Annotated in this window: 433 protein-coding genes, 3 tRNA genes and 3 pseudogenes (2 of these 439 running past the window's edge); 180 read left to right on the top strand and 259 right to left on the bottom strand. The window is 60.4% G+C overall.

The window, feature by feature from the left end; translation table 11 throughout:
• From AC0J41_RS04965 to AC0J41_RS04945, 5 genes are all read right to left on the bottom strand, one after another.
• Positions 1–1851: the beginning of a calcium-binding protein gene (locus AC0J41_RS04965; RefSeq protein ID WP_473014737.1), read on the bottom strand. 3720 nt of this gene lie to the left of the window's left edge; 1851 of the gene's 5571 nt are visible here — the first part of the coding sequence; its start codon is at positions 1849–1851; its stop codon lies off the left edge, out of view.
• A gap of 2 nt (positions 1852–1853) precedes the next feature.
• Positions 1854–2714, bottom strand: coding sequence for a hypothetical protein (locus AC0J41_RS04960; RefSeq protein WP_473014736.1), 861 nt, complete (start codon positions 2712–2714; stop codon positions 1854–1856).
• Between the two features lie 36 nt (positions 2715–2750).
• The gene (locus tag AC0J41_RS04955) at positions 2751–4013 is read right to left on the bottom strand and encodes a glycosyltransferase family 4 protein (RefSeq protein ID WP_473014734.1); all 1263 of its coding nucleotides are present in this window, start codon (positions 4011–4013) and stop codon (positions 2751–2753) included.
• A gap of 149 nt (positions 4014–4162) precedes the next feature.
• Positions 4163–4561 carry a hypothetical protein gene (locus tag AC0J41_RS04950; RefSeq protein WP_025110683.1) on the bottom strand — a complete coding sequence of 133 codons (399 nt, stop codon included), beginning with the start codon at positions 4559–4561 and terminating at the stop codon, positions 4163–4165.
• A gap of 179 nt (positions 4562–4740) precedes the next feature.
• A complete protein-coding gene (locus AC0J41_RS04945; RefSeq protein WP_025110684.1) occupies positions 4741–5004 on the bottom strand; it encodes a hypothetical protein in 264 nt (87 codons plus the stop codon).
• Positions 5005–5243: 239 nt separating this feature from the next.
• On the opposite strand from AC0J41_RS04945, the gene AC0J41_RS04940 reads away from it, so the two are divergent.
• The 7 genes and pseudogenes from AC0J41_RS04940 to AC0J41_RS04910 all read left to right on the top strand — a co-directional run bounded on the left by AC0J41_RS04940 (position 5244) and on the right by AC0J41_RS04910 (position 10360).
• Positions 5244–6731, top strand: coding sequence for a sensor domain-containing diguanylate cyclase (locus tag AC0J41_RS04940; protein ID WP_473014733.1), 1488 nt, complete (start codon positions 5244–5246; stop codon positions 6729–6731).
• Positions 6724–6954 carry a cysteine-rich CWC family protein gene (locus tag AC0J41_RS04935; RefSeq protein WP_473014732.1) on the top strand — a complete coding sequence of 77 codons (231 nt, stop codon included), beginning with the start codon at positions 6724–6726 and terminating at the stop codon, positions 6952–6954. The genes AC0J41_RS04940 and AC0J41_RS04935 overlap by 8 nt, the downstream gene beginning before the upstream one ends.
• A gap of 33 nt (positions 6955–6987) precedes the next feature.
• Positions 6988–7680 carry a pseudouridine synthase gene (locus tag AC0J41_RS04930; protein ID WP_473014731.1) on the top strand — a complete coding sequence of 231 codons (693 nt, stop codon included), beginning with the start codon at positions 6988–6990 and terminating at the stop codon, positions 7678–7680.
• A gap of 316 nt (positions 7681–7996) precedes the next feature.
• Positions 7997–8881 (top strand): alpha/beta fold hydrolase, encoded by an 885-nt coding sequence (locus tag AC0J41_RS04925; protein WP_025110688.1) that lies wholly within the window; start codon positions 7997–7999, stop codon positions 8879–8881.
• A gap of 158 nt (positions 8882–9039) precedes the next feature.
• Positions 9040–9113, top strand: a tRNA-Gly gene (locus AC0J41_RS04920).
• A 178-nt stretch (positions 9114–9291) separates the two neighbouring features.
• Positions 9292–9479: pseudogene (locus AC0J41_RS04915) on the top strand (type II toxin-antitoxin system HicB family antitoxin); the annotation flags it as partial.
• Positions 9480–9631: 152 nt separating this feature from the next.
• Positions 9632–10360, top strand: coding sequence for a class I SAM-dependent methyltransferase (locus AC0J41_RS04910; RefSeq protein ID WP_473014730.1), 729 nt, complete (start codon positions 9632–9634; stop codon positions 10358–10360).
• Positions 10361–10496: 136 nt separating this feature from the next.
• Here AC0J41_RS04910 and tam read toward each other — a convergent pair whose 3' ends face one another.
• Positions 10497–11267: a trans-aconitate 2-methyltransferase gene (gene tam / locus AC0J41_RS04905; protein WP_473014728.1), complete on the bottom strand. Its 771-nt coding sequence runs from the start codon at positions 11265–11267 to the stop codon at positions 10497–10499.
• A 374-nt stretch (positions 11268–11641) separates the two neighbouring features.
• On the opposite strand from tam, the gene AC0J41_RS04900 reads away from it, so the two are divergent.
• The 3 genes from AC0J41_RS04900 to AC0J41_RS04890 all read left to right on the top strand — a co-directional run bounded on the left by AC0J41_RS04900 (position 11642) and on the right by AC0J41_RS04890 (position 13344).
• Positions 11642–12145 carry an inclusion body family protein gene (locus AC0J41_RS04900; RefSeq protein ID WP_473014726.1) on the top strand — a complete coding sequence of 168 codons (504 nt, stop codon included), beginning with the start codon at positions 11642–11644 and terminating at the stop codon, positions 12143–12145.
• A gap of 128 nt (positions 12146–12273) precedes the next feature.
• Positions 12274–12813 (top strand): AidA/PixA family protein, encoded by a 540-nt coding sequence (locus AC0J41_RS04895; RefSeq protein WP_473015972.1) that lies wholly within the window; start codon positions 12274–12276, stop codon positions 12811–12813.
• Between the two features lie 120 nt (positions 12814–12933).
• The gene (locus tag AC0J41_RS04890) at positions 12934–13344 is read left to right on the top strand and encodes a low affinity iron permease family protein (protein WP_025110695.1); all 411 of its coding nucleotides are present in this window, start codon (positions 12934–12936) and stop codon (positions 13342–13344) included.
• Between the two features lie 129 nt (positions 13345–13473).
• Here AC0J41_RS04890 and AC0J41_RS04885 read toward each other — a convergent pair whose 3' ends face one another.
• The 8 genes from AC0J41_RS04885 to AC0J41_RS04850 all read right to left on the bottom strand — a co-directional run bounded on the left by AC0J41_RS04885 (position 13474) and on the right by AC0J41_RS04850 (position 19317).
• A complete protein-coding gene (locus tag AC0J41_RS04885; protein ID WP_025110696.1) occupies positions 13474–13992 on the bottom strand; it encodes a DUF4142 domain-containing protein in 519 nt (172 codons plus the stop codon).
• A 74-nt stretch (positions 13993–14066) separates the two neighbouring features.
• Positions 14067–14225, bottom strand: a complete 159-nt coding sequence (locus AC0J41_RS04880; RefSeq protein ID WP_003222499.1) for a KGG domain-containing protein — start codon at positions 14223–14225, stop codon at positions 14067–14069.
• A 118-nt stretch (positions 14226–14343) separates the two neighbouring features.
• Entirely contained in the window at positions 14344–15693 is a 1350-nt protein-coding gene (locus AC0J41_RS04875) for a sensor domain-containing protein (protein WP_473014725.1), read from the bottom strand.
• A gap of 80 nt (positions 15694–15773) precedes the next feature.
• Positions 15774–16412: a LysE family translocator gene (locus AC0J41_RS04870; RefSeq protein ID WP_025110698.1), complete on the bottom strand. Its 639-nt coding sequence runs from the start codon at positions 16410–16412 to the stop codon at positions 15774–15776.
• Between the two features lie 61 nt (positions 16413–16473).
• A complete protein-coding gene (fos, locus tag AC0J41_RS04865; RefSeq protein WP_473014724.1) occupies positions 16474–16890 on the bottom strand; it encodes a fosfomycin resistance glutathione transferase in 417 nt (138 codons plus the stop codon).
• A gap of 3 nt (positions 16891–16893) precedes the next feature.
• Complete coding sequence (locus AC0J41_RS04860; RefSeq protein WP_473014723.1) at positions 16894–17610, bottom strand: PA3715 family protein; 717 nt, start codon at positions 17608–17610, stop codon at positions 16894–16896.
• Positions 17611–17647: 37 nt separating this feature from the next.
• Positions 17648–18382 carry a PA3715 family protein gene (locus AC0J41_RS04855; RefSeq protein ID WP_473014722.1) on the bottom strand — a complete coding sequence of 245 codons (735 nt, stop codon included), beginning with the start codon at positions 18380–18382 and terminating at the stop codon, positions 17648–17650.
• Positions 18383–18405: 23 nt separating this feature from the next.
• Positions 18406–19317, bottom strand: a complete 912-nt coding sequence (locus AC0J41_RS04850; RefSeq protein ID WP_473014721.1) for a LysR substrate-binding domain-containing protein — start codon at positions 19315–19317, stop codon at positions 18406–18408.
• Positions 19318–19394: 77 nt separating this feature from the next.
• Between AC0J41_RS04850 and AC0J41_RS04845 the strand changes: the two genes are divergently transcribed.
• A complete protein-coding gene (locus tag AC0J41_RS04845; protein ID WP_473014720.1) occupies positions 19395–19883 on the top strand; it encodes a DMT family transporter in 489 nt (162 codons plus the stop codon).
• 156 nt (positions 19884–20039) lie between these two features.
• Here the strand turns inward: AC0J41_RS04845 and yiaY are convergent, their stop codons facing one another.
• Entirely contained in the window at positions 20040–21188 is a 1149-nt protein-coding gene (yiaY, locus tag AC0J41_RS04840; RefSeq protein WP_473014719.1) for an L-threonine dehydrogenase, read from the bottom strand.
• 153 nt (positions 21189–21341) lie between these two features.
• Between yiaY and AC0J41_RS04835 the strand changes: the two genes are divergently transcribed.
• Positions 21342–22361 (top strand): DUF4917 family protein, encoded by a 1020-nt coding sequence (locus AC0J41_RS04835; RefSeq protein WP_473014718.1) that lies wholly within the window; start codon positions 21342–21344, stop codon positions 22359–22361.
• 72 nt (positions 22362–22433) lie between these two features.
• Here AC0J41_RS04835 and AC0J41_RS04830 read toward each other — a convergent pair whose 3' ends face one another.
• Entirely contained in the window at positions 22434–22976 is a 543-nt protein-coding gene (locus AC0J41_RS04830) for a helix-turn-helix domain-containing protein (RefSeq protein ID WP_003222480.1), read from the bottom strand.
• A 106-nt stretch (positions 22977–23082) separates the two neighbouring features.
• Between AC0J41_RS04830 and AC0J41_RS04825 the strand changes: the two genes are divergently transcribed.
• Both AC0J41_RS04825 and AC0J41_RS04820 read left to right on the top strand, forming a co-directional pair.
• A complete protein-coding gene (locus AC0J41_RS04825; protein WP_025110710.1) occupies positions 23083–23865 on the top strand; it encodes an aldolase in 783 nt (260 codons plus the stop codon).
• Positions 23866–23889: 24 nt separating this feature from the next.
• Positions 23890–24771 (top strand): dihydrodipicolinate synthase family protein, encoded by an 882-nt coding sequence (locus tag AC0J41_RS04820; protein WP_473014717.1) that lies wholly within the window; start codon positions 23890–23892, stop codon positions 24769–24771.
• Positions 24772–24906: 135 nt separating this feature from the next.
• Here AC0J41_RS04820 and AC0J41_RS04815 read toward each other — a convergent pair whose 3' ends face one another.
• The 3 genes from AC0J41_RS04815 to AC0J41_RS04805 form a co-directional block, all read right to left on the bottom strand.
• Positions 24907–25251 carry a YegP family protein gene (locus AC0J41_RS04815; protein ID WP_025110712.1) on the bottom strand — a complete coding sequence of 115 codons (345 nt, stop codon included), beginning with the start codon at positions 25249–25251 and terminating at the stop codon, positions 24907–24909.
• Positions 25252–25434: 183 nt separating this feature from the next.
• Positions 25435–25740 (bottom strand): ribbon-helix-helix domain-containing protein, encoded by a 306-nt coding sequence (locus AC0J41_RS04810; RefSeq protein WP_103305539.1) that lies wholly within the window; start codon positions 25738–25740, stop codon positions 25435–25437.
• 13 nt (positions 25741–25753) lie between these two features.
• Positions 25754–26335 carry a DJ-1/PfpI family protein gene (locus AC0J41_RS04805; RefSeq protein WP_473014716.1) on the bottom strand — a complete coding sequence of 194 codons (582 nt, stop codon included), beginning with the start codon at positions 26333–26335 and terminating at the stop codon, positions 25754–25756.
• A 279-nt stretch (positions 26336–26614) separates the two neighbouring features.
• Between AC0J41_RS04805 and AC0J41_RS04800 the strand changes: the two genes are divergently transcribed.
• On the top strand, positions 26615–27520 hold the full coding sequence (locus AC0J41_RS04800) for a DMT family transporter (protein ID WP_473014715.1): 906 nt from the start codon (positions 26615–26617) through the stop codon (positions 27518–27520).
• Between the two features lie 59 nt (positions 27521–27579).
• Here AC0J41_RS04800 and AC0J41_RS04795 read toward each other — a convergent pair whose 3' ends face one another.
• The 4 genes from AC0J41_RS04795 to AC0J41_RS04780 all read right to left on the bottom strand — a co-directional run bounded on the left by AC0J41_RS04795 (position 27580) and on the right by AC0J41_RS04780 (position 31000).
• On the bottom strand, positions 27580–28797 hold the full coding sequence (locus AC0J41_RS04795; protein WP_025110716.1) for a class I SAM-dependent methyltransferase: 1218 nt from the start codon (positions 28795–28797) through the stop codon (positions 27580–27582).
• Between the two features lie 165 nt (positions 28798–28962).
• Positions 28963–29580 (bottom strand): TPM domain-containing protein, encoded by a 618-nt coding sequence (locus AC0J41_RS04790; protein WP_025110717.1) that lies wholly within the window; start codon positions 29578–29580, stop codon positions 28963–28965.
• A 33-nt stretch (positions 29581–29613) separates the two neighbouring features.
• Positions 29614–30366 carry a TPM domain-containing protein gene (locus AC0J41_RS04785; protein WP_473014714.1) on the bottom strand — a complete coding sequence of 251 codons (753 nt, stop codon included), beginning with the start codon at positions 30364–30366 and terminating at the stop codon, positions 29614–29616.
• 25 nt (positions 30367–30391) lie between these two features.
• On the bottom strand, positions 30392–31000 hold the full coding sequence (locus tag AC0J41_RS04780; protein ID WP_025110719.1) for a LemA family protein: 609 nt from the start codon (positions 30998–31000) through the stop codon (positions 30392–30394).
• Between the two features lie 260 nt (positions 31001–31260).
• Between AC0J41_RS04780 and bglX the strand changes: the two genes are divergently transcribed.
• A complete protein-coding gene (bglX, locus tag AC0J41_RS04775) occupies positions 31261–33552 on the top strand; it encodes a beta-glucosidase BglX (protein WP_473014712.1) in 2292 nt (763 codons plus the stop codon).
• 137 nt (positions 33553–33689) lie between these two features.
• Here bglX and AC0J41_RS04770 read toward each other — a convergent pair whose 3' ends face one another.
• The 5 genes from AC0J41_RS04770 to AC0J41_RS04750 form a co-directional block, all read right to left on the bottom strand.
• Entirely contained in the window at positions 33690–34847 is a 1158-nt protein-coding gene (locus AC0J41_RS04770; protein WP_473014711.1) for a phospholipase D-like domain-containing protein, read from the bottom strand.
• Between the two features lies 1 nt (position 34848).
• On the bottom strand, positions 34849–35439 hold the full coding sequence (locus tag AC0J41_RS04765; RefSeq protein ID WP_473014710.1) for a YceI family protein: 591 nt from the start codon (positions 35437–35439) through the stop codon (positions 34849–34851).
• A gap of 168 nt (positions 35440–35607) precedes the next feature.
• Positions 35608–35913, bottom strand: coding sequence for an amidase (locus AC0J41_RS04760; protein WP_473014709.1), 306 nt, complete (start codon positions 35911–35913; stop codon positions 35608–35610).
• Entirely contained in the window at positions 35910–36989 is a 1080-nt protein-coding gene (locus AC0J41_RS04755; protein WP_473014708.1) for a serine hydrolase domain-containing protein, read from the bottom strand. The genes AC0J41_RS04760 and AC0J41_RS04755 overlap by 4 nt, the downstream gene beginning before the upstream one ends.
• A gap of 167 nt (positions 36990–37156) precedes the next feature.
• Positions 37157–38035, bottom strand: coding sequence for an acyl-CoA dehydrogenase (locus tag AC0J41_RS04750; RefSeq protein WP_473014707.1), 879 nt, complete (start codon positions 38033–38035; stop codon positions 37157–37159).
• Positions 38036–38187: 152 nt separating this feature from the next.
• Here AC0J41_RS04750 and olsB point away from each other — a divergent pair, with 152 nt between their 5' ends.
• Both olsB and AC0J41_RS04740 read left to right on the top strand, forming a co-directional pair.
• On the top strand, positions 38188–38943 hold the full coding sequence (olsB, locus tag AC0J41_RS04745) for an L-ornithine N(alpha)-acyltransferase (RefSeq protein ID WP_025110726.1): 756 nt from the start codon (positions 38188–38190) through the stop codon (positions 38941–38943).
• Positions 38943–39734: a lysophospholipid acyltransferase family protein gene (locus AC0J41_RS04740; RefSeq protein ID WP_473014706.1), complete on the top strand. Its 792-nt coding sequence runs from the start codon at positions 38943–38945 to the stop codon at positions 39732–39734. The genes olsB and AC0J41_RS04740 overlap by 1 nt, the downstream gene beginning before the upstream one ends.
• 107 nt (positions 39735–39841) lie before the next feature.
• Here AC0J41_RS04740 and AC0J41_RS04735 read toward each other — a convergent pair whose 3' ends face one another.
• On the bottom strand, positions 39842–40420 hold the full coding sequence (locus AC0J41_RS04735) for an acyl carrier protein phosphodiesterase (RefSeq protein ID WP_473014705.1): 579 nt from the start codon (positions 40418–40420) through the stop codon (positions 39842–39844).
• Between the two features lie 169 nt (positions 40421–40589).
• Between AC0J41_RS04735 and AC0J41_RS04730 the strand changes: the two genes are divergently transcribed.
• From AC0J41_RS04730 to AC0J41_RS04720, 3 genes are read left to right on the top strand one after another with little or no spacing between them, the layout of a single operon-like run.
• Positions 40590–40910: an ArsR/SmtB family transcription factor gene (locus AC0J41_RS04730; protein ID WP_025110729.1), complete on the top strand. Its 321-nt coding sequence runs from the start codon at positions 40590–40592 to the stop codon at positions 40908–40910.
• Between the two features lie 5 nt (positions 40911–40915).
• Entirely contained in the window at positions 40916–42082 is a 1167-nt protein-coding gene (locus tag AC0J41_RS04725; protein ID WP_473014704.1) for an MFS transporter, read from the top strand.
• A 30-nt stretch (positions 42083–42112) separates the two neighbouring features.
• Entirely contained in the window at positions 42113–43162 is a 1050-nt protein-coding gene (locus tag AC0J41_RS04720) for an alkene reductase (RefSeq protein WP_473014703.1), read from the top strand.
• 355 nt (positions 43163–43517) lie between these two features.
• On the opposite strand, the gene emhR is transcribed toward AC0J41_RS04720, so the two are convergent.
• Complete coding sequence (gene emhR / locus AC0J41_RS04715; protein WP_473014702.1) at positions 43518–44150, bottom strand: efflux system transcriptional repressor EmhR; 633 nt, start codon at positions 44148–44150, stop codon at positions 43518–43520.
• Between the two features lie 267 nt (positions 44151–44417).
• Here emhR and AC0J41_RS04710 point away from each other — a divergent pair, with 267 nt between their 5' ends.
• From AC0J41_RS04710 to AC0J41_RS04690, 5 genes are all read left to right on the top strand, one after another.
• Positions 44418–45572 carry an efflux RND transporter periplasmic adaptor subunit gene (locus AC0J41_RS04710; RefSeq protein ID WP_473014701.1) on the top strand — a complete coding sequence of 385 codons (1155 nt, stop codon included), beginning with the start codon at positions 44418–44420 and terminating at the stop codon, positions 45570–45572.
• 3 nt (positions 45573–45575) lie between these two features.
• Positions 45576–48725: an efflux RND transporter permease subunit EmhB gene (emhB, locus tag AC0J41_RS04705; protein ID WP_473014700.1), complete on the top strand. Its 3150-nt coding sequence runs from the start codon at positions 45576–45578 to the stop codon at positions 48723–48725.
• Positions 48722–50182 (top strand): efflux RND transporter outer membrane subunit EmhC, encoded by a 1461-nt coding sequence (gene emhC, locus AC0J41_RS04700; protein WP_473014698.1) that lies wholly within the window; start codon positions 48722–48724, stop codon positions 50180–50182. Before emhB ends, emhC begins: the two co-directional genes overlap by 4 nt.
• 350 nt (positions 50183–50532) lie before the next feature.
• Positions 50533–51792 carry an OprD family porin gene (locus AC0J41_RS04695; RefSeq protein ID WP_025110736.1) on the top strand — a complete coding sequence of 420 codons (1260 nt, stop codon included), beginning with the start codon at positions 50533–50535 and terminating at the stop codon, positions 51790–51792.
• 221 nt (positions 51793–52013) lie between these two features.
• On the top strand, positions 52014–52820 hold the full coding sequence (locus tag AC0J41_RS04690; RefSeq protein ID WP_473014697.1) for a methyltransferase domain-containing protein: 807 nt from the start codon (positions 52014–52016) through the stop codon (positions 52818–52820).
• A gap of 122 nt (positions 52821–52942) precedes the next feature.
• Here the strand turns inward: AC0J41_RS04690 and pcaC are convergent, their stop codons facing one another.
• The 11 genes from pcaC to pcaR all read right to left on the bottom strand — a co-directional run bounded on the left by pcaC (position 52943) and on the right by pcaR (position 63973).
• The gene (gene pcaC / locus AC0J41_RS04685; protein WP_007917093.1) at positions 52943–53335 is read right to left on the bottom strand and encodes a 4-carboxymuconolactone decarboxylase; all 393 of its coding nucleotides are present in this window, start codon (positions 53333–53335) and stop codon (positions 52943–52945) included.
• 10 nt (positions 53336–53345) lie between these two features.
• The gene (pcaD, locus tag AC0J41_RS04680) at positions 53346–54152 is read right to left on the bottom strand and encodes a 3-oxoadipate enol-lactonase (RefSeq protein WP_473014696.1); all 807 of its coding nucleotides are present in this window, start codon (positions 54150–54152) and stop codon (positions 53346–53348) included.
• Between the two features lie 11 nt (positions 54153–54163).
• Entirely contained in the window at positions 54164–55528 is a 1365-nt protein-coding gene (locus AC0J41_RS04675; RefSeq protein WP_473014695.1) for a 3-carboxy-cis,cis-muconate cycloisomerase, read from the bottom strand.
• Between the two features lie 46 nt (positions 55529–55574).
• Positions 55575–56870: an MFS family transporter gene (locus tag AC0J41_RS04670; RefSeq protein WP_473014693.1), complete on the bottom strand. Its 1296-nt coding sequence runs from the start codon at positions 56868–56870 to the stop codon at positions 55575–55577.
• Between the two features lie 197 nt (positions 56871–57067).
• Complete coding sequence (pcaG, locus tag AC0J41_RS04665; protein ID WP_473014692.1) at positions 57068–57634, bottom strand: protocatechuate 3,4-dioxygenase subunit alpha; 567 nt, start codon at positions 57632–57634, stop codon at positions 57068–57070.
• Position 57635: 1 nt separating this feature from the next.
• Positions 57636–58340, bottom strand: coding sequence for a protocatechuate 3,4-dioxygenase subunit beta (gene pcaH, locus AC0J41_RS04660; protein ID WP_025110743.1), 705 nt, complete (start codon positions 58338–58340; stop codon positions 57636–57638).
• 37 nt (positions 58341–58377) lie between these two features.
• Positions 58378–59583, bottom strand: coding sequence for a 3-oxoadipyl-CoA thiolase (pcaF, locus tag AC0J41_RS04655; protein WP_473014691.1), 1206 nt, complete (start codon positions 59581–59583; stop codon positions 58378–58380).
• Positions 59580–60359, bottom strand: coding sequence for a CoA-transferase subunit beta (locus tag AC0J41_RS04650; RefSeq protein ID WP_473014690.1), 780 nt, complete (start codon positions 60357–60359; stop codon positions 59580–59582). The genes pcaF and AC0J41_RS04650 overlap by 4 nt, the downstream gene beginning before the upstream one ends.
• The gene (locus tag AC0J41_RS04645; RefSeq protein ID WP_473014689.1) at positions 60359–61216 is read right to left on the bottom strand and encodes a CoA transferase subunit A; all 858 of its coding nucleotides are present in this window, start codon (positions 61214–61216) and stop codon (positions 60359–60361) included. The genes AC0J41_RS04650 and AC0J41_RS04645 overlap by 1 nt, the downstream gene beginning before the upstream one ends.
• Positions 61217–61489: 273 nt before the next feature.
• On the bottom strand, positions 61490–62836 hold the full coding sequence (pcaK, locus tag AC0J41_RS04640; RefSeq protein WP_025110747.1) for a 4-hydroxybenzoate transporter PcaK: 1347 nt from the start codon (positions 62834–62836) through the stop codon (positions 61490–61492).
• A 294-nt stretch (positions 62837–63130) separates the two neighbouring features.
• Positions 63131–63973, bottom strand: coding sequence for a pca regulon transcriptional regulator PcaR (gene pcaR / locus AC0J41_RS04635; protein WP_003222399.1), 843 nt, complete (start codon positions 63971–63973; stop codon positions 63131–63133).
• A 650-nt stretch (positions 63974–64623) separates the two neighbouring features.
• On the opposite strand from pcaR, the gene AC0J41_RS04630 reads away from it, so the two are divergent.
• A complete protein-coding gene (locus tag AC0J41_RS04630; protein WP_003222398.1) occupies positions 64624–64824 on the top strand; it encodes a hypothetical protein in 201 nt (66 codons plus the stop codon).
• Between the two features lie 374 nt (positions 64825–65198).
• A complete protein-coding gene (locus tag AC0J41_RS04625) occupies positions 65199–66674 on the top strand; it encodes an inorganic phosphate transporter (RefSeq protein ID WP_025110748.1) in 1476 nt (491 codons plus the stop codon).
• Between the two features lie 1615 nt (positions 66675–68289).
• On the opposite strand, the gene ccoM is transcribed toward AC0J41_RS04625, so the two are convergent.
• The 3 genes from ccoM to AC0J41_RS04610 form a co-directional block, all read right to left on the bottom strand.
• On the bottom strand, positions 68290–68403 hold the full coding sequence (ccoM, locus tag AC0J41_RS04620) for a cytochrome c oxidase subunit CcoM (RefSeq protein ID WP_003222396.1): 114 nt from the start codon (positions 68401–68403) through the stop codon (positions 68290–68292).
• A 148-nt stretch (positions 68404–68551) separates the two neighbouring features.
• Positions 68552–68713 carry a hypothetical protein gene (locus AC0J41_RS04615; protein ID WP_177327334.1) on the bottom strand — a complete coding sequence of 54 codons (162 nt, stop codon included), beginning with the start codon at positions 68711–68713 and terminating at the stop codon, positions 68552–68554.
• A 133-nt stretch (positions 68714–68846) separates the two neighbouring features.
• Positions 68847–69188 (bottom strand): hypothetical protein, encoded by a 342-nt coding sequence (locus tag AC0J41_RS04610; protein ID WP_003222394.1) that lies wholly within the window; start codon positions 69186–69188, stop codon positions 68847–68849.
• A gap of 230 nt (positions 69189–69418) precedes the next feature.
• Here AC0J41_RS04610 and rapA point away from each other — a divergent pair, with 230 nt between their 5' ends.
• The gene (gene rapA / locus AC0J41_RS04605) at positions 69419–72265 is read left to right on the top strand and encodes an RNA polymerase-associated protein RapA (protein WP_473014687.1); all 2847 of its coding nucleotides are present in this window, start codon (positions 69419–69421) and stop codon (positions 72263–72265) included.
• A gap of 180 nt (positions 72266–72445) precedes the next feature.
• Here rapA and AC0J41_RS04600 read toward each other — a convergent pair whose 3' ends face one another.
• Entirely contained in the window at positions 72446–73795 is a 1350-nt protein-coding gene (locus tag AC0J41_RS04600; RefSeq protein ID WP_473014686.1) for a spinster family MFS transporter, read from the bottom strand.
• Between the two features lie 301 nt (positions 73796–74096).
• Here AC0J41_RS04600 and AC0J41_RS04595 point away from each other — a divergent pair, with 301 nt between their 5' ends.
• Both AC0J41_RS04595 and AC0J41_RS04590 read left to right on the top strand, forming a co-directional pair.
• Positions 74097–74465: a YkgJ family cysteine cluster protein gene (locus tag AC0J41_RS04595; protein ID WP_025110752.1), complete on the top strand. Its 369-nt coding sequence runs from the start codon at positions 74097–74099 to the stop codon at positions 74463–74465.
• Between the two features lie 148 nt (positions 74466–74613).
• Entirely contained in the window at positions 74614–76896 is a 2283-nt protein-coding gene (locus AC0J41_RS04590) for a putative bifunctional diguanylate cyclase/phosphodiesterase (protein ID WP_473014685.1), read from the top strand.
• On the opposite strand, the gene AC0J41_RS04585 is transcribed toward AC0J41_RS04590, so the two are convergent.
• On the bottom strand, positions 76787–77683 hold the full coding sequence (locus AC0J41_RS04585; protein ID WP_473014684.1) for an NAD(P)-dependent oxidoreductase: 897 nt from the start codon (positions 77681–77683) through the stop codon (positions 76787–76789). The genes AC0J41_RS04590 and AC0J41_RS04585 overlap by 110 nt on opposite strands.
• Before the next feature lie 195 nt (positions 77684–77878).
• Here AC0J41_RS04585 and AC0J41_RS04580 point away from each other — a divergent pair, with 195 nt between their 5' ends.
• On the top strand, positions 77879–80077 hold the full coding sequence (locus AC0J41_RS04580; protein WP_025110755.1) for a hypothetical protein: 2199 nt from the start codon (positions 77879–77881) through the stop codon (positions 80075–80077).
• A gap of 297 nt (positions 80078–80374) precedes the next feature.
• On the opposite strand, the gene AC0J41_RS04575 is transcribed toward AC0J41_RS04580, so the two are convergent.
• The gene (locus tag AC0J41_RS04575; RefSeq protein ID WP_025110756.1) at positions 80375–80695 is read right to left on the bottom strand and encodes a DUF2288 domain-containing protein; all 321 of its coding nucleotides are present in this window, start codon (positions 80693–80695) and stop codon (positions 80375–80377) included.
• 353 nt (positions 80696–81048) lie between these two features.
• Between AC0J41_RS04575 and AC0J41_RS04570 the strand changes: the two genes are divergently transcribed.
• From AC0J41_RS04570 to AC0J41_RS04550, 5 genes are all read left to right on the top strand, one after another.
• Positions 81049–82176 carry a branched-chain amino acid ABC transporter substrate-binding protein gene (locus AC0J41_RS04570; RefSeq protein ID WP_025110757.1) on the top strand — a complete coding sequence of 376 codons (1128 nt, stop codon included), beginning with the start codon at positions 81049–81051 and terminating at the stop codon, positions 82174–82176.
• Between the two features lie 230 nt (positions 82177–82406).
• On the top strand, positions 82407–83330 hold the full coding sequence (gene livH, locus AC0J41_RS04565) for a high-affinity branched-chain amino acid ABC transporter permease LivH (protein ID WP_003222384.1): 924 nt from the start codon (positions 82407–82409) through the stop codon (positions 83328–83330).
• Positions 83327–84583 carry a high-affinity branched-chain amino acid ABC transporter permease LivM gene (locus AC0J41_RS04560; protein WP_025110758.1) on the top strand — a complete coding sequence of 419 codons (1257 nt, stop codon included), beginning with the start codon at positions 83327–83329 and terminating at the stop codon, positions 84581–84583. The genes livH and AC0J41_RS04560 overlap by 4 nt, the downstream gene beginning before the upstream one ends.
• On the top strand, positions 84580–85347 hold the full coding sequence (livG, locus tag AC0J41_RS04555; RefSeq protein WP_025110759.1) for a high-affinity branched-chain amino acid ABC transporter ATP-binding protein LivG: 768 nt from the start codon (positions 84580–84582) through the stop codon (positions 85345–85347). The genes AC0J41_RS04560 and livG overlap by 4 nt, the downstream gene beginning before the upstream one ends.
• Complete coding sequence (locus AC0J41_RS04550) at positions 85348–86049, top strand: ABC transporter ATP-binding protein (protein WP_003222380.1); 702 nt, start codon at positions 85348–85350, stop codon at positions 86047–86049. It begins immediately after the preceding gene.
• A gap of 171 nt (positions 86050–86220) precedes the next feature.
• On the opposite strand, the gene AC0J41_RS04545 is transcribed toward AC0J41_RS04550, so the two are convergent.
• A complete protein-coding gene (locus tag AC0J41_RS04545; protein WP_025110760.1) occupies positions 86221–87459 on the bottom strand; it encodes a DUF2599 domain-containing protein in 1239 nt (412 codons plus the stop codon).
• Between the two features lie 32 nt (positions 87460–87491).
• Positions 87492–89195 carry a DUF2599 domain-containing protein gene (locus AC0J41_RS04540; protein ID WP_473014683.1) on the bottom strand — a complete coding sequence of 568 codons (1704 nt, stop codon included), beginning with the start codon at positions 89193–89195 and terminating at the stop codon, positions 87492–87494.
• Between the two features lie 213 nt (positions 89196–89408).
• On the opposite strand from AC0J41_RS04540, the gene AC0J41_RS04535 reads away from it, so the two are divergent.
• The 4 genes from AC0J41_RS04535 to AC0J41_RS04520 are packed head-to-tail and all read left to right on the top strand — an operon-like array spanning position 89409 to position 91855.
• Complete coding sequence (locus AC0J41_RS04535; protein WP_025110762.1) at positions 89409–89714, top strand: BufA1 family periplasmic bufferin-type metallophore; 306 nt, start codon at positions 89409–89411, stop codon at positions 89712–89714.
• A 25-nt stretch (positions 89715–89739) separates the two neighbouring features.
• The gene (bufB, locus tag AC0J41_RS04530) at positions 89740–90627 is read left to right on the top strand and encodes an MNIO family bufferin maturase (RefSeq protein ID WP_473014682.1); all 888 of its coding nucleotides are present in this window, start codon (positions 89740–89742) and stop codon (positions 90625–90627) included.
• The gene (locus AC0J41_RS04525; protein WP_473014681.1) at positions 90624–91382 is read left to right on the top strand and encodes an HvfC/BufC N-terminal domain-containing protein; all 759 of its coding nucleotides are present in this window, start codon (positions 90624–90626) and stop codon (positions 91380–91382) included. The genes bufB and AC0J41_RS04525 overlap by 4 nt, the downstream gene beginning before the upstream one ends.
• Positions 91379–91855 carry a DoxX family protein gene (locus tag AC0J41_RS04520; protein ID WP_473014680.1) on the top strand — a complete coding sequence of 159 codons (477 nt, stop codon included), beginning with the start codon at positions 91379–91381 and terminating at the stop codon, positions 91853–91855. Before AC0J41_RS04525 ends, AC0J41_RS04520 begins: the two co-directional genes overlap by 4 nt.
• A gap of 109 nt (positions 91856–91964) precedes the next feature.
• On the opposite strand, the gene AC0J41_RS04515 is transcribed toward AC0J41_RS04520, so the two are convergent.
• Positions 91965–92879, bottom strand: a complete 915-nt coding sequence (locus AC0J41_RS04515; protein WP_473014678.1) for a LysR family transcriptional regulator — start codon at positions 92877–92879, stop codon at positions 91965–91967.
• A gap of 103 nt (positions 92880–92982) precedes the next feature.
• Between AC0J41_RS04515 and AC0J41_RS04510 the strand changes: the two genes are divergently transcribed.
• The 3 genes from AC0J41_RS04510 (at position 92983) to AC0J41_RS04500 (ending at position 96006) form a co-directional block, all read left to right on the top strand.
• Complete coding sequence (locus AC0J41_RS04510) at positions 92983–93582, top strand: short chain dehydrogenase (protein ID WP_025110767.1); 600 nt, start codon at positions 92983–92985, stop codon at positions 93580–93582.
• A gap of 59 nt (positions 93583–93641) precedes the next feature.
• Positions 93642–94295 carry a COG3650 family protein gene (locus AC0J41_RS04505; RefSeq protein ID WP_025110768.1) on the top strand — a complete coding sequence of 218 codons (654 nt, stop codon included), beginning with the start codon at positions 93642–93644 and terminating at the stop codon, positions 94293–94295.
• A gap of 97 nt (positions 94296–94392) precedes the next feature.
• Positions 94393–96006: an NAD(P)/FAD-dependent oxidoreductase gene (locus tag AC0J41_RS04500; protein WP_473014677.1), complete on the top strand. Its 1614-nt coding sequence runs from the start codon at positions 94393–94395 to the stop codon at positions 96004–96006.
• Positions 96007–96145: 139 nt separating this feature from the next.
• Here the strand turns inward: AC0J41_RS04500 and AC0J41_RS04495 are convergent, their stop codons facing one another.
• Positions 96146–97240: a PLP-dependent cysteine synthase family protein gene (locus AC0J41_RS04495; protein WP_473014676.1), complete on the bottom strand. Its 1095-nt coding sequence runs from the start codon at positions 97238–97240 to the stop codon at positions 96146–96148.
• A 194-nt stretch (positions 97241–97434) separates the two neighbouring features.
• Here AC0J41_RS04495 and nhaA point away from each other — a divergent pair, with 194 nt between their 5' ends.
• The 3 genes from nhaA to AC0J41_RS04480 all read left to right on the top strand — a co-directional run bounded on the left by nhaA (position 97435) and on the right by AC0J41_RS04480 (position 100229).
• Positions 97435–98607 carry a Na+/H+ antiporter NhaA gene (gene nhaA, locus AC0J41_RS04490; protein WP_473014674.1) on the top strand — a complete coding sequence of 391 codons (1173 nt, stop codon included), beginning with the start codon at positions 97435–97437 and terminating at the stop codon, positions 98605–98607.
• Positions 98608–98791: 184 nt separating this feature from the next.
• Positions 98792–99976: a colicin E3/pyocin S6 family cytotoxin gene (locus tag AC0J41_RS04485; RefSeq protein WP_473014673.1), complete on the top strand. Its 1185-nt coding sequence runs from the start codon at positions 98792–98794 to the stop codon at positions 99974–99976.
• Positions 99977–99989: 13 nt separating this feature from the next.
• The gene (locus AC0J41_RS04480) at positions 99990–100229 is read left to right on the top strand and encodes a pyocin S6 family toxin immunity protein (protein ID WP_473014671.1); all 240 of its coding nucleotides are present in this window, start codon (positions 99990–99992) and stop codon (positions 100227–100229) included.
• Positions 100230–100308: 79 nt separating this feature from the next.
• Here the strand turns inward: AC0J41_RS04480 and AC0J41_RS04475 are convergent, their stop codons facing one another.
• On the bottom strand, positions 100309–100773 hold the full coding sequence (locus AC0J41_RS04475) for an outer membrane lipoprotein (protein WP_007969461.1): 465 nt from the start codon (positions 100771–100773) through the stop codon (positions 100309–100311).
• 168 nt (positions 100774–100941) lie between these two features.
• On the opposite strand from AC0J41_RS04475, the gene AC0J41_RS04470 reads away from it, so the two are divergent.
• Positions 100942–101178 (top strand): hypothetical protein, encoded by a 237-nt coding sequence (locus AC0J41_RS04470; RefSeq protein WP_025110773.1) that lies wholly within the window; start codon positions 100942–100944, stop codon positions 101176–101178.
• A 5-nt stretch (positions 101179–101183) separates the two neighbouring features.
• Here the strand turns inward: AC0J41_RS04470 and pdxH are convergent, their stop codons facing one another.
• The 5 genes from pdxH to dinG all read right to left on the bottom strand — a co-directional run bounded on the left by pdxH (position 101184) and on the right by dinG (position 109037).
• Complete coding sequence (gene pdxH / locus AC0J41_RS04465; RefSeq protein ID WP_025110774.1) at positions 101184–101831, bottom strand: pyridoxamine 5'-phosphate oxidase; 648 nt, start codon at positions 101829–101831, stop codon at positions 101184–101186.
• A gap of 24 nt (positions 101832–101855) precedes the next feature.
• Complete coding sequence (locus tag AC0J41_RS04460) at positions 101856–102974, bottom strand: OmpA family protein (protein WP_473014669.1); 1119 nt, start codon at positions 102972–102974, stop codon at positions 101856–101858.
• A gap of 113 nt (positions 102975–103087) precedes the next feature.
• Positions 103088–104233, bottom strand: a complete 1146-nt coding sequence (locus AC0J41_RS04455) for a serine hydrolase domain-containing protein (protein WP_473014668.1) — start codon at positions 104231–104233, stop codon at positions 103088–103090.
• A gap of 218 nt (positions 104234–104451) precedes the next feature.
• Complete coding sequence (locus AC0J41_RS04450; protein ID WP_473014667.1) at positions 104452–106800, bottom strand: beta-galactosidase; 2349 nt, start codon at positions 106798–106800, stop codon at positions 104452–104454.
• 92 nt (positions 106801–106892) lie between these two features.
• Positions 106893–109037 carry an ATP-dependent DNA helicase DinG gene (dinG, locus tag AC0J41_RS04445; protein WP_473014666.1) on the bottom strand — a complete coding sequence of 715 codons (2145 nt, stop codon included), beginning with the start codon at positions 109035–109037 and terminating at the stop codon, positions 106893–106895.
• A gap of 98 nt (positions 109038–109135) precedes the next feature.
• Between dinG and AC0J41_RS04440 the strand changes: the two genes are divergently transcribed.
• Positions 109136–109600: a DUF2269 family protein gene (locus AC0J41_RS04440; RefSeq protein ID WP_473014665.1), complete on the top strand. Its 465-nt coding sequence runs from the start codon at positions 109136–109138 to the stop codon at positions 109598–109600.
• Positions 109601–109678: 78 nt separating this feature from the next.
• Here the strand turns inward: AC0J41_RS04440 and AC0J41_RS04435 are convergent, their stop codons facing one another.
• The 4 genes from AC0J41_RS04435 to AC0J41_RS04420 all read right to left on the bottom strand — a co-directional run bounded on the left by AC0J41_RS04435 (position 109679) and on the right by AC0J41_RS04420 (position 112376).
• Entirely contained in the window at positions 109679–110437 is a 759-nt protein-coding gene (locus AC0J41_RS04435; protein ID WP_025110780.1) for a collagen-like triple helix repeat-containing protein, read from the bottom strand.
• Positions 110430–110705 (bottom strand): DUF1145 domain-containing protein, encoded by a 276-nt coding sequence (locus tag AC0J41_RS04430; protein WP_025110781.1) that lies wholly within the window; start codon positions 110703–110705, stop codon positions 110430–110432. The genes AC0J41_RS04435 and AC0J41_RS04430 overlap by 8 nt, the downstream gene beginning before the upstream one ends.
• Before the next feature lie 162 nt (positions 110706–110867).
• Complete coding sequence (locus tag AC0J41_RS04425; protein ID WP_473014663.1) at positions 110868–111590, bottom strand: PA1041 family peptidoglycan-binding anchor lipoprotein; 723 nt, start codon at positions 111588–111590, stop codon at positions 110868–110870.
• 90 nt (positions 111591–111680) lie between these two features.
• Positions 111681–112376, bottom strand: a complete 696-nt coding sequence (locus AC0J41_RS04420) for a PA1041 family peptidoglycan-binding anchor lipoprotein (protein ID WP_025110783.1) — start codon at positions 112374–112376, stop codon at positions 111681–111683.
• A 197-nt stretch (positions 112377–112573) separates the two neighbouring features.
• On the opposite strand from AC0J41_RS04420, the gene AC0J41_RS04415 reads away from it, so the two are divergent.
• Genes AC0J41_RS04415 through AC0J41_RS04400 form a run of 4 tightly spaced genes read left to right on the top strand, consistent with a single transcriptional unit; the run spans position 112574 to position 114290 of the window.
• Positions 112574–113071, top strand: a complete 498-nt coding sequence (locus AC0J41_RS04415) for a DUF6231 family protein (protein WP_473014662.1) — start codon at positions 112574–112576, stop codon at positions 113069–113071.
• Positions 113072–113075: 4 nt separating this feature from the next.
• Positions 113076–113552 (top strand): YchJ family protein, encoded by a 477-nt coding sequence (locus AC0J41_RS04410; protein ID WP_473014661.1) that lies wholly within the window; start codon positions 113076–113078, stop codon positions 113550–113552.
• Between the two features lie 43 nt (positions 113553–113595).
• A complete protein-coding gene (locus AC0J41_RS04405) occupies positions 113596–114090 on the top strand; it encodes an LEA/WHy family protein (protein ID WP_025110786.1) in 495 nt (164 codons plus the stop codon).
• Positions 114087–114290: an SEC-C metal-binding domain-containing protein gene (locus tag AC0J41_RS04400; RefSeq protein ID WP_003198420.1), complete on the top strand. Its 204-nt coding sequence runs from the start codon at positions 114087–114089 to the stop codon at positions 114288–114290. Before AC0J41_RS04405 ends, AC0J41_RS04400 begins: the two co-directional genes overlap by 4 nt.
• A 146-nt stretch (positions 114291–114436) precedes the next feature.
• On the opposite strand, the gene AC0J41_RS04395 is transcribed toward AC0J41_RS04400, so the two are convergent.
• Positions 114437–114994 carry a cysteine hydrolase family protein gene (locus AC0J41_RS04395; protein WP_025110787.1) on the bottom strand — a complete coding sequence of 186 codons (558 nt, stop codon included), beginning with the start codon at positions 114992–114994 and terminating at the stop codon, positions 114437–114439.
• A 245-nt stretch (positions 114995–115239) separates the two neighbouring features.
• On the opposite strand from AC0J41_RS04395, the gene AC0J41_RS04390 reads away from it, so the two are divergent.
• From AC0J41_RS04390 to pdeM, 10 genes are all read left to right on the top strand, one after another.
• On the top strand, positions 115240–117690 hold the full coding sequence (locus AC0J41_RS04390; protein WP_473014660.1) for a penicillin acylase family protein: 2451 nt from the start codon (positions 115240–115242) through the stop codon (positions 117688–117690).
• Positions 117691–117884: 194 nt separating this feature from the next.
• A complete protein-coding gene (locus tag AC0J41_RS04385) occupies positions 117885–118919 on the top strand; it encodes a ligase-associated DNA damage response exonuclease (RefSeq protein WP_473014659.1) in 1035 nt (344 codons plus the stop codon).
• Complete coding sequence (locus tag AC0J41_RS04380; RefSeq protein WP_473014658.1) at positions 118916–120604, top strand: ATP-dependent DNA ligase; 1689 nt, start codon at positions 118916–118918, stop codon at positions 120602–120604. Before AC0J41_RS04385 ends, AC0J41_RS04380 begins: the two co-directional genes overlap by 4 nt.
• Positions 120605–120906: 302 nt before the next feature.
• Positions 120907–121689: a transporter substrate-binding domain-containing protein gene (locus tag AC0J41_RS04375; RefSeq protein WP_025110791.1), complete on the top strand. Its 783-nt coding sequence runs from the start codon at positions 120907–120909 to the stop codon at positions 121687–121689.
• A 57-nt stretch (positions 121690–121746) separates the two neighbouring features.
• Positions 121747–122475: an ABC transporter permease gene (locus AC0J41_RS04370; RefSeq protein WP_025110792.1), complete on the top strand. Its 729-nt coding sequence runs from the start codon at positions 121747–121749 to the stop codon at positions 122473–122475.
• Positions 122472–123182: an ABC transporter permease gene (locus tag AC0J41_RS04365; RefSeq protein WP_025110793.1), complete on the top strand. Its 711-nt coding sequence runs from the start codon at positions 122472–122474 to the stop codon at positions 123180–123182. The genes AC0J41_RS04370 and AC0J41_RS04365 overlap by 4 nt, the downstream gene beginning before the upstream one ends.
• A gap of 11 nt (positions 123183–123193) precedes the next feature.
• Positions 123194–124312, top strand: coding sequence for a succinylglutamate desuccinylase/aspartoacylase family protein (locus tag AC0J41_RS04360; RefSeq protein WP_473014657.1), 1119 nt, complete (start codon positions 123194–123196; stop codon positions 124310–124312).
• A gap of 13 nt (positions 124313–124325) precedes the next feature.
• Positions 124326–125090 (top strand): ABC transporter ATP-binding protein, encoded by a 765-nt coding sequence (locus AC0J41_RS04355; RefSeq protein WP_025110795.1) that lies wholly within the window; start codon positions 124326–124328, stop codon positions 125088–125090.
• 191 nt (positions 125091–125281) lie between these two features.
• Positions 125282–127768 carry a ligase-associated DNA damage response DEXH box helicase gene (locus tag AC0J41_RS04350; protein ID WP_473014656.1) on the top strand — a complete coding sequence of 829 codons (2487 nt, stop codon included), beginning with the start codon at positions 125282–125284 and terminating at the stop codon, positions 127766–127768.
• Positions 127768–128424, top strand: a complete 657-nt coding sequence (gene pdeM, locus AC0J41_RS04345) for a ligase-associated DNA damage response endonuclease PdeM (protein ID WP_025110797.1) — start codon at positions 127768–127770, stop codon at positions 128422–128424. Before AC0J41_RS04350 ends, pdeM begins: the two co-directional genes overlap by 1 nt.
• A gap of 47 nt (positions 128425–128471) precedes the next feature.
• On the opposite strand, the gene AC0J41_RS04340 is transcribed toward pdeM, so the two are convergent.
• Both AC0J41_RS04340 and dcd read right to left on the bottom strand, forming a co-directional pair.
• Positions 128472–128681, bottom strand: coding sequence for a hypothetical protein (locus tag AC0J41_RS04340; RefSeq protein WP_473014655.1), 210 nt, complete (start codon positions 128679–128681; stop codon positions 128472–128474).
• Between the two features lie 107 nt (positions 128682–128788).
• A complete protein-coding gene (gene dcd / locus AC0J41_RS04335) occupies positions 128789–129355 on the bottom strand; it encodes a dCTP deaminase (protein WP_025110799.1) in 567 nt (188 codons plus the stop codon).
• A gap of 353 nt (positions 129356–129708) precedes the next feature.
• Here dcd and AC0J41_RS04330 point away from each other — a divergent pair, with 353 nt between their 5' ends.
• Complete coding sequence (locus AC0J41_RS04330; protein WP_002554837.1) at positions 129709–129918, top strand: cold-shock protein; 210 nt, start codon at positions 129709–129711, stop codon at positions 129916–129918.
• Positions 129919–130212: 294 nt separating this feature from the next.
• On the opposite strand, the gene AC0J41_RS04325 is transcribed toward AC0J41_RS04330, so the two are convergent.
• Positions 130213–131220 (bottom strand): DUF481 domain-containing protein, encoded by a 1008-nt coding sequence (locus AC0J41_RS04325; RefSeq protein ID WP_025110800.1) that lies wholly within the window; start codon positions 131218–131220, stop codon positions 130213–130215.
• A 163-nt stretch (positions 131221–131383) separates the two neighbouring features.
• Here AC0J41_RS04325 and AC0J41_RS04320 point away from each other — a divergent pair, with 163 nt between their 5' ends.
• From AC0J41_RS04320 to AC0J41_RS04305, 4 genes are all read left to right on the top strand, one after another.
• Positions 131384–131737, top strand: a complete 354-nt coding sequence (locus tag AC0J41_RS04320) for an MGMT family protein (protein ID WP_025110801.1) — start codon at positions 131384–131386, stop codon at positions 131735–131737.
• Between the two features lie 43 nt (positions 131738–131780).
• The gene (locus AC0J41_RS04315; protein ID WP_025110802.1) at positions 131781–133340 is read left to right on the top strand and encodes an AmpG family muropeptide MFS transporter; all 1560 of its coding nucleotides are present in this window, start codon (positions 131781–131783) and stop codon (positions 133338–133340) included.
• A 129-nt stretch (positions 133341–133469) separates the two neighbouring features.
• Positions 133470–135185: a proline--tRNA ligase gene (locus AC0J41_RS04310; RefSeq protein WP_473014654.1), complete on the top strand. Its 1716-nt coding sequence runs from the start codon at positions 133470–133472 to the stop codon at positions 135183–135185.
• A gap of 17 nt (positions 135186–135202) precedes the next feature.
• Positions 135203–136156, top strand: a complete 954-nt coding sequence (locus AC0J41_RS04305; RefSeq protein ID WP_025110804.1) for a hypothetical protein — start codon at positions 135203–135205, stop codon at positions 136154–136156.
• Positions 136157–136254: 98 nt separating this feature from the next.
• On the opposite strand, the gene dinB is transcribed toward AC0J41_RS04305, so the two are convergent.
• Positions 136255–137316, bottom strand: a complete 1062-nt coding sequence (gene dinB, locus AC0J41_RS04300) for a DNA polymerase IV (RefSeq protein WP_473014652.1) — start codon at positions 137314–137316, stop codon at positions 136255–136257.
• A gap of 279 nt (positions 137317–137595) precedes the next feature.
• Between dinB and AC0J41_RS04295 the strand changes: the two genes are divergently transcribed.
• From AC0J41_RS04295 to AC0J41_RS04280, 4 genes are all read left to right on the top strand, one after another.
• A tRNA-Met gene (locus tag AC0J41_RS04295) sits at positions 137596–137672 on the top strand.
• A 219-nt stretch (positions 137673–137891) separates the two neighbouring features.
• Positions 137892–137968 (top strand) — tRNA-Met (locus tag AC0J41_RS04290).
• Positions 137969–138247: 279 nt separating this feature from the next.
• Positions 138248–140887 carry a bifunctional lysylphosphatidylglycerol flippase/synthetase MprF gene (gene mprF, locus AC0J41_RS04285; protein ID WP_473014650.1) on the top strand — a complete coding sequence of 880 codons (2640 nt, stop codon included), beginning with the start codon at positions 138248–138250 and terminating at the stop codon, positions 140885–140887.
• Entirely contained in the window at positions 140887–142179 is a 1293-nt protein-coding gene (locus AC0J41_RS04280) for a virulence factor family protein (RefSeq protein WP_025110807.1), read from the top strand. Before mprF ends, AC0J41_RS04280 begins: the two co-directional genes overlap by 1 nt.
• Before the next feature lie 281 nt (positions 142180–142460).
• Here the strand turns inward: AC0J41_RS04280 and AC0J41_RS04275 are convergent, their stop codons facing one another.
• Positions 142461–144302 (bottom strand): potassium transporter Kup, encoded by a 1842-nt coding sequence (locus AC0J41_RS04275; RefSeq protein ID WP_371262575.1) that lies wholly within the window; start codon positions 144300–144302, stop codon positions 142461–142463.
• Between the two features lie 350 nt (positions 144303–144652).
• On the opposite strand from AC0J41_RS04275, the gene rimO reads away from it, so the two are divergent.
• From rimO to tsaA, 5 genes are all read left to right on the top strand, one after another.
• Positions 144653–145990, top strand: coding sequence for a 30S ribosomal protein S12 methylthiotransferase RimO (gene rimO / locus AC0J41_RS04270; RefSeq protein WP_025110809.1), 1338 nt, complete (start codon positions 144653–144655; stop codon positions 145988–145990).
• 219 nt (positions 145991–146209) lie between these two features.
• Positions 146210–146683 (top strand): GNAT family N-acetyltransferase, encoded by a 474-nt coding sequence (locus AC0J41_RS04265; RefSeq protein WP_025110810.1) that lies wholly within the window; start codon positions 146210–146212, stop codon positions 146681–146683.
• 103 nt (positions 146684–146786) lie between these two features.
• Entirely contained in the window at positions 146787–147497 is a 711-nt protein-coding gene (locus AC0J41_RS04260) for an rRNA pseudouridine synthase (protein ID WP_025110811.1), read from the top strand.
• Positions 147498–147571: 74 nt separating this feature from the next.
• Positions 147572–148039 carry a YehS family protein gene (locus AC0J41_RS04255; protein WP_025110812.1) on the top strand — a complete coding sequence of 156 codons (468 nt, stop codon included), beginning with the start codon at positions 147572–147574 and terminating at the stop codon, positions 148037–148039.
• 184 nt (positions 148040–148223) lie between these two features.
• Complete coding sequence (gene tsaA, locus AC0J41_RS04250) at positions 148224–148922, top strand: tRNA (N6-threonylcarbamoyladenosine(37)-N6)-methyltransferase TrmO (protein WP_473014648.1); 699 nt, start codon at positions 148224–148226, stop codon at positions 148920–148922.
• Positions 148923–149089: 167 nt separating this feature from the next.
• Here the strand turns inward: tsaA and fpr are convergent, their stop codons facing one another.
• Positions 149090–149869 (bottom strand): ferredoxin-NADP reductase, encoded by a 780-nt coding sequence (gene fpr, locus AC0J41_RS04245; RefSeq protein WP_007908723.1) that lies wholly within the window; start codon positions 149867–149869, stop codon positions 149090–149092.
• Positions 149870–150002: 133 nt separating this feature from the next.
• Between fpr and AC0J41_RS04240 the strand changes: the two genes are divergently transcribed.
• Entirely contained in the window at positions 150003–150929 is a 927-nt protein-coding gene (locus tag AC0J41_RS04240) for a LysR family transcriptional regulator (protein WP_025110814.1), read from the top strand.
• Here the strand turns inward: AC0J41_RS04240 and AC0J41_RS04235 are convergent.
• The 3 genes from AC0J41_RS04235 to AC0J41_RS04225 form a co-directional block, all read right to left on the bottom strand.
• The gene (locus AC0J41_RS04235) at positions 150926–151288 is read right to left on the bottom strand and encodes a diacylglycerol kinase (protein WP_025110815.1); all 363 of its coding nucleotides are present in this window, start codon (positions 151286–151288) and stop codon (positions 150926–150928) included. The two genes, AC0J41_RS04240 and AC0J41_RS04235, sit on opposite strands and share 4 nt — an antisense overlap.
• 74 nt (positions 151289–151362) lie before the next feature.
• The gene (gene erdR, locus AC0J41_RS04230) at positions 151363–152013 is read right to left on the bottom strand and encodes a response regulator transcription factor ErdR (protein WP_025110816.1); all 651 of its coding nucleotides are present in this window, start codon (positions 152011–152013) and stop codon (positions 151363–151365) included.
• A 223-nt stretch (positions 152014–152236) separates the two neighbouring features.
• Entirely contained in the window at positions 152237–152983 is a 747-nt protein-coding gene (locus AC0J41_RS04225) for a tRNA-uridine aminocarboxypropyltransferase (RefSeq protein ID WP_473015971.1), read from the bottom strand.
• A gap of 189 nt (positions 152984–153172) precedes the next feature.
• Between AC0J41_RS04225 and AC0J41_RS04220 the strand changes: the two genes are divergently transcribed.
• Entirely contained in the window at positions 153173–153598 is a 426-nt protein-coding gene (locus AC0J41_RS04220) for a PA3611 family quorum-sensing-regulated virulence factor (RefSeq protein WP_025110818.1), read from the top strand.
• Here the strand turns inward: AC0J41_RS04220 and AC0J41_RS04215 are convergent, their stop codons facing one another.
• On the bottom strand, positions 153599–153793 hold the full coding sequence (locus AC0J41_RS04215) for a hypothetical protein (protein WP_007964369.1): 195 nt from the start codon (positions 153791–153793) through the stop codon (positions 153599–153601).
• Positions 153794–154144: 351 nt separating this feature from the next.
• Here AC0J41_RS04215 and AC0J41_RS04210 point away from each other — a divergent pair, with 351 nt between their 5' ends.
• Positions 154145–155263 carry an LOG family protein gene (locus AC0J41_RS04210; protein ID WP_473014646.1) on the top strand — a complete coding sequence of 373 codons (1119 nt, stop codon included), beginning with the start codon at positions 154145–154147 and terminating at the stop codon, positions 155261–155263.
• Between the two features lie 55 nt (positions 155264–155318).
• On the opposite strand, the gene recX is transcribed toward AC0J41_RS04210, so the two are convergent.
• The 47 genes from recX to AC0J41_RS03975 all read right to left on the bottom strand — a co-directional run bounded on the left by recX (position 155319) and on the right by AC0J41_RS03975 (position 193105).
• Positions 155319–155789, bottom strand: a complete 471-nt coding sequence (gene recX / locus AC0J41_RS04205) for a recombination regulator RecX (protein WP_473014645.1) — start codon at positions 155787–155789, stop codon at positions 155319–155321.
• Positions 155790–155797: 8 nt separating this feature from the next.
• Positions 155798–156856, bottom strand: coding sequence for a recombinase RecA (gene recA / locus AC0J41_RS04200; RefSeq protein WP_003222269.1), 1059 nt, complete (start codon positions 156854–156856; stop codon positions 155798–155800).
• Positions 156857–156939: 83 nt separating this feature from the next.
• A complete protein-coding gene (locus AC0J41_RS04195) occupies positions 156940–157440 on the bottom strand; it encodes a CinA family protein (RefSeq protein ID WP_025110822.1) in 501 nt (166 codons plus the stop codon).
• A gap of 67 nt (positions 157441–157507) precedes the next feature.
• Positions 157508–158026 carry a lysis system i-spanin subunit Rz gene (locus tag AC0J41_RS04190; RefSeq protein WP_473014644.1) on the bottom strand — a complete coding sequence of 173 codons (519 nt, stop codon included), beginning with the start codon at positions 158024–158026 and terminating at the stop codon, positions 157508–157510.
• Positions 158005–158571, bottom strand: a complete 567-nt coding sequence (locus AC0J41_RS04185) for a glycoside hydrolase family 19 protein (protein WP_473014643.1) — start codon at positions 158569–158571, stop codon at positions 158005–158007. Before AC0J41_RS04185 ends, AC0J41_RS04190 begins: the two co-directional genes overlap by 22 nt.
• A 33-nt stretch (positions 158572–158604) precedes the next feature.
• Entirely contained in the window at positions 158605–158859 is a 255-nt protein-coding gene (locus AC0J41_RS04180; RefSeq protein WP_025110825.1) for a hypothetical protein, read from the bottom strand.
• On the bottom strand, positions 158859–160016 hold the full coding sequence (locus AC0J41_RS04175; protein WP_473014642.1) for a glycine-rich domain-containing protein: 1158 nt from the start codon (positions 160014–160016) through the stop codon (positions 158859–158861). Before AC0J41_RS04175 ends, AC0J41_RS04180 begins: the two co-directional genes overlap by 1 nt.
• 18 nt (positions 160017–160034) lie before the next feature.
• Positions 160035–160481, bottom strand: a complete 447-nt coding sequence (locus tag AC0J41_RS04170) for a tail fiber assembly protein (protein ID WP_025110827.1) — start codon at positions 160479–160481, stop codon at positions 160035–160037.
• Positions 160482–161369: a gp53-like domain-containing protein gene (locus AC0J41_RS04165; protein ID WP_473014641.1), complete on the bottom strand. Its 888-nt coding sequence runs from the start codon at positions 161367–161369 to the stop codon at positions 160482–160484. It abuts the gene before it with no gap.
• Positions 161369–161842, bottom strand: coding sequence for a phage tail assembly chaperone (locus AC0J41_RS04160; protein WP_473014640.1), 474 nt, complete (start codon positions 161840–161842; stop codon positions 161369–161371). The genes AC0J41_RS04165 and AC0J41_RS04160 overlap by 1 nt, the downstream gene beginning before the upstream one ends.
• A complete protein-coding gene (locus tag AC0J41_RS04155) occupies positions 161842–162765 on the bottom strand; it encodes a glycine-rich domain-containing protein (RefSeq protein WP_473014638.1) in 924 nt (307 codons plus the stop codon). Before AC0J41_RS04155 ends, AC0J41_RS04160 begins: the two co-directional genes overlap by 1 nt.
• Before the next feature lie 81 nt (positions 162766–162846).
• Positions 162847–163422, bottom strand: coding sequence for a tail fiber assembly protein (locus tag AC0J41_RS04150; RefSeq protein WP_473014637.1), 576 nt, complete (start codon positions 163420–163422; stop codon positions 162847–162849).
• A 43-nt stretch (positions 163423–163465) separates the two neighbouring features.
• Entirely contained in the window at positions 163466–164506 is a 1041-nt protein-coding gene (locus AC0J41_RS04145) for a phage tail protein (RefSeq protein ID WP_473014635.1), read from the bottom strand.
• A gap of 138 nt (positions 164507–164644) precedes the next feature.
• Positions 164645–165160, bottom strand: coding sequence for a hypothetical protein (locus tag AC0J41_RS04140; RefSeq protein WP_025110833.1), 516 nt, complete (start codon positions 165158–165160; stop codon positions 164645–164647).
• Positions 165157–166308, bottom strand: a complete 1152-nt coding sequence (locus AC0J41_RS04135; protein ID WP_025110834.1) for a hypothetical protein — start codon at positions 166306–166308, stop codon at positions 165157–165159. The genes AC0J41_RS04140 and AC0J41_RS04135 overlap by 4 nt, the downstream gene beginning before the upstream one ends.
• A 14-nt stretch (positions 166309–166322) precedes the next feature.
• Entirely contained in the window at positions 166323–166922 is a 600-nt protein-coding gene (locus AC0J41_RS04130) for a YmfQ family protein (RefSeq protein WP_025110835.1), read from the bottom strand.
• A complete protein-coding gene (locus tag AC0J41_RS04125) occupies positions 166910–167956 on the bottom strand; it encodes a baseplate J/gp47 family protein (protein WP_025110836.1) in 1047 nt (348 codons plus the stop codon). The genes AC0J41_RS04130 and AC0J41_RS04125 overlap by 13 nt, the downstream gene beginning before the upstream one ends.
• A complete protein-coding gene (locus AC0J41_RS04120) occupies positions 167946–168344 on the bottom strand; it encodes a phage GP46 family protein (RefSeq protein ID WP_473014634.1) in 399 nt (132 codons plus the stop codon). Before AC0J41_RS04120 ends, AC0J41_RS04125 begins: the two co-directional genes overlap by 11 nt.
• Complete coding sequence (locus AC0J41_RS04115) at positions 168344–168853, bottom strand: phage baseplate assembly protein V (RefSeq protein WP_025110838.1); 510 nt, start codon at positions 168851–168853, stop codon at positions 168344–168346. Before AC0J41_RS04115 ends, AC0J41_RS04120 begins: the two co-directional genes overlap by 1 nt.
• A 143-nt stretch (positions 168854–168996) precedes the next feature.
• Positions 168997–170040 (bottom strand): phage baseplate assembly protein, encoded by a 1044-nt coding sequence (locus AC0J41_RS04110; protein ID WP_025110839.1) that lies wholly within the window; start codon positions 170038–170040, stop codon positions 168997–168999.
• A gap of 3 nt (positions 170041–170043) precedes the next feature.
• The gene (locus tag AC0J41_RS04105; protein WP_025110840.1) at positions 170044–171279 is read right to left on the bottom strand and encodes a DNA circularization protein; all 1236 of its coding nucleotides are present in this window, start codon (positions 171277–171279) and stop codon (positions 170044–170046) included.
• A complete protein-coding gene (locus tag AC0J41_RS04100; RefSeq protein WP_473014633.1) occupies positions 171266–173140 on the bottom strand; it encodes a phage tail tape measure protein in 1875 nt (624 codons plus the stop codon). Before AC0J41_RS04100 ends, AC0J41_RS04105 begins: the two co-directional genes overlap by 14 nt.
• 130 nt (positions 173141–173270) lie before the next feature.
• Positions 173271–173567, bottom strand: a complete 297-nt coding sequence (locus tag AC0J41_RS04095; protein WP_003222226.1) for a phage tail assembly protein — start codon at positions 173565–173567, stop codon at positions 173271–173273.
• Positions 173564–173911: a phage tail tube protein gene (locus AC0J41_RS04090; protein ID WP_007964335.1), complete on the bottom strand. Its 348-nt coding sequence runs from the start codon at positions 173909–173911 to the stop codon at positions 173564–173566. The genes AC0J41_RS04095 and AC0J41_RS04090 overlap by 4 nt, the downstream gene beginning before the upstream one ends.
• Before the next feature lie 67 nt (positions 173912–173978).
• A complete protein-coding gene (locus tag AC0J41_RS04085; protein ID WP_473014632.1) occupies positions 173979–175475 on the bottom strand; it encodes a phage tail sheath subtilisin-like domain-containing protein in 1497 nt (498 codons plus the stop codon).
• Positions 175475–175657, bottom strand: a complete 183-nt coding sequence (locus AC0J41_RS04080; protein WP_003222219.1) for a DUF2635 domain-containing protein — start codon at positions 175655–175657, stop codon at positions 175475–175477. Before AC0J41_RS04080 ends, AC0J41_RS04085 begins: the two co-directional genes overlap by 1 nt.
• Positions 175654–176238: a phage tail terminator protein gene (locus tag AC0J41_RS04075; protein ID WP_025110844.1), complete on the bottom strand. Its 585-nt coding sequence runs from the start codon at positions 176236–176238 to the stop codon at positions 175654–175656. The genes AC0J41_RS04080 and AC0J41_RS04075 overlap by 4 nt, the downstream gene beginning before the upstream one ends.
• A gap of 169 nt (positions 176239–176407) precedes the next feature.
• The gene (locus AC0J41_RS04070) at positions 176408–177436 is read right to left on the bottom strand and encodes a phage late control D family protein (protein ID WP_473014631.1); all 1029 of its coding nucleotides are present in this window, start codon (positions 177434–177436) and stop codon (positions 176408–176410) included.
• 9 nt (positions 177437–177445) lie between these two features.
• Positions 177446–177658, bottom strand: coding sequence for a tail protein X (locus tag AC0J41_RS04065; RefSeq protein WP_025110846.1), 213 nt, complete (start codon positions 177656–177658; stop codon positions 177446–177448).
• Complete coding sequence (locus AC0J41_RS04060; protein WP_025110847.1) at positions 177651–178034, bottom strand: phage tail protein; 384 nt, start codon at positions 178032–178034, stop codon at positions 177651–177653. Before AC0J41_RS04060 ends, AC0J41_RS04065 begins: the two co-directional genes overlap by 8 nt.
• A complete protein-coding gene (locus tag AC0J41_RS04055; protein WP_473014629.1) occupies positions 178031–180457 on the bottom strand; it encodes a phage tail tape measure protein in 2427 nt (808 codons plus the stop codon). Before AC0J41_RS04055 ends, AC0J41_RS04060 begins: the two co-directional genes overlap by 4 nt.
• A 128-nt stretch (positions 180458–180585) precedes the next feature.
• Positions 180586–181167, bottom strand: a complete 582-nt coding sequence (locus AC0J41_RS04050) for a phage tail assembly protein (RefSeq protein WP_473014628.1) — start codon at positions 181165–181167, stop codon at positions 180586–180588.
• Between the two features lie 153 nt (positions 181168–181320).
• Positions 181321–181827 carry a phage major tail tube protein gene (locus AC0J41_RS04045; RefSeq protein ID WP_025110850.1) on the bottom strand — a complete coding sequence of 169 codons (507 nt, stop codon included), beginning with the start codon at positions 181825–181827 and terminating at the stop codon, positions 181321–181323.
• Entirely contained in the window at positions 181827–182993 is a 1167-nt protein-coding gene (locus tag AC0J41_RS04040; protein ID WP_025110851.1) for a phage tail sheath protein, read from the bottom strand. The genes AC0J41_RS04045 and AC0J41_RS04040 overlap by 1 nt, the downstream gene beginning before the upstream one ends.
• A 2-nt stretch (positions 182994–182995) precedes the next feature.
• Positions 182996–183181 carry a hypothetical protein gene (locus AC0J41_RS04035; RefSeq protein WP_025110852.1) on the bottom strand — a complete coding sequence of 62 codons (186 nt, stop codon included), beginning with the start codon at positions 183179–183181 and terminating at the stop codon, positions 182996–182998.
• A 99-nt stretch (positions 183182–183280) separates the two neighbouring features.
• Entirely contained in the window at positions 183281–183829 is a 549-nt protein-coding gene (locus AC0J41_RS04030) for a DUF4376 domain-containing protein (protein ID WP_473014627.1), read from the bottom strand.
• Positions 183830–183856: 27 nt separating this feature from the next.
• Positions 183857–186376 carry a phage tail-collar fiber domain-containing protein gene (locus tag AC0J41_RS04025; RefSeq protein ID WP_473014626.1) on the bottom strand — a complete coding sequence of 840 codons (2520 nt, stop codon included), beginning with the start codon at positions 186374–186376 and terminating at the stop codon, positions 183857–183859.
• A complete protein-coding gene (locus AC0J41_RS04020; protein ID WP_473014625.1) occupies positions 186377–187012 on the bottom strand; it encodes a phage tail protein I in 636 nt (211 codons plus the stop codon).
• Positions 187009–188004 (bottom strand): baseplate J/gp47 family protein, encoded by a 996-nt coding sequence (locus tag AC0J41_RS04015; RefSeq protein WP_473014624.1) that lies wholly within the window; start codon positions 188002–188004, stop codon positions 187009–187011. The genes AC0J41_RS04020 and AC0J41_RS04015 overlap by 4 nt, the downstream gene beginning before the upstream one ends.
• Positions 188001–188333, bottom strand: a complete 333-nt coding sequence (locus tag AC0J41_RS04010) for a phage baseplate protein (protein ID WP_047291927.1) — start codon at positions 188331–188333, stop codon at positions 188001–188003. Before AC0J41_RS04010 ends, AC0J41_RS04015 begins: the two co-directional genes overlap by 4 nt.
• Before the next feature lie 14 nt (positions 188334–188347).
• Positions 188348–188956, bottom strand: a complete 609-nt coding sequence (locus tag AC0J41_RS04005; protein WP_473014622.1) for a phage baseplate assembly protein V — start codon at positions 188954–188956, stop codon at positions 188348–188350.
• 3 nt (positions 188957–188959) lie between these two features.
• Positions 188960–189481, bottom strand: coding sequence for a hypothetical protein (locus AC0J41_RS04000; RefSeq protein WP_473014621.1), 522 nt, complete (start codon positions 189479–189481; stop codon positions 188960–188962).
• 219 nt (positions 189482–189700) lie between these two features.
• Positions 189701–190546: a putidacin L1 family lectin-like bacteriocin gene (locus AC0J41_RS03995; protein ID WP_025110860.1), complete on the bottom strand. Its 846-nt coding sequence runs from the start codon at positions 190544–190546 to the stop codon at positions 189701–189703.
• 36 nt (positions 190547–190582) lie between these two features.
• Positions 190583–190741 (bottom strand): Com family DNA-binding transcriptional regulator, encoded by a 159-nt coding sequence (locus tag AC0J41_RS03990; RefSeq protein ID WP_081794879.1) that lies wholly within the window; start codon positions 190739–190741, stop codon positions 190583–190585.
• Positions 190742–190779: 38 nt separating this feature from the next.
• Positions 190780–191124, bottom strand: coding sequence for a phage holin family protein (locus tag AC0J41_RS03985; protein ID WP_025110861.1), 345 nt, complete (start codon positions 191122–191124; stop codon positions 190780–190782).
• Between the two features lie 258 nt (positions 191125–191382).
• Positions 191383–191808, bottom strand: a complete 426-nt coding sequence (locus AC0J41_RS03980; RefSeq protein ID WP_473014620.1) for a tail fiber assembly protein — start codon at positions 191806–191808, stop codon at positions 191383–191385.
• A 553-nt stretch (positions 191809–192361) separates the two neighbouring features.
• Positions 192362–193105, bottom strand: coding sequence for a LexA family transcriptional regulator (locus AC0J41_RS03975; protein ID WP_081794880.1), 744 nt, complete (start codon positions 193103–193105; stop codon positions 192362–192364).
• A gap of 200 nt (positions 193106–193305) precedes the next feature.
• Between AC0J41_RS03975 and mutS the strand changes: the two genes are divergently transcribed.
• Both mutS and fdxA read left to right on the top strand, forming a co-directional pair.
• Positions 193306–195888, top strand: coding sequence for a DNA mismatch repair protein MutS (gene mutS / locus AC0J41_RS03970; protein WP_007964305.1), 2583 nt, complete (start codon positions 193306–193308; stop codon positions 195886–195888).
• Between the two features lie 163 nt (positions 195889–196051).
• Positions 196052–196375, top strand: coding sequence for a ferredoxin FdxA (gene fdxA / locus AC0J41_RS03965; RefSeq protein ID WP_473014618.1), 324 nt, complete (start codon positions 196052–196054; stop codon positions 196373–196375).
• A 532-nt stretch (positions 196376–196907) separates the two neighbouring features.
• On the opposite strand, the gene rpoS is transcribed toward fdxA, so the two are convergent.
• The 8 genes from rpoS to AC0J41_RS03925 form a co-directional block, all read right to left on the bottom strand.
• Complete coding sequence (gene rpoS, locus AC0J41_RS03960; protein WP_473014617.1) at positions 196908–197915, bottom strand: RNA polymerase sigma factor RpoS; 1008 nt, start codon at positions 197913–197915, stop codon at positions 196908–196910.
• 105 nt (positions 197916–198020) lie between these two features.
• The gene (locus tag AC0J41_RS03955; protein WP_473014616.1) at positions 198021–198902 is read right to left on the bottom strand and encodes a peptidoglycan DD-metalloendopeptidase family protein; all 882 of its coding nucleotides are present in this window, start codon (positions 198900–198902) and stop codon (positions 198021–198023) included.
• Positions 198903–199114: 212 nt separating this feature from the next.
• Positions 199115–199750: a protein-L-isoaspartate(D-aspartate) O-methyltransferase gene (locus tag AC0J41_RS03950; protein WP_177327338.1), complete on the bottom strand. Its 636-nt coding sequence runs from the start codon at positions 199748–199750 to the stop codon at positions 199115–199117.
• A gap of 41 nt (positions 199751–199791) precedes the next feature.
• Complete coding sequence (gene surE / locus AC0J41_RS03945) at positions 199792–200541, bottom strand: 5'/3'-nucleotidase SurE (protein WP_003222170.1); 750 nt, start codon at positions 200539–200541, stop codon at positions 199792–199794.
• A complete protein-coding gene (truD, locus tag AC0J41_RS03940; RefSeq protein WP_025110867.1) occupies positions 200529–201587 on the bottom strand; it encodes a tRNA pseudouridine(13) synthase TruD in 1059 nt (352 codons plus the stop codon). Before truD ends, surE begins: the two co-directional genes overlap by 13 nt.
• Positions 201584–202057 carry a 2-C-methyl-D-erythritol 2,4-cyclodiphosphate synthase gene (gene ispF / locus AC0J41_RS03935; protein ID WP_025110868.1) on the bottom strand — a complete coding sequence of 158 codons (474 nt, stop codon included), beginning with the start codon at positions 202055–202057 and terminating at the stop codon, positions 201584–201586. The genes truD and ispF overlap by 4 nt, the downstream gene beginning before the upstream one ends.
• Before the next feature lie 44 nt (positions 202058–202101).
• Complete coding sequence (gene fghA / locus AC0J41_RS03930; RefSeq protein ID WP_473014615.1) at positions 202102–202947, bottom strand: S-formylglutathione hydrolase; 846 nt, start codon at positions 202945–202947, stop codon at positions 202102–202104.
• A gap of 65 nt (positions 202948–203012) precedes the next feature.
• The gene (locus AC0J41_RS03925) at positions 203013–204125 is read right to left on the bottom strand and encodes an S-(hydroxymethyl)glutathione dehydrogenase/class III alcohol dehydrogenase (protein ID WP_473014614.1); all 1113 of its coding nucleotides are present in this window, start codon (positions 204123–204125) and stop codon (positions 203013–203015) included.
• Between the two features lie 117 nt (positions 204126–204242).
• Between AC0J41_RS03925 and AC0J41_RS03920 the strand changes: the two genes are divergently transcribed.
• Positions 204243–205139 (top strand): LysR family transcriptional regulator, encoded by an 897-nt coding sequence (locus AC0J41_RS03920; RefSeq protein ID WP_025110871.1) that lies wholly within the window; start codon positions 204243–204245, stop codon positions 205137–205139.
• Between the two features lie 164 nt (positions 205140–205303).
• Here AC0J41_RS03920 and ispD read toward each other — a convergent pair whose 3' ends face one another.
• The 23 genes from ispD to rpsB all read right to left on the bottom strand — a co-directional run bounded on the left by ispD (position 205304) and on the right by rpsB (position 231611).
• Positions 205304–206011, bottom strand: coding sequence for a 2-C-methyl-D-erythritol 4-phosphate cytidylyltransferase (gene ispD / locus AC0J41_RS03915; protein ID WP_025110872.1), 708 nt, complete (start codon positions 206009–206011; stop codon positions 205304–205306).
• Positions 206008–206286: a cell division protein FtsB gene (ftsB, locus tag AC0J41_RS03910; protein WP_003222158.1), complete on the bottom strand. Its 279-nt coding sequence runs from the start codon at positions 206284–206286 to the stop codon at positions 206008–206010. Before ftsB ends, ispD begins: the two co-directional genes overlap by 4 nt.
• A gap of 329 nt (positions 206287–206615) precedes the next feature.
• Positions 206616–207905, bottom strand: coding sequence for a phosphopyruvate hydratase (eno, locus tag AC0J41_RS03905; protein WP_025110873.1), 1290 nt, complete (start codon positions 207903–207905; stop codon positions 206616–206618).
• A gap of 156 nt (positions 207906–208061) precedes the next feature.
• Entirely contained in the window at positions 208062–208907 is an 846-nt protein-coding gene (gene kdsA / locus AC0J41_RS03900) for a 3-deoxy-8-phosphooctulonate synthase (protein ID WP_025110874.1), read from the bottom strand.
• A 6-nt stretch (positions 208908–208913) separates the two neighbouring features.
• Positions 208914–210545, bottom strand: coding sequence for a CTP synthase (locus AC0J41_RS03895; RefSeq protein WP_016985083.1), 1632 nt, complete (start codon positions 210543–210545; stop codon positions 208914–208916).
• A gap of 274 nt (positions 210546–210819) precedes the next feature.
• Complete coding sequence (gene tilS, locus AC0J41_RS03890; RefSeq protein ID WP_473014612.1) at positions 210820–212136, bottom strand: tRNA lysidine(34) synthetase TilS; 1317 nt, start codon at positions 212134–212136, stop codon at positions 210820–210822.
• A 146-nt stretch (positions 212137–212282) separates the two neighbouring features.
• Positions 212283–213230 carry an acetyl-CoA carboxylase carboxyltransferase subunit alpha gene (locus tag AC0J41_RS03885; protein ID WP_025110876.1) on the bottom strand — a complete coding sequence of 316 codons (948 nt, stop codon included), beginning with the start codon at positions 213228–213230 and terminating at the stop codon, positions 212283–212285.
• Positions 213231–213369: 139 nt separating this feature from the next.
• Complete coding sequence (dnaE, locus tag AC0J41_RS03880) at positions 213370–216891, bottom strand: DNA polymerase III subunit alpha (protein ID WP_473014611.1); 3522 nt, start codon at positions 216889–216891, stop codon at positions 213370–213372.
• Between the two features lie 76 nt (positions 216892–216967).
• Positions 216968–217594 (bottom strand): ribonuclease HII, encoded by a 627-nt coding sequence (rnhB, locus tag AC0J41_RS03875; RefSeq protein WP_025110878.1) that lies wholly within the window; start codon positions 217592–217594, stop codon positions 216968–216970.
• 11 nt (positions 217595–217605) lie between these two features.
• Positions 217606–218736: a lipid-A-disaccharide synthase gene (lpxB, locus tag AC0J41_RS03870; RefSeq protein ID WP_473014610.1), complete on the bottom strand. Its 1131-nt coding sequence runs from the start codon at positions 218734–218736 to the stop codon at positions 217606–217608.
• Positions 218737–218738: 2 nt separating this feature from the next.
• Complete coding sequence (gene lpxA, locus AC0J41_RS03865) at positions 218739–219515, bottom strand: acyl-ACP--UDP-N-acetylglucosamine O-acyltransferase (RefSeq protein ID WP_025110880.1); 777 nt, start codon at positions 219513–219515, stop codon at positions 218739–218741.
• Positions 219512–219952, bottom strand: a complete 441-nt coding sequence (gene fabZ / locus AC0J41_RS03860) for a 3-hydroxyacyl-ACP dehydratase FabZ (protein WP_025110881.1) — start codon at positions 219950–219952, stop codon at positions 219512–219514. The genes lpxA and fabZ overlap by 4 nt, the downstream gene beginning before the upstream one ends.
• A gap of 106 nt (positions 219953–220058) precedes the next feature.
• Entirely contained in the window at positions 220059–221114 is a 1056-nt protein-coding gene (lpxD, locus tag AC0J41_RS03855) for a UDP-3-O-(3-hydroxymyristoyl)glucosamine N-acyltransferase (RefSeq protein ID WP_473014609.1), read from the bottom strand.
• 3 nt (positions 221115–221117) lie between these two features.
• On the bottom strand, positions 221118–221621 hold the full coding sequence (locus tag AC0J41_RS03850; protein WP_003222140.1) for an OmpH/Skp family outer membrane protein: 504 nt from the start codon (positions 221619–221621) through the stop codon (positions 221118–221120).
• Between the two features lie 45 nt (positions 221622–221666).
• Positions 221667–224054: an outer membrane protein assembly factor BamA gene (gene bamA, locus AC0J41_RS03845; RefSeq protein WP_473014608.1), complete on the bottom strand. Its 2388-nt coding sequence runs from the start codon at positions 224052–224054 to the stop codon at positions 221667–221669.
• 74 nt (positions 224055–224128) lie between these two features.
• Positions 224129–225481, bottom strand: a complete 1353-nt coding sequence (gene rseP / locus AC0J41_RS03840; protein WP_473014607.1) for a sigma E protease regulator RseP — start codon at positions 225479–225481, stop codon at positions 224129–224131.
• A 54-nt stretch (positions 225482–225535) separates the two neighbouring features.
• Positions 225536–226726: a 1-deoxy-D-xylulose-5-phosphate reductoisomerase gene (gene ispC, locus AC0J41_RS03835; protein ID WP_473014606.1), complete on the bottom strand. Its 1191-nt coding sequence runs from the start codon at positions 226724–226726 to the stop codon at positions 225536–225538.
• Complete coding sequence (locus tag AC0J41_RS03830; RefSeq protein WP_025110886.1) at positions 226723–227529, bottom strand: phosphatidate cytidylyltransferase; 807 nt, start codon at positions 227527–227529, stop codon at positions 226723–226725. The genes ispC and AC0J41_RS03830 overlap by 4 nt, the downstream gene beginning before the upstream one ends.
• A complete protein-coding gene (gene uppS, locus AC0J41_RS03825) occupies positions 227529–228284 on the bottom strand; it encodes a polyprenyl diphosphate synthase (protein WP_003222128.1) in 756 nt (251 codons plus the stop codon). The genes AC0J41_RS03830 and uppS overlap by 1 nt, the downstream gene beginning before the upstream one ends.
• A gap of 14 nt (positions 228285–228298) precedes the next feature.
• Positions 228299–228856: a ribosome recycling factor gene (gene frr / locus AC0J41_RS03820; RefSeq protein WP_473014605.1), complete on the bottom strand. Its 558-nt coding sequence runs from the start codon at positions 228854–228856 to the stop codon at positions 228299–228301.
• On the bottom strand, positions 228853–229596 hold the full coding sequence (gene pyrH / locus AC0J41_RS03815) for a UMP kinase (RefSeq protein ID WP_003222124.1): 744 nt from the start codon (positions 229594–229596) through the stop codon (positions 228853–228855). Before pyrH ends, frr begins: the two co-directional genes overlap by 4 nt.
• 210 nt (positions 229597–229806) lie before the next feature.
• The gene (gene tsf / locus AC0J41_RS03810; RefSeq protein ID WP_025110889.1) at positions 229807–230670 is read right to left on the bottom strand and encodes a translation elongation factor Ts; all 864 of its coding nucleotides are present in this window, start codon (positions 230668–230670) and stop codon (positions 229807–229809) included.
• Positions 230671–230873: 203 nt separating this feature from the next.
• On the bottom strand, positions 230874–231611 hold the full coding sequence (gene rpsB, locus AC0J41_RS03805) for a 30S ribosomal protein S2 (RefSeq protein ID WP_003222119.1): 738 nt from the start codon (positions 231609–231611) through the stop codon (positions 230874–230876).
• 373 nt (positions 231612–231984) lie between these two features.
• On the opposite strand from rpsB, the gene map reads away from it, so the two are divergent.
• The 4 genes from map (at position 231985) to AC0J41_RS03785 (ending at position 237831) form a co-directional block, all read left to right on the top strand.
• Complete coding sequence (gene map / locus AC0J41_RS03800) at positions 231985–232767, top strand: type I methionyl aminopeptidase (protein ID WP_102355654.1); 783 nt, start codon at positions 231985–231987, stop codon at positions 232765–232767.
• A 41-nt stretch (positions 232768–232808) separates the two neighbouring features.
• Positions 232809–235511 (top strand): [protein-PII] uridylyltransferase, encoded by a 2703-nt coding sequence (locus AC0J41_RS03795; RefSeq protein WP_473014604.1) that lies wholly within the window; start codon positions 232809–232811, stop codon positions 235509–235511.
• Between the two features lie 205 nt (positions 235512–235716).
• Positions 235717–236916: a succinyldiaminopimelate transaminase gene (gene dapC / locus AC0J41_RS03790; protein ID WP_473014603.1), complete on the top strand. Its 1200-nt coding sequence runs from the start codon at positions 235717–235719 to the stop codon at positions 236914–236916.
• A 192-nt stretch (positions 236917–237108) separates the two neighbouring features.
• Positions 237109–237831 (top strand): M12 family metallopeptidase, encoded by a 723-nt coding sequence (locus AC0J41_RS03785; RefSeq protein ID WP_473014602.1) that lies wholly within the window; start codon positions 237109–237111, stop codon positions 237829–237831.
• 55 nt (positions 237832–237886) lie between these two features.
• Here the strand turns inward: AC0J41_RS03785 and AC0J41_RS03780 are convergent, their stop codons facing one another.
• Positions 237887–239518 carry a Na+/H+ antiporter gene (locus AC0J41_RS03780; protein ID WP_473014601.1) on the bottom strand — a complete coding sequence of 544 codons (1632 nt, stop codon included), beginning with the start codon at positions 239516–239518 and terminating at the stop codon, positions 237887–237889.
• A 292-nt stretch (positions 239519–239810) separates the two neighbouring features.
• Between AC0J41_RS03780 and AC0J41_RS03775 the strand changes: the two genes are divergently transcribed.
• The 4 genes from AC0J41_RS03775 (at position 239811) to AC0J41_RS03760 (ending at position 242975) form a co-directional block, all read left to right on the top strand.
• The gene (locus AC0J41_RS03775; RefSeq protein WP_003222107.1) at positions 239811–240173 is read left to right on the top strand and encodes an ArsC family reductase; all 363 of its coding nucleotides are present in this window, start codon (positions 239811–239813) and stop codon (positions 240171–240173) included.
• Between the two features lie 32 nt (positions 240174–240205).
• Positions 240206–241240: a 2,3,4,5-tetrahydropyridine-2,6-dicarboxylate N-succinyltransferase gene (gene dapD, locus AC0J41_RS03770; protein ID WP_007954762.1), complete on the top strand. Its 1035-nt coding sequence runs from the start codon at positions 240206–240208 to the stop codon at positions 241238–241240.
• A gap of 128 nt (positions 241241–241368) precedes the next feature.
• Positions 241369–242574, top strand: a complete 1206-nt coding sequence (locus tag AC0J41_RS03765; RefSeq protein WP_473014600.1) for an aminotransferase class V-fold PLP-dependent enzyme — start codon at positions 241369–241371, stop codon at positions 242572–242574.
• Positions 242571–242975: a SufE family protein gene (locus AC0J41_RS03760; protein WP_473014599.1), complete on the top strand. Its 405-nt coding sequence runs from the start codon at positions 242571–242573 to the stop codon at positions 242973–242975. The genes AC0J41_RS03765 and AC0J41_RS03760 overlap by 4 nt, the downstream gene beginning before the upstream one ends.
• Positions 242976–243063: 88 nt before the next feature.
• On the opposite strand, the gene tcdA is transcribed toward AC0J41_RS03760, so the two are convergent.
• On the bottom strand, positions 243064–243876 hold the full coding sequence (tcdA, locus tag AC0J41_RS03755) for a tRNA cyclic N6-threonylcarbamoyladenosine(37) synthase TcdA (protein ID WP_473014598.1): 813 nt from the start codon (positions 243874–243876) through the stop codon (positions 243064–243066).
• A gap of 291 nt (positions 243877–244167) precedes the next feature.
• Between tcdA and AC0J41_RS03750 the strand changes: the two genes are divergently transcribed.
• The 4 genes from AC0J41_RS03750 to AC0J41_RS03735 all read left to right on the top strand — a co-directional run bounded on the left by AC0J41_RS03750 (position 244168) and on the right by AC0J41_RS03735 (position 249409).
• A complete protein-coding gene (locus AC0J41_RS03750) occupies positions 244168–246759 on the top strand; it encodes a glycosyltransferase (RefSeq protein WP_025110899.1) in 2592 nt (863 codons plus the stop codon).
• Between the two features lie 236 nt (positions 246760–246995).
• Complete coding sequence (gene dapE, locus AC0J41_RS03745; RefSeq protein WP_025110900.1) at positions 246996–248147, top strand: succinyl-diaminopimelate desuccinylase; 1152 nt, start codon at positions 246996–246998, stop codon at positions 248145–248147.
• Positions 248147–248956 (top strand): putative RNA methyltransferase, encoded by an 810-nt coding sequence (locus tag AC0J41_RS03740; RefSeq protein ID WP_473014597.1) that lies wholly within the window; start codon positions 248147–248149, stop codon positions 248954–248956. The genes dapE and AC0J41_RS03740 overlap by 1 nt, the downstream gene beginning before the upstream one ends.
• Positions 248957–249031: 75 nt before the next feature.
• Positions 249032–249409, top strand: a complete 378-nt coding sequence (locus AC0J41_RS03735; RefSeq protein ID WP_007964251.1) for a hypothetical protein — start codon at positions 249032–249034, stop codon at positions 249407–249409.
• 87 nt (positions 249410–249496) lie between these two features.
• Here AC0J41_RS03735 and AC0J41_RS03730 read toward each other — a convergent pair whose 3' ends face one another.
• Entirely contained in the window at positions 249497–251341 is a 1845-nt protein-coding gene (locus tag AC0J41_RS03730; RefSeq protein WP_473014596.1) for a hypothetical protein, read from the bottom strand.
• Between the two features lie 288 nt (positions 251342–251629).
• A complete protein-coding gene (locus AC0J41_RS03725) occupies positions 251630–251839 on the bottom strand; it encodes a cold-shock protein (protein WP_003222087.1) in 210 nt (69 codons plus the stop codon).
• A 236-nt stretch (positions 251840–252075) separates the two neighbouring features.
• Here AC0J41_RS03725 and plsB point away from each other — a divergent pair, with 236 nt between their 5' ends.
• The 4 genes from plsB (at position 252076) to AC0J41_RS03705 (ending at position 256518) form a co-directional block, all read left to right on the top strand.
• On the top strand, positions 252076–254574 hold the full coding sequence (gene plsB, locus AC0J41_RS03720) for a glycerol-3-phosphate 1-O-acyltransferase PlsB (protein WP_025110903.1): 2499 nt from the start codon (positions 252076–252078) through the stop codon (positions 254572–254574).
• Positions 254575–254671: 97 nt separating this feature from the next.
• Positions 254672–255358, top strand: a complete 687-nt coding sequence (locus AC0J41_RS03715) for a hypothetical protein (RefSeq protein WP_473014595.1) — start codon at positions 254672–254674, stop codon at positions 255356–255358.
• A gap of 50 nt (positions 255359–255408) precedes the next feature.
• Positions 255409–255807, top strand: a complete 399-nt coding sequence (locus tag AC0J41_RS03710; protein WP_003222082.1) for a YbaY family lipoprotein — start codon at positions 255409–255411, stop codon at positions 255805–255807.
• Between the two features lie 21 nt (positions 255808–255828).
• Entirely contained in the window at positions 255829–256518 is a 690-nt protein-coding gene (locus tag AC0J41_RS03705; RefSeq protein ID WP_025110905.1) for a DUF4197 domain-containing protein, read from the top strand.
• A 1157-nt stretch (positions 256519–257675) separates the two neighbouring features.
• Here AC0J41_RS03705 and AC0J41_RS03700 read toward each other — a convergent pair.
• The gene (locus tag AC0J41_RS03700) at positions 257676–260744 is read right to left on the bottom strand and encodes an efflux RND transporter permease subunit (RefSeq protein WP_473014594.1); all 3069 of its coding nucleotides are present in this window, start codon (positions 260742–260744) and stop codon (positions 257676–257678) included.
• Positions 260745–260750: 6 nt separating this feature from the next.
• A complete protein-coding gene (locus AC0J41_RS03695; RefSeq protein ID WP_473014593.1) occupies positions 260751–261863 on the bottom strand; it encodes an efflux RND transporter periplasmic adaptor subunit in 1113 nt (370 codons plus the stop codon).
• 94 nt (positions 261864–261957) lie between these two features.
• Here AC0J41_RS03695 and AC0J41_RS03690 point away from each other — a divergent pair, with 94 nt between their 5' ends.
• Positions 261958–262593 carry a TetR/AcrR family transcriptional regulator gene (locus tag AC0J41_RS03690; RefSeq protein WP_473014592.1) on the top strand — a complete coding sequence of 212 codons (636 nt, stop codon included), beginning with the start codon at positions 261958–261960 and terminating at the stop codon, positions 262591–262593.
• A 240-nt stretch (positions 262594–262833) separates the two neighbouring features.
• On the opposite strand, the gene AC0J41_RS03685 is transcribed toward AC0J41_RS03690, so the two are convergent.
• Complete coding sequence (locus AC0J41_RS03685) at positions 262834–263616, bottom strand: class I SAM-dependent methyltransferase (protein WP_025112239.1); 783 nt, start codon at positions 263614–263616, stop codon at positions 262834–262836.
• A gap of 93 nt (positions 263617–263709) precedes the next feature.
• Between AC0J41_RS03685 and AC0J41_RS03680 the strand changes: the two genes are divergently transcribed.
• Entirely contained in the window at positions 263710–264330 is a 621-nt protein-coding gene (locus AC0J41_RS03680) for a hypothetical protein (protein WP_025112238.1), read from the top strand.
• A 33-nt stretch (positions 264331–264363) separates the two neighbouring features.
• Here AC0J41_RS03680 and AC0J41_RS03675 read toward each other — a convergent pair whose 3' ends face one another.
• The 6 genes from AC0J41_RS03675 to ppc form a co-directional block, all read right to left on the bottom strand.
• Positions 264364–265200 (bottom strand): isocitrate lyase/PEP mutase family protein, encoded by an 837-nt coding sequence (locus AC0J41_RS03675; protein ID WP_473014591.1) that lies wholly within the window; start codon positions 265198–265200, stop codon positions 264364–264366.
• A 33-nt stretch (positions 265201–265233) separates the two neighbouring features.
• Complete coding sequence (locus AC0J41_RS03670; protein ID WP_473014590.1) at positions 265234–266094, bottom strand: DUF72 domain-containing protein; 861 nt, start codon at positions 266092–266094, stop codon at positions 265234–265236.
• A complete protein-coding gene (locus AC0J41_RS03665; RefSeq protein ID WP_025112235.1) occupies positions 266094–266402 on the bottom strand; it encodes a hypothetical protein in 309 nt (102 codons plus the stop codon). Before AC0J41_RS03665 ends, AC0J41_RS03670 begins: the two co-directional genes overlap by 1 nt.
• A gap of 166 nt (positions 266403–266568) precedes the next feature.
• Entirely contained in the window at positions 266569–267243 is a 675-nt protein-coding gene (tsaB, locus tag AC0J41_RS03660) for a tRNA (adenosine(37)-N6)-threonylcarbamoyltransferase complex dimerization subunit type 1 TsaB (protein WP_473014588.1), read from the bottom strand.
• Positions 267244–267336: 93 nt separating this feature from the next.
• Entirely contained in the window at positions 267337–267984 is a 648-nt protein-coding gene (gene adk, locus AC0J41_RS03655; RefSeq protein WP_025112233.1) for an adenylate kinase, read from the bottom strand.
• Positions 267985–268274: 290 nt separating this feature from the next.
• A complete protein-coding gene (ppc, locus tag AC0J41_RS03650) occupies positions 268275–270905 on the bottom strand; it encodes a phosphoenolpyruvate carboxylase (RefSeq protein WP_025112231.1) in 2631 nt (876 codons plus the stop codon).
• Between the two features lie 212 nt (positions 270906–271117).
• On the opposite strand from ppc, the gene AC0J41_RS03645 reads away from it, so the two are divergent.
• The 3 genes from AC0J41_RS03645 (at position 271118) to lptF (AC0J41_RS03635) (ending at position 273090) form a co-directional block, all read left to right on the top strand.
• Positions 271118–271462, top strand: a complete 345-nt coding sequence (locus tag AC0J41_RS03645) for a hypothetical protein (RefSeq protein ID WP_003222064.1) — start codon at positions 271118–271120, stop codon at positions 271460–271462.
• Positions 271463–271841: 379 nt separating this feature from the next.
• Positions 271842–272246: a DUF4398 domain-containing protein gene (locus tag AC0J41_RS03640; RefSeq protein WP_025112229.1), complete on the top strand. Its 405-nt coding sequence runs from the start codon at positions 271842–271844 to the stop codon at positions 272244–272246.
• Positions 272247–272301: 55 nt separating this feature from the next.
• Positions 272302–273090 carry a lipotoxin F family OmpA-related lipoprotein LptF gene (gene lptF, locus AC0J41_RS03635; protein WP_025112228.1) on the top strand — a complete coding sequence of 263 codons (789 nt, stop codon included), beginning with the start codon at positions 272302–272304 and terminating at the stop codon, positions 273088–273090.
• 84 nt (positions 273091–273174) lie between these two features.
• Here lptF (AC0J41_RS03635) and AC0J41_RS03630 read toward each other — a convergent pair whose 3' ends face one another.
• From AC0J41_RS03630 to AC0J41_RS03560, 15 genes are all read right to left on the bottom strand, one after another.
• A complete protein-coding gene (locus tag AC0J41_RS03630; protein ID WP_025112227.1) occupies positions 273175–273504 on the bottom strand; it encodes a hypothetical protein in 330 nt (109 codons plus the stop codon).
• A complete protein-coding gene (locus AC0J41_RS03625; RefSeq protein WP_473014587.1) occupies positions 273501–274406 on the bottom strand; it encodes an alpha/beta hydrolase in 906 nt (301 codons plus the stop codon). The genes AC0J41_RS03630 and AC0J41_RS03625 overlap by 4 nt, the downstream gene beginning before the upstream one ends.
• 150 nt (positions 274407–274556) lie before the next feature.
• Positions 274557–275834, bottom strand: coding sequence for a flavohemoglobin expression-modulating QEGLA motif protein (locus AC0J41_RS03620; protein WP_025112225.1), 1278 nt, complete (start codon positions 275832–275834; stop codon positions 274557–274559).
• Positions 275835–275858: 24 nt separating this feature from the next.
• Positions 275859–276416, bottom strand: coding sequence for a hypothetical protein (locus tag AC0J41_RS03615; protein WP_473014586.1), 558 nt, complete (start codon positions 276414–276416; stop codon positions 275859–275861).
• 141 nt (positions 276417–276557) lie between these two features.
• Positions 276558–277271: a TetR/AcrR family transcriptional regulator gene (locus AC0J41_RS03610; protein ID WP_473015970.1), complete on the bottom strand. Its 714-nt coding sequence runs from the start codon at positions 277269–277271 to the stop codon at positions 276558–276560.
• A gap of 105 nt (positions 277272–277376) precedes the next feature.
• The gene (lysS, locus tag AC0J41_RS03605; RefSeq protein WP_016983551.1) at positions 277377–278879 is read right to left on the bottom strand and encodes a lysine--tRNA ligase; all 1503 of its coding nucleotides are present in this window, start codon (positions 278877–278879) and stop codon (positions 277377–277379) included.
• 111 nt (positions 278880–278990) lie between these two features.
• Positions 278991–280086, bottom strand: a protein-coding gene (gene prfB, locus AC0J41_RS03600; RefSeq protein WP_473014585.1) for a peptide chain release factor 2 whose coding sequence is annotated in 2 segments (ribosomal slippage) — positions 278991–280013 and positions 280015–280086 — 1095 coding nt in all. Because the reading frame shifts where the segments join, the coding sequence is not laid out codon by codon here.
• Between the two features lie 225 nt (positions 280087–280311).
• Positions 280312–281313: a diguanylate cyclase domain-containing protein gene (locus AC0J41_RS03595; RefSeq protein ID WP_025112221.1), complete on the bottom strand. Its 1002-nt coding sequence runs from the start codon at positions 281311–281313 to the stop codon at positions 280312–280314.
• A gap of 48 nt (positions 281314–281361) precedes the next feature.
• Positions 281362–282372: a chemotaxis-specific protein-glutamate methyltransferase CheB gene (gene cheB, locus AC0J41_RS03590; protein ID WP_473014584.1), complete on the bottom strand. Its 1011-nt coding sequence runs from the start codon at positions 282370–282372 to the stop codon at positions 281362–281364.
• The gene (locus tag AC0J41_RS03585) at positions 282369–284669 is read right to left on the bottom strand and encodes a hybrid sensor histidine kinase/response regulator (RefSeq protein WP_025112219.1); all 2301 of its coding nucleotides are present in this window, start codon (positions 284667–284669) and stop codon (positions 282369–282371) included. Before AC0J41_RS03585 ends, cheB begins: the two co-directional genes overlap by 4 nt.
• Positions 284666–285361 (bottom strand): chemotaxis protein CheW, encoded by a 696-nt coding sequence (locus tag AC0J41_RS03580; protein WP_473014583.1) that lies wholly within the window; start codon positions 285359–285361, stop codon positions 284666–284668. Before AC0J41_RS03580 ends, AC0J41_RS03585 begins: the two co-directional genes overlap by 4 nt.
• Positions 285358–286629, bottom strand: coding sequence for a CheR family methyltransferase (locus AC0J41_RS03575; RefSeq protein ID WP_473014582.1), 1272 nt, complete (start codon positions 286627–286629; stop codon positions 285358–285360). The genes AC0J41_RS03580 and AC0J41_RS03575 overlap by 4 nt, the downstream gene beginning before the upstream one ends.
• On the bottom strand, positions 286626–287144 hold the full coding sequence (locus tag AC0J41_RS03570; protein ID WP_473014581.1) for a chemotaxis protein CheW: 519 nt from the start codon (positions 287142–287144) through the stop codon (positions 286626–286628). Before AC0J41_RS03570 ends, AC0J41_RS03575 begins: the two co-directional genes overlap by 4 nt.
• Positions 287144–288766 (bottom strand): methyl-accepting chemotaxis protein, encoded by a 1623-nt coding sequence (locus tag AC0J41_RS03565; protein WP_025112215.1) that lies wholly within the window; start codon positions 288764–288766, stop codon positions 287144–287146. The genes AC0J41_RS03570 and AC0J41_RS03565 overlap by 1 nt, the downstream gene beginning before the upstream one ends.
• 295 nt (positions 288767–289061) lie before the next feature.
• Positions 289062–289784 (bottom strand): tellurite resistance TerB family protein, encoded by a 723-nt coding sequence (locus AC0J41_RS03560; protein WP_025112214.1) that lies wholly within the window; start codon positions 289782–289784, stop codon positions 289062–289064.
• 202 nt (positions 289785–289986) lie between these two features.
• Here AC0J41_RS03560 and AC0J41_RS03555 point away from each other — a divergent pair, with 202 nt between their 5' ends.
• The 8 genes from AC0J41_RS03555 to AC0J41_RS03520 all read left to right on the top strand — a co-directional run bounded on the left by AC0J41_RS03555 (position 289987) and on the right by AC0J41_RS03520 (position 299937).
• Positions 289987–290901 carry a LysR family transcriptional regulator gene (locus tag AC0J41_RS03555; protein WP_007967749.1) on the top strand — a complete coding sequence of 305 codons (915 nt, stop codon included), beginning with the start codon at positions 289987–289989 and terminating at the stop codon, positions 290899–290901.
• Positions 290902–291031: 130 nt separating this feature from the next.
• A complete protein-coding gene (locus AC0J41_RS03550) occupies positions 291032–292489 on the top strand; it encodes a gamma-aminobutyraldehyde dehydrogenase (RefSeq protein ID WP_473015969.1) in 1458 nt (485 codons plus the stop codon).
• Between the two features lie 83 nt (positions 292490–292572).
• Entirely contained in the window at positions 292573–293724 is a 1152-nt protein-coding gene (ydcS, locus tag AC0J41_RS03545; RefSeq protein ID WP_025112212.1) for a putative ABC transporter substrate-binding protein YdcS, read from the top strand.
• A 140-nt stretch (positions 293725–293864) separates the two neighbouring features.
• Positions 293865–294902 carry an ABC transporter ATP-binding protein gene (locus tag AC0J41_RS03540; RefSeq protein ID WP_473014580.1) on the top strand — a complete coding sequence of 346 codons (1038 nt, stop codon included), beginning with the start codon at positions 293865–293867 and terminating at the stop codon, positions 294900–294902.
• A gap of 1 nt (position 294903) precedes the next feature.
• The gene (locus AC0J41_RS03535) at positions 294904–295839 is read left to right on the top strand and encodes an ABC transporter permease (RefSeq protein ID WP_025112210.1); all 936 of its coding nucleotides are present in this window, start codon (positions 294904–294906) and stop codon (positions 295837–295839) included.
• Positions 295829–296638 (top strand): ABC transporter permease, encoded by an 810-nt coding sequence (locus AC0J41_RS03530; RefSeq protein WP_025112209.1) that lies wholly within the window; start codon positions 295829–295831, stop codon positions 296636–296638. The genes AC0J41_RS03535 and AC0J41_RS03530 overlap by 11 nt, the downstream gene beginning before the upstream one ends.
• Before the next feature lie 165 nt (positions 296639–296803).
• A complete protein-coding gene (locus AC0J41_RS03525; RefSeq protein WP_473014579.1) occupies positions 296804–298228 on the top strand; it encodes a gamma-aminobutyraldehyde dehydrogenase in 1425 nt (474 codons plus the stop codon).
• A 224-nt stretch (positions 298229–298452) separates the two neighbouring features.
• Positions 298453–299937, top strand: coding sequence for an APC family permease (locus AC0J41_RS03520; RefSeq protein WP_473014578.1), 1485 nt, complete (start codon positions 298453–298455; stop codon positions 299935–299937).
• A 58-nt stretch (positions 299938–299995) separates the two neighbouring features.
• Here the strand turns inward: AC0J41_RS03520 and AC0J41_RS03515 are convergent, their stop codons facing one another.
• A complete protein-coding gene (locus AC0J41_RS03515; RefSeq protein ID WP_473014577.1) occupies positions 299996–300184 on the bottom strand; it encodes a hypothetical protein in 189 nt (62 codons plus the stop codon).
• 211 nt (positions 300185–300395) lie between these two features.
• Entirely contained in the window at positions 300396–300581 is a 186-nt protein-coding gene (locus tag AC0J41_RS03510; protein ID WP_025112205.1) for a hypothetical protein, read from the bottom strand.
• A gap of 394 nt (positions 300582–300975) precedes the next feature.
• Here AC0J41_RS03510 and AC0J41_RS03505 point away from each other — a divergent pair, with 394 nt between their 5' ends.
• On the top strand, positions 300976–302604 hold the full coding sequence (locus AC0J41_RS03505; protein WP_473014576.1) for a glucan biosynthesis protein D: 1629 nt from the start codon (positions 300976–300978) through the stop codon (positions 302602–302604).
• Between the two features lie 159 nt (positions 302605–302763).
• On the opposite strand, the gene AC0J41_RS03500 is transcribed toward AC0J41_RS03505, so the two are convergent.
• The 4 genes from AC0J41_RS03500 to AC0J41_RS03485 all read right to left on the bottom strand — a co-directional run bounded on the left by AC0J41_RS03500 (position 302764) and on the right by AC0J41_RS03485 (position 307063).
• On the bottom strand, positions 302764–303297 hold the full coding sequence (locus AC0J41_RS03500; protein ID WP_473014575.1) for a GNAT family N-acetyltransferase: 534 nt from the start codon (positions 303295–303297) through the stop codon (positions 302764–302766).
• A gap of 84 nt (positions 303298–303381) precedes the next feature.
• The gene (locus AC0J41_RS03495) at positions 303382–304488 is read right to left on the bottom strand and encodes an NADH:flavin oxidoreductase/NADH oxidase (RefSeq protein ID WP_473014574.1); all 1107 of its coding nucleotides are present in this window, start codon (positions 304486–304488) and stop codon (positions 303382–303384) included.
• A gap of 268 nt (positions 304489–304756) precedes the next feature.
• On the bottom strand, positions 304757–306466 hold the full coding sequence (recJ, locus tag AC0J41_RS03490; RefSeq protein WP_473014573.1) for a single-stranded-DNA-specific exonuclease RecJ: 1710 nt from the start codon (positions 306464–306466) through the stop codon (positions 304757–304759).
• Positions 306467–306520: 54 nt separating this feature from the next.
• Positions 306521–307063 (bottom strand): YaeQ family protein, encoded by a 543-nt coding sequence (locus AC0J41_RS03485; protein ID WP_025112200.1) that lies wholly within the window; start codon positions 307061–307063, stop codon positions 306521–306523.
• Positions 307064–307209: 146 nt separating this feature from the next.
• Between AC0J41_RS03485 and AC0J41_RS03480 the strand changes: the two genes are divergently transcribed.
• Together AC0J41_RS03480 and AC0J41_RS03475 are read left to right on the top strand one after the other, a co-directional pair.
• Positions 307210–308409, top strand: coding sequence for a CaiB/BaiF CoA transferase family protein (locus AC0J41_RS03480; protein ID WP_473014572.1), 1200 nt, complete (start codon positions 307210–307212; stop codon positions 308407–308409).
• On the top strand, positions 308363–309316 hold the full coding sequence (locus AC0J41_RS03475; protein WP_473014571.1) for a TIGR02285 family protein: 954 nt from the start codon (positions 308363–308365) through the stop codon (positions 309314–309316). The genes AC0J41_RS03480 and AC0J41_RS03475 overlap by 47 nt, the downstream gene beginning before the upstream one ends.
• Positions 309317–309492: 176 nt before the next feature.
• Here AC0J41_RS03475 and AC0J41_RS03470 read toward each other — a convergent pair whose 3' ends face one another.
• From AC0J41_RS03470 to xerD, 7 genes are all read right to left on the bottom strand, one after another.
• Entirely contained in the window at positions 309493–309774 is a 282-nt protein-coding gene (locus tag AC0J41_RS03470; RefSeq protein ID WP_473014570.1) for a DUF3509 domain-containing protein, read from the bottom strand.
• A 163-nt stretch (positions 309775–309937) separates the two neighbouring features.
• Positions 309938–310345 (bottom strand): response regulator, encoded by a 408-nt coding sequence (locus tag AC0J41_RS03465; RefSeq protein ID WP_025112196.1) that lies wholly within the window; start codon positions 310343–310345, stop codon positions 309938–309940.
• Positions 310346–310462: 117 nt separating this feature from the next.
• Complete coding sequence (locus AC0J41_RS03460) at positions 310463–311836, bottom strand: transporter substrate-binding domain-containing protein (protein ID WP_473014569.1); 1374 nt, start codon at positions 311834–311836, stop codon at positions 310463–310465.
• Positions 311837–311955: 119 nt separating this feature from the next.
• Positions 311956–313365 (bottom strand): threonine synthase, encoded by a 1410-nt coding sequence (gene thrC, locus AC0J41_RS03455; protein ID WP_473014568.1) that lies wholly within the window; start codon positions 313363–313365, stop codon positions 311956–311958.
• A 103-nt stretch (positions 313366–313468) separates the two neighbouring features.
• A complete protein-coding gene (locus AC0J41_RS03450) occupies positions 313469–314773 on the bottom strand; it encodes a homoserine dehydrogenase (RefSeq protein WP_102357600.1) in 1305 nt (434 codons plus the stop codon).
• A 130-nt stretch (positions 314774–314903) separates the two neighbouring features.
• Complete coding sequence (gene dsbC, locus AC0J41_RS03445) at positions 314904–315635, bottom strand: bifunctional protein-disulfide isomerase/oxidoreductase DsbC (protein WP_007967782.1); 732 nt, start codon at positions 315633–315635, stop codon at positions 314904–314906.
• A 253-nt stretch (positions 315636–315888) separates the two neighbouring features.
• On the bottom strand, positions 315889–316785 hold the full coding sequence (gene xerD, locus AC0J41_RS03440; RefSeq protein ID WP_025112192.1) for a site-specific tyrosine recombinase XerD: 897 nt from the start codon (positions 316783–316785) through the stop codon (positions 315889–315891).
• Between the two features lie 108 nt (positions 316786–316893).
• Between xerD and AC0J41_RS03435 the strand changes: the two genes are divergently transcribed.
• Complete coding sequence (locus AC0J41_RS03435; RefSeq protein ID WP_473014566.1) at positions 316894–318702, top strand: cation:proton antiporter; 1809 nt, start codon at positions 316894–316896, stop codon at positions 318700–318702.
• 105 nt (positions 318703–318807) lie between these two features.
• Here AC0J41_RS03435 and AC0J41_RS03430 read toward each other — a convergent pair whose 3' ends face one another.
• The 6 genes from AC0J41_RS03430 to ffh all read right to left on the bottom strand — a co-directional run bounded on the left by AC0J41_RS03430 (position 318808) and on the right by ffh (position 322943).
• A complete protein-coding gene (locus tag AC0J41_RS03430; protein ID WP_025112190.1) occupies positions 318808–319221 on the bottom strand; it encodes an acyl-CoA thioesterase in 414 nt (137 codons plus the stop codon).
• Positions 319222–319369: 148 nt separating this feature from the next.
• Positions 319370–319720: a 50S ribosomal protein L19 gene (gene rplS / locus AC0J41_RS03425; RefSeq protein ID WP_003175895.1), complete on the bottom strand. Its 351-nt coding sequence runs from the start codon at positions 319718–319720 to the stop codon at positions 319370–319372.
• 45 nt (positions 319721–319765) lie between these two features.
• A complete protein-coding gene (trmD, locus tag AC0J41_RS03420; RefSeq protein ID WP_025112189.1) occupies positions 319766–320518 on the bottom strand; it encodes a tRNA (guanosine(37)-N1)-methyltransferase TrmD in 753 nt (250 codons plus the stop codon).
• 3 nt (positions 320519–320521) lie between these two features.
• Positions 320522–321058 carry a ribosome maturation factor RimM gene (rimM, locus tag AC0J41_RS03415; RefSeq protein ID WP_473014565.1) on the bottom strand — a complete coding sequence of 179 codons (537 nt, stop codon included), beginning with the start codon at positions 321056–321058 and terminating at the stop codon, positions 320522–320524.
• Between the two features lie 5 nt (positions 321059–321063).
• Positions 321064–321315, bottom strand: coding sequence for a 30S ribosomal protein S16 (gene rpsP / locus AC0J41_RS03410; RefSeq protein WP_003185073.1), 252 nt, complete (start codon positions 321313–321315; stop codon positions 321064–321066).
• Between the two features lie 251 nt (positions 321316–321566).
• Positions 321567–322943 (bottom strand): signal recognition particle protein, encoded by a 1377-nt coding sequence (gene ffh, locus AC0J41_RS03405; protein WP_025112188.1) that lies wholly within the window; start codon positions 322941–322943, stop codon positions 321567–321569.
• Between the two features lie 195 nt (positions 322944–323138).
• On the opposite strand from ffh, the gene AC0J41_RS03400 reads away from it, so the two are divergent.
• From AC0J41_RS03400 to AC0J41_RS03390, 3 genes are all read left to right on the top strand, one after another.
• On the top strand, positions 323139–323951 hold the full coding sequence (locus AC0J41_RS03400) for a cytochrome C assembly family protein (protein WP_025112187.1): 813 nt from the start codon (positions 323139–323141) through the stop codon (positions 323949–323951).
• A gap of 12 nt (positions 323952–323963) precedes the next feature.
• Positions 323964–325196 (top strand): HlyC/CorC family transporter, encoded by a 1233-nt coding sequence (locus tag AC0J41_RS03395; RefSeq protein ID WP_473014564.1) that lies wholly within the window; start codon positions 323964–323966, stop codon positions 325194–325196.
• Between the two features lie 352 nt (positions 325197–325548).
• A complete protein-coding gene (locus AC0J41_RS03390; protein WP_025112185.1) occupies positions 325549–326865 on the top strand; it encodes an MFS transporter in 1317 nt (438 codons plus the stop codon).
• Between the two features lie 105 nt (positions 326866–326970).
• Here the strand turns inward: AC0J41_RS03390 and purT are convergent, their stop codons facing one another.
• From purT to AC0J41_RS03365, 5 genes are all read right to left on the bottom strand, one after another.
• Positions 326971–328152 (bottom strand): formate-dependent phosphoribosylglycinamide formyltransferase, encoded by a 1182-nt coding sequence (gene purT / locus AC0J41_RS03385; protein WP_473014563.1) that lies wholly within the window; start codon positions 328150–328152, stop codon positions 326971–326973.
• 100 nt (positions 328153–328252) lie between these two features.
• Positions 328253–328720, bottom strand: coding sequence for a VUT family protein (locus tag AC0J41_RS03380; protein ID WP_025112183.1), 468 nt, complete (start codon positions 328718–328720; stop codon positions 328253–328255).
• Positions 328721–329095: 375 nt separating this feature from the next.
• Positions 329096–329311: a DUF1289 domain-containing protein gene (locus AC0J41_RS03375; RefSeq protein WP_123534348.1), complete on the bottom strand. Its 216-nt coding sequence runs from the start codon at positions 329309–329311 to the stop codon at positions 329096–329098.
• Positions 329308–329832 (bottom strand): gamma carbonic anhydrase family protein, encoded by a 525-nt coding sequence (locus tag AC0J41_RS03370; protein WP_025112181.1) that lies wholly within the window; start codon positions 329830–329832, stop codon positions 329308–329310. The genes AC0J41_RS03375 and AC0J41_RS03370 overlap by 4 nt, the downstream gene beginning before the upstream one ends.
• Positions 329833–329879: 47 nt before the next feature.
• Complete coding sequence (locus tag AC0J41_RS03365) at positions 329880–330479, bottom strand: CoA pyrophosphatase (RefSeq protein ID WP_473014562.1); 600 nt, start codon at positions 330477–330479, stop codon at positions 329880–329882.
• Positions 330480–330625: 146 nt separating this feature from the next.
• Between AC0J41_RS03365 and AC0J41_RS03360 the strand changes: the two genes are divergently transcribed.
• The 7 genes from AC0J41_RS03360 (at position 330626) to nagE (ending at position 339201) form a co-directional block, all read left to right on the top strand.
• Positions 330626–331177, top strand: coding sequence for an NUDIX hydrolase (locus tag AC0J41_RS03360; protein ID WP_025112180.1), 552 nt, complete (start codon positions 330626–330628; stop codon positions 331175–331177).
• 49 nt (positions 331178–331226) lie between these two features.
• On the top strand, positions 331227–331742 hold the full coding sequence (locus AC0J41_RS03355; protein WP_025112179.1) for a L,D-transpeptidase family protein: 516 nt from the start codon (positions 331227–331229) through the stop codon (positions 331740–331742).
• Positions 331743–332025: 283 nt separating this feature from the next.
• Positions 332026–332757, top strand: a complete 732-nt coding sequence (locus AC0J41_RS03350; protein WP_473014561.1) for a GntR family transcriptional regulator — start codon at positions 332026–332028, stop codon at positions 332755–332757.
• A 47-nt stretch (positions 332758–332804) separates the two neighbouring features.
• Complete coding sequence (gene nagA, locus AC0J41_RS03345) at positions 332805–333911, top strand: N-acetylglucosamine-6-phosphate deacetylase (protein WP_025112177.1); 1107 nt, start codon at positions 332805–332807, stop codon at positions 333909–333911.
• Positions 333892–334914, top strand: a complete 1023-nt coding sequence (locus AC0J41_RS03340; RefSeq protein WP_025112176.1) for an SIS domain-containing protein — start codon at positions 333892–333894, stop codon at positions 334912–334914. The genes nagA and AC0J41_RS03340 overlap by 20 nt, the downstream gene beginning before the upstream one ends.
• A gap of 34 nt (positions 334915–334948) precedes the next feature.
• The gene (gene ptsP, locus AC0J41_RS03335) at positions 334949–337462 is read left to right on the top strand and encodes a phosphoenolpyruvate--protein phosphotransferase (protein WP_473014560.1); all 2514 of its coding nucleotides are present in this window, start codon (positions 334949–334951) and stop codon (positions 337460–337462) included.
• A gap of 23 nt (positions 337463–337485) precedes the next feature.
• Entirely contained in the window at positions 337486–339201 is a 1716-nt protein-coding gene (gene nagE, locus AC0J41_RS03330) for an N-acetylglucosamine-specific PTS transporter subunit IIBC (protein ID WP_473014559.1), read from the top strand.
• 51 nt (positions 339202–339252) lie between these two features.
• Here nagE and AC0J41_RS03325 read toward each other — a convergent pair whose 3' ends face one another.
• The 5 genes from AC0J41_RS03325 to purL all read right to left on the bottom strand — a co-directional run bounded on the left by AC0J41_RS03325 (position 339253) and on the right by purL (position 346034).
• Positions 339253–339699, bottom strand: coding sequence for a hypothetical protein (locus AC0J41_RS03325; RefSeq protein WP_473014558.1), 447 nt, complete (start codon positions 339697–339699; stop codon positions 339253–339255).
• Positions 339683–340321: a DUF6036 family nucleotidyltransferase gene (locus AC0J41_RS03320; RefSeq protein WP_473014557.1), complete on the bottom strand. Its 639-nt coding sequence runs from the start codon at positions 340319–340321 to the stop codon at positions 339683–339685. The genes AC0J41_RS03325 and AC0J41_RS03320 overlap by 17 nt, the downstream gene beginning before the upstream one ends.
• Positions 340322–340596: 275 nt before the next feature.
• Positions 340597–340959, bottom strand: coding sequence for a DUF6124 family protein (locus AC0J41_RS03315; RefSeq protein ID WP_473014556.1), 363 nt, complete (start codon positions 340957–340959; stop codon positions 340597–340599).
• 861 nt (positions 340960–341820) lie between these two features.
• On the bottom strand, positions 341821–342132 hold the full coding sequence (locus AC0J41_RS03310) for an NGG1p interacting factor NIF3 (RefSeq protein WP_473014555.1): 312 nt from the start codon (positions 342130–342132) through the stop codon (positions 341821–341823).
• A 5-nt stretch (positions 342133–342137) separates the two neighbouring features.
• Positions 342138–346034: a phosphoribosylformylglycinamidine synthase gene (purL, locus tag AC0J41_RS03305; protein ID WP_473014554.1), complete on the bottom strand. Its 3897-nt coding sequence runs from the start codon at positions 346032–346034 to the stop codon at positions 342138–342140.
• A 285-nt stretch (positions 346035–346319) separates the two neighbouring features.
• Between purL and mltF the strand changes: the two genes are divergently transcribed.
• Positions 346320–347780 (top strand): membrane-bound lytic murein transglycosylase MltF, encoded by a 1461-nt coding sequence (gene mltF / locus AC0J41_RS03300; RefSeq protein WP_081794904.1) that lies wholly within the window; start codon positions 346320–346322, stop codon positions 347778–347780.
• A gap of 142 nt (positions 347781–347922) precedes the next feature.
• Here the strand turns inward: mltF and pdxJ are convergent, their stop codons facing one another.
• The 8 genes from pdxJ to lptF (AC0J41_RS03260) all read right to left on the bottom strand — a co-directional run bounded on the left by pdxJ (position 347923) and on the right by lptF (AC0J41_RS03260) (position 356349).
• Positions 347923–348666 (bottom strand): pyridoxine 5'-phosphate synthase, encoded by a 744-nt coding sequence (pdxJ, locus tag AC0J41_RS03295; protein ID WP_025112169.1) that lies wholly within the window; start codon positions 348664–348666, stop codon positions 347923–347925.
• Between the two features lie 48 nt (positions 348667–348714).
• Positions 348715–349404, bottom strand: coding sequence for a DNA repair protein RecO (gene recO, locus AC0J41_RS03290; protein WP_473014553.1), 690 nt, complete (start codon positions 349402–349404; stop codon positions 348715–348717).
• Between the two features lie 168 nt (positions 349405–349572).
• Positions 349573–350475: a GTPase Era gene (gene era, locus AC0J41_RS03285; protein WP_003221935.1), complete on the bottom strand. Its 903-nt coding sequence runs from the start codon at positions 350473–350475 to the stop codon at positions 349573–349575.
• Positions 350468–351157: a ribonuclease III gene (gene rnc / locus AC0J41_RS03280; protein WP_024011703.1), complete on the bottom strand. Its 690-nt coding sequence runs from the start codon at positions 351155–351157 to the stop codon at positions 350468–350470. The genes era and rnc overlap by 8 nt, the downstream gene beginning before the upstream one ends.
• Before the next feature lie 183 nt (positions 351158–351340).
• Entirely contained in the window at positions 351341–352195 is an 855-nt protein-coding gene (lepB, locus tag AC0J41_RS03275) for a signal peptidase I (protein ID WP_025112167.1), read from the bottom strand.
• A 9-nt stretch (positions 352196–352204) separates the two neighbouring features.
• Positions 352205–354001, bottom strand: coding sequence for a translation elongation factor 4 (gene lepA / locus AC0J41_RS03270; RefSeq protein ID WP_025112166.1), 1797 nt, complete (start codon positions 353999–354001; stop codon positions 352205–352207).
• 172 nt (positions 354002–354173) lie between these two features.
• Positions 354174–355235: an LPS export ABC transporter permease LptG gene (gene lptG, locus AC0J41_RS03265; RefSeq protein ID WP_025112165.1), complete on the bottom strand. Its 1062-nt coding sequence runs from the start codon at positions 355233–355235 to the stop codon at positions 354174–354176.
• Positions 355228–356349: an LPS export ABC transporter permease LptF gene (gene lptF / locus AC0J41_RS03260; RefSeq protein WP_025112164.1), complete on the bottom strand. Its 1122-nt coding sequence runs from the start codon at positions 356347–356349 to the stop codon at positions 355228–355230. Before lptF (AC0J41_RS03260) ends, lptG begins: the two co-directional genes overlap by 8 nt.
• A gap of 308 nt (positions 356350–356657) precedes the next feature.
• On the opposite strand from lptF (AC0J41_RS03260), the gene AC0J41_RS03255 reads away from it, so the two are divergent.
• The 5 genes from AC0J41_RS03255 (at position 356658) to rlmF (ending at position 363275) form a co-directional block, all read left to right on the top strand.
• Positions 356658–358148, top strand: a complete 1491-nt coding sequence (locus tag AC0J41_RS03255) for a leucyl aminopeptidase (RefSeq protein ID WP_473014552.1) — start codon at positions 356658–356660, stop codon at positions 358146–358148.
• A gap of 60 nt (positions 358149–358208) precedes the next feature.
• Positions 358209–358637, top strand: coding sequence for a DNA polymerase III subunit chi (locus AC0J41_RS03250; protein WP_025112162.1), 429 nt, complete (start codon positions 358209–358211; stop codon positions 358635–358637).
• An 8-nt stretch (positions 358638–358645) separates the two neighbouring features.
• A complete protein-coding gene (locus AC0J41_RS03245) occupies positions 358646–359041 on the top strand; it encodes a DNA polymerase III subunit chi (protein WP_473014551.1) in 396 nt (131 codons plus the stop codon).
• 134 nt (positions 359042–359175) lie between these two features.
• Positions 359176–362022: a valine--tRNA ligase gene (locus AC0J41_RS03240; RefSeq protein WP_025112160.1), complete on the top strand. Its 2847-nt coding sequence runs from the start codon at positions 359176–359178 to the stop codon at positions 362020–362022.
• Between the two features lie 233 nt (positions 362023–362255).
• A complete protein-coding gene (rlmF, locus tag AC0J41_RS03235; RefSeq protein ID WP_473014550.1) occupies positions 362256–363275 on the top strand; it encodes a 23S rRNA (adenine(1618)-N(6))-methyltransferase RlmF in 1020 nt (339 codons plus the stop codon).
• 195 nt (positions 363276–363470) lie between these two features.
• Here the strand turns inward: rlmF and AC0J41_RS03230 are convergent, their stop codons facing one another.
• Positions 363471–363752: an HU family DNA-binding protein gene (locus AC0J41_RS03230; protein WP_003221909.1), complete on the bottom strand. Its 282-nt coding sequence runs from the start codon at positions 363750–363752 to the stop codon at positions 363471–363473.
• A 396-nt stretch (positions 363753–364148) separates the two neighbouring features.
• Here AC0J41_RS03230 and yejK point away from each other — a divergent pair, with 396 nt between their 5' ends.
• Complete coding sequence (gene yejK, locus AC0J41_RS03225; RefSeq protein WP_473014549.1) at positions 364149–365153, top strand: nucleoid-associated protein YejK; 1005 nt, start codon at positions 364149–364151, stop codon at positions 365151–365153.
• Complete coding sequence (locus AC0J41_RS03220) at positions 365153–365503, top strand: glutaredoxin family protein (protein WP_473014548.1); 351 nt, start codon at positions 365153–365155, stop codon at positions 365501–365503. The genes yejK and AC0J41_RS03220 overlap by 1 nt, the downstream gene beginning before the upstream one ends.
• Positions 365504–365568: 65 nt before the next feature.
• On the opposite strand, the gene AC0J41_RS03215 is transcribed toward AC0J41_RS03220, so the two are convergent.
• The 9 genes from AC0J41_RS03215 to AC0J41_RS03175 form a co-directional block, all read right to left on the bottom strand.
• The gene (locus AC0J41_RS03215; RefSeq protein WP_473014547.1) at positions 365569–366504 is read right to left on the bottom strand and encodes a glutathione S-transferase family protein; all 936 of its coding nucleotides are present in this window, start codon (positions 366502–366504) and stop codon (positions 365569–365571) included.
• An 84-nt stretch (positions 366505–366588) separates the two neighbouring features.
• Complete coding sequence (locus tag AC0J41_RS03210) at positions 366589–366891, bottom strand: GIY-YIG nuclease family protein (protein ID WP_239778782.1); 303 nt, start codon at positions 366889–366891, stop codon at positions 366589–366591.
• Positions 366892–366930: 39 nt separating this feature from the next.
• Entirely contained in the window at positions 366931–367401 is a 471-nt protein-coding gene (locus AC0J41_RS03205) for a nuclear transport factor 2 family protein (protein WP_473014546.1), read from the bottom strand.
• A 224-nt stretch (positions 367402–367625) separates the two neighbouring features.
• Positions 367626–368912, bottom strand: a complete 1287-nt coding sequence (locus AC0J41_RS03200; protein WP_473014545.1) for a CynX/NimT family MFS transporter — start codon at positions 368910–368912, stop codon at positions 367626–367628.
• Positions 368902–369561 carry a FadR/GntR family transcriptional regulator gene (locus AC0J41_RS03195; RefSeq protein WP_473014544.1) on the bottom strand — a complete coding sequence of 220 codons (660 nt, stop codon included), beginning with the start codon at positions 369559–369561 and terminating at the stop codon, positions 368902–368904. The genes AC0J41_RS03200 and AC0J41_RS03195 overlap by 11 nt, the downstream gene beginning before the upstream one ends.
• Positions 369562–370013: 452 nt before the next feature.
• Complete coding sequence (locus AC0J41_RS03190; protein ID WP_003221897.1) at positions 370014–370778, bottom strand: amino acid ABC transporter ATP-binding protein; 765 nt, start codon at positions 370776–370778, stop codon at positions 370014–370016.
• 13 nt (positions 370779–370791) lie between these two features.
• Positions 370792–371889 (bottom strand): amino acid ABC transporter permease, encoded by a 1098-nt coding sequence (locus AC0J41_RS03185; protein WP_473014543.1) that lies wholly within the window; start codon positions 371887–371889, stop codon positions 370792–370794.
• Between the two features lie 10 nt (positions 371890–371899).
• A complete protein-coding gene (locus AC0J41_RS03180) occupies positions 371900–373081 on the bottom strand; it encodes an amino acid ABC transporter permease (RefSeq protein ID WP_473014542.1) in 1182 nt (393 codons plus the stop codon).
• Between the two features lie 65 nt (positions 373082–373146).
• The gene (locus AC0J41_RS03175) at positions 373147–374178 is read right to left on the bottom strand and encodes an amino acid ABC transporter substrate-binding protein (protein ID WP_025112150.1); all 1032 of its coding nucleotides are present in this window, start codon (positions 374176–374178) and stop codon (positions 373147–373149) included.
• Between the two features lie 468 nt (positions 374179–374646).
• Between AC0J41_RS03175 and AC0J41_RS03170 the strand changes: the two genes are divergently transcribed.
• The 5 genes from AC0J41_RS03170 to AC0J41_RS03150 all read left to right on the top strand — a co-directional run bounded on the left by AC0J41_RS03170 (position 374647) and on the right by AC0J41_RS03150 (position 379946).
• Positions 374647–375303 (top strand): alpha/beta hydrolase, encoded by a 657-nt coding sequence (locus AC0J41_RS03170; protein ID WP_025112149.1) that lies wholly within the window; start codon positions 374647–374649, stop codon positions 375301–375303.
• A 96-nt stretch (positions 375304–375399) separates the two neighbouring features.
• Positions 375400–376866, top strand: a complete 1467-nt coding sequence (gene rhlB / locus AC0J41_RS03165) for an ATP-dependent RNA helicase RhlB (RefSeq protein WP_025112148.1) — start codon at positions 375400–375402, stop codon at positions 376864–376866.
• 136 nt (positions 376867–377002) lie between these two features.
• Positions 377003–377947 carry an ornithine cyclodeaminase family protein gene (locus AC0J41_RS03160; RefSeq protein WP_473014541.1) on the top strand — a complete coding sequence of 315 codons (945 nt, stop codon included), beginning with the start codon at positions 377003–377005 and terminating at the stop codon, positions 377945–377947.
• A 151-nt stretch (positions 377948–378098) separates the two neighbouring features.
• Entirely contained in the window at positions 378099–379226 is a 1128-nt protein-coding gene (locus AC0J41_RS03155) for an NAD(P)/FAD-dependent oxidoreductase (RefSeq protein WP_473014540.1), read from the top strand.
• Positions 379227–379319: 93 nt separating this feature from the next.
• Positions 379320–379946 (top strand): helix-turn-helix transcriptional regulator, encoded by a 627-nt coding sequence (locus AC0J41_RS03150; RefSeq protein ID WP_025112145.1) that lies wholly within the window; start codon positions 379320–379322, stop codon positions 379944–379946.
• Positions 379947–380348: 402 nt separating this feature from the next.
• Here the strand turns inward: AC0J41_RS03150 and AC0J41_RS03145 are convergent, their stop codons facing one another.
• From AC0J41_RS03145 to AC0J41_RS03120, 6 genes are all read right to left on the bottom strand, one after another.
• Entirely contained in the window at positions 380349–381125 is a 777-nt protein-coding gene (locus tag AC0J41_RS03145) for an ABC transporter substrate-binding protein (RefSeq protein WP_473014539.1), read from the bottom strand.
• A gap of 248 nt (positions 381126–381373) precedes the next feature.
• Entirely contained in the window at positions 381374–381826 is a 453-nt protein-coding gene (gene moaE, locus AC0J41_RS03140) for a molybdopterin synthase catalytic subunit MoaE (RefSeq protein ID WP_007965204.1), read from the bottom strand.
• Positions 381827–381829: 3 nt separating this feature from the next.
• Positions 381830–382072, bottom strand: coding sequence for a molybdopterin converting factor subunit 1 (gene moaD / locus AC0J41_RS03135; protein WP_025112142.1), 243 nt, complete (start codon positions 382070–382072; stop codon positions 381830–381832).
• Entirely contained in the window at positions 382069–382542 is a 474-nt protein-coding gene (gene moaC, locus AC0J41_RS03130; protein WP_473014538.1) for a cyclic pyranopterin monophosphate synthase MoaC, read from the bottom strand. Before moaC ends, moaD begins: the two co-directional genes overlap by 4 nt.
• 240 nt (positions 382543–382782) lie before the next feature.
• Positions 382783–384177, bottom strand: a complete 1395-nt coding sequence (locus AC0J41_RS03125; protein ID WP_025112141.1) for a PhoH family protein — start codon at positions 384175–384177, stop codon at positions 382783–382785.
• A 337-nt stretch (positions 384178–384514) separates the two neighbouring features.
• Entirely contained in the window at positions 384515–385591 is a 1077-nt protein-coding gene (locus tag AC0J41_RS03120) for a polysaccharide deacetylase family protein (RefSeq protein WP_473015968.1), read from the bottom strand.
• 315 nt (positions 385592–385906) lie between these two features.
• Between AC0J41_RS03120 and yaaA the strand changes: the two genes are divergently transcribed.
• The 16 genes from yaaA to AC0J41_RS03040 all read left to right on the top strand — a co-directional run bounded on the left by yaaA (position 385907) and on the right by AC0J41_RS03040 (position 406972).
• Complete coding sequence (gene yaaA / locus AC0J41_RS03115; RefSeq protein ID WP_473014537.1) at positions 385907–386686, top strand: peroxide stress protein YaaA; 780 nt, start codon at positions 385907–385909, stop codon at positions 386684–386686.
• An 810-nt stretch (positions 386687–387496) separates the two neighbouring features.
• Positions 387497–388813 (top strand): nucleotide sugar dehydrogenase, encoded by a 1317-nt coding sequence (locus AC0J41_RS03110; RefSeq protein ID WP_473014536.1) that lies wholly within the window; start codon positions 387497–387499, stop codon positions 388811–388813.
• Positions 388814–388919: 106 nt separating this feature from the next.
• A complete protein-coding gene (gene alg8 / locus AC0J41_RS03105; protein ID WP_371262583.1) occupies positions 388920–390401 on the top strand; it encodes a mannuronan synthase in 1482 nt (493 codons plus the stop codon).
• Between the two features lie 35 nt (positions 390402–390436).
• The gene (locus tag AC0J41_RS03100) at positions 390437–391606 is read left to right on the top strand and encodes an alginate biosynthesis protein Alg44 (protein ID WP_025112136.1); all 1170 of its coding nucleotides are present in this window, start codon (positions 390437–390439) and stop codon (positions 391604–391606) included.
• A gap of 15 nt (positions 391607–391621) precedes the next feature.
• Entirely contained in the window at positions 391622–393121 is a 1500-nt protein-coding gene (algK, locus tag AC0J41_RS03095) for an alginate biosynthesis TPR repeat lipoprotein AlgK (RefSeq protein ID WP_473014535.1), read from the top strand.
• Positions 393118–394599 carry an alginate export family protein gene (locus AC0J41_RS03090; protein ID WP_025112134.1) on the top strand — a complete coding sequence of 494 codons (1482 nt, stop codon included), beginning with the start codon at positions 393118–393120 and terminating at the stop codon, positions 394597–394599. The genes algK and AC0J41_RS03090 overlap by 4 nt, the downstream gene beginning before the upstream one ends.
• A gap of 26 nt (positions 394600–394625) precedes the next feature.
• A complete protein-coding gene (algG, locus tag AC0J41_RS03085; RefSeq protein ID WP_473014534.1) occupies positions 394626–396212 on the top strand; it encodes a mannuronan 5-epimerase AlgG in 1587 nt (528 codons plus the stop codon).
• 10 nt (positions 396213–396222) lie between these two features.
• The gene (locus AC0J41_RS03080) at positions 396223–397683 is read left to right on the top strand and encodes an alginate O-acetyltransferase (protein WP_473014533.1); all 1461 of its coding nucleotides are present in this window, start codon (positions 396223–396225) and stop codon (positions 397681–397683) included.
• Between the two features lie 8 nt (positions 397684–397691).
• On the top strand, positions 397692–398816 hold the full coding sequence (locus AC0J41_RS03075; protein WP_025112131.1) for a mannuronate-specific alginate lyase: 1125 nt from the start codon (positions 397692–397694) through the stop codon (positions 398814–398816).
• A 211-nt stretch (positions 398817–399027) separates the two neighbouring features.
• On the top strand, positions 399028–400593 hold the full coding sequence (locus AC0J41_RS03070; protein ID WP_473014532.1) for an MBOAT family O-acyltransferase: 1566 nt from the start codon (positions 399028–399030) through the stop codon (positions 400591–400593).
• A 10-nt stretch (positions 400594–400603) separates the two neighbouring features.
• The gene (locus tag AC0J41_RS03065) at positions 400604–401779 is read left to right on the top strand and encodes an alginate O-acetyltransferase (RefSeq protein WP_473014531.1); all 1176 of its coding nucleotides are present in this window, start codon (positions 400604–400606) and stop codon (positions 401777–401779) included.
• A gap of 15 nt (positions 401780–401794) precedes the next feature.
• Positions 401795–402451, top strand: coding sequence for an alginate O-acetyltransferase AlgF (locus tag AC0J41_RS03060; protein ID WP_025112128.1), 657 nt, complete (start codon positions 401795–401797; stop codon positions 402449–402451).
• 215 nt (positions 402452–402666) lie between these two features.
• Positions 402667–404118, top strand: coding sequence for a mannose-1-phosphate guanylyltransferase/mannose-6-phosphate isomerase (locus AC0J41_RS03055; protein ID WP_025112127.1), 1452 nt, complete (start codon positions 402667–402669; stop codon positions 404116–404118).
• Between the two features lie 289 nt (positions 404119–404407).
• Complete coding sequence (locus tag AC0J41_RS03050; protein WP_025112126.1) at positions 404408–404872, top strand: hypothetical protein; 465 nt, start codon at positions 404408–404410, stop codon at positions 404870–404872.
• 36 nt (positions 404873–404908) lie between these two features.
• Positions 404909–405733: an SDR family oxidoreductase gene (locus AC0J41_RS03045; protein ID WP_473014530.1), complete on the top strand. Its 825-nt coding sequence runs from the start codon at positions 404909–404911 to the stop codon at positions 405731–405733.
• Positions 405734–405973: 240 nt separating this feature from the next.
• The gene (locus AC0J41_RS03040) at positions 405974–406972 is read left to right on the top strand and encodes an SEL1-like repeat protein (RefSeq protein WP_473014529.1); all 999 of its coding nucleotides are present in this window, start codon (positions 405974–405976) and stop codon (positions 406970–406972) included.
• 21 nt (positions 406973–406993) lie between these two features.
• On the opposite strand, the gene AC0J41_RS03035 is transcribed toward AC0J41_RS03040, so the two are convergent.
• Positions 406994–407881, bottom strand: coding sequence for a LysR family transcriptional regulator (locus AC0J41_RS03035; RefSeq protein WP_473015967.1), 888 nt, complete (start codon positions 407879–407881; stop codon positions 406994–406996).
• A gap of 109 nt (positions 407882–407990) precedes the next feature.
• Here AC0J41_RS03035 and AC0J41_RS03030 point away from each other — a divergent pair, with 109 nt between their 5' ends.
• Positions 407991–409361: an MFS transporter gene (locus AC0J41_RS03030; RefSeq protein ID WP_025112123.1), complete on the top strand. Its 1371-nt coding sequence runs from the start codon at positions 407991–407993 to the stop codon at positions 409359–409361.
• On the top strand, positions 409358–409756 hold the full coding sequence (locus AC0J41_RS03025) for a DUF4440 domain-containing protein (RefSeq protein WP_025112122.1): 399 nt from the start codon (positions 409358–409360) through the stop codon (positions 409754–409756). The genes AC0J41_RS03030 and AC0J41_RS03025 overlap by 4 nt, the downstream gene beginning before the upstream one ends.
• A gap of 128 nt (positions 409757–409884) precedes the next feature.
• Here AC0J41_RS03025 and AC0J41_RS03020 read toward each other — a convergent pair whose 3' ends face one another.
• The 4 genes from AC0J41_RS03020 to AC0J41_RS03005 form a co-directional block, all read right to left on the bottom strand.
• On the bottom strand, positions 409885–410751 hold the full coding sequence (locus AC0J41_RS03020) for an efflux RND transporter periplasmic adaptor subunit (RefSeq protein WP_473014528.1): 867 nt from the start codon (positions 410749–410751) through the stop codon (positions 409885–409887).
• Between the two features lie 25 nt (positions 410752–410776).
• Positions 410777–410977: a DUF1656 domain-containing protein gene (locus AC0J41_RS03015; RefSeq protein WP_003221811.1), complete on the bottom strand. Its 201-nt coding sequence runs from the start codon at positions 410975–410977 to the stop codon at positions 410777–410779.
• A complete protein-coding gene (locus tag AC0J41_RS03010) occupies positions 410967–413159 on the bottom strand; it encodes an FUSC family protein (protein ID WP_473014527.1) in 2193 nt (730 codons plus the stop codon). The genes AC0J41_RS03015 and AC0J41_RS03010 overlap by 11 nt, the downstream gene beginning before the upstream one ends.
• Positions 413160–413298: 139 nt before the next feature.
• Positions 413299–414798, bottom strand: coding sequence for an efflux transporter outer membrane subunit (locus AC0J41_RS03005; protein ID WP_473014526.1), 1500 nt, complete (start codon positions 414796–414798; stop codon positions 413299–413301).
• 274 nt (positions 414799–415072) lie between these two features.
• Between AC0J41_RS03005 and AC0J41_RS03000 the strand changes: the two genes are divergently transcribed.
• The 4 genes and pseudogenes from AC0J41_RS03000 (at position 415073) to AC0J41_RS02985 (ending at position 419233) form a co-directional block, all read left to right on the top strand.
• Positions 415073–416041: a LysR family transcriptional regulator gene (locus AC0J41_RS03000; protein WP_025112118.1), complete on the top strand. Its 969-nt coding sequence runs from the start codon at positions 415073–415075 to the stop codon at positions 416039–416041.
• Positions 416042–416431: 390 nt separating this feature from the next.
• Positions 416432–416789, top strand: a pseudogene (locus tag AC0J41_RS02995) (DUF6124 family protein).
• 802 nt (positions 416790–417591) lie between these two features.
• Positions 417592–418566, top strand: coding sequence for a 2-hydroxyacid dehydrogenase (locus AC0J41_RS02990; RefSeq protein WP_473014525.1), 975 nt, complete (start codon positions 417592–417594; stop codon positions 418564–418566).
• A gap of 157 nt (positions 418567–418723) precedes the next feature.
• Entirely contained in the window at positions 418724–419233 is a 510-nt protein-coding gene (locus tag AC0J41_RS02985; protein ID WP_473014524.1) for a DUF2165 family protein, read from the top strand.
• 24 nt (positions 419234–419257) lie between these two features.
• Here AC0J41_RS02985 and AC0J41_RS02980 read toward each other — a convergent pair whose 3' ends face one another.
• Entirely contained in the window at positions 419258–420157 is a 900-nt protein-coding gene (locus AC0J41_RS02980; RefSeq protein WP_473014523.1) for a DMT family transporter, read from the bottom strand.
• Positions 420158–420295: 138 nt separating this feature from the next.
• On the opposite strand from AC0J41_RS02980, the gene AC0J41_RS02975 reads away from it, so the two are divergent.
• A complete protein-coding gene (locus AC0J41_RS02975; protein ID WP_025109389.1) occupies positions 420296–421171 on the top strand; it encodes a helix-turn-helix domain-containing protein in 876 nt (291 codons plus the stop codon).
• Positions 421172–421328: 157 nt separating this feature from the next.
• Here the strand turns inward: AC0J41_RS02975 and AC0J41_RS02970 are convergent, their stop codons facing one another.
• The 6 genes from AC0J41_RS02970 to AC0J41_RS02945 form a co-directional block, all read right to left on the bottom strand.
• Positions 421329–423758, bottom strand: coding sequence for a TonB-dependent siderophore receptor (locus AC0J41_RS02970; protein ID WP_473014522.1), 2430 nt, complete (start codon positions 423756–423758; stop codon positions 421329–421331).
• Positions 423759–423971: 213 nt separating this feature from the next.
• Positions 423972–424961, bottom strand: a complete 990-nt coding sequence (locus AC0J41_RS02965) for a FecR family protein (RefSeq protein ID WP_473014521.1) — start codon at positions 424959–424961, stop codon at positions 423972–423974.
• Positions 424958–425524 (bottom strand): RNA polymerase sigma factor, encoded by a 567-nt coding sequence (locus AC0J41_RS02960; protein WP_029977467.1) that lies wholly within the window; start codon positions 425522–425524, stop codon positions 424958–424960. The genes AC0J41_RS02965 and AC0J41_RS02960 overlap by 4 nt, the downstream gene beginning before the upstream one ends.
• A gap of 2 nt (positions 425525–425526) precedes the next feature.
• Positions 425527–425853 (bottom strand): DUF3325 domain-containing protein, encoded by a 327-nt coding sequence (locus AC0J41_RS02955; RefSeq protein WP_473014520.1) that lies wholly within the window; start codon positions 425851–425853, stop codon positions 425527–425529.
• Complete coding sequence (locus AC0J41_RS02950) at positions 425853–427442, bottom strand: PepSY-associated TM helix domain-containing protein (protein ID WP_473014519.1); 1590 nt, start codon at positions 427440–427442, stop codon at positions 425853–425855. The genes AC0J41_RS02955 and AC0J41_RS02950 overlap by 1 nt, the downstream gene beginning before the upstream one ends.
• Positions 427439–427744, bottom strand: a complete 306-nt coding sequence (locus tag AC0J41_RS02945) for a DUF3649 domain-containing protein (protein WP_025109395.1) — start codon at positions 427742–427744, stop codon at positions 427439–427441. Before AC0J41_RS02945 ends, AC0J41_RS02950 begins: the two co-directional genes overlap by 4 nt.
• Positions 427745–427922: 178 nt before the next feature.
• Here AC0J41_RS02945 and AC0J41_RS02940 point away from each other — a divergent pair, with 178 nt between their 5' ends.
• From AC0J41_RS02940 to fecA, 3 genes are all read left to right on the top strand, one after another.
• Positions 427923–428411: a sigma-70 family RNA polymerase sigma factor gene (locus AC0J41_RS02940; RefSeq protein WP_025109396.1), complete on the top strand. Its 489-nt coding sequence runs from the start codon at positions 427923–427925 to the stop codon at positions 428409–428411.
• Entirely contained in the window at positions 428408–429340 is a 933-nt protein-coding gene (locus AC0J41_RS02935) for a DUF4880 domain-containing protein (RefSeq protein ID WP_473014518.1), read from the top strand. The genes AC0J41_RS02940 and AC0J41_RS02935 overlap by 4 nt, the downstream gene beginning before the upstream one ends.
• A 91-nt stretch (positions 429341–429431) precedes the next feature.
• A complete protein-coding gene (gene fecA / locus AC0J41_RS02930) occupies positions 429432–431762 on the top strand; it encodes a TonB-dependent Fe(3+) dicitrate receptor FecA (RefSeq protein ID WP_473014517.1) in 2331 nt (776 codons plus the stop codon).
• Between the two features lie 287 nt (positions 431763–432049).
• Here the strand turns inward: fecA and AC0J41_RS02925 are convergent, their stop codons facing one another.
• Both AC0J41_RS02925 and AC0J41_RS02920 read right to left on the bottom strand, forming a co-directional pair.
• Positions 432050–432457 carry an HPF/RaiA family ribosome-associated protein gene (locus AC0J41_RS02925; protein ID WP_025109399.1) on the bottom strand — a complete coding sequence of 136 codons (408 nt, stop codon included), beginning with the start codon at positions 432455–432457 and terminating at the stop codon, positions 432050–432052.
• Positions 432458–432656: 199 nt separating this feature from the next.
• Positions 432657–433604 carry a LysR substrate-binding domain-containing protein gene (locus tag AC0J41_RS02920; RefSeq protein WP_025109400.1) on the bottom strand — a complete coding sequence of 316 codons (948 nt, stop codon included), beginning with the start codon at positions 433602–433604 and terminating at the stop codon, positions 432657–432659.
• A gap of 135 nt (positions 433605–433739) precedes the next feature.
• On the opposite strand from AC0J41_RS02920, the gene AC0J41_RS02915 reads away from it, so the two are divergent.
• The 3 genes from AC0J41_RS02915 (at position 433740) to AC0J41_RS02905 (ending at position 437120) form a co-directional block, all read left to right on the top strand.
• Positions 433740–435116, top strand: a complete 1377-nt coding sequence (locus AC0J41_RS02915; protein WP_473014516.1) for an L-serine ammonia-lyase — start codon at positions 433740–433742, stop codon at positions 435114–435116.
• 86 nt (positions 435117–435202) lie between these two features.
• The gene (locus AC0J41_RS02910) at positions 435203–436504 is read left to right on the top strand and encodes an HAAAP family serine/threonine permease (RefSeq protein WP_025109402.1); all 1302 of its coding nucleotides are present in this window, start codon (positions 435203–435205) and stop codon (positions 436502–436504) included.
• 298 nt (positions 436505–436802) lie between these two features.
• Entirely contained in the window at positions 436803–437120 is a 318-nt protein-coding gene (locus tag AC0J41_RS02905; RefSeq protein WP_025109403.1) for a DUF3509 domain-containing protein, read from the top strand.
• Here AC0J41_RS02905 and AC0J41_RS02900 read toward each other — a convergent pair.
• Positions 437117–437617 (bottom strand): phosphate-starvation-inducible protein PsiE, encoded by a 501-nt coding sequence (locus tag AC0J41_RS02900; protein ID WP_003221775.1) that lies wholly within the window; start codon positions 437615–437617, stop codon positions 437117–437119. The two genes, AC0J41_RS02905 and AC0J41_RS02900, sit on opposite strands and share 4 nt — an antisense overlap.
• A 324-nt stretch (positions 437618–437941) precedes the next feature.
• Positions 437942–438661: an autoinducer binding domain-containing protein gene (locus AC0J41_RS02895; protein WP_025109404.1), complete on the bottom strand. Its 720-nt coding sequence runs from the start codon at positions 438659–438661 to the stop codon at positions 437942–437944.
• A 155-nt stretch (positions 438662–438816) separates the two neighbouring features.
• Between AC0J41_RS02895 and AC0J41_RS02890 the strand changes: the two genes are divergently transcribed.
• The 5 genes and pseudogenes from AC0J41_RS02890 to AC0J41_RS02870 all read left to right on the top strand — a co-directional run.
• Entirely contained in the window at positions 438817–439371 is a 555-nt protein-coding gene (locus AC0J41_RS02890) for an acyl-homoserine-lactone synthase (RefSeq protein ID WP_473014515.1), read from the top strand.
• Between the two features lie 135 nt (positions 439372–439506).
• Positions 439507–440751, top strand: coding sequence for an AfsA-related hotdog domain-containing protein (locus AC0J41_RS02885; RefSeq protein ID WP_473014514.1), 1245 nt, complete (start codon positions 439507–439509; stop codon positions 440749–440751).
• Complete coding sequence (locus AC0J41_RS02880) at positions 440748–441896, top strand: oxidoreductase (protein WP_473014513.1); 1149 nt, start codon at positions 440748–440750, stop codon at positions 441894–441896. The genes AC0J41_RS02885 and AC0J41_RS02880 overlap by 4 nt, the downstream gene beginning before the upstream one ends.
• 13 nt (positions 441897–441909) lie before the next feature.
• On the top strand, positions 441910–442680 hold the full coding sequence (locus tag AC0J41_RS02875) for an SDR family NAD(P)-dependent oxidoreductase (RefSeq protein WP_473014512.1): 771 nt from the start codon (positions 441910–441912) through the stop codon (positions 442678–442680).
• Between the two features lie 187 nt (positions 442681–442867).
• Positions 442868–443122, top strand: a pseudogene (locus AC0J41_RS02870) (YebG family protein); the annotation flags it as partial.
• A gap of 151 nt (positions 443123–443273) precedes the next feature.
• On the opposite strand, the gene AC0J41_RS02865 reads toward AC0J41_RS02870, so the two are convergent.
• Positions 443274–444293: a Glu/Leu/Phe/Val dehydrogenase family protein gene (locus tag AC0J41_RS02865; protein ID WP_025109410.1), complete on the bottom strand. Its 1020-nt coding sequence runs from the start codon at positions 444291–444293 to the stop codon at positions 443274–443276.
• 172 nt (positions 444294–444465) lie between these two features.
• Between AC0J41_RS02865 and AC0J41_RS02860 the strand changes: the two genes are divergently transcribed.
• Positions 444466–445269: a SirB1 family protein gene (locus AC0J41_RS02860; protein ID WP_473014511.1), complete on the top strand. Its 804-nt coding sequence runs from the start codon at positions 444466–444468 to the stop codon at positions 445267–445269.
• Between the two features lie 186 nt (positions 445270–445455).
• Here the strand turns inward: AC0J41_RS02860 and AC0J41_RS02855 are convergent, their stop codons facing one another.
• The 4 genes from AC0J41_RS02855 to hmgA form a co-directional block, all read right to left on the bottom strand.
• Positions 445456–446826 (bottom strand): MFS transporter, encoded by a 1371-nt coding sequence (locus AC0J41_RS02855; protein ID WP_025109412.1) that lies wholly within the window; start codon positions 446824–446826, stop codon positions 445456–445458.
• Positions 446827–446985: 159 nt separating this feature from the next.
• Positions 446986–447621, bottom strand: a complete 636-nt coding sequence (gene maiA, locus AC0J41_RS02850) for a maleylacetoacetate isomerase (protein WP_473014510.1) — start codon at positions 447619–447621, stop codon at positions 446986–446988.
• Between the two features lie 12 nt (positions 447622–447633).
• The gene (fahA, locus tag AC0J41_RS02845) at positions 447634–448938 is read right to left on the bottom strand and encodes a fumarylacetoacetase (RefSeq protein WP_473014509.1); all 1305 of its coding nucleotides are present in this window, start codon (positions 448936–448938) and stop codon (positions 447634–447636) included.
• Positions 448939–448941: 3 nt separating this feature from the next.
• On the bottom strand, positions 448942–450246 hold the full coding sequence (hmgA, locus tag AC0J41_RS02840) for a homogentisate 1,2-dioxygenase (protein WP_025109415.1): 1305 nt from the start codon (positions 450244–450246) through the stop codon (positions 448942–448944).
• Between the two features lie 165 nt (positions 450247–450411).
• Here hmgA and AC0J41_RS02835 point away from each other — a divergent pair, with 165 nt between their 5' ends.
• The 3 genes from AC0J41_RS02835 (at position 450412) to AC0J41_RS02825 (ending at position 454018) form a co-directional block, all read left to right on the top strand.
• Positions 450412–451206 (top strand): IclR family transcriptional regulator, encoded by a 795-nt coding sequence (locus AC0J41_RS02835; protein WP_025109416.1) that lies wholly within the window; start codon positions 450412–450414, stop codon positions 451204–451206.
• 533 nt (positions 451207–451739) lie between these two features.
• The gene (locus AC0J41_RS02830) at positions 451740–453764 is read left to right on the top strand and encodes an S-type pyocin domain-containing protein (protein WP_473014508.1); all 2025 of its coding nucleotides are present in this window, start codon (positions 451740–451742) and stop codon (positions 453762–453764) included.
• Entirely contained in the window at positions 453761–454018 is a 258-nt protein-coding gene (locus tag AC0J41_RS02825) for a hypothetical protein (RefSeq protein ID WP_025109418.1), read from the top strand. Before AC0J41_RS02830 ends, AC0J41_RS02825 begins: the two co-directional genes overlap by 4 nt.
• 51 nt (positions 454019–454069) lie before the next feature.
• Here the strand turns inward: AC0J41_RS02825 and AC0J41_RS02820 are convergent, their stop codons facing one another.
• From AC0J41_RS02820 to AC0J41_RS02800, 5 genes are all read right to left on the bottom strand, one after another.
• On the bottom strand, positions 454070–454981 hold the full coding sequence (locus AC0J41_RS02820; protein WP_473014507.1) for an SDR family oxidoreductase: 912 nt from the start codon (positions 454979–454981) through the stop codon (positions 454070–454072).
• A gap of 153 nt (positions 454982–455134) precedes the next feature.
• Positions 455135–456037 carry an alpha/beta fold hydrolase gene (locus AC0J41_RS02815; RefSeq protein ID WP_473014506.1) on the bottom strand — a complete coding sequence of 301 codons (903 nt, stop codon included), beginning with the start codon at positions 456035–456037 and terminating at the stop codon, positions 455135–455137.
• The gene (locus AC0J41_RS02810; protein ID WP_025109421.1) at positions 456037–456819 is read right to left on the bottom strand and encodes a class II aldolase/adducin family protein; all 783 of its coding nucleotides are present in this window, start codon (positions 456817–456819) and stop codon (positions 456037–456039) included. The genes AC0J41_RS02815 and AC0J41_RS02810 overlap by 1 nt, the downstream gene beginning before the upstream one ends.
• Before the next feature lie 131 nt (positions 456820–456950).
• Entirely contained in the window at positions 456951–457637 is a 687-nt protein-coding gene (locus AC0J41_RS02805; RefSeq protein ID WP_473014505.1) for an LrgB family protein, read from the bottom strand.
• Positions 457627–458013, bottom strand: a complete 387-nt coding sequence (locus AC0J41_RS02800) for a CidA/LrgA family protein (RefSeq protein WP_025109423.1) — start codon at positions 458011–458013, stop codon at positions 457627–457629. Before AC0J41_RS02800 ends, AC0J41_RS02805 begins: the two co-directional genes overlap by 11 nt.
• A 96-nt stretch (positions 458014–458109) precedes the next feature.
• Here AC0J41_RS02800 and AC0J41_RS02795 point away from each other — a divergent pair, with 96 nt between their 5' ends.
• Positions 458110–458997, top strand: a complete 888-nt coding sequence (locus AC0J41_RS02795; protein ID WP_473014504.1) for a LysR family transcriptional regulator — start codon at positions 458110–458112, stop codon at positions 458995–458997.
• On the opposite strand, the gene AC0J41_RS02790 is transcribed toward AC0J41_RS02795, so the two are convergent.
• The gene (locus AC0J41_RS02790; protein WP_473014503.1) at positions 458987–459442 is read right to left on the bottom strand and encodes a flavodoxin; all 456 of its coding nucleotides are present in this window, start codon (positions 459440–459442) and stop codon (positions 458987–458989) included. The two genes, AC0J41_RS02795 and AC0J41_RS02790, sit on opposite strands and share 11 nt — an antisense overlap.
• A 153-nt stretch (positions 459443–459595) precedes the next feature.
• Between AC0J41_RS02790 and AC0J41_RS02785 the strand changes: the two genes are divergently transcribed.
• Positions 459596–460072, top strand: a complete 477-nt coding sequence (locus tag AC0J41_RS02785; protein WP_473014502.1) for a PAS domain-containing protein — start codon at positions 459596–459598, stop codon at positions 460070–460072.
• A gap of 55 nt (positions 460073–460127) precedes the next feature.
• Positions 460128–460733, top strand: a complete 606-nt coding sequence (locus tag AC0J41_RS02780) for a hypothetical protein (RefSeq protein WP_025109427.1) — start codon at positions 460128–460130, stop codon at positions 460731–460733.
• A 3-nt stretch (positions 460734–460736) separates the two neighbouring features.
• Here the strand turns inward: AC0J41_RS02780 and AC0J41_RS02775 are convergent, their stop codons facing one another.
• Positions 460737–461373: the 3' portion of a MerR family transcriptional regulator gene (locus AC0J41_RS02775; RefSeq protein ID WP_473014501.1), read on the bottom strand. It continues 323 nt past the right edge of the window; the window shows 637 of its 960 coding nt (coding positions 324–960); its start codon lies beyond the right edge, outside the window — the gene reads right to left on this strand; the stop codon is at positions 460737–460739.

Here is a 461373-nt window from a genome sequence, read left to right as displayed (position 1 = left end):
CCCGGGCCTGTAGTGCTTTACGACAATCAGATCGCTCCGGCCGTATTTGATGTTCAGCGTGCTCTCAACGAGTTCTTCGATGAGCGTCAACGTTATGGCTTGATCTTCCGTAAACCACGTATTGCTTAGAGGCGCGCTGCGTTTAAGGGCGGGAATCGGAAGGTCGTTTATCAACAACTGACCATCAGCATTTGAATCGAAAATCTCATCGATTCCGTCACCGCTGGCAAACTCGTACCGGTCATTCCCATGGCCACCCGTCAGAGAATCATTGCCCCTGCCGCCGTTCAAAACATCATCACCCCCCATCCCGTATAGCGCGTCATTGCCGTCGCCACCGCTTAACGAGTCGTTGCCGCGAGCACCTTCGATAACGTCGTTACCCGCCAGTCCATTGATCGAATCATTGCCTGCGCCGCCATATAGATGATCGGCATTTGTCGTGCCACCGAAAGATCGCCCTCCGTCATCACCGAACATCACCAACGGGTTAGATACGCCAGTCGTCATGGGTGCCTGTTTCCCCGAGGCGAGATCGGTTAAGGAAAACTTCTGTAGTGTGTTTTTTCCGAATGAGCCATGGGTTCTGGAAATCAACCGGGCCAACATTTCTGCGCGATCAGAAATCCACTGTTCGGTAATAAAACCTTCGCCAGTGATGGGGTCATAAAGCTCCAGCTCGCGACCGGGGAACCCGTCATCTCGCTCTATGACTATTTCACTTAGCTGTTTAAGCGAGTTTCGTAATGCTTGGCCGATTGGCGTTGCTTGGCTGGCTTGCTTTGTCCACGCGGTGACGCTGCCGTACTCTCCAATGGTCTTGGTAACGATGCTTTGGGATTGAGTCGGTGTAAACGCTGAGAAAAATGCGTACGCGTTGGTCGCTAGCGTTTCCTCCGTGGTGGGCGCGGCATTAGAGTCGCCGTCGTATGTTCGCCTGAACATGTCAAAAAAAGCATTTACGCCATATCGCAATATCAGATCAACGATGGGCGAAACAGGTGTGCCTTTCACCACGTACTGAATTAATGGATTAGTGTTCCCACTGGCCATTGCAATTTTTATTTGCTCAGGCACTACCGAAAACACGCTCTCAAGCACATTGAGACCAAAGTTATTGATCGCTGCGCGAAGGCCGACACTGTATGAATCGATGGCAAATAGAATATTCTTGAAATCATCTAACCTATTAACTTTAGCCAGTTCATGACTGCCTTTTATTTCTGAGCTGGGGTCTCCTGCGGAAATTAATCTCCAGGTTTCATATGGGGGTTTTCCACCTAACAGGCTGAACCCGATTGTTCCTGACCAACCAGCGTTACGGCTTGTAGCGGTATCGTCTTCGCCATTTTCATCATGAAATAAGACTTTTCCAATGGCGCTCGCATCAATGGCGGCTATCTGACTGATTGAAGGTACGGTCCAAGGAGCCAGATCGTCTTTAGCTGAACCGTACAGCAGCGTGTTCATAAAGTTTACAGCAACCTGATTAGAGGACTCTTGCATCCTTGCTTCAGTAAATCTTTTATCTAGTCTAAGCTCGCCCTGCCGCAGGGTGTAGGCGCGAATCAATGCAGAGTAAGCACCTTGCCCGCCGTTGGCGTCAATCGCAACATCGAGCCAAAGTTTGGCACTCTTAAAAATATTTATTACATCGCTGTCAAAAGCAACATTACCGGAAATCTTTTCGCCAATAACATCAGATAAACACTGATAAAAGGAAGCGCAGCTTCTCCCTTCTTCCGCCAAAGCTATAAACTTCTCATCACGCTGGGTAAACCGCATTCCAGCACAAGAGTTCGCGACCTTCAAAATTAATGCTCTTTCTAAACCATCATAAATATAGCTCATAGTTACTTCCCTGTAATTATGGAACGTGACAGATATTCGCTGACAAATTTTAGTGCTTCAGGAGCGCCACGCAACGAACGAGTACTTAAGCTGACGCGTCCATCCCCACCTGAGAAATCAAAACTGTAGAGTTCGACCGTGCAGCGGGTCTGCAACTCGCCAAAATCCAAATTCTCTAATTGCTCTTTATTAAGCTTCAACAAGTCTTGCCTACCCAAACCCGCTGCTTTAACCCTGTCACCAGGATAATTCAAACCATCACAACTTATCGTCCGAGGTGTTCCGTCATGTCGCCGCCAGTTATGCATAACGAATGTTGTAATGAGAAAATCATTTTTTGAACTAGGTGGAGAAGCGTCAAGCCAAAGCTCTAACCCCGGATATTTTTTAAGTTTCACAATCAAATCATCCGGCCAATCAACATGCCGTCCACCCATCGTATGCGGCTCAGCGCGCTCCTTCCGGGTGTAGAGTCTGGCAGCAACCTGGAAATACCCCCAATTGGAAGGCTTTTCTATCCCGCTCAACTCATACTCCGTACGAAGTTCGGTTCCCGTCCACCAAAACGAACCCTCAAGAACATCGGCAATACATGACCCGTCACTCTTCAAAGTCGATCCGAAATAAAAACCGGGTATCCGAGTCCGATCAAGCAAGCTCCCGCCCCGGATAGGAACCTGCTCCATACCCGCCAGTTTTTTACTGCAGTCCCCTTGTTCCTTTTGATAAATCGCCCTGCGCTCTGCCGCCGCCTCCCATTCAATATAAAAATCCACCACCCAATAGCACACCAAAAGAACCAGACCATATTTAAGTAATGATTTACACCGCCTAAAGGCTTCCTTGCGAGAAATCTTAAGCATTTCAAATCTCCATTTTTAAATGACGAAAAACTCTAGTTAGAACCGACCAGCCATCGCATCTTCAAACACCTGAAAGTACCCCTTCAGGCCAGCACTGACATCAAAGCTGCTTGCCGTTAGCCGTGCAGCTTTTCTGACATGCTCAAAATCACTGGGACAACTTAGAACTCTGCATACGCTGGCCGCTATTGATTCAATCTGGAAAAAGTCGGCAAGAACCCCATTACGTCCGTGAACAACAACTTCCTTCACCGGAGCTGTATCAGAAGCGACTACCACACAGCCAGACGCCATAGCCTCCAACAAGGACCACGACAAAACGAACGGATACGTCAAGTAAACGTGCACTGTTGAAACGTTCAGAACAGCTCTATATTTCTGGTAAGGTAGTTTCCCTGTGAAATGCACATTGGAAACATCGCAACTCACCTCCGACAACATCCGTTCTCGCCAACTCTTATACCCAACAGGCCCACGCCCATAGCTGACTTCATCTCCGCCAACGATAACTATTTGTGAGGCTGGACACTCAGCCTGAATACAGGAAATGGATCTCATAAAAATATGGAACCCACGATAGGGTTCGAGGTTTCTCGCAACGTACGTCACTATTGGCTGGCACGCCTTAATCACACACCCACTGGGTAGTCTTACAGACTCAACCGTCTCATCATGGGATGCTTGAATAACGCCCTCATGAATGACACGAATTTTAGACTGATAAATTTTCGGAAAAAGATCACGTTGCCATCGCGTAGGCGCAATTCCAATATCACACTGATCAAGATTCAAGAGATGCATTGAGTTCAATACTCTGAGTCTTGACGAAGCGTCCGGCGCATTTGGAAATTCAGGATCAAAATCAGAGTCCGCACCCTGCGCTCGATAATAATATTCACAGAAGTGAATCAGCGGCACGTCCGGGTATACGTCTTTGGCGAATAGCGTTTCACCCCACCCGGGATGAGCAAGGATAATATCGGGTCGATAGCCTTCTTGCTTGAGTTGCTTCAACAACCAAAAAACACTTTGCCCATCCAACACAGCCGTTTCATATGAACGTAAATAGGCATGCCCATCATTAAACCCTTTTATTAAAGAATGATAATGAAGCAATTTCACCCCAACCATACCCGGAGCTGTATCACGCCCAATTGCAAGCACGTTGAAACGTCTCCGCAGCGCCTCCATTGCAACATGGCGAAACTGGCCGGGAAAATTCTGATGAACAATAAGTAAATTCATACCTGAAAAAACATCCGTGTTTGTGCAGCTCCAAAAATTGAAGTCTTCCAACATCAATAGGCGTATACAAACGCTAACAAACATTCAGAAATAAAACTGTAGGAGGCTTCCGAGAACGTCCTAGGAGATGGAGCAAGCCACACCATTTTCCGCAGGCACAAAAAAAGCGGCGCTCAATGCGCCGCTTTTTTGTTTGCGGATGATTACCAGCGACCGCCTCGGCCGCCGTGGTCACCCCGATTACCGTGATGATCACGCCCGCCCCGGTCGCGGTCCCAACCACCACCGCGGTGGCCGTCCCAGCGCCCGCGGTCATTGTCGTGCCAACGACGGCTCTCGTAGTAGCGCGGCGCTGGCTGGTAGTAACGCGGCGCCGAGTAGTAACGCGGAGCCGGTTGATAGTAACGCGGGGCCGCCTGGTAATAGCGCGGGGCCGAGTAATAGGTGCTGCCACCGCTGTAGTAAGTGCCGCCAGTGTTGTAGTAGGCCGGTGCGGGTGAGGTGTAGACCTGCGAACTGTAATAACTGTCTGCGTAGGAATATGGAGCGCAACCGGCAACGGAAAACATCATCGCAGCAAGTAGAAGAATTCGTCGATACATGGCGGCCTCCTGGACCGCGGGTAGCCGCACCAGCGACGCTGGCAGGCATCAGTCGTTTATTCGGTGACTGACGAATTATCTGACAGCGTTTTCCGAATCTGGTGCGTTTCAGCAACAAGTTGAAACAAGTGATTCATGAAATCCTGTTCATTTGGAAAACGCTGTCATTCAGCCGGTGATCAGTGGTGCCCACCGTGATATCCGCCGCCGTGATATCCGCGCCCGTAGCCGCCGCGATAGCCGTAGCCACCGTAGTAATAGCGGGCGCCGCCGTAGTAACGCGGCCCGTAATAGCCGCTGTAGTAGTAAGGCGAGTAGTAGCCGGGATAGTAATAAGTGGCGGGATAAGCGTCGTAAGGACCGGCGTAGTAATAACAACCGGACAAGCCCAGACCGAGCACGGCGCCCAGCAGCACGCGACGCAACCGTTTTGAAATACTCATGACGGCCTCCTGAAAGACCCACGGCCGCAGCAGCGCAGCCGACACAAGTTTTGACTGTCTGGGTTGGGGCAAGTGCCGGGCTCGCGCAGGCTTCAGATCAGCGGTGTCACTCAGACCAAAAATCCCCTGTGGGATGTCCAGAAATACAGGAACGACCATTCGCGCCGCGCATGGAGCAGTTATTTCCCGGCAGTGCCACTAGAATGCTGCCATCGGCTTATCTGCCTACGGAATCGCCCATGCCGCACAGATCTGCGCTGTACACGCAACGCTCGCTGGTTCTGACACTGGTCGCCCTGCTCGGCGCCGGCTTCCTGGCCACTTCGTTGCTCAGCTATTACGCCTCACGGGCGTCGATCCGCGACAGCATCATCAACACCGAACTGCCGCTGACGTCCGACACGGTCTACTCGGAAATCCAGAAAGACCTCGTCAGACCGATCCTGATTTCCTCAATGATGTCGCGCGACACCTTCATGCGTGACTGGGTGGTAAACGGTGAAAAAGACCCGCTGCAGATGACCCGTTACCTCGACGAGGTCATGACCCACTACGGCGCCTACACCGCGTTCTTCGTCTCCAACAGCAGCCACACTTACTACCACGCCAAGGGTGTGCTCAAGCAGGTGAAGATCGATGAGCCGCGCGATGCCTGGTACTTTCGCGTGCGAGACATGAAAGACCCGTACGAGATCAACGTCGACCCGGACCTCGCCAACAAGGACAACCTGACGTTCTTCATCAACTACAAGGTCTACGACTACAACAACCGCTTCATTGGCGCCGCCGGCGTGGGCCTGACGGTGGACGCGGTGATCAAGCTGATCGACAAATACCAACAACGCTATCAACGCAGCGTGTACTTCGTCGACACCTTCGGCCGGTTGGTATTGACCGGTGCCGAGGGCGGGCCGCAAGGCGCGCCGATCGGTCAGAGCCTCGGCGAACTCGAGAGCATGAAGGGTCTGGTCAGTCAGTTACCCAAACCGCACAGCGGCAGCTACGAATATTCCGCTCACGGTCAGGGGCATTTCCTCAACGTGCGGTTTATTCCGGAGTTGAACTGGTACCTGTTCGTCGACAAGCGCGAAGACGGTGCGCTCAGTGACATTCGTCAGTCGCTGTACCTGAACCTGCTGATCTGCCTGTTGGTGACGCTGGGCGTGCTGGCCCTGCTCAATCGCGTGATCCGCCGTTACCAACGCAAGATCCAGGCGCAGGCCACCCTCGACAGCCTCACCGAATTGCCCAACCGCCGTGGTTTCGACCTGCTCGCCGCACAAGCCCTGCACGAAGCGCAACGCGAGCCGAAACCGTTGACTGCGCTGTTACTCGACCTGGATCACTTCAAGACTTTGAACGATACCTACGGACACATGGCCGGTGATCAGGTGCTGATCGGTTTCGCCCGGGATCTGCAAAGCTGCCTGCGCCACTCCGACATAGTCTGCCGTTGGGGCGGTGAGGAATTTATCGTGTTGCTGAAGGACACCGATGGCAACACCGGTCAGAAGATTGCCGAGAAGATCCGTCAGCACGTCGAACAACACGAATATGCCTACGATGGCCACAGCCTGAGTCTGACCGTGAGCATCGGTGCCACCACCCTGCAAGCAGATGACACCTTGCACACCCTGCTGTCCCGGGCCGATCATGCGATGTACCGGGCCAAGCAAACCGGCCGTAACCGTACTTGCGTGGAAATGCCTCACTCGACTTATGCCTGACACCGACGCTAAACCCGACCTCTGCCCCGCCTGCGGCGCCCGCAATGACTGCAGCCTGGCCGACCCGCGAACCGCCGACCGAGCCTGCTGGTGTTATGGCGTGAGCATCGATCCGGCAGTGCTCGAAGCGCTGCCTGCGACACTGCGCGACAAATCCTGCCTGTGCCCGCGCTGTGCTCAGGTCGAAGCGCAACTGCAAGCAGCAGCGCGGCCGATCCCGTAAGATGCGCGCCCCGACTTTCATCGATACCTGACCATGCGCGTCGACCGTTTCCTCAGCAACCTGCCCCGCTACAACCGTCAGCAGGTTCGCCTGTTGCTGGTTGAAAAGCGCGTGCGGATCGACGGAAAAGTCGTCAGCGACCCGCACAGCGAAGTGCTGGAATTCAGCCGCGTCGAAGTCGACGAAGAAATCCTGCAGCTCGGCAAACCGGCGCGCTACTTCATGTTGCACAAGCCGCCGGGGTGCGTCAGCGCCACACGGGATCCGCAGCATCCGACCGTGCTCGACCTGATCGATGAACCGGACAAGGACGACCTGCATATTGCCGGTCGCCTGGACTTCAACACCACCGGGCTGATGCTGATCACCAACGATGGCACCTGGTCGCGACGCCTGACCCAACCGCAGACCAAACTGCCGAAGGTCTATTACGTCGAGACCGAACAGGAGATCGGGGCGCAATATGCGATCACGTTTGCCGAAGGCATCTACTTCGCCTTCGAAGACCTGACCACGCAACCGGCGCAACTTGAAGTGCTCGCGCCAAGGGCGGCGCGCCTGAGCATCGTCGAGGGCCGTTACCATCAGGTGAAGCGCATGTTCGGCCACTTCAACAATAAAGTGCTGCACCTGCACCGTGAGTCGATGGGGCCGCTGCAGCTCGATGACGCGCTAAAACCGGGCGAGTACCGCGCTTTGCGCACCGAAGAGATCCATTTGTTCTAAGCCGGCGACCGCTCAGCAGAAGTTGTCGAACAATTTACCAACGGCACTTGCGCGATCCCTTCCCCACTGCTTGAATCAGGACGTCGGCCAAATTGTGACCGATGAGTCACACCATACATCCAAGAAACTTTTTGCCGGTCGCAAGCCCCTTGGGCTTCGCCTCAGCCGGCAGACTGCCCGCCAATAACAACACCCGTCGACCGCAGTCATGGATCGACATGGGCCAAGCAAATTCCAGGCGTATGCCTACCTGTCACAAAGCTCGTGCAATCTCTATTTGCGCGCATACCCGCTTGCTTGCCAGGAGTCTTATGACATGAGGCCAGAAATCGCTGTGCTGGATATACAGGGTCAGTATCGGGTTTACACGGAGTTCTATCGCGCAGACGCCGCAGAGAAGACCATCATCCTGGTCAACGGCTCGATGGCCACGACTGCGTCGTTTGCACAGACTGTGAAAAACCTGCACCCGCAATTCAACGTGGTTTGCTACGACCAACCCTACGCGGGCAGGTCAAAAGTCCACAACCGCCACGAGAAACATCTGACGAAGGAAGTCGAAGGGCAGATCCTCCTGGAGCTGATCGACCACTTCGGCGCCGAACACGTGCTGTCGTTTTCCTGGGGCGGCGCGGCCACCCTGGTAGCCCTCGCCCAGCAGCCACGGCGCATCGAAAAAGCCGTGATCAGCTCGTTCTCGCCGGTGATCAACGCGCACATGCTTGATTACCTGGAGCGCGGTGTCGATTACCTCGGCCAGCGCGATGGCGACCGCGTCGGGCACCTGGTCAACAACACCATCGGCAAACACCTGCCGTCACTGTTCAAGCGCTTCAATTATCGTCACGTCAGCAGCCTGGCCGAGCACGAATACGGGCAGATGCACTTCCACATCAGTGACGTACTGCACAGCGATCGCCAGTGCTATTTGAATGCGGCGAAGAAGATCAATGTGCCGGTGCTGTTCCTCAACGGCGAATGGGATGAATACACCGCCGCCGAAGACGCACGGATATTCGGCAACCACGTAGCGCACAGTACTTTCACCACGTTGCAGGCCACCGGGCACTTCCTCGACATGGAACACAAGGCCGCGTGCCGCGATAGCCAGAACGCCCTGCTCGGTTTCCTGAAACCGTCTCGGCAGCCGAGTCGAACGCGTTACTCGTTCGTTCAGGATCACCATGCACTGGCCATTTGAAAAAGTGTCGTCGCGAGCGAGTCTCCGGGGCTGAAAACCAGCATCGATTACCCTGCAGATTCGCCCGCGAATGACCGTTTTCCTCGCTGTAACGCGCTGCGAGTAAAAGAAAAACTTCAAATCCGCGCCCGACTCTGGTACAAAGTCAGCCGCTCTGAGCGGGTATAGTTTAGTGGCAAAACGAAAGCTTCCCAAGCTTTAGTTGAGGGTTCGATTCCCTCTACCCGCTCCACTCAATTTGGTCTCACGTTGTGCTTATGACGGGAGATGCAGACACAAAAAACCGGCCTTGATGGTCGGTTTTTTTGTGTCTGGGATTTACTCACATTGGCTCGTAAAGGCCTGCCCCCCCATCATCTCAACTCCACGCCCGTGCCTGGACTGACTCTTGCCATCGAGCAACACAAAGGGTGGAAGTACCGGATATTCCCGGCTGTTTTTCCGCCGGCGATGATCTTGATGATGCCGTCTTGATGATGCCGTCGCGACGCTGCCCGGCTATCTGCTCAACCGCATTGATGAATACGTGCTTCATCACCCGGAAGAGAAGAGCCATTCGGGGTTTATGGCGCCGGCGGCGTTGAAGGTCTGCAGGAAGGTTGAATGCAAAACCGGCTGTCCGCTAGCATTTGCCCATCTCCCACCACCCTCCCCTGCGCGGCCATCGACGAATACGCGTTTTCACTTTCGAGGGACTCCATGGCGCGGCCACTGTGCTGCTGCTGACTGAACTCAAAAGAGTACTTCTCCATGACGCAAAACATTTACGACGATCCCGGATTTTTCCACGGTTACAGCCAGATGAACCGCTCCATCGGCGGTCTTGATGCCGCGCCGGAGTGGCCGGCGCTCAAGGCGCTGCTGCCCTCGATGGACGACTTGAATGTGGTCGACCTCGGCTGCGGGTATGGCTGGTTCTGCCGCTGGGCCAGTGAACATGGCGCCGCCAATGTGCTGGGGCTGGATGTCTCGGAAAAGATGCTCGAACGCGCGCGCGACACCACCACCGCTGCGAACATTCGCTACGAGCGCGCCGACCTTGAGCATCTCGACTTGCCGGCCTGCAGTTTCGATATGGCCTACAGTTCGCTGGCGCTGCACTACATCAAGGATCTGCCTGGACTGTTCACTCATCTGTACGCGGCGCTGAAGCCCGGTTCGCACTTTGTGTTTTCCATTGAGCATCCGATCTTCATGGCCCCGCGCACGCCGGGTTGGCTGATAGACAGCGACGGCCACAAGCGCTGGCCGCTGGACAGTTATCAGCTGGAGGGCGAGCGGGTGACTCACTGGCTGGCCGAGGGAGTGATCAAGCAGCACCGCACGATTGGCACGCTGTTGAATTCACTGATTGAGGCTGGGTTCACTATTCGCCACGTCAACGAATGGGGCCCGAGCGATGCTGAAGTGGCAGCACAACCGGCGCTGGCTGAAGAGCGGGAACGGCCGATGATGATGTTGGTGGCGGTGCAACGCTGAAAGCCCCTCTCCCAGAGGGAGAGGGGACTGACCGGGTTGTTTTCGGGGAGCTGCGCCGACGTGGAAGTTCGAGTCGAACTCAGGATTTGAAAAGCTTGCACATCTCCCTTTGGGTGAGGGGATTTCAAGTCAAGCCTCAGCGAGTCGCGACGATGAACAGCCGTGGAAACGGCAACAGCACCGAACCATCAGACAACGCTGGATACGCCTCGGCAACCGCCGCCAGATACTGCTGCAGATATTGCGCCCGCTCGTCTTCGGTCAGCGGGTTCAGAAACGGAATCAAGCCACTGCCCTTGAACCATTCCACCACGCCCGCCGCGCCACCCGCCAATTGATGGTGATAGGTAGTGCGCCACACATCGACCCGCGAACAGTGCGGACGCAACATCGAGAAGTAATCGCTGGCACTCGCCATCTCGGTGCGCTGCCCGGCGGCGCCAGCCAGTTTGGCGGCCCATGGGCCGTTGGCGGCGACTTCGCGCATCAGCCGATGGGAAGGCTCGTTGAGATTGTCCGGCATCTGGATCGCCAGGCTGCCGCCCGGGGACAGTTTATCGGCCAGTGCCGGCAACAGCGTCGCGTGATCCGGCAGCCACTGCAGCACGGCGTTGGCGAAGATCACATCAAACGGACCGGCATCAGCCCAACGGTCGATCTCGGCCACCTCGAACTGTAACTGCGGCAAGCGCTTGCGCGCGGCATCAATCATGTCCGGCGAGCTGTCCAGGCCGCTGACCCGAGCCTGTTCAAAACGCTGCACCAACAGCTCGGTGGAGTTACCCGGGCCACAACCGATATCGACCACCGATCCGGCCTGGACCGTGGGAATCGCCGCCAGCAGATCGCGGGCCGGGCGGGTGCGTTCATCTTCGAAAGCGACGTATTGTTTGGCGGACCAACTCATTGCGTTCTCCTGTCGGGACATTCCAGCGGTTCGTCACGATACAGGCAGCCCGGTGAGCTGTTCCAGAGCGACTCATTGCAAACGGTGTCCGCCGACGCCCTGCTTATCGCCAATTCGTCGATCCCTATGCATTTTGCGACCGTCCGTCGAGCCAAACACAAGCGTTTTTGACAGCTAAAAAATCCTACCTATAGTCAATTTGCGGCAATCGGAAGGAACCCGATTACATCCAGTTTCGTGCAAGGAGCACGGCCTGCTCATCTCTCGTGACCGGTGGGTTCCCCCAGTAGTGTGCTCGCAAAAGCCGTACGGCAAGCAAGCATCGTCGTGCCTGGATTGCAGTCCGACGTTCACTATGAAAAAGGAGCCTCACCATGTCTCGAGTTACGGATATCCTGGTTTCCATCGACACTGAAACCATTTTGAAAAAGTATCCAAACATCAGCAAGGATCCGAAGAATCCAACGTTGATCGACTGGCATCATGTGTACATGGTCACCAATCAGGATAACGTCGTCAGTGGTCAGGCCGGTGGCGAACTGGACCTCAAGGCGCAAGTCGGCGACCTGATCCGCTGGCGTGAAACCAGCCTGTCGCAGAGTTTCGAACAGGCGGTGATTTTCTACAAATTCATCGGTAACGCAGGGGCCGATCTGATCTCCCCACCCTCGCCGCGCAAGGCCAGCGCCTGCGTTGCGGTGCCGAACACCAGCAATCCGTCCGTGCCAAGCTGCCAGAAAGTCGATAACCATTACTGGTCATCCGAGACCCTGGGTTGTGGCCGTGTGACCTATCACTTCCACTTCCTGATCGTCGATCGCAACTGCCAGATCATCGGCTGCTGCTCGTGGGATCCGTTCATTTCCATTCACAACTGACGATGTACCGGGCCCCTTGGCAACGAGGGGCTCCACCGATCCGATGCCGCCGCCCCGGCCGGAACAGGATGTCTTGCCTTGACCGAAGCGGCCGCCAGTTTGTAGCGACGTCATGAAAGGAATCCATGATGACTTCCGAACCGATCCCGTCCCCTTCATCTGCCGTCACCACCGCACAGAATGTGTTGCTGATCGTCGATGCCGAATCTCTGCTTTCGCGCTATCCGACACCCAGCCAGGACCCGGCGAACCCGACGGAAATTCCCGATGGACTGATCTTTTTCAGCACAAGCAGCAAATCAAAAAAAATAGTTACAAATGACAGCACTACTAAAGTCATTGTCGAGATGGGCCGTGACATCCATTTTCGTGCAAGAAGCGTCAGCCTGATCGCCGAGCACAGCGTGGTTGCCTACCGCATGACCGCCGACAACAGCAGCGTTCTTACCGCTCCCCAACTGGAAGTACACACCGGCCTTACCGTCCCTGCGCCCAACCCTGAATCTCCGTCCGTGCCAGGCAGTCGCAAAGCGGACGACCACTTCTGGACATGCACCCCTAAAGCACCCGGCACCACCCAGTGCGAATTGGGGTTCATGCTGGTCAACCAGCAGTGTGAAGTGGCGGGATACTTTCAGTGGCAGGTTGGAGTTGAACTGACGTCCTGAGCGTATGCCTGTCGAAGCCGGTCGCAAGACCGGCTTTTCAGGGGCACGCCTGCAATAAACAGAATTTTCGCTACGCCGTCACTGTCTGAACTTCAGGCAATCCCAATAAGGAACACGGCAATGAAATTCGCGAAGATTTCCCAGACCTTGGCACTGTGGGCCGGTAGCCCGAAAACCTTCATGGGGGCGTTGGTCCTGATTTTTCTCTGGGGACTGAGTGGGCCGTTTTTCCATTTCAACGACACTTGGCAACTGATCATCAACACCTCGACCACGATCATCACGTTTCTGATGGTGTTTCTGATCCAGAACACACAGAACCGCGACACCGACATCCTGCACCTGAAGCTCGATGAGTTGTTGCGTGTGAACAAGGAAGCGCAGAACGCGATGCTCGGGCTGGAATCGCTGGACCTCAAGCAGCTGGAGGCGCTACGCAAGCATTACCGCAGCCTGGGGGAAAGCGAGGTGTTCAACCTCGACGGGTTGGGGGAAAAGAGCAAACCGAAGCAGGATCTGAATGACTGCTAGTCACGGGGCAGGCATGCCGTAAATGGGGCGAGGGAGCGTGCTCCCGCGGGGTCGCGAAGCGGCTATGAGAAGGCCAACTGCGCAGCCCGGCGCGAGCAAGCTGCCTCGCCACAGGAAATCAAACCCTGATCAGCGGCTGGCCTGCAGCGCCCGGGCCATTTCCAGATGGTTTTGCAGCTTCGGCAGGGTCTCGTCGGCAAATGCCTTGATCTCCGGCACGTCGGTGGTTTGCGCCTCCTCCTGAATCTGCTGGATGGCTTCTTCAGTGGCTTTCACCTGACTCGCGGCGTAGGCCTGATCGAAGGTTTCACCGTCCTTGACCTGAGGGATCATGGTTTTGGCCTTGTCGGCGATTTCTTCACGGGGAGCGATCGGCAGGTCGAGTTTTTTCGCGATCTTCGCCAGATGCTGGTTGGCCGTGGTGCGGTCATTGATGACCACGATGGTGTAGTCCTTGACCTCTTTGGATTCGGACTTCTGATGGGCCAGACGACTGGCTTCGATGTCGGCCATGCCTTTGGCCGAAGCATCGTTGATGAAATCGGCAGGCGACTGGGCAGCGGCGCCGCTGGCGAACGCACTGCTGGCGAACAGTCCCAACAACGTGACAAAACTGAAACGACGTACCTGGGTGGCCATCCGGCTCATGGTCGCGCCCTCCTTCTCTTCAAATTCAAGCGGGAGCTTGCGCCCCCGCCTCTCAATCAAAACGACCTTACCGACTACTTCGACTTCTGAGCAGGCTTGCGGCCCATTTCAGTTTTCGCAGGCTCTTTGTCGACCGTCGTAGTGGTGGTTTTCCCACCTTTGCGACCGGCTTCAGACGCCTTCGTTCGATCGTTGGCAAAGTTTCCCGAGTTCGAGTTTCTTGAATTAGGCATGATTCTCTTCCTCTTGGTGTTGATCGTTGGCGAGCAGGTGCCCGCCTAGATTGAGAATTGCCAGACCGATAAAGGTTTAGAAAAGTTGCCCGCGCCGCGACGAACGGCGCGGCATGTTTCAGATGTCCACCGTCCGATGATTGAGGCGTTTGGCGGCGTACATCGCTTGGTCCGCATGCCGAAACAGTTGCTGTTCCTCGCTGCCATGCTCGGGATAGCGGGCCACGCCGATACTTGGCTCGATGTGCAGGTTGTGGCCGTCCAGGCGCATCGGCTGGACCAGCACCTGTCGGATCTTTGCGGCCACGCTGTCGGCATCTTCGGCCGCTTGCACGCTGTGCAACAGCACGACGAATTCGTCACCACCAATACGCGCCACGGTATCGGTATCGCGCACGCAGCCCTTGAGCCGATTCGCCACCGTTTGCAACAACATGTCGCCGACCGCGTGCCCGAAAGTGTCGTTGACCTGCTTGAAGCGATCCAGATCGACGTACAGCAGCGCCATGTTGCCCGAGACCTCGCGGGCGCCAGCCAGCGCAGCCTTGAGCCGGTCTTTCAGCAGTTCGCGATTGGGCAACTGAGTCAACTGATCGTACTGCGCCATGCGCCGCAACCGCGCGTGCAACTGCTGGCGTTCGATGGCGGTGGCGACCTGGGCGCAGACGTATTGCAGCAGTTCCTTGTCCTGTTCGGTGTAACGCTCACCACCCGGCAGGCTTTTGACGATCAGCGCGCCGATGGTGCCGTTTTTCGAGTTCAGCGGCACGCCGAGCCAGCACGGTGAGTCCTGCCCGGCCACCAGTGCGGCGAAATCAGGCGGTGAATCGGGGCTATCAGGTGTCAGCAGAATCGGCTGGCCGCTGCGGATGACTTCCGCACACAGGCGTCCGGTGACAGTGCCCGGTTGCTCGGGCTGCAATTCGTGATCGTCGACGTGATAAGGAAAATTCAGCTGCGCGCAGTGTTCGTCGTACAGCGCCACGGAGAAGTTCAGCGCCGGCAACCACTCGCCGATGATCAGGTGAATACGCTTGAACAGCGCCAGCAGGTCTTCGGCGACGTGCGCCGCTTCGGAAATCGCATACAACGCCGCCTGTCGCGATTCGGCCTGCTTGCGCTCGGTGATGTCGCGGGCCACGGCGATGCGCAGCTGATCGACCTCGGACCAACGCGCCGACCACAGAATGTGCGCGATGCGGCCGTCCTTGCGCACGTAGCGGTTTTCAAAGTTGTGCTTGGGTTCGCCGCCCATGATGTCGTGGGCCGCTGCAAGGGTGCGCTGACGGTCGGCCGGGTGCACCAGCTCGATCATCGGCTGGCCGATCAACTCGTCTGGCGTGTAACCAAAAATGCGCTCGCAGGCGGCGCTGACAAAAACGAAACGGCCCTGCTTGTCCACTGCACAGACGGCGTCCAGCAACAGGTCCATATAACTCGCCAGCGGCGCGGAATTTCGGCTTTCCATGATTCAGCGTGGGTGTCCGGGCAATGCAGCAATGATCCACCATCCCTGACCCTTTTGATCGTGCATCCATGCTTCCGGCGTCAAGCCTTGTTCGGCAGCAATCCCGGCAGCGCATGCACCAGCGCATTGATCGCAAAACCGATGAACATCACACCACAGAGACGGGTGATCATCAGTTCATGACGTTGATACAGCGTGCGCACCCGCCGGGCACCGACAACGCCAATCAGAATAGCGTAGGCCAGCAAACCGCCGAAAAAGCTCAAGGCGATCAGCGCTGGCAGCATCGACCAGTTGAGCAGTTCGGCGCGGCTCGACAGCAGCGCGGTAAACGTCGCGACCGCCACCGGGTAAGCCTTGGGATTGGTCAGGCCGAACAGGATGCCGTGCCAGAACGGCTGACGCGCCGCGCCCTGGGGCTGATCATCGCTGCGCCGTTTGGCCCGCACTGCACGCCAGCCGAGCCAGAACAGGTACAAACCGCTGAGCACGCCGAGCACATCAAACGCGGTACTGCCGATTTCCCGGGCGCCGACAATCGCAATCAACGCGGTACTGCACCAGACCACATCACCGAGCAGGTGCCCACAGAGAAAACCTGCCCCGGCCCGCCGCCCGTGCGCCGCGCCGATGCCGAACACCGCCAGCACGCCCGGCCCCGGCGTGATGCCATAGATAAAACCCGAGGCCAGAACGGCCATAAGCAACGATGGAGTCATGGAAAACCTGCAAGGCGCCAGTACACGTGGTGGCCAGTCTATATCAGGCCAATGTGTCTGTTCACGACTCGTCGTAAAAACGCATGCCGGCGTACGGTTTCAACCGACACGCGGCCAGTCGCGATGCCAGACCGCCAACGTGGGCTTCGAGCTTGTGCCCGTCCGGGTCCAGGAAGTAGAACGACGCACCTTCGCTGCGGTTGTCGCGCCATTCCCGCACGTTGACCGTTTTCAGCTTTTGCACGAACGGCAGGAAATCCGCCTGATCAAGGCTGAATGCGTAATGGGTGTAGTCGACGGATGGCTCGCCAGCGCGCTGCGCGTCCAGCGACAGGCACAACCACAGCCCCGGCAACGACAGATAGGCACCGGTGTCCCACGAGGCCTCGACGCGCAGATTCAGCACCTCGCGGTAGAACGCCAGGCTGCGGGGCAAGTCGCTGACGGCGAGGGTCAGGTGGTTGAGGCCGGTGAGCATGGGTCAGTAACCTCTGAGGTCTTCAGGAACGATGTACTGCTGGCCATCGTAAGTCAGGGTGATCTGTTTTTTCTTCAGCTCGGTGGTGTTCGAAACGCACTGCCCTGCGGACTGGGTGTTTTTCATTTTGCTGCCGCTGGTGGTGACGATCAGATCGGCGAAGCCATTGTGGCTTGATGGAGCGATCTCGAGCGTCCGGCGGATTTTTTTGCTGTAGCCCTCGCAGTTATTCACGAACTCACCGTTGTCCTTGAAGACCACCAGGCCCTCAAGCACCGGGCGCAAGCTGTCACCTTCGCGCACATACAGCGCCAGATCGGTTTTCTCGTAGGGAATGGCATGAGAACTGTGCACGAATTTCGCTCGCAGCCCAAACGCGCGGATATCCGGCGTCAGGCGGTAGCGCGCCGTATCGATGCGCACATCGTCAAGACGCACGGCATCCGAGTTGTAGGCGCCCGGCTTATGGTAGGTGGCGATGGGTTTGGCGTTGCTGGCATTGAGGAGCGCCAGGTCCAGGTCGAACGCCCCGGCATCGTCGCCGCCGGAATCGGCCAGGTAGGTGGATTTGACCGAAATCGCCTGACTCGGGAACGCCGGCCAGACGTTGCAGCGCGACATGGATTTGCCGTCGAAACTCTTGGTGGTGCAGGCAGCCTGGGCGTGGGTGGTGATGGCCAGGAAACCGAGGGTGATCAGGAGTCTGGAGGGGTTGAGCATGGTTCTTCCTTGATAAGTGTCGTTTTAAGCAAGCCGGTTACAGACCTTGGAAACCGTTAGGCAAAACGTAGGATTTTCCGTCGTAGTGCAGAGTGGTCAGCACGGGTTTACGGTTCGTGGTTTTCATTTCGCAATTGTCCGGCGGCCCCTCGCCACTCACGCCGGTGGTGACCGATTTCACGATCAGGTCGGCAAATCCGTGGGAGCTGGTTTTACCTATTTCGATAGTGCTGATTGTGGTCGCACGTTCCCCCGCGCAGTTGCCATCCCATTCGCCGCCAAAGCGGTAAACCAGCATCCGATCCAGTACCGGACGCAGCTTGCCGCCTTCTTTCACATAGAGCGACAACTGGGTTTCATCCAAGGGATTGACGCGTGAGGAGTTTTTGAAAATGGCCCGTACGCCAAAGGCACGAATGTCAGAAGTCAGCTTGTAGCGCGCAGTGTCCAGTTCCAAGCTCTCCAGCGCGAAGGCGTCAGACTGGAACGCGGACGGTTGATGATATGTCGCGAGCTGGGTCAAGTTGTCGACTGACGACACGGATAAATCCAGATCGTAAGAGCCAACCCTATCGCCATGGGCGTACACCGGGTCTGGTTCAAACTTTGCTATCGCATTGATCGTCAGCGCCGGAACGACAGGCCATTCCTTGCAGACAGAAAAATCCCACTGCCCTGCCACCGCTGGCGGCAAGCACTCGGCGGACGCCTGCCCTGCCATCAACCACCCACACAGGACCCAACACCCAACCCATCCAGACTTCACTGTCATACCCGACTCCCTGATAACTTTTTTCAGCCGCGCACTATCCCCTCCTCAATCCTGCGATTCAACCAGTTCAACGCCTGATCCGCACCCCGGCGCCTATGCCACGCCAGCACAAACGTGAACGGCGCGATCTCGAACGGGGGCGGCAACACGATCAATTCCTGCTGATCAATATCACGCACGCTGCGCGACGACACGGTGAGAATCAAATCCGTACCGCTGATCAACTGGGGAGCGACGTTCCAGTGCGGCAGGCTGATGGCGACGCGGCGGCGCTCGCGCAGTGAGCTCAATGCCCGTTCGATTTCCGGAGTGCCGCTGCCGCGCATTTCCAGCAGAACGTGCGGGCGCGACAGGTAGGTCGGTAAATCCAGAACCCCGTCGGCCGGCAAGCTGCGGCGATCCAGCAGGCAGACGTAGCGCTCTTCGAACAGCACGCTGCTGCGTAATTCGTTGGGCATTTCCGGGAACACCCCAGCCGCCACGTCGATGTCACCGTTGAGCACACCTTCCAGCATGCCCTCGCGGCTGGCGTGGCTGATTTGCAGGTCGATGCCCGGGGCTTCGCGGCGCAGGGTGCGGATCAATCCGGGCAGGATGATCGCCGCGCCATAGTCTGACATCGCCACGCGAAAGGTTCGCCGCGCAGTGGTCGGATCGAAGGTATTGGGCGCCAGCAACGACTGCACCTGGGCCAGCGCTTCGGTCAGTGGCGCGACCAGCTCCAGCGCCCGCGCTGTGGGCACCAGGGTCGAACCGGCGCGCACCAGCAGCGGGTCGCCGAGCAAGTCGCGCAGACGCGCCAGGGCATGGCTGACTGCGGGTTGGCTCAAGTGCAGCCGCTCGGCGGCGCGGGTGACGTGTTGCTCGCTGAGCAAGGCGTCGAGGATCACCAGCAGGTTCAGATCGATACGGCGCAGATCATTCATCTTGTGCATGTTCAGGATGACAAAACGGAATTTAAATCTGCGCGACGAATACCTTAGAGTCCAGCAAAACCTGCTGGAGAGTGATCATGAGTACGTTGCAGTGGGCCGGCCTGTTGCTGCTGGCCGCGTTTGCCGGGGCGGTGGTGCCGTTCCAGAGCGCGATCAACAGTAATCTGGCGCGGGGGCTGGGGCATCCGTTATGGGCCACGCTGGCGTCGCTGCTGGTCAGCGTGTTGCTGTTGTTGCCGGTGATTCTGGCGTTGCGCCTGCCGCTGCCGTCGCTGGGCTTTATCAGCAAGGCGCCGCTGTGGATGTGGGCCGGGGGTGCATTCGGCGTGTGTTTTGTGGCGCTGGCAGTGATGTTGCTGCCGAAGCTGGGGGCATCGGGGTTTGTTGCGCTGGCGCTGGCCGGGCAGGTGATCGCGTCGATGGTGCTGGACCACTTCGGGTTGTTTGGGCTGGTGGAGAAACAGCTGACGGTGTCGCGGCTGTTGGGGGCGTTGTTGCTGATTGGCGGGGTGGTGTTGATTCAGTTCGGCGGGGTGTTTGAGAGGAATGTGGCAGCGGTTGGTTAATCCAGATAGTTATTCAAGGCCTGGAAGTCAGCCATCGCGAGCAGGCTCGCTCCCACATGTGATCGCATTCTCCTGACGAAATGCGAACAACTGTTGGAGCGAGGCTGCTCGCGAAGAGACCAGCGAGTTCGGTTGAAAATATCAGGACGACGTATCTCAAAACGCGTTGCGGAAAATCTCCTCGATCTGCCGCTGATCCGCCGCCCGTGGATTGGTCAGGCCACACGCGTCTTTCAGGGCATTGGTGGCGAGCACCGGGATGTCGCTGAGCTTGGCGCCAAGTTCACGCAGGCCACCCGGAATATCGACATCCCTGGCCAGGCAACGGATCGCGTTGATCGCCGCCTGAGCGCCCTCTTCCGGACTGAAACCAAGAATGTCCGCGCCCATCGCATGGGCCACGTCAGTCAGACGTTCGGCGCAGACCAGCGCGTTGAAGGCCTGCACATGCGGCAGCAACACCGCGTTGCACACACCATGCGGCAAGTCGTAGAAACCGCCCAACTGGTGCGCCATCGCATGTACGTAGCCGAGCGACGCGTTGTTGAACGCCATGCCGGCAAGGAACTGCGCATAGGCCATGTTCTCCCGCGCCGCGAGGTCGCTGCCGTCGCGCACGGCCAGGCGCAGGTTGTTGCTGATCAGGGTCATGGCCTTCAGTGCGCAGGCGTCGGTGATCGGGTTGGCGGCGGTCGAGACGTAGGCTTCGATGGCGTGGGTCAACGCGTCCATGCCGGTGGCGGCGGTCAGGCTTTTCGGCATCGCAACCATCAGCGCCGGGTCGTTGACCGACAGCAGCGGCGTGACGTTGCGGTCGACGATGGCCATTTTCACGTGGCGAGATTCGTCGGTGATGATGCAGAAACGGGTCATCTCGCTGGCGGTGCCGGCGGTGGTGTTGATGGCGATCAGCGGCAGTTGCGGCTTGCTCGATTGATCGACGCCTTCGTAGTCGCGGATCTGTCCGCCGTTGGTCGCGCACAAGGCGATACCCTTGGCGCAGTCATGGGGCGAACCGCCGCCCAGCGACACCACGAAATCGCAGCGACTTTCCTTGAGCAGTCCCAACCCGGACTCGACGTTGGCAATGCTCGGGTTCGGTTTGGCCCCGTCGAAAATCACCGAGTCGATGTCCTGCATCGCCAGCTTTTCGGCAAGCATGGTCGCCACACCGGCCTTGGCCAGCCCCGCGTCGGTGACGATCAGCGCCTTGCGAAAACCATAATTGCGGACCGCAACCATGGCCTCGTCCAGGCACCCGTTGCCCATGATGTTTACGGCCGGAATAAAAAAGGTGCTGCTCATGCGCGTCTCCTGACTGGGGCCGAATCGACTGCTCCGATACGGCGGATGCGCACAGGATCGACCGATCGGTCACCACCGATGTTGATCTGGCTCAATGCTCGCTCGTGATAAAGTCGCCGCCCATCCGCCCCTTGTTTTGAGACTTCCTACGCAATGACCGATTTTCTGGATGTCGACGCCACCCTCGAAGACTGGAGCGCCCTGCGCGCCACCGCTGACTTCAACGGTCTGCTGGTGGGCAATGGCGCCAGCCGTGCGGTGTGGGACGATTTCGGCTACGACTCGCTGTTCGAAAACGCGCGCACGATAGAAGAAAAACCGCTGAGCCCGTCGGAACTGAGCGTGTTCGACGCCCTGCAGACGCGCAGCTTCGAGCAGGTGCTCGGCGCGCTGAAAACCACCAGCCGGGTCAACAAGGCACTCGCCGTCAGCTCGGCCGCACCGCGCAATCGCTACTACGCGATCAAGGAAGCGCTGATCAACACCGTGCACGCCGTGCACATCCCGTGGCGGCTGGTGCAGGCCTCGACGCTGGCGACGCTGAATGAAGAACTGGCGCGCTATCGCACGGTGTTCACCAGCAATTACGACCTGCTCAACTACTGGGCGCTGCAACACGACAACGAGGCCATCGACGATCTGTTCAATGGCCCCAATGCCAGTTTCGACCTGAGCGAAAGTGCCACGGCCAAACCGCGTTTGCTGTACCTGCACGGTGGTCTGCACCTGGTGCGCAATCAGGACGGCACTGCACGCAAACTGACTTCGACCGAAGGCACCCTGCTCGGCAGTTTTGCGATCAACAACACGATCAAGACCCTGGATGACGTGCCGCTGTTCGTCACCGAAGGGCCGAGCGCGGACAAACTCAAGACCATCCGCAGCTCGGATTATCTGTCGTTCTGCTATGAGCAGTTATTGGGTCATGGCGACAGTCTGTGCATCTTCGGCCAGGCCTTGGGCGAGCAGGACGCGCATATCATTCGGGCCTTGCGGTTGGCAAAGCCAAAGACCGTGGCAATCTCGATTTATCCGCGCAGTGCGGCGTTCATCCAGCATCAGAAGCGCCATTACGCCAAGGTGTTCGAAGGGACCGGGGTTGAGTTGCGGTTCTTTGATTCGAAGACGCATGCGTTGGGCAGTCCGAAGTTGTCGGTGCCTGTCGAGGTTTGATGCAGACCTGACTGACACCTTCGCAAGCGAGCCCGCTCCGGGCGGCGTTCCGACGCAGCTTTCGGGGTCGGCTCATTCTTCCGAGCTGTGCACCACCACCAGCAACTGCGCCTGCACCTCGCCCACCGACCTGATCCGGTGCGGCTTTTGCGCATTGAAGTGCAGCGCATCGCCGCGCTCCAGCAGCACCCGCTCGTTCATGAAGTCCACTTCCACCTGCCCTTCGTGAACGAACAGAAACTCCTCGCCCAAATGCTCCTTGAACGTCTTGTCGGTGAATTCGCTCGGTGGGTAGATGATGAACGGCAGCAGGTTGCGTTCGCTGACCTGATGCGCCAGCACCGCGTACCCGGGGCTCTGGTCATTGGCCGCCAGTGACTGGCGTTCGTGGCTGCGCACCAGGCTGTAGCTGTCGAGGCTGACGTTGTCTTCGGAGAACAACTCCTCGACCTTCACGTTCAGCGCTTTCGCCAGTTTCAACGCCGCAGCGATCGACGGGGTATTCAACCCGCGTTCGACTTTCGACAGGTAACTCTTGGTCATGCCGGATTTTTCGGCCAACGCCTCAAGGGTTACGCCAAGTTTTTTTCTCAATAATTTCAAACGGATAGACATGCGCAGCGGTTATTCCATCAAGGAAGCGACGATTTATGCTTGCTTATGACACTTTGTGTCATATAGGCTCTTTAGTGTCATTTGCAATCACCCAAAGGACACAGACATGGCCAAGACATTAGCACTACCCAAAGAACAACTGGTCAAGCAAGCGCTGACCCAGATGCAAAAAAGCCTGGCGGATAATACGTGGACCGATCGGCAAAAGCTGGCATTGACCTGCCGGATTCTGTTCGAAAGCGGGCATGACTCCGGTCTGGCCGGACAAATCACCGCCCGTGGCCCGCAACCCGGCACCTATTACACTCAACAACTGGGCCTGGGCTTCGATGAAATCACCGCGAGCAATCTGCTGCTGGTCAACGAAGACCTCGAAGTGCTCGAAGGTCACGGCATGGCCAACCCGGCCAACCGTTTCCACAGCTGGGTCTACCGCGCCCGACCGGACGTGAACTGCATCATTCACACCCACCCGACGCACATTGCCGCGCTGTCGATGCTGGAAGTGCCACTGCAGATTTCCCACATGGACCTATGCCCGCTGTACGACGATTGCGCGTTTCTCGAAGGCTGGCCAGGGGTACCGGTGGGTAACGAGGAAGGCGAACTGATCGCCGGTGCGCTGGGCGACAAACGCGCGATTCTGCTCTCGCACCACGGCCAGCTGTCGACCGGTACCACGATCGAAGAGGCCTGTGTCATCGCCCAACTGATCGAGCGCGCCGCCAAGTTGCAATTGCTGGCGATGGCTGCCGGCACGATCAAGCCGATCATTCCGGCGCTGGGTCGCGAGGCTCATGACTGGGTGTCGAAACCCAAACGCCACGCCGCCGCTTTCAACTACTACGCTCGGCAGAACCTGCGCCAACACGCCGATTGCCTGAACTGATTTGACCTTTCACGGAGACTCAACATGTCCAACATTCACGGCATTATCGGCTACACCATCACCCCGTTCGGCGCCAATGGCGAAGGCCTGGATCTGCCGGCCCTCGGTAAGTCCATCGATCGCCTGATCGACAGCGGCGTCCACGCCATCGCCCCGCTGGGCAGCACCGGCGAAGGTGCCTACCTGAGTGACGCCGAGTGGGATCAGGTCGCCGAGTTCAGCCTCAAGCACGTCGCCAAACGGGTGCCGACCATCGTCAGCGTATCCGACCTGACCACCGCCAAAGCCGTACGCCGCGCGCGCTTCGCCGAAGCTCACGGTGCCGACGTGGTGATGGTGCTGCCGGCCTCGTACTGGAAGCTCACCGAGGCGGAAATCCTTGCCCACTACCGCGCGATCGGCGACAGCATTGGCGTGCCGATCATGCTCTACAACAACCCGGCCACCAGTGGCACGGACATGTCGGTGGAGCTGATTCTGCGCATCGTCAACGGCGTGGAAAACGTCACCATGGTCAAGGAGAGTACCGGCGACATTCAGCGCATGCACAAGCTGCAACTGCTCGGCGACGGCCAGGTGCCGTTCTACAACGGCTGCAATCCGCTGGCACTGGAAGCGTTTGCCGCCGGGGCCAAGGGCTGGTGCACCGCCGCGCCGAACCTGATCCCGCAGCTGAATCTGGACTTGTACGCGGCCGCGCTGGCCGGTGACCTGGAGCGGGCGCGCGAGCTGTTCTATCGCCAGCTGCCACTGCTGGACTTCATCCTCAAGGGCGGTTTGCCGGCGACGATCAAGGCTGGATTACGTGAGACAGGGCTGGAGGTTGGTGATCCACGGTTGCCAGTGTTCCCGTTGAGCGAGGCTGGGCAAGGCCAGCTTCAGGCAATCCTCAAGACCCTGCGCTGATCCTCAGGCAATACACAAAACCCAATGTGGGAGCGGGCTTGCTCGCGAAAGCGGTTTATCAGTCAACGAAAATGTTGAAGGTAACGCCGCCTTCGCGAGCAAGCCCGCTCCCACATTTTTGATTTTCGGTGTTCTTCAGAGCACCGGCAACGTCTTGTCCTTGATCACTTTGCTCGGCCCGTTGGCCTTGACGCTGGCAATGCCTTTGGCGCATGCGGCGTCTGTGGAGTACGACTCGCTGCTGCCGATGATCTGGTGGTTGGCAGCCTTCAGATTGAAGTACGGATGGCCATCCTTGGTGGTCTTTTTCTCGTAACGTTCATCCAGCGGGCTGTTGGTCTGCACTGAGGCAATGCCGTTGTCGGCTGCCGCGCGGGTGGTGTAGAGCTCGCTGGTGAGAATGGTTTCGGCGTTGGCGGCCTTCAGTACAAACCTGAACTGACCGTTGCTGCTTTTGCTCACTTCGTACCATCCGGACATGCTCGTTTCTCCTGGGCGTTTGAGAGGTTTCGCGCTTCAGAGTAAAGACCAGCTCCAGACGTCTGTCGCCTGTCCTGGCCTCTTCGCGAGCAAGCCCGCTCCCACAATTGAACGCATCCCATTGGGATAACCCGGCCGAATGTGGGAGCGGGCTTGCTCGCGAAAGGGTCGACTCGCTATCGGCTATTTCACCGCCGCCCGCACCACCGACAACTCCGGCGCACTCACCCGCCGCTGACTTAGATACCGCGTGCAACTCACCCGCAAGAAGGAGGCAAAATTCACCACCTCCCCGCGATAATCCATCACCTCTTCATACAGCTTGGCGATCAGTTGATTGGTGGTCATACCATCGACTTCGGCGATTTCGCTGAGGATGTCCCAGAACTGGTTTTCCAGGCGCAGGGTCGTCACCACACCGCAGATGCGCAGCGAGCGCGAGCGTGATTCGTAGAGAATCGGATCGGCCTTGACGTAGAGCTCGCACATGGGCGAAACCTCGTTACAGGGTGATTTGGGTGCCCAGCAAGCCGAGAAAGCCGGCCAGCCAGTTCGGATGCGCCGGCCATGCCGGTGCCGTGGCCAGATTGCCTTGAACGTGGCCGTCCGTCACCGGAATGTCGATGTACGTACCACCCGCCAGGCGCACTTCCGGGGCGCAGGCCGGATAGGCGCTGCATTCGCGCCCTTCGAGAACGCCCGCCGCCGCCAGCAGTTGCGCACCATGGCAGACCGCGGCAATCGGCTTGCCGGCCTTGTCGAACGCGCGCACCAGCGCCAGGATTTTTTCGTTCAGGCGCAAGTATTCCGGCGCGCGACCGCCCGGGATCAGCAGCGCGTCGTAGTCTGCCTCGGCGACCTTGGCGAAGTCGAAGTTGAGGGCGAACAGGTGACCGGGTTTCTCGCTGTAAGTCTGGTCACCTTCGAAGTCATGGATCGCGGTACGCACGGTCTTGCCGGCAGCCTTGTCCGGGCACACGGCATGCACGGTGTGACCGACCATCTGCAGGGCCTGGAACGGCACCATCACTTCGTAGTCTTCGACGTAATCGCCGACCAGCATCAGGATTTTTTTCGCGGCCATGGGGAGGACTCCTCTGGGAAAGGGCTTGCAGGAGTATTCAAGGTAGACCTTATCCGCTCGGGCAGGTAACAACCGGCTACTACGGGAGACCGCGTTATCGTTCTTCGCGAGCAAGCCCGCTCCCACAGAAAAATGCATTCCAAGGGTGGGAGCGGGCTTGCTCGCGAAAGGGCCATGGAACTGTATGGATAAGTCTGTGCCTAGCTGTAGCAGCCCGAACCACCCGGTTTATGGCTAGATGAAGCCACCTTCCCTGCCACCTTCGTCTGGTTACCCATCATGTCTTCGCGCGAAAACACCGGCATGGCCCTGGGCCTGCTCGGGGTTGTGATTTTCAGCCTCACCCTGCCCTTCACCCGGATCGTGGTGCAGGAACTGCATCCGTTGCTCAATGGCCTCGGTCGGGCGTTGTTCGCGGCAATTCCGGCGGCGCTGCTGCTGTTGTGGCGCCGGGAAAAGTGGCCGACCTGGCAGCAGGTCAAAGGCCTGAGCCTGGTGATCGCCGGGGTGATCCTCGGGTTTCCGGTGCTGTCGGCATGGGCCATGCAGACCTTGCCGGCGTCTCACGGCGCCTTGGTCAACGGTCTGCAGCCGCTGTGCGTGGCGCTGTATGCGGCGTGGCTGTCCCATGAACGCCCGTCGAAAGCCTTCTGGGCCTGCGCCGCGCTGGGCAGTGCGCTGGTGCTCGGTTACGCGTTGTACACCGGCGCCGGCAGCATTCAGGCCGGGGACTTGTTGATGCTCGGCGCGATTGCCGTGGGGGGGCTGGGGTATGCCGAGGGTGGCCGACTGGCGAAAGAGATGGGTGGCTGGCAGGTGATCTGCTGGGCGCTGGTGCTGTCGACGCCGCTGCTGATCGGGCCGGTGTTGTACCTGGCGCTGCAGCATCAGGGTGCGGTGTCGGCCAAGACCTGGTGGGCCTTCGGCTACGTGGCACTGTTCTCGCAGTTTCTCGGGTTTTTCGCCTGGTACGCCGGGCTGGCAATGGGCGGGATCGCGCGGGTCAGTCAGATCCAGTTGCTGCAGATCTTCTTCACCATCGCGTTTTCGGCGCTGTTCTTTGGCGAACATGTGGAACCGATCACCTGGGTGTTTGCCTCTGGTGTGATCGCCACCGTGATGCTCGGCCGCAAGACCGCCATCAAACCCCATGTGGGAGCGAGCCTGCTCGCGAAGGGGCCGTAACAGCCGGCATCATCGTTGGCTGGCAGTCTGCCTTCGCGGGCAGGCTCGCTCCCACAAGGTCAGGCCAGGTAACCGTCGGCGCGCAGCAGGGTTTCCAGGCAGTGCTCACTGATGTTGTAGAACGCCTTCAACTCCTCAATCTTCACCAACAACTGAGCCGGGTCTACCGGCTCGGCGCGCTTCACCGCAAGGATCATCTTGTTTTTGTTGGTGTGCTCCAGCGAGATGAACTCGAACACCTTGGTCTCATACCCGCAGGCCTCAAGGAACAGCGCACGCAGACTGTCGGTGACCATTTCCGCCTGCTGACCGAGGTGCAGACCGTATTGCAGCATCGGCTTGAGCAGCGCCGGGCTCTGAATCTGCAGGCGGATCTGTTTGTGGCAGCACGGCGAGCACATGATGATCGAGGCACCCGAACGAATGCCGGTGTGGATCGCGTAGTCGGTAGCGATGTCGCAGGCATGCAGGGCGATCATCACCTCCAGTTCGCTCGGCGCGACGCTGCGCACGTCTCCGCACTTGAACACCAGCCCCGGGTGTTCCAGCTTCGCCGCAGCGGCGTTGCACAGGTTGACCATCTCTTCACGCAACTCGACGCCAGTGACTTCGCCTTCGGCCTGGAGCGTGTTGCGCAAGTAGTCGTGAATCGCGAACGTCAGGTAACCCTTGCCCGAACCGAAATCCGCCACGCGCACCGGTTTGTCCAGCGCCAGCGGTGACGAGGTCAGGGCGTGGCTGAAGACTTCGATGAACTTGTTGATCTGCTTCCACTTGCGCGACATTGCCGGGATCAACTCATGCTGCGCGTTGGTCACGCCCAGGTCCTTGAGGAACGGTCGGCTCAGGTCGAGAAAGCGGTTCTTCTCGCGGTTATGCTCGGCGGAGGGCGCTTCACGCAATTGCTGAGGTTTGCTCTTGAACAGCGAACTCTTGCCCTTTTTGCTGTATTCGAGCTGGGCTTCGTCGGTCACGGTCAGCAAATGCGCATTCTTGAACGCAGCCGGCAGCAGTTCGGCAATCACCGCCACGCCTTCGCTCAGCGGCAGGTTCTTGGTGATGTCGCGGGTCTTGTAGCGATAGACAAAGGACAGGTTGGGCTGAGCCTTCACCGTCACCGCCTTGACGATGATCCGCTGCAGATCCGCTTCTTCGCCCACGTACTTGGCCAGCACCAGCTTGATGAAGCCGCTCTGCTCGAGGCTGGTTTGCAGCAGCTCGATGAACTGGGCGTGGTGATCGGGCGCAGGCTTGATGGAAGGAGCAGTAACGGACATGGAAAAGCGGCCTCGGACGGGCGAAATCGGGAATGGCGGGTATTTTAGGGGGGAAGGGAGTTGGGGACACGCTCTTATTTACCCAACGGTGCAAACCGTGGCGTTTAACCTTGTGGTGAGGGGATTTATCCTCTCACCACAAGGAAACGGCTGTGCCCGGGAAGATCAGGCCAGCACGATAAGCCGATTCGGCAATTCATTCCTCACCTGCGTCACCGGCACATGCACTTTCAGCAGCTCGCCGCAGGCCTCGATGCAGGTGACGAACCCGTCCAGCGTGCGCCCCTGCCGCACTTGCTCGGTGAATGCCGCGACAATCGCATCCCAGCTCTTGTTGTCCAGCCGTCTGGAAATGCCCTCATCCACCAGAATTTCCACATAGCGCTCAGCCTCACAGACAAAAATCAGCACCCCGGTGCTGCCCACCGTGTGGTGCAGGTTCTGTTCGAGAAACTGCCGCCGCGCCAGGTTCGACGCACGCCAGTGCCGCACCCGGCGCGGGATCAGGTGGGTGGTGACCTTCGGCAAACGAAACAGCAGGCACAGGACGATGAACAGCCCCCATTGCACCAGCAACAGGCTGTGCATGGTCAGCCAGCCGGTCAGGTAATGCACGATGCCCGGCACCAGCAGCGCCAGCAGGCTGGCCCACAGCAACGGGATATACGCGTAGTCGTCGGCGCGGGCCGCCAGCACCGTCACCAGTTCGGCGTCGGTGTCGCGCTCGACCCGGGCAATCGCCTCGGCGACTTTGCGTTGTTCGTGTTCGGTCAGTAATGCCATGTCGAAAAGTGCCTGATCATTATTGTTGTGTGTTCACCAGCCGCCGGACGAACCACCGCCGCCGAAACTGCCCCCGCCGCCGCTGAAGCCCCCGCCTCCACCGCCGCCGCCAAAACCACCACCACCGAAACCGCCCCCGCCACCGGAGCCGCCACGGCCGGCGGGAAGGATACCGAGCATCTGGCAGACAAACACCGTCAGGATGAACAACATCAGCAGAAAAACGAACAGCGCCGGATGCCGCGAGACGAAATCGTCGGACGGGTCACCACTCGGCTCATACACCGTCGAGGGCTCGTCCAGCGGGTTGCCGCCCAGCACCACCAGCATCGCCGCCACGCCATCGCTGATGCCCTTGCTGAAATTGCCGGTCTTGAACGCCGGGGTAATCACTTGATGGATGATCACCGAAGTCTGTGCATCGGTCAGCCGATCCTCCAGCCCGTAACCGACTTCGATGCGCAGCTTGCGCTCGTCCCGGGCGACGATCAGCAGCGCGCCGTTGTTTTTGTCCTTCTGGCCGATGCCCCAGTGCCGGCCCAGTTGCACGCCGTAATCTTCGATGGTGGTGCCTTGCAGATCGGGCACCGTGACCACCACCAGTTGCTCGCCGGTCGCCTGCTCATGAGCTTGCAACTGCTGGCTCAACTGCGCGCGCACCGAGGGTTCGAGCATTTGCGCCTCGTCCACCACCCGCCCGCTCAGCGCCGGGAACGTCAACTCGGCCCGGGCGCTGACGGCAAACAGCCACAGCATCAGCACCAGGCCTATCTTCAACACACGCATGGGCAACCTCATCCGCAACAACGGATCAGAACTTCACTTCCGGGGCCTTTTCCGCACCGGGGGTGGTGGCTTCGAAGGTTTCGCGAATCGGCAGATCGCTGTACATCACGCTGTGCCAGAGGCGACCGGGAAAGGTGCGGATCTCGGTGTTGTACTTCTGCACCGCCAGAATGAAATCGCGCCGCGCCACGGCAATCCGGTTTTCCGTGCCTTCGAGCTGCGATTGCAGGGCCAGGAAGTTCTGATTGGCCTTCAGGTCCGGATATCGCTCGGACACCACCATCAGACGGCTCAATGCACCGCTCAACTGATCCTGGGCCTGCTGGAACTGCTTGAGTTTTTCCGGGTTGTCGAGGGTGCTGGCATCGACCTGGATCGATGTCGCCTTGGCCCGGGCCTCGACCACTGCGGTCAGGGTCGCCTCTTCATGCTTGGCGTAGCCTCTGACGGTTTCCACCAGATTGGGGATCAGGTCGGCGCGGCGCTGGTACTGGTTCTGTACCTGGCCCCAGGCCGCCTTGGCCTGCTCGTCTAGGGTCGGAATGTTGTTGATGCCACACGCGGTCAACAACGTGGCGAGCACCAGCAGCGTGGCGATCTGCAAACGCGAGCGGTAGGTTGGACTGACATTCATCAAAGTGATGCTCCCTGGCGTATTTCGTGAAAAGACCGACCGTGAAACCTTCTGCATCGGCGGTTGGGGCATAATCGGCCGCGCCACTGGATTGCAACGGGCCAATGGGCTAAAAAGAGGCCCTGCGCATACGCTGCCGACGGTCGGCGGGCGTTTTTCGGCTCGGTCTTTTTGAGCCTGCACCCGAACAACAATAGTCGCTCCCTAACTTTTGGCTGGCCGGCATTGCATTGCCGTTTGGGCCCTTGAGAAAAATATTCATGAAGAAGCTGTGTTTGCTGGGTCTGTTCGTCAGCCTGGCCAGTCATCAAGTATTGGCCGCCACGACCCCGGTACCCCTGGAAAACAAGGACGCGTTCATCAGCAATCTGATGAAGCAAATGACCCTCGATGAAAAGATCGGCCAGTTGCGCCTGATCAGCATCGGCCCGGAAATGCCCCGCGAACTGATCCGCAAAGAGATCGCCGCCGGCAACATCGGCGGTACGTTCAACTCGATCACCCGCCCGGAAAACCGTCCGATGCAGGACGCGGCGATGCGCAGCCGCCTGAAGATCCCGATGTTTTTTGCGTACGACGTGATCCACGGTCACCGTACGATTTTCCCGATTCCGCTGGCCCTGGCGTCGAGCTGGGACATGGACGCCATCGGCCAGTCCGGGCGCATTGCCGCCAAAGAGGCCGCCGCCGACAGCCTCGACATCACCTTCGCGCCGATGGTCGATATCTCCCGCGACCCGCGCTGGGGCCGCAGCTCCGAGGGTTTCGGCGAAGACACCTACCTGACTTCGCGCATCGCCAAAGTGATGGTCAAGGCCTATCAGGGCGACACCCCGAGCGCATCCGACAGCATCATGGCCAGCGTCAAGCACTTCGCCCTGTATGGCGCAGTCGAGGGCGGTCGTGACTACAACGTCGTCGACATGAGCCCGGTCAAGATGTACCAGGACTACCTGCCACCGTACCGCGCGGCGATCGATGCCGGCGCCGGCGGGGTGATGGTGGCGTTGAATTCGATCAACGGTATTCCGGCCACGGCCAACACCTGGCTGATGAACGATCTGCTGCGCAAGGACTGGGGTTTCAAGGGCCTGGCGGTCAGCGACCACGGTGCGATCTTCGAACTGATCAAGCACGGCGTCGCCGCCGACGGTCGCGAAGCGGCGAAGCTGGCGATCAAGGCCGGCATCGACATGAGCATGAACGACACCCTGTACGGCAAAGAGCTGCCGGGGCTGCTCAAGTCCGGCGAGATTGAACAGAAAGACATCGACAACGCGGTACGCGAAGTGCTCGCCGCCAAGTACGACATGGGCCTGTTCAAGGACCCGTACCTGCGCATCGGCAAGGCCGAGGATGATCCGGCCGACACCTACGCCGACAGCCGCCTGCACCGCGCCGAGGCCCGCGAAGTGGCGCGCCGCAGCCTGGTGCTGCTGAAGAACCAGAACGACACGCTGCCGCTGAAGAAAACCGCGAAAGTCGCGCTGGTCGGCCCGCTGGCCAAGGCCCCGATCGACATGATGGGCAGCTGGGCGGCGGCGGGTAAACCGGCGCAATCGGTCACTCTGTTTGATGGCATGAACTCGGTGATCGGCGACAAGGCGAACCTGATCTACGCCCGTGGCGCGAACATCACCAGCGACAAGAAGGTGCTCGATTACCTGAACTTCCTCAATTTCGATGCGCCGGAAGTGGTCGATGACCCGCGCCCGGCCAACGTGCTGATCGACGAAGCGCTGAAAGCCGCCAAGGACGCCGATGTGATCGTTGCCGCCGTGGGCGAGTCCCGTGGCATGTCCCACGAATCGTCCAGCCGCACCGACCTGAACATCCCGGAAAACCAGCGCGAGCTGATCCGCGCGCTGAAAGCCACCGGCAAGCCACTGGTGCTGGTGCTGATGAACGGCCGACCGCTGACCCTTCTCGAAGAGAACCAGTCGGCCGACGCGATTCTCGAAACCTGGTTCAGCGGCACCGAGGGCGGCAATGCCATCGCTGACGTGCTGTTCGGCGACTACAACCCGTCGGGCAAACTGCCGGTGACCTTCCCGCGTTCCGTGGGCCAGATCCCGACCTACTACAACCACCTGAGCATTGGCCGGCCGTTCACGCCGGGCAAACCGGGTAACTACACCTCGCAGTATTTCGACGACACCACAGGTCCGCTGTTCCCGTTCGGCTATGGCCTGAGCTACACCCAATTCACCCTGAGCGACATGGCGCTGTCATCGACCACGCTGAACACCACCGGCAAGCTCGATGCCAGTGTCACCCTGAAAAACACCGGCAAGCGCGACGGCGAAACCGTGGTGCAGCTGTACATTCAGGACGTCACCGGTTCAATGATCCGCCCGGTGAAAGAACTGAAGAACTTCCAGAAAATCATGCTCAAGGCCGGTGAACAGAAAGTCGTGCATTTCACCATCACCGAGGATGATCTGAAGTTCTACAACGCCCAGCTCAAGTACGCGGCGGAGCCTGGCAAGTTCAACGTGCAGATCGGCCTGGATTCGCAGGACGTGACGCAGCAGAGCTTTGAATTGCTGTAACAAGCACCGCAATACCCTGTAGGAGTGAGCCTGCTCGCGATTGCGGTCATTCAGCTGGATCAAAGCTGACTGACACACCGCATTCGGGAGCAAGCCCCCTCCCACATTTGGATTTCAGTGTTTATTTGGCGGAGCGACTAACCGCGTCTGTCGAGAATATTCACTACCACCCGATCCACCCATCCCCAAATCCGCTGCTTCACCCGTCGCCACAACGGTCGGCGCCGCCACTCTTCCAGACTCACCTGCTGACTCAGCCCGAAGTCCTTCTCGAAACTCTTCACCACCGCTGCCGTCAGTGACGGATCCAGTGCCTCCAGGTTCGCCTCCAGATTGAAGCGCAGGTTCCAGTGATCGAAGTTGCACGAGCCGATGCTCACCCAGTCGTCCACCAACACCATTTTCAGGTGCAGGAAGCACGGCTGGTATTCGAAGATCTGCACCCCGGCCTTGAGCAGGCGCGGGTAGTAGCGATGGCCGGCGTATCGCACTGACGGATGATCGGTGCGCGGCCCGGTCAGCAGCAACCGGACGTCGACACCACGGGCAGCGGCCTTGCGCAGCGAGCGGCGGATTTTCCAGGTGGGCAGGAAATACGGGGTGGCCATCCAGATGCGTTTCTGCCCGCTGTTCAAGGCGCGGAACAGTGATTGCAGAATGTCGCGGTGCTGGCGCGCATCGGCGTAAGCCACGCGGCCCATGCCCTCGCCCATGTCCGGCACCTTGGGCAAGCGTGGCAGGCCGACATGCGCCGAAGGCTTCCACGCCCGGCGATGACGGTTGGCAATCCATTGGCGGTCGAACAGTATCTGCCAGTCGAGCACCAGCGGGCCGGTGATTTCCACCATCACTTCATGCCACTCGCTGGTGTCCTGTTCCGGGGTCCAGAATTCATCGGTCACCCCGGTGCCGCCAACCACCGCCAGACGCTGATCGACCAGCAGCAGTTTGCGGTGATCGCGATAGAAATTGCCGACCCAGCGCCGCCAGTTCAGGCGATTGTAGAAACGCAGTTCGACCCCGGCTTTTATCAGGCGCTGACGCAGGTGCAGGGTAAACGCGAGGCTGCCGTAATCATCGAACAGGCAGCGCACCCGCACTCCGCGCTCGGCGGCCTGCACCAGCGCCTGGACCACGGCTTCGGCGCAGGCGCCCGCCTCCACCAGATACAACTCCAGTTCGACCTGTTCTTCAGCGCGGGCAATCTCCACCAGCATGCGCGGGAAGAATTGCGGGCCGTCGATCATCAGTTCGAAACGGTTGCCGTCACGCCACGGGAACACCGCGCCGCGCATGTCAGCGCGCCGTGAAGATCAGCACCGCACCCACCGGCACCGACAGACTGATGGCCGACAACCCGGCCAGGTTACGCAGGGTTTCCAGCCCCGGCACCAGATCGAAATCCTCGGCGTTGATCACCAACGGTTCCAGGGTCACCACTTGAAAGCGTCGGTCATCGAGACGCGTCGCCAGCAACTCGGCCGGGTATTCGTGTTGTTTGCCGTGCAGATTCACGGTCAGCGGCAGACGCAATTCAAGCTGCGCGCCGGGGGCCAGATCGTTGATCGGGCGCAGGTCGATCTGGGTGCTGATGGTCGCTTCCGGAAATTGCTCGATCTGGAACAGCTCCTTGCGCATGCGCTCGTCACGCAGCGGGATACCGCTGTTGATCGAGTCCAGTTCGACTTCGACCTCGGCCCGACCGCTGGGGTCGACCTTGCCGTGCAGCACCAGAAAACGCTGCACTTCGGAAACATGGGCATTCTTGGTGCTGACAAACGACAGCCGCGACGACTCGCCGTCCAAATACCAGTTGGCCTGCGCCGGCAACGCGGCGGCGGCCAATAGCAGACTGGCGAAGGCTGTAGAGAGGGGGCGGTTGAACATTGAACACTCGCTGGGCGATAAACCTGCACGAACCTTAACCGCCCACCGAGTTATTGCAAGCCCTGTGGGAACGAGCCTGCTCGCGAACTCAATGCACGTCGCACCGCAGGTATTGCGGCCAGCGCCGATTTCGCGAGCAGGCTCGCTGCCACAGAGGGATGGCGTAACTCAGGGATTGAGCCGGCAGCCCTGGCGTTCGCTCAGCCACTGTGCACGGTTGCTGCGGCCCATGCCGCTGATGGTGATGGTCTTGCTCGCGCTGTCGTCGGTAAAGCTGCTGGTGGGCAACCACTGTTTCACGTAGCCCCGGCAATACTGCGCTTCGTTGTTCATCACGTAGCGACACGAACAATATTCCTTCGCCGTGTAGGCACTGATGATGTCCGGAAACGCCCACAGGTTGTCCCGCTCGTGCCAGATCCAGCCGAGCAGCACGATCAACAGCAACAGCAGAATCCGCTTGAGCAGTTTCATGGCTGCACCGCCTTGAGCACGCGCTTGAGCAGTTCGTTATGGCGGTAGCTGCCGTCGCGATCATCGGCATAACGCACGATCACCAGTTTCTCGCTGGGGATCACATACAGTGCCTGGCCCCAGTGGCCCAAAGCGGCGAAGGTGTCGGGGGGCGCGTCGGGCCACGGCGAGGCGGCGCCATCGGCCGGGCGATTGAGCCACCACTGACCACCGGGCACCACCTCATCCTGATGCGCCTTGTAGCCGGCAAACGGTTCACGGTTGAAGGCCAGCCAAGCCTTGGGCAACAACTGTCGATCATTCCAGCGCCCGTCGCGGGCCATCAGCAGTCCGACCCGCGCCAGATCACGGGCGGTGAGATAGGCATAAGACGAGGCGACAAACGTGCCGCCGGCATCGGTTTCCCACACGGCGTGGCGAATGCCCAGTGGCTCGAACAGCGCCGTCCACGGATAGTCGGGATAACGCTGCGGGCCGACCATGTTTCTCAGCGCGGCGGCCAACAGATTGCTGTCGCCACTGGAATAACGGAACGCCTGCCCCGGTGGCGCGTAGGCGTCGCGATCGGCGGTGAACCCGGGCATGTCGCGATGCCCCCGGGTATAGAGCATCGCCACCACTGAGGACTTCAGCGGGGCGTATTCGTAGTCTTCCTGCCAGTCCAGGCCGGAAGCCCAGTGCAGCAGGTCGGCGACGGTGATGGTCGGGTGTTTTTCCAGTGGCGGGTAGAACCTCACGGCCGGATCTTCGAGCCCGAACAAGCCTTCGCCATACGCCACGCCCAGCACCGTGGCCATCAGGCTTTTACTGATCGACCAGGTCAGGTGCGGGGTCTCGGCACGGGTCGGGCCGGCGTAGCGTTCGTAGATGATCTGGCCGTCGCGGATGATCAGCAGCGCGTCGGTGCGGATGCCTTTGCGGGTGGTGTCGTCGCGGGGTGGGAAGGCGTAACTCGCCAAAGCCTCTGCGGTTGGGTCACTGATCTTCGGGCCGGTCGGCCATTGTTCAGCAGGCCATGGTTCGGCGTGAACGGTGAAGCTGATCAGCAGCAGAAACAGAGGCAGGCCTTTGAACATGGTGAGGGCTCTGGGAATGAACCTGCTCAGATTAGTCGGGGTTTATGACAGAGGTGCAGTGATTTTGCGGCCGCCTTCGCGAGCAGGCTCGCTCCCACAGTTGACCGAGCTCCTTCAGTAGGAATGCGATCAAACTGTGGGAGCGGGCTTGCTCGCGAAGAGGCCCGTCAGCCCACCGCCAAAGCGTTGGCCAGGCGCTTGGCTCGTGCCCCCGCCGCCAACTGCATCACCGACTGATCACGCTGCCACATCGCCGCCCACTCGGGACTGCTATCGGCCATCGCCTGATCGACCTCGATTTTCAGCGCATCAAACTGCGCAAACAACCCACCCAGCAACACATGCCCGAACGGATTGTCCGGCGGCTGGCGGCTCGCCTCCGCACACCCGGCCAATAGCGCCAGCAAGCGCAATTGCAGGGTCTGCGACCAGCCACTGTCCTGGCCGACGCCATACAGCCACGCGGTCATGGCGCTCAACACATAGACATCTTCCAGGGTGCGAAACGGCTTCACATAAGCATCCCAGCCATCCCCGGCGAGCAACTCGCACAGCGCGCCATCCAGATGCAGCCGACCGTGACTGATGTCCGGCATCAACGGCAGTGCCGGGAGTTTTTCCACACGCACGCCGGGTTCGCCGGGGTACACCACCGCCAGACTCAGGCGTGGTGACTCGCCGGGCTCTTCATGGCGCGCGGCGACGAGCAGCCAGTCTGCCGCATCCCCTGCGGTGACGAAATCTTTCTGCCCACTGAGGCGCAAATCAGTCAGGCGCGTCTGCATGTCCGCCGGGCGCAGGCTGCGCTGTTCGGTCGCACACAGCGCGCCAAGACTTGGCGGTGCGCTCGGCCAGAGCATGCGCAATGCCGCCTGATAACCCACCAGAAATGCGAGCCCCGGTGTCGCCATTCGCCGCCCTCCCGCCACCGCAAGTTCGAACGGCGTCACGTTGCCCAATTGATGCAACAACATGGCGAAACCCTCCTCCAGATCAGCGACGGCGGGCAGGCGTTCACGGCTTTCGAGCAGGCTGGGCCAGGGCATAGAGGCTCCTTGTGGGCTGTCATACAAGCATCACCAAACGTTCATGGCGATGACACCGGGGCTACATAGCCTGACTTTGCACAACATGGCTGCATAAAGAAAGTCGATCGGCTGCAACCCACGACGGGTTCAAGGCCCGTACGGAGATTCAAATGACTCAGATCGCCCGCATCAGCGACACCGGCAATGAACGCCGCCTGCAAGCCGAACGCCTGATCGGCGCCGAGGCCTTGCAGCAAGCCCAGGCCTTGCGTTTCAACGTGTTCAGCGGCGAATTCAACGCCAAGCTGAAAGGCGCGGAACTGGGTCTGGACATGGATGACTATGATGTTCACTGCAGCCACATCGGCGTGCGTGACTTGAACACCGGGCGTCTGGTCGCCACCACCCGTTTGCTCGATCACACAGCTGCCAGCAGCCTGGGCAAGTTCTACAGCGAAGAAGAATTCAGCCTGCATGGCCTGGCGCACCTGCAAGGGCCGATCCTCGAAATCGGCCGCACCTGCGTCGACCCGGCCTATCGCAACGGCGGCACTATCGCCGTGCTCTGGGGCGAACTGGCCGAAGTCCTCAACCAGGGTGGCTACAGCTACCTGATGGGTTGCGCGAGCATTCCGATGCAAGACGGCGGCGTGCAGGCCCACGCGATCATGCAGCGCTTGCGTGAACGCTATCTGTGCACCGAGCACCTGCGCGCCGAACCGAAAAATCCGCTGCCATCGCTGGATATCCCATCCAACGTGATCGCCGAAATGCCACCGCTGCTCAAGGCCTACATGCGTCTGGGCGCGAAGATCTGCGGCGAGCCGTGCTGGGACGAAGACTTCCAGGTCGCCGACGTATTCATCCTGCTCAAGCGCGACGAACTCTGCCCGCGTTACGCCAAGCACTTCAAGGCGGCGGTGTGATGAGCCGGTTGCGGGTGTACGCGCGAATCGCGCGGGTGCTGGTGGTGGTGACGCTGGGCCTGACCATGGCCAGCGTCTTCGGCGTGTTCGAGCGTCTGGGCCTGGCCCACTCGATGCAGCGCCGGCAGCGCTGGTCGCGATTTTTCATGGCGCGCCTGAGCAATGCCCTGCCCTTTCGCGTGACCGTGCATGGCGAGTTGCCGAAGCAGCCGATGCTGTGGGTCAGCAATCATGTGTCATGGACCGACATTCCGCTGCTGGGCATGCTCACGCCGCTGTCGTTTCTGTCCAAGGCCGAGGTGCGCACCTGGCCGGTGGCCGGTTGGCTGGCGGCCAAGGCTGGCAGTCTGTTCATCCGTCGCGGTTCGGGCGACAGCCAATTGATCCGCAAACAGATGACCCGCCACCTGCAAACCCGACATCCGCTGCTGATGTTCCCGGAAGGCACCACCACCGACGGCCGCTCGCTGCGCACCTTTCATGGTCGCCTGCTGTCGGCGGCGATTGATTCCGAGGTGATGCTGCAACCGGTGGTGATCCGTTATCTGCGCGATGGCGAAATCGATACCCTGGCGCCGTTCATTGGTGACGATGATCTTCTGTCGCACCTGATGCGCCTGTTCAGCAATGATTGCGGCGATGTCGAAGTGCATCTGCTCAAGCCGATTGCCTGTCAGGGCCGGGAGCGCGCGGCGCTGGCGTTTGAAGCGCAGCAGGCGGTGCAGAAGGCGTTGTTTGGCACGATCCCGGAGAAACAGACAGCACCAATGCGCCCCGCTATTGCTGCCTGAGCACTGATCCCCGGTGGGAGCGGGCTTGCTCGCGAAGGCGCTGTGTCATTCAACATTTTTGATGGATGATCCAGCGCATTCGCGAGCAAGCCCGCTCCCACAGGGGGTTACTGTGTTGCCGAGGTTTGTACAAATTCTTGAAGTTGCGGGTAGAACAGGCGGAAGTCTTCACTCAGCGGCTCATACAAGCGCCGCAACTCCTGCATCGCCCCCGCCAGTTCCTCGGGCCGGGTCAGGCGCCGGGAGATCCCGCGCAGTACCTGCTCCAGCACTTCGAACTGCTGATACGAACCCAGCCAGTCATTGGCGACCATGTGCGGTGCAATCTGCGCCAGGCGCTCGGGCAACTGCCGTTCACTCGACAGCACCCGGTAAACGTCGGCCGTGAACTGCTCCAGCGGCTGATCGGCGTACAGCGTCCAGTCGCGCGCCAGGCAATGATCAAAAAACACATCGAGGACGATCCCGGCGTAACGCCGACGAGTCTGCGAAAAGCGCCCGAGCGCGGTGTCCACCAACGGGTGGCGATCGGTGAACACATCAATGCGCCGGTGCAACTGAATCGCCGCCTCAATCTGCGGCGCAAACTGCCCCTGCAGCCGTCCTTTGACGAAATCGCCATACAGACTGCCGAGTAATTGCTCGGGGCGCTGGCCTCCGAGGTGTAAATGTGCGAGATAGTTCATGGGCGCAGCTTAGCACTGCGCGCTTTCATCGTTACACCACACATATCGTTATAACCCGATATACCGATTTATGCGGTCGTCAGATCAAATTCATATTGGTATATCGCGAAATACCGATTTAAAGTTCGCCTCATCGCGATATAGCGCTACACATCACGAGCACAAAGCCATGAACCTCGACCTCGACGAAATAATAAAAGCCCTGGCACACCCAGTACGGCGAGACATCCTCATCTGGCTGAAAGACCCCAAAGCCGAGTTTCCGGAACAACTGCACAACCACGAGTACGGGATCTGCGCCGGGCAGATCGATCAACGCTGCGGCCTGTCGCAGTCGACCGTTTCCGCTCATCTGGCGACCCTGCAACGCGCCGGCCTGATCAGCAGCCAGAAGGCCGGCCAGTGGCACTTCTTCAAACGCAACGAGGACGTGATTCAAGCGTTCCTCGACGCCATCGTCAAAGAGCTCAGCGCTCCCACAAGGAATTGATTCAAATGCCCCTCTCGCTACTCATTCTGGCCTTGAGCGCCTTCGCCATCGGCACCACCGAGTTCGTCATCATGGGCCTGCTGCCCGATGTGGCGGCTGATCTGGGTGTGTCGATTCCGGGCGCCGGCTGGCTGGTGACCGGTTACGCCTTGGGCGTAGCCATCGGTGCGCCGTTCATGGCACTGGCCACCGCCAGACTGCCGCGCAAGGCGGCACTGGTAGCGCTGATGGGGATTTTCATCGTCGGTAACCTGCTGTGCGCCATCGCCAGTGACTACAACGTGCTGATGTTTGCCCGTGTCGTCACCGCGCTGTGCCACGGTGCGTTCTTCGGTATCGGTTCTGTAGTAGCCGCCGGGCTGGTGGCGCCGAACAAACGGGCGTCCGCCGTGGCGTTGATGTTCACCGGCCTGACCCTGGCCAACGTGCTCGGCGTGCCGCTGGGTACCGCGCTGGGTCAGGAAGCCGGCTGGCGTTCGACCTTCTGGGCCGTGACCGTGATTGGTGTGGTTGCGCTGATCGGCCTGATCCGCTTTCTGCCGGCCAAGCGTGACGAAGAAAAACTCGACATGCGCGCCGAACTCGCCGCCCTCAAAGGCGCCGGCATCTGGTTGTCGCTGAGCATGACCGCGCTGTTCGCCGCATCGATGTTCACCCTCTTCACCTACATCGCGCCGCTGCTGGGCGATGTCACCGGCGTCTCGCCAAAAGGCGTGACCTGGACCCTGCTGCTGATCGGCCTGGGTCTGACCGTGGGCAACATCATCGGCGGCAAACTGGCGGACAAGCGCTTGGGCGCCACCCTGATCGGCGTGTTCGTGGCGATGGCGGTGGTGTCCACCGTGCTCAGCTGGACCAGCGTCGCGCTGATCCCGACGGAAATCACCCTGTTCCTTTGGGCCACCGCCTCCTTTGCCGCCGTGCCGGCGCTGCAAGTCAACGTGGTGACCTTCGGCAAGGCGGCACCGAACCTGGTATCGACCCTGAACATCGGCGCTTTCAACATCGGCAACGCCCTCGGCGCCTGGGTCGGCGGCAGCGTCATCGCCCACGGTTTCGGCCTGACCAGCGTGCCCCTGGCCGCGGCAGCCCTGGCGGTCCTCGCGCTGCTCGTGACCCTGATCACTTTCCGTCAGAACGGCGCTGCCGGCCTGGCCACTGCTACCCACTGATTAACCACTTCACTGACGAGGGTTGTACACATGGCAACTATTTTCGATCCGATCAAACTGGGCGACCTCGAGCTGTCCAACCGCATCATCATGGCCCCGCTGACCCGCTGCCGCGCCGACGAAGGCCGCGTGCCAAACGCGCTGATGGCCGAATACTACGTACAACGTGCCTCCGCCGGCCTGATTCTCAGCGAGGCCACTTCGGTAACCCCGCTGGGCGTCGGCTACCCGGACACCCCGGGCATCTGGTCCAACGATCAGGTGCGCGGCTGGACCAACGTGACCAAGGCCGTACACGCCGCTGGCGGCAAGATCGTCCTGCAACTGTGGCACGTCGGCCGGATCTCACACCCCTCGTACCTCAACGGTGAAGCCCCGGTCGCACCGAGCGCCATCCAGCCCAAAGGTCACGTCAGCCTGGTGCGCCCACTGGCCGACTACCCGACCCCGCGCGCGCTGGAGACCGCTGAAATCGCCGAGATCGTCGACGCCTACCGCACCGGTGCCGAGAACGCCAAGGCCGCCGGTTTCGACGGCGTGGAAATCCACGGCGCCAACGGCTACCTGCTCGACCAGTTCCTGCAAAGCAGCACCAACCAGCGCACCGACAACTACGGCGGTTCCCTGGAGAACCGTGCGCGTCTGCTGCTCGAAGTGACTGACGCGGCGATCGAAGTCTGGGGCGCCGGCCGTGTCGGCGTGCACCTGGCACCCCGCGCCGACTCCCACGACATGGGTGACGACAACCTCGCCGAGACGTTCACCTACGTCGCTCGCGAACTGGGCAAGCGCGGCATCGCCTTCATCTGCTCCCGCGAAAAAGAAGGCGCCGACAGCCTCGGCCCACAACTGAAAGAAGCCTTCGGCGGCGCGTACATCGCCAACGAACGCTTCACCAAGGACAGCGCCAATGCGTGGCTGGCTGAAGGCAAGGCTGACGCGGTGGCCTTCGGCGTACCGTTCATTGCCAACCCGGACCTGCCGGCACGCCTGAAAGCCGATGCACCGCTCAACGATGCACGTCCGGAACTGTTCTATGGCAAAGGCCCGGTCGGCTACATCGACTACCCAACGCTGTAAGCCAAACCGCAGAAACGCAAAAGCCCCCGACTTGTGAGAGTCGGGGGCTTCTTTTTTGGGTTTGTCTCGCAACAGCTGGAGCTCCATTGTGGGAGCGGGCTTGCTCGCGAAAGCGGTATAACAGTCGACAGATGCATTGAATGTCCAGACGCCTTCGCGAGCAAGGCCGCTCCCACCCTGGCATCTTGGTGATGTCGACATTTGTTGGGATCGTCATTGACCACAGCTAACATTCGTTCACAGGGACGACACAAAATCCCTACAAAATCCGTAGCTCGCTACGTTTAAACTCGCGGTTCAGGCGTATATAAAAGCAGGCCGATTGACATAACCTGTGCCAATTACGCATTTTGTTTCATTTGCGCAGGCTGGGGCTCAGGCGCAGCATATCCAACCCTGTATCGACCCAACGCTCGGCCTCGGCATGCAATTCAAAGCTGTCGGGCGCCAATAGCCATCCATACAGAAGGCCATCGATATAGGCATGAATGCTGATGGCCGCACGGACAGTGTCGAGATCTTCCGGCAACTGGCCGCGATTTACCGCATTACGCAGGGTCAGGCCAATGCGCAGGTTGCATTCGAGACTGGCCGTCCGGCGCTGCTGGCGCAGATCGCACATTTCATCGGTGAATTCGCACTTATGAAACAGAATCTCGTTGATGCGACGGGTCTTCGGATCCAGGGCAACCTGATGGAACAGATGAATCAACAGTTTGCGCATGCAGCCCAGCGGATCGAGTTCGTCCTCGCTCTCGCTGGCCTTGGCCAGTTCATCCAGCGGCTCATGCAGGCTGTCGAGCATGGCCTGCACCAGATCGGCCTTGTTGCTGAAATGCCAATAAATGGCCCCGCGCGTGACGCCGGCCATTGTCGCGATATCCGCCAGGGTCGTGCGGGCCACGCCCCTTTCATAAAACGCTTTCTCGGCCGCTTCGAGAATCTGGCTTCGCGTTTCCTGAGCTTCCTCTTTGGTACGACGGACCATGGCAGTAAAACCTCAAACAGGATGTTTCAGGGATGGCTGACTATCCGCTGAATAAAGAAGGGGCCGATCTCTCACGAATCGGCTCCCCGGCCTACAATTTCAAACCTTGCGACGACTTTTGTAACAGGGTGGGTCCGAAGCCAAGGTGTTTACAAACAACCATGAACGTAAGTATATTCCTTAGCAAGCTACTTATCCACTCGACCCGATTTTTTTACCCTTCCACACTTCTTGTGCGCATTTTGCGCGCCTGACCCGAGGATCTTCATGCAATTCAAGCCAGCTGTTACCGCTCTGGTCACTGCCGTCGCCCTGGCATCGCTGCTCAGCGGATGTAAAAAGGAAGAAGCGGCCCCGGCCGCTCCGCCTCCTCAGGTCGGCGTCGTCACCCTGCAACCACAAGCGTTCACCCTGACGTCCGAACTGCCGGGCCGCACCAGCGCGTACCGCATCGCTGAAGTTCGACCACAGGTCAACGGCATCATTCTCAAGCGTCTGTTCAAGGAAGGCGGCGACGTCAAGGCCGGCCAGCAGCTGTATCAGATCGATCCGTCGGTCTATGAAGCGACCCTGAAAAGCGCCGAAGCCAACCTGCGTTCGACCAAGTCGATCTCCGACCGCTACAAGCAACTGGTCGATGAGCAGGCCGTCAGCCGTCAGGAATACGACACCGCCGTGTCCAACCGCATGGAATCGGAAGCCTCCTTGCAGAGCGCGCAGATCAACGTGCGTTACACCAAGGTCTACGCGCCGATCTCCGGTCGTATCGGCCGCTCTTCGGTGACCGAAGGCGCGTTGGTCAGCAATGGCCAGGCCGACGCGATGGCGACGATCCAGCAACTGGACCCGATCTACGTCAACGTCACCCAGTCCTCGGTTGAACTGCTGGAACTGCGCCGTGAGCTGGAAAGCGGTCGCCTGCAAAAGGCGGGTGACAACTCGGCAGCGGTCAAGCTGACCCTGGAAGACGGCAGCCAGTACAAGCTCGACGGTAAGCTGGAGTTCTCCGAAGTGTCGGTTGATCCGACTACCGGTTCCGTGACCCTGCGCGCCGTGTTCCCGAACCCGGATCACACCCTGCTGCCAGGCATGTTCGTGCGCGCCCAGTTGCAGGCCGGGGTCAACGCCGCCGCCATTCTGGCGCCGCAACAAGGCGTGACCCGTGACCTCAAGGGCAGCCCGACTGCACTGGTCGTCGGCGCCGACAACAAGGTCGAACTGCGTCAGCTCAAGGCCAGCCGCACTGTCGGCAGCCAGTGGCTGATCGAAGACGGCCTGAAAGCCGGCGATCGTCTGATCACCGAAGGCCTGCAATTCGTTCGCCCAGGTGTTCAGGTCAACCCGACTGAAGCGACTAACGTAGCCAAGAACCCGGCACCCGCCAAGGCAGATGACAAAGCCTACGGCGGCAAAGGGGAGTAACTCATGTCGAAATTTTTTATCGACCGTCCGATTTTCGCCTGGGTAATTGCCCTGGTGATCATGTTGGTCGGGGCTCTATCGATCCTGAAATTGCCAATCAACCAGTACCCGAGCATTGCGCCTCCGGCCATCGCGATCTCCGTGACCTACCCGGGTGCTTCGGCACAAACGGTTCAGGACACCGTGGTTCAGGTGATCGAGCAGCAGCTCAACGGTATCGACAACCTGCGTTATGTGTCCTCGGAAAGTAACTCCGACGGCAGCATGACCATCACTGCGACCTTCGAGCAAGGCACCAACTCCGACACCGCGCAGGTCCAGGTTCAGAACAAGCTGAACCTGGCCACCCCGTTGCTGCCGCAGGAAGTGCAGCAACAGGGTATCCGCGTGACCAAGGCAGTGAAGAACTTCCTGCTGGTGATCGGCGTGGTGTCGCGTGACGGCAGCATGACCAAGGACGACCTGTCCAACTACATCGTGTCGAACATGCAGGACCCGATCTCGCGGACCGCCGGTGTCGGTGACTTCCAGGTCTTCGGTGCCCAGTACGCGATGCGCATCTGGCTCGACCCGGCCAAGTTGAACAAGTACAACCTGACCCCGGCTGACGTCAGCACTGCCATTTCGGCGCAGAACGTCCAGGTGTCCTCCGGTCAGCTCGGCGGTTTGCCGGCGCTGCCTGGCCAGCAACTGAACGCCACGATCATCGGCAAGACCCGTCTGCAGACTGCCGAGCAGTTCAAGGCGATTCTGCTGAAGGTCAACCAGGACGGCTCGCAAGTGCACATCGGCGACGTCGCCGACGTCGGTCTGGGTGGCGAAAACTCGACCATCTCGGCGCAGTTCAACGGCAAGCCGTCGTCCGGTCTGGCGGTCAAGCTGGCCAACGGCGCCAACGCCCTGGACACCGCCAAGGCCCTGCGTAAAACCATCGACGAGCTCAGTCCGTTCTTCCCGCAAGGCATGGAAGTGGTATTCCCGTACGACACCACCCCGGTGGTGACCGAGTCGATCAAAGGTGTGGTTGAAACCCTGGTCGAAGCAATCGTGCTGGTGTTCCTGGTGATGTTCCTGTTCCTGCAGAATTTCCGCGCCACCGTCATCACCACGATGACCGTGCCGGTGGTATTGCTCGGTACGTTCGGGATCCTCGCGGCCTTTGGTTTCAGCATCAACACCCTGACCATGTTCGGTATGGTGCTGGCCATCGGCTTGCTGGTGGACGACGCCATCGTCGTGGTGGAAAACGTCGAGCGGGTGATGAGCGAGGAAGGCTTGTCACCGAAAGAGGCGACCAAGAAGTCCATGGGCCAGATTCAGGGCGCCCTGGTCGGTATTGCCTTGGTACTGTCGGCGGTACTGTTGCCGATGGCTTTCTTCAGCGGTTCCACCGGTGTGATCTACAAGCAGTTCTCGATCACCATCGTCTCGGCCATGGCCCTGTCGGTCATGGTTGCGCTGATTTTCACCCCGGCGCTGTGCGCCACCATGCTCAAGGCGATTCCGAAAGGCGAGCACGGCACGCCGAAAAAAGGTTTCTTCGGCTGGTTCAACCGCACCTTCGACAGCGGCGTCAGAAGCTACGAGCGCGGTGTCGGCAACATGCTGTCACGCAAGGCGCCGTACCTGCTGGCCTACCTGTTGATCGTGGTTGGCATGATCTGGCTGTTCACCCGCATTCCGACCGCGTTCCTGCCCGAAGAAGACCAGGGCGTACTGTTCGCCCAGGTGCAGACTCCGGCCGGCTCCAGTGCCGAGCGGACACAGGTGGTGATCGACGAAATGCGCTCCTACCTGCTGGAGAAAGAGTCCGGCGCGGTGGCTTCGGTGTTCACCGTGAACGGCTTCAACTTCGCCGGTCGTGGTCAGAGCTCGGGTCTGGCGTTCATCATGCTCAAGCCGTGGCACGAGCGTGATTCGAGCAACAGCGTGTTTGCCCTGGCTCAGCGTGCGCAGCAACACTTCTTCAGCTTCCGCGATGCGATGGTGTTTGCCTTCGCCCCGCCGGCAGTGCTGGAGCTGGGTAACGCCACCGGTTTCGACGTGTTCCTGCAAGACCGCGCCGGTATCGGTCACGAAAAACTGATGGAAGCGCGCAATCAGTTCCTCGGCATGGCCGCGCAGAGCAAGGTGCTCTACCAGGTGCGTCCGAACGGTCTGAACGACGAGCCGCAATACCATCTGGAAATCGACGATGCAAAAGCCCGCGCCCTCGGCGTGAGCATTTCCGACATCAACAGCACCCTGTCGATTTCCTTCGGTAGTAGCTACGTCAACGACTTCATCGACCGTGGTCGGGTGAAGAAGGTGTACGTGCAAGGTCAGGCCGGTGCTCGCATGAGCCCTGAAGACTTGAAGAAGTGGTATGTGCGCAACAGCGCCGGGACCATGGTGCCGTTCTCCGCATTCGCCAAGGGTGAGTGGATTTACGGATCGCCGAAACTGGCGCGTTACAACGGTGTAGAAGCGATGGAGATCCTCGGTTCTCCGGCGCCGGGTTATTCCACCGGTGAAGCGATGGCCGAAGTCGAAGCGATTGCCAAGAAGCTTCCGGCCGGTGTCGGTATCTCCTGGACGGGTCTGTCCTACGAGGAACGTCTGTCCGGCTCGCAAGCGCCAGCGCTGTACGCCCTGTCGCTGCTGATGGTGTTCCTGTGTCTGGCGGCGCTGTACGAGAGCTGGTCGATTCCGATCGCCGTTATGCTCGTGGTACCGCTGGGGATCATCGGTGCGCTGATGGCCACCAGCCTGCGCGGTCTGTCCAACGACGTGTACTTCCAGGTGGGTCTGTTGACGACCATCGGTCTGGCGGCTAAAAACGCCATTCTGATCGTCGAATTTGCCAAGGAGCTGCACGAGCAAGGGCGCAGTCTGCGCGATGCCGCGATCGAAGCGTGCCGCATGCGTCTGCGACCGATCATCATGACCTCGCTGGCGTTCGTCCTCGGTGTAGTACCGTTGGCAATCTCCACCGGCGCCGGTTCAGGCAGCCAGCACGCAATCGGTACCGGCGTGATTGGCGGTATGCTCACGGCCACGATCCTGGCGATCTTCTGGGTCCCACTGTTCTTCGTTACGGTTTCGTCCATGGGCCAGCGTAAAATCGCCGATCCGGATGAAACAACTGAAACTCCTAAAGAGGCTGGCCAATGAGCAAGTCGCTACTCTCCATCGCAGTCGCCGCCTTCGTGCTGAGCGGTTGCTCGCTGATACCCGATTATCAGCAGCCTGAGGCTCCGGTCGCAGGTCAGTACCCGCAAGGGCCGGCGTACTCGCCGGCCCAGGCACCGGCGCAGGCCGCTGCCGAGCAGGGCTGGAAGCAGTTTTTCCATGACCCGGCCCTGCAACAGCTGATTCAGGTCTCGCTTGAAAACAACCGCGACCTGCGGGTCGCAGCGCTGAACATCGACGCTTACGCGGCTCAATACCGCATCCAGCGGGCTGATCTGTTCCCGGCTGTTTCGGCCAACGCCAGCGGCAGCCGTCAGCGACTGCCGGCCAGGGCTTCGAGTACCGGCCAGGAGATGATCACCAGCCAGTATTCGGCGACCGTCGGCATCAGCGCCTATGAGCTCGACCTGTTCGGTCGGGTTCGCAGCCTGAGCGAACAAGCGTTGCAACAATACTTCGCCACCGAAGAAGCGCGCCGCAGCACCCAGATCAGTCTGGTGGCCAGCGTGGCCAACGCCTACCTGACCTGGCAGGCCGACAAGGAACTGCTCAAGCTGACGCAGGACACCCTCGGTGCCTTCGAGGAAAGCTACAAGCTGACCAGCCGCAGCAACGAAGTCGGTGTAGCCTCGGCACTCGACCTGGCGCAGTCGCGCACCTCGGTGGAAAACGCCCGGGCGCAACTGGCCAAGTACACCCGTCAGGTGGCTCAGGACGAAAACAGCCTGACCCTGCTGCTCGGCACCGGTATCCCGGCCAACCTGCAAGCAGCCAAACCGCTGTCGGATGACCTGCTCAGCGACGTACCGGCCGGTCTGCCTTCGGACCTGCTGCAACGTCGTCCGGACATCCTCCAGGCCGAGTACAACCTGAAGGCCGCCAACGCCAACATCGGCGCCGCCCGTGCAGCGTTCTTCCCGAGCATCAGCCTGACCGCCAACGCGGGCAGCCTGAGCCCGGACCTGTCCGGCCTGTTCAAGGGCGGTTCGGGCACGTGGCTGTTCCAGCCGCAGATCAACCTGCCGATCTTCAACGCCGGCAGCCTGCGCGCCAGCCTCGACTACGCCAAGATCCAGAAGGACATTGGCGTGGCGAACTACGAGAAGTCGATTCAAACCGCCTTCCAGGAAGTCGCCGACGGCCTGGCTGCACGTCAGACCTACACCGAACAGCTGCAAGCGCAGCGTGACTTCGTCGCGGCCAACCAGGATTACTACCGTCTGGCCGAGCGTCGTTACCGTATCGGTGTCGACAGCAACCTGACGTTCCTCGATGCCCAGCGTCAGCTGTTCAGCGCGCAACAGGCGCTGATCACCGACCGCCTCGCGCAGCTGACCAGTGCGGTCAACCTGTACAAGGCATTGGGCGGTGGCTGGAATGCGCAAACCGCGCAGAACGAACCGCTGAAAGAAGAAGCACCGAAGATGAAGCTGTTCTGATCATCCGGTGAACACAGAGAGCCCGCCATTTTGGCGGGCTTTTTGTTGCCCGCCAGAAAGTGATGTTGTCTGGGCTCGCGAAGAGGCCTTGGCAATCACTACAAAACCCGGCTCAATCTTGCGTTCGATAATCGCCCATAACCCGCTTTAGCCAATTGAATCCATCCGTCCGCGCCCCGCACCATTCGACCCACAAAACCAATAACAACAGGTTCGACACCATGCCCCCTCGCCCTGCCTTGTCCGGCTGATCGCCGCCGCTTTACCTCTGAATATCAACACCTGTCTGCGCCCCGAAAGCGGTGGCAGCGAACCCGTTTGCCTTACAAAAACAAGAGAGTCCCGAGCCCATGACCACCTCCCCTGCGCCTTATGCATTTCCCGGCCTGATCGCCCTGGCCCTGACCGGCGCCGCGCTGCCCGCCGTCGCCGAAGAAGCAGGTTTTGTCGACGGCGCCAGCGCCAACCTGAACCTGCGCAACTTCTACATCAACCGCAACTTCACCAACCCGACCAAGGCTCAGGGCAAGGCTGAAGAATGGACGCAGAACTTCATTCTCGACGCCAAATCCGGCTTCACCCAGGGCACCGTCGGTTTCGGCATGGACGTGCTGGGCCTGTACTCGGTCAAGCTCGATGGCGGTAAAGGCACCGGCGGCACGCAGTTGCTGCCGCTGGACCACGACGGCCGTCCGGCGGACAACTTCGGTCGCACCAACGTGGCGTTCAAGGCCAAGCTGTCGCAGACCGAAATCAAGGTCGGCGAATGGATGCCGGTGCTGCCGATCCTGCGTTCGGATGACGGGCGTTCGCTGCCGCAGACCTTCCGTGGCGGCCAGATCACCTCCAAAGAAATCAACGGGCTGACCCTGTACGGCGGACAGTTGCGCGCCAACAGTCCGCGCGACGACAGCAGCATGAGCGACATGTCGATGTTTGGAAAACCGGCGTTCACCTCCGATCGCTTCAACTTCCAGGGCGGTGAGTACGTTTTCAACGAAAAACGCACGCAGATCGGCCTGTGGAACGCCGAACTCAAGGACATCTACAGCCAGCAGTACGTCAATTTGATCCACAGCCAGCCACTCGGCGACTGGACCCTGGGTGCCAACCTTGGCTTCTTCTACGGCAAGGACGACGGCAGCGCCCGCGCCGGTGAGCTGGACAACAAGACCTGGTCGGGGATGTTTTCGGCCCGGTACGGCGGCAACACCTTCTATGTGGGCCTGCAGAAACTCACCGGCGACAGCGCCTGGATGCGCGTCAACGGCACCAGCGGCGGCACCCTGGCCAACGACAGCTACAACGCCAGCTACGACAATGCACAGGAACGATCATGGCAGGTGCGCCACGACTACAACTTCGCCGCCCTTGGCATCCCCGGCCTGACCCTGATGAATCGCTACATCAGCGGCGACAACGTGCACACCGGGAGCATCACCGACGGCAAGGAATGGGGGCGCGAATCGGAACTGGGCTACACCGTGCAGAGCGGCACCCTGCGCGACCTGAACGTGCGCTGGCGCAACTCGACCATACGCCGTGACTTCAACAACAACGAGTTCGACGAAAACCGCCTGATCATCAGCTACCCGATCAGCCTGTTGTAAACACCAATCCCCCTGTGAGAGCGGGCTTGTTCCCGCTCCCACAATGGAATTGCACCATCCGTCAGGATCTGTAGCACTTCGCGGGGCCTCGCGTAGAGTAGGAAAAACCTGAAGGACTCAGGTGCCACACCCTCCCCGCTTCCGTTATCCATAGTTGTTGGTCCTCAAGCTTTGACCAGATTGTCACCGGAAGACACTGCTGATCATCGGAGGACCACCTCATGATCACTCCTCTCAACGACTCGCCCGACTGGGACGCCAAGGCGTACCAGCAGTTTTCCCGTCTCAGGCAACGCCCGGTCAACGAATTGCTCGACCGTATCGACCTGGACGACCCCAAACGCATTTACGACCTCGGCTGCGGCACCGGCATTGCCACTCAATTGCTGGCCGAGCGCTGGCCGCGTGCGCAGCTGCACGGGGTCGACAGTTCGCGACAGATGCTTGATCAAGCACGCTGCCTGCCGATCAGCGCCCAGTGGACAGAGTGCGACCTGCTCGATTGGCACCCCGGACAACCGGCCGACCTGCTGCTCGCGGCGGCGGTGCTGCACTTCATTGGCGATCATCAACAAATGCTACCGCGCCTGCTCGGGCATCTGCGCCCCGGCGGTTGTCTGGCGCTGCACATGCCGGACTGGCGCGATGCGCTGTGGTATCGCCTGATGCTCGACACCCTCGAAGACGCAGGTCCGGGTCACACCCCGATGGGCACAGCGCAACTGCGCCAGCGCATGGCGGCGCGACCGTTGTTGACGCTGGAGGATTACTACCGCTTGCTCGCGCCACGGACGACATCGCTGGATATCTGGGAAACCGAGCAATTGCAGGTGGTCGACGGCAAGTCGCCAATCTATGACTGGGTGAAGGTCTCGGCGCTGAGGCCGGTGATGCAGGCGCTGACTTCAGAGGAGCAGGCGCGGTTTATCTACCACTTCCTGATGCGGGTGCACGCGCATTATCCGCAGGAGAACAACGGGCAGACGCTGTTTCCGTTCAAGCGGATTTTCATGATTGCCAGAGTTTGAGTGCATGTGCTGATTGATGCATCACGGCGCCTGCCGCTTTCGCGAGCAAGCCCGCTCCCACATTTGGACTGCATTTCCCTGTGGGAGCGAGCCTGCTCGCGAAGGCGTCGGCTCAGGCGCCCTCACTCCCGGGATTCGACTCCCAGCTCATCCCACACCGATTCCGCCAGATGGAACGTGGCATTGGCCGCCGGAATCCCGCAATAAATCGCGCTCTGCATGATCACTTCCTTGATCTCGCCGCGGCTCACACCATTGTTGGCCGCCGCGCGCAAATGCAGTTTCAGTTCACCTTCGCGATTCATCCCGATCAGCATGGCGATGGTGATCAGGCTGCGGGTATGCCGTGGCAGGCCCGGGCGGGTCCAGATGTCGCCCCAGGCGTGGCGGGTGATCATCTCCTGGAATTCCGAATTGAACTCGGTCAGCGTGGTCAGGCTGCGATCGACATGCGCATCACCCAACACCGCACGGCGTACCTGCATGCCTTCGTCGTAACGTTGTTTCTCGTCCACAAACTTTCCCTCACTGAGCGTTCAAAAACGCCAATGCACGATCACTGAAATCCGCACCGGCCTGCACGTTGGACAGGTGCGCGGCATAGAACTCGGCGTACTCGGCGCCGCGCACGTGCTGTTGAATGAAGTGCCCACCGGACGGCGGCGTCACCGCGTCTTCCGTGCCGGCGATGACCAGCAGCGGCAGGTTGATCGAGGCCAACTGCTCACGGAAATCGGCGTCACGCACCGCCGCACAGTTGGCCGCATAACCTTCAGGCGAAGTCGCCGCGAGCATGTCGGTGATCTTCTTCGCTGCAGCCGGATTGGCTGCGGAAAAGTCCGGAGTGAACCAGCGCGCAATCGACGCATCACGCAGGGCAACCATCGCTGCCGGACCATCACGCAGCACGGTTTCGATGCGCGGGTTCCATACCGACGGGTCACCGATCTTCGCGGCGGTGTTGCACACAATCAGTTTGTGCAGACGATGACCGGCATGGATCCCCAGCCATTGGCCGATCAAGCCACCCATCGACAATCCGCAAAAATGCGCACGCTCGATGTGCAACGCATCCAGCAGCCCCAGCACGTCGCGGCCCAGTTGCTCGATGCTGTAAGGCCCTGGCGTCACCAGCGATTGACCGTGACCACGGGTGTCGAAACGCAGCACGCGGAAGTGCTCGGTGAACGCCGGCATCTGCGCGTCCCACATGTGCAGGTCGGTGCCCAGCGAGTTGGACAGCACCAGCACCGGCGCATCGGCCGGGCCTTGAAGTTGAGGCCCTTGAATCTGATAGTGCAGTTCGCCATCGGCGAGTTGAACGAAAGCCACAGCCCTCTCCTTCAGACAGTCAAAGCATTGTGTTCGGCCACTGCGCGCGCGACCCAGACTTGGGCCTGGCCGAGGTAACGCGCAGGGTCAAGCAGATGATCCAGTTCAGCACTGCTCAGTTCGGCAGTCACTTGCGGCTCGTCGCCGAGTACCGCGCGCAGATGGCGCTGCTCGGCCACCGCGCGTTTGCAGCACTGCTCGAGCAAATGGTGCGCAGTGTCGCGCCCGACCCGTTGCGCGAGGACGATGCTCACCGCTTCGGCCAGCACCAGCCCTTGGGTCAATTCGAGGTTGCGCGCCATGCGCTCGGCATCGACCTCCAGACCATCGGCCAGCAGGCGCGCCTGTTGCAGCGCACCGGACACCAGGCAACAGATTTCCGGCAGGGTTTCCCATTCGGCATGCCACAGACCGAGACTGCGTTCGTGCTCCTGAGGCATGGCGCTGAACAACGTCGAGACCAGCCCCGGCACCCGCGTCGCCGCGCCGATCAATACCGCCGCGCCGACAGGATTGCGCTTGTGCGGCATGGTCGACGAACCGCCCTTGCCCGGTGCCGACGGTTCGAACACTTCCGCCGCCTCGGTCTGCATCAACAGGCTGACGTCGCGACCGAGTTTGCCGAGGCTGCCGGCGATCAAACCGAGTACCGCGCCGAACTCGACGATGCGATCACGCTGGGTGTGCCACGGTTGCTCGGGCAGTGTCAGTTGCAGTTCTTCGGCCAAGGCCTGGGCGATGGGCAACGCCTGACCGCCGAGCGCCGCGAGCGTGCCGGACGCACCGCCAAACTGCAGCACCAACAGACGAGGCTGGAGCTCGCGCAGACGCTGACGGCTGCGGGTCATCGCGCCAAGCCAACCGGCGACTTTCATGCCCAGAGTCACCGGTGTCGCGTGTTGCAGCCAGGTGCGCCCGGCCAGTGGCGTCGCCGCATGCTGCTGCGCCTGCGCAGCGAGCGCGTTGGCCAGTTGCGCCAGATCCGCGTCGATCAGTTCCAGCGCCTGACGCATTTGCAGCACCAGCCCGGAATCCATCACGTCTTGGCTGGTCGCGCCCAGATGCACATAACGCTCGGCCTCGACGTCGGTCGCAGCGATCTGCTTGCCCAAGGCCTTGACCAGGGGAATCGCCGAATTGCCCGCCGTGGCGATGGCGTCACCGAGCGCGGCGAAGTCATACAGACTGGCGTTGCATGCAGCCGCAATTGGGGCAACGGCAGAGGAAGGAATTACCCCGACCCGCGCCTCGGCCCGGGCCAGCGCCGCTTCGAAGTCGAGCATCGCCTGCACCCGGCCCTGATCGCAGAACACTTCGCGCATATCGCGGGCAGTAAAGTAGGCATCGAACAATTGATTGCCCGGTCGCTGAGTCATAAACAGTCCTTGCCGGCGCGGGCCTTCACGGCCCGCGCGCATCGGTTTAAAGATCGTGGTGCAAGTACGCCGCCTGTTTCGGCAGGCGCAGGCTGAACAGGAACGCCACTGCCATCATCACCGTAACGTACCAGTAGAAGGCGTTTTCCATGCCCCCGGCTTTCAGGCTCAGGGCCACGTATTCGGCCGAACCGCCGAAGATCGCGTTGGCCACCGCGTAGGCCAGACCCACGCCGAGCGCGCGGACTTCCGGCGGGAACATTTCGGCTTTCACCAGGCCGCTGATCGAGGTGTAGAAACTGACGATCGCCAGCGCCACGGTAATCAGCACAAAGGCCAGAATCGGGCTGCTGACGCTTTTCAGGCTCAACAGGATCGGCACGGTGAACAGCGTGCCGAGCGCACCGAACCAGAGCATCGAATTACGTTGACCGATCTTGTCGGCGAGCATGCCGAACAGCGGCTGCATGCACATATACAGGAACAGTGCGCCGGTCATGATGTAGCTGGCGGTCTTGGCATGCATGCCGGCGGTGTTCACCAGGTACTTCTGCATGTACGTGGTGAAGGTGTAGAAAATCAGCGAGCCACCGGCGGTGTAACCAAGCACGGTGATGAACGCGGCTTTATGATCACGGAACAGCGCACGGATGCTGCCGGCGTCCTTGTTCTCGCGCATTTCCTTGCTGGTGGTTTCTTTGAGCGAACGACGCAGGAACAGCGAGATCACCGCCGCCACCGCACCTACCACAAACGGAATCCGCCAGCCGTAGGCACGCAGTTCGTCTTCGCTGAGGAACTGCTGCAGGATCACCACCAGCAGCACCGCCAGCAGTTGGCCGCCGATCAGGGTCACGTACTGGAACGAGGCGAAGAACCCGCGCTGCCCCTTGAGCGCGACCTCACTCATGTAAGTCGCGGTGGTGCCGTATTCGCCCCCCACCGACAGACCTTGCAGCAGACGCGCGAACAGCAACAGCAGCGGCGCCCAGACGCCAATGCTGGAATAGGTCGGCAGGCAGGCGATGAGCAGCGAGCCGAAGCACATCATCAGCACCGAAATCATCATCGAGGTCTTGCGGCCCTTCTTGTCCGCCAGCCGACCGAAAATCCAGCCACCAATCGGGCGCATCAGGAACCCGGCAGCGAACACCCCGGCCGTGTTGACCAGTTGCACCGTGGGGTTATCGGAGGGGAAAAACGCCGGGGCGAAATAGATTGCGCAAAAGGCGTAGACATAGAAGTCGAACCATTCGACCAGGTTGCCGGACGAGGCACCGACAATCGCGAAGATGCGCTTGCTGCGCTCTTCGCCGGTGTAATGAGCGGTGGTAGTTGTCATTGTTTTTTACTCTGAGGGGACAGGTGAGAGTCTAGACACACTTCGCAACAGTCCCGTTCCACGATGAATCATCAACACTGCCATTCCCCTGTGGGAGCGGGCTTGCTCGCGAAAGCAGTGTGTCAGTCACCATCGATGTTGCCTGACATGACGCCTTCGCGAGCAAGCTCGCTCCCACAGGGGATGTGTGGTGATCTTCAGTAGTCGAAGAACACCGTCTCGGCGTCAGCGCCCTGCAAAATCACATTCCACTGATAAACCCCCGCCGCATCCGGCTTCGCCAGCAAGGTCGCACGACGCTCGGCCGGTACACATTCGAGCAGCGGATCATTCACGTTGGCCGGGTCGCCTTCAAAGTAGATGCGCGTCAGCAAGTGCTTGACCAAACCACGGGCAAACACCAGGACCACCAGGTGCGGGGCCTGGGTCGAGCCCTTCAGGCCTTCGACCGTGCCCGGTTTGATCGTGGTGAAACGGAAACGCCCTTCGGCGTCCACCGGCACCCGGCCGAAACCTTCGAAATGCGGGTCCAGCGGTTTGTCCTGCGCGTCTTCCGGATGCGCGTACTTGCCGGCGGCGTTGGCCTGCCAGACTTCGAGCATCGCGTCGTTGACCACATCGCCGTTGCCGTCAACGACTTGGCCGGTGATCGCCACGCGCTCGCCGAGGGTTTGTTCGACCGCGAGGTTTTCGCGGTTAAGCCAGGTCAGGCCGATGTGGTAGTACGGCCCGACGGTGTGGGACGTGGTGGCAGTCAGCGTCATCTTATTTCTCCATCGGCGTGGCATCGCGGCCGCGCAAGACGATGTCCCAGCGATAGCCGAGGGCGTAGGACGGAATGGTTTTTTCCAGATCGAAAGCGGCGATCAAACGTTCCTTGGCCGAGGTGTCCGGCACGCAGTTGTAGATCGGGTCGTAGGCGAGCAGCGGGTCGCCGGGGAAATACATCTGCGTCACCAGACGGGTGAGGATGCTCGGCCCGAACAGCGAAAAGTGAATGTGCGCCGGACGCCACGCGTTGTGGTGATTGCCCCACGGGTAAGCGCCTGGCTTGATGGTCTGGAACTGGTACCAGCCATCGGCGTCGGTCACGGTGCGGCCGGTGCCGGTGAAGTTCGGGTCCAGCGGTGCGTCGTGCAGATCACGCTGGTGGTTGTAGCGACCGGCGGCGTTGGCCTGCCAGATCTCCACCAGAATCCCCGGCACCGGCAGCCCGTTTTCGTCGAGCACGCGGCCGTGAATGATAATGCGCTCGCCCAACGGTTCGCCGTCGTGCTGGGCAGTCAGATCGTTGTCCTTCTCGGCGACGCGTTCGGCACCAATGGTCGGGCCGGTGATCTCCGATAACGAATGCGGCAGAAACACCAACGGCTTGGACGGCGAGCGCAGGTTGGTGGATTGATACGTCGGGTGCAGGTACTCAGGCTGGGTGCCTTCCTGCGGACGACGGTAGCCAGGCTTGTCAGTCATTTCGCTTTCCTCAGTTCTTATCAGTCGACGCGCTGCGTCAGACGCGTTCGATCGCCAGGGCCAGACCTTGGCCGACACCGACGCACATCGTCGCCAGACCTTTCTTGCCTTGAATCTTTTCAAGCTGATGCAACGCGGTCAGTACCAGCCGCGCACCGCTCATGCCCAACGGGTGCCCCAAGGCAATCGCGCCGCCGTTCGGGTTGACCTGCGCCGCGTCGTCCGCCAGCCCCAGCTCACGCAGCACCGCCAACCCCTGGCTGGCAAACGCTTCATTGAGTTCGATCACGTCGAAATCGCTGACCGCCACGCCGAGACGCTCGATCAGTTTGCGCACCGCCGGCACCGGGCCGATGCCCATGACGCGTGGCGCGACACCGGCGCTGGCCATACCGAGCACTTTGGCGCGGGCCGTCAGGCCATGTTTTTTCACCGCTTCGGCCGAAGCGAGAATCAGCGCGGCAGCACCGTCGTTGACGCCGGAGGCATTACCGGCGGTGACGGTTTTGTCCGGGCCGTTGACTGGTTTCAATTTGCTCAGCGCTTCAATCGTGGTGTCGGCGCGTGGATGTTCGTCCTGGCTGACCACGGTTTCGCCCTTCTTGTGGGCAATCCGCACTTCGACGATTTCCTCGGCGAAGTAGCCCGCAGCTTGTGCAGCGGCAGTGCGTTGCTGGCTGCGCAGGGCAAACGCATCCTGATCGGCGCGCGACACTTTATAGTCGTCGGCGACGTTGTCGGCAGTCTGTGGCATCGCGTCGACGCCGTACTGGGCCTTCATCAACGGATTGATGAAGCGCCAGCCGATGGTGGTGTCTTCGAGTTTCATGTTGCGTGAAAACGCCGCGTCAGCCTTGCCCATCACGAACGGCGCGCGGGACATCGACTCGACGCCACCGGCAATCGCCAGCTCCATCTCGCCGCTGGCAATCGCCCGGAACGCGGTGCCGATAGCGTCCATGCCCGAAGCGCAGAGACGGTTGAGGGTCACGCCCGGCACGCTGTCCGGCAGGCCGGCCAGCAGCAGCGCCATGCGCGCCACGTTGCGGTTGTCTTCGCCGGCCTGGTTGGCGCAGCCGAGGAACACTTCATCGATCGCGCTCCAGTCCACCGAAGGATTGCGCTCCATCAGCGCCTTGATCGGCACCGCGGCCAGATCGTCGGCGCGCACGGCAGACAGTCCGCCGCCGAAACGGCCGATGGGGGTACGAATCGCATCGCAGATATACACGTCACGCATCATGCTTCTCCCGGTGCCTGGCCGTGGGCGGCGGCGGTGCGTGCTTCGAGGTCGCGCAGCGCGGTCAGTTCGACCTCGGTCGGCTCGGCGGTGGTGGCTACATTGTCGGCAAAACGAATGGCCCAACCGGTGGCGGCAATCACTTGCTCGCGGGTCACGCCGGGGTGCAGCGCGGTGACCACGAATTCATGGCTGCCCGCTTCCGGCTCCATGATGCACAGGTCAGTGATGATCCCCACCGGGCCGGCGCCCGGCAGCCCCAGACGCTTGCGCGAATCGCCGCCCTCGCCGTGACCGACCGACGTGATGAAGTCGAGCTTGTCGACAAACGAGCGCGCCGACTGCTTGAGGATGATCAGCACACTTTTCGCTGAACCGGCGATCTCCGGCGCACCGCCGGCACCCGGCAAACGCACTTTCGGGGAAAAGTAATCACCGACTACGGTGGTATTGATGTTGCCGAAACGGTCGACCTGCGCGGCGCCGAGAAAACCGACGTCGATGCGTCCGCCCTGCAGCCAATAGCGAAAAATCTCACCGGTTGGTACGACGGTGTCGGCGGTTTCCGCCAGTTCGCCATCACCGATGGACAGCGGCAGCACGCTGGGCTTGGCGCCAATCGGCCCCGATTCGTAGATCAGCACCACGTCGGGCGACGAGGTCAGGCGCGCGAGGTTGGCGGCTTTCGACGGCAGGCCGATGCCGACGAAGCACACCGAGCCGTTCTTCAGGCGACGGGCCGCCGCGACGGTCATCATTTCATTGGTGGAGTACGTCATTACTTGGCCTCCGAAGCAGCGGCCAACTTGGCCTGGAACTCGCTGAAGTCAGCGCAGCCATGGATGTATTCGTTGAGCCACGCGGTAAACGTCTCACGGTCGCGGGCGATCGGGTCCCACGCCTGATAGAAACGATTGTCGCGTTCGGTGTAACCGTGGGCGTAGGACGGATGCGCGCCGCCGGGTACATGGCAGACCGCGCTCAAGGCCCAGGTCGGCAGCACGCAGGCGTTCATCGGCGCGTTGAGGTTATCGACGATTTCCTCGACGGTGACGATGCAGCGCTTGGCCGCCAGCGCCGCTTCTTTCTGCACCCCGAGAATGCCCCACAGCAGCACGTTGCCCTGGCGGTCGGCTTTCTGCGCGTGGATCACGGTCACGTCCGGACGCACCGACGGCACTGCCGCCAGCACTTCACCGGTGAACGGGCAAGTCACGGACTTGATCAGCGGATTGACCTTCGGCAGGTCGGAACCGGCATAGGCCCGCAATACTGCGAACGGCAGGCCGGAAGCGCCGGCGACGTAGGCATTGGCCAGGTCGGCGTGGCTGTGCTCTTCGATTTCCAGCGCATGCGGCCATTGCTTCTCGACCGCATCGCGCAGACGGTGCAGCGAACCCACACCCGGATTGCCGCCCCAGGAAAAGATCAGCTTGCGTGCACAACCGGCACCGATCAGTTGGTCGTAGATCAGGTCAGGCGTCATCCGCACCAGGGTCAGATTTTTCTTGCCCTGACGAATGATTTCATGACCTGCCGCCGTAGGGATCAGGTGAGTGAAGCCTTCGAGCGCGACGGTGTCACCGTCGTTGACGAATTGCTTCACTGCGTCGTGCAGCGAAAGGATCTCAGCCATGGAGCAGGCTCCCGTTTTTGTAGTGAATCGCCAGTGAAAAAAAGGCGCGAGGTTCAGCGCCGGAGTCACTGCAGATTAAGCCGCGAAAAATCGCCAAACAATCCGATAATCGACTGAGTGTTCGTTTATCGAACAGATTGTTATCACCCTAACAATCAACAGCAAAAGCATCGCGAGCAGGCTCACTCCTACATTTGGAATGCGTTCCCCCTGTAGGAGTGAGCCTGCTCGCGATGAGGCCTGCCAGTTCAATGAAGATCTACAGACCTGACCTCAAGTCGCATCCGCATGACTCACCATGCCTTTGATCACCACCGCCGTCGTCGCCAACGCCGCCGGAATCACCAGCGCCGTCAACACCTGCTCGAAATTCCAGCCCAGGCCCAGCAACGTCGCGCCCATCCACGCCCCGAGAATCGCGCCAAAGCGGCCAATCCCCAGCATCCATGAAACACCCGTCGCCCGGCCCTGGGTCGGATAAAACCGCGCCGCCAGCGAAGGCATCGCCGATTGCGCGCCGTTGACGCACATCCCCGCCACCAGCACCAAGGTCGCCAGCAACGTGATGTTGCCCAGGCTCTGCCCCACCGCGTAGGCAAACACCCCGGCCAGCAGGTAGAAAGTGCCGATGACCTTGTGCGGATTGAAGCGATCCATCGCCCATCCCACAGCCACTGCACTCAACACCCCACCGAACTGGAACAGCGCGCCAATGAACGCCGCCTGCTCCATGCTCGCGCCGCTGTCACGCATCAGGGTCGGCAACCAACTGGTCAGCAGATAAACGATGACCAGGCCCATGAAGTAGGTCAGCCACAGCAGCAAGGTGCCGGCGCTGTAGGTGCCGGAGAAAATCACCGCGAATACGTTGCGTGCCTTGACGGTTTTCTGTTCCGGTACGCTGAAACTCGACGCTTGGGCCACAGTGACCGGATCGATCGGCGACAAGGTCTTGCGCACTTTGTCGGCGCCGCGATTGCGCACCACCAGATAACGCGCCGATTCCGGCAACCAGAACAGCAGCACCACCGCGAGAATCAGCGGCAGGATTCCGCCGATCAGCAGCAGGCTGTGCCAGCCGAACGCCGGGATCAGCTTCGCCGAAATGAAGCCGCCACCGGCCATGCCGAGGTTGAAGCCACAGAACATGCTGGTCACCAGCAACGACTTCTTGCGCTCCGGGGTGTATTCCGAAAGCAGCGTAGTGGCGTTGGGCATGCCGGCGCCGAGGCCCAGGCCGGTGAGGAAACGCAGCACCAGCAGTTGCTCCACGTTGGTGCTGTACGCCGAGGCCAGGCTGAAAGCGCCGAACAACAGGACGGCGCCGACCAGCACGACTTTGCGCCCGAAGCGGTCAGCCAGAGGGCCGGAGCCCAGAGCGCCGAAGACCATGCCGATCAACGCGGCGCTCATCACCGGGCCAAGACTGGCGCGGTCGATGCCCCAGTCCTGCGATAACGCCGGAGCGATGAAACCCATCGCGGCGGTGTCGAGGCCATCGAGAAACACAATGAGGAAACACAGGATCACCACCCGCCACTGATAGCGCGAGATCGGTTGGGCGTTGATGAAGGTCTGCACGTCGAGGCAGCGACCTACAGCGGACTGAGGCTGGTTCATTATTTTTATTCCACGCAAAAAACGCAGTCGAACGACGGCCGGCCACAGACTGGCACGGACTCAAGAATAGAAGGCTGGAATCAGCTGTTGCGGTGAACCCGGCAACACGGGCGGAAGTGGCGACAGTCGGGGAGCATGCACATGGAGAGTTGCCTCTTGTCATTATTATGGGAGTCGACAATCCGGCAGGCTCATTCACATCTGCGCCGGATGACGCTGCCGCGACATTAATGATCCGAGGGTTTTAGCGTCAATTCGATAAACGCAACACTGTGCGTTTATCGAACAGCTTCATCAGGCGAACAACTGCGCGCTGAGGTCGCGGCTGGCACTGAGCAGGCCCGGCAGAAAGCGTTGTTCCAGCTCGGTGCGACTGACGCGACCGGCGTGGGTACTGACGTTGAGCGCCGCGACCACCTGACCCGACGCGTCGTAGACCGGCACGGCAATCGAACGCAGGCCCTGCTCGAGTTCCTGATCGACGATGCACCAGCCCTGCTGCCGCACTTCCTGCAGGCATTCGAGCAGACTTTCCGGGGTGTGCAGGGTGCGGCTGGTCTTGGCCACCAGTTCGGCGTGGTCGAGGTATTCACCCAGCGAGGTGTCGTCCAGCGCCGCCAGCAGGATGCGCCCCATCGACGTGCAATAGGCCGGCAGACGCCCGCCCACCGACAGGTCGACCGAAATCAGCCGCTGGGTGGTCGCCGAGCGGGCGATATAAAGAATGTCGTCACCTTCCAGCGTGGCCATGTTGCAGGCTTCGTGCAGTTGCTCGCTCATGCGGTCGAGATACGGCTGCGCGGAAACCGCCAACGGCGTCGAGGACAGATACGCGTGGCCGAGAGTCAGCACTTTGGGCAGCAGCGAGTACGTTCGGCCATCGGTGGTGGCGTAACCCAGTTTGATCAAGGTGTGCAGGCAACGGCGCACAGCCGCGCGGGGAATTTCCGTGCGGTGGCTGATCTGCGCGATAGTCAGGTGCCGCTTGCGCTCCTGAAACGCCTGCACCACCGCCAGACCGCGGGCCAGGGAGGTCATGAAATCCGGATCGCCGGTCAGCGCCTGAATACGCTTGGCCGGCGAAGCGACGATCGGCGGCGCTACGGAAGTGAAGGAGTTGCGCATTTGATCGTTCATTTCTTGTCCTTTTTCCGACACGGATCAATGGCTATACAAGCGGCTCGCCAGCAGATACACAAGGGCCGGGACGCCAAGATTGGGCGATTATCGAACCACCGACCGATTATCGCAATCGCCTGCCTCCCGGCCTTACTCGGCCTTGAGGCAATATTCTCTAAACTTTTTCGAGCCGCTGAAGCGGTCCGTTAGTTGTTCGACTTAATGACGCCAGAAACACAACACGGGGCCATAACGGTTTGGCTCGACTCTAACTACTGATAAAAAACGTCAGTCACAAAACAATCACACATCCAGAACCGTTTTTAACTTGGCAAAGATAGTCATTCCCGAATCGACCGCTATAATGCATCTCAGTGGCGCCCCGTGTTATTCGCCGAGACCGCCACCTGCCGACGCGATGCCAATCGCCGACAGCCCCGGCCAGCGCTGACGCGCATGACTCATGCAACGCCAGCACTCGCTGAAACAGGAAACTGATGCTGCGTCAGTTTTAATCTGGTGCCGTAGCCGCCTGCAACATGGAAGTCTTGATCGCCCCGCCGATAACACCAATGCCCGTCCGGGCATGACCTGTCGGTGGATCCGCTCAATCGATTCGTTGCAGTGCGTTTCACCAGACATTTATCTCAACTCAAACAGGTAGCACTGTGACGAAAGACGAACTGCGCGCGGAACTTGAGCGCCAGGAACAACGTTACAAGGAAGTTTACGGCGGGGAAGTCACCACCTACGCCGCTCAACCAGAACCGGAACGCAAGGCATGGCGTAAACGCCCCACTGTTCAGGATCAGGTTTTCCAGCAAGAACTGAAAAAGATGGAAGAAGAACTCAAAACCGAAGAGCCATGACCGGACGATCCTGAGTTTTCGAGGGTTTGCGTCGGCACCGGTTACAAGCGCGGTGAAACGACGATGCCTTGCGCGCCCGCTACCCGCGGGCAGCGGCCACCTCCCCCGTCGTGCACGGGAATGGAGCGTGTCTTACACGTTTCAGAGATATTTCACACAAGTGTTCGAGCCGCCTCCGGCCTCGGTAAAAACCTTGGCTGAGCGCTATTTTTTTAGGCTAATCAAGAGCTTGCAAAACCCTGCAATTCACTCGGCCATTGCACCTTGCAACAATTTAATTCATCGAAGTGGGCTACCGATGAGCAGGTAGGGGATCGATTTCCAGTCTTTTCTGGCATAATCGCGCCCCCTTATGACCGGGTCAGAAAACCTTCATGATCGATTTATTCAGCGGACTGGATGCTTGGGTGCTTGTGAGCCTCTTGCTCGCCCTGACGTTTGTCCTCGCCTTCGAGTTCATCAATGGATTTCATGACACCGCTAACGCGGTAGCCACTGTTATCTACACCAAAGCCATGCCGCCTCACCTGGCGGTGTTCTTCTCCGGTGTGTTCAATTTCCTCGGCGTATTGCTGGGCGGCGTTGGCGTGGCGTATGCCATTGTTCACCTGCTGCCGGTGGAACTGCTGATCAATGTGAACACCGGCCATGGCCTGGCGATGGTGTTTTCGTTGCTCGCCGCAGCCATCGCCTGGAACCTGGGCACCTGGTACTTCGGTATCCCGGCGTCGAGTTCGCACACCCTGATCGGCTCGATCCTCGGTGTCGGCCTGGCCAATGCTCTGATCAACGACATTCCGCTGGCTGACGGCGTGAACTGGCAGAAAGCGATCGACATCGGTGCCTCGCTGGTGTTCTCGCCAATGGCCGGTTTCCTCGTCGCAGCCCTGGTGCTGATCGGCCTGAAATGGTGGCGCCCGCTGTCGAAGATGCACAAGACGCCGGAACAGCGCCGCAAGATCGACGACAAGAAGCACCCGCCGTTCTGGAATCGCCTGGTACTGGTGATGTCAGCGATGGCCATGAGCTTCGTGCACGGCTCCAACGATGGTCAGAAAGGCATCGGCCTGATCATGCTGGTGCTGATCGGTATCGTGCCGGCGCAGTTCGTCCTTGACCTGAACAGCACCACCTACCAGATCGAACGCACGCGTGATGCGACCCTGCACCTGAGCCAGTTCTACCAGCGCAACGCATCCACCCTCGGCGAGTTCCTGGCCCTGGGCAAAAGCGTGGAAGGCGATCTGCCGGAGAAGTTCCGCTGCAACCCGCAGCAGACCGAACCGACCATTTCCGCCCTGCTGCATACCCTCAAAGGTGTATCGGACTACCACTCGCTGCCGGCCGAAAGCCGCATCGAAGTGCGTCGCTACCTGCTGTGCCTGGACGATACCGCGAAGAAAGTCGCCAAGCTGCCGGGCCTCGAAGCCCGCGAAAAGGCTGACCTGGACAAACTGCGCAAAGACCTGACCACCACCACCGAATACGCCCCGTTCTGGGTGATTCTGGCGGTTGCCCTGGCTCTGGGCCTGGGCACCATGATCGGCTGGAAACGCGTGGTTCTGACCATCGGCGAGAAGATCGGCAAGCAAGGCATGACCTATGCCCAAGGCATGTCGGCCCAGATCACCGCCGCGAGCATGATCGGCCTGGCCAACATCTTCAGCCTGCCAGTGTCGACCACTCACGTGCTGTCCTCGGGCGTGGCCGGTACCATGGTTGCTAACAAGAGCGGCCTGCAAGGTGGCACCGTGCGCACCATTCTGCTGGCGTGGGTACTGACCCTGCCGGCGACTGTGGCGCTGTCGGCTGGTTTGTTCTGGTTGGCTTCGAAGGCTCTGGGTAGTTGATAGACGGCTTCAAGCTTTGATGAAAAGGCGCGATTCGAGAGGATCGCGCCTTTTTTTGGTTTGGGATTTTGGATTTGGGGGCATATCCGTTTCTGCGGGTGTTGCCGCTGGCGGTTTCGCTCTTACAGCGAGTCCCTTTTTCAAACGCCAAAAAGGAACCAAAAGGCTTTGCCCCGGCGTACGGCACTTCGCTGGGGCTCAGTGTTCCCTCGCTACGGTGTCCATCAGGGGGCATCGCCTACGGTTTGCTTCGCTGCACCTCCTCTCGATGTATGCGGCTTCGCCGCACGGCGCTGCGCGCCTACCCCCTGATGAACACCTTCGCTCGGCCTGCCGAAGGGGCTGGAGATCAAGAGCAACATCAAGAGCCAGAGCCAGAGCCAGAGCCAGAGCCAGAGCCAGAGCAAAAAATTGCAGCCTTCGTCAGCTTCACATGGGTAACGGAGTGCAGTCATTTTGAGATTGATTGGCTGGTCGGCCGCCATCGCGAGCAGGCTCGCTCCTACAGTGGGAATGGGTGTGGTCAATGGGGGATTGGTTGGCTCGTAGGCCGCCTTCGCTGGCAGGCCAGCTCCCACAGTTAGAGTGGGTGTGTTCAGTTGGGGATTGGTCGGCCGTCAGGCCGCCTTCGCTGGCAGGCCAGCTCCCACAGTTGGAGTGAGTGTGTTCAGGTGGGGATTGGTCGGCTCGTAGGCCGCCTTCGCTGGAAGGCCAGCTCCCTCAGTGGGAATGGGTGTGTTCAGTGGGGGATTGGTTGGCTCGTAGGCCGCCTTCGCTGGCAGGCCAGCTCCCACAGTGGGAGTGGGTGTGTTCAGTTGGGGATTGGTCGGCTCGTAGGCAGCCTTCGCTGGCAGGCCAGCTCCCACAGTGGGAATGGGTTTGGTCAATGGGGGATTGGTCGGCTCATACGCCGCCTTCGCTGGCAGGCTCACTCCTACAGTGGGAATGGGTGTGGTCAGTGAGGGATTGGTCGGCTCATACGCCGCCTTCGCTGGCAGGCCAGCTCCCACAGTGGGTATGGGTGTGGTCAGTGAGAGATTGGTCGGCTCGTAGGCCGCCATTGATGGCAGGCCAGCTGCCACAGTTGGAATGGGTGCATTCAGTTGAAGATTGGTCGGCTCGCAGGCCGCCATCGCGAGCAGGCGAAGGCCTACAGTTTAGATTTGTGTACACCGCACGCGGCAAAGCCGCCCCACTCAACAGGATGAGCGTTAGCTCGGCTGCAGCTCTTGATCTTCAGGCCCCGTCGGCAGGCTGAGTGGAGGGATTCATCCGGGGGTGGGAGCGCAGCGACCGTTTGGCGCAGCCAAACACATCGAGAGGAGGTGCAGCGAAGCAAACCGTAGGCGATGCCCCCGGATGGATCCCGGAGCGAAGGAACCCCGAGCCTTAGCGAGTGGGCCGAACGTTGGGGCAAGACTTTTTGGTTACTTTTGAGGCGTTTGTCAAAAGTGACTCGCCGTAAGGGCGAAACCGCCAGCCGCAGCCCCCAAAGAAACGGATATCCACACCCCCCAACCAGAACATGGTCGGCCCAAAGGCCGCCAAGAAGACAAAAAAAAGGGCAACCGAAGTCGCCCAAAATGCCTTGCGTGCTCATCAAATCCAGAAAGACCTACTTCTTGCGCTTATTCGCATCCTTCCAGATAAAAAATCCAAACCCTGCAAAAAACAGAACCATGAGCCCTACGGTCAGAACCCCGGCAAACACCACGTTATCGAAAAACATGACTGTGGCCTCCTGGCCCCTGCTTTGCTGCGATGGAACTAAGTTAACCAATCACGCAGGCGCAGAAATTGACCAGGATCAAGTCCGGTCAACACAAGGGATAAAGGCGGGAAAATAACTGACCTGCATCAAAGGATGCGGAGGGAGATCAACGCTTTTTCGGTTTCTTTTTCGGCTTTTTCTTGGCATTTCCCAACGGCATCGCCTGCTCGAAGGCCTTGCGCACTTCATTCAGACGTTTCTCGTTGAGGTCATGCACCCGCTTGGCGCGTTCGGTGCTGAGGTCGATCAGTTTGTCGTCTTGGCTCATGGCGCTCGATGCATCGCTTGAAGAAATCACAACTGCCGCAACCGGCAGGACTGCGCCAATCATGCAGCCTCACGCCAGCGCTGACCAGTCGCCAGCACCCACGCGTGATCACAATTGATGTAAATGAGGCGGATCAGATCTCGATATCGACCCACAATCCCTGACGCGGCTGATCTTCCATCAGCGGCACCACCGGCACAGTATTGTCGGCATTGAGCTCGGTGCCAGGCACGGCGAGGTGTTCTTCCGGGTCTTCGTCGGCTTCGCGCCGGCGGCGATCGCGTTCCTGCTGGCGACGCTGTTCTTCACGCGCCAGTAGCCGATCCTCTTCCGGATCGCGCTTTTGCAGATCGATCGTGCTTTCGTTGGAGCTTTCCTGCACCGGCACCACCGGAGGAATGTCCGGCCGCTGGCGAATCGGATCCTGCTGGGAAGTGATTGGCACAGCGCTCAGGGGGAGCATCGGTGGCAGCATATAAAGGGTCTCCTGTCAGCAGGCTATCGGCTTGAGCGAAGGTGGCTTGAGCCGCTGGTCGCAAACTTGTGACCGGGTTGGCACTCACAGGTGCCGCAAGCCTTCGAAAAACCGACGCATGACCTAATCTTCCCTTTGCAGTTAAAAGCCGGGAGCGGCTGCTAATCCTTTGGCCTCAGGGCCTCATTCCGTTAAGATAGCCCGCTTTTTCAAGGTGGGAGTCAGGCAGCATGGCGCAGCAGTATCAACCGGGGCAACGCTGGATCAGTGACAGCGAAGCAGAGCTTGGTTTAGGCACCGTTCTGGCACAGGACGGCCGCTTGTTGACCGTGCTTTACCCGGCCACTGGCGAAACCCGCCAGTACGCGCTACGGAATGCGCCCCTCACCCGCGTGCGGTTCTCGCCGGGTGACACCATTACTCACTTCGAAGGCTGGAAGATGACCGTGCGCGAAGTCGACGACGTCGACGGGCTGATGGTCTATCACGGCCTCAACGGGCAGAACGAAGCGGTCACCCTGCCGGAAACCCAGCTGTCGAACTTCATTCAGTTCCGACTGGCCAGCGACCGTCTGTTCGCCGGGCAAATCGACCCGCTGTCGTGGTTCTCCCTGCGTTACAACACCCTGGAACACACCAGCCGCCAGTTGCAGTCCTCGCTCTGGGGCCTGGGCGGTGTGCGTGCGCAGCCGATCGCGCACCAGTTGCACATTGCCCGTGAAGTCGCCGACCGCATCGCGCCGCGGGTTCTGCTGGCCGACGAAGTGGGTCTGGGTAAAACCATTGAGGCCGGTCTGGTGATCCATCGCCAACTGCTCTCGGGCCGCGCCAACCGCGTGCTGATCCTCGTCCCGGAAAACCTGCAGCACCAGTGGCTGGTGGAAATGCGCCGCCGCTTCAACCTGCAGGTTGCGCTGTTCGACGAAGAACGCTTCATTGAAAGCGATGCCAGCAACCCGTTCGAAGACACCCAACTGGCGCTGGTGGCGCTCGAGTGGCTGGTCGAAGACGAGAAAGCCCAGGACGCACTGTTCGCCGCCGGTTGGGACCTGTTGGTGGTCGACGAAGCCCACCACCTGGTCTGGCACGAAGACAAGGCCAGTCCGGAATACACCCTGGTCGAGCAGCTCGCTGAAACAATTCCCGGCGTGCTGCTGCTCACCGCCACCCCGGAACAACTCGGTCAGGACAGCCACTTCGCCCGTCTGCGCCTGCTCGACCCGAACCGTTTCCATGATCTGGCCGCGTTCCGCGCCGAGAGCGACAACTATCGCCCGGTGGCCGAAGCCGTTCAGGAACTGCTGGACAAGGGGCGCCTGTCGCCCGAAGCGCACAAGACCATCCACGGTTTCCTCGGCAACGAAGGCGAAGCCCTGCTGACCGCGGTCAATGATGGCGACACCGAAGCCAGCGCCCGTCTGGTGCGCGAGCTGCTCGACCGCCACGGCACCGGCCGCGTGCTGTTCCGCAACACTCGCGCGGCGGTGCAGGGGTTCCCGGAACGCAAACTGCATCCGTACCCGCTGCCGTGCCCCGACGAATACCTTGAGCTGCCGCTGGGCGATCACGCCGAGCTGTACCCGGAAGTCAGCTTCCAGGCCCAGCCGGACGCCAGCGAAGAAGAGCGCTGGTGGAAATTCGACCCGCGTGTCGAGTGGCTGATCGATCAGCTGAAAATGCTCAAGCGCACCAAAGTGCTGGTGATCTGCGCCCACGCCGAAACCGCGATGGACCTCGAAGACGCGCTGCGCGCGCGCTCCGGCATCCCGGCCACGGTGTTCCATGAAGGTATGAACATCCTCGAGCGTGACCGCGCCGCCGCCTACTTCGCCGACGAAGAGTTCGGCGCGCAGGTGCTGATCTGCTCGGAAATCGGCAGCGAAGGTCGCAACTTCCAGTTCGCTCACCACTTGGTGCTGTTCGATCTGCCGTCGCACCCGGACCTGCTCGAGCAGCGGATCGGCCGTCTCGACCGGATCGGCCAGAAACACATCATCGAGCTGCACGTGCCGTACCTGGAAACCAGCCCGCAAGAGCGTCTGTTCCAGTGGTACAACGAGGCGCTGAATGCATTCCTCAACACCTGCCCGACCGGCAACGCCTTGCAGCATCAGTTCGGCCCACGCCTGCTGCCGCTGCTCGAAGAAGCTGACGACGTCGAGTGGCAAGCGCTGATCGACGAAGCGCGCACCGAGCGCGAGCGTCTGGAACAAGAGCTGCACACTGGCCGCGACCGCCTGCTGGAACTCAATTCCGGCGGCGCTGGCGAAGGTGACGCGCTGGTTGAAGCGATCCTTGAGCAGGACGATCAGTTTGCCCTGCCGATCTACATGGAAACCCTGTTCGATGCGTTCGGCATCGACAGCGAAGACCATTCGGAAAACGCCCTGATCCTCAAGCCAAGCGAGAAGATGCTCGACGCCAGCTTCCCGCTGGGCGATGACGAAGGCGTGACCATCACTTACGACCGCAATCAGGCGCTGTCGCGTGAAGACATGCAGTTCATCACCTGGGAACACCCGATGGTGCAGGGCGGCATGGACCTGGTGCTGTCCGGCTCGATGGGCAACACCGCCGTCGCGCTGATCAAGAACAAGGCGCTGAAACCGGGTACCGTGCTGCTGGAACTGCTCTACGTCAGCGAAGTGGTGGCCCCGCGTTCGCTGCAACTGGGCCGCTACCTGCCGCCGGCCGCCCTGCGCTGCCTGCTCGATGCCAACGGCAACGACCTGTCGCCACGGGTCTCGTTCGAAACCTTGAACGACCAGCTCGAAAGCGTGCCACGTGCCAGCGCCAACAAGTTCATCCAGGCCCAGCGCGATCAGCTGACGCCACGGATCAACGCCGGCGAAGACAAGATCACCCCGCGTCACGCCGAGCGCGTGGCTGAGGCCCGTCGTCGTCTGGCTGCCGATACCGAAGAAGAACTGGCGCGCCTGACCGCGTTGCAAGCGGTCAACCCGACCGTGCGCGACAGCGAACTGGATGCGTTGCGCAAGCAGCGTGAACAGGGTCTGGCGATGCTCGATAAAGCGGCGCTGCGCCTGGAAGCGATCCGGGTGTTGGTGGCGGGCTGAGTCCGCTGCTCCAACGCTATAAATGAAAAGGCCCGCAGTGATGCGGGCCTTTTTGTTTGCCTGATATTTATCGGGTGATGCTGATGGCCTCTTCGCGAGCAAGCCCGCTCCCACATTCGAGCGCATTTCCTCCTGAAAGAACCCGGTCAACTGTGGGAGCGGGCTTGCTCGCGAAGGCGATCATGCCGTCGCCGCAGAACCCACAGGCTCAACCACAGCCACCAACCCCTCTCTCATCCGCTGCGCATCGCGCACAAAACACCGCGCTGCCAGAAACAGAAATACCATGGTAAAGAACAGTGCCACCGGTATCAGGTACATCGCGTCATGCAGGCCCACTGCCTTGAACGCCTCGGTCATCTGCTCAGCCCCCGCCGAGAGCATCGCCGATTTGGCAAAGTGATCGGACAAGGCCCCCACCACCACCGGCCCCAGTCCGCCGCCGAGCAGGTACAACCCGGCAAAGAACAGCGCCATCGCCGTCGCCCGCAGGCGCGGTTCGACCACGTCCTGAATCGCCGTGTACACGCAGGTGTAGAAGTTATAGGCAAACAGCCAGCCGACGCTGAACACCGCGACGAACACGCCGATCTCGACCCGGCCCGCATGCAGCGCCCACGCCGTGCACACGGTCGAGATGATCAGGCTGAACCCGGCAAACAGCAGCCGGCCATTGGCGACCCGTTGATGGATCTTGTCGGCGATCCAGCCGCCGAGGGTCAGGCCGATCAACCCGGTGATACCCACGATCACCCCGGTCGCAACCGCCGCTTCCTGCAACGGCATCAGGAAATACCGCTGCAGCATCGGCACCAGAAACGAGTTGCAGGCATAGGTCGCGAAGTTGAAACACAAACCCGCCATCACCAGCCAGAGGAAGGTTGGCACGGCAAGAACCCGGCGGATCGGCTTGTCGACCCTCTCCTGGGACACCTGCACGGTTTCCGCCGCACCGCGTTTAGGCTCCTTGATGAAGAACATGAACACTGCGAGGATCAGCCCCGGCACCGCCGCGATAAAGAACGGCGCGCGCCAGCTGTCGAACGCCTTGACCATCGCGCCGATGGTAAAAAACGCCAGCAGCAGCCCCAACGGCAGGCCGAGCATGAAAATGCCCATCGCCCGTGCCCGACGGTGCGCCGGGAACAGGTCGCCGATCAACGAGTTGGCCGCCGGCGCATAACTGGCTTCGCCAATGCCGATGCCCATGCGCACCAGCAGAAAACTCCAGAAGCTGCCGACCAGCCCGTTGACCGCCGTCAGCGCGCTCCAGGTCGCCAGGCCCCAGCCCATCAGTTTGCTGCGCGAGCCGGTGTCGGCCATGCGCCCCAGCGGCAGGCCGGCAATCGCATACACCAGGGTGAACGCAGTGCCGACGATCCCCAGTTGAAAGTCGCTGAGGTGCCATTCCATGCGGATTGGCTCGATGATGATCGCCGGAATGGTGCGATCGAAGAAATTGAACAGGTTGGCAAGGAACAACAGGAACAGAATGCGCCAGGCATTCGCCGCTTGGGTCGAGTTCTGCATGGGTCCGTCTCTTTATTGTTATAGGGCTTCACTGCCGTCGCATCCGAGCCCGGAACCTGCAATCTAGACAGGCGGCTCAGGGCTGTCTGTGATCATTCGTCAGCCTGATGACGGGCCATGGCACTGTAACGAAACGTAAGCCCTTGATAACTCAGCAATCCCCGATAAACCGGGGCTTTCACGGCAAAACCCGGCTACAAAAAAATACTTTCGCGCCCCCCTTCCCAAGTTCATGGCGAAGCCTAGAATAGCCGCCGAATCCGTCCGGATTCGCCGATCAATCCCTTTGATGCCCTCCCCCATGTCCGAAGTCAGTCCGTGTCTGAATTGCGGTGCCTGTTGTTCCCATTTTCGTGTGTCTTTTTTCTGGGGTGAATGCGCTTCCTCCGGCGGTACGGTGCCCGATGAACTGGTCACGCAGATCAGCCCCAGCCGGGTGGCGATGAACGGCACCGACTGCAAATCACCGCGGTGTACTGCGCTGGTCGGTGAGGTCGGCAGCCAGGTGCAGTGCTCGATTTACGAACAGCGCTCCAGCCCCTGCCGTGAATTCGAATCGTCCTGGGAAAACGGCGAACAGAATGTCGACTGCGACAAGGCCCGTGCACGCTTCGGCCTGCCGCCTCTGCAACCGGACTGGGCCGAGATCCCTTTTGAACAAAGCGCCTGACGCTTAGCGCAAAACGCTATGACGCTAATGTCGAAATCATTAGCGCCAATGTGCCACTACGCCTTGCACCCCACAAACGGCCTCTATACTGCTGTCATTCGCCTGCGTTAATCGCGCAGTCAGGACGACTTCAGAGACGGGGCATGCTATGGAGTGGCTTGGTTTGCAGTTTGTTACCGAGCTGCCGGAGAGCGGGCAGGTCATTCTTGATTGCACACATAACCCCTTGCTGGTGCTGGTGGCCTATCTGGTCGCCTGCGCTGCGAGTTTTGCCACCCTCGACATGGCCGAACGGGTCGGCCACGCCGAAGACCCGGGCTCGCAACGGGTGTGGCGCTGGATCGGCGCCACCTGCCTGGCCGGCGGCATCTGGGCCATGCACTTTATCGCCATGCTGGCGTTCCAGGCGCCGATCGAAATTCACTACGACCTGGCGATCACCCTGTTTTCCCTGCTGATCGCCCTGCTCGCCTCGTGGCTTGCGATGCACACCTTGAGCACCCCGCAACCCAGCCTGGTGCACTACCTGAAAACCGCCATCGTCATCGGCCTGGGCATCGCCGGCATGCATTACGTTGGCATGGCGGCGATGCACTCGGTGGCTACCGCATATTACCAGCCCGTGCTGTTCTGCCTGTCGATCCTGATTGCCATTGGCGCCAGCTACGCCGCGCTGTGGGTCGCCGGTTATTTGCGTGAAGGTAGCGGCCGGTTTCATCAATTGCTCAAATACACCGCCGCGGTGATCCTCGGCGCCGGCATCATCAGCATGCATTTCACCGCAATGGCCGCGCTGCACCTGGTGTTGCCCGAAGGCACAGCGCCGACGCTGAGTGCCGAAACCAACCACCTGCAATTGGGCCTGACGGTCGCGCTGATCATCCTGCTGATTCTGGGCAGCGCGATCAGTGCGGCGCTGGCCGACAAGAAGCTGCAGAGCAAGGAACACGACCTGCGCCGGGTCAATGCCCTGCTCGGCCAGCTCGATCAGGCGCGGATGTCCCTACAGCAAGTGGCCAACTACGACGCCCTGACCAACCTGATCAATCGCCGAGGCTTCAATCAGATCTTCGCCGAGAAGCTCAGCCAGAAAACCAGCGAAGGCGGCATGCTCGCGGTGATGTTTCTCGACATCGACCACTTCAAGCGGATCAACGACAGCCTCGGGCATGACGCCGGTGACGCCTTGCTCAAAGTCATCGCCCATCACATCAAGAGTTCGGTGCGCAGCCATGAAGACGTGGTTGCACGTTTTGGCGGCGACGAGTTCTGCATCCTGATTGGCCTGCACGACCGCGAAGAAGCGCGCACCATGGCGCAACGGATCATGCAGAAAATGAAGGAGCCGATCGAGCTGGCCGGACGGCGTATGGTGATGACCACGAGCATCGGCATCAGCCTGTTCCCCGACGATGGCACCACCTGCGAAGAGCTGCTCAAGCATGCGGATCTGGCGCTGTATCAGTCCAAGGGCGCCGGGCGTAACGGTCTGCATTTTTTCAGTTCGAACATGAAGACCCGCGCCAGCCTTGAACTGCAACTGGAAGAAGAGCTGCGCCAGGCCCTGCGTGAAGAACACGGGCTGACGCTGTATTACCAACCGATCTTCGAACTGAAAACCGGCCGGGTGACCAAACTCGAAGCATTGATTCGCTGGCAGCACCCGGTGCATGGCCTGCTGGCTCCGGACCGTTTTATTGCGATTGCCGAAACCAACGGCCTGATCGCCGAACTGGACAACTGGGTGCTGCGCAGGGCCTGCACCGACCTTGGCGAACTGACGCGCCATGGCTGCGACGAACTGAAAATCGCCTGGAACTGCTCGCCACTCAACCTCGCCCGGGAAGAGCTGGCCGACGAAATCGAAAGTGCGCTGCGCAGCGCCGGAGTCGCACCCGAGCGGCTGGAACTGGAGGTCACGGAAAACGCGCTGATGGGCAACATCGCCAACACCCTGGTGCTGTTGCGGCAGATTCGCGCGCTTGGCGTGTCGTTGTCGATTGACGATTTCGGCACCGGCTATTCATCGCTGGCCTACCTCAAGCGCCTGCCGCTCAACACGCTGAAGATCGACCGCTCGTTCATCCTCGACATCCCCACGGCAACCGCCGACATGGAGATCGTCCAGGCAATCATCGTCATGGCCCACACCCTGCATTTACAGGTGGTGACCGAAGGCGTGGAAAGCCTGGAGCAATACGAGTTTCTTGAACGCTCGGGTTGCGACTTCATTCAGGGCTATCTGCTCAGCCGCCCGGTGCCGCTGGACGAATTACGCCCGGTGCTGGAAGAAATCAATCAACGCAAGCACTCCCACGCGGTCAATCCGCTGAGTCTGGCGCGCGGTACATTTGAACCAGTGTCGCTGGATCCTTGTGCAAAAAGCCCTGCGCCCCATGCAGGCGCATCAGTTGTGCGGCCAATCCGCTGATCGGCGTGGCCGAACCCTGTTCGCGCGAAAATTTAACCGCCGTATCGAGATCCTTGAGCAGCGTGCGCACGTGCCATTTCACCGGTTCGAAACGGCTCTCGGCCATTTGCGGGGCGAGGATCTGCAACGGTTTCGAATCGGCAAAGCCACCGGCCAGCGCTTCGGCGATCAGGCTGGCATCGACCCCGGCCTGCTCGGCCAGCGCCACCACTTCGGCGATCACCAGCGCATTGCAGGCGACGATCATCTGATTGCAGGCCTTGGTCACTTGCCCCGCGCCAACGCCACCCATGTGCGTGACGCGCTGGCCGAGGTTGAGCAGCACGGGGCGTATTCGCTGCAGATCCTCCGCGGCACCACCGACCATGATTGCCAGGCTGCCCGCCTCGGCGCCGACCACACCGCCGGACACCGGTGAATCGAGCCAGGCCATGCCGGTCCGGTCTGCCAACTCGGCCGCCATCTCACGCGTGGCGGTTGGTTCGAGGCTGGAAAAGTCCACCAGCAACTGGCCTGTTTTCGCACCTTCAGCGACACCGCCGGCGCCAAACACCACCTCGCGCACGACCGTCGTGTCAGCCAGACACAGCATCACCACGTCCGCGTGTTCGCACAACTGCGCCGGGGTCGCGACTTGCCGGGCGCCGGCTTCAACCAGTGGCGCGCACTTGGCCGGGTTGCGATTCCACACGGTCAGCGGGTAACCCGCCGCCAGCAGACGACGGCACATCGGCAGGCCCATCAGGCCGATTCCGGCAAACCCCAACGAAGGTAGCGTTGACATCATTTTGCCTCTTTTCGATTAAAGATCACCGAATGATGGCCGATTCATGAACGATCAGGAAAGGATTCCCCCGCGCGACAATCAGGCCAAGCCCCTGACGCCCGGGCCAAATTCGCGCAATACAAGACGCGAGATCTAATTCCGTGAGGCTCGCTGACATTGGTCAGCAGACCAACCAGTCCAGGTATATGGCGCACAATGACTTCTAAAAACAATCCCGCCACTGCGGTATCCGACCTGACTCTGAGCCCTGCGGCGAACAGCCCGGCGCCGATGAAGCCATTGCCTCCTTCGCGCCCGCTGGGCACCCACCAATATCTGTACTACACCGAAACCAACACTGATCGCATCCTCGACAACCTCGATGGCCTGCGTGACCTGGTGTTCCCGCGTCCGCCGCACCTGGAGGGCGACAACGAACAGCACAACGACCAGGAATTCCCGTCGGTGTGCCTGATCGGCCTCGGTCGCTGCGGCTCCAACATCGCCCTCGACGTCGCGGAACTGGTGTACAACGCGCGCAAGTTCTACCTCAACGAATTCAACAACGAAGACCGTGCGGCAGATCGCCGACTGGCCGACAAAGGCTACAGCCCGGCGCAGTGGATCAAGAACAACCTGCGGATCGGCCCGAACAAATCGAGCAAACCGGTGTTTCTGGTGGAACCGCTGGTGATGCTCGGCGACCTCGACAAGGACATCGCCGGGCGCATCCGTTTCTCGCGCAAGGGCGAGAAAAGCGGCTTTCTGCGCGACTACAGCAAAATGAAGATCATGGACTTGTCCGAAGTCCACGCCGGTGGCGCCGGTAACGCGCCGATCCTCGGTCAGTACCTGGCCAAGATCATCCTCAACAAGGACACCCAGCGTTTCTCCAGCCCCGACTGGAAAATGATCCATTCGTACCTGATCGACAGCTGCGGCATCAAGGCCAACCAGTCGCGCCTGTACTTCTCGATCTTCAGTGCTGGCGGCGGTACCGGTTCGGGCATGGCCTCGGAGTTCGGCCTGGCCCAGCAGCACTCGTACATGAACAAGACGTTCGACACCAAGCCGATGGACGAACATGACGGCAAGAGCGGTCATTCGTTCGTGTTCGAACCGATCTTCACCAGCGGCATCTGCGTGCTGCCGAACATTTCCGACCACCGCAGTGAAATGTCCGAGGCGCTGCACATCAACGCCGGGCGCCTGCTGTGCAAATACCTCTCGGAAGAATGGGATTTCTCGTACAACTTCGCCAATGAAGACAGCAGCGAAGCCAGCGTCATGGGCCGTATTCGCCCATGGAACGCAATGATGCTGATCTCCAACGACATCATGCGTTACGCCGAAGAGAGCGATGACGGCAACATCCAGAACATTGATGTCAATGCGATGGAGAAGCACGCCAACCAGTACATCTCGCAGCAGATCTTCAACATTCTGACCGCGCAGGCCGTCACCACTGACTACGACCAGAACTACTTCCGTCGTGCCGGCATCGACATCGGCGAAACCATTCGCCTGGACGCCAACGACCTGTTCATGAGCCTGGCCGGCCCGGTGGCGATTGCCTACGCCGAGTCGGTGGTGCCGGAAACCCCGCCACCGAGCAGCGACAAGTTCAAGGTGTTCGACAAAGAGCCGCAGCGCCTGAACATCGACGACCTGTTCTTCCGCTCCATCGACCTGCCGCACTTCAACAAGGTCACCCAGGCGATCGAAGGCATCAGCCTGCTGCCGATCGAGTCCAAGCGCTATCGCGCTTCGCTTGAGCAGTACAAGAATTCTGGCTACGACGCCGCCGCCCTGCACGACCTGCACTTCTTCAAGAACTGCTCGTCGGTGGTCTCGATCGTTTCGCTGCCCAAAGACTACAAGCTGTCGTACATGGACCTGAATCGGCTGAAGACCCACCTCAACAGCCTGTTCCCCAACACCACGCTCAAGCGCTACGCGTTGGTGATCGGCGCCTCGGCCAACCTGTCGCTGACCACCCTGATCGCCAAGAGTCCGTGCCTGTCGGACGACTTCCTGACGCTGATCGTGGCGTTCATCAAGCGTTGCTTCGCCAAGACCCCGTACCGTTTCGACGAGACCCTGGACAACTCGATTCTCGACTTCATCATCAATGAAGAATTCGACGAAGACCGCATCGACGATCTGCTCAACGAGTTCGAGAATCCGGCGAAAATCCTCGACACCAACTGGTACGCGATCAAGCCGATGTACGAGAAGAAGTACCGCGAGCTGATCAACGACAAAGACAAGTTCGTCTCGATCAACGACATTCGCCTGTCGCGTGACTGCGTGAAGAAGGCGATCAAGTACCTGCGCGAGATCTACCGTCACCGGATCGGCAAGACCAAGGTTATTTCCCTCAATAACCATACGGGCAAAACTTACTCGGTCTGACTTCAGACCGCGTCGCCCCATTCGCGAGCAAGCCCGCTCCCACAGTTGAGCGCATTTCCACTGACGGAATGCATTCAATTGTGGGAGCGGGCTTGCTCGCGAAGAGGCCTTTGAAAACACCGCAAAACTCGCAATACCCAACATCCAGAAACAATTAAGCAGCCCGCAGGCTGCTCAATAAACTGTTCCCGTTACGTTTACGTCACCGTGAGCCACCCACGCTTGTGGCATTTCTCTACGGCAACGTGCAATCACGCTACTCGGCTACACACTTTACGCTGATGACCTTGCGCACCATCAAGGTGCGGCGTCAGAAGCGCCTGCCCTTTCCTGGACCAGAATCCACGGCCGCACCACCACTGCCCACATCTCGGGATCGCGCTCGAAAAGATCCAGCGCCCGCGTTTCAGACAGCTTGGCGAGTTTGTCTTCGGCCAGCCAGGCAGCCACTTTCTCGCCATCATCTGCCGCCACGGCCTCGGCGGCGGCGATCAAATCAAGCGTAGGGTCGACCCACAATAGGGCACCCTTGGCGAAGAACGGCTCCAGCTCTTTCCAGGTAATAGATGCGGTTTCACCAAGCAGCTTGGCATAGAGGGTGCTAGGTTCTTGATTCATGGGACTGTCCGGAAAAGAAATCGACGCGAATGATAACGTCGGTGGTCCGGCAGAAAAACCCGGTTGCAAAAGGCTACACCGAACGAAAAGAGCAGGAACGCCAAGGAATGCTGCTGTTTGGGGCATAAGCCCCTCGAAAGCCCCGCCGCAATTCTGTCTTTTTCATTCAAAAATGCGACACCCACAAGTTTTGCCCCCTGGCGCCAGCTTCCCAGGCCAACAACCGGCGCTCTACACTGTACCGGTACAGTTGCCGGGGGCATTTCCGGAGGGTATCGCAAAGATATCTGACCCGGTTCTGCTGCTACGGCGCCAGAACTCAAAAAAAATTACAACAGTAAGAGTGGAGCACTATGACTAAGGCTACTAAGCAGATTTCCAAACTGTTTGCCGCTATGGTTCTGGCCGGGGTTGCCAGCCATTCGTTCGCAGCTGACACCATCAAGATCGGTATCGCCGGCCCTAAAACCGGCCCGGTAGCCCAATACGGCGATATGCAGTTCAGTGGCGCCCGCATGGCCATCGAACAGATCAACGCCAAGGGCGGGGTCGACGGCAAGAAACTCGAAGCCGTTGAATACGACGATGCCTGCGATCCGAAACAAGCGGTAGCGGTAGCGAACAAGGTCGTCAACGACGGCGTCAAGTTCGTGGTCGGTCACCTGTGCTCCAGCTCCACTCAACCGGCTTCGGACATCTACGAAGACGAAGGCGTGATCATGATCACCCCGGCTGCCACCAGCCCGGACATCACCGCCCGTGGTTACAAGATGGTCTTCCGCACCATCGGTCTGGACAGCGCCCAGGGCCCTGCCGCCGGTAACTACATTGCCGATCACGTGAAGCCGAAAATCGTTGCCGTACTGCACGACAAGCAGCAATACGGTGAAGGCATCGCCACCGCCGTCAAGGCGACCCTGGAGAAGAAAGGCGTGAAAGTCGCCGTGTTCGAAGGCGTCAACGCCGGCGACAAGGACTTCTCCTCGATCATCTCCAAACTCAAGCAAGCCAACGTCGACTTCGTTTACTACGGCGGCTACCACCCGGAGCTGGGTCTGATCCTGCGTCAATCCCAGGAAAAAGGCCTGAAAGCCAAGTTCATGGGTCCGGAAGGCGTGGGTAACGACTCCATTTCGCAGATCGCCAAAGACGCCTCCGAAGGCCTGCTGGTGACCCTGCCGAAATCCTTCGACCAGGATCCGGCCAACGTCGCCCTGGCAGATGCATTCAAGGCGAAGAAAGAAGACCCGAGCGGCCCGTTCGTGTTCCCTTCCTACTCGGCGGTTGAAGTGATTGCCGGCGGTATTGCCGCGGCCAAATCCGAAGACCCTGCCAAAGTGGCCGAAGCCATTCACGCCGGCACCTTCAAGACCCCTACCGGCGACCTGAGCTTCGACGCCAAGGGCGACCTGAAGGACTTCAAATTTGTGGTTTACGAGTGGCACTTCGGCAAACCAAAAACTGAAGTTTCGCCTCAGTAAGGCGCGCCCTGACTGACTGCCAATAAAGCCCACGGCGTGCCGTGGGCTTTGTTTTACGAATGTATGGGCCGCGCTGGCGTGATCCGCCAGTCTCCCCACCTGAAAATCTCAAAACCGTCATCAGCGGTTCGCTGGCAAAACCCGGATTCGAAGTGGATACAGATCCACGGGGCCGGGCGGGAAAATGACTCCACCAGTGAAATGCGTATCAGGTTTTTAGGAGCGTTGTAATGCCTGACATCTATCACTTCTTCCAACAGCTGGTTAATGGCCTGACCATTGGCAGCACGTATGCCCTGATCGCCATCGGCTATACGATGGTCTACGGCATCATTGGAATGATCAACTTCGCCCATGGCGAGGTGTACATGATCGGTTCCTACGTGGCGTTCATCGCCATCGCCGGGCTGGCCATGATGGGAATCGACAACGTCCCGCTGTTGATGACCGCGGCGTTTATCGCGAGCATCGTTGTCACCAGTTCGTACGGCTACAGCATCGAACGGATCGCCTACCGCCCCCTGCGCGGCAGCAACCGTCTGATCCCGCTGATTTCCGCCATCGGCATGTCGATCTTCCTGCAGAACACGGTTCTGCTGGCGCAAGACTCCAAGGACAAATCCATCCCCAACCTGATCCCCGGCAACATTTCCATCGGGCCAGGTGGCGCACATGAAGTGCTGATTTCCTACATGCAAATCGTGGTGTTCGTGGTGACCCTGGTCGCCATGCTCGGCCTCACGCTGTTCATCTCCCGCTCTCGCCTGGGCCGCGCCTGCCGCGCCTGCGCCGAAGACATCAAGATGGCCAACCTGCTGGGCATCAACACCAACAACATCATCGCCCTGACCTTCGTCATCGGTGCTGCACTGGCGGCCGTCGCGGCTGTACTGCTGAGCATGCAGTACGGCGTGATCAACCCGAACGCCGGTTTCCTCGTCGGCCTCAAGGCCTTCACCGCTGCGGTACTGGGCGGGATCGGCAGCATCCCCGGTGCCATGCTCGGCGGGCTGGTGCTTGGGGTGGCGGAAGCGTTCGGTGCCGATATCTTCGGCGACCAGTACAAGGACGTCGTGGCTTTCGGCTTATTGGTTCTGGTGCTGTTGTTCCGTCCGACCGGCATTCTGGGCCGTCCGGAGGTTGAGAAAGTATGACTAGGAATCTTAAACAGGCACTGTTCAGTGCCTTGCTGGTGTGGGCCGTGGCCTACCCGGTACTCGGTCTGAAACTGACCATCGTCGGCATCAACCTCGAAGTGCACGGCACCAGCCCGGCCATTCTGGCGACCATCGCCGTGTGCTCGGTGCTGATGTTCCTGCGGGTGCTGTTCAACCAGCAGATCAGCAAGGCGTGGAAATCCTCGCCGGGCCTGCCGTTGATCCCGGCCAAGGCCAGCAACTTCCTGACCCTGCCGACCACCCAACGCTACATCATCATCGCGCTGATCCTTGGCGCGCTGATCTGGCCGTTCTTCGGCTCCCGTGGCGCGGTGGACATCGCAACGCTGATCCTGATCTACGTGATGCTCGGCCTTGGCCTGAACATCGTCGTGGGCCTGGCCGGTCTGCTCGACCTCGGTTACGTCGGTTTCTACGCCGTCGGCGCCTACAGCTACGCGCTGCTCTCGCACTACTACGGCCTGAGCTTCTGGATCTGCCTGCCAATTGCCGGCCTGATGGCGGCGACGTTCGGCTTCCTGCTGGGCTTCCCGGTGTTGCGTCTGCGCGGTGACTACCTGGCGATCGTGACCCTGGGCTTCGGCGAGATCATCCGTCTGTTCCTGCGGAACCTGACCGATATCACCGGCGGCCCGAACGGCATCAGCAACATCGAGAAACCGACGTTCTTCGGCCTGACATTCGAACGCAAGGCCGCGGAAGGCATGCAAACCTTCCACGAGTATTTCGGCCTCGAATACAACTCGATCAACAAGGTGATCTTCCTCTACCTGGTTGCCCTGTTGTTGGCACTGGCGGCGCTGTTCATCATCAACCGCCTGCTGCGCATGCCGATCGGCCGTGCGTGGGAAGCGCTGCGTGAAGATGAAATCGCCTGCCGCGCACTGGGTCTGAATCCGACGATCATCAAGCTGTCGGCGTTCACCCTGGGCGCGAGCTTCGCCGGTTTCGCCGGCAGCTTCTTCGCCGCCCGTCAGGGTCTGGTGACCCCGGAATCGTTCACCTTCATCGAGTCGGCGATCATCCTCGCCATCGTCGTGCTGGGTGGCATGGGCTCGCAATTGGGCGTGATTCTCGCGGCCGTGGTGATGATCCTGTTGCCGGAAATGATGCGTGAGTTCAGCGAATACCGGATGTTGATGTTCGGTGCGCTGATGGTGTTGATGATGATCTGGCGTCCACAAGGTCTGCTGCCGATGCAACGCCCACACATGGAGTTGCGAAAATGAGCCGCGAGATCCTTAAAGTCGAAAACCTGAGCATGCGCTTCGGCGGCTTGCTGGCGGTCAATGGCGTGGCCCTGACCGTCAAGGAAAAACAAGTGGTGGCGCTGATCGGGCCGAACGGCGCGGGCAAGACCACCGTGTTCAACTGCCTGACCGGTTTCTACCAGCCTTCAGGCGGCAGCATCCTGCTGGACGGCGAGCCGATCCAGGGCCTGCCGGGGCACAAGATCGCCCTCAAGGGCGTGGTGCGCACCTTCCAGAACGTGCGGTTGTTCAAGGACATGACAGCGGTCGAGAACCTGTTGATCGCCCAGCACCGTCACCTGAACACCAACTTCCTGGCCGGCCTGTTCAAGACCCCGGCGTTTCGCAAGAGCGAACGCGAGGCCATGGAATATGCCGAATACTGGCTGGAAAAGGTCAACCTGAAAGAGTTCGCCAACCGTACCGCCGGCACCCTGGCCTACGGTCAGCAACGGCGCCTGGAAATCGCCCGCTGCATGATGACCCGCCCGCGGATCCTCATGCTCGACGAACCGGCGGCCGGTCTGAACCCGAAGGAAACCGAAGACCTCAAGGCGCTGATCAGTGTGCTGCGTGAAGAGCACAACGTGACCGTGTTGCTGATCGAGCACGACATGAAACTGGTCATGAGCATTTCCGACCACATCGTCGTGATCAACCAGGGCACGCCTCTGGCCGATGGCACGCCGGAACAGATCCGCGACAATCCTGAAGTGATCAAAGCCTACCTGGGGGAAGCGTAAATGCTGCAGTTCGAAAACGTTTCCACCTTCTACGGCAAGATCCAGGCCCTGCACAGCGTCAACGTCGAAGTCCGTCAGGGCGAGATCGTGACCCTGATCGGCGCCAACGGTGCCGGCAAGTCCACGCTGCTGATGACGCTCTGCGGTTCGCCGCAGGCGCACAGCGGCAGCATCCGCTACATGGGTGAGGAACTGGTCGGCCAGGACTCGTCGCAGATCATGCGCAAGAGCATCGCCGTGGTTCCGGAAGGTCGCCGGGTGTTTGCCCGTCTGACCGTTGAAGAGAACCTGTCGATGGGCGGTTTCTTCACCGACAAGGGCGACTATCAGGAGCAGATGGACAAGGTCCTCGGCCTGTTCCCGCGCCTGAAAGAACGCTTCAACCAGCGCGGCGGCACCATGTCCGGCGGCGAACAGCAGATGCTCGCCATCGGCCGGGCGCTGATGAGCAAGCCGAAGCTGCTGCTGCTCGATGAGCCGTCGCTGGGTCTGGCACCGATCATCATCCAGCAGATTTTCGACATCATCGAACAGCTGCGCAAGGACGGTGTGACGGTGTTCCTGGTCGAGCAGAACGCCAACCAGGCGCTGAAAATCGCTGACCGTGCGTACGTTCTGGAAAACGGCCGCGTGGTCATGCAAGGCACCGGTGAAGCCCTGCTGACCGACCCGAAAGTGCGCGAGGCGTACCTCGGCGGTTGATGCATTTCGCCCCAAAAAAAACGGCCTTCGGGCCGTTTTTTTGTATTTTGAATTCAACGCACATCCCCTGTGGGAGCGGGCTTGCTCGCGAAGACGATTTTACATTCAGCACGTGTGCTGACTGATGCACCGCTTTCGCGAGCAGGCCCGCTCCCACAACATCAACAGCCCTTAATAAGGGTTGCAGTACTGCGCGACTGCGGTGGCCTGATCGACATAAGGCCGTGCCGGCTCAAGGTTCCACTCAGGCTTGTTCCTGACCGGCTTGCCATCGTAGACCGCCGCCAGATGACAGACCATCTGCCGGCGCAACGAGCCACCATTGACGCTGTACTGACGCCATTGCGGATCGTCCTTGTGCTTGTTGTACAGCTCGGCAAACATCCGGTCGGTCTGGTCATCCTTGATCGCGCGGCCGCATGCGGTCGGCACTACCGAGAGCGACCAGGTGTTCGGCCCCAGCTTCGGATCGGGACGTTGCACCCAAGTGCTGGACTCGATGTACTTGTCGCAGAATTTTGGTTCTGCCGGCGTCGAGGTCTGGATGCACGAGAACGAGGCCTTGGCGACCGGGGTCCGCGGGAAGTCGATCTTGATGATATTGCGGTCCTTGCCAGTCTTGGCCTTGTAATCCTTTTGATTGGCCAACGCATCATTCAGGCCGCGCTGATCGCTGTAGAAGAACGCCAGAATCGGTAGCTCATCGGTTTTCGGGTTGCCCAGGCGCAGTTCGGTCTGGGTTTGAAATTCGCGGCTGTTGATGACTTTGCGCGCGCCCATGAAGTTGCGAAAAGCGTCGACCCGCTCCTTGCTGCTCATCGGATTGCGCATGTTGAAGCCACACTGCAACTGGTCCTGCTGCCGATTGTTGTTGTACTGGGTGAAGTGCGCCACCCAGGCATTCGGCGTCGTGATCGGTGGTTTCATGGCCTGGCAGACCGCCTCGGTCGGGGCGGTGTTTTTGTTGTCGCCACAGCCACGGTCGTTGCGAAAGTCGGTCCAGGCATCGTTGGGAAATGCACAGTAGACATGCACCGGGGTTTCCGGGTCGCGCACCAGATCCCTTGGCGTAATCAGGTAGCCGTTCTGCGTGCTCATGCCCGGGTCTTCATAACTGATGCCGTCGGCGCGCATGTACGAGGCGGCAAACGTGCCCAGTTCCACGGCTTTCGGGCTGGGATTCCACACGTCCCATTTCTGCCCTTTGGCAGGGTCGGCCCGGTGCGTGCCGCGCACCAGCAGCCCCGAACAATCCGAGGCGGGATCCTGCCCGCAACTGTCGACGGTGTTGTTGTACAACGTTTCGACCTTCTTCAGTGTCTCCGCGCATGACTCGGCATTGGCCCATGTCCCATGCGCCAGGAGCGGCAACATGAGCAATGGAGCGAACCTGTTCAGACGTTTTTTCATGGCTTGCATCTCCTTGATTAGCCAACACACACTCAACGCGGGACCGGGTTGCAACCCGCGGCGCGAGTCTCGCTGTCCGACAACGCCGGCCTGAATGGCTCCAGATTCCATGGCGTCTTGCTGCGGTAATTGACCAGCACGCAATTCAATTGCTGACGCATGCTGCCGACGGATGTTTCGTTGTCGCGCCAGTTGCTGTCCGCCCCCTTGAGGGCGAACAACTGGTCGTACAGAACGCCGACCTGCTCATTGGGCAAGGCGCGCCCTGCTGCGGTGGGCACCACGCTCAGGGTCCATTCATCCTTGCGAGTGCCGGGGTCGTAGCGTTTGATCCAGTCGGCAGAAGCAATGTATTGCGGTGCCTGGACCGGCACTGGATTGCAACCGGCCTTCGCCGCCTCCTGCGGGCTGACCACGGGGCGGAACGGCTCCAGATTCCACTCGGTCTTGGCCGGATAGTTCTGCACCAGACAGCTCAGTTGCTGACGCATGCTGCCCGCGGCTTTCTCGTTATCACGCCACTGGCTGTCGGCGCCACGCAAGGCGAACAGCTCTTTGTAAACGGCCTCTTGGTCAGAGCTCTGAACCGCCTTGCCCTGCGCCGTCGGGGTGATTTTCAGCGACCATTCGTTCTTCCTGGTGCCCGGGTCATAGCGCTCGACCCACACCGCATCCGCGATGTACTTGGGCGCCGGGGCGCCGGCCACCACCATCTCATCGATTGCCTGATCAGCCGCGACATAGCTGAAACGCTGCTCGGCAGGCTGGGTGAAATCCAGGCGCAGAATCGGCACGCTGTAACCCTGGGCCTTGAGTTTTTTCTGGAAATTGCGCGCGCTGTTCAGGCCGTTCTCCGGTTTCGGCGGAGCCTGATCACCGCGCGTGGCGAAGTTCTGCGTGCTGTTGACGTTGTAAATGAAGGCGTCGATGTACTTCATGTTTTCACTGCCGTCGTTGGTCGCGGTGGCATTCTTCAACATGAATTCGTTGACCTGGGCACTGAAGGCAAAGGGGTCTTTGTTGGTGGTGTTCGGGCGCGATTCGTGCACCCGGATCATCGCCTGCCAGTCGCTGGGTTTTTCCGCGTTCCATGAGCACTGGCCGTACTGGATCGGTCCCTTCATCAGTCCGGTGTATTTCTGCGTCCATTGCTCGGCGGTGGTCACTCCGGCTTCGGCACAGGTGCCGTAGGCCAGCGTGGCATTGCGGTTGTTCATCGTGCCTTGGGCTGCACGCGGTGGCTCGCGACTGTCAAAGAAGCCGCAGCCGTACCATTTTCGCTCCGGTCCGGTGCCGCCATCGAAGGCGTAGATACACGTAAAGCCCTGCTCCTTGACGGGCAGCTTCAGCGCTGCCGCATCGGTGGGAGTGCGCAGGATGAACCCGGCCGGATGGATGAGAATGCGCGTGCTCAGATCCTTGCGAATCCACGAGTAGGACGTCGCGCCGATCTTGATCGCGTAAGGGCTGTAGTCCCACGGATTGAACGGCCCGTCGTTGACCATGCGCAAGGTCACGCCGCTGCAGTAATACAACCCGCGCGCGGCACCTGTATCAGGTTCCTGGCAGGCGTCCTTGAGGGTGTTGTAGTTGCTGTTGATGCGCTTGAGCGTGTCCAGCGGGTCGGGTTGCGGCTGGGCGTTAACCGTCGTGAACGACAGCGCCAGCGTGCAGCCCAGGGCAAACGATGAAACCTTGCGCGAGAGCGCAGCAGAGTCTGAGCGATCCTTCGTCATGAGATACCGTCCTGGTAAATCGGCCTGTCAGAGTGGCCGTTGAAATGACTATAGAACAGGAGGGAGTGAACACAATCACTGTGGGTTACAGGGTTCTGAAGATTTTCTGAAAAAGTTTCGGCTCGGCTGTAACGCATCGCCATGAGCTTTCTCTAGTGGGGTAAGCAAGCGCATTTCGCTTGCAAATCCCACGCTCAAATCTGGAGAAACATCATGACTGCTACCACTCGCACTCTGTCCGCTACTGCCCTGGTTCTGGCCCTTGGTTCTGCCCTGAGCATGGCCGCCGTGTCGACCGTCCACGCCGCTGATGCCGACATGGAGAAATGCTTCGGCGTGGCCATGAAAGGTCACAACGATTGCGCAGCAGGCGCAGGCACCACGTGTGCCGGCACCGCAAAAATGGACTACCAGCCAAACGCCTGGAAACTCGTACCGAAAGGCACCTGCGCCACCACCGAGAGCAAGACCTCGCCGACCGGTTTCGGTCAGATGCAAGCGTTCAAAGCCAAGTCCTGATCCACCGCCTGCCTGAGTGACGATCATGTTCACCCTCGACGAACCTGTCCCCCCCCGCACTCAGGCAGCCCTTCCCGGGCTCCCGCCCCGTGCCGGGCTGGGGCTCAAGACCGGGCACTTTCGTGAAGTGCTCGGCACCCAACCGGACCTCGGTTTCTTCGAAGTCCACGCCGAAAACTACATGGTCGACGGCGGTCCGTATCATCATTTTCTCGGTTTGATCCGCGAGCAATACCCGCTGTCGCTGCACGGCGTCGGGCTGTCCATCGGGGCCGAAGGGCCACTGGACGTTCAGCACCTGCAGCGCCTCAAGGTGCTGATCGAGCGCTATCAACCGCAATCCTTTTCCGAACACCTGGCCTGGTCGAGCCATGGCCCGGTGTTTCTCAATGACTTGCTGCCACTGGCCTATGACACGCCGACTCTGAACCGCGTCTGCGCGCACATCGACCAGGTGCAGAACACCCTCAAGCGCCCGATGCTACTGGAAAACCCTGCGACCTATCTGGGGTTCCGGCGCTCGACCCTCGACGAAGCAGACTTCATCGCCGAAGTGGTGCGGCGCAGCGGCTGCGGCCTGCTGTTGGACGTCAACAACGTCTACGTCTCGTGCATCAATCATCAGCGCGATCCGCTGACTTATCTCGACGCGCTGCCATTGCACGCGGTCGGTGAGATTCATCTGGCCGGATTTGCCGAAGACAGCGACAGCCTCGGTGACCGTTTGCTGATCGACGATCACGGTGCGCCGATCGACCAGGCGGTCTGGACCTTGTACCGGCAAACGCTGCAACGCACCGGCCCGATAGCCACCCTGATCGAGCGCGACAATCAGGTGCCGGCCTTCGATGTGTTGTTGGCCGAAGCGCGGCAGGCCGACGAAATGCTGCTCGGTGCGGGAGTTCGATCATGAGTACTCAAGCGGCTTTTGCCGCCGCCCTGCTCGACCCGCAACGGCCCTGCCCCGAGGGTTTATGCAGCGCCAACGGTGCTGATCCTGCCAGCCGATTCTCGGTGTATCGCAACAACGTGCAAGGTTCGCTGATCAATGCTTTGGCGGACAGTTACCCGGTGGTGCTGCAATTGGTCGGCGAGGATTTTTTCCGCGCCATGGCTGCCGAGTTCGTACAACAACAGCCGCCACACAGCCCGTTGATGAGTCGCTACGGCGAAGCACTGCCGGCCTTCCTCGACGCCTTCGAACCGGCAGCGAGCGTGCCGTATCTGGCCGACGTGGCACGGCTGGAGCACCTGCGCACCCGCGCCTACCACGCCGCCGATGCACTGCCCGTGCGCCCGCAGCAGATCACCGCGGCACTGGCCGATCCCGATGGACTGAGCGACCTGCGCTTCAGGCTTCATCCATCGCTGCACCTGCTCGACTCGAACCACGCCGTGGTCGCGATCTGGGCCGCGCATCAGGGTGACGCGACGCTGGCCGGCATCGACATCGACCACGGGCAGCACGCCCTGGTGCTGCGCAACGGCCTCGACGTCGAGGTGTTTGCCCTCGAACCCGGCGCCAGCGTGTTTCTGCGTCAGCTGCTCAATGACCAACCGCTGTTGGCGGCCACGCAAAACAGCCCGCCATTTGACCTCAGCCACACCCTCGCGCTGCTGATTGCGCACAACGCCATCGTTGACCTGAATAACAAGGAATCGCCATGAACAATCTCATTACCCGCGCCATCGCGCTGCTGGAGAAAATTCCCCACAGCCTGATCGCTTTCATCGCGCGTTTTTCGATTGCCGCGGTGTTCTGGAAATCCGGCCAGACCAAGGTCGAAGGCCTGGCCATCGACCTGATCGACGGCACCTTTCAACTCGGCTGGCCACACTTGGCGGACTCGACCATTCCGTTGTTCAAAAGCGAGTACCACGTGCCGCTGCTGTCACCGGAAATCGCCGCGCACATGGCGGCGTTCGCCGAGCACTTCTTCCCGGTGCTGATCCTGATCGGCTTCGCCACGAGATTTTCGGCGCTGGCGTTGCTGGGCATGACCCTGACCATTCAACTGTTCGTCTACCCGGATGCGTATCCGACCCACGGTACCTGGGCGGCGGTGTTGCTGTACTTGATGGCGACCGGGCCGGGGAAATTGTCGATTGATCACCTGATCGCACGACGCTTCGCAAAATAAGCAAAATCCTTGTGGGAGCGAGCCTGCTCGCGAATGCGTTGGTTCAGTCAACACATAAAGTGACTGTGAAACCGCAATCGCGAGCAGGCTCGCTCCTACAGGAAATGGGTTAACGCTGAAGTCGATCCAGCGCCTCGCCGCTGCGCTTGAACCAGCCGATCAGGTAATCCGCCAGCACTTGCGTGCGTTTCGGTAACCCGCCCTGATACGGATGCACCAGGTACATCGGCATACGTCGGGTCTGAAAGTCGCGCAGCAGCCAGCGCAATCGGCCGTCCGCCAGTTCCGTCTGCAGCAGATACGACGGCAAACGTGCGATGCCGGCACCGGCCAGCGCAGCCTTTTTCAGCAGGTTGTAGTGGTTGCTGGCAAACGGCCCCGACACCCGCACCCTGAGCAGTTCGTGCTGCTGGTGATACAGCCACTCTTCGCGGCCACTGTAATGGCTGTTGAGCAGGCAACGGTGTTCGGCCAGATCCTGCGGGGTCAGTGGCTCGCCGAACTGTTCAAGATACGCCGGGCTGGCGCAGGTCATTTCCTGCCAGGCCAGCAAGGGTTTGGCCACCAGCCGTTCGTCATTGGCCACCTCGGTGCGAATCGCCAGATCAAAGCCATCGCGCGACAGATCCCGATAATTGTTGTTCAGCTCCAGCTCGATCTGCACTTCGGGGTATTTTTGCGAAAACTCCAGCAGCAAGCCGTCGAAGAAGGTTTCCCCCAGCGACACCGGCACCGTCATCCGTACCGGCCCGGCCATGTCGTCCTTCAAACGCGCCAGCGCCTGACGCGCCCGCTCCACCTGAACCACCAGCGCCTGGGCCTGCGGCAACAACGCGGCGCCCGCCGCCGTCAGGCTCAAGCGGCGCGTGGTGCGTTGCAGCAACACCACAGAAAACTGCGCTTCGAGCTGGCTGATGCGCTTGGACAACTGGCCCTTGCTACAACCCAATTGCTGCGCCGCGAGGGTGAAACTGCCTGCCTCGATCAATACCGCAAACGCCGCCAGATCATCCATTTCACTCATGGATTGTTTCCATTTGAAAACCAAAGGTTGCCTATTAGTGCGCTTATCCGCAGAAAAAACCACTCTAGACTGAAACCTCGTTCAACCCATTGAGGATTAGCCCATGAAGATTCTGTTGATCGGTGCCGCCGGCACCATCGGTTCGGCCGTGGACAAAGAACTGAGCCAGCGCCACGAAGTGATTCGCATCGGTCGCAGCAGCGGCGATTTCCAGGTGGACATCAGCGACAGCGCTTCGATTCGCCAACTGTTCGAGCAAACCGGCAAGTTCGACGCGCTGGTCTGCGCGGCCGGCAACGTGACCTTCGCCCCACTGGGCGAGATGACCGCCGACAGCTTTGCCCTGGGCTTGAAAGACAAGCTGATGGGTCAGGTCAACCTGCTGCTGATCGGCCGCGAGTACGCCAACGACGGCGCCTCGTTCACCTTCACCACTGGGGTGCTCAGCCACGACCCGATCCGCACTGGCGCCTCGGCGGCACTGGTCAACGGCGCACTCGACAGCTTCGTGAAAGCCGCAGCCATTGAACTGCCACGCGGCCTGCGGGTGAACTCGATCAGCCCGACCGTGCTGCTGGAAGCCATGGGCAGCTACGCCCCGTACTTCCGCGGTTACAAGCCGGTTCCTGCGGCCGATGTGGCGTTGGCCTACGCGAAAAGTGTCGAAGGCCTGCAAACCGGCCAGACCTTTCACGTCGGCTAACCCCTTGTGATGAACGGTCAGCCTGCGTAACGTGGCGGCACTTGTCTGGAGAGCCGAAGATGCGTGTTGCCCGTTCGTTGATCGTTGTTGCCCTGCTGCCGTTGTTCGCTGCCTGCCAATTGCTTGATGGCCCGCGTCAAAGTGCTGCCCACGTCGGGCAGACCCGGATGCAGGGGCAGTTGACAGCGGCCGACGGCAAACTGGTGTTCCAGCCGTGTGGCGAACAGCGTCAGTACGTGGTCAACGACATCGGCGGCACCAGCGTGCTGCAAGAGGCCGCGACCCTCGCCGATCAGCAGGGCAAGCTGTTTGCCGACGTGCGCGGGAAGATCGCTGGCGACCGCCTCGACCTTGGCCAGTTGTATCGCGTCGAGCGCTCCGGCACCGCATGCGATGACCCGAATTTCAAACTATTGATCCTGCGTGCTGCCGGCCACGGTCCCGAGTGGAACGTGAAAGTCAGTGGCAAGGGCATGGTCATCGACCGCGAAGGCCAGCCAGCGCTGGCCGTGCCTTATGTCGAAGAGCAACTGGGCGACGGCCGCTTCAACCTCAGCAGCGAAGCCAACAACCAGCGCATCGAATTGTGGGTCGCGCCGCAACGCTGCGTCGACAGCAACACCGGCAGCGTGCAGCACATGAGCGCCGAGCTGCGCATTGACGGCAAGGTCGAGCGTGGTTGCGGGTATTTCGGCGGATCGCGTAACGACTGAGCGTTTTAGCCTCACCGGATCCAGCCTTTGCGGCTTATAATCGCGGCCTTCAAACGCCCTGGCGCAGTTGTGCGCCCCGCGAATCCGGATCCTCGCCATGTTACGAATCACCGAACTCAAGCTGCCAATCGACCATCCTGAAGAAGACCTGCGTGCCGCCATCGTGCAGCGCCTGGGTATCGCCAGCGATGACTTGCTCGATTTCACCTTGTTCAAGCGCAGCTACGACGCGCGCAAAAAGTCCTCCGAGCTGTGCTTCATCTACACCATCGACCTCACCGTGCGCGACGAGGCCAAGGTGCTGGGCAAGTTCGCCGACGACCGTAACGTCAACGTGGCGCCGGATGTCAGCTACAAATTCGTCGGTCAGGCGCCAAGCGACCTGAGCCAGCGCCCGATCGTGGTCGGTTTCGGCCCGTGCGGAATTTTCGCCGGCCTGCTGCTGGCACAGATGGGTTTCAAGCCGATCATCCTCGAACGTGGCACCGAAGTGCGCCAGCGCACCAAGGACACCTGGGGCCTGTGGCGTAAAAGCGTGCTCAACCCCGAGTCCAACGTGCAGTTCGGCGAAGGTGGCGCGGGTACGTTCTCCGACGGCAAGCTGTACAGCCAGATCAAGGATCCGAAGTTCCTTGGCCGCAAAGTCCTGCACGAGTTCGTCAAGGCCGGCGCGCCGGAAGAAATCCTCTACGTCAGCAAGCCGCACATCGGCACGTTCCGCCTGACCGGCATGGTCGAGACCATGCGTGAAGAGATCCGTGCCCTGGGCGGCGAAGTACGCTTCCAGGAGCGCGTCAGCGACGTGCTGATCGAGGACGGCCAACTGGTCGGCGTCGAACTGGCGAGCGGTGAAACCCTGCATTCGAAACACGTGGTTCTGGCCCTCGGTCACAGTGCCCGTGACACTTTCCGCATGCTGCACAGCCGTGGCGTGTTCATGGAAGCCAAGCCGTTTTCGGTGGGTTTCCGCATCGAACACCCGCAATCGCTGATCGACCGTGCGCGCCTGGGCAAGTACGCCGGCCACCCGAAACTGGGTGCCGCCGACTACAAACTGGTGCACCACGCCAAGAACGGCCGTTCGGTCTACAGCTTCTGCATGTGCCCGGGTGGCACCGTGGTAGCGGCGACTTCCGAGCCGAACCGCGTAGTCACCAACGGCATGAGCCAGTACTCGCGTAACGAACGCAACGCCAACTCCGGCATCGTCGTCGGCATCACCCCGGAAGTCGATTATCCAGGCGGCCCGCTGGCCGGCATCGAATTGCAGGAACGCCTGGAATCCCACGCGTTCATCCTCGGCGGCAGCGATTACAAGGCCCCGGCGCAACTGGTTGGCGATTTCATCAACGGCACTCCGTCGACCGAGCTGGGCGACGTCGAGCCGTCGTACAAACCGGGCGTGGCGCTGGGCGACCTGGCCCTGGCGCTGCCGGACTTCGCCATCGAAGCGATTCGCGAAGCGTTGCCGGCGTTCGAAAAACAGATTCGCGGTTACTCGCTGCACGATGCAGTGTTGACCGGGATCGAAACCCGCACCTCGTCGCCGCTGCGCATCACGCGTAACGAGTCGCTGCAGAGCATGAACGTCAAAGGTCTGTTCCCGGCCGGCGAAGGCGCGGGTTATGCGGGCGGGATTCTGTCGGCGGGCGTCGACGGGATTCGTATTGCCGAGGCAGTGGCACGGGATATTTTGGGTTTGGAAGCCTGATACATCTGTTTTGAAGTGACACCAACCTCCTGTGGGAGCGGGCTTGCTCGCGAATGCGGTGTGTCAGTCGACGATAATGTTGACTGACAAGCCGCATTCGCGAGCAAGCCCGCTCCCACATTGTTTTTTGCGTCTGGCTTTAGATGTTCGCGCGCAACACTGACGTCGGCAGCGGTTCGCCACGCTCGGCACTCGCCGCCACCGCCGCGATCAACCCCTCCAGCTCATACCCCTGCGCCTTCAGCCAGGCCTGATCGTAATAAGTGTCGGCATAGCGCTCGCCGCCATCGCACAGAATCGCCACGATCGACCCTGACTCCCCCGCCGCTTGCATCTGCTGCGCCGCCATCAGCGCGCCGATCAGGTTGGTGCCGCTCGACCCGCCAACATGCCGACCCAGACGCTGCGCAAGGTAATGCATGGCCGCCAGCGACAAGGCGTCCGGCACTTTGACCATCGCATCGATCACCTTGGGCAGGAACGATGCTTCCACCCGTGGCCGGCCAATGCCTTCGATCCGCGAACCGCAGTCCAGACGCAGACTGGCGTCGCCGCTCTGGTAGTAATCGAAGAACACCGAACGCTCGGCGTCGGCGCACAACACCCGAGTGCAATGCTGGCGGTAACGCACGTAACGACCCAGAGTCGCAGTGGTGCCGCCGGTGCCCGGGCTGGAAATCAGCCAGCTCGGCTCCGGGTGTTTCTCGAACCGCATCTGCTGGAAGATCGACTCGGCGATGTTGTTGTTCGCCCGCCAGTCGGTGGCCCGTTCGGCATAGGTGAACTGATCGATGAAGTGGCCGCCATGCTCACGGGCCAGACGCTCGGACTCGGCATAAATCTGCGTCGGATCTTTCACCAGATGGCTCTGACCGCCGTAGAAGGCGATCTGCGCGATCTTCTCTTTGGAGGTGGTCGCCGGCATCACCGCAATGAATCGCAGGCCGAGCATCCGCGCGAAATACGCCTCGGAAATCGCCGTCGAACCGCTGGACGCCTCAATCACCGGCGCGCCGGGCTTGAGCCAGCCGTTACACAAGGCATACAGGAACAGCGACCGCGCCAGACGATGCTTGAGGCTGCCGGTGGGATGACTGGATTCGTCCTTGAAGTACAACTCGATGCCCGCAAAACCCGGCAGCGGCAAGGGGATCAGATGGGTGTCGGCGCTGCGCTGGAAGTCCGCTTCGATGATGCGGATCGCTTCGCGGGCCCACTGTCGGTTGTCGCTCATGGTCATGCTCTCATTGAATCGGGCAGAAATTGCCTTGTCACAGGCTCAGCCACCCAGCATAGGAAAAAACCTGAAAACCTCACAGGTACAGCTGAGCTTCAATATATCCGCCAACTGCTAGGCTCTGTGCAAGTGCCACCCGCAGGCTTTGCGTCCGGGTGTCCGGCCTTTGGGACAGTTGATGGAGAGCGACCTTGCCGCTGCGTACAACCTTCACTCGTTTCTTCCAGTTGGAAGCGGCCAGCGGCCTGCTGTTGATCGCCGCCGCCATTCTCGCCCTGCTCATCAACAACTCACCGCTGTCGTGGCTGTACACCGGCCTGCTCGACACCCCGGTGGTGGCGCAGATCGGCGCGCTGAAAATCGCCAAGCCGCTGCTGTTGTGGATCAACGACGGGCTGATGGCGCTGTTCTTCCTGCTGATCGGCCTGGAGGTGAAGCGTGAAGTGCTCGACGGGCAGTTGTCCAAACCGTCGCAGATCGTCCTGCCCGGCGCGGCGGCGGTTGGCGGCATGCTGGTGCCGGCGCTGATTTACTGGCTGCTCAACCGTGACAATCCGCCGGCCCTGAACGGCTGGGCGATTCCGACCGCCACCGACATCGCCTTCGCCCTCGGTGTGCTGGCCCTGCTGGGCAAGCGTGTGCCGGTATCGCTGAAACTGTTCCTGATGACCCTGGCGATCATCGACGACCTCGGCGCCATCGTGATCATTGCGATCTTCTATTCCGGCGATCTCTCAAGCCTGTCGCTGGGGCTGGCGGCGGCGTGCATTGCGGCGCTGGTGGCGATGAACCGGCTCGGCGTGGTCAAGCTCGGGCCGTACATGATCATCGGTCTGATCCTGTGGGTATGCGTGCTCAAGAGCGGTGTCCACGCGACGCTGGCCGGGGTCACGCTGGCATTCTGCATCCCGCTGCGCACGAAAAATGCCGAGCCCTCGCCGCTGCTGACCCTCGAACACGCACTGCACCCGTGGGTGGCGTACGGCATCCTGCCGCTGTTCGCCTTCGCCAACGCCGGGCTGTCGCTGAGCGGCGTGACGGTCGAAAGCTTCACTCATCACGTCCCCATGGGCATCGCTATCGGCCTGCTGCTGGGCAAGACCGTCGGCGTGTTCGGCCTCACCTGGCTGGCGGTAAAAGTCGGCATCGCCGCCCTGCCCCAAGGCGCCAACTGGGGTCAGGTGCTGGGCGTGGCAATCCTCTGCGGCATCGGTTTCACCATGAGCCTGTTTGTCGGCTCGCTGGCCTTTGAACCAGGCGTGAGCGACTACGCCGGGATGGACCGCATGGGCATCCTGACCGGCTCGATTCTGGCGGCGTTGATCGGCTATGCGGTGACGGCGGCGGCGAGTCGCAAAGCTTGACGCGAAATCTAAAACACCTGTGGTGAGGGGGTTCATCCTCTCACCACAGGTTCTTGCTGTGTGAGAGATAGCGAACAATCCCCACCTCAATAGCGACGCGTCCTACAGCCACCCTCTGCCTGCTTCGTTAACGTCGTGCAGCCCTTTGCGAAGGGTTGTCGATGGATGAACGAAAGGACGCTCAGTGGCTCGCAACAAGGACATCCCCCGGGTCCCCAACCCACCGGCGGGCGACGGTCATCACGTCACCTACCGCTACATGACGGCCACTGAACTGGCCGAGCGCGAAGCCCGACAAACTGCTTACGACGCCATGCTGGCGCGGCAGGAGGCCTTCGAGCGCAGCCGCGAGATGGCGGTCAAAAAGCCCGATCCCGTGCGCGCCGGGTGCGTGTTTGCCAAGTCCTGCAAGTTGCCGGATGCGATCATCGACTATTCGAATCCTTCGGGAATGGTGCCGACTGACAGCCTGAAGGATTACGGCGAACTGATCGTGCTTGGCGCACGTGAAAGCGATGGAAACGGTGGCGTCGCACTGAAGAAAGTCAGCGCCACGGCAATTCCTGCCGGGCTGGGCAGCTTCGCATTGGCCGGTGCCGCATTCGAAGCGCTACCCGCGATCGCCGCCGGAACGGCAACCGCTACCCTCGCAGGACTGGTGGCGCTGCTCATGCCGTCCAGTCTCGGCGACAGCGCCCTCTATAGCGACGAGCAACTGCGCAGCCTCAAACAAGCCCGCACCCGCGTTCGCCTGCGCGTCGAACAACAGGCGGACGGCAGTCTGCGGGGCTACGGCTTCTATACCGGCAGGAATCGCGATTGGGAAATGGTCGATGTCGTGCGGTTCAGCACGCGTGGCAGTCAGTTCATTGCAGACCTTGGTGAAGGCGTCGAACTGATCTGGACACCGGCGGTGGATGGCTCGGACATCCTCGGTATTCCAGCGCTGGAAGCCGCCCCGCAAGCGCCACATATCTGGGTGTATCCGCCGACGAAAGCGGCGGACGGGATACTGGTGAATCCGGTTTATCCGCCGGAGTATCGGGATTTCATTCTGGTATTTCCGGCGGATTCGGGGGTTCGGCCGGTCTACATTGTTCTAAGCATAAGCGATCACAACTACCATCAAGCCCCTAAAGGTTTAATAGCATTTCCTGACGCGACGAAAGACAAGGCAAAAAGCAGCGTTCAAGGCGGCGGTGCGCGTCGTAAGCGCTGGAGAGATCTCAAAGGACGCATTTTTGAATGGGACAGCCAACACGGAACCGTAGAAATGTACGACAAACAGGGGAAACACCTTGGAGAGTTCAATCCTCAAACCGGCGAACAGACCAAACCTGCCAAACCCGGGCGAACCACGCCAAAGTAATCAAGAGGCGTTTATGTACTTGTGCATCACAGGGTTCTTACCCGACAGTTTCGACGATAGCTCACTTAAGTATGAACTGGATGTTGATCCTGCTTTTAACGACCGAATCGTAAAGCTTCTCGGCCATAAAAGCCTCAACGCCATGGCAGAAGGAGAATGGTTGTTGACTGCCGAGCAGGCGCAACAGATTGCCGTGCTGACTGATGAGTTGATTCCAACGAACCTGGAATTGTTTATCGGAATAGAAATGTAACCAACGCAACCTAAAAATCTAAAACCAAAAACCCCGGCCAGTCACCTGATCGGGGTTTTCTTTTACCGCTCGTTCTCGCTTAGTGCGAAACGCGGCTGGTACCACCGACGGTGGAGATGCGCACGCGCTCACCGACACGGAACACTTCGTTTTCCTGAACCTGTTGCACGTAGGCGCGCATGCTGCCGTCGTCTTCGCGCACGGTGATTTCCACGCCTTGAGTGCGGGTCAGGCCTTCTTCGGTGGCCGAGCCGATCAGGCCACCGGCCACGGCGCCGATGACCGCCGCTACGATGCTGCCCTTGCCGCCACCGATGGCGCTGCCGCCGACACCGCCGACCACTGCGCCTGCAGCGCCGCCGATCGGAGTCTTGGTGCCTTCGATTTTCACCGGACGCAGGGATTCGATGGTGCCCATGCGAATCGTCTGCACGCGACGCGCTTCGTCACGGGAGTAGGAGTCACCGGTCAGGCTCGACTGGCAGCCGGTCAGCAACATCGCCATCGTGGAAAAGGAAGCAACCAGCAGAACAGACTTACGCATAGCATCAACTCCAAAAGTACATTGATTCATTAAACCCCGCTGCTTGACGCCTGTCACGACACAGCCCGGATAAACTTGGTTTTATTCAGGCCCGGTACAGGCACCTGCAGACCCACCCAACAGTAGCGCCAAATCGCCCAACCTGCCCTGCCGACCCAAGGATTTTTCATGGATTACTTGATCATTTTCGTCACCACCGTCGCCGGTCTGTACTTCCACTGGTGGCTGTACGTGCGGATCAAACGCTGGATGGACCGTGACCTGGCGTTGTCCCTGGCGGGCAAGGATGAAGGCAAACGCGCCTTCATGCTCGAACAATTAGCCCATGCCCAGGCACAGAAGATCAAGCGTCGAGACTTGCCGAAGTGGCTTGAGGCCACTGCGGCAGGTTATCACGCTCGGTAGACTGCTTAAGGCGCCAGACGTTCAAGAATCCAGTTGGCGCCCTGCAAGCGGTAGTTCAGGCGATCGTGCAGGCGGCTCGGACGGCCCTGCCAGAATTCGATGCGCTCCGGCAGCAGACGATAACCACCCCAGTGTTCCGGGCAGTCGGGCTGGGTGTCGCTGAAACGTTGCTCGGTGGCCTTGAGCAAATCTTCCAGCTCGCCACGCCCGTCGATCACCCGGCTCTGCGGTGAGGCCCAGGCCCCGAGCCGGCTGCCCAGCGGACGCACCTGATAATACGCGTCGGACTCTGCAGGCGTGACCTTCACCACACGCCCTTCGATGCGCACCTGGCGCTCCAGGGTCGGCCAGAAGAAGGTCATGGCGGCAAACGGATTGGCCGCCAGATGCTGGCCCTTCGCACTGTCGTAGTTGGTGAAGAAGGTAAAGCCCTGCTCGTCCAGGCCCTTGAGCAGCAGAATGCGGCAATGCGGTCGACCGTCCGCATCGACCGTGGCCAGGGTCATGGCGTTGGCTTCCACCGGCGCCTGTTCGGTTTTCACCGCGTCGGCAAACCACTGGTGGAACAGCGCAAACGGCTCGCCAGGGGCTTGCGCCTCGGTCAGTCCGTCCCGGGTGTAATCACGACGCATATCTGCCAGAGCCTGGGTCATGGCGCATTCCTTTTCGTTAGCGGATCACTGCTTGGAAGTATCGGTGGCGACGACTTTCTTGTCAGTGGCCGCCGCTTTGGCTGGAGCGGTTTTCTTGGCAGGCGTTTTTGCCGGAGCCTTGGTCGCCGCTTTTTTCGCTGGAGCCTTGGCTGCAGCTTTCTTCGCCGGAGCCTTTTTGGTTGCCGGCACGGCGGCCTTCGAAGCAGCTGGCGCCGGGGTGACCGGTTTGGCCACAGGCTTGACGTCTTGCGCGGCAATCATCGTGGTCGGTGCCGGTGCCGGCATGTTGTATTTGCTCAGCAGGGCAACCATGGTGTTCTGCGGGGTTACCAGCAGTTCGACACGACGGTTCAACGCACGGCCTTCGGCGCTGTCGTTGGCAGCGCGCGGGGCATCGCCGCCCATGCCGCGCAGCATCAGGCGATCACGCTGCAAGCCGCTCAGGCGGAAGATCGCCGCCACGGACTGGGCACGCTCCTGGCTGAGTTTGACGTTGGCCGGCGCGGCGCCGGTGTTGTCGCTGTGACCGAGTACCAATACCGCGGTCTTCGGGTCAGCTTCGAGGATTTTCGCAACATTGGTAAACGGGCTGAGAGTCACCGGCAGCAGCATGGCCGGACGCTTCGGGTTGAACGAGCCTTCAACCGGCGCGATTACCACCAGCACGTTGTCACGGCGTTCGAGTTGCAGATTGCTGTCCTTGATCGCTGCACGCAGGCGCGGTTCGTAGTCATCCAGCCAGGCTTGGGTGACTTTCGGGTCAGGCATCGGTACCACTTTGGCCGTGGACTGATCCTTGCCGCCGAACGGCCACCACCACTTGGTACCGGTGTCGGCATCGGCCTTGGCCACTACCGCCGGTTTGGCTTCTGGTTTTACTTCAGGTTTCACATCGGCCTTGGCCACCGCATCATCGGAACTGCCGAACGGCCAGTACCAGTGGCTGCTGCTTTCAGTCTTGGCCACAGGTGCAGTAGCGGCAGGCTTGACTGGCGCTGGAGCTGGTGCCGGCTCTTTGGCCGCCACTTTGTCGGAAGATCCGAACGGCCACCAACTGCCACCGTCCGCATCGTTTTTAGGAGTCTGTGCACAACCGGTAATCGCAACACACAGGGCCAGGGCGAGAGTTTTTTTGGATGACATTGAAAATCCACAAAGTGAAGTAATGAAAGATCGGAGCTCTTTTGCCCGGATAAACAGACGCTTTGAATCGAAAAACCGGATCTGGTTCCAACCCTGGAACCTCATGTAACGCTTTACAGACAAGTGGCAAGTACCCGCGCCAGTTGCTGCGCGCGCGGATCCATCAAGACGTACGGCCCAAGGGTATTTGTCACAAAACCGAACGCGACATCGTGCTCCGGATCAGCAAAACCCACCGAACCGCCCGCCCCCGGATGACCGAACGCGCGCGGGCCGAGGCCGTAGGTGGCGTTCGCCATGTCCGGCTGATCGAGCATGCAGCCCAGGCCGAAACGGGTGCGGGTCAGCAGGGTCTTGTCCTCGCCGATGCTGTGTTCACGGGTCAGTTCTTCGAGCATTTCGCTTTCCAGCAGGCTGCCGTCGAGCAGGCCTGCGTAGAAACCGGCCAGACTGCGCGCATTGCCATGACCATTGGCGGCCGGCTGCTGCATACGGCGCCATTCCGGTTTGTTGGTGCTGGTGAGCACCGACGGCGGATTGGTGAAGGCGCGGGTGGTCATGGCGGCAGGTTCGCGCATAGTCACCTGCAACAGGCGCTGGGCGGCAGCATCACCGACGTTGCCCTTGCCGCGAGCGATATGCGCCACGCGGTAGAACTCCTCGTCAGCCAGGCCAACATGGAAATCCAGCCCCAGCGGCTTGGCAACACGGGCGACGATGGATTCGCCCGGGCCGCGACCGTCAGCCCGACGCAGCAATTCGCCGACCAGCCAGCCATAGGTGATGGCGGCATAGCCGTGACCGGTACCCGGCGTCCACCACGGTGCTTCGGCCGCGAGGGCGTTGACCATGGTTTGCCATTCGTAGAGGGCGGCTGGCGCCAGCAACTCGCGCAGGGCCGGCAGACCGGCCTGATGGCAGAGCAATTGGCGCAGGGTGACGGACTCTTTGCCAGCGGCGGCGAACTCCGGCCAGTAGCGGGCAACCGGTACATCGAGTTGCAGTTTGCCTTCGGCCACCAGTTGCAGCGCGGTGACGGCGGTGAAAGTCTTGGTGCAGGAGAACAGGTTGGCGATGGTGTCGCTGTGCCAGGCCTCGGCGCCATCCTTGTCGGCTGTGCCGGACCAGAGGTCGAGGACAGTTTCTCCGCCGACCTTGATGCACAAGGCGGCGCCGCGCTCCTGGGGATCGTCGAACAGTGCCGCAAAAGCTTCGCGCACCGCTTCGAATTGAAGCTCGTAATGTCCCTGAATCTGCACCCGCAACTCCCCCGCGAAAACGCTCTACAAAGTGGCCCGCATTGTTCCAGCCCTTGAGGGATTTGGGAACAGCTGCGGGCCGGGTGGTCATTTCAAAAATGCTGGTGTGGCTGCTTCCGCCTTCGCGAGCAAGCCCGCCGCCACATTGGATTTATGAACACCACCGATCCAGTGTGGGAGCGGGCTTGCTCGCGAAGAACGATAACGATGTCCGAACCCTAGTGACCATTCCCCGAATGCCCACCCGCATGCCCGGCCCCCGGACCTTTGCCGGCCTCGCCTTTTCGACCACCCTCGGCTTCATGAACAGCCGCCGCTTTCTCCGCCTCCTTGCCCAACTGATCAATCGCCTGCAGATTGCTCTTGCGCACCGCCTCGACGAAGCCCTGATACGGCAGATCGGTAATTCCCACCAGACCGAAGTGCCCGTTCTCGCCATCGAGCAGACGCCCGGTCACCGGCTGGTCCAGATACTGGAACCAGTGCACGCCGACAATCGACGGCTCGCTCAAGGCCTGCTTGAGGAAGTTGGCATACGCCGGGCCACGGTCTTCTTCTTTGGCCAGTGGCGTCACGCCGCCCCAGAACGGCCCACGGTCAGCCGAGCCGACATTGAATTCGGTGATCAGCACCGGTTTGTCGAGGGCGCGCAAGGCGGCGAAGTCATATCCGTCCTGCGGCTTGAGCGTGTACAGGTTGAAACTCAGTACATCGCAATACTGCGCGCAGGACGCCACGGCTTCCGGGGTACTGGTGGCGAATCGGCCACCGAGCAGCATCTGATTCGGCGCGTGCCATTTCAGCGAGTCGGAGATGGTCTTGAAGTAGGTATCGGCGAACACCTTCTGGAAATATTTGAAATCGCTTTCGATTTCCGGGTGCTCAGGATTCGGCAGCGGCGGCACAAAACCCGGGTCCTCCATCAACTCCCACGCTGGCAGATCAATGCCCCAGGCTTTCGACAGGCCCGCCTGATTGCGGTACTTGTCACGCAGTTGCTTGAGGAATGCGCGCTTGGCCGGCACGTCGGTGGTCATTTTCAACGTGCCATAGGCCAGGGCGTAACGTGATTGCGGATCGTCGCCCGGACCGGCCCAGGCCAGTTCGTTGTCGGCGTAGTAACCGATCAGCCACGGATCGTCGCGATGATCGCGGGCAGCGATGGCCACGGCGCGCTCGGTGGCCATGGCGAAACGCGGGTCGAACGGGTCAGGCATGCCGCCCCACCAGTCGGTGCCGGTGCTGATGCTGGTGTAATCGCCGACGATCGACAGCGGCAAGGTATACGGCACCCGCTCGGCGTCGCCCAGCGAATCGGCACTCCAGTTGCCAACGGTATTGAAGCCCCAGGCTTGCAGGCGATCGAGGGTGTGCGTGGCCCACTTCTGCTCATCGACCGTGGCTTTGCATGGCGCGAGCGCAGTCGGCTCGGCTGCCGGTTCGGCTTTCGCCTGCGCTGCGCACGGCGCGCCGTACAGCCGTTGCAGGTTGGCCGCGTAGAAATCGTACCAGCGCCCGGCGTTGTAGCCTCGGCCCTGATCAGCGCCGTTGCCGCCACGGTTGTCACCCTCGCCAAAATGGCTGGCGAGCGGCTCGTCGGGGTTGGGCAGGGATTCGAACATCCACTCACGCCCGCCCACGTACGTCTGGTTGACGTCCGGGCTGACGGTATTGACCCCCAGCGAATAGAACGGGTGCCCTTCAGGGGTCACCAGGTACCAGCGACCGTCGCGCTTTTCAGTGCGGAAAAAGCCACTGGCCTTGAACGCCGGGCCTTTGTTCCAGCCACCGAATTTGTCCAGCGAGGACTTTTCGCGCTCGGCCAGCCAGGTTTTCAGCTGTTGCTCTTCCTTGGCGGCGGCGGATTTCAGTTGCTCATCGCTGCTGACTTTTTCCGGCCATTTGCTACGAGTCGATTGACCGTAAGCGTCCACCAGATTGCCGTAGACGGCCCGGGTCACCGCTTCACCGTCCTGCACGCCAAAGCGTTCGAGCAGCAAGCTCTGGGCGGCTTTGGGCTGATCCATCCACAGACTGACCGACACCACCTGGCTGCGATCCAGTTCACCGCTGCTGCTGGCCAGCAGAATCCGCTGGCCGTCGACGGTCATCGGCATCGGTGGCCCGGCCTTCATGCCCTGGCCCAGTGGCGAGGTCGCCACCAGCGGCACCAGCAGGGTTTGCGCAGGGCCGGCCGGCAGGTTGACGCGACTGGTCAGCGTCTGCCCATTGTTGCTCTGGATTTGCACGTAGACCGTCACGGCCCAGTTCATTGCGCTTTGCAGGCGCAGGCTCATCATGCCCGACTGCGACCAGTCCCAGGCGCCGGTCTGCGGGGTCAGGCGCAGGGTCGGACGCGCTACCGGGTTGAACGTCACCCGGCGCAGCACTTCACCTTCCGGGGTTTGCTCGGCGTTGGCTTGTGGCAGGTCAGTGTTTTCGGTGACGACTTTCACCACGTCGGCCGGACGAACGAAGTTGAACAGGGTCTGTTGACCGGCAGGCGCCGCCAGCAACGGGGCGGCGAAGATCAAGGCAAAAACGGCAGGCAACGAGCGGCGAATCATAAGAACGGAGTTCTCCCTAACGACCAAAAGGCCAATGGAAAAGCATGGCAGAGAGATAGACAGCGCGGCGGGCAAAACTGCCCACCGTTGTCTCAGGATATTTCACGACGGAATGGCGGCAACGCATTGAGGATCGCCTTGCCGTAGCGCTGTGTGACCAGCCGCCGATCGAGCAAGGTGATGGTGCCGCGGTCTTCTTCGGTACGCAGCAGACGGCCACAGGCCTGGACCAGTTTCAACGAGGCGTCGGGCACCGAGATTTCCATGAACGGATTACCGCCACGGGCCTCGATCCACTCTGACAGCGCGGCCTCGACCGGATCGTCCGGTACCGAGAACGGGATCTTGGCGATCACCACGTGTTCGCAATAGGCCCCCGGCAAGTCCACCCCTTCGGCGAAACTGGCGAGGCCGAACAGTACGCTGGAGTCGCCGCCATCAACCCGCGCCTTGTGCTTGTTCAGGGTTTCCTGCTTCGACAGGTTGCCCTGAATGAACACTTGCTTGCGCCAGTCGCGGTCGAGACCGTCGAACACGTCCTGCATCTGTTTGCGCGAGGAGAACAGCACCAGCGTACCGCGCGAACCTTCGACCAGATCCGGCAATTCACGGATGATCGCTGCCGTGTGACCGGCTGCATCGCGCGGGTCGGCCTTCAGATCCGGCACCCGCAGCACACCGACATCGGCGTGATGGAACGGGCTCGGTACCACGGCGGTGACGGCTTTTTTTGGCAGGCCGGCGCGCATGCGGAAACGGTCGAAGGTGCCCAGCGCGGTCAGGGTTGCCGACGTCACCAGGCAGCCGTAGGCCACGTTCCACAGACTGCGACGCAAGGTCTCGGCGGCAAGAATCGGGCTGGCGTTGACCTCGATGTCGAACAGCGAACCACTTTCGGCCAGTGTCAGCCAACGGGCCATGGGCGGGCTGTCTTCCGGGTCTTCGGCGGTAAATGCAGTCCACAATTCCCAGTTGCCCGAAGCCCGGGACAACAGGCTGCCGAACAGCGGGTACCACTCTTCGGCCTGATTGCTGGCGATCCCGATGTTGACCTCGCCATCCATGCCTTCCTTGAGCAGGTCGGTCAGACGGGTGAACAGATCGTTGAGACGGGCGAAGCCCTTCTTCAGCTCAATGCCCATTTCGCGCATGTGCTCGGGAATCACTCCGGCGATGAAACGATGACGTGGCCGCTCCCGGCCCTCAACGTCTTCACCGGGTTTGAAATCGGCGACTTGTTCGCAGGCGCTGAACATGAACTGCTGCTGGGCCTTGATCTCCCGCGCCAGCTCCGGCACTTGTTCGATCAACTTGCCGAGATCCCCCGGCAACGGATGCTGGGCCAGCAGTTTGGTCAGGTTCTTCGCGGTGGTTTCCAGCCAGTCGGCGGTGGAGCGCAGCCGCGTGTAATGAGCGAAGTGGCCGATGGCCTTGTCCGGCAGGTGGTGACCTTCGTCGAACACGTAAATGGTGTCGCGCGGATCCGGCAGCACCGCGCCGCCGCCCAGGGCCAGGTCAGCCAGCACCATGTCGTGGTTGGTGACGATCACGTTGACCTTGCCCATGCCTTCGCGCGCCTTGTAGAAGGCGCACTGCCCGAAGTTCGGGCAGTGCCGGTTGGTGCACTGACTGTGGTCGGTGGTCAGGCGCGCCCAGTCGGCGTCTTCCAGCGCATTCGGCCAGCTGTCGCGGTCGCCGTCCCATTTATTGCCGGCAAGCTTTTCGATCATGCTGGTGAACAGCTTCTGGCTGGCCTCATCAACCTCGATCTTGAAGCCTTCTTCTTCGAACAGCTGTGCAGTAGCGGTTTGCGCGTGGCCTTCCTGCAAGAGCATGTCGAGCTTGGACAGGCACATGTAGCGGCCCCGGCCCTTGGCCAGGGCGAAACTGAAATTCAGCCCGCTGTTGCGCATCAGGTCGGGCAAATCCTTGTAGACGATCTGCTCTTGCAGGGCCACGGTCGCGGTGGCAATCACCAGGCGTTTGCCAGCGAGTTTGGCAGTCGGAATCGCCGCCAGGCTGTAGGCCACGGTCTTGCCGGTACCGGTGCCGGCTTCCACCGCAACAATCGCGGGGTCGCCACTGCGCCGGCCTTCGTCGTCGGTGTCGATATCCCCGAGGACTTTGGCGATTTCAGCGATCATCAGGCGCTGGCCGTAACGCGGTTTGAGGCTCTTGGCTTCAAGAAAACGCGAGTAGGCGCCCTGGATCGTGGTTTTGAGTTCAGTGCTGATCATTGAGTGTCGGGCGCAAAAACGCTGGATAAATTTTCAGTGGTTCGGTTCGGCGGCTATCATACCCCGCTAATCAGTCCCGCGCAGAACGGAGTACCCCAATGACACCTTTTAGCCTCGTTTATCCGCTGCATGTCCTGTCCGCATTAGTGTGGGTCGGCGGCATGTTTTTCGCCTGGATGGTCCTGCGCCCGGCGGCGGTGAAGGCTCTCGACGGGCCCGCCCGCCTGACCTTGTGGGTGGAAGTGTTTCAAGGTTTTTTCCGCTGGGTCTGGGTCGCGGTGATCCTGTTGCCGATCAGCGGCGTGGGCATGCTGCATTTGCAGCAGGTCAGTTTCGAGACCGCGCCGAAGTACGTGCAGGTCATGATCGGGCTGTACGTGGTGATGACGGCGCTGTTTATCCGCATTCAGGGCTTGATGCTGCCGGAGTTGCGCAAAGCCGTTGAGGCCAAGGACTGGCCGGCAGGTGCGGCAGTGCTGGGGCGGATTCGCCGGGTGGTGGGGATTAACCTGATTGTCGGTTTGGTGCTGGTGGCGATTGCAGCCGCTCGGCCGATGTTCTGACCCACCCCGTTTTTTTCGCGGTAAACACTGTAGTAGCCAGGGGATTTATCCCTGGCCACCACTGAAAAGTGCTGTGTTTCAGAGGCGCTGCACAGTCACCGCACCCGCCGCACCCACAGGCCCAGGTTGCCCGTCAGCGCCTGCCTTGCCGTTCTTGCCGCCATCGGCGCGATACACCAGGCAGCCCTTGGACTTGCCGCCCTGGCCCGCCTTGCCGCCGACACCCGCCGGGCCACCGGCGCCGCCAGCGACGTTGACCTTGATCAGCTCTGCCGGAAACTCGCGCGGCACTTCAAGACGCACCACCGCACCCGGTGCGCCCGGCTGACCGTCGCTGCCGTTACTGCCGTCAAAACCGTGCCCGGCCGAGCCATAGGTGCAGCCCGGATCTTCACCGTTGCCGCCATCCAGGCCAACGAAGCCCGGCGCACCGGTACCGCCACGGGCATCCACAAACAACTTTGGCGCATCCAGTGCCTTGAACTGCAAATTCAGATTGCGCCCGGCGCGGGCGGCTTTTTCATAGGTGCCCGGCGCGCCGCGAGCGGTGATCAGGCTGCCTTCGGACAACTGCGCACGGCTGACTTTCATGTCCAGCGCCTGTTCGCTCGGGACGATCGCAATGCGCGCCTCGTGGCCCAGACGTAATTCGCCGACGGTCAGCTCGGTCACGTTGGAAGGAATCAGCAAGGTGCCGTAGTCCGCCACTTCCAGCCGTTCCAGCTGCAAGGTGCTGGCGGTGTTCGGCAGGCGCATCAGGGAGTTGGTTTCGACGCTGACCACTTGGGCGCAGGCCAGGGGACTGATCAATGCAGCGAGCAGACAAAGTTTACGCATGGGACGAAGCCTCCGGAGCGGCCGGGGCCGGGATGGTTTGCAGGTGGAATACGCCGAACAGCAGGATCCGCAGGCGATCACGCCACGGGTTGGGACGCCCTTTGAGGCGACAGAACAGCAACTCCAGAACGTGCAGCGCCAGCAACAAGGCGCCGGCCAGATTGACCAGCAAATGCAACGGATGCACAAACGGCACCAGCAGATTGACCACCACCACGCACCAGAACAGCAGGGTCAACAAGCGCCCCAGCCCCCAGAAAACCTTCATACGCTCCCCCGTGTCGCAATTATTCTTTGGGCGCACAGTAACGGCTTCGGCGGGGGATAAGCCAGAGGGATAAAAGAAAAAACTTTTGTCAGTCGTCGGATCGCTGCCGGTGCGACGATGATCGTCGCCCGGCAGCTCTAGCCTGCGGACTACAGACAAGTCCTAGCGATTGATATGCAACTCCACTCGACGGTTTTTTGCGCGGCCCTCTTGCGTCGCGTTGTCGGCCACCGGCTCACTCTCGCCACGCCCTTCACTGGTCAGCTTGCCCGGTTCCAGACCCTGACTCAGCAGATACGCCGCGACACTGCTGGCACGTCGCTCGGACAGCGCCTGGTTATAGGCATCCGAGCCTTTGCTGTCGGTGTGGCCGACGACCTTGATGCTCACCACATCGGCATTGCGCAGCTTGTCCATCAGCGTATCGAGCTGGGCCTTGGCGGCCGGGGTCAGGTCCGACTTGTCGAAATCGAACAACACATTGCCGGCATCGCTCAGGGTGATGACTTCCGATTGCGGCGCAGGCTCTGGGGCTTTTTCAGTGACAGGATATTGCGGCAGCGGACAGCCGCGATGATCGACCGGCGTATTGGCCGGTGTGTCAGGGCAACGGTCGCGGCGGTCGAACACGCCATCGCCGTCTTCGTCGCCGTCCTGGGCATAGCAGATCAGCCCGCCGGTCAGGATCCCCAGCGCCGCGCCGCCACCGGCCCAGCCGCCACTTTCAATGGCGCCAAGACCGCCACCGACCAGCCCGCCTATCAGGCTGCAGATCGGCCACGTACGTTGATTGAGGGGGGCATCGCCATCGCTGTGGGTGGCGCAACCGGTGAGCAAGCTGCCCAGCAGCAGCACCGGCAAGACGGACCTTGAGAAAACAGTCATTGTGAAAGCTCCTGTGTCACCGGCCCATACCGGTTACACAGGAGTAAAGACCCGCATCCGCGACTGCACAAGCCGCGGATGCGAGAGGGGCTAGCGGACGATTTTGATTTCGGTACGACGGTTCTGTGCACGACCGTCAGCGGTTTTGTTATCCGCCACTGGCTGGCTTTCACCCATGCCCGATACCGAAACGAAGCTGGCACGCGGCACACCTTGCTGGATCAGGTATTCCACCACCGAGTGCGCACGGCGATCCGACAGTTTCTTGTTGTAGGCATCGCTGCCCACGCTGTCGGTGTGGCCGGTCACGGTCAGTTGCGCCGTGGACGACTCTTGTTTCAGGCGCGTGGCCACTTTGTCGAGAACCTGTTTATCGGAGCCGGTCAGGGTCGCTTTGTCGAACTGGAAGTGAACATCGCGTATGACGATGGTTTCTTCCTTGACCACAACGGCCTCTTCTACCACCGGCGCCGGGGCGGGTGGAGGGCAGCCGTCAGCATCGACCTGCACGCCGCGAGGGGTGTGCGGGCACTTGTCGCGACTGTCCGGCACACCGTCGCCGTCTTCGTCGCCATCACCGTGCACCCAGCAATACGCGGCGGCCGTACCACCGACCAACAGTGCGCCGTAACCGGCCCACGCCGAACTCTCCGTCGCGCCGATACCGGCACCGACAACACCGCCGACCGCCGCACAGGTCGGCCAGTCGGTTTTCTGCAAACCTGCGCAACCAGTCAACACACTGGTTAGCAGAATCAAAGGTAATGCTGTCCGAACTATGCTCATCTGGTTTTCTCCTGAGGGATCGGCTTAGAACCGATTCACGGAGTAAAGACCGGAGTTTTAATCTCCGCCAGCAATAGGCCACCGGCATTTGGGACCGTGTTCACAGTGATTCGGCACTTTTGCCATGCGCGACAAATCGGGGTCTAGGCCGGATCCCTCTGGCGCGCTAGTCTTGGCGATCTGATTGAGGAGCTTCGATGAACGTCGCCATTTCTTCGCGCACGCCGCAACAGGCGCTGGCTGCTTTACTGGATCGCTATGCCCCGGCGCGCTTGCTGCTGATCGGCGCCAGCGAATTTCCGGCCCTGACCGCTTTCAAGGCAGCGCACCCGGACTGTGCGCTCGCGCATGCCGCGCCCGGCGCGTTGCCTGCCGAACTGGCGGCACAGCGTTTTGATCTGGCGCTGGTGGTCGATTGCCTGGAGCATCTGCCCAAGCGCGACGGCCTGAACCTGCTGGGCGGGATCCGCAACCTCAACGCCAGCCGCATTGCAGTGCTGGCAGATCTGCCGGCCAGCGGCTGGCAGGAAACCGATTTCTACTCGCTGGCGCTGCAAGCCAGTGAACGCTTCCAGCGCGACGATCAAGTGCTGACACTGTTCACTTACGATCTGCTTGACTACAAACAAGTCCCCGACTGGCTCAACTCGCGGTTCTGGGCCAATCCGGAAAACTTCGGGAAATACTGGTGGTAATGCAATGAGTACAGCCATTTGCCCGTGCGGCAGCGGCAACCTGCTGGAGGCCTGCTGCGGCCATTATCACGCCGGCCACCCGGCGCCCTGCGCCGAAGCCCTGATGCGCTCGCGCTATAGCGCCTACGTGCTGGGGCTGATCGACTATCTGGTGGCAACCACCCTGCCCGCCCAGCAGGCAGGTCTGGATCGCCAGTCGATCAGCGCCTGGAGCGCGCAGAGCACCTGGCTCGGCCTCGCGGTCGAAAGCTCGGAAGTGTTCGGCGGCCAGCCCGAGCACGCCTTCGTCACCTTCACCGCACGCTGGCACGACAGCCAGGGCGAACACAGCCACCGCGAGCGCTCATCGTTCGTGCAGAACAGCGGACGCTGGTACTTCATCGACCCGACCGTGCAGTTGAAACTGGGGCGCAATGACAGCTGTCCGTGTGCCAGCGGGCAGAAATTCAAGAAGTGCTGCGCGGGGTATTTCGGCGCATAGAGGGAAGCGCCGACTAGACTGGGGCACAAAAGGAGTTTTTTCGATGCTCGGTCACCGCCGCACATTTCATGGCTTGCTGTTGATGCTGTTGCTGAACCTCGGCGGTTGCGCCTCGTGGTTCAGCGATGACAGCGTCGACCCCGCCGTCCACCTGGTGAAAGTCGAGGTGGTGCGGGCCAAGCTGCTCGAACAGAAATTCATCCTGCATTTTCGCGTCGACAACCCCAACGACAGCGACCTGACCGTGCGCGGCCTGGAATATCGCATTCATCTGGCCGACCTGTTGCTGGCCGAAGGCGAGCACGAGCACTGGTTCACCGTCGGGCCGAAACGCAGCGCGTATTTCAGGGTGCCGATCCGCACCAACCTGTGGCCTCGGGTAAAAGACGTGGTGAAAATGCTGAAAAGTCCGAACCAGCAGATTCCCTATCGATTGCAGGGTGAAATGGAAACCGGTTTATTCATCGCCCACTACGTGCACCTGGAGCGCAATGGCGTGATAATCCCCGCCGATTTAATTCCGGAGCAACACCGATGACTCAGCAACCTCATGTCCATGGCCCCGACTGCAACCACGATCATGACCATCATCACGATCATGACCATGGCCATGTCCACGGCCCGAACTGCGGCCACGCCCACCAGGAACCGGTGCGCAACGCCCTGAAAGACGTCGGCCGCAACGACCCGTGCCCATGCGGCAACGGCAAGAAATTCAAGAAGTGCCACGGCGCTTGATGCCTCGGGCGAAGCCCTGCTTCGCCTGAAACATCGCCTTCGCGAGAGCCCGCTCCCACAGTTGTCCGCGTTCCTGCTGACTGAACGCGGTCGAATGTGGGAGCGGGCTTGCTCGCGAAAGGGCCGCTACATTCACCCCACAATGTTCAGCCAGCCGCCAGAATCCGCTGCGCACTGACCACCGTCGCATACTCCCCGTGCAAATTCCCCAGCGACATCCCGTGCACCTCTTCGGCTGAACGCAGCGTGCCGAAGTAATCAGCCTTGTCGAAGGTGAAACAAGCGTCCTCTACCACCCACGCCTCAAACCCCAGATTGCCCGCCGTGCGCGCTGTGGACTCCACCGAGTTGTGGGTCGCCACGCCAACGATGATCAATTGCCCGATCCCCGCCTCGCTCAACTTTGCCTCCAGCCCCGTGGCACAAAACGCATCCGGCACTTGTTTCTGGATCAGCCATTCGCCGTCCTGCGGCATGAACCGCTGCTGAAACTCCACCCCTGACTGCCCGGGCCAGAACACCGAGCCCGGCTCACGCGACAGGTGCTGCACGTGAATCACCGGCCGTGCGCTATCGCGCCAGAACCCCAGCAGATCGAGGATTCGATGCTCGGCGTGGGGATTATTCCGGCGTCCCAGACGCGGATGCAGAATGCCTTGTTGCTGGTCGATGATGATCAGTGCAGCGTTGGCCTTCAGCTCCATGGCGATTTTTCTCATGTAAGGTCATCGAATTTCCCACCACTTCAGCATCACCTCCACTTATTACGCAAGCTATCGAATATTCGGGACGGGTGAAGATCAAACCGCCGAAACGCTGATTGAAGATCCTTTGTGGTCTGTATAAACGCAGAAATAACTCGGTCGCCCGCTTGCGCGGCCACCGCCTGCTCACTAACGTAGCGGCTTTATTGCGCCCCCAGCCTCTACACCCCCGCAGGAGCTTTGCCATGGCCTCGCCAGCCCTCACACATTTTCTTCCCCGGTTCGGCGTTGCCGCAGCAGTGACCGGTGTCTTGAGCCTGTCCGGTTGCCAGACCTGGAATGCTCAGGACACCCTCCCGCCCACCTCCGGCGTGCAACCGCTCAAGGGCCTGGCGCAAAACGTTTCGGTACGACGCAATGCCATGGGCATGCCGTTGATCGAAAGCAACAGCTTCCACGACGCGCTGTTCACCCTCGGCTACGTCCACGCCAGCGACCGCATCAACCAGATGGTCACCCTGCGCCTGCTGGCTCAGGGCCGTCTGGCGGAAATGTCCGGCGCCTCGATGCTCGATGCCGACCGCTACATGCGCGCGGTCAACCTGAAGAAAAGCGCCGACGAGCTGTACAAGGCCTCATCGCCACGGCTCAAGCGTTTCTTCGAAGTCTATGCGCGGGGCGTCAACGCCTACCTGTTCCGCTACGCCGACAAACTGCCGGGCGATCTCGCTTCCAGCGGCTACAAGCCTGAATACTGGAAGCCGGAAGACTCGGCGCTGATGTTTGCGCTGCTGAACTTCAGCCAGTCAGCCAACCTGCCGGAAGAGATCTCCTCCCTGGTGCTGGCGCAGACCGTGAGCAGCGACAAACTCGCCTGGCTGACCCCGTCTGCCCCGGACGAAAACTTGCCGCTGGCCGAGGCCGACAAGCTGCAGGGCCTCAAGCTCAACAGGCAGATCCCGGGCCTCACCGAACTGAGCAACGCCAGCCAGCAATTGGCGACCATGAACCTGCCGGGCAGCACCACCTCGAACAACTGGGCCATCGCCCCGCAACGCAGCCGCAGCGGCAAAAGCATTCTCGCCAGCGATGCCCATGGCCCACTGGCGGCGCCGTCGCTGTGGACCTTCGTGCAGATCCGCGCGCCGAAGTATCAGGCCGCCGGGGTCACCGTTGCCGGTTTGCCGATGGTCCTCGCAGGCTTCAACGGCAAAGTCGCGTGGAGCGCCACCAGCGTGCTCGGCGACAACCAGGATCTGTTCCTCGAAAAAATCCGCCGTCAGGGCAGCAGCCTGACCTACGAGGTCAACGGCAAATGGCAGCCGCTGGGCGTGCGCAACGAAACCTATTTCGTCAAAGGCCAGCGACCGGTTCGTGAAGCGGTGTACGAAACCCGCCACGGTGCGTTGCTCAACAGCGTCCAGGCAGCGGCGCAGGGCAGCGGTTTTGGCCTGGCCTTGCAAACACCGAGCTTCACCGACGACAAATCGCTGGACGCCTTTTTTGACCTGACCCGCGCGCAGAACGTTGAACGCGCTTCGGACGCCAGTCGCGAGATCCGCGCCATCGCCCTGAACATGGTGTTCGCCGATGCCAGCAACATCGGCTGGCAAGTCACCGGGCGCTTCCCGAACCGCCGCGAAGGCGAAGGCCTGCTGCCATCGCCGGGCTGGGAAGGTCGCTACGACTGGGACGGTTACGCCGACCCGATGCTGCACCCGTACGATCAGGACCCGACCCAGGGCTGGCTCGGCACTGCCAACCAACGGGTGATTCCTCACGGCTACGGCATGCAGTTGTCCAACTCCTGGGCCGCACCGGAACGTGGCGAGCGCTTGGCAGAACTGGCCGGCAGCGGCAAACAGGACGGTCGCAGCGTGATCGCCATGCAGTACGACCAGACCACGACGTTTGCCGCCAAGCTGAAGAAAATGTTCGAAGCCCCGGGCATGAAACAGCCGCTGAAGCAGGCGATCGACGCCCTGCCGGAAGCGGATCGCAGCAAGGCTCGCGAGGCGTTCACCCGTTTGATGGCCTTCGACGGCAAGCTCAGCCCGACGTCGGCCGATGCGGCGATCTACGAACTGTTCCTGCAAGAAAGCATGAAGCAGATCTTCCTCGACGAACTCGGCCCAGAGTCGAGCCCGGCGTGGAAAGCCTTTATCGCCAATGGCAACTTGTCCTACTCGGCACAGGCTGACCATCTGCTCGGTCGTGAGGACAGCCCGTTCTGGGATGATATCCGCACGCCGCAGAAAGAAGACAAGGCGCTGATTCTGGCCCGCAGCCTGGCCGCAGCGATCAGCGCCGGCGACAGCCAGCTGGGTGGCGATCGCAAAGCCTGGCAGTGGGGCAAACTGCACCGCTACGAGTGGAAAAACGCCAACGGCCAGACCGTTCGCGGTCCAGTGGCTGCCGGCGGTGATCACACCACGCTCAATACCGCGGCATTTGCCTGGGGTCAGGACTTCAACACGATGCGTGCACCGTCGATGCGCTTCATTGTCGACTTCAGCCAAGCCGAACCGTTGATGGGGCAGAACGGCACCGGCCAGTCTGGCAACCCGGCCAGCCCGAACTACCTCAACGGCATCGATGCCTGGCTCAAGGGCCAGTACATCGGCCTGCCGATGCAGCCGCAGAACTTTGACCGGGTGTACGGCAAGACCCGTTTGACCCTCACCCCCGGCAAATAAACGCTGCCTCCTCTTGTAGGAGTGAGCCTGCTCGCGATCGCGGTCTGACCTTCGAAACTGAAGCGTCTGACACACCGTGATCGCGAGCAGGCTCACTCCTACAGGGGTTTTGTGTCGCCCTAAAAAATAATCGATAGAACTTCCGGACTCGCGCCAACCTCATAGCTAACAAGCCCCTCCATTCTGGTAACGACATGGACCTTGTTATCGCCCGCCCCGAAGGTTTGTACTGCCCTGCCGGGGATTTCTATATTGACCCGTGGCGCCCGGTCGAGCGCTCGGTGATCACCCATGCCCACGGCGATCACGCCCGTGGCGGCAATCAGCACTACCTTGCCAGCAGCGCCAGCGAAGGGATCTTGCGCGCGCGTCTGGGCCAGGACATCCATCTGCAAACCCTCGACTACGGTCAGCGTCTGACCCACCACGGGGTGACGTTAAGCTTCCACCCTGCCGGCCATGTGCTCGGTTCAGCCCAGGTGCGCCTGGAATACGGCGGCGAAGTCTGGGTCGCGTCCGGCGATTACAAAATCGAACCCGATGGCACCTGCGCGCCGTTTGAACCGGTGCGCTGCCACACCTTCATCACCGAATCGACCTTTGGCCTGCCGATCTATCGCTGGCAGCCGCAAGCGCAGGTGTTCAGCGAGATCAACCAGTGGTGGCAGGCGAACATCGCCGCCGGCAAGGCCAGCGTGGTGTTCTGCTATTCGTTCGGCAAAGCCCAGCGGATCCTGCATGGCATCGACGCCAGCCTCGGGCCGATCCTCAGCCACGGCGCGGTCGAACCGCTGAACCGGGTGTATCGCGAGGCCGGGGTGTACCTGCCACCGACGATCTACGCCGGCGATGTGAAAAAGTCCGACCCGATCATGCGACAGGCGCTGGTCATTGCCCCGCCCTCGGCCGGTGGCAGCAACTGGATGCGCCGGTTCGGTGACTTCAGCGACGCTTTCGCCAGCGGCTGGATGCGTCTGCGCGGCACTCGCCGCCGGCGTGGTGTGGATCGCGGCTTCGTACTCTCGGATCACGCCGACTGGCCCGGCCTGCTGTGGGCCATCAACCAGACAGGCGCCGAGCGCGTGATGGTCACCCATGGCTCGATCGGCGTACTGGTGCGTCATCTGCGTGAACAAGGCCTCGATGCGCAGGGTTTCAACACCGAATACGGCGACGACGAAGAGGAAAACATTGGCGTCGAACCGGTCATCGCCGAGGTACAAGCATGAAAGCCTTCGCCGAGTTGTACGCCGAACTCGACGCCACCACGTCGAGCAACGCCAAACTGGCGGCGATGCAACACTACTTCGCCCAGGCGGCACCGCAGGATGCGGCATGGGCGGTGTACTTTCTGTCCGGCGGACGCCCGCGGCAACTGGTGCCGGTGCGTACCCTGCGCGAGTTGGCCGTCAAGGTCTCGGGACTCGAACTGTGGCTGTTCGAAGAGAGTTATCAGGCTGTCGGCGATCTGGCAGAAACCATTTCGCTGGTGTTGCCGGAAAACCCGCACAGCTCCGAGGCGGGCCTGGCCGAATGGATCGAACACAAGCTGCTGCCGCTGCGCGGTGAAACCCCGGAGTACCTCGCCCGCCAACTCCCCACACTGTGGGCGCAACTGGACCGGTCGAGCCTGATGCTGTGCATCAAGTTGATCACCGGCAGCTTTCGCGTCGGCGTGTCGAAACTGCTGGTCACCCGCGCTCTGGCGTCGATGGCGGGCCTGGACAGCAAGCGCGTGGCGCAACGGCTGGTGGGTTACACCGACCTGTCCAACCGGCCGAGCGCCGCCACCTATCTGAAGCTGATCGCTGCGGAGTCCGCCGACGAACATGCCCAGCGTGGTGGCCAGCCCTACCCGTTCTTCCTCGCACATGCCTTGTCGCAACCGGTGGAAGACTTTGAAGCACTGCTGGGGCCGGCGAGCAACTGGCAGGTGGAATGGAAGTGGGATGGCATCCGAGCGCAAGTGGTCAAGCGTGACGGGCGACTGTGGGTCTGGTCACGGGGTGAAGAACTGGTCACCGAGCGCTTCCCGGAACTCGACGTTCTGGTACATGGGCTACCCGACGGTACAGTGATCGACGGCGAAATCGTGGTCTGGAAAAGCACTCATCCGACCACCGAAGACGCCTTCGATCCGCAATCGACAGCGCCACCGGCCGTACAACCTTTCGCCCTGCTGCAGCAACGTATCGGGCGCAAAACCCTCGACAAGAAAATCCTCGAAGAGGTGCCGGTCGTTGTACTCGCCTACGACTTGCTGGAATGGCAGGGCGAGGATTGGCGCAATCGTCCGCAGGCCGAACGGCGTACGCAACTGGAACAGGTCATCGCCCGCAGTAACACCCCGGTGTTACTGCCCTCACCGGTACTCACCGGCAGCGACTGGTTCGACCTCGCCCGGCAACGTGAGGCGTCGCGACGGCTGGGGGTCGAGGGCATGATGCTCAAGGCCCGCGATGCCCTGTATGGCGTGGGCCGGACCAAGGACATGGGCGTGTGGTGGAAGTGGAAGGTCGATCCGTTCAGCGTCGATGCCGTGTTGATCTACGCCCAGCGCGGGCATGGCCGTCGCGCCAGCCTGTACAGCGATTACACCTTTGCGGTGTGGGACGGACCGCCCGAGTCCAGCCAACGGGCACTGGTGCCGTTCGCCAAGGCCTATTCGGGGCTGACCGATGAGGAAATGCGTCAGGTCGACAGCATCGTGCGCAAGACCACCGTGGAAAAGTTCGGCCCGGTCAGCAGCGTCAAGCCGAGCCTGGTATTCGAGCTGGGTTTCGAAGGCATCGCCCTGTCGCGCCGGCACAAGAGCGGGATCGCCGTGCGTTTCCCGAGAATGCTGCGCTGGCGGCAGGACAAGCACGTGGATGAGGCCGATAGCCTCGCCACTCTGCAAGACCTGTTGGCCTGACCCGGTTTTCCGGGACATTGATTACTTTTGACTGAATGACGTCCCCGTGGCGAGGGATTTGCTCCCTCGCCACAAAAGTTTCCTGTACCCGTGAAATCAGCCCGCACCGAACCAACTTGGTGCAACGCATTTCCGGTGCCCGTTTACGTGCACCAAACCCTCTCGCCGCCCCCTCCCCCAACCTTTTAAAACACTTGTTCGGGACTCTGGTTCGGAAATTGCTACTTTCTATAGGTCGTACGCGTTCCAGTAACAATAATTCTGCGCCACAAGCGCTCATATTGGTTCTTAGGGATTGAATAATGAAAAAAGCATTGCTGACCCTTTCTGCACTGGCGTTGTGCATGGCTGCCGGCTCCGCGCTGGCCAAGGAATACAAAGAGCTGCGTTTTGGCGTTGATCCTTCCTACGCACCGTTCGAGTCGAAAGCGGCCGACGGCAGTCTGGTGGGCTTCGACATCGACCTGGGCAACGCGATCTGCGCCGAGCTGAAGGTCAAGTGCAAATGGGTTGAAAGCGACTTCGACGGCATGATTCCGGGCCTCAACGCCAACAAATTCGACGGTGTGATCTCGTCGATGACCGTGACCCCGGCCCGTGAAAAGGCGATCGACTTCTCCAGCGAGCTGTTCTCCGGCCCTACTTCCTATGTATTCAAGAAGGGTTCCGGCCTGAGCGATGACATCGCTTCGCTGAAGGGCAAGTCCGTCGGTTACGAGCAAGGCACCATTCAAGAAGCCTACGCCAAGGCTGTGCTGGAGAAGGCCGGGGTGAAAATCCAGGCTTACGCCAACCAGGATCAGGTGTACGCCGACCTGAAAAACGGCCGTCTCGACGCCTCGATCCAGGACATGCTGCAAGCCGAACTGGGCTTTTTGAAGTCGCCAGACGGTGCCGCTTACGAAGTCAGCAAGCCAGTTGACAGCGAATTGCTGCCAGCCAAAACCGCTGTCGGTATTAAGAAAGGTAACAAAGAGCTGAAGGCACTTTTAGATAAAGGTATCAAAGCGTTACACGATGACGGCAAATACGCCGAGATTCAAAAGAAACACTTTGGCGATCTGAATCTGTACAGCGGTAAATAATGCCCTGGCGCCCATCACTCGATGGGCGCCTTTTCCATCCGCTCAGGTTGCTGATTTATGTTCGAAAACCTCTTACAAAATCTGGGGCTCTCAGCCTTCAGCCTCAAGGGCTTCGGTCCGTTGCTGTTGGAAGGCACCTGGATGACCATCAAATTGTCGGCGTTGTCGCTGCTGGTGGCCGTGTTGCTCGGTCTCTTGGGCGCTAGTGCCAAACTGTCGAAATCCAGATTGCTGCGCCTGCCTGCCCAGCTCTACACCACACTGATTCGCGGCGTGCCGGATCTGGTGCTGATGCTGTTGATCTTCTACAGCCTGCAAACCTGGCTGACCGCGCTGACCGACTTCATGGAGTGGGATTACATCGAAATCGACTCCTTCACCGCTGGCGTGACCACCCTGGGCTTCATCTACGGGGCGTATTTCACCGAAACCTTCCGTGGCGCGATCCTCGCCGTGCCTCGTGGTCAGGTGGAAGCGGCGACCGCTTACGGCCTCAAGCGCGGCCAGCGCTTTCGCTTCGTGGTGTTTCCGCAAATGATGCGTTTCGCCCTGCCGGGCATCGGCAACAACTGGATGGTGATGCTCAAGGCCACTGCGCTGGTGTCGATCATCGGCCTGGCCGACTTGGTCAAAGCCGCGCAGGACGCCGGTAAAAGCACCTATCAACTGTTCTACTTCCTGGTACTCGCCGCCTTGATCTATCTGCTGATCACCAGTGCTTCGAACGTCATCCTGCGCTGGCTGGAGCGCCGTTACGCCGCAGGCGCACGGGAGGCCGTACGATGATCGAACTCCTGCAGGAATACTGGAAACCCTTCCTTTATACCGACGGCAACAACATCACCGGGCTGGCCATGACCCTGTGGCTGCTCAGTGCCTCGATCTTCATTGGCTTCCTGGTGTCGATTCCGCTGTCGATCGCCCGGGTCTCGTCGCACTTCTATGTGCGCTGGCCGGTGCAGTTCTACACCTACCTGTTCCGGGGTACGCCGCTGTATATCCAGTTGCTGATTTGCTACACCGGCATCTACAGCCTCGCCGCCGTACGCGCACAACCGTTGCTCGACAGTTTCTTTCGCGATGCGATGAACTGCACGATCCTGGCGTTTGCCCTGAACACCTGCGCCTACACCACGGAGATTTTCGCCGGGGCGATCCGCAGCATGAACCACGGCGAAGTCGAAGCGGCCAAGGCCTACGGCCTGACCGGCTGGAAGCTTTACGCGTACGTGATCATGCCCTCGGCGCTGCGTCGTTCGTTGCCTTACTACAGCAACGAAGTGATCCTGATGCTGCACTCGACCACCGTGGCCTTCACCGCGACCATTCCCGACATCCTGAAAGTTGCGCGGGACGCCAACTCGGCGACCTACCTGACCTTCCAGTCGTTCGGCATCGCCGCGCTGATCTACCTGACCATTACCTTCACGCTGGTCGGCCTGTTCCGTCTTGCCGAACGCCGATGGCTGGCCTTCCTCGGGCCGACCCACTAGGAAACCCTGTAATGCGACACCAGATCCATGACCTGTTGGCCCCGGTGCCGGGGACCGCACGACAGATCCACAGCTTCCACTTCGGCCCGGAGCAGGCCCAAGGCAAGATCTACATCCAGTCCTCGCTGCATGCCGACGAAATGCCCGGCATGCTGGTGGCCTGGCACCTCAAGCAGCGTCTGGCGGAGCTGGAAGCCGCCGGGCGCCTGCGTAGCCAGATCGTGCTGGTGCCGGTGGCCAATCCGGTGGGCCTCGAACAAGTGCTGATGGACGTGCCACTGGGCCGCTACGAGATGGAGAGCGGGCAGAATTTCAATCGCTGGTTCGTCGACCTCAGCGAAGAAATCGGCAACGACATCGAGGGCAAGCTGGGCGATGACCCGCAGCGCAACCTTGAGTTGATCCGCGCCAGCCTGCGCAACGCCCTGGCTCGCCAGACACCCGGTACGCAACTGCAATCCCAGCGCCTGACCCTGCAACGGCTGGCGTGCGACGCCGACATGGTGCTGGACCTGCACTGCGATTTCGAATCCGTGGTTCACCTCTACACCACCCCCGAGGCGTGGCCGCAGGTCGAGCCGCTGGCGCGTTACATCGAGTCCCAGGCCAGCCTGCTGGCGACCGACTCCGGCGGCCAGTCGTTCGACGAATGCTTCACCCTGCTGTGGTGGCAACTGCAGGAGCGCTTCGGCGAACACTTCGCGATTCCGCTGGGCAGTTTTTCGGTGACCGTGGAGTTGCGCGGCCAGGGTGACGTCAATCACCCGATGGCCAGCCGTGATTGTCAGGCGCTGATCGATTACCTGATCCAGTTCGATGCGATCGTCGGCGAGACCCGGCCGCAACCGCCCTTGCCGTTCCCCGCCACGCCACTGGCTGGCGTCGAACCGGTGACCACGCCGGTCGGCGGCTTGCTGGTGTACACCGCCACGGCCGGGCAATACCTGCAAGCCGGGCAACAGATTGCCGAAATCATCGACCCGATCAGTGATCGGGTGACCCCTATTTGCTGCACCGCTGCCGGCGTCATGTACGCCCGCTCGCTGCGCCGCATGGCCACTGCCGGCATGGTGATCGCCCACGTGGCGGGCGCCGAAGCCTATCGCAGCGGCTACCTACTTTCGCCTTGAGGATGTCTGTCTCATGTACAAATTGACCGTTGAAGGCCTGCACAAAAGCTATGGCGACCATCAGGTGCTCAAAGGCGTTTCGCTCAAGGCCAGGACTGGCGACGTGATCAGCCTGATCGGCGCCAGCGGTTCGGGCAAAAGCACCTTCCTGCGCTGCATCAACTTTCTCGAACAACCCAACGACGGCGCCATGAGCCTGGACGGCCAGGCGATCCGTATGGTCAGCGACCGCCACGGCATGCACGTCGCCGACCCGAATGAACTGCAACGCCTGCGCACACGGTTGGCGATGGTGTTCCAGCACTTCAATCTGTGGAGCCACATGACCGTGCTGGAAAACATCACCATGGCCCCGCGCCGGGTGCTCGGTTGCAGCAAACAGGAAGCCGACGACCGCGCACGCCGTTATCTGGACAAGGTCGGCCTGCCGGCGCGGGTTGCCGATCAGTACCCGGCGTTTCTCTCAGGCGGCCAGCAACAGCGGGTGGCGATCGCCCGGGCGCTGGCCATGGAGCCGGAGGTGATGCTGTTCGACGAACCGACCTCGGCACTCGACCCGGAACTGGTGGGCGAAGTGCTACGGGTGATTCAGGGGCTGGCCGAAGAAGGCCGGACCATGATCATGGTGACGCACGAAATGAGCTTTGCGCGCAAAGTCTCCAGCCAGGTGTTGTTCCTGCATCAGGGGCTGGTGGAAGAAGAAGGCGCGCCGGAAGACGTGCTGGGCAATCCGAGGAGCGAACGCCTGAAGCAGTTCCTCAGCGGCAACCTCAAGTAACGCCGTCCACAACTCTCATGTGAGAGCGGAGGCGGTGTGTCAGTCAACATCGTTTTAACTGACACACCGCCTTCGTCGGAACGCCGCCCGGAGCAAGCCCGCTGCCACAGGGTATGTGCTCGCACAAAATTAAACTTGTCCCTCAACGGCGCGGTCACTGAAGGAACACCTTCAGAGCGCACACCGCCGGTATGCCGACCTCCACCGACATCGCAAAACTCTGGTTCAACACACACCACTGGAAGCCGTTCGCCTTTCAAAAACAGGTGTGGGCCGCCGTTAAAAAAGGTCAGTCGGGATTACTTCACGCCAGCACCGGCGCCGGTAAAACCTACGCGGTGTGGTTCGCCGCGCTCAATCGCTTCGCCCGCGCTCTGCCGCCGCCTGCAACGGCCAGCAAACGCAAACCACCGTCCGAACCGTTGACCGTGCTGTGGATCACACCGATGCGCGCCCTCGCCGCCGACACCGCGCGTGCCTTGCAAGCGCCGGTCGGCGAGCTGCAGATTGCGTGGAGCATCGGCCTGCGCACCGGCGACACCAGCAGCGCCGAACGCGCCCGTCAGGGCCGGCGCTTGCCGACCACGCTGATCACCACCCCGGAAAGCCTGACCCTGCTGCTCGCCCGCGCCGACGCGAAAACCGCGCTCGAGACCTTACGCATGGTCGTCGTCGATGAATGGCACGAATTGCTCGGCAACAAACGCGGCGTACAGCTGCAACTGGCGCTGGCACGCCTGCGCCATTGGCAGCCCGAGCTGATCGTCTGGGGCGTGTCCGCCACCCTTGGTAATCAAGCCCACGCCCAACAGGTGCTGATCCCACAGGGCGGCGGCATCAGCGTGCAAGGCCAGAGCGAAAAATCACTCAAGGTCGACACCTTGATCCCACCGGCCATCGAACGTTTTCCGTGGGCCGGGCACATCGGTCTGAAGATGCTGCCGCAAGTGGTCGCTGAACTGGATGCCTGCGCCAGCAGCCTGGTGTTCACCAACACCCGTGCGCAGTCGGAAATCTGGTATCAGGCGTTACTCGAAGCACGACCGGACTGGGCCGGGTTGATCGCGCTGCACCACAGCTCGCTCTCCCGCGAGACCCGCGACTGGGTGGAGCAGGCGTTGAAGGACGGACTCCTGAAAGCCGTGGTCTGCACCTCGAGCCTGGACCTGGGCGTGGACTTCCTGCCGGTGGAACGCGTGCTGCAAATCGGTTCGGCAAAGGGCGTGGCGCGGCTGATGCAGCGCGCGGGGCGCTCAGGTCACGCGCCGGGGCGCACCTCGCGGGTAACGCTGGTGCCGACCCACAGCCTGGAGCTGATCGAAGCCGTCGCCGCGCGCGATGCCGTGGAGCAACGACACATCGAACCACGCCTGTCGCCGCACCAACCGCTGGATGTGCTGGTGCAGCATCTGGTCAGCATGGCTCTGGGCGGTGGCTTTGTTCCTCAAGCGCTGTACGAAGAAGTCCGTGGCGCCTGGGCCTATCGTGATCTGACCCCAGCGAACTGGGCCTGGGCGCTGGCTTTCGTACGCCACGGTGGCCTGTCTCTGACGGCTTATCCGGATTATCGCCGGGTCGAACCGGACGAACACGGCGTCTGGCGCGTACCCGATGCCCGCCTCGCACGTCGGCATCGCATGAGCATCGGCACCATCGTCAGCGACGCGAGCATCAACCTGAAATTCTGGAGCAAGGGTGGCGGCGGCAAGCAATTGGGCAGCGTCGAGGAAGGTTTTATCGCCCGACTGAAACCGGGCGACGGCTTTCTGTTCGCCGGGCGTCTGCTGGAGTTGGTGCGGGTGGAGAACATGACCGCTTACGTCAAACGCAGCAGCGCGAAAAAAGCCGCCGTACCACGCTGGAATGGCGGACGAATGCCACTTTCCAACGAATTGGCCGAAGCCGTGGTCAGTCGCTTCACTGCAGCGGCGCAGGGGCAGTTCGCGGGGCCGGAAATGCACGCGCTGCAACCGTTGCTGAACACCCAGGCACGCTGGTCAGGCCTGCCCACCACTGACAGCCTGCTGGCGGAGGTGCTGAAGTCCCGCGAAGGCTGGCACCTTTTCCTCTACCCGTTTGCCGGGCGCCTGGTGCATCTGGGGCTCGCCAGCCTGTTGGCGTGGCGCGTCAGTCAGCGCCAGCCGCTGACGTTCTCGATTGCGGTGAATGATTACGGGCTGGAGTTGCTCAGCGCCACGCCAGTCGATTGGTCAGAACAACTCGACCCAGCCCTGCTCAGCCCGCAGCATCTGTTGGAGGATGTGTTGGCCAGTCTGAATGCCGGCGAACTGGCGCTGCGGCGTTTTCGCGAAATCGCCCGGATCGCCGGGCTGGTGTTCGCCGGCTATCCCGGTGCGCCGAAAAGTACCCGCCAGGTGCAGGCTTCCAGCGGCTTGTTTTTTGAAGTGTTCAAGCAATATGACGCCGACAACCTGCTGCTGGCTCAGGCCGGGGAAGAAGTCCTGCGCGAAGAACTGGATATTCGTCGCCTGCAACAGACACTGCAACGGATCAACCGGATGCAACTGGATCTGCACCTGATCAAACGGCCTACACCGCTCGGCTTTCCGCTGCTGGTGGAGCGCATGCGTGAAAGCATGAGTTCGGAAAAACTCGCCGATCGCATTCGACGCATGGTCGGCGACCTGGAGAAATCAGCCGACAAGGGTAACGCCTGATGAACAGCGGCTATCCGGTGCGTCTGGCCGGCGAAGAACTCTGGCTGCTGCCAGAAAAAGCCCTGTACTGGCCGGCACAGGAAGCGCTGCTGATCGCCGATGTGCACTTCGGCAAGGCAGCCGCCTATCGCCGTCTCGGTCAGCCAGTCCCACTGGGCACCACGGCGGCAAACATCGACGTGCTCGATCGCTTATTGGCGAAGCTGCCCTGCCGGCAACTGATTTTCCTCGGTGACTTTCTGCATGGACCCGGCTCCCATGCCGAGGGCACCTTGAAGGCCTTGGCCGAATGGCGCGCACGTCATGCTGATTTGCCGATGACGCTGATTCGTGGCAACCACGACAAGCGCGCTGGCGATCCACCAGCATCATTGAACATCAGAGTGGTGCCGGAACCGTTGCTGCTCGGGCCGTTTGCCTTGCAACACGAACCAGCCCCCCATCCCGAACGGCATGTGCTGGCAGGCCACGTGCATCCGGTCTATCGGCTTGACGGACGGGGGCGGCAGCGTCTGCGCCTGGCGTGTTTCAGGCTGGGCGAGCGTTTGAGCCTGTTACCGGCATTTGGCGCGTTTACCGGTGGTTACCCGGTGGAGATAGACGCCCATTGCAGGATATTTGTCGTCGGCGATAACGAAATATGGCCAGTCAGCTGAGGTCTTGGGCAAACCTCAGCTGACTGGCCATTCATGGGTGCCGCGGATCAGGCGACGGGCGCGGGTGGTGGTTCGTCCGGCAAGGTCGGTTCGCCCGGCTCGGTCGGTTGTTCGTTGGGGGTGTCGGGATCAGGCTGGCCGGGAATTCCGCCGGCCATGCTGCGCGACGGGTCTGCCAACAAGGACCAGGCCAAAACGCCAACCTGATTGGGCTCAAGCCTTGCCAGTTCGGCGGTGATATGCGGATCGATCTTCATGGAACCCTCCTCGGCGAAGGCCCGCTTTGCCAGAAGCAAAAACGGGCAGTACACCCCATAGAGTGTCTACCCGCCGAAGAATTCCCGCGAACTGCCGGATGGACGGATCAGGTACGCGGCAGGGTCACGCCACGCTGGCCCTGATACTTGCCGCCACGGTCCTTGTAGGACACTTCACATTCTTCGTCAGACTCAAGGAACAGCATCTGCGCCACGCCTTCGTTGGCGTAGATTTTCGCCGGCAGATTGGTGGTGTTGGAGAATTCCAGGGTCACGTGGCCTTCCCACTCAGGCTCGAGCGGGGTGACGTTGACGATGATGCCGCAGCGCGCATAGGTGCTTTTACCCAGGCAGATGGTCAATACGTTGCGCGGAATACGGAAGTATTCGACGGTGCTGGCCAGGGCAAAGGAGTTTGGCGGAATGATGCAGACGTCGCTGTGGATGTCGACAAAGCTGCCGGCGTCGAAATTCTTTGGATCGACGATCGCCGAATTGATGTTGGTGAACACCTTGAAATGGTTGGTGCAGCGCACATCGTAGCCGTAGCTCGACACACCGTAGGAGATCACGCGGCTGTCGTCGTTGCCGCGTACCTGACGCTCGACGAAAGGCTCGATCATGCCGTGTTCCTGCGCCATGCGGCGAATCCACTTGTCCGATTTGATGCTCATGGCGGGTGTCCTGAATAGCGAGGTGGAAAAAATCTGTCCGGCATCTTACCGGGCGCGCCGCCGGGTTCAAAGTCCGCGCTGCAATTCTCGCCGAACAGCCAGGAAATACGCGCCATGGCGACGAACCGTCACACCGCCGATCCTTAAAACAGCGAAACCTTCGCAAGAAGCATTGGCACGTTCCGGAAAAAGGGTTAAGGTGGCGCCACTGTGCTGCTTGTGTCACTGAGAATCTCTACACGATATGTTGAATTTCGATCCAACCATCTACAAGAATTTTTCCTGCTCTTTGCACTCAGTCTCGGCCAGGGTTCTTCCTGAGTCGCAGTTATCTTTGTTCAAGGAGTTACACCATGTCTAATCGCCAAACCGGTACCGTTAAGTGGTTCAACGATGAAAAAGGCTTCGGCTTCATCACTCCACAATCCGGTGACGACCTGTTCGTTCACTTCAAAGCTATCCAATCCGACGGCTTCAAAAGCCTGAAAGAAGGCCAACAGGTTTCTTTCATCGCTACCCGCGGTCAGAAAGGCATGCAAGCTGAAGAAGTACAAGTTATCTAACTTGTAGCTTCTTTAGAAAAGAGCCCCGCCCTCAACAGCGGGGCTTTTTTGTGGGCGTGTGTTTTTTGGCGGCCACAAAAAAGCAGCCTTCGCGGCTAATGCCGATCAGTTAAACGAACTCAATGCTCAAAGCAGCGAAGATCAATAGTGGGAGCGGGCTTGCTCGCGAAGACGTCGGCCCAGCAAACATTGATGTTGACTGCCCCACCGCTTTCGCGAGCAAGCCCGCTCCCACAGGGGATCTGCGCTTAACTGACTGGCATTAGCCTTCGCGGCTGCTTTTTTTGATTCGTCTTACCAGGCTACGCCAAACCCTGCGGTGTAGCGGGTCTTGTTCAAGTCCGCATCCTTGGTACCGCTGATGATGTCGCGTTCGGCCTTGAGGTTGAGCGATGCCCAGTCGGTGACCTTGTAACGCAGGCCCATCTCGGCATCCAGCGCATAATTGGCCACATCGGACAACGGCTTGCCCAACTCGCCATTGGTGAAGAACTCGACTTTCTTGCCAATCAGGTAGCGGTTGTAATCCCACTTCATGGCGACCGAGTAGAAGTTGTCCTTGCCGCCATCGCTGTACTCGTAATCGGTGCGGTTGAGTAGCGAGCCAAGCGAGAACGCACCCAGTTCGTCATCCCAGAACTGGTAGCCCGGACCGGTACCGACCACACGCTGACGCGACAGCTCTTCAACATAGTCGCGCTTGTAGTTCAGACGCCCCTGCCAGAACCACTTGTCAGTCAAGAAGCGGTCAAGTGCGTATTCGGCGCGCCAGTTATTGGTGGTGACCTGATCGTCCTGCACTTCGCGGTTGTACTCGCCTTCTGCGGTATGACGCCAGCGACCATGGCGAGCCGAGGTCTTGAAGTCGATGTCGTAGTCGTTGGTATCCTTTTCCGCCCGCTGATAGTCCATCGCCAGACCGATATTGCCTTTCCACACCAGATCTTCAACGACCGGCTTGGGCTTGAGGATCTGCTGAATGCTCGCCAGCTCTACGGTTTTCGGCGCCTCGCCGTTGGCCAGGGTGACCTTGCCGTCATCGGCAGCGGTCAACGACTTGGCCTTTTCGCCGGTGTAAGCGTCTTGCTTGACCAGCAACTCCTGATCGCTTTCAAGCGTCTTGACCTGTTTCCAGTCAATGGTCACCGCCCCGGCATACGCGGTCTGGATCAGCAATTTGCCGCCGTCGAACAGGGAAATTTTACCGCTCAACTTGTCACCGTTCTTCAACCAGACGGTATCGGCAAGCAGGGGCGTGGACGCACTGAAGACAGCAAGGCACAGCAAGGTTCTGGACAACATAAGCGGATCGAGGGCTCAGGATTGCAAAAAGGTCGGCATTATCCGTAGGAATAATCCCCTGACAAGGACTGACCGGACGATTTCCATTGAGTTCATTTCTCATCCGGGCGCGCACGGATTACGCTGAAAGGCATCAACCCGAGATCATTCAGGAACCGTGTACGTGACAGAGCCCATCGACGAGCGCGAAAGCGAAGCGCAAATCCGACGCACGGCGCTTTATTCGACCCTTGCCCAAGTACCTGAAGGCAAGGTGGTCAGCTATGGTCAGTTGGCCGAACTGGCAGGGTTGGGGCGCGCCGCCCGCTGGGTCGGCCGGACCCTGAGTCAGCTACCCGGCGATACCCGACTGCCATGGCACCGGGTACTCGGCGCCGGCGGTCGGATCAGCCTGCCGGTGGGCAGCCCTTCGGGAGACGAACAACGGGCTCGATTACGCTCTGAAGGTGTCACCGTCCTGAACAATCGTGTGGATATTCAGCGTCATGGCTGGCGTCCGGTAGAGCACAGCGGTTAGAGTGCGCGCTTTGTTTTCGCAATCTTGAGGCAGACTTCAGCCCATGCCCCGTAAAACCTGGCGCGCCGCGCTCGCCGCCTATGCCAGTCCTTCGACGCTCGTGCTGTTGTTGCTCGGTTTCGCTGCCGGCCTGCCGTACATGCTGGTATTTTCGACGCTTTCCGTCTGGCTGCGTGAAGCCGGCGTGGCCCGTGAAACCATCGGCTACGCGAGCCTGATCGGCCTGGCCTACGCGTTCAAATGGGTCTGGTCACCGCTGCTCGACCAATGGCGCCTGCCTTTATTGGGCAAGCTGGGTCGACGCCGTTCGTGGCTGGTACTTTCACAGTCGCTGGTGATCCTGGGCCTGATCGGCATGGGTTTCTGCGACCCACAGAAGCACCTGTCCTGGCTGATCGCCATTGCCGTCATTGTCGCCTTCGCCTCCGCCACCCAGGACATCGCGGTCGACGCCTATCGCCTGGAAATTGCCGACGACAGCCGTCAGGCAGCGCTGGCGGCCAGTTACATGTCTGGCTATCGCGTCGCCGCCCTGCTCGCCACCGCAGGCGCACTGTTCTTCGCCGAAGGCTTCGGCTCTACCGGGTTCAACTATCAGCATTCGGCCTGGACCGGCACCTACGCCCTGTTCGGGGTGTTGATGATCCCTGCCCTGCTGACTTCGCTGCTGATGCGCGAACCGCCGGTGCCGTTGCGCACGCAATTGCAGGCCGGCCGCTACAGCTTCGTGCATCAGCTGGCCTCGGTATTTGTGCTGATCGTGCTGCTGGTGTCCGTTCCGGCGATGTTCACCCAGCTCTACAACACCGATTTCGCGAGCGTGTTGTTCGGCACCATGAGCCCGCTCGACCTGCTGCTGGAAGACCGCGCGTTCCTGCGCGCCATCCTTTACACCCTGCTCACCGGCCTGTGCCTGTCGACCATGGGCCGGCGCGGCCTGGCGCCGGTGCTGACCCCAGTCAACGACTTCATCCTGCGCTACCGCTGGCAGGCTTTGCTGTTACTCGGGCTGATCGCCACCTACCGGATGTCAGACACGGTCATGGGCGTAATGGCCAACGTGTTCTACATCGATCAGGGCTTCACCAAGGATCAGATTGCCAGCGTCAGCAAGATCTTCGGCCTGATCATGACCCTCGTCGGTGCCGGCATGGGTGGCCTGCTGATCGTGCGCTTCGGCATCCTGCCGATCCTGTTCATCGGCGGTGCAGCGTCGGCCGCCACCAACCTGCTGTTTGTCATGCTCGCCGACATGGGGCCCAACCTGCAGATGCTGGTGGTCACCATTTCTCTGGACAACTTCAGTTCCGGGCTTGCGACGTCGGCGTTCGTCGCCTACCTGTCGAGCCTGACCAACCTGAAGTTCTCGGCCACCCAGTACGCCCTGCTCAGCTCGATCATGCTGTTGCTGCCGCGTCTGATCGGCGGTTACTCCGGGGTGATGGTCGAGAAATTCGGCTACCACAACTTCTTCATGATCACCGCGTTGCTCGGTGTGCCGACCCTGCTGCTGATTGCCCTGCACTGGTTCCAGGAAAATCGCCGCGAAGGCCCGACGCCCACGCCCGAGCCCGCGCCGACCTCCGTCGTGGAAGAGTCGTAGGACATTTCAGATACGGCGGGAGGATTCCCGCCGTTGAGCCTCACAGCCGAGCGCAATCCTGTACGTCGGCAACTCTCGCCGGTACACTGCTCCGTCATTTCCAGTCATAGCAACCGACAACGGCCAACCATGCGCACCAGTCAATTTTTGCTCGCCACACAGAAAGAAACGCCTTCCGATGCGGTCGTGATCAGCCACCAGCTGATGCTGCGCGCCGGCATGATCCGCAAACTCGCTTCGGGCCTGTACACCTGGCTGCCGATGGGCTTGCGGGTAATGCGCAAGGTAGAAGCCATCGTTCGCGAAGAAATGAACGCCGCCGGCTCTCTTGAAGTGTTGATGCCGAGCACCCAACCGGCCGAGCTGTGGCAGGAATCGGGGCGCTGGGAAGAATACGGCCCTGAGCTGCTGCGCATCAAAGACCGCCACGGTCGCGACTTCTGCGCGGGCCCGACCCACGAAGAAGTGATCACCGATCTGATGCGCAACGAGTTGAGCAGCTACAAGCAGCTGCCAATCAACCTGTACCAGATCCAGACCAAATTCCGTGACGAAATCCGCCCACGCTTCGGTTTGATGCGCGGCCGCGAATTCATCATGAAGGACGCGTATTCGTTCCACGCCGATCAGCCGTCGCTGCAGATCACCTATGACCGCATGCATGAAGCCTACTGCAACATCTTCACGCGCCTGGGTCTGAAATTCCGTCCGGTTGAAGCCGACAACGGTTCGATCGGTGGCGCCGGCTCCCACGAGTTCCACGTACTGGCCGAATCCGGCGAAGACGATATCGTCTTCAGCAACGGTTCCGACTACGCGGCGAACATCGAGAAGGCCGAAGCAGTGCCACGCGAAACCTCGCGCGCCGCTGCGACCGAAGAACTGCGCCTGGTCGACACCCCAGACACCAAAACCATCGCCGCGCTGGTGGAAAAATTCAATCTGCCGATTGAAAAGACCATCAAGACCCTGATCGTCCACGCCGAAGAAGAAGGCAAGCTGATCGCGTTGGTGATTCGTGGCGACCACGAACTGAACGAAATCAAGGCTGCCCAGCAACCTGGCGTTGCCAGCCCGCTGGTCATGGCCTCCGATGCCGAACTGCGCGACGCCATTGGCGCCGGCGCCGGCTCCCTCGGCCCGTTGAACCTGCCACTGCCAATCATCATCGACCGCTCGGTCGAACTGATGAGCGACTTCGGCATCGGTGCAAACATCGACGACAAGCACTACTTCGGCGTGAACTGGGAGCGTGATCTACCGGTTCCGACCGTTGCCGACCTGCGTAACGTGGTCGCCGGTGACCCAAGCCCGGACGGCAAGGGCACCCTGGAAATCAAGCGCGGCATCGAAGTCGGGCACATCTTCCAGCTGGGCAACAAGTACAGCAAGGCGATGAAGTGCGAAGTGCTGGGCGAGAATGGCAAGCCAGTGACCCTGGAAATGGGTTGCTACGGTATCGGCGTATCCCGCGTGGTAGCTGCCGCCATCGAACAGAACAACGACGCAAACGGCATCATCTGGAGCGACACCCTGGCGCCGTTCCAGATCGCCCTGGTACCGCTGCGTTATGAAACCGAGCAAGTGCGCGAAGCCACCGACAAGCTGTACGCAGAGCTGACAGCGGCCGGTTTCGAAGTGCTGCTGGACGATCGCGACAAGAAAACCAGCCCGGGCATCAAGTTCGCGGACATGGAGCTGATCGGCATTCCTCACCGGATCGTGGTCAGCGACCGCGGCCTCGCCGAAGGCAACCTGGAATACAAGAGTCGTACCGAAGGCGAAGCGCAAGCATTGCCGGTCGCCGACGTACTGTCCTTCCTTCAGGCCCGTATCCGCCGCTGAAACCAGATAGAGTCCTCATGTTCAAGCGAAACACCTTGGGCCTCGGTGGCACCGCCTTGTGCGGTGCCCTGTTGGTCAGCGGCTGTGCCAATCAGATGTCACAGCGCAGCGAGCACGAAGAGCGGGTCGAGCGCAAACTGCTCGATCACAGCCTGCAGATCGATGTCGGTGAGCCCAAGGAGCTTGAGCTGCCGCAACGACGCGTGAAAATCAACGAACAGAAGACTTTCGAAGTCACCGAGTTCGAGGTCACCCGTCGTTACGACCGCTACACTCCCTACCAACCCTGGCGCGAAATCTACGAGATTCCGCTGGGCGCGGTGGCCGTGGTCGCGGGCATTGGCGCCAACGTGGTCAACGTGTTCGCTTTGGGCAACCTGCCGGACAGCGTGACCAAGGATTGGCTGAGCTATGGCATTGCCGGGGTCAACCCATTCATGAACGTGCAGTCTCACGGTCGCGCGCAACAGAACCTCGCCGGTATCGATGAAGTCCAGCGCGACAAGCGCATGGAGTATTCGAGCCTGCCGTGGAGCGAGCGTCCGGTGCAGGTCAAGGCCGGCAAGCAGACCTTCGACATGACCACCGACCGCAACGGTGTGCTGCGCCTGAACTTGCTGGACAGTCCGTTCGCCGAAAATGATCTGAATCATGTCGGCAAACTGCAGATCAGCGTCGAAGACGGCAAGGATGATGTGCACAGCGACACGTCGCTGACGATCAGCAGCCACCTGCGCAGCAAGTTGCTCGAAGCGCACGGACTGATTTACGACGATCTGGAAGACGACGAAGTGAGCCAGTGGGTGCACCGGGTCAAACGCCTGTCGGAACTGGGTCTGGAAGAAGAAGCCAGCGAGCTGGAGCAAAGCCTGATCGAACTGACGCGCAACGATCCTGAGTTGCAGGCCGAGTTTCTCAAGTCGTTGACCAAGGATGCAGGACGTTTGGTGGCTGATCCGGGGCCGAATTAACAGCAAAAGCTTCGCGAGCAGGCTCGCTCCCACAGTGGAATGCCATCTAATGTGGGAGCGAGCCTGCTCGCGAAGAGGTCCTGACAGGCACCGCAAATCTACCGCTCAAACAACTCCATCTGCTCAAACCCGCCGCGCAAATCCTCCAGCCTTACCCCCACCCCCAACAACCGCACCGGTTTTCCTCCCCGATTGAACGCCTGCGTCAGCATCAACTGATAACTGCCCAGATCGCGCCCCGCCCCGGCTTGCTCCAGTGTGGTCTGGGTAAAGTCATGGAACTTCACTTTGACGAACGGCTTGCCCGGACGATAACTGCTGTCGATCCGCTCCATGCGGGCTTTCAGGGTTTCCAGCAGCTCCGGCAGCTTGTCGAGGCAACTGCGCAGATCCGGCAGATCGACGTCGTAGGTGTTTTCCACGCTGATTGACTGACGGCGGCTGTCGTTGTGCACCAACCGGTCATCGATCCCACGAGCCAGGCTCCAGAGTCGCTCACCGAAACTGCCGAACTCGCGCACCAGCGCCAGCTTGTCCCACTCGCGTAACTGCAAGCAGTCAACGATGCCGAGCCGGCCCAGTTTGTCGGCGGTAACTTTGCCGACACCGTGCAACTTGCTCACCAGTAAACCGCTGACAAAGTCCTCGACCTGATCCGGAGTAATGACGAACAACCCGTTGGGCTTCTTCCAGTCGCTGGCGATCTTCGCCAGAAATTTGTTCGGGGCGACACCGGCAGACACGGTGATGTGCAACTGATTGGACACCCGTCGCCGAATATCCTGCGCGATGCGCGTGGCGCTACCGCCAAAATGCGCACTGTCAGAGACGTCGAGATAGGCTTCATCCAGCGACAATGGCTCGATCAGGTCGGTGTAATCGCGAAAGATCGTGTGAATTTCCTTCGAGGCTTCGCGATAGGCGTCCATGCGCGGTTTGACGATGGTCAGGTCGGGGCACAGCTTCAAGGCATGCCCGGACGACATCGCCGAACGCACGCCATAGGCTCGCGCTTCATAGTTGCAGGTAGCAATCACTCCACGCCGATCAGCCGACCCGCCCACCGCCAGCGGCTTGCCAGCCAGGTTCGGGTCGTCGCGCATCTCGATGGCGGCGTAGAAACAGTCACAGTCGACGTGGATGATTTTTCGCTGAGTCATGGCAGAAAAGGAAACATGGCAGGCCGGATTCGCAGTATCTCACTGACACCTGTATATAGCACCAGTAGTCTGAATGTTCTTTTCCGACTGTAGGAAAAGCCGGGTGAATTTATTTTCTTAATCGAAAAACACCGACCGATAGAGCTGAAAGCCTTGTCCCACCTGCCCTGCGCCCCATTTCCACACCTGCAAAAAGCGCTAAGCGATTGAACAGGAACAGATTTATCCGGATTCGAGGTTGACACCCCGGCGTTCCTCTGTAGAATGCCGACACACAGACGCGGGATGGAGCAGTCTGGTAGCTCGTCGGGCTCATAACCCGAAGGTCGTCGGTTCAAATCCGGCTCCCGCAACCAAACATCAAAAAAGGCTACTCGAAAGAGTGGCCTTTTTTGTGCGCGCCTGTTTTTCAAGCAAGCCCTGCACACCCCGCCCTCAAGCGAACAGGAATTCGTTGCATTTCCGAAACTTACCGCTCGGCTGCGACCGTTTGACGCAAATTCACACTTATTTGACCCTTTGCGGGATTAGCGGTTGACACCCCGCCGTTCGCCTGTAGAATGCCGCCACACAGACGCGGGATGGAGCAGTCTGGTAGCTCGTCGGGCTCATAACCCGAAGGTCGTCGGTTCAAATCCGGCTCCCGCAACCAAACATCAAAAAAGGCTGCTCGAAAGAGTGGCCTTTTTTGTATCTGTTGAAAAAGTCCTTTCGCAACAATGATCTGTCACGCTGCAGTGAAACGTTCAGGATCGTCAGACCCGCCGAGTTGCGACTATGCTTGAGTCGCAGGCAAGACGTCTGCAATCCATTACCTGCCCTCGCCCATACCGGATGAGAGGCGTAGTATTTTGTGATTATTTTTTTCTACAGGGATTGGTAACTTGGCTGGATACCTCCATCCTGTCGCGCACAATCCAAGAGGTGATTGATGCGCGCCAACTCGTCTGATCCACAAGACACTGTCACAGCAGAACATCCGATCAAGCCCGAGCGCCTGCGCTTGCTGGATCGGTTGAGCAAATACCGTCAACCGATCGGTCTGGCGGTCACGTTGCTGCTGTTTGCCATTGCGCTGATTGCCTGTCGCCATCTGCTGAGCGAACTCGATCTCTACGCGCTGCATGACTCGATCCTGGCCGTGCCGAAACCGGCCCTGCTCGGTGCGGTGGGCGCGACGGTCGTCGGTTTCATCATATTGCTGGGCTATGAATGGTCGGCCAGCCGCTATGCCGGCGTGACCTTGCCGCCGCGCACTCTGGCGCTGGGCGGCTTCACCGCGTTTGCGATTGGCAACGCCATTGGTCTGTCGCTGCTGTCGGGCGGCTCGGTACGTTACCGTTTATATGCACGCCATGGTCTGGGGGCGTCGGAAGTCGCGCACATGACCCTGTTCGCCAGCCTGTCGCTGGGTTGCGCCCTGCCACCGCTCGCAGCCCTCGCCACCCTGAGTGACCTGCCCGCCGCCTCTGCCGCCCTGGGCCTGTCAGAAGGCTTGCTCGGCACGATTGCCATGGTGGTGCTGGGGCTTGGCGCGATTCTGGCGATCGGCATCTATCGCCGTCGCCTGCCGGAGCAGCCGTACCGCGACAACCTGCTGGTCAGGGCCGGTCGCCGGACCTTGCGCCTGCCGGGTCGACGCCTGACCTTCCTGCAACTGATCATCACCGCCCTCGACGTCGCTGCTGCGGCCACCGTGCTCTATCTGCTGCTGCCGGAAGCCCCGCCGTTCGGCGCGTTCCTGCTGGTGTATCTGCTGGCCTTGGCCGCTGGTGTCCTCAGCCATGTACCTGGGGGTGTCGGGGTTTTTGAAGCGATCCTGCTGGCCGCGTTCGCCGATACGCTCGGTGCCGCGCCACTGGCCGCTGCGCTGCTGCTCTATCGCCTGATCTATGTGGTGCTGCCGCTGCTGGTGGCCTGCGTGTTTTTGCTGATCAACGAAGGCCAGCGCCTGTTTCAGACCCAGACCATGCGCGCGGCGTCCGGTCTGGCGGCGCCGATTCTGGCAGTGCTGGTGTTCCTGTCCGGTGTAGTGCTGCTGTTTTCCGGTGCTACGCCGGAAATCGACACTCGCCTGGAGCACATCGGCTTCCTGATCCCGCATCGTCTGGTCGACGCCTCGCACTTCGGCGCCAGTTTGATCGGCGTGCTGTGCCTGCTGCTCGCGCAGGGCCTGCGCCGTCGCCTGTCGGCGGCGTGGATGCTGACCACCATTCTGCTGCTGGTCGGCGCCCTGCTCTCGCTGCTCAAAGGCTTCGACTGGGAAGAAGCCACGCTGATGACACTCACCGCGGCGCTGCTGGGAGTGTTCCGTCGCTCGTTCTATCGCCCGAGCCGCCTGACCGAACTGCCGTTCTCGCCGCTGTATCTGGTGGCCAGCCTCTGCGTATTGGGGGCTTCGACCTGGTTGCTGCTGTTCGCCTACCAGGACGTGCCGTACAGCCATCAACTGTGGTGGCAGTTCACCCTCGACGCTGATGCGCCGCGTGGTCTGCGTTCGCTGCTCGGCGCCGCCGTGCTGTTGCTGGTGATCGCCCTGACCTGGCTGCTGCGCACAGCCCGTCCGGTGATCCATCTGCCGACCCCGGACGAACTGGATCGCGCCGCGAAGATTCTGATGGCCTCGTCACAACCCGACGGCGGCCTCGCCCTGACCGGTGACAAGGCGCTGCTGTTTCACCCCAACGACGAGGCGTTCCTGATGTACGCCCGCCGTGGCCGCAGCCTGGTGGCGCTGTACGACCCGATCGGCCCCGGCCAGCAACGCGCCGAAATGATCTGGCAGTTTCGCGACCTCTGTGACATCCATCACACCCGTCCCGTGTTCTATCAAGTGCGCGCCGAAAACCTGCCGTACTACATGGACATCGGCCTGACCGCGATCAAGCTTGGTGAAGAAGCCCGGGTCGACCTGCATCGCTTTGACCTGGAAGCCAAGGGCAAAGAAATGAAGGACCTGCGCTACACCTGGAACCGTGGCACCCGCGATGGCTTGTCGCTGGAGATCCACGAGCCGGGCCAGGCGCCGATGGACGAACTCAAGGTGATTTCCGATGCGTGGCTGACTGGCAAGAACGTGCGCGAGAAAGGTTTCTCCCTCGGCCGTTTCAGCGACGATTACCTGAAGCATTTCCGCATTGCGGTAATTCGCTTCGAAGGCCGCCCGGTGGCGTTCGCCAACCTGCTCGAGACCTACGGCCATGACCTGGCCAGTCTCGATCTGATGCGCGCGCACCCGGACGCCCCCAAGCTGACCATGGAATTCATGATGGTCGGCCTGATTCAACACTATAAGAGTCACGGATACGCGCGCTTCAGCCTGGGCATGGTGCCGTTGTCGGGGTTGCAACCCCGGCGTGGTGCACCGCTGACCCAGCGTCTGGGCTCGATGGTCTTCCGCCGTGGTGAGCAGCTGTACAACTTCCAAGGCTTGCGCCGCTTCAAAGACAAATTCCAGCCTGACTGGGAACCCCGTTATATGGCCGTGCCCGCCGGACTCGATCCGCTGGTAGCGCTGGCCGATACTGCTGCCCTGATCGCGGGTGGCTTGACTGGATTGGTGAAACGCTGATGATTCAACGCTCCCTGAAGTACATCCTGGCCGCACTGATTGTGCTGGCCGTGATTGCCGGTGGCGGTTACTGGTACCTCAAACGCCCGGCACCGCAACCGACTCTGCAACCGCTGACTGCCGCCGACGGCACCGTCATGACCCGCGTCATCCCGGGCACCCAGCCCAAGGCGCAGGTGCTGGTGGCGGTCAATGACGACCAGAAACTGACCGACAATCAACTGAGCACCCTGAGCCGCAGTGCTTCGGCGCAGATCGTTCAGGTGATTCTGCCCAAGGACTGCCTGCAACAGAGCCGCGCCCTGCAAACCGGCCTGCGCGAACTCAATGGGCCGGCAACGCTGGTCAGCGGTATCGGCCCTGGCGCCGTGCTCGCCTGGCGCTGGTTGTCCGAGCAAAAGGACGACAAGGCCCAGGCCATCTCGGTTGACCTGGCCCTGGAAAAACCCGGCTGTACTCACCTGCTGCCGAAATCCGCCGCTCACGGCCACTGGCTGGTGGCATGGAACGACAACCCGGACGACACCAGCGCCGGTTTCGTGCGCGATCAACCGAACGCCGAAACCAGCATCAGCGACTACGACATCAACCTGCCGCAAGTGCTGAACAATGAACTGCGCAAGATCCTCGTCGGCGGCGACAAGGCCAACGGTGGTCTGGCGATCCCGGTGGTTGAAGTGCCGGCCGGTCAGGCGAAAGACACCGTGACCCTGTTCCTCTCCGGTGACGGTGGCTGGCGCGACCTCGACCGCGACGTAGCGGGCGAGATGGCCAAGATCGGCTACCCGGTGGTCGGCATCGACACCCTGCGCTACTACTGGCAGCACAAGAGCCCAGAGCAAAGCGCGCTGGACCTGACCGAACTGATGCAGCACTACCGCCAGAAGTGGGGCACCAAGCGCTTCATTCTGACCGGTTACTCGTTCGGTGCCGACGTGTTGCCAGCGATCTACAACCGCCTGCCGGACACCGAGCAACAGCGCGTCGACGCAATCATCCTGCTGGCCTTCGCCCGCACCGGCAGCTTCGAAATCGAAGTCGAAGGCTGGCTCGGCAACGCCGGTAAAGAAGCCGCCACCGGCCCGGAAATGGCCAAGCTGCCAGCGGCCAAAGTTGTGTGCATCTACGGCGCCGAAGAAACCGACGAAAGCGGCTGCACCGACAAGACTGCAGTCGGCGAAGCGGTGAAACTGCCCGGCGGCCACCACTTCGACGAGAACTACCCGGCGCTGGCCAAGCGTCTGGTGGACTTGATCGAGAAGCGTCAGACCAAGGATCAGCCAGCAGAGTGATCTGAGCCGGCAACATAAAAAGCCCCCGCAGCCTCACGGTCGCGGGGGCTTTTTACATTCTGAGCATCAGCCCATTCTCGGCAGCACCACACATCCCCTGTGGGAGCGGGCTTGCTCGCGAATACGGTGCGTCAGGCAACATTGATGGCGATTGATACACCGCCTTCGCGAGCAAGCCCGCTCCCACAGGGGATGGATGCGGGATTCAAGCAAAGTGTGCAGGCACAAAAAAGCCCCCGCCAGCCACAAGGCTGACGGGGGCTTTTCAGTTGTGGCGAGGCTTACATCTCCACCTGCGTCCCCAACTCGATCACCCGGTTCAACGGCAGATTGAAGAACCTCAGGTTGCCGTTGGCATTCTTCAACATGAACGCAAACAGCGCCTCACGCCAGCGGGCCATGCCTTCGAGTTTCGAGGCAATGACCGTTTCGCGGCTGAGGAAGTAAGTGGTGCGCATCGGGCTGAAATCCAGGTCATCCAGATGGCACAGTTTCAGCGCCTGCGGCACGTCCGGCTCGTCGGTGAAGCCGAAGTGCAGGATCACCCGGAAGAAACCTTCGCCGTAGGAGTCCACTTCAAAGCGCCGTGCTGGCGGTACACGCGGGATGTCCTCGTAGACCACCGTCAGCAGCACCACCTGCTCGTGCAGCACCTGGTTGTGCAGCAAGTTGTGCAACAGCGCGTGCGGCACGGCGTCGGAGCGCGCGGTGAGGAACACCGCAGTGCCCTGCACCCGGTGCGGCGGTTGCACGCGGATGCTGCTGATGAAGATCGGCAGCGGTAGCGCGCCTTCGTCGAGACGATCAACCAGCAGCTCTTTGCCGCGCTTCCAGGTGGTCATCAGGATGAACAGCACGATCCCCGCGAGTACCGGGAACGCACCGCCCTGGATGATTTTCGGCACGTTGGCGGCGAAGAACATGCCATCGACCAGCAGGAAGCCAAGCAGAATCGGCACGGCCAGCAGTGGCGGCCATTTCCACAGCAATAGAATCACCGCTGCCACCAGAATACTGGTGATCAGCATGGTGCCCGTCACAGCCACGCCGTAGGCAGACGCCAGTGCACCAGAGGACTCGAAGCCGATCACCAGCAGGATCACGCCGACCATCAGCGCCCAGTTCACTGCACCGATGTAGATCTGCCCCTGTTCGGCACTGGACGTGTGCTGAATGTGCATGCGCGGGATGTAGCCAAGTTGAATGGCTTGGCGGGTCAGCGAGAACGCACCGGAAATCACCGCTTGCGAAGCGATCACCGTGGCCAGGGTGGCCAGTACCACCAACGGCACCAGCGCCCAGTTCGGCGCCAGCAGGTAGAACGGGTTACGCGCTGCTTCCGGGTTTTCCAGCAGCAACGCGCCCTGACCGAAGTAGTTCAGCACCAGCGCCGGCAGGACCAGCGCCAGCCAGGCGCGGGCAATCGGCTTGCGACCGAAGTGGCCCATGTCGGCGTACAGTGCTTCGGCGCCGGTCAATGCCAGCACCACGGCGCCGAGAATCGCCACGCCCATGCCCGGATGCACCATGAAGAAACGCACGCCCCAGATCGGGTTCAGCGCGTTCAATACTTCAGGGTGTCTGACGATCCCGCTGACGCCCAGACCACCCAGCACCAGGAACCACGCCACCATCACCGGGCCAAACAGCTTGCCGATACGATCGGTACCGTGCTTCTGGATCAGGAACAGCGCGACCAGCACCACCAGCGCCAACGGCACTACCCAGCGCTCCAGGCCATCGAAGGCCAGCTCCAGACCTTCAACCGCCGACAACACGGAAATGGCTGGGGTGATCATACTGTCGCCGTAAAACAGCGCGGCGCCGATCAGCCCCAGAATCACCAGCACCGCCTGCAACTTCGGGTAACGGCTCGATGCGCGGCGCGCCAAGGCGGTCAGCGCCATGATCCCGCCTTCACCCTGGTTGTCGGCGCGCAGTACGAATAACACGTACTTGATCGTGACCACCCAGATCAGCGACCAGAAAATCAACGCGAGAATCCCGAAGACTCCGTCGTGGTTGACCGGCACCCCATAATGACCGGCGAAAACTTCTTTGAGGGTGTACAACGGGCTCGTGCCGATGTCGCCGTAAACCACCCCGACTGCCGCGACCAGCATGCTCAGCGGTTTTGCAGCCGAATGCTCGGCGCCCGCCGCCTGACTACTTGCCTGACCCATCCAACACTCCTACTTCTCAGAACCGGCTTCTTTGAATGAAGCACTATGCTTTGTGGTGCAGCATGCGCTGTTTTACCTGTTGTTACAGACGTTTTGTTGACTGTAAAAAATTGGTAAAGCTCAACGGCGCGAAGCATAGCGCAGCACTCGTCGTATTTCCCTGCATAAAGCTGGTCAAGTGCGTTGCTCGCCGCTAGAATTGCGCACTTTTTGATCAGAGGCGCGCCCTAAGCGCCCATCCGTCGGCTTTCGCACCAAGAAAGCGATGTCACAAAATACCGAGGTTAGACATGTCCACCACTCCTGCGCCGGCCAATCCAAAGGTTGGCTTTGTATCTCTGGGTTGCCCGAAAGCACTGGTCGACTCCGAGCGCATCCTGACCCAGCTGCGCATGGAAGGCTATGACGTGGTGTCCACCTATCAGGACGCCGACGTTGTAGTCGTCAACACCTGCGGTTTCATCGATTCGGCCAAGGCTGAGTCGCTGGAAGTGATCGGCGAAGCGATCAAGGAAAACGGCAAGGTCATCGTCACCGGTTGCATGGGCGTGGAAGAAGGCAACATTCGCGACGTGCACCCGAGCGTGCTGGCCGTGACCGGTCCGCAGCAGTACGAGCAAGTGGTCAACGCCGTGCACGAAGTCGTGCCGCCACGCCAGGATCACAACCCGCTGATCGACCTGGTGCCGCCGCAAGGCATCAAGCTGACTCCGCGCCACTACGCGTACCTGAAGATTTCCGAAGGCTGCAACCACAGCTGCTCCTTCTGCATCATCCCGTCGATGCGCGGCAAACTGGTCAGCCGTCCGGTCGGTGATGTGCTCGACGAAGCCCAGCGCCTGGTCAAATCCGGCGTGAAGGAACTGTTGGTGATTTCCCAGGACACCAGCGCCTACGGCGTCGACGTCAAATACCGCACCGGCTTCTGGAACGGCGCGCCGGTGAAAACCCGCATGACCGAGCTCTGCGAAGCGCTGAGCACCCTCGGTGTCTGGGTCCGTCTGCACTACGTTTACCCGTACCCGCACGTTGACGAACTGATCCCGCTGATGGCCGCCGGCAAGATCCTGCCGTACCTGGACATCCCGTTCCAGCACGCCAGCCCGAAAGTGCTGAAGTCGATGAAACGCCCGGCGTTCGAAGACAAGACCTTGGCACGGATCAAGAACTGGCGCGAAATCTGCCCGGACCTGATCATCCGTTCGACCTTCATCGTCGGCTTCCCGGGCGAAACCGAAGAAGACTTCCAGTACCTGCTGAACTGGCTGACCGAAGCCCAGCTCGACCGCGTCGGCTGCTTCCAGTACTCGCCGGTTGAAGGTGCGCCAGCCAATGATCTGGACCTGGAAGTGGTACCGGACGACGTCAAGCAGGATCGTTGGGAGCGCTTCATGGCGCACCAGCAGGCCATCAGCTCGGCCCGCCTGCAGATGCGCATCGGCCGCGAGATCGAAGTGCTGGTGGACGAAGTCGACGAACAGGGCGCGGTCGGCCGCTGCTTCTTCGATGCCCCGGAAATCGACGGCAACGTGTTCATCGACAACGGCAGCAACCTCAAGCCGGGCGACAAGGTCTGGTGCAAGGTGACTGACGCTGACGAATACGACCTGTGGGCTGAACAGATCTAAGCATCACGCAGTACCTGTGGGAGCGGGCTTGCTCGCGAATGCGGCGGATCAGTCACTAACGTTGTCGACTGATATCACGCTTTCGCGAGCAAGCCCGCTCCCACAAAGAGACAGCGCCGAATTCAAAAGCCCCGCTCTTTTTATGAGATGCGGGGCTTTTTTACGGCTATCGTTTAGCGGGGGACGGACTCCCTTGAAACGCACAAGAGGCAGACGGGCATGCGTCACCATTCGGTCATCCACACACCGAAACTCAGCGATTATCAGGAACTGACCCGGGTCTGGGAGGCCTCGGTTCGCGCCACCCATGATTTTCTGCCGGACAGCTACATCGAGCTGCTGCGCAATCTGGTGCTCACGCGTTATCTGGATGCAGTGATGTTGATCTGCACCAGGGACGCTCAGCAGCGCATCACCGGATTCGCCGGTGTGGCGGCGGGCAAGATTGAAATGCTGTTCATTGACCCCGAGCATCGTGGCCAGGGTTTGGGTAAAAAACTGCTGAATTACGCCATGCAGCATTTGAACGCCGATGAACTCGACGTCAACGAGCAGAACCCACAAGCCTTGGGCTTCTACTTCAAGCAGGGCTTCGAAGTGATCGGCCGCTCGGAAGTCGACGGCATGGGCCAGCCATATCCGCTGCTGCACATGCGTTTGCGCCAAAACCAACAACGCTCACAACACGGCTGACACACCACAGAAGGCCTACAAAAAGCCATACGCCAAAATGGAACCGGGCTTAACCGGCGCCAGGCAGGTACAATGCCCCCCCCTTTTTTGTTACGGCCCTGTCATGACTGACCCGATTCGCCTCTCCAAACGCCTCATCGAACTGGTCGGTTGCTCCCGCCGGGAGGCCGAGCTGTTCATCGAGGGCGGCTGGGTCACCGTGGACGGCGAAGTGATCGACGAACCGCAGTTCAAGGTCGGCGACCAGAAAGTCGAGCTCGACAAGGACGCCAAGGCCACCGCGCCAGAGCCGGTGACCATCCTGCTCAACGCGCCGGCCGGCATGGACGTCGACAGCGCCATGCAATCGCTCAGCGCCGAGACCCTCAGCGAAGAACACCGCTACGGCAAACGTCCGTTGCGCGGGCACTTCCTGCGCCTGACCGCCAGTGCCGACCTGCAGGCCAAGGCCAGCGGCCTGCTGGTGTTCACCCAGGACTGGAAAATCCTGCGCAAGCTCACCGCCGACGCCGCCAAGATCGAGCAGGAATACGTGGTCGAGGTCGAAGGTGACATGGTTGCCCATGGCCTGAATCGCCTGCAACACGGCCTCACCCACAAGGGCAAGGAGCTGCCGCCGGTCAAGGCCAGTTGGCAGAACGAAAACCGCCTGCGCTTCGCCATGAAAAACCCGCAACCGGGAATCATCGCGCAGTTTTGCGAAGCGGTCGGCTTGAAGGTGATCGGTATTCGCCGCATCCGCATCGGCGGCGTGTCGATCGGCAAAGTCCCGGTCGGCCAATGGCGCTACCTGTCCGGCAAAGAGAAGTTCTAAGACTTCCCCTGCCGCCACACATTCCGGCATCGCGCCCTGCGCGCTGCCCACAACGAAATATCAGGATTGCCCACATGGTTCATAACGACGTACTGCGCAGCGTGCGCTACATGCTCGACATCAGCGACAAGAAAGTTGTCGAGATCATCAAACTCGGCGGCATGGACGTAGCGCTCGCTGACGTGGTGATCTGGCTCGACAAGAAAGAAGAAGACGAAGAAGGCTTCGTACGCTGCCCGGACGAAGTGATCGCGCACTTCCTCGACGGCCTGGTGGTCTTCAAGCGCGGCAAGGACGAAAGCCGTCCGCCACAACCGATCGAAGTCCCGGTGACCAATAACATCATCCTGAAAAAGCTGCGCGTGGCCTTCGAACTGAAAGAAGACGACATGCACGCCATCCTCAAGGCTGCCGAGTTCCCGGTGTCCAAGCCTGAGCTGAGCGCGCTGTTCCGCAAGGTCGGCCACACCAACTATCGCCCGTGCGGCGACCAGTTGCTGCGCAACTTCCTCAAGGGCCTGACCCTGCGCGTTCGCGGCTGATCACGGTTCCGGCTTCAGACCAGCGCTGCGGCTTTCGCGAGCAGGCTCGCTCCCACAAGGGCTTTGTGTACATCACCAACCCTCTGAGGGAGCGAGCCTGCTCGCGAAGGCCGACTAACAGCCAACCGCACTTCAAGCCCTCCGGGTTATCATCCCCACCCCGCTCCCGCCTCGATTCCAGATCATGACTTACAGCGTCTCCCCCATCGGCTTCGTGCGCTCCTGCTTCAAGGAGAAGTTCGCCATCCCGCGCCAGCCACAACTGGCCCCCGCCGCCCGTGGCGTGCTGGAACTGGTGGCGCCGTTCGATCAGGGTGATGCCGTGCAAGGTCTGGAGCAGGTCAGCCATGTCTGGCTGCTGTTTCTGTTTCATCAGGCGCTGGAAGATAAACCACGGCTGAAAGTGCGGCCACCGCGCCTGGGCGGCAACAAGTCGATGGGCGTGTTCGCCACCCGCGCCACTCACCGCCCCAATGGCATCGGCCAGTCGGTGGTAAAACTGGACAAGGTCGAGGCCAGCCGGCTGTTCATCTCGGGTATCGACTTGCTCGACGGCACGCCGATTCTCGACATCAAACCCTATGTCCCTTACGCCGACATCATCCCTGACGCCACCAACAGCATCGCCAGTGCCGCGCCACAGCTGATTGACGTGCAGTGGACGGACGTCGCGCTGCAACAGGCGCACAGACATGCACAGCGCCTTGGCGAGCCTTTGGTCGAGTTGATCGAGCAGTGCCTGGCGCAGGATCCGCGCCCGGCGTATCAGACGCCGGCACCGGAGCGTGAATACGGCGCGCAGTTCTGGGACCTGGATGTACGCTGGCATTACCCGACGCCCGAGCAGATTCGCGTGCTGGAAGTGATTGCCGCGACGGCGTAAACCCGCAAACGAAAAAGCCCGCGTTGCCTTCTCAGGCAACGCGGGCTTTTTAATGCAATACAAATCAATGTGGGAGCGGGCCTGCTCACGAAAGCGGTCTGTCATTCACATGTGTATTGAATGACACAATGCCTTCGCGAGCGGCTCGCTCCCACAGGTATTTCGTTTTACTTCTCGACGAACGCACGCTCGATCAGGTAATCACCCGGTTCGCGCATACGCGCCGAGATCTTCAGGCCGAAGCTGTCGAGCACTTCGCTGGTCTCGTCGAGCATGCTCGGGCTGCCGCAGATCATCGCGCGGTCGTCCTGCGGGTTGATCGGTGGCAGACCGATGTCGCTGAACAGCTTGCCGCTGCGCATCAGGTCGGTCAGACGGCCCTGGTTCTCGAACGGCTCACGGGTCACGGTCGGGTAGTAGATCAGCTTGTCACGCAGCGCTTCGCCGAAGAACTCGTTCTGCGGCAGGTGCTCGGTGATGAATTCGCGGTAGGCGACTTCGTTGACGTAACGCACACCGTGGACCAGGATCACTTTTTCAAAGCGCTCGTAGGTTTCCGGGTCCTGGATCACGCTCATGAACGGCGCCAGACCGGTGCCGGTGCTCAGCAGGTACAGATGCTTGCCCGGGTTCAGGTCGTCCAGCACCAGGGTGCCGGTAGGTTTCTTCGAGATGATGATCTCGTCGCCTTCCTTCAGGTGCTGCAGTTGCGAGGTCAGCGGACCGTCCTGCACCTTGATGCTGAAGAACTCGAGATGCTCTTCCCAGTTCGGGCTGGCAATCGAGTAAGCGCGCATAAGCGGGCGGCCGTTGGGCTGCTGCAGGCCGATCATCACGAACTGACCGTTCTCGAAGCGCAGGCCCGGATCGCGGGTGCACTTGAAGCTGAACAGAGTGTCGTTCCAGTGGTGAACACTGAGGACACGCTCGTGGTTCATGTTGCTCATGTACGTGGGACTCCTGGATATTGGGTCTGCGCTCGCCTTGACGGCCGAGAGTGCGCAATTGCATCGCATTCTAATAGCGACGACAATATCTGTTAACTGGATTATTAAGATAAGGGTTATCGGTTATATCGATATGCGATTTACTCTTCGTCAACTGCAAGTCTTCGTCGCCGTCGCCCAGCAGGAAAGCGTATCCCGTGCTGCGGGTCTGCTCAACCTCTCGCAATCGGCGGCCAGCACCTCAATCACCGAACTGGAGCGCCAGTCCAGCTGCCAGCTGTTCGACCGTGCCGGCAAGCGCCTGAGCCTTAATGCTCTCGGCAAGCAACTGTTGCCGCAAGCGGTGGCCCTGCTCGATCAGTCCAAGGAAATCGAAGACCTGCTCAATGGCAAATCCGGTTTCGGCTCGCTGTCGGTGGGCGCCACTCTGACCATCGGCAATTACCTGGCGACCCTGTTGATCGGCGGTTTCATGCAGCGCCACCCGGAAAGTCAGGTGAAACTGCACGTACAGAACACGGCCAATATCGTGCACCAGGTCGCCCACTACGAAATTGATCTGGGTCTGATCGAAGGCGATTGCAGCCATCCGGACATCGAAGTGCAGAGCTGGGTCGAGGATGAGCTGGTGGTGTTCTGTGCGCCCCAACATCCGCTGGCCAAACGCGGCAGTGCGACCATGGAAGAGTTGACCCACGAGGCATGGATTCTGCGTGAGCAAGGCTCTGGCACGCGGCTGACCTTCGATCAGGCCATGCGGCACCATCGCAGTGCACTGAATATCCGTCTGGAACTGGAACACACCGAAGCGATCAAGCGCGCGGTGGAGTCGGGACTGGGGATTGGCTGCATTTCGCGGCTGGCACTGCGCGATGCGTTTCGGCGTGGCAGCCTGGTGGCGGTGGAAACGCCGGACCTGGATCTGTCCCGGCAGTTCTACTTCATCTGGCACAAGCAGAAATACCAGACCTCGGCCATGCGTGAATTCCTCGATCTGTGCCGCGCTTTCACCGCCGGGGTACAGCGCAGCGACGAGATCGTGTTGCCGAGTATCGCTTAAAGCAGAATCACCGCCCACACCAGGGCGATCATGCTCAGGGCCACGAATTGCGCGGCGCTGCCCATGTCCTTGGCGTTCTTGGACAGTGGGTGCAGTTCCAGGGAGATGCGGTCGATCGCGGCTTCTACTGCCGAGTTCAGCAACTCGACGATCAGCGCCAACAGGCAGACTGCAATGAGCACGGCTCGTTCGACGCGACTGACATTGAGGAAGAACGTCAGCGGAATCAGCACCACATTAAGCAGCACCAGTTGGCGGAACGCGGCTTCGCCGGTAAAGGCTGCGCGCAGGCCGTCCAGCGAGTAACCGGACGCGTTGAGGATGCGTTTCAGGCCGGTCTGGCCCTTGAAAGGTGACATAAAGTAAAAACCAACCAAAAAGGAGTGGGAAAGCTAGATCAACAAAAGTCAAAAAAGCGTGAAGACGCCAGCCATTATTGGCTCGGAATTGACTCAAGTTGTTGCAGGAGTAATGCCGCTTGTGTCCGGGTACGCACATTCAGCTTTCGAAAGATCGCCGTGACGTGGGCCTTGATGGTCGCCTCGGACACGCTCAGCTCATAGGCAATCTGCTTGTTCAGCAAGCCCTCACAGACCATGGTCAATACGCGGAACTGTTGGGGGGTAAGGCTGGCCAGGCCATCACTGGCGGCTTTGGCCTCGTCGGAGACACTGACAGCTTCGAACGCCTGCGGTGGCCAGAACACATCGCCATCGAGCACTTTGCGCACCGCGTCCTGAATCACGCTCAGGTCACTGGACTTGGGAATGAAGCCACTGGCGCCGAACTCCCGGGACTTGACCATGACCGAGGCTTCTTCCTGGGCCGAGACCATCACCACCGGGATCTGCGGGTACTGCCCGCGCAGCATGACCAACCCGGAAAACCCGAAAGCGCCTGGCATGTTCAAGTCCAGCAGAACCAGATCCCAGTCAGCCTTTTCGGTCAGGCGCGCTTCCAGTTCGGCGATGCTCGCCACCTCCACCAGTCGTACATCCGGGCCAAGGCCCAGCGTCACCGCTTGATGCAGTGCGCTACGAAATAGAGGGTGATCATCGGCAATCAGGATGTCGTATGTGGCCATTTTTCAAATGATCCTGTTTTTGATGGCAGACCCGACGCATTCAGGCCTCACCAAAGCAACTCAAGATACCGCCACACAGCGGTATCCACAGGGGCACGTTCAACGCCAATCACTTGCAAACACGGCGTTTCAAACCTTGGCCGCGCCCTAATCGGCGCCAAGCATGCCCAGCGAAGCCGGGGTGGTCAAGCAACACGGCCGCCGCAGTGTGAAGTATGGGCCACTATGGGGCCAACACCGCTTGCGGCTTTCGTATATAAGGCAACAACTCGGCGTGGGCCGGGGTCGACTCGTTGAGGTCCAGCTGTTGTTTGGCGCCCAGATAATGCTGGCTGAACACATCGAAATAAGCGTCCAGTGCCGAAGCGGCATCGCTGTCCCCCGCCAGCTCCAGGCACAACGCTGCGACTTCGGCGGTGCACAGGTGCTCGCTGCGGGTAGAACGGCGCAGGCGATAGCGCGAGAGTTTGTCAGGCAACAGGCTGAGAATCGGCAAGCGGTCGAAATACGGACTCTTGCGGAAGATTTTGCGCGCCTCGGTCCAGGTCGCATCCAGCAGGATGAACAACGGACGCTTGCTGCTATCGGCAGCGACCGTGTTGGTCACCCGTGACGGCTCGACGTATTCACCGGGAAACACCAGATATGGCTGCCATTGCGGGTCGTTGAGCAGCGCCAGCATCTGCGGATCAGGTTCGGTGCGCGACCAGATGAACGCGTGGTTGTCGCGCACCACATCGGCAATCAGCCAGCCGGTGTTGCTTGGTTTGAACACTTCCTTGCCGGTCATGATCAGGCACACGCCCGAACGGGTTTCGACCGTCGGTCGCCAGGCGCACAGACAATGACTGATGATCACCCGGCAATCCCGGCAACGCTCGGAACGAAAACCACGGGCCTGAATCGGCTTGATACCCTCGTCCTCGCGCTGGTCGCGCAAGCGGGCTACGGCGTTGGGGGCATGATGGATCACGGGCAACGCCCCACAGCAGGGAAACTCGACACGCACAGCACTCGGCAAGGCAATAAAGGCCGGCAGTTTAACAGAGCAGCGAGCGCAAACCTGTACCCTCCCGACCGGCTCCCCTATAATCCGGCGCCACTGAACGCACAGCCACGGGGCTGGTCGAACCACCAGTCACTGAATCAGGAGAGTTTCATGCTGCGCCTTATCGTTCCTACCGCGGCCATCGCACTGGCTTTGTCCTTCAGCGCTCAAGCGGCGTCCCTGAAAGAGCAGAATCTGAACAAAGAACTGCGCAACATCGCCGAACAAAGCAGCGTCGGCACACCACGGGCGATCAACGAAGACATTCTCGATCAGGGCTACACCGTTGAGGGCGTTACCCTGATCAACCACCTGAGCGTGCAGGCAAGTCACGCCGAAAAGATGCGCGCTGATCCAAAGGCCGTGTATTTCCAGCTGGGTGCTTCGGTGTGCAGTAACCCGTCGTACCGCAAGCTGATGGCCAAGGGCGCGATCATGCGTTACGACTTCAGTGAATACAAAACCAACAAGGCCATCGGCTCGGCCAGCTATCAGGATTCCGATTGCCCGAAAGCGGCTCCGGCGAAGAAGAAGTAATCATCCGGTGTTGGCGCGCCGCTGTTCATCTTCGGCGCGCAATTCGGCCACCAGGGCCTGCAAGTAGCGAGAGCGTCGCTCTCCCCCTGCCAACCGACGGCAGCACTCCTCTTCGAGACTCACTTGATTGGTCTCGGCTGACGCTTTCAGCATCCGATACAGCTGCGTATCGATCTCCAGAACCACTCTGGCCATCTATCCCGCCTCCTTGCCACCCACGAATCCTTGAAAAGCGCGCACCTTGCGTACGGTTGCTGACTTAAAGCTGTCGTACGGTGCCTGTAAGTTAGTAAATCAGAGCGATTGCTCTACGGCGTACGTTCGGACGAGCGGTGAGCTTCCTTTGCCAATCGACAAGCAACGGTTGCCAGAAAAGACTTCGTGGCGTAATGATCAACTCAGCGCAATGGCTCGCGAGGGTCTAGATTAAAAGTATTCCCGATCACCTGTTCACGGCAGAAAAAGGAGCTGCCGAGTGAGTTATTTGCAGCGCGGCACTGACGCCGCACGTCAGGGCCACAAGCTCTGTGCAGAAGGAGACTTTGAATGCCTTACCAACCGAATGACCTGCTCAGCCGTCATTTTCAGGAAAGCGGCCCCGACCTCATCAGCAAGGTCGAAGAACAACTCAACCAGGTTTCCCCCAACAGCCCGAACCTGCCGATTTATCGCGACATGATCCTGACCGTGCTGCGCATGGCCCAGGAAGATCACAACCGCTGGAACGCCAAGATCACCCTGCAGGCCCTGCGCGAATTGGAGCAGGCGTTCCGGGTGCTGGAACAATTCAAGGGACGACGCAAAGTCACCGTGTTCGGCTCGGCGCGCACGCCGGTCGAACATCCGCTGTATGCAATGGCCCGGGAACTCGGCGCAGCCCTGACACGCTCGGACATGATGGTCATCACCGGAGCCGGTGGCGGGATCATGGCCGCCGCACACGAAGGCGCCGGTCGCGATCACAGCCTCGGGTTCAATATCACCCTGCCCTTCGAGCAACATGCCAACCCGACCGTGGACGGCACCAGCAACCTGCTGCCGTTCCATTTCTTCTTCACCCGCAAACTGTTCTTCGTCAAGGAGGCCGATGCACTCGTGCTCTGCCCTGGCGGGTTCGGAACCCTGGACGAGGCGCTGGAGGTGCTGACACTGATCCAGACCGGAAAAAGCCCATTGGTGCCGGTGGTGTTGCTGGACACGCCCGGCGGAACGTTCTGGCAAGGCGCACTGGACTTCATTCGCCAGCAACTCGAAGACAATCGCTACATCCTGCCCACCGACCTGAAGCTGATGCGGCTGGTCTACAGCGTCGATGAGGCGGTGGAACAGATCAATCAGTTCTACAGCAACTTCCACTCCAGTCGTTGGCTCAAGCGTCAGTTCGTGATCCGCATGCATCACAAGCTCAGCGATCAGGCGCTGGAGCATATGCAGGAGGCTTTCGCCGATCTATGCCTCAGCGACCAGTTCCATCAGCACGCCTACAGTGGCGAGGAGCACGACGAAGCGCAGTACAGCCATCTGGTGCGGTTGGCCTTCGCGTTCAATGCCCGGGATCATGGCCGACTCAGGGAGCTGGTGGATTACATCAACCTCCCGGAAAACTGGGCACACACCAAACCACAGACGGCACAACGTGCACGTGAGCCCTCGAAGGTCATTTGAAGGCAAAAAAAAACGGCCCGCTATTTTCATAGCCGGCCGTTTTTGTTGAAGCGTCTTAATCGTCCATCTCTTTGCCGCTGAACAAGCGGTTGATCATCTCCATCGAGAAGCCCCGATACGCGAGGAATCGGCCTTGCCTGGCCCGCTCCTTGGCATCAATGGGCAACTGCCCGGAGAATTTTCGCTGCCACGTATCCCGAAGCTGTCCCTGCCAATCGATACCGCTTTCGCGCAAGGCGAGTTCAATGTCGGCGCGCTGCAGACCGCGCTGGCCGAGCTCTTCACGAATCCGCAAAGGGCCGTAGCCGGAACGGGCACGGTAGGAGACAAAGCTTTCAAGGTAACGGGCTTCGGAAAGCAGCCCTTCTTCCGTCAAACGGTCGAGGGCTGTTTCGATCATCTGCGCCTCAGCGCCGCGCTGACGCAGTTTGCGCGTCAGTTCGACTCGACCATGCTCGCGTCGAGCGAGCAGGTCCATGGCGGTTCGCCGCACCGCGACGAGGGTATCGAGTACGGCGGTGGTCATCGCTGTTATCAGATATCAGCGTCAGCCAGGTCATCTTCGGTCTCTTTGACCGCAGAAGCCTTGGAGTCGGCGATCACTGCTGGCGACAGCAGTTTGTCACGCAGTTGCTTCTCAAGCTTGGCAGCGACTTCCGGATTGTCTGCCAGAAACTTGGCCGAGTTGGCCTTGCCCTGACCGATCTTGGTGCCTTCATAGGCATACCAGGCGCCGGATTTCTCGACGAAACCGTGCAGCACACCCAGGTCGATCATCTCGCCATTAAGGTAGATGCCTTTGCCGTAAAGGATCTGGAACTCGGCCTGACGGAACGGCGAAGCCACCTTGTTCTTCACGACCTTGACGCGGGTTTCGCTGCCAACCACTTCGTCGCCTTCCTTCACCGCGCCGGTACGGCGGATGTCGAGACGGACCGAAGCGTAGAACTTCAGCGCGTTACCACCGGTGGTGGTTTCCGGGCTGCCGAACATCACGCCGATCTTCATGCGGATCTGGTTGATGAAGATCACCAGGCAGTTGGCATTCTTGATGTTACCGGTGATTTTACGCAGCGCCTGGGACATCAGACGGGCTTGCAGGCCCACGTGCATGTCACCCATTTCGCCTTCGATTTCAGCCTTCGGTACCAGGGCGGCCACGGAGTCGACGATGATCACGTCTACGGCGTTGGAGCGCACCAGCATGTCGGTGATTTCCAGTGCCTGCTCGCCGGTGTCCGGCTGGGAAACCAGCAGGTCGTCGACATTGACGCCCAGTTTGCCGGCGTACTCAGGGTCGAGGGCGTGTTCGGCGTCGACGAATGCGCAGGTCGCGCCGGCTTTCTGAGCCTGAGCGATCACGGACAGCGTCAGTGTGGTTTTACCGGAAGATTCAGGACCGTAGATTTCAACGATACGACCTTTTGGCAGACCGCCAATGCCGAGTGCGATGTCCAGACCCAGAGAGCCAGTGGAAATGGCCGGGATCGCCTGACGGTCCTGATCGCCCATACGCATTACGGCACCCTTGCCGAATTGACGTTCGATCTGACCCAGGGCCGCAGCCAAGGCTTTCTTCTTGTTGTCGTCCATTAAAGTCCTCACGTAATCAATAAGGCCTGACGGCCAACACCTGTATAAGTAGCCAGTATTATTCCACAGCGTTCGCGGATCGCCTACCCCTGATTTTCGATTTCTCGTGCCGCTAGTCGCAACAGCCCCTCTAGCGCGGCCTTCACCGTTTGTCGGCGGACTTCGTCGCGACCGCCGGGGAAGTGCTGGACCTCGCTGGAAACCACATCGCCCACACCCCAGGCCAGCCACACGGTGCCCACCGGTTTGTTCGGTGTACCGCCGTCAGGCCCGGCCACGCCGCTGACCGCCACGGCAAACCGCGCCAGGCTGTTCTTCTGCGCGCCACGCACCATCGACTCGACCACCTCGCGACTGACCGCCCCCACTGTGCCGAACAGTTCGGCGGGGACATTCAGTTGCTGGGTTTTCTGGCGGTTGGAGTAGGTCACGTAACCGGCTTCGAACCAGGCCGAACTCCCCGGAATCCGCGTGATCGCTTCAGCAATCCCGCCACCGGTGCAGGATTCGGCGGTGGTGACGTGGGCATTGAGCAATTGCAGACGTCGGCCAAGGTCGGCGGCCAGTTGGGTGATCTCTTTCACGGTGTGCTCCGGATCGGGTGGAAGACCTTCACCGTACACGACCCGGTTGCGCTTTCAATACACAGACTCATTCAAAATGTTCGGGCGCCTGCGCTCGGACATAGGCCTGACACGCCTGCAGGGCGATCAGTCCACGGTCGCCGGTGTCGGTGATGGCGATAATTCGTTGAGCATGCGCCGGGTCAAGTCGGGCGCGTACGGTTGCATGATCCACGCCGCCGGGGCCGGTGGTGGCTGGCACCCCGCAGCCTTGGGCAGCGTCGCCTGCGTCGATGAGGACTGACAGGCGCAGATCAGCAGTGGCAAGACGATCGCGCAGGCGATCCTGATCACGTTGGGCATCGCTCATGGCTCGATAGTGGGTTTGTTCACTGGCCGCGAGGCGTTGCTCAAGGGCCAGACGCTTGTCCTGCTCGGCCTGCTGCGCGGTGGCGGCGGCCGAGGTCAGTTGATTGAGGGTGTCGGCCTGCAGTCGCGCCTGCTCGGCCAGTTGACGGCCATAGCGCCAGTCCTGAAACTGCCAGGCCAGCGCGGCGGCTACCGCAGCCAGCAACAAAACGCCGATCAGGCGCCAGGAGATGGACATAGCACCGCCCTCGCCCGCGCCCAGATGTCGAGGCGATCCTGCAGGCCATTCAACCCGCCGTTGATTCGGCGGGTGATGCTGTTGAACTGGTCGCGATCAGCCAGTTCGTTCAAGCCGTTCAGCTCCCAGAACCATGCGGCGGACTCCGCCGCCCATTGCGGCTGCTCAAGTAATTCGGGCAGGGACAGCAAACGTTCATCGCCGAACAGGCCGAGGCTGCATTGACGATAGTTGCTGCGACCGGTGATCTGGATCAGCCCGCGACCACGGTACTTCTGGCCGTCGCCGTCCGCCTCGGGCGTGTTGCCCAATCGAAGCGCCAGCGTGCCGGTGTCGTATTTGCTCAGGTATTGGTTGTTGCCCAGCTCGCGCACGTATTGCAACTGGCCCGACTCGTGGCCGATTTGCGCGAGAAACGCAGCGACACGTTTGGGCGTGTCGATGCGATGGCTGGCCATGGCGCTGTTGAGCGCAGAAACAAAAACGCCCGCTTGGCTGCGGGCGTTGGGCATGATGGTTTTAAGGTTGTCTTCAGTTACTTGCATAATGCGTAATCCTCCCTGGATGTTGCGATTGAATCATGGTTGGCGGACAACGCCCCCCAGCCATTTTTTTGCCAGAGTTGTCAGGGTGCTGTCAGGGACCTTTTCCTCAGTTGATACGAATACCCAGCCGAGGGTACCGAAGTTGGCTGTCCAATCGATTTGCGGTGTCGGGGTAATGTCGGTGATATCGACCCAGAGCAGGTCCGGGTGAAACATCTCGGCCATATTGCCTTCGGTGGAGAACAACTCGACCACCGTGTTATTGACGATGCGTGCGTAGGTTTTCATCAGGCGTACTCGTAGACGATCACTGCACCGGGTGCACCGGCTGAGCCTGACCGTCCGGGTTGGTTTGGAGCATTGGCGACTCCGCCGCCACCAGAACCGTATCCGGATCCGATGCTGGCAGGGCCACCAAAGCTGTTCCCTGTTCCCCCCGCCCCTAAAGGCGAACTGGCGCCATGTCCGGCGAGCGTAGGCCCGGCTATCGAGATCCCGGGGGAACCGGAAGTACCAGCAAAATTGACGATATTTCCTCCAGAAGCGACAACACCTGGTGAACCGCCTGCGTAAAGGCCATTACCGTTCGGTGCAACCAGCTCGATCCACCGCGATCCCCCGCCTCCCGGAGCCGTCACGACGGCGCCAAACGAGCTCGTTCCACCGGTTCCTCCAGCGCTCGCTGGAGCGCCTGCCGCCCCTGCGGCACCGACGGTGACAACTTGGCTGCTGCCAAGCGTCTTCGCATCCAGCCATGCCTGCGCATAACTCCCGGAAGAGCCGCCACCACAAACGCCATATTGAGTGCCGCTGGTTGCGCCAACGCCTGCGCTGCCACCACCACCGCCCACCACCTTGACCAGCACATTTTTCATCCCGACCGTTGGCACATAGGTTCCAGATGCGGTAAATGTTTTCACCTCAAGCAGCCGGCCACTCGCAGCATTGCCGCCGCTCGCATACACCAGCACCCAACTGTCCAGTGCGGCGCTGTACACCACCGAACACACGCTGCCACCAACAATCTCGGCAGGCCGCAACGCACTCAGTCCCAGACTCAAAAGCGGCTTGGGTAACAACCCGTTCGGTGCAAAGGTACTGGCTCCGTTATTGGCGTTACCGGCAGTAAAGCGCAATGCCAATCCATCCTTTAGCGTTGAGATGGCAGGCACATAGTTGGCCATGTAAAGATTGGCTGCGCCGATATCTGCGGCATGTTTATCTTCACCTGCCTGACTGAGTTTTTTAACGGCTCGTAGAAGTTGAGTTGTATCGTCTTCACTCGGTTCGAAACCAGCGGACCTGACGACATTCAACAGTTCATCGGTAACGCTGTTGCCCCAAGTTGCCGGGATCAACGATCCCGGCAACCCAGCAACAACATCTTCATTGACGAACTTGCCATTCACCAGCCCGACGCTGGGAACACTTTTTGGGTAATCCATTTCAACATCCTTGAAGGCTTAGAGCGCAGCAGCCAACCACTGCGGCGCTACCGGCCGATGCTCGCTGAGCGGAAAGAAGGAGCCTTGCGGCCAGTCACGCAACTCACGGCGATAGGTTTGCAATTGCGCGTATTGCTCGGTAGTCAGCGTGGTACCGCCGCCGTCCTCCAGCTCATCGCGGTCACGGGCCACCAGACCATCAGTGGCTGCCAGTTGCGCCGTGCGCCAGAAGCGCTCGGCATCAGCGGCCTCAGCCGGCGAGGGTGGCGGTGGATCGACCAGAATCGGGTAGCCGTTATCGGCACTCACGCCAATCATTTTTGGAGTGACCGCCAATTGCTGCAGCAGCGAGATCCAATAGCCCTGAGGAATTTCAATAACGTCGTCGGGAATATCCGTCGAGTTGATACCCGGCACATACGCGCTCCGAGTGCTGGCGCTGAACAAAACATTGAACGGGTTCATTCAATACCCCTTTGCAAAATAGTTCACAGACCAACCTGCGTTCACTTGAGCGGCAGCATTGCGAATTCTCAGCGTGCAGCCCTGCTGGTTGTATGCGATCACAGCAACCATCGCCGCATCGCCTCCCGAATGGGTTGCCACCAGCGAGAAATAGCCCCTTGGAAACGGGATCGGAAATGTCACGTACACATTGCCCTCGGCATTCGATATTCCCGAGCCCCACTGATCGATATTGCCGCTGGCGTGTTTCTGATATCCGGGGTTGCTCACCAGTCCGGAAAACAGCGCGGCATATTTCAGACTGGCCGTGCCATGAACCGTCCAGATGCCGTTATCTTTGACAACGTTGGCACTCTCGCCGCTGTTCATCACAATCGAGGTCAAATAGGCGCCTTGCGGGCTGATTTGTGTGCCACTCATGCAAGCGACGGTGATCACGGCATTACTGCGACAGTGAAAGCCGATCGTTGCGCCGTTAGGGACCTTGGTGATATCCGGCAAGGTTACGGTGTACGCCGAGTTCCCCCCCAGACCAATCACCCAGCCCACATCCGCTGCCGTCAGTTGCGTCGCGGCAGACACACCACGCGCCCCGGCATAATTGCCCAGTGCGCGCTGGACAAACTCAGACGTTGCCGCCGACCGGCTGGCATCGAATGGTGCAGCCGTCTGGAACAATTGGTTGCTGCGCAGAGCGCCGAGCAGTTGAGTATTCGACGCCTCACTTGGCGTCAGCCCTCCGGCCCGCACCACCTCAAGGATTTCCTGGGTAACACCGTTACCCCAACTGGCAGGGATCAAAGAGCCCGGCGAGCCTTTGATCGGGTCTTCATCAACAAACTTTCCGTTCACCAGACCAGCGCTGGGAACACTATTGGGATAATCCATTACTTTTCTCCTGCTCTGAAAGCGAGCCATGACGGGGTCGAGGGTCGGGAAACTGTCGAAGGAAAATGACTTGATTCAGGCCAGTCGCGCAGCGCCTGACGGTACTCCAGCAGTTCCAGATACTGCGCAGCCTTGAGCGTCGTCCCGCGTCCCAGTTCCTGCTCATCGCGATGCCGTGTCACCCACCATTCGGTGGCCGCCAGGCTGGACTGGCGCCAAGTGCGCGCGGCCGCCAGAGGCTCTTGTTCCGCGACAACGGTTTCAGGGGTAACGGCCGGACTTTCCATGGCTGGCAACGGCGCAATCTCTTGGCGCAGTTCACCGATGGGCGCGCCGATTTCGATCTGCATGTCGCCCGGCACCTGCACCATCGTCTCGACGAAAGCGGGAGCAAACAGTTGGGTGATCGCGTAGTCGCCGGTGTCGATCACCTCGACCGCGACACCGTTTTCCACTCGTGCATAACGGGCCATTACTCGTACTCCCAGATTTCACAGAAAGCATCACCGCCAGCACCGCTGACGACTGACGCCGAAGCGTTGACCGAGCATGAGCCGCTGCCACCCGAGCCACGGATGCCGGCGTTGCCGGCCGTGTTGGATCCGGTAAAGGATGCCCCGCCGTCGAAGGGGCTCGGAGCCCCGCAACCTGAGAGCAATCCCCAATTGGCGTTGCTCATCCCGAACCCACCCGTGATACCGCGGGCGCTGCACAAATTGCCGCCGGTAATCGCTCCGCCTACGCCACCCTGGATAAAACCGGACGAAGTACCGGTGACCACGATCGCCAGTTTCTGCCCGCCACCGCCTCCCGAAACACTCATGTAGGCGCCAAACGAAGCACCACCACCCGCCAGGCCCGTGGTGTTGCTGACGGCACCACCGGCGCCCAGCGAAACCGGCACGCCGGCGAGCATTTGTGCAGTGACGTCATACAGGCTTTCTGCGTAAGCACCTGAACCGCCACCGCCGCCAAGGATTTGATTACCTGCCGCCACCGGCCCACAGCCACCACCGGAACCACCCGCCCCCACCAGCCGCACGCGAATCCGTTTGGCCCTGGGATTAGGCTTGTAAACCGTGATCCCGACCGTCTCGATCTGCCGCACCGCCAGCAATCGGCCCACCGCATCGGTGATGCCGTAGCCGGCCAAGGTAGTCGGGGTGTTTTTCAGTTTGCTGAAGTCGACCAGCGCACCGATGGCCGTTGCCAACTGATCCGTCCTGGCCTCATCAGGCGTCAGCCCGGCAGCCTTGATCGCGTTGAGAATTTCCTGCGTGACGCTGTTGCCCCACGCGGCGGGGATCAACGATCCCGGGGAACCGGCGAGCGGGTTTTCATCGACGAAACCGCCGTTGACCAGGCCGACGCCGGGAATACTTTTTGGATAATCCACGTCATAACCTTCTACAGTTTTTACAGACAGCCGAACGCCGACAGCACGACGCCGTCTGTAACGTTTCAGTGAAATTGCGAGTTATAGCGCTGGCGTAACAACGCTTTGGGCAGGCGCAGCCGGCCATTCGATGATCGCTGGGTAGCCCGGTTGCAGTTCGATCCGCGCAAGGTTCAATGCGTAACGCTTCCAGGCTTGCAATGCGCTCAGTTGTTCACTGGTCGCCTCGCCCAACTCGTAAGCGTATTGCAGCGGCGCGACACGAATCACCACGGTGCGCAGGTGATTATCGCGCGCGACATCCGCCTCGGCAGCCTGGCCCGCACGTTCGGCTTCGACATCCAGCACCCAATCATCATCCTTCCAGAAGCAGTAGTTGGGGCGAGGCTTGACGGTCAGGTCATCAGGCAGCGTGCCGAACTCGTTCCAATGGAAAGGCAAGCCGTTGTCTTTGCGATACACCAGGCCACGCATATCGAGCAGCTGTACCGCCTGTCCATCGCGCCACACCCACGCATGACCGGCCTCGACGGGCAGCGACTGTTCAGGGAGTTCGATTGCGTTGCTCGGTATTTGAGCGCCTATCCCGGGAATGACCATAGGCTCGAACGGCCCCGCAATTTCCTGGGTCATTTCATCTACATAGTAATAAGGCATTGTTCGCTTCCTTTTGATGGTGAAGGCGACCGGGAAACCGGCATCAGATGAGTTTCATGCGGGCGGGATAGGCAACGTTTCGCGGACGCGTCATGCCCCAGTAGCCACTGACCAGATTGTCGGCAAACGCCGCACTCGACCAATAGGCAAGACCGGCAAACGAGGTCGGATCGACGCCGACCGTCGCCAGATCGCCAATCCCCTGAACCGCTGGGGCACTGCCGTTATCCCCGGTGATGTTGGTGCCGGTCTGCCAGGAGCCGGCGACCCGCCCGGTGTCGATGTTGCGTTGCTCATCGAGCACCCGGATAAATTCGCCACGGACCTCCGGGCCTCGGAATGTCTTGATCCCGTCACCGCTGCTCCAGCCGCCAGCGCGAGCAGCCTCTGCGCGCAACATGCCGGACTGAACAGCGTGGTCCCAGAGCCAGGGCCATTCGGCGCGCAACATTTCTCTGCCATCCAGCGCGCCATAGCCACCGGGATTCGAGGCCGTCGAGGTTTCAAAGACGATCCTGCCCAAAGGCGTTGCATCGAACCGACCGACCGGCCACCAGTTGCCTGTGCCGTCGCTGCGCAGGTGCCACCAGTCCCCTGCCCCTATCAGCGCCAGGAACGGATAACCGTTGGCCGACAAGTGCGTGTGAAACCTGATCCGGTCATTGCCCGAAGCCTGCACGACCAGCCGCTTGCTACTGTTATCGACGCGGCGAACGATGAAGTCGCGAATGCCGGACAACGTACTGACCGCCGGCAGATTGATCGTGGTATCCGCTGCACTGGCGCTGATCAGCACCAGCCCGGCTTCCTCCGGCGCCAGCACCTTTGAAGTCGACACTTCAGTGACCCGCGATGACATCGGACTGGCCAGGCTCAGGAGTTTTTGCAAGGCTGAGAGCAACTGAGTGTTGGTCCCTTCAGCCGGGGTTATTCCGGCCGCCTTGATCACGGACAACAGCTCTTCGGTCACGCTGTTGCCCCACACCGCCGGAATCAACGAGCCCGGCGTACCCGCCACCGGGTTCTCATCGACGAAGCGGCCATCGACCAGACCGACGCTGGGGACGCTTTTTGGATAATCCATAGGTCTTTCGTTCCTCTGAAATAACAAATGAACCGCGTCGTCAGGCTCACTACTGAGAGCCCGATCGCGGTATGTTTTCTGAAAATAAAAAGCCCACATTGAAGTGGGCCTGGGTGATGCGGAGCAAAGATTCGCGATCTAGAGGTTTTGGCTGCCGAGCACTTCGCGAATCGCCGCCAACGCTTCATCCCCGGCACTGCGCGCCAGATCGAGATTGCCTTTGGCGGCGTGCGCGCGGATCTGGTACTTGGCCTTCAGGCGCAAGGTGCGCAGGGTCAGCAGATGGTCGGTGAGCTGATCGGCCTTGCTCAGGATCTGCTCGGCAGCCTGCTTGGCCGTACGACCTTTGACCACCCACGCTGCGACTGACAACGGCACTTCCTTTTTCGGGTAACCGGCGTCCTGATAAGCCTGCGCGTCGGCAGCGGCCTGCGCATACTCCATGGCTTTGAGCGGGTCGCCGGCCAAAGCGGCGCGTGCACTGTCAGCCGCCGCGTCGACTTTGGAACACAGCTGCTCGGCTTCCTGCAGTTCCAGTTCAGCGACTCTGGAGGCATTCAGCTGCCATTTTTCTCCATCCCAATCATGGGCACTGGACGGCTGGGCCGGACGCAAGCCTTCCTCGAACTGATGCAGCTCTTGAATGATGATCATCGGATCAACTCCCAGGAAAAATTCACGTTCACCGCCGCAGCGAAGTTGACCGCGATGCCATTGGCATAATCGGCCGGACCGACACTTTTGAGCCCCATGCTGAACAGCAATTCGTCACTGGCGGCAGTGCCTGCGCCCCAAGTGTGTTCGGCCTGATAGGCCTGCCACAGCGAGCGCAATTCGTTGTGATCGAAGCTGGCGGTCAATGTCGACACCGTTGTATCGCTGACCACGTTGCTGGAAAAAATCAGCGCCGCGCCACCCGGCGTTGCCCAGCCATCCCAGTTGTTGGACGTACCGACCGTCGGGTTCAGGTAGCAGTAGTTACCCCCCAACCATCCGGTCGGTGCAAAGTTCACGCTGGTAATCCCGGTCGGATGCGGCGTCGGGTTACCCACCACCAGCCGCGCCGCACGGGCATGCGGATCAAGTGGCAGATAAACCACACCATTGCCATTGACCGTTTGCGTCCACGACAACCGGCTGCGGTTGTAGATGGCTCTGACAGTGGGTATCGAACCCGGCCCCGCCGTGACGACCCACGCCAGGCAAAGGTCCAGTGGCGTCGACTGGAAGCCGCCACCCGCCGCACCATTGACCGTGCCCTTCAATCCTTCCGGGGTCGCGTCATAGACCGTGCCGCGCTGCATGTAAAAAGTCAGCACGCCACCGATGACTTGCGCCCGCAAAAAGTAACCGGAACTTGGTAGCAGATCGGGGCTGCTCCAGACCTGGGTGGTGAACGTACGCGCACGCCCCAACTGCCCGGCCACCACCTCCTGTCCAAGACTGATCAGCACACCCGCCGGTATCGATACCCGCCCGCCACCCGTGGAAACCGCTGCCGGAGTGATCGCCAGGCGACCGTCCGGCGTCGCCACCGTCGCGGTCGGCAAAGAGCTGATCGGCAACGCCGAATCCAGATTCCAGCCCTTGGCCGAAACGCTCTGAATCGCCTGCAGCAACTGATCGTATTTCTTCTCGTCCGGCGTCAGCCCCCCGGCATTGATCACGTTGATGATTTCCTGCGTAACACCGTTGCCCCAATCTGCCGGAATCAGCGATCCGGGCGTGCCGGTCATAGGGTTTTCATCGACAAACTTCCCATTCACCAGACCGGCGCTGGGCACACTGTTCGGATAATCCATCCCGTCATTCCTCCCTAGTCATAGTTGATGTGCACCTTGGTATGCGCCGGCGCACTGCGGTGGATCAGGCACTCAAGTGCCGAGCCCGGATTCACGCCAAAGCGCTCACCCCAATAACTCGCACCGTAGCGCCGACCGAGCAGCAGTCGGCCGCCGGTGTTGAGCGTCCACATGAACTGCGCTTCCCAGGTGCCCCAGTGCGCCGCGCCGAAGCGCGAGCGGCCCATGCGCGGGGCTTCGTGCTCGGTGATCGTGGCGTTGGGGTAGCCCTGGCTTTTGGCGATGTCGAGGTAGTAGCCGATCGCCTGGCTACCGACCGCCAGCAAGCGCCGGCGCACGGCGAGGCGGCGATCGTCGAACAGCGGTGTAGCGCCCAGACACGGGTCGGGCAGCTCCATCACCCGTTCCCAGTCCGGCACCAGTTCGCTGACGCCCGCCGGGTCCATCTCGTTGAGCAGGTCGGCGGCACGGGCGTCGAGGCGTGCCAGTTCGACAGCAACGCCTTGCAGCACTTCCTCAAGTTCCGGGACGCGCTCCGGATCCCACGCCGGGCCGCTGGGCAGCAGCGCGCGCAACTGCGCCTGGTATTGCGCGGCGGTTCTTATGCCCCCCATACGCAACCTCCGAAGGTGAGCAGTTCGCTTTGCCCGGCAGGCACGTCAGCGGCCGGCGCGGTCAGCGTGTGGTCGTACTCACCGCCGGCGCTGCTGATGGCTTCGCGGATATGGCTGATCAGCAACGGCACGCCCAGATCGGCCTCGCGGTTGTGCAGGTCGCGCAGTTGCGCTTCAACCGCAGCGCGCACGGCGCTGGTGTCCGGATTGACGCTCTTGAAGCGATACACCACCGGCACTTGAATCGGTCGCTGCACATGCACTTCCGCCGTCACCGGGCGCAACGGTTCGATGTAGTCCTGAACTTCCGCCAGTTGCTCATCGTTGGGCACCGGTTGCGGGTCTTCGTCACGCATGATGAACACCGTCACCGTGCCCGGCCCGAGCAGGCCGCCTCGGCACCAGGCGCGCGTCACGCCCGGCACTTCCAGCGCCCAGGTCTCGTAGTCGCTGGACGAACCGCCGTGCGGGATCACGCGATAGGAACGGATCACCCGCGAGCGCAGCGACTCCAGGCTTTCCCGCGCCACGCCGCCGCTGAGGCCCGGCGCCAGCACCACAAAACTGTTGCCGACCACACCGGTAATCGGCTGCACCGGGGTCAGCGCCAGACCGGCGTCGGCATTACCCAGGCTGCCGGCATCCAGCGCGGCGAGGGTGGTGGTGTTGCTGCCATTGACGGTGGTGCGCGCGGCGGTGACTTTGTAGGTGCGGCCATCGCTCGCTTGCAGCAGCGTATCGACGTCGAGCACCGCACCGGCGGTGGCGGTAAAACTGACGCTGCCGGTGGCGACTTGCGCCGGTTTGCGTGGCTGGTTCAGGCGCAGGGCGGCGATGCGTTCCAGGGTCGACTCGTCGGCCTTGTCCGGCAGAATCTGCTCGGCAATCCAGTCGAGATAACCGTACAGGCCATAAGCGGCGCCACCGAGGGTGCGGGCCAGCACTTGCGCATCGGACTGGCGCAGCGAATCGCCGGCCAGGTCGCTTTGGGTGCGCTTGATCAGCACCGGCAGCGAAGGGGTTTCAAACGGCATAGTTCACCTGCCAACTGTTATCGGGGTTGATGTCCAGACGTTCGCCGTCAGCCAGGGTCAGGACCGTGCGCAGGTTCAGACGCTGGGCGTCGAGGCGTTCGCTGATGATGTCGATGGCGCTGCAGTGGCCGTCGTCGATCAGCCATTGCAGGGCTTCGCGGGCGTAGAACTCGGCGTCCATCTGGGTCTGTCGGGTCAGCTTGACCCGGCGCAGCAGCCACAGCCGCGAGCCGATGCGGTCGTCGGCAACGGTGGGAAAAGTGTCGCCCCACCAGCCGAAGCGCTCCTCGTCGTCGAGAGCGTCGTCATCGGCGGCGCGTCGCCAGGTAAACAGGCTGATGAGCACGGCGCGGGTCAGTGCGGCGTGGAGGTTCTGGCTGATGAACATCATTTGCCTCCTGCCGGCGCACCGGTCTGGCCGCTGCCGGCCTGCACGCCGACATGCACGTGTTTGATCTGACTGATGCCACCGGCGAGCTGATCGCCGGTGGAGACGATCTTGCCGGTCTGGTTGATCACCGGCGTGTCGAAGTTCACCGCGGTACTGGCGCGGATGTTCAGCGTGGCGGTTTCGATGTCGATGATCCGCCCGCGCTTGAAGTGAATTTTGTCGCCCTCGTCGGTGTAGATCGCCACTTCACCGGCGGCCAGCGACTGCAAGCGATAACGACGGTCGGCGACCACCAGGGCGATGGCGTGGGAACGATCGCCACCGAGAAAAGTGACGATGCCCTCGGCGCCGGCCAGCGGGTTGCTGGTGAAACCGTAGGGTTCGAAATGCTCCATGTCGTCGTTCACTTCGCCGGCGGTGAGGCGCATTTGCAGCGATTGCAGCTTGGAAGCCGAGTTGGCGAGCACGACAGTGCCGCGCGCCAGCAGGCGTGTCAGTAGGCTCATGGGGTGTCCTCAAGGAGCAGACCCGACACCGACAAAATGTGGGAGCGGGCTTGCTCGCGAAAGCGGTGGGTCAGTCAATGAGGTGTTGGAGCTGCCGACGCTTTCGCGAGCAAGCCCGCGCCTACAGGGGTTCGGTGTCAGGCTCAGGTTTTTTTCGGGGGTGTGGGATCAGGATCGAAGGTATGCGGCGGCGCCACTTGCAGCGTGGTTACCGAGCCTTGTGCCGATAGCGAATAAGTGACCTTGGAGATCAGCATGTCGCCATCAAACCCAAGCACCGGATCCGTGACCTTGACCAGCGTGTTGTGCCGCCACAGGTCGCCGTTGGCCTGGCGCCAGCCCTGCACCTGATACGTGGTGGTCTGCGCCCGCCCCATACGGGTGGCGCTCTCCCACTGGGCGCGTTGCTGGGCCAGTTCGAACGTCAGCGCGGTGCCCTCGTTGATGATGGTGGTGCGTCGACGCTTGAAGCTGAGGTCGGTCGCGCTGGATTCAACCTCGCTGACCGCCGCCCCGCTCTTTTTGTCCGAACCTTTCTGCTGGCCGATCACCCGGTATTCGGAGAACACCTGGCTCTGATCCATGGCGGCGTTGGCCGACAGGATATTCTTGCCCAGCTCCAGCGCATCGCTGGCCCGGCCACCGCTGCCAGGCTTGGCCAGCACCAGCCGGCCCTGCGCGTCATCGGTGGAAAACACCCGGAACAGCGAGAGCAACCGGTCGATCGACTGGAACACCGTTTCGCCGGGCACAATGGTGTGCTTGGCGAGCCGCGCAGTCTCGGGAATTTCATTGACCACCATCAACGAGTATTCCATGGCCAGCGCCTGAACGATGCTCAGCAACGGTTGCTCCTGCCATTGATTGGGCCGGTTGGTGGCCGCGCAATCGACCAGGTCCTGGGTCTTGGAACTGCCTTCGATACTCAGGCTGATCTGGCGTCCGTCGTAGCTGATCGGGGCCTTGAACACGTAGCCGGTGAGCACCAGGTCCTGGCCGATTTTCACTTCACAGGGGTCACCCGGCTTGATCCGCTGGTCCACCGTCTGCCCCGGCCACTGCCAGGTGATATCCAGTTTGAAAGTGCGGAACTGGCGCTCCAGATCAGCCGTGATTTCCACGCTTTTCCAGCCACCGTATTCCATGTTGTTGACGGTCAACGTGACGCGGTTATCCATCTCGCTCATGGCTCACTCCCTGGACACTTTCACGTCGTTGGGGGAAAAGCCCGGATGGTTCATCGCGTTGCTCTGAGTCACTTGAGTCACCCGTGTGGCGTCGGCAAATTGCTTGTAGGCCACAACCAGCGCCGGCAGGCTTTCCTGGAACGATTTAGTGACCTGTCGCACACCGGATGACGCCACTGCCTTGAGATGCGCAAGCAGCGCTTCCTTCACATCGTTGATCGCCTGGTGGTGCTTGGGATCGGCCTTGTCCAGCATCGGATCAATAGCCACCCCGACCGCCTTCTGCAGCGCTTTCATTTCATCGGTCACCGGTACTTCCTGACGGGTCACGGGTTGATCCGCCTGATGAGCCACCGAAGGTGTCGACGACAGTTTCACCGCGGGGGTCGCCACCGGCATCGACGCCACCCACTGCGCCACTTTGACCAGCATCGTGTCCTGCACCAGATCGGCCATGGCTTGCGCCGCGGCGTTGGTGTCCTTGCCGGTGGTGATCTTCGGCGCATCAGCCTTGCGAATGGCTTCGAGTTGTTGGGACACGTCGGCAATCACGCCACGGTAGCCCTCCTTCGCGAACGCCTTGAGCTCCTTGATATCGCCGAGCAAGCCTTTGAACTCCGCCGCCACTTCCTTGGGCAATTCCTTGACGGCTTTGACCAGTTCGGTGATCTGCCGGTATTGCTCGATCAGCGGTTTGAGCTGCTCTTTGATCACCTCATAAACGCCAGTCAGGCTGTTGCGCAGATTGGCGATGCCGATCCGCGCAGCCTTGATCAGCGTCATCGCCTGTTCGAAGCGCGCCACCGCTGAACCCAGCAGCGTGTCAGCCTTGACCAGCAAGACTTTCTGCGTGCTGACGGTGGCAGTCGGGAACGGCAACGGCTGATCGGGATAAAACTTCAGACTGAACGTCACCAACCCGCCGTCCTGGCGGGTGTGGGTCATGTCGCACTCACCGACCTTGACTTGCAGGCGTCCCAGCCAAGGGTGCACCAACTCGCCACTGCCCTGCTCCAACGCCTTGAGCAGCTTGTCGCGCTGCTCTAGACAATCGGCGCCGATGATGAAAGCCGTCAGGTCGTGGGTCTTGGCCTGCTGGCCGAGGTCCTCGAAATACGGCAGGTCACGTTGCGGATATTCGTGCAACTGACCTTTGCGACCGACCGGGGTTTTCGCCTGATCGATCCAGAAACCGACACCGCGAAACGATGCCGGCAACAAACGGTCACGCCAGTTCATTGGAACCTCCTGCCGACAGCGAGCGATAGCCGATGCGCGATGACAACGCCAGGCCCGGTTGATTGCTTTGCGGTTGATCGGTGCGCATCCCGGGCGGTGCATTGACGAAGCTCACCGTCAGGCCGCCTTCGAGTTGCGTACGATTGTTGGCGGCGCTTTGCTGGATCAGCGCGCTGGAGGTTTGCGGCAGCGTGCTGTGCAACGCTGCGCCGCCCGCAGGTGCCGTTGTGCTGGTGCCGGCAAGGGTTGCGAAGATACCTGTGAAGTTGCCGCCGAGCAGTTCTTTGACCTGCCCGAAGATGCCTTGCAACTTGGTCCACATGTCACTGAACCAGGTCAGCACCGGCTGCCATTTCTGCTGGATCGACTCCAGCGGTGACTGGCTGAACAGATCGCCAAACACGCCTTTTACCGTTTGTGCATCCGTGGTCAACGATGCCCACAAGCCGGAAAAGTATCCCGTTACGCCGTTCCAGGCCGCCGTTGCCGATTCCACCGGCAATACGTCGAACACGCTGCGCAGGTTGTCTTGCAGCGCTGCCATCGACGCCCGCAGGACATCCCCGAGTGCCGAGAAAACCCCGGCCACGGGTTGCCAGGTACTTTCAATCATCGCCACAGGCGATTGGGTGAAGATCGATTTGACCTGCTCCCACTGCGCCGCAGCCTTGCCGGCAACACCGCCCAGCAGATCGCTGAACACGTTGCTCACCGTGCCCCAGGCACCCGCGATCGCCTGCGTCGGCGACCAACTGAACTGCGCCTTGAGCGCGTCCAGCCCGGCAGACGCTTTGGCCTGTGCGCCAGCGAAGAAATCACTGACGACACTGCTGGCCTTCGCCAGCGCCTTGTTCCACACCTCACGCGGTGAGAAATCGAACTTCGCCTTGAGCTTGTCGATCCCCACTTGTGCTTCCGCCATCGTGCTGGCGAAGAAATCACTGACGACGCTGCTGGCCTTCGCCAGTGCCTTGTCCCACACCTCACTCGGTGAGAAATCAAACATTGCCTTGAGCTTGGCGATACCCGCTTGCGCCTTCGCCACCAAGTCGTCGTAGTACTTGCCGACGCTATCGACTCCAGCATAAAAGTCCGCGCGGATCTCTCCCCACTTTTTGCTGATCCACGCGCCCATCGAGTCGATCGCCTGCCCGGTCTTCGCCACGCCGGCGTTGAACGCCGCCGCGACGTAGTCCCACATCCCGCCGAAGAACCCGGAAATCGACGCCCAGTTATTGGTGATCAACCGCGCACCAATCACGATGAGCGCAACGGCCCCGGCGATGGCGGCGGCAATCAGGCCAATGGGTGAAGTCAGAATCCCCAGCACAGCCACCAGCCCCATCGCCCCGACCGTCACCACCGTGAACGCCACGGCAGCGGCCGCCAGCCCTTCGACCAGATAAGGATTGTTGGCCACGAACTGGCCAATCGACGTGATCACCGGCGTCAGCGCAGTGACGATACTGTTGACCGCCGGCAGCAGCGCTTGGCCGATATTCAGCGAGATCTTGTCCAGCGCTTCGTTGAATTTTGCCAGGTTGGCCGAGGTTTCCCCCTGCACCACCTTGGGCACTTTCAGGCCTTTGAGTGCCCTGGCTTTCTTCGCCAGCGCATCCTGCGCTTCGATGGCCTTTTTGATGCCGTCCTGAAACGGCTTGAGCAGACCACCTTCGGCAATGAAGCCGGCCACGTCCAGCGGCTCGAGGCCGCTGTCTTCCATGCTTTTCTTGAATGCTGCGACCTTGCCGCGCAGCCCCTTCATCTCGGTCTCCATCTTCTCGGCGCCCTTGAGCACCACGAGCATGTTGACCGTGACGGGAAAGTTCTGCGGGATCAGGCTCAAATTTGTATTCGCCATCACTGCACCTGCTGCATCGCATTGATCCGTTGCGCGTGCTCCAGCGATTCGCGGAGCACATCCAGTGGCCTGGCCATCATCTGTTCGGGGTCAACCTTCCAGAACCAGGCCAGGTCATAGGCGACTGCGATCAGGTCGGTGATGGCTCCGACGCCGCACTCATGAAAAAACTCGCAACGGCCCAGCTCAGCGCATTGAGGTCAGCCAGATCGAGCTGGTTGACCGACGACGGCGGAATGCCGGCACACACGGCGATGTATTTGGCCGCCACATCCATGTCGAGGCTGACTTCTTCGCTCTTGTCGATCTTGTACGGCAGCGCCTTGATCGCTCGCACCTCCTGCACCGTCGGACGGCGCAGGACGAGTTCGGTCAAAGGCTCGCCGTGAGCTTCGATCGCAACCTGAAGCTTCACGGCGCCGCTCATTGCCAGGTCCCCTTGATGCCTTCGAACTTCAGTTCGATGGTGGCGTCATCGCCCTTGGAAACCGGCTCTTCGACCAGATAGGCACCGGCCAGCACGTAGACTTTGCCGTTGCTGAATTCGCAGGTGACGGTGATGTCGGTGCCTTCGATCAGCTTCTTCAACGGGAAGTCGGCGGTGTGCAGCGCGGTCACTTTGAACGACGGCGCGACGTCGGTTTCCTTGTAGAAACCCGGTACGACGGTTTCGCGTTTGACGGCCATCAGCGGGGCTTCGCAGCCGCCGTTGATAGTCAGTTGTGCACCGTCCACTTTGACGTAGCAGGTGCCTGCAATCACTTGACCCATGGTGTTACTCCCTTCAAATAAAAAGCCCACGCGAGGTGGGCTGAATGCTTACGGTCAAACGCGGCGATCAGGCCGCGTCGTCGTATTGCAGACGGAATTGGTTGAGCAGTGCGAACACGCGCAGACCGTTGATGTAATCCGGCGGGAACAGCACGTTCACGCGGCTCGGGTCCTGCACGTCGCGCTCGACGATCAGGTGCTCGGCGAACAGCTCGGCGTTCTCCACGTGGCCTTCCAGTTCCAGCTTGGCGTACTGCGCGATCAACTCGCCGCGTATGGTCGCCGGGGTGACGATCGGCTGGCCGGCGCCGAAACGGGTGCCGTCGGAGGCCAGTTTGTGGCGACCGTACTTGCTGGTGATCACGCTCTGCAGGCGGCGCACGATGAACGCCGACTGGTGCATGGTTTCGCTGTCCAGGTAGGAATTGTCGGCCTGACCGTAAGCGTTCTTCTGGTAGGTGGTGATCGAACGCTGGATGCGCACGTAACCGCCTTCGTAGTAGGCAGTGGCGATGCCGTAGTTGAGCAGCGACTGACGCTCGGTCAGGGTGAAACGCTCACTCGCCGGTGCAGGGTCAACGCCCGGCAGGCTGCCGCTTTGGGTCGGACGGCTGGCATCGGCGGAGATGAACACCGCGGTTCGCGCAGCCAGTGCTGCCGCTTGTACCCAGAACGGTTGCGGTACGCCTGGCTCCAGCGCCTGAATGGTCATGTGATGGTCGTTGCGCGCCTGGCCTGCGGCGACCAGCGTGCCGACGGTGCCGCGCTTGGCGCTGTAGACGTGGCCGAACAGTTGCTTGGCCCACGACCAGCGACCGGTGCTGTCATCCATGACCGCTTGCCAGGTGTTGAGGGTCGACAGATCCGACCATGGCAGTGCGATGAACTCGAACGGCTCGTCGCCCAGTGCGGCAACCGCCGCCACCTGGTCCGGCACACCGGCGCCGCCGGTCATGGCGGTGATGGCGGTGGTCAGGCCGGCCGGAGTTTCTTCGCCGTTGCTCTTGCCCAGGCGATTGAACTGCAGGCTGATGTCGTTACCGCTGTCGCCGGTCCATTTGGCATTCAGGGTGACCACACCTTCGGCAGCGGCAGCGCTCACCGGCAGATCGGCCGTGGCGTTGATCTTCTGCGCCAGTGCAGTGGCCGCTTGCGCTGCGGTGGCACCGTTGACCACGGAGGCCTGCACACGCACACCACCGACGTACAGGTTGAGCACGCCCGCCTGGGTCGCGGTGCCGGTCAGGGTCAGCACGCCTTTGGCGATCGCGCCTTCAGCGTTGTGCAGCGGCAGGCACCAGATCTCGCCGATCGGGTCGGCCTTGCGGAAGGTCTCGTACATCGAGGCGAGCATCGAGCCCTGACCACCGATGCTTTTGGCCAGCGCAACGCTGGAGACCAACACCAGTTTGCCGACTTCGGTCGGCGCGATGTTGTCGTTGACCTGAGCGACGATCAAACGACGCAGGGTCGAGCTCGCGCTATTGGCGGCCGAGTTGTCCATTTCGGCATAGAACAGCGGTACACGAATGTCCGCGGGGATGTTGCTGAATCCGATCGCCATTATTTGGCTCCCTGTGGTTTAGCCGCTTTTGCGGTTTTGAGTGTGATATCGCCGTCGGCCAGACGCCGGCGCCACCAGGCGCTGTCCAGCACTTCACGGCCTTCGAGGGGCAGCAGATCGCCCGCCTCCGGGTCAGGCACGGCACGGCCAGCGGCCGGCAGTACGGTGATGCGATTGCTCATGGGGTTACGTCTCCAGAGAAAGTCAGTTCCACGCGCCCGTCAGGGCCCGGGTGTTTCAGATTGGGGTCGGCCGGGTCGATCGCATCGACCCGCACGGTGACCCCGGTAAAGGACGACAAACCGTCCAGTTCACGTTCGTGCCAACTCTCCGCAGGCTGACTCGGCAGATTGCGGCCGAGCTGGAACTCGGCAAAAAAGCGCAGCCGGTAGAAGGCGCGGCTGCTGTTGATCGAGACCATCTCGCCGCCGTCATAAACGATGGCGCTGTAGTCGGTGCCCGGTTTGAACCCCACCAGCGCGCGCCACAATTCGGCGCGCAGGTCGTGCAACAGATCCAGCGCTTTTGTGCCGTCGCTGGCGTCAAGTGCGAGGACGATTTCGAAGCGGTCGCGGATCGGTTGCGAGGTGAGGTTTTGCGCGGTGCCGTTACTGGCCGGATCGGCCAGTGGCAGGACATGGGCCGAAGGTGTCGGCAGATCGGCGTTGCCTTGCAGCAAAGCCAGATCGACACCCACCGCAATGTGATTGGCAAGGCCAGGGCATTGCGCACGCAGTTGCGTGAGGATCGGGGTGATCTTCATGGTGGTGTTCCAGAGTTGAGTGAAATTGAGGAAAACACCGCAGATCCACTGTGGGAGCGGGCTTGCTCGCGAAGGCGCTGTATCAGTCGCCATCAATGTTGAATGTGCCGGCACTTTCGCGAGCAAGCCCGCTGCCACAGGGATTTGTGTCGCTCTGAGAAAGAGGGAATCAGTCCCCGGCTTCAGCCTTGGGGTCGAGGCACGATGCATCGATCACACAGCGATAGCTGTTCTCGCGATTGCCACTGGCCGTGACCTTGTCGATCGACCAGCGTCCGCGCATGAAGTCCGGCCAGGTCTCATCGAGCCGCACCAGGCCTTCGGCCGACAGTCGCGGATCGCCGGGACAGGTGATCTTCACCTTGTACTTCTGGCGCAGCATCTTGCGCACTTCGCCCTCGCCGACGGCGATGGCATCGGCTTCGTTGGGTTGCTTCTGGCGCAGGGTCTTGAACGGTGCAAGCCCCGTTTCGATCCAGCGCAACACACCCGCGGCGCCATCCCAGAAACAGGTCTTGCAACCCTTGGTCTGCTCGCGGGCAGACTCCTCCAGCGTGGCGCTGATGAACGCGTGATCGCCGGGGCGATTGTTACTGGTCACCGATAACGTCACGTCCGCCAGCACCTGGCCCGACAACGACTTGGTCTGGCCGGGACGGGCCAGCACGTACACGTTGTCATAGGGTTTGGTCACCGCGTTGTACTTTTTCGCCAGGCGCGTCAGAAAGCTCATGTCAGTCTCGTTGGACTGGTCGATGTGCTCGATCCTGATCATCGCCACCTCGGGAGCGACGCGCGGTGAGAAGCCATGGAGCGATACCAGTTCGTGAAACAGCGCACCCAATGTGGTCGGGCCATGACTGGCGGTGCGGCGTTGCTTGAAGCCCGTCTCATCATCCTTGCTGAACGGCGCCGCAGTGGCCACCAGGGTCAGGCGGAACGGGAACAGCGTCGGCGTCAGGCGCGTCACTTTGAACTGGCCCTTGTCGACCAGTCCCGATTCCAGATAACCGACCTCCAGGCCGATTTTCCCGCCCAGGTTCGGCAGCCCCTCGAGGCCTTCGAGATCAATCGTCAGGGTCAACTGATCGGACTCGAAACCGGCAGCATCGATGTGCTCCCAACTGATCAGGCGTTGATTGAGCAGGGCCGAATGGGCTCCGTAGATTCTTATCGCCGGGGTAAAACCCAGTGCCATGCGTCCTCCTTAATCCCAGGCCGTCAGCGGCTTGATCGTGGCCGGTTTCAAATCGAGTTCCGGCAGTACGACCCAGACCCCGGCGGGCAGCACTGGCCCCTGTTCGGCGAGGGTCGGGTTGAGTTTCCACAGCGCCTCTTCGGCGGCGTCATCACTGCGACCGGTTTCGCGGTAGAGCAGCAGATTCACCGAATCGCCAGCCACGCTTCGTACCTTACGCATTGTTGAACTCCGTTAGTCCGACCACCCACTTGATCACCATCGCGGTGCCGTCATCGATGACCTCACTCTGGTTTTCGTCGATGCTGTTGATCCGCCACAGGCCCCAGTTGCGACCGATGCCGTCAATCAACGGCAGCGGCACCCGCAGTGCCTGAAGTGCGCGTAACTCATCGAGTCGATCCATGGCCACGGCATACATCGAGGTGCCGCTGATGGTCAGCGTTTCCGCTTTTTGCCCGGTCTGACTGGACTTGGGTTTGCTGGTCAGGATCTGTATGTCGGTCCAGCCCCCGTCGGACTTTCGCGCCAGCGTGCTGTACGCGAAGTTGCGCGAGAGGCCGAAGATGAAACTGCCCAGTGCCATTTGCTGTTTCATGTGGCGACTCCATCGGTCAGGGCTGCGTCACGGCGGATGGCGAGGGGGTTGGTCGGCATGATCTGGGCCAATTGCCCCATGGTCGTCTGCACCACCAGATTGGCCAGCGCCTGGGCGCTGGTCTGGTCCTGACCATTGATGTGAATGGTGGAGTTGAATGTGACAGGCTGACCGGCATTTTCGACTGCCGGCGCCGCCGGGATCGCAGAGGTTGCAGAGGTTGCGATCAGTTCTTTACTGACCTGTGCAGGAGAGCCAAGGCGATCGACTTGATTGCCTAATTTGTCGCCCAGCGATTCACCAATGGCTCCCCCTGCCATGCTTCCGAGCCACCCACCAATCGCCGTGCCCACACCCGGCAGAATCAGCGTGCCGAGCGCGGCGCCAACAGCGGCTCCCGCTGAAGACCCGGCCAACGAGGCGCCGGATGACACCACTGAGCGGGTGTCTCCGTGCATGACGCCATTGACCAACTCATAACCCGCGCTGAGCAGACGCAGCGGCGGCGCTTTTTTGGCAAGCAATGCGCCAGCCTTGGCGTAGGTACCGGACAACGGTGCCGCACGCATCGGACTGGCGCCCGATGAGCCGGCGAACGCCGTCATGCTCGCGGGCCATTCCCCACCGCCAAGTAATGGCTGCTCCACGACGTCGGAGCTGGGCGCAACAAAGTCTCTGGGATCTCTCAGCGGTTTGCCGCCAACTTTGCTTTTTTTTCTGTAGCGAGGCCGGTTTTTTGCCTGACGGGGCCGCAACGAGCCCCCCTTGGGTTTATCCTTTCCGGATCCACCCGAGTTGTGGTCGGTGGGCGTCGTTGATTCTTTGGCGCTGGCTTCCTTCTCTTCGGGGCGCTCAACTTTGGCTATCCAGTCGCCGTAGGGCAATCTGGATGCAGCGCTCTGTAATAGCTTGTCGGTGAAACGGTCGAAGACCTTTCCAAGCACCACCGCCAAAATCGCCGTAAGCCCAACCGCAGCAACCCCCAAACCGGTGGCAATTTTCGGATTCGCCTCGGCTTTTTCCGCCATCCAGTTCACACCCGTGGTGATCGAATCCACCCGTTGCGCATCCGGCGCTGCCGCTGTCAGCAATCGATTGATACTCGCGTCGAGTGCGTTCCAGCTTTGTTGCGGGCTGCCCCCTGCCGGATCAGCGATCCTTTGCACCGCACCTTTGTATTGCGGCTCCAGACTCTGACTCGGCCCCACAAGTGGGACCGGCAAGAATGGTGTCTCGGCAGGTTTTGCCATCAATCGATGCAAGCCGTCGCCACCGCTGGACAACCTCTTCAGCAGCTCGGTCTGTGGATCGAGCGGTTTTTTCGCTGTCAGCAGAGCAAAGGTCTTTTCGACGTCTTGCGGTTTTTCCAACAGTTTGCTGACGCCCTGGTCACCGCTGAACAACGTCTTGATAAGCGCAGATTGCTGGCTCGCCGGCTGTTTCTTCAGCGCCTCGAGGGCGACGGAGATCGTTTTCGGTACGTCATCTGTGAGTTGGTCTGGCTGAAGTCCAAGTGTTGCCCAGGCCGTACGTTCGGCAGCTGAGCCTTTGGCACCTTTGACCAGCGCCGCACTGATGCTCTTCACCGAGGCAGCAGCGCCAGACTTGTCCACATCGGCGTTGAGCAAGGCAGCCGCCAAGGCGGCGAGTTGCTCGGGGGCAATCCCCGCCGCTACACCTGCCTCGCCGGAATTTTGTACCACTGAGCCGATGTCGGCTGCCGTCGCTTTAAGCGAATTTTTCTCAAGGTGAACGCTGGCATCGGCCAGACCCTGACTTTGCGTCCGATCGAGCTTGAGCGAGGTTCGCCAGACGGCCAGCATTTCTCCAGCCGCTTTCAGTTCAATGCCAAACGCCGTCGCATTCGCTGCGGCATCACCGCCGAAATCCAGCAGTTCTTTTTCCTTGGCATCCCCAGTGAGATTGGCACCCACACCGGACCTGCCCGCTGCGTGTTCAACTTCGGCCAGATTCACCGCAGTCGCACCACTGCCGGCCACCGCCGGATCACTGGCCATTTTCAGGTTGGCAATCGCCATGCTGCTGAGATCGCTGTCCATCCCCGGCAGTCGTTTCAGCTTGTCCATTGCCGTCATGAGTGCAATGGAGGGCTGCATGGATGCCGGGGGGGGACGCTGCTCGATCTCCGCCGTCAGCTTTGACTTCGGTGCACTCGCGGTCGCGGGTGCTGCTGCACTGATCTTCGACAGCGATTGCAGCGCGGCCATGACTTCCCGGAGCTTGATTTGCTCCTTGATCAGCAACCGGATGTCCTGGCTTGCGGTCACGATCACCAACTTCAGATCCGCCAGCGGTTTGGCGAGCGCATCGGTGACTGACCGCTCATTTGCCAGGCCAGTGTCGCTGACCCCGACGCTGCCATTGATGGTGGCCAGCATTGGCGAATACTTTGTGTCTGCCATGCCGCTCTACTCCTGTTTCACGCCAAGGCGAGTGATCGCTATGTCGTAGCGGCGCAACGCCTTTTCGGCGTCCCATTCCAGAATCTCCGCCTCACTTACCGGGTAAATGAGCGGGACGATATCGAGGATTACTTCGATGTCGCGTTCCGAAAGTAGGCCGCCGGCTGGTTTAAAAAATCGTCGATGCGCACCTGCAATTGCGTCCAGTCAGGGACGCTGAGCTGGGCCAGATCGGGAATCATCAGACCGGTGCAATGGGCGGTGATGAATTCGGCGCGTTCCTTGGCCGTTTTCAGTTTCTTCATCACTTTGGTGGCGCGCAGTGCAGGCATTTCCAGCGACAGCGAGGTCACCGTGCGGCCGGTCACGGCAAGCGGTTGCAGCAGTTGTACTTCGTCGGGATCGGCGGATTTTTCCGCGCCCTCGACCTGCTCCAGAAAGTACGCCGCCGGACGGGTCGACATCTCGTGAACGTACTGGGCGATGCTCACGTAGTCCGGGCGTTTGAGCTGGTCGAGTTCCTTGATCGACAGGCCGGTGGCGAGCAGCGCCAGTTCGAAGAACTGATCGTCTTCATCATCGCCAGCGCGTTCCAGCGCTTCTTTCTGCGCGGCGTAGAACAATGGCTTGAGCTGGATCTGCTCGATCTGCGCGCCGTCGTCGCCGGTGATCGGCGACAGCAGGTCATGCTTGGGTGGCATCCACGACATGTATGAATTCCTTGGTGATTCTTGAGGGGGTGTTGCAGTCCCTTGTAGGAGTGAGCCTGCTCGCGATAGCGGTCTTGCAGTCACATCGATGTTGAATGTGCTGGCGTCATCGCGAGCAGGCTCGCTCCTACAGAGGTTGTGTGGTGTAACGGGTTACGGCATCAGCACCGCACGACGCGCATCACCGAGGATGTCGACACCGTTGAGCACGAACTTCTGGGTGCGCACGTCGATGTCGATCACCGGAATGCCGTTTTCCAGGCGGTTGTAGGTGCGGCAGGAGAACTCAAGAGTCGTCAGGGCTTTGCCACCCATTTTGATTGCATCTTCAGCCATGGATTTGAGCTTGCCGCCGATGGTGTGATAGGTGAACCAGGTGTTGCCGTCCTGATCCTGACCGGCTTCACGCACGTTCAGCAGGATGTCGTCGCCCAGTTTCACGCCCATCGCCAGCAGCACTTCAGCGCCAGTGCCTTGCAGCTTGAGCGTGGCATTAAGTGCCTTGGCGCTCTTGGCCATTTCCTCAACGATGAAGCGCCCGCCCGTCATGTTCTCCATCTCGAAGTCGATCTTCGGTGGAGTGAACTCTTCCACGGTCGCCGACAACGGCAGGCCTTGCAGGGTGGCCGCGATGGCCTGTCTTACGCGGTTGGTAAACATTAGAGAACGTCCTCCAGGAACTGCTCGATGATTTCATCGCGGGCGTTGAGTTGATAAACCATGTGTTCGTTCGGCGCGTAGCGGCCGTAGTCGATGACCACGTACCAGGTGCCGTTCTTGTACTTCTCGACGCTGTTGAGTTCCGGGTGCAGATAGACGCTGCCGCCAGGAATGGTTTCGTCGGCGACCAGGGTCTGCAGCCAGTCGTTGATGCGCTTGACCTCCTGATCCATGAACGACTTGGTCAGGTTCTTGGCCATGGCTTTCTGGCCGGCCTTGACCAGCTTGCGGCTGATCGCATCTTCCAGACCGACGTAGCTGATGAACTTGCCGGTGATCGAACGGTTACCCAGCAGCGAGAAGCCGCCCAGCACGGTGCGAGCGTAGTAGCTGACGCCGTAGCGGTTGAGCAGATCGCCTTCGGTGGAGGTGTCGAGAATGTTGTACTCAACGACCCGCGACACGTCTTCGGCGTAAGTCACCTGGTTGCCCGGGCTCTCCCACTGCTTGACCTTGGCCAGCGCGGCAATTGCCAGGCTGGACGGCGACAGGAAAACGTTTTTCTTCGCCGCTTTCGAGTACACGGCCGGCATGTTGTGCACCACCAGGCAACGGTCGAAACCTAGATCGGCGCCGCCCAGTTCCTGGCTGTAAGCCACTTGGTCAGCGACCGAAGCGTCCTTGCCGTCCAGTACCACACGGGCCTTGATGCGCTTGCCGAACGAGGCGAACTCGCTGGCCACCGCTTTGGTGCCGGTGAAACCCGGCGCACCGATAATGGTCAGGTCTTCCGGGACACTGCCCAGCGCAGCCAGACCGAGCTTGCGGCCGGTGGTTGGATCAACACCGCCGATCACCGCGTTAACGGTGTCAGCCGGGGTCGCGCCCGCTTCGACGATCACCACGTACACCGGCACCTTGACCACTTTGAGGATCTGGTAGACGGCGTGATACAGCGTGCCCTCTTCAGCGCCGGTCGGATCGAGCAGCGCGTGGGTGGTGAAGCTGTTGATGCGAAACGGGGCGTTACGCGGAATCAGCGGATCGGCTTTCGGCGCGGTGCCGACCAGACCGATGACGTTGTCACCCAGGCCACCCATGGCCTCGGGGGATTCGGTGGCATTGACGGTAATGCCGTTGTGCTCGAAGTTCAGAACCTCAGCCATGGTTAGTCAGCCTTCTTGGCAGTGGCCTTTTTGGCCTGGGTGGAGGGTGTTTTCAGTTCAAGTCGACCGGCGCTGTGCAGCGCACTGGCTTCGACGTCGAGCAGATCAAGGTCTTGACCGACGCTCGACCAGTGCCCACCGCCGGTGGGGAATGGAACGAGCACGGTGTAGGTTTGGCGGGTTGCCATTTTTCGTTTCTCCATAAACGGGAAAGCCCCTCGAGGAGGGGCTTGGCGGGTGTTGAATACTTTTAAGCGGACAAGAAAACGCCCCAGAGTGCGGGGCGTTTATTGAAGTGCTGGATTGGGTTGGACTGGAGAGGAATCAGGCCAGCCTTCTGTGAGCATTTCGCTGCTATAGGTACCGTTTTCCAATGCCTGGAGCAGAACATGTTCACGATCGAAGCACGCCTGTATATGCACACGGACAGCTTTGGCGATTGCCAGGATCTGTTCTGAGCCGATCTCGACGAAACCTCTCAACGTTTTGAAATTACAGCGATACTCGGGATCAAGCATGACTGATAGTGCCGTGCTGGCAATCAGCGCCTGGCTGTCACGGGTTGTCTCAATGTACAAGCCGTCGACACAAATGCCGGAAACCTCATGGGCGAAACGTTCAACAGCGAACAATGCTGGGTAATCCGTTTCAACTTGAGAGAGTCGTGTCTTGGCGACCTTACCGTCAACCAGCATCCAGATGCCGTCATTTTCAGTCCTGGTTGCCATATACAATTCTTCGCTAAGTTCTATCGCCGCTTCGGGAATAGCAGAATGAATCGTGGAGTCATATCGTCCGTTCAGCTCTCCGGCATCATTGAATGTTGCGTATTTCATAGATAGCTCTTCGTAAACTTCTTTAAGTTAACGGCTAATTGCCAGGTAGATAAATTGCACCGATGTATCGGTTAAATTACGGATCGTAACATTCGCTTTATTCACCGACCGAATCTGAGCCACACAGTTTGTACCGACGGCGCTATCTGCAGCTGAGTTGGAATATGAAGTAAATACGGCTGGATTGGATGCAGTAAAAGCCACGGGAAAAACCTGTACATAATTGGCTCCCGAAGCAATGACGTTCGTAATTCCCCACTGAATTATCAAGCCGCCAAGCCAGCTTGGGAAAACCACGTAGTTCCCTGCCAGATCACCTGCAATGTTGACGGAAAAGCCCCAACGCAACTTCTTCGGTGTGATGATGGTCGTGTCATCCGCGCCAGCATCCGCTTGCAACTGAGTGGCAACTTTCGCAGTCCCTTGATTAAGCTCCGTTGCTTGCTTCGCCAGAGCAGACACCGCAGCAAGATCAATACTTCCTTCATTGACAGGTGCGTTCCAGGCCTTGATGCACCACATGACGGCGAGGTTACGCGGACGAGTTTCTGTCGCATTACCGAAGTTGTAGGTTCTCACGCTACCTATAGACAACTCGGCATTGTCGCCCCCGAATGTAGATCGTAGGGCCCAATCTGCTGCCGTGTCCTTCAGCACAACGGATGGAGTTTCTCCATTTGGATCAACGGCCTGCCCACCTCCCGAGCCTGTTGGAAGGGAATGACTATGTGCCTTGAGCGTGTCCGCCTGATAGCTTCCGGCAGCGCGCCCGGCATCCACGCCGCGTCCATGATCCCAGCCACGCAGGAACTCGCCGCGCGACTCCGGCAAGCGGAAGTTACCCGCCCCCTCATTCCCCTTGTTGTAAGTGGTACCGAGAAATGCAGCCAGATCCGGATAAGTCGCAATGTTCTGAACACTGCCATCCAGCTCCAGATAACCCGGCGCAACAATCCCCGTCGGGAATGCCAGAACTGCACCCACTGGAACGGCAGATTTGAGTCGTTCGACTTCCTTGGCCAGTGCGGCTACATCGATGGTCCCCTGATTGACCGGGGCGTTCCAGGCTTTGATGCACCACATGACGGCGATGTTGCGGGGGCGGGTTTCGCCGTTACCCAGCGAAATGGCTGGACCTGTCTTCAGCCAACTGTCCTCACCGGAGGGGTAGTAAGTTGTATTGGTGCTTACAGAGTTTGTTCCAGCAATACCGATAGCTTCCGCACCGTAAGGCCAACTTCCTGCGCCTGCGCCTATGCCACGCGCACTCTGAATCGACGCAACTGCCGCCGTATCATTCACGCCCGTTACATGCGTGTGCCCCTCTGCCTGCATGGACTGCAGACTACCGAGGCCACGCCCGGCATCTACTCCACGGCCATGATCCCAACCGCGCAAGAACTCCCCACGCGCTTCCGGCAAACGGAAATTCCCGACACCCTCATCACCCTTGTTGAACTTGCCGCCCAGATAAGCGCTCAGGTCCGGGTAAGTCGCACTGCTCTTGACGCTATTATCCAGCTCAAGAAAACCCGGCGGCGGTGCATCCACCGGGAACGCGACAATCGAACCCACCGGCAACGCCGATGCCTTGGCAATCAGCGCTTCGACTTCAGCCTTGGTGTACGAATCCTTGATCCCGAAACCAGCCAAGGTTTCAGGATTCGCGCCAGCAGTCGCCCGACCATATTCGTCAACGGTCAGACTCTTGTAAGTCCCGGCAGCAATCCCGGTGCGCCCGGCCAGCATCTTGAAAGTCAGTGCGCTGGTGCCGAGGGTGATCGGCGCGTTGGTCGTCAGGTGCCACAACGAATCGCCGTTGGCCGTGCCCTCCTCCACCATGACCGTCAGGCCCGGCGTGACCTTGGCGCTGCTGTTGGCATCGGTTGCCCGTACCCAGTCGCCATTGGCGACGAGCCACAGGCCGTTGTCCCTGGACAAGGTCTGATTAGCCACCAACACACGGTCGCCGGCAATCACGGCCACGCCGTCGATTTGCTGCGCACCGCTCAACACGATGTTGGTGGATGCTGCGACGCGTACCGATTGCTTGCCATCGAGTTTGCCGAGTTCTTCGGCGAGATAACTCATGACCCAGGCACGCGTGGCCTTGACCACGGTGTCATCGATCAGCAGCGTTACCAGCGACGCATTGCTGGTCTCGAAAATCGAGCGAATGTAGAACTCTTTGCCCGAACCCGAGGTGGCCAGAACCGGTTTGAACGACTCCGGGTATTTGACGATGGCGTAGAGAATTCCGGTGTCAGTCCACAGCCCTGCTTCACGCACGTACCAACCGCCAACATCAGGCGGAATGGTCACTTCGGCAAGCAGCCAGCTCGGGTTTTTCTCGTCCTGGAACAGCGCGTTGAGCGGCCCGCGCCAGACTTCGCGCTTCAGCGCCGTGGCAGTCGCGGCCGGGTTGTAGACCGAGCCGCCGCCGTCGCCGACGGAGATCTGCGTCAGCTTGATCGGCACACCTGCGGCCTTACACGCCGTTTCGTAGGCAATCCCTGCGTTGGTGAGCAGGGTGTAATAGTCAGCCATTCAGGCCCCCTGAGGATAAATTGTGGATGTTTCGACGGTGTACAAAGCTGCGGCCATGAACGCCTCGCCAGAGGTCTCAAGCCCTTCGATGAACACCGGATAGATCGTCGTCAGCTCACCGCAAAAGGTCGCGGCGGCGATGGAGTGACTGCCGAACGCGCTCAAGCCAACTGTTACCGAGAGAATGTCGCGTTCACTCTTGGCATCCGCCAAACGGCGGTCGAGTCGGGCGTCGATTTCTGCGCTGTAGGGTTGGTCGCTGAAGGCGCGTACGGTGAAGCTGTAAGGCGCGCCGGGCGGTGTCTGCTCGTACCAGGCGCGGACTTCCGGGCGCAGTTGCAAACCCTTGGCCGCGTTTTCCAGCGCCTTGCGAGTACCGGCCTGGCGCGCAGTGGGCCAGGCCAGTTCGACGGTCAGGCGTTTTTCCGTTTCCGGTGCGGCAGAACTCCATTCGGCGACGCCGCGATCCGCTGCCAGATACGGCAGGAATGCCACCGGCGTTACGCTCGGATTCATCAGCTCGGGGAACGGCGGCGCAATGCGGTCAAGCAGCGCGCCCAAACCCAGATCCAGTCCACGTTCGAGTGCCGAGCTGTTGGCCGGCAACAAGGTCGGGCGTTGCGTCGGCTCACTCATAGCGTCAGCACCTCGACCTCGACTGCCGTGCAGTAAGGCGCCTGAAACGCAGTGGTCACGATCGGCTCCAGCGGTTCGAGAATCTGCAGTTGCACGGCGCCAGCGCTGTGCAGCGTGTAGTCGATCCAGCTCGGATCGACCCGACCTTCGAGGCGATGACAACTGTCGGCGTAGGATTGCAATTGCTGCTGCGCGGCGACTTTGGTCAGGCCTGAATCCGGGCCGGAATTGATCTTCGCCAGCACGCGAATCCTGTAGCGCTGAATGTCGGCAGCCTTGACCGTGACGAGGTCGGTTTCCGGTCGAACATCGGGCCGGGCGAAGTGCTGACGCACGCCTTCCAGCAACGCTGCAGACGGGGTGCCATCGCCGTCTCGCGAGAGCACGGTGACCTGCACTTCACCCGGCGCGGTACGGCGACCGTTGCCGTCCTTGACCTGTGCAGCGAGGCCGTCCGGATTGAAGGTGTAGGTGACATTCACCACACCGGCATCGGTGGATTCGACCTTCACCGTTGGCCGTTCGCCAAGGGTGAACACCTCGCGGCGATACTGCATCCGCGAACCCGCAGCCGGCGCATGCGGCGCCAGGTAATAACGCAACCGCGCATCGTCGTCGCTTTCATGAGTCGGCGGTACCGGCGGGAATGCAGCCGGGTCGCCCGGGTCGAGCAACTGCCGCTCCAGGCCCATGTCCGCCAACCGTGCATCGAGGTTGCTGCCGGTAGCCCACCACGCCAGCATCTGCTTGATACGGGCGTTGTATTTGCGTTCGTGGGTTTGCAGACGCACGCAGAAGGCTTCGAGCGCCAGGGTCAGCAGTTCGCTTTCGTTGTCCAGGCTGGTCTTGAGTTTCGCCGCGCTGTCGGGCGCTCGGGCGCCGACGTATTCGACGACGAAGGTCTTGAACTCGGCGAGCAGGTCTTCGAAGGCGTCGACGGTGATCAGCGCCGGTTCGGCCAACTGGTTCTGGCCGGGGATCAGCATGCTCATGTCACTACCTCAAAAGTCTGTTGACGGTTTTTCCAGGTACCGGCGAAACGCAGCAGCAGACCGGCGCCCTGGCGGCTGGCGACGATCACACTCGGCTGAAAATCGCTGATCCCGTTCTGCGTGTTGTAGAACGCCTGAGCCGCGTGGCTCTGGGCCAGCAGCAGAACGTCATCACCAAGGTTCTGCCCCAGCAGCGTGGGGATCAGCGAGCCATAAAGGGGCCTTTTTTGCCGGGTGCCCAGCGGCGTGGTCAGGGCCCGGGTCGCGCGCTGCACAAATTGCAGCCAGTCGTCGACCGTGGCCCCGCTGTCTCTATCGATTCCGATCATGGGAAGCTCTTGATTCAGGGACTGATAACGCGGCCCTGGTGATCCACCAACGGGCCGCTGAAGTGCACGCCCGAGGCGTCGATGCTCAGGCCGACCGCGCCCAGTTGCAGGCTGATGACCTGCGGCGTCATCGCCAGCCGTGCCGGGCCGATGCTCAGTTCCAGCGACTCGCGAGAGCCGGTGAAAGCAGACGGCCCGTTCTGCCAGTGCAAGGTGTGGCTGGCGTCGTCGTAACCGCTTTCGCTGCCGTCGACATGCACCCGGCGCGTCAGCGTCGGTACAGACGCCGTTGGCGGGAAGCGCTCGCTGTTCAAGCCAAACAACGCCACGCTCTGTGCCCCGCTCTCACCGCTGCCGTAGTTGAACAGCAGGCACTGCTCGCCCACGCTCGGAATCCGCGACTCGCTCTGGGCGCCGGCACTCGGGTTGAAGAACTTGATGGCCGGCGTAAGCAGCCCACCGTGGCTGACCTGACAAGTGTTGCTCGCCGCATCGACTGACTGACAAATGCCGATGCGACAGAAACTCTCGGCGCGTCGGTGCAGGTCGTCTATTTCCGCTTCCATTTCCGCCAGCCGCTCGATGATCGGTCCCAGTTGCATGCGCAGTAATGCGTCAAACATCAATCAGGCCTCCAGCGCGGTGTATTGGTCGGGGTCGTCGATGTTGCTGACTTCCCAGGTGCGGGCGAATTTTGGCGTACCGAGCGGATCGTCGAGCAGGGTCGGGCCGAGATAGAGGGTCTGGTTGAACGTCAGCGCCCAGGCTTTGAACTGCTGCTCGCCTCGAATCAAGAGTGACGGCAAACCATCAATGTTCATCGGCAGATCGCATTGAGCGCCGGGCAGGCCCCAACGGTTGTCGGTGATCAGGTTTTTCAGTACGGCGATCAGATCGCAGGCGGCAAATGCGCTGGCAGAGACTGCCGGGATGACTTGCATTGAGACCGTCAGGACATGTGCGATACGTCCGTCAGCGGCACGTACGCCGGGTGCGTTGCGGTCAAAGTCGATCAACACCCAGGCCTTGGCGCCAGGCGCGGTGAAGTCATCGTGATTGCCAACCTGAACATTCAGGCCGGCAGCATTGCGCAAGGTTGTCGCCATCGCGGTGAACAGCTGCGAAGGCTGCTGGATCGAAGCGGGCATGCATGACCTCCTTTTCAATTGTCCACGCGCAGCCCCGCCGCATGAGTTGCAGCGAGGCAAAAAAAGTGGGGGTATGGCTGATTGCGGTGATGGTGTGAGATGGCTCGGCCAACGTGGCTCTTTATCGGCTGCCAACGAGAATAAAAGCGCCGCATGACGGCGCCAAACTTGAATATAAAAGCCCCGTTGCTACACGGGGCTCACATCATTAGTTGTACATCAGAAGGTCCAGAGGATTTTACTCAGAGGCAAACTCCAAGTGCTGTTATCCCAATGGTAAACACGCTTCGGCAAAATGGTCGGAGTAAAACCAAATCGAGCCCAGACCGGTTTTTCACTGACAATGGAGAAGCTTCCATTTGCCTGAATTTTCGCAATCGCCCCAGGACGACCAGCCGTGCCGGTGAACCAAAGCGGCGTATTGTTCGCGCCATAGATCACGAAGTTTCCGTCATCCTGCATCACGGCCCGAGTCGCACCCTTGTTTTGTGTCCAACTCGCCCAGAGAACACCGAGCGGTCCGTTCGAAACGACCAGATTACCGTCCGACTGGAAGACCAGCGTAGTGCCACCGACCACGTACCGTCGGTCAACTTCGAGAGTCGTCCCGGCTGGGATATAGATCGATTCCACAGAGGGACTGATCGGGATGGCAGAGTTACTTGCCCAGACCGGGATCGAGTCGATCACGACGAGATTGCCGTCATTTTGCAGGGACAGATAGGCCCGATTGTAAGCGGCCCAGATGTCCGCGTTGAGCGGCGTGCTGTTGGCAGTGCCCCACATGCGGCCCCGCGTTGGATCATTGAGAAACGCGTAATACATCAGGTAGAAATAAATTTTTGAGTTATCTATCTGCTTTCCGGAACTTGTATACGGTTGACCGGCAATGGCCACCCAAACTGTATTGCCCCCCTCGTAAATGGCCAGATTGCCATCGGGCTGGACAATTAACTTGAAGCGTTTGTCCGGTGACTCAAGATATTGCCCAGCGGACATCTCATGCAGAGGCAGCAAAATCGAACTGCCGTTCGTAGTAAACGGATAGCGTGGAAGCGTAGCCATATATTCACCTATTGACCGATTGGTTATTGTGGGCAGTCAATGCTGCGTTGGATCGCTCACAGGCGGGCTGACGAGACCTCGGGTCTTCGTGTGATTCAATGTCCTGCACCGAGGACATTTGATTTGCACTTGATGAAGTGCATCTACTTTTGCAAGTAAACGATTGCATTTACCGCAACGGAAATCGCTCAGCATGAATTGAACTCCCTCTCAAATGCCGCTGTAACGCCTCTTCACTCCTTGTTTGTATTGCCAGGCGGTACTTCGCAGACGCCAATGCGTTTGGCGGCCCAGCGTTCGTAAAGACCGATGGCCACATCGGCACCGGCCATGGCGGTCAGGCAACCGAATGCGCCGGCAGCCCAGATCGACAACCCTGCGGCATACAGCAGCATGATTGCCGACACGCCGCAGATCATGCAGGCGCCGGAGCGCAAGGCCAGGCGCCGAAGCAGCGACCAGCCACGGGCGCCTTCCTTGTCGGCGCGCCACATTTCGCCGGACACCCCGCCCACTACAGCGAGGAGGATGACCAGCCAGATCGGCATGTCCGCCAATGCTTGTTGCTCGTTTGTCATGTCACGCCTCCGGGGGGTGAGTTATTCGCTTTTTATGTCCGTTCAAACGATATCTCTGAAAGCGGGCATGCCAGGAATGCCCGGAGGAGTACACGCTGAATTGTGACGAGACCAATCTTGCTGCTGAAAGCAAAAAGGGCTTTAGTACTGGCTCGTTCTTTGATCGTCTGACTGAACACAGGCACTTTGCAGACGAGGCTAAACAGTCGCGCCAATGCACAATGCAATCCCGATGCTGAATTTATTCAAGGTGGTCAATTAGAAAGGAGCAACTGGCCAGTTGATTGTGTAGGGATAGCCAGTTTGTTTTTTGATCTCACTGATTGCGATGCAATACTGCTTATAGGCAAGCAGCAGTTCAGTCTCGGAAGTGCTGGCAACACCCAAGTCGAGTTTGTATTGCAGAGGATTGACTGTCAGCCAATTGGCTGCCTGAGTAAATAGCTGGCGCGCTCGAGCATCAAGGACAGCGACGTTTTCTTGATAAGTCAGCTCAGTGAACACCCAGCTATTGTTAATGTAATCCCCCTTCCACCCCACTTGTACCGGAGTATTGATAGACACTTGTATCCAATATCCAGACGGCCCTGGTGGCGTAAACTGTGGTGGCTCATCTGCATCCACAATTTGTACAGCGAGAGTAAAGGGCGCGCTGTACTGGTCAATAAATACGTAGCGATTCATTATTTTTCCTTATTACGAAGTTTCAATAATGGTGTTTTCATTCTGTAAACCTTGCGTTAACCACGACTTGGGTAAACGGCAATGACGACAGGTCGACATTCCAAAAAGCCCGGCAATGCACCGGGCTTTTCAGTAATGCGTTCCTTCGCCTTCCTTCAAATCCTGTGTTCAGGAAGGAAGCTGACTTTTCGGCGCTACTGGCGCGGTACGAGTCCATTCAGATTGTTTTTCCGACCGCGGTCCCTGCCCGCCGGATAACTGCTCTTGGTGCTTTACGCTGCACACCTGGGTCAGTTGCCAACCCTCTGAACCGTTGAGGCCGGTTCATCGCTGCCTGTTCTTGTGGAACTAAAGAGCTGTTGTTGCCAGCCGCTTTGTCGAGCGGCTTGGTGGCAAGGATATGCATGGATGCATATCCAGTCAATGCGTAAATGCATTTATTTATGCGCGAGAAATGCACGAGCGCATGGAAGCCCCGTCATTCAAGGGTTTGAGGTTTTTGCGCGGACGAAAAAAAACCCGCCTAGGCGGGTTCTATCTGAAGGGGTTCAGGTTAGCGGGCGTACATGCCCCACCAGAAGACGTGACCGAGGATGACGATCTGCTCTTCCTGCATATCCTGGAAGCTGTAGTCCTCGTCCGGATGCTCATCGCGGTTGAAGCTGCGCAGACGGATACCCGTCGGCAGGCGATAGAGCTGCTTCACGCGCAGCTGGCCGTTGTGATTGATCGCGTACAGGTCACCATCGATGATGTCGCCGATGCCACACTTGCCCGCATTCACACCAACAGTGGCGCCATCGCGCAACACCGGCAACATGCTATTGCCGCGCACCGTCACGCATTTGGCCTGGTCGAACTGCACACCGTTATGGCGCAGGCTGCGCTTGCCGAAGCGCAGGCTAGAGCGTTCGCTCTCTTCGATGACGAATCTTCCTGATCCAGCAGCCAATTCAACCTCGCGAAGAAAGGGCACCGACACCTCGTCGTCATCGACAGGGGTATCGTCGTCCCACAGGCTTATGTCCTTGAGTTCCGCATGCACGTCATCGCGCGCGCCGCCGGTCGCGGGGGCGACGTCTGCGCGGCCGCGCAATTGATCGGTGCTCACATTGAAGTATTCGGCGATCTTCGAAATGTGTTTATCCGAAGGATCGACGATCTTCCCGCTGAGAATCCGCGAGAGCGTGGATTGAGGCACGCCGGTGCGACGGTGGAGCTCCGTAGGGGAGATCCCGTGCTGGTCGAGCAGTGCTCTTAAGACGGAGGATACGTTGCGTTTTTGCATAACGCGCATAGTGCTTGAAGTTTTTGAGGATGACAAATGCTGATTTGCATAAAACGTGCATAAATCACAATTAATCGCCGAAAAGTGTCAGCGGACCGTCGTGCCTGCGTCAAGCAGACCACCCATGGTAACCTTGCGCCCATCGCGGAAAAGCCCGGCCGTTGCCCTGCTTTTGCCCTACATCTTTTAACGAGTTGCCTGACAATCCGATGAATAAAGCCGTCTCCGACCTGTCCTCCCACACTCCGATGATGCAGCAGTACTGGCGCCTGAAGAATCAGCACCCGGATCAGCTGATGTTTTATCGCATGGGCGACTTCTACGAGATCTTCTACGAAGATGCGAAGAAGGCTGCCAAGTTGCTCGACATCACCCTGACCGCGCGCGGCCAGTCGGCGGGACAGGCGATTCCGATGTGCGGGATTCCTTACCACGCGGCAGAAGGTTACCTGGCGAAACTGGTCAAGCTCGGCGAGTCGGTGGTGATCTGCGAGCAGGTCGGCGACCCGGCCACCAGCAAGGGTCCGGTGGAACGTCAGGTGGTGCGGATCATCACCCCGGGTACGGTCAGCGACGAAGCACTGCTCGACGAACGCCGCGACAACCTGATTGCGGCGGTACTGGGCGATGAGCGCCTGTTCGGCCTGGCGGTGCTGGACATCACCAGCGGCAATTTCACCGTGCTCGAGATCAAGGGTTGGGAAAACCTGCTGGCGGAACTGGAGCGGGTCAACCCGGTGGAGTTGCTGATCCCGGATGACTGGCCGAAAGACCTGCCGGCGGAAAAACGCCGTGGCGTGCGTCGCCGCGCGCCGTGGGATTTCGAGCGCGATTCGGCGTTGAAAAGTCTCTGCCAGCAGTTCTCCACGCAAGACCTGAAAGGCTTCGGTTGCGAAACCCTGACCCTGGCCATCGGCGCCGCTGGTTGTTTGCTGGCCTATGCCAAGGAAACCCAGCGCACCGCCCTGCCCCATTTGCGCAGCCTGCGCCATGAGCGCCTGGATGACACCGTTGTGCTCGACGGCGCGAGCCGTCGCAACCTCGAACTCGACACCAACCTGGCCGGCGGCCGCGACAACACCCTGCAATCGGTGGTCGATCGCTGCCAGACCGCCATGGGCAGCCGCCTGCTGACCCGCTGGCTGAACCGTCCGCTGCGTGATCTGACCGTGTTGCTGGCGCGGCAGACGTCGATCACTTGCCTGCTCGACGGTTATCGCTTCGAAAAGCTGCAGCCACAACTCAAGGAAATCGGCGACATCGAGCGGATTCTGGCGCGGATCGGTCTGCGCAATGCGCGGCCGCGCGACCTCGCCCGCCTGCGCGATGCCCTCGGCGCCCTGCCGCAACTGCAAGTGGCGATGACCGACCTTGAGGCGCCGCACCTGCAACGCCTGGCGACCACTACCAGCACCTACCCGGAACTGGCGGCCCTGCTGGAAAAAGCCATTATCGACAACCCGCCAGCAGTGATCCGCGACGGCGGCGTGCTGAAAACCGGTTACGACAGTGAACTCGACGAGCTGCAATCGTTGAGCGAAAACGCCGGCCAGTTCCTGATTGACCTTGAAGCCCGGGAAAAGGCCCGCACCGGCCTGGCCAACCTGAAAGTCGGCTACAACCGCATTCACGGCTACTTCATCGAGCTGCCGAGCAAGCAGGCCGAATCGGCCCCGGCGGACTACATCCGCCGTCAGACGCTCAAAGGCGCCGAGCGTTTCATCACGCCGGAACTGAAAGAATTCGAAGACAAGGCGCTGTCGGCCAAGAGCCGCGCCCTGGCCCGCGAGAAGATGCTCTACGAAGCGCTGCTGGAAGATCTGATCAGCCAGCTGCCGCCATTGCAGGACACCGCCGGCGCGCTGGCCGAACTGGATGTGCTGAGCAACCTTGCCGAACGTGCGCTGAACCTTGACCTGAACTGCCCGCGCTTCGTCAGCGAGCCCTGCATGCGCATCACCCAGGGTCGTCACCCGGTGGTCGAGCAGGTGCTGACCACGCCGTTCGTGGCCAACGACCTGAGCCTGGATGACAACACCCGGATGCTGGTGATCACCGGCCCGAACATGGGTGGTAAATCCACCTACATGCGGCAAACCGCGTTGATCGTGCTGTTGGCGCACATCGGCAGCTTCGTGCCGGCAGCCAGTTGCGAGCTGTCGCTGGTGGACCGGATCTTCACCCGGATCGGCTCCAGCGATGACCTGGCCGGCGGCCGCTCGACCTTCATGGTCGAGATGAGCGAAACCGCCAACATCCTGCACAACGCCACCGAGCGCAGCCTGGTGTTGATGGACGAAGTCGGACGCGGTACCAGCACCTTCGACGGTCTGTCCCTGGCATGGGCAGCGGCCGAGCGCCTGGCGCATCTGCGTGCCTATACTCTATTTGCGACGCACTACTTCGAACTCACTGTGTTGCCGGAAGCCGAGCCGCTGGTCGCCAACGTGCACCTCAACGCTACCGAGCACAACGAGCGCATTGTGTTCCTGCACCACGTATTGCCGGGGCCTGCCAGCCAGAGCTACGGCCTGGCGGTGGCGCAGTTGGCCGGCGTACCGAGCGAAGTGATCGTGCGTGCCCGTGAGCACTTGAGCCGACTGGAAGACACCGCATTGCCGCATGAAGCGCCCAAGCCTGCCGTCAAAGGCAAGCCAGCCGCTCCGCAGCAGAGCGATATGTTTGCCAGCCTGCCGCACCCGGTGCTGGATGAGTTGGCCAAAGTGGACCTCGATGACCTGACCCCGCGTCGAGCGCTCGAATTGTTATATGCACTTAAGAACCGGATCTAAGCATTGAAGAACCGGATATAACGCAAACGGCTTCAAGCTGTTAGAATCTCGCGCGGTTTGGGATGCTGCTGGCTAATAGCCTGGCTGGCAGACATCGCTCCCGAACCTGGCGACCCCAACCGTGAAGGGGCAACGCTGCCGCCGCCTGAGGAGAAAATTAGAAATGACCTTCGTCGTCACCGACAACTGCATCAAGTGCAAGTACACCGACTGCGTAGAAGTGTGTCCGGTGGACTGCTTTTACGAAGGCCCGAACTTCCTGGTGATTCACCCGGATGAGTGCATCGACTGCGCCCTGTGCGAACCAGAATGCCCGGCCGTGGCCATTTTCTCCGAGGACGAAGTTCCGGAAGTGATGCAGGAGTTCATTCAACTGAACGTTGAATTGGCTGAAATCTGGCCGAACATCACCGAGAAGAAAGAATCGCTGCCGGATGCCGAAGAGTGGGATGGCGTCAAAAACAAGATCAAATTCCTCGAACGCTGATCTGTCGCGCGTTCTGAAAAGGCCCCTTGCGGGCCTTTTTGCTTTCTGTCGTTTGCTTTGCTACGGGCAAAAAAAAGGGGCGGTTTGACCCGCCCACATTTTTTCCCTATTCCCTGTATTCCTTTTCATCGTCCTGATGAATCGCTTCCTGCGATGTCCATTCCCCTCTTCCTTGAAGGGCGTGTCTATCCGTCGACACAGTGCTGATACTAAAGAGTTCCCAGCCCGGATCAATCGACCCCGATGGCCGTAAAGCGCTGTAATAAGCACTTCACATTAAAAAATAAACATATAAAACAATGAGTTAAATAACAGCACCGTGAGCAATCGACGTCTGCCGGCCTGTAAACATAGGGAACACTTACGAAAGAGTAAGCCAAGGCTTACACCGCAAGACTACAAACGATGGAAATGCCAACCGTATGTCCGGCAATCAGCCCCCTCGCCACAGAACACCGCCCTCCGTACTGGTGCAGACAACAAAAAGCCCCGAACCAGTCGGGGCTTTTTGTTGGCGGTCGATCAAAGGCGCTTACTGAAACAGCGACTCGCTCGACAGGCCATTCTTCTCGAGGATTTCGCGAAGGCGCTTGAGGCCTTCCACCTGGATCTGCCGCACCCGTTCCCGGGTCAGGCCGATCTCCAGGCCTACATCTTCCAGCGTGCTGCTCTCATGGCCGCGCAGACCGAAGCGGCGTACGACCACCTCGCGCTGCTTGTCGGTCAATTCCGAGAGCCATTGATCGATGCTCTGCGACAGGTCGTCATCCTGCAGCAGTTCGCATGGATCGGTCGGACGGTCATCCGTCAGGGTGTCCAGCAGGGTTTTATCCGAATCCGGACCCAGCGAGACGTTGACCGAAGAAACCCGCTCGTTCAGGCCAAGCATGCGCTTGACCTCGCCCACCGGTTTTTCCAGCAGGTTGGCGATTTCTTCGGGTGAAGGTTCGTGATCGAGCTTTTGCGTCAGCTCCCGTGCAGCCCGCAGGTACACGTTGAGCTCCTTGACCACATGGATCGGCAACCGGATGGTCCGGGTCTGATTCATGATCGCACGCTCAATGGTCTGACGAATCCACCAGGTGGCGTAGGTCGAGAAGCGGAAGCCGCGCTCGGGATCGAACTTTTCCACCGCGCGGATCAATCCAAGGTTGCCCTCTTCGATCAGATCCAGCAGCGACAGCCCCCGATTGACGTAACGCCGGGCGATCTTCACGACCAGCCGCAGATTACTTTCAATCATGCGCTTGCGCCCCGCCGGATCGCCACTTTGCGACAGACGCGCAAAATGAACTTCTTCCTCGGGGGAGAGCAGTGGAGAAAAGCCGATTTCGTTGAGATACAACTGCGTGGCATCGAGTGCACGCGTGTAGTCGATGTACTTGTGTTGTTTAAGTGAAGCGGAGTGTTTGGATTTGGAACGAACGGAAGGTGGAGCAGCCCCTTCATCATTCGACATCGAATCCGAATCGATGCCGGCCTCCATAAGGAGAACCTCATCGTCGATGTCAAACTCCGGCACTTCTTTACTGAGAGCCATTGTTATAGTCCTTTGGTGAGTTCGACCCCAAGCTCAAGCGACGCCTTTATCCTTGGCAGCGCTGGAGCCTGTCCCCTCTACGCGACGGAACAGGCTGGCCTCAAATCAACGTCTGGGCAGGAACTGCAGCGGATCTACAGGTTTACCTTGTCGGCGAATCTCAAAATGCAGTTTCACCCGGTCTGTACCCGTTGACCCCATTTCGGCAATTGTCTGTCCGACTTTGACCTGCTGCCCCTCCCGTACCAACAGCCTGCGGTTATGTCCGTAGGCACTGACGTAGGTTTCGCTGTGTTTGATGATGACTAATTCGCCGTAGCCCCTTAAGCCACTCCCGGCGTAAACCACCGTCCCATCAGACGCAGCTAAAACAGGCTGTCCCAAATCTCCGGCGATATCAATTCCTTTATTCAAACTACCGTTTGAAGAGAATTTTCCAATAAGAATGCCATTAGATGGCCATCCCCAGCCGGTCGGGGCTGGCCCCGGTGGAGGCAGTGGAGCCGGTGCCGGTTTGCTTGCGACGGACGGTGCAGCCCCCGCGGAAGCGGCCCCCGAGCCGGTCACCGTGGTGGTAGTCGTGCCGTTCGCCTGGCGCCGGATTACCGTGGTTTTGCTCGACGATGATGGCGAAGTGCTGCTGTTGCTCACCACAGCCGTTGGTGTTGAACCGGTGCGGCCGTCGAAGCGAATTGTCTGACCCGGATGGATCGTATACGGCGTAGGAATATTGTTCCGGGCGGCGAGGGCTTTGTAGTCCCAGCCGTAGCGAAAAGCGATCGAAAACAGCGTATCGCCCGGACGGACTACATACTGCCCGGTCGTGACGGCAGGACGCTGGGCCGCCGCACTGTTGCGATCGACCACGCGCACGTTGCTCGATTTGGTGCTGGAGCAACCGACCAGCAAGGTGCTCAATACAAGGCCAGTCACCAGGCGCTGAAAGCTCGTGTTACCCATACGCTGCGCAATGACTGTGAGACTCACCCGCCGCTCCCTTTGTGGTGGCTGAAATATGTGGAATGCCGTATTGCGGCACGTAGTGTCGCAAGTATAACGGGCCGCACAGGCTTTACCGTTAAAGATGCGAAAACGCTTCACGCACACGTTTGCCCGTGGGCAATGGGTTGCGTTTAAACCTTCACTGCCGGTGTAAGACCCAGTCCAGCGCAAGGAATTCAGCGCTCACAAACAAATGCTCAGGCCAGCGGGCCATTGAGCAATGGCACGAAGCGCACAGCCCCCAGAACGTGTCGGGAAAAGCCGTGTTCTTCACGCACGATCAGCATCAGTTGCTGCACTTCCCCCGAGCCGACCGGAATCACCAGCCGCCCACCCGGCGCCAGTTGATCGAGCAACGCCTGCGGGACATCGGTCGCGACCGCCGTGACGATGATGCCGTTGTACGGTGCCAGTGCCGGCCAGCCTTCCCAGCCATCGCCCCAGCGGAATACCACGTTGCGCAGGTTCAGTTCGACCAGACGCTCCTTGGCCCGGTCCTGCAGGACCTTGATGCGCTCGACCGAGAATACCCGCTCAACCAGTTGCGACAGGACCGCCGTCTGATAACCAGAACCGGTACCGATCTCCAGCACCTTGTCCAGCGGCCCCGCCTCCAGCAGCAGCTCGCTCATGCGCGCCACCATATAAGGCTGGGAAATGGTCTGGTTGTGGCCGATCGGCAGCGCGGTGTCTTCGTAGGCGCGGTGCGCCAGCGCTTCATCGACGAACAGATGACGCGGCGTACGGCGGATCACCTCCAGCACCTTGGCGTTGGACAGGCCTTCTTCATAAAGACGCTGGATCAGACGTTCGCGCGTGCGCTGCGACGTCATGCCGATGCCGCTGCGCAGTCGGTCTTCGTGTTCACGAGCCATCAGCGCAGTCCCTCCAGCCAGCCGTCGAGACTTCTGAAGGCATCGTTGAAGGTGCGATCGAGCTGCAATGGCGTGATCGACACATAACCCTGCATCACCGCATGAAAGTCAGTGCCCGGGCCGCCATCTTCGGCATCCCCGGCAGCGGCAATCCAGTAACCGGCCTTGCCACGCGGATCGACCACTTTCATCGGTGCCGCCGCGCGGGCGCGATGGCCCAGACGGGTCAGCTGAATGCCACGAATGTGGTCGATCGGCAGATTGGGGATGTTCACGTTCAGCACCGTGCGCGGCGGCAGGTCCAGCCCGGCGTGGGCCTCGACCAGTTTGCGCGCGAAATGTGCCGCTGTCGCCAGATTGTCCACCTGCCGCGAACACAGCGAGAAGGCAAACGAGGGGCGCTCGAGAAAGCGCCCTTCAAGGGCTGCCGCCACGGTGCCGGAATACAGCACGTCATCGCCAAGGTTGGCGCCGAGGTTGATCCCGGAAACCACCATGTCCGGCTCGCGCTCCAGCAGGCCGTTGAGGCCCAGGTGCACGCAGTCGGTCGGCGTACCGTTGAGACTGATGAAACCGTTGGCCAGGTATTGCGGGTGCAACGGACGGTCGAGCGTCAGCGAACTGCTGGCGCCGCTTTTGTCCTGCTCCGGGGCGATAACCACGCATTCGGTGTAATCCGCCAGCGCAGCATAAAGCGCGGCGAGACCGGGTGCGGTTACCCCATCGTCGTTAGAAATCAGAATACGCATGGGCTGTCCGTCTGCCCCACCGGCACCAGATCAACGAGTTCGCGCACCAATACGGTGGCGAAGCATCCGGCCGGGAGGACGAATTCCAGTTGCAGAATGTCAGGCTGGGGATAATGCCACGACAACCCGCCAATGGGCAGCCGCAGGATGCGTCGTTCGTGGCTCATTCCAGCATTGATCAACCAATCGCGCAGATCCGCTTCACGCTCGGCGATCCCCTGCTCCAGTTCATGGACAGCGCCTGCGGTCGGCGAGTCACCTTCGCCCCACTGCGGACCGGTCGGGTGCAGATCGAGAATCGCCAGGCGCGGATCACTGCATTCGGCCTCACCGGCCGGAAAAAAACTGCGACTGTCGGTGAACGCCAGCAGATCGCCCACCTGCGCCTGCTGCCAGGTGCCGTCGGCAACCCGCGCGGCCAGCACTTGATTGAACAGAAAACTGCGCGCCGTCGACAGCAAACGCGAGCGCACATTGCGCTGCTCCGGCAAGGCCTTGCGCGCCGCCCAGGCACGCGCATCAACGACGTTGCCGCCGTCATGGCCGAAACGCTGGGCGCCGAAATAGTTGGGAATGCCTTGCTTGGCGATCAGTTGTAGACGCTGTTCGATCGCCGCCTTGTCGCCAGCAAACTGGGTCAAGCGCAAGGTAAAGCCGTTGGCCGAATGCGCACCGCGTTGCAGCTTGCGTTTGTGGCGCGTGGTCTTGAGGATCTTCAGCGTGTCGTTTTCCGCCGCCGACAGGTCCGGATCAGCCTTGCCCGGCAGCTGCACACTGAACCACTGACGGGTCAGCGCCTGACGATCCTTGAGCCCGGCATAGCTGACGGTGCGCAATGGCACGCCAGCCGCCTTGGCAATCCGCCGCGCTGCTTCCTCGGTGTTCAGACCGCGTTTTTCCACCCAGATCCACAGATGTTCGCCATCGCCGCTGAACGGGATATCGAGCACTTCATCGACCTGAAAATCTTCGGCGATGGCTTTCAGTACTGCAGTACCGAGGGGTTCGCCATAGGCGCGCGGGCCGAGCAGTTGCAGTTCGTTCATGCGCGCAGCAACAAGGCAACGGAATGCACGGCAATGCCTTCTTCGCGACCGACAAAGCCAAGCTTTTCGGTGGTGGTAGCTTTCACGTTCACTTGATCCAACTCAACTTGAAGATCGGCGGCGATCAACGCGCGCATCGATTCGATATGCGGGGCCATTTTCGGCGCCTGGGCAACGATGGTGTTGTCGACGTTGCCGATTTTCCAGCCCTTGGCGTGGATCAACGCGACCACATGACGCAGCAGCACACGGCTGTCGGCGCCCTTGAATTGCGGGTCGGTGTCCGGAAAGTGTTTGCCGATATCACCCAACGCAGCCGCACCGAGCAAGGCATCGCTCAAGGCGTGCAGCAGGACGTCACCGTCGGAGTGAGCGAGCAGCCCGAAGCCATGTGCAATGCGCACGCCGCCCAGAGTAATGAAATCGCCTTCAGCGAAACGGTGCACATCGTAGCCGTGGCCAATACGCATAAAAAAAACGCCCCGATTTTTGTCAGGGCGTGATTCTACCTGCATTAGGCCCGAAGGGCGCGTGCGTGATGCTGCAAGTGGTCGTCAATGAAGCTTGAGATGAAAAAATAGCTGTGGTCGTAGCCCGGTTGCAGGCGCAACGTCAGCGCATGGCCCGCTTGTTTTGCCGCTTGTTGCAGAGCCTCGGGTTTGAGCTGATTTTCAAGGAAATCATCGCGATCCCCCTGATCGACCAACAACGGCAGTTTCTCGTCGGCCTCTGCAATCAGCGCGCAGGCATCCCATTCTTTCCACTTGGAGCGGTCTTCACCCAGATAACGGGAGAACGCCTTCTGCCCCCAAGGGCAGTCCATCGGATTGTTGATCGGCGAAAATGCCGACACCGACTGGTAGCGTCCCGGATTGCGCAGCGCACAGACCAACGCACCGTGGCCGCCCATGGAGTGGCCGCTGATACTGCGTTTGTCCGACGCCGGGAAATGCGCCTCAACCAGCGCAGGTAATTCCTGCACAACGTAATCATGCATCCGATAGTGCCGCGACCACGGTTCCTGCGTGGCATTCAGGTAGAACCCCGCGCCAAGGCCGAAATCCCAGGCGCCATCCGGGTCACCCGGTACATCCGGGCCACGCGGACTGGTGTCCGGCGCGACGATGATCAGGCCAAGTTCGGCCGCCATGCGCATCGCTCCGGCCTTCTGCATGAAGTTCTCGTCGGTGCAGGTCAGCCCCGACAACCAGTACAGCACCGGCAACTGACCGCCCTGCTCCGCTTGTGGCGGCAGGTACACGGCAAACACCATGTCACAACCGAGCACCTCGGAGCGGTGGCGATAGCGCTTGTGCCAACCCCCGAAACTTTTCTGACAGGAGATGTTTTCCAGACTCATGTAAAGACTCCTACGCGGTCACGGCTAAAAGCTTTCAACGCTTGTAGCCGTGGCACCACGAATGATCAGAAATGAATGACGGTACGGATGCTCTTGCCTTCGTGCATCAGGTCGAATGCCTTGTTGATATCTTCCAGGCCCATGGTGTGGGTGATGAACGTATCCAGCGGGATCTCTCCGCTCTGGGCCATGTCGACGTAGCTTGGCAACTCGGTACGACCACGCACGCCGCCGAACGCCGAACCGCGCCAGACGCGACCGGTCACCAACTGGAACGGGCGGGTCGAGATTTCCTGGCCGGCACCGGCCACGCCGATGATCACCGACTCGCCCCAACCCTTGTGACAGCACTCAAGGGCTGCGCGCATAAGCTGCACATTGCCGATGCATTCGAAGGAGAAGTCGACACCGCCGTCGGTCATGTCGACGATTACTTCTTGGATCGGACGGTCGAAATCCTTCGGATTGACGCAATCGGTAGCGCCCAGTTGTCTGGCGATTTCGAACTTGGCCGGGTTGATGTCGATGGCAATGATCCGCGCAGCCTTGGCTTTCACCGCACCGATGACGGCCGACAGACCGATGCCACCCAGACCGAAGATCGCCACGGTGTCACCTGGCTTGACCTTGGCGGTGTTGAGCACCGCACCGATACCGGTGGTCACGCCGCAACCGAGCAGGCAGACCTTCTCCAGCGGCGCGTCCTTGGAGATTTTCGCTACGGAGATTTCCGGGAGCACGGTGTACTCGGAGAAGGTCGAGGTGCCCATGTAGTGGAAAATCGTTTCGCCCTTGTAGGAAAAACGCGAAGTGCCGTCCGGCATCAGGCCTTTGCCCTGGGTGGCGCGAATCGCCTGACACAGGTTGGTCTTGCCCGACTTGCAGAATTTGCACTGGCCGCATTCCGGGGTGTAGAGCGGAATCACGTGATCACCAACGGCGACCGAGGTCACGCCCTCGCCGATGGCTTCAACGATAGCGCCGCCTTCATGGCCGAGGATCGACGGGAAGATACCTTCCGGGTCAGCACCGGACAGGGTGTAGGCGTCAGTGTGGCAAACCCCGGAGGCCACCACGCGCAGCAACACTTCACCGGCCTTGGGCATGGCGACATCGACTTCTACGATTTCCAGCGGCTTCTTGGCCTCGAAGGCAACGGCGGCGCGCGACTTGATCATGCTGACTCTCCAGTGAATCCATTGAATAAAAAAACCAGACCGCGAGTGTAGTACAGCGCGTTCTGATGAATAATCCGGACAAAAGCAAAACATTATTGCCACACAGGGATAATCCCGATGTCCGAAAACCGCTGGGAAGGTATCGACGAATTCGTTGCCGTTGCCGAATGCAGCCAATTCACCGCCGCCGCAGAACGCCTTGGGGTTTCTTCCTCGCACATCAGTCGACAAATCGTACGGCTGGAAGAGCGTTTGCAGACACGCCTGCTCTATCGCAGTACCCGCCGCGTCACCCTGACCGAAGCCGGACAGACCTTTCTGCAGCATTGCCAACGCCTGCAGGACGGTCGCGAAGAAGCCCTGCGCGCGGTCGGCGACCTGACCAGCGAGCCGAAAGGCATGTTGCGCATGACCTGTGCCGTGGCGTACGGCGAGCGGTTTATCGTGCCGCTGGTGACGCGGTTCATGGGGCAATACCCGCAATTGCGCGTCGACATCGAACTGAGCAATCGCCAGCTCGATCTGGTGCATGAGGGGCTGGATCTGGCGATCCGTTTGGGTCGGCTGCAGGATTCGCGACTGGTCGCCACGCGGCTGGCGCCACGGCGCATGTACCTGTGCGCGTCACCGTCCTACCTGGAAAGGTACGGTCGCCCACACAGTTTGTCGGAACTGAGCCGGCACAATTGCCTGATCGGCAGTTCGGACTTGTGGCAACTGGAACAGAACGGGCGCGAATTTTCCCAGCGCGTACAGGGAAACTGGCGCTGCAACAGTGGGCAAGCTGTACTGGACGCAGCGTTGCAAGGGGTCGGGTTATGCCAGTTGCCGGACTATTACGTGCTTGAGCATTTGCACAGTGGCGCGTTGATTTCGTTGCTGGAAGCGCATCAGCCGCCGAATACGGCGGTGTGGGCGCTGTATCCGCAGCAGCGGCACCTGTCGCCGAAGGTGCGCAAGCTGGTGGACTTTTTGAAGGGAGGGTTGGCCGAGCGGCCGGAATATCGGAGCTAAACAGTCATCGGTGTGTCAGCAAAGCATTGGTTGGCTGAAACATCGCCTTCGCGAGCAGGCTCGCTCCCACAGTGGATCCTCAGTGGATGCAAATTTGTGTTCGGCGTCATTCAAAGGTGGGAGCGAGCCTGCTCGCGAAAGCGATCTGACAGGCGCCACTGCACTCAGCGGCGGTTAGCCCAACGCTGGCGCAGCCATTCGAGGTCTTCAGGCCGGGTGACCTTGAGGTTGTCCGCCCGACCTTCGATCAGGCGTGGCGCCAGGCCGGCCCACTCCATCGCCGAGGCTTCATCAGTGATCAGCGCATCAGCCACCAGGCTATCCGCCAACGCCCGATGCAGCGCGCCGAGACGGAACATCTGTGGCGTGTAGGCCTGCCAGATCACGCTGCGATCGACGGTTTCGACCACACGACCGTGCTTGTCGATGCGTTTAAGCGTGTCGCGTGCCGGCACTGCCAGCAGGCCACCCACCGGGTCATGCGCCAGCTCAGCCAACAGTTTGTCGAGATCGTCGCGACTCAGGTTGGGCCGTGCCGCATCGTGCACCAGCACCCAATCCTCATCGTCAGCCCCTTGCGCATGCAGATGCAACAAGGCGTTGAGCACCGACCCGGAACGCTCCGAAGCGCCCTCGACGCGCTGAATCCGCGAATCGCTGGCGCACGCCAGGTTTGGCCAATAAGGATCATCAACAGCAAGACTGACCACCAGGCCCTTGAGGCTCGGGTGATCAAGAAAACAGCCGAGGCTGTGTTCAAGAATTGTGCGTCCGCCCAGTTGCAGGTATTGCTTGGGACGGTCCGCGGCCATTCGGGCACCGACGCCCGCGGCAGGAATCACGGCCCAGAAGGCCGGCAGGGAATCGATCATTGGGCCAACTGGTAAAGGGTTTCACCGTCCTTGACCATGCCCAGCTCATGGCGAGCCCGTTCTTCAACGGTCTCCATGCCTTTCTTCAGTTCGCTGACTTCCGCGTCCATCACCCGGTTGCGCTCCAGCAGGGCTTCGTTCTCGGCGTGTTGATCAGCAATCTGCTGATTCAGCTCGGCAACCTGCGCCAGACTGCCATTGCCCACCCACAGGCGGTACTGCAGACCGGCCAGCAGCAAGAGCAAAACGAGAAACAACCAGTAAGGACTGCGCATCGAATATCAGGTATCCAGTGAAAAAAGACAGCCATGCCAAAACTTTGAAACGTCTGATAGCACGAAGCCTGGAAGATCCAGGCTTGTGCATATAAGGCATCAGATTAGTGGCAAATCCATCGCTGTCACGACTTTTCCGACACAATCCGGTGTCTTTTTTACCATCAGTGCCTTGCTTCACCAATACGCTTCACTTTTGACGAGTGACTGTTGCCGTCAAGCAAGGCGCCGCGACGAGTCATAGCGCGCTATGGCGAGGAGCGGCAACGCAGCATGACGGTAACAGGCGCCGCCAAAATGAAGCAGTATGGGTGAGGCAGGGCACTTACTCAGCCGCGGAACTCGCTGCGACCGTTGTACTTGGCTTTGCCATTCAACTGCTCTTCGATACGCAGCAGCTGGTTGTACTTGGAAACGCGGTCGGAACGGCACAGCGAACCGGTCTTGATCTGGCCAGCCGCAGTGCCCACAGCCAGGTCGGCGATGGTCGAATCTTCGGTTTCGCCCGAACGGTGCGAGATCACTGCGGTGTAACCGGCAGCCTTGGCCATCTGGATGGCTTCCAGGGTTTCGGTCAGGGTGCCGATCTGGTTGAACTTGATCAGGATCGAGTTGGCGATCTTTTTATCGATGCCTTCTTTCAGGATCTTGGTGTTGGTCACGAACAGGTCGTCGCCAACCAGTTGGGTCTTCTCGCCGATCTTGTCGGTGAGGATCTTCCAGCCAGCCCAGTCGGACTCGTCCAGACCGTCTTCGATCGAGATGATCGGATAACGTTCAGTCAGGCCTTTGAGGTAGTCGGCGAAACCTTCGGCGGTGAACACCTGGCCTTCACCGGACAGGTTGTACTTGCCGTCTTCGAAGAACTCGCTGGCCGCGCAGTCCAGGGCCAGGGTCACGTCAGTGCCCAGCTTGTAACCGGCGTTGGCCACCGCTTCCGAGATCACTTTCAGCGCGTCTTCGTTGGACGCCAGGTTCGGTGCGAAACCGCCTTCGTCGCCAACGGCGGTGCTCAGGCCACGGGCCTTCAACACAGCTTTCAGGTGATGGAAAATCTCGGTGCCCATGCGCAGACCTTCCGAGAAAGACTTGGCGCCAACCGGCTGCACCATGAATTCCTGGATGTCGACGTTGTTATCGGCGTGTTCGCCACCGTTGATGATGTTCATCATCGGAACCGGCATCGAGTACACACCCGGGGTTCCGTTCAGGTTGGCGATGTGTGCGTACAGCGGCAGGTCCTGATCCTGTGCAGCAGCCTTGGCCGCAGCCAGGGACACGGCGAGGATAGCGTTGGCACCCAGGGTTGCCTTGTTTTCGGTACCGTCGAGCTTGATCATCGCGTGATCGAGGGCTTTCTGGTCGCTTGGGTCGGTGCCCAGCAACAGATCGCGGATCGGACCGTTGATGTTGGCTACCGCCTTGAGCACGCCCTTGCCCAGGTAACGGCTCTTGTCGCCATCACGCAGCTCGAGCGCTTCACGCGAGCCAGTGGATGCACCGGACGGCGCGCAAGCACTGCCGATGATGCCGTTGTCGAGAAGCACGTCCGCTTCCACGGTGGGATTGCCACGGGAGTCGAGGACTTCACGACCTTTGATGTCGACGATTTTTGCCATTGTTGTAAACACTCCAAAGTTGACGAAAACGACGCAGCTAGAGGAAATCTTTTTACCGTCGGCAAGTGGTGTGCAGCGGGCAGCTTGCAGACGACAACGCACATGCCCGAGGGCATGTGCGACAAATCGTGCGGTACTTTACCGGAGAAATGAGGTTTACGCGGTTTCTACCGTCGGAAAACTCTTCACCAGTTCGTCCAAAGCTTTGAGCTGGGCCAGGAATGGCTCCAGTTTGTCCAGACGCAAGGCGCAAGGGCCGTCGCATTTGGCGTTGTCCGGGTCCGGGTGCGCTTCGAGGAACAGACCTGCCAGCGACTGGCTCATGCCCGCCTTGGCCAGATCGGTGACCTGGGCGCGACGACCGCCGGCGGAGTCGGAACGACCGCCAGGCATTTGCAGCGAGTGGGTCACGTCGAAGAATACCGGGTACTCGAACTGCTTCATGATGCCGAAGCCGAGCATGTCCACCACGAGGTTGTTGTAGCCGAAGCTCGAACCACGCTCGCAGAGGATCAATTGATCGTTACCCGCTTCCACGCACTTGTTCAGGATGTGTTTCATTTCCTGAGGCGCGAGGAACTGGGCTTTCTTGATGTTGATCACGGCGTTGGTCTTGGCCATCGCGACGACCAGATCGGTCTGGCGCGACAGGAAGGCCGGCAGCTGGATGATGTCGCAGACTTCAGCGACGACCGCGGCCTGCTCAGGCTCGTGGACGTCGGTGATGATCGGCACGCCGAAGGCTTGTTTGATGTCCTGGAAGATGCGCATGCCCTCTTCCAGGCCAGGACCGCGATAGGAGGTCACAGAAGATCGGTTGGCCTTGTCGAAACTGGCCTTGAACACGTAAGGGATGCCGAGCTTTTCGGTGACCTTCACGTACTCTTCGCAAACCTGCATGGCCATGTCACGGCTTTCCAGCACGTTCATGCCACCGAACAGCACCATGGGCTTGTCGTTGGCGATCTCGATGTTGCCAACGCGGATGATCTTCTGTGCCATCGGGGATTACGCCTTCTTCTGGTGTTGTGCCAACGCTGCCTTGACGAAACCGCTGAACAGCGGGTGACCGTCACGTGGCGTCGAGGTGAACTCAGGGTGGAACTGGCAAGCGACGAACCATGGATGATCCGCGGCTTCGACCACTTCAACCAGCGCGGCGTCAGCGGAGCGACCGGAGATCTTCAGGCCGGCTTCGATGATTTGTGGCAGCAGGTTGTTGTTCACTTCGTAGCGATGACGGTGACGCTCGACAATCACGTCCTTGCCGTAGCAATCGTGCACCTTGGAGCCGGCTTCAAGCAGGCATTCCTGAGCGCCCAGGCGCATGGTGCCGCCCAGATCGGAGGATTCGGTACGCACTTCAACTGCGCCGGTAGCGTCTTCCCACTCGGTGATCAGACCCACGACCGGGTGACCGCTGGCGCGATCGAACTCGGTGGAGTTGGCGTCTTTCCAGCCCATGACGTTACGAGCGAACTCGATGACCGCCACTTGCATGCCCAGGCAGATACCCAGGTACGGAACCTTGTTTTCGCGAGCGTATTGAACGGCAGTGATCTTGCCTTCAACGCCACGCAGACCAAAACCGCCCGGTACGAGGATCGCGTCGACACCTTCGAGCAGCGCAGTGCCCTGGTTCTCGATGTCTTCGGAATCGATGTAGCGCAGGTTGACCTTGGTACGGTTGCTGATGCCGGCGTGACTCATCGCTTCGATCAGCGACTTGTAAGCGTCCAGCAGCTCCATGTACTTGCCGACCATCGCGATGGTCACCTCGTGTTCCGGGTTCAGCTTGGCGTCAACCACAGCTTCCCACTCGGACAGATCGGCGCTGCCGCACTGCAGACCGAAACGCTCGACAACAAAATCGTCCAGACCCTGCGAGTGCAGGATGCCCGGGATCTTGTAGATGGTGTCGGCGTCTTCCAGCGCGATCACCGCACGTTCTTCAACGTTGGTGAACTGCGCGATCTTGCGACGCGACGAGACGTCGATCGGGTGATCGGAACGGCACACCAGCACGTCTGGCTGCAGACCGATCGAACGCAGCTCTTTTACCGAGTGCTGAGTCGGCTTGGTCTTGGTCTCGCCGGCGGTGGCGATGTACGGAACCAGCGTCAGGTGCATCAGCATCGCGCGCTTGGCGCCGACTTCGAAACGCAGTTGACGGATGGCTTCGAGGAACGGTTGCGACTCGATGTCACCGACGGTGCCACCGATTTCGACCATGGCCACGTCAGCGTCGCCAGCACCCTTGATGATGCGGCGCTTGATTTCGTCTGTGATGTGCGGAATCACCTGGATGGTTGCACCCAGGTAGTCACCACGGCGCTCTTTGCGCAGCACGTGTTCGTAGACACGGCCAGTGGTGAAGTTGTTGTTCTGGGTCATGGTCGTGCGGATGAACCGCTCGTAGTGGCCCAGGTCCAGGTCGGTTTCGGCGCCGTCGTGGGTGACGAACACTTCACCGTGCTGGAACGGGCTCATGGTGCCCGGGTCGACGTTGATGTACGGATCCAGCTTAAGCATGGTGACCTTAAGCCCCCGCGCCTCCAGGATGGCCGCCAATGAAGCCGAGGCAATGCCTTTCCCCAATGAAGAAACAACACCGCCCGTGACGAATATGTAGCGCGTCATGAAAAACCCTAGAAGTCTGCGTTAAAGCGGTACGAGCCGCCGGGGAAAGCGAAGGAAGGCCGAAGCCCCCGATCACCTGCATTAATCACAGTGCACCTTTCAAAAAAACCGCCGCGTTGGGACAGACCGGCAGATAAAACACCGGTACGTTGCTCGCTACACATTTTTTGGAATCGCCCAGCAAAGACTGCTTGGTAATCGGCAACTCCTGCAATTCAGGCGAATCCACAGAAGTTGTATCAAGAAGGGAGCGTAGTCTACCGGAATGCTCCTTTCAGCTCAAACCTTGATCTTCGTCTGTTGCCTGCCAATGCAATTTCCAGCCGTCCTGCACATTGCCATCAAGACCCGGCAGGTTCGCCACCGCGAGCAATTCTTCGCCGCAAAACAGCAGCGGCAATCTGCCACGGACGAAGGCCGGGACCGCGCGCTCATTGAGCAGGCGCTTGAGATCGCGGTGGCCGCGCTCCGCCAGATGCATGACTTCGCCGCCCTGCCGATAGCGAATCTGCAACGGCCCGACGGGAGTCTGCCCGCTGAACATGACACGCCCGTTATTCGGCAAATGCAGCGGCGTCGACGGATCAGGCCACTCAACGCTGACCGCTGGCGCGAGCAGCCAGTCGCCACTCAGCCACCATATCCGGCCGGCGCTGCGATGCAGCTCGCCATCGGCCAGACGCCACACGGGGGAAGCATCATTGGCCGCGTCGCAAAGAGTGGCCCAACCCGACCAGTGGTCTGTGTCCGGCAGTCGGGTCAGGGGTGCGAGCCAATGGCTGAGCGCGTTGCGCTGACGAGCGGCGGACAATGTTGTCAGTGGCGCCAGTGCCAGCGACGGCAGGCCAAGCCATTGAAATTCATTCGGCAAAGCAGCTTGTGCCAGATCGATCTGCGCCAGCTCATCGAGCAAACCTTGCGCCTCACGCAGATGCGCTGCGCTGCGGGCCATGCTCGCCTGCGCCTGCGGCCAGCGTTCGGTCAGCGCCGGCATGACCTGATGGCGCAGGTAATTACGCGAGAACTGCCGATCCTGGTTTGACGGGTCTTCGATCCAGCGCAACTGATGCCGCCGGGCGTACACCTCAAGCTCCGCACGCGTGACGTCGAGCAATGGCCGCACCAGCGTGCCCTGCCCCAGCGGTCGCTGCGCCGGCATCGCCGAGAGTCCGCGAACGCCGGCACCGCGCATCAGGCGAAACAACAGGGTTTCAGCCTGATCATCGCGGTGCTGCCCGGTCAGCAGCACGTCGCCCGCCTCGGTCAGCGAGGTGAACGCCGCATAACGCGCCTCCCGCGCCGCCCGCTCAAGACTGGCACCGGGTTGCACCGTCACCCGAACGACCTGCAAAGGAACGCCCAGCACATCGCAGACCGACTGACAATGCTGCGGCCACGCATCAGCCGCAGCCTGGAGGCCGTGATGGATATGAACAGCGCTCAGCGCCGGCAGGGGTTGGTGTTGGGCGAGATTGGCAAGCAGATGCAGCAGGACGGTAGAGTCCAGGCCACCGGAGAAAGCCACGCGCCAAGTCCTGGCATTGCGCCAGGCTGCAAGGTTCAGCAGAAGCCGGGAAGACAGATCACTCACAGACTGGCCTCTATCTCACTCTTTGCCCAAATCAAATGTGGGAGCGGGCTTGCTCGCGAAGGCGTTTCAACATTCAACACATCTGTCGACTGTCATACCGCTTTCGCGAGCAAGCCCGCTCCCACATTGGGTATTGCGTGTTTCGGTTAGAGACCGTAGCTCATCAGTCGATCGTAACGGCGCTTGAGCAGCGCTTCGTTGTCGAACTTCTGCAGCATCGCCAGTTGCGAGCTCAGCTCGGCGCGGATCGAGGCAGCGGCAGCGGCCGGATCACGGTGGGCGCCGCCCAATGGCTCGCCGATCACCTTGTCGACGATGCCCAGGCCTTTCAGGCGCTCGGCAGTAATGCCCATCGCTTCAGCAGCGTCCGGCGCTTTCTCGGCGGTTTTCCACAGAATCGAAGCGCAACCTTCCGGCGAAATCACCGCGTAGGTCGAGTACTGCAGCATGTTCAGCTGATCGCAGACACCGATGGCCAGTGCGCCGCCAGAACCACCCTCACCGATAACGGTGGCGATGATCGGGGTTTTCAGGCGCGACATCACGCGCAGGTTCCAGGCAATTGCTTCGCTCTGGTTACGCTCTTCGGCGTCGATGCCAGGGTATGCACCCGGGGTGTCGATGAAGGTCAGGATCGGCATTTTGAAACGCTCGGCCATCTCCATCAGACGGCAGGCCTTGCGATAGCCTTCCGGACGCGGCATGCCGAAGTTGCGGCGCACCTTCTCACGGACTTCACGGCCCTTCTGGTGACCGATGATCATCACCGGCTGATCTTCCAGACGGGCGATACCACCAACGATTGCCGCGTCGTCAGAGAAGTGACGATCGCCGTGCAGTTCGTCGAACTCGGTGAAGATGTGCTCGATGTAGTCGAGGGTGTACGGGCGTTTCGGGTGACGCGCCAGGCGAGCGATCTGCCAGCTGGTCAGCTTGCCGAAGATGTCTTCGGTCAGCGTGCGGCTCTTGTCCTGCAGGCGGGAGATCTCATCGCCGATATTCAGCGAATTGTCATTACCGACCAAGCGCAACTCTTCGATCTTGGCTTGCAGGTCGGCGATCGGCTGTTCGAAATCTAGAAAATTCGGGTTCATAGGCGTCCGTCTTGGGTCGTGTCCCAAGTGAGCTTGGGCCGGCCGGTTGTCTATTCGCGCCCTACCTTAAGGGAGAGGCGCGCTGAGGTCGAGATTAAAAATTCAGGTTGTGGGCAAGCACAATGATGGCACCTGCCGGTCAACGGTATTGGAGGAAGACGTTGTCTCGCCCGAACTGGTCACGCAGGGCTTGAATCAACGCATCCGCTGGATCGATTCGCCAGGTCTCGCCGAACTGCAGCAAGGTCTTCGCATCGGGGCTGGTGTACTCCATGGTGATCGGGCACGCCCCGCGATGACGCTTGAGCAGCTCACCCAACCAGCGTAGCTGATCGCCTTTCAAGTCCTGAGTCTGCAGTTTCAGGCGCAGACTTTCGGCAAGGTTGGTGCGCGCATCTTCCATGCTCATCACCCGTTTGACCCGCAGCCGCAGGCCGCCGGAGAAGTCGTCGTTGCTGACCTCGCCTTCGACCACCACCATCGCGTCGGTCTGCAACAGCGATTGCGCAGAGTGGAACGCATCGGCAAACAGCGATGCTTCGATGCGCCCCGAGCGGTCGTCGAGGGTGATGAAACCCATCTTGTCGCCCTTTTTGTTCTTCATCACCCGCAGGGCAATGATCATCCCGGCAACCGTCTGGGTATCGCGAGCCGGTTTCAGGTCGATGATGCGCTGACGGGCGAAACGGCGAATCTCGCCTTCGTATTCGTCGATCGGGTGACCGGTCAGGTACAGGCCCAGGGTGTCTTTTTCACCCTTGAGACGTTCCTTGAGCGTCAGCTCCTTGGCCTTGCGATGCGTTGCGTAGACGTCGGCATCTTCCTCGACGAACAGTCCGCCGAACAGGTCGGCATGACCGCTGTCATGGGTGCGAGCAGTCTGTTCCGCGGCCTTGATCGCCTCTTCCATCGCCGCCAGCAGCACGGCGCGGTTGCGGTCGATGTTGGCCTGATAAGCCTTCTGCTCATCGTGGAAGTACGGGCCGAGGCGATCCAGCGCGCCGCTGCGGATCAGACCGTCCAGCGTACGCTTGTTGATGCGTTTGAGGTCAACCCGGGCGCAGAAGTCGAACAGATCCTTGAACGGACCGGCCTGACGCGCCTCGGTGATTGCTTCCACCGGGCCTTCGCCGACGCCCTTGATCGCGCCGAGGCCGTACACGATGCGGCCGTCGTCGTTCACCGTGAACTTGAACTCCGAGGTGTTCACGTCCGGCGCGTCGAGGCGCAGCTTCATCGTGCGCACTTCCTCGATCAAGGTCACGACCTTGTCGGTGTTGTGCATATCCGCCGAGAGCACCGCCGCCATGAACGGCGCCGGGTAGTGAGCCTTCAGCCAGGCGGTCTGGTACGACACTAGGCCGTAGGCGGCGGAGTGGGATTTGTTGAAGCCGTAACCCGCGAATTTCTCTACGAGGTCGAAAATGTTGCCCGCGAGGTCGGCGTCGATATTGTTGGTCGCGCAACCTTCAATGAAACCGCCGCGCTGCTTGGCCATTTCCTCGGGTTTCTTTTTACCCATGGCTCGACGCAGCATGTCCGCACCGCCGAGGGTGTAACCGGCCATGACCTGGGCAATCTGCATCACCTGTTCCTGATACAGGATGATGCCGTACGTTGGCGCCAGTACCGGCTTGAGGCCTTCGTACTGGTAGTCTGAGTGCGGGTACGCCAGTTCGGCGCGACCGTGCTTACGGTTGATGAAGTCATCCACCATGCCGGACTGCAACGGGCCCGGACGGAACAGCGCCACCAGTGCGATCAAGTCTTCCAGGCAGTCGGGCTTGAGCTTTTTGATCAGCTCCTTCATGCCGCGCGACTCAAGCTGGAACACCGCGGTGGTCTCGGCTTTCTGTAGCAGGCTGTACGTCGGCTTGTCGTCGAGCGGGATAAACGCGATGTCCAGCGGCTCTTCGCCGACCTTGGCGCGGTCGCGGTTGATCGTCTTCAGCGCCCAGTCGATGATCGTCAGGGTCCGCAGGCCGAGGAAGTCGAACTTCACCAGACCGGCTGCCTCCACGTCGTCCTTGTCGAACTGGGTTACCAGACCGTCACCGGCCTCGTCGCAATAGATCGGCGAGAAGTCAGTCAGCTTGGTCGGCGCGATAACCACGCCACCAGCGTGCTTGCCGACGTTACGCACCACGCCCTCGAGCTTGCGCGCCATCTCCCAGATTTCTGCCGCTTCCTCATCGACCTTGATGAAGTCACGCAGGATTTCTTCCTGCTCGTAGGCTTTTTCCAGGGTCATGCCGACTTCAAACGGAATCATCTTCGACAGACGATCCGCCAGGCCATAAGACTTGCCCTGCACCCGCGCCACGTCGCGCACCACAGCCTTGGCGGCCATGGAACCGAAAGTGATGATCTGGCTTACCGCGTTGCGCCCGTATTTCTCGGCCACGTAGTCGATCACCCGGTCACGACCGTCCATGCAGAAGTCGACGTCGAAGTCGGGCATCGATACCCGTTCCGGGTTAAGGAAACGTTCGAACAGCAGGTCGTATTCCAGTGGATCGAGGTCGGTGATCTTCTGCACATAAGCCACCAGCGAGCCGGCACCCGACCCCCGGCCAGGCCCCACCGGCACACCGTTGTTCTTGGCCCACTGGATAAAGTCCATCACGATCAGGAAGTAACCGGGGAAGCCCATCTGGATGATGATATCCAGCTCGAAATTCAGCCGGTCGACGTAGACCTGACGCTTGGCTTCGTAGTCTTCGGTGGTGTCCTTGGGCAGCAGCACCGAAAGACGTTCTTCGAGACCTTCGAAAGACACTTTGCGGAAGTATTCGTCGATGGTCATGCCATCGGGAATCGGGAAGTTGGGCAGGAAGTGCGTGCCCAGCTTCACTTCAATGTTGCAGCGCTTGGCAATCTCGACGGTGTTCTCGATCGCGTCGGGAATGTCGCTGAACAGCTCGGCCATTTCCTCGGCGCTTTTGAGGTATTGCTGGTCGCTGTAATTCTTCGAGCGCCGCGGATCGTCGAGGGCACGGCCCTCACCGATGCACACGCGGGTTTCGTGGGCAGCGAAGTCTTCCTGCTTGATGAAGCGCACATCGTTGGTTGCCACCAGCGGCGCGCCAAGCTTGTCAGCCAGGGCCACAGCGCCGTGCAACTGCTCTTCATCGTTAGGGCGATTGGTGCGCTGGATTTCCAGGTAGAAACGATCCGGGAACACCGCCATCCATTCACGTGCAAGCGCTTCGGCCTCGGCCGGGTTGCCACCAATCATGGCCATGCCGATCTCGCCTTCTTTGGCGGCGGACAGCATGATCAGGCCTTCGTTGGCCTCGGCGACCCATTCGCGCTCGATGATGATCATGCCGTTGCGTTGACCGTCGATGAAGCCGCGCGAGATCAACTCGGTAAGGTTGCGATAGCCCTTGGCGTTCATCACCAACAGGCTGATCCGGCTCAGCGGCGCGTCCGGATCCTTGTTCGACAGCCACAGGTCGGCGCCGCAGATCGGCTTGATGCCTGCGCCCATGGTGTTTTTATAGAATTTGACCAGAGAACACATGTTGTTCTGATCAGTGACCGCCACGGCCGGCATGTTCATGCCGGTCAGCGCCTTGACCAGTGGCTTGATCCGCACCAGCCCGTCGACCAGGGAGTATTCAGTGTGCAGGCGTAGATGAACGAATGAAGCCGGCATAGTGATCCTGTCCAGTTACATAGAGACAACAAGGCCCGGATTGTACCGGGCCTCGAACAAAACATCAGCCTTGCGACTAAACCTGCGTCAGGCCTTCGAGCGCCTCGTAAGCCTGACGCACCGGGGCGAACGAGCGCCGGTGAATCGGTGTCGGCCCCAACCGTGCCAGCGCTTCCAGATGAACGGGCGTCGGGTAGCCTTTATGGCCGCCGATACCGTAGCCCGGGTAGATCAATTCGAACGCGGCCATTTCACGGTCGCGACTGACCTTGGCCAGAATCGACGCGGCAGCGATGGCCGGCACCTTGCCGTCGCCCTGCACCACCGCTTCGGCGCGCATCGGCAGTTTCGGGCAGCGGTTGCCGTCGATCATCGCCAGTTTCGGCTGCACATGCAGCCCGGCCACCGCGCGCTGCATGGCGAGCATGGTCGCGTGCAGAATGTTCAGCTCGTCGATTTCCTCGACTTCGGCGCGGGCAATGCACCAGCTCAGGGACTTCTCGATAATCTCGTCGTAGAGCTTCTCGCGCCTGGCTTCGGTAAGTTTCTTCGAGTCATTGAGTCCGAGAATCGGTCGGTTCGGATCAAGAATCACCGCCGCCGTCACTACCGCACCGCACAACGGGCCACGACCGACTTCATCGACACCAGCCACCAGTTCTTCAACTTCGGCGACCAGAGTGAAATCCAGGCCCATCTGCATATCTTTCTTGCTCATCGTGATTGACCGATCAGGTTGAGGACGGCGTCCGCCGCCTGATTGGAAGCGTCCAGCCGCAGCGTGCGGTGAATCTCGTCGAAGCCGCGGGTCTGCTCTTCACCGCCTTCGATCAGCGGCGACAGGGTCTGCGCCAGGGCCTCGACCGTCGCATCATCCTGCAACAATTCCGGCACCAGCAAACGCTGGGCCAGCAGGTTCGGCAAGGACACGTATGGACTCTTGACCATGCGCTTGAGAATCCAGAACGTCAGCGGCGCCAGACGATAGGCGACGACCATCGGCCGCTTGTACAGCAACGCTTCAAGCGTGGCCGTGCCGGAAGCAATCAACACCGCGTTGCACGCCGCCAGGGCCAGATGGGATTTGCCGTCGAGCAGGGTTACCGGCAAGTCGCGACCGGCGAGCAGCTCCTCGAGCTGAGCGCGACGCTCGGCATTGGCGCACGGTATGACAAACCGCAGCCCCGGACGCATGGCCCGCAGACGTTCGGCCGTATCAAGGAACAATGCGCCCAATCGGCCAACTTCGCCGCCGCGACTGCCGGGCATCAATGCAACCAGCGGACCGTCAGGCAAGCCCAGTTCGGCACGCGCAGCGGCGCGATCAGCCTGCAGTGGAATGGTATCGGCCAGCGTATGACCGACGAACCGTACCGGCACGCCTTTCTCTTCGTAGAATTTTGCTTCGAACGGCAACAGCGTCAGCATCAGGTCGCAGCCTTCGCGAATCTTCAGCACGCGCTTCTGTCGCCACGCCCACACCGACGGGCTGACGTAGTGCACGGTCTTGATACCGGCCTGCCGCAGCTTGAGTTCGATATTGAGATTGAAATCCGGGGCGTCGATGCCGATGAACACATCCGGTTTCTCGGCAATCAACGTGGCGATCAGGTCCTTGCGGCGCTTGAGCAACTCGCGCAGCCGCCCAAGCACTTCCACCAGCCCCATGACCGACAGACGCTCCATGGGGAAGTAGGACGTCAGGCCTTCGGCCTGCATCAACGGACCGCCGACACCGATGAACTCGACTGCCGGGTGACGCGCCTTGAGGGCGCGCATCAGACCGGCGCCCAAAATATCGCCGGAAGCTTCGCCCGCCACCAGCGCAATACGCAAATTGGCCATGATCAGCGGGTGATGCCGCGAGTCGACGACTGAATCGAGTCACGAAACAGCGCGACTTCCGGGAACTGTGCAGCCGGTTCGGCCAGCTCGGACAGCGCCTGTTCCACGGTCAGCCCTTGGCGGTACACGGTTTTGTAAGCGCGACGCAGGGCGTGAATGGCGTCTTCACTGAAACCGCGGCGGCGCATGCCTTCGAAGTTCATGCTGCGCGCTTCAGCCGGGTTGCCGAATACGGTCACGAACGCCGGTACGTCCTTGCCGATGGCGGTGCCCATGCCGGAAAAGCTGTGGGCGCCGATGTGGCAATACTGATGAACCAGGGTGAACCCGGATAGGATCGCCCAGTCGTCGACATGTACATGTCCGGCCAACGCCGTGTTGTTGACCAGAATGCAGTTGTTGCCGATCACACTGTCGTGACCGATGTGGGCATAGGCCATGATCAGGTTGTGGTCGCCCAGCGTAGTTTCGGAGCGATCCTGGACAGTGCCACGGTGAATGGTCACGCCTTCGCGGATGACATTGTGGTCACCAATCACCAGACGGGTTTCTTCACCTTTGTATTTCAGATCGGGCGTGTCTTCGCCTACCGAGGAAAACTGGTAGATGCGATTGTGCTTGCCGATCCGGGTCGGGCCTTTGAGGACCACATGCGGTCCGATCACGGTACCCTCGCCGATTTCCACACCTGCGCCGATGATCGACCACGGGCCGACCTCGACGCCGTCAGCCAGAACGGCCGACGGATCGATGATTGCGCGAGGGTCAATCAAACTCATAGCTTGCGTTCCGCGCAGATGATTTCTGCCGAGCAGACCGGCTTGCCATCGACCGAAGCCTGGCACTCGAACTTCCAGATCTGACGCTTGCAGCTGATGAACCTGGCTTCAAGAATCAGCTGATCACCCGGCAATACAGGCTGGCGGAAACGCAGCTTGTCGGAACCGACGAAGTAATAAAGCGTGCCGTCGGCAGGCTTCACATCGAGCATTTTGAAACCGAGGATCCCGGCAGCCTGAGCCATCGCTTCGATGATCAGCACGCCCGGCATGATCGGATGTGCCGGAAAGTGGCCATTGAAGAACGGCTCGTTGATGCTGACATTCTTGTAGGCGCGAATGCGCTTGCCTTCAGTGTCCAGTTCCACCACCCGGTCCACCAGCAGGAACGGGTAACGGTGAGGCAGGTATTCGCGAATCTCGTTGATGTCCATCATTTCGGGGGGAAGCCTATGTAAAGATTGGGAGCGCGACTGACGCGCACTCCTCTAGCAAATCAAGGAGGCAGTCTAGAGGCTGTGCACACTTGATATGGAAATGGTATCAGCCATCAGATGAAGCATTGCCGCTGGGGGTCACTTCCCCAACGCGCTTTTCCAGCTGTTTCAAACGTCGCGCGAGGTCATCGAGCTGACGGATGCGGGCCGCGCTTTTGCGCCACTCGGCCGCCGGTTGCATGGCTGTGCCGGAAGAATAGGCACCCGGCTCGGTAATCGAGTGGGTCACCATGGTCATCCCGGTGAGGAAAACGTTGTCGCAAATATCAATGTGGCCCACCAGACCGACACCGCCAGCGAGCATGCAGTGCTTGCCGATTTTGGTGCTGCCGGAGATCCCGACACACGCAGCCATCGCGGTGTGATCACCGACCTGAACGTTGTGCGCGATCTGAATCTGGTTGTCGAGCTTCACGCCATTGCCGATCACGGTATCGGCCAAGGCGCCACGGTCGATGGCGGTATTCACGCCAATCTCCACATCGTCGCCGATGGTGACGCCACCAATCTGGGCGATTTTCTGCCAGATACCTTTTTCGTTGGCAAAGCCGAAGCCTTCACCGCCGAGCACGGCACCGGACTGGATCACCACACGCTTGCCGATACGCACGTCGTGGTACAGCGTCACCCGCGGAGCGAGCCAGCCGCCCTCACCGATTTCACTGCGGGCACCGATGACGCAATGTGCGCCCAAGGTAACCTGCGCGCCGATTCGCACACCGGCCTCGATCACCACGAACGGGCCGATGCTGGCGCTTGGATCAACCACCGCATCCGGCGCAATCACTGCTGTGGGATGAACACCCGCAGTAGCTTTTGGCTTGGGATCGAACAGGTGCGAGATGCGTGCGTAAGCCAGGTAAGGGTCCGGCACCACCAGCGCGTTGCCGGCAAAACCGTCGGCATCGGCCTCTTTGAGCAACAGCGCAGCCGCCTGGGAACTCGCCAGGTATTTGCGATATTGAGGATTTGCCAGAAAGCTCAACTGAGCTGGGCCAGCCTCCTGCAAGGTGGCTAGCCCAGTAATTTGCGTCTCGGGGTCGCCACGCAGGGTGGCGCCGAGGAACTCGGCCAACTGGCCGAGCTTGATAGTCACGGTCATGGGTTACTTCAGCTGATTCATGCGCTCGATAACCTGGCGCGTGATGTCGTACTGAGGTTTGACATCGATCACTGCGCCACGCTCGAACACCAGGTCAAAACCACCTTTCTTGATGACTTCTTCCACTGCGCTATCCAGTTTCGGCTTCAGTTGCTTGAGCATTTCGCGGTCGGCAACAGCCTTGGCTTCGTTCAGCTCCTTGGACTGGAACTGGAAGTCACGAGCCTTTTGCTTGAATTCAAGCTCCAGACGCTCGCGCTCACCCTGCTGCATTTTGTCGCCACCGGCCATCAGACGGTCCTGAATGCCTTTGGCGCTGCTTTCCAGCGTCTTGAGCTTGGTCAGTTGCGGGCCGAACTTCTTCTCGGCATCGACGGCGTACTTCTTGGCCGCGTCGGACTCCAGCAGCGCCATCTGATAGTTCAGAACAGCGATTTTCATGTCGGCGAACGCCGGGCCTGCCACCAGTACGGAGGCCAGGAGAACCAATTGAGTCAACTTACGCACGATGCACTCCTACAAAATCCATTGTCGTTATCTTGGGTCAGACGCTTAGAACGTCTGGCCGAGGGAGAATTGGAACACTTGAGTTTCAGCGTTATCCGGTTTCTTGATCGGTGTGGCCAACGCGAAGCTCAAAGGTCCCAGTGCGGTTACCCAGGTCACGCCAACACCGACGGAACTGGCCATGTTGCTCAGGCTGATGTCGTTGCATTGAGTGTTGGCCTTTGTACCGTCAGCGTTGTTGGTCGACTTGCAGGTCGAATCGAACACGTTACCGACGTCCCAGAATACCGAGGTACGCAGGGAGCGCTGATCTTTCACGAACGGCAGCGGGAACAGGACTTCAACACCACCCTGGATCAATACGTTGCCACCGAACGGCAGCGGATCCTGGTCCGGGTCGGCGATGGTGCCTACGTTACCAGTCTTGCCGACACCGCGACTTGGGGTACTGCGAGGACCCAGAGTACTGTCCTTGAAGCCGCGAACCGAGTTGAAACCACCAGCATAGTAGTTTTCATAGAACGGCAAGCCGTCGGTCGAACCATAACCGTCGCCATAACCCAGCTCGGTGTGCAGACGCAGGGTGTAGTTTTCGGTGATTGGCTGGAACAACTGACCACGGTAGTCGAGTTTGTAGAACGACAGGTCGCTGCCTGGAATCGTGGTTTCCAGCGTCAGGCTCTGGGAACGGCCACGGGTCGGCAATACGCCCTTGTTCAGGGTCGACTCGGACCAGCCGGCCGAAGCCTTGAAGTTCAGGTAGTTGTCGCCTTCCTTGTTAACGAAGTCGAAAATCTCGTCAACGGTGTACTGACCGGTCTTGATCTTGTCCTGTTGAGCGGACAGACCGAAGGTCAGACGCGAAGTCTCGCTGATCGGGTAGCCAACGTTCACGCCGGCACCCAGGCTGTCTACCGCATAGCTTGCTACGTCGACGTCGAGGTCTTTGTAGTCGGTGGTGCGATAGAACGCGTTGTAACCCAGGCTCACGCCATCGGCGGTCCAGTACGGGTCAACGTAGCCGAAGTTGTAGCGGCTCTGGTATTCGCTGCGGGTCAGGCCGACGCTGACACGGTTACCGGTACCGAGGAAGTTGTTCTGGGTGATCGAACCACCGAGGATCAGACCGGCACTCTGGGCGAAACCGACACTGGCGGTGATCGAACCGGAAGCCTGTTCTTCAACGGCGTAGTTCACGTCAACCTGGTCGTCGACGCCCGGAACAGCCGGCGTTTCAACGTTCACTTCCTTGAAGAAGCCCAGACGCTCAAGACGGGTCTTGGACTGGTCGATCAGGTAGGTCGAAGCCCAGCCACCTTCCATCTGACGCATTTCACGACGCAGCACTTCGTCTTCGGACTTGGTGTTGCCACGGAAGTTGATACGGTTGACGTAGGCGCGCTTGCCCGGATCGACAGCGAACAGGATGTCCACGGTGTGATCGTCATCATGCGGCTGAGGCACACCGTTGACGTTGGCGAAGGTGTAACCCTCGTTACCCAGGCGACGGGTGATCAGTTCGGACGTGGTGGTCATCAGCTTGCGCGAGAACACCTGGCCTTTCTGCACCAGCAACAGAGACTTGACCTGGTCCTCAGGGACTTTCAGGTCACCGCTGAGCTTGACGTCACGTACGGTGTACTTCTCGCCTTCGGTGATGTTGACGGTGATGTAGACGTGCTTCTTGTCCGGGGTGATGGACACCTGGGTCGAAGCGATGTCCATGTTGATGTAGCCACGGTCCAGGTAGTAGGAACGCAGACGCTCCAGGTCACCGGAGAGTTTTTCGCGGGCGTACTTGTCATCGTTCTTGAAGAACGACAGCCAGTTGGTGGTTTTCAGCTCGAACAGGTCGATCAGATCGTCATCAGGGAAGACCGTGTTACCCACCACGTTGATGTGCTGGATTGCAGCCACGGTGCCTTCGTTGATCTTCACTTTCAGCGCAACGCGGTTACGCGGCTGCGAAACCACTTCGGTATCGACCGTAGCCGAGTAACGGCCCTGGGCAACGTACTGACGTTGCAGCTCGTTACGAACACCTTCGAGGGTGGCGCGCTGGAAGATTTCACCTTCGGACAGACCGGACTGCTTGAGGCCCTTCATCAGGTCTTCGGTGGAGATCGCCTTGTTGCCTTCGATCTCGATACTGGCGACGGACGGACGTTCGACGACCGTAATCACCAGAACGTTGCCTTCGCGGCCCAGCTGGATATCTTGAAAGAAACCGGTTTTGAACAACGCACGAGTGGATTCCACCAGGCGACGATCATCCGCCTGCTCGCCGACGTTCAACGGCAAGGCACCAAAGACGCTACCCGCGGAGACCCGCTGGAGGCCATTGACGCGAATATCAGAGATAGTGAAGGACTCGGCGTGAACTTCGGCGATCATCAATACGGTGAGAACCGCAGTTAGCAGCAGACGTTTCATGAAGTCCTTTCTTATTCCAACTGGCAATAAACAAACTGCCGCAAAATGCGGCAGATTCGCAATTCAGCGAAGCTTTACAGTCGACCCAGATCATTGACCAGAGCAAGCAACATCACTCCGACCACCAAACTGATACCGATCTGCACCCCCCAACCTTGCACCCGATCCGACAAGGGACGACCACGCGCCCACTCAATCAGATAAAACAACAAATGCCCCCCATCCAGTACAGGAATGGGCAGCAAATTCAGAACTCCCAGGCTAATACTCAGATAAGCAAGGAAATTCAGGAAATCAGCGACGCCCGACTGGGCAGAAGCGCCCGCCACTTTAGCAATGGTTATCGGTCCACTCAAGTTTTTTACCGAGAGCTCGCCGAACAGCATTTTCTTCAGTGAGTCCAGCGTCAGAACGCTCATGGTCCAGGTACGACGGGCGCCCTCGCCAATCGCGGCCAACGGACCATAACTGACCTCGCGGATCATTTCCGGCGGCCAGTCTACGGCTTTTACACCTGCACCGAGATAACCGCTCGGCGACTTGCTTTCGCCGCGTGCCGCCAGGGTCACCGGGATGTCGATTTGAGCACCGTCGCGCTCGATACGCAGCATGATTTTGGTATCAGGACGCGTACGAACGGTATCCACCACTTGCTGCCAGTCACCCAGCGACTGGCCGTCGAGCGACAGCAGGCGGTCACCGGTTTTCAGACCGGCGGCTTGCGCCGGGCCTTTTGGATCGAGTTCAGCCAGCACCGGCGGCAACGCCGGACGCCACGGGCGAATACCCAGCGAGCGAATCGGATCGGGCTCGTCGGCCCCTTTGAGCCAATGATCCAAAGCCAGCTCACGCGGCGTGTCCGCGCTGGAGCCCTGCTCGCGCACGAGCAATTGCAGGGAACCGCTTTCCCCAAGTCGACGAACCAACTGCAGATTGACCGCCGCCCAACCGGAGGTCGGCTCGCCATCGATGGCGACGATTTCCTGACCAGCGCTCAAGCCGGCCTTGGCCGCTAGACTGCCGGACTCGACTGCACCAATGACCGGGCGGATCTGCTCGCTGCCGAGCATGGCCAGCACCCAGAAGAACACCAGGGCCAGCAGGAAGTTGGCAATCGGCCCCGCCGCGACAATGGCGATACGCTGGCGAACCGATTTGCGATTGAAGGACTGATGAAGCTGATCGGCCGGCACTTCGCCTTCACGCTCATCGAGCATCTTGACGTAGCCGCCCAGCGGAATCGCAGCAACGACAAACTCAGTGCCCTGCTTGTCGTGCCAGCGCAACAGGGGCATGCCGAAGCCCACGGAAAAACGCAGAACCTTGACGCCACAGCGACGCGCGACCCAGAAGTGGCCGAATTCGTGAAAGGTGACCAGCACACCCAAAGCGATCAGGGTGCCGGCAATCATATAGAGCGCGCTCATCTACTTTCTCCGCAATCCTGTTCAGTGTCGCGTGACGCCAGGGTCCTGCAACGGCTATCGGCCGTGACGACTCAGCCATTGTTCGGCCAGAATCCGCGCTTTCGCGTCTGCGGTAAACACCGCATCCAGATCTTCCAGCGCAACCACAGGCTCAAGATTCAACACATCCTCGATGATACTCGCGATTTCCAGATAACCCACGCGTGCGTCGAGAAACGCCGCGACCGCCACTTCGTTGGCCGCATTGAGCATGGCTGGTGCGCTGTTGCCGGCCTCGGCCGCCTGTCGCGCCAGGCGCAGACAGGGGAAGCGTTCTTCGTCCGGCGCCTCGAAATCCAGACGCGCAACGGCAAACAGATCCAGCGGCGCCACCCCCGAGTCGATACGCTCGGGCCAGGCCAATGCATTGGCAATCGGCGTGCGCATGTCGGGATTGCCCAACTGCGCCAGCACCGAGCCATCCACATAGTCGACCAGTGAGTGAATCACGCTCTGCGGATGGATCACCACCTCGACCTGCGCAGGTTTGGCGTCGAACAACCAGCAAGCCTCGATCAACTCCAGGCCTTTGTTCATCATGCTGGCCGAATCCACCGAGATCTTGCGCCCCATGGACCAGTTCGGGTGCGCACACGCCTGATCCGGCGAAACATGCGCCAATTCACTCATTGGCGTCTGCCGGAAAGGACCACCCGACGCTGTGAGTAAAATCCGCCGCACTCCGACGGCACTCAGCCCACGGGCAAAATCCTGCGGCATGCACTGGAAGATCGCGTTGTGCTCGCTGTCGATCGGCAGCAATACCGAGCCGCTCTTGTGCACGGCTTGCATGAACAGCGCTCCGGACATCACCAGCGCTTCTTTATTGGCCAGGAGGATTTTCTTGCCAGCCTCCACCGCCGCCAATGTCGGACGCAGGCCCGCGGCACCGACGATGGCAGCCATCACGGCATCGACTTCAGGCGCGGAAGCGATCTGACACAGGCCCTCCTCCCCTACCAGCACGCGAGTGGGCAGGCCTGCAGCGCGCAAATCGTCCTGCAGACCGCGAGCCGCAGCCACTTCAGGCACCACAGCGAACTGCGGCACATGGCGAATGCACAAGGCCAGCAACTCGCTCAGGCGGGTGAAGCCGCTCAGCGCGAAAACCTGATAGCGCTCAGGATGACGAGCGATGACGTCCAGGGTGCTCAGACCGATCGAGCCGGTAGCCCCCAGAACGGTAATCTGTTGAGGACGGCTCACGGTGCAGCCATCCACAGCAATACAGCGAAAATCGGGATCGCAGCGGTCAGGCTGTCGATGCGATCAAGCACACCGCCATGACCGGGCAGCAGGTTACTGCTGTCCTTGATACCGGACTGGCGCTTGAACATGCTTTCGGTAAGGTCGCCCACCACCGAAATGAAGACGATCAACGCAGCACCGATCAAGCCCTTGAGCAACTCGCCCACGGTCCAGTCACGAACCAGACCGACGATGGCGGTAATCACCAGACTCAGCGCCAGGCCACCGTAAACACCTTCCCAGCTTTTGCCCGGACTGACTTGCGGCGCCAGCTTGCGCTTGCCAAAGGCACGACCGGAGAAATAGGCACCGATGTCAGCACCCCAGACCAGCACCATCACCGCCATGATCAGCCAGTTGCCCAGCGGGTATTGTTTGATCTGCACCAGCCCTTGCCAGGCCGGCAGCAGGATCAGCAAGCCGATCACCAGCTTGGTGGCCGCTGTGGACCAGTGTTCGCTGGAGCGCGGATACGTCAGCACCAGATAGGTCGCCACCGCCCACCACAACACCGAAGCGCCCAACACCCAAGGGGCGAGGCCCGGCAGGACATACATGACGAACAGCATCAGCGCGACAACAGCGGCATAGCCGACACGGAACGACTGCGCAGTGAAGCCCGCCAGACGCGCCCATTCCCAGGCGCCCAGGCTGACGACCAGACCGATGAACAGCGCAAAACCGGAACCCTCGAGCAGGAAAAACCCGCACAGGGCGATCGGTAGCAGGATCAGCGCAGTGATGATTCGTTGTTTAAGCATTAAACCCGGGCTCCAGCTTCGACCTGCTCGCTCGTTTTACCGAAACGACGCTGACGCGAAGCGAAATCGGCCAGCGCAGTGCGCATGGCTTCGTGTTTGAAGTCCGGCCAGAACAGGTCGGAGAAGTACAACTCGGCGTACGCCAGTTGCCACAGCAAGAAGTTGCTGATGCGGTGCTCGCCGCCGGTGCGGATGCACAGGTCCGGCAACGGCAGATCGCCGGTTGCCAAACAGGTTTGCAGCAGATCCGGCGTGATGTCTTCCGGGCGCAGGTGCCCGGCCTGGACTTCACGCGCCAGACGCTGCGCTGCCTGTGCAATATCCCACTGACCGCCGTAGTTGGCGGCGATCTGCAAGATGAAGCGGTTGGCACCGGCCGTCATGGCTTCAGCCTCGCGCATCGCCGCCTGAAGTTCAGGGTGGAAGCGCGAGCGATCGCCGATGATGCGCAAGCTGATGTTGTTGTCATTGAGGCGCTTGGCCTCACGACGCAGGGCCTTGAAGAACAGATCCATCAAGGCACTGACTTCGTCAGCCGGCCGTTGCCAGTTTTCACTGGAAAAGGCGAACAAGGTGAGCACTTCGACCTTGGCCTCAGCGCACACCTCGATCACTGCCCGCACAGCGTCCACGCCAGCTTTATGCCCGGCGACACCCGGCATAAAGCGTTTTTTCGCCCAGCGATTGTTGCCATCCATGATGATCGCGACATGGCGCGGCACCGCGGACGGCGCAGACTGCTTGGTCTTGTCCATTTAAAACTCGACCCTTATACGGCCATCAGGTCTTTTTCTTTCTCGTCCGTGGCCTTGGTGATCTGGGCCTCGAAGTCTTTGATCAGCTTGTCGATATCAGCGGTGGCACGACGCTCTTCGTCTTCGCTGATTTCTTTATCCTTGACCAGTTTTTTGAGCTCGCCCAGCGCATCGCGACGGATGTTACGCACCGCTACACGAGCATCTTCTGCTGCGCTACGAGCTTGCTTGGTAAATCCCTTACGGGTTTCCTCGGTCAAGGCTGGCATGGAAATCAGCAACAATTCGCCCAGGTTGGTCGGATTGAGGTTCAGGCCAGCGCTCTGGATTGCCTTGTCGACAGCCGCGAGCATATTGCGCTCGAACGCCACGACTTGCAGGGTGCGCGAGTCTTTTACAGTGATGTTAGCCACTTGGGTGATGGAAGTGTCTGCGCCGTAGTACGGCACCATCACACTGCCCAGAATGCTTGGGTGGGCTTTACCGGTACGAATCTGGCCAAATGCGTGAGCCAAGGATTCGAGGGATTTCTGCATGCGCTCTTGAGCGTCTTTCTTGATTTCGTTGATCATTGTTGACCTTCCTCGATCAGGGTGCCTTCAGCGCCGCCATGCACGATGTTCAGCAGGGCGCCGGGCTTGTTCATGTTGAATACGCGCAGCGGCATCTTGTGGTCGCGGCACAGGCAAATTGCTGTCAGATCCATTACACCCAGCTTGCGATCCAGTACTTCATCATAAGTCAGATGATCGAACTTCTCGGCATGCGGGTCTTTGAACGGGTCTGCGGTGTAGACACCATCAACCTTGGTCGCCTTCAGCACGACGTCGGCATCGATTTCGATGGCACGCAGGCAGGCTGCCGAATCCGTGGTGAAGAACGGATTGCCGGTACCGGCTGCGAAGATCACGACGTCTTTGGAGTTCAGGTGACGCATCGCTTTGCGGCGATCATAGTGATCGGTCACGCCAACCATGGAAATGGCCGACATTACGATGGCCGAGATATTGGCACGTTCCAGCGCATCGCGCATGGCCAGGGCGTTCATCACAGTGGCCAGCATGCCCATGTGGTCGCCTGTCACCCGATCCATGCCAGCCTTGCTCAGGGCTTCGCCACGGAACAGGTTGCCACCACCGATCACCAGACCGACCTGTACGCCGATACCGACCAGTTGGCCGACTTCCAGCGCCATGCGATCCAGTACTTTTGGATCGATCCCGAACTCTTCCGAGCCCATCAGGGCCTCGCCGCTAAGCTTGAGTAGAATGCGTTTATAGCGAGCCTGATAACCACTGCCCTGCTGAGCCATTGCGAATCTCTCCTGCGGCGTATTTAAAAATTCTTTGCGAGCTGTTTACAGCTGGCGTTCACTCTAGCTTGGCGCTGCTTCAGCGCCATCGGAACATGGCTTTGTAAGTCAGTTCCAAGTGGAAACCAATAAAAAATTGGTAACCCCATCTGAAAAGAGGCTGCGCGCGTGAGCGGGCAGCCTCTTTCGGGCGACAGTTGAAAAACCGTCTTATTGCTTGGCGGCAGCCAGCTGGGCAGCAACTTCTTCAGCGAAGTTGTCGACCGGCTTCTCGATGCCTTCGCCTACTTTGAAGTAGGTGAAGGAAACGATTTCTGCGCCGCCTTTCTTGGCCAGCTCGCCAACCTTGATTTCAGGGTTCTTGACGAACGCCTGCTCAACCAGGCTCGCTTCTGCCAGGAACTTGCTGATACGGCCTTTGACCATGTTCTCAACAATGTTTTCTGGCTTGCCTTTGATTTTCTCTTCGTTCAGCTGCAGGAACACAGCTTTTTCACGCTCGATCGCTTCAGCCGAAACTTGCGAAGGCAGCAGGAACTCAGGGTTGCTGGCAGCTACGTGCATCGCGATGTCTTTGGCCAGCTCGACGTCACCGCCTTTCAGAGCCACAACAACACCGATCTTGTTGCCGTGCAGGTACGAACCTACAACGTCACCTTCGATACGGGTCAGACGACGGATGTTGACGTTCTCGCCTACTTTGGCAACCAGTGCTTCGCGAGCGGCTTCTTGAGCAGCGATCAGCGGAGCAGCGTCGGTCAGCTTGTCAGCGAAGGCTTTTTCAACGCTGGCAGCAACAAAGTTTTTGAAGTCGTCTTGCAGGGCCAGGAAGTCGGTCTGCGAGTTCACTTCCAGGATAACGGCAGCTTTACCGTCGTCCTTGATTGCGATTGCGCCTTCAGCGGCAACGTTGCCAGCCTTTTTCGCAGCCTTGATCGCGCCCGAAGCACGCATGTCATCAATGGCTTTTTCGATGTCGCCGTCAGCCTTTTCCAGGGCTTTCTTGCAGTCCATCATGCCTTCGCCGGTACGCTCGCGCAGTTCTTTAACCAACGCTGCAGTAATTGCTGCCATTTTCAAATTCCTCTTGGATAGGTTTTCAACCATTCCACCCGATCGAACGGGCGTTCAATTCTTCCCGAATCACCTTGTACCCGCCGCACGTTACAGATGCAGGGGATGCGCCACCACAAGTGGGCGCCAACAAACGGTTTTCGAGGTGGCAAAAAGGGGGCCAAGCCCCCTTTTTGCTTACTGAGTCAACGCCAGGGCGTCAATTACTCAGCTGCAGCCTGAGTTTCTTCAGCTGCGAATTCAACAGTACCGCCAGCAACATTGTTGCGACCGCGGATCACTGCGTCAGCCATCGAACCCATGTACAGCTGGATAGCGCGGATTGCGTCATCGTTGCCTGGGATGATGTAGTCAACGCCTTCCGGGCTGCTGTTGGTATCGACAACGCCGATTACCGGGATGCCCAGCTTGTTGGCTTCGGTGATCGCGATGCGCTCGTGGTCAACGTCGATCACGAACAGTGCGTCTGGCAGACCGCCCATGTCCTTGATGCCGCCCAGGGAGCGATCCAGCTTTTCCAGGTCACGGGAGCGCATCAGCGCTTCTTTCTTGGTCAGCTTGGCGAAAGTACCGTCTTCGGCTTGAACTTCAAGGTCACGCAGACGCTTGATGGAAGCACGAATGGTTTTGAAGTTGGTCAGCATGCCGCCCAACCAGCGGTGATCGACGTACGGCGAACCGCAACGTGCTGCTTCTTCAGCAACGATCTTGCCAGCGGAACGCTTGGTGCCGACGAACAGAATCTTGTTTTTGCCCTGGGCCAGACGCTCTACGAAAGTCAGAGCTTCGTTGAACATTGGCAGGGTTTTTTCAAGGTTGATGATGTGAATCTTGTTACGCGCGCCGAAAATGTACTTACCCATTTTCGGATTCCAGTAACGGGTTTGGTGACCGAAGTGCACACCGGCCTTCAGCATATCGCGCATGTTGACTTGGGACATGATAGTTCCTTAATAAGTCGGGTTTGGCCTCCACGTATCCCAATGACCAACCAGTGGCATAAAGCCAAAAGCACCCAGGTCATCGTGTCGACACGTGTGTGGATTTAAGCTTTTCGGGGTATCCCCGGAAAGCGGCGCATTTTATACCACAGGGTGCGCAGAAACGGAACCCGGAATCTGCAATCGCACCAAGGACATGGGCGCAGCCCCCTTGGAATCGCCTTCGGGCACACCATTGTATAGAGAGACACGATGCACGCAGGCGCGGATTTGCTCCTTTCGTCTGTTAGAATCGGGTTTTTCAGGGTCGCGAAAAGAACACTCGCCACCCAATCCGTATCAGCAAGCGCCGCCGAGCGCAGAGAGAGCCTGTATGACCGTCAACCTCAAAACCCCCGAGGACATTGCTGGCATGCGTGTCGCCGGCAAACTGGCCGCCGATGTGCTGGAAATGATTGCCGAACACGTCAAACCGGGCGTGACCACCGATCAGCTGAACCAGATCTGCCACGACTACATCGTCGACGTGCAGCAGGCCATCCCTGCTCCGCTCAACTACAAGGGCTACCCGAAGTCGATCTGTACTTCGATCAACCACGTGGTCTGCCACGGCATCCCGAACGACAAGCCACTGAAAAACGGCGACACCCTGAACATCGACGTCACCGTGATCAAGGACGGCTACCACGGCGACACCAGCCGCATGTTCCACGTCGGCGAAGTGCCGGTCTGGGCCGAGCGCCTGTCGCAGGTCACCCAGGAATGCATGTACAAGGCGATCGAAATCGTCAAACCCGGCTGCCGCCTCGGCGACATCGGCGAAGTCATCCAGAAGCACGCTGAAAAGAACGGCTTCTCGGTAGTTCGCGAGTTCTGCGGTCACGGCATCGGCAAGGTCTTCCACGAAGAGCCGCAGATCCTGCACTACGGCCGCGCAGGCACCGGCATGGAACTGAAGGCCGGCATGACCTTCACCATCGAGCCGATGATCAACCAGGGCAAGGCCGACACCAAGGTGCTGGGCGACGGCTGGACCGCCATCACCAAGGACCGCAAGCTCTCGGCGCAGTGGGAACACACCCTGCTGGTGACCGATACCGGCTACGAGATCTTTACCCTGCGCGCCGACGACACCATCGCGCGCATCTCGGCCTGATCCACACAACGCTCCCAGCCTTATAGAAGGAAAGCCAATCGATGCCGCAGGTGGATCCCGAACTCTTCGACCGCGGCCAGTTCCAGGCTGAACTGGCCCTGAAAGCGAGTCCCATCGCGGCGTTCAAGAAGGCGATCCGCCAGGCTCGCGAGGTCCTCGACACGCGTTTTCGCAATGGCCGCGACATCCGCCGACTGATCGAAGACCGTGCCTGGTTCGTCGACAACATCCTGCAAAAGGCCTGGGAGCAGTTCAGCTGGAGCGAAGACGCCGACATCGCGCTGGTCGCAGTCGGCGGCTATGGCCGGGGTGAGCTGCATCCCTACTCCGACATCGACTTGCTGATCCTGCTCGACAGCGCCGATCACGAGGTTTTCCGCGACTCCATCGAGCGCTTTCTGACGCTGCTGTGGGATATCGGCCTGGAAGTCGGCCAGAGCGTGCGTTCGGTCGACGAATGCGCCGAAGAGGCCCGCGCCGACCTGACCGTCGTCACCAACCTGATGGAAAGCCGCACCATCTGCGGCCCCGAGCGCCTGCGTCAGCGCATGCTCGATGTCACCAGCACTGCACACATGTGGCCGGCCAAGGAGTTCTTCCTGGCCAAACGCGCCGAGCAGAAGGCCCGTCACCACAAGTACAACGACACCGAATACAACCTGGAACCCAACGTCAAAGGCTCGCCCGGCGGCCTGCGGGATATCCAGACGATTCTGTGGGTGGCCCGTCGTCAGTACGGCACCCTGAACCTGCGCGCCCTGGCCGGCGAAGGTTTCCTGGTGGAGAGTGAAAACGCGCTGCTAGCGTCCTCCCAGGAATTTCTCTGGAAGGTGCGCTACGCCCTGCACATGCTCGCCGGTCGCTCCGAAGACCGCCTGCTGTTCGATCATCAACGGACCATTGCCGGCCTGCTGGGCTTTGAAGGCGACGACGCCAAACAGGCCGTCGAAAACTTCATGCAGCAGTATTTCCGCGTGGTGATGAGCATCGCCCAGCTCAGCGACCTGATCATTCAGCATTTCGAGGAAGTGATCCTCGCCCCGGAAGACGAAGCACCGCCGCAGCCGATCAACTCGCGTTTCCAGTTGCATGACGGTTACATCGAGGCGCGCAACGACAACGTGTTCCGCCGCACGCCGTTCGCCATGCTCGAAATCTTCGTACTGATGGCCCAGCAGCCGGAAATCAAAGGCGTGCGCGCCGACACCATTCGTCTGCTGCGGGAAAACCGTCACCTGATCGACGACAACTTCCGCAACGACATCCGCAATACCAGCCTGTTCATCGAGCTGTTCAAGTGCAAGATCGGCGTCCACCGCAACCTGCGCCGGATGAACCGCTACGGCATCCTCGGGCGCTACCTGCCGGAGTTCGGGTTCATCGTCGGGCAGATGCAGCACGACCTGTTCCACATCTATACGGTCGACGCGCACACCCTGAACCTGATCAAACACCTGCGTAAGTTGCAGTACACCCAGGTGTCGGAAAAATTCCCGTTGGCCGCCAAGCTCATGGCCAAACTGCCCAAGCCCGAACTGATCTACATGGCCGGTCTGTACCACGACATCGGCAAGGGCCGGCATGGCGATCACTCGGACATCGGCGCAGTCGATGCCGAAGCGTTCTGCCAGCGTCATCAACTGCCAACATGGGACAGCCGCCTGATCGTCTGGCTGGTGCAAAACCATCTGGTGATGTCGACCACCGCGCAGCGCAAGGATCTGTCCGATCCGCAGGTGATCCACGATTTCGCCCAGATCGTCGGCGACGAAACCCGTCTGGACTACCTGTATGTGCTGACCGTGGCCGACATCAATGCGACGAACCCGACGCTTTGGAATTCGTGGCGCGCCAGCCTGTTGCGCCAGCTCTACACCGAGACCAAACGCGCCCTGCGCCGTGGTCTGGAAAACCCGGTCGATCGGGAAGAGCAGATCCGCCAGACCCAGAGCGCGGCCCTGGATATTCTGGTGCGCGGCGGCACCGATCCGGACGACGTCGAGCAGTTGTGGGCGCAGTTGGGCGATGACTATTTCCTGCGTCACACCGCTGGCGACGTGGCCTGGCACAGTGATGCGATCCTGCAGCAGCCGGCCGATGGCGGCCCGCTGGTACTGATCAAGGAAACCACCCAGCGCGAGTTCGAGGGCGGTACGCAGATCTTCATTTATGCGCCCGATCAGCACGACTTCTTCGCCGTGACCGTGGCCGCGATGGACCAGCTCAACCTGAACATTCATGACGCCCGGGTCATCACCTCGAGCAGCCAGTTCACTCTCGACACCTACATCGTGCTCGACAACGATGGTGAATCCATCGGTGACAACCCGGCACGGATCAAACAGATCCGCGACGGCCTGACCGAAGCGCTGCGCAACCCGGACGACTACCCGACGATCATCCAGCGCCGGGTGCCGCGTCAGCTCAAGCACTTCGCGTTTGCGCCGCAGGTGACGATCCATAACGATGCCCAGCGTCCGGTGACAGTGCTGGAACTGACCGCGCCTGACCGCCCGGGCCTGCTGGCACGGATCGGCGGGATCTTCCTCGAGTTCGACCTGTCGCTGCAGAACGCCAAGATTGCGACCCTGGGCGAACGGGTGGAAGACGTGTTCTTCATCACCGACGCCCACAACCAGCCGCTGTCCGACCCACTGCTGTGCAGCCGCTTGCAGGATGCAATCGTTGAACAACTGAGCGTCAATCAGGAACCGGATATCAAGCTTTCGCGTATCAGTATCTGAATTAACACATGACCCCTGTGGGAAGGATCACTCCAATACCAGCCTGTTGATCAAAACCCCTGCAGGAGCGAGCCTGCTCGCGATAGCGGTGTATCAGCCACCCGCAGCGTTGAACATGACGCCGCCATCGCGAGCAGGCTCACTCCTACACGTTTTGCGCATCTGCCAGCATTGGTGTATCGCCCCCACATTGAACGAGGCATCCATGAACAACGCTCTGAACCAGCTCCAGCCCTACCCGTTCGAAAAACTCCGCGCCCTGCTCGGCACCGTGACCCCGACCCCGGACAAACGCCCGATCGCCCTGTCGATCGGCGAGCCGAAACATCGCTCGCCGAGCTTTGTCGCCGAAGCGCTGGCGAACAATCTGGATCAGATGGCGGTATACCCGACCACCCTCGGCATCCCGGCCCTGCGCGAAGCCATCGCTGGCTGGTGCGAGCGTCGTTTCGGCGTGCCGAGCGGCTGGATTGACCCAGCGCGCAACGTGCTGCCGGTCAACGGCACCCGTGAAGCGCTGTTCGCCTTCACCCAGACCGTGGTCAACCGCGGTGACGATGCCCTGGTGGTCAGCCCGAACCCGTTCTATCAAATCTACGAAGGCGCAGCGTTCCTCGCCGGCGCCAAGCCGCACTACCTGCCGTGCCTGGATGAGAACGGCTTCAATCCGGACTTCGACGCCGTATCGCCAGAGATCTGGAAACGCTGCCAGATCCTGTTCCTGTGCTCGCCGGGCAACCCGACCGGCGCGCTGATCCCGGTCGACGTGCTGAAAAAACTGATTGCCCTGGCTGACGAGCACGACTTCGTGATCGCTGCGGACGAGTGCTACAGCGAGCTGTACTTCGACGAACAAACCCCGCCACCGGGCCTGCTCAGCGCCTGCGTCGAACTGGGCCGCAAGGACTTCAAACGCTGCGTGGTGTTCCATAGCCTGTCCAAGCGCTCCAACCTGCCGGGCCTGCGCTCCGGCTTCGTCGCCGGCGACGCCGATGTACTCAAGGGTTTTCTGCTGTACCGCACCTACCACGGCTGCGCGATGCCGGTACAAACCCAACTGGCCAGCGTTGCGGCGTGGAATGACGAAGTGCATGTGCGCGCCAACCGTGCGCTGTACCGCGAGAAGTTCGACGCGGTGCTGGAAATCCTCAGCCCGGTGATGGATGTGCAGCGTCCGGATGGCAGCTTTTACCTGTGGCCGAATGTGCAGGGTGACGATGCGGCGTTCTGCCGGGACCTGTTTGCCGAAGAACATGTGACCGTGGTGCCTGGCTCGTACCTGTCCCGCGAAGTGGCCGGCGTCAACCCGGGGGCCGGTCGTGTGCGGATGGCACTGGTTGCGCCATTAGCTGAATGTGTGGAAGCGGCTGAACGGATTCGCGCATTCATTACGCGTCACAAATAACAACCAACAAGTAACAAGTAACAAATACATTTGCGTGCCAGCCGGCTGGCACGCCTCCTCACCCGAAAGTTACACTTAATAAAACTTCCTCGCTACTTTATACAGTGCCGCAAACCTAGTATTGCGCAATGAACTTTGCCGCCATAAAAACAACATTACAAAACATCCCACAAACATCAAAAGGAATTGATAATGCACCTAAAAAAACTCTGCATAAGCTTGACCACAGAAGACTCTTTCGCCTCCTATGAAGCTGCCATTAACGAGAATCCGGATAATGCGCAAAACGGTGGCAAATCCTTATTTGCCGTAGGTCTCGACAAGAAACTATGGAGCGCCAATCGGACGCTCACCATCTCTTTCCTGGGGAGACCTTCTCAGTCTCTTAAAGATCAGATCAAAGCGCTGATTCTAGAATGGGAGCCACTGGTCAACCTGACTTTAAAGTTCGTTGAAAGTAACGATGGCATCATCAAGATTCAGACCAATGCCAGCCAAAGCGGATCACATATCGGCACTGACGCTCTGCTATATGGCCCAGGTGTACCGACGATGTTCATAGGCCTCCCGCCTACAGACCCTGAATTCAGAGCAATGGTACTGCATGAGTTCGGGCATGCACTTGGACTGCACCATGAACATCTGCACCCCGATGCGAACATCCCATGGAACAAGGCGAAAGTTTATGAGGTTTACGCAAAGCAATATGGCATGTCGAAAGAATTGGTGGATCTCAATATTTTCACACCCATCTCCGAAAACATGACCGTCGGCCCCTACGACGAAACATCTGTCATGCACTATCCCGTGGAAAAGGAACTTACAGACGGCAAGCTGGAAATCCCGGTCAATTCAAATATCAGCGACGAAGATAAACGAGTCATTAAAATCCTTTATCCATCGACGTCGGCCTGAGATCACGCCACCGGCATACCATCTCAGAACCTTTGACGCAGTCTTCAGGCATCGACTATTTGACACTACCCAGGTTGGCTTCGCTCAAATCAAGATCTGCCAACACTTCGCGCAGCACATCATCACCGATCTGGTGATGACGACTCAGGCTGTACAGCTCCAGACGCTGCGCCCGCAGCGCCTTCAGGCGTAAACGCCGCTCCAGCAGATCCATCTGGAACGCCAGCGCCTGCGCCTCGGCGGAGTCGTTGAAGACTTCGAGCTGATGTCGATACTCGGACATGATCCGGGCCTTGAGCTCCGCCGAGAGCGCCGCCTGCGCAGCATCCTGCGGGCCAACCTCTTCAGTTTCCAGGGCATGAATCGCTGCCTCGGCGGTTTTTCGCCAGGCGTCGCGCACTTCCTGGCGACGCTTGTCGTCCGGGCTTTTCTCGATGCCGCGCAACAGCAATGGCAAGGCGATGCAGGCACAAATCAATGACAACAGAATCACCCCGGCGGCGATGAAGATCAGCAGGTCACGCTCGGGGAATGCCTCGCTGCCCATCAACATCGGCACTGACATCACACCCGCCAGCGTCACCGCCCCGCGCACACCGCCGACGGTCAGCAACCAACAGGATCGCGCCGTAGGCACTTGCGTCAAATCGCCCTTGCCACGCAACCGCCGCAGCAGCACCGACAAGCGCCAGATGCTCTGCACCCAGATAAATCGCAACAGCACCAGAGCAAGAAAAATCGCCACCACGTCGAGGCCGCGATACAGCAGCGTCGGCCAGAGCGTGGGCTCGTGGCTGACCACCGCCTTGATGATGTCCGGCAATTGCAGGCCGAGCAGCAGGAAGATCAAGCCGTTGAACGCAAACTCCAGCAACGACCAGACGCTGCGATTGAGCAGGCGCGTGCTGGTTTGGCGCGGCAACAGATCGAGCCAGCTCTGCATCATCCCCGCCGCCACCGCCGAAAGAATGCCCGAGGCTCCCAGTCGTTCAGCCAATACATAGGCGGCGAACGGCAGCAGCAACATGAACACCACGTGGGTGGCCGGATCGTCCCAGCCACGGGCGATCATCCACGCGCGCAAGCGCCCGACCAGCCAGCTCAGCGCCACACCGACCGCCAGCCCGCCGACCGCCACCAGCACGAATGTCAGGCTGGCATTGGCCAACGAAAACACTCCAGTCACTGCCGCCACCAAGGCAAACTTGAAGGTCACCAGACCCGAGGCATCGTTCATCAGCGCCTCGCCTTGCAGGATGTGCATCAACGGCGTCGGCAAGCGGTTCTGGGAAATGGCCGACACCGCCACCGCGTCGGTCGGCGACAGCACTGCGGCGAGGGCGAAGGCCACCGCCAGCGGAATGCTCGGCAACAGCCAGTGAATGAAGTACCCGGCGCCAACCACGGTGAACAGCACCAGACCGACCGCCAGCGTCAGGATCGGCCCGCGCAAATGCCAGAACTCGCGCTTGGGCATGCGCCAACCGTCGGAAAACAGCAGCGGCGGCAGAAACAGAAAAAGGAACAATTCGGGATCGAGCGCCACGTGCAGACCCAGTGTCGGCCAGGCCAACAAGGCGCCAGCAGCGATTTGCACGAGGGGCAGCGGCAGCGGGATGACCCGTCCGACCAGTCGCGAGACACTGACCAGCATCAGCAGGATCAGGACGGTATAAGCGGTTTGCATAAAGCGGAAGTCCCAGACAATCGACAGCGTTGAACTGCCATATTAGCCGCTTAGGATGCGTCTGGCGTTTGCACCTATGTCGCAGCCCTGGCGCAAATCCCCTGTGGGAGCGGGCTTGCTCGCGAAGGCGGTGGATCATTGAGCAATGATTTCGACTGACACACACCTTTCGCGAGCAAGCCTGCTGCCACAGGGTAATCTGCAAGCAGACAAACCTCGGCGCCGCGAAACCGTTTGGTCATGGCATAATCCGACACCATTTTTTTCCAGCACCTGTAAAGGGGGCGATTCCTTGACCGTTTCAAGTAAAACGTTGCACCTTTTCGGCATCAAAGCCTGCGACACCATGAAGAAGGCGCGCACCTGGCTCGATGAACACGCTGTCAGCTACGACTTCCATGACTACAAAACTGCCGGCATCGACCGTGAGCACCTGACCCAATGGTGTGACGAGCACGGCTGGCAAACGGTGTTGAACCGTGCAGGCACGACCTTTCGCAAACTCGACGACGAACGTAAAGCCGATCTCGACCAGTCGAAAGCCATCGAACTGATGCTCGCTCAACCCTCGATGATCAAGCGCCCGGTGCTCGATCTCGGTGACCGAACCCTGATTGGCTTCAAGCCAGACATCTACGCGGCCGCACTCAAGTAAGCAGCCCGTCACTTATTGCTAGAGGTATTCACATGTCCAATTCCCTGTTCAGCATCGCCTTTGGTGTCGGCACTCAGAACCGTCAAGGCGCGTGGCTGGAAGTGTTCTACGCACAGCCCCTGCTCAACCCATCGGCCGAACTGGTCGCCGCGGTGGCGCCGATCCTCGGTTACACCGAAGGCAACCAGGCCATCACTTTCACCACTGCGCAGGCTGCGCAACTGGCTGAAGCGGTGAAAGGCATCGACGCAGTGCAAGGCAAACTGCTGACCCGTCTGGCCGAAAGCCACAAGCCGCTGGTCGCGACCCTGCTGGCTGAAGACGCGCAACTGACCTCGACGCCTGAGGCTTACCTCAAGCTGCACCTGCTGTCCCACCGTCTGGTCAAGCCGCACGGCGTGAGCCTGGCCGGGATTTTCCCGCTGCTGCCGAACGTAGCGTGGACCAGCCAGGGCGCGATCGACCTGAGCGAACTGGCCGAACTGCAACTCGAAGCCCGCCTGCGCGGCGAACTGCTGGAAGTGTTCTCGGTGGACAAGTTCCCGAAAATGACCGACTACGTGGTTCCGGCCGGCGTGCGTATCGCTGACGCGGCACGTCTGCGTCTGGGTGCGTACGTGGGCGAAGGCACCACCGTGATGCACGAAGGCTTCATCAACTTCAACGCCGGCACCGAAGGCCCGGGCATGATCGAAGGCCGCGTTTCCGCTGGCGTCTTCGTCGGCAAGGGTTCGGACCTGGGCGGCGGCTGCTCGACCATGGGCACCCTGTCGGGTGGCGGCAACATCGTGATCAAGGTTGGCGAAGGCTGCCTGATCGGCGCCAACGCCGGTATCGGTATCCCGCTGGGCGACCGCAACACGGTTGAGTCGGGCCTGTACGTGACCGCAGGCACCAAGGTGGCGCTGCTGGACGAGCACAACAACCTGGTCAAGGTTGTGAAAGCACGCGAGCTGGCCGGTCAGACTGACCTGCTGTTCCGTCGCAACTCGGAAACCGGTGCCGTGGAGTGCAAAACCCACAAATCAGCGATCGAGCTGAACGAAGCGCTACACGCTCACAACTAAGTGCCGCTGGCACTTGTGGGAGCGAACCTGCTCGCGAAGCTTTTTGCGTCCATATGGGCGCCTTCGCGAGCAGGCTCGATCCCACAGTGTCTTGCGTACACCCCGCCCAAGTTCACAGGGCTGAACAGATGATGATTCCCTCCCCGTGGCGTGCCGATTTTCCGGCCATCGCCGCCCTGCAACGGCAAGACCAGACCTATCTGGACAACGCCGCCACCACGCAAAAACCCCAGGCTCTACTCGACGCACTGACGCATTACTACGCCAACGGCGCGGCCAATGTGCATCGTGCGCAGCACCTGCCCGGCGCTCATGCGACGCAGGCGTTCGAAGACAGTCGGCTCAAGGTTGCCCAATGGCTGAATGCCGGTGACAGCGGGCAGATCATCTTCACTCACGGCGCCACCAGCGCGCTGAATCTCCTGGCTTATGGCCTGGAACATCTTTTCCACCCGGGCGATGAGATTGTCATCAGCGCCCTGGAGCATCACGCCAACCTGCTGCCGTGGCAGCAACTGGCGCAGCGTCGCGACCTGAAACTGGTGATCCTGCCGCTGGACGCCGACGGCGTGATCGACCTCGGCGCCGCCGTGCGCCTGATCACCCCGCGCACTCGCTTGCTGGCAGTCAGTCAGTTGTCCAATGTGCTCGGTGCCTGGCAACCGCTGCCGGCGCTCCTGGCGATGGCCAAGGCGCAGAACGCACTGACGGTGGTCGATGGCGCGCAAGGTGTGGTGCATGGGCGCCACGACGTGCAGGCGCTGGGTTGCGACTTTTATGTGTTTTCCAGCCACAAGCTGTATGGCCCTGATGGCCTGGGCGTGCTGTTCGGGCGCAACCGGGCGCTCGAGCAACTGAAGCCGTGGCAGTTCGGCGGCGAAATGGTGCTGGAAGCCAATTATCACGACGCGCGTTTCCGCCCTGCCCCACTGGGTTTCGAGGCGGGCACGCCGCCGATTGCCAGCGTGATCGGGTTGGGTGCAACCCTCGACTATCTGGCAGGCCTGGATCAGGACGCGGTGTCGGCCCACGAAGCCGCGCTGCACGACTATCTGCTGCAAGGTCTCGCCGCCCGCAACGGCATTCGCCTGTTGGGCAAACCGCAGTTGGCGCTGGCGAGTTTTGTCGTTGAGGGTGTGCATAACGCTGATCTGGCGCACTTGCTGACCGAGCAAGGCATCGCCGTGCGCGCCGGGCATCATTGCGCCATGCCGTTGCTGAAAAGCCTTGAGCTGGCCGGGGCGATTCGTGTGTCGCTGGCGTTGTACAACGATTCGCAAGACCTGGAACGATTCTTTGAAGCGCTGGATCAGGCACTGGAGTTGTTGCGATGAGCCTGCCGGTTGCCGCTACCGAAGCGCTGCACACCTTCCAGAATGCTGCTGGCTGGGAACAGCGCGCACGGCTGCTGATGCAAATTGGTGATCGCCTGCCACCGCTGGATGACGCGGACAAGTGCGAGACCAACCGGGTTCATGGCTGTGAAAGTCAGGTGTGGCTGGTGGGGGAATTGCAGGACGGCCACTGGCAGTTCAGCGCTGCAAGCGATGCGCGGATGATTCGTGGGTTGGTGGCATTGTTGCTGTTGCGGGTCAACGGCTTGAATACCGAAGAATTGCAGCAGGTCGATCTGCCGGACTGGTTCAATCAACTGGGGTTGTCGCGACAGCTGTCGCCATCGCGCAGCAATGGCCTGAATGCCGTGCTCAAGCGGATGAACGAGCTGGCTGGTTAATCGCTTTCGCGAGCAGGCTCGCTCCCACATGTGAATGCATTCCAATGTGGGAGCGAGCCTGCTCGCGAAGAGGCCTTGAGGCGCCACATTAAATCTGAGGTTTGGCTCGGTCAGCCGGGCGCCGCACACCCGCGACAATCTTGTCCACAGCCTTGGTCGCCGCGACCATGCCGAACGTCGCCGTCACCATCATCACCGCGCCAAACCCGCCGGCGCAGTCGAGCTTCACGCCATCGCCGACAAAACTCTTCTGCAAACAGATGCTGCCATCGGGCTTCGGATAGCGCAGCTGCTCGGTGGAGAACACACATGGCACGCTGTAGTGGCGGGTCACGGTGCGCGAGAAGCCGTAGTCGCGGCGCAGGGTCGAACGCACTTTCGAGGCCAGCGGATCGTTGAACGTACGGTTGAGGTCGCAGACCTGAATCAGCGTCGGATCGATCTGCCCGCCGGCGCCGCCGGTGGTGATGATCTGGATCTTGCGCCGTTTGCACCAGGCAATCAGCGCAGCCTTGGCGTTGACCGCGTCGATGCAGTCGATCACGCAATCGATGTTCGGCGTAATGTATTCGGCCATGGTCTCGCGAGTGACGAAATCGGCCACGGCGTGCACCGTGCAGTCCGGGTTGATCTCGCGCAGACGCTCGGCCATCACTTCGACCTTGGGTTTGCCGACTGTGCTGTCCAGCGCATGCAACTGCCGGTTGGCGTTGCTGACGCAGACATCATCGAGGTCGAACAGCGAAATCTCGCCCACGCCACACCGGGCCATGGCTTCCGCCGCCCAGGAGCCGACGCCACCGACGCCGACAATCGCCACATGGGCCGCACGCAGGCGCTCAAGGCCCTCGATGCCATACAAACGGGCGATGCCTGCAAACCGTGGATCTTCTGTACTCATGACCATTACCCCAAAAACCGGCGCGCATTATAGGGCCGTCGGCGGCCAAGAGCATCTTTGACGCTATGAACGGCGGCCTGCCTGCTTTAATTAAAGCGGTCGCCAACAAAGTTTTCTCTTACAAGCTGTTACTAAAGAACTTAAATCAGGTTGGACTGCCCAATGTCGGGCATTTTCCTGTCCGGTGTACGAGCAGTGAACTGCCGGTGTAGGATTCGCGCCCTTTGCTAGTCAGAAAGCCGCAATACCAACCGATCCTTCGTTCCACAGCCTTTGGAACCCGAAATAGCTATGTCATCGCGTAAATTTGGACTCAACCTGGTGGTGGTTCTGGCAATCGCCGCCCTGTTCACCGGTTTCTGGGCGCTGATCAACCGCCCGGTCTCCGCGCCCAACTGGCCGGAGCAGATCTCCGGTTTCTCCTATTCGCCATTCCAGCAGGGACAATTCCCACAGAAGGATCAGTATCCGACTGACGATGAAATGCGCCGCGACCTGGAGATCATGAGCAAGCTGACGGACAACATCCGTATCTACTCGGTTGACGGTTCCCTGCAGGACATCCCGAAACTGGCGGAAGAATTCGGTCTGCGCGTGACCCTCGGGATCTGGATCAGCCCCGACCAGGAACGCAACGAGCGGGAAATCCAGCGCGCCATCGAACTGGCCAACACCTCACGCAGCGTGGTTCGCGTGGTGGTCGGCAACGAGGCGATCTTCCGCAAGGAAATCACCGCCGAACAACTGAGCGTATTGCTGGATCGCGTGCGTGCAGCGGTGAAAGTACCGGTGACCACTTCCGAGCAGTGGCACGTCTGGGAAGAACACCCGGAACTGGCCAGGCACGTCGACCTGATCGCCGCGCACGTACTGCCGTACTGGGAGTTCATTCCAGTCGACAAGGCCGGGCAATTCGTCTTCGACCGCGCCCGCGACCTGAAAAAGATGTTCCCGAAAAAACCATTGCTGCTGTCCGAAGTGGGCTGGCCGAGCAACGGTCGCATGCGCGGCGGCGCCGATGCGTCGCCGGCAGATCAGGCAATCTACCTGCGCACACTGGTCAACAAGCTTAACCGCCAAGGCTTCAACTACTTCGTGATCGAAGCCTTCGACCAGCCGTGGAAGGCCAGTGACGAAGGTTCGGTGGGCGCTTACTGGGGCGTGTTCAACGCCGCGCGCCAGCAGAAATTCAACTTCGAAGGCCCGGTAGTAGCGATCCCGCAATGGCGCGTGCTGGCCATCGGTTCGGTGGTGCTGGCGCTGCTGTCGCTGACCCTGCTGATGATCGACGGCTCGGCGCTGCGCCAGCGTGGCCGCACGTTCCTGACCTTTATCGCGTTCCTCTGTGGTTCGGTGCTGGTGTGGATCGGCTACGACTACAGCCAGCAATACAGCACGTGGTTCAGCCTGACGGTGGGCTTCCTGCTGGCTCTCGGTGCGCTCGGGGTGTTCATCGTGTTGCTGACCGAGGCGCATGAGCTGGCCGAAGCGGTGTGGACCCACAAGCGTCGGCGAGAATTCCTGCCGGTGGTGGGCGACTCGGACTACAGACCGAAAGTCTCGATCCACGTGCCTTGCTACAACGAGCCGCCGGAAATGGTCAAACAGACCCTCGACGCCCTGGCCAACCTCGACTATCCGGACTTCGAAGTCCTGATCATCGACAACAACACCAAGGACCCGGCGGTCTGGGAACCGGTGCGCGACTACTGCGAAACCCTCGGCCCGCGCTTCAAGTTCTTCCACGTCTCGCCCCTGGCCGGGTTCAAGGGCGGCGCGCTGAATTATCTGATTCCGCACACCGCCAAGGACGCCGAAGTGATCGCAGTGATCGACTCCGACTACTGCGTGCACCCGAACTGGCTCAAGCACATGGTGCCGCACTTCGCCGACCCGAAAATCGCCGTGGTGCAGTCGCCGCAGGATTACCGCGACCAGAACGAAAGCACCTTCAAGAAGCTCTGCTACGCCGAGTACAAAGGCTTCTTCCACATTGGCATGGTCACCCGTAACGACCGCGACGCGATCATCCAGCACGGCACCATGACCATGACCCGCCGTTCGGTTCTGGAAGAACTGGGCTGGGCCGACTGGTGCATCTGTGAAGACGCCGAACTGGGCCTGCGCGTGTTCGAAAAAGGCCTGTCGGCGGCGTACTACCACGACAGCTACGGCAAGGGCTTGATGCCGGATACCTTCATCGACTTCAAGAAACAGCGTTTCCGCTGGGCCTACGGCGCAATCCAGATCATCAAGCGCCACACCCGCAGCCTGCTGCGCGGCAAGGACACCGAGCTGACCCGTGGCCAGCGTTACCACTTCCTCGCGGGCTGGTTGCCGTGGGTTGCGGACGGCATGAACATCTTCTTCACCGTCGGCGCGCTGTTGTGGTCGGCGGCGATGATCATCGTGCCGCAACGGGTCGATCCGCCGCTGCTGATTTTCGCGATCCCGCCATTGGCGCTGTTCGTGTTCAAGGTCGGCAAGATCATCTTCCTGTACCGTCGCGCCGTCGGCGTGAACCTCAAGGATGCGTTCTGCGCGGCGCTTGCGGGCCTGGCGTTGTCACACACCATCGCCAAAGCGGTGCTGTACGGCTTCTTCACCAGTAGCATTCCGTTTTTCCGCACACCGAAAAACGCCGACAACCACGGCTTCTGGGTGGCGATTTCCGAAGCGAGGGAAGAGCTGTTCATCATGCTGCTATTGTGGGGCGCGGCGCTGGGGATCTACCTGGTGCAAGGCATTCCGAGCAACGACATGCGCTTCTGGGTAGCGATGCTGCTGGTGCAGTCGCTGCCGTACGTCGCGGCGCTGATCATGGCGTTCCTGTCGTCACTGCCAAAACCGGCAGCGGAGCCTGAACCGGCACCTGTCGTCTAATTCCTCGACGAAGCACTAAACGGCGGCCAATGGTCGCCGTTTTGCTTTAAGATAACCGCCATTTTGCAGGGCTTGGCGCAATACGGTTTGCTGATCGAACCCAATCCCTGTGAGAGCGAGCCTGCTCGCGAAGGCTTTGTAACATTCAACATCTATGTTGACTGCCAACGCGCCTTCGCGAGCAAGTCCGCTCCCACATTGGCTCTCGCCCACATTCATGATCTCCGGAGTTTTCCATGACGGCCCACGCCGACCTTTCGCCGACCCTCCAACTCGCCATCGACCTGATCCGCCGTCCGTCCGTGACGCCGGTCGATGCCGATTGCCAGAAGCAGATGATGCAGCGCCTGGGCGATGCCGGTTTCACCCTCGAGCCGATGCGCATCGAGGATGTGGACAATTTCTGGGCCACTCACGGCAATGACGATGGCCCGGTATTGTGCTTCGCCGGCCACACCGACGTGGTGCCGACCGGTCCGGTGACCGCCTGGCAGATCGACCCGTTCAACGCAGTCATCGACGAACACGGCATGCTCTGCGGCCGTGGCGCGGCCGACATGAAAGGCAGCCTGGCGTCGATGACCGTGGCCGCCGAGCGTTTTGTCACCGACTACCCGAACCACAAGGGCAAGGTCGCGTTCCTGATCACCAGCGACGAAGAAGGCCCGGCGCACCACGGCACCAAGGCTGTGGTTGAACGCCTGGCGGCGCGCAAAGAACGTCTGGACTGGTGCATCGTCGGCGAGCCGTCGAGCACCACACTGGTGGGTGACGTGGTGAAAAACGGTCGTCGCGGTTCCCTCGGCGCCAAGCTCACCGTTCGCGGCATTCAGGGCCATGTCGCTTATCCGCATCTGGCGAAAAACCCGATCCACCTCGCCGCTCCGGCGCTGGCCGAACTGGCTGCCGAGCATTGGGATCACGGCAACGATTTCTTCCCGCCAACCAGCTTCCAGATTTCCAACGTGAATTCCGGCACCGGTGCGACCAACGTGATCCCGGGCGACCTGGTGGCGGTGTTCAACTTCCGCTTCTCCACCGAATCCACCGTCGAAGGCCTGCAGAAACGCGTGGCCGACATCCTCGACAAACACGATCTGGACTGGCACATCGACTGGGCGTTGTCCGGTCTGCCGTTCCTCACCGAGCCGGGCGCGCTGCTCGACGCGGTGTCGTCGAGCATTCGCGACATCACCGGCCGCGAGACCAAGGCGTCGACCAGTGGCGGTACTTCCGATGGCCGCTTCATCGCGACCATGGGCACGCAGGTGGTTGAACTGGGCCCGGTCAACGCGACCATTCACCAGGTCAACGAGCGCGTGCTGGCGGCCGATCTCGACGTACTGACCGAGATCTACTACCAGACCCTGATCAAGTTGCTCGCCTGATGCTCGCGTGCCCGATCTGCAGTGAACCGCTGAACAGCGTGGACAACGGCGTGGTCTGCCCTGCCGGCCACCGCTTTGACCGTGCGCGTCAGGGCTACCTGAACCTGTTGCCGGTGCAGCACAAGAACAGCCGCGATCCTGGCGATAACCAGGCGATGGTCGAGGCTCGCCGCGACTTCTTGAACGCTGGGCACTATGCGCCGGTGGCCAAACGTCTGGCCGAGCTGGCGGCAGGTTATGCGCCGGCACGTTGGGTCGACATCGGTTGTGGCGAGGGTTACTACACCGCGCAAATCGCCGCGGCCCTGCCAGATGCCGACGGCTACGCACTGGACATCTCCCGCGAGGCGGTGAAACGCGCCTGCAAGCGTAATCCGGCGATCACCTGGTTGATCGCCAGCATGGCCCGCGTGCCGTTGGCGTCGGGCAGCTGCCAGTTTCTCGCCAGCGTTTTCAGCCCCCTGGACTGGGAAGAAGCCAAGCGTCTGCTCAGCGTCGGCGGCGGCCTGATGAAAGTCGGCCCTACCAGCGGTCACCTGATGGAGCTGCGCGAACGCCTCTACGACGAAGTGCGCGAATACACTGACGACAAGCACCTGGCCCTGGTGCCGAAGGGCATGGCGCTGGCGCACAGTGAAACCCTGGAATTCAAGCTGACGCTGGACAAGCCCGAGGATCGCGCCAACCTGTTGGCGATGACACCCCACGGCTGGCGCGCCAGTGCCGAACGCCGCGCCGCCGTGATCGAACAGCCCGAGCCGTTCGTGACCACCGTGTCGATGCGCTACGATTATTTCGTTCTTCAATAACTTTTGGTCTCGGGCGAGTGCCCGGGGCCGGCTAAATCCGCGAATGGATTTTTCAGACCCGCAGTGAGGACATCCATGCGCCAACCGGACATCGAGATTTACCTGAAAGACGCCGACGTCGACCACAAGGCCATTTCCGCCTGGCTGGGCGAAGCCCTTGGCCCGTGCAGCGACTGGGTACAGAAAGGCCAGACCTACAAGTGCAAGGCCGGCAACATTCCGGTGACCTGGCTGCCAAAAGCCGTGGGCAAATGGAACAGCTTGTACCTGGAAAGCGATGCGACTCCATGGGACGACGACATCGCCTGCGCCCGCGCAGCCTTTGCCGCGCTGAACGTCGAAGTGCGTTGCGCGCCGGGAACGTGGGTTGAAGAAGAAGGTGAGGAGACGGCGGATCGCTGGATTCGCATCAGCGCCGACGGTGAAGAAGAGATCACCTGGAAAACCGCTTAAAAGCAAAAGATCGCAGCCTGCGGCAACGCCTACAGCTTGGAATGCATTCCCCTGTAGGCGTTGCCGCAGGCTGCGTTTTTTTGATCTTCAGTTCCAGTTGCCCACCGATTGATCAGCCTTGATGAATTCGAATCGGGCTGACCCGGCCGGGGTCCCGGGCAACGTCAGTTTGATGATCGGAATCGCTTTTCTCGAATGCGTATAGAAGTCCTGCTGATTGAACCTGGCCCCCGCCAAACCATTGTTCGTATAAAAAAACGCCTTGATCGGGATGGTCGAGTGGATGTTCTGCGGCCATGTCGCCAAGCGAATTTCATCCCAGGTATTGAATGACTCGGTCCCCAGTAATTTCATTGCCAGAATGCCTTGGTAAAACGCATTGGCCGCCGCGTTCCCTTGGTTGGCCCGAACGTTGAAACCGCAAGCCCGTTGATATTTCTGCGCACCCGATCCCTGGTTGTAATGCGTCAGCCACCCGGCGGCGGTGGTAATGCCCTGCAACTCACATGAACGGCTGACGGTAGGGAAATTACTGGACACACCGCAGCCCTGATCGGCGCGGATATCAGAGCCGCCGTCCAGAGGAAAAAAGCACAGCACGGGAATATCAGCCGTACCCGCCGGGCGTAGCTGCCGATTGAAAAAGACGATCCCGCTGGTATTCGGATAAATCGACGGAAACGCCTTGAACACCGCGTCCTTGCGCAGATAGAAAAACGATACGCCACCGTTCTGCTGTGACAGCGGACTGGGATTCCAGGCGCGATAAGCCGTCCCGTTAATCGTGGCCCGTAGAATCACACCCGAGCAATCCACTGCAGGCGACGCGGCACTGCCGCAGTTTTGCCGGATATCGGCGTACTGCGCGTTGAGGTCATTGGCTGTTCCTTGCCCGTCGCCTACCGACACCGCACCGACAACCCGGATAGGTAATGGTGACGACGTAATCAGATTGCCCGCCCCACCGACTTTGTAGGTGTACGTCAGGTTGACCGTACGCCCTTTGTTTTCAACCACCCACGCCTTGAGCAATTTGAACGTCAGCGTGCCTGCGGTGGACACGGTCTGCACCGGCGCATCTCGCAGCGCCACGCCCGTCAGGCGTACGCCGACCGTGTCGCGTGGCGCCAGACTCGGATAGTTGACTTGCACGTTGGCGTCGGCGGCCAGGGTGTCGGCGTTCAATTCGCCGGCGGGGGCTTCGACCACCTTGAACACACTCTGGCCCTGAGCCCCAATCACACGAATGCTCAATGGCGCTGAAGTGATCAAGTTGCCCGCCCCACCGACTTTGTAGGTGTACGTCAGGTTGACCGTACGCCCTTTGTTTTCAACCACCCACGCCTTGAGCAATTTGAACGTCAGCGTGCCTGCGGTGGACACGGTCTGCACCGGCGCATCTCGCAGCGCCGCGCCCGTCAGGCGTACGCCGACGGTGTCGCGTGGCGCCAGACTCGGGTAGTTGACTTGCACGTTGGCGTCGGCGGCCAGGGTGTCGGCGTTCAATTCGCCGGCGGGGGCTTCGACCACCTTGAACACGCTCTGGCCCTGAGTGCCCACCACACGGATGCTCAATGGCGCTGAAGTGATCAGATTGCCGGCCCCACCGACTTTGTAGGTGTACGTCAGGTTGACCGTACGCCCTTTGTTTTCAACCACCCACGCCTTGAGCAATTTGAACGTCAGCGTGCCTGCGGTGGACACGGTCTGCACCGGCGCATCTCGCAGCGCCACGCCCGTCAGGCGTACGCCGACGGTGTCGCGTGGCGCCAGACTCGGATAGTTGACTTGCACGTTGGCATCGGCGGCCAGGGTGTCGGCGTTCAATTCGCCGGCGGGGGCTTCGACCACCTTGAACACCGACGGCTGCGCAGCGGAAACACTTTGAACGGTTTCCTCTTGCGGCGATGACAGGACTGTCATCGCTCGCATGGAGGGTTCAGGCACGTTGTCTGTGGAGGTGGGCTGCATCGAACAACCAACGATGCCCAAGACCAGAAAAATCGAAACACTCTTCCACATGACCGCGTCCCTCTTGGTCGGAGCATTACCCTGTCAGCGCTGGTGACAGGGACTGTGTTCCGCGAGGGTAGGCTTGTGGTTAATAAATATTCTACTGTCAGAAATGACAGGTGATTATCCGTACAGCGTCAGTTTCGGTGATGTTCTTTTCACAAGAAAAGATCGCAGCCGCAGGCTGCGATCTTTTGCTCTTGGAAGTTACAGGCCTACGACATCCTCAGCCTGCAAACCCTTCTCCCCCGTCACCACCGCATATTCAACCTGCTGACCTTCAGTCAGCGAGCGATGCCCCTCACCGCGGATCGCGCGGTAGTGCACGAATACATCCACCCCGTCGTCGCGCTGAATGAAGCCGTAGCCCTTGGCGTCGTTGAACCACTTCACGTTGCCGGTTTCACGTGTTGCCATCTGTTCATACTCCTTTTTTATTATTGAACAGGCTTTTCGCAGGAAAGCCTTTGCGGAACGTCAGCCTGCGCCCGACGTCCATAAATGGCCCCGGCGACAGATTGCCGAGTATATGACAGGCGCAAAAAGTCTCAACAGGAGATTACTTCGCCGCTTTTTTGCCGATTTTCGCCCGATACGGCACACTATCAACCGCCCGAGCAAACGCTCGGTTTATCAACTCACGCAGAAGCCGTATGACCCGTTCCCCGTTCCGCCGTCTTGTGTTTGGCACCTTGCGCCGACTGTTGTATCTCTGGGTTCGCTCCGAGACGATCAACCAGTCGTCGTTCACCCTCAACCTCGACCGCAGTCGTCCGGTGTTCTACGTCCTGCAAAACCCCTCGCTTACCGATCTGGCGGTGGTCGACACCGAGTGCACCAAGGCCGGCCTGCCGCGCCCGGTGCTGCCGGTGTCAGTCGGAAACCTGTTGGAGCCGGCGGCGTTCTTCTATCTGACCCCGGACCCAGACTGGCTCGGCCGTCAGGACAAGCGCGGTGCGCCGCCGACCCTGACCCGACTGGTCAGCGCTCTCACACAGAACGCTGCCGAAGACGCGCAGATCATTCCGGTCAGCGTGTTCTGGGGCCAGTCGCCGGATAGCGAAAACAGTCCGTGGAAGCTGTTGTTCGCCGACAGCTGGGCGGTCACCGGACGCCTGCGCCGGCTGCTGAGCATCATCGTTCTGGGGCGCAAGACCCGCGTGCAATTCTCGGCGCCGATCCATCTGCGCGAACTGATCGAACACAACAAGGGCCACGAGCGCACCGTGCGCATGGCCCAACGCATCCTGCGCGTGCACTTTCGCAACCTGAAGGCGGCGGTGATCGGCCCGGACATTTCCCACCGGCGCAATCTGGTCAAAGGCCTGCTCAACCAGCCACTGGTCAAGCAAGCGATCCTCGACGAAGCCGAGCGCGAAAACATCTCTGCGGAAAAAGCCAAGGCCCAGGCCCTGCGCTACGGCAACGAGATCGCCTCGGACTACACCTACACGGCGATCCGCTTCCTCGAAGTGGTGCTGAGCTGGTTCTGGAACAAGATCTACGACGGGATCAAGGTCAACCACATCGAAGGCGTGCAGAAGGTCGCCCAGGGTCACGAAGTGATCTACGTGCCGTGCCACCGCAGCCACATCGACTACCTGCTGCTGTCGTACCTGCTGTTTCGCAACGGCCTGACCCCGCCGCACATCGCCGCAGGCATCAATCTGAACATGCCGGTGATCGGCAGCCTGCTACGGCGTGGCGGCGCGTTCTTCATGCGCCGCACGTTCAAGGGCAACCCGCTGTACACCTCGGTATTCAACGAATACCTGCACACGTTGTTCACCAAAGGTTTCCCGGTCGAATACTTCGTCGAAGGCGGCCGCTCGCGTACCGGGCGCATGCTGCAACCGAAAACCGGGATGCTGGCGATCACGATGCGCAGCTTCCTGCGTTCGTCGCGGATGCCGATCGTGTTTGTGCCGGTGTACATCGGTTACGAACGCGTACTGGAAGGTCGCACCTACCTCGGCGAACTGCGTGGTGCGAGCAAGAAAAAAGAATCGATCTTCGACATCTTCAAAGTCATCGGCGCACTCAAGCAGCGTTTCGGTCAGGTCGCAGTGAACTTCGGCGAACCGATCAAACTGGCGGAATTCCTCGACAGCGAACAGCCGGACTGGCGCCAGCAGGAACTCGGCCCGCAGTACAAACCGGCGTGGCTCAACGAGACCACCAACCGCCTCGGCGAAAAAGTCGCGCAGCACTTGAACGAAGCGGCGGCGATCAACCCGGTCAACCTGGTGGCGCTGGCACTGCTCTCGACCACCCGCCTGGCGCTGGACGATCGGGCCATGGCGCGGGTGCTGGATCTGTATCTGGCGCTGCTGCGCAAGGTACCGTACTCACCACACACAACGTTGCCGGAAGGCGACGGCCGTGCGTTGATCGAGCACGTGAAGGACATGGACCTGCTGTCCGAGCAGAACGATGCGCTGGGCAAGATTCTGTATCTGGACGAGCAGAACGCCGTCCTGATGACCTACTACCGCAACAACGTGCTGCACATCTTCGCCCTGCCGGCGCTGCTGGCGAGCTTCTTCCAGAGCACCTCGCGCATGAGCCGCGAACAGATCCTGCGCTACACCCGTGCGCTGTATCCGTACCTGCAGGCGGAGCTGTTCATTCGCTGGAGCCTGGACGAACTCGACGCGGTGGTCGATCAATGGCTGGACGCATTCGTCGAACAAGGCCTGCTGCGCTTCGAGAAGGACGTGTACTTGCGCCCGGCACCGAGTTCGCGACACTTTGTGTTGCTGACCCTGCTGTCGAAAAGCATCGCGCAGACCCTTCAGCGTTTCTACATGACCGTCTCGCTGCTGCTCAATGCCGGACAAAACAGCATCAGTGCCGAAGAGCTGGAAGACCTGTGTACGGTCATGGCCCAGCGCCTGTCGATTCTGCACGGCCTGAATGCGCCGGAGTTCTTCGACAAGAGTCTGTTCCGCCACTTCATCCAGACCATGCTCGACCTCGACGTGCTGCGCCGCGACGAAGCCGGCAAGTTGAGTTACCACGAGTTGCTTGGCGAACTGGCCGAGGGCGCGGCCAAACGCGTGTTGCCGGCAGAGATTCGCTTGTCGATACGCCAGGTGGCCTTGCATCGCAGTGAAGATGCCGCGGAAACCGCCATAACACCGCCAGCCTGAAACGTGCCGACAACTAACGGGGCGACACTTCGGTTTCCCCGTTAGTTGATCCATGAATTAATAGGCTCCTTCAAATAATCACGATAAGGATATCGAGATGAGCCTGTTACCCGACCGCGCTTCGGCAGTCACTTTAAACTTCAGTTTGCCAGCAGCCTTTCAAATCCCCCTCGACGGTGAGAATGAAACCATTGTCAGTGTCGAGGTGGTTAATCCGAAGTTATCGACACCCGTCAAGGAACAGCGCTTTGCAAGGCTGTTCGAAGATAACTGGAAGTTCGAGTTCCCCCATCCCTATATCGATATTGGCGTGAAGTACCGGATTACTGTCCGGATGTTCCACAACCGCCAACCCTTGCTGCTTGATCAGGAGCACTTTGTCATCGTCAACAAAGTGCCTCATCGCCAGACAGTGCACCTGAGCACGATCGGGCTGTTGTATGTTGAAGCTCAAGAAGCGGAAAACGTCCCGACCGAGGAAACGGTCACCATCAGCCTGCATGAAGCCGACAGTCCAGAAATTGAACTGGCACGCGCCAGCCACGACGAACAGACCGCCACTTCGTTCTATCTGAAATATGACCCGGCAAGTGTCACTCCCGGCAAGCGCTATGCACTCAGTGGCATAGAAAATCGCTACCACCAACGCATTTCGATAACGCCAGGACACGTAGAACTTTCCCCGCCACCACGCGAACAACGCCCGTGGTTCATGCAGGCAATGGCGCAGTGGCTGGAGAACCCCTTACGTTTGTTCACTGACGCTGACAATAAAATCCGCTAGATTTCCATCGGCGCCGGGATTCTTCCGGCGCACATGTCTCAGAGGTCCAGATGAAAAAACTCACCCTTCTTGCCGCTGCCACGCTGTTGAGCGCCTGCCAGTCGACCACCCCCGCCGGCAAAGTCGGCCTCGACGGCGAAGTGTTCTACCTGCAACGCATCGCCCTGCCACCGAGCGCGACCCTGAGCGTAAGCCTGCAAGACGTATCGCTGGCCGACGCTCCGGCCGTGGTGCTCGACGAGCAGAAAGGCCCGGTCAAAGGCCAAGTGCCGTTGCCGTTTCATTTGAGCTACGATCCGGCACAGGTCAAACCCGGCCATCGCTACTCGGTCAGCGCGCGCATCGAAGTCAACGGCGAGCTGATGTTCATCACCACCGAAAACCACGCCGTGCAACTGGACGGCAACGATCCGCAGCCGTTGAAAATCCGCGTCGACGCCATTCGCTAATTGTCTACCAAGGAAGTTGCCATGTTCCGCCCTACCCTTCGCTTCGCCGGCCTGTGTGCGGGCTTGATGATCTGCGCCAACGCGCTGGCGCTGTCGCTCAGCGACCTGTCGCAACAAGACGCCACCGGCGGTCTCAAGGACGCCCTGACCCAAGGCGCGCAACTGGCTGTCAAACAACTCGGCACTCCGGGCGGTTTCAGCAACAACCCGGACGTGAAAATCGAACTGCCAGGCAAACTCGGTAAAGTCGCCGGCAAGATGAAAGCCTTCGGCATGGGCGCCCAGGTCGACGAACTCGAAACCGCAATGAACAAGGCGGCGGAAAACGCCGTGACCCAGGCCCAGCCAATCCTCGTCGACGCCGTAAAGAAAATGACCGTGGCCGACGCCAAAGGCATCCTCAGCGGCGGCAACGACTCGGCCACCCAATACCTGGACAAATCCAGCCGCGAACAAATCCGCGCCAAGTTCCTGCCAATCGTCAAACAGGCCACCGACAAGGTTGGCGTGGCACAGAAATACAACGCCTTCGCCGGCCAGGCCGCGACCCTGGGCGTAGTGGACGCGAAGAGCGCCAACGTCGAAAACTACGTCACCGAGCAAGCGCTCAATGGCCTGTTCGAAATGATCGGCAAACAGGAAGAAACCATCCGTAAGAACCCGGCCGCTGCAGCGACCGGACTGGCGAAGAAGGTGTTCGGCACCCTGTAACTTCCTGCCCAATAAAAAAGCCCGCTGAACCGGTGAAGGTCAGCGGGCTTTTTGTTGGGCGTCAGCCTTGCGGGCCGATTTTATCGAGCACGCGCGACACAAATGCAGAGTGGTCGCTGTACGCAGGTTCGCAGACCGGGACTTCAGCCACCCGGCCCGAAGGTATCCCGCCTGCCATGACAAAGGCATAAAAAAGCGCCCGTTTTCGGATGGTGGACGCTGTGCGTCTGGGGTTTTACCGGGCCGCGAAACCCGGTCGCTGATTTTTGCAGCGACAGACCTGGCTAGACATCGCACGTCCGACGGACAACCTTGTGGGAGGTTCTGGTTATTCGACACCTATTTAAACAGGCCAGAACGATTCGGTGACTGGAAGGCCCTCTTCGCGAGCAAGCCCGCTCCCACAGTTGGCTTGGGTGTGTTCAGGTGGGGATTGGTCGGCTCGTAGGCCGCCTTCGCGAGCAGGCTCACTCCTACAATTGGACTGGGTGTGTTCAGGTGGGGATTGGTCGGCTCGTAGGCCGCCATCGCGAGCAGGCTCACTCCTACAATTGGATTGGGTGTGTTCAGTTGGGGGGTGGTCGGCTCGTAGGCCGCCTTCGCTGGCAGGCCAGCTCCCACAGTTGGAGTGGGTGTATTCAGTTGGAGATTGGTCGGCTGTCAGGCCGCCATCGCGAGCAGGCCAGCTCCCACAATTGGATTTGGGTGTGTTCAGTTGGAGATTGGTCGGCTGTCAGGCCGCCATCGCGAGCAGGCGAAGGCCTGCAGTTTAGATTTGAGTGCACCGCACGCGGCAAAGCCGCCCCACTCAACAGGATGAGCGCAAGCTCGGCTGCAGCTCTTGATCTGCAGGCCCCTTCGGCAGGCTGAGTGGAGGGGTTTATCCGGGGGTGGGAGCGCAGCGACCGTTTGGCGCAGCCAAACACATCGAGAGGAGGTGCAGCGAAGCAAACCGTAGACGATGCCCCCGGATGAAACCCGTAACGAAGGAACCCGAGCCTAAGCGAGGGCCGAACGCCGGGGCCCAGCCTTTTGGTTACTTTTTGGCGTCTGAAAAAGTGACCCGCTGTAAGAGCGGAACCGCCAGCAGCAACCCCCAAAACAACGGATATCCCCCCAATCAACAAGAACCTGGTCGGCCCGAAGGCCGCCAAGGATCAAACCTCCCGACGCACCCGGAACCAGGCCGCATACAAGGCAGGCAAAAACAACAACGTCAAAGCCGTAGCCACAATCAACCCCCCCATGATCGCCACCGCCATCGGCCCAAAAAACACGCTCCGAGACAAAGGAATCATCGCCAGCACCGCCGCCAAAGCCGTCAACACAATCGGCCGAAACCGCCGCACAGTCGCCTCGATAATCGCCTGCCAAGGCCTGATCCCGGAGGCAATATCCTGCTCGATCTGATCCACAAGAATCACCGAATTGCGCATGATCATCCCCGACAGCGCAATCGTCCCCAGCATCGCCACAAACCCGAACGGCTGCCGGAACACCATCAGAAACAGCACCACCCCGATCAACCCCAGCGGCGCCGTCAGAAACACCATCGCCGTGCGCGAGAAGCTGCGCAGTTGCACCATCAGCAACGTCAGCACCACCACAATGAACATCGGCACCCCGGCGTTCACCGAGTTTTGCCCACGCTCCGAATCCTCCACCGTACCGCCAACATCCAGCAGATACCCGTCAGGCAATTCGGCACGGATCGGATCCAGCGTCGGCTGAATCTGCTGCACCAGCGTCGCCGGCTGCTCCTTGCCGTAAATATCGGCACGCACGGTCACGGTCGGCAGACGATTGCGGTGCCAGATGACCCCTTCCTCAAAGCCGTATTCCAACGTGGCAATCTGCGACAAGGCCACACTGCGACCGTTGTCGGTCGGCACCGCCAGGCTCGGCAACAGGGACAACTCGGTACGCTCATGCACCGTACCGCGCAGCAGAATCTCGATCAATTCATTGTCTTCGCGGTACTGACTGACGCTGGAGCCGGTCAGCGAACTCTGAAGGAATTTCGCCAGATTGGCGGTGCTCACGCCCAACGCGCGGGCCCGGTCCTGATCGATGTTCAGGTACACCACCTTGCTCGGCTCTTCCCAGTCCAGGTGCACATTGACCACGTGCGGGTTCTCGCGAACCTTGGACGCCACTTTGCGCGCCAGCGCGCGGACCTCCTCAATGTGCTCACCGGTGACGCGGAACTGCACCGGATAGCCAACCGGCGGGCCGTTTTCCAGACGCGTGACCCGCGAACGCAGGGCCGGGAATTGCTCGTTCAGCGTGCTGATCAACCAGGTGCGCAGGGTCTCGCGCTCCTCGATGTTTTTCGCCAGCACCACAAACTGCGCGAAGCTCGCCGCCGGCAGTTGTTGATCCAGCGGCAGGTAGAAACGCGGCGAGCCGGTGCCGACATACGCCACATAGTTATCGATGCCGGCGTGATCCTTGAGCATCGCCTCCAGGCGTTTGACCTCAGCCGTGGTATTGGCCAGCGACGCGCCTTCGGCCAGTTTCAGATCGACCATCAACTCCAGCCGATTGGAGGCCGGGAAGAACTGCTGCGGCACGAAACGGAACAGCATCACCGACGCGATGAACAGCCCCACCGTCAGCACAATCACGGTCTTGCGGTGCGCCACGCACCACTCCACCAGACGCCGAACGCGCTGATAGAACGGTGTGCCATACGGGTCCGCCTGACCGTCAGCCGTGCCGTGTTTGGCGGCGTGAATCTTCGCCAGATCGGGCAGGAGTTTTTCCCCCAGATAGGGCACGAACATCACCGCCGCCACCCAGGAGGCGAGCAATGCGATGGTCACCACCTGAAAGATCGAGCGGGTGTATTCGCCGGTGCCGGATTGCGCCGTGGCAATCGGCAGAAAGCCGGCGGCGGTGATCAGCGTACCGGTGAGCATCGGGAATGCGGTGCTGGTCCACGCGTAGCTCGCGGCCTTGATCCGGTCGAAGCCCTGCTCCATTTTGATCGCCATCATTTCCACGGCGATGATCGCATCGTCCACCAACAAGCCCAGCGCCAGCACCAGCGCGCCGAGGGAGATCTTGTGCAGGCCGATGCCGAGGTAATACATGCAGGCGAAGGTCATCGCCAGCACCAGCGGAATGGTCAGCGCGACCACCATGCCGGTGCGCACACCGAGAGAGAAGAAGCTCACCAGCAACACGATCGCCAGCGCCTCGACCAGCACCTGGACGAACTCGCCGACCCCGGTTTTCACCGCCGCAGGTTGATCGGACACCTTGCGCAGCTGCATGCCGGCCGGGAGGTTTTTCTGCAGGCGCGAGAACTCACCTTCCAGCGCCTTGCCCAGCACCAGAATGTCACCGCCATCCTTCATTGCCACCGCAAGACCGATGGCGTCTTCGCCCATGAAGCGCATGCGCGGCGCCGGTGGATCGTTGAAACCACGGTGTACGTCCGCGACATCGGAGATGCGGAACGTCCGGTCGCCGACCCGAATCGGAAAGTTCTTGATCTCATCGACCGTCTGAAAATTCCCCGAGACCCGCAGTTGCACACGCTCGCTACCAGTTTCGAAGAAGCCGGCGGTGGAGACCGCGTTCTGCTCTTCCAGTGCTTGCTGCACGGCCGCCAGTGGCAAGCCGAGGGTGGCGAGTTTGACGTTGGACAACTCGACCCAGATCTTCTCGTCCTGCAAACCGAGCAGATCGACCTTGCCTACGTCCTTGACCCGCTGCAGCTGGATCTGGATGCGGTCGGCGTAATCCTTGAGCACCGCGTAGTCGAAACCATCCCCGGTCAGTGCGTAGATGTTGCCGAACGTGGTGCCGAATTCATCGTTGAAAAACGGCCCCTGAATCCCCGGCGGCAAAGTCTGGCGAATATCGCTGACCTTCTTGCGCACCTGATACCAGAGGTCGGGGATGTCCACCGAATGCATGGAGTCGCGGGCAATGAACGTGACCTGGGACTCGCCCGGACGGGAGAACGACACGATGCGTTCGTATTCGCCGGTTTCCATCAATTTCTTTTCGATGCGTTCGGTGACCTGGCGCGAGACCTCCTGCGCGGTCGCCCCCGGCCAGCGGGTCTGGATCACCATGGCCTTGAAGGTGAACGGCGGGTCTTCGCTCTGGCCCAGCTTGGTGTAGGACAAAGCGCCGACGATGGCCAGCAACAGCATCAGGAACAGTACGATCTGGCGATTACGCAACGCCCATTCGGAAAGGTTGAAGCGCATCGGGACTTACTCCTTGTCCGCCAGATGGACCACACGGTTGGAGCGATCCACGGGACGCACCTGCTGACCTTCGAGCAAGACATGAACGCCGGCGGCGACCACCCAGTCGCTGGGGTTCAGGCCTTCGAGCACCGGTACGCTTTTCTCGCCGAACGGGCCGATGCGCACCGGGGTCTTTTTCAACGTGTTGTTGGCACTGACGACCCAGACGTAGGTCGCGCCGTTTTCTGCGGTCAGCGCCGAGAGCGGCACCGACAACGGCACCGCATCGGCCGACTGAACAAATACCCGGGCGCTCTGGCCGAGTTCGGCCGGGACTTTGCCGCTGGTGAACGAGATGCGTGCGGCGAAGGTGCGCGATTTCGGATCGGCCGCCGGCGACAGCTCACGAATCTGCCCGGCAAAGCGCTGGTTCTGCTGCGTCCACAGTTCAACGGTCACTGGCTGGCCGACCTTGAAACGCCCGAAGCTCTGCTCCGGCAGGCTGATCGACACTTCGCGCTCGCCATCGGTGGCGAGGGTGAACACGGTTTGCCCGGCAGCGACCACCTGCCCGACTTCCACCGAACGCTTGGCCACCACACCGTCCTGCGGCGCGCGCAGCACGGCGTAACTGGCCTGGTTGGTCGAGACGTTGAATTCGGCTTTGATCTGCTTGAGGCGGGCTTCGCCGGAGCGGTAGAGGTTTTCCGCGTTGTCGTAGGCGGAACGGCTGACCATCTGCCGCTCCATCAAGGTCTTGTAGCGGTCACGCTCGGCGCGCACCAGGTTCAGATTGGCCTCGGCAGCAGCGACTTGCGCGCGGGTGGCTTCGAGTTGCAGGCGCACGTCCTGCGGATCCAGTTCGGCGAGGGGCTGATCAGCCTTGACGCGCTGACCTTCTTCGACCAGTCGTCGGCTGACTTTGCCGCCGATACGGAACGCCAGATCAGGTTCGTAACGGGCGCGAACCTCGCCAGGATAACTTTCCATCGCCTGCGCCGAAGGCTCTGGCTGCACCACCATGGCCGGTCGAATGCTGACTTGCGCCGCCTCTTCCTGACCGCATGCTGCCAACAAAAAAGCCAGGCTGACTGGCAATGCAAATGGCCACATGAAGTGCAGTGCATGACGGAACATGGTGACGGACCTTTCGCTAATGGTGCTTGGAATATTTATACTGGCCGGTATGGTATTAATAGCAAACTCACCAGTCCAGTATTAAAAGCGAAAAATGTCGAACAATCTTTCAGCTCCAAACGGCCCGGGCCGTCCGAAGGATCCGGCCAAGCGCCGGGCGATCCTCGATGCGGCGAAAACCCTGTTCCTGAGTCACGGCTACGCCAACACCAGCATGGACGCGGTCGCCGCCGAGGCCGGCGTGTCGAAGTTGACGGTTTACAGCCACTTCAACGACAAGGAAACGCTGTTCTCCTCCGCCGTGATGGCCAAATGCGAGGAGCAGTTACCGCCGCTGTTCTTCGAGTTGCCCGCCGGCATCGCCGTGGAAAATGTGTTGCTGAACATTGCCAGGGGCTTTCATCAGCTGATCAACAGCGATGAATCGGTGAATTTGCACCGTTTGATGATGGCGCTGGGCACGCAGGATCCGAAGCTGTCGCAGATCTTCTTCGAAGCCGGCCCCGAGCGCATGGTGCAAGGGATGGAACGGCTGCTGAAACGCATCCACGAAACCGGCGCCCTGAGCATCGACCAGCCGCGCAACGCGGCCGAGCATTTCTTCTGCCTGATCAAGGGCGCGGGGAATTTTCGCTTGCTGTATTGCTGCGGTGAGCCGCTGAGCGAAGCAGCTTCAGAGAGTCATGTGCAGGAAGTGGTGGAGTTGTTCATGCGGGCGTATCGGCCCTGAATTTTGCGCAGTAACGGCTGGCCCCTTCGCGAGCAAGCCCGCTCCCACACTGGATTTGTGAACGACACAGATCAGATGTGGGAGAGTCATGTGCAGGAAGTGGTGGAGTTGTTCATGCGGGCGTATCGGCCGTGAATTTTGCGCAGTAACGGCTGGCCCCTTCGCGAGCAGGCTCGCTCCCACATTTGAAATGCATTCCAATGTGGGAGCGGGCTTGCTCGCGAAGGGGGCGACTTGGTTTTAAGGTTTGAGCGCTTTCTTCGGGTAGATGTCATACCGGCTCGACTTGCCATCCAGCGCATGGCTCGGTTTCGGCCCTTCGATGCATGGTGCCTTGCGCGGGCGCTTGACCACCACGCGGTGGGTCGCCAATGCCAGCGCCGCTTCGAGCAGCGCTGGTGCATCCGGATCATCACCGACCAGCGGCCGGAACAGGCGCATCTCTTTCTTCACCAGTGCAGTCTTCTCGCGGTGCGGGAACATCGGGTCAAGGTAGATCACCTGCGGCGGCTCGCCTTCCCAATTGCGCATGACCTCGATGGAGTTGCCCTTGAGCAGCTTCATCCGCGCGACAATCGGCGCCACGTCGAAATCTTCCGCCGCCCGCGCCAGACCGTCCTCAAGCAGTGCTCCGATCAGCGGCTGGCGCTCGATCAGGCTCATCTCGCAGCCCAGACTCGCCAGCACGAACGCGTCCTTGCCCAGCCCCGCCGTAGCATCCAGCACCCGCGGGCGCACGCCTTGGGCAATGCCGACCGCCTTGGCGATCATCTGCCCGCTGCCGCCACCGTACAGACGCCGATGCGCCGCGCCACCCTCGACGAAATCCACCCGCACCGGCCCCGGTGCATCCGGACCAAGCTGCTGCAGCTGCAAGCCCTGCTCGCCCAGTTGCAAGGCGAACTCGCCGTCGGCCACCTGCATCGGCAGGCCCAGACGCTCGGCCCACTGCTCGGCTTGCGCCTCAAACGTCGGGCCGAGGGCCTGGACATGGATGCGGCAGGCCGCGGGTTGCTCAATCATGAAAACGCGCTCAAAAAAGTTAAGGATCGGCAAAAGGTGGCCGATAAACCAATCAACGCGCATTTTGCCAGAGCTGAGCGTCAACCGAAAAAAATGTCAGGCATTCTTCCCACATCGATTGGCTACATCTCGCCCCATGGCGACTTTAGCCGTCATAACACTCAAGCACTGAGCGGCGTCAGTCACCTGTGGCAGGATTTCTTTGCCCAGGCGCTGGCTGAGCAGACGAGTGATGTGGTGCCGGCCTGTGGCACGTTTCCTCCGGTTGACCTGAACAGCCCTGAAGAACCGACCCTGGGCAGCGAACTGCACGCGCACATCGTCGAGCAGCGTCAGTGCGACGTGGTCGACACTGAAGTGCGTCCGCCAGAACCGCTGTTCCTGCCAATCGCCGAATTCGAAACCGATCTGCTGGACAAGCCGTTCCCGCCGTTCCCGCCAGAAGAACTCAAGGCTCAGCAAGGGCAACAGGACTTCGACAGCAGTTGGGTCCGCCCGATCGTGATCAACAATGGTCAGCCCGTGCCAGAGCCTGGCCCGGCACCGCAGAAGAAGCCGCTGTACCTGCCGATTGCCGAATTCGACCTCGACCTGCTGCAAAAACCTTACCCGCCGTTCCCACCCGAAGAAATCGTCGAGCAACAGAAGGCTCTGGACTTCGATAACGGTTGGGCTCGCCCGATCGTTCTGCAGAACCTCCGCCTGGCCGCCTGATAGCTCAGTAGTATCTTGCCCTGCGCCCCACACTCAGCCTTTGAAAAACTGATTGGCCTTGGCGTACGGCATCGATTGCGCAGTGAAGCCGAAAGTGCCGCTGCGCTGAATTTCTTCAGCCGCGCGGAAAAACTCGCCAAACGCCGCCAGCGCCAATGCCGAACCGGTACTGATGCGCCGCACGCCCATTTCCTCCAGCTCTTGCACGGTCAGTTTCAAACCGCCGGACATCAATACGTTGACCGGTTTCGGCGCCACCGCGCGCACCACTGCCAGCACTTCTTCGGCATTGCGCAAACCCGGCGCGTACAACACGTCGGCACCGGCTTCGGCGAAGGCCTGCAAGCGGCGGATGGTGTCGTGGATATCGGGATTACCGTGCAGGTAGTTTTCCGCTCGGGCGGTCAGGGTGAATGGAAATGGCAGCGTGCGCACGGCAGCGACGGCGGCTTCGATGCGCGCCACGGCGTGTTCGAAGCAATAAATCGGCGCGTCGGCGCGGCCCGTGGCGTCCTCGATCGAACCGCCCACCGCCCCCGCCTCAGCGGCGCGCAACAGGCTTTTGGCGCATTCGGCTGGGTCATCGGCGAAACCGTTTTCCAGATCCACTGCCACCGGCAGATCGGTGGCCGCGACAATCGCCCGGACATTGGCCAGAGTCTCATCGAGACTCAAGGCGCCGTCGGCCTTGCCTTGGGAAAACGCGTAACCGGCACTGGTGGTCGCGAGCGCCTGATAGCCCAGGCTGGCGAGCATCTTCGCGGCCCCTGCGTCCCACGGATTGGGAATGACGAAAATCCCCGGACGCTCATGCAGGGCCTTGAAGGCATGGGCTTTGCGGGCTTGTTCGTGATCGGCTTGGGCGTCCATCGGCAGGCTCCTGGGCAAGAATGAAAATCCGCCTCAGAGCAGGCCAAGTTGCTCGGCGGCGGGTTCTCTGTATAGCTCAGGCAGGGATGGCAGGCCAGGCAAACGTTGCATCAGTTGTGCGTGAAAACGTTGCGCCAGCTTCGCCGCCAGGATGTTGTCGGCGGTGTGCAGGAAGATATACGGCGTACGGCCCTCTTCGATCCACTCGGCGATTTTTGCCACCCACGGCACCAGGAACGGATCGTTGGCCTCAAGCTCGGGATGGCCGATGAAACGCACCTGCGGGAACTGCGTGAATGCCGCCGGACGGGTCGGCACCCGGGGCTTTTTCGATTGCGCGTGGATCACCGAAGACTCGGTCGACAGGCAGCTGAACAGCGCTCGCGGATCAAGGCAGATGCGCTCCACCCCACGGTCCAGCAGCAGGCGATTGAGCAGACGCTCGCTCTCGCCCTTGGCGAAGAACTGCTCATGACGTACTTCCACCGCCAGTGGCCGGTCCAGCGCGTCGATGAACGCGGTCAGTTCCGGCAGTCGATGCGGGGCGAAGCTTTTCGACAATTGCAGCCACAGCGGCGATACACGCTCACCGAGCGGTTCGAGGAGTCTGACGAAGGTTTCGGCGGCGGTCAGTTGCTCGCGCAGGTCCCCGCTGTGGCTGATGTCGCCGGGGAACTTGGCAGTGAAGCGAAAGTGTTCGGGCATGGTCTCGGCCCAACGCTGCACGGTGGCTGGCGAGGGACTGGCGTAGAAGGTCGTATTGCCTTCCACGGCGTTGAACACTTGGGCGTAGAGACTGAGGAAGTCGGAGGTCTTGGCGTCTTCGGGGTACAGATACTCGCGCCAGGCGTTTTCGCTCCAGGACGGGCAACCGAGGTAGTAAGGCAACGCCATCAGATGTACAAGTCGAGGCCCAGCACATCCGCATCCCAATCGACAAAACCGGCGGTGCTCAGGTAGCTGGCCAGGGCCATCGCTACGCTTTTGCTCATCGCGCGGTGATAAATCATGTCTTGCTGACGGGCAGGCAGATTGGCCAGGCGTTGTGCGGAGGCTTTGGCAGCGCGGGCGGCCAGTTGCTCTTCGGTCGGGAATTCCAGCTCGCCGTCGATATCGTCGACGGACTCATCCAGCGCCACGTTGCCTTTGCGAGGCTTGCGCTTGACCGGGTAGGACTGAGAGGAAAGGCCGTCTATACGCATAAATTCATGCTCGGTATCGATGATGGCAATTTAGCGGCACCTGACCGACTTAGCAAATCGCCGAGTGATAACTAGAACACATAAAGCGCAAAAGGTTTAAAGCGCGGGGTTGGAAACTGACGATTGGCAGAATTTGGAATAAGCCCTCCACAATAGAAATCCGGCCTCAGCGAGCCTTGGGAGTGGCGACCTTATCGCGCAGATAAACCGGCTGCGCATCATCGGCCGGGATCGACTCACCGCGTTCCCAGGCAAACCGCGCCAGCGTCAGCAGGTCTTCAGCGTGGGGCAACATAGCGGCGTCCTGACCGCTCGGATTGACCGCGATCCGCTCGCCATAGCCCCAACCGGTACCCGCACCGAACCATGCTCCGCTGGCATCGGCCGGCAGCCCCGCGACTTCCGGCGGCAGCACCGCTTCGGCACCGACCAGGCGCATCTCGCCGGCGGTCTCGCGGTAGCAGCCCCAATACACTTCATCCATCCGCGCGTCGATGGCCGCCGCGACCTGGCTGACGCCGTGCTCGCGATACGCACGCTGCGCCAGCACCGCCAGGTTCGACACCGGCAGCACCGGACGATCCAGCGCAAACGCCAGGCCTTGCACCACACCGATGGCGATCCGCACACCGGTAAACGCGCCCGGACCACGACCGAATGCAATCGCATCCACCGCCTGCAACGTGGTGCCGGCGTCGGCCAGCAGTTGCTGGATCATCGGCAGCAGCTTCTGCGCGTGCAGACGCGGGATCACCTCGTAATGGCTCGTGACCTTGCCGTCATGCAGCAAGGCAACGGAGCAAGCTTCGGTCGCGGTGTCCAGGGCCAGCAAGGTGCTCATCGATGTATCCAAAACAGGTGGGAGAAAAAGTGCGTCAGTATAAACAACTACGGCCCGCAAGCGGGCCGTGGATGATGCAGCGAATCAGCTTTTTCAGCTGAGCGCTTCGAGCACCTTGGCGGTGATCGCTTCGACCGAACCAACACCCGGGATGTGGCTGTACTTCGGTTTGCCGTTGGCAGCGGAAAGCTTCTGGTAGAAGTCCACCAGCGGCTTGGTCTGAGAATGGTAGACCGACAGGCGATGACGCACGGTTTCTTCGGTGTCGTCCTTGCGCTGCACCAGATCGTCGCCGGTAACGTCGTCTTTGCCGGCCACTTTCGGCGGGTTGTAGACGATGTGGTACACGCGGCCGCTGGCCTCGTGAACGCGGCGACCGGCGATACGCTGCACGATTTCTTCGTCTTCAACAGCGATTTCAACCACTGCGTCCAACTCGACACCGGCAGTCACCAGCGCTTCGGCCTGCGGAATGGTGCGCGGGAAGCCGTCGAACAGGAAGCCATTGACGCAGTCTGGTTGAGCGATGCGATCCTGCACCAGCGCGATGATCAGGTCATCCGACACCAGGCCGCCGGCATCCATGATGCTCTTGGCTTGAACGCCCAGTGGAGTGCCAGCCTTGACCGCAGCACGCAGCATGTCGCCGGTGGAGATTTGCGGAATGCCGAATTTCTCGGTGATGAACTTAGCCTGAGTACCTTTACCGGCCCCGGGAGCTCCCAGCAGAATGACGCGCATCGATGTGCTCCTCAATTTTTTATATAGAAAACAACGGGATTCGCCTCTTGGGGCCAATCTCAAAAAAACGGGTCGTGGCCGCACAAACGGCCAAAGGCTGATCAAGATACACAGCAGGCTGCGCCCACACAAGACGCCAAAAGTCGGAGAAACCGGCGCCCGCCGCGACCTTGCGACCCGGTAAGCCAAGTCGCAACCCCATCATTAACTGTCGCCTGCCCGCACTTTCCACCTGTGTACAAAGCGACACCCGGCCTGTGCACCGGGTGCCTGACACCAGCACAAAAACCCTAGCCGGTATTGCGCAAACCGGCGGCAATCCCCGCCACAGACACCAGCAGCGCCTGCTCCACCGGGCTGCCCTGCTCGACATTCTGCTGCCGCGAACGGGCCAACAGTTCGGCCTGCAATAGATGTAGCGGATCAAGATAGGTGTTGCGCAGACGGATGAATTCCAAGGTGTCGGGGCTATGTGCCAGCAGTTGCGACTGACCAGTCAGGCCGAGCACCACCGCGCACGCCTGCGACAATAGGTCGCGTAACTGCGCGCCCAACGGCAGCAAGTCCGGCTCGACCAGACGCTGATCGTAAGACAGCGCAATGTCGGCGTCGGCCTTGGCCAGGACCATTTCCAGCATGTCGATGCGCGTACGGAAGAACGGCCACTGCTCGCGCATCTGTCCCAGCAATTCGCCTTCGCCGCGCTCCAGTGCCTTGCTCAACGCGGTTTCCCAGCCCAGCCAGGCGGGCAACATCAAACGTGTCTGGGTCCAGCCGAAGATCCATGGAATCGCCCGCAGGCTTTCGATCCCGCCGGCGCGGCGCTTGGCCGGTCGGCTGCCCAGCGGCAAGCGCCCCAACTCCTGCTCCGGCGTGGACTGGCGGAAGTACTCGACGAACTGCGGATTCTCCCGCACCACTGCGCGATACGCAGCAACACCGTCAGCGGCCAATTCGTCCATCAGATGCCGCCACTCGGGCGTCGGTGGCGGTGGCGGCAACAGCGTCGCTTCGAGCACGGCGGCCAGATACAGATTGAGGTTCTGCTCGGCGATGTCCGGCAGACCGAATTTGAATCGAATCATTTCGCCCTGTTCGGTGGTGCGGAACCGCCCTGCCACCGACCCCGGCGGCTGCGACAGGATCGCCGCGTGCGCCGGGCCGCCACCACGGCCCACGGTGCCGCCGCGACCGTGGAACAACAGCAGTTCGACTTGCTGTTCGCGACAGATTTCCACCAGACGTTCCTGCGCCCGGTACTGCGCCCACGCCGCTGCAGTAGTGCCGGCGTCCTTGGCCGAGTCGGAATAGCCAATCATCACTTCCTGCGGGCCCTGCAACCTGGCGCGATACCCCGGCAGCAGCAACAGACGTTCCATGACCGGCCCGGCGTTGTCGAGGTCGGCGAGGGTTTCGAACAGCGGTACCACACGCATCGGCCGCAGCACGCCGGACTCTTTGAGCAGCAGTTGCACGGCCAGCACGTCGGAGGCGGCGCCCGCCATCGAGATTACATAAGAGCCCAGCGAGGCGCCCGGTGCGGCAGCGATTTCCTTGCAAGTGGCGAGCACTTCGGCGGTGTCGGCGGACGGTTTGAAATGCGCCGGGAGCAGTGGCCGGCGATTGTTCAGTTCGCGGGTCAGGAAGCCGATGCGTTGTTCTTCGTCCCAGTCTTCATAGCGACCGAGGCCGAGGTAATCGGTGATTTCGGTCATCGCCGAGCTGTGCCGCGTCGAATCCTGACGCACGTCGAGGCGCACCAGGAACAGGCCGAAGGTCACCGCCCGGCGCAGGCAATCGAGCAACGGCCCGTCGGCGATCACGCCCATGCCACACTCGTGCAGCGAGTTGAAGCACAGCTCCAGCGGATCGAGCAGATCGCGGTTGTTGTGCAACACGTCGGCCGGTGCCGGCGTGCTGGCGCTCAGCGAGGCGTGCGCCCAGTTGCGCGTGGCCCGCAGGCGTTCGCGCAATTGCTTGAGCACCGCGCGGTAAGGTTCGGCGCTGTCACCGGCCTTGGCCTTGAGCGCGTCGCTGGCCTGCTGCATCGACAGCTCGGCGGCCAGGTGATCGACATCGCGCAGGTACAGGTCGGCGGCCATCCAGCGCGCCAGCAACAGCACTTCGCGGGTCACCGCAGCGGTGACGTTAGGGTTGCCGTCGCGGTCGCCGCCCATCCACGAGGCAAAGCGAATCGGCGCCGCCTCCAGTGGCAAGCGCAGGCCGGTGGCGGCAAACAACGCCTGATCGGCCTTGCGCATGTGGTTGGGAATCGCCTGCCACAGCGAGTGTTCTATCACCGCAAAACCCCACTTGGCTTCATCGACCGGAGTCGGCCGGGTGCGGCGGATTTCTTCGGTGTGCCAGGCTTCGGCGATCAGTCGTTGCAGGGTATTCTGGATCTGTTCACGTTCGGCGCTGGTCAGGTCGCGATGATCCTGCGCGGCGAGTTGCGCGGCGATCGCGTCGTACTTCTGGATCAGCGTGCGCCGCGCCACTTCGGTCGGGTGCGCGGTCAGTACCAGCTCGATTTCCAGGCGCGCCAGTTGCCGGGCCAGCGATTCGGCGCTGTGGCCTTCATTGCGCAGGCGGGCGAGCAGCTCCGGGAGCACACGCGACTCGAACGGCGCCGGCTGCGACTCTTCGCGGCGATGAATCAACTGGTACTGCTCGGCGATGTTCGCCAGATTGAGAAACTGGTTGAACGCCCGCGCCACCGGGAGCAATTCGTCTTCGCTCAACTGATTGAGGCTGGCGCTGAGTTCGGCGTCCATCGAGCCGCGCCGGTCAGCCTTGGCGCCCTTGCGAATCTGCTCGATCTTGTCGAGAAATTCCTCGCCGTACTGGTCTCGGATGGTGTTGCCCAACAGCTCACCCAGCAGGTGAACGTCCTCGCGCAAGCGTGCATCAATATCGGTCATCAGCAGTTCTCCAGCGGTGATCGGGACGGCTCAGAAACGAATGCTTTGCCCAGAGAGTGCCGCTCTACGGCGCTTCTTACAAGCAGACGACGAAGGGACTTTAAACCTTGGGGCTTGAAGCTAGTCTCAACAGTAAGCCGTACAACGGCTTGCCGCCGGCGCTGCCGGACACTCACCCAGGCCTGCCACGAGCAGGCGCGAATGAGGTCATCATGAAAATCCGTGAACTCGCCCAGCATTGGGAAGAAAACGCCAAAGGTCGCCTGACCGACACCGGCTACACGATTCATCTGGACGTCGAGGCCGCCGCGCGGCTGGCCGCGATTGCCGAGATGTACCCCAAACGCCACCCAGAAGAACTGCTCGGCGAGCTGATCGGTGCCGCGCTTGAAGAGTTCGAGGCGAGCCTGCCGTATGTGAAGGGTTCGACTGTGGTCGCCACCGATGAAGAAGGTGATCCGCTGTACGAAGACGTCGGCCCGACGCCGCGCTTCCTGGCGTTGTCGAGGCGGCATCTGCAGGATTTGTCGGCGGCCGCCGGTAAACAGAAACACTGACACTCCACAGATCAAAACTGTGGGAGCGAGCCTGCTCGCGAAAGCAATATATCAGTCTACTTTGACGGTGACTGGCACACCGCTTTCGCGAGCAGGCTCGCTCCCACATTGACTGTATTTCTGCCTCCAGATCGACGTTTTTTCGGTATTAGAAACACCCGCGCGTACCACTCTGCCCCGCCAAAGTTCCCGGTTTAGAGCCTTGTCCGTTTGGTCAAAAAAATTTGGGGCGATGGGCCATCTTTTCTGAACTTTTAAAAAACGCCTCCGGTCGGAACCAGTAACCACGCCTGGAACGAGCGTTTCAAAAACGCGCTTTCACACGACGCTTGCGGCTCCTCGACCAGGATGGATTTTCGGTTTTATCAGGAGTTAAACAATGGAGTTGAAGACCATGAAGACCCAAACCTCGTTCTCTCACCTGCGCGGTCTGAAACTGGCCGCCCTGGCCATCGGCACCAGCTTCGTTCTGGCCGGTTGCGCCGGGAACCCACCGACCGAGCAATACGCCGTGACTCAATCGGCGGTCAACAGCGCTGTGAGCGCTGGCGGTACCGAGTTCGCTGCGGTGGAAATGAAGCAGGCTCAAGACAAGCTCAAACAAGCCGAAATCGCCATGCACGACAAGAAGTATGACGAAGCGCGCACCCTGTCCGAGCAAGCCGAATGGGACGCTCGTGTAGCGGAACGCAAGGCTCAGGCAGCCAAGGCCGAACAGGCTTTGAAGGATTCGCAGAAAGGTGTTCAGGAACTGCGTCAGGAAAGTCAGCGCACCGTGCAGTAAGCGCGCATCCCGACCGCAAAGCTGAAACTCTTATCGATAGAAAGGACGACAAATTATGCGTAAGCAACTGATGATCCCCGCTCTCCTGGCCGCAAGCGTTGCCCTGGCTGCCTGCTCCACCCCGCCTAACCCGAACCTGGAACAGGCGCGCACCAACTACGCCGGTCTGCAGGCCAACCCGCAGGCGAGCAAAGTCGCAGCCCTGGAAACCAAAGACGCCAGCGATTACCTGGACAAGGCCGACAAGGCTTATCTGGACAAGGAAAACGCCGCCAAGGTTGACCAACTGGCCTACCTGACCAACCAGCGCGTGGAAGTGGCCAAGCAGACCATTGCCCTGCGCACCGCTGAAAACAACCTGAAGAACGCTGCCGCGCAACGTGCCCAGGCCCGTCTGGATGCTCGCGATCAACAGATCAAACAGCTGCAGAACAGCCTGAACGCCAAGCAGACTGATCGCGGTACGCTGGTGACCTTCGGTGACGTGCTGTTCGCCACCAACAAGGCTGACCTGAAATCCAGCGGTCTGGTAAACATCAACAAACTGGCGCAGTTCCTTCAGGAAAACCCTGATCGCAAGGTGATCGTCGAGGGTTACACCGACAGCACCGGCGCGGCGAACTACAACCAGTCGCTGTCCGAGCGTCGTGCGACTTCTGTGCAAGTAGCACTGATCAAGATGGGCGTGGATCCTTCGCGCATCGTGGTTCAGGGTTACGGCAAGGAATACCCGGTTGCCGATAACGGCAGCGTTTCCGGTCGTGCGATGAACCGTCGTGTGGAAGTGACCATTTCCAACGACAACCAGCCAGTGATGCCACGTTCGGCAGTAAGCTCGAACTAAGCATTACGCGGTAACGCAAAAGCCCCGCCTGAGTGATCAGGCGGGGCTTTTTTTGGCCACACACAATGCCCTTGTGGGAGCGGGTTACTGTTCGAGCTGTTGCGGCGTTTCCTGCCCCATGCAGCGCACGGCTTTCTTCTGTGCATTGATCAGCACACCGGTGAGGCCCTTCTGCTCGGTGTCGAACAACACCAGCACGCCATCGATGCATTGCGCCACTTGCGGCGCCGGGTCCAGCGAGACTTTGTAGTCTTCGCCCGGCACGGTCTTGAGCATGGTGAATTCGTTGAGCAGCAGCGCATCCTCGGGTTTGGCGAAGTGCAGGTAGCCGTAGTACCACAGCGCCCCGACGGTGCCGAGGATGCTGCAGATACCGGTGATGATCAGCGGGATGGCGTTACGTTCTTCACTCATTGCGGACTCTCATCTTCAGAATTCGGAGGTTGCGGGTAATTCGGGATCTCGCCCAAGCGGCGCAGGCCGTTGAAATGTTCGGGGTCCTCCAGATAGCGCAGCATCACTTTGCGCCAGACCGGGTCACCGAAGGTCTGCACATGGCCGCCACGGGTCAACTGCAACACCCGCGGGGGCGGCGCAGCTTGATACAGACGGATGCCATTGGAAAGCGGCACCAACGGGTCGTCGATGCTGTGAAAGATCAGCTTGGGCACGTCCTTGAGTTGCGGCATCGCGTTGATGGCGCTGTCGCCGTCCGGCACCAGCCACGACAGCGGCACCTGAAACGGCCAGCTCAGCCACGACGTGCTGAGGGCGTACTGGCCGACGCTGCGGTAACTGGCGGGCACACCGTCGAGCACAAAGGCCTTGAGTTGCTTCTGCCGCTCCGGGTGCTGCACCAGCCAATGCACGGCCATCGAGCCACCGAGGCTTTGGCCGAGCAGGATCAGCGGCTTGCCTTTGACCTCCGGCGCCTGATCCAGCCAGGCGAATGCCGCATCGATATCCTGATAGATGTCCGGCAGGCTCGGTTTGCCCTCCGACAAGCCGTAACCGCGATAGTCCACCAGCAGCACTTGATAGCCGCTTTTCGGCAACCACCAGCTGCCGCCCAGGTGCATCGGCAGATTGCCGCCGTTGCCGTGCAGGTGCAGCACCGTACCTTTGACTTCAACGCCGGGTTTGGCCGGCAGCCACCAGGCGTTCAGCTTGAGGCCGTCAGCGGTGGTCAGGGTGACTGTGCGGTACTCGAGCCTGGCTTTTTCCGGGGTGAAGATCTGGCCAGGCTCGGGGTAGAACAACAGCGAACTGCAACCGCCGAGGGTCAGGAGCAGGCAGAAGATGCCGAGGATTCTCATCCGGTGAAACCTCGCAGAAATCGTGGGCTAAACACAAATCAAAACTGTGGGAGCGAGCCTGCTCGCGAAAGCGGTGTATCAGCCATCATTGATGTTCAATGTGAAATCGCATTCGCGAGCAGGCTCGCTCCCACAGGGGATATAGGTTGCTCAAAGGATGTTGGAGTAATCCGCCTCGATCCGGTCCAGGCTCAAGTGATTGAGGAAGTTGGAGAAGCACATCCACGCCGACAGCGCATTCATGTCGCGAAACTGTTCCGGCAGGTACTTCGGCGGCACCACCAGGCCTTCATCGACCAACTGACGCAAGGTGCGCATGTCCTCAAGCGTAGTCTTGCCGCAGAACAGCAGCGGCACCTGCTCAAGCTTGCCTTTACGCACGGCCAACTGAATGTAGTTGTAAACCATGATAAAGCCCTTGAGGTAGGACAAGTCTTTGGTGAATGGCAGGCCAGTCGGCGTCGAACCACGGAACACCCGGCTGGCGTTGCCATAGCTTTCGGCCATTTCAAAACCCTGCTCGCGGAAGAACTCGAACACCTGCAGGAAGTCCGCGCCCTCCTCGACCATGTGAATGGCGCGGGTGCGGTTGGTCAGTTTGCGCAGGCGACTCGGGTAGGAGGCGAAGGTGATGATTTCCATCAGGATCGCCAGGCCTTCCTGAGTCACCGTCGAGGAGGGTGGGCCTTTGGACAGGAAGGTGCAGATCGGCTGGTTCAAGCCATTGAGCGTGGTGCCCACGTGCACCAGGCCTTCGTGGACTTCCAGCGCGCGTACATCGCGGTCGTTGAACATCGCGTCGGTGCGGATCTTGATGTAGTCGGCCCCCGCCGCCGCGTCGGCCACGATACCGTCGGACTCGAACACGCGGATGGTTTCCTCGGCCTCGCCGAACACCTTGTTCAAACGCGTTTGCAGCAAGTGCACGGCGTCCTTGGCGGTGAGGATTTTCGGTTCGTCCTTCAGGTCGCCACGGCCATCGATGTTGTTCAGGTAGTCGGACATCATCAGGCCGAGGTCGGCCAGGGTCGGGTCACCGGCGTGGAACGCATCGGAGGCGGCGCCGTACAGTTCCTGCGAGATCAGGCCGAAATCCTCGGTGCCGCGCGCTTCGAGCATGCGCACCACCATCCGGTATTCCTTGCACATGCGGCGCATGATCTGCCCGACCGGGTTGAACTGGCCGAGCTGACGGGTGATGTCGCGCTCGATGTTCTGGAATTCCAGTTTGACCTTGCTCGAATCGAAACTCAGTGGGCGGTTGAGGTAGTAGTCGCGATCCACCGCCGGCATTTCCTTGCCCTTGGCCTTGAGAAAACCCTTGCGGATGTTCTCGTCCCACTTCACCGCGTCGAGGACGCGAATCGGCGTCTGCGCCAGCACAATGCGATCGGACAGCGTGCGTATCGTCTGCTGGTAATCGTCCACCCGAAACTCCTGTAGAAAACTGAATTATTTGGCACGGGCCTGGCGTTGATAGCGCGCGGCCTCGACGAATACATCGGAATTGGCCGGGTCGTCGAGGTAAGCAAAGACCTTGTCGAGGCTGCTGTCGACCAGCACGCCGTCGCCATCGTCCTCGGTCTGGAAAGACTGGCCGTCGAGGGCTTGCTGCTTGATCGCCTGATTGATCTGCTCGAGGTCGAGGTTGTACACCACCAGTTCGTGTTTGTCGGTGAGTTCGAACCCGGCGATGGTGTATTGCCCGCCGTAACGTGCCGGCACTTTCGCCGACAGGTACCAGCGACTGCCATGGTGCGACACGGTGAAGGGGTACGCCTCGCGCTCGTGGGGCCTGGCCTTGAACCAGGTGACGGCCTGATAGCGGTCATCGCCGATCCGGGTCAGCTCAAGGTTCATCGGTTCGCCCCAGGCGTTGGTGCTCGACCATTGGCCGAGCAGGCCCTTGGGGGCCGGCTCACTGGCGGACAGCGGCTCCTTGAAGGTCACCAGACAACCGCTGAGCAGCAGGAACGACAGCGCGATCAGCGCGCCACGCCAGGCTTTCATTCAACACTCCCTAGAACCTGAAACACCTTCCCATGTGGGAGCGGGCTTGCTCGCGAAAGCGGTTTCACATTCAACACTTCAGTTGACTGACCCACCGCATTCGCGAGCAAGCCCGCTCCCACAGGGGACCTCCATCGGCTATCAGACCGACGCCAGCACCAGATGCATATAGCGCGTCAGAATCCCGAGCATGTCCTCTTCGGCCAAAGGCTCGGCGTCGTTGAGCAGGCCCTGATATTCCATCCGTCCGATAATCGCCGTCAACACCTTGGCATCCTGCTGCGGTTCGCGCGAGCCCAGTACCTGGAACAACTGGCAGGTGCCCTGTAGCAGAATCTGCTGATGCGAGCGCACCAGAATTGCCAGGCGCGGGTTGAGCAGTGCTTCCTGGCGGAACGCCTGCTCGGCCATCAGATGCTCGCGACGGTTGACCAGTTGCCGGTGTACGTAGTCGGCCATCAGCCGCGCGATATCGTCCGCCAGTTGCGAGCGCGACTCGGGGCTGCCGTCGCCACTGACAACCATCTCGCGCAGCAGGCCTTCGTTGTTGACCCACAGCTTGGCCATGTAGGCCGCGCTGCGTTCGACGTACTGGGCGAAGGTATCGGTGAGCAGGTCATCGATGTCCTTGAAGTAATAGGTGGTGGCTGACAGCGGCACTCCGGCCTCGGCCGCCACCGCCCGGTGGCGCACGGCGCGCACGCCGTCACGCACGACAATGCGCATCGCCGCGTCGAGAATGTCCTGACGACGCTGCTCGCTGCCCTGTCGGCTGGCCTTGCGGCCCTGGTACTGAACACTTTCAGCGACCGCAGTGGCGATACCCGCTGCACCTTCTTGAGCGATTGCAACCATCACGACTGGACTTCCTCTGCTATTTCAAAAGTAACCAATTGATACATTTGTACCAGACAGGCAATAAAAAGCCGCCTGTTTTAGGCGGCTTTTCAACTGAAACGTTTACGCTTGCGGTCGCATGTGCGGGAACAGGATCACATCGCGGATCGACGGCGAGTTGGTCAGCAACATCACCAATCGGTCGATGCCGATGCCTTCACCGGCCGTTGGCGGCATGCCGTACTCCAGCGCGCGAACGAAGTCGGCGTCGTAGTGCATGGCTTCGTCGTCGCCGGCGTCCTTGTCGGCCACCTGCGCCATGAAGCGCTCGGCCTGGTCTTCCGCGTCGTTCAACTCGGAATAGGCGTTGGCGATTTCACGGCCACCGATGAACAGCTCGAAACGGTCGGTGACGTTCGGGTTGTCGTCGTTACGACGCGCCAGCGGCGACACTTCGAACGGGTACTGAGTGATGAAGTGCGGCTGCTCCAGCTTGTGCTCGACCAGCTCTTCGAAAATCATCACCTGCAGCTTGCCCAGGCCTTCGAAGCCCAGCACCTTGGCACCGGCCTTCTTGGCGATGGCGCGAGCCTTGTCGATGTCGTTCAGGTCATCGGCGGTCAGCTCAGGGTTGTACTTGAGGATCGAGTCGAACACCGACAGGCGCACGAACGGCTCGCCGAAGTGGAACACCTTGTCGCCGTACGGCACGTCGGTGCTGCCCAGCACCAACTGCGCCAGTTCACGGAACAGTTCTTCGGTCAGGTCCATGTTGTCTTCGTAGTCGGCGTAAGCCTGGTAGAACTCCAACATGGTGAATTCTGGGTTGTGACGCGTCGAAACGCCTTCGTTACGGAAGTTGCGGTTGATCTCGAACACTTTCTCGAAACCGCCGACCACCAGACGCTTCAGATACAGCTCAGGCGCGATACGCAAGAACATTTCCATGTCCAGCGCGTTGTGGTGGGTTTCGAACGGCTTGGCCGCAGCGCCGCCAGGAATGGTCTGCAGCATCGGCGTTTCGACTTCGAGGAAGTCGCGCTTCATCAGGAAGCTGCGGATGTGCGCGATCACTTGCGAACGCACGCGGAAGGTCTGACGCACTTCTTCGTTGACGATCAGGTCAACGTAGCGCTGACGGTAGCGCTGTTCGGTGTCGGTCAGGCCGTGGTGCTTGTCCGGCAGCGGACGCAGCGACTTGGTCAGCAGACGCACGCTGGTCATTTCCACGTACAGGTCGCCCTTGCCGGAACGGGCCAGGGTGCCTTCAGCGGCAATGATGTCGCCCATGTCCCAGGTCTTGACGGCGGCCAGGGTGTCTTCGGACAGGGTCTTGCGGTTGACGTAGACCTGGATGCGACCGGTCATGTCCTGGATCACCATGAACGAGCCACGGTTGAGCATGATGCGACCGGCAACCTTGACCGGAATTGCAGCCTCGGCCAGCTCTTCCTTGGTCTTGTCCGCGTATTTCTTCTGCAGATCTTCGCAGTAGTTTTCGCGGCGGAAGTCGTTCGGGAAGGCATTGCCCTTGGCGCGCTCGGCAGCAAGCTTTTCCTTGCGCAGGGCGATCAGGGAGTTTTCTTCCTGTTGCAGGGCTTGCGGGTCGAGTTGTTGGTCGCTCATGTCTTTAAATTTTCCATCACAGGTTCGTTGCCCCCAGCCTGCGGCTGGGGATCGCGGGCAGGCCCACTCCTGCAGGGATCGTGTTGAATCAGCGATCCTGCAGCTTATTTCTTACAGCCCCGATTTCAGGCTGGCTTCCAGGTACTCGTCGATGTCGCCGTCGAGCACCTTGTCGCAGTCGCTGCGTTCGATGTTGGTGCGCAGATCCTTGATCCGCGACGCATCGAGCACGTAAGAGCGAATCTGGTGACCCCAGCCGATGTCGGACTTGGTGTCTTCCAGCGCTTGCGACGCGGCGTTGCGTTTCTGCATTTCCTGCTCGTACAACTTGGCCCGCAGCATTTTCATGGCGGTGTCCTTGTTGGCGTGCTGGGAACGTTCGTTCTGGCAGCTGACCACGGTGTTGGTCGGTACGTGAGTGATACGTACGGCCGAGTCGGTGGTGTTTACGTGCTGACCACCGGCACCGGAGGAACGATAGGTGTCGATCCGCAGGTCTGCCGGGTTGATTTCGATTTCCACCTTGTCGTCGATCTCTGGCGAGACGAACACCGCGCAGAACGAGGTGTGACGACGGTTGCCGGAGTCGAACGGGCTCTTGCGCACCAGACGGTGCACGCCGATCTCGGTGCGCAGCCAGCCAAAGGCGTATTCGCCCTTGATGTGCACGGTCGCACCTTTGATACCAGCGACTTCACCGGCCGACAGTTCCATGATCGTCGCGTCGAAACCGCGTTTGTCCGCCCAGCGCAGGTACATGCGCAGCAGGATGTTGGCCCAGTCCTGGGCTTCGGTGCCACCGGAGCCGGCCTGGATGTCCAGGTAGGCGTTGTTCGGGTCCATTTCATGGCTGAACATGCGGCGGAATTCAAGCTTGGCCAGGCTTTCTTCGAGACGGGCCAGCTCGGCGACGACATCGCCCACTGCGCCTTCGTCGTTTTCTTCGACGGCCATGTCCAGCAGGTCGCGGCAATCGGCCAGACCGGCGTTCAGTTCGTCGAGAGTGTCGACGATCTGCGCCAGCGCAGAGCGCTCGCGGCCCAGTTCCTGGGCGTATTCAGGTTTGTTCCAGACACTCGGATCTTCAAGCTCGCGATTGACCTCGGTCAGACGCTCATGCTTTTGATCGTAGTCAAAGATACCCCCGAATAGTTTCGGAGCGCTCGGACAGGTCCTTGATGGTGTTCAGGATCGGGTTGATTTCCATGACGGGCAGCACTCGTTGGCGAACTTTTGAAAGCCGGCGAGTATAACGTAATCACGCTGTCACGGCAGCCCGTCTGGCGGCTGTCGGGGCGAATCACTTGACATGGCCTGACGCAGAACCGCTGTGGGAGCGGGCTTGCTCGCGAAGGCGGCGTGTCAGGCAACCTCTACGTCGAGTGCCAAGCTGCTTTCGCGAGCAAGCCCGCTCCCACCGGGGGTTGTGTGTCTATTCAATACCCACCTGGTTGCGCCCATTGTTTTTCGCCAGGTACAACCCGCGATCCGCCGCCGAGATCAGCAGCCGGCAATCGCTGCCCGCCTGCGGCACCATGGTCGCCAGGCCGATGCTGATGGTCAGGCTCGCCCCGTCACCCGGGGTATTGTGCGGAATCTTCAGGGCCGCCACGGTCTGGCGCAGTTTCTCCGCCACAAGCCGCGCGCCGCCCGGCGAGGTGTTCGGCAACACCAGAGCGAACTCTTCGCCGCCGTAGCGCGCCGGCAGGTCCGACGGTCGGGCGCTGGCGTCGCGGATCGCCGTGGCGACCTTGCGCAGCGCTTCGTCGCCTTCGACATGGCCAAAGCTGTCGTTGTAGGACTTGAAGTAATCGACGTCGATCATCAACAGTGACAACTGGCTCTGATCGCGCAGCGAGCGGCGCCATTCCAGCTCCAGGTACTCGTCGAAGTGCCGGCGGTTGGACAGCCCGGTCAGGCCATCGGAGTTCATCAGGCGTTGCAGCACCAGGTTGGTGTCGAGCAACTGCTGCTGGCTCACGCGCAACGCCCGGTACGCCGCATCCCGTTGCAGCAGGGTCATGTAGGAGCGCGAGTGATAACGGATGCGCGCCACCAGTTCGATGGTGTCCGGCAGTTTCACCAGATAATCGTTGGCCCCGGCAGAGAACGCCGCACTCTTGATCAGCGGGTCTTCCTTGGTCGACAGCACGATGATCGGGATGTCCTTGGTGGCCGGGTGATTGCGGTATTCGCGCACCAGGCTCAGGCCATCGAGGCCGGGCATCACCAGATCCTGCAAAATCACCGTCGGCTTGATCCGTACCGCCTGGGCGATGGCCTGGTGCGGGTCGGAGCAGAAGTGGAAGTCGATATTCTCTTCGTTCGACAGCCCACGGCGCACGGCTTCGCCGATCATCGCCTGATCGTCCACCAACAACACCATGGCGGCGTTTTCGTCGGTTTTAATGTCGTCGATCTGTAAATCATTCATGGGCGGTCACCTGAATACTGCGGGAGCCAGGATTGCGGAAGAAACGGTTCATTTGGGGAATACCTCCAGCAATCGTGGCGCTATCTTTTCCAGTGGACGGATTTCGACAGCTGCATCGATGGCTGCTGCGGCCTTGGGCATGCCGTACACCGCACTGCTTTGCTGGTCCTGCGCGATGGTCAGATATCCCTGCTGGCGCATGAGCTTAAGCCCTTGCGCCCCGTCGCGTCCCATACCGGTCAATAAAACCCCGACGGCATCGCCGTTCCAATAGTTGGCGACGCTTTCGAAAAACACGTCGATCGAAGGTCGGTAGATCTCGTTGACCGGCTCGGCGGTGTAGGCCAGCGTGCCGTTTTTCAATAAGCGAATATGGTGATTGGTGCCCGCCAGCAGCACGGCGCCGGCTTGCGGCGGCTCGCCTTCACGGGCCAGGCGCACGTCCAGGCCACTGGCGCTGGCCAGCCATTCGGCCATGCCGGCGGCGAACACCTGATCCACGTGCTGCACCAGCACGATGGCTGCCGAAAAATTGCGCGGCAGGCCCTTTAGCAGCACTTCCAGCGCCGCGGGCCCGCCGGCAGACGAGCCGATCGCCACCAGCCGCTTGCACGAGCCGGAGCTGCGCGGCGGGACCGGCGCCGGACGGGTACGGTTGGTCTTCTCGCCGATCAGCCAGCCAATGTTGAGGATCTTGCGCAGCAACGGCGCCGCCGCTTCCTGCGCATTGCCGGCACCGAGCGCCGGGGTATCCACCACGTCCAGCGCGCCGTGGCCCATGGCTTCGAAGACCCGGTGTACGTTTTGCTGACGGTTGACCGTGACAATGACGATGGCGCACGGGGTTTCGGCCATGATGCGCCGGGTCGCCTCGACGCCGTCCATCACGGGCATGATCAGGTCCATCAGAATCAGATCCGGGGTATTTTCGGCGCACAGTTGCACCGCCTCGGCGCCATTTCTGGCGACCCAGATCACCTGATGCGCCGGCTCGAAGGCCAGCGCTCGGCGCAGCGCCTCCACCGCCAGGGGCATGTCGTTGACGATTGCGATTTTCATGCCCGCGCTCCTCCAATGAGCTCAACCACTGCATCAAGCAGGGCGTCGTCATGAAAACTGGCCTTGGCTAAATAATAGTCCGCGCCGGCGTCCAGTCCACGACGGCGATCCTCTTCACGATCCTTGTACGAAACCACCATCACCGGCAGCGATTGCAGGCGGTTATCGCGGCGCAGCAGCGTAACCAGCTCGATGCCGTCCATGCGCGGCATGTCGATGTCGGTGATCAGCAAATCGAAGTCCTCCGAACGCAATGCGTTCCAACCGTCCATGCCGTCCACCGCGACCGCCACGTCATAGCCGCGATTGAGCAGCAGCTTGCGTTGCAGTTCGCGCACGGTCAGTGAATCGTCGACCACCAGAATCCGTTTGCGCGCCACTTCAGCGGCCTGATTTCCGTGACGGGCGATGCGTTCCAGGCGCCCGGTATTGAGCAGTTTGTCCACCGAGCGCAGCATGTCTTCGACATCGACGATCAACACCACCGAACCGTCGTCGAGCAACGCCCCGGCGGAAATGTCCTGAACCTTGCCCAGCCGCTCATCCAGCGGCAGCACCACCAGCGTGCGCTCGCCAACAAACCGCTCGACCGCCACACCGTAGATCGCGTCGCGCTCGCGAATCACCACGACCTTGAGGGTCTCGTCGCTGCTCTGGCTCAGTGGGCGATTGAGCAGTTGACTGGCGGCGACCAGCCCGACGTGCCGGCCTTCATGCCAGAAATGCTGGCGCCCTTCGACCTGTACGATGTCCTGCGGCTCCAGATCGCACATGCGCTCGATGTGCGCCAGCGGAAACGCGTAGGCCTCGTCTCCGACTTTCACCACCAGGCTGCGCACCACCGACAGGGTCAGCGGCACCTCAAGATGAAAACGGCTGCCCTCGCCTGCCGTCTGCTCCAGCACCACTGCGCCGCGCAATTGCCGCACCATGTGCTGCACCGCGTCGAGACCGACGCCACGCCCGGACACTTCGGTCACCGTATCGCGCAGGCTGAAACCCGGCAGAAACAGGAACGTCAGCAGTTCCTCTTCGCTCAATTGCGCCGCCGTTTCGGCTGGCGACAGCTGGCGCTCGACGATGCTGCGGCGGACTTTTTCCAGATCGACGCCATTGCCGTCATCGCTCAATTCGAGCACCAGCAAACCGGCCTGGTGCGAGGCGCGCAGACGGATCAGGCCCTCTTCGGACTTGCCCTTGAGCACGCGTTGCTCCGGGGTTTCGATGCCATGGTCGACCGCATTGCGCAACAGATGGGTCAGCGGCGCCTCGAGTTTTTCCAGCACGTCGCGATCGACCTGGGTTTTCTCGCCTTCGATTTCCAGCCGCACCTGCTTGCCGAGGCTGCGCCCCAGGTCTCGGACCATGCGCACCTGACCGGTGAGCACGTCGGCGAACGGACGCATGCGGCAGGCCAGCGCGGTGTCGTAGAGCACTTGCGCGCGCTGGCTGGCTTGCCAGGCGAATTCGTCCAGTTCGGCGTTCTTTTCCGCAAGCAATTGCTGGGATTCGGCCAGCAGGCGTCGCGCATCCTCAAGGGCTTCCTGGGCTTCGAGGCTCAGTGCGTGTTCCTTGAGGTGCACATTGAGACTTTCCAGCGCCCGCAGGCCATTGTTCTGCATGCGCTTGAGGCGCTGCATGGTTGCCAGATGCGGCTTGAGACGCTGGGTTTCGACCAGCGATTTGCTCGACAGATCGAGCAGGCTGTTCAAGCGTTCGGCCGTAACCCGCAGCACGCGCTCGCCACCCTCGGTGGTGCGCTTGTTTTTGCGCGGGGCCGAGTCGGCCATTTCCATGGGAGTGTCGATCACAGACACGGGCGGTGCGGGTGCAACCGGCGCAGGCGCAGGCGTCGGTGCCTGCAACTGCAATTCGGCCATGGGCGGCGCGGCCACCGCCGGTGGCGCCGACGGGTCGAGCAGGCGGCCCATCAACGCCACATACGCCTCGATGTCCGCCGCTTGCGGGGCATTGGCCGGCGTGGCGATACGCATCAACAGATCCGTGCCCTGCAACAACGCATCAATGTGTTCGGGGCGCAGCAACAGTCGCCCTTCCTGGGCACTGACCAGACAATCTTCCATCACGTGGGCGACGCTCACACCGCTGTCGATGCCGACAATCCGCGCCGCGCCCTTGAGCGAGTGCGCCGCGCGCATGCACGACTCCAGATGATCGGCCTGGGTCGGGTTGCGCTCCAGCGCCAGCAGCCCGCTGCTGAGAACCTGGGTCTGGGCTTCGGCTTCGAGGCTGAACAGCTCCAGCAGCGAAGCGTCGCGCATTTGCTCGGGGGTCATGTAAGGCTCCGGGTCACGGCGGACAACAACTGTTCTTCATCCAGCCAACGCAGGCTGCGCCCCCGGAATTGCAGGACACCACGGGTGTATTTGGCGCTGGCCGTGCTGCTGTGTTCACCACCGGCACGCGACGCAGCGTCGAGAATTCGTTCATCGATGGCGTGGATACCATCGACCTCGTCCACCGGCACCACCACCGGCCCACCGTGGGCGGCGATGATCAGCATGCGCGGCATGATCCGCACACCAGTGGCCGGGGCGGCGTTGCCATCCAGATCGAGCAATTCGACCAGCGACAGGCAGGCCACCAGCGCCCCGCGTACGTTCGCCACACCGAGCAAGGCACGTGAGCGCTGATGCGGCAGCGAATGAATGGCCTGCATCGGCGCGACTTCCACCAGACTGCGGGTCGCCAGCCCCAGCCATTCTTCGCCGAGGCGGAACATCAGCAGCGAACGGGTTTTAACGTCGTTTTCAACGGCCACAGCGACCGGATCGCGCTCGTCCTGCTGCAACGCATAACGGTCGAGCAGGCGCGTGGCAGCGGCGGAATACACCGCGCAGTTGCGGCAATGGATATGCTCGGCGAGCAACGGACACGACTTGTCGCCATGAATGCCGATGCGGTTCCAGCAATCATCGATGGCCCGGGCGTCTTCGTGGGTGACGTTCAAGGTGTCGGACGCGATCATCGTTTACGCTCACTGTCGGCGGTGCGGCCGCTGCGCGCGGCGCGTTCCTGCAATCGTCTGGCACCGGCGCTGTCGCCCTGGGCCTGCAGCAAGGCCGCCAGGTGCATCAACGCTTCGGGGTGTTGCGGTTCAAGGTACAAGGCCTTGCGGTAATAACTCTGGGCCTGGAGCGCGGCACCGGCCACGTCGCTGAGCAGGCCGAGCCAGTAGAACACCTGAGCCACCGGTTCGTGGCTGCGCAGGTACTGCTCGCAGGCCGCACGCGCTTCGGCGCTTTTGCCTTCATTGGCCAGCGCGGCGATGTTCGCCAGCAAGGTCGCAGCGTCCGGGTTGGCGCTTTTGCTGCTGACCGGTAGCGGCGCAACGCCGGCAAACGGGCGCTGGCGCACCGGCGCTGGCGGCGGGCTGCGCAACGGTTGGCGCACCGGCAACGGCGTGGTCGTTGGCAGCGCCACGGGTTCGGGCAGCGGCTCAGTGTGTCGGCTGAACGCGAACGACTGCGGGATGCCGATCGAGCGCATCCCCAGACGCCCGAGCAGACTGCCTTCGGCCGGGCCGATGAACAGCACGCCGTCGACATGGGTCAGACGCTTGAGCACTTCGAAAACCTGCTGCTGGGTCGGCTGATCGAAATAGATCAACAGATTGCGGCAGAAGACGAAATCGAACGGCGGCTCGCTGGCCAACAGCGTCGGATCCAGCACGTTGCCGGCCTGCAGGCGCACCTGCTCGCGCACCGTTACGTTGACGCGATGGCCGTCCTGTTCAACGCTGAAATGCCGCTCGCGAAAGTCCAGATCCTGGCCCCGAAACGAGTTCTTGCCGTACAACGCCCGCCGCGCCTTGTCCACCGACAGCGGGCTGACGTCCATACCGTCGACCTTGAACTGATGCGGTTTGAGCCCGGCATCGAGCAAGGCCATGGCAATCGAATACGGTTCCTCGCCGGTGGAACACGGCAGGCTGAGGATGCGCAGTGCGCGCATGTTGTTCAATTCGTCCAGCCGTTTGCGCGCCAGCTTGCCCAGCGTGGCGAAGGATTCCGGGTAACGGAAAAACCAGGTTTCGGGCACGATCACCGCTTCGATCAGTGCTTGCTGTTCGTCCCGCGAGCCTTGCAGCAGTTGCCAGTATTCATCGCTGTGCGCTGCTTGCGACAGCGTCGTGCGCTGGCGCACTGCGCGCTCGATGATCGCCGGTCCCACCGAAGTGACATCCAGACCGATGCGTTCCTTGAGGAAATCGAAAAAGCGTTGGTCGCTGCTCATGACTGCGCCTCAAGCGGCGCCGGAAACAGCAGGCTGCGCACGGCGTCATCCAGCAGATCGTTGACCCGCACCCACTGCACCAGCCCTTGGGCATCTTCGCGCACCGGACCAAGGTACGGCGCCTGGCGGTTGTCCAGGCCATACGGCTGAAAGTCTTCGGGATTGCAGCGCAAGGTGTCGGTCGCCTGCTCAAGGATCAGCCCAAGCCAGCGCGGCGGCTGCAGTTCGTCCGGGCGGTAATGCACCAACACCAGCCGGGTGCTGGTGCGCGCCTCGGCGGGCTGGCCGAAGGTCAAGGCACTGAGGTCGATCGCCGGCACCACCGCGCCGCGATAGGCGAACACCCCGGCCACCCATGTCGGCGCCTGGGCAATCGGCTTCAACGGCAGGCGCGGCAGGACTTCGGCCACTTCGGTGGCGCGCAAGGCGTAACGCTCGTTGCCGATGCGAAACAGCAGGAACAACGCCTGCTTCGCCACCTCTGCGGCGCTGCGTTTGGCGGTGATTTCGCTCATCAGACTTTGAATCGCGAAACGCCGCTGCGCAGCCCGACGGCCACCTGGCTCAGTTCGTCAATGGCGAAACTGGCCTGACGCAGCGACTCGACGGTCTGGCTGCTGGCGTCGCCCAACTGCACCAGCGCATGGTTGATCTGTTCGGCACCGGTGGCCTGGGCCTGCATGCCTTCGTTGACCATCAACACCCGCGGCGCCAGCGCCTGCACCTGATGAATGATCTGCGACAGCTGCTCGCCGACCTGCTGCACCTCGGCCATGCCCCGGCGCACCTCTTCGGAGAACTTGTCCATGCCCATCACGCCGGCGGACACCGCCGACTGGATTTCGCGGACCATCTGTTCGATGTCGTAAGTGGCGACGGCGGTCTGGTCCGCCAGACGCCGCACTTCGGTGGCGACCACGGCAAAACCGCGGCCGTACTCACCAGCCTTCTCGGCCTCGATGGCGGCATTGAGCGACAGCAGGTTGGTCTGGTCGGCAACCTTGACGATGGTCACCACCACCTGATTGATGTTGCCGGCCTTCTCGTTGAGGATCGCCAGTTTGGCATTGACCAGATCGGCCGCGCCCATCACCGAGTGCATGGTGTCTTCCATGCGCGCCAGACCTTGCTGACCGGAACCGGCGAGCACCGAAGCCTGATCGGCTGCGGTGGACACCTCAGTCATGGTGCGCACCAGATCCCGCGAGGTGGCAGCGATTTCACGCGAGGTCGCGCCGATTTCGGTGGTGGTGGCGGCGGTTTCGGTGGCGGTGGCCTGTTGCTGTTTGGAGGTGGCGGCAATCTCGGTCACCGAGGTGGTCACCTGCACCGACGAACGCTGGGCCTGGGACACCAGCGAGGTCAGTTCGGTCATCATGTCGTTGAAGCCGGTTTCCACCGCGCCGAACTCGTCCTTGCGGTCCAGATTCAGACGGCTGCTCAGGTCGCCGGTGCGCATGATTTCGAGGATTTTCACGATGCGGTTCATCGGCGCCATGATCGCGCGCATCAGCAGCAGACCGCAGGCACCGGCAGCCAGCACGGCCACCAACAGCGAGACGAACATGCTGACCTTGGCCGCCGCCACGGCTTCGTCAATGTTGGCCATGGCCTGATCAGCGACTTTCTTGTTCTCGCCGATGATATCGTTGAGTTTCATGCGGCCGGTGTACCAGGCCGGGGTCAGCTTCTCGCTGAACAGCTTGACCGCCTCGGCTTCCAGATTGCGCTTGTGCAGATCGAGTACCTGATCCTGAATCTGCATGTAGGTGTCGTGGTCTTTCTCGAACGCGGCGAATTCGACACGGTCTTCGTCGGTGGTCACGGTGTTGCGGTAGTTGGCCATCTGCTCTTGCAGACGGTTCTCGAACGCCTTGTAGTCCGCCGCATCTTCACTGCTGATGCCCTGCCCTTCCTTGAGACCCAGCAGCTCCTGGGTCTGCAAGTAGCTGTCGACCCACGCACCGCGGATCATCGAGCTGTAATAGACGCCGGGAACCGCATCGTCACGCACGCTGCTTTCACTGGTCTCGATTTTCAGCAGCCGGGAATAGGAAACGACGACCATCAGCAACATGATGGCGATAATCACCGCAAAGCTCGCCAAAATGCGTTGGCGCAACGTCCAGTTCTTCACAGTGAGTCCTCGTGCCTAAGTCGAAATGCGGGGAGTATAGCCGAGGGCGGTGTCTCATTTATAAGACGCTTTTTAACCCTCAGGCCTGCCGAGCGTGGATGGCCGGGAGGCTCTGGGGTGGGACTGTCCGACAATCAGGGGGCTGCGTGCCAGTGCTGAAATGGCAAAAAGGGGCGATGGATCGGTCATTACGGGTGCCGCGAGGCTAAAAACGCAATCGCGAGCAGGCTCACTCCTGCATCGGGAATGTGCTCCCTTGCAGGAGTGAGCCTGTTCGCGCAGGGGCCCGCCGGGTTTACCGCGTTGCCAACCGCACCTGTTTCTCCAGTTCTACCTTCAACCCCGGCTCCAGCTTCAATTGCTTCGCCAATTCATCCAGATAGGCCTTCTCCATAAAGCTCTCTTCGTCCACCAGCATCACACTGGCGATGTACATCTCGGCGGCCATTTCCGGGGTGCTGGCGGCCCGGGCGACGTCGCCAGGGTCGAGGGGCTTGTTCAGTTCGGCGTGCAACCAGTGCTGCAGTTCCTGGTCGTTGTCGAGCCGGGTGAACTCGCCCTCGATCAACTGACGCTCGCGGTCATCGATATGGCCATCAGCCTTGGCGGCAGCGACCAGCGCCTTGAGAATCGCCTGACTGTGTTGCTCGGCTTGCGCGGGCGGCAGTCGATCCAGCGTCTGCGGTTCGGTTTGCGGTGCCGTGCCTTTCTGGGCGTTCCAGTTGCCGTAGGCCTTATAGGCCAGCACACCGAGAGCGGCGAGGCCGCCGTAAACGGCGACTTTGCCGCCGACCTTGCGCGCCTTTTTGCTGCCGAGCAGCAGGCCCATGGCCCCGGCGGCCAGAGCTCCACCGCCCGCCCCCGAGAGCAAGCCACCCAGCGCACCGGAGCCTGAAGACCCGCCAAGCAAACCACCCAGCCCACCAGCCGCCGATTTGTTCTGCGCCCCGCCGGCCTTGTTCTGCAACAGGTCCTGGCCGGATTTGAGTAGTTGATCGAGCAATCCACGGGTGTTCATGTTCCGCCTCCAAACAGGGGTTATTCGGCTCTGTAAGGCCCTCAGCCTAGTTCGAAAGTGCCCTGACACTGCCCGCCAGAGTGCTTCCAGATGTTGCTTGATGCCCCTGTGGCTAATCGCCCCCGTGCGAATCGCTGTGCATCTAAAAAATAGATATACACTCAGGCCAATCGATAAAAACCGCCCACCGGGTAGCCTTCTCATGATGACCCTGCGACAGATCCGTCACTTCATCGCGGTGGCCGAAACCGGCTCGATTTCCGCCGCCGCGCAAACCGCGTTCATTTCCCAATCGACCCTGACCCTCGCTATCCAGCAACTGGAAGAGGAGATCGGCGTCAGCCTGTTCAGCCGCCACGCCAAGGGCATGACCCTGACGCACCAAGGGCATCAATTCCTGCGCCAGGCGCACTTGATTCTGGCCACCGTGGATAACGCCAAGCGCAGCCTGCAACAAAGCACTGATCAGGTCGCCGGGCAGTTGATCGTCGGGGTGACCAGTCTGGTGGCCGGTTATTACCTCGCCGATCTGCTCACCCGATTCCAGCGCGCCTATCCCAACGTGGAAATCCGGGTGATGGAAGACGAACGGCCCTACATCGAGCATCTGTTGGTCAGCGGCGAGATCGATGTCGGCGTGCTGATCCTGTCCAACCTCGAAGACCGTCACGCCTTGCAGACCGAAGTGCTGACCCACTCGCCACATCGTTTGTGGCTGCCGGCCCAGCATCCGCTGCTGGAACACGACAGCATCAACCTCGCCGATGTCGCTCGCGAACCGCTGATTCAATTGAACGTCGACGAGATGGATCGCAACGCCCAACGCCTGTGGCGCGGCGCCGGGCTGCAACCGAAGATCACTTTGCGCACGGCCTCGACCGAAGCGGTACGTAGCCTGGTCGCGGCGGGGCTGGGGGTGTCGATCCAGCCGGACATGACCTATCGCCCGTGGTCACTGGAGGGCGACATCATCGAGGCGCGGCCGATTGCCGACCTTAACCAGACTCTGGACGTCGGCCTGGCCTGGCGCCGTGGCACCGCGCGCCCGGCGCTGGTCGATCCGTTCCTGACCGTAGCGCGCGAGCAGCCTCACGGCGGGCGCAAGCCATCTATTTAATCGAATGCCACCTTCAGTATTTAGAATTTGTCGACCTCGGAGCCGCGCACTAGTCTTGCTGCATCTATAAGACGGTCGGCTCCCGGGCACGGGAGCAACAATGACCACACAAGAAAAGAGATCGCGCAAAATGGCTGGCGTGCAAACCCCGATGTGTACCGCGTTGTTGATCGACGGCGAACTGGTCGCCGGGCAGGGTTTTGTCGAACCGATCCTCAACCCGGCCACCGGAGAAATCCTCACGCACATCGCCGAGGCCAGCACCGAGCAGGTCGAAGCCGCCATCCTTGCCGCTCACCGAGCCTTTGCCGAATGGTCGCGCACCACGCCGCAGCAACGTTCGAACCTGCTGCTCGACATCGCCAACGCCGTCGAAAAACATGCCGACCACCTCGCCCGCCTCGAATCGCTGAACTGCGGCAAGCCGCTGCACCTGGCGCGTCAGGACGATTTGACCGCGACTGTCGATGTGTTCCGTTTCTTCGCCGGTGCCGTGCGTTGCCAGACGGGTCAGCTCAGCGGCGAATACCTGCCGGGTTACACCAGCATGGTGCGTCGTGACCCAATTGGCGTGGTGGCCTCGATTGCGCCGTGGAACTACCCGATCATGATGGCCGCGTGGAAAATCGCCCCGGCCCTCGCCGCCGGCAACACCCTGGTGTTCAAGCCGTCCGAGCACACGCCGCTGTCGATCCTCGCACTGGCGCCGGCACTGGCCCAAATCCTCCCGCGCGGGGTCATCAACATCATCTGCGGTGGCGGCGAAGGGGTCGGCAGCCACCTGGTCGGCCACGCCAAGGTACGCATGGTCTCGCTGACCGGCGATATCGTCACCGGCCAGAAGATCCTCCAAGCCGCGGCAAAAACCCTCAAACGCACGCATCTGGAACTCGGCGGCAAGGCCCCGGTGATCGTCTGCAACGACGCTGACCTTCAAGCGGTGGTCGAAGGCGTGCGCACCTACGGCTACTACAACGCCGGTCAGGACTGCACCGCCGCCTGCCGCATTTACGCGCAGGCCGGAATACACGATCAACTGGTCGCCGAACTCGGCGCTGCGGTCAGCAGCCTGCGTTTCGCCGGCAAACGTGACGCCGACAACGAAATCGGCCCGCTGATCAGCACCCGCCAGCGCGACCGCGTTGCCAGTTTCGTCGAGCGCGCCCTCGGTCAGCCGCACATCGAACGCGTGACCGGTGCGGCGGTGCATTCCGGTGCCGGTTTCTACTATCAGCCGACCTTGCTCGCCGGTTGCAAACAGAGTGATGAAATCGTCCAGCGCGAAGTGTTCGGCCCGGTGGTCACCGTGACCCGTTTCGAGGAACTCTCGCAAGCGGTCGACTGGGCCAATGATTCCGAATACGGCCTGGCTTCGTCGGTGTGGACACAGAATCTGGACAAGGCAATGCAGGTCGCCGCGCGCTTGCAGTACGGCTGCACGTGGATCAACAGCCATTTCATGCTGGTCAGCGAAATGCCCCACGGCGGGCTGAAACGCTCAGGATACGGCAAAGACTTATCCAGTGATTCGCTGCAGGACTACAGCGTGGTGCGGCACATCATGGCCCGCCACGGCCAGCATCTCTGACTACGCTAATAACAAGCCGAAAACGGCATGCTTCACCGCGTTCAAAACTGCCCCGACCATAATTTAAAGAAGAGGGTTCAACCATGTTCGTGCACAAGACCGCACTGCTCAGTGCAATCACCACGGCCTTGCTGGCCAGCGCCAGCCTGCAAGCTGCCGAGCCGTTGAAGGCCGTCGGCGCCGGCGAAGGTCAGCTGGATATCGTGGCCTGGCCGGGCTACATCGAACGTGGCGAGAGTGACAAGGCCTATGACTGGGTGACCGGTTTCGAGCAGGAAACCGGCTGCAAGGTCAACGTGAAAACCGCCGCCACTTCCGACGAAATGGTCAGCCTGATGGCCAAGGGTGGTTACGACCTGGTCACCGCGTCGGGCGATGCGTCGTTGCGGTTGATCGTCGGCAAACGTGTGCAACCGATCAACACCGCGTTGATCCCGAACTGGAACACCCTCGACCCGCGCCTCAAGGATGCGCCGTGGTACGTGGTCAACAAGCAGACCTACGGCACCCCGTACCAGTGGGGCCCGAACGTGTTGATGTACAACACCAACGTGTTCAAGACGCCGCCGACCAGCTGGAACGTGCTGTTCGATGCGCAGAACTTCCCCGACGGCAAGCCGAACAAGGGCCGCGTGCAGGCGTATGACGGGCCGATCTACATCGCCGACGCGGCGCTGTACCTGAAGACTGCCAAGCCTGAATTGGGGATCAAGGACCCATACCAACTCACCGAAGCCCAGTACAAAGCCGTGCTCGATCTGTTGCGTGCGCAGCAGCCGCTGATCCACCGCTACTGGCACGACACCACGGTGCAGATGAGCGACTTCAAGAACGAAGGCGTGGTCGCCTCCAGCGCCTGGCCGTATCAGGTCAACGGCTTGATCAACGAGAAGCAGCCGATTGCCTCGACCATTCCGAAAGAGGGCGCCACCGGCTGGGCCGACACCACCATGCTGCACGCCGAGGCCAAGCACCCCAACTGCGCGTACAAGTGGATGGACTGGTCGCTGAAACCGAAAGTCCAGGGTGACGTGGCGGCGTGGTTTGGTTCGTTGCCGGCCGTTCCCGCGGCGTGCAAGGAGAGCGAACTGCTCGGCGCCGAGGGTTGCAAGACCAACGGTTTCGACCAGTTCGACAAGATCGCCTTCTGGAAAACCCCGCAGGCTGAAGGTGGCAAGTTCGTGCCATACAGCCGCTGGACTCAGGACTATATCGCGATCATGGGCGGCCGCTAACAGTCATTCCGGTAGCTACTGCGCGTCGACTTTGCCCCGTTGACCTTTATCAAAAGCAAAACTGAAATTCGAAAGACTGATTTTTCAGAAGTCCAGGCAGGGCCGCTGCGACGGCCCGTGCCTTTTTGGAGTACCGCACCATGACACTTGCAGTCCAGTTCACCAACGTCTCCCGGCAATTCGGCGAGGTGAAGGCCGTTGACCGGGTTTCCATCGACATCAAGGACGGCGAGTTCTTTTCCATGCTTGGCCCTTCCGGCTCAGGCAAAACCACGTGCCTGCGCCTGATCGCCGGGTTCGAACAACCAAGTGCCGGTTCGATTCGCATCCACGGCGCTGAAGCCGCCGGCCTGCCGCCGTATCAGCGCGATGTAAACACGGTGTTTCAGGATTACGCGCTGTTCCCGCACATGAACGTTCTCGACAACGTCGCCTACGGTTTGAAAGTCAAAGGCGTGAGCAAAACCGAGCGCCACAAGCGCGCCGAAGAGGCGTTGGACATGGTCGCCCTCGGCGGTTACGGCGCCCGCAAACCGGTGCAGTTGTCCGGTGGTCAGCGCCAGCGTGTGGCCCTCGCCCGCGCCTTGGTCAATCGCCCGCGCGTACTGCTGCTCGACGAACCGCTGGGTGCACTCGACCTGAAACTGCGCGAACAGATGCAAAGCGAACTGAAGAAGCTGCAACGTCAGCTCGGCATCACCTTCATTTTCGTTACCCACGATCAGACCGAAGCGCTGTCGATGTCCGATCGCGTGGCGGTGTTCAACAAGGGTCGTATCGAACAGGTCGACACCCCGCGCAATCTGTACATGAAACCGACTACCACGTTCGTCGCCGAATTCGTCGGCACTTCGAACGTGATTCGCGGCGATCTGGCGCGCCAGCTCAGCGGCCATCCGCAGCCGTTTTCGATCCGCCCGGAACACGTGCGTTTCGCAGAGGGCCCGCTCGCCAGCCATGAAATAGAAGTCAGCGGCCTGCTCCACGACATTCAATATCAGGGCAGCGCCACACGCTATGAACTGACGCTGGAAAACGGCCAGACCCTGAGCATCAGCCACGCCAACAATCAGTGGATCGACAGCAGCGCGCAACACCAGACCGGCCAGCGCCTGAACGCGCGCTGGGCGCGGGAAGCGATGATTCCGTTGCACGACACCGTTGCCGGCGGGGTGTGACATGAGCACGCTCGCGATGACTCAATCGCCGCCCTTTCGGCGGTTTTCCAACCTGCTCTATCGCAAGCCGAACCTGTATTTGTCGCTACTGCTGGTGCCGCCGCTGCTGTGGTTCGGGGCGATCTATCTGGGCTCGTTGCTGGTGCTGTTGTGGCAGGGTTTCTACACCTTTGACGACTTCACCATGGCGGTCACCCCTGACCTGACCCTGGCGAACTTTGCCGCGCTGTTTCAGCCGTCGAACTTCGACATCATCCTGCGCACGCTGAGCATGGCCATCGTGGTGTCGATCGCCAGCGCCATCGTCGCCTTCCCGATTGCCTACTACATGGCGCGCTACACCACCGGCAAGACCAAGGCGTTTTTCTACATCGCGGTGATGATGCCGATGTGGGCCAGTTACATCGTCAAGGCCTACGCCTGGACATTGCTGCTGGCCAAGGGCGGTGTGGCGCAGTGGTTCGTGCAGCATTTGGGGCTGGAGCCGGTGTTGCAGTTCATTCTGGGGATTCCCGGTGTGGGTGGCAGCACCTTGTCGACCTCGCACCTGGGGCGGTTCATGGTGTTTGTGTACATCTGGCTGCCGTTCATGATCCTGCCGATTCAGGCTTCGCTGGAACGCCTGCCGCCGTCGCTGTTGCAAGCCTCCGCCGACCTTGGCGCGAAGCCGCGACAGACCTTTATGCAGGTGATTGTGCCGCTGTCGATTCCCGGGATTGCGGCGGGCTCGATCTTCACGTTCTCGCTGACGTTGGGTGACTTCATCGTGCCGCAACTGGTGGGGCCGCCGGGTTACTTCGTCGGCAGCATGGTTTATGCGCAGCAAGGTGCGATCGGCAATATGCCAATGGCCGCGGCGTTCACGCTGGTACCGATCGTGCTGATCGCCATCTACCTGTCCATCGTCAAACGACTGGGGGCCTTCGATGCACTCTGACAAAGCATCCATAGGGCTGAAAATCGCAGCCTGGGGCGGGTTGGTGTTTCTGCACTTCCCGATCCTGATCATCTTCCTTTACGCCTTCAATACCGAGGAAGCCGCGTTCAGCTTCCCGCCGCAAGGCTTCACGTTGCACTGGTTCAGCGTGGCGTTTTCGCGGCCGGACGTGCTGGAAGCGATCAAGCTGTCTTTGCAAATCGCTGCCATCGCCACATTGATTGCGATGGTGCTCGGCACACTGGCTTCGGCAGCGTTGTACCGCCGCGATTTCTTCGGCAAACAAGGCATTTCGCTGATGCTGATCCTGCCGATTGCGTTGCCGGGGATCATCACCGGCATCGCCTTGCTGGCGACGTTCAAGACGCTGGGGATCGAACCGGGGATGTTCACCATCATTGTCGGCCACGCGACCTTCTGCGTGGTGATCGTCTACAACAACGTCATCGCCCGCCTGCGGCGTACTTCGCACAGTTTGATCGAGGCCTCGATGGACCTCGGCGCCGACGGCTGGCAGACCTTCCGCTACATCATCCTGCCAAACCTGGGCTCGGCATTGCTGGCCGGCGGCATGCTGGCGTTTGCGCTGTCGTTCGACGAAATCATCGTCACCACGTTTACCGCAGGCCATGAGCGCACATTGCCGCTGTGGTTGCTCAATCAACTGAGCCGCCCACGGGATGTGCCGGTGACCAACGTCGTCGCGATGCTGGTGATGATGGTGACCATGCTGCCGATTCTGGGCGCGTATTACCTGACGCGCGGTGGCGAGAGCGTCGCGGGCAGCGGCGGGAAATAAACGAATAACTGAAGAAACCGGACTCCTGTAGGAGTGAGCCTGCTCGCGATGACTGACTGTCATTCAACAGTGGTGTCGACTGTAAGACCGCTATCGCGAGCAGGCTCACTCCTACATTTGAATTCGGTTCGACAGAACAATAAAAGTGTTAGCGAGGACAATGAAATGCAAACCAAACTCTTGATCAACGGCCACCTGGTCAACGGCGAAGGCCCGGCGCAACCGGTGCTCAATCCTTCGCGCGGCGAGGTGTTGGTGGACATCAACGAAGCCAGCGAAGCCCAGGTCGATGCCGCCGTGCGCGCCGCCGACAACGCGTTTGCCGAGTGGTCGCAAACCACGCCGAAAGACCGCTCGTTGCTGCTGCTCAAACTCGCCGACGCCATCGAAGCCCATGGCGCAGAACTGGCCAAACTCGAGTCCGACAACTGCGGCAAACCCTACAGCGCCGCGCTGAATGACGAGATTCCGGCGATTGCCGACGTGTTTCGTTTCTTCGCCGGCGCCAGCCGTTGCATGAGCGGTTCGGCCGGTGGCGAATACCTGCCCGGCCACACCTCGATGATCCGCCGCGACCCGGTGGGCGTGATCGCCTCCATCGCACCGTGGAATTACCCGCTGATGATGGTCGCCTGGAAAATCGCCCCGGCGCTGGCTGCCGGTAATACCGTGGTACTCAAGCCGTCGGAACAAACCCCGCTGACCGCGCTGCGTCTGGCCGAACTGGCGTCGGAAATCTTCCCGGCTGGCGTACTCAATCTGGTGTTCGGGCGGGGGCCTACCGTTGGCAGCCCGCTGGTCACGCACCCGAAAGTGCGCATGGTCTCGTTGACCGGCTCCATCGCCACGGGCGCCAACATCATCTCCAGCACCGCCGACAGCGTTAAGCGCATGCACATGGAATTGGGCGGCAAGGCGCCAGTGATCATCTTCGACGATGCCGATATCGATGCCGCAGTCGAAGGTATTCGCACCTTTGGTTTCTACAACGCCGGGCAGGATTGCACCGCTGCTTGCCGCATCTACGCGCAACAAGGCATCTACGACAAGTTCGTCGAGAAACTCGGCGCGGCAGTCAGCAGCATCAAGTACGGCTTGCAGGATGATCCGTCGACCGAGCTGGGGCCGCTGATCACCGCGCAGCATCGCGACCGCGTCGCCGGGTTTGTCGAGCGTGCGGTGGCGCAATCGCACATTCGTTTGATTACCGGTGGCAAGGCTGCCGAGGGCAATGGTTTCTTCTTCGAACCGACGGTGCTGGCCGATGCGCAGCAGGACGACGAAATCGTCCGTCGCGAAGTGTTCGGGCCGGTGGTGTCAGTGACCAAATTTACCGATGAAGCGCAGGCGCTGGAATGGGCCAACGATTCGGACTACGGCCTCGCCTCCTCGGTGTGGACGGCGGATGTAGGACGCGCGCATCGCCTGTCGGCACGTTTGCAGTACGGCTGCACCTGGGTGAACACGCACTTCATGCTTGTCAGCGAAATGCCGCATGGCGGTCAGAAATTGTCCGGTTACGGCAAGGACATGTCCATGTATGGGCTGGAGGACTACACCACGGTTCGGCATGTGATGTTCAAGCACTAAACGTCAAAAGCTTCGCGAGCAAGCCCGCTCCCACATTTGAAACGCGTTCCCCCTTGGGAGCAAGCCTGATCGCGAAGGCGTCACCCCGGTTTCAGGAAGGAAACCGGCTCTGCGCACCACCAGGATTCAACACCTGACAATAACTACCGACCCGGGCGGCGCTCCCAAGGCCCCGCCACGGCCTCGGCCATCCGAAATCTGCCGATTTCACGGAGCAAACACACATGAGTGCCTCACCCGATCTCTCCGCCGCCGTTGCCGACAGCGATGCCGAACAACTGCGCAAACTGGGCTACACCTCGAACTTCAACCGCAGCATGAGCCTGTGGGAAAACTTCGCTCTAGGCTTCACTTATCTGTCACCGGTCGTAGGGGTTTATACCCTGTTCGGCCTGTGCCTGGCCGCCGGTGGCCCACCGATGTTCTGGGCCTATTTGCTGGTCGGTTGCGGCCAGTTGCTGGTGTGCCTGATCTTCGGCGAAGTGGTCTCGCAGTTTCCGATTTCCGGCGGTGTGTACCCGTGGGCGCGACGTCTGGTGGGCAAGAAATGGGCGTGGATGGTGGGCTGGATCTACTCCATCGCCCTGTGCGTGACCATCGCCGCCGTTGCCGTCGGAGCCGGCCCGTATCTGGCCGCCATGATGGGCTTTGAGCCGAGCAACAACACCAACATCGTCATCGCTCTGGTGCTGACCTTGTTCGCCACGCTGGTCAATCTGAGCGGCACCAAAGTGCTGGCACGCATCGCCATGTTCGGCTTCCTCTGTGAACTGGTCGGCGCAGTGATCGTTGGCGTCTACCTGCTGGTCTTCGAACGTCACCAACCGCTGAGCGTGCTGTTCAATACCTTCGACATCCGTGTTGACGGCTCGTACCTGCCGGCCTTCCTCACCGCGTCATTGGCGGGGATGTTCCTCTATTACGGCTTCGAGGCCTGCGGCGACGTCGCCGAAGAAACCCCGAACCCGAGCGCAAAAATCCCGGTGGCCATGCGCATGACCATCTACATCGGCGGCATCGCGGCGATGTTCGCCTGCCTGGCGCTGATCCTCGCCGTGCCGGACATGCAAGCGGTGATCAACGGCACCGACAAGGACCCGGTCACCACCATCCTCAACAACGCCTTCGGTCCGATCGGCTCGAAAGTGGTGATGGGCGTGGTGATGATTTCCTTCATCTCCTGCGTCATCAGCCTGCAAGCGGCGGCGAGCCGTCTGCTGTACTCCTACGCCCGCGATGAAATGGTCATCGGCAGCCGACTGCTGAAAAAGATTTCTCCTGCGACCCAAGTGCCCGTCGCCGCGTTGTTCGTGTCCGGCGTCCTGCCCGCGCTGATCATCGCCCTTGGCTTCTTCCTGCAAGACGCGGTGGCAACCATCGTCAGCTTCGCCGCCATCGGCATCTACCTCGCGTTCCAGATGATCGTGCTGGCCGCGCTGTACGCCCGCAGCAAAGGCTGGAAACCCAGCGGCAAATTCACCCTCGGCGCATGGGGCTGGCCGGTGAACCTCGGCGCGCTGGTGTACGGCGTCGGCGCAATCATCAACATGGCCTGGCCGCGTACGCCGGATGCTGCGTGGTACATCAACTATGCAATGGTGCTGAGCACGGCCATCGTGATTGGCCTGGGGCTGGTATACATGTGGATTGGCAAGCCGTACGACCATGGGAAGGCGCCGGCTGGGGATGCGTGGAAGGTAAGTCGCTAAGAGTTTTTGATCCCGGCACTGACCAGGTGCCGGGGTTCAGGAAAGCGAGAACAAAACATCAAAAAGAAAGCTCTGCCTGATCGTGCTTCAACAAGGAAATACGGTCGAACAGTTTGATTTTTTCGTTGGCTTTTTGCTTGGCGTGATCGGACATGAAAGCAATCAACTCTTCGAGCTGATTGACGTCTCCGACCACTTTGAATTCCTTTTCCTTGTTGACGTGGAGTCGACTGTTCTGGCGGGCCACTGCCCAAGGTTATTCCGCGGCGTTGAACCGCTGCAGAACACCGTGGTTCTGGATCGTTCGAGGCTCAACAGGTACTCGTGAATGGAAGTATCGGCGCCACCTGCATCACCCACCACCACTTCAAAATCCCCATCGCCGATGCCGACGCAGGCAATTTGATTGATCTGGCCACCGTAAAAGCCATAGGGTTTTCACCATCCCTCCGCCAGCGCTAGAACCGCGAAACACTGCGCATCGCATCCACCAGATACCTCATCGCAATCCGGTCGCTCTCCGACAACTCGCGATAGCGCTCTACCAGTTTCAATTCCTCGGAGCTCAATCGACGCCTTCTGCGTCCGATGCTCAGGCAGGGAAAGATGCCGAGCATTTCGGTGATGTCTTGTACTTTTGCCATGGACGATGTCCTTCTCTAATACGTCAAAGAACTGCTTGATCACCACATCGCCCTGCCCCTTACAGCAGCGCCGCGTGCCCTGCCGGTCGGGCCGGCCATGCCCATAGAACAGGAAGTTAATCGGTGCTGAAAAGCTGTTTTTAGAGTAATTAGTCGAGAAAAGCAGATATGCCCTGTAAATCAGAAAGGCTTGTCAGATATTTAACCGACATGTCTTGTTTCATTGACACACTGGCGCGGTGAATCAACGAATTTTGCAACGCGAGCGAACCGTTTAAGCTAGCGGGCATCTGTTTATAGTCCGTTGCGTTTGGCCGAAGGCTTGTCCGAACCGTTATTTCTGATCCAGCACGTGCCAGGAAAGGCGCGGGATTGCTCACGACAGGTTGTATTTATGCACCGCAGGAATTTGCTCAAAGCGTCGATGGCCATTGCGGCTTATACCGGTCTCTCGGCTTCCGGCCTGCTGGCCGCCCGTGCCTGGGCGGCCAACGGCGGTGCCGCCGATGGCGAGGCCCAGGCTTTCGACTTCGAAGCGCTCAAGCGCCAGGCCAAGCAATTGGCCGGCTCGGCCTATCAGGACACTAAACAGGTGCTGCCGCCAACACTGGCGACCATGACCCCGCAGAACTTCAACGCGATCCGCTACGACGGTGATCATTCGCTGTGGAAAGAGAACAAGGGTCAGCTGGATGTGCAGTTCTTCCACGTCGGCATGGGTTTCCGTCAGCCGGTGCGCATGTACAGCGTCGATCCCAAGACCCGTACCGCCCGCGAAGTGCATTTCCGCCCGACGCTGTTCAACTACGAGAACACCTCGGTCGACACCCAGCAGCTCAAGGGCGACCTGGGCTTTGCCGGCTTCAAACTGTTCAAGGCCCCGGAGCTGGATCGCCACGACGTGGTGTCGTTCCTCGGCGCCAGTTATTTCCGCGCGGTGGACGCCACTGGCCAATATGGCCTCTCGGCCCGTGGCCTGGCCGTCGACACCTACGCGAAGAAGCGCGAAGAATTCCCTGACTTCACCAAGTTCTGGTTCGAAACCCCGGAGCAGAACGCCACGCGTTTTGTGGTCTACGCCCTGCTCGATTCGCCGAGCGCCACTGGTGCGTATCGCTTCGACATCGATTGCCAGGCCGAGCGCGTGGTAATGGAGATCGACGCCCACATCAACGCACGTACCGCCATTGAACAACTGGGCATCGCACCGATGACCAGCATGTTCAGCTGCGGCACCCACGAACGCCGCATGTGCGACACCATTCACCCGCAGATCCACGACTCCGATCGCCTGGCGATGTGGCGCGGCAACGGCGAGTGGATCTGCCGACCGTTGAACAACCCGGCGACCCTGCAATTCAACGCGTTTGCCGATACCGATCCGAAAGGCTTCGGTCTGGTGCAGACCGACCACGAATTCGCCAACTATCAGGACACCGTCGACTGGTACAGCAAGCGCCCGAGCCTGTGGGTCGAACCGACCACCGCGTGGGGTGAAGGCTCTATCGATCTGCTGGAAATCCCTACCACCGGCGAGACTCTCGACAACATCGTTGCGTTCTGGACGCCGAAGAAACCGGTGGCGGCCGGTGATTCGCTGAATTACGGCTACAAGCTCTACTGGAGCGCCCTGCCGCCAGTCGGCACGCCGCTGGCGCGGGTGCATGCGACACGCTCTGGCATGGGTGGATTCGTCGAAGGCTGGGCACCGGGCGAGCATTACCCGCCGGTCTGGGCCCGTCGTTTCGCCGTGGACTTCACCGGTGGCGGCCTGGATCGCCTGCCGCAAGGCACCGGGATCGAGCCCGTGGTGACGTGCTCCAACGGCAAGGTGCAGGATTTCAGCGTGCTGGTGCTGGATGACATCAAGGGGTACCGGATCCTGTTCGACTGGTATCCGACCAATGACAGTGTTGAGCCGGTCGAACTGCGGTTGTTCATCCGCACCAATGACCGCACGTTGAGCGAGACCTGGTTGTACCAGTACTTCCCGCCGGCGCCGGACAAGCGCAAGTATCCTTGATGATTTGAGGCGCCTGCGCGGGCCTCTTCGCGAGCAAGCCCGCTCCCACATTGGATCTGGGTCGATCACACAGTTTGTGACCGATACAGAGCCACAGTGGGAGCGGGCTTGCTCGCGAAAGCGTCAGCACATTCACCCTCGGAAATTGAAGGTACTGCGTCAGTTCAGCGGGCAATACAGATGAATGTCGTTGGGCTCCTGATCAAACAACTCGGGATCCGCCTGATCAACCAACCGGCAGCCCTGGCGCTGATAGAACTCCACGGTATTGCGCGACTCGGTGGCTGAGACATACAACGCCTCGGCACCGAATCGCCGCCCCTGCTCACAGGCCAGCGCAAACAACTTCGCCCCCAGACCCTGCCCACGACAGTCGCGGCTGATGTGCAGGAATTTCAACTGCCGCATGCTCAGTCTCTGATTGTGGATAACCCGGCTGTCCACAACCACCGCCGCGACCAGCGCCTGCCCATCGAAAGCCCCATACAACCAACCACCTCGCCGCAAGCACTCCTCCAGCGTCCGTGCGTTTTCTTCGGCTTCGCCCTCGGGCCAGCCGCGCATGTCGAAATGCGCCGGGTAAAGCACCAGCACGCCGTTTTCCAGGCGATAGCAGTGCTCTACCAGCTCGCTGCGGTCGATCTGCGCCAGCAACGGCAAGTCGTGTTCGGTCAGTTCCCGTTCGATCAACATGCTCGACTTCCTTGGCAAATGGCAGGCCAGAAAAAACCCGCCGGTTCAATGGCGGGTTTTTATAAACGTTACTCAGGCCTGGAATCAATCACGCAGATCGGATTCGTGAATCGGCTGATCACGATGGGTCGCACGCTGGTATTGCGCCGGCCACACCGCTTTGCGCCCGCCCAGATCATCGTCGGCGTGCAACGGCCAGTACGGGTCACGCAGCAGCTCGCGGGCGAGGAAGATGATGTCGGCCTGGCAGGTGCGCAGAATGTGCTCGGCCTGCGCCGGTTCGGTAATCATGCCCACGGTGCCAGTGGCGATGCCTGACTCCTTGCGCACCCGTTCGGCGAAGCGCGTTTGATAACCCGGCCCGACCGGTATTTCGGCGTTGGCGGCGGTGCCACCGGACGAGACGTCAATCAGATCCACCCCCAGCGCCTTGAGACGGCGTGCCAGTTCCACGGTTTCATCCGGGTTCCAGCCGTCCTCCACCCAGTCGGTGGCCGATACGCGCACGAACACCGGCAACTCTTCCGGCCATACCTCGCGAACGGCCTCGGTGACTTGCAGCACCATCCGAATGCGGTTTTCGAACGAACCACCGTATTGATCGCGGCGCTGATTGCTCAGCGGCGAAAGAAACTGATGCAGCAGATAACCGTGGGCGGCATGCACCTCGACCACACTGAAACCTGCAGTCAGCGCGCGCTTGGCAGCGGCGACGAAGGCTTGAATGACCTCGCCGATCTGCGCTTCATCAAGTTGTTTCGGTTGTGTGTGTTGCGGGTCGAAGGCGATGGGCGATGGCCCAACCGGGGTCCAGCCGCCATCGTCCAGTTTGACGCTGCCATGCTTGCCGAGCCACGGCCGATGGGTGCTGGCCTTGCGCCCGGCGTGGGCCAGTTGAATGCCGGCGACTGCGCCTTGGGCGGTGATGAAACGGGTGATGCGTTGCAGCGGTTCAATCTGTTCATCGTTCCACAAACCGAGGTCTTCGGCGGTGATCCTCCCGTCGGCGGTGACCGCCGTGGCCTCGGTGAAGACCAGGCCGGCGCCGCCCACCGCGCGGCTGCCCAGGTGCACCAGATGCCAGTCGTTGGCCAGACCGTCGACGCTGGAATACTGGCACATCGGCGACACGGCGATGCGGTTGGGCAGGGTCAGTTGGCGAAGGGTAAAGGGTTCGAGCAGCAGACTCATGGGGCACCTCTCAAATCAGTGGGCAGGCTCCAGGGTTCTGTTTGAAAAGTCGACGAGTGACAGGAAAAGGTGCAGCACCCGCCCCCGCGGGCAAAACATTCGACAAGACGTCACAAGGCCAATCAAGCAGTGCTTAGAGCCTAGTCGACAACTGGGGATGAGGCAGGGTTCAGAGTGATTCTGTGTGTGAAAGACCGCCTTCGCGAGCAGGCTCGCTCCCACAAGGGCAACACCGTACCGGAGGGAGCGAACATGCTCGCGAATGGGGTCAACGCGGTTCGATGTGGGCAATCATCAATTGCACCGTCTCGTTGCCACGAAATTCGTTGACGTCGAGCTTGTAGGCCAGCTCGACCCATTGAATCGTCGGGTTCGGCCAGACATCACGGTCAATACCAAACGCAATGCCATCCAGCTTCACCGAACCGCACTCGCTTTTCAGCACCACTTTCAGGTGCCGCTCGCCGACCACCCGCTGCTCGACCAACTGAAACACACCATGGAACAGCGGCTCCGGAAAGTGCTGGCCCCAAGGTCCGGCGTGACGCAGGGCGCGGGCCAGTTCGAGGTGGAATTCCTCCACCGCCAGCGTGCCATCCGACAGCATGCGCCCGGTCAGGTCTTCTTCGCGAAGTTGCCGGCGCACCTCGGCGTCGAATGCCTCGGCGAACAGCGCAAAATTCTCCTGCGGCAAGGTCAGGCCGGCGGCCATCGCGTGCCCCCCGTATTTGGCGATCAGGTTCGGATGCTGCGCGGCCACCACGCTCAGGGCATCGCGAATGTGGAAGCCCTGCACCGAACGCCCCGAGCCCTTGAGCAGGCCGTCACCGGCGTCAGCGAAGGCAATGGTCGGGCGGAAATAACGCTCTTTCATCCGCGAGGCGAGAATGCCGATGACGCCCTGATGCCACTCGGGATCGAACAGGCACAGGCCGAACGGCATCGATTCCACCGGCAAGTCCTTGAGCTGGGCCAGCGCTTCACGCTGCATGCCCTGCTCGATGGATTTGCGGTCCTGGTTCATGCCGTCCAGTTGCGCGGCCATTTCCCGCGCCAGGTTGGCGTCGGCGGTCAGCAGGCATTCGATCCCCAGGCTCATGTCGTCGAGGCGTCCCGCCGCGTTCAGGCGCGGGCCGACGATGAATCCCAAGTCGGTGGACGTGATGCGCGCTGCGTCACGCTTGGCGACGTCGAGAATCGCCTTGATCCCCGGCCGTGCGCGCCCGTCGCGAATCCGCTCGAGGCCCTGATGCACCAGAATCCGGTTGTTGGCGTCCAGCGGCACCACGTCGGCGACGCTGCCCAGCGCCACCAGATCGAGCAGTTCGCCGATGTTCGGCTGTGGCTTGCTCTCGTACCAGCCGAGGCTGCGCAGGCGCGCGCGCAAGGCCATCAACACGTAGAAAATCACCCCGACCCCGGCCAGTGCCTTGCTCGGAAACTCGCAGCCAGGCTGGTTCGGGTTGACCAGCGCATCGGCCAGCGGCAGTTCATCACCGGGCAAGTGGTGATCGGTGATCAATACCTTGAGCCCAGCCTTTTTCGCCGCTGCCACACCTTCGACGCTGGAGATGCCGTTGTCGACGGTGATCAGCAACTGAGGCTCGCGGGTCAGCGCGACTTCGACGATTTCCGGCGTCAGGCCATAGCCGTATTCGAAGCGGTTCGGCACCAGATAATCCACATGCGCCGCGCCCAGCAGACGCAAGCCGAGCACGCCGACGGTACTGGCCGTCGCACCGTCGGCGTCGAAGTCGCCGACGATCAGAATGCGTTGACGCTGCTCCAGCGCCGTCACCAACAGCTCCACTGCCGCATCGATGCCCTTGAGCTGCTGGAACGGAATCAGCCGCGCCAGACTTTTATCCAGCTCCGCCTCGGACTGCACACCCCGTGCCGCGTACAAACGGGTCAGCAGAGGTGGCAGGTCACCGAGAAACGGCAGAGTGGCAGGCAACGGTCGAGGATCAATACGCATGGGGTAACGGAAACTTCTCTTGAATACGTGGGATTAATCAGTAGCGACGCCGGATCAGCCGCGCTCGCCTGCCAGCCATTCCAGTTGGACTTCGTGCTGACCACGGTCGTCGGTGACGAAGATCGTGCCTTCGCTGATCATCACGTCCCACTTGATGACGCGTGGCATGTCCTTGGCCAGGGTTTCCAGCACTTCTTGCGGCACGGCGGCGATGTTGACGTTTTTCAGGTTCTTGGCCACCGGTACGACTTTGCCTTCCCACACACGCAGGCTGCCATAGGCCAGCAGGCTGGTGCGCTCGGTGCGACGCGAGCACCAGGTCAGACGATCGGCGTCCGGCTGGCCGACTTCGATCCAGTGCAGGACACGGTCATCCAGGCTCTTTTCCCACAGCGCAGGTTCATCCACGTCCGACAGACCACGGCCAAACGACAGCAACTCGTTGTACCAGAGGGCGTAGGCCAGCAGCCGCACGGTCATGCGCTCTTCGGTTTCCGAAGGGTGACGGGCGATGGTCTGCTTGACGCTCTCGTAGACGTTGCGGTCGAGGTCAGTGAGGTTCAGTTCGAATTTGTAGGTGGTAGACGGCTGGGCCATGAACGGGCTTCTTGATACGAGGAAAGTCGGCAAGTCTAACCGATGCGGTAGGCAATCATCGAATTGATGGCGATCAACCTGCGGCGTCTGACGGCCGGCTATGTTAAAACGCTGTATCCGCTCAGCCTTGTCCTACAGGATTCAGTATGCCGTTCGCCAACAAACCGCTCAGCGGTGTGAAAGTCATTGAATTGGGTACGTTGATTGCCGGGCCGTTTGCCTCGCGCATTTGCGGCGAGTTCGGCGCCGAAGTGATCAAGATCGAATCGCAGGACGGCGGCGACCCACTGCGCAAGTGGCGCAAATTATATGAAGGCACCTCGTTGTGGTGGTTCGTTCAGGCGCGCAACAAAAAATCGCTGACACTGAACCTCAAACACCCCGAAGGCCTGGCAATCCTGAAAAAACTGCTTGGCGAAGCCGACATCCTGATCGAGAACTTTCGCCCCGGGGTGCTGGAGAAACTCGGGCTGAGCTGGGAAACCCTGCACGCGCTGAATCCGAAACTGGTAATGGTGCGCCTCTCGGGCTTCGGCCAGACCGGGCCGATGAAGGATCAACCAGGCTTCGGCGCGGTCGGCGAATCCATGGGCGGTTTGCGCTACATCACAGGTTTCGAAGACCGACCACCGGTGCGCACCGGGATTTCCATCGGTGACTCGATTGCGGCGCTGTGGGGCGTGATCGGTGCGCTGATGGCGCTGCGTCATCGCGAAGTCAATGGCGGGGTCGGCCAAGTCGTCGATGTGGCGCTGTACGAGGCGATTTTCGCCATGATGGAAAGCATGGTCCCGGAGTTCGACGTGTTCGGTTTCATCCGTGAGCGCACCGGCAATATCATGCCGGGCATCACGCCGTCATCGATCCACACCAGCGCCGATGGCAAGCATGTGCAGATCGGTGCCAATGGCGACGCGATCTTCAAGCGCTTCATGCTGATCATCGGCCGCGAGGATCTGGCCAATGACCCGACGCTGGCGAGCAACGACGGGCGTGATACCCGGCGTGACGAGTTGTATGGGGTGATCGACCGCTGGGTCAATTCGCTGCCGCTGCAAAGCGTGCTCGACCTGCTCAATCAGGCAGAGGTGCCGGCCAGCCGGATCTTCAGCGCCGAGGACATGTTCAGCGATCCGCAATACCTGGCGCGCGAGATGTTCCTGCAGGCCAAACTGCCGGACGGCAAGCCTTTCAAGATGCCGGGCATCGTGCCGAAACTCTCTGAGACACCGGGCAGTTCCGAATGGGTCGGGCCTCAGCTCGGTGAACACAATGCGCAGGTACTCCACGATCTTGGCTATGACGAACAGCAGATCGCCCGCTTGCGCGCAGACGGAGCCATTTAAGCTGAACCATCGGCAGACATCGAACGCCAACCGCGCCCACCACTGGTGGACGTGGCGGCTGTTCGGCCTGTTGTTTCTGCTGGCCCTCCCCGCCTGGGCCCAGGCCAAACCGACACTGATCTGGTTAATGCGCGATCTGCCGCCCCTGACCATCTTCGAAGGCCCGAAAAAGGGTCAGGGCGTGATCGATCAATTGCTGCCGATGCTGATCGCCGGCATGCCGCAATACGAACACACACTGATGCGGGTCAACCGCGCCCGCGGCATGCAGATGCTGCACGAGCCGTCTTTCACCTGTGATCCGTCGCTGATCTGGAGCAAGGAGCGTACCCAATGGATCGCTTTCTCCATTCCGGCATTTCGCGCCGTCAGCAATGGCCTGGTGGTCCGTCAGAAAGATCGGGAAGTGCTGGAACCTTATGTGGTCGACGGTGAAGTCGATCTGGCGGCGTTTTTGGCCAAAGCCGAACAAAAGGTCGGGGTCGTGGCCGAGCGCAGTTACGGTGAGTTTCTCGATGCTCTGTTGAAACAGGCACCCGACGGTGCGCTAACCCCCCATTACGGCAACGATGCACTCGGCAGCCTGCTATCGATGCAGCGCCTGGGCCGCCTTCAAGTGGTATTGGGTTATTGGCCGGAGATCCGCTACCAGGCCCATCAGGCGCAAATTGCCGAGGATGAACTGGTGTTCTATCCGATCCAGGGCACGGGCAAATACCTCTCGGGATATGTCGGCTGCTCCGATACGCCCCAGGGCCGGCAGGCCATCACCGAAATCAATCAACTGCTGCGCACACTGCCCCACGAGCACCTGAACGAGCTCTACGCCGACTGGCTGGACCCGGGCATGCGCAGCGATTATCTCGAACAGGCGCGTATGTTTTTCGAGCAACAGACAGCGCAGTAAAAACCTGCGGGCAAAAAGAAACCCCGAGAAGTGGGGAGACGACTCGGGGTTAAACGTGGTCTACATAAAGACCCGTAGCAGCAAGCGACAAGCACCGGAGCACAATGCTTGATCCTGCTGTTATGGGGTCTGACTGACGGGGATGCAGGAAGGTTCCCACAAAAAATATTTCATCTTTACAGGGCCGCGCGCTTATCCAGCGCTGCATTGCGCAAGGCCGCGATGACACAGGGTTCCAGTCGCCCTTCGGCGATCAGGACGTCGCGATGCAAACCGTCGACCACATCTGTCAGCAGGCGTTTGTCGGTCAACTGTGCCTGATTGAATTCGCGCTCCACCACGAGGGCGCCGTTGCTGTTCCTCAAGGTCACCAGGCATTCGCCGTGGGCACCACGAGGGGTCAACGTCACCTGATACGGGCTCAGAGCCTCACCGAGCAATAGACTGATACTTTCCATCTCGATCTCCACTCAATAGTCCGAAAACATTGTGCCTGGGGCGTGTTCACAATAAATGACCACCGGCCCGAGAAGAAAGTTCTGAATACCGGGCTCCTCCCTGAGCGTTTACCGGTCTTTCAGAGCATGCACGCTGAAGATGACAGAAAAATATCGGCGCTGTTCAGGCGCTGACCGGCGCACGTGTGGCAGCCAGATAGGCGTCCAGCTGGCCTCTCATCAGGACCGCCGAGACCGGCGTATGCAGGCGCCCCAGCAGCATGGGCTCGCGTGCCTGCAACAGGCGTTCGAGATCGGCGAGCAGACCCGCCGCCACCGGTCCCAATAGAATCAACCCACGTGCCTCACGTTGTGCCGACAGATGATGGATCAGTGCCATGCCGTCGCCGCCCTTGAGCTGCGGATCGCAGATCGCAATATCCACGGTGCCGCGATGGCCAAGGGAAACCAACGCTGAAGACAGCGTCGGCGCGGTCAGCACGTCGTAGATGCCGATGGCGTTGAGCATCTGATGCAATGCCATCAGCTGGAACGGATTGGGTTCAAGAATCAGGACTTTTAGCGAGCGCATCGGCGACCTCGGAAACAGCAGTGGCGGACTCTTGCCGCAGGGTCCGTTCACTCTAGGGGAGCCGTCCTCGGCATCCCATCGGAAAAGGCGCCGCGTCCTATAGGACATTTCCCATCTTCAGTGCGGACATCGGCAACCGCATTCCGTACGGCGCTGGCTGATGTCGGTCCAGCCACCGAGCAGGCCACGCAATTGGCCGTCGGCGCAGTAAAACGGCACGGTCCATTGATAAATCGCCTTGGGACCACTCTTGAACGCCAATTGGCGTTTGCTGAAACGGGCCTTGCGCGTGTGCATCTGCACCATGAATTCGTCGTGCAGCATCCGGGCAGTGGCGTCGGGCAGCGCATCGACTTCGAACAGCATTCGGCCCTGCACTTGCTCGAGCCGGATTGAAAGCGCCTCCTCATAGCTACGATTGCACATCACCAGCCGGCCTTGCAGGTCGCGAACGAAGACCGGATCGGGCATCGCATCGATCAACGCATGCTGAAAGGCCAATTGGTCACCCAGGTGTTTTTCCGCTTCGCAGCGTTGCCGGATGACCGCCGCCAGCCGCCGATTCCACACCAATGACAGCAGCCCGAAGCCCCCTAACCCACCCATGCCCCAGCAGCACCAGTCGACAATCTCGTCCCACAGCGTAAGCGGCGCCGGCGGCGATACACCGCCCAGCCACTTCACCCGGATGGCGCGCAACTCTGTGGCGGGAAAGGCGCCCAACGCCTTGTTGAGGATACTCTCCAGTTCGGGCAAGCCCTTGCGGATGGCCAGGTGATCGGCCTCCCAGCGCCCGTCCACCAACCCGCCGACCTTGAGCAGCCCGGAAGGGTACAACTGCGCACCGATTTCATTTTCGATGGTGGCGTAGGCCTCACCGCTTTCGACCAGCGCCCGCGCTTCGGCATACGTCTTGACCGAAAGAATCTCGATTGACGGATATTGGCGCCGCACAGCCTCCTCCAGCGCATGCCTGGCGGGCAATACCAGCACCCGCTTCACCAGTTGTTCGAGCGACTGGATGGCCGGTTCGTCCTTGCGACCGACGAACACCCAGCCTGCACCGCCAAAGGCGTGACTGAAGTCGAGGAAGGTTTTGCGCTCATCGTTCATGGCCAGGGTGGTACTCAGATCCGCCACCCCGGTTTGCAGGCGCTCCAGCATCTGATCAGTGGAAAACGATTCCTCGTGCACAAACTGCAAACCGGTCATGGCACTGATGCGCTTGAGCACATCGATGTTCAAGCCAGCCCAGTGCCCGTGTTCGTCCTGAAACAGGTACAAGGGGTACTGCACCGAAGCGACCGTCACGCGGGGGTTGTCACGTATCCAGCGCCGCTCCCGATCGTCCAGCTCAATCTGCTCGATCTTCTGTGCCTGCACCTGTTCGTGCAGCACCATTTGCGCCGCCATCCCGCCGCGGACGAATCCACTCAGGCACAACAACAGTAGCCAACCCAGGGCCGGTTTTATTGCGCGTTCATACAGCATTGCCACTTCCTTCGTGATCGACTCACCCGTCCTTCATGGGCGAAAACCCGAGCAGTGTGGCAGCAGAAACAAAAAAGCCCGTCAGGAGACGGGCTTCAAAATGTGACAGCTTTTTCGGCTTACAACGGCTTGCCGCGGTTGCCATGCTGGCTGACAAAGGCCTGTACGGCTTTCAGCTCATTTGGCAGAACGGTGCAGCGCTCGTTTCGCTCAAACAAATCAGAAAGATGTGCAGGCAGTTCGAGAGCTTTTCCTACACCGGCTTTCTCCACTGCATCCGGGAATTTCACCGGATGCGCCGTGCCCAGGATCACCATCGGGATGTCCAGGCTGCGACGGCATTCGCGAGCAGCGCGCACACCGATGGCGGTGTGCGGGTCGAGCACTTCGCCGCACTGCTCGTAGACTTCGGCAATGGTTTCGCAGGTTTGCGCGTCGTCGACGGCCAGCGAGTCGAACAGTTTGCGTGCTTCGGTCCAGCGCTCTTGCTCGACACTGAAACCACCGCCCTGCTTGAACGAGTCCATCAGCCCGGCAATCGCCGCACCGTTGCGACCGTGCAGGTCGAACAGCAGGCGTTCGAAGTTCGACGAGACCATGATGTCCATCGACGGCGACAGCGTGGCGTGCAGGGTTTCCTTGACGTACTGGTTGCCGCTCATGAAGCGGTGCAGGATGTCGTTGCGGTTGGTGGCGACGATCAACTGGTTGATCGGCAGGCCCATGTTGCGCGCCAGGTAACCGGCGAAGATGTCGCCGAAGTTGCCGGTTGGCACCGAGAACGATACCGAACGCGCCGGCCCACCCAACTGCAGGGCTGCGTGGAAGTAGTAGACGATCTGGGCCATGATCCGCGCCCAGTTGATCGAGTTCACCGCCACCAGACGCGTGCCCTTGAGGAAGCTCTGATCAGCGAAGCTTGCCTTGACCATTTCCTGGCAGTCATCGAAGTTACCTTCGATGGCGATGTTGTGGATGTTCTCACCGAAAATCGTGGTCATTTGGCGACGCTGCACCTCGGACACACGGTTGTGCGGGTGCAGGATGAAGATGTCGACGTTTTCGCAGTGCTTGCAGCCTTCGATGGCAGCCGAACCGGTGTCACCGGAGGTGGCACCGACGATGACCACGCGCTCGCCGCGCTTTTCCAGCACGTAATCGAGCAGACGACCGAGCAGTTGCAGCGCGAAGTCCTTGAACGCCAGGGTCGGGCCGTGGAACAGCTCCATGACCCATTCGTTGCCGTTGAGCTGACGCAACGGGGCAACGGCGCTGTGCGAGAACACACCGTAGGTTTCTTCGAGGATCTTTTTGAAATCGGCGTCAGGAATGCTGCCGGTGACAAACGGGCGCATGACGCGGAAAGCCAGCTCGTGATACGGCAGGCCGGCCCAGGAAGCGATTTCTTCCTGGGTGAAACGTGGCAGGTTTTCCGGGACGTACAGACCGCCGTCGGTCGCAAGACCAGCCAGCAGGACGTCTTCGAAATTCAGGGCCGGTGCCTGGCCGCGGGTACTGATATAACGCATGTTTTCAAACCTTCGGTTTGAGCTGCGAGCTTCAAGCTTCAAGCTGCAAGCTGAGTGTCACTGGCCTCTAGCTTGCCGCTTGCCGCTCGTAGCTTGCCGCTGCTTAGTTAAGGTGTTCGACGCGGATCCGCACAACCGGACCGTTGACGCCGGCCAACGCTTCCAGGGCGGCAATCGCATCGTTCATGTGCTGTTCCAGCACGCGATGGGTCAGCAGGATCATCGGCACCAGACCGTCGTGCTCTTCGACTTCCTTCTGCATGATCGACTCGATGTTGATGCCGCGCTCCGAGAGGATGCTCGCCACCTGAGCCAGTACGCCAGGATGGTCCTTGGCCTGAATGCGCAGGTAGTAGGCGCTTTCGCAGGCTTCGATCGGCAGGATCGGATGCGCCGACAGCGAGTCTGGCTGGAAGGCCAGGTGCGGCACGCGGTTTTCCGGATCGGACGTCATCGCGCGAACCACGTCCACCAGGTCGGCGATCACCGACGAAGCGGTCGGCTCCATGCCGGCGCCGGCGCCGTAGAACAGGGTCGAACCGGCAGCGTCACCGTTGACCATCACGGCGTTCATCACGCCGTTGACGTTGGCGATCAGACGATCAGCCGGGATCAGCGTCGGGTGTACGCGCAGCTCGATACCGGCAGCGGTGCTGCGAGCCACACCAAGATGCTTGATGCGATAGCCCAGCGCTTCGGCGTAGTTCACGTCAGCGGTGGTCAGCTTGGTGATGCCTTCGGTGTAAGCCTTGTCGAATTGCAGCGGAATGCCGAACGCGATCGAAGCCAGGATCGTCAGCTTGTGCGCCGCGTCGATGCCTTCGACGTCGAAGGTCGGATCGGCTTCGGCGTAGCCCAGCGCTTGCGCTTCAGCCAGCACGTCTTCGAAGGTACGACCCTTCTCGCGCATTTCGGTGAGGATGAAGTTACCCGTGCCGTTGATGATCCCGGCGACCCAGTTGATGCGGTTGGCGGACAGGCCTTCACGGATCGCCTTGATCACCGGGATGCCACCGGCCACAGCCGCTTCGAATGCCACGATCACGCCTTTCTCGCGTGCCTTGGCGAAAATCTCATTACCGTGAACGGCAATCAGTGCCTTGTTCGCGGTGACCACATGCTTGCCATTCTCGATGGCCTTGAGTACCAGCTCTCGGGCAACGGTGTAGCCGCCCATCAGCTCTATGACGATGTCGATCTCAGGGTTCGTGGCCACTTCGAAGACATCGTTGGTAATCGCAATACCGGTCGTCTGGAACTGAGGCTTTGGCGTGCGCATGGCAATTTGTGCCACTTCGATCCCACGCCCGGCACGACGAGCAATTTCCTCGGCGTTGCGCTGAAGTACGTTGAAGGTACCGCCACCGACGGTCCCTAACCCACAGATGCCTACTTTGACCGGATTCACTGTGAACTCCCCATGAAACGGCCGACGCAAGGTCGGCCGGAAAACAACCGCGTGCTCGCGGCTCTCTATTAATGGCCCGGCGGAGTTACCGTCGGACCATGATCGTCAAGGCTGACCGTGACGATGCGAATTACTTGGCGCCCAGCGCCAGTTTGGCGACTTGTGGCGCCGGCTGGTAGCCCGGAATGACTTGTCCGTCGGCCAAAACGATGGCCGGTGTGCCATTCACGCCGATCGACTGACCAAGGGCGAACTGCTTGGAAACCGGATTCGCGCACTTGGCGGCCTTGATTTCCTTGCCATCGACCATCTTGTCCATGGCGGCTTTCTTGTCGGTCGAGCACCACACGGCTTGCAGTTGCTCGTCTCCCGGCGAGCCCAGGCCCTGGCGCGGGAACGCAACATAACGTACTTCGATGCCGCGCTTGTTCAGCTCAGGCACTTCGGCGTGCAGCTTGTGGCAGTACGGGCAGGTGGTGTCGGTGAACACGGTGATGTGCGATTTGGTCTCGCCCACGGCCGGGTACACCACGGTTTCGGCCACCGGAATGGCGTTGATCAGTTTGGAAATGCCCAGGCGTTCGGTCTTCTCGGTCAGGTTGACCGGTTTACCGTCCTTGAGCTGGAACAGGTAGCCCTGAACGATGTACTGGCCGTCGGCGCTGGCGTACAGCACGCGGCTGCCCTTGAGCTTGACTTCATACATGCCCGGCAACGGGCTGGCGCTGATGCTTTCTACCGGAACCTCGAGTTCGAGTTTTTCCAGGCTTTGACGAATGGCTTTGTCGGCCGCGTCATCGGCGACGGCAAAGGTGCTGACCAACGCAATGGCTGCGGCGGCGAAAATCTGGGTCAGACGCATGAGAACTCCTGAAGGCGGACAAATGAAACGGTCAGAACGCCCGTGCCGGAACACCGGGTCATAACCGTCCATCGTGCAAACCGGCAAAGCCTAACACATAAGGCCCGCAGGGCCGAATGCGCCTGTCGCCAGAGATCGTGGGCGATACAACCCCTGTGGGAACGGGCTTGCTCGCGGAGGCGTCCTGGCAGGCAACAAATGCTTCGCCTGTGAGGGCCTCTTCGCGAGCAAGCCCGCTCCCACAGGTTTTTCATCAGCCTCTGGGGTGGTGTCTGGCGTGCAGCTCTTGCAGGCGGGCGCGGGCGACGTGGGTGTAGATCTGCGTGGTCGAGAGGTCACTGTGCCCCAGCAGCATTTGCACCACGCGCAGGTCGGCGCCATGGTTGAGCAGGTGCGTGGCAAACGCATGGCGCAGGGTGTGCGGCGACAGCGACTTGCCGATCCCGGCCACCTTGGCCTGATGCTTGATGCGGTGCCAGAAGGTCTGGCGGGTCATCTGTTCGCCGCGCTGACTGGGAAACAGCACATCGCTCGGACGCCCACCGAGCAGCTCGCTGCGGCCATCGCGCATGTAGCGCTCGACCCAGACAATCGCTTCCTCGCCCATCGGCACCAGCCGCTCCTTGCTGCCCTTGCCCATCACCCGCAGCACGCCCTGACGCAGGTTGACCTGCTCCAGAGTCAAGCTCACCAGTTCGGTCACCCGCAGGCCACAGGCGTACAAAACTTCAAGCATGGCGCGATCGCGCTGGCCGATGGCTTCGCTCAGGTCCGGCGCCTTGAGCAGCGCCTCGACGTCGGCCTCCGAAAGAGACTTGGGCAGCGGCCGCCCCAGTTGCGGCATATCGACGCGCAACGTCGGGTCGACGCTGATCATTTTTTCCCGCAGCAGATAACGATAGAAGCCACGCACACCGGAGAGAAATCGGGCGGTGGAACGTGGCTTGTAGTTCTGCTCCAGGCGCCAGGCCAGATGATCGAGGATCAACTCGCGACCGGCATTGATCAGCTCCAGGTTGTTTTCCTGCAGCCAGCCGTTGAACAGCGCCAGGTCGCTGCGGTAGGCACCGCGGGTGTTGTCGGACAGGCCTTTTTCCAGCCACAGGGCGTCGAGGAATTGATCAATCAGCGGATGGTCGATGGCAGGCATGGGCGCTCAAGACACGCAGCTTCAGGGACTGCGCGCAAATGTAGAGTGAACTGTAGGAATGGACGCTAGTCTTTCATAGCCCGCAATTTCAAGGAACAGGGAGCATCAATGAACGAGCAGCAAATTCTATTGGCATTTGGCGGGATTGGCGTCGCTGCGCTGGGTTGCCAATGGCTGGCGTGGCGTTTGAAGCTGCCGGCGATTCTTTTTCTGCTGCTGACCGGGATTCTCGCCGGCCCGGTGCTGGGCTGGCTCGATCCGCAGGAAATGTTCGGCCCGCTGCTGATGCCGTTGGTGTCGCTGGCGGTGGCGTTGATTCTGTTCGAGGGCAGCCTGACCCTGCATCTGTCTGAATGGAAGGAGATTGGTAGCGTCGTCCATCGCCTGGTGACCCTCGGTGCGATTTCGACCTGGGTTGTCATCGCGGTGGCGACTCACTTTCTACTGGGTTTCGACTGGATGCTGGCCATTCTTTTCGGCAGCCTGACGCTGGTGACCGGCCCGACAGTGATCGTGCCAATGCTGCGCGTGGTGCGGCCAAAAGCTTCGATCGCTAACATTTTGCGCTGGGAGGGCATCGTCATTGACCCGATCGGCGCTCTGCTCGCCGTTGTGGTTTACAGCTTCATTATCGCCAGCGCCGAAGGCCATGGACTCAAGCAGAGTCTGTTTACGTTCGGCGGTGTGATTCTGTGCGGCGCGCTGTTCGGCATTGTCGGTGGCTGGCTGCTCGGCACGGTGATACGTCGACAATGGCTGCCGGAATACCTGCACAACCTCGCCTCGCTGGCAGCGGTGCTGGGGATTTTCATTGCTGCCAACGAGGTGATGCACGAGTCCGGCCTGCTGGCGGTGACGCTGATGGGCATGTGGCTGGCCAACATGAAGGGCGTGGATGTGCGGCACATTCTGCACTTCAAGGAAAACCTCAGCGTGCTGCTGATTTCCGGGCTGTTCATTCTGCTGGCGGCGCGTCTGGACTTGCACGCCCTGATCGGGCTGGGGCCGCTGGTACTGATTCTGTTGCTGGTCATTCAATTGATCGCGCGACCGCTGAATGTGCTGCTCAGCACCGCCGGCTCCAGCCTCAGTTGGCGTGAGCGTGCTTTGCTGTGCTGGATCGCGCCACGCGGAATCGTGGCGGCGGCGGTGTCGGCGATTTTCGCGATTCGCCTGCATGAGGCCGGGCATGAAGGCGCCCTGCTGCTGGTACCGCTGACGTTTGCGGTGATCATCGGCACCGTGGTTCTGCAGAGCGCCACGGCACGACCACTGGCACGGCTGCTGAAGGTTGCCGAGCCGGCGCCAAGCGGTTTCCTGATCGTCGGCGCGAACGCTCCGGCGCGAGCGCTGGGCAAGTCACTGCAGCAACTGGGCAGCCGGGTGCTGCTGACCGATTCGAGCTGGGAAAATATTCGAGCGGCGCGCATGGAAGGCTTGCCGACGTATTTTGGCAACCCGGCCTCGCAACATGCCGATGCGCATCTGGATCTGGTCGGGCTGGGGCATTTGCTGGCGCTGTCGCCGTCGGGCGAACTCAATACCTTGGCGGCCATGCGCTTTCGTCATGACTTCGGCCATCAACGCTTGTTTGGCCTGGCCAGCGGCCATGAAAGCCGACGCAGTGACAAGCACCGCGCCAGCCTTGAGCATCGCGGCAATCAGTTGGGCAGCGAAGCATTTACCTACGCGAAGCTGGCGAGCCAGATGGGCCAGGGTGCCGAGTTGTACAGCACAACACTGACCGACGGCTTCGGCTGGGATGACTACCGTGCGCTGCATGGCAATCGCGCGACGTTACTGTTCATGCGTGATGACAGTGGCTGGGTGCATGTGGTGACGCCGGAGACTGCTTTGAAACCTGGGCCGGGGTGGACGTTGCTGGCGTTGATTCAGCCTGAGAGCAGCGGCGCCTGAGCTGACGCTTTCGCGAGCAAGCCCACTCCCACAGGTTCTTTTTTGTGATCGACATGAACCCTGTGGGAGCGAGCCTGCTCGCGAAGGCCGCGGCTCGGTTTTGGATCAGGCCGCAAAACCCGGCAACACCGGCACCGGCCGCTTGTCATCATCAATCGCCACAAAACTGAACTGCCCATGGATCGCCTTCTCGCGCCCATCGCAGCTCATGCTTTCGACAAACACTTCCACCTCGACCTTGAGGCTGGTATTGCCGACCTTGATCACCCGCCCTACCAGCTCGACGATGGAGCCGGCCGGGATCGCGTGATTGAAGTCGATGCGGTCGGTGGACACCGTCACCAGCGGCAAGCGGCAGAAGCGGGTGGCGGTAATGAACGACACTTCGTCCATCCACGCCAGCGCGGTGCCGCCGAACAGGGTGTTGTGGTGGTTGGTGGTCGGCGGAAAGACCGCTTTGGTCACGCGGGTCACCGAGAGTTCGGTGCGGCGTTCGATTTCCTGGTCACGGATAGACATGTGAGCTGACTCGTAAAAAGTAGACTGCACATCGAAAACAAGATCAAAAGATCACAGCCTTCGGCAGCTCCTACAGGGTGGGGGCAGTTTATTGCGGGCAACAAAAAAGCAGCCCGTAGGCTGCTTTTTTCTGCATCGGAAGCTGGACTTAAGCCAGTTTTTCCTTGATGCGAGCTGCTTTACCCGACAGGTCGCGCAGGTAGTACAGCTTGGCTTTACGTACGTCACCGCGACGTTTAACAGCCATGCTGTCGATCTGCGGGGAGTAGGTCTGGAAAGTACGTTCTACGCCAACACCGTTGGAGATTTTACGAACGGTGAACGCACTGTTCACGCCGCGGTTACGCTTGGCGATTACAACGCCTTCGAACGCTTGCAGACGGGAACGATCGCCTTCCTTCACTTTCACCTGAACGACAATGGTGTCGCCCGGGGCAAAGGTAGGGATTTCTTTGGTCATCTGCTCTGCTTCGAGTGCAAGGATGATTTTGTTGGTCATGCTGTGCTCCTAAGGTAAATCAACTGATTTACCATCGATACGTTGTTAACTATCGTCCCGCTCGCGGATGTATTCCTCGAGCAGCTTCTTCTCTTCTCCAGAAAGCGAGCGGCTTTCCAGAAGATCGGCGCGTCGTTCATAGGTCCTGATAAGGGACTGCTGTAAACGCCATCGCCGGATATGCGCGTGGTTGCCACTCAGCAACACGTCGGGTACACGCTGATCCGCATACACCTCAGGTCGGGTGTAATGCGGGCAATCCAGCAGACCATCCGTAAAGGAATCTTCCTCGGCGGAGTCCGCATGCCCTAAAGCTCCAGGCAGCAGTCGTGTAACCGCATCGATCATGACCATGGCCGGCAGCTCGCCGCCAGACAGTACATAGTCACCAATCGACCACTCTTCATCGACATGAGCCTCAATAAAACGCTCGTCAATGCCTTCATAGCGGCCGGCAATCAGGATCAATGCATCCGATTGTGCCAACTCGCGTACCGCCGACTGAGTCAGTTGACGGCCTTGGGGGGACAGGTAAATCACCTTCGCCGCCTCCCCGGCTGCTGCCTTGGCCTGAACCAGAGCATCTTCCAGGGGCTTGATCTTCATCACCATGCCCGGACCACCGCCAAACGGGCGATCGTCCACAGTGTGATGCCGATCCGTCGTGTAATCCCGCGGGTTCCAACAGGTCAGCTGTAATAGCCCCTGTTTGACCGCTCGACTGGTAATACCGTATTCACTGATGGCCGAGAACATCTCGGGGAACAACGTTATGACGTCTACGCGCAGGCTGGCCATTGCTTAGAAGTCCGCGTCCCATTCCACCCGCATCACGCCTGCATCCAGGTCGATTGCCAGCACGCATTGCTCTGTGTAGGGCAACAACCGCTCGCGATCATCCAGGCTGCCCACGCAGGGCTTGACCACCAATACATCGTTCGCGCCGGTCTCCAACAGGTGATCAACCTTGCCGAACAATTGCTCGTCCTGGTTGATGACGCTCAGACCCTGCAACTGGTACCAGTAGTACTCGTCGCCTGTCAGGTTGGGCAAAAGGCTTCGCGAGATGCAAATCTCATAACCGCTCAGAAGACGGGCTTCATCGCGATCGTCGAGGCCTTTGAGCTTGGCAACCAGATCCTTTTGAGTGGATCGGCCGCTGACCAGCTCGACCTGTTTCACCACGCCTTCGCGCCGAAGCGTCCAGTTGCGGTAGTCCAACAGGTTTTCAATCGGATCGGTAAAGGAAAAGACCTTCACCTCGCCGCGAACGCCGTGAACCGAAAAAATCTTGCCGACAACGATCAGGTCATCAGCTTTTTCTGGCGTCGCGCTCATACTGCTCAGGCTGCAGCCTTGGCAGATTCCTTCAGCAACTGAGCAACACGCTCAGAAGGCTGTGCACCAACGCTCAGCCAGTAGGCTACGCGCTCTTGGTTCACGGACAGACGGATTTCCTGACCACGGGCAACAGGGTTGAAGAAACCAACCTGTTCTTTGTGGGAGCCGTCACGCGGGTTACGCGAGTCGGTTACGGTCAGGTGGTAAAACGGGCGCTTTTTGGAGCCGCCAAGGGCAAGACGGATTGTTAGCATGTGAACATCGTTCCTGTAGTCGGTGCTGCAAATCTAAATGCACAGCGGGCATGGGTGCCCGAAAGGCCGCATATTCTAAGGAATATCCGGACTTTTGCAAATGACTTTTTCCGGCGCCTATGGCATGCCGTGCGGATTTGCATATAGAGCCGTCGATGAAAACGGCCAGTCAGCTCCCGCCGAGTGCGGGTTTGCTGTTGATCCCGCGTCCTTGCGGGGTCTGCGCCGGTGCGACGACCGGCGCAAATTCTTTACATCTTGGGCATGCCGCCGCCGGGCAACATACCGCCCATGCCGCGCATCATTTTCGCCATACCGCCCTTGGCGGAGAATTTCTTCATCATCTTCTGCATTTGCTTGTGTTGCTTGATCAAGCGGCCGATGTCCTGCACTTGGGTGCCGGAACCCATGGCGATCCGGCGCTTGCGCGAACCGCTGATCAGCTCAGGGTCGCGACGCTCGGCCGGGGTCATGGAGTTGATGATGGCTTCCATCTGTTTGAACTGCTTCTCTGCAGCGTTCTGGGCGTTGCCCATTTGCGACAGGTTGACGCCGCCGATGCTCGGCAGTTTGTCCATGAGGCCGCCAAGGCCGCCCATGTTCTTCATTTGTTGCAGTTGATCGCGGAAGTCTTCGAGGTCGAAGCCCTTGCCCTTCTTCAGCTTCTTGGCCAGTTTGTCGGCCTTGTCCTTGTCGAGGGTCGCTTCGGCCTGTTCGATCAGGCTGAGCACGTCGCCCATGCCGAGGATTCGCGAAGCGATACGCTCAGGATGGAACGGATCGAGCGCTTCGCTCTTCTCGCCCATACCGATGAACTTGATCGGCTTGCCGGTGATTGCACGTACCGACAACGCGGCACCGCCACGGGCGTCGCCGTCGACCTTGGTCAGGATCACACCGGTCAGTGGCAGCGCATCGCCAAAGGCCTTGGCCGTGTTGGCGGCGTCCTGACCGGTCATGGCATCGACCACGAACAGGGTTTCAACAGGATTGATCGCGGCATGCAGCGCCTTGATCTCACCCATCATTTCTTCGTCGATGTGCAGACGACCGGCGGTATCGACGATGACCACGTCGATGAATTTCAGCCTGGCTTCTTTAATAGCTGCGGTGGCGATGTCGACCGGCTTCTGGCTCAGGTCGGACGGGAAGAACGTCACGCCGATGTCGTTGGCCAGGGTTTCCAGCTGTTTAATAGCCGCAGGACGGTAAACGTCCGCCGACACAACCATGACCGACTTCTTCTTGCGCTCTTTAAGGAAGCGCGCCAGCTTGCCGGCAGTGGTGGTTTTACCGGCACCCTGCAGACCGGCCATCAGAATGACTGCCGGCGGCACAGCGCTCAGGTTCAAATCTTCGTTGGCCGCGCCCATCAGGCTTTCGAGTTCGGCCTGGACGATCTTCACGAACGCCTGGCCCGGCGTCAGGCTGCGCGACACCTCGGTGCCGACAGCGCGCTCCTTGACCGAATTGACGAAGTCCTTGACCACCGGCAGGGCGACGTCAGCTTCGAGCAACGCCATGCGCACTTCGCGCAGGGTGTCTTTGATATTGTCTTCAGTCAGCTTCGCCTTGCCGGTGACATGGCGCAGCGTCTGCGAGAGACGGTCGGTTAAGTTTTCAAACATTGCGCGATCCTTTCAGGCCCTGTGTAGACCGGGATAATGGCGGCCCAGACCGGAATCAACTTGTGCTCGGCGAGCCTGCGGCGTGGGCAGGTCGCGGATTATAGCGAAGACTGCGTCGGGCGGACACCTCGCACTTTCGTGGTATGACGGTTCTATGCCAAACTCAGCGCCTTTCGGGCTTGCCTAACAGGATTTATGCTCCCCTTGTCACCCAGTTTGCTGACCACTCTCGCCGCCGCGCTTCTTTATGCCGCTGCGACCCTTTATCAGGGCACCCGCCTGGCCTCCGGCGCCAAGGCGAACAAGCGCCTGCTGGTTACGCTCGGCATTCTTGCCGTGCTGGCCCACAGCGCCAGCCTGCTCACCCACCTGCTGACGCCGATCGGCCTGGGCCTGGACTTCTTCAGCGCCGCCAGCCTGATTGCCGCCGCCGTCATCGCCTTGACGTTGCTGGCCTGCTCACGGATCCCGGTGGAAAACCTGCTGGTGCTGCTGTTCCCACTGGGTGCGGCCACGGTGCTGCTGGCGCAGTTCGCGCCCGCCGGCACGGTGCAGATCATCGACGAAGAGCCGGGCATCCTCGCCCATATCCTGCTGTCGATCCTGGCCTACGGCATGTTCACCATCGCGGTGTTCCAGGCCTTGCTGTTGCTGGTGCAGGATCACCAGCTCAAGCACAAGCACCCGTCAGGCCTGATCAAGAACTTCCCGCCGCTGCAAACCATGGAAAGCCTGCTTTTCGGTTTCCTCTGGGCCGGCTGGACGCTGCTGTCGCTGTCGCTGATCTCCGGCTGGCTGTTCGTCGAAAACCTGTTCGCCCAGCATCTGGTGCACAAGACCCTGCTGGCATGCCTGGCCTGGGTCGTGTTCAGCGTGCTGTTGTGGGGCCGTAATCGCCTCGGCTGGCGTGGTCACAAAGCGATTCGCTGGACCCTCGCCGGTTTCTGCCTGCTGATGTTGGCGTATTTCGGCAGCAAACTGGTTCGTGAATACATCCTGCACATCTGACGGGCGGCATAAATGGACGGTTTGCCCATAGGGCCGATGCTCGCGGTTTTTGTCCTGCTGATTTTATGGTCAGGACTGTTTACCGCCGTCGAAATCGCGCAGCAGCACCTGCTCGCGCAACGCGCCGCCTCGCGCGCCAGCGATAAACCGCTGGCGAAGCTGAGCTTCCCGCTCGACAGCCTGATTCTGTGCAACACCCTGTGCCGCGCCCTCGCGGTAGTCATCGCCACGCTACTGGCGATCTTCCTTTGCGAAGAGAACGGCCCTTGGGCTGCCTGCCTCGGCGCCGCAGCCGTGTTGCTGGTGTTTGCCGATTACTTTCCGCGCACCGTGGCCCAGCGCTATCCGGACGCCGTGCTTTCGTTCGGCAATACCTTGCTGGCCATACCGCTGAAAATCCTTTACCCGCTGGCGTGGCTGCTGAGCAGCATCAGCGGTCTGCTGATGCGCCCCTTCGCCCGCAAGGCCCAAGTGGTGCAGCAGAGCGAAGACGAAGAGCCTGCCGACCGCCACGACGATCCGGAACACCCGTCCCGCGCGCACCCGGTTTCCGGGATCCACGCGCTGGACAACATCACGGTCAATGACATTCTGGTGCCGCGCAGCGATGTCGACGGCATCAACCTCGACGACTCGATCGAAGAGATCATCGAACAACTGCGCCACAACAAGCGCACGCGCCTGCCGGTGTTCCACAGTGATATCAATCAGGTCGAAGCGGTGCTCAACACTCGGCAAATCCGCCACCTGCTCAACGACGGCAACCTGACCCGCGAGGCGCTGCTGACCGCCAGCTACGAGCCGTACTTCGTGCCGGAAAGCACGCCACTGCAACTGCAACTGCTCAATTTCCACAAACAGCAGCGTCGTCTGGGCATGGTGGTGGACGAGTACGGCGAGGTGCTGGGCATCGTTACTCTGGAAGACATTCTCGAAGAAATCGTCGGCGAATTCGAAAGCGAGCACAGCCTCGACAACCCGCACATCCATCCACAGGCCGACGGGCGCATGGTGATCGACGGCACTGCGTCGATCCGCGAACTGAACAAATGCCTGGGTTGGCATTTGCCCAGCGACGGCCCGAAAACCCTCAACGGCCTGGTGACCGAAGCGCTGGAGAGCATTCCGGAAAGCGCGGTGTGCCTGAAGATCGGGCGCTACCGACTGGAGATTCTCGAAACCGAGGAGAACCGGGTGAGCAAGGTGTTGATCTGGCATACGAGCCTGGTGCCTGCCAAGGTTTAAACCTTTGTCGCGAGGGCGCGCAGCGACCGCAAAATCGCGGCAGCACGTCAAAAGAGGGACGGCTGCGCAACCCAGCAGGAGCAACCTCTCTCGCCACAGATTCATTCGCCTTCAAATTGCGCTGGCTGTTTTATCCCTCTTGTTCAATCGTTAGCCCGCTTCCTATAATCCAAACGCTTACCCAAGCGCCGCCGAGCCCTGTGCTTACCCTGCACTCCTGCGACTTCGGCTATATCCGCATCACCCCGACGACTGTTCCTACTCGAAACAGCGACGCGTCTCATCCCACATCCCTGGGTGCTCGACCATAATAATTCGCTCCAACGGAGCCATAACTGTCAGGGATCACCGCATGACGACCAGTACCGCTTGCAGCGCTATCGCACCCGCCCAGCCAACCAACTCCGCCACCCGCGTGGCGACGGCAAGTTTCATCGGCACCGCCATCGAGTTCTACGACTTCTACGTCTATGCCACCGCCGCCGCGCTGGTGATCGGGCCGGTGTTCTTTCCGCAGACCTCTGGCACCGCGCAGATGCTCTCGGCGTTTCTCACCTTCGGCATCGCCTTCCTCGCACGCCCGCTGGGCTCGGCATTGTTCGGCCACTTCGGCGACCGCATCGGGCGCAAATCGACGCTGGTCGCCTCGCTGTTGCTGATGGGGGTCTGCACCACGCTGATTGGCGTGCTGCCGGGTTACGCCAGCATCGGCGCCTGGGCGCCAATTCTGCTGTGCGTGCTGCGCTTCGGTCAGGGTTTGGGACTCGGCGGCGAATGGGGCGGTGCAGCGCTGCTGGCCACGGAAAACGCACCCAAGGGTAAGCGAGCGTGGTTCGGCATGTTTCCGCAACTTGGCCCGTCGATCGGTTTTCTCGCGGCCAACGGCCTGTTCCTGACCCTGGCCATGACCCTCAACGACGAACAGTTCCGCAGTTGGGGCTGGCGGATTCCGTTCCTGCTCAGTGCGGTATTGGTGATGGTTGGCCTGTACGTGCGCCTCAAGCTCCACGAAACCCCAGTCTTCGCCAACGCCATTGCCCGTCAGGAGCGGGTGAAAGTACCGCTGGTCGAATTGTTCAGCCAATACTGGGTGCCAACCTTGCTCGGCGCGGCGGCGATGGTGGTGTGCTATGCGCTGTTTTACATCTCGACAGTGTTTTCCCTGAGCTACGGCGTGTCCACTCTCGGCTACAGCCGTGAGACGTTCCTTGGCTTGCTGTGTTTTGCCGTGCTGTTCATGGCTGCAGCGACACCGTTGTCCGCCTGGGCCAGTGACCGTTACGGGCGTAAACCGGTGCTGATCATCGGTGGCGTGCTGGCGATTCTGTCCGGATTCCTGATGGAGCCATTACTGACGCAGGGTTCGACCTGGGGTGTGGCGCTGTTCCTGTGCATCGAGCTGTTCTTGATGGGCGTGACATTTGCGCCAATGGGCGCGCTGCTGCCAGAACTGTTTCCGACACACGTGCGCTATACCGGTGCGTCGGCCGCCTACAACCTGGGCGGCATTGTCGGCGCCTCGGCAGCACCGTTCTTTGCGCAGAAGCTGGTGGCGATGGGCGGGCTGAGTTATGTCGGCGGGTATGTTTCGGGGGCTGCAGTGCTGAGTTTGATTGCGGTGTTGTGCCTGAAGGAAACGCGCAATAACGATCTGAATCAGATTGCCTGACGGAAGATCAAAAGCTTCGCGAGCAAGCCCGCTCCCACATTGGATCTGTGGCGTACACAAAACCTGTTGTGGGAGCGGGCTTGCTCGCGAATGTCGTGCCTCGGTTTACAGCTCGACGACGACAGCCTGGGCAGCCCGGGTCGCCTTGGCACGCGCAGCCTCGATCGACTCATCCCGCGCCAACGCCACGCCCATCCGGCGCTGACCATTCACTTGCGGCTTGCCAAACAGACGCAGCGCGGTATCCGGCTCGCTCAGCGCAGCGCCGAGGTTGGCAAAGGCTGTCTGGGTCGACTGCCCTTCCACCAGAATCACTGCCGAGGCCGACGGGCCGAACTGACGGATCAGCGGCACCGGCAGGCCGAGAATGGCGCGGGCGTGCAGCGCGAACTGCGACAGGTCCTGAGAAATCAGGGTCACCAGACCGGTGTCGTGCGGGCGTGGCGAGACTTCACTGAACCACACCTGATCACCCTTGATGAACAACTCGACACCGAACAGACCACGACCACCCAGCGCCTCGGTCACGGCTTTGGCCACGCGCTCGGATTCAGCCAGAGCAATCGGACTCATGGCCTGTGGCTGCCAGGATTCCTGATAGTCGCCCTTCTCCTGACGGTGACCGACCGGTGCGCAGAACGTGGTGCCACCAATGTGGCGCACGGTCAGAAGGGTGATTTCGTAGTCGAAATCGATGAAACCTTCGATGATCACCCGGCCTTTGCCGGCGCGGCCACCTTCTTGCGCGTAATCCCAGGCTTTCTGCACGTCATCGGCGCTTCGCAGCAGGCTCTGACCCTTGCCCGACGAGCTCATCACTGGCTTGACCACACACGGGAAGCCCAGGTCCTGAACAGCTTTGCTGTAGTCCTCGAAGGTGTCGGCAAAGTGGTACGGCGAAGTAGGCAGGTCCAGCTCTTCAGCCGCCAGACGACGGATGCCTTCGCGGTTCATGGTCAGTTGCGCAGCGCGTGCGGTCGGGATCACGGTGAAGCCTTCGGCTTCCAGCTCGACCAGCGTGGCGGTGGCGATGGCTTCGATTTCCGGCACGATGAAGTGTGGCTTCTCGGCTTCGATGACCGCACGCAGCGCGGTGCCGTCGAGCATGTTGATCACGTGGCTGCGATGGGCAACCTGCATGGCCGGCGCGTTGGCGTAACGGTCGACGGCAATCACTTCAACGCCCAGGCGTTGCAGCTCGATCACCACTTCCTTGCCCAACTCACCACAGCCACACAGCAATACGCGGGTCGCGGTTGGCGACAATGGAGTTCCGATACGGGTCATCTCAGGTCCTCAAAGAAGCGGATCATCGAGGAAAGCAGCGTCAGACGCGCTTTCCATGGGGAGAAAGCGCGGCATTTTACATGAACCCGAGGGTTTGGCTTCAGCTGGCGACAGCCTGTTTGCGCTCGCGCCAGGCCATGATCAGCCAAACGGCGGTGACACCGGCGAACTTCGAGGCCAGTGCGGTGATGATCACCGGTGGCGTCATCAGGTCGATCATGCCGAAGAAGATGAAGGTATCGAGGGGAATGCTCAGCGCCGAGCTGATCCACAAGCGATCACGCAACGGCCGTTTGGTGATGCTGAAGACAAGCCAATCGATGATCTCGGAGACAGCGAACGCCGTGGCGCTGGCCAAGGCGATGGACGGATCGGACGTGACGTACGACAACACCAGCGCCGCCAGCATCGCCACAATCGCACCATGACCGAAGCGGGTTTGCACCATGTCGCGCAGCACGAACACCAGCCCGCCCCATGCGGACCAGATGATGTCCAGGTGCGGCGCGGTGGAGAATGCGAAGTTGATCAGCACGACGCTGCTGATGTAGGCGATGAGGAAAATCATGGAAGCGACCTGTCGGATTGGCGCACAGGTTACTTCAGGCTGGGAGTTGGGCCAATAAGAAGTCGCGACTGTGCCGGCCTCTTCGCGAGCAGGCTCGCTCCCACACTGGATCTTCAGTGAATCCGAATGGCAGGGCTGGCATAGATCAAATGTGGGAGCACGACGCTACTGATGTAGGCGATGGAAAGTCATGGAGGGCGACCTGTCAATTTGCCGCACAGAATTCTTCAGGGATTGTTTTTGACCAATATGAAGTCGCGACTGTGCCGGCCTCTTCGCGAGCAGGCTCGCTCCCACACTGGATCTTCAGTGAATCCAATGGCAGGGCTGGCACAGATCAAATATGGGAGCGGGCTTGCTCGCGAAGGCGGCCTCTCAGGCGCCTGATTTCCCGGGAATCATCCACACCAACCCACTCGCCTTCGCCCGCTCATGACACAACCCCAGCACCACCCGGCGCTCGTCATTGGTCATCCGGCCCCAGCGCGTGATCTCCTCGACCGTGCGTTGGCAACCTGTGCAAATATCGTCCTCGTCCAGTGCGCAGATATTCACACACGGCGAGGCGACCGGTCTCTCCGGCGTGTTCATTCTTCCTGCTCTACCAAATCACGCGCGTAACGCTGCGAGTTATGCACATAGTGCGCGGCGCTGGCCTCAAGCATCTTCTTCTGCGGCTCGGTCAGCTCGCGCACGACCTTGCCCGGCGAGCCCATCACCAGCGAGCCATCAGGGATTTCCTTGCCTTCGCCGATCAGCGAATTGGCGCCGATGATGCAGTTCTTGCCGATCTTTGCACCGTTGAGAATCACCGCGTTGATGCCGATCAGGCTGTAATCGCCGACGGTGCAGCCATGCAGCATGGCGTTATGACCGATGGTCACACCGGTGCCGATGGTCAGCGGGTAGCCCATGTCGGTGTGCATCACCGTGCCGTCCTGGACGTTGCTGTTCTTGCCGATCAGTATCAGTTCGTTATCACCGCGCAGCACGGCGTTGAACCAGACGTTGGCACCCTCTTCCAGTCTGACCTTGCCCACCAGCACGGCATTGGGCGCGACCCAGCTCTGTGGGTGGGTGTCGACGCGGGCGTCGCCCAGGCGGTATTTCATCTTGTTTTCCTCAGGGCTCACAATGACGGGCCATTCGAGCGATGGCTTCAGGTATTGATATAGCTTTTGGGGGGATGGTGCAGGCTGATCTGTTCGTCATAGAGCAGATTGATCAACTCGACGATCATGATCGCCGTCAGCCCCCAGATCTTGAACTCACCGTAACGATAACTCGGCACGTACCAGCTGCGGCCCTGATAATCGATTCGATGCGTGTGTTCACGCGGGTCTTTGCGGAAGAATTCCAGCGGCACGTTGAAGACTGCAGAGATCTCGGCATCGTTGGCCTGGTACTCGACGAAGTCCGGGATCACCCCGACATAAGGCGTGACCTTGATGCCATGCAACGAAATCAGCGGACTGAGCGGGCCGATGACCTCGACCAGCCCCGGCGGCAGACCGATTTCCTCCTCGGCTTCGCGCAGGGCAGTGAAAATCAGGTCAGGGTCTTCCGGATCACGACGTCCGCCAGGAAAGGCCACCTCGCCGCCATGGGTCGAAAGGCCGCTGGCGCGCAGGGTCAGCACCAGCTCGGGCTCGTCACTGCGGGTGATCGGCACCAGAACAGCGGCCTCGGGGAAACGTTTATCGGTCTCCAGCGTGCGCGGTGTGTGGTTGCTTACCCTATGCAGTAGCTCGTCCAGCATGAGTGTTCTCGATCTGTGCCTTACCCTGCATCATGCACCAATCATTGCAGCCGCCCAAGCCCCTCGCCGGGCCATGTCGCGAAACGACAACTTGCCGACCGGCACCGCTGCACGCCAAGATAGGCGCAGCATTCAGGAACCCCAGCATGAAATTTTGCAGCCAGTGCGGCAACCCGGTGACCCAGCGCATTCCCGAAGGCGATTCGCGGCTGCGATTTGTCTGTGACAGCTGTCAGACCATTCACTATCAAAACCCCAATATCGTCGCCGGTTGCGTCGCGACCTGGGGCCGCCAGGTGCTGCTCTGCCGCCGCGCCATCGAGCCACGCCTGGGTTACTGGACGCTGCCCGCCGGTTTCATGGAAAACGGCGAGACCATCGAACAGGCCGCGATTCGCGAAACCGCCGAAGAAGCCTGCGCCCGGGTGCGCAACCTGAGCATCTATACGCTGATCGATGTGCCACACATCAGCCAGGTGCATGTGTTCTTTCGCGCAGAACTGGCCGACCTGGACTTTGCCGCCGGCCCCGAAAGCCTCGAAGTGCAACTATTCGACGAAGCCGACATTCCTTGGGACGAGCTGGCTTTCCGCACGGTGGGGCGTACCTTAGAATGCTTCTTCGCTGACCGTCGCGCCGAAACCTACCCGGTTCGCTCCGAATCGATACCGCCGCTGGCTCAGCCTGCCATCACCTGAAAGCTTCCATAAATAAAATATCTGCGTCACTCCCTGGGGAATCGTTTCAATGCGCTGGTTGCTTGCCCTGCTTTGCCTGTCGTTCGCCACGCTCTCACAAGCGTCCTTCGTGACCACCGTGACGCCCTCGAATACGCCGCTGATCGAAAAAATCCTGGTGCTCAAATCGGCGCATCAACTGCAACTGATCGCCGACGGCAAGCCGATCAAGACCTACCGTATTTCCTTGGGCAAGGGCGCGAAAAAGGGTCCAAAACTGATTGAAGGCGACAAACGCACCCCGGAAGGTTTTTATTGGATCGACTGGCGCAAGGTCAGTGAAAAATTCAACCTGGCGATGCACATTTCCTACCCGAACATCAGCGACTCGGCGCGCGCCCGGCGTGAAGGCGTCGAGCCTGGCGGGATGATCATGATCCACGGCACTCCGGATTCGGAGGAAACGCCTGAAGACCTGTTCCACACCCTGGACTGGACCGACGGCTGCATCGCCATGCGCAACATGGACATGCGCGAGGTCTGGGGCCTGGTGCCGGACGGCACGATGATCGAGATTCGCCCGTAACGACCCATCACTGGTCACCTGCAAAAAAATAAATCAAAAGATCGCAGCCTGCGACAGCACCTACAGGGGTGATACCACTCTGAACGGTAGGTGCTGCCGCAGGCTGCGATTTTTTGTATTTTACCGCCCACCACTAATACCACTTCAATACATCACACTCAGAACCCGCCATTTCATTGGGCTGCAGACCATTTCCATGCGTTGACATGGTATTCAAGTGGTATTAATTTCCGCCCCACAAGCGAGCCACAACAATCCTATACTCGCGCCGGAAATGACCTACATGAACGACCTCCAGGCCCTACGCCCAGATGACTCCCAGCCGACGCCGCTGTACCTGCAGCTGGCGCGCAATCTGGAATCGGCCATTCACGCCGGGCAGTGGAAGGCCGAGCAGGCGATGCCGTCCGAGCGCAACCTCAGCGAGTTACTGGGCATCTCCCGGGTCACTGCCCGCAAGGCGCTGGAGGTGCTGCTCGATCAAGGCCTGATCCGTCGCCTGCAAGGTTCCGGCACGTTCATCACGCCACGTCTGGAACAACCGTTGTCGCGCCTCTCAGGCTTCAGCGAAATGCTCCGCCTCAAGGGGTTTGTGCCCAGCTCGCAGTGGCTGGAGCGTGAAGTCACCCTGCCGACCCACGAAGAATTGATCCGCCTCAGCCTGTCGCCGAACGACAAGGTCGCGCGCATGAAACGCCTGCGCAAGGCCGACGACACCGTGATGGCCATCGAGATGAGCACCCTGCCCGCCGCGATCATGCCCAAGCCGCAACTGGTCGGCGACTCGCTCTATGAATACCTCGACGGCATCGGCAAACCGATCGTCCGCGCCCTGCAGCACATTCAGGCGATCAACGCCTCGGACGAGTTTGCCGCGCTGGTCGGCATCGCCCCCGGCACCGCCATGCTGCTGATGACCCGGGTCGGTTATCTGGAAGACAACACGCCGATCGAAGTCACCGACACCTATTGCCGCAACGACTACTACGACTTTGTTGCAGAGCTTCGCCGATAAAGAGCCGCGCGGCTGATCAGGCGCGCCGTCAAACAGCGAGAACCGAAATGTCCGAAGACAACATCCTCACCGCCAGCGGCTGGGTTCGCGGCCGGCTGATCCACGAACACGGCAAAGTTGTGTCGATCGAAGGCGTGCCCTGCGATCCGGCCGACAATGACCTGCCGTATCTGCTGCCGGGCTTCATCGACCTGCACGTCCACGGCGGTGGTGGCAAAGACATCATGGAAGGCGCTAGCGCCTTCGAGACCATCACCAAGACCCACGTGCGCTTCGGCACAACCTCGCTGCTGGCCACCACCATGACCGCACCGAGCGCCGAGATCTCCAGCGTCCTGAAGGAAGTCGGAGAATTCTGCGAACAGCGTCCGAAAGGCGCCGCCCGCGTGCTTGGCGTACACCTCGAAGGCCCGTACATCAATCCCGGCAAACTCGGCGCGCAACCGAACTTCGCGCACACCGCGTTGATGGCCGAAGTCGAAGAGTATCTGGCGCTGGCGCCGATTCGGGTGATCACCATCGCCCCGGAAATCGCCGGTCACGACGCTTTGATCCGCGAGTTGAGCAGCCGTGGTGTGCGCATGCAGATCGGCCACACCCTTGGCAGTTACGAAGAAGGGGTCGCTGCACTCGATGCCGGCGCGACCAGTTTCACTCACCTCTACAACGCCATGAGCCCGCTGCATCACCGCGAACCCGGGATCGTTGGCGCGGCACTGGCCCACGCCACATTCGCCGAGCTGATCCCTGATTTGCTGCACGTGCATCCCGGCGCCATTCGTGTGGCCTTGCGCTCGATCCCGTGCCTGTACTGCGTCACCGATTCGACTGCCGCCGCCGGCATGCCCGACGGTGAATACAAGCTGGGCAGCCACACCGTGACCAAATGCCTGGGCGGCGTACGCCTGCCCGACGGCACCCTGGCCGGCAGCACCCTGACCATGGATCAGGCCCTGCGCAACCTGGTGAAGATCGGTTTGCCGATCGCCGAAGCCTCGCAGCGTCTGTCGCAATTTCCCGCCGACTACCTCGGCATCACCGAACGCGGGCGCCTGGCACCTGGCGCCTGGGCCGACTGCGTGCGGCTGGATCGCTCACTCACACTGACCGCTGTCATGGTCGAAGGAGAAGACATTGACTTCAAAAATGCTTGAGGAGGCGCTGTCCTCGTTCGAGGCCGTGCAAGCCCAACTGCAACAGCTCGACCCGCAAATGATCGAGATCGCCGGGCGCCTGCGCCGTCAGCCGCCGCAAGTTGCGATGACTGTCGCCCGTGGCAGCTCCGACCACGCGGCGAGCTACTTCGCCTACCTGACCATGCAGCAATTGGGTGTGCCGGTGGCGTCGTTGCCGATGTCGGTGGTGACCATGCAGCAGGCACCGTTGAAGGTCAGCGGCCAGGTCGCGTTTGCGTTTTCGCAATCGGGACAGAGCCCGGATCTGGTCAACAGCCTGCGTCTGTTGCGCAAACGCGGCGCGCTGAGCGTGTCGATGGTCAACGCCGCCGATTCGCCTTTGGAAGCAGCGTGTGAATTCAGCCTGCCGCTGCTCGCTGGCACCGAAAGCAGCGTCGCCGCGACCAAGAGCTTCATTGCCACCCTCAGCGCCAGCGCCCGCCTGATCGCGCACTGGAAAGAAGACCGCGAATTACTCGAGGCACACAACGCCCTGCCCGAAGGCCTGCGCGAAGCCGCGCAACAGGACTGGAGTGCCGCCATCGACGCGCTGCGCGATTGCGAACGGCTGATGGTTATCGGCCGTGGCGCAGGCTTTGCCATCGCCCAGGAAGCAGCGCTGAAATTCAAGGAAACCTCGGCGATTCAGGCTGAAGCTTTCAGCAGTGCCGAAGTCCGTCACGGCCCGATGGCCCTGATCGACGAGCACTATCCACTGCTGGTGTTCGCGCCACGTGGCGCCGAGCAGGCCGGTCTGATCAGCCTCGCGGCGGAGATGCGTCAACGCGGCGCCCGTGTATTGCTCGCCGCGCCGGACGACATTCTCGAACGCGACCTGACCCTGAGCCGCGCCGAACACCCGGCCCTCGACCCGATCCTGGCGATCCAGAGTTTCTACGTGATGGCCGCCGGCCTGGCCGTGGCCCGAGGCATGGACCCGGATCAACCGCGCCACCTGAGCAAAGTGACCCGCACGCACTAAGTCCGAATGACTGCACACCTGATGAGACCGAGCCATGCACAACAACAATAAAGAGCTGACCCTCAGCGCCCCGCTCAGCGGCCCGGTGCTCACGCTCGCCAAAGTCCCGGACGCGGTGTTCGCCAGCGGCGCGATGGGTGACGGCATTGCCATCGACCCGATCAACGACACGCTGTATTCGCCGTGCGCCGGGGTGATCATTCACGTCGCCCGCACCGGCCACGCGCTCACGGTGCGTGCCGACAACGGCGCGGAAATCCTCCTGCACCTGGGCCTGGACACCGTTGAACTGAACGGCGAAGGCTTCTCGATGCTGGTCAAGGAAGGTGGCCGCGTCAGCAAGGGTCAGCCTTTGTTGCGCTACGACCTGGACAAGGTCGGCCAGCAATGCAAAAGCCTGGTCAGCCTGTTGATCCTGACCAACAGTCAGGATTTTCAGGTGCGCCCGATCACGCTCAAGGCGGTAAAGGTCGGTGACCCCCTGCTGCACATCGTTGCCCGCAACAGTGCGGCGGCTAATCCTGAAATGCTTGGCGGGCCTGAGGTCCACGGGCATGTGCTGGTGGCTCATCGTGGCGGCCTGCATGCGCGCCCTGCTGCGCTGATTCGCCAGACCGCGCAAGGCTTCAAGAGCCAATCGCAGCTGCACTTCGCTGGCAAATCGGCGCCGTGCAACAGCCTGATCGGGCTGATGGGGTTGGCCGTCGGTGAGCAGGATGAAGTGCAGGTCAGTTGCCAGGGGCCGGACGCCGAAGCCGCGCTGCAAGCGTTGCTCGGCGCATTGGCCACCACGCTGCCCGAGGATCACCACACCGTCGCACCGGTCAGCGCTGCACCACGCAAACGCCCCGCCGAAGCTGGCGTCCTGCAAGGTGTGTGCGCCGCACCGGGACTGGTCGGTGGGCCGCTGTTTCGCCTGAATGCGATCAGTCTGCCGGCGGATACCGGCAATCATGATCCGCGGGTGCAACAACAGGTTCTTGAGTCGGCGTTGAGTCAGGTTCGTAGCGAAATCCAAGCCACCCTGACCCAAGCGAAAAAGCACAAGAACGCCGACGAAGAAGCGATCTTCGCGGCGCATCTGGCACTGCTCGAAGACCCGGCCTTGCTCGACGCCGCACAGCACGCCATCGACCAAGGCGCGGCGGCGACTCACGCCTGGAGCCAGTCGATCGATGTCCAGTGTGACGTGCTGCAACACACCGGCAGCGCACTGTTGGCCGAACGCGCCAATGACCTGCGCGACCTCAAGCAACGCGTGCTGCGTGCGCTGCTTGGCGAAGCCTGGCATTACGAGGTGCCGGCCGGCGCCATCGTTGCCGCGCATGAATTGACGCCGTCGGATCTGCTGCAACTCAGCGCGCAAGGTGTCGCCGGATTGTGCATGGCCGAGGGCGGCGCGACCTCGCACGTGGCGATTCTGGCGCGGGGCAAGGGTCTGCCGTGCATGGTTGCGCTGGGGTCGGCTTTGCTCGATCAGCCGCAAGGGCAATCAGTGGTACTGGATGCTGACGGCGGTCGCCTTGAACTGACCCCGAACGCCGAACGCCTGGCCGAAGTTCAGCAAGCGCAAATCGAGCGCCAGCAACGCCGCGACGCACAACAAGCCAAGGCCCACCTGCCCGCCGAAACGCGCAATGGCGTGGCGATCGAAGTGGTCGCCAACGTCGCCTCAAGTGCTGAAGCGGCCGACGCATTCGCCAACGGCGCCGACGGCGTCGGCCTGCTGCGCACCGAATTCCTTTTCGTTGATCGCCAAACGGCGCCAGACGTTGAAGAACAGCGCGTCGCCTATCAAGCCGTGCTGGATGCGATGGGCGACCAATCGGTGATCATCCGCACCATCGACGTCGGCGGCGACAAGCAACTCGACTACCTGCCGCTGCCTGCCGAAGCCAACCCGGTGCTCGGCTTGCGCGGCATTCGGCTCGCTCAGGCCCGTCCGGAAATCCTCGACCAGCAACTGCGTGCGCTGCTGCAAGTCAGCCCTCTGCGCCGTTGCCGAATCCTGTTGCCGATGGTCACCGAGGTCGATGAACTGCTGCACATCCGTCAGCGCGTCGATGCGCTGTGTCTGCAGTTGGGCATCAGCCAACGCCCGGAAATCGGCGTGATGATCGAAGTCCCCGCCGCCGCGCTGCAAGCCGAGCAACTGGCCGAACACGCCGACTTCCTCTCGATCGGAACCAACGATCTGTCGCAATACACCCTGGCCATGGATCGCGACCACGCAGGCTTGGCCGCCCGGGTCGATGCCCTGCACCCGGCGCTGCTGCGCCTGATCGCCATGACCTGCGCAGGCGCAGCGGTGCACAAGCGTTGGGTCGGTGTCTGCGGCGCCCTCGCCTCCGATCCACTGGCAACACCAGTGCTGATCGGCCTGGGCGTCACCGAACTGTCGGTCAGCCCGGTGCAGATCGGGGAAATCAAGGACCGCGTGCGTCAGTTGCACGAGGCCGAATGCCAACGCCTCAGCCACGACCTGCTCAAACTGAACAGCGCCGCTGCGGTTCGTCACGCCTGTCATCAACATTGGCCTCTGCGCTAACAAAAACAAAAAGGACGAACGCCATGTACCAACTCTTCATCGAAGGCCTGCAACGCCTCGGCCGCGCGCTGATGCTGCCGATCGCGATCCTGCCGATTGCCGGCCTGCTGCTGCGTCTGGGTGACACCGACCTGCTGAACATCGCGATCATCCACGATGCCGGGCAAGTGATCTTCGCCAACCTGGCGATGATTTTCGCCATCGGCATCGCCGTCGGGTTCGCCAAGGACAACAACGGCACCGCCGGCCTCGCCGGAGTAATCGGTTATCTGGTGATGATCTCCACGCTCAAGGTGCTCGACGCGAGCATCAACATGGGCATGCTCGCCGGGATCGTCAGCGGCCTGATGGCTGGTGCGCTATACAACCGGTTCAAGGACATCAAGCTGCCGGAGTATCTGGCGTTCTTCGGCGGGCGTCGGTTTGTGCCGATCGTCACCGGTTTTGCGGCGGTCGGTCTGGGCGTAGTGTTCGGCTACATCTGGCCGCCGATCCAGCATGGCATCAACAGCTTCGGCAGCCTGATGATGGAAAGCGGCAGCTTCGGCGCCTTCGTCTTCGGCGTGTTCAACCGCTTGCTGATCGTCACTGGCCTGCACCACATCCTCAACAACATGGCGTGGTTCGTGTTCGGCAATTTCACCGATCCGACCACAGGTGCGCTGGTGACTGGCGACCTTTCACGCTACTTCGCCGGTGATCCGAAGGGCGGCCAGTTCATGACCGGCATGTTCCCGATGATGATTTTCGGCCTGCCGGCAGCCTGCCTGGCGATGTACCGCAACGCCCTGCCGGAGCGGCGCAAAGTGATGGGCGGGATTTTCCTGTCGATGGCCCTGACCTCGTTTTTGACCGGGGTAACCGAACCCATCGAATTCGCCTTCATGTTTTTGGCGCCGCTGTTGTATCTGCTGCATGCGTTGCTGACCGGGTTGTCGATGGCGATTACCAATGCGTTGAACATTCACCTGGGCTTCACGTTCTCTGGCGGTTTTATCGATATGGTGTTGGGTTGGGGACGCTCGACCAATGGCTGGCTGGTGATTCCCGTGGGGCTGGCGTATGCCGTGGTGTATTACGCGGTGTTTGATTTCTGCATTCGTCGCTTCAATCTGAAAACGCCGGGGCGTGAAGATGTTGCGGCGGCCGACAAGGCTGTTCTCACCGAGAACGAGCGCGCTGCGGCCTACATCAAGGCACTCGGTGGCGCAGAGAATCTGGTGACGGTGGGTGCGTGCACCACCCGTCTGCGCTTGGAAATGGTCGATCGCAACAAGGCCTCCGATGCTGATCTGAAAGCACTGGGTGCGATGGCGGTGGTCCGTCCGGGCAAGGGTGGCAGTTTGCAGGTAGTTGTCGGACCGATGGCCGACAGTATTGCTGATGAGATTCGCCTGGCGATGCCGGCGTTGGGGCGTGCGCTGGTAGCTACGTCAGCGGTGGTTATCGATGAACCAAAAGCGATTGTGGTCGCCGGTTCCGAGGCCCAGCAATGGTTGAATGCGCTGGGCGGTGGCGACAACGTGCTGCAACTGGACTGCATTGCGATGAGCCGGATTCGCTTGCAACTAGCGGATGGCAAGGCGTTGTCCGAGGCTCAGTTGAAAGAGCTGGGCTGCCAGGGTGTCAGCCAGTTGGAAGGTGGAATCTGGCATCTGTTGGTGGGTGACAAGGCTGCAAGCTTGAGCGGAGCGCTTGAGGCGTTGGTCAATCGCAGCGAGGTGAGTGCGAAGGTTTAATCGACACAAAAAACCCGGCTTAGGCCGGGTTTTATCGCCGACAAATTCAGCTCAGGATGAATGCTGTTCCGCTTGGTAATGGCGGGTCTGAAATGGCATCAGCGTTTGAACCTTCAATCCAAGGCTTTCTGCTAATCCCCAGGAGACGGCCAATTCATCTTTGCGATTGCGTAACGAAACCTTGATTGGAGGCGCGACATCCTGCTTCGGCGTCGAGTGCGCGAAAAGCTCCAACGCATGAAGCGTTTCCAGCACGCGGGTATCCGAGACACACGAGAACCGCGTAAATCGCTCCAGCAGGTAAGCGGCACGACGGCGTTCAATATCATCACGATGATGCTTCAGGAACGCCTTGACCTCGCTTTCAACATTCGAATCCGAGTACCAGACTTCTTTCGCAGCACTCACCAGTGCTACGTCGTCGGCCTGATTCAGAGGGCTTCTGACGAGAGTGTCTAACGCGGATGAGAGGACGTGAGCGTCATTCACCTTCGGCATCTGCTTTCTCCAGGTAGTCCTGCAATATGTTGGTCAGAACAGAGGTCGATTGCGCTTTATTGCCAACATATACATCAATTGCCTGCAATGCCAGACGCCGTAGTTCGCCGGTCAGTATGAACCCACACCTTAGAAGCGCATTGATGTCTGCAATATCGTGATCTGTAGCCCTGCCCAACTTTGTAATGGCTATGTCGACGGGTGCAGCAATATGGATGTGTAGAGGAGACTCCAGCGAAAACTCTGACATGGGAATACTTCGAGACCAATAATCCTCGTGAATCGGGCCAAAGCTAGTGTTGTATTGCAGGTCGTAGTTCAACTCCATCTTTCGAGCAGAAAGCTCATCGACAAAGGGCTCCGGGACCTCCGCCAGTAGTGTGCGCAAGTCGAATCCTGCCGGAATGCATGCCTCATAGATTTCCGCATCGACATCCAACGATATGCGGTGATGGGTATAGAGGTGAACTGCGCATCCTCCAAACACAATGATCTTCACCGCTCCCGGTGCTGAGTTCTCCTGAATCAGTTCCGCCTCGACTGACTTGAACATCGATACCAGCGCCCGTCCCAACGCAGTATTCGTGTTGATACGAGGTGTGACGACGGGACGCAATTCCATTTTGAACCTCAGAGTCATATCGAAGGTTTCAGTGAACGGAGCTACATCCCGTTTTCGGTCTATTGCCAGGCCCGCTGTTGCCAGAGACAACCTAAGGTAGAGAGGCTACTTCCGAGGGACAACCTGAAAAAACGGTAGGAAAAAACTGCTATTTGATGAGGTACAGGATGTATTCCGACAACTGCGAAAACGCTTTCGCGAGCAAGCCCGCTCCCACAGGGAATGCATTTCAAATGAGGGAGCCAGCCTGCTGGCGATGAACGATGACGCGGTCGTCAGGTTTGTGGGTCGACCCGATCCAGTGCTCGGTTTACTGCCAGTTCGGCAAGCATGACGATTTGCTGGATGCCTAGTGCAGTGCTGCGTTGCGCACCGGTTAACTCGTTAGCAAAGTTGCTGGCGGCGCTTGCTGAGGCCAAGGACTCACAGGCGTGGGCAAGCAGGCTTTCGGTGTCGACACCGGGATGGACGAGGAACATCGTGCTGGGTCGGCGAGATTTTGCGGGTTCGGGACAGAGGTAGAAATCGAGGGCGCGTTTGATGGCTTCGCGGTTTCGGACCATCTCTTCGGCGCGGAGGGCTTCTTCGAGTGGAGTGGTGGTTTCGTGGGGTGGATCTGGAACAACTTTATCGGACATAAAAACTCTGCACGCAATAGAGCGTAGAGAGCGGGCGCCTGACGGACAACCTGAAAACATCGTGGGAAGGTTCTGCGATTTCGACACAGATTTAAACATACCAAATCTCTATGTTGACTGGATTGGCCCCATCGCCAGCAGGCTAGCTCCCACAGTGGGGTTTGTGTGCATTCAGCTAGAAAAAGGGCGGCTGTCAGGGCGCTATCGCTGGCAAGCCAGGCTCCCACAGGGATTGGGTACATCTGCGATTTTTGGTTGGCTGTGAGGTCGCTATCGCGAGCAGGCTCACTCCTACAGTTGGACTGAGTGCATCTGCAAGAAACAGGTCGGCAGCAAGGCCAGCACCCACAGTTTCCAATTGCAAACCTCCACCGCGGCAAAGCCGCCCCACTCAAATGGTCGAGTGTCAGCTCGCCGAAAGCTCTTGATCTTGATTCACAGGCCCCGTCGGCAGGCTGAGTGGAGGGATTTATCCGGGGGTGGGAGCGCAGCGACCGTTCGACGAAGTCGAACACATCGAGAGGAGGTGCAGCGAAGCAAACCGGAGACGATGCGCCCGGATGGATCACGGAGCGAAGGAACCCCGAGCCTTAGCGAGTGGGCCGAACGTTGGGGCAAGCCTTTTTGGTTACTTTTGAGGCGTTTGTCAAAAGTGACCCGTCGTAAGGACGGAACCCTAAGCAGCCGTGACCGCAGGAATGGATATGTACTCGATCAGCCAGAACATCATTGCCTGAGCCAACGCCTTCGCGAGCAAGCCCGCTCCCACATTGGAACCCCATCGCCCGAAAAATCGGGGGCAACAAAAAACCCGCAGACAATCACTCATCTGCGGGTTTCCTGTTTCAGCAGCAAGAAAGATCAGAAATCCTCCAGCCGCCACACCTCATAAGCCGGCGTCTCATAGGGATGGCTCAACTTAAGAGCCGCCACCACAGCGCGAATCAACTCATCCGCCACCACAAGCTCAACCTTCCATTCCTCAACCCGCTCAACCTGCCCCGCCTCGCCAATGAACGGCTGACTGCCGTCCAACGGTCGAAACTGGCCCAGACCGAGCACCTGCCACGCGCAGTGGTCATAGTCACCGATCCGCCCACCACCGGCAGCGAACACAGCCCCTTTGACCACTTCGACATGACTGTCAGGAACAAAAAACCCGAGCTTGTACACAGGCCTTAGTTCACCCAGACGCGAGCATTACGGAACATGCGCATCCAAGGAGCGTCCTCGGTCCAGTCTTCCGAACGCCACGAGTTCTGCACGGCGCGGAACACGCGCTCCGGGTGCGGCATCATGATCGTCACGCGACCGTCGCGACTGGTGAGACCGGTGATCCCGCGCGGCGAACCGTTCGGGTTGGCCGGGTAGGCTTCGGTGACCTTGCCGTGGTTGTCGACGAAACGCATCGCCACGCAACCCGACAGATCGGCTTCCAGCAGTGCCTCTTCGCTGGAGAACTCGGCGTGACCTTCACCGTGAGCAATGGCGATCGGCATACGCGAACCGGCCATGCCTTGCAGGAAGATCGAGTTCGACTCCTGGATCTGCACCATCGCCACGCGCGCTTCGAACTGCTCGGAGCGGTTACGCACGAAGTGCGGCCAGAACTCGCTGCCCGGGATCAGCTCGTGCAGGTTGGACATCATCTGGCAACCGTTGCACACGCCGAGGGTGAAGCTGTCGTTACGTTCGAAGAAGCCCTGGAACGCATCGCGGGCGCGGCTGTTGAACAGTGCCGACTTGGCCCAGCCTTCACCGGCGCCGAGTACGTCGCCGTAGGAGAAACCACCGCACGCTACCAGACCTTTGAACTCGTTCAGGTCGACGCGGCCGGCCAGAATGTCGCTCATGTGCACGTCGATCGCATTGAAACCGGCGCGGTCGAACGCGGCCGCCATTTCCACCTGACCGTTTACGCCCTGCTCGCGCAGCACGGCAACCTGTGGGCGGATGCCTTTCTTGATGTAAGGCGCGGCGATGTCCTGGTTGACGTCGTAGCTCAGCTTGACGCTCAGGCCCGGGTTGTCTTCTTCCAGCAGCACGTCGAACTCTTGCTCGGCGCAGTCGGCGTTGTCACGCAGACGCTGGATCTGGTAGCTGGTTTCAGCCCAGGTACGTTGCAGCAGACGGCGCTGACCTTCGAACACGGTGTCACCGTTGAAGGTGATGTTGATCTGGCCGTTGTTCATTGGCTGACCGATCACCGACACGCAGTCGCCCAGACCGGCCGCGCTGAATTGCGCGAGGATGTCTGGCGTGGCGTCCTGACGAACCTGGATCACGGCACCCAGTTCTTCGTTGAACAGAATGGCGGCGATTTCTGCCGAGGACTCGGCAACGCTGTCCAGGTTCAGGCTCAGGCCGCAGTGGCCGGCGAAGGCCATTTCCACCACGGAAGTCAGCAAACCACCGTCGGAACGGTCGTGGTAAGCCAGCAGGTGACCGTCGGCGTTGAGGCCCTGGATCACTGCGAAGAAGGCTTTCAGGTCTTCGGCGTCATCGACGTCCGGCGCGTGTTTGCCGAGTTTGCCGTGAACCTGTGCCAGGATCGAAGCGCCCATACGGTTCTGACCGCGACCGAGGTCGATCAGGATCAGGTCGGTGGTGCCCTTGTCCATGCGCAGTTCCGGGGTCAGGGTCTGACGGATGTCAGCCACTGGCGCGAAACCGGTCACGATCAGCGACATCGGCGAGGTCACGGTTTTTTCTTCGCCGTTGTCATTCCAGCGGGTGGCCATGGACATCGAGTCCTTGCCCACCGGAATGGTGATACCCAGCTCAGGGCACAATTCCATGCCGACCGCTTTCACGGTGTCGTACAGACGCGCGTCTTCGCCCGGGTGACCGGCAGCCGACATCCAGTTCGCCGACAGTTTGATGTCGGAGATCTTGTTGATGCGCGACGCAGCGATGTTGGTCAGGGTTTCGCCGATGGCCATGCGGCCCGAAGCCGGGGCGTCCAGCAGTGCCAGCGGAGTACGCTCGCCCATCGCCATCGCTTCGCCGGTGTAGACGTCGAAACTGGTAGCGGTGACGGCAACGTCGGCCACCGGAACCTGCCATGGGCCGACCATCTGGTCACGAGCCACGAGGCCGGTGATGGTGCGGTCGCCGATGGTGATCAGGAAGCTCTTGCTCGCAACGGCCGGGTGGTGCAGAACGCGCTCGATGGATTCGGTGATGTCGAGGTTCGACGGATCGAAGTCATCGCCCAGCTCGGCTTCGCGAACCACCGAACGGTGCATGCGCGGGGCCTTGCCCAGCAACACTTCCAGTGGCATGTCCACCGGGTTGTTGCCGAAGTGGCTGTCGGTCACGGTCAGTTGCGGTTCGGCGGTCGCCTCGCCCACTACGGCAAACGGGCAACGCTCACGTTCGCAGATCGCCTGGAAGCGCTCGAAGTCAGCCGGGCCGACGGCCAGAACGTAACGTTCCTGGGATTCGTTGGACCAGATTTCGTGCGGGGCCATGCCCGGCTCGTCGTTTGGAATGTTGCGCAGTTCGAAACGGCCACCGCGCTCGCCGTCGTTGACCAGTTCCGGGAAGGCGTTGGACAGACCGCCCGCACCCACGTCGTGGATGAAGCTGATCGGGTTTTTGTCGCCCAGTTGCCAGCAACGGTCGATGACTTCCTGGCAGCGACGCTCCATTTCAGGGTTTTCACGCTGCACGGAAGCGAAGTCGAGATCCGCCGAGCTGGTGCCGGTGGCCATCGAGGAAGCGGCGCCGCCGCCCAGACCGATCAGCATCGCCGGGCCGCCGAGCACGATCAGCTTGGAGCCAACGACGATCTCGCCTTTCTTGACGTGTTCTTCGCGGATGTTGCCCATGCCGCCAGCGAGCATGATCGGCTTGTGGTAACCGCGAACTTCGTCACCGTGCGGAGTGGTGATCGATTGTTCGAAGGTACGGAAGTAGCCAGTCAGGGCCGGACGGCCGAATTCGTTGTTGAACGCGGCACCGCCCAGCGGGCCTTCGATCATGATGTCCAGTGCGGTAACGATGCGCTCAGGCTTGCCGTACGGCACTTCCCACGGCTGTTCGAAGCCCGGGATCTGCAGGTTGGACACGGTGAAACCGGTCAGGCCGGCCTTTGGCTTGGCGCCACGACCGGTTGCACCTTCGTCACGGATCTCGCCGCCGGAACCGGTGGATGCGCCCGGGAACGGAGCGATCGCCGTCGGGTGGTTGTGGGTTTCAACCTTCATCAGGATGTGCACCGGCTCCTGCACCGCGCCGTACTGGCGGGTCTCGGGATTCGGGAAGAAGCGGCCGGCCACATTGCCGACAATCACCGAGGCGTTGTCCTTATAAGCCGACAGAACGCCTTCGCTGTGCATCACGTAGGTGTTCTTGATCATGCCGAACAGGCTTTTTTCCTGGTTCTGGCCGTCGATGTCCCAACTGGCGTTGAAGATCTTGTGGCGGCAGTGCTCGGAGTTGGCCTGGGCAAACATCATCAGTTCGATGTCGTGCGGGTTGCGCTTGAGACCGGTGAAGGCGTTGACCAGGTAATCGATCTCGTCTTCGGCCAGGGCCAGGCCCAGCTCGGTGTTGGCCTTTTCCAGCGCGGCGCGGCCGCCAGCGAGGATGTCGATCGCGGTCAGCGGTTTCGGCTCGGCGTGGCTGAACAGACCGGCGGCCTGTTCCAGGTTGCCCAGCACGATCTGGGTCATGCGGTCATGCAGCACGTCGGCGATTTGCTGAGCTTGAGCGTCGCTAAACTGGCCGGCCACGTAGAACGCGATACCGCGCTCCAGGCGCTGGATTTTGCTCAGGCCGCAGTTGCGGGCGATGTCGCTGGCCTTGCTCGACCATGGCGAGATGGTGCCGAAACGCGGCAACACCAGAAACAGACGGCCGGTCGGCTCTTGTACCGGAACGCTTGGACCGTACTTCAGAAGGCGCGCAAGCACCTGCTGTTCGTCGCCGGTCAGGACGCCGGTGACTTCGGCGAAGTGAGCGAATTCAGCATACAAGCCACTGACAGCTGGAACCTTCTGGCTCAGTTGCTCAAGGAGTTTGCTGTGGCGAAAGGCAGAAAGGGCAGGAGCGCCGCGCAGGATCAACATCTTCGGGACAGCCTCGGGAAGGGGTGTGCTTTGAGGCCGTGCATTCTAGCCTAAACCGCCTTCAACATCACCCGAAACGCTACGCACGGTTGCACTCGGATATCAATCTGTGTTTCTGCCTTTGAAGTCAAATTTCGAGGGTCTGCGGGCAGCGCTTATTTTTTCTGTCACAAAATGCCCTCGAGCCCCATTCCTGCGGGGTTTCGGCCAGTTTTGTGATCGCTAGCAGACAAGCCCTTCACTGTCGAGATATGGCGCCCGTGGCCGTTTGCGTATACTGCGCAGATGTTTTTCCCAACGGCTTTGCGTCCGCGGTACGCCAAATGGCTGATCGCAACCGGACTCTTCCTGGTGCTCGGTGGCTGTGTTGATAAACCCAACACACTCGAGCGCGTAAAGGAGGATGGTGTGCTGCGGGTGATTACCCGTAACAGCCCCGCCACCTACTTTCAGGATCGCAGCGGTGAAACCGGCTTCGAATACGAGCTGGTGAAGCGTTTCGCCGACGATTTGGGGGTCGAGCTGAAAATCGAGACCGCCGACAACCTCGACGACCTGTTCAACCAGATCGGCAAACCGAACGGCCCGGTATTGGCCGCAGCCGGCCTGGTCAGCAGCGAAGATCGCAAGAAACAGGTGCGGTTCTCCCACTCTTACCTCGAAGTCACGCCGCAGATCATCTATCGCAACGGACAGTCACGGCCAACCGATCCCGGCGATCTGGTCGGCAAGAAGATCATGGTGCTCAAGGGCAGCACCCACGCCGAACAGTTGGCGGAGCTGAAAAAGAAATTCCCCGGCATCGAATACGAAGAATCCGACGCGGTGGAAGTGGTCGACCTGTTGCGCATGGTCGATGAAGGCCAGATCGATCTGACCCTCGTCGATTCCAATGAAGTGGCGATGAATCAGGTGTACTTCACCAACATTCGCGTAGCCTTCGACCTCGGCGATGCACGCAGCCAGAGCTGGGCCGTGGCCCCGGGCGAAGACAACAGCCTGCTCAACGAGATCAACGCCTACCTCGACAAAGTGCAGAAAAACGGCACCCTGCAACGTCTGAAAGACCGCTACTACGGCCACGTCGATGTCCTCGGCTACATGGGCGCCACCACCTTCGCCCAGCACTTGCAGCAGCGCCTGCCAAAATACGAACAGCACTTCAAGACCTACGCCAAGAAAGAGAAAGTCGACTGGCGCCTGCTGGCGGCCATCGGCTATCAGGAATCGCTGTGGCAACCGGCGGTCACCTCGAAAACCGGCGTGCGCGGCCTGATGATGCTGACGCAGAACACTGCCCAGGCGATGGGCGTATCAAACCGTCTCGATCCCAAGCAAAGCATCATGGGCGGCGCCAAGTATCTGGCCTACATGAAGGATCAGCTCGATGATTCGATTCAGGAGCCGGACCGCACCTGGTTCGCGCTGGCGGCTTACAACGTCGGCAGCGGTCACCTTGATGACGCACGCAAACTCGCATCCCGCGAAGGTCTGAACCCGGATAAGTGGCTGGATGTGAAGAAGATGCTGCCACGCCTGTCGCAGAAGCAGTGGTACAGCAAAACCCGCTACGGCTACGCCCGTGGCGGCGAGCCGGTGCACTTCGTGGCGAACATCCGTCGCTACTACGACATCCTGACCTGGGTGACCCAGCCGCAGCTTGAAGGCGATCAGGTGGCCGAGGGCAATCTGCATGTGCCCGGTATCGACAAGTCCAAGCCGGCGCAGGAAAACCCGCCGCTCTAGTCCAGCCACCCCAAATCAAATGTGGGGGCGGTGATGCGGCAATCCGACTTGATCGCGAAAGCAATCTGACAGCCAACGGAATCGTTGAATGTCAAACCGCTTTCGCGAGCAAGCCCGCTCCCACATTATTTTGTGCAAATGTTTAGGCCTTTGCAGCCGCCAGGATCAGCGCCTTCATTTCCGATACGGCAGACTTGAACCCGACGAACAACGCATGCGCCACCAGCGCGTGGCCGATGTTCAGTTCGTTGATGCCCTTGATCGCCGCCACGGCTTCGACGTTGTGGTAGTGCAGGCCATGGCCGGCATTGACGATCAGGCCCTGCGCCAGACCAAACGCCACGCCGTCCGCCACACGCTTGAGCTCTTCAGCGACTTCGGTCGGCGTTTGCGCATCGGCATAACGTCCGGTGTGCAGCTCGATGGCCGGTGCGCCCACGCGCTTGGACGCGGCGATCTGACGTTCATCCGCATCGATGAACAGCGACACTTCACTGCCGATCTTCGACAGACGCTCGACCGCTGCCTTGATGCGCTCTTCCTGCCCCGCTACATCCAGACCACCTTCGGTGGTCAGCTCCTGACGGGTTTCCGGCACCAGGCAGATGTGCGCCGGACGGATGCGTTCGGCGAACGCCATCATCTCTTCGGTGACGCCCATTTCGAAGTTCATGCGGGTCTGCAGCACGTCCTTGAGCAACAGCACGTCGCGTTCCTGAATGTGCCGGCGGTCTTCACGCAGGTGCACGGTGATGCCGTCGGCACCCGCCTCTTCTGCGTCCAGCGCCGCCTTGACCGGATCCGGGTAGCGCGTGCCACGGGCCTGACGCAGGGTGGCGACGTGGTCGATGTTCACGCCAAGAAGAATGCGATTGCTGGTGGTCACGGATGCGCGCTCCTGAAGAAAAAGATTCGGCGCACAGCATACACGGGGCTAGGGTTTACGAAACAGCTCGCGACTGACGAGGGGCCGACCGCCGAGGTGAACGGCCAGTGCCTGACGCATCAACCGCTTGGCCGCGGACAGTGCGCCGGGGGCGGTCCAGTCGGCTTCGGCCATGGCCAGTAATTCAACGCCATTGAACAGACCGGGTTGCAACAGGAAAACCCGCTCCAGTCCCGCGTCCACTTGCAGGCGATAGAGGCCATCCGGCGCGACGGGCTCACCGTGAATATCAGTGTTCAGGGAAAAGCCGTAACCGAGATCGTCCAGCAGTCGCCATTCGAAGGAGCGCAGCAGTGGCTCCAACGGACGGCCTTCGGCCAATGCCAGCAAGGTCGCGGCATAGTGATCGAATACACCGGGGTGCGGGTCTTCGGCGGGCAGCAAGCGGATCAGTAGCTCATTCAGATAGAGACCGCTGAACAGCGCTTCGCCGTTAAGCCACGCTGAAGTCCCAGAACTCTCCATGCGCCCGACATTCTTCAACTCACCCTTGCCACGAAACTCGACTTCCAGCGACACGAAGGGCCGCGCCAACGTCCCGGCCTTGCCCCGCGCACTGCGCAACACTGCCCGCAGCCGCCCTTGCGGCGTCAGGAAGTCCACCAGCGCGCTGGTTTCGCGGTAGGCGCACGAATGCAGGACGTAGGCGGGTTGGGCGAGAGGTGGGGTTTGCGACATGAAGTTCTCGATGAAGACACGCAGGTTTACTCACAACCCAAAACTACTGTGGGAGCGGGGTCGCTCGCGAAAGCGCTGAATCAGTCAAAGTATATGTCGACTGACACTGCGCATTCGCGAGCAAGCCCGCTCCCACAGGGTGTTCTCTGGTGTAACAGAAAACCGGTGTTACAGGTCGCCGTAACCCAGCGAACGCAATGCACGCTCGTCGTCGGACCAGCCGCCCTTCACCTTGACCCACAGGTTGAGCATGATCTTGGAGTCGAACAGCAACTCCATGTCCTTGCGCGCTTCGGTGCCGATGCGTTTGATGCGCTCGCCCTTGTCGCCAATGATGATCTTCTTCTGACCGTCACGCTCGACGAGGATCAGCGCGTGAATGTGCAGGGTCTTGCCCTGCTGCTTGAACTCTTCGATTTCGACGGTGATCTGGTACGGCAACTCGGCGCCCATCTGGCGCATGATTTTCTCGCGCACCAGCTCAGCGGCGAGGAAACGGCTGCTGCGGTCGGTGATCTGGTCTTCCGGGAAGAAGTGATCGTTCTCCGGCAGATGATCGGCGATGACCTTTTCCAGCGCATCGAGGTTATGCCCGTGCTGCGCCGAAATCGGGATGATCTGCGCGTTCGGCAGCTGTTCCTGCAACCACGACAGGTGCGGCATCAGCTCGGCCTTGTCTTCGATGCGGTCGGTCTTGTTCAGCGCGACGATCAACGGGCCGGTCACGTACTGCACGCGCTCCAGGACCATCTGGTCTTCTTCGGTCCACTTGGTGCGGTCGACCACGAAGATCACCACGTCGACGTCTTTCAACGCCGCCGAAGCGGTCTTGTTCATGTAACGGTTGAGGGCCTTTTCGCCACCCTTGTGCATGCCGGGGGTGTCGACGTAGATCGCCTGCACGTCACCTTCGGTCTTGATCCCGAGCATGTTGTGACGGGTGGTCTGCGGCTTGCGCGAGGTGATCGCCAGCTTCTGCCCCAAAATGTGGTTCAGCAGCGTGGACTTGCCCACGTTGGGACGGCCGACGATGGCAACGTAGCCACAGCGAGTTGCGTTTGTATCAGTCATTGCCATTCTCCACGCCCAGGGCAATCAGTGCTGCGGCGGCCGCTACCTGTTCGGCAATACGACGGCTCACACCCTGACCTCGGCTTTTTTCATTCAATAAGACCACTTCGCATTCGACGAAGAAGGTACGGCAGTGCGGCTCACCCTGGATATCCACCACTTCGTAGCGTGGCAGTTCACAACCGCGCGATTGCAGGTGTTCCTGCAGACGGGTCTTGGGATCCTTGTTGGTGTCGACCAGCGTCAAGCCTTCGAACTCACCGGCCAGCCAGGCCAGTACACGCTCGCGGGCGACATCCATGCCGGCGTCGAGGTAGATCGCACCGATCAACGCCTCGAGGGCATCGGCCAGAATCGACTCGCGTCGGAAGCCGCCACTTTTCAGTTCGCCCGAGCCCAGCCGCAGGTAATCACCCAGGTCGAAACCACGGGCCAGCACAGCCAGTGTCTCACCCTTGACCAGGCGCGCGCGCAAACGCGACAACTGGCCTTCGCGGGCCAGCGGGAAGCGATCGAACAGCGCCTCGCCGGCAACGAAGTTGAGGATGGCATCGCCGAGGAATTCCAGGCGTTCGTTGTTACGCCCGGCAAAGCTGCGGTGCGTGAGGGCCAGCAGCATCAGCTCCTGATCCTTGAAGGTGTAACCGAGCTGGCGCTCGAGACGGCTTAGAGAAACGCTCACGGTTTACCCACGCTGAGTTCGTGGCTGGATTCCACCGCCATCGCCGGGGTACGGCGCAGGCCTGGGACAATTAACGCTGTGTTCAAAAATTACGTCCTGAATATCGTGGCTTCATGCCCTGGCGCCGATTTGTGTCGACTCCAGAAATGCATTCGGCGCTGTGGTCAACAGCGCCGTGATTGATTACTTGATCAGGCCAACCCGCGAGAAATTCGGCAGGTGGCTGAGTTTCGGTTCCGGCCAGCTCATCCAGACAGCGAAGGCTTTGCCGACGATATTCTGGTCGGGAACCATGCCCAGCAGATCCTTGGGAATGTTCGGATCATCCCAGTAGCGACTGTCGTTGGAGTTGTCGCGGTTGTCGCCCATCATGAAGTAATGGCCGGCCGGGACAGTCCAGGTATGGTCCGGGGTCGCGCGGTAGCGGCTCATTTCCTTGCGGATCAGGTGCTCGGCCGCGCCGAGTTTTTCCTTGTAGAGCTCGGCACTGCCCAGCGTGCCCGGCTCGGAGCCGACCAGTTGCTCGGCAATCGACTCGCCATTGACCAACAGGCGCTTGTCGGCGGTGTAACGTACCGTGTCGCCCGGCAGGCCGACTACACGCTTGATGTAGTTGACGTTCGGGTCGCTCGGGTAGCGGAACACCATCACATCGCCACGCTGTGGATCACCGACTTCGATGATTTTCTTGTCGATCACCGGCAGGCGGATCCCGTAAGAAAACTTGTTCACCAGAATGAAGTCGCCGACGTCCAGGGTCGGTTTCATCGAGCCGGACGGGATTTGGAACGGTTCCACCAGGAACGAACGCAGCACCAGCACGATGAACAACACCGGAAAGAACGACTTGCCATATTCGACCAGCAACGGCTCTTTGTTCAGTTTCTCGACCACCACGGGTTCGGGCTGGCTGACACTGCCTTGATAAGAGGCAATGGCAGCACGCCGACGCGGCGCCAGGAACAGCAGATCGAGCAACGCCAACAGGCCGCAGACGAACACGGCGATGACCAGCAACAGCGGGAAATTTAGTGACATAGGACCTGACTATTCCAACCTGAGCACGGCAAGGAAGGCTTCTTGTGGAATTTCCACGTTGCCGACCTGCTTCATGCGTTTCTTACCGGCCTTTTGCTTTTCAAGCAGCTTTTTCTTACGGCTTACGTCACCGCCGTAGCATTTGGCCAATACGTTCTTTCTGAGCGCCTTGACGGTTGTCCGGGCAACAATCTGACCGCCAATGGCAGCCTGGATGGCCACGTCGAACATCTGACGAGGAATCAGTTCTTTCATCTTCTCGGTCAACTGGCGACCTTTGAAGTGCGAATTGTCACGGTGCACGATCAACGCCAGGGCGTCGACTTTGTCACCGTTGATCAGCACGTCCAGTTTCACCAGATTAGCCGATTGGTAACGATCGAAATGGTAATCCAGCGAAGCATAGCCGCGGCTGGTGGATTTGAGACGGTCGAAGAAGTCCAGGACCACTTCGTTCATCGGCAAATCGTAAGTGACCTGCACCTGATTACCGAGGAACAGCATGTCGACCTGCACACCGCGTTTCTCGATGCACAGGGTGATGACGTTGCCCAGGTGTTCCTGCGGAACCAGGATGTTGGCGCGCACGATTGGCTCGCGCATGTCTTCGATGGCCGACACATCCGGAAGCTTGGAGGGGTTGTCGACGTAAATCGTTTCACCGGTTTTCAGCACCAGCTCGAAAATTACCGTTGGCGCGGTGGTGATCAGGTCCAGGTCGTATTCGCGCTCCAGGCGCTCCTGGATGATCTCCATGTGCAGCATGCCGAGGAACCCGCAACGGAAGCCGAAGCCCAGTGCGTCGGAGCTCTCCGGGGTGTACTGCAGCGACGAGTCGTTCAGGGTCAGTTTCTGCAGCGCTTCGCGGAAGTCCTCGAAGTCGTCGGAGCTGACCGGGAACAGACCGGCGTAAACCTGTGGCTGAATGCGTTTGAAGCCCGGCAGCACCGGAACGTCCGGCGTGGAGCTCAGGGTCAGGGTGTCACCGACCGGCGCACCGTGAATGTCCTTGATGCTGGCGATGATGAAGCCCACTTCGCCGGCCTTGAGGTCGACGGTGGCGGTGTGTTTCGGATTGAACACGCCGACGCTGTCGACCAGGTGCACCTTGCCGGTGGACTTGACCAGGATCTTGTCGCCCTTCTTCACGCGGCCATGACGCACGCGCACCAGGGAGACAACGCCCAGGTAGTTGTCGAACCAGGAGTCGATGATCAACGCTTGCAGCGGATCTTCGATGTTGCCGGTCGGTGCAGGAATGGTTGCGACCAGACGCTCGAGCACTTCGTCGACACCCAGGCCGGTCTTGGCGCTGCAGGTGACGGCGTCGGTGGCGTCGATGCCGATGATCTTCTCGATCTCGTCCTTGACGCGGTCCGGCTCGGCCTGTGGCAGGTCGATCTTGTTCAGTACCGGCATGACCTCAAGGCCCTGCTCGATGGCGGTGTAGCAGTTGGCCACGGACTGGGCTTCAACACCCTGACCGGCATCGACCACCAGCAACGCACCTTCACACGCGGCCAGGGAACGGCTGACTTCGTAGGTGAAGTCGACGTGGCCCGGGGTGTCAATGAAGTTCAGCTGGTAGGTGACGCCATCTTTGGCTTTGTAATAGAGGGTAACGCTGTGGGCCTTGATGGTGATCCCGCGTTCGCGCTCCAGATCCATGGAATCCAGTACCTGGGCTTCCATTTCACGCTCGGCCAGGCCACCGCACATCTGGATGAAACGGTCAGCCAGCGTCGACTTGCCATGGTCAATGTGGGCGATGATGGAGAAATTGCGGATATGACTCAAATCACTCACGGATCAACACTCAAAAAGGCTGCAGGCTTGGCCCGCCGAAAAATAGCCGGGAATTGTACCTGATACACGGCGCAAGCGTCACGTTCGCCTGTCACCCGGATTGCATACGAAAACGCCCCGATCTGTCGACCGAGGCGTTTTCGCGGTTAAAGCATTGGCAACGACACGGCCATCAACCGGCCCGTCGCAATAGCCAGACACCCGCCAGCGCACAGACCGTGGCCGGCACCAGCACCGCGAACAGCGGCGAGAAACCGAACACCAGGCTCGATGGGCCGAGCAAATCCTGGACGATGCGGAAGGTGAAGCCCACCAGCACGCCGGTGAACACCCGCTGACCGAGGGTTACCGAGCGCAACGGGCCGAAGATGAAGGAGATCGCCATCAGCACCAGCGCGGCGGTGACCAGCGGCTGCAACACCTTGACCCAAAATGCCAGCCAGTAACGGCCGTTGCTCAGGCCCTGGTCCGCCAGATAGTGGATGTAGCCCCACAGACCGGAAATCGACAGCGACTCCGGAGCCATCACTACCGTGTTGAGCAGTTGCGGGCTCAGCGACACGTCCCACTGCTCGCTCGGGGCGTTCAGCACTTCGGTGCTGCGCTCATGGAAGACCGTGGTGGTCACGTCGGTGAGTTGCCAGCGGCTGCCATCGAACTCCGCGCGCTTGGCGAAGCTGGAGCTCAGCAGGTGACGTTCCTTGTCGAAGTGATAGCGGGTCACGCCATACAACAGGCCGTTGGGTTGCACGGCGTTGATATGGATGAACTCCTCACCCTGACGGTGCCACATGCCATGTTTGGCGCTCTGCGCGTCGCCGCTGCCTTGCGCCAGCGAGCGATTGGCCTGAGCCATGCTTTCGGTAGCCGGCGCCACGTACTCGCCGATCAACACGCCGGCCAGCATCAGCACCAGCATCGGTTTCATGACCGCCCAGACGATACGCCCGATGGACACGCCAGCGGCACGCATGACCGTCAGCTCGCTGCTGCTGGCCAGGCTGCCAAGACCGATCAGGCAGCCGATCAGTGCGGCCATCGGCAGCATTTCATAGAGGCGGCGTGGCGCGGTAAGGATAACGAAGCTCAAAACGTCGGTCAGCGTATAGGTATCGCTGACGTCGCTCATCTCGTCGATGAAGGCAAACAGGGTCGCCAGACCCAGGATGATCGCCAGCACGGCGATGATCGCCATGAATACGCTGCTGCCGATGTAGCGGTCGAGTTTAACCACGGGCCACCTCCAGCGCAGCGCTGCGGCGACTGGCCAGCTTCAGGCGCAACGGCTCCCAATACAGCAGGCCCAGACCGATGACCAGGAAGATCCCGTGCACCCACCACAGGCCAAGGGCCGGTGGAATCTTGCCTTTTTCGAGGGCGCCGCGGGCGGCAATCAGGATGGTCAGGTAAGCCATATAAAGAAGAATCGCCGGCAGCAGCTTCAGGAAACGGCCCTGACGCGGATTGACCCGCGACAGCGGCACCGCCATCAGGGTCACGATAAATACCAGCAATGGCAGCGAAAGACGCCATTGCAGTTCAGCCTTGGACCGCTCGTCGTCGTTGCTCAGCAAGGTCGAGGTCGGCATCGCGTCACGGTCGGTGACTTCGTCGCTGGCATCGGGCTTGGGCAGCAATACGCCATAGGTCTCGTATTTGATCGCGCGATAATCGGCCTGCCCCGGGCTGCCGTCATAACGATAGCCATTGTGCAGGATCAGGTAGCGGTTGCCGTCCGGGTGGATTTCCTGACGGCCCTTCTCGGCCACCAGCACGGAAATCCCGCGGTCCTTCTGATTGGCGCCCAGGTTCTTCTGCGAGATGAATACTCCGCTGAGGTTGACGCGATCGTCGGTCAGGGTCTCGGTGTAGGTCACCCGGGTGCCGTCGCGCAGCGCCTGGAAACGGCCCGGCTCGAGGGTATCGAATTCGGTCAGGGCATCCTGCTTGTTCAGCAGCAGCTGGAACTGATTGGCACCTTGCGGGGCCAGGCTCAGGCTCAACCACGCCACCACCAGCGCCACCAGCGTCGCCGGAAACAGGGTCATGCGCAGCAGACGCTGCTGACTCATGCCGGTGGCCGAGAGCACGGTCATTTCGCTTTCGAGGTACAACCGGCCATAAGCCAGCAGGATCCCGAGAAACAGGCCCAGCGGCAGGATCAGTTGCATGAACCCCGGCAGACGGTAACCCATGATCAGGAACAGAGATCCCGGATCGAGTTGGCCCGCAGCGGCCTGGGCAAGGTATTTGATGAAGCGACCGCTCATGATGATGACCAGCAGCACGGCGCTGACGGCGCTCAGGGTCAACATCACTTCACGGGACAGATAACGGAAGACGATCAAACCAGACACTCCAGGGTTGTCAGGCTAAGGCGGCCAAACAAGCAAACGTCTCGACCGGCCCGCAATGCAGAGCCGTCGAAAAAAGATGCGGCATTATCCTGTGATTGAGGGCGCCTGTCACTGCGCACACTCACCCAAGCGTGCATTCCGTTGAAGATCATACAACCGAGGGTTGTCAGGCGCGGTGAGCGAGGTTCAAACTGCCGCCTTTGTCGCAGGCACTGGCCTGCGCCTCTTCTATCTATAAGCAGGCGACTGCGGCCACCGTCGAACGCCTGTGTGTTGACCATTCATTCAGGGATCCGGACATGGAACTGGTTGTAAAAAGCGTTAGCCCAGAAACGTTGAAAACCGCCACCCTGGTGGTTGCCGTCGGCGAAGGCCGCAAACTCGGCGTCGCCGCCAAGCAGGTCGATGAACTGAGCGGTGGCGCGATCAGCGCCGTGCTCAAGCGTGGCGACCTGGCCGGCAAGGTCGGTCAGAGTCTGTTGCTGCACAGCCTGCCGAACCTCAAGGCCGAGCGCGTGCTGCTGGTCGGCGTGGGCAAGGATGAAGAACTGGGCGACCGTCCGTTCCGCAAGATCGTGGCCGGCATCCTCAACACCCTGAAGGGTCTGGGCGGCACCGACGCCGTACTGGCACTGGATGAAGTCATTGTCAAAAACCGCGACAGCTACGGCAAGACCCGTCTGCTGGCCGAAACGCTGGTGGATGGCGAATACAGCTTCGACCAGTTCAAGAGCCAGAAAGCCGAACCGCGTGCGCTGAAGAAAATCACCTTGCTGACCATCAAAGCCGCTCAGGCCGAAGTGCAGCGCGCCGTGAACCACGCGACCGCCATCGCCAACGGCATGGCCTTCACCCGCGACCTGGGCAACCTGCCGCCGAACATCTGCCACCCGACGTTCCTGGGCGAGCAAGCGAAGAACCTGGGCAAAGAGTTCAAGGATCTGAAAGTCGAAGTCCTCGACGAGAAGAAGATCAAGGCACTGGGCATGGGCTCGTTCTACGCCGTGGGCCAGGGCAGCGCCCAGCCACCGCGCCTGATCGTCATGCAATACAACGGCGGCAAGAAGTCCGAAAAGCCTTACGCGCTGGTCGGTAAAGGCATCACTTTCGACACCGGCGGCATCAGCCTGAAGCCTGGGGCCGGCATGGACGAAATGAAGTACGACATGGGCGGCGCTGCGTCCGTGTTCGGTACGCTGCGTGCCGTGCTCGAACTGAAACTGCCGATCAATCTGGTGTGCATACTCGCCTGTGCGGAAAACATGCCAAGCGGCAACGCTTCGCGTCCGGGCGACATCGTGACCACCATGAGCGGCCAGACCGTGGAAATCCTCAACACCGACGCTGAAGGTCGTCTGGTGCTGTGCGACGCGCTGACCTACTCCGAGCGTTTCAAGCCGCAAGCGGTGATCGACATCGCCACCCTGACCGGCGCCTGCGTCGTGGCACTGGGCGCGCACACTTCCGGCCTGCTGGGCAACAACGACGAGTTGATCAATCAACTGCTCAGCGCCGGCAAGGCTGCCGACGACCGCGCCTGGCAACTGCCGCTGTTCGATGAATATCAGGAACAGCTGGACAGCCCGTTCGCCGACATCGCCAACATTGGCGGCCCGAAAGCCGGCACCATCACCGCTGCGTGCTTCCTGTCGCGCTTCACCAAGAACCTCAACTGGGCGCACCTGGACATCGCAGGCACTGCCTGGACCAGCGGCGGCAAGGACAAGGGCGCCACCGGCCGTCCGGTTCCACTGCTGACCCAATACCTGCTGGACCGCGCCAAAGCCTGAAACCGATGAACCTGGGCGGCGTCACTTTGCGGTGACGCCGTTCAAGGCTCAGGAACTGCAATGACCAAAGTCGACTTCTATATCCTGCCCAGCGCCGATCCTTCGGCTCGCCTGGACTTTGCCTGCAAGCTTGCCGACAAAGCCTGGCGCATGGGGCACCGCATCTACCTGCATTGCAGCGATGTTGCCCAGCGTGACGACCTCGATGCCCGGCTGTGGGCGTTCAAGGGCGAAACCTTCGTTCCTCACGGCCCTGCCGACAGCGAACCGGACGGTTTGATCGTGCTGGGAGTGGGCGCTGACTGTGGCGCGCATCAGGACCTGCTGATCAACCTCGACCTGAAAGTCCCGGCCTTCGCCAGCAAATTCGCCCGGGTGGCGGAAGTGGTGGTGGAAGATCCGACGATTCGCGCGGCGGCACGGGAGAGTTTCCGTTTCTACCGCGAACAGGGCTATCCTCTGCAAGATCACCGTTTACAGCGACTCTGAGTACGCCGATGGACACTCCAAAACCGCTGCAGAAGCCTGCGCACCTGCTGGACGATCTCGAGTCGATCCGTCAGTTGCTCGGCGATGACAACCTGCAACCGCCCCTGCTGACCGATACGGTCGATGAGGGCGAACAGGAACAGATTCCGATGCTGTTCGACTCGGTCACCACTGAGCCTCCCGCCGTCGAACCGCCTCCCGCACCTGTCGTGAAGCCCGCCACCGCACCCGCCGCGCCTGTGGACAAAGGCCCCGACGCGCTGCTGCACCTGGACAGCGAACTGCGCGCCGCTGCGCAACTGATCATGCAAGATGTGATCGACGACTTCGCCCCGCACATCGAAACCGAAATCAAACGTCGCCTCGAGGCGCGGATGGAACGGCTTCTCAGCCAGTACGAATAATCGACAGTGGGAGCCGTCGCACGGTCGCTCCCACTTTTAGATCTCCACCCGGCCCGCCCCGCTCGCCCTGCGCCCCATGCCCCGCTATACTTCCCGGCTTTTCCTGAATAAATGCCAATAGGGTCCCGCCGCGCATGGATAAGACCTACCAGCCGCACGCCATTGAAACTTCCTGGTACAACACCTGGGAGTCCGAGAACTACTTCGCCCCGCAAGGCGCGGGCGACTCCTACACCATCATGATCCCGCCGCCGAACGTCACCGGCAGCCTGCACATGGGCCACGGTTTCAACAACGCGATCATGGACGCCCTGATCCGTTTCCGTCGCATGCAGGGTCGCAACACCCTGTGGCAGCCGGGCACCGACCACGCCGGTATCGCCACGCAGATGCTGGTGGAGCGTCAACTGGAAGCCACCGGCCAGAACCGTCATGACCTGGGCCGCGAGAAATTCCTCGAGAAAGTCTGGGAGTGGAAGGATCAGTCCGGCGGCAACATCAGCCGTCAGATCCGCCGTCTCGGCTCGTCTGTGGACTGGAGCCGCGAGCGCTTCACCATGGACGACGGCCTCTCGGAAGCAGTTAAAGAGGCCTTTGTGCGCCTGCACGAAGACGGCCTGATCTACCGCGGCAAGCGTCTGGTCAACTGGGACACCAAGCTGCACACGGCGATTTCCGACCTCGAAGTGGAAAACCACGACGAGAAAGGTTTCCTGTGGAACTTGAAATACCCGCTGGCCGACGGCGCGAAAACCGCTGAAGGCAACGATTTCCTGATCGTCGCCACCACCCGTCCGGAAACCATGCTCGGCGACTCCGCCGTGGCGGTTAACCCGAACGATGAGCGCTACAAAGCCCTGATCGGCAAATTCGTCGAGCTGCCACTGGTTGGCCGCCGCATCCCGATCATCGCCGACGATTACTGTGATCCTGAATTCGGCACCGGTTGCGTGAAAATCACCCCGGCCCACGATTTCAACGACTACGAAGTCGGCAAGCGCCACAACCTGCCGCTGCTGAACATCTTCGACAAGAACGCCAACGTGCTGCCGGCAGCGCAGGTGTTCAACCTCGATGGCACGCTCAACGACAGCATCGACGGCAAGATTCCGGCCGAGTACGCCGGTCTCGAGCGTTTCGAAGCGCGCAAGCAGATTGTTGCCGCGTTCGACGCCGCCGGCCTGCTGGTCAGCGTCGACGATCACAACCTGAAAGTGCCGAAAGGCGACCGTTCTGGCACCGTCATCGAGCCTTGGCTGACCGACCAGTGGTACGTGTCGACCAAGCCTCTGGCCGAGCCGGCGATTGCTGCCGTTGAAGACGGTCGCATCCAGTTCGTGCCCAAACAGTACGAAAACATGTACTTCTCGTGGATGCGCGACATCCAGGATTGGTGCATCAGCCGCCAGCTGTGGTGGGGCCACCGGATTCCGGCCTGGTACGACGAGTCGGGCAAGGTCTACGTCGGTCGCGACGAAGCCGAAGTGCGTGCCAAGCACAACCTCGGTCCGGACGTTGCACTGCAACAGGACAACGACGTTCTCGACACCTGGTTCAGTTCGGGCCTGTGGACCTTCTCCACCCTGGGCTGGCCGGAAAAGACCGAGTTCCTGAAGAAATTCCACTCCACCGACGTGCTGGTCACCGGTTTCGACATCATTTTCTTCTGGGTTGCCCGGATGATCATGCTGACGATGCACCTGATCAAGAACGAGGACGGCACGCCGCAGGTTCCGTTCAAGACCGTTTACGTGCACGGTCTGGTGCGTGATGGTCAAGGTCAGAAGATGTCCAAGTCCAAGGGCAACGTCCTTGACCCGCTGGACATCATCGACGGCATCGAGCTGGAAGAACTGGTGCAAAAACGCACCTCCGGCATGATGCAGCCGAAACTGGCGAAGAAGATCGAGAAGCAGACCCGCGACGAGTTCGCCGACGGCATCGCCAGCTACGGCACCGACGCCCTGCGCTTCACTTTCTGCTCGCTGGCCTCCACCGGTCGCGACATCAAGTTCGACATGGGCCGCGTCGAAGGCTATCGCAACTTCTGCAACAAGATCTGGAACGCTGCGCGCTATGTTCTGGACAAGGGCGAAGACTGCGGCCAGAACGGCGAAGCCTACGAACTGTCGCTGGCGGATCGCTGGATCATCTCGCAACTGCAGCGCACCGAAGCCGAAGTGACCCGTCAACTGGATCAGTTCCGCTTCGACCTCGCCGCGCAAGCGCTGTACGAGTTCATCTGGAACCAGTACTGCGACTGGTACCTGGAACTGTCCAAGCCTGTGCTGTGGGACGAAAACGCACCGGTCGAACGTCAGCGCGGCACCCGTCGCACGCTGGTGCGCGTACTGGAAGTGGCGCTGCGTCTGGCGCACCCGTTCATGCCGTTCATCACTGAAGAAATCTGGCAGCGCATCGCGCCGCTGGCCGGCATTCAGGGCAAGACGATCATGCTGCAACCTTGGCCGGTGGCCAACGAAGAGCGCATCGATCCGGCGGCCGAAGACGACATCGAATGGCTCAAGGGCCTGATGCTCGGCACGCGCAACATTCGTGGCGAGATGAACATCGGCCCGGGCAAGCCGCTGCCGATCTACCTGAAGAACGTCAGCGCTGAAGACCAGCGCCGCCTGACCGAGAACGAAGCGCTGCTGAAGAAGCTGGCGCGTCTGGAATCGATCACCGTTCTGGCGGCTGGCGATGAAGCACCGCTGTCCGCCACCGCACTGGTTGGCGAGATGGAAGTGCTGGTGCCAATGGCCGGCCTGATCGACAAGGGCGCCGAGCTGGCGCGTCTGGACAAGGAAATCCTGCGTCTGCAGGGCGAAGTCCAACGGGTGGGCGGCAAGCTGTCGAACGCCGGTTTCGTTGACAAGGCCCCGGCCGAAGTCATCGAGAAGGAACGCGCCAAACTGGCCGAGGCCGAACAGGCCTTGGGCAAGCTGGCCGAGCAGCACGCGCGGATTTCCAGCCTGTAAGGGCAAGCCGCAATGAAAAAGGGAGGCCACCATGGCCTCCCTTTTTTATTCAAGAATCACCAAAAATCCCCTGTGGGAGCGGGCTTGCTCGCGAAAGCGGTGTGTCCGCCGACAAATCCGCTGGATGTGGAACCGCCTTCGCGAGCAAGCCCGCTCCCACAGTTTGAACGGAGTCGCCCTTAGATGTGGGACAATAGCCGCCACTTTCAGCCATACCCGAATCGACCACGCCCATGAACGCCCCCCGTACACCTCGCCCCGCGCGCAAGAAGCCTGATTCCGCCACCCCGGCCAAGCCCGTGGAACCGCGTAAAGAGGCCAGCCTGCACCCGCGCAATCGCCATCAGGGTCGTTATGACTTCCCGGCGCTGATCAAAACCACGCCGGAACTGGCGAAGTTCGTGATCATCAACCCGTACGGCAAGGAAAGCATCGACTTCGCAAGTCCCGATGCGGTGCGTGTGTTCAACCGGGCGTTGCTCAAGTCGTTCTACGGCATCCAGCATTGGGACATCCCGGCGGACTACCTTTGCCCACCGGTGCCGGGCCGCGCCGATTACGTGCACTTCCTCGCTGACCTGCTGGCGAGCATGAACGACGGCAAAGTGCCGCGCGGCGCGATCGTCAACGTGCTGGACATCGGCATGGGCGCCAACTGCGTTTATCCACTGATCGGCAACAGCGAATACCGCTGGCATTTCCTCGGCTCGGAGATCGATCCGACGGCCGTGGCTGCCGCCAGAGCCATCGTTCAGTCCAACGATCTGAACAAGGTTATCCAGCTGCGCCAGCAGGAAAACCGCAAGCACATCCTGATCGGCTTGCTGGAGCCGGGCGAGCGCTTTGACCTGACCATGTGCAACCCGCCATTCCACGCCTCGATGGATGAAGCGACCAAGGGCAGCGAACGCAAATGGCGCGCACTGGGCAAGGCCGACCCGAAGCGCAAGTTGCCAGTACTGAACTTCGGCGGCCAGTCGGCCGAGCTGTGGTGTGAAGGTGGCGAAGCACGTTTCGTGACGCAACTGATCGCCGAGAGCGCGAACTTCCAGCACAAGGTGCTGTGGTTCAGCACGCTGGTGTCGAAAGCCTCGAACCTGCCAGCCATCGAAACCGCGCTGAAGAAGGCCGGCGTGCTGGAAAGCCAGGTGGTAGAGATGTCTCAGGGGCAGAAACAGAGCCGTTTCGTCGCCTGGACCTTCCAGACCAAGTCCGAGCAGCAGATCTGGCGGCGCGAGCGCTGGGTCCGCTAACAAGGAATCACTTGTGGGAGCGGGCTTGCTCGCGAAGGCGGTGTGACAGTCGCTATTGAAGTTGACTGAATCACCGCTTTCACGAGCAAGCCCGCTCGCACATTGGTTTTGCGGTGTTGCAGTAATAGCCAAATCGCAGGCACAAAAAAACCGTGCCCGGATCGCTCCGGTGCACGGTTTTTTTATCGCTGCGTCTTACTTGTTCACAGCGTCGGTCAGGCCTTTGGCCACAACCAGCTTGATCACTTTCTTGGCAGGGATTTCGATGGCAGCGCCAGTCGAAGGGTTACGGCCAGTGCGGGCAGGACGCTCGGTCACTTTCAGCTTGCCGATACCTGGCAAGGTGATTTCGCCGCCGTTTTCCAGCTGATCGGCAACGATTTGGCCCAGTTGGTCCAGAGCGTTACGCGCGGTGGTTTTCGGCGCGTCGATAGCTTCAGCGATGTCGGCGATCAGTTGGTCTTTAGTAAGAGCCATGTAGTGTTCCTTCCCTATCAAATTCATATGGATTGCAGAGTGCAGTGTCAGCCATCGAGCCCGATCTTCTGGATCTGGCACCCTCGGCGATAACCACGACGAGTCGGGGTTATAGATACCGAAATCAGGGTTTGGTTCGACCTGACAAATGCTGAATGCACGCTTAACGCAGTGACTTCGCGTAAGACCGGGCAAAACTAGCACAGAGACGGGGAAATATCCGCCTCTAGCTACCCATTTGGTCAGCTTTATTGCTCTAAATCGGTAAAAAACTGCATAAGCCCTGCAACCCGCCCCGGATTTGCCCTTCACCCCGCGCCAAAACCAGTGGTTGCGGTACACTGGGCGCTTTTTCGGGGGAGCCTGCCCTCCTCCCTTCCAACAGCCGAGAAGCCCATGCCGATCCGTCATTGCATCGTCCACCTGATCGACAAAAAACCCGACGGCACGCCCGCAGTTCTGCACGCCCGTGACACAGAACTTGCTGAGTCCGCGGCCATCGAGAACATGCTCGCCGACCTCAACGAGAGCTATAACGCCAAACAGGGCAAAGCCTGGGGTCTGTTCCACCCGGAATCCGGCGCGTTCCCGTTCAGCGGCTGGCTGAAGGAGTACATGGAGGGCGGCAAGGACTTCACCGCGTTCAGCAAAGTCGCGGTCGAACATCTGCAGAAGCTGATGGAAGAATCGAACCTGTCGGTCGGCGGCCACGTGCTGTTCGCCCACTATCAGCAAGGCATGACCGATTACCTGGCGATCGCCCTGCTGCACCACAGCGAAGGCGTGGCGGTGACCGATGAGCTGGACGTGACCCCGTCGCGCCATCTGGACTTGGGCCAACTGCACCTGGCAGCGCGGATCAATGTGTCCGAGTGGCAGAACAACAAGCAGTCCAAGCAGTACATCTCGTTCATCAAGGGCAAGAACGGCAAAAAGGTCTCGGAATACTTCCGCGATTTCATCGGCTGCCAGGAAGGCGTCGATGGCCCAGGCGAGACCCGCACTCTGCTCAAGGCCTTCAGCGACTACGTCGAGAGCGAAGACCTGCCGGAAGACACCGCCCGCGAGAAAACCAAGACCCTGGTCGACTACGCCAGCAGCCAGGCCAAGCTGGGCGAGCCGATGGGCCTGGAAGAGCTGTCGGAGCTGATCGACGAGGAGCGCCCGAAAGCTTTCTACGACCACATCCGCAACAAGGATTACGGCCTGTCGCCGGAGATTCCGGCGGACAAACGCACGCTCAACCAGTTCCGCCGCTTTACTGGCCGCGCCGAAGGCCTGTCGATCAGCTTTGAAGCGCACCTGCTGGGCTCCAAGATCGAGTACGACGAAGAGGCCGGCACTCTGGTCATCAAGGGCCTGCCGACCTCGCTCACCGACCAGTTGAAGCGCCGCAACTGATGCTCGGCAATGTGCTGAAGAAGGTCGCGCTGGTTCTGCTGGTGGTGGTGATCTATCAGAACTGGGGCAAGATCGAGCGGCTGTTCAATCCGTCGCAGAGGGTCTCGGAACAGACGCGGGCGCAGGCCAATGTCGTGCTCTATGCCACCGACTGGTGCGGCTACTGCAAGCAGACCAAACGCTTTCTCGACAGCAAGGGGATTCCCTTCAAGGAATTCGACATCGAGAAAGATGCCGAGGCGCGCAAGGCGTACGAGGCACTGGGTGGACGCGGGATTCCGCTGATCGACGTGAACGGCACATTGATTCGCGGGTTCGACCCGGACGAAATTCTCGCCGCGCTGAAATAACCCTTTCTATACACCCAGAATCTTGTGGCGAGGGGCTTGCCCCCTCGCCACATGTCATGTGTGGGTTACTTGGCTTCGATACGGAAACCAAAACGCGGGAAGTGCACATGCACCACGCCGCCACGCTCGTCCTCGCGACGAATGATCAACTCTTCGCTACCGGTAAACAGCAGTTCACCGACCACTGGATCAACTCCGTAGTCCGTCGCGGCAATTGATACCTGCTGACCCGCCTTGAACCCGTTCGGATCAACAAACTGCTCATTCGGCAACGCCGCCGGCGTCGAGTTGCGCGCCACTTCCAGCGCTTCCTCGGAGGTCATCGCACTCGCCGCGCCATGACCAAAGCCCAACACTCGGCTCAACCACGCCGACACCGCGGGATAGGCATCCACCAGCGGCGCCGTCACGTGGGTCGCCTTGAGGAACCACAGCGGATGCGCCAGCGCAAAGTCGGCAATCGACGGCTCGCCGAACAGGAAGTCGCCCTGCTCACGCTGCAACTGCTGCTCCAGGCGCGCCATGATGGTTGGCCATTGGTGCTTGGCCTGTTCAGCCGTCAGCTTGGTCGCCGAGCCCCCGCTGAACAGACCGGCACGGTCAGCGAGGAACGCCTTGATCGCTTCCGGCGGCAATTTGCCGAAACGCACAGCCACCGATTCCGGCTGGAACACCAGGCTCACCGCGTTCTGAAACACCACCGAATCGGCCCACGCCGCGAAGCTGGCACTGGTCATTTCCTGACCTTCAGGGAAAAACGCCGGCAGGGCTTTTTCCTGCTCCAGGCGACGCGCAATCAACGACGTGTCGCAATAGATGTCAGCGCCGATCTGCAGCACCGGAGTCTTGCGATAGCCACCGGTCAGGGCCGTCAGGTCCGGCTTGGGCATCACCGGCGAAATGTGCACCGAGCGCCAGGACAAGCCTTTGAAACCCAACAACAGACGAGCCTTTTCGGCAAATGGAGAGGTCGGGTAATGATGAAGAATCAACTCGGACATGCTCGGCTCCGCCGCACAGAAAGTGAGTCGGCAGCTTAGCGTGCATTTGATTAGCAGCCTACAGATCTGGCTGATGGGAACCGATCAGTCAGATTGATAAGACGCGACCAGGCATTCCTTGGCGCTCTTGCGCAGCTTCTTGATCAGCCGTTCCTGACGCAAGGCATCGCTCTTGTCGCGGCAACGCTCGGTGTAGACCAGCGCCATGGCCGGGCTGGACAGAAAGAAGCGCGCGCCCTTGCCACTCTGATGCTTGGCGAAACGGCGCACCGGGTCGTCGCTGATCCCGCAATACAACGAGCCGTTGGCCGCGCGCACGAGATAGACGAACCAGGATTTGCTCACTGGCTCGACAACATCGACGGGGTTTTCGCTAAGGCTGGTCACTTCGAGATCAAGGCGTGCAGGAAACAGGCCGCGATCTTATCAGCGACTGGCCTGAAATGCCTTCAGTCCCTTCAGCGCCTGCGCCCGCACGGCGTTGCGTACCAGCGGCGTCCAGCCCAGCAGCAAGCCCTTGAAACCCAGCGCCTGACGCGACCAGCGCCATAGATCGAAGTGATCGTGATGCTCGCAGATCTTGCCGTCCCGGAAGACGAAGCGCGCCTGGATATCGTTGATCACCACGTTGCCAGTCTGGCTGAACAGATACGTCGCCACCCAGTGCGCACCACCGCTGCGCTCGTCAGCACGGACATTATCGAAGGTCAGGGAAAAATCCTTGGCGCGGGTGGTGAGCATGCGCCACATGTCGCCGGCATCGCGCCCGCGCAGTTCACCGAAGGCCGGATCGCTGAACACCACGTCATCGGTGTAGCAGGCGGCCATGGCTTCGGCGTCGAGGCGCTGGAAGGCCTGGTAGAAGCGGGTGATCAGGGCGGCGTGGGCTTCGCTCATGGGCAAACTCCAGAGAGTGGACAGATTGCCAGCACGATAAGCTGCAAATCGCAGAAACACTATCGGCATTCGTGCACCGAATACCAGCAACACACAAAACCAATGTGGGAGCGAACCTGCTCGCGAATACGCGGGGTCAGTCAACGTTGATGGCGACTGATTCACCGCCTTCGCGAGCAAGCCTGCTCCCACAGGGTTCCCTTGCGACAATTACATCGCCAGCCTCAGATCTTTTCGCTTTGCACTTGCACGTACAGCGCCCGGCCGGCACCCAGCCCGGCGATGATCGCGCCGGTGCCAATGATGCCGAAGATCCAGCCCACCGCGTTCCAGCCGCCGGTCCAGTCATGCACCACGCCAACCGCGAACGGGCCCATCGAGGCCAGGGTGTAACCGAAGCCTTGGGACATGCTCGACAGGTTCGCTGCGACGTGCGAATCCCGCGAGCGCAGCACGATCAGGGTCAGCGCCAGACTGAATGTACCTCCCTGCCCCAGCCCCAGCAGAATCGCCCAGCCCCACAGGCCTTCGATTGGCGCATACAGGCAACCGAACAAACCACCGAGGGTCAGCGCCATCACCACCACGATCGCCAGGCGCTGATCCTTGCCACGGGTCGCCAGCCACGGCGCCGCGAGGGAGCTGGCGAGCTGGATGATCACCGAGCCGGAGAGCACCAGGCCGGCCTGGGTCGGGGTCAGTCCGCGACCAATCAGGATCGACGGCAACCAGCCAAACACGATGTACGCCAGCGACGATTGCAGGCCCATGTACAAGGTCACTTGCCAGGCCAGCGGATCGCGCAGCAGCCCGCGCACGCGATAGGCCACGTTGTGCGCGCCATGCTTTTGCCCGACTTGCGGCAGCCAGAACACCGCCGCCACCAGCGCCGGAATCACCCAGAAGCCCAGGCCCAACGCCCAGCTATTGTCGAAGTGTTCGCTCAACGGCACGGTCGAACCCGCCGCCATCGCCGCCCCCAGGCACAGGGCCATGGTATAGACGCCGGTCATGGTTCCAGCGTGTTTGGCGAAGTCGCGTTTGACGATACCCGGCAGCAGCACACCGATAATGCCGATGCTTGCACCGCCCAGCACACTGCCGGCGAACAGGCCGATCTCACCCAAGTTGCTGCGCAGGATGATCCCTCCGGCCAGCGTCAGCAGGATGCCGAGCACCACCCGCTCGGCGCCGAAACGTCGCGCCAGAATCGGCGCCAGCGGTGCGAACAAACCAAGGCACAGCACCGGCAAAGTGGTCAGCAGACCGGCCTGCGCGGCGGACAGGCCAAGGCTTTTCGAGACTTCGCTGAGCAGCGGCGCCATGCTCGACAGCGCCGGACGCAGGTTCAGTGCCACCAGGATCAGCCCCAACAGCAACAGCCACGGCCGGCGCACCAGCGGATGGCTTTGCTGCACTTGCTCGTCATCGGCCTCGGCGTCGATCAGCAGCTCTTCAAGCTCGGCTGTTCTTTTGGGGATGGACAGGTTTTTCTCGCTTTCAAGGTTCATTGATCAACTGCCTCGATATGGCTTTGGCCCGCTCCGGGTCGCGTTGTTCGACGGCATCGAGCAGCTCGATGTGCAAGTCGAACACTTCCTGACGGCGCGGGACGATGTTCAGCGTCTGGCGCAACTGCGCGCCGACGATGCTGGAAAAATAGCGATACAACTCGCTGAGAGTCGGGTTGTGCGCGGCATCCACCAGACGGCGGTGGAACACCAGATCGCAGGAAATGTAAGTGTCGAGATCGCCGTGGTAGTGGCTGCCACTGGTGCCGAGCGCTTCACGCAAAGCGAGCAGATCCTCATCCGTGCGGCGCAACGCCGCCAGGCCGATCGCCTCGACTTCGAGGATGTGCCGGGTCTCGCGCGCCTGTTCAAGCGAGCAACGGGACAACGCCTTGAGCGTGTCCATCGGATCGACCACCGCCCGCAGATAACTGCCATCGCCCTGACGGATTTCGATCAAACCGGAAAACGCCAGTACGCGCATGGCCTCCCGTACCGTATTGCGACTGATGCCCAGCTCGGCGCACAGCTCGGGCTCGGTCGGCAGACGTTCGCCAACCTGCCACACGCCATCGGTGATGCGTTGACGTAATTGATCCAGGGCCTGATCGACCAGGGATCGCTTAATCAAAGGTGAAATGTCTGACATAGGATTCGCCCTTTCATCCAATCATAGGATGAATTTTCTGACATGGTAGTCAGCTGTTTGCAGGACGGCAACCACTTATGGCCAGGAGGAGGCTCCAGGAACCCTTTGCTCCCGATCTTTTTCGGAGTGTCGAAGACGTCGGTCCTACTCGCCGAGTAGAAAAATCATTCACCTGCGAAGTTATTTCCCACATTGCAAAGGAATATTTGCCGACATCACTCACAGCCATAGGACTTCAGACTTTGGAAATTAATCCGCGGGCGATTTGGTCCGTCATTTAGTTCAAAGGAAGAATGAAAAACTCATGGTAGAAATCAATTTCGGTATGCAGCACAGCCGCCCTTTTGCCTTGGAGAAAAACCGTCAACTACTGGCCGTACGCTGACACGCCCATGAAAAAAGCCCCGCCGGGCATCCGACGGGGCTTTGTTGTTAAACCAGCCTCCAGGCAATCAATGCAGAATCTGACTCAGGAACAGCTTCGTCCGGTCATTCTGCGGATTGTCGAAGAAATCATTCGGTGCCGCCTGCTCGACAATCTCGCCCTTGTCCATGAAGATCACGCGGTTGGCCACGGTGCGGGCGAAGCCCATTTCGTGGGTCACGCAGAGCATGGTCATGCCGTCTTCGGCGAGGCCGATCATGGTGTCCAGCACTTCTTTGACCATCTCCGGGTCGAGTGCCGAGGTCGGTTCGTCGAACAGCATGATTTTCGGTTTCATGCACAGCGCACGGGCGATTGCCACACGCTGTTGCTGGCCGCCGGACAGTTGCCCCGGGAATTTATGCGCCTGCTCCGGAATGCGTACGCGTTCCAGGTAATGCATGGCAATTTCCTCGGCCTTGCGCTTGGGCATCTTGCGCACCCACATCGGCGCCAGCGTGCAGTTCTGCAAAATGGTCAGGTGCGGGAACAGATTGAAGTGCTGGAACACCATGCCGACTTCGCGACGGATCGCTTCGATCTGCTTGAGGTCGTTGGTCAGTTCCACGCCGTCGACGACGATGCGGCCCTGCTGGTGTTCTTCGAGGCGATTGAGGCAACGAATGGTGGTCGACTTGCCGGAACCCGACGGGCCGCACAGCACGATTCGCTCGCCCTGTTTGACGTTGAGGTTGATGTCTTTCAGCACGTGGAACTGGCCGTACCACTTGTTCACGCCCTGCATCTGAATAATGCCTTCAGGGCCCACAGGCTTTTTGATTGCTTCGCTCATTTACAGAGAACTCCTAACGCTTGTGGCCAGTGTCGAGCTTGCGTTCCAGATGCATGGAATAGCGCGACATACCAAAACAGAAAATCCAGAACACCAGGGCGGCGAACACGTAGCCTTCGGTGGCCATGCCCAGCCATTTCGGATCGGCAGCGGCTTGCTTGACGCTGTTGAGCAGGTCAAACAGGCCGATGATGATCACCAGGCTAGTGTCCTTGAACAGCGCAATGAACGTGTTGACGATGCCCGGAATCACCAGCTTCAGAGCCTGCGGCAGAATCACCAGGCCCATCGCGCGCCAGTAACCGAGGCCCATTGCGGCAGCGGCTTCGTACTGACCTTTGGGGATCGCTTGCAGACCGCCGCGTACCACCTCAGCCACATAGGCCGACTGGAACAGGATCACGCCGATCAGTGCGCGCAGCAGCTTGTCGAAGTTCATGCCTTCGGGCAGGAACAGCGGCAGCATCACCGACGACATGAACAGCACGGTGATCAACGGCACGCCGCGCCAGAACTCGATGAACGTCACGCAGACCACGCGAATCGCCGGCATGTTCGAGCGCCGGCCCAGCGCCAGGATGATCCCCAGCGGCAACGCACCGGCGATACCCACGGTGGCGATCACCAGGGTCAGCATCAGCCCGCCCCACTGGCTGGTCGCCACGGTAGTTAAACCGAAGACGCCGCCGTGCAGCAGGAAGTACGCAACGATCGGGTAGATCACCAGGAAGCTCAGGCCGTACACCGCTTTACGCGGGAAGCGCGAGATGAACAGTGGCGCCACGCCGAGCACTGCCAGCCACACGGTGAGGTCTACGCGCCAGCGCAGCTCGGTCGGGTAGTAGCCGTACATGAACTGGCCGAAACGCTGCTGAATGAACACCCAGCAGGCGCCATCCTTGGTGCAGTCGGCGCGAGTGGTGCCCACCCAGTTGGCGTCGAAGACCGCCCAGCTGAGAATCGGCGGAACCACCAGGTAGATCAGGTAGAACGCAAACAGCGTCAGCAGGGTGTTGAGCCAGCTGGAGAACATGTTCGCGCGCATCCACGCCACCACGCCGATGCTGCTGCTCGGTGGGGGCATGTCGGGTTTGAAAGTATGGGTTGTCATGCGCGTTTCCTCACCGCTCGATCAGCGCAATGCGCTTGTTGTACCAGTTCATCAGCAAGGAAATGCTGATACTGATCGCCAGGTACACGCTCATGGTGATGGCAATGACTTCGATAGCCTGGCCGGTCTGGTTGAGCACGGTGCCGGCGAACAACGAAACCATTTCCGGGTAGCCGATACCGGCGGCCAGCGAAGAGTTTTTCGCCAGGTTCAGGTATTGGCTGGTCAGTGGCGGAATAATCACCCGCAGCGCTTGTGGAATGATCACCTTGCGCAAGGTCGGGCCGTTGCGCAGGCCGAGCGAACGGGCCGCTTCGGTCTGGCCGTGGCTGACCGACTTGATCCCCGAGCGCACGATTTCAGCGATGAACGCTGCGGTGTACACGGTCAACGCCAGGGTCAGCGCCAGCAGTTCCGGGATCAGTACCCAGCCACCGACGAAGTTGAAGCCCTTGAGTTGCGGCAATTCCCAATGCAACGGTGCTCCGAAGATCAGCGCGCACAAGGTCGGGAGCACCAGCAGGATCGCCAGGCCGGTCCAGAACTTGTGGAACGGTACGCCGGTGTCTTCGAAACGCTTGTTGGCCCAGCGGCACATCAACACGATGGCGACGATGGCCAGCACCACGCTGATGAAGAACGCCCAGAAGCCGTCAGCCATTTGCGCGGCCGGCATGTTCAGGCCACGGCTGCTGACGAAGAAAGTGTCGCCGAAGTTGTGGCTGTTGCGCGGTCCCGGCATGGTCAGGAATACCGCGAAGTACCAGAACAGGATCTGCAGCAGCGGCGGAATGTTGCGGAATACTTCCACATACACGGTCGCCAGTTTGCTGATGATCCAGTTCGGCGACAGCCGCGCCACACCGATGATGAAGCCCAACAGGGTCGCCAGGATCACGCCGATGAAGGTGACCAACAGCGTGTTGAGCAAACCGATCACGAACACCCGCGAGTAACTGTCCGCTTCGGTGTAGGAGATCAGGTGCTGAGCGATGCCGAATCCGGCACTGCGCTCCAGAAAGCTGAAGCCGGAGGTGATGCCCCGGTGCTGCAGGTTGGTCTGGGTGTTATCGAACAGATACCAGCCCATGGCGACCACCGCCACGACGGTGATGATCTGAAACAGCCACGCACGCACTCGCGGATCGCTGAGGCTGAACCTCTGCTTTGGTGCGCCGATTGAATTTTGCATGAAGTGCCCCGGAAAAAATGGAACAGAACATCACCCGGCGGTTGGCCCGCCGGGTGATAGAACCATTAGCGCACTGGTGGTGCGTACTGAATGCCGCCGTTGGTCCACAGCGCGTTCAGGCCACGGTCGATTTCCAGCGGAGTGCTCTTGCCGAGGTTTTTCTCGAAGATTTCACCGTAGTTACCGACCTGCGAAACGATTTTCACAACCCAGTCCTTCGGCAGTTTCAGGTCCTTGCCATATTCACCGTCAGCACCCAGCAGACGAGCAACGTCCGGGTTCTTGGTGGACTTGGCTTCTTCCAGCACGTTTTTCGACGTCACGCCGGCTTCTTCAGTGTTCAGCAGCGCGTAGCCAACCCAGCGAACGATCGCCAGCCACTCGTCGTCGCCGTTACGCACGACCGGGCCCAGTGGCTCCTTGGAAATGGTTTCCGGCAGCACCACGTAGTCTTTTGGCGAGGCCAGTTTGCTGCGTTGTGCGTAGAGCTGCGACTTGTCGGAGGTCAGCACGTCGCAACGACCGGATTCCAGCGACTTGGCGCTTTCATCGGAGGTGTCGAAGGTGATCGGGGTGTACTTCAGGCCGTTGGCGCGGAAGTAGTCGGAGACGTTCAGTTCGGTGGTAGTACCGGCCTGGATGCAGATGGTTGCACCGTCCAGTTCCTTGGCACTTTTCACGCCCAGCTTGTTGTTGGCCAGGAAGCCCACGCCGTCGTAGTAAGTGATGAAGCCCGGGAATTTCAGACCCATGCCGGCATCACGCGAGCTGGTCATGGTGGTGTTGCGCGAGAGCAGGTCGATTTCGCCGGACTGCAGCGCGGTGAAGCGCTCCTTGGCGTTCAACTGGCTGAACTTGACCTTGGTTGCGTCGCCGAATACGGCAGCAGCCACAGCGCGGCAGACGTCAGCGTCGATCCCGAGGATCTTGCCCGAAGCGTCCGGTACCGAGAAGCCCGGCAGACCGTCGCTCACGCCACACTGCACGAAACCTTTCTTTTGCACGGCATCCAGGGTTGCACCCGCCTGAGCGAACCCGCTGACGCCGAGTACTGCTGCTGCAGTCACGACCGCCAGAGTGGATTTCAACATCTTCATTCAAACCTCCAGTTTTGCTCTTGTTGTGTCGGAGCTTGAGTCCAGTCGCACCCTTTTGAGGCGTTGTTGACCCGTGTTGGCTTTTTTTGGGGTCAACCGACGTAAGACCTTCGCTATGAGTCTAGTAGGAGAAAATCCACATCATGGACAACTCACTTCTCACCAGTCGGCCGAACGGGCTGTAGCCCTTTCACGTTCGCTTTGCCCGTAGCGGCCATTGGCGAACATCCATCACCGGATTCTTTGCAATCCCTTCGCACGACGTACACTGATAGTGTTACCGCCACACGCGAGATCGGTTGCACGCAAAGAGCCATAGCAAAGCCCGTACCACACCGCTTGCTGAAGCGATTGCGCGACAGGTCAATAGCAAAACTTGTAGCCTTGCGACATCTTCTTAACGGATCGAACGGGCGCGCACGCAAATCACGCACTTATTGAGAGCGCCCGCACATTTTTGGAGCAGCCATGACCGAGCCCCTGATTCTTGAACCCGTAAAGCCCGCAGACGCCTGCGTGATCTGGCTGCACGGCCTCGGCGCTGATCGCTATGACTTCCTGCCCGTAGCCGAAGCCTTGCAGGAAAGCCTGCTGAGCACGCGCTTTGTATTGCCTCAGGCACCGACCCTGCCTGTGACCATCAATGGTGGTTATGCGATGCCGAGCTGGTACGACATAAAGGCCATGAGCCCGGCGCGGGCGATTGATCGTGAACAGTTGGAGGAGTCCTCCGAGCGCATCGTCAAACTGATCGATGTGCAGCGCGCTGCCGGAATAGACGCTTCGCGGATTTTCCTCGCCGGGTTTTCCCAGGGTGGCGCCGTCGTCCTGCACACCGCCTATCTGAAGTGGCAAGGTCCGTTGGGTGGCGTACTTGCCCTGTCCACCTATGCCCCGACCTTTACCGACGAAATGGAGCTTTGCGCCAGTCAGCAGCGCATTCCGGCGTTATGCCTGCACGGTCAGTTCGATGGCGTGGTGCAAAACTCCATGGGCCGCAGTGCCTACGAGCATTTAAAACAGCATGGTGTCACCGTGACATGGCAGGAATACCCAATGGAGCACGAAGTGTTACCCGAAGAAATTCGCGACATCGGCGTCTGGCTGACCGAGCGTCTACGCTGATTCGGCCGCAGAGCGGACCCCTTTGATCATCCCACTACGCCGAGCCCGCTTCTTGCATTACACTGGCCGGCGTACATTCCTTAACCAATTGATGAGATGACCGTGCTCAAAGCACTCAAGAAAATGTTCGGTAAAAGCGAGGCTGAGCAGCTCGCGCCAGTTCCCAGTGCGCCGTCGCACGCCCCCGGCCCTCGCAGCGAGGCTCCCAAGGCTGAACATCCGGCTCCGCTAGCGACACCCAAGCCTGAGCCGCAACCCGCTACCGCCGCCGAACCTGTCCGCGCCGAAGCGCCGAAACCGGCCCGCCCGCGTCGCGAACCCAAGCCCAAGGCACCGGTCATTCCCTGGAAACTCGAAGATTTCGTCGTCGAACCCCAGGAAGGCAAAACCCGCTTCCACGATTTCAAACTCGCTCCGGAACTGATGCACGCCATCCAGGACCTGGGCTTTCCGTACTGCACGCCGATCCAGGCGCAGGTGCTGGGTTTCACCCTCGCCGGCAAAGACGCCATCGGCCGCGCGCAGACCGGTACCGGCAAGACGGCCGCGTTCCTGATCTCGATCATCACTCAACTGTTGCAGACCCCACCGCCAAAAGAGCGCTACATGGGCGAACCCCGTGCGCTGATCATCGCGCCGACCCGCGAGCTGGTGGTGCAGATCGCCAAGGACGCCGCTGACCTGACCAAGTACACCGGCCTGAACGTCATGACGTTCGTCGGCGGCATGGACTTCGACAAGCAGCTCAAGCACCTCGAAGCCCGCCATTGCGACATTCTTGTCGCTACCCCGGGCCGTCTGCTCGACTTCAACCAGCGTGGCGACGTGCACCTGGACATGGTCGAAGTGATGGTGCTGGACGAAGCCGACCGCATGCTCGACATGGGTTTCATCCCGCAAGTACGCCAGATCATTCGCCAAACCCCGCCGAAGTCCGAGCGCCAGACTCTGCTGTTCTCCGCGACCTTCACCGAAGACGTGATGAACCTGGCCAAGCAATGGACCACCGACCCTGCGATCGTCGAAATCGAAGTCACCAACGTGGCCAACGAAAACGTCGAGCAGCACATCTACGCCGTGGCCGCTGCCGACAAGTACAAACTGCTGTTCAACCTGGTCAACGACAACGGTTGGGAACGGGTGATCGTGTTTGCCAACCGCAAGGACGAAGTACGGCGCATCGAAGAACGCCTGGTGCGTGACGGCATCAACGCCGCGCAACTGTCGGGCGACGTGCCGCAACACAAGCGCATCAAGACCCTCGAAGGCTTCCGCGAAGGCAAGATCCGCGTATTGGTCGCGACCGACGTGGCCGGGCGCGGTATTCACATCGACGGCATCAGTCACGTGATCAACTTCACCCTGCCAGAAGTACCGGACGACTACGTGCACCGCATCGGTCGTACCGGTCGTGCAGGCGCCGACGGCGTATCGATCAGCTTCGCCGGTGAGGACGACTCCTACCAGTTGCCGTCCATCGAAGAGAAGCTCGGTCGCAAGATCAGCTGCGAAACGCCGCCGACGCATCTGTTGCGTGCAGTTGAGCGCAAGCGTCCGCAGTAAGCGACGTTTAAAAGAAAAGCGCAGCCGACAACGACTGCGCTTTTTTTTCGCCCGGCGTTTCATCAGGTGCTTGCGAGAGACAACTAAAAGTCCATAATAGACTAATTAGTTTATTTTTTAGACGCCGGAGCCTGACATGCCCAGTAAGCCCAACGTGATCGACCAAGCCCAGGCTCGCGAGCTGCTGACACGCATCGACGTGCCGCAAATCCTGCGCAAACTGTTCCGCGACCTCGCCGCCGGACTCGCCGTGCAACCGGCGCAGCAACTGGTGGAATTCCCGCAAGGTGCCGGCGACTTCATCAATTACCTGGGTGTGCTGGCCAAAGATGGCGTGTACGGGGTCAAGACGTCACCGTACATCGTTCGAGAACAGGGGCCGTTGGTGACAGCGTGGACGCTGTTGATGTCGATGAAAACCGGTCAGCCGTTGCTGCTGTGCGATGCCGGCGAACTGACCACCGCACGTACCGCCGCGACCACCGCCGTGGCGGTCGACGCCCTCGCGCCGTTGAATGCCACGCGACTGGCGATCATCGGCAGCGGCAAGGTCGCTCAGGCGCATCTGCATTACGTGAAAGGTCTGCGCAACTGGCAGAGCATCAGCGTGTATTCGCCCTCGTTGCTCGAAGACGCCGAAACTCAGGCACAGTTGAAAGCTATCGCACCCGATCTGAAGATCGCCGACAGCCGCGAAGCCGCTTTCGCCGAGGCCGACGTGATCATGCTCTGCACCTCGTCCGCCGGACCGGTGATTGATCCGGCCACCTTAGGCAAACCAGCGCTGATCACCTCGATCAGCACCAACGCCCCACGCGCCCATGAAGTACCGCCACAGAGCCTCAACGCCATGCAGGTGTTCTGCGACTATCGGCTGACCACGCCGGGCTCGGCCGGTGAGATGCTGCTCGCCACTGAACAGCATGGCTGGGACAAGGCAGCAATTGTCGGTGACCTGGCCGATCTGCTCAGCGAAAAATTGCCGCGCCCCGGTTACGACCGTCACGTATTTTTCCGTTCAATCGGCCTGGGCCTGGAAGACATCGCGCTGGCGAATGCGATTTATCAGCTGAACCTGTAACACCACAAATCCCCTGTGGGAGCGGGCTTGCTCGCGAAGAGGCCGTGTCAGGCAATTTATTCAACGAATGACACACCGCCTTCGCGAGCAAGCCCGCTCCCACAGGGTGATCAGCGAACTCCTTGATATTGGGTCCACACCGGAGACTTTCATGAGCCAGGCAGACTTCATCATCATCGGCGGCGGGATTGCCGGCGCTTCCACCGGTTTCTGGCTGTCGCCGCACGCCAAAGTGATTGTGCTGGAACGTGAGTCGCACCCGGCTTACCACTCCACCGGACGCTCGGCGGCGCTGTACTCCGCGGCGTACGGAACACCGCAGGTGCGGGCGCTGACGCTGGCCAGCCGTGAATTTTTCGATCATCCGCCAAGCGGCTTCTGCGAGCACCCATTGCTCACGCCGCGCGGCGAAATGACTGTTGATTTCACCGGTGACGCCGCCGAACTGCACAACCAGTACCTCAGCGCCAAGGCCACGGTACCGGAGATGCAATTGCTCAGCGCCGACGAAGCCTGCGCACGGCTGCCGATTCTGCGTCGGGAAAAGGTTCACGGTGCGATCTACGACCCGACCGCCAGCGACATCGACACCGACGCCCTGCATCAGGGTTACCTGCGCGGCATCCGCCGCAACAACGGCGAAGTGCACACCGATTGCGAAGTGCTCGGCCTGAGTCGCGACGCCGATGGCCAATGGCAAGTGCAGACCAACGGCCAGACCTTCAGCGCACCCGTCGTGATCAACGCCGCCGGCGCCTGGGCCGACAAGATCGGCGCTCTGGCTGGCGCGCAATTGCTCGGGCTGCAACCCAAACGCCGCGCAGCTTTTATCTTTGCCGGCCCCGAGGGCGTCGACCCTCACCACTGGCCGATGCTGGTCAGCCTCGACGAATCGTTCTACATGAAACCCGACGCCGGGATGTTCCTCGGTTCGCCGGCCAACGCCGACCCGGTCGAGCCTCACGACGTGCAGCCCGAAGAGCTGGACATCGCCATGGGCATCTACCAGATCGAAGAAGCCACGACCCTGAGCATCCGTCGCCCGACCCGCACCTGGGCCGGTTTGCGCAGCTTTGTCGCGGACGGCGATCTGCTCAGCGGCTTCGATCCACAAGTGCCGGGGCTGTTCTGGGTCGCCGCCCAGGGCGGTTATGGCATTCAGACCTCACCGGCCATGGGGCAGGCCAGCGCGGCATTGCTGCGCGGTCAGCCGCTGCCTGAGCCGCTGCAGCAGTTCGGTCTGAGCAGCGCCATGCTCTCCCCTGCCCGGCTGGGCTGAGCACCCTCGCGGATGACGCGCCCAACGGATTGCGGCACACTCGCAGCGCCCCCTGTTCACGGGGGCGTTGACGCCGCCTGGAGCTCCACAGACATGACCGCCCCCGAATTCGATCCGGCACTGGATAACTTCCGTGCCGTCGCCGACGCCATCGCCACGCTGTTCTTTCCCCACGCCGAAGTGGTGCTGCACGACCTGCGTACACAAAAAGTCGACTACATCGCCAACAACCTGTCCAAACGCGAGATTGGCGACGATTCATCACTCGAAGACATGCTCAGCGAGGATGTCAGCGACCGCAACATCGGCCCGTATGAAAAGCTCAATTGGGACGGCCAGAAGATTCGCAGCCTGAGCACGGTGCTGCGCGACAGCGAAAGCCGGCCGCTGGCAGTGCTGTGCATCAACCTGAATATTTCGCTGTTCGAAAATGCCAAGGCCGCGCTGGACCTGTTCCTGTCGCCGAGCAAACTGATCCCGCAACCGGACTCACTGTTTCGCGATGACTGGCAGGAACGGATCAACACCTTCCTCCATGCCTGGCTGCGCGAACGCCAGTTGAGCCTGAATCTGCTGACCCGCGATCACAAGCGCGAACTGGTGCTGGCCCTGCACGCCGAAGGCGCCTTCAAGGGCAAGAGCGCCTCGAACTATGTGGCCAATGTGCTGAACATGGGGCGGGCGACGGTCTACAAGCACTTGAAGGAATTGAAGGGCTAGGATCCATAAGCTGTATTGCCTGATCAGGCCCCTTCGGGAGCAAGCCCCCTCCCACATTGAAAGGCGTTCCCCTGTGGGAGGGGGCTTGCTCCCGAAGGCGGACCCTCAGTCGCCGTAGATGCCGGACTTGAAACACTTCTCCCAAATCTCCCACATTGGAAGGCATTCCCCTGTGGGAGGGGGCTTGCTCCCGAAGGCGGACCCTCAGTCGCCGTAGATGCCGGACTTGAAACACTTCTCCCAAATCTCCCACATTGGAAGGCATTCCCCTGTGGGAGGGGGCTTGCTCCCGAAGGCGGACCCTCAGTCGCCGTAGATGCCGGACTTGAAACACTTCTCCCAAATCTCCCACATTGGAAGGCGTTCCCTTGTGGGAGGGGGCTTGCTCCCGAAGGCGGCTCCTCAGTCGCCGTAGATATCAGACTTGAAATACTTCTCGGAAATCTTCTGATATTCGCCACTGGCACGAATCCCGTCGATGGCTGTGTTCAACTCGCTGACCAGCTCGCCATTGCCCTTGCGCACCGCAATCCCCGCGCCCTCGCCCACGTATTTCGGGTCTTTCAGTTCCGGCCCGACAAACGCATAACCCTTGCCTCGCGGCATCGACAGGAAGTCCGTCAGCGGGATGGTGTCGGCGAAAATCGCATCCAGCCGCCCGGCCGCCAGATCCATGTAGATCTCTTCGTTGTTGCTGTAGCGCTTGACGTTGATGCCCTTGGGTTCAAACACCTCGGTGGCATAACGGTCGGTGGTGGTGGCGCGCTGCACACCGACATTCTTGCCCTTGAGGCTGGCGTACTGATCATCCACCGTAGCACCGTCCTTCATTACCAGTCGCGACGAGGTGAAGTAGTATTTGTGGGTGAAATCCACCGACTTCTTGCGGTCCTCGTTGATGGTCATCGACGACAGGGCCATGTCGATTTTCTTCACCTTCAGCGAAGGAATCAGGCCATCGAACTCACCCTCGACCCAGACGCACTTGACTTTCATCTGCGCGCACAGGGCATTGCCGATGTCGTAGTCGAAACCGACAATTTCACCTTTGTCGGTTTTCGAGGCGAACGGCGGATAAGCCGCTTCAATGCCGATACGCAAGGTTTTCTCGGCGGCAAAAGCATTGGTGCACGCCAACAGGCTCAGGGCCAGACCGGTGATGAGGGGGAGTTTCTTCATGTTCGTTCTCTCGCGGGTTGTTGTTGGTTTGGCAAGACAGAAGAAAGAGCTGGAACGGAGGGAGACAGTTTTTTGTACTTGTAAATCCATACTGGACTTTTACGTACAAACCGTCAATCGGGCAAAGAGGCAGGATTCTTTTGTGTGGCGAATGACGCTATCGCGAGCAGGCTCACTCCTACAAAGGAACGCATTCCAACTGTAGGAGTGAGCCTGCTCGCGATACTGACTTGAGGGCGACGCGGTCTTTACTTCTTCCAGCGATCTGCAGCGGCATGATCACTGTCACGCCCTTCCACCCAACGCGGGCCGTCGCTGGTGTTTTCCTTCTTCCAGAACGGTGCACGGGTTTTCAGGTAGTCCATGACAAAGGCGCAGGCATCGAAAGCGGCCTGACGATGGGCACTGGCTGCACCGACAAACACGATCGGCTCACCCGGCTCCAGCGCGCCGATGCGGTGTAACACTTCCAGCTTGAGCAACGGCCAGCGCTGCTCGGCCTCGACAGCGATCTTGCCGAGGGCTTTTTCGGTCATGCCCGGATAGTGTTCGAGGAACATTCCCGCCACATCAAGGCCGTCGTTAAAGTCGCGCACATAACCGACAAAACTCACCACTGCACCAACGCCAACGTTGGCCGCGTGCATCGCATTGACTTCAGCACCGGGATCGAACGCCGTGGACTGCACACGAATCGCCATGGCTCAGCCTCCGGTCACGGTGGGGAAAAACGCCACTTCGTCGCCGTCACTCACCGGCTCGTCGAGCTGGCACAGGTCTTCGTTGCGGGCGCACATCAGGTTCTGTTCGCTCAACACCTGGGCACCCTCACGTTGCGCGAGCAGTGCACGCACGTCATCGACGGTGGCGAAATCACCTTCGACCGCCACCGAGTCCACGCCCAGCGCTTCACGGTAACGGGCGAAAAACCTTACCGTCAGGTTCATGGCTGCTCCGCCTGGAAATGCCCGCTCTTGCCGCCGACCTTCTCCAACAGACGCACGCTTTCGATGGTCATACCACGATCCACGGCCTTGCACATGTCGTAGATGGTCAACGCGGCGACGCTGGCAGCGGTCAGTGCTTCCATTTCCACACCGGTCTGCCCGGACAGCTTGCAGCGCGCAACGATGCGCACACTGTCGTCGCCCTCAGCGCTGAGTTCGACCTTGACGCCGGTGAGCATCAGCGGATGGCACAGCGGGATCAGATCACTGGTCTTCTTCGCCGCCTGAATGCCGGCGATCCGCGCCACGGCAAACACATCGCCCTTGGGATGGCCGCCGCTGACGATCATCTGCAGGGTTTCGGGGAGCATGCGCACCAGCGCCTGGGCGGTCGCCTCACGGAACGTCACGGCTTTTTCGGTGACGTTGACCATGTTGGCGCGACCTTGGGAATCGAGATGAGTCAGCACGGGATTACTCCTGATCAGGAGCAGGGATTGTAAACCTGCGGGTCAAATTTCCGCGAGCGCGATTAAAGCCACACCGTAAATCCCTTGTAGGAGTGAGCCTGCTCGCGATAACGGTCAGACATTCAGAATTGATATCGACTGATCGACCGCTATCGCGAGCAGGCTCACTCCTACAGTTGGATGTTTATTGGGCATAAAAAAACCGGGCGGCTTTCGGGCCGCCCGGTTTCGGTTGAAGGGTTACAAATGCGATTCGGCGTATTCGGCCAGAATCGAGCGCGGTACTCCCTGCAAGGTGATGTGCACACCGTTGGGGAAATCCTTGAAGCGTTCGGTCAGGTAGGTCAGCCCGGAACTGGTCGCGGACAGGTAAGGGGTATCGATCTGTGCCAGGTTACCCAGGCACACCACTTTGGAACCGGCGCCGGCCCGGGTGATGATGGTTTTCATCTGGTGCGGCGTGAGGTTCTGGCATTCGTCGATCAGGATCAGGCTCTGCTGGAAGCTGCGACCACGAATGTAATTGAGTGATTTGAACTGCAGCGGCACTTTGCTGAGGATGTAGTCGACGCTGCCATGGGTGTTTTCGTCATCCATGTGCAAGGCTTCAAGGTTGTCGGTGATGGCGCCCAGCCACGGCTCCATTTTTTCCGCTTCGGTGCCGGGCAGGAAACCGATTTCCTGGTCCAGGCCCTGCACGCTGCGGGTCGCGATGATCCGGCGATAGCGCTTGCTGACCATGGTCTGCTCGATGGCCGCAGCCAGCGCCAGAATGGTTTTACCCGAACCTGCCGCACCCGACAGGTTGACCAGATGAATATCCGGATCCAGTAGCGCATACAGCGCCAGGCTCTGATAGATATCCCGCGGTTTGAGGCCCCAGGCTTCCTGGTGCAGCAGCGGTTCCTGGTGCAGATCGAGAATCAGCAGCTTGGCCTCGTCGATCTCCTTGATCCAGCCGACAAAGCCCTGTTCGTCGATGATGAACTCGTTGATGTGCACCGCCGGCAGGTTGTCGATCAGTTGCACCTGATGCCAGGTGCGGCCGTGATCCTGACGGGTATCGACCTTGCTCACGCGGTCCCAGAACGAGCCGGTCATGTTGTGGTAGCCGTTGGGCAGCAAGGACACGTCATCGACCAATTGGTCGGTGCTGTAATCCTCGGCATCGATGCCGCAGGCGCGCGCCTTGAGGCGCATGTTGATGTCTTTGGTAACCAGCACCACCGCTTTCTTCGGATCACGGGTGTGCAAGTCGATCAACTGGTTGATGATTTTGTTGTCGTTCAGGTGCTCGGGCAGAATCAGGTTCGACTCGGCCTGCTTGCTCATCAGAATTGACAGCAAGCCTTTCGGCCCACCCTTGCCGCGCTGGATCGGCACGCCCAGTTCGACATCCTCGGGGGAGGCATCGCCCAGGGTCTTGTCAATCAAACGGATCGCCTGACGACATTCAGCGGCAACGCTGTGATGCCCGCTCTTGAGCTTGTCCAGTTCCTCAAGCACGGTCATCGGGATCGCGACGTGGTGTTCTTCGAAATTCAGCAGGGCATTTGGATCGTGAATCAATACGTTGGTATCGAGTACATAAAGGATTGGCTGGTTGGAAGAAGGGCTACGTCCGTGATCATCCATACTCGGTCACCTTTGTGGGAGCCATTCGACGCAATACCTGGGCGGTGCTGCGCCTCGAAGTGACTGCCGAAACCTCACCTGCGGAGATTCAAGTGACTGCAAACAAACGGGTCTTGGAAGACGCCACCTGTGTTGCAGGTTTCGGCGGTCTGTCTTCGTAATACTCCAAAACCCATGACATAAAAAAGCACTTTGACGGTTTTTTTAAGTTTATTTTGCAGAGTGACGAAAAGCCCTTGGCGGACCGTCCAGACCCCGCTAAAGTCGGAAGTCCGCCTGCATCGAATCCTGCAAAAAAATCGCCACAAGCCCAATGTTTACGGGCTTTTGCCGTTTATCAGCGAAACCCGTCCTGACAGTCCTCCCAACCGATGCCGCTTTGCGCAGTTTGCGTGATCAACCACGGCAACGCGGTCTTCACCGCATCCTGCTTCATGTTGAAATTGATCACCCCGTGGCGCCACAACAGCATCAGGGTCAACACCCGCTGCGCGCTCGGCGCCCCCTTGAGTTTGCCCGCGCCGTCCTGGGCATCGATGTCCCACAGTGCCACTTGCAGGCCCTGATTACGGAAGAAACTGCCGGCATCGCTGCGTCGCTGCCCCTCTGGAGGACGGAACAGCGGCACGTAATTTTCCGGCAACTTGCTCTTCACCAGATCGCTGCTGCGGCGCACCGAGTCCTGCCAGTCCTGCCAGTGGCTGTGGGAGCGGAATTCCCAGCCCTGCACGCCAACGCACTGTTTCGAGAACTCCGATTGCAGGTTGCTCACCGAGCGATCTGCCAGCCGCGCCTGTACGTCCTTGCCCAGCAGGAAGAAGGTGCCGCTCAAACTCGACTTGCGCAGGTAGTCGGCGATCCAGTCGGTATTGTCCGGCTGCAGATTGGCGGCGCTGTCAAAACTCAGCAGAAACAGCCGGTCATGCATCTCGTCGCCATTGCGCTCGTAGTCACCGAAACGATCGACTTCGCTGCTGGTCTGCGGCGACAGCGCGGCCTTGCGCATCAGCTCGTCCAGGTACTGCAAATGAAACAGCCGGCTCGGCTCTGCCCACTTGGTGTAATAACTGTCGTCGCTGACCGCGAATTTGGCAGCCTGCTCGCGCAGCGTCGGCAGGTCCTCGACGAGGAAGCAGAACGAGGCGTCCTGATCACAGCTCTGCTGGGCGAAGTTGTAGCCGGCCAACAGGCGTTCCCACAACCGCTGACGCAGGCTGCTGATCGCGTCGATATTGACCGTGCGCAGCCCCAGACGCTGGGCCAGAGCGGCCTCGTCCAGCGCCTCGGTGCCGAGCAGGCCACGGGCAAACATGAGGATTTCGGCGCGAGACGCGACGTCGAACAGGGTCGGGTTGCTGAGCTGCTCGGGCCAGGTGCTGCGATCCAGCGTCGCCACATCACCCGGTGCCGCCATGGCACCGCAGCTCAACAGCCACGCGGTGAATAAAAGAACAATGCGCAAAGGGGTGTCTCCATAACAAAACCCGCGCGGCACTATAGCTGATCCCGCCCGATTTCCCTTAGCCACACAAATGCCCTTGTGGGAGGGGGCTTGCTCCCGAATGCGGTGTGTCATCCAGCAGACGGGCAGGCTGATACGGCCTCTTCGGGAGCAAGCCCCCTCCCACATGGGGATTGTGGCAGGCCATCGATCACCTATTACGCTCATAGCTGGAGTCAACTCGGCCAAGCCCCTAGAATCGCCCCCACGATTAAAGGAGACGACTTCATGCTGATGGTGATTTCCCCCGCCAAGACCCTCGATTATGAAACACCGCCGGCGACCCAGCGCTTCACCCAGCCGCAATACCTCGACCACTCCCAGGAGCTGATCCAGCAACTGCGCGAACTGAGCCCGGCGCAAATCAGCGAACTGATGCACGTGTCCGACAAGATCGGCGGCCTCAATGCCGCGCGTTTCGGCAGCTGGACCCCCGCCTTCACCCCGGAAAACGCCAAGCAGGCCCTGCTCGCGTTCAAGGGTGACGTGTACACCGGTCTCGACGCGCAATCGTTCAGCGAAGCCCAGTTCGATTACGCGCAAAAGCACCTGCGCATGCTCTCCGGCCTCTATGGCCTGCTGCGCCCGCTGGACCTGATGCAACCGTACCGTCTGGAAATGGGCACCAAACTGGCCAACGCCCGAGGCAAGGACCTGTACGCCTTCTGGGGCACGCGCATCAGCGAATGGCTCAACGAAGCGCTCGCCGAGCAAGGTGATGACGTGCTGCTGAACCTGGCCTCCAACGAGTACTTCTCGGCGGTCAAGCGCAGCGCCCTGAATGCGCGAATCATCAACACCGAGTTCAAGGACTTCAAAAACGGCCAGTACAAGATCATCAGTTTCTACGCGAAGAAGGCCCGTGGCCTGATGAGCCGTTTCGTAATTCAGGAACGGATCAACGATCCGGCCGCCCTCAAACAGTTCGATGTGCAGGGCTATCGCTTCAGCGCCGAGCAATCGAAACCCGACAATCTGGTGTTTTTGCGCGACCACGCCCCGGAATAAAGCATGCCCATTGCACGACTCTTTCTATAAAGAGTCGTGCAGCTCGCACGACGTCAAAAATCCCTCGCACTATTTCGCCGTTTTATTGGCGCCATAAAATCGTCCCCTCCAATTCTAATTTTAGTTTCACTCGACAGCCGTGATTTTTTTCAGTAGTGGCACGTAAATTTTTTCACGGTAGTGGCACAAAAACATCTAACGCGATTAGCCGCCTATTTATAAAGGGCGAAATCGAAAGTGCTATCAAATTGAGACCAGTGCCATCTTTGGCAATATTTCAAAAAATTTCAGATTTCGCGATGAGTGGGTAGGAACTATGTCCAAATGCATAGCTCATACCACCGGTAACGATTCTCGCTGAGTTTGTACGAGATAACTTACGCAGAGCGGAGAACCATGTAACCAAGTTGTCACAGCAACTTGCCTAGATGGTTCACTCTTCTGATCAACTAACGATGGATAGGTGATACGCACCATAAACATCCTCTACAAGGCCAAGGCTGCGCCCCTGTAAACGTGCTCGCCTGAGCACCCAACCGCTTGATCTACGGGCGTTACGTCCGACATCAGGTGGACTGGACACATGCACATGAGTCTTCCAGCAAGAAGATCGGCTGCATAACAGGGCAAGTCATAACAACTAGGCCTAGTTGCGCACATCTTGAGTGCACTTATTTAGACACTCGGAACTTAGTATGCCTGCACACGGCATTGTGGCGCCTGTATGCCGCACTTCCGAGTGCACTATGACCGCTGAACACCATTAACTCCGGCCATCTAATGGCTTGATAAAACACAGAGGTAATTGCGATGCGCATCAGCATATTTGGTTTGGGTTACGTTGGCGCAGTGTGTGCCGGTTGCCTGTCTGCACGGGGCCATGACGTGGTTGGCGTCGATGTTGCCAAAGACAAGATCGACATGATCAATGCGGGTAAATCCCCGATTGTTGAGCCGGGTCTGGGCGAGCTGCTGGCGCAAGGGATCGAGACCGGTCGTCTGCGCGGTACAACCAACTTCGCCGAGGCGATTCGTGACACCGACCTGTCGATGATCTGCGTCGGTACACCGAGCAAGAAGAACGGCGACCTGGAACTGAACTACATCGAAGCGGTGTGCCGCGAGATCGGTTTCGTGCTGCGTGAAAAAACCACCCGCCACACCATCGTGGTTCGCAGCACCGTGCTGCCGGGCACCGTCGCCAACGTGGTGATCCCGATTCTCGAAGACTGCTCGGGCAAGAAGGCCGGCGTCGACTTCGGCGTCGCGGTCAACCCGGAGTTCCTGCGTGAATCCACCGCGATCAAGGACTACGACCTGCCACCGATGACCGTCATCGGCGAGTTCGACAAGGCCTCGGGCGACGTTCTGCAGTCGCTGTACGAAGAACTCGACGCACCGATCATCCGCAAGGACATCGCCGTTGCCGAGATGATCAAGTACACCTGCAACGTCTGGCACGCGACCAAAGTGACCTTCGCCAACGAGATCGGCAACATCGCCAAAGCGGTCGGCGTCGATGGCCGTGAAGTGATGGACGTGGTCTGCCAGGACAAGACCCTCAACCTGTCCCAGTACTACATGCGCCCGGGCTTCGCCTTCGGCGGTTCGTGCCTGCCCAAAGACGTGCGCGCCCTGACCTATCGCGCCGGTTCGCTGGACGTCGAAGCGCCGCTGCTCAACTCGCTGATGCGCAGCAACGAATCGCAAGTGCAGAACGCCTTCGACATCGTTGAAAGCCACGACAAACGCAAAGTCGCCCTGCTCGGCCTGAGCTTCAAGGCCGGGACCGATGACCTGCGCGAAAGCCCGCTGGTGGAACTGGCCGAAATGCTGATCGGCAAGGGCTACGACCTGAGCATCTACGACAGCAACGTCGAGTACGCCCGTGTTCATGGCGCGAACAAGGACTACATCGAGTCGAAGATCCCGCACGTGTCGTCCCTGCTCAACGCGGACTTCAATTCGGTGATCGACAACTCCGACGTGATCATCCTCGGCAACCGCGACGAGAAATTCCGCTCGCTGGCCCAGCAAGCACCGCACGGCAAACAGGTCATCGACCTGGTGGGCTTCATGGCCAAAGCCACCAACGCCGGTACTCGCACCGAAGGTATCTGCTGGTAAGTCAGCCTTCCGGCCGGGGAATTTGAACCCCCGGCCGGTTCTTCGCCTGCCTTAACCCCATCGGGCCACCCAAACGGCTCGCCCGAGATCGAGACGGATGCAGATTATGCACAGGCTAAAGCACGGCCTACTTCAGGCCGCCGGTTGGCTGTTTTACCTCAGTTTGTTGATGGGCCTGGCCTTGATGCTGCCCACGTCCACGTTCGACTCCGAGTCGAAGGACTTCATTTTCCTGATTGGCGCCGTGGGTATCTGGCGCTACTCGATGGGTGCAACGCACTTTGTGCGCGGCATGATTTTCCTCTACATCGTTTACCCGCACCTGCGCCGCAAAGTGCGCAAGCTGGGTAAGGCGGCGGACCCGTCGCATGTGTTTCTGATGGTCACCAGTTTCCGTATCGACGCGCTGACCACCGCGCAGGTCTACAGCTCGGTGATCCGCGAAGCAATCGACTGCGACCTGCCGACCACCGTGGTCTGCTCGATCGTCGAAATGTCCGATGAGTTGCTGGTCAAAGCGCTGTGGGCGCGGATGAATCCGCCGGAGCGGGTCAAGCTCGATTTCGTGCGCATTCCCGGCACCGGCAAACGCGATGGCCTGGCCTATGGTTTCCGCGCGATCTCCCGCCACCTGCCGGACGACCGCGCCGTTGTGGCCGTGATCGATGGCGACACCGTGCTCGGCGAAGGCACCGTGCGCAAGACCGTGCCGTGGTTCCAGCTGTTCGGCAACGTCGGCGGCCTGACCACCAACGAGTTCTGTGAAGTGCGCGGCGGCTACATCATGAGCGAATGGCACAAGCTGCGTTTCGCCCAGCGCCACATCAACATGTGCTCGATGGCCCTGTCCAAGCGCGTACTGACCATGACCGGACGCATGTCGGTGTTCCGCGCCACCGTGGTGACCGACCCTGAATTCATCGCCGACGTCGAAAGCGACTCGCTGCAACACTGGCGCCTGGGCCGTTTCAAGTTTCTCACCGGCGACGACAAGTCGAGCTGGTTCAGCCTGATGCGCCTGGGTTACGACACCTTTTACGTGCCGGACGCGGCGATCAACACCGTTGAACACCCGCCGGAAAAGAGCTTCATCAAGGCCAGCCGCAAACTGATGTTCCGCTGGTACGGCAACAACCTGCGCCAGAACTCGCGAGCGCTGGGCCTGGGTGTGAAACGCCTTGGCGCGTTCACCTCGGTGGTGCTGTTCGATCAGCGCGTCTCGATGTGGACCTCGCTGCTGGGCCTGACCGTCGCCATCATCGCCAGCTTCAAGTACGGCGGCGCCTTCATCCTCGCCTACCTGCTGTGGATCGGCATCACCCGACTGATTCTGACCCTGCTGCTGTCGTGCTCCGGTCACCGGATCGGCCCGGCCTACCCGGCGATCCTCTATTACAACCAGATCGTCGGTGCGCTGGTGAAGATCTACGTGTTCTTCCGCCTCGACCAGCAATCCTGGACTCGCCAACCCACTTCCCTGACCCGTGATCTCGCCAGCTTTCAACGTTGGTTCAACACCTGGTCGTCTCGGACCATGACCTTCTCCGCCGGCAGCATTTTCGTCGCCGTGCTGCTGATGATGGTCTGACCCGCCCCCATTGAATTAACAAGGAAATCGCCCCTATGAATACCGCCGTCAACGCCAACGTAGTGCATGAATCCGAAGCCCAGCGTCAGCACGCCCGAGTGAAAATTCCGGCCAAACTGCGCTTCTTCGGCCCCGACCGGACGCCGGTCGAAGCGCGGGTCATTGACCTCTCCGCCGGTGGTCTGGCGTTCAACGCCGGGCAAGTGCCGCTGACCCTCGGCGAGGTGTACAAGGCGCGTCTGCAATTCGTGATCGACAACCTCGGCCTGGCCATGGACGTAGAGCTGCAAGTGCGCTCCTACGACCGCCAGACCGGCCGCGCCGGTTGCCAGTTCCAGAACCTGGAACCGCAGGACATCTCGACCCTGCGTCACCTGATCACTTCGCACCTGGCCGGCGACATCGTCAGCATGGGTGAAGTGCTGGCGACCCTGCAGCGTGACAACTTCACCAAGGCGCGCAAGGTCAAGGACGGCGGCAGCGGCATGACCCCGTTCGGGCGTCTGAAAGCGGTGACTTTCAGCGCCGGGGTCTTTGCCATTGGTCTGGTGGCGTTCGGTTTCGTCTTCAAGTCGGTGTACGGCATGTACTTCGTCAGCCATGCGCAAGCAGGTCTGGTCAGCGTGCCGGGGATGAACATCACCATGCCGCGCGACGGCACCGTGCAGAGCCTGGTCAAGTCCGACGGCGTCGCGGCCAAAGGCGCACCGCTGGCGACCTTCAGCACCAGCATGCTCGACGTGCTCAAGGGCCATCTGGACGAAGACCAGTTGCAACCGGCCAAGGTGGAAGAACTGTTCGGCAAGCAAATGACCGGCACCCTGACCTCCCCTTGCGATTGCACCGTGGCCCAGCAACTGGTGGCCGACGGTCAGTACGCGAGCAAGGGCGACGTGATCTTCACGCTGGTACCGCGCAACACCCAGGCCACTGTCGATGCACGCTTCTCTTATCGCCAGTTCGGCGACGTGCGTCCGGGCACTCACGTGAGCTTCCAGATCGCCGGCGAAGACCAGACCCGCACCGGCAAGATCATCAGCAGCACCAGCCTGAAGAGCGCTGACCTGTCCTCCGACATCCGCGTGCAGATCCAGCCGGACGAGCCGCTGGACAGCACCTTCGCCGGCCGCCCGGTGGAAGTGAACAGCGACCGTGGCCCGAACCTGAACTGGCTGATCGACAAAGCCATGGCTGCCGGTCTTTAAGTCGAGGACATGCCTGTGACTACTCCTATCTTGAACACACCGCCGACCCTGTGGGAGCGAGCCTGCTCGCGAAAGGGTCAGCACGGTTTGTCTGATGTACCGAGTCGACTGCTTCGCGAGCAGGCTCGCTCCCACATGGGTTTGATGGTGTGCTCGCTGGCTTTGGCAGTCTCTCTGGCAGGTTGCGCCGGCCTGCCCGACCAGCGTCTGGCCAACGAAGCGCTCAAGCGCGGTGACACCGCGACCGCCGCGCAGAACTACCGGGCACTGGCCGACCTCGGTTACAGCGAAGCTCAGGTTGGCCTCGCCGACATCCAGGTCGACAGCCGCGACCCCGAGCAGATCAAACAGGCCGAGGCGACCTACCGCGCCGCCGCTGACGTTTCGCCACGGGCCCAGGCCCGTCTCGGGCGCCTGCTGGTGGCCAAGCCGGGCTCGACCGAAGCCGAGCACCACGAAGCCGAAAGCCTGCTGAAAAAAGCCGCCGCCAATGGCGAAGGCAATACGTTGATCCCGCTGGCGATGCTGTACCTGCAATACCCGCACAGCTTCCCCAACATCAACGCCCAGCAGCAGATCGATCAGTGGCGCAAATCCGGCTACCCGGAAGCCGGTCTGGCGCAGGTGCTGCTCTATCGCACCCAAGGCACCTACGACCAGCATCTGGATGACGTGGAAAAGATCTGCAAGGCCGCGCTCAACACCACCGACATCTGCTACGTCGAACTCGCCACGGTCTATCAGAAACGTGCCCAGCCGGAGCAACAGGCCGAGGTGATCAAGCAGATGCAGGCTGGTTACAGCCGTGGCACGGTCAGCGCGCAGCGTGTCGATTCCGTGGCCCGCGTGCTGGCCGATTCGACCTTGGGCAAAACCGACGAGAAGACCGCGCAGTCACTGCTCGAACCGATCGCACCAGGCTACCCGGCATCATGGGTGACCCTCGCGCAACTGCTCTACGACTACCCGGAACTGGGCGACGTTGACCAGATGATGAAGTACCTCGACAACGGCCGCGCCGCCGACCAGCCGCGCGCAGAACTGTTGCTGGGCAAGCTCTACTACGAAGGCAAACTGGTGCCGGCCGACGCGAAAGTTGCCGAAGCACACTTCCAGAAAGCCGTCGGTCGTGAAGTCGCCGCCGACTATTACCTCGGCCAGATCTATCGCCGTGGATACCTCGGCAAGGTTTATCCGCAGAAGGCTCTCGACCACCTGCTGACCGCTGCACGCAACGGCCAGAACAGCGCCGATTTCGCCATCGCCCAACTGTTTTCCCAAGGCAAGGGCACCCAGCCCGACCCGCTCAACGCCTATGTGTTCAGCCAGTTGGCCAAGGCGCAGAACACCCCGCAAGCCGATGAACTGGCGACCACCCTCGCAGCGCAATTGCCGCCCGAGCGTCTGGCCGAAGCCCAGCGCCTGCTGCAACAGGAACAGGCCAGCCGTGGCGCCCTGAACCAGAACACGCTGCAACTGCACGCCCTGCAAGAAGACGGCGAGGAATCCCTATGAAGTTGAATCCCTTTGTGAAGGCCGGTATTGGCCTCACGTTCGCGCTGATCTGGTCTTGCCCGACACTGGCCGCGATGACCGAAAGCAAGAACTTCGGCCTGGAAGTGAAAATCACCGGCCAGTCCGAAGACGACCGCGACCTCGGCACCGCACCCGGTGGCGACGTCAACGGTGTGGGCCTGGACCTGCGTCCGTGGATCTACGGCGAAAGCGGCGCGTGGAGCGCCTACGCCATGGGCCAGGCCGTGACCTCGACCGATATCATCGAGACCGACACCTTGCAGCAATCCGACGGCGCCGAAACCACCGACAGTGGTGACCGCCAGACCAAGAAAAACTACCTCGCGATGCGCGAGTTCTGGGTCGGCTACAGCGGCTTCACGCCCTACCCCGGCGAAATCCTCAAGTTCGGTCGCCAGCGCCTGCGCAACGACGACGGCCAGTGGCGCGACACCAACATCGAAGCGCTGAACTGGACCTTCGACACCACCCTGTTGCGCGCCAACGCCGGTGTCGCCGAACGCTTCAGCGAATACCGCACCGACCTGAAAGAGCTGGCGCCGAAAGACAAGGATCGCCTGCACGCCTACGCCGATGCTGCTTACCAGTGGACACCGGGCCAGTGGGTCGGTATTCGCGGCCACCACACCCACGATGACGGCAAACTCGATTACGCCGAACCGGGCGTGCCCCGCGACACCCTCGACAAAACCCAGAACGGCGACATCAGCTGGCTCGGCCTGACCGCCGACAGCGACGCCTATAACTGGCGCAACACCAATACCGTCAACTACTGGGGCAGCATCACCGGCATGAGCGGCGACCGTGACACGGTCAACGCCTTGAACGCCGATGGCACGCGCCCGGCACAAGCCAAGCGCAGCGATGACATCAACGGCTGGGCCACCGACCTCGGCGTGCGTCTGCGCCTCGATCCGCAGTGGCAGGTCGGTGCGGCGTATGCCCGTGCCAGCGCCGATTACCAACAGAATGGTCTGGAGAGCAACCGCTCCAACTACACCGGTACGCGATCACGTGTTCACCGTTTCGGCGAAGCGTTCCGTGGCGAAATGAGCAATATGCAGACCGCTACCCTGTTCGGTTCGTGGATGCTCAACGACCAGTACGACGCCAGCCTGATCTACCACAAGTTCTGGCGCGTGGACGGCAACAAGCCGGTGGGCAGCAACGGCATCAATGCCGTGGAAAACAACACCGACGACGTCACCGGCGCGATCCTCTCCAGCACTTCGCTGCCGCTTGAAGACGGCAACAAGGACTTGGGTCAGGAGATGGACCTGGTCGTCACCAAGTACTTCAAGCAAGGCCTGTTGCCGGCAGCGCTGAGCCAGTCGATCGACGAGCCTTCGGCCCTCGTGCGTTTTCGTGGCGGTGTGTTCAAACCGGGCGATGCCTACGGCAAGCAGGTTGACTCGTACATGCACCGCGCGTTCATCGACGTGATCTGGCGCTTCTGATGCAAACCGCCAAGGGAGTGCCCGACATGCACCATGCAAGGAAAGGCTCGATCAGCCTGTTGGCCGGCGCCATGCTGCTGGCCTCCGCTGGCGCCTTCGCCACGGTGGAACCGGCTGTGCCTCAACAGGGCAAACCGGTGACCACCGCCAAAGAGCTGCAACAAGCCAAGACCTACACCGTCAGCAGCGCGCCGACCGAGGCGCTGGAACTGGCCAAGCCGAAACTGCCCGACCTGTCCCGCTTCACCGCCGAGGCCGCCGCCGCGAAAATCGTGCGCAGCAAAGCGGGCAAGATCAGCGTGCGCCGGATGATGCAGGAAGACGCGCTGAAGGACTTCATCGGCGGCGACAACAAGATGGCCGAATGGGTGGTGCGTCAGCACGGCATCCCGCAGGCGATCTTCGTCGACGACGGTTACCTGAACCTCAAGGATCTGGCGCAGAAACTGCCCAAGCAGTACTTCAGCGAAACCTCGCCGGGCGTGTACCTGGCGAAGTTGCCGATCGTGGTCGGGCGCAAAGGCATCCTCGAAATCGATGGCCAGACCCAGGAATTGCGCCTGTCGCAAGAGGCGGGTTCATTCCTGGTCAACGACGGCCAGCTGTTCGTGCGTGACACCAAGGTCACCGGCTGGCGCGAGAAGGACAACGGCCCGGCCACCTTCCGTTCGCCGAAGGAATTTCGTCCGTTCCTGCTGGCCTGGGGTGGCACCGAGACCTACATCGTCAACAGCAAGATGGCCAGCTTCGGCTACGCCAACAGTAAGTCTTACGGGGTGAGTATTTCCCAGTACACACCGAACATGGCCAAGGTCCTCAAGCGCCCAGAACCGACTGGCTGGATCGTCGGCTCCGAGTTCTCGGACATGTGGTACGGCTTCTACTGCTACGAGACCCGCGACTTCGTGGTCAAGGGCAACACCTACAAGGACAACATCGTCTACGGCATCGACCCGCACGACCGTTCCCACGGTCTGATCATTGCCGAGAACACTGTCCACGGTACGAAGAAGAAGCACGGGATCATCATTTCCCGCGAGGTCAACGACAGCTTCATCTTCAACAACAAGAGCTTCGACAACCACCTCTCGGGCCTGGTGATCGACCGTAACAGCGTCAACAACATCATCGCCTACAACGAGATCTACAAGAACCACACCGACGGCATCACCCTCTACGAGTCCGCCGACAACTTGCTGTGGGGCAACAAGGTCATCAGCAACAAGCGCCACGGCATCCGCATTCGTAACAGCGTGAACATCCGCCTCTACGAAAACGTTGCCATGGCCAACGGCCTGACCGGCGTCTACGGCCACATCAAGGACCTGACCGACACCGACCGTGACATCAAGCTCGACCCGTTCGACGCCCAGGTGTCGCTGATCGTGGTCGGCGGTGAACTGGCGGCCAACGGCAGCGGCCCGATGGCCATCGACTCGCCGTTGAGCGTCGAGCTGTACCGCGTATCGATGCTGGCGCCGACCAAATCCAGCGGCATCAGCTTCAACGGCATCCTCGGCGAGCGCCAGGATGAAATTCTCGACCTGCTGGTGCGCCAGCAGAAAGCCGTGCTGATCGACCCTGTCGAACGCCAGACCGAAATGCGGGACTGAGGATAATTTTATGCACCCACACTTGATCAAATTACTCAGCCTGTCGGCCCTGACCGTGGGCATTCTCACGGCCAGCCAAGGCGCTCGCGCCGACGCAGCGGCGGGTGCCACACCGCCGAAGTTCAGCGCCGAACCGTGCTGCAACCTGTGCCCCGCCGCCCACGACGCAAAGAACTACACCACGCGTTATCAGCAGAACTTCACCACCCTGGTGCAGGCGCAGGGCGACTGGTTGTTCCGGACCCAGGAAGACTTGCGCACCGAATTCAACACCACCCCGGCCGGTTACAAACGCCTGCAACAGCTGCACGATGCCTTCAAGGCCAAGGGCGTTGAACTGGTGATCGTCTATCAGCCGACCCGTGGCCTGGTGAACCGCAACAAGCTCAACCCGCAGGAAAAAGCCGCGTTCGATTACGACAAAGCGCTGGGCAACTACAAAACCATGCTCGGGCGTTTCGCCAAGATGGGTTACGTGGTGCCGGACCTGTCGCCGCTGACCAACGAATCGCTGCCGGACACCCTGCCCGCCCACGATTTCTACTTCCGCGGCGACCAGCACTGGACGCCGTACGGTGCGCAGCGCACGGCAAAAATCGTCGCCGAGAAGGTCAAGCAGATCCCGGCCTTCGCCGACATTCCCAAGCGTGAATTCGAGACCAAGCGCTCCGGGCGCATGGGCAAGACCGGCACCCTGCACAACATGGCCGGGCAACTGTGCGGCACCAGTTACGCGATCCAGTACATGGACCAGTTCACCACCGAGCCGAAAGGCGAAGCCGGTGACGGCGACCTGTTCGGTGACTCCGGCAACCCGCAGATCACTCTGGTGGGCACCTCGCACAGCGGCAAGAACTACAACTTCGCCGGCTTCCTCGAAGAAGCCATCGGCGCCGACATTCTCAACGTCGCCTTCCCCGGCGGTGGTCTGGAAGGTTCGATGCTGCAGTACCTGGGCAGCGACGAATTCCAGAAGACCCCACCGAAGATTCTCATCTGGGAATTCTCGCCGCTGTACCGCCTCGATCAGGAAACCATCTATCGCCAGATGATGTCCCTGCTCGACAACGGCTGCGAAGGCAAAGAGGCCCAGATGACCGGCAGCACCACGCTGAAACCGGGCACCAAGCAAGAACTGCTGGTCAACAGCAAGAACCTGAACCTGCAGAACAGCAGCCACCAGGTCGACATCCGCTTCGCCGACACCTCGGTGAAAACCCTGCACGCCACCCTCTGGTACATGAACGGTCGCCACGAGGACATCAAAATCGAGAAACCGGAAACCTCCGACACCGACGGTCGTTTCGCCTTTGAGTTGCGCACCGACGAAGACTGGGCCTCGCAAAACCTGCTGGCCGTCGAAGTCCAGGGTCCGGAAGCGGGCACCGCGCCACAAAAAGTCGAAGCGAAAATCTGCAAACGCAACGTATTCCCGGGCGCTGGGCAACAAACCGCTCAGGTCGGGCAATGAGGTCTGCTATGCGAAATCCGACATTGAAATCTTTATTGGCTCCCACCCTGTTGAGCCTGGCGATGTTCGCCGGGGCCACTCAGGCCGCCGCGCCACTGCGTCCGCCACAGGGCTACTTCGCACCGGTGGATAAATTCAAGACCGGCGACAAGAGCGAAGGCTGCGACGCGATGCCGGCGCCGTACACCGGGCCGCTGCAATTTCGCAGCAAATACGAAGGCTCGGACAAGGCCCGCGCGACGCTGAACGTGCAGTCGGAAAAAGCCTTCCGCGACACCACCAAAGACATCACCACGCTGGAACGCGGCACCGCCAAACGGGTGATGCAGTTCATGCGCGACGGTCGCCCGGAGCAACTCGACTGCACGCTGAACTGGCTGACCGCGTGGGCCAAGGCCGATGCACTGATGTCGAAAGACTTCAACCACACCGGCAAGTCGATGCGCAAATGGGCGCTGGGCAGCATGGCCTCGTCCTACATTCGCCTGAAGTTCTCCGACTCGCACCCGCTGGCCGCACATCAGCAAGAGGCGCAGCAGATCGAAGCTTGGTTCAGCAAGATGGCCGATCAGGTGGTCAGCGACTGGGACAACCTGCCGCTGGAAAAAACCAACAACCACTCGTACTGGGCGGCGTGGTCAGTGATGGCGACGTCGGTCGCGACCAACCGTCGCGACCTGTTCGATTGGGCGGTCAAGGAATACAAGGTCGGGGTCAATCAGGTCGATGCCGACGGCTACTTGCCGAACGAACTCAAGCGCCAGCAACGTGCCCTCGCCTATCACAACTACGCCCTGCCACCGCTGGCGATGATCGCCAGTTTCGCCCAGGTCAACGGTGTCGATCTGCGTCAGGAAAACAACAGCGCGCTGAAGCGCCTGGGTGACCGGGTACTGGCCGGGGTGAAAGACCCGGACGCGTTCGAGAAGAAGAACGGCAAAGAGCAGGACATGACCGATCTGAAAGAGGACATGAAATTCGCCTGGCTCGAACCGTTCTGCAGCCTCTACACCTGCCCGGCGGATGTGCTGGAGAAGAAACACGGCATGCAACCGTTCAAGACCTTCCGCCTCGGTGGCGACCTGACCAAGGTCTACGACCCTTCGCATGAAAAGGGCAACAAGGGTTCGTAAGACCGAACGCAAAACCTGTGGGAGCGAGCCTGCTCGCGAATACGGTCTGACATTCAAAACGGATGTCGACTGACACGACGCCTTCGCGAGCAGGCTCGCTCCCACAGTCAAGTGTCAGGTTTGAGATGTGTGAGTTAGCCCTCCCGGTTTCCATGGGGGGTTTGGGGGGGCTTTGGCCCTTGACTGTTGGTTCAAACATGGAGAGATCGGGATGGTATTTTCATCCAACGTGTTCCTGTTTCTGTTCTTGCCGATCTTTCTCGGCTTGTACTATCTGAGCGGGCAACGCTACCGCAACCTGTTGCTGCTGATCGCCAGCTACGTGTTCTACGCGTGGTGGCGGGTGGACTTCCTGGCGCTGTTCGCCGGCGTCACCTTGTGGAACTACTGGATCGGCCTGAAAGTCGGTGCCGCCGGTGTCCGCACCAAACCGGCACAGCATTGGCTGCTGCTCGGTGTGGCGGTCGATCTGTGCATCCTCGGCTACTTCAAATACGCCAACTTCGGCGTGGACAGCATCAACGCGATCATGACCTCGTTCGGTCTGGAGCCGTTCATCCTGACCCACGTGCTGCTGCCGATCGGCATCTCGTTCTACATCTTCGAGTCGATCAGCTACATCATCGACGTGTACCGCGGCGACACCCCGGCCACGCGTAACCTGATCGACTTCGCGGCGTTCGTGGCGATCTTCCCGCATCTGATTGCCGGCCCGGTCCTGCGTTTCCGCGACCTCGCCGACCAGTTCAACAACCGTACGCACACCCTCGACAAGTTCTCCGAGGGCTGCACGCGGTTCATGCAGGGTTTCATCAAGAAGGTCTTCATTGCCGACACCCTCGCGGTGGTGGCCGACCACTGCTTCGCCCTGCAAAACCCGACCACGGGGGATGCCTGGCTCGGCGCACTGGCCTACACCGCACAGCTGTACTTCGACTTCTCCGGTTACAGCGACATGGCCATCGGTCTGGGCTTGATGATGGGTTTCCGCTTCATGGAAAACTTCAAGCAACCGTATATCAGCCAGTCGATCACCGAGTTCTGGCGTCGCTGGCACATCAGCCTGTCGACCTGGCTGCGTGACTATCTGTACATCACCCTCGGCGGTAACCGTAAAGGCACGCTGATGACCTATCGCAACCTGTTCCTGACCATGCTTCTGGGTGGTCTGTGGCACGGTGCGAACATCACTTACATCGTCTGGGGCGCCTGGCACGGCATGTGGCTGGCGATCGAAAAAATGCTCGGCATCAACACCTCGCCGCGCAGCCTCAATCCGATCCGCTGGGCACTGACCTTCCTGTTGGTGGTGATGGGCTGGGTGATCTTCCGCGCCGAGAACCTGCACGTTGCCGGCCGCATGTACGGCGCAATGTTCAGCTTCGGCGACTGGTCGCTGTCGGAACTCAATCAGGCCAGCCTTACCGGCCTGCAAGTGGCGACTCTGGTGGTGGCGTACGTGACGCTGGCGTTCTTCGGCCTGCGTGATCTGTACACCAACCAGGCACCGGTCAAGAGCAAACCCGTGGTCAACGTCGAAAGCGACGGCCCTGCCGGCGCACAGCCTGGCCTGATCAAAGCCGCTCCCGGCGAAAACCCGGCGAACATCCATGAGCCTGGCTACACCGTCGGCGTCGACGCCCAGGTGCAACCGGCGTACTGGACGGCGGACTGGTCGCGCTACGTGATGCGCGGGCTGATCCTGCTGCTGTTCATCGCCTCGATTCTCAAACTCTCGGCGCAAAGCTTCTCGCCGTTCCTTTACTTCCAGTTCTGAGGGATCTGACATGACCCGCTCATTACGCATCTTCTACATCGCGCTGTTTCTGGTGACCCTGCTGGTGCTCGGTCTGTGGTCGGTGCGCAGCTTCTTCGGCTTCAGCACCAACGCCGATGCGACGGTGCTCAACGGTCGCTGGACCAAAGCCGTGGAAACCCACTACGACGATCAGTTTCCGATCAAGCGTCTGGGCACCAACCTCTGGGCTGCGCTGGATTTCAAACTGTTCAACGAAGGTCGTCCGGGCGTGGTGCTCGGGCGCGATCAGTGGCTGTACAGCGACGAGGAATTCAACCCGATCGTCAACGAAGAGCTGAACCTGCAAGGCAACTACGCGCTGGTCGAAGGCGTGCGCCAGACCCTCAAGGCCAAAGGCGTGAAACTGGTGATGGCGATCGTTCCGGCCAAGGTGCGCCTGTACCCGGAACACCTGGGTGAAGTGAAACCGGCGAGCATCCACGCCAACCTCTATCAGGACTTCCACAACCGCGTTGCGGCCGACAAGATCCTCGCCCCTGACCTGCTCGGCCCGCTGCAACAGGCCAAACAGAACGGTCAGCAAGTGTTCCTGCGCACCGACACGCACTGGACGCCTGAAGGCGCCGAGATCGCCGCCAACACCCTGGCCAAGACCATCGCCGCCAAGTTCCCGCTCAGCGGCGAGCCGCAACGCTTCATCACCACGCCGGCGGAGAAGGTCACGCACAAGGGCGATCTGCGTCTGTTCCTGCCGCTCGATCCGCTGTTCGAAAACCTGATGCCGGCGCAAGAACCGCTGCAAAAACGCAACACCGTGGCCGCCGCCGAGCAGCCTGCCGGTGACGACGCGCTGTTCGCCAACAGCGAAGTACCGGTCGCACTGATCGGCACCAGCTACAGCGCCAACCCCAACTGGAACTTCGTCGGTGCGCTCAAGCAAGCGCTGCACAGCGACGTCGTGAACTACGCCGAAGACGGCCACGGCCCGATCCTGCCGATGCTCAGCTACCTGAAAAGCGATGACTTCAAGAACAGCCCGCCACAGGTGCTGATCTGGGAGTTTCCTGAACGATATCTGCCTGTGAACAACGAAATCGGCGACGCCGACCCGCAGTGGGTCGCAGAGCTCAAACAAGCCGGTGCTCGCCAACAAAACGTAGCCATCAACACTAAATCCGAGACGCCCGATCGGGCGCAAAACTGAAAGAGAGGTAACACCATGACTTTCACAACTACTCCTCGTCGTCTCGCTAAAAGCTTCGCTCTGGTTGCGGGTCTGAGCGTGCTGTCGGTACAGGCTTTTGCCGGTGGTGACGCCGCGCTGTACGGCCCGACTGCCCCGAAAGGCTCGACCTTCGTGCGGGTCTACAACGCCAGTAACGCCGAAGTCAGTGCCACCGTCGGCAGCACCAGCCTGAGCGACGTTGCGCCACTGGCCAGCAGCGACTTCAGCTTCATGCCGGGCGGCGACTACAGCGCCAAGGTCGGCAGCCAGACCCTGCCGGTGAAACTCGCCGGTGACCATTACTACACCCTGGTCAACAACGCTTCCGGCGCGCCGCAACTGATTGAAGAGCCGCCGTTCAAGAACAAGCAGAAATCCCTGGTGCGCGTGCAGAACCTCAGCGACAAACCGCTGACCCTGAAGACCGCCGACGGCAAGACCGACGTGGTGCCGAACGTGGCTGCCAAGGGCCGTGGCGAACGTGAAATCAACCCGGTGAAAGTCAGCCTGGCGCTGTACGAAGGCGACAAGAAAGTCGGCGACGTGAAACCGGTCGCCCTGGAGCGCGGTGAGGCCGCAGTGCTGTACGTCACGGGTTCCGGCAGCAGCCTGTCGCCAGTCTGGGTGAAACGCCCGGTGTCGACCCGCTAACAAATTTTCCGAACTGACTCAATCCCCCCTGTGGGAGCGAGCCTGCTCGCGAAAGCGGTCCGACATTCAACAGATGTGTCGACTGATGCACCGCCTTCGGGAGCAAGCCCCCTCCCACCCTTGACCGGGTTGTCAGTTCGGATACGAGACAACAACAAGAGTGAAACGACACAACGTTCGTGCCTCTAACCAATCGATTTTATGGAGTAAACAATATGATTCCGGTGATCTTGTCAGGTGGTAGCGGTTCACGTCTTTGGCCGCTTTCGCGCAAGCAATTCCCCAAGCAATTCCTCGCCCTGACCGGTGAACACACGCTGTTCCAGCAAACCCTGGAACGCCTGGTGTTCGAAGGCATGGACACGCCGATCGTGGTCTGCAACAAGGATCACCGCTTCATCGTCAACGAGCAGTTGGCCAATCGCAATCTCGAATGCCAGCGCATCCTGATGGAGCCGTTCGGCCGCAACACGGCGCCGGCGGTGGCGCTGACCGCGATGATGTTGGTCAACGAAGGCCGTGACGAGTTGATGCTGGTGCTGCCGGCCGACCACGTGCTGGAAGACCAGAAAGCCCTGCAACGTGCCCTCGCCCTGGCCACCGTGGCCGCCGAAAACGGCGAAATGGTGCTGTTCGGCGTGCCGGCGACCAAACCGGAAACCGGTTACGGCTACATCAAATCCACCGGCGATTCGCTGCTGCCCGAAGGCGTCAGCCGCGTTTCGCACTTCGTCGAAAAACCCGACGTCAAACGCGCCACCGAGTACGTCGAATCCGGGGGTTACTACTGGAACAGCGGCATGTTCCTGTTCCGCGCCAGCCGCTTCCTCGAAGAGCTGAAAAAACACGATCCGGACATCTACGACACCTGCCTGCTGACCCTTGAGCGCAGCGAGCAGGACAACGACACCATCACCTTCGACGAAGCCACCTTCGCTTGCTGCCCGGACAACTCCATCGACTACTCGGTGATGGAAAAAACCCAACGCGCCTGCGTGGTGCCGCTGACCGCCGGCTGGAGCGATGTCGGTTGCTGGTCGTCGCTGTGGGAAGTCAACGAGAAGGACGCTAACGGCAACGTCAGCAAAGGCGATGTGGTGATTCAGGACAGCAAAAACTGCATGATCCACGGCAACGGCAAACTGGTGTCGGTGATCGGCCTGGAAAACATCGTCGTGGTCGAAACCAAAGACGCGATGATGATCGCCCACAAAGACAAGGTTCAGGGCGTCAAGCAGATGGTCAACACGCTCAACGAGCAGGGCCGCAGCGAAACCCAGAACCACTGCGAAGTCTATCGTCCATGGGGTTCGTACGATTCGGTGGACATGGGCGGGCGTTTCCAGGTCAAGCACATCTCGGTGAAACCGGGCGCGTGCCTGTCGCTGCAGATGCACCACCACCGCGCCGAGCACTGGATCGTGGTCAGTGGCACCGCCGAAGTGACCTGCGATGAAAACGTGTTCCTGCTCTGCGAAAACCAGTCGACCTACATCCCGATCGCCTCGGTGCACCGTCTGCGCAACCCGGGCAAGATCCCGCTGGAAATCATCGAAGTACAGTCGGGCTCGTACCTGGGTGAAGACGATATCGAGCGCTTCGAAGACATCTACGGTCGCTCAACTCCGATCGAACGCGGCGTGTCGGTGAAAACCATCGCGCAGTGATCAACCCGCAATGAGAAGCCCCGTCCAGCCCGCTGCGCCCCCTATCCGCAGTGGGTTGGGCGGGGGCTTTTTTTATCCGGGATCTGCGGTGTCGGTACTGGCCTCTTCGCGAGCAAGCCCGCTCCCACAGTGGGCCGAGGCATGGCTCGATTTTGTGATCTGCCCCCATCCCTGTGGGAGCGGGCTTGCTCGCGAAGGCGTCTTCACATTCACCACAGAAATCCTGCCCATCGCCAACCTCACCTACGCTTAGGTAGGATGCCCCTCTATCCCTGCGAGGTTGTGCGACATGTTCATCGGCGTTTTGCTGGTCATCACCTGGCTGATTCTGTTGCTGCGCTATCCGGCCAAGGCTGTACCGGTGTCGGTGGCCGCCGCTGTTGGCCTGGGGCTGGTGGCGGTCTGGGTGGTGTGGCTGGACAACCGCGAGCTCAAGCAACTGGCGCGTCTGGAGATGCGCATTGCCTACGCGCCTGAACACTGCCCCGCGGATCGCCCGCTGCAACTGAAAATGAAAAACGGCAACGACGTCCCGCTGACCGAACTGCGCTGGCGCATCGCAGCCTATGCACCGGGTGACACGGTCAATCTGGCCGACAACCAATACACCGCCCCACGCTATCGTGGCCCCGGTGAATTGCAGGCCGGTGGCAACTGGGAAGATTGCCTGCCCCTGCCACCGCTGCGCGCCGGTTATCGTCCGCAAACCCTGGAGTTCCGCGCCGAGCGTTTGCAGGGCAGTTTCTCCGACTGATCCCCTTCCCCCACTTTTTTGCACAAGGAATGCGCCATGCCCGTTGCGTTGATCACCGGTTGTTCCAGCGGCATCGGCCGCGCCCTCGCCGATGCATTCAAGTCGGCCGGTTTTGAGGTCTGGGCCAGTGCGCGCAGGGCTGAAGATGTCACCGCACTCGCCACCGCCGGATTCACCGCCGTGCAGCTCGACGTCAATGACAACGCAGCGCTGGAGCAACTCGCCGAGCGAATCAACCAGCAACACGGCGGCCTCGACGTGCTGATCAACAACGCCGGTTACGGCGCCATGGGGCCGTTGCTCGATGGCGGCGTACCGGCCATGCAGCGCCAGTTCGAAACCAACGTGTTTTCGATCGTCGGCGTGACCCGAGCGCTGTTCCCGGTGCTGCGCCGGGCCAAGGGATTGGTGGTGAATGTCGGCAGCGTTTCCGGTGTTCTGGTCACGCCATTCGCTGGCGCGTATTGCGCGTCGAAAGCGGCGGTGCATGCGCTGAGCGATGCGTTGCGCATGGAACTCGCACCGTTCGGCATTCGCGTGATGGAAGTGCAGCCCGGAGCGATTCAGTCCAGCTTCGCCAAGAATGCCGGGCAGGAGGCCGAGCAATTGATCAACGAACAATCGCCGTGGTTTCCGTTGCGTGAAGGCATTCGGGCGCGGGCCAAGGCTTCGCAGGACAAACCCACACCGGCCAGCGAATTTGCCGCCGAGCTACTCAAGGCTGTGCAGCAGGACAAGCCGCCACGCCTGATCCGCATTGGTAATGGCAGCCGGGCGTTGCCGTTGCTCGCAACCTTGCTGCCGAAAGGATTGCTGGAATCGACGTTGATGAAGCGCTTCGGGTTGCGCGGACAACTTTGATTGCAAGCAGTGAAATTGCCAAACCGGTCGATCCACGTAGAATGCCCCGCACTTGAAGCGTCCGATGCGTCAAGTGAACCCGCTAGCGCATGGAGTCGCCGGGGCAAGCTTTCAGGCAAGGGATCTGCTGAACATTTATCTCCCCTCTCTCGACTGTTCCCTCCCGGAACGGTCGCTGCTTTGTTGACCTGCCTGACGCGAGCCCTGTTCATAAGCTCCCATCCAGATCAGGAAATCCGTTTGAAAGTCTCTTATGTACTGCCTCTCGCATTGCTCACGGTGCTGTCCGGTTGCGTCATTCAGGAACCGTCCCTCAACGACACACTACCGAAACTGACCCAGCAGAGCGTTTTGCCGAAAGTTACTGCCAACGAGTACTGCAACATGCAAATGAGCAGCGACATTCTGTTTGGCACAGGTCTGCTGATGTACGAAGACCGAGAATATAAAAAAGCCAAAGCCTGCTTGGTCATGGCTGCGCCCAAATACCCTCGCGCGTTTTGCTATCTCTCCAGAATGGTTCACGAGGAGGACGATCTAACCAGCGATCAAAGCAGTACCACAGCCTTCAACTACACGGCTTACGCGGCGATGAAAAATGACTGGTGCGCAGAGTACGGTATATACGAGGTGTTCGAGTATGGCACCTATGGAGTAAAAAAAGACCCCGCAATCGCCCTTCGCTGGCTGGAACGTTCTTCGTTGCACGGTTATCCCGAAGCCCAAAAGGAGTTGATCAAACAATACAAAGAACGGGGCAACCTGACTGATGCCTATGCCTGGACCAGAGTTATGGCCAATGCAGATGACGCCCAGGCCGCTGACGCGCTCAAAACCCGAATGACCCCGATGCAGATTGCAGAGGGTGAAAAGCGCTTCGCAGAACTTGCCGCTCAGGTCACTAGCAAGGCAGCCATGCAAGCCGAGGAACGGGAGGAAGACGTAGCTCGCTACTCCGCTCAGGTCTATCAAAACTATCCGGATACGTTCAAAGGCCTTTCATCTGCCGAGCGCTACGACTACGTAAAACAGGCGACTCTTCAAGCCATGGAATTGCCGTTCACTAAAGGCCCCGATCATGTGATCGGCTACATCGTGATCAATCGGGCCGCTCAGCTGAAATTACCCGGCGCAAACATCGCGAAAGACCAAAGGATCGTCAGCCTCATGGAAGATGAAGCGTTATCTGTTGACGAAATCATCGAGTCCGGTCTGCTAGTGGTTAACAAGTTCTACTGATCGTCCTTATTGCGAGCAGGCTCACAACTGACCCCACTCCTTCATGAAATCAATGAACGCCCGCACCTTCAGTGGCAGGTGCCGGGTGTCCGGGTACAGCGCATAAACCCCTTGCTGGGCGAAGCGAAAGTCCGGCAACAAGCGCTGTAACCGCCCGGCGTCCAAGTCTTCCTGAATCAACCACTGCGGCAGAATCGCAACGCCCTGCCCGGTCAACGCAAAGGCCCGCAGGGTCGCTGAGTTGTCGGCAACGATGGCGGTGGTGCCCGGTTTCGGCTGGTAGAGATGCTCGGAGCCGGCCGGGTCGGTGACCGTCATTTCCGGCACTCGTCCGTGGCCCAGGGTCGGCATCGACTCCAGCGTTGCCAGCGTGACAACCGGCGTGAAGCGCTCGACCAACCCTGGCGCCGCCACCGCAAACACTTCGAACGTCGACAACTGCACCGCCCGCAGATTGGAGTCGTGCATGCGTCCCAGGCGGATCGCCATGTCGAAGCGTTCGGAGATCAGATCGGCATGGGTCGAGGACGTCGACAGGTGAATGTTCAGTTGTGGCTGTTGCTGGCGAAACACCTCCAGCGCCGGCACCACCTGAGCCAATGCGAATTCCACGGTGGTGGTGATGCGCAACGTGCCCTTGAGTTGCGAGTGCTCGGAACGGGCCTCCTCGATCGCCAGACGCGCTTCATCGAGAGTGCGCAAACAGCGGCGATAAAAACGCTCGCCGGCATCGGTCAGGGCCAGTTGCCGGGTGTTGCGCGTGAGCAGCGTGACGCCCAATTCCTCTTCCAGCCGCTTGAGGTTGAAGCTCACCACCGCCCGGGTCTGCCCCAGGGTGTCAGCGGCGGCGGTCAATGACCCAGCCTCCACCACGGCTTTGAACGTGTCAAAACGGTCCAGGCTGACCATCGTCACGGCACTCCTTGTCAAAATTATTTTGACAAACTAGCAGGCAAACCAGCGTTTTCCTAACGTCTCCAGCGCCCTAACCTGCACGCTTCATCACAGGGAAGCTGCCATGGCCTATCGCTCGAAAGTCGCGCTGGTGTATTTGTTCGGGTTCGCCCTCGACCTGCTGAACATGTTCGCCGCCAGCATTGCCTACCCGGACATCGCGCGGGAGTTGCACGCCTCGGTGACGCAACTGGCGTGGATCACCAACGCCTACATGCTCGGGCTGACGCTGATCATTCCGATGAGCGTGTGGCTGGCTGCACGGTTGGGCGAGCGTCGGTTGATCCTGAGTTCACTGCTGCTGTTCGGGATCGCCTCGGGCCTGGTGGCACAGGCCGGGTCGATTGAAAGTCTGATCGGCTGGCGCCTGCTGCAAGGGCTCGGTGGCGGCTTGTTGCTGCCGGTCGGTCAGGCCCTGGCGTATCGACAATTTCCGGCGGCACAGCGGGCGCACCTGACCGGGGTGGTGTTGATGGTCGCGCTGATGGTCCCGGCCCTGTCGCCGGCAGCGGGCGGGCTGATCGTCGAGGCCTTGTCGTGGCGCTGGATTTTCTACCTGAACCTGCCACTGGCGCTGCTGGCGTTTGCCTTGGGCCTGCTCTGGTTGAAAGCGGATCAGCCCAGCACAGAACGCCCGACGCTGGACCTGCGCGGCCTGCTGCTGGCGGTCTCAGCCCTGAGTCTGTTACTGATTGCCGTGAGCCTGGCGAGCGCCGCCGCTACCCGTCACCTCGCCGGTGGCGTCCTGTTGCTCGGCGCCTTGACCCTATGGCTGTACCTGCGCGATGGCTGGCGCAAACCCGACGCTGTCCTCGACCTGCAACTGCTCAAGAGCCCGTCGCTGCGCCTGGCGATGCTGATCTACCTGTTTGTGCCCGGGGTCTTTACCGGCACCAACATGATTGCCGTGTTGTACCTGCACGACCTCGGCTTCGGCGCCGCGCAAACCGGCGCGCTGATGCTGTCCTGGGCCGCCGCCTCGGGCGTGGCGATCATGCTCGGCAAACGCAGTTTCAATCGCACTGGCCCCAAACCGTTGCTGATCACCGGCATGCTCCTGCAATGCTTGGGGATTGTCATGCTGATGCGCATCGAACAGCCCGCTGCAGCGCCGCTGATCATCGCCTACGCCCTGATGGGACTGGGCGGCAGCCTGTGCAGCGTGACTGCACAGACCCTGGCGTTTGTCGGCATGACCCCGGAAAAAATGGGCCACTCCAGCGCCCTCTGGAACATCAATCGTCAGCTCGGTTTCTGCCTCGGCGCGGCGCTGCTCAGCTCATTGCTGGGGGCATTGGGCGGCGACGGTTTCCGCTACTGCTTCCTCGCCGCAGCGCTGCTCACGTTGTTGCCGATGGCCGCCGTGTTGCGCTTCGACGCCACCCACGTGCTCGCACTGCTGAGCTCACCTCCCCTTCAGGAAAAATCCACATGACGGACAACCAACAATATTTTGACGAAGTGATCCACGCGCACGAGGCCATCGAACAATGGTTTGCCGTGGAGCAGGACTCAGCCGAACTGGAGCGCTTGCTGAGCCGGTTCTCGGCGGATTTTTCCATGGTCACGCCGCTCGGCCGGGTGCTGGATATCGGCGCTTTGCGCGCACTGTTTCAAGCGGCGGGCGGGAAGAGAACAGGCTTCAGGATCGAGCTCAGTGAGCTGCGCGCAATTGCGCTGCATGCGCACGGCGCGACGTTGAGTTACCGCGAGCAGCAGACGGACGCGAATGGGTTGCACACGGATCGGCGTTCGACGGTGGTGTTTGAAAAGAGCGAGGCCGGGCGGGTGCTCTGGCGGCATTTGCAGGAGACGTTTTGTGGTGAATGACGGTTCGCTATCTTCATGACAGAGCGCGTTGCCCTCTTCGCGAGCAGGCTCGCGCCCACACGGGTTTTGTAAACGACACAAATCAAATGTGGGAGTGAGCCTGCTCGCGATGGCAGCCACACGGTCCGTCAGTTATCCACAGTGTCCTGCTTCACCACCACGGTGCAGGTAATCCCCGCCGCCAACAGCACACCCTGCGGCACTTCATCAATGTGAATGCGCACCGGCACTCGCTGCGCCAGGCGTACCCAGTTGAACGTCGGGTTCACATCGGCGATCAGCTCGCGGCTTTCCGGGTTGTCGCGGTCGTAAATGCCGCGGGAAATACTCTCCACATGCCCCTTCAACACTTCGCCACTCATCAGTTGCATGTCGGCCTTATCGCCTACACGCACGTGCGGCAGTTTGGTCTCTTCGAAGAAGCCGTAAACCCAGAACGAGTTCATGTTGACCACCGCCATTTTCGCCTCGCCGATGCGCGCATAGTCGCCGCGATGCACGTTGAGGTTGGTCACGTAGCCGTCCACTGCCGCGCGCACTTCGGTGCGTTTGAGGTTGAGTTCGGCGGCTTCCAGTTGTGCTTGCGCGTGTTGGTAATCGGCCAGCGCGGCGTCGGCGATGTTGCTGGCGTCGTCGCGGTTCTCCTTGGAGATCACCAGGTTGTCCAGATCGGCGCGGCGATGCGCGTTGACCTTGCGCATCTCCCACGTCGACTTGCGCGAAGCGACCAGCGACTGAGCCTGTTTGACCGCGATGCGGTAATGCTCGGGGTCGATCTGCATGAGCAAATCGCCCTTCTTCACCAACTGGTTGTCGCGCACCGGCACATCGATGACTTCACCGGTGACGTCGGCCGCGACGTTGATGATGTCGGCGCGCACGCGGCCGTCGCGGGTCCACGGCGTGTTCATGTAATGCTCCCACAACGTGCGGCCGATCCACAGCGCCAGGGCCAGCACCAGCAGGGTCGCGAGCAGGCTGAAAAACTTTTTCATCAGGACCTTCTTCAGAGATAGAGAGTCAACGGTAAACAGTCAGCGCCATGGCGCCGAACAGACAGGTAAACAGGCTCAGGCGCAGCAGCGCCGGGTGCCAGAAGAAGCGGTACAGATCGAACCCCGAGAGGAACCGGTCAAGCGCCCAGGCCAGTGCTGCAGCGACGAAAAACATCAGGGTCATGGTCGGCATATACACGCCGTGGAAGGCGATTTCACGAGGCATGGGCAAGTCCTTCGGGCTTGGCGATTGCGTAGGCAGCGAGCGGTGATTGCGGGTCGAGCAACGAGGTGCGGATGAAGTGCAGGTAGCTCTTCACCCGGCGCAGGGCCGAGGTGTCGAAGTGCGGCGCGAACGGCTCGTCGGTCGCGGCGACCCGACTGATCGCGTGATCGACCGCCACCAGTGCGCGCTCCAGATTGCTCTGGTTAGGCTGCAGGAACAGCCGCACCAGCGCGCGGCCCATCACGCGAATCGCCTGACGCCATGGCTGCGATTCGGCATACGCCGGGTGCACCGGGAGAATCGCCTGTTCCTTGCGCAACTCGATGATTGCGTGGCCGACTTCAAGGACCACGAACATCCAGCGCAGCAGGTTCTTTTGCACAGTCGGCTGACCGGCGGCGAGACCGTAGGCCTGATGCAGCAGGTCGCGGGTGCGGCTCTCGAAACTCGACGCCAGGCCCTTGAGTTTGCCGCTGATCGCGTACACCACCTGGCCGCGCAGATCCTGCTCCAGACGCTTCCACAACCAGCGACTGTTCGGCGGCAAAATGATCGCCCCTGCCGCCGCGCAGACCAACATGCCCATGACCATGGCGATGTAGTCGTTGATGAAGGTGTAGGGGTTGTAGATGGTCAGGTTGTCCGGCACTGAACCTGTGCTGAAGAAGATCAGCAGCCCCAGACCGACCCCGGCGTATTGCGGCCGCGAAGCGAGGAACGAACCGAGCACGATTACCGGCGCAAGCATCACGCACAGCAGCGGAAAACCATCGATCCACGGGAAGATGAAGAACATCTCGACGAAGCCGATCAGCGCCCCGAGGAAAGTCCCGCAGGCCATTTGAAAAGCCATGCGTTTGGGGTTCGGCGTGGCGGCGGACAGGCCCACGGTGGCAGCGGCGATCAGGGTCATGGTCGCGCCGCTCGGCCACGCGGTGGCGACCCAGTAACTACCGAGCACGATCAGGATGAACGAGGCACGAATGCCCGAGGCAGCGGCGGCCCACCAGTTGGTTTGCGGAGTGAACGGCTCGTCCCAGCGCTCGCGCTCATGGCTGTGATCGGCCAGCGAGGCGTGGGTCTGTGCATAACTGTGCAGGTCGTCGACGAAGCGATAGAGCAGCTCGTACGCGGTGTGAAAATCCAGTTGCTCGGCTTCACTCGGAGCGGTTTCCTGGAAGGTCGTGCGCAGGCTGCGCACCCGCGCCGGCAAACCTTCCTTGTAGGTAGCCAACGCAGTCGCCAGACGCGCAGCGTCCGGGCTGGTCAGGGCGCGGCCACTGAAACCGTCGAGCACTTCGGCCAGATCCTGCAGGCCCGGCCTGATCGCAGCCACCACATGTTCTTCGCCATTGCCACGCAGACGTTCAAGCAACTGATGCAAGGCGTTGAAGCGCGTGGTGATGCCCATGAACTCGCTGTTCAAGCGACTCAGGCGACCATTGCGCCGACGCATGTGCGGGTCTTCGAACACGGTCACGCTGCGCAGCCCTTCCAGGCCCACCGCTTCGGCAATGAAGCGTACGTTGCTGGCCTCGAACGCATCGGCCTTGCTGCGCCCGCGCAGGCCATCGGTGACGAACAAGGCAAACACGCCAAAACGCTGATACAAGGCGTTGCGCATCGCCGCACTGGCGGTTTGCGGCAGGATCGCGGCACTGACCACGGTCGAGCAGAGAATCCCCAGCGAGATCTCCAGCACTCGCCACACGGCGGCCATGAACGCACCGTCCGGATGCGCCAGCGCCGGCAATCCGACCATCGCCGCGGTGTAGCCGGCGAGGACAAAACCATAGGCGCGAAAGTTACGGCAGCGCGCTGCACCGGCCGAGCAGATGCCGACCCAGATGGCCAGCGAGCCAAGGAACAGCTCAGTGTTCTGCGCAAACAGCGCGATCAACGTGACCATCATCGCCGACCCGGCCAGGGTGCCGAGGAAGCGATAGAAACTCTTGGCAAACACATGGCCGCTCTGCGGCTGCATGACGATGAACACGGTGATCATCGCCGTGCGCGGCTGCGGCAGTTCCAGGCGCATCGCCAGCCACAGCGTGAGGAACGCGGCGAGCAATACCTTGAAGATATAGACCCAGGTCACGCCGTCGCTGCGCGCCCAGTCAAAGAAGCCCCGACGCCATTCCAGGGAGTAGAGCCAGCGTAAAGGTGCGGGCAAGGGAGTCATTTGGTCTTGCTCAAAAATTCAATCGAACCGGAGAAACTGTGGGAGCGGGCTTGCTCGCGAATGCGCTGTGTCAGACAACAAATGGGCTGCCTGACACTCCCTCTTCGCGAGCAAGCCCGCTCCCACAGGGGTTGTGTGTTCACCGCAGGAAAGCCGGGGTTTTCGGCGCTTGGGTTTGCTCGACAGTGGGCACGTCATTGCCAGCCCCGAGGCCACCACCCAGCGCGGTCACCAATTCGGCATGCGCACTCAGTCGCGCTGCCTGCACCTGCTGCTGCACCTGCTGTTGCTTGAACAGCAAGGTCTGCGCATTGAGCACGTTGAGGTAATCGGTGAGGCCTCGCTGATAGGCGATCATCGCGATGTCGTAAGTCTTCTGTGCGGTGGCCACGGACTCGGCGGCAAAGGCTTGCTGCTTGTCCATCGACTCGCGGCGGATCAACTGGTCCGAGATGTTCTTCAGCGCATTGACCAGCGTCTGGTTGTAATGCGCCACGGCGATGTCATACCCGGCAGACGCTTCACCCAACTCGCTGCGCAAGCGCCCACCGTCGAAGATCGGCAAGGAGATCGCCGGGCCGACGTTGTAGTTGAGCTTCTTGCCGGTCAGAAACTCCAGCGCCCCGCCGCCGGTCGCCATGTAGCCGAGGCTGCCGACCAGATCGACATTGGGATAAAAACCGGCGTACGCGACGTCGATGCCGCGGGCCTGCGCGGCGACTTGCCAGCGACTGGCGACCACATCGGGGCGCTGGCCGAGCAGATCGGCCGGCAAAGCCGAGGGCAGTTTCAGCGCCGCACTGAGCGCCAGGGTCGGTCGCTGCAACTGCGCGCCCGCCCCCGGGCCTTTGCCGGCCAGGGCGGCGATCTGGTTGCGGCTCAGGGCGATTTCTTCGTCCAGCGCATCCAACTGCCGATGGGTTTCCGGCAACGGCGTTTCGGCCTGGCTGACTTCGAAGTGTGTACCGATGCCGCCGTTCAGACGTTTCTGCGCCAGATCAAGAATCTGCTGTTGCTGCTTGAGCGTCGCGGCGACGATGTCGCGCTGGGCGTAATGCAGCGACAGCTCGATGTAGGCGCGCACGATGTTGTTCTGCAATTCCAGCTGCGCCAGCCGCGCTTCGGCGGCGCTCATGTGCGCCAGATCCACCGCCCGCTCGCTGGCATTGCTTTCGCGGCCCCAAAGGTCGAGGGCGTAGCTGAAACCCAGCGCGGCGTTGTTGTCCCAGGTGGTGGTGTTGGCCAACTCGCCGGGGCCGTAGAACTGATCGGTCGGCCAGTTATGGCGCTTGAGCGTCGACTCGCCATTGATCTGCAACGACTCGGCGGCCTCGGCGACACCGGCCATGGCTTTGGCCTGACGCACCCGCGCAGCGGCCATGGCCATGGTCGGGCTGCCCTGCACGGCGAGGTCGATCCAGCGATTGAGTTGCGGGTCACCGTAGGCTTGCCACCATTGCGCGGTGGGCCAGTGGGCGTCTTTGGCAGCGTGGGCAATGGCGTCGTCGGTGGCCAGCGTATTGGCCTCCAGCGCCTTGCCCTGCGGGGCAATTCCTTCGGTACCGATGCAGCCGCTGAGACCCAGGGTGAAAGCCAGAACACTGAGCGGCAAAAACGCTCTGTTGATGCGACGCGGCACAGCTGCGAATTCCTGAAAAAGGGGAAGAACCGAGGCCCTGTGGGAGCGGGCTTGCTCGCGAAAGCGCTCTGTCAGAAGACGCCGCGTTGAAGATGAAATCGCTTTCGCGAGCAAGCCCGCTCCCACAACGGCGCAATTCTATGGGGCGCCCTGAACGGCGATAAGCTGGGATTCCTGTGAATCTTTGTTACCGTTAACGAGATAATCCCTTGGTCGGGGGTCTCAGCCCCTGAAACTTCGTGTCACAATTTGCCATCTCCCTTGAGAGCACCCCATGGACACATTGCAAAACATGCGCGCCTTCAGTTGTGTGGCCGAAGCCGGCAGTTTCACCGCCGCCGCCGTGCAACTCGACACCACCACGGCCAACGTCTCGCGCGCGGTCTCCAACCTGGAAGCCCACCTGCAAACCCGCCTGCTCAATCGCACGACCCGGCGCATCGCCCTGACCGAGGCCGGCAAGCGCTACCTGCTGCGCTGCGAACAGATCCTGGCCTACGTCGAAGAAGCCGAAGCCGAGGCCAGCGAAGCCCACGCCCGCCCCGCCGGCCAGCTGAAAGTGCACACCATGACCGGCATCGGCCAGCACTTCGTGATCGACGCCATCGCCCGCTACCGCAAGACCCACCCGGACGTGACCTTCGACCTGACCATGGCCAACCGCGTGCCGGACCTGCTCGACGAGGGCTACGACGTGTCCATCGTGCTGGCCAGCGAACTGCCGGACTCGGGTTTCGTCTCGCAACGCCTGGGCATCACCTACAGCATCGTCTGCGCCTCGCCGGCCTACGTGAAAGCCAACGGCTGCGCGCAAAAACCCAGCGACCTGCTGAACCACGCCTGCCTGCGCCTCGTCAGCCCGGTGATCCCCCTGGAAAAATGGGCCTTCAACGGCCCGGACGGCCAGGAAATGGTGACTATCAACAGCTCGCCGTTCCTGGTGAACTCCGCCGACGCAATGAAAGCCGCGATCATCAGCGGCATGGGCGTCGGTGTGCTGCCGGTCTACGCCGCCATCGAAGGCCTGCGCAACGGCACGCTGGTACGGATGATGCCGAACTACCGCTCGCAGGAACTCAACCTGTACGCGATCTACCCGTCACGGCAATACCTGGATGCAAAAATCAAAACCTGGGTTGAGTACTTGCGTGGCTCGCTGCCAGAGATATTGGCGGCGCATCAGGCGGAACTGGCGGCGTATGAGTTGAGTGGGAGTCTGGCGGGGGCACGAGTCGCCAACTGAACTTAAACACTGACCGCGCCCCTGCAGGAACTGTGGAGTGCGGCGAGGCTGTGATCTTTTGCTCAGGTTGTTTAAAACTCAAAAATCGCAGCCTACGGTGGCTCCTACAAAAGCGGTGATTTGACGGGAGTTTTCCGACAGGTTTTGACGGTTGTGGGTCGGAAGTGGGGTGGATAGGCTCAGGGGGTCGTTGACGAATCAACGACCGGACTTGGTCGTCCGGGTTTAGAATGGCGCACTTTTCAAGCTTGCTTCATGGCGAGCTGTGCGTGGGAGGGCCTTGGCCCTGCCGGGTTTCCATTCCCTGGTTGACCAACCTGCGTACGGTTCGCCACCCTATTGCTTGGTCGCAGTACGTGGCGAACTCCACATCCCGAATGGAGTTTCACCATGATCAAACCCACCCCCAATCCGCCCGAAACGGACTGCATCTCCCCCTACGAATCCCTCGACTCGAAAAAAACTCCACGACGCCGCCGAGCGTGCGCTGGATCACTACCTCAAACCCTGCGCCACCACCCTCAAATTCCACAAACCCAGCACGATGTTTCAGGTTGCCCCTGAAATGGATAACGAAAGCCTGCAGGTTCATGCCTGCGAATCACTGGCCTCGGCGAGCATCATGGCCAGCGACATTGCGGCCTATGTCGACCCGCCACAGCGGCATACAATTCTGGCCATCCAGCAGATCATCATGCTGGCGGAGCTGGCAGTGAATCGGGTGCTGGATAATGTGGAAATCAGCTAATCCCCAGCACACAGGTGAACCCTTGTGGGAGCGGTGGATCAGCAAATATCTGTGTTGAATGACACACCGCCTTCGCGAGCAAGCCCGCTCCCACAGTTGGAATGGGGTGTGTTCAGTTGGGGGGTGGTCGGCTCGTAGGGCGCCTTCGCGAGCAGGCTCACTCCTACAATTGGATTTGGGTGTGTTCAGTTGGGGGGTGGTCGGCTCGTAGGCCGCCATCGCGAGCAGGCTCACTCCTACAATTGGACTGGGTGTGTTCAGGTGGGGATTGGTCGGCTCGTAGGCCGCCTTCGCGAGCAGGCTCGCTCCCACAGTGGGAATGGGTGTGTTCAGTGGGGGATTGGTCGGCTCGTAGGCCGCCTCCATGCGGCAAAGCCGCCCCACTCAACAGGATGAGCGTTAGCTCGGCTGCAGCTCTTGATCTGCAGGCCCCTTCGGCAGGCTGAGTGGAGGGGTTTATCCGGGGGTGGGAGCGCAGCGACCGTTTGGCGCAGCCAAACACATCGAGAGGAGGTGCAGCGAAGCAAACCGTAGACGATGCCCCCGGATGAACCCCGCAACGAAGGAACCCGAGCCTAAGCGAGGGCCGAACGCCGGGGCCCAGCGTTTTGGTTACTTTTGGGCGTCTGCAAAAGTGACTCGCTGTAAGAGCGAAACCGCCAGCCGCAACCCCCGAAACAACGGATATACACCCAAAACCCCAAGAACATGGTCGGCCCAGAGGCCGCCAAGACAAGCCAACCCCCCCAAAGAAATGTTAGCTTGCTTGGCAATAAAGCCCCGAAGCCCGAGCCCCAGCCCAATGAAAAAAACAGTCCTGGCCTTCAGCCGCATCACCCCCCCCATGATCGAACGCCTCCAGCAAGAATTCGACGTCATCGTCCCCAACCCAAAAAACGGCGACATCAACGCCCAATTCAACGAAGCCCTCCCCCACGCCCACGGCCTCATCGGCGTCGGCCGCAAACTCGGCAAAACCCAACTCGAAACCGCTACCCGACTCGAAGTGGTCTCCAGCGTCTCCGTCGGCTACGACAACTACGACCTCGACTACTTCAATCAACGCGGGATCATGCTCACCAACACCCCCGACGTCCTCACCGAAAGCACCGCCGACCTCGCCTTCGCCCTGATCATGAGCAGCGCCCGCCGCGTCGCCGAACTCGACGCCTGGACCAAGGCCGGCCAGTGGCAAGCCAGCGTCGGCGCACCGCTGTTCGGCTGTGACGTCCACGGCAAAACCCTCGGCATCGTCGGCATGGGCAACATCGGCGCCGCCGTCGCCCGCCGCGGCCATTTCGGCTTCAACATGCCGATCCTCTACAGCGGCAACAGCCGCAAGACCGAACTGGAACAACAACTCGGCGCGCAATTTCGCAGCCTCGACCAACTGCTCGCCGAAGCCGACTTCGTCTGCCTGGTGGTGCCGCTCAGCGACAAGACCCGCCACCTGATCAGCCACCGAGAACTGGCCCTGATGAAGCCCGGCGCAATTCTGGTCAACATCTCCCGTGGTCCGGTTGTCGATGAACCCGCGCTGATCGAAGCCCTGCAAAACAACCGTATCCGCGGCGCAGGCCTGGATGTCTACGAAAAAGAACCGCTGGCCGAATCGCCGCTGTTCCAGCTGAAAAACGCCGTGACATTGCCGCACATCGGCTCGGCCACAAACGAAACCCGCGAAGCCATGGCCAACCGCGCCCTCGCCAACCTGCGCAGCGCACTGCTCGGCGAACGCCCGCAAGACCTGGTCAATCCGCAAGTCTGGCGCGGCTGACAAAACGGGCAAGTGCTGTATCGGCACTTGCCCGTTCAACCCGATTGCGGGTCAGGCGTTTACATAACTTGCAACTCAAGTCACAACTAAAAGCCCAGCGCCAAACATTAAACTCTCCGGACTTATCGAAAGCACGATAAACACCCCGGAGAAACCCTTGAACAACCTGAACACGCAGAAAATCATTCGCTACAGCAAAGTCATTCTGATGACTTACATAAGTTTTTTCGGCTTGCTGGTGATGTACAGCAACTTCACCGATTACACATCGAACTACGAATATGTCGGTCACATTCTCAGCATGGACACCACCCAGACCAACCCCGGCATCCGTTACCGGGCAATCGAATCACCGATACTGCACCACCGGATCTATTGGTTCATCATCACCCTGGAAGTGACCTGGACCGCCTGTTGCCTGATCGGCACCTACCACCTTCTACGCAAGATAAACGCGTCAGAACAAGCCTTTCATGAAGCCAAGCGGTTTTCGATTGTCGGGTTGTTAATCGCAATGTTTGTTTATTACATCTGCCTGCAAGTCATCGGCGTGGAATGGTTCGACATGGACACTTCGCAAACCTGGAACGCCAAGGACTGGGCGCGGCATATTGTTGATTTTTTATTCCCGCTTTTAATTTATATCGCAATCAAAGTGGAGCGCTGAGGCACTAACGCTCCAACTGAATATTCACGCCAATTTGGTGTGTGTCAGTACCGCCGCGCGCGGCTTACGAAACACCAACACATTGCCGAGCATCACCAATACCAACCCAAGCAACGCCGGCGCCGTCCACTGATAACCTTCGGCAAACGCCGACACGTTCAGCGCCACCACCGGGAACAACACCGTGCAATACGCTGCCCGCTCCGGCCCCATGCGCCCAACCAGCGTCAGGTACGCGGTGAAGCCGATCACAGAACCCGGAATCACCAGGTACAGCAGCGCGCCGACGTAACGCGGCGACCAGTCCATGTCGAACGGAATGCCTTTGACCAGACACCACACCGACAACATTGCCGCGCCATAGGCCATGCCCCAGGCGTTGGTGGTCAGGGGTTTCAGACCGGCTTTCTGCTGCAGGCTCGACAGCATGTTGCCCGCCGAGAAACACAGCGTGCCGCACAGCGCCAGACCAAGACCGAGCAAGGTCTGCGGGCTGGCGTGATGGCCGGCCAGTTCCGGCCAGAACAACATGCCCAGACCGAACAAACCGAGCGCGCCGCCCATCAGCACGTTGCGCGCAATGCGCTGGCCGAAGAACACCCGTGCGTTGAGCGCGTTCCACAACGTGGCCGTGGAAAACACCACCGCCACCAGACCGCTGGGAATCCACTGGCTGGCCGTGAGGAAACACATGAAGTTGACGCAGAACAGGCACAAGCCCTGTGCCACGCAAATCAGATGGCCACGGCGGTTCATCGGTTGCAGCCGGCGGCTGAGCAGCAACACCACGAACAACACCAGCGCGGCGAGGCCGAAGCGATAGACGATCGACACAGGAATCGCCACCACCCCCAATTGCCATTTCAGGGCAATCCAGGTGGTACCCCAGATCAGCACGGTCAGCAGATACAGCGAAAGGTTCATGGCGCACACTCCTCAATTGGCTTTCAGTGTCCGCCCCCCCTCCAGGCCTCGCTTGCAAAATCTTGCGCTTTTGTTGCCCGACAGGTCGGCAGCGCGAAGGCTACGGAGTAGGATGCAAGGCGTTGGAGAGAAACGAACATGGCCGCTATCGATACCCTGCAAGTCTTTCAAGCCCTCAACCGCTCGCAGAACGCACGCCTTGTGCACAGCGCCGAGCTCGGTGACGGCTTGTCTGCGGCCGTGTGGACCAACCACCACGACGCCCAGGAATACCAGGCGCCGAGCCATCACACCCTGTCCTGTTACATCGCGGGTGGCACCGGCACCTTTCGCCGTGACCAACCCGGGCAAAAGGGTGGGCCGGACAAGCTGTGCATCCTGCCTGTCGATCACCAGTCCGGCTGGGTGATCAATGGCGACATTCGCCTCGCTCATCTGTATTTCAGCGCCGAGCAATTTGCCCTGGGTTGCGTCACCTTGCTGGATCGCGAGCCGCGAGAAATGCAGTTGCGCGAGCAGACTTTTCTCGAAGACCCGCAACAGGCGCGGCGCTTTCGGCAGTTACTGACGCTCAATTGGGATGAACCGGCCGAGCGCCTGCTGACCAGCAGCCTCGCGCATGAATTGATCAGCCATACCTTGCTCAGCCAGGTCGGGGCCCGTCAGGGCTTGCGCCTCAAGGGCGGACTGGCGCCCCATCAGCGTCGACAACTGGTTGAGTTCATCGACAGTCAGTTGGCCGAACCGATCAGCCTCGGGCAACTCGCCGGGCTGTGCGCGCTGTCGGAATACCACTTTGCGCGGATGTTCCGTACCAGTTTCGGTTTGCCGCCGCATCAGTATGTGCTGGCGCGACGCTTGAGCCGGGCGCGGGAGTTGTTGCGCAGCACGGCGTTGCCGCTGGGGGAGATTGCGCTGGCGTGCGGATTTGCCAGCGCGAGTCATTTCACCAACCGGTTTCGGCAGGTGCTGGGCGGGACACCGGGGGAATATCGGCAGGCGTTTTTGCGTTAACGCCGAGACTTTTATCGCCTGTTATGACCTCTTCGCGAGCAGGCTCGCTCCCACAGGTGCACACATGTCCAATGTGGGAGCAACTTACTCCCACAGACGAACACATTTCCAATGTGGGAGCGGGCTTGCTCGCGAAGAACGATGACGCGGTCAGGGATCAGAACTCCAGCGTGCTCGACAACGAAATCTGCCGCGAATCACCCATCGATACAAAGAACCGGCTCGCCGCCGAGGTGTAGTAAGTGCGATCGAACAGGTTCTTCACATTGAGCTGGAACTTGACCTTCTGCCCTTCGAGCCTGGTGTCGTAAGTGGCAAACGCGTCGGCCACGGTGTAGCTCGGCAGGTCGAAATCATTCACCGCGTTGCCCGCTCGCTCGCCGACGTACCGCGCCCCGGCGCCGACCCGCAGTTGATCGCCACCGATCACGCTGCCGAAGTCATACACCGCTGACAAGGAGCCGCTGTTCTTCGCCACGTTTTGCAGGCGATTGCCTTTGTAGTCGGGGTCTTCGGTGACTTCGGCGTCAGTGTAGGCATAGGCGCCGATCATGCTCCACCGGTCGCTCAGTTGGCCGGTCAGGTCCAGTTCCAGCCCCCGGGAACGCACTTCGCCGGCGGCGCTGTAGATCGTGGTCGGGCCTTCTGAGTTGGCCACCAGCACGTTGCGTTTCTTGATGTCGAACAGCGCGATATTGCCGGTGATGCGCCCCGGCATGTCCAGCCGCGCGCCCAGCTCCCACGACTTGGCTTCTTCCGGCGCAATGCTGCCGTCGAGCACAGTGCTGCTGCCGCTGAGCGGGGCGATGGTCGAGTTGGGTTTGAACGATTCGGTGTAGCTGCCGTAGAACGAAAGCTCGTCGGTGTAGCGATACACCAGACCGGCGCGCGGCACGAATTTCTGCCCGTTACTGTCGGTGTTGGCCTTGAACGGCACGCCTTTGCCGGCGTACTGGTCGTACTCCTGGAAGCGTCCACCGGCGACCAGGATCCACTGGTCGTTGAGGTGGATCGAGTCCTGCAGGAACACCGAATCGCTGCGCAGCAGATCGGTCTGTGCGCTGTCGGCCGGGCTGACCGTGGTGCCTTCGACTTCACGGCCATACACCGGATTGACGTAACTGAAGGTGCTCAGGCTTTTCTGGCGGATCAGGTCGGCGCGGTAGATCTTGCGGTACTCGTCGTCGACGCCGAACACCAGGTCATGCTGCATGCCCAGCAGATTGACCTTGCCTTCGAGGCTGGCGGTGGTGAAGCGGTCGGTGCTGATCGCGCCTTGCGTGCCGTCCATGCTGCGGGTCAGCGTGCCTTTTTTGGTGTCGATGGCGGTCACGCGCACTTGGCTGGCGTCGTAGGTTTCGCGGTTCCAGCTGTAGCCGAAGTGGGCTTTCCAGTCGTCGTTGAGTTCGTGGTCGGCCTCGAAGTGGTAAAGGTCGGAACGGCCTTCCATGTCGTTGAACGGCTCGTCCAGACGCTCGTTGCGCGAGATGTCCAGCGGATGGTTGGTGCGTGGATCGATCACCGTGCCACGGTCGAACGGCGTGAGGAACTCGCGATGTTCGTAGCCGAACGACAGCTTGGTGCGCTCGCCGAACCAGGCCAGCGACGGCGCGATCAGCGTCTCGCGGTGGGTGCCGTAATTGCGCCAGTAATCTTCGTCTTCGTGATCGAGCACCAGCCGATAGGCCAGCCCGGACTCACCGATCGCACCGGTGCTGTCGAAAGTGCCGCCGCTGCCATTCTTGCCGTCGCCGTAGCTCGAGCCGCGCAGGGTCAGGGCGTTGTATTGGGTCAATTCCGGCTTCTTGCTGACCAGGTTGACCACGCCACCCGGGTCCTGGATTCCGTAGAGCAATGACGCCGGGCCCTTGAGCACTTCGACACGATCGACCGTGGCGTTCATGCCGCGGCCCTGCACGATCGGCATGCCGTCACGCATGATCGAGCCGTTGCGGTTGTCACCGAAACCGCGGGTCATCACCGAATCCTGAGTGCTGCCCAACGTGTTGCCCTGGGTGATGCCGCTGACGTTGGCCAGCGCATCGTCGAGATTGCGCGGAGCCTGATCGCGGATGACCTGAGCCGGGATCACGTTGACGGTCTGTGGGATCTCCTGCAGCGAGGCCGAGGAGCGCATCACCGAACTGGTTTCCGGCGGCTGGTAGCTCATCGACTCGTCGCGCATCGAGCTGATGGTGGTGGCGCCGAGATTGAGCGTACCCTCGGTGGGTTGCGGCTCCAGCGCCAGGGTGTGGCTGTCGGTACGGCGGAAGGTCATGCCGGAGCCGCTGAGCAAGCGTTGCAACGCTTGTTCGGCGCTCATCTGGCCGCTGACGGCCGGGGCGTCAATGCCGTAAGGCGCTTCGTCGGTGTAGACCACGCTTTGCCCGGTAACGCGGCTGAAGTCGCTCAGGGCTTGCGGCAACGGTTTGGCACTCAGGGAGAAATTGAACTGCTTTTGCGCAGGGCTGCTGACCGTATCAGCGGCGAGCGCCACGCTCATCGGCAACAGCGCCAACGCGGAAAAACTCAATGCCGAAACGCCCAACCACTGTTTGACCGAACCCGATTTTGCCCTGGACTTCATTGCTCAATGACCTGTGTAGAACCGCAACGGATGCGAATGACTCGCAGTTTCAGTCACTACACGGATGGGGCTGTGGTTTACCTCACCACAATTTTGAAAATATTTTCAGAACGTTGTGTTGTCGGGTCTGGCGCCTTCGCGAGCAGGCTCACTCCTACAGGGGAATGCACTTCAAATGCAGGAGTGAGCCTGCTCGCGATGGCACCAGTAGCGTCAGCGCAAAATGATCAGATGCCCCAGAACCTGATGCTGCTCAAACCCCAAAACACCCTGCAAAGAACTCAAAACAACCTGCGGATCCTTGCTCGGAAAACTCCCGCTGACCTTGCGCGCGCCCAATTCATCGTTGAGCAACACTATCCGCCCCGGGTAGTAGCGCCGCAAATCCTGCACCACCTCGGCCAGCGACGACTTGTAGTAATTCAGCCAACCCTGACGCCAGGCCATTTGCGCCTCGCTGTCCACGGCCTGCAGTGTTCCTGCGCGGCCCTGCCCGTAAGCCACTTGTTGGCCGGCGGTGAGAATCTGCTGTTCAACGTTGCGATCCGCCGTCACGCCAACGCGTCCGGACAACACCGTGACCCGCGCGCCATGCGGTTGCAGACGCACTTCAAACTGCGTGCCGAGGACCTGCGCCTGACCTTTTTCAGCCGCAACCACAAACGGCTCGCCGGTGTGCGTCACACTGAAAAACCCGGCGCCACGACGCAACTGCACCCGCCGCTCGCCATGGCTGAAATCCACGGCAATGGCGCTGTCGGCGTCCAGCGTGACTTGCGATTGATCGGCCAGGATCACTGTGCGGATTTCCCCCGGTGCCGAGACGTAATCGGCACCCAGATCATCAATCCAGCGCTGCGGCTGCCATCCCGTGCCGAGGCTGATCATCAGCAACAGACACGCGGCCATCGCCAGCGCACCCGACCAGCGCACCAGCGGTGAGCGACGCGGACGATCCATCGCACTGAGGTAGCCCTGCAACGCAAACGCTTCTTCATCGGCCAGGGTGCGCGCCGGGCTTTCACTCAATTCCCAGAGCACCTGCGCCTGAGCATAGGCTTCGGCGTGGGCCGGATCGGCGCGCAGCCATTGGCTGAACGTCAGTTGATCGCCGGTGCTTGGGCGGTCGTGCAACAGGCTCAGCCAGGCGAGCGCGGCGTGTTCCTGAGCGGGCGTCGGGGTGACGCGGTCGGTGTGCTTCACGGTGCTTTCCCTGGCAGGCGTGGCGCGGGTTCGCGCAGGCTGGCCTTGCAGGCCTCGAGGGCGCGCATCATATGTTTTTCCACGGCGCTTTGGGACAGGCCCATGGCCTTGGCGATGTCCGCGTACTTGCGGCCGTGGATGCGATTGAGCAAAAAGATCTGCCGGGTACGCTCGGGCAAGGCGCGCAACGCCGCTTCGACATGGCGCAAGTCATTGCCCGCTTCAAGTGCGGCTTGCGGCTCGCTGCCGTGGCTGTCCGGCTCGTCCGGTTGCCAGCCCTCGTTGACCCGCACCCGCGTGCCTTCGCTGCGCAAATGATCGATGGCAATGTTGCCGGCGCAACGCAAAAGGTAGGTGCTGAGCTCCTCGACCTGCACCAGCGGCCGACGCCAGAAGCGCAGGAACAGATCCTGCACCAGATCCGCCGCCGTGGCCCGGCAGCCGACGCGCCGGTTCACCAGCGCTTCCATCTGCGAGCGCTGCGACAGGAACACCTGGAGGAAATGCGCACGCGCGCCGTGTGGCTCGTCGTCGCGCGATTCCGGGGGATGACCGATCAGCATGTTCAGCACTGCGCCCAGGCGACGACCGGAGTGGCCAGCAGACAGAGTGCCGCCAGCATCAAGGCCAGTTTCGGTCGGTATGGCATCAGCAGCACCAGCGCCAAGGCGCTGCACATCAACACCGCGAACCAATCGACCAGGCCGAAGCCCCAGCCATTGGCAGCCACCGCAGCCCACAGTGAACAACCGAGCATCAGCCATCCGACAAGTTTCAGATGTCGTGCGCGTCGGGCCGAAGGTTTGTGGCCCAGCAATTCATCGTGGTGGCGCGGCATCGACAGACACAACGCGGTGAACCCGGCATAGCACAGCAGAAGCGCCAGCAGCATCAGTGGCTCCCCTGCTCAAGCGTGTTGGACCGGGCCGCTGCGCGAGGGGAGTTTTTCACCCGCACGCTGTGGCTCGCGCGCTGCATTTTCCAGGCGGCCCACGCCAGGAACAGACCCGCGCCGAAGCAGGTCAGGTCGAACCCGGCCAGTGCCCAGTCACCCTGCGCCAGCGTGACGCCAAGGTGATGCGCGGTGGTCAACGCATTGAGCAGTGGCACGCTGATGAACAACACCGCTGCCAGCGTCAGTTGCTCGACCCAGGCCTTGCGCCCCGGGCGCAGTAGCGCGTGGAGCACGCTCAAGCTCCAGGCGATGAAGAACCCGTTCACTTCCCAATCCGCGCGCCCGCTCAAGCTCAGCGGCAACAGACGGTTGCCCCAGAAGAACACCGCCACCGCCACAACCAGTCCGGCCATGCTGGCGATGTTCAGCACTTCCACCAGCCGCAACTCGAACGGCATCACGCCGCTCTTGGCATGCTTGAGCTGTCGCTTGCCGAGCCAGATCACCAGCCCGGTGCCGATCATCGCCGTGCCGGCCAGGCCACAGATGAAGTACAGCCAACGCAGGGTCGGCCCGGCGAAGTGGCCGATGTGCAACCCGTAGAAACCTCCGGCAATGGTCATCGGCAACGGCTTGTCAGGCGTGGCACCGAGCATTTGCCCGGTGACGCCGTTGAAGGTCACATCGCTACCGTATTCATAGGCGATCTTGTCGGAACTGGCGCGCGACACCTGCACCGAGGCATTGGCGTCCCCCGGATTGATCACCGACACACGTGTGGCGTGGCCACCGGCCCAGTGCTCACTGGCGCGAGCCAGAAGCGGCGCGATCGGCGGCAAGCTCACGGGTTGAGCCGCACGCTCGGGAATCGGCGTCTCTGGAAACACCTCCTCGTAAAACGCCCCGAGGTTGTTGCCGTAGGACGCCAGAATGCTCGCCGGCATGACCATCGACATGAAAATCACCAGGCTGCTGTAGGTGATCATCAAGTGAAACGGCAGCACCAGCACACCGACCGCGTTATGCCCGTCGAGCCATGAACGCTGGCCCTTGCGCGGGCGGAAGGTGAAGAAGTCCTTGAAGATTTTCTTGTGGGTGATGATCCCGCTGATCAGCGCGACGAACATCACCATCGCGGCAATCGTCGCCAGCCAGCGGCCCCACGGATAGGGCATTTGCAGCTGAAAGTGGAAGCGGTAGAAAAACTCGCCGCCCATGCTTTCCCTCGGTTGTATTTCAGCACCGGTCTGCGCATCGAGGGTCTTTTGCGTGAAGCGTCCACGTTTACCGGGCTCGGCGGGAGCGTCCTGCCAACGCACGGATAGCGCGGGATCACGGGCGTTCGGCAGATCGATCAGCCAACGCGAGGCATCAGGGGCGTGCTGCTGCAGATAACCTTGCGCCAGGCTCAGGCTGGCCACTGAGTCGATCGCATGCGCGGGGATCTCCGGCTGCATCCAGTGGCTGATCTCATCCTTGAAATAGGCCAGCGTCCCGGTCAGGAAAATCGCGAACAGCAGCCAGCCGAACACCAGGCCGGTCCAGGTGTGCAGCCAGGCCATGGCCTGGCGGAAACCTTCTTTCATGCGTAGCCCAAGCCCCGCGCAGCACCGGAAACTGTCGCCAGAATCACGCTCGGCACCAGCAAACCGACCCACGCCGACCACGCCGTGCGACAGGCGAAACACCAGAGCACTGCGACCAGATAGACCAGAAAGGAAATGGTCATGCCGGTCACCACCGCTTCGGCGCGGCTCAACGGCAGCCACAGCGTCAGAGTGACACTGGCCAGCGCCGCGACCAGATAGCCGCCAAACACCGCTGCCAGCACCCGTGAGGTGACGGCCAGACGATAGGACATGGGAAGTGAGGCGAGTTTGCCTTTCATGTTTCGACCCTGAAACGAAAAAACGTCCGGCCGACAAGCCGAACCAACAGGCGAGCAATATTAATGATAAATATTCTCATACGCAAAAGCATCTGATTGCCGGGCGACCATGCGCCCCCATACAATGCGAACAGTTCTTGTTCTCTAACGCGTGTCGCATGCGCCCGGAGTAGTACCGTTGCCATCCGTCCATCCCGTCGAATCGCTCTACCACGACCACCACAGCTGGCTCACCGGCTGGTTGCGGCGCAGACTCGGCTGCCCGGACAGCGCGGCGGATCTGGCCCAGGACACCTTCATTCGTGTGCTCAGCGCCCGCGAGCCAGCGCTGATCATCGAGCCGCGCGCCTTCCTCACCACCCTCGCCAAACGCGTACTGTTCAATCATTACCGCCGCCAGGACCTGGAACGCGCCTACCTCGAAACCCTGGCGCAGATGCCGGAAGTAGTCGCGCCTTCGGAAGAAGACAAAGCGATCATTCTGCAAACCCTGATCGAGCTGGATCAGTTGCTCGACGGCCTGCCGCGCCTGGTCAAGCGCGCCTTCCTGCTGGCGCAGGTCGATGGCCTGACCTACCCGCAGATCGCCGCTGAACTGGACATCTCGGTGGCCACGGTCAAACGTCATCTGAACAAGGCAGCGATGCGCTGCTACTTCGCCCTATGAGCCGCGTCCCGGATTTCTCTGCACAAGTGGCCGAGCAGGCCGTGCACTGGCTGATGGAAATGCAGCAAGGCACGCTGACCCCGCGCCAGCAACAGGCCTGGCAACAATGGCTGGACGCGCACAGCGAGCATCGCCGGGCGTGGGAACACATTCAGCGGGTCAATCAGCGCTTGCGCGGTGTGTCCTCGCCGCTGGCACATGCGGCGTTGAACGGGCCGAAATCCAGCAGCCGCCGTCAGGCGCTGAAACTGCTGCTGATTCTCGGCGCGGGCTCGGCCGTCACCTGGAGCGTGCGCGAGCACAATCCGCTGCCGGCGCTACTCGCCGATTACCGCAGCCCGGTGGGTGAGCGACGTACGGTGGCGCTGGGCGCAGGTAATCAGTTGCAGCTCAACACCGCGAGTGCGGCGGACGTGGATGGCGTACAACGGCTGATCCGTTTGCGGGAAGGCGAGATTCTGCTGACGGCTGCACAAGCGTTCGAAGTACACACGGCACAAGGTGTGTTGAAAACCCAGGCAGCCCGACTCAACGTGCGGCAATTTGCCGATCGCACGCAGGTGGCGCTGTTCGAGGGTCAGGTCGAACTGATCAGCCGCGAGCGCGCGCCGATGCGGTTGCCCGTCGCCCGTCAGTTGAGTTTCAGCGCGACGTCGATCAGCGAAACCCAACCGCTGGACGCCAACAGCGGCGCCTGGGCCGATGGCATGCTGGTCGCCGCGCACATGCGCCTGGGCGACTTCCTCGAAGAGCTCGGCCGTTACCGTCGCGGCCAGCTGCATTGCGATGCAAACGTGGCCGACCTGCTGATCTCCGGCACGTATCCACTGGACGACAGCGAACGCATTCTGGACCTGCTGCAAATCAGTTTGCCGGTGAAGGTGCGGCGCTTTACCCGCTATTGGGTGAGCGTCGAAGCGCGGGTTTGAAACAAGATCAAAAATAAATGAGCCGTTTTTCAGATCTGGCGTGACAGAGAAGGAAAGCCCCCTTGATACAACCTTCTCAGGATCATCGTTCATGCACCCCACCCGCCTCACGCCACTGGCCCGCAGCCTGCGCAATCTCGTCCTGGGCGCCAGCCTGAGCTTCAGCGCCCTGCCCGTTTTGGCCACCGAAACCAAGGCTTACCACATCGCCCCGGCGTCGCTGGAAACTGCCCTCAACCAGTTTGGTCGTGAGGCGGGCGTGCTGATTTCTTTCGGTTCACAGATCACCAGCGGCGTGCAAAGCCGTGGCCTGGAAGGCAGCTACACCGCCGCACAAGGTCTCGACGCACTGCTCGAAGGCACCGGTCTGCAAGCCCGCGCCGAAGGCAACAATGCATTCAGCCTGCAACCTGTGGCCGACACCGCACTTGAGCTGGACACCTCGAAAGTCGTTGGCGACTGGCTCGGCGATGCGGCGCAGGTCAACGTCTTCGAACATCCGGGCGCCCGCGACGTGATCCGTCGCGAAGACTTCGAACGCCAGGGCGCGACTCAGGCGCGGGACGTGCTCAACCGCATCCCCGGCGTCAATGCCCCGGAAAACAACGGCACCGGCAGCCACGACATGGCGCTGAACTTCGGTATTCGCGGCCTCAACCCACGGCTGGCCGCGCGCTCCACAGTGCTGATGGACGGCATTCCCGTGCCGTTCGCCCCTTACGGTCAGCCGCAGCTGTCGTTTGCGCCGATCAGCATGGGCAACATGGATGCGGTGGACGTGGTACGTGGCGGCGGCGCGGTGCGTTACGGCCCGCAGAACGTTGGCGGCGTGGTCAACTTCGTGACCCGCGCCATTCCCGACGAGCCGACGGTCAAGGGCGGTTTCCAGACCGAAACCAGTCCGTCGTCGAGCCATGACGGCTTCAAGACCAGCGCCAACCTGCTGGCCGGCGGCACCCACGAAAATGGCCTGGGCGGCGCCTTGCTGTACTCCGGCACCCGTGGCGGCGACTGGCGCGAGCACAGCGACACGGAAATCGACGACCTGATCCTCAAGGGCAAATACCAGCTCGACGAGGCCAACAGCTTCAATGCCATGGCCCAGTATTACGAAGGCAAGGCCGACATGCCTGGCGGTCTCAATGTTGCCGACTACGACGCCGACCCGTACCAGTCGACCCGTCTGAAAGACCAGTTCTGGGGCCGCCGGACGATGTTCAACTTCGGCTACCGCTATCAGGAAGATCGCCGCGAATTCACCGCCAACACCTTCTTCACCAAGACCCTGCGCAGCGGCTATCTGGATCAGGGCAACTTCCTCTCGCTGTCGCCGCGCGAGTATTGGGTGCGCGGTTTCGAAACCCGTTTTGCCCAGGGCTTCGATCTCGGCCCGACCAGCCATGAAGTCGGCGTCGGTTATCGCTACATCAACGAGGCCGGCCACGAGTTGCGCTATCGCACGCCGATCAGCAGCAACGAATACCCGACCACAAACAGCCGCAACGACCGCGATACCCGCGGTGGCACCGAGGCCAATGCGTTCTTCGTCGACGACCGCATCGACATCGGCAAATGGACCATCACCCCGGGCGTGCGCTACGAAATGATCGAGTCGCAGCAAACCAACAATCTGACCAACGTCAAATACAAGGGTGACTACAACACCGCGTTGCCAGCGCTGAACGTGCTGTATCACCTGACCGACAGCTGGAATCTGTACGCCAACACCGAAGGCTCGTTCGGCAGCGTGCAGTACAGCCAGATGCCCAATCGCGTCAGCAGCGGCGAAGTGAAGCCGGAAAAGGCCCGTACCTGGGAACTTGGCACCCGCTACGACAACGGCGCATTGCGGGCTGAGATCGGCGCGTTCCTGATCAACTTCGACAACCAGTACGAAAGCAACCAGACCAACGATTCGGTGATTGCCCGCGGCGAAACCCGCCATCAGGGCATCGAGACCAGCGTCAACTACGCGTTGGATGACTTGAGCCCGGCGCTGGCCGGTTTCGATGTGTACGCCACTTACGCCTATGTTGACGCGACCATCCGCGAAGACGGGCCGAACAAAGGCAATCGCGTGCCGTTCTCGTCGAAACACAAAGGCACGATTGGCGTCGGCTACACCCAAGGGCCGTGGAAGCTCAACTTCGACAGCAGCTTCCAGAGCGACCAGTTCGCCGACAACGCCAACACGTCCAGAGAAAGCGCCGACGGCAGCACCGGCAAGATTCCGGGTTACATGCTCTTCAGCAGCCGCGCCGGTTACGACTTCGGCCCGCAATTGTCGGATCTGAATGTGGCGGTAGGCGTGAAGAACATCTTCAACACGCAATACTTCACGCGCTCGTTCGATGACAACAACAAGGGCAAGTATGTGGGTGAGCCGCGCACGGTGTATGTGCAAACGTCTGTAGCGTTTTGAGGATTGAAAAGCCCCTCACCCTGACCCTCTCCCATAGGGACAGGGAACTGATTGCGGGATGCTTCAGAATTCATCGACCTGAAGGAAATGTGCCGAATCTGTAATCGACTGGGTCGTTCAGGTTGACGAGCCTCTTCACACACCTTGGTCGGCCCCCTCTCCCGGAGGGAGAGGGCTGGGGTGAGGGAATGCCTTTCAAGCCCGACCTGAAACCACCTCATCGCCAACAAAAAACGGGCCTGCATTCGCAGGCCCGTTCTTTTTGGGTGGCTTATGAAATCAGCGCATCAACTGTTGATCGCTGCCTGTTCATTCTCGTCAAACTCTTCCGCCAACAGCTTGTCGTTGGCCTTGCCGGTGAATGGCACCACAGCGGCACGGGGTTTACCTCGCAGCTTGCCGAAAAGGTGCTCCAGTGCGTGCTCGAGTTTTTCGGCTGCACCATCGATTGCCTGTTCCAGCGAATCGGCTTTATGGGTGACGGAAATCGGTTGATGGCCTTTTGGCCGCGCTTCCAGTTGGCAGCGCAAGTCATGGGGACCTGGTTTATCGCCGTTCTCGTCGCTCAGGTGGACTTCGACACGGGTCAGGTCTTCTTCATAACGGTCGAGCGTGCTCTCAATGGTTGTACGTACCCACTCCTCCAGTCGTTTACTGCTTTGAATATGGTTATCGCTGTTGACTTGGATTTGCATAGTTCATCCCTTATTTCAGCTAGCTCGCGAGAGGCCTGAATTGAATTTCCTGACCTCTTGGTTACAACAATCGGCCCGACTGACGAACATTTCAACCCCTGAAAAAAGATAAATATTCATACGCAAAAAAAGCCGGACAACCGAGCAAGTCGCTGGTAAGGTCGGGAGTTGGGTCGCCTCGCAACCCTGAAAAATTTGCTCACAATTGCCCGTCGTTCAACGGGTGCAGGCTGCGGAAAATCCCCGCCTCCTCCACCAGCCAGTCATGCACGGCGCGCACGCCCGGATGGCTCAACGCCCCCGGCGCATACAGCAGCACGTAACGCTTGTGGTTGGGCACCGACAGCCCGAACGGCACAATCAAAGTCCCCCGCTCCAGCTCATCGTTGAGCAGCGTGCGCCGGGCAATCGCCACGCCCATGCCGGCGATTGCCGCTTCGATGGTCAGGTGATTGCGATTGAAGGTGTGGCCGCGCCGAACATCGGCGCCTTCGAAGCCGATCGCGTTCAGATAAAACTCCCATTCCGCGTATTCGTAACTGCCGCGCCAGGCGGTGATGTCGTGCAACAACGGGAAATGCACCAGATCCGCCGGCCCGTGCAGCGGCGGGCGGCCACGCAGCAGGCTCGGTGCGCACACCGGAAAAATCTGCTCATCGAGCAAGGCTGTGGATAACAGCCCCGGGTAACTGCCGTCGTTCAGGTCGATTGCCAGGTCAAAATCGCCCTCGTGCAACGGCACACTGCTGTCCTCGGCGACCAGCCGCAGCTGGATGTCCGGAAAACGCTGTTGCAGGCGCGGCAGACGCGGGGTCAGCCATTTGCTGAGGAACGACGGAATCGAACGCACGCGCAGAATCCCGCTGATCATCCCGGCATCCAGTCGACGCAATTCGGCATCGATGCTGCCGTAGGCCTCATTGACCGTAATCGCCAGCCGCTGCCCTTCGGCGCTCAACTCCACGCCCCGTGCACGACGGTGAAACAGGCGAAAACCGAGGCGCTCTTCCAGTTGACGGATCTGCTGGCTGACCGCCCCCGGGGTGATGTGCAATTCCTCTGCGCATCGGGTGAACGACAGGTGCCGCGCGGCACAGGAAAACACCTGCAGCCAGACGTAGGTCTGGGCATGCAATTGACGACTCATCGTTTAGTCCTGCTAAAGGCTTTCTTAGGAAGTTTCGTTGGTCACGTACGACCGAGGTAGGCAGTATCGCCGACATTGCGCTTGTCCTACAAAAAATGGCGGCGATTCCTACTCCATTGCTTGTAAGGCTTTAGCATGGCTATCAGTGTTTTCGATTTATTCAAGGTCGGCATCGGCCCGTCCAGTTCCCACACCGTCGGCCCGATGCGTGCCGCCGCGACCTTCGCTCAAGCGCTGATCGACCAACGGTTGTTGAACGATGTGCGTCGGGTGGAAATCCGCTTGTACGGTTCGTTGTCGGCCACCGGTGTCGGCCACGCCACCGACCGAGCCACGGTCATGGGCCTGATGGGCGAATGGCCGGACAGCATTGATCCGTCGACCATCGACCCGCGCATCCAGCAACTGCGCGAAAGCGGCCGGCTAGCTCTGGCCGGTCAGCGAGAAATTGCCTTCAACTGGCAACACGATCTCCTGCTGCTGGACGAGAGCCTGCCCTACCACCCCAACGCCATGTCGCTGACAGCCTTTGGCGAAAGCGTCGAGCTGTTCACACAAACGTACTACTCGATCGGCGGCGGTTTCATCATCGAATCGGCGGAAGCCGAGTCCGGTGTGGCGCCGGCCTACGATGTGCTGCTGCCGTACGATTTTTCCAGCGCCGCCGAACTGCTGAGCCTGTGCAAGCAGCACAACCTGCGGGTCTCGGAACTGATGATGGCCAACGAACGCGCCTGGCGCAGCGACGATGAAATCCGCAAAGGCCTGCTCCACATCTGGTCGGTGATGCGCGAGTGCGTCGAACAGGGCCTGCGTCACGAAGGCATCCTGCCCGGCGGTCTGAACGTGCCGCGCCGCGCGGCGAAACTGCACCGCAGCCTGTTGGAAATCGGCAAGCCGAATGTCATCAGTTCGACGCTGTCAGCGATGGAGTGGGTCAACCTGTTCGCCCTTGCCGTCAACGAAGAAAACGCTGCTGGCGGGCGCATGGTGACCGCGCCGACCAACGGTGCGGCCGGGATCATTCCGGCGGTTCTGCACTACTACATGAAATTCAATCCGGACGCGTCCGACGATGACGTGGTCGCGTTCTTCATGGGCGCCGCCGCCGTCGGCATTCTGTGTAAGAAAAATGCCTCGATCTCTGGCGCCGAAGTCGGCTGCCAGGGCGAAGTCGGTTCGGCCTGCGCCATGGCCGCTGCAGGCCTGGCCGAAGTGCTCGGTGCGACCCCGGAGCAACTGGAAAACGCCGCTGAAATCGGCCTTGAACACAACCTCGGGCTGACTTGCGATCCGGTCGGCGGACTGGTGCAAGTGCCGTGCATCGAGCGCAACGCCATCGCCGCGGTGAAGGCGATCAACGCCACGCAAATGGCCCTGCGCGGCGACGGCAAACACTTCATTTCCCTCGACCGGGTGATCCGCACCATGCGCGATACCGGCGCCGACATGCACGACAAATACAAAGAGACTTCACGGGGCGGCCTGGCCGTGAGCTGGGTGGAGTGCTGACGCGCATTCCCTGACCGCCCCGGCAGGCCGCGAACAGCGGCCCGCCAACCGTGAGCCCGAGCAAAAATAATAACGAGGCAAAAACGATGACCGATGTACGTACACCTGCTGCCGAAAATCCCGCTGTAGATCTCACCCGCAACACCGAAACGGCCCACAAGGGCTGGAGCAAATCCGACACCACCTGGATGCTCGGCCTGTACGGCACCGCGATTGGCGCCGGCACCTTGTTCCTGCCGATCAACGCTGGCATCGGCGGTTTCTGGCCGTTGCTGATTCTGGCGCTGCTGGCGTTCCCGATGACCTTCTTCGCCCACCGGGGCCTGACCCGTTTCGTGCTGTCCGGACGTTCGGGCGACATCACCGAAGTCGTCGAAGAACACTTCGGCATCGGTGCCGGCAAGCTGATCACCCTCCTGTATTTCTTCGCGATATTCCCGATCCTGCTGGTGTACAGCGTCGCGCTGACCAATACCCTGAGCAGTTTTCTCGAGCACCAATTGCACATCGCCCCGCCGCCCCGGGCGATTCTGTCGCTGGCGCTGATCCTCGGCCTGATGGCAATCGTGCGTTGCGGGCAGAACGTGATCGTCAAGGCCATGAGTGTGTTGGTCTACCCGTTCGTCGCCGCCCTGTTGCTGCTCGGTCTGAGCCTGATCCCCAACTGGAACGGTGCGTTCTTCGCCAGCGCCCAGGAGGCGATGCCGCTGTCGACGTTCCTCAAGACGATGTGGCTGGCGATCCCGGTGATGGTGTTCTCGTTCAACCATTCGCCGATCATCTCCGCGTTCGCGGTTGACCAGAAGCAGCGCTATGGCGCCCAAGCCGAACGCAAGAGCAGCGGCATCCTTGCCATCGCGCACGGCATGATGGTGGTGACCGTGATGTTCTTCTGCTTCAGTTGCGTGCTGGCGCTGTCGCCGGCCGATCTGGCCGCCGCGAAGGCGCAGAACATTTCGATCCTGTCGTACCTGGCGAACCATTTCCAGACGCCGGTCATCGCCTACGCCGCGCCGCTGATTGCGCTGGTGGCGATTACCAAATCCTTCCTCGGCCACTACATCGGCGCCAGCGAAGGCTTTCAGGGCATGATCGTCAAAAGCCTGCGCAGCCGTGGCAAGGTGATGTCGGCGAGCTGGCTGAACCGTGCGACCGCACTGTTCATGATCCTCAGTTGCTGGGCCGTGGCGACCTTCAACCCGAGCATCCTGGGCATGATCGAAAATCTCGGTGGGCCGGTGATTGCCTGCCTGTTGTTTCTGATGCCGATGTACGCCATCCGCCGCGTGCCGGCCTTGCGCCAGTACTCGGGTCAGGTGTCCAACGTGTTCGTGGTGCTGATCGGCTTGATTGCACTGTCGGCGATCATCTACTCGGTTCTGCCCTGAAACGGGCCACAAATGAACAAGGCGAGCCCTGTGCTCGCCTTTTTTCTGCCGTATCCATTGTGTGAAAAATTTCCCGGCATAGCCCTTGCTACACACCTGCAAGCGCTGCCGCAGGCCCGCGATCCCTGGCTCTTGATGACCTGCGTCAACGCACGGCAGAGCAAAAGACCGCAGCCTTCCACAGCACTTACAGAGGCAAATGGCGAAATGGCCACGGAATGGCCGATGGTCCGGTATGGCGAACCAACCCGATCACGGCCGGTCAACAACTGCACGTTCAATCAGGCGGTGACGCATCATGGACAACCCTTTTCAGATCATTACCGATGCCTTCGCGCCGGACTATCAGATCAACCTGAGCATTCAGGGGCTGGACGGCTGCATCATGCTGACCCTGTCGAACAGCGGCCGAATCGTGGCCAAACGCATGATCAGCAGCGAACAACGTAACGATCCAGAGCGCCTGAAGCGCTTGGTGCAAAGCATTCAATTCGGCATCGCCATCGAACAGGGCCACAGCGCCATGGCGATCCTCGAAGCGATGACCAACGGCGCCGGGCTGCCGCCGCCACCGCAGCAAATCGACGGCCGGTCACGACCGTCGGCAGGTCTTTAAAGCTCGCCCTTCTCGATTTCGGGGTGCTCACCGGAACCGGCACCGAGCTTGCGCTGCGGTTTCTCGATCTTCACCGAGGGAAATTGCGACGAGGCGTAACGCACCACCAGGATCGAAAATGCCAGCAGCAGAATCCCGCCGCACAGGTAGATGATGCCCATGTCCGGCGGGTTGTGATGCGAGACGTTGGAGATCAGCAGGCGGGTCAGCGCCGTGATCGCCACGTAGATCAGGAAGCGCACCGGCATGTGGTTGGTCTTGAAATAAATCCCGACCATCGCCCCCAGTTCGAGATAGATGAACAGCAACAGAATGTCATCGATCTTGATGTGGCCTTCTTCGAGCATGCCGAGAAATTCCATCACCGCCGCCCACGCAGTCACCGCACCAATGGCGAACAGCGCCAGGTAGTGGAAAGTCTCGACGAACAGGTTGCCCAGGGACTCGGCCAGTTGATGCACGTTTTGCCGCAGTTTCTCGGCCCAGTTGATTTTCACGATGATGTTCCTTAGCCCGATGCGAGCGGATGATGCCGGTTGGACGTGACGGTTTTCTGTATGCGCTTTGTGCCATGCAGAAACAAGGCCACGCATCATGGCGAGCCGGCATAAATCCTGCGCCGTGGCGTTTGGTCGCACCGTAGAACAAGTACCGTCAGCCGGAATGATTGTGACGGTATAACTTAAATTTCTTGATGAATTAATGACGATCGAAAAGGCATTAGCTTATAAGCGAAATATTATTAACCGGATCAACATGTGAACTTGCTCACATTCACCCCGATTATTGACCAGGCAGTCATTAATAAATGGCTGTTGTAATTATTTCCAGAGCAGCCCCATCAAAGAAGCTTTAACCGCCGCGGCAATCTTGTTTTGGCAACCGAGTTTCTTCAGGCAATGATTTATATGGAAGTTAACCGTCCTTTTGCTGATGCCGAGGATCACCGAAACATCGTCCGATGACTTTCCGTCAGCCGTCCATTGGAGGATTTCCTTTTCGCGCAGAGACAACTCGATCGGCACCGGCAGCACAGCATCCGCCCCGCGCATCTGTAATCGGGTGAGGCCCAAATGGGTAATCTGCGCCAGCCACGACAGCTCCGCCTGTTTGGTCTCGAGTTCCAACGCGGTGATCGTCTCGCCGCCCCGCGCAAACGTCACCAGCCCTTGAGTTTCGCTGTTGAGCAGCGTTTGCCCCCAGCCCTCCGAGAGTCCGTGAGACTGCGCTTCCTGCCAGAATTCGGGTGCCTGAGCCTTGAGTTCGGCGTCCCACAGCACCGGTTTCACACTGCGCATTGCGCGTATGACGTAAGGGTCGATTTCCAGGTAACGATTGGCGGAATAGGCAGCTTGCCAGGCGGGGGAATAGTTATTGGCGAGAAACAGGCAAGGTTTGGTGATAGGAAAAAGCCTGCGTGAACCATAGGCCACATAATCAAACTCCAATTGCCTGGCAACGGCCTTGATATTGTCGAACAATAATTCGACATCCGTTGCAGACATGGCGTTTTCCAACAGTTCGGCCTGCCAGTACGACATAGAGATTCCTTTCTCACCGTTATTGCTGTCGGCCTCTTGCCAACATGCCTAGCATATTTCCAAATGTTTCCGCTAGCTGTCAAGGGTGACAGGTAGTCTGCGATCGCAGTGTGCACTTTAATCGCCACCTAACCAATCACTAAACGGAATCTGTGATGGATTACTTGTCAGGACGTTATGACCAGTTGACGACAATAAAGCGTCAACGCTTGGCTCAATATCGCTATCAGGTCTTTGTCGAACGCCTCGGCTGGCAATTATCAACACCGGACGATTTCGAGTTCGACCAGTTTGACCACAGTGGCACCCATTACATCGTCGCTGAAGAAGACGACGGCAACATCAAAGGTTGCGCGCGCCTGCTGCCGACCACCCAACCATACCTGCTGAGTGAGGTGTTCACCTCGCTGCTCGGCGACACGCCTGCCCCGTGCGGCGACGACATCTGGGAGCTGTCGCGGTTTACCTCCCTGGACCTTGATGCCGAGGGCGGAAAAAACGAACAGGTGATGTCCGACGAAAACACCGTCGGCCTGTTCATGGCCACTCTGGAATACGCCAGAACATGCGGCGTCTCGCACCTGGTGTCGGTTTCACCGGTGGCGATCGGACGTCTGTTGAAGCGTGGCGGCATTGATTACAAGTGGCTGGCACCGCCGCAGGTTCTCGACAACCGTACCCTGGGTGCCTGCTACATCACGGTGCAGTAACCCTTCCCGGCCTACCACATGCGCACATCCAGTGAAGCTGCTGACAGCCGTCGAGCAGCTCACATCGGTGTGGGTCGATTTCACGCCATGGATAGCAACCGCAGTACAACCAACGTTCAACGCAGAGGGATGATCATGATCGACATGCAAAGGAAAGTTGCCAAAGACATCGTCCACAAGGGCCATGATGACGATGTCCTGATTTACGACGCCCACCACTTGTTGCCAGCCTGGCTACCTGCCGCCATCGTGCAGCAGGCCAACCTTGATCCGGCGGATCTGGAAATCGTCAATCAGGCCTATCGTCTGGACAGCAATCGTCTGGTACTGCGCTCGCTGCCAACGATCATCGACCTCGAAGAACTCGAACAGGCGGGCCTGTCGGACTGTCTGCCGGAGCTGCTGACGAACTACGAAAAAGCCACTGACCACCTGATTCTCAGTGGCGCCTGGGTACTGGAAAGCACCGAGGCCAAACTGGCCCAACTGCCTGGCCAGCAATCCTTGCTCGACCTCGCTCAGCGTCGACGCGTACACCAGGTCCTGAAGCAGATCGACGGTTGCCCGCAGCAGGGCCTGCTCTACTTCACGCTGTTCAACGATACCGCCAACTACTTCTTCTACCGCAAACACCACGAGCACGTTCCCGGCCTGATGCTGATCGAAGCCGCGCGCCAGGCAATGTACGCGCAGTTCTATGAGCACAGCGGCTACGCCCGGGGTGAAGTGTCGATTTCCATCGTTGACCTGTTATCCAGCTTCCCCCGTTACACCGAGTCGTCGTTTCAGGTCGACGTACTCGTCGGTGATTACGAAGGCATGGCGCCACCACGGGGGCGCAAGGTCGACAAGCGTGCGCGCTTCTTCCAGCGCGGCGAGTTGGTGGCCGACATCCGCCTGCACGGCGAAGTGATCAAGATGCCGGTGTTCAAGCGCATGCGTAACATCAGCATCGACCCGGCCTGCTGGTTCCGTCCGCTCAAGGGCATCCGCCATGAAGTGCTGGTGCGCCTGGATTCCGGTCGCCATCTGTCTGCGCGCCTGGAGTTGCTGTCGATGGCCGGCTTGCAAGTGCAATGCGACAGCCCGCTCGACGCATCCGAGCGCGGCCACGTCTATCTGTATCTGGACAGCGAAGGCATGATCAGCCTGCCACTGCAGTCGCTGTACGTCAGCGATGCGGCGAATGCCGGCACACTCAGACTGCAACTGGCAGAACTGGATTCACCCCTGCGCTTCAAATGGCGCGAAGTGCTCAAGCAGTTCGCCTACTTCTCCCACGAAGAAACGGCGCCAGCGTCCGTGGCGGCCCTCGGGCAGCCGCTGTGGATAACGTTCGACCAGGCCTGCGCCATGCCCGAGCAAAGGAAGGAAGCATGATGTCGCGCTATCCCCATGTGCTTGAGCCTCTGCACCTTGCCGGCGGGCTGGAGTTGCGCAATCGGTTGTTCTTCGCCTCGATGGGCGTTGACCTGGCCGATCACAGCGGGTGTGTGACGCCCGCCATGATCGAGTTCTATCAGGGCATCATGGAGGGCGGATGCTCCATGGCGTTTCTGTGCAACGCCACCGTCTCGCCGCAATCACGCTTGCAAAGCACCGGCCTGGGTCTGTTCGAGGCGCATCAGGGCGAATCGCTCAAGGCCATGTTCGCCATGGCCAGGCGTGTCAACACGCCGGTAGGTGTGCAGTTGCAGCATTACGGCGGTCAGGGCACCACCACGCACACCGGCGTTGCGGTGCTGACACCCAGTGGCGTGCCCTGCCCGCGCGTGTCGAAGCTCGATCCGGACTATCGGGTGCGGATCATGGACGAAACCGACATCGCCCTGGTGATCGAACAGTTCGCCCATTCCGCCTGGCTGGCCTGGACCAACGGCGCGCAACTGGTGCAATTGCAAGCGTCCAATGGCTACTTGCTGAGCAGTTTTCTCTCGCCGCACACCAACCATCGCACGGATCGCTACGGTGGCAGCGAAGAGAATCGCGCGCGCCTGCTGCTTGAGGTGGTCAAGGCCATTCGCGAGCGCACCGAGGGCCAGTTGATCGTCACCATCAGGCTCGGCATCGATGATCGCCTGGGTGATGCAGGGCTGCAGTTTCCCGACATCAAGGAAACCGTCCAGGCCCTCTGCCAGGCAGGTGTCGCTGCGCTGGAATGTTCGATGTGCATGGGTGCGACATTCGGCCAGTTGATCATGCATTCCGAGACCATGGATGAGTACCTGCAAGCTGGCGTCCGGGCGATCAAGGCCGTGTCGACGGTGCCGGTGGGCTATGCCGGCTTCATCGATGGCCTGGACAAGGCCGAACAATTGCTGGCCGATGGCGTATGCGACTGGGTGGGAATGTCACGGGCGCTGTTTGCCGACAACGATCTGATCAACAAAACCCTGCAGGGCCGCTCCGCCGACATCCATAAATGCCGATGGGACAGCCAGTGCTTCAGCGATAAAAGCAACCCACGTCTGGACCGCGTGTATTGCTGCGTGAACCCCAAATATTTACGCCCCGCGTTGGCATAAGGAGATGCGACACATGTACGATTTTCTGGGAAAAGTATGCCTGGTCACCGGCGGCACCAGCGGCATTGGCGAGACTGTCAGCGAGCGCCTGATCAGGGCGGGAGCCGAGGTGATCGTATTCGGCAGAGACGAGGAAAAAGGCGCGGCCCTGGCCGATCGGTTGGGTGAACACTGCCGGTTCATCGCCTGCGATGTCGGTGATCCGGCGCAGGTCGAGCAGGCCTTCGCGACCATTCGTTCGGTCTACGGCAAACTCGATTGCGCGTTCAACAATGCCGGCGTCACCGCACGTTACGGCGCACTGGCGGACTCGTGCCCGGAAGACTGGATGAAGGTGATGAACATCAACGTCAATGGCACCTACCACTGCATGCGTCATGAATTGCAACTCATGCTCACTCGCGGTACTGGCGCCATCGTTAACACCTCGTCCTGCGCCGGCGTCGTGCCGATTGGCGGCCAGGTGGCGTACGTCGCCAGCAAACAGGCAATCAACGGCATGACCCAGGTCGCGTCGATTGAAAACGCCCGGCTCGAAGAGGGTGGCTGCATTCGCGTCAATGCGGTCGCGCCGGGGCCGATTCTCGGCGGGATGAACAGCGAGGCGCGCCTCAAGGCCGCGCCGGAAAACACCCAGCGCAAAATCAACGTGACTTCGATGAAACGCTTCGGTACGGCGGATGAAGTGGCCAACGCTGTACTCTGGCTGCTCAGCGAGCAGGCGGCTTACGTCACCGGGGTGATCATGCCCATCGATGGAGGCTACGCCAGCGGCAAGTTCTGACCACAAGAAAACCGAACGACCCGCCATGCGCGGGTCGTTTTGTTCGGCGCCGGAATCAGAAAAAACGCCAAATCCGGTCTACATTGAAAAGCCACTACCCAAAGCGCAGGGATTCGCTTATCCTTTAGCTGTATATAAATACAGTAGTCGCCAAGACAACTAAATGTGAAGGCATGTGAGGTGGTGAATGGCCGTCGAAGTGGTATACCGCAGCAGCCGAGATCTGGAGCGCTTGTTCATGGATAAAGCCGAAGCTGACCGTCATGACAAAATGCTCGAACTGGCCGAAATGCTGTCCGAAGTGTTGCAAAAAGCCGTTCCGTCGCTGAACGAGCAGCAGGTTGAAGAAGTCGGGATCTACATGGCGAAGAATCGCGATGTGTTCGCCAAGGCCTTCAAGAGTCAGCCTGACGCCCTGTCGGAGCTGATCAACGCACCGGCCGAGCCGGTGGCAGAAGTGGCTGAACCGGCAGAGTCTGCCGAAGCACCGGTCAAACCGGCAAAAACTGCGAAAGCGGCCAAGTAAGCGTTACCTGAATTGAACAGGCCCCGAGTCAAATGGCTCGGGGCCTTTTTCATGCTCGCTGAACAGCTCAGCGGTACAACACTTTCTCCGCCAACTCATCCGCCACCCGTGCCGGCGAGCGCTTCTCGGCCTGTGCATGGGCGAACACTTCGGTCAGGCGCGAGCAGATTTTCGACAGGTGTGCGGTAATCGTCCCCAGCTCTTCACCGCGATGCTTGAGCGAGACATAGATCAAGCCACCGGCATTGATCACGTAGTCCGGCGCATAGAGGATGCCGCGTCGCTCCAGTTGATCGGCCACGTCCAGATGCGTCAGCTGATTGTTGGCCGAGCCTGCCACCGCCGAGCAACGCAGTTGCGTCACCGTGTGGCTGTTGAGCACGCCACCGAGACCGCACGGCGCAAGGATGTCGCAAGGCGTGCTGAGCAACGCGTCGTTGGCGATCGGGTGGGCATTAAGCTGCTCCATCGCCAGTTGCACCTTGCCGTGATCGATGTCGCTGACCAGCAATTCGGCGCCCGCCGCGTGCAGTTGCTCGGCGAGTGCGTAACCGACGTTGCCCAGGCCCTGAATCGCCACGCGCAGGCCCTCGAGATTGTCACTGCCCAGCCGCGCCATCGCCGTAGCGCGAATCCCGGTGAACACGCCCATCGCCGCATGCGGTGCCGGGTCGCCGGCCGAGGTGGTGCTGGTGACATGTTGGGTCTGCTGGGCGATGCAATCCATGTCCGCCACCGAGGTGCCGCTGTCGATTGCGGTGATGTAGCGACCGTCGAGCTGATTGATGCAGCGACCAAACGCTTCGAACAGTGCCGCGCGGTTTTCCACATGCGCCGGGCGCACGATCACCGCGACGCCACCGCCCTGGGCAAGACCGGCCAGCGCAGCCTTGTAGCTCATGCCTTGTGCGAGGCGAATGGCATCCTCGACCGCGGACTCGTCGTTGGGATAGGCAAGATAACGGCAACCGCCCAGGGCTGGCCCGAGACGACTGTTATGAATGGCAATGACCGCCTTCAACCCGGTGACCGGGTCAACGCTGAGGTGCAGCGATTCCAGGCGAGTGCTTTGCATGAGAGCGAACATCGGCAGGCTCCCGAATCACTTCTGGTAGACGCCAGTATAGGCTTGCGCCCAAAAATTGCTGAAGCGCACCGGAATAAGCGCCCGCCTCGACGGTGACTTTGCGGCATAACCTGGTCGGTACTGGACGAATGCCACGGACGGGGCTAAAACGAGGCATTCCCCGGAGATTCAGATGAGCCCGCGCCAACGTTTTTTCGAGTGTCTGCACCGTTCACCGCCCGCGCTGTTCGAAGCCGCGCTGTGGATGGCCGCCGAGCACGAAAAAGGCCTCGATGTCGAAGCGTTGCAGCAAGACTTCAAGGAGCTGCAGCAGCGCGTCAGCTACGGTTTGCCGATGTTGCCGGTCAGCGAACTGGCGCAGCCGTTGTTGCGGCGGATGAATGATCTGGGGTTTGCCCAGGACGATTTTCTGCCGCTGCGCCCGCAGGCGGCCTTGCTGCACAAGGTGTTGCAGACACGGCGCGGGCAGCCGTTGGCCCTGGCGCTGATTGCACTGGAGCTGGCGCGCGGTCTGGAGATTCCTTTAGTCGGGGTGAACTTCCCCGGGCATTTCCTGCTGCGAGTGCCCGGCGCCGACCATTTGCTCGACCCCTGTGGCGGACGTCGTCTGTACCCTAGCGATTGCCGTGATTTGTTGCAGCGCCAGTATGGCGCGCACCTCAAACTCAACGCCGATCACCTGGCTACCGCCACGCCGCTGCAGATGCTCCAGCGCCTGTCGCGCAACCTGCGGCAGTTGCATCTGGCGCATGAGGATTACATCGCCGCGCTGATCGATGCCGAACGCGTGCTGCAACTGGGCACTGCCAGCGCGGCCGATTACCTGGCCCGCGCCAGCCTGTACCAACGCCTCGACTGCCCGAACGCCGAGCGCTTCGATCTGGAACATGCGCTGATGCTCAGTGACGATCCGATCCAGCGCCTGCGCCTGACCGAACGCCTCGGCCACCTGCCCCCGAACTCCGTGGTCCACTAAACGCTTTTTTTGTAGGAGCGAGCCTGCTCGCGAAGCAGACGCCGCCGTTTTTCCAGTCAGACCGCATTATCGTTCTTCGCCAGCAGGCTGGCTCCCGCAGGGTTTGGCGTAAACCTATCTATCTGCATCACACAGATCACTGTAGGAGTGAGCCTGCTCGCGAAGCAGACGCCGCCGTTTTTCCAGTCAGACCGCGTTATCGTTCTTCGCCAGCAGGCTGGCTCCCACAGGAGGGTGCGTGGTGTCCGAGGGGGCGCGCACCTGAATGATCAACAGCGCCGCGATGACCGCTGGAATCGCGCAGAAGAAGAAAATCTGCGCCACCGGAATGTGCATCGCCAGCAGCATGCTGCCGAACAGCGGCCCGAGTATCGAACCGAATCGCCCAACGCCCAACGCCCAACCTGTGCCCGTGGCGCGAACGTGGGCCGGGTAGAAGTTACTGGCGAAGGCGTTCAGGGTCAGTTGTCCACCGATGATGCAGAAACCGGCCGCAAACACGCAGGCCACCAGATAACGCGGGTTGTCGTGGTTCAAACCCAGCAGAATCGTGCACACAGCCGCGCCGGCCAACACCGCACAGAGCAGCCGTACCTTGCGCTTCAGACGGTCGGCGAACCACGCCATGCAGACGGCGCCCACGGTGCCGGCGAACAGGAACATCGAGGTCACCAGGTTCGCTTCATTGAGTTTCAGGCCGCTTTCCAGCAGCAACGTCGGCAGCCAGCTGATCATGAAATACAACAGAATCAGGCTGACAAAAAATGTCGCCCAGATCAGCAGGGTCGGCCGTGCGTAGCCGTTGCGGAACAATTCGACCACCGTCAGTTTGCTGCCTTGCTCGCGTTCGTTCTGCTCAACCGAAGCGGCCGGCGGTTGCCAGTCCGGCAGCATCCGCGCAGTGACCTTGCGCAAGCGCGTATAGGGCGGTGAGTCGCGCAGCAGACGCGGCAGCGATTCGGGCAGCATCCACCACAGGAACGGAAACAGCAGCAGCGGCGTCACGCCACCGGCGAGAAACACCGCTTGCCAGCCGAAGCGGTCGATGAATCCCGCCGCGACAAACCCACCCGCCGCCCCCCCGAAGGAAAAACCACAGGCCGCCAACGTCACCATCAACGTGCGCAGACGCGGTGGCGAGTATTCCGACATCAGGGCCATGGCACTGGGCATTGCCCCACCCATGCCGATGCCGCAGATGAAACGCGCGATCATCAGGGTGTTCAGGGAATTGGCGAACACCATCAGCACCGTCAGGCTGGCGTAGATCAGCACGCACGCGAGCAAAATCCGCCGCACGCCAAAGCGGTCGGCCAACGGTGTCACGGCGAGCGAACCGAGGGTCAAGCCCAACAGGTTGGCGCTGAAAACAGGCCCGAACGCGGCTTTTTCCAGCCCCCAGTCCTGCGCCAGTGCTGGCACCACGTAACCCAGCACCTGGGCGTCATACCCGTCAGTGACCAGCAGCAAGGCGAGGAGGATCAAGAGCAACCACTGATAGCGGGACACAGGACGGGCGTCGAGTGCCGCCCGGAAGCTGGCAATCTGGTTGTGCATCGCAAGGTACCTGTTTTGTTTTTATGATTTTTCAGGTGCAACACGGACAATGTGTGGGAGCGGGCTTGCTCGCGAATGCGGTTTGTCAGCCAACATCCCCGTATCTGACACTCCGCATTCGCGAACAAGTCCGCTTCCACATTGGAGTAGCGTGATGCTTTAAGGGGTATCCGGCTGGTTGGCCGGATGCGCCTTGATGAATGCCGGATGCTCAGCCGCCAGCGCCGCCACCCGACGAATCCGTGGGTAAGCTTCCAGCGAAACATTGAAGCGCTCGGCCGCATACAACTGCGCAATCAGATAGACGTCCGCCACACACGGCCACTCGCCGAAACAGAAACCGCTGTCACCGATCAACTGCTCCACTGTCGCCAATCCTTGACCGATCCAGTGCGCAATCCACTCCACCACCTGCGGCTCTTCGTGCCCCGACTGACGCAGGCGATTGAGCACGCTGACGTTGTGCAGCGGATGCACGTCGCAACCGATCACCGCCGCCACACCGCGCACATGGGCGCGGGCGGCGAGGTCTTCGGGCAACAACGGCCGTTGTGGATAACGCTCTTCCAGGTACTCGATGATCGCCGGCGACTGAATCAGCAACTCGCCTTCATCGGTGCGCAAGGCCGGCACCCGGCCTTGCGGGTTGATCGCCAGATAGGCCGCCTGCCGATGCTCGCCACCGGGCGGCGCGATCAGGTTGACCGGCAGCGCGGTGTAGTCGAGCCCCTTCAGCGCCAGGGCAATGCGCACCCGATATGACGAAGTGGAGCGGTAGTAAGTGTAGAGATCCATAAGCCGCTCCTGTCAGCGCGCCGCCAGCACTTTGCCACGACATTCGCCGAAGCCGATCGAGGCAAAACCGTCACGGGCGCAACGCGCGCGCAGGATGATTTCATCACCGTCTTCGAGGAATTTGCGCACTTCGCCGGAGGCCAGTTCGACCGGCTTTTTGCCGCCCTCGGTGATTTCCAGCAGGCTGCCGAACTGACCGCTTTGCGGACCGGACAAGGTGCCCGAACCAAACAGGTCACCGGCCTGCAACTGGCATCCGTTGACGCTGTGGTGCGCGACCATTTGTGCGACAGTCCAGTACATGTAGCGGGTGTTGCTCAGGGTCAGGCGATGGGCCGGCAGGTTCTGCTCGCGCATGGCTTCGGTGAGCAGCAGTACTTCCAGCTCGATATCGAAGGCGCCACCCGCCTGGTCGCGCTTGTCGAACAGATACGGCAACGGCTGCGGATCACCTTCAGGACGCGCCGGTTGCGCAGTACGGAATGGCTCCAGCGCTTCAGCTGTCACCACCCAGGGCGACACACTGGTGATGAAACTCTTGGACAGGAACGGCCCAAGCGGCTGGTATTCCCAGGCCTGGATATCGCGGGCCGACCAGTCGTTGAGCAGGCAGAAACCGGCGATGTGCTCAGCAGCGTCACCAATGGCAATTGAATCGCCCATTTCGTTGCCCTGACCGATCCAGATGCCCAGCTCCAGTTCGTAGTCCAGGCGTGCGCAAGGGCCGAACGTCGGCTCGCTCGCACCAGCCGGCAACGTCTGGCCTTTCGGGCGGCGTACGTCGGTGCCGGAGGCACGTACCGTCGAGGCGCGACCGTGATAACCGATCGGTACGTGCTTGTAGTTCGGCAGCAGCGGGTTGTCGGGACGGAACAGTTTGCCGACATTTTGGGCGTGCTCGATGCCCACATAGAAGTCGGTGTAATCGCTGATGCGCGCCGGCAGGTGCATCTGGCAATCGGTAGCCAGTGGCAGCAGTTTTGCGCCCTGGGCTTCGATAGCGCCGCGGTGGCTGCTGCCCTCGCTGAACAATTCCAGCAAGCGCGAGCGCAAGGCTACACGGGCTTCGCGACCGAGGTCGAAGAAGGCGTTCAACAGACCGCCGTGCATGGCTTCGACCGCACTGCGAGCGGCGCCGTCGAACAGGCCGGCTTCGAGCGCCACCTGCAGATCGAAAATGTGATCACCGATCGCTACACCGGCGCGCGGCGCCGAGCCTTTGAGGCTGAAAACGCCCAGCGGCAGGTTCTGCAACGGGAAATCTGTATGGCCGTTGGCCGAAGCAACCCAGCTGCGGGTGATGGAATTCTGAGTCATGGGTTATCTCCGGGTCGGGTCGAACGTGGCGGGCAGCGTGGCCCAGCAGGCGTCGTAATTGGATTGCAGTTGCGGGCAGTCGAGGGCGAAACGGCTTGGGCGCAGCACCTGACTGGTTTCGAACATGAAGGCCATGGTGTTGTCTATTTTCGCCGGCTTGAGCTCGGCGTTGATCGCTTTGGTGCAGGTTTCGCCGTCCGGGCCATGGGCGCTCATGCAGCTGTGCAGGGACGCACCGCCGGGCACGAAGCCTTCAGCCTTGGCGTCGTACTCGCCCTGGATCAGGCCCATGAATTCGTTCATCAGGTTGCGGTGGAACCACGGCGGACGGAAGGTGTTCTCCGCCACCATCCAGCGCGGCGGGAAGATCACGAAGTCGAGATTGGCAAGGCCATGCACGCTGGTCGGCGAGGTCAGCACGGTGAAGATCGAAGGATCCGGGTGATCGAAACTCACGGTGCCGATGGTGTTGAAACGACGCAGATCGTATTTGTACGGCACGTTATTGCCGTGCCAGGCGACCACGTTCAGCGGCGAATGATCGAGCTCGGTCCCCCACAACTGGCCGAGGAATTTCTGCACCAGCGTCGTCGGCTGCTGCAGGTTTTCATAAGCGGCAACCGGGGCCAGGAAGTCTCGCGGATTGGCCAGACCGTTGCTGCCGATCGGCCCCAGGTCCGGCAGGCGCAGCGGTGCGCCATGGTTCTCGGCCATGTAGCCACGGGCCTGCGCATCGAGCAGTTCGACGCGGAACTTCAAACCGCGCGGCAGCACGGCGATCTCCAGCGGCGCCACGTCCAGCACACCGAGTTCGGTGGCAATGCGCAGCCGTCCCAGTTGAGGCACCAGCAGCAGTTCGCCGTCGGCGTTGTAGAACACCCGCTCCATCGAGCGGTTGGCGGCGTAGTTATAGATACTGATGCCGGCAGGCTTTTCCGCCGCCGAGTTGGCGACCATGCCAACCAGGCCGTCGATGAAATCGGTCGGCTCGTCGGGCATCTTCAGCGGATTCCAACGCAGGCGATTGGGGGTCACCTCACCCAACGGCCCACCGGCCAGTTGCCGCTCAAGTTTGACGAACGCCGGATGATTGGCCGACGGCTGAATCCGGTACATCCAGGTGCGCCGCGCTTCGCTGCGGGTCATGGTGAACGCGGTGCCGGAGAGCAATTCGGTGTACAGACCGTACGGGGCTTTTTGTGGCGAGTTCTGGCCGATGGGCAAGGCGCCGGGCAACGCTTCACTGCTGAATTCGTTGCCGAAACCGGACTGGTACGCCAGCTCCGACGCGTTTGAATCGAGGTTCATGGAGCCTCCTGAACAGGGAGTCGGCAGTGGCCCATCACTCTGGCTCAGAGGTTTCGGCACGCCGGGGTTGTTATTGTCGTAATTCGATTACGCATAACGTAATTTGCTCGCTATCCAGCGTCAAGCTATAAAGACGCCCATTCGTTTTCGGATCCCGGCCGCACCATGGAAAAAACCAGCGACAGCAACGGCAAACAGAAAGTCCGCTCCGCCGAGGTCGGCACCGACATCCTCAAGGCTCTGGCCGAGTTGTCGCCCTCCACCTCGCTGTCGCGTCTGGCCGAACATGTGCAGATGCCGGCAAGCAAGGTGCACCGCTATCTTCAGGCACTGATCGCCAGCGGCTTTGCCGAACAGAACGCCGCCACCAACCATTACGGCCTCGGCCGTGAAGCGCTGCGCGTGGGCCTGGCCGCGCTTAACAGTATGGACGTGCTCAAAGTCGCCGCCCTGCCCTTATCCGAGTTGCGCGACGAGTTGAATGAAACCTGCTTTTTGGCGGTATGGGGCAATCAGGGCGCGACCGTGGTGCACATCGAACCCGCAGTGCGCGCGGTGACAGTGGTTACGCAACTGGGTTCGGTGCTGCCATTGCTCAGTTCGTCCACCGGGCTGGTGTTCAGCGCCTATCTGCCGCATCGGGAAACCGATGAATTGCGCGAGCAGGAAATCGCCGTCGCCGGCCATCCGCTGGCCAACGAAAAAATCTATGCGGATCTGTGTGAACAGATCCGCACCCGCAGCCTGCATCATGTGCACGGTTTGCTGATGCCGGGCGTGGATGCATTGTCGGCCCCAGTGTTCAACGCGGTGGGACAGATCGCCGCCGTGCTGACCATCGTCGGCCCGACCTCGCTGTTCCACGCCGACGAAAACGGCCCTGCTGCCCAGCGCTTGCTGGCAGCGGCGCGTGCGGTCAGTTGGCGAATGGGCTACCAGGCCGACGACCTGCGACCTTGACGCAAAGGCCGCCATCCATTCAGTGATGCACCGCCGCAGCCGGACACGACTGTTGCATGCCCCGTAACAGTGCATGTCCGGAATCGCTATTTTTCCTTCGGGCTCAAGTCCTTATTCTGAGCGGGCTTTCACGGCACATGCCGCAAAGCACGAAGCCCCTGGCCGCTGAGCAATTCGCGCCATGCGCCGACCGATTTCAGATGAGTCGAATCGTCGATTTATCGCCCCGGTGTTCACTGACGTTGATTTGTAGCTCCTTGATCCAACGTCTTACCTTGGCCGCTGCGTTTGCAGCGGCCTTTTTTATGCCTGCTGAAAAGCAGGCATCCCGTCCTACAAGAAATATCCGAAGATTCCATCAGAAACTTCTTATTGCAAAGAAGTACAGGACCCCGCCCTTTTCCAAAGCCTCGAAAGTTCATTCAAGACAACAAGCATTAACTCACGAACTTATCAGACTTCTTAACTCAGGCTTTGTTGTAACTTAAAACGATTCAAACATCCTCTGACAACAAGGGTCGCTTGTCAGCGGCATGGCTATGCCACAGCACCACAACTTCATTACGCACATTCAAAAGGATATGAATATGCAAAACCCACCGAAGCCGCCCAATACTTCCAGGCCAGGTTTTCTTGAAATCGATACCGCACTCGAAATAAAAGGTGTGGCGCCTGACCATATGCGGCCTGGCCCACGCACTTCGAATGACAATCGCGCCGGTCCAATCGGTCACGGCGTTAGTGCCTACAATCAGAACCTGCAAAAAATACGTACAACTAATCAGGCACTCGAGCAGGACTATCAAAACAGACTTGGCCAACTACCTAATGCCATTGAAAGCGAACTTGCAACCGTCCGATCCCAAGGCGCCACTCATCCACTGGCACCCGTGCAGTCCATCATCAGGGAGCTTGGCGTACTGCACACACTGGCCCAACGCAAGGCAAACGAGTTTCACCGCAAGACGGTGACAGCCCATGAGTTTTATGGCGGCGATCCATTCAATCGGCATGTCAACGAATTCATGGTCAAAGCCACGACGATGGAGAAATGGCCGGGGCCCAATGGCATCGCCATGCAAGCGCTGCAAAGGTCGCTGCAGGCAGCCAATGATGCCCGCGTGGCGGCCCACGTTCTGCAGTCACTCAACCAGCGCACGACCGACCTGCAAAATACCCTGGCGATGTTGCAAGCGGCGGAACAGTCGCGACTGGCGGCAGAACGTATTGCCGCCGAACAGGCCCGAATCCAGGCCCAAGCCAAAGCGCAGGCCGAGGCGCTGGCTCAGTTGCAGGCTCGCGAAAACGCGCGGCTTGCAGCTTTGGCCGAAGCAGAACGGCAGGCGGAATTGCTCAGGATCGAAGCTGAGCGACTGAAACTCGATCGGCAACTGGCAACACTTGAAATCCGCAGCGTCTTTCCTGCTTCAGCCATTGCTACTTCGGGCCCGAGCTTTGCTATCGCCGCGACGGCCATAACACTCTCACCCGAAAAAGGCCTCGCGATACAAACGGCATTGCGCTCTGCCGTGCAAATCGTCACTGCAGCCAGCACTGCAGCGTTGGGCTCAGCGCTCCTCGGTTTCGCGGCACTGCTGATGCCATCTCGATTGGGTAACGGCGAACGCTTCGTGATGAGCGTGCCGCTCGCAGAACTGACAATGGAAAACACCGAGACCCTGCGAGAGATCGCCGATCGTCAGGGCTCCGTGGATCTTCCAGTAGGACTGGGCTTCAGATCCATCGGCAGCGGCACAGAAGTGTTCGCTGTTACCACCGACGGATTCGACCTTCATACAGATGTTCCCGTGCTGAGCGCCGACTACAACGGGCAGAGCGATCTTTACCAGATTGCCATGCCGGGTTCGCCTGACGATTTCCTGACCTGGACGCCAGCAGTCACACCGGACAACAGTTCCACTCTCCTGCCGTCCGCTGAAACGCCGATCACGCCATACAGCGGCGCCTCGATCATTCCCATTGAAGGACGCCTGGATCTGCATCCCATCGTAGTGGAGGGCTGGGAGCGTTTCATCATCGTCTTTCCGGACGACTCGGGGATTGCACCGCTGTATGTGGTGTTCAGCAGTCCATATGAGGGTGCCACCGTCAAAGGTAAATTCAGTGGCCGAGCATTCAATCCGGAGCAAGCGGGTGGATCGATACTTGATCTGGATTGGCGTGCGACTGCCATTACTCGCAAAGGGATCGATGCGGTAAAACTGCACACCGCCCGCTTAAGCCAATCGGATGCCAACGACATCATGATTGAACGTCTGGAAAAAATACTGGGTGGGTACTGGGAGATTACTGATACAGACTTGCGCTACTACACTCATGAAATAAGAGAACTTGAGCGTTACAGGGTATTCGGTTACAGCGACGAAACATCACCTTCCGACCAGTCCCCAATATGGAACAACGCGCACACGGCGACCTTGGAAGACTACAAGCTCGGCAGCGAACTGACACTTCTCTATACCGAGGGCGCCATTAATGCGATGAATATGCAAGATCAAAGAGAATACGAAAAAGACATCAGGAGTTTTGGCCAATGAACACTGTCGAAAAAATAATCAGAAATGAGCCCGTGTCCGAGGTAATTTCACTCTTTGCCCTGATGTGGCCGGCGATGCGCATTGACAATATGTATGGACGATATCGCACCGAGGTAATTTCAGAAGGCATATTGATGGACACTTACAACTCGCTATTCAAAAACGGAGTACTTTCTATTGATGCGAATGGGAAAACCGTTAAAGGTCCGAACTGGATAGCACCGACGTTCGTGACGGAAAAGCGCTACGAGTAATCAACAAGAAGCCACCCGGCAATTATCTGGAAGCCGGGTGGCCCTGCATGCCTAAAGCGAATACTTCTGCAAATTCGCCATCATTTCCTTCAACGCCTCGATATTGTCCTTCGGGTGCGCAGCGCCTTCGAAGTCGCAGATCTGCTGCCAGCGCGCCGCCACATCTTCCGGCGAGAAACCCACCCGAGGATCGAACCCGGCGCCGAGGCTGCGCTCCCAGCGCACCTTGCCCATCCAGCCACCTCCGACTTCGAACAAACCGGACGTTTCCTGGCACTGCTCGCTGGCCAGGTACACCACCAGCGGGCTGACCAGTTCTGGCTTGAGCTGTTCGAACACTTGCGGCGGGATCAGGCCTTCGGTCATGCGCGTGCCGCCAGTGGGCGCGATGGCGTTGACCAGGATGTTGTTCTTTCGACCTTCGATGGCCAGGGTTCGGGTCAGCCCGTAAAGGCCGAGTTTGGCCATGCCGTAGTTGGACTGGCCGAAGTTGCCGTAGATGCCCGAGGTCGAAGCGGTGAAGATCACCCGGCCATAGTTTTGCTCGCGCAGGTGCGGCCATGCGGCACGAGTCACTTTGTAGGCGCCTTCAACGTGAACGCGATAGACCAGATCCCAGTCGGCGTCATCCATCTTGTGGAAGGTCTTGTCGCGCAGAATTCCGGCGTTGTTCACCACCACATCGACACGACCGAAGGCATCGAGGGCGTTCTGCACCAGTTTGTCGCCGTCGGTGACCGAGTCGTGGTTGGCCTCGGCGATACCGCCGGCCTGACGAATTTCCGCCACCACGCGATCAGCGGCAGAGGCGTTGGCACCTTCACCCTGGGTCGAGCCGCCAAGGTCGTTGACCAGCACTTTGGCGCCGTGCCGGGCGAACAGCAAAGCGTGCGCCCGACCCAGGCCACCACCGGCTCCGGTGACGATCACGACTTTATCTTCGAAGCGTACGGACTCATTCATCGGGGGCAACTCCAGCAGGCCGAGGGACAATGACCCCGAGTGTCAGGCACGGGGCTTTGGGTCACAACGAACACGGCTGGGGCTGAATGGTGGGCGATAAGGCAGGGGGATGATGAGCAGCGTGGCGGGAGGAGCAAACTCCTCCCGGTGTCATCACGAGCACGCGACCTTGCGCGGCGGCAACTCCAGGCGCTCGCGAAACGCCAGATAATGCTTGAGCACCTGAACCGGCGCTTCGATCTGCGGGTAGTGGCCGATGCCCGGTAACAACACCGTGTCGGCGTCAGCAATCAACTCGCGGTAACGCTTGACCATGTGCGCACCGGAGATCGGATCGACTTCGCCATCGATCACCCGCAGCGGCACTTCATCGCGCTGCATGGCCGTCACCCAGCGGTCGCGCTGCACCCGGCGCTCGGGAATGTAGCTGATCAGCTTGTGCATGATGCGCGGACCGCGATGGGTCTCGATCAGGCTCCAGAAATCATCCAGCTCGCTTTCCGTGGGGCTGGTCTGCGGACCGAAGATCTGGCGAAAACTTTTTACCAGGCCATCACGGGTGAAGGCACGGCCGATCATCCAGCCCAAAGGGCTGAGCAACAGCTTTTGCATCAGCACCGGGCGATGGGTTTCCGGGAACAGCCCGCCGTTGAGGAACACGCAACTGGCGACTTCGATCTGGTTTTCGTAATGCCGGGCAAGCAACTCCTGGGCAACGCTGTCGCCGTAATCGTGGGCCAGCACATGGATCGGTTGTTCGACCTGCAGATGCACCAACAACGCTTGCTGCAGGTCGGCCTGTTCCAACAGGCTGTAGCTGTGATTCAACGGTTTGGCCGAATCACCGAAACCGAGCATGTCGCAGGCAATCACCCGATAACGCTGGGCCAGTGGCTGCCACAGGTAATGCCAGTCCCAACTGGCCGTCGGGAAACCGTGGATCAGCAGCAGCGGCTCACCCTGCCCCGCCGTCCAGTAACGGATCGACTGGCCACGAAAGACAAACGTCCGGCTGCGTTTGCGCCAGACACACAGAGGAATCTCGGCAAGAGGCATCAGAGTTTATATCCGGGGTCTTGTTTATCGAGTTTGCGCAGCAGCGCCGGCCAGGCCAGCGCGCCACCCATGCCTTGAGCACTTTTGGTGACGCCGGCAATCATCGCTTTGGCGCCCGCGAGAATCTGCGGTTCGATGGCGATCAGTTCAGCGCCACCGGTCTGCGCCATGACCTGAATGTCACAGGCGCGCTGGAAGGTGAACATCATCAGAAACGTGTCGGCGATGGTGCCGCCACAGGTCAGCAACCCGTGGTTGTGCAGCATCAGGAAATTGTTCTCGCCCAGATCGGCTTGCAAGCGGGCCTTTTCTTCGTGATTCAGCGCCACGCCTTCATAGGCGTGACAGGCCAGGCTCGACAGCACGAACAGCGACTGCTGACTGATCGGCAGCACGCCCTGCTTTTGCGCCGACACTGCGACACCCGAGGCGGTGTGGGTATGCAGCACACACACCACATCGTGCCGCACTTCGTGCACGGCGCTGTGAATGGTGTAACCGGCGGGATTGATTTCATAAGGGCTGTCCATGAGCTTGTTGCCGGCCTGATCGACTTTGACCAGGCTCGACGCGGTGATCTCATGGAACATCAAGCCGAACGGATTGATCAGGAAATCTTCGGTGCCCGGGACCTTGGCGGAAATGTGGGTGAAGATCAGATCGTCCCAGCCATGCAGCGCGACCAGACGATAACAGGCGGCGAGATCGACCCGGGTCTGCCATTCCGCGGCACTGACCTGGTCTTTGACATTAAGGGACGATTGGACGGGGGCTACGCTCACTGTATGCACCTCTGCGTTCTTGTTGTCTGGCACGTGTCAGCAGTCTAGTCAGCTCCCGGGACTCACGTAGTTGCATTGCCAGCCAGCTTGATGACTGAACGAGTCAGCAATGCAGACACCTTGGATCCATGTCAAAGCAGCGACGCCAATAAAGGTGCGGCGAACAGATTGAGCAACCCGGTCAGGACCATCACCAGCCCCGCCACCGAACCTTCTTCACCCCCCACTTCATGGGCCCGGCTGACGCCAGCACCGTGCGCGCCGACACCGAACAATGCACCACGCGCCAAGGCACTGCGCAATGGCAACCACTTGAGCAGCACCCCGCCGAGCATCGCGCCGAAGACCCCGGTGAACATCACGAACACGGCGGCCAGTTCCGGCACGCCACCCAGATCCTGCGCCAGCGGCATGGCGAACGGTGTGGTGATCGAGCGCGGCACCAGCGACATCGTTACCGAACTGTCCAGCGCCAGCGCCCTGGCCAGGCCAAACGAGGTGGCGATCGACGCGGCACTGCCAGCGAGCATGCCGAGCAGCAGCGCTGACCAATGCTGCATCAGCAACCGTCGTTGCTGCCAGATCGGTACGGCGAAGGCGACCGTGACCGGGCCGAGCACCAGCATCAACCAGTGGGTGTTGCTGGCATATTCGGCATACGCGGTGTGCAGCGGCACGGCAAGGGCCAGCAGCAACGCCGGCACCAGAATCAGCGGCGACAGCAAATAACGTCCAGTGCGCCGATAGATCCAGCGACTGAACAGGTACGCCAGCAAGGTGAAGGCGAGCCAGAACATCGGCATCAATTCAAGCTTCATGGGAACGCCTCATTCGCACGGCCAGTTCCACCGTGAACGCGGTCACCAGCATCACCATCAGGGTACTGGCAGCGATCACCAGCACGATCCGCCAGCCGTCATTGCGCAGCAGCGCGCCGTAGTCGAGCAGGCTCATCAACGCCGGAATAAAGAACAGCAGCATCTCTGCCATCAGCAGCCCCGCACCCAGTTGCAGCGCCGCCGGCTTGACCCAGCCGAAGGCGAACGCCAGCAGCAACAGCGCCATACCGATCACCCCACCGGGAATCGGCCAGGCCAGCCATGCGGCGAGTTGGCAGCCGAGCAGGTAGAGGCCGAGCAACACAGCCAGTTCGACCAACAGACGGGAAAGATGCTTGAGGGGGGCGGGTTTCATGGTTTTGGCTCCTGACAGGGGCTTATTTTACGAAGCCGACTGCCATCCCTGAAGCGAATTGTTAGACTCAACACCATTCCAAAATGGAATCAGGCAATGGAATTCAAACAGCTACGCAGTTTTGTCGAAGTCATGCATCAGGGCGGCTTTACCCAGGCGGCAAAAACCCTGCACATCAGCCAGTCGGCGGTGAGTAAACAAGTCGCGCAGCTCGAACAGAGTCTGGGCACGCCGCTACTCGAGCGGCTGGGTTCGCAACTGCGCCTGACCGCTGCTGGCAGTGTGGTGCTGCAACGCGCCGAAGGCATGTTGCGCCTGCGCAATGAACTGCTCAAGGAGCTGGATGACCTGAGCCACCTGGCGCGCGGCGAGTTGCGGCTCGGCTTGCCGTTACTGGGCAGCGACGCGCTGTTCGCCGGGTTGTTTGCCGAGTACCGGCGGCGCTATCCGAACATCAGCATTCAACTGCTTGAAGGAGGCAGTCGCAACGTTGAGCAGGCGGTGCTGAGTGGCGAACTGGAATTGGGCGGCAGCCTGTTGCCGAAAGACCCGCAATTCGACTTTCAGCCGTTCTGCGACGAGAAACTCGATGCGCTGCTGCCGGTGGATCATCCGCTGGCGGCACGTGGCGAGATCGGATTGGAGGAGTTGGCCGAGACGCCGTTCCTGCTGTATCAGCGCAGCTTCGTGCTCAACGATCGGCTGCTGCAGGCCTGCCAGCAAATGGGTTTTACACCAAAGGAAGGCGGGCGCAGCGGACAGGCGGATTTTCTCGTGGCACTGGTGGCCGCCGGGCAAGGCGTGGTGCTGCTGCCCAGCGTGGTCGCCCGGGCACTTGAGCGCCCGGGCGTGGTGCGCCTGACCTTGCGCGCGCCGGATTACCTGCGCTGGGACATCGCTTTCATCTGGCGTCAGGGCGCCTATCTGTCGAAAGCCGCCCAGGCTTGGCTGGCATTGTTGCGCGAGCGCGCAATCAGCCCTTGAGGGCGCTGATCAATTGCGCCAGCCATGGCTCGGCGTCGGTTTCCGGCGTCACGCTTTCGCTGGCGTCCAGACGCAGCATCTCCTGCACTTCGCGCACGCCCAGCTCAGCGAACAACTCGCGCAGCATCTCGCCGCCGCCACAGAAGGTATCGCCGTAACTGGCATCGCCCAGACCGATCACCGCACCCGGCAGACCGCGCCAGGCCATTGGCAACTGATCGCGAATGCTGAAATACAATGGCTGCAGGTTGTCCGGCAGTTCGCCCATGCCGGTGGTCGAAGTCACCGCAAGAAACGCTTCCGGGCCAAATGCCTGGATATCGGCCAGGCTGGCGCGTGGGTTGTAGAAGGTTTCAAAACCGGCGTCTTTCAGCAGGTTCTGCGCGTGACGGGCGACTTCTTCGGCCGTGCCGTAAACCGAGCCGGAGAGGATGGCGACTTTCATCAATCTGATCCTGAAGCTGAAAAAAATGAGCCGGGATAGTAGCAGCCCGATACAAAAGCCGCGATCCGCACTCAATTAGCGGTGATGGCCAGTAGACAGCGGCGTTGGAACTTCTAGAATGCCAGCCACCATCAACACTGAATGGATTCATTGATGATCAACGCCAGTCTGCTGCAAATGGTGATCAACGCGTCGAACGACGGGATCGTGGTCGCAGAGAAGGAAGGGGAACAGGACAACATCCTGATCTATGTGAACCCTGCCTTCGAGCGCCTGACCGGTTACACCAGCGAAGAGATTCTCTACCAGGACTGCCGTTTTCTGCAGTCCGGAGACCGCGATCAGGCCAGCCTGACGCTGATTCGCGACACGTTGCGCAATGGCGGGTCGTGCCGGGAAATCCTGCGCAACTACCGCAAGGACGGCACGCCATTCTGGAATGAACTGTCGCTTTCGACGGTGAAAAATGCCGAAGACGGCCAGACTTATTTCGTCGGCGTGCAGAAAGACGTCACAGTGCAGGTCAAGGCGCAGCAACGCGTCGCACAGCTGGAAGCGCAGGTTGCCGCCTTGCAAGCCGAACTCGCCGCGCTGAAAACGACGAACGGCGCAAACAAAACTGCGAACTAAGTGTCAGTAACTACAATCACCAATGACTTTGTAACTATTTCTTTCGAGCCAGGCCATGCAACGCGACGCACTCCTGACCCAGGATGAGCTGGATTTCATCCAGACCATGCAGCACAACCCGCAGCTCAATGTGCGGGATGCAACGTCGAGCCTGCTAGTCAATGGTGGTTCGCAGATCCGTGACCTGCTCACGCGCCTGGCCGCTCACGAACAAGTGACGATCCAGGCCAACTTCGAAAACCAGCAAATGACTTTCCCGCTGCATTTGGTGGAAGACGAATTCCACGCGTTGCACTTGCGCCTGGGCGTGCCAAGCATTTACGAGGACGGGCCGATGGTTCGCCCGTGGCGGCTGACTCTGGAAGAGCCGGTGGCGCTGGAAAACGCCAAGGGCCAACCGGGCATGATGTGGGTGCACGAGGTGTCGCACAAAGGCGTGCTGCTGGAAATGCGCAACAAGACCAAACCGCCGAAGCATTTCGCCTTGTGGTTCAGTCCTTCAGGTTATGAGCGGATTTCCCTGCGCGGCAATTTCGAGCGGGAAACCGAGCACGGCTTCTACGCCTATGAGCTGAGCCAGACTGATGCCGATGAAACCGAACGTCTGCGCCAGTTCATTCTGCAACAACACCGTCTGACCCATCCCGCCCTGCACACCTGAGTTTCAGGTATCGAGTTTGCCCGCAAGGAATTGCGTCATGCGCTGCTGCATTGTCGCCCCTTCGTTACCCAGGCAGCCGATTGAAGAACCGGCCAATGCGTCTTGCGCCAGGTCTGCCGCATCCCCAGCCAGCAACAACTGACAATCGAGACTCAGCGCCAGCCGATTCAGACGTCGCGGCAGCTCCGTCGTCGGTGCATGGTTGGAAAACAGCACCAGCGCCTGGGGTTTGATCTTCTCGCAGACCAGCGTCAATTCGTCGAACGGCTGCCCCGTCGTCAGCACGCGCACACCGGTTTCTCCACCGCTGAGAAACAGCGCAGCCACCAACAACTCGAGTTCACGGCACTCCCCGGCCAGGTCACTGACGATGATCCTGCGCGGCTGCGACTTGCGTAACACCATGATCCGCCCCAGGACCCGGGTACGCAGGAAGCCATCGAGAAACAGCCATTCACTGGTTTGCCCGAAGGCTTCAAGATGCTGGAGCAGGCGTCGCCACAGCGGCAGCACTATGCCCTGAAACACCACCGGCAACGGGTAGGAAGCAAAGATCTGCGAGTAGACCCGATCCAGTTCCAGATCGTCGAAAGCGCTGACCGCGCACTGCATCTGGTCTTGCCATTGTTGATAGTCCGCC

It is taken from the genome of Pseudomonas sp. Arb-4-2C (assembly GCF_055755015.1).
The sequence above is the reverse complement of the archived record's forward strand: the minus strand, read 5'-3'. Positions and strand labels throughout refer to the sequence as shown.

Coding starts and splice junctions, on each gene's coding strand:
- AC0J41_RS04960 (WP_473014736.1), bottom strand. CDS start 2,714: ATGCTTAAGATTTCTCGCAAGGAAGCCTTTAGGCGGTGTAAATCATTA.
- AC0J41_RS04955 (WP_473014734.1), bottom strand. CDS start 4,013: ATGTTGGAAGACTTCAATTTTTGGAGCTGCACAAACACGGATGTTTTT.
- AC0J41_RS04950 (WP_025110683.1), bottom strand. CDS start 4,561: ATGTATCGACGAATTCTTCTACTTGCTGCGATGATGTTTTCCGTTGCC.
- AC0J41_RS04945 (WP_025110684.1), bottom strand. CDS start 5,004: ATGAGTATTTCAAAACGGTTGCGTCGCGTGCTGCTGGGCGCCGTGCTC.
- AC0J41_RS04940 (WP_473014733.1), top strand. CDS start 5,244: ATGCCGCACAGATCTGCGCTGTACACGCAACGCTCGCTGGTTCTGACA.
- AC0J41_RS04935 (WP_473014732.1), top strand. CDS start 6,724: ATGCCTGACACCGACGCTAAACCCGACCTCTGCCCCGCCTGCGGCGCC.
- AC0J41_RS04930 (WP_473014731.1), top strand. CDS start 6,988: ATGCGCGTCGACCGTTTCCTCAGCAACCTGCCCCGCTACAACCGTCAG.
- AC0J41_RS04925 (WP_025110688.1), top strand. CDS start 7,997: ATGAGGCCAGAAATCGCTGTGCTGGATATACAGGGTCAGTATCGGGTT.
- AC0J41_RS04910 (WP_473014730.1), top strand. CDS start 9,632: ATGACGCAAAACATTTACGACGATCCCGGATTTTTCCACGGTTACAGC.
- tam (WP_473014728.1), bottom strand. CDS start 11,267: ATGAGTTGGTCCGCCAAACAATACGTCGCTTTCGAAGATGAACGCACC.
- AC0J41_RS04900 (WP_473014726.1), top strand. CDS start 11,642: ATGTCTCGAGTTACGGATATCCTGGTTTCCATCGACACTGAAACCATT.
- AC0J41_RS04895 (WP_473015972.1), top strand. CDS start 12,274: ATGACTTCCGAACCGATCCCGTCCCCTTCATCTGCCGTCACCACCGCA.
- AC0J41_RS04890 (WP_025110695.1), top strand. CDS start 12,934: ATGAAATTCGCGAAGATTTCCCAGACCTTGGCACTGTGGGCCGGTAGC.
- AC0J41_RS04885 (WP_025110696.1), bottom strand. CDS start 13,992: ATGAGCCGGATGGCCACCCAGGTACGTCGTTTCAGTTTTGTCACGTTG.
- AC0J41_RS04880 (WP_003222499.1), bottom strand. CDS start 14,225: ATGCCTAATTCAAGAAACTCGAACTCGGGAAACTTTGCCAACGATCGA.
- AC0J41_RS04875 (WP_473014725.1), bottom strand. CDS start 15,693: ATGGAAAGCCGAAATTCCGCGCCGCTGGCGAGTTATATGGACCTGTTG.
- AC0J41_RS04870 (WP_025110698.1), bottom strand. CDS start 16,412: ATGACTCCATCGTTGCTTATGGCCGTTCTGGCCTCGGGTTTTATCTAT.
- fos (WP_473014724.1), bottom strand. CDS start 16,890: ATGCTCACCGGCCTCAACCACCTGACCCTCGCCGTCAGCGACTTGCCC.
- AC0J41_RS04860 (WP_473014723.1), bottom strand. CDS start 17,610: ATGCTCAACCCCTCCAGACTCCTGATCACCCTCGGTTTCCTGGCCATC.
- AC0J41_RS04855 (WP_473014722.1), bottom strand. CDS start 18,382: ATGACAGTGAAGTCTGGATGGGTTGGGTGTTGGGTCCTGTGTGGGTGG.
- AC0J41_RS04850 (WP_473014721.1), bottom strand. CDS start 19,317: ATGCACAAGATGAATGATCTGCGCCGTATCGATCTGAACCTGCTGGTG.
- AC0J41_RS04845 (WP_473014720.1), top strand. CDS start 19,395: ATGAGTACGTTGCAGTGGGCCGGCCTGTTGCTGCTGGCCGCGTTTGCC.
- yiaY (WP_473014719.1), bottom strand. CDS start 21,188: ATGAGCAGCACCTTTTTTATTCCGGCCGTAAACATCATGGGCAACGGG.
- AC0J41_RS04835 (WP_473014718.1), top strand. CDS start 21,342: ATGACCGATTTTCTGGATGTCGACGCCACCCTCGAAGACTGGAGCGCC.
- AC0J41_RS04830 (WP_003222480.1), bottom strand. CDS start 22,976: ATGTCTATCCGTTTGAAATTATTGAGAAAAAAACTTGGCGTAACCCTT.
- AC0J41_RS04825 (WP_025110710.1), top strand. CDS start 23,083: ATGGCCAAGACATTAGCACTACCCAAAGAACAACTGGTCAAGCAAGCG.
- AC0J41_RS04820 (WP_473014717.1), top strand. CDS start 23,890: ATGTCCAACATTCACGGCATTATCGGCTACACCATCACCCCGTTCGGC.
- AC0J41_RS04815 (WP_025110712.1), bottom strand. CDS start 25,251: ATGTCCGGATGGTACGAAGTGAGCAAAAGCAGCAACGGTCAGTTCAGG.
- AC0J41_RS04810 (WP_103305539.1), bottom strand. CDS start 25,740: ATGTGCGAGCTCTACGTCAAGGCCGATCCGATTCTCTACGAATCACGC.
- AC0J41_RS04805 (WP_473014716.1), bottom strand. CDS start 26,335: ATGGCCGCGAAAAAAATCCTGATGCTGGTCGGCGATTACGTCGAAGAC.
- AC0J41_RS04800 (WP_473014715.1), top strand. CDS start 26,615: ATGTCTTCGCGCGAAAACACCGGCATGGCCCTGGGCCTGCTCGGGGTT.
- AC0J41_RS04795 (WP_025110716.1), bottom strand. CDS start 28,797: ATGTCCGTTACTGCTCCTTCCATCAAGCCTGCGCCCGATCACCACGCC.
- AC0J41_RS04790 (WP_025110717.1), bottom strand. CDS start 29,580: ATGGCATTACTGACCGAACACGAACAACGCAAAGTCGCCGAGGCGATT.
- AC0J41_RS04785 (WP_473014714.1), bottom strand. CDS start 30,366: ATGCGTGTGTTGAAGATAGGCCTGGTGCTGATGCTGTGGCTGTTTGCC.
- AC0J41_RS04780 (WP_025110719.1), bottom strand. CDS start 31,000: ATGAATGTCAGTCCAACCTACCGCTCGCGTTTGCAGATCGCCACGCTG.
- bglX (WP_473014712.1), top strand. CDS start 31,261: ATGAAGAAGCTGTGTTTGCTGGGTCTGTTCGTCAGCCTGGCCAGTCAT.
- AC0J41_RS04770 (WP_473014711.1), bottom strand. CDS start 34,847: ATGCGCGGCGCGGTGTTCCCGTGGCGTGACGGCAACCGTTTCGAACTG.
- AC0J41_RS04765 (WP_473014710.1), bottom strand. CDS start 35,439: ATGTTCAACCGCCCCCTCTCTACAGCCTTCGCCAGTCTGCTATTGGCC.
- AC0J41_RS04760 (WP_473014709.1), bottom strand. CDS start 35,913: ATGAAACTGCTCAAGCGGATTCTGCTGTTGCTGTTGATCGTGCTGCTC.
- AC0J41_RS04755 (WP_473014708.1), bottom strand. CDS start 36,989: ATGTTCAAAGGCCTGCCTCTGTTTCTGCTGCTGATCAGCTTCACCGTT.
- AC0J41_RS04750 (WP_473014707.1), bottom strand. CDS start 38,035: ATGCCCTGGCCCAGCCTGCTCGAAAGCCGTGAACGCCTGCCCGCCGTC.
- olsB (WP_025110726.1), top strand. CDS start 38,188: ATGACTCAGATCGCCCGCATCAGCGACACCGGCAATGAACGCCGCCTG.
- AC0J41_RS04740 (WP_473014706.1), top strand. CDS start 38,943: ATGAGCCGGTTGCGGGTGTACGCGCGAATCGCGCGGGTGCTGGTGGTG.
- AC0J41_RS04735 (WP_473014705.1), bottom strand. CDS start 40,420: ATGAACTATCTCGCACATTTACACCTCGGAGGCCAGCGCCCCGAGCAA.
- AC0J41_RS04730 (WP_025110729.1), top strand. CDS start 40,590: ATGAACCTCGACCTCGACGAAATAATAAAAGCCCTGGCACACCCAGTA.
- AC0J41_RS04725 (WP_473014704.1), top strand. CDS start 40,916: ATGCCCCTCTCGCTACTCATTCTGGCCTTGAGCGCCTTCGCCATCGGC.
- AC0J41_RS04720 (WP_473014703.1), top strand. CDS start 42,113: ATGGCAACTATTTTCGATCCGATCAAACTGGGCGACCTCGAGCTGTCC.
- emhR (WP_473014702.1), bottom strand. CDS start 44,150: ATGGTCCGTCGTACCAAAGAGGAAGCTCAGGAAACGCGAAGCCAGATT.
- AC0J41_RS04710 (WP_473014701.1), top strand. CDS start 44,418: ATGCAATTCAAGCCAGCTGTTACCGCTCTGGTCACTGCCGTCGCCCTG.
- emhB (WP_473014700.1), top strand. CDS start 45,576: ATGTCGAAATTTTTTATCGACCGTCCGATTTTCGCCTGGGTAATTGCC.
- emhC (WP_473014698.1), top strand. CDS start 48,722: ATGAGCAAGTCGCTACTCTCCATCGCAGTCGCCGCCTTCGTGCTGAGC.
- AC0J41_RS04695 (WP_025110736.1), top strand. CDS start 50,533: ATGACCACCTCCCCTGCGCCTTATGCATTTCCCGGCCTGATCGCCCTG.
- AC0J41_RS04690 (WP_473014697.1), top strand. CDS start 52,014: ATGATCACTCCTCTCAACGACTCGCCCGACTGGGACGCCAAGGCGTAC.
- AC0J41_RS04675 (WP_473014695.1), bottom strand. CDS start 55,528: ATGACTCAGCGACCGGGCAATCAATTGTTCGATGCCTACTTTACTGCC.
- AC0J41_RS04670 (WP_473014693.1), bottom strand. CDS start 56,870: ATGACAACTACCACCGCTCATTACACCGGCGAAGAGCGCAGCAAGCGC.
- pcaG (WP_473014692.1), bottom strand. CDS start 57,634: ATGACGCTGACTGCCACCACGTCCCACACCGTCGGGCCGTACTACCAC.
- pcaH (WP_025110743.1), bottom strand. CDS start 58,340: ATGACTGACAAGCCTGGCTACCGTCGTCCGCAGGAAGGCACCCAGCCT.
- pcaF (WP_473014691.1), bottom strand. CDS start 59,583: ATGATGCGTGACGTGTATATCTGCGATGCGATTCGTACCCCCATCGGC.
- AC0J41_RS04650 (WP_473014690.1), bottom strand. CDS start 60,359: ATGACGTACTCCACCAATGAAATGATGACCGTCGCGGCGGCCCGTCGC.
- AC0J41_RS04645 (WP_473014689.1), bottom strand. CDS start 61,216: ATGGCTGAGATCCTTTCGCTGCACGACGCAGTGAAGCAATTCGTCAAC.
- pcaK (WP_025110747.1), bottom strand. CDS start 62,836: ATGAACCAGCCTCAGTCCGCTGTAGGTCGCTGCCTCGACGTGCAGACC.
- pcaR (WP_003222399.1), bottom strand. CDS start 63,973: ATGAACGATCAAATGCGCAACTCCTTCACTTCCGTAGCGCCGCCGATC.
- AC0J41_RS04625 (WP_025110748.1), top strand. CDS start 65,199: ATGATCGATTTATTCAGCGGACTGGATGCTTGGGTGCTTGTGAGCCTC.
- ccoM (WP_003222396.1), bottom strand. CDS start 68,403: ATGTTTTTCGATAACGTGGTGTTTGCCGGGGTTCTGACCGTAGGGCTC.
- AC0J41_RS04615 (WP_177327334.1), bottom strand. CDS start 68,713: ATGAGCCAAGACGACAAACTGATCGACCTCAGCACCGAACGCGCCAAG.
- AC0J41_RS04610 (WP_003222394.1), bottom strand. CDS start 69,188: ATGCTGCCACCGATGCTCCCCCTGAGCGCTGTGCCAATCACTTCCCAG.
- rapA (WP_473014687.1), top strand. CDS start 69,419: ATGGCGCAGCAGTATCAACCGGGGCAACGCTGGATCAGTGACAGCGAA.
- AC0J41_RS04600 (WP_473014686.1), bottom strand. CDS start 73,795: ATGCAGAACTCGACCCAAGCGGCGAATGCCTGGCGCATTCTGTTCCTG.
- AC0J41_RS04595 (WP_025110752.1), top strand. CDS start 74,097: ATGTCCGAAGTCAGTCCGTGTCTGAATTGCGGTGCCTGTTGTTCCCAT.
- AC0J41_RS04590 (WP_473014685.1), top strand. CDS start 74,614: ATGGAGTGGCTTGGTTTGCAGTTTGTTACCGAGCTGCCGGAGAGCGGG.
- AC0J41_RS04585 (WP_473014684.1), bottom strand. CDS start 77,683: ATGATGTCAACGCTACCTTCGTTGGGGTTTGCCGGAATCGGCCTGATG.
- AC0J41_RS04580 (WP_025110755.1), top strand. CDS start 77,879: ATGACTTCTAAAAACAATCCCGCCACTGCGGTATCCGACCTGACTCTG.
- AC0J41_RS04575 (WP_025110756.1), bottom strand. CDS start 80,695: ATGAATCAAGAACCTAGCACCCTCTATGCCAAGCTGCTTGGTGAAACC.
- AC0J41_RS04570 (WP_025110757.1), top strand. CDS start 81,049: ATGACTAAGGCTACTAAGCAGATTTCCAAACTGTTTGCCGCTATGGTT.
- livH (WP_003222384.1), top strand. CDS start 82,407: ATGCCTGACATCTATCACTTCTTCCAACAGCTGGTTAATGGCCTGACC.
- AC0J41_RS04560 (WP_025110758.1), top strand. CDS start 83,327: ATGACTAGGAATCTTAAACAGGCACTGTTCAGTGCCTTGCTGGTGTGG.
- livG (WP_025110759.1), top strand. CDS start 84,580: ATGAGCCGCGAGATCCTTAAAGTCGAAAACCTGAGCATGCGCTTCGGC.
- AC0J41_RS04550 (WP_003222380.1), top strand. CDS start 85,348: ATGCTGCAGTTCGAAAACGTTTCCACCTTCTACGGCAAGATCCAGGCC.
- AC0J41_RS04545 (WP_025110760.1), bottom strand. CDS start 87,459: ATGAAAAAACGTCTGAACAGGTTCGCTCCATTGCTCATGTTGCCGCTC.
- AC0J41_RS04540 (WP_473014683.1), bottom strand. CDS start 89,195: ATGACGAAGGATCGCTCAGACTCTGCTGCGCTCTCGCGCAAGGTTTCA.
- AC0J41_RS04535 (WP_025110762.1), top strand. CDS start 89,409: ATGACTGCTACCACTCGCACTCTGTCCGCTACTGCCCTGGTTCTGGCC.
- bufB (WP_473014682.1), top strand. CDS start 89,740: ATGTTCACCCTCGACGAACCTGTCCCCCCCCGCACTCAGGCAGCCCTT.
- AC0J41_RS04525 (WP_473014681.1), top strand. CDS start 90,624: ATGAGTACTCAAGCGGCTTTTGCCGCCGCCCTGCTCGACCCGCAACGG.
- AC0J41_RS04520 (WP_473014680.1), top strand. CDS start 91,379: ATGAACAATCTCATTACCCGCGCCATCGCGCTGCTGGAGAAAATTCCC.
- AC0J41_RS04515 (WP_473014678.1), bottom strand. CDS start 92,879: ATGAGTGAAATGGATGATCTGGCGGCGTTTGCGGTATTGATCGAGGCA.
- AC0J41_RS04510 (WP_025110767.1), top strand. CDS start 92,983: ATGAAGATTCTGTTGATCGGTGCCGCCGGCACCATCGGTTCGGCCGTG.
- AC0J41_RS04505 (WP_025110768.1), top strand. CDS start 93,642: ATGCGTGTTGCCCGTTCGTTGATCGTTGTTGCCCTGCTGCCGTTGTTC.
- AC0J41_RS04500 (WP_473014677.1), top strand. CDS start 94,393: ATGTTACGAATCACCGAACTCAAGCTGCCAATCGACCATCCTGAAGAA.
- AC0J41_RS04495 (WP_473014676.1), bottom strand. CDS start 97,240: ATGAGCGACAACCGACAGTGGGCCCGCGAAGCGATCCGCATCATCGAA.
- AC0J41_RS04480 (WP_473014671.1), top strand. CDS start 99,990: ATGTACTTGTGCATCACAGGGTTCTTACCCGACAGTTTCGACGATAGC.
- AC0J41_RS04475 (WP_007969461.1), bottom strand. CDS start 100,773: ATGCGTAAGTCTGTTCTGCTGGTTGCTTCCTTTTCCACGATGGCGATG.
- AC0J41_RS04470 (WP_025110773.1), top strand. CDS start 100,942: ATGGATTACTTGATCATTTTCGTCACCACCGTCGCCGGTCTGTACTTC.
- pdxH (WP_025110774.1), bottom strand. CDS start 101,831: ATGACCCAGGCTCTGGCAGATATGCGTCGTGATTACACCCGGGACGGA.
- AC0J41_RS04460 (WP_473014669.1), bottom strand. CDS start 102,974: ATGTCATCCAAAAAAACTCTCGCCCTGGCCCTGTGTGTTGCGATTACC.
- AC0J41_RS04450 (WP_473014667.1), bottom strand. CDS start 106,800: ATGATTCGCCGCTCGTTGCCTGCCGTTTTTGCCTTGATCTTCGCCGCC.
- dinG (WP_473014666.1), bottom strand. CDS start 109,037: ATGATCAGCACTGAACTCAAAACCACGATCCAGGGCGCCTACTCGCGT.
- AC0J41_RS04440 (WP_473014665.1), top strand. CDS start 109,136: ATGACACCTTTTAGCCTCGTTTATCCGCTGCATGTCCTGTCCGCATTA.
- AC0J41_RS04435 (WP_025110780.1), bottom strand. CDS start 110,437: ATGCGTAAACTTTGTCTGCTCGCTGCATTGATCAGTCCCCTGGCCTGC.
- AC0J41_RS04430 (WP_025110781.1), bottom strand. CDS start 110,705: ATGAAGGTTTTCTGGGGGCTGGGGCGCTTGTTGACCCTGCTGTTCTGG.
- AC0J41_RS04425 (WP_473014663.1), bottom strand. CDS start 111,590: ATGACTGTTTTCTCAAGGTCCGTCTTGCCGGTGCTGCTGCTGGGCAGC.
- AC0J41_RS04420 (WP_025110783.1), bottom strand. CDS start 112,376: ATGAGCATAGTTCGGACAGCATTACCTTTGATTCTGCTAACCAGTGTG.
- AC0J41_RS04415 (WP_473014662.1), top strand. CDS start 112,574: ATGAACGTCGCCATTTCTTCGCGCACGCCGCAACAGGCGCTGGCTGCT.
- AC0J41_RS04410 (WP_473014661.1), top strand. CDS start 113,076: ATGAGTACAGCCATTTGCCCGTGCGGCAGCGGCAACCTGCTGGAGGCC.
- AC0J41_RS04405 (WP_025110786.1), top strand. CDS start 113,596: ATGCTCGGTCACCGCCGCACATTTCATGGCTTGCTGTTGATGCTGTTG.
- AC0J41_RS04400 (WP_003198420.1), top strand. CDS start 114,087: ATGACTCAGCAACCTCATGTCCATGGCCCCGACTGCAACCACGATCAT.
- AC0J41_RS04395 (WP_025110787.1), bottom strand. CDS start 114,994: ATGGAGCTGAAGGCCAACGCTGCACTGATCATCATCGACCAGCAACAA.
- AC0J41_RS04390 (WP_473014660.1), top strand. CDS start 115,240: ATGGCCTCGCCAGCCCTCACACATTTTCTTCCCCGGTTCGGCGTTGCC.
- AC0J41_RS04385 (WP_473014659.1), top strand. CDS start 117,885: ATGGACCTTGTTATCGCCCGCCCCGAAGGTTTGTACTGCCCTGCCGGG.
- AC0J41_RS04380 (WP_473014658.1), top strand. CDS start 118,916: ATGAAAGCCTTCGCCGAGTTGTACGCCGAACTCGACGCCACCACGTCG.
- AC0J41_RS04375 (WP_025110791.1), top strand. CDS start 120,907: ATGAAAAAAGCATTGCTGACCCTTTCTGCACTGGCGTTGTGCATGGCT.
- AC0J41_RS04370 (WP_025110792.1), top strand. CDS start 121,747: ATGTTCGAAAACCTCTTACAAAATCTGGGGCTCTCAGCCTTCAGCCTC.
- AC0J41_RS04365 (WP_025110793.1), top strand. CDS start 122,472: ATGATCGAACTCCTGCAGGAATACTGGAAACCCTTCCTTTATACCGAC.
- AC0J41_RS04360 (WP_473014657.1), top strand. CDS start 123,194: ATGCGACACCAGATCCATGACCTGTTGGCCCCGGTGCCGGGGACCGCA.
- AC0J41_RS04355 (WP_025110795.1), top strand. CDS start 124,326: ATGTACAAATTGACCGTTGAAGGCCTGCACAAAAGCTATGGCGACCAT.
- AC0J41_RS04350 (WP_473014656.1), top strand. CDS start 125,282: ATGCCGACCTCCACCGACATCGCAAAACTCTGGTTCAACACACACCAC.
- pdeM (WP_025110797.1), top strand. CDS start 127,768: ATGAACAGCGGCTATCCGGTGCGTCTGGCCGGCGAAGAACTCTGGCTG.
- AC0J41_RS04340 (WP_473014655.1), bottom strand. CDS start 128,681: ATGAAGATCGATCCGCATATCACCGCCGAACTGGCAAGGCTTGAGCCC.
- dcd (WP_025110799.1), bottom strand. CDS start 129,355: ATGAGCATCAAATCGGACAAGTGGATTCGCCGCATGGCGCAGGAACAC.
- AC0J41_RS04330 (WP_002554837.1), top strand. CDS start 129,709: ATGTCTAATCGCCAAACCGGTACCGTTAAGTGGTTCAACGATGAAAAA.
- AC0J41_RS04325 (WP_025110800.1), bottom strand. CDS start 131,220: ATGTTGTCCAGAACCTTGCTGTGCCTTGCTGTCTTCAGTGCGTCCACG.
- AC0J41_RS04315 (WP_025110802.1), top strand. CDS start 131,781: ATGCCCCGTAAAACCTGGCGCGCCGCGCTCGCCGCCTATGCCAGTCCT.
- AC0J41_RS04310 (WP_473014654.1), top strand. CDS start 133,470: ATGCGCACCAGTCAATTTTTGCTCGCCACACAGAAAGAAACGCCTTCC.
- AC0J41_RS04305 (WP_025110804.1), top strand. CDS start 135,203: ATGTTCAAGCGAAACACCTTGGGCCTCGGTGGCACCGCCTTGTGCGGT.
- dinB (WP_473014652.1), bottom strand. CDS start 137,316: ATGACTCAGCGAAAAATCATCCACGTCGACTGTGACTGTTTCTACGCC.
- mprF (WP_473014650.1), top strand. CDS start 138,248: ATGCGCGCCAACTCGTCTGATCCACAAGACACTGTCACAGCAGAACAT.
- AC0J41_RS04280 (WP_025110807.1), top strand. CDS start 140,887: ATGATTCAACGCTCCCTGAAGTACATCCTGGCCGCACTGATTGTGCTG.
- AC0J41_RS04275 (WP_371262575.1), bottom strand. CDS start 144,302: ATGCTGGTCGCGGCAGTCGGGGTGGTTTACGGCGACATCGGCACGAGC.
- rimO (WP_025110809.1), top strand. CDS start 144,653: ATGTCCACCACTCCTGCGCCGGCCAATCCAAAGGTTGGCTTTGTATCT.
- AC0J41_RS04265 (WP_025110810.1), top strand. CDS start 146,210: ATGCGTCACCATTCGGTCATCCACACACCGAAACTCAGCGATTATCAG.
- AC0J41_RS04260 (WP_025110811.1), top strand. CDS start 146,787: ATGACTGACCCGATTCGCCTCTCCAAACGCCTCATCGAACTGGTCGGT.
- AC0J41_RS04255 (WP_025110812.1), top strand. CDS start 147,572: ATGGTTCATAACGACGTACTGCGCAGCGTGCGCTACATGCTCGACATC.
- tsaA (WP_473014648.1), top strand. CDS start 148,224: ATGACTTACAGCGTCTCCCCCATCGGCTTCGTGCGCTCCTGCTTCAAG.
- fpr (WP_007908723.1), bottom strand. CDS start 149,869: ATGAGCAACATGAACCACGAGCGTGTCCTCAGTGTTCACCACTGGAAC.
- AC0J41_RS04240 (WP_025110814.1), top strand. CDS start 150,003: ATGCGATTTACTCTTCGTCAACTGCAAGTCTTCGTCGCCGTCGCCCAG.
- AC0J41_RS04235 (WP_025110815.1), bottom strand. CDS start 151,288: ATGTCACCTTTCAAGGGCCAGACCGGCCTGAAACGCATCCTCAACGCG.
- erdR (WP_025110816.1), bottom strand. CDS start 152,013: ATGGCCACATACGACATCCTGATTGCCGATGATCACCCTCTATTTCGT.
- AC0J41_RS04220 (WP_025110818.1), top strand. CDS start 153,173: ATGCTGCGCCTTATCGTTCCTACCGCGGCCATCGCACTGGCTTTGTCC.
- AC0J41_RS04215 (WP_007964369.1), bottom strand. CDS start 153,793: ATGGCCAGAGTGGTTCTGGAGATCGATACGCAGCTGTATCGGATGCTG.
- AC0J41_RS04210 (WP_473014646.1), top strand. CDS start 154,145: ATGCCTTACCAACCGAATGACCTGCTCAGCCGTCATTTTCAGGAAAGC.
- recX (WP_473014645.1), bottom strand. CDS start 155,789: ATGACCACCGCCGTACTCGATACCCTCGTCGCGGTGCGGCGAACCGCC.
- recA (WP_003222269.1), bottom strand. CDS start 156,856: ATGGACGACAACAAGAAGAAAGCCTTGGCTGCGGCCCTGGGTCAGATC.
- AC0J41_RS04190 (WP_473014644.1), bottom strand. CDS start 158,026: ATGTCCATCTCCTGGCGCCTGATCGGCGTTTTGTTGCTGGCTGCGGTA.
- AC0J41_RS04185 (WP_473014643.1), bottom strand. CDS start 158,571: ATGCAAGTAACTGAAGACAACCTTAAAACCATCATGCCCAACGCCCGC.
- AC0J41_RS04180 (WP_025110825.1), bottom strand. CDS start 158,859: ATGAAAACCTACGCACGCATCGTCAATAACACGGTGGTCGAGTTGTTC.
- AC0J41_RS04175 (WP_473014642.1), bottom strand. CDS start 160,016: ATGGATTACCCAAAAAGTGTTCCCAGCGTCGGGCTGGTGAATGGCAAG.
- AC0J41_RS04170 (WP_025110827.1), bottom strand. CDS start 160,481: ATGAACCCGTTCAATGTTTTGTTCAGCGCCAGCACTCGGAGCGCGTAT.
- AC0J41_RS04165 (WP_473014641.1), bottom strand. CDS start 161,369: ATGGATTATCCCAATAGTGTTCCCAGCGCTGGTCTGGTGAACGGAAAG.
- AC0J41_RS04160 (WP_473014640.1), bottom strand. CDS start 161,842: ATGGCCCGTTATGCACGAGTGGAAAACGGTGTCGCGGTCGAGGTGATC.
- AC0J41_RS04150 (WP_473014637.1), bottom strand. CDS start 163,422: ATGCCTTATTACTATGTAGATGAAATGACCCAGGAAATTGCGGGGCCG.
- AC0J41_RS04145 (WP_473014635.1), bottom strand. CDS start 164,506: ATGGATTATCCAAAAAGCGTCCCCAGCGTCGGTCTGGTCGATGGCCGC.
- AC0J41_RS04140 (WP_025110833.1), bottom strand. CDS start 165,160: ATGATCATCATTCAAGAGCTGCATCAGTTCGAGGAAGGCTTGCGTCCG.
- AC0J41_RS04135 (WP_025110834.1), bottom strand. CDS start 166,308: ATGGATTATCCGAACAGTGTGCCCAGCGCCGGTCTGGTGAATGGGAAG.
- AC0J41_RS04130 (WP_025110835.1), bottom strand. CDS start 166,922: ATGGGGGGCATAAGAACCGCCGCGCAATACCAGGCGCAGTTGCGCGCG.
- AC0J41_RS04125 (WP_025110836.1), bottom strand. CDS start 167,956: ATGCCGTTTGAAACCCCTTCGCTGCCGGTGCTGATCAAGCGCACCCAA.
- AC0J41_RS04120 (WP_473014634.1), bottom strand. CDS start 168,344: ATGTTCATCAGCCAGAACCTCCACGCCGCACTGACCCGCGCCGTGCTC.
- AC0J41_RS04115 (WP_025110838.1), bottom strand. CDS start 168,853: ATGAGCCTACTGACACGCCTGCTGGCGCGCGGCACTGTCGTGCTCGCC.
- AC0J41_RS04110 (WP_025110839.1), bottom strand. CDS start 170,040: ATGAGCGAGATGGATAACCGCGTCACGTTGACCGTCAACAACATGGAA.
- AC0J41_RS04105 (WP_025110840.1), bottom strand. CDS start 171,279: ATGAACTGGCGTGACCGTTTGTTGCCGGCATCGTTTCGCGGTGTCGGT.
- AC0J41_RS04100 (WP_473014633.1), bottom strand. CDS start 173,140: ATGGCGAATACAAATTTGAGCCTGATCCCGCAGAACTTTCCCGTCACG.
- AC0J41_RS04095 (WP_003222226.1), bottom strand. CDS start 173,567: ATGAGCGGCGCCGTGAAGCTTCAGGTTGCGATCGAAGCTCACGGCGAG.
- AC0J41_RS04090 (WP_007964335.1), bottom strand. CDS start 173,911: ATGGGTCAAGTGATTGCAGGCACCTGCTACGTCAAAGTGGACGGTGCA.
- AC0J41_RS04085 (WP_473014632.1), bottom strand. CDS start 175,475: ATGGCGATCGGATTCAGCAACATCCCCGCGGACATTCGTGTACCGCTG.
- AC0J41_RS04080 (WP_003222219.1), bottom strand. CDS start 175,657: ATGAGCAATCGCATCACCGTACTGCCGGCCGCTGGCCGTGCCGTGCCT.
- AC0J41_RS04075 (WP_025110844.1), bottom strand. CDS start 176,238: ATGAAGATCACCCCGATCCTCACGCAACTGCGTGCGCAATGCCCTGGC.
- AC0J41_RS04070 (WP_473014631.1), bottom strand. CDS start 177,436: ATGGCACTGGGTTTTACCCCGGCGATAAGAATCTACGGAGCCCATTCG.
- AC0J41_RS04065 (WP_025110846.1), bottom strand. CDS start 177,658: ATGCGTAAGGTACGAAGCGTGGCTGGCGATTCGGTGAATCTGCTGCTC.
- AC0J41_RS04060 (WP_025110847.1), bottom strand. CDS start 178,034: ATGAAACAGCAAATGGCACTGGGCAGTTTCATCTTCGGCCTCTCGCGC.
- AC0J41_RS04055 (WP_473014629.1), bottom strand. CDS start 180,457: ATGGCAGACACAAAGTATTCGCCAATGCTGGCCACCATCAATGGCAGC.
- AC0J41_RS04050 (WP_473014628.1), bottom strand. CDS start 181,167: ATGTCGTGGATGCCACCCAAGCATGACCTGCTGTCGCCGATCACCGGC.
- AC0J41_RS04045 (WP_025110850.1), bottom strand. CDS start 181,827: ATGTTTACCAACCGCGTAAGACAGGCCATCGCGGCCACCCTGCAAGGC.
- AC0J41_RS04040 (WP_025110851.1), bottom strand. CDS start 182,993: ATGGCTGAGGTTCTGAACTTCGAGCACAACGGCATTACCGTCAATGCC.
- AC0J41_RS04035 (WP_025110852.1), bottom strand. CDS start 183,181: ATGGCAACCCGCCAAACCTACACCGTGCTCGTTCCATTCCCCACCGGC.
- AC0J41_RS04030 (WP_473014627.1), bottom strand. CDS start 183,829: ATGAAATACGCAACATTCAATGATGCCGGAGAGCTGAACGGACGATAT.
- AC0J41_RS04025 (WP_473014626.1), bottom strand. CDS start 186,376: ATGGCTGACTATTACACCCTGCTCACCAACGCAGGGATTGCCTACGAA.
- AC0J41_RS04020 (WP_473014625.1), bottom strand. CDS start 187,012: ATGAGTGAGCCGACGCAACGCCCGACCTTGTTGCCGGCCAACAGCTCG.
- AC0J41_RS04015 (WP_473014624.1), bottom strand. CDS start 188,004: ATGAGCATGCTGATCCCCGGCCAGAACCAGTTGGCCGAACCGGCGCTG.
- AC0J41_RS04010 (WP_047291927.1), bottom strand. CDS start 188,333: ATGATCGGAATCGATAGAGACAGCGGGGCCACGGTCGACGACTGGCTG.
- AC0J41_RS04005 (WP_473014622.1), bottom strand. CDS start 188,956: ATGTTTGACGCATTACTGCGCATGCAACTGGGACCGATCATCGAGCGG.
- AC0J41_RS04000 (WP_473014621.1), bottom strand. CDS start 189,481: ATGCCCGCTTCGATCCAGCAGCCTTCGCAGCTGTTCACCGCGATGGCG.
- AC0J41_RS03995 (WP_025110860.1), bottom strand. CDS start 190,546: ATGGCTACGCTTCCACGCTATCCGTTTACTACGAACGGCAGTTCGATT.
- AC0J41_RS03990 (WP_081794879.1), bottom strand. CDS start 190,741: ATGCTGAGCGATTTCCGTTGCGGTAAATGCAATCGTTTACTTGCAAAA.
- AC0J41_RS03985 (WP_025110861.1), bottom strand. CDS start 191,124: ATGACAAACGAGCAACAAGCATTGGCGGACATGCCGATCTGGCTGGTC.
- AC0J41_RS03980 (WP_473014620.1), bottom strand. CDS start 191,808: ATGAATCGCTACGTATTTATTGACCAGTACAGCGCGCCCTTTACTCTC.
- AC0J41_RS03975 (WP_081794880.1), bottom strand. CDS start 193,105: ATGCGCGTTATGCAAAAACGCAACGTATCCTCCGTCTTAAGAGCACTG.
- mutS (WP_007964305.1), top strand. CDS start 193,306: ATGAATAAAGCCGTCTCCGACCTGTCCTCCCACACTCCGATGATGCAG.
- fdxA (WP_473014618.1), top strand. CDS start 196,052: ATGACCTTCGTCGTCACCGACAACTGCATCAAGTGCAAGTACACCGAC.
- rpoS (WP_473014617.1), bottom strand. CDS start 197,915: ATGGCTCTCAGTAAAGAAGTGCCGGAGTTTGACATCGACGATGAGGTT.
- AC0J41_RS03950 (WP_177327338.1), bottom strand. CDS start 199,750: ATGACGTCGCAGCGCACGCGCGAACGTCTGATCCAGCGTCTTTATGAA.
- surE (WP_003222170.1), bottom strand. CDS start 200,541: ATGCGTATTCTGATTTCTAACGACGATGGGGTAACCGCACCCGGTCTC.
- truD (WP_025110867.1), bottom strand. CDS start 201,587: ATGAACGAACTGCAACTGCTCGGCCCGCGCGCCTATGGCGAACCCCTC.
- ispF (WP_025110868.1), bottom strand. CDS start 202,057: ATGCGTATTGGCCACGGCTACGATGTGCACCGTTTCGCTGAAGGCGAT.
- fghA (WP_473014615.1), bottom strand. CDS start 202,947: ATGAGTCTGGAAAACATCTCCTGTCAGAAAAGTTTCGGGGGTTGGCAC.
- AC0J41_RS03925 (WP_473014614.1), bottom strand. CDS start 204,125: ATGATCAAGTCGCGCGCCGCCGTTGCCTTCGAGGCCAAGAAGCCGCTG.
- AC0J41_RS03920 (WP_025110871.1), top strand. CDS start 204,243: ATGTCCGAAAACCGCTGGGAAGGTATCGACGAATTCGTTGCCGTTGCC.
- ispD (WP_025110872.1), bottom strand. CDS start 206,011: ATGATCGATTCCCTGCCGGCCTTCTGGGCCGTGATTCCTGCCGCGGGC.
- ftsB (WP_003222158.1), bottom strand. CDS start 206,286: ATGCGCAGTCCTTACTGGTTGTTTCTCGTTTTGCTCTTGCTGCTGGCC.
- eno (WP_025110873.1), bottom strand. CDS start 207,905: ATGGCAAAAATCGTCGACATCAAAGGTCGTGAAGTCCTCGACTCCCGT.
- kdsA (WP_025110874.1), bottom strand. CDS start 208,907: ATGGCACAGAAGATCATCCGCGTTGGCAACATCGAGATCGCCAACGAC.
- AC0J41_RS03895 (WP_016985083.1), bottom strand. CDS start 210,545: ATGACGCGCTACATATTCGTCACGGGCGGTGTTGTTTCTTCATTGGGG.
- AC0J41_RS03885 (WP_025110876.1), bottom strand. CDS start 213,230: ATGAACCCGAATTTTCTAGATTTCGAACAGCCGATCGCCGACCTGCAA.
- dnaE (WP_473014611.1), bottom strand. CDS start 216,891: ATGCCGGCTTCATTCGTTCATCTACGCCTGCACACTGAATACTCCCTG.
- rnhB (WP_025110878.1), bottom strand. CDS start 217,594: ATGCAGATGGGCCTGGATTTCACTCTGGTCGCCGAAGTTGAAGAACTG.
- lpxB (WP_473014610.1), bottom strand. CDS start 218,736: ATGGCCAATTTGCGTATTGCGCTGGTGGCGGGCGAAGCTTCCGGCGAT.
- lpxA (WP_025110880.1), bottom strand. CDS start 219,515: ATGAGTTTGATTGACCCTCGCGCAATCATCGATCCGTCGGCCGTTCTG.
- fabZ (WP_025110881.1), bottom strand. CDS start 219,952: ATGATGGACATCAACGAGATTCGCGAATACCTGCCTCACCGTTACCCG.
- lpxD (WP_473014609.1), bottom strand. CDS start 221,114: ATGACCGTGACTATCAAGCTCGGCCAGTTGGCCGAGTTCCTCGGCGCC.
- bamA (WP_473014608.1), bottom strand. CDS start 224,054: ATGAAACGTCTGCTGCTAACTGCGGTTCTCACCGTATTGATGATCGCC.
- rseP (WP_473014607.1), bottom strand. CDS start 225,481: ATGAGCGCGCTCTATATGATTGCCGGCACCCTGATCGCTTTGGGTGTG.
- AC0J41_RS03830 (WP_025110886.1), bottom strand. CDS start 227,529: ATGCTTAAACAACGAATCATCACTGCGCTGATCCTGCTACCGATCGCC.
- uppS (WP_003222128.1), bottom strand. CDS start 228,284: ATGGACAAGACCAAGCAGTCTGCGCCGTCCGCGGTGCCGCGCCATGTC.
- frr (WP_473014605.1), bottom strand. CDS start 228,856: ATGATCAACGAAATCAAGAAAGACGCTCAAGAGCGCATGCAGAAATCC.
- pyrH (WP_003222124.1), bottom strand. CDS start 229,596: ATGGCTCAGCAGGGCAGTGGTTATCAGGCTCGCTATAAACGCATTCTA.
- tsf (WP_025110889.1), bottom strand. CDS start 230,670: ATGGCAGCAATTACTGCAGCGTTGGTTAAAGAACTGCGCGAGCGTACC.
- rpsB (WP_003222119.1), bottom strand. CDS start 231,611: ATGTCCCAAGTCAACATGCGCGATATGCTGAAGGCCGGTGTGCACTTC.
- map (WP_102355654.1), top strand. CDS start 231,985: ATGACCGTCAACCTCAAAACCCCCGAGGACATTGCTGGCATGCGTGTC.
- AC0J41_RS03795 (WP_473014604.1), top strand. CDS start 232,809: ATGCCGCAGGTGGATCCCGAACTCTTCGACCGCGGCCAGTTCCAGGCT.
- dapC (WP_473014603.1), top strand. CDS start 235,717: ATGAACAACGCTCTGAACCAGCTCCAGCCCTACCCGTTCGAAAAACTC.
- AC0J41_RS03785 (WP_473014602.1), top strand. CDS start 237,109: ATGCACCTAAAAAAACTCTGCATAAGCTTGACCACAGAAGACTCTTTC.
- AC0J41_RS03780 (WP_473014601.1), bottom strand. CDS start 239,518: ATGCAAACCGCTTATACCGTCCTGATCCTGCTGATGCTGGTCAGTGTC.
- dapD (WP_007954762.1), top strand. CDS start 240,206: ATGTCCAATTCCCTGTTCAGCATCGCCTTTGGTGTCGGCACTCAGAAC.
- AC0J41_RS03765 (WP_473014600.1), top strand. CDS start 241,369: ATGATGATTCCCTCCCCGTGGCGTGCCGATTTTCCGGCCATCGCCGCC.
- AC0J41_RS03760 (WP_473014599.1), top strand. CDS start 242,571: ATGAGCCTGCCGGTTGCCGCTACCGAAGCGCTGCACACCTTCCAGAAT.
- tcdA (WP_473014598.1), bottom strand. CDS start 243,876: ATGAGTACAGAAGATCCACGGTTTGCAGGCATCGCCCGTTTGTATGGC.
- AC0J41_RS03750 (WP_025110899.1), top strand. CDS start 244,168: ATGTCATCGCGTAAATTTGGACTCAACCTGGTGGTGGTTCTGGCAATC.
- dapE (WP_025110900.1), top strand. CDS start 246,996: ATGACGGCCCACGCCGACCTTTCGCCGACCCTCCAACTCGCCATCGAC.
- AC0J41_RS03740 (WP_473014597.1), top strand. CDS start 248,147: ATGCTCGCGTGCCCGATCTGCAGTGAACCGCTGAACAGCGTGGACAAC.
- AC0J41_RS03735 (WP_007964251.1), top strand. CDS start 249,032: ATGCGCCAACCGGACATCGAGATTTACCTGAAAGACGCCGACGTCGAC.
- AC0J41_RS03730 (WP_473014596.1), bottom strand. CDS start 251,341: ATGCGAGCGATGACAGTCCTGTCATCGCCGCAAGAGGAAACCGTTCAA.
- AC0J41_RS03725 (WP_003222087.1), bottom strand. CDS start 251,839: ATGGCAACACGTGAAACCGGCAACGTGAAGTGGTTCAACGACGCCAAG.
- plsB (WP_025110903.1), top strand. CDS start 252,076: ATGACCCGTTCCCCGTTCCGCCGTCTTGTGTTTGGCACCTTGCGCCGA.
- AC0J41_RS03715 (WP_473014595.1), top strand. CDS start 254,672: ATGAGCCTGTTACCCGACCGCGCTTCGGCAGTCACTTTAAACTTCAGT.
- AC0J41_RS03710 (WP_003222082.1), top strand. CDS start 255,409: ATGAAAAAACTCACCCTTCTTGCCGCTGCCACGCTGTTGAGCGCCTGC.
- AC0J41_RS03705 (WP_025110905.1), top strand. CDS start 255,829: ATGTTCCGCCCTACCCTTCGCTTCGCCGGCCTGTGTGCGGGCTTGATG.
- AC0J41_RS03700 (WP_473014594.1), bottom strand. CDS start 260,744: ATGCGCTTCAACCTTTCCGAATGGGCGTTGCGTAATCGCCAGATCGTA.
- AC0J41_RS03695 (WP_473014593.1), bottom strand. CDS start 261,863: ATGTTCCGTCATGCACTGCACTTCATGTGGCCATTTGCATTGCCAGTC.
- AC0J41_RS03690 (WP_473014592.1), top strand. CDS start 261,958: ATGTCGAACAATCTTTCAGCTCCAAACGGCCCGGGCCGTCCGAAGGAT.
- AC0J41_RS03685 (WP_025112239.1), bottom strand. CDS start 263,616: ATGATTGAGCAACCCGCGGCCTGCCGCATCCATGTCCAGGCCCTCGGC.
- AC0J41_RS03680 (WP_025112238.1), top strand. CDS start 263,710: ATGTCAGGCATTCTTCCCACATCGATTGGCTACATCTCGCCCCATGGC.
- AC0J41_RS03675 (WP_473014591.1), bottom strand. CDS start 265,200: ATGGACGCCCAAGCCGATCACGAACAAGCCCGCAAAGCCCATGCCTTC.
- AC0J41_RS03670 (WP_473014590.1), bottom strand. CDS start 266,094: ATGGCGTTGCCTTACTACCTCGGTTGCCCGTCCTGGAGCGAAAACGCC.
- AC0J41_RS03665 (WP_025112235.1), bottom strand. CDS start 266,402: ATGCGTATAGACGGCCTTTCCTCTCAGTCCTACCCGGTCAAGCGCAAG.
- tsaB (WP_473014588.1), bottom strand. CDS start 267,243: ATGAGCACCTTGCTGGCCCTGGACACCGCGACCGAAGCTTGCTCCGTT.
- adk (WP_025112233.1), bottom strand. CDS start 267,984: ATGCGCGTCATTCTGCTGGGAGCTCCCGGGGCCGGTAAAGGTACTCAG.
- ppc (WP_025112231.1), bottom strand. CDS start 270,905: ATGACCGATATTGATGCACGCTTGCGCGAGGACGTTCACCTGCTGGGT.
- AC0J41_RS03645 (WP_003222064.1), top strand. CDS start 271,118: ATGAAAATCCGTGAACTCGCCCAGCATTGGGAAGAAAACGCCAAAGGT.
- AC0J41_RS03640 (WP_025112229.1), top strand. CDS start 271,842: ATGGAGTTGAAGACCATGAAGACCCAAACCTCGTTCTCTCACCTGCGC.
- lptF (WP_025112228.1), top strand. CDS start 272,302: ATGCGTAAGCAACTGATGATCCCCGCTCTCCTGGCCGCAAGCGTTGCC.
- AC0J41_RS03630 (WP_025112227.1), bottom strand. CDS start 273,504: ATGAGTGAAGAACGTAACGCCATCCCGCTGATCATCACCGGTATCTGC.
- AC0J41_RS03625 (WP_473014587.1), bottom strand. CDS start 274,406: ATGAGAATCCTCGGCATCTTCTGCCTGCTCCTGACCCTCGGCGGTTGC.
- AC0J41_RS03615 (WP_473014586.1), bottom strand. CDS start 276,416: ATGAAAGCCTGGCGTGGCGCGCTGATCGCGCTGTCGTTCCTGCTGCTC.
- AC0J41_RS03610 (WP_473015970.1), bottom strand. CDS start 277,271: ATGGTTGCAATCGCTCAAGAAGGTGCAGCGGGTATCGCCACTGCGGTC.
- lysS (WP_016983551.1), bottom strand. CDS start 278,879: ATGAGCGACCAACAACTCGACCCGCAAGCCCTGCAACAGGAAGAAAAC.
- AC0J41_RS03595 (WP_025112221.1), bottom strand. CDS start 281,313: ATGAATGATTTACAGATCGACGACATTAAAACCGACGAAAACGCCGCC.
- cheB (WP_473014584.1), bottom strand. CDS start 282,372: ATGAAAATCGCAATCGTCAACGACATGCCCCTGGCGGTGGAGGCGCTG.
- AC0J41_RS03585 (WP_025112219.1), bottom strand. CDS start 284,669: ATGACCCCCGAGCAAATGCGCGACGCTTCGCTGCTGGAGCTGTTCAGC.
- AC0J41_RS03580 (WP_473014583.1), bottom strand. CDS start 285,361: ATGATCGCGTCCGACACCTTGAACGTCACCCACGAAGACGCCCGGGCC.
- AC0J41_RS03575 (WP_473014582.1), bottom strand. CDS start 286,629: ATGAGCAGCGACCAACGCTTTTTCGATTTCCTCAAGGAACGCATCGGT.
- AC0J41_RS03570 (WP_473014581.1), bottom strand. CDS start 287,144: ATGAGCGAAATCACCGCCAAACGCAGCGCCGCAGAGGTGGCGAAGCAG.
- AC0J41_RS03560 (WP_025112214.1), bottom strand. CDS start 289,784: ATGAACACCCGTGGATTGCTCGATCAACTACTCAAATCCGGCCAGGAC.
- AC0J41_RS03555 (WP_007967749.1), top strand. CDS start 289,987: ATGATGACCCTGCGACAGATCCGTCACTTCATCGCGGTGGCCGAAACC.
- AC0J41_RS03550 (WP_473015969.1), top strand. CDS start 291,032: ATGGCTGGCGTGCAAACCCCGATGTGTACCGCGTTGTTGATCGACGGC.
- ydcS (WP_025112212.1), top strand. CDS start 292,573: ATGTTCGTGCACAAGACCGCACTGCTCAGTGCAATCACCACGGCCTTG.
- AC0J41_RS03540 (WP_473014580.1), top strand. CDS start 293,865: ATGACACTTGCAGTCCAGTTCACCAACGTCTCCCGGCAATTCGGCGAG.
- AC0J41_RS03535 (WP_025112210.1), top strand. CDS start 294,904: ATGAGCACGCTCGCGATGACTCAATCGCCGCCCTTTCGGCGGTTTTCC.
- AC0J41_RS03530 (WP_025112209.1), top strand. CDS start 295,829: ATGCACTCTGACAAAGCATCCATAGGGCTGAAAATCGCAGCCTGGGGC.
- AC0J41_RS03525 (WP_473014579.1), top strand. CDS start 296,804: ATGCAAACCAAACTCTTGATCAACGGCCACCTGGTCAACGGCGAAGGC.
- AC0J41_RS03520 (WP_473014578.1), top strand. CDS start 298,453: ATGAGTGCCTCACCCGATCTCTCCGCCGCCGTTGCCGACAGCGATGCC.
- AC0J41_RS03510 (WP_025112205.1), bottom strand. CDS start 300,581: ATGGCAAAAGTACAAGACATCACCGAAATGCTCGGCATCTTTCCCTGC.
- AC0J41_RS03505 (WP_473014576.1), top strand. CDS start 300,976: ATGCACCGCAGGAATTTGCTCAAAGCGTCGATGGCCATTGCGGCTTAT.
- AC0J41_RS03500 (WP_473014575.1), bottom strand. CDS start 303,297: ATGTTGATCGAACGGGAACTGACCGAACACGACTTGCCGTTGCTGGCG.
- AC0J41_RS03495 (WP_473014574.1), bottom strand. CDS start 304,488: ATGAGTCTGCTGCTCGAACCCTTTACCCTTCGCCAACTGACCCTGCCC.
- recJ (WP_473014573.1), bottom strand. CDS start 306,466: ATGCGTATTGATCCTCGACCGTTGCCTGCCACTCTGCCGTTTCTCGGT.
- AC0J41_RS03485 (WP_025112200.1), bottom strand. CDS start 307,063: ATGGCCCAGCCGTCTACCACCTACAAATTCGAACTGAACCTCACTGAC.
- AC0J41_RS03480 (WP_473014572.1), top strand. CDS start 307,210: ATGCCGTTCGCCAACAAACCGCTCAGCGGTGTGAAAGTCATTGAATTG.
- AC0J41_RS03475 (WP_473014571.1), top strand. CDS start 308,363: ATGACGAACAGCAGATCGCCCGCTTGCGCGCAGACGGAGCCATTTAAG.
- AC0J41_RS03470 (WP_473014570.1), bottom strand. CDS start 309,774: ATGGAAAGTATCAGTCTATTGCTCGGTGAGGCTCTGAGCCCGTATCAG.
- AC0J41_RS03465 (WP_025112196.1), bottom strand. CDS start 310,345: ATGCGCTCGCTAAAAGTCCTGATTCTTGAACCCAATCCGTTCCAGCTG.
- AC0J41_RS03460 (WP_473014569.1), bottom strand. CDS start 311,836: ATGCTGTATGAACGCGCAATAAAACCGGCCCTGGGTTGGCTACTGTTG.
- thrC (WP_473014568.1), bottom strand. CDS start 313,365: ATGCGTTATATCAGTACCCGCGGCCAGGCACCGGCCCTGAATTTCGAA.
- dsbC (WP_007967782.1), bottom strand. CDS start 315,635: ATGCGTCTGACCCAGATTTTCGCCGCCGCAGCCATTGCGTTGGTCAGC.
- xerD (WP_025112192.1), bottom strand. CDS start 316,785: ATGCCTGCCATCGACCATCCGCTGATTGATCAATTCCTCGACGCCCTG.
- AC0J41_RS03435 (WP_473014566.1), top strand. CDS start 316,894: ATGAACGAGCAGCAAATTCTATTGGCATTTGGCGGGATTGGCGTCGCT.
- AC0J41_RS03430 (WP_025112190.1), bottom strand. CDS start 319,221: ATGTCTATCCGTGACCAGGAAATCGAACGCCGCACCGAACTCTCGGTG.
- rplS (WP_003175895.1), bottom strand. CDS start 319,720: ATGACCAACAAAATCATCCTTGCACTCGAAGCAGAGCAGATGACCAAA.
- trmD (WP_025112189.1), bottom strand. CDS start 320,518: ATGGCCAGCCTGCGCGTAGACGTCATAACGTTGTTCCCCGAGATGTTC.
- rimM (WP_473014565.1), bottom strand. CDS start 321,058: ATGAGCGCGACGCCAGAAAAAGCTGATGACCTGATCGTTGTCGGCAAG.
- rpsP (WP_003185073.1), bottom strand. CDS start 321,315: ATGCTAACAATCCGTCTTGCCCTTGGCGGCTCCAAAAAGCGCCCGTTT.
- ffh (WP_025112188.1), bottom strand. CDS start 322,943: ATGTTTGAAAACTTAACCGACCGTCTCTCGCAGACGCTGCGCCATGTC.
- AC0J41_RS03400 (WP_025112187.1), top strand. CDS start 323,139: ATGCTCCCCTTGTCACCCAGTTTGCTGACCACTCTCGCCGCCGCGCTT.
- AC0J41_RS03395 (WP_473014564.1), top strand. CDS start 323,964: ATGGACGGTTTGCCCATAGGGCCGATGCTCGCGGTTTTTGTCCTGCTG.
- AC0J41_RS03390 (WP_025112185.1), top strand. CDS start 325,549: ATGACGACCAGTACCGCTTGCAGCGCTATCGCACCCGCCCAGCCAACC.
- purT (WP_473014563.1), bottom strand. CDS start 328,152: ATGACCCGTATCGGAACTCCATTGTCGCCAACCGCGACCCGCGTATTG.
- AC0J41_RS03380 (WP_025112183.1), bottom strand. CDS start 328,720: ATGATTTTCCTCATCGCCTACATCAGCAGCGTCGTGCTGATCAACTTC.
- AC0J41_RS03375 (WP_123534348.1), bottom strand. CDS start 329,311: ATGAACACGCCGGAGAGACCGGTCGCCTCGCCGTGTGTGAATATCTGC.
- AC0J41_RS03370 (WP_025112181.1), bottom strand. CDS start 329,832: ATGAAATACCGCCTGGGCGACGCCCGCGTCGACACCCACCCACAGAGC.
- AC0J41_RS03365 (WP_473014562.1), bottom strand. CDS start 330,479: ATGCTGGACGAGCTACTGCATAGGGTAAGCAACCACACACCGCGCACG.
- AC0J41_RS03360 (WP_025112180.1), top strand. CDS start 330,626: ATGAAATTTTGCAGCCAGTGCGGCAACCCGGTGACCCAGCGCATTCCC.
- AC0J41_RS03355 (WP_025112179.1), top strand. CDS start 331,227: ATGCGCTGGTTGCTTGCCCTGCTTTGCCTGTCGTTCGCCACGCTCTCA.
- AC0J41_RS03350 (WP_473014561.1), top strand. CDS start 332,026: ATGAACGACCTCCAGGCCCTACGCCCAGATGACTCCCAGCCGACGCCG.
- nagA (WP_025112177.1), top strand. CDS start 332,805: ATGTCCGAAGACAACATCCTCACCGCCAGCGGCTGGGTTCGCGGCCGG.
- ptsP (WP_473014560.1), top strand. CDS start 334,949: ATGCACAACAACAATAAAGAGCTGACCCTCAGCGCCCCGCTCAGCGGC.
- nagE (WP_473014559.1), top strand. CDS start 337,486: ATGTACCAACTCTTCATCGAAGGCCTGCAACGCCTCGGCCGCGCGCTG.
- AC0J41_RS03325 (WP_473014558.1), bottom strand. CDS start 339,699: ATGCCGAAGGTGAATGACGCTCACGTCCTCTCATCCGCGTTAGACACT.
- AC0J41_RS03320 (WP_473014557.1), bottom strand. CDS start 340,321: ATGGAATTGCGTCCCGTCGTCACACCTCGTATCAACACGAATACTGCG.
- AC0J41_RS03315 (WP_473014556.1), bottom strand. CDS start 340,959: ATGTCCGATAAAGTTGTTCCAGATCCACCCCACGAAACCACCACTCCA.
- purL (WP_473014554.1), bottom strand. CDS start 346,034: ATGTTGATCCTGCGCGGCGCTCCTGCCCTTTCTGCCTTTCGCCACAGC.
- mltF (WP_081794904.1), top strand. CDS start 346,320: ATGTTTTTCCCAACGGCTTTGCGTCCGCGGTACGCCAAATGGCTGATC.
- recO (WP_473014553.1), bottom strand. CDS start 349,404: ATGTCGCAAACCCCACCTCTCGCCCAACCCGCCTACGTCCTGCATTCG.
- era (WP_003221935.1), bottom strand. CDS start 350,475: ATGACTGATACAAACGCAACTCGCTGTGGCTACGTTGCCATCGTCGGC.
- lepB (WP_025112167.1), bottom strand. CDS start 352,195: ATGTCACTAAATTTCCCGCTGTTGCTGGTCATCGCCGTGTTCGTCTGC.
- AC0J41_RS03255 (WP_473014552.1), top strand. CDS start 356,658: ATGGAACTGGTTGTAAAAAGCGTTAGCCCAGAAACGTTGAAAACCGCC.
- AC0J41_RS03250 (WP_025112162.1), top strand. CDS start 358,209: ATGACCAAAGTCGACTTCTATATCCTGCCCAGCGCCGATCCTTCGGCT.
- AC0J41_RS03245 (WP_473014551.1), top strand. CDS start 358,646: ATGGACACTCCAAAACCGCTGCAGAAGCCTGCGCACCTGCTGGACGAT.
- AC0J41_RS03240 (WP_025112160.1), top strand. CDS start 359,176: ATGGATAAGACCTACCAGCCGCACGCCATTGAAACTTCCTGGTACAAC.
- rlmF (WP_473014550.1), top strand. CDS start 362,256: ATGAACGCCCCCCGTACACCTCGCCCCGCGCGCAAGAAGCCTGATTCC.
- AC0J41_RS03230 (WP_003221909.1), bottom strand. CDS start 363,752: ATGGCTCTTACTAAAGACCAACTGATCGCCGACATCGCTGAAGCTATC.
- yejK (WP_473014549.1), top strand. CDS start 364,149: ATGCCGATCCGTCATTGCATCGTCCACCTGATCGACAAAAAACCCGAC.
- AC0J41_RS03220 (WP_473014548.1), top strand. CDS start 365,153: ATGCTCGGCAATGTGCTGAAGAAGGTCGCGCTGGTTCTGCTGGTGGTG.
- AC0J41_RS03215 (WP_473014547.1), bottom strand. CDS start 366,504: ATGTCCGAGTTGATTCTTCATCATTACCCGACCTCTCCATTTGCCGAA.
- AC0J41_RS03205 (WP_473014546.1), bottom strand. CDS start 367,401: ATGAGCGAAGCCCACGCCGCCCTGATCACCCGCTTCTACCAGGCCTTC.
- AC0J41_RS03200 (WP_473014545.1), bottom strand. CDS start 368,912: ATGAACCTTGAAAGCGAGAAAAACCTGTCCATCCCCAAAAGAACAGCC.
- AC0J41_RS03195 (WP_473014544.1), bottom strand. CDS start 369,561: ATGTCAGACATTTCACCTTTGATTAAGCGATCCCTGGTCGATCAGGCC.
- AC0J41_RS03190 (WP_003221897.1), bottom strand. CDS start 370,778: ATGAGCGAAGCAATCAAAAAGCCTGTGGGCCCTGAAGGCATTATTCAG.
- AC0J41_RS03185 (WP_473014543.1), bottom strand. CDS start 371,889: ATGACAACCCATACTTTCAAACCCGACATGCCCCCACCGAGCAGCAGC.
- AC0J41_RS03180 (WP_473014542.1), bottom strand. CDS start 373,081: ATGCAAAATTCAATCGGCGCACCAAAGCAGAGGTTCAGCCTCAGCGAT.
- AC0J41_RS03175 (WP_025112150.1), bottom strand. CDS start 374,178: ATGAAGATGTTGAAATCCACTCTGGCGGTCGTGACTGCAGCAGCAGTA.
- AC0J41_RS03170 (WP_025112149.1), top strand. CDS start 374,647: ATGACCGAGCCCCTGATTCTTGAACCCGTAAAGCCCGCAGACGCCTGC.
- rhlB (WP_025112148.1), top strand. CDS start 375,400: ATGACCGTGCTCAAAGCACTCAAGAAAATGTTCGGTAAAAGCGAGGCT.
- AC0J41_RS03160 (WP_473014541.1), top strand. CDS start 377,003: ATGCCCAGTAAGCCCAACGTGATCGACCAAGCCCAGGCTCGCGAGCTG.
- AC0J41_RS03155 (WP_473014540.1), top strand. CDS start 378,099: ATGAGCCAGGCAGACTTCATCATCATCGGCGGCGGGATTGCCGGCGCT.
- AC0J41_RS03150 (WP_025112145.1), top strand. CDS start 379,320: ATGACCGCCCCCGAATTCGATCCGGCACTGGATAACTTCCGTGCCGTC.
- AC0J41_RS03145 (WP_473014539.1), bottom strand. CDS start 381,125: ATGAAGAAACTCCCCCTCATCACCGGTCTGGCCCTGAGCCTGTTGGCG.
- moaE (WP_007965204.1), bottom strand. CDS start 381,826: ATGGCGATTCGTGTGCAGTCCACGGCGTTCGATCCCGGTGCTGAAGTC.
- moaD (WP_025112142.1), bottom strand. CDS start 382,072: ATGAACCTGACGGTAAGGTTTTTCGCCCGTTACCGTGAAGCGCTGGGC.
- AC0J41_RS03125 (WP_025112141.1), bottom strand. CDS start 384,177: ATGGATGATCACGGACGTAGCCCTTCTTCCAACCAGCCAATCCTTTAT.
- AC0J41_RS03120 (WP_473015968.1), bottom strand. CDS start 385,591: ATGGCGGCACCGGGTGATGTGGCGACGCTGGATCGCAGCACCTGGCCC.
- yaaA (WP_473014537.1), top strand. CDS start 385,907: ATGCTGATGGTGATTTCCCCCGCCAAGACCCTCGATTATGAAACACCG.
- AC0J41_RS03110 (WP_473014536.1), top strand. CDS start 387,497: ATGCGCATCAGCATATTTGGTTTGGGTTACGTTGGCGCAGTGTGTGCC.
- alg8 (WP_371262583.1), top strand. CDS start 388,920: ATGCACAGGCTAAAGCACGGCCTACTTCAGGCCGCCGGTTGGCTGTTT.
- AC0J41_RS03100 (WP_025112136.1), top strand. CDS start 390,437: ATGAATACCGCCGTCAACGCCAACGTAGTGCATGAATCCGAAGCCCAG.
- AC0J41_RS03090 (WP_025112134.1), top strand. CDS start 393,118: ATGAAGTTGAATCCCTTTGTGAAGGCCGGTATTGGCCTCACGTTCGCG.
- algG (WP_473014534.1), top strand. CDS start 394,626: ATGCACCATGCAAGGAAAGGCTCGATCAGCCTGTTGGCCGGCGCCATG.
- AC0J41_RS03080 (WP_473014533.1), top strand. CDS start 396,223: ATGCACCCACACTTGATCAAATTACTCAGCCTGTCGGCCCTGACCGTG.
- AC0J41_RS03075 (WP_025112131.1), top strand. CDS start 397,692: ATGCGAAATCCGACATTGAAATCTTTATTGGCTCCCACCCTGTTGAGC.
- AC0J41_RS03070 (WP_473014532.1), top strand. CDS start 399,028: ATGGTATTTTCATCCAACGTGTTCCTGTTTCTGTTCTTGCCGATCTTT.
- AC0J41_RS03065 (WP_473014531.1), top strand. CDS start 400,604: ATGACCCGCTCATTACGCATCTTCTACATCGCGCTGTTTCTGGTGACC.
- AC0J41_RS03060 (WP_025112128.1), top strand. CDS start 401,795: ATGACTTTCACAACTACTCCTCGTCGTCTCGCTAAAAGCTTCGCTCTG.
- AC0J41_RS03055 (WP_025112127.1), top strand. CDS start 402,667: ATGATTCCGGTGATCTTGTCAGGTGGTAGCGGTTCACGTCTTTGGCCG.
- AC0J41_RS03050 (WP_025112126.1), top strand. CDS start 404,408: ATGTTCATCGGCGTTTTGCTGGTCATCACCTGGCTGATTCTGTTGCTG.
- AC0J41_RS03045 (WP_473014530.1), top strand. CDS start 404,909: ATGCCCGTTGCGTTGATCACCGGTTGTTCCAGCGGCATCGGCCGCGCC.
- AC0J41_RS03035 (WP_473015967.1), bottom strand. CDS start 407,881: ATGGTCAGCCTGGACCGTTTTGACACGTTCAAAGCCGTGGTGGAGGCT.
- AC0J41_RS03030 (WP_025112123.1), top strand. CDS start 407,991: ATGGCCTATCGCTCGAAAGTCGCGCTGGTGTATTTGTTCGGGTTCGCC.
- AC0J41_RS03025 (WP_025112122.1), top strand. CDS start 409,358: ATGACGGACAACCAACAATATTTTGACGAAGTGATCCACGCGCACGAG.
- AC0J41_RS03020 (WP_473014528.1), bottom strand. CDS start 410,751: ATGAAAAAGTTTTTCAGCCTGCTCGCGACCCTGCTGGTGCTGGCCCTG.
- AC0J41_RS03015 (WP_003221811.1), bottom strand. CDS start 410,977: ATGCCTCGTGAAATCGCCTTCCACGGCGTGTATATGCCGACCATGACC.
- AC0J41_RS03010 (WP_473014527.1), bottom strand. CDS start 413,159: ATGACTCCCTTGCCCGCACCTTTACGCTGGCTCTACTCCCTGGAATGG.
- AC0J41_RS03000 (WP_025112118.1), top strand. CDS start 415,073: ATGGACACATTGCAAAACATGCGCGCCTTCAGTTGTGTGGCCGAAGCC.
- AC0J41_RS02990 (WP_473014525.1), top strand. CDS start 417,592: ATGAAAAAAACAGTCCTGGCCTTCAGCCGCATCACCCCCCCCATGATC.
- AC0J41_RS02980 (WP_473014523.1), bottom strand. CDS start 420,157: ATGAACCTTTCGCTGTATCTGCTGACCGTGCTGATCTGGGGTACCACC.
- AC0J41_RS02975 (WP_025109389.1), top strand. CDS start 420,296: ATGGCCGCTATCGATACCCTGCAAGTCTTTCAAGCCCTCAACCGCTCG.
- AC0J41_RS02970 (WP_473014522.1), bottom strand. CDS start 423,758: ATGAAGTCCAGGGCAAAATCGGGTTCGGTCAAACAGTGGTTGGGCGTT.
- AC0J41_RS02960 (WP_029977467.1), bottom strand. CDS start 425,524: ATGCTGATCGGTCATCCCCCGGAATCGCGCGACGACGAGCCACACGGC.
- AC0J41_RS02955 (WP_473014520.1), bottom strand. CDS start 425,853: ATGCTGCTGGCGCTTCTGCTGTGCTATGCCGGGTTCACCGCGTTGTGT.
- AC0J41_RS02950 (WP_473014519.1), bottom strand. CDS start 427,442: ATGAAAGAAGGTTTCCGCCAGGCCATGGCCTGGCTGCACACCTGGACC.
- AC0J41_RS02945 (WP_025109395.1), bottom strand. CDS start 427,744: ATGAAAGGCAAACTCGCCTCACTTCCCATGTCCTATCGTCTGGCCGTC.
- AC0J41_RS02935 (WP_473014518.1), top strand. CDS start 428,408: ATGAGCCGCGTCCCGGATTTCTCTGCACAAGTGGCCGAGCAGGCCGTG.
- fecA (WP_473014517.1), top strand. CDS start 429,432: ATGCACCCCACCCGCCTCACGCCACTGGCCCGCAGCCTGCGCAATCTC.
- AC0J41_RS02925 (WP_025109399.1), bottom strand. CDS start 432,457: ATGCAAATCCAAGTCAACAGCGATAACCATATTCAAAGCAGTAAACGA.
- AC0J41_RS02920 (WP_025109400.1), bottom strand. CDS start 433,604: ATGAGTCGTCAATTGCATGCCCAGACCTACGTCTGGCTGCAGGTGTTT.
- AC0J41_RS02915 (WP_473014516.1), top strand. CDS start 433,740: ATGGCTATCAGTGTTTTCGATTTATTCAAGGTCGGCATCGGCCCGTCC.
- AC0J41_RS02910 (WP_025109402.1), top strand. CDS start 435,203: ATGACCGATGTACGTACACCTGCTGCCGAAAATCCCGCTGTAGATCTC.
- AC0J41_RS02905 (WP_025109403.1), top strand. CDS start 436,803: ATGGACAACCCTTTTCAGATCATTACCGATGCCTTCGCGCCGGACTAT.
- AC0J41_RS02895 (WP_025109404.1), bottom strand. CDS start 438,661: ATGTCGTACTGGCAGGCCGAACTGTTGGAAAACGCCATGTCTGCAACG.
- AC0J41_RS02890 (WP_473014515.1), top strand. CDS start 438,817: ATGGATTACTTGTCAGGACGTTATGACCAGTTGACGACAATAAAGCGT.
- AC0J41_RS02885 (WP_473014514.1), top strand. CDS start 439,507: ATGATCGACATGCAAAGGAAAGTTGCCAAAGACATCGTCCACAAGGGC.
- AC0J41_RS02880 (WP_473014513.1), top strand. CDS start 440,748: ATGATGTCGCGCTATCCCCATGTGCTTGAGCCTCTGCACCTTGCCGGC.
- AC0J41_RS02875 (WP_473014512.1), top strand. CDS start 441,910: ATGTACGATTTTCTGGGAAAAGTATGCCTGGTCACCGGCGGCACCAGC.
- AC0J41_RS02865 (WP_025109410.1), bottom strand. CDS start 444,293: ATGTTCGCTCTCATGCAAAGCACTCGCCTGGAATCGCTGCACCTCAGC.
- AC0J41_RS02860 (WP_473014511.1), top strand. CDS start 444,466: ATGAGCCCGCGCCAACGTTTTTTCGAGTGTCTGCACCGTTCACCGCCC.
- AC0J41_RS02855 (WP_025109412.1), bottom strand. CDS start 446,826: ATGCACAACCAGATTGCCAGCTTCCGGGCGGCACTCGACGCCCGTCCT.
- maiA (WP_473014510.1), bottom strand. CDS start 447,621: ATGGATCTCTACACTTACTACCGCTCCACTTCGTCATATCGGGTGCGC.
- fahA (WP_473014509.1), bottom strand. CDS start 448,938: ATGACTCAGAATTCCATCACCCGCAGCTGGGTTGCTTCGGCCAACGGC.
- hmgA (WP_025109415.1), bottom strand. CDS start 450,246: ATGAACCTCGATTCAAACGCGTCGGAGCTGGCGTACCAGTCCGGTTTC.
- AC0J41_RS02835 (WP_025109416.1), top strand. CDS start 450,412: ATGGAAAAAACCAGCGACAGCAACGGCAAACAGAAAGTCCGCTCCGCC.
- AC0J41_RS02830 (WP_473014508.1), top strand. CDS start 451,740: ATGGCTATGCCACAGCACCACAACTTCATTACGCACATTCAAAAGGAT.
- AC0J41_RS02825 (WP_025109418.1), top strand. CDS start 453,761: ATGAACACTGTCGAAAAAATAATCAGAAATGAGCCCGTGTCCGAGGTA.
- AC0J41_RS02820 (WP_473014507.1), bottom strand. CDS start 454,981: ATGAATGAGTCCGTACGCTTCGAAGATAAAGTCGTGATCGTCACCGGA.
- AC0J41_RS02815 (WP_473014506.1), bottom strand. CDS start 456,037: ATGCCTCTTGCCGAGATTCCTCTGTGTGTCTGGCGCAAACGCAGCCGG.
- AC0J41_RS02805 (WP_473014505.1), bottom strand. CDS start 457,637: ATGAAGCTTGAATTGATGCCGATGTTCTGGCTCGCCTTCACCTTGCTG.
- AC0J41_RS02800 (WP_025109423.1), bottom strand. CDS start 458,013: ATGAAACCCGCCCCCCTCAAGCATCTTTCCCGTCTGTTGGTCGAACTG.
- AC0J41_RS02795 (WP_473014504.1), top strand. CDS start 458,110: ATGGAATTCAAACAGCTACGCAGTTTTGTCGAAGTCATGCATCAGGGC.
- AC0J41_RS02790 (WP_473014503.1), bottom strand. CDS start 459,442: ATGAAAGTCGCCATCCTCTCCGGCTCGGTTTACGGCACGGCCGAAGAA.
- AC0J41_RS02785 (WP_473014502.1), top strand. CDS start 459,596: ATGATCAACGCCAGTCTGCTGCAAATGGTGATCAACGCGTCGAACGAC.
- AC0J41_RS02780 (WP_025109427.1), top strand. CDS start 460,128: ATGCAACGCGACGCACTCCTGACCCAGGATGAGCTGGATTTCATCCAG.